This window comes from Serratia sp. CY43202, assembly GCF_052168755.1.
In the GTDB taxonomy this organism is placed as follows: Bacteria; Pseudomonadota; Gammaproteobacteria; order Enterobacterales; family Enterobacteriaceae; genus Serratia; species Serratia bockelmannii.
In genome coordinates this window covers 1-458102 of the sequence record NZ_JBJNMB010000003.1, presented here as the reverse complement: position 1 = coordinate 458102, position 458102 = coordinate 1, and the positions used below count along the sequence as shown (strand labels likewise).

Genomic DNA, 458102 nt, shown 5'->3' with positions numbered 1-458102 from the left:
CATCATAGCCGGACAGCGGCAGCATCGAGATGAAGTTCAGCTCGTTGTCGTGCTGAGCGATGTACTGCAGCGCCTGCATCATAGTCGCCGGCGCCAGCAGGTTGTGGCGCGACAGGCCGGAACCGTCGGCGATAATGGTATTGCCCAGATCGATGCCGGCCTTCTGGCGCAGCACCTGCCGCACGGCATCGGAGCCCGCTCGCCAGGTGCCCGGTACGCCGAAGCGCTCGTGGCCGATGGTGCGGAAGACGGTATCGGCGATCATGTTGTCCGATTTCTTCAGCATGATCTTCAACAGATCGTGCAGCGGCGCCGACTGAGTTTGCGCGATTACCGTGCCGGTGATGCCGGGACGCGTCTGGCGTTTCAAGTGCCCGTCGATCTGGATACCGGCCTGGGTCAGTTCGTCTTTCAGGATTGCGCCCGCATAGCTGGCGCCGTCCTGGATGGCGAAGGCCAGCGGCAGCGGTTCGCTGCGTTGCGTCAGGCAGCCGGTCAGGGTAAAGCGGTTCAGTTCGCCCGGCACCACGTCCAGCTCGCAGTACTGCGCGTCTGCTGAGCCGCGCGCCAGGGTGCGCACCTGGCTAAACATATTGACTGGATAATAGGAGGCGACGCGGATAAACGCCATGTCGCCCGGATTCGGCGCGCTGTACAGCGAGACCGAGAAACAGTTGCGATCGACGATGGCGGCGGCCGGCGGCGCGCTGAAGCACTGCGTCAGATCGTTCCACGGCCAGCCGGGCGCCTTGTCATGGCTGGCGAAGACCGAGGTATCGACCAGCACGTCGCCGCTGATTTGGCGCACGCCCTGTTTCTTCAGGACGGCCACCATATTGCGCAGGCTCTGGCGCTTGAAGGTCGGATCGCCGCTGAAGCGGGCGATCAGGTTGCCGCGCAGCACGCCATCGCGGATATCGCCCTGGCTTTCCAGCGTGGTGGTGAAACGGTAATCGGGCCCGAGTTGCAGCAAGGCCGCCAGCGCGGTCAGCACTTTTTGGGTACTGGCCGGCAGCGCCATCTGCTGAGAGTGATAATCGATCGTCGGCGCGCCGGCACCGATTTTCTGAACGACCAGGGCAAGGTTGGCCCCATCAGGCAGATATTGTGTGTACTCTTCAACCGGGGCCGCATTCGCATTCAGAACAAATGCGCAAGCCAATGCACTGACAATTCGTGAAAAACGCATAATCTCGGGATAACAGCTGGATAACGTGCCGTCATACTACGGTGCAATCAGGGAAAAAGTAAACGATGACCCTCAAGGAACTCTAGGCTAAAATGCGTATCAAAATGCAAAACCAATCTTGGCTTGGGCCTCGTTCCGAGTCAGGTTTCTTTTGTTTGTCGCCTGGAGGCGGGTGGCGGTATGCCAACCGTGTTTTCATACGAATACGTCAGGATGACGGTTATTTGAACAGGAAAGATTTAGAGGTATTTATACGATGAACCAAATTCCGATGACCTTGTTTGGCGCTGAAAAACTGCGCGAAGAGCTCGAATATCTGAAAAGCGTGCGCCGCCCGAAAATCATTGCGGATATCGCTGACGCCCGTGAGCACGGCGATTTGAAAGAGAATGCCGAGTACCATGCCGCCCGTGAACAGCAGGGTTTCTGCGAAGGCCGCATTCAGGAGATCGAAGCCAAGCTGTCCAATGCTCAGGTGATCGATATCACCAAGATGCCGAACACCGGCCGGGTGATCTTCGGCGCCACCGTATCGGTGATGAATCTGGACAGTGAAGAAGAAGTGACTTACCGCATCGTTGGCGACGATGAGGCCGATTTCAAGAAAAATCTGATTTCGGTAAACTCGCCGATGGCGCGCGGCCTGATCGGCAAAGAGCAAGACGACGTGGTGGTGATCAAAACCCCCGGCGGCGACGTGGAATACGAGATCCTGAAGGTCGAGTATCTCTGATCGAGGCCGTTGGTCATTAATGCGCCAACGTTTTGTAAAGATAGGAAAAAGGCCGCAAGCGGCCTTTTATCTTCGTCAGGCGCATGGCACCTTTTCGTTAACCTGATGGTTATTAACGCGGTAGACTGATCTTGCGCTCTTTCGACGGGCGGTAAAGAATAAGCGTACTGCCGATAACTTGTACATTGCAGGCGCCCGTTTCACGCACGATAGCGTCGGCGATCAGGGTTTTGGTTTCGCGATCTTCAGCGGCGATTTTCACCTTGATCAGCTCATGATGCTCCAGAGCCTGTTCAATTTCAGCCAGCACCCCTTCGGTAAGACCGTTATTGCCCAGCATTACCACCGGTTTTAACGGATGCGCCAGGCCTTTCAGGTGCTGTTTTTGTTTATTATTCAGATTCATTGTCTTTTTTGCTTAAGTTGGGATTGAAAACGGTACATTCTACCGCCATCTCATGTATATCACCAAATCGGTCTTCACCGGTGTGAGTCTACGTGAGCAGCGACCCTGACATAAGACTCTTTTTATGATAGTTGGAAAACGAGATGGCTAATAAAAAGCGTTCGGCTAGCTCCAGTCGCTGGTTACAAGAACACTTTAGCGATAAATATGTGCAGCAGGCGCAGAAAAAGGGACTGCGTTCCCGTGCCTGGTTTAAACTTGATGAAATACAGCAGAGCGACAAACTGTTCAAACCGGGAATGACCGTGGTTGATCTGGGCGCCGCACCGGGCGGCTGGTCGCAGTATGTGGTCACCCAAATCGGCGGTACCGGGCGCATCATCGCCTGTGATATTTTGCCAATGGATCCTATCGTTGGCGTCGATTTCCTTCAGGGCGATTTTCGTGATGAACTGGTGCTGAAGGCGCTGTTGGAACGAGTAGGCGAGAGTAAGGTTCAGGTGGTCATGTCCGATATGGCCCCGAATATGAGTGGCACCCCGGCGGTCGATATTCCAAGGTCGATGTATCTGGTGGAGTTGGCGCTGGATATGTGTCGTGATGTCCTCGCACCAGGCGGAAGTTTCCTGGTGAAGGTGTTCCAGGGAGATGGCTTTGACGAGTACCTACGGGAAATTCGCTCCCTGTTTACGAAGGTTAAGATTCGTAAGCCAGACGCTTCCCGCGCCCGTTCGCGCGAAGTGTACATTGTAGCGACAGGGCGCAAACTGTAGTACCCTAACGCTGTTTGTTAACACAGTTGTAAGATGAGGTTAATCCCTTGAGTGACATGGCGAAAAACCTAATTCTCTGGTTAGTCATCGCGGTAGTGTTGATGTCTGTATTCCAGAGCTTTGGGCCCAGCGAGTCGAATGGCCGTAGGGTGGATTACTCTACCTTCATGTCCGAACTGACCCAGGACCAGGTTCGCGAAGCGCGAATCAACGGACGTGAAATTAACGTTACCAAGAAAGACAGTAACAAATACACGACCTACATCCCTGTCAACGATCCTAAGTTGCTGGATACGTTGTTAACGAAGAATGTGAAAGTTGTCGGCGAGCCGCCTGAAGAGCCGAGCCTGCTGGCTTCTATCTTTATCTCTTGGTTCCCGATGCTGTTGCTGATCGGGGTCTGGATCTTCTTTATGCGGCAAATGCAGGGCGGCGGCGGCAAGGGCGCGATGTCCTTCGGCAAGAGCAAGGCCCGCATGCTGACGGAAGACCAGATCAAGACCACTTTCGCCGATGTTGCCGGTTGTGACGAAGCGAAAGAAGAGGTGAGCGAACTGGTGGAATACCTGCGCGAACCGAGCCGTTTCCAGAAGCTGGGCGGCAAGATCCCGAAAGGCGTGCTGATGGTTGGCCCGCCGGGGACCGGTAAAACGCTGTTGGCGAAAGCGATCGCCGGCGAAGCGAAGGTACCGTTCTTCACCATTTCCGGTTCCGACTTCGTCGAAATGTTCGTCGGCGTGGGTGCATCCCGCGTGCGCGACATGTTCGAACAAGCGAAGAAAGCTGCGCCGTGCATCATCTTCATCGATGAAATCGACGCCGTCGGTCGCCAGCGTGGAGCCGGCCTGGGTGGCGGTCACGATGAGCGTGAGCAGACCCTGAACCAGATGCTGGTTGAGATGGACGGTTTCGAAGGCAACGAGGGCATCATCGTCATCGCGGCGACCAACCGTCCAGACGTGCTTGACCCTGCGCTGCTGCGCCCGGGCCGTTTCGACCGTCAGGTCGTGGTCGGGCTGCCGGATGTGCGTGGCCGTGAGCAGATCCTGAAGGTGCACATGCGCCGCGTGCCGTTGGCTGCCGACATCGACGCCTCCGTCATTGCGCGCGGTACGCCGGGCTTCTCCGGTGCCGACCTGGCCAACCTGGTCAACGAAGCGGCGCTGTTCGCCGCCCGCGGCAACAAGCGCGTGGTGTCGATGGTGGAGTTTGAAAAAGCCAAAGACAAGATCATGATGGGTGCGGAACGTCGCTCCATGGTGATGACCGAAGCGCAGAAAGAGTCGACCGCGTATCACGAAGCGGGCCACGCCATCATTGGCCGCCTGGTTCCTGAACACGATCCGGTACACAAGGTCACCATCATTCCTCGTGGTCGGGCGCTCGGTGTGACCTTCTTCCTGCCGGAAGGGGATGCGATCAGCGCCAGCCGTCAGAAGCTGGAGAGCCAAATCTCCACCCTGTACGGCGGTCGTCTGGCGGAAGAGATCATCTACGGGCCGGAAAAAGTCTCTACCGGTGCGTCGAACGACATTAAAGTGGCGACCTCCATTGCCCGCAACATGGTGACCCAATGGGGCTTCTCCGAGAAGCTGGGGCCGCTGCTGTATGCGGAAGAAGAGGGTGAAGTGTTCCTGGGCCGTTCCGTGGCCAAGGCGAAGCACATGTCGGATGAAACCGCGCGTATCATCGACCAGGAAGTGAAGTCGCTGATCGAACGTAACTACACGCGTGCTCGTTCGCTGTTGATGGAAAATATGGACATCCTGCATTCGATGAAGGATGCGCTGATGAAGTATGAAACTATCGATGCGCCGCAGATCGACGATCTGATGAACCGCAAAGACGTGCGTCCGCCGGCGGGCTGGGACGATGCGAACAAAGGCAACAGCTCCGACAACGGTGGCACTCCGAAAGCCCCGACGCCGGTAGATGAGCCGCGCACCCCAACGCCGGGCAACACCATGTCCGAACAGCTCGACAAGTAACAGCGGCTGTGTAATAACATCAAACCCCGGTACGCCGGGGTTTTTTTTTGCCCGGCGGGCAGTGAACCAGGCAACAGTAAGGTGGACCAACCATGCAGTTAACCGTGCGCGACATGACGCTCAACCTCTCCTATCCGCAGGTGATGGGTATCCTCAATGTGACGCCGGATTCGTTTTCCGACGGCGGCCGTCACAACACCCTGAACCAGGCGCTGCTCCACGCGCATGCGCTGATTTCGGCCGGTGCCACGATGATCGATATCGGCGGCGAATCGACAAGGCCGGGGGCAGCTGAGGTGAGTGAAGAGGAAGAATTGGAACGGGTCGTGCCGGTGGTGGAAGCGCTGGCGCAGCGCTTCGAAGTCTTCATCTCGGTCGATACCTCGAAAGCGGGCGTGATCCGCGAATCGGCGCATGCAGGCGCACATCTGATTAACGACATTCGTTCGCTGCAGGAGCCGGGTGCCCTGGCGGCGGCGGCGGAAAGCGGTCTGCCGGTCTGTCTGATGCATATGCAAGGGCAGCCGCGCACCATGCAGCAGGCGCCGCATTACGATGACCTGATTACCGATGTTCAGGCGTTTTTCGAGCATCATATTCAGCGCTGTAACGAGGCGGGGATAACAAATCAGAAATTGCTGCTCGACCCAGGCTTCGGTTTCGGTAAAAATTTGGCGCACAACTATCAGCTTCTGGCACGGTTGTCGGAGTTTCATCGTTTCGGTTTGCCGCTATTGGTCGGCATGTCGCGTAAATCGATGATTGGGCAACTGCTGAACGTGCCGCCGGATCAACGGGTTATCGGCAGCGTGGCCTGCGCGGTGATCGCGGCGATGCAGGGTGCGCAGATTGTCAGAGTGCATGACGTTAAAGAAACCGTCGAGGCGATGCGTGTCGTCGAGGCAACACTTTCAGCTAAGGGACAGTAGAGACATGAGCGAGCGCAAATATTTTGGCACCGACGGCATCCGTGGCAAGGTCGGGGACAGCCCCATCACGCCGGACTTCGTGCTGAAGCTGGGCTGGGCGGCCGGTAAAGTGCTGGCGCGTCACGGTTCCCGCAAGATCATCATCGGTAAGGATACGCGCATCTCCGGCTATATGCTGGAGTCCGCTCTGGAAGCCGGTCTGGCGGCCGCTGGATTGTCCGCCTCCTTCACCGGGCCGATGCCCACGCCGGCGGTGGCCTACCTGACGCGTACCTTCCGTGCCGAAGCAGGCATTGTCATTTCCGCTTCGCATAACCCGTTCTATGACAACGGTATCAAGTTCTTCTCAATCGACGGCGCCAAACTGCCGGACAACGTCGAAGAGGCAATTGAAGCCGAGATGGAAAAACCGCTGACCTGCGTGGAGTCCGCCGAGCTGGGTAAAGCCAGCCGTATCATCGACGCCGCCGGCCGTTACATCGAATTCTGCAAAGGTACCTTCCCGAGCGAGCTGAGCCTGAAGGGGCTGAAAATCGTGGTCGACTGCGCCAACGGGGCGACTTACCACATTGCGCCGAGCGTGCTGCGCGAACTGGGCGCCACGGTGATCGCCATCGGTGTTGAGCCGGACGGTATGAATATCAACGAAAAATGCGGTGCTACCGACGTGCGTCAGCTGCAGGAGCGCGTGCTGCAGGAAAAAGCGCACGTTGGCCTGGCGTTTGACGGCGACGGCGACCGCGTGATGATGGTGGATCACCTCGGCAACAAGGTGGATGGCGATCAGATCCTGTACATCATCGCCCGCGAAGGCCTGCGTCAGGGGCAGCTGCGCGGCGGCGCGGTCGGTACCCTGATGAGTAATATGGGGCTGGAGCTGGCGCTGAAACAGCTGGGTATTCCGTTCGCTCGCGCCAAAGTGGGCGACCGTTACGTGCTGGAGAAACTGCAGGAACTGGGCTGGCGCATCGGTGCGGAAAACTCCGGCCATGTGATCCTGCTGGACAAAACCACCACCGGCGACGGCATCGTGGCCGGGCTGCAGGTGCTGACTGCCATGGTGCGCAACCACATGAGCCTGCATGACCTGTGCAGCGGCATGAAGCTGCTGCCGCAGATCCTGGTCAACGTCCGCTTCGCCGGCGAGCATAATCCGCTGGAGTCTGAAGCGGTGCGTAAGGTCACCGAGCAGGTGGAAACCGAGTTGGCCGGCCGTGGCCGGGTGCTGCTGCGTAAATCGGGCACCGAGCCGCTGATCCGCGTGATGGTGGAAGGCGAGGACGAGCAGCAGGTGACCGCGCTGGCGCATCGCATCGCCGATGCGGTGAAATCAGCAGGTTAAAACAGACAGTTAGCCATCGGGCTTGGCATCGCTGAGCCCGAATAGATGATTGTTGGCGTTTTTTTCCGCAAACGCGCCGGCGGCAGCAAATTGCCCTTGCGTGGGTTGGCGGCTTTGGTTAGTATTCACACCCGCTTCAGTAGGCAGTTTGTAAAAACGCCTGCTTGATGAGTGTGAAGCATTTGGCATGCGGTGAGGCCGCAAGGATACGGGTACTACTATGTACGAAGCTCTTCTAGTAATTTTCCTGCTGATCTCAATCGGGCTGGTTGCTCTGATTATGCTACAGCAAGGTAAAGGCGCTGATATGGGAGCCTCTTTCGGAGCAGGTGCATCAGGCACATTGTTCGGTTCGAGTGGTTCCGGTAACTTTATGACCCGCATGACTGCTGTGCTGGCGACGCTGTTCTTCGTCATCAGCCTGATTCTGGGCAACCTCAGCAGCAACCAAAGCAAGAAAGGCAGTGAGTGGGAAAACCTGGGTCAGCCAGTGAAAACTGAGCAGACGACCGCGCCGGCAGCACCAGCTAAACCGAGCAGCGACATCCCGCAGTAAGCCGCAAAAAGTTTGTAAACGGTGGTTGTGAACTCGAAGGAACAACGGCCGTTAGCAGTAAGAATCAGTACCGAGGTGGTGGAATTGGTAGACACGCTACCTTGAGGTGGTAGTGCCCTAACGGGCTTGTGGGTTCGAGTCCCATCCTCGGTACCAAATCCCAGAGATAACTTGCAATTTTGCGATTATCGGCGTAGTATTTGCCACGTTTTCGGACGCGGGGTGGAGCAGCCTGGTAGCTCGTCGGGCTCATAACCCGAAGGTCGTCGGTTCAAATCCGGCCCCCGCAACCACTTTCCTTTAAGTGTTTATTTTCAAATACACTTTTCGATTGAAATCCGCTTTTCTCGATCAACATTTGAAAATGACACTTGCTCGAAAGTTGTACCGAGGCCGCCTAGCGGCAAACAGGGTCCAGTTGCATAAAGCCCCGATTTTTCGGGGTTTTTTGTTATTTGGCAACAGAATCACTGGGCTATTTAGCCCTTTTTTTATGTCTTGGGGGTGGGCTTGTCCACATTAGAGCAACAGTTAACAGAGATGCTTTCGGCACCCGTAGAAGCGTTGGGCTTTGAGCTTGTAGGCATCGAATTCATTCGTGCGCGCCAATCGACGCTCCGCATCTATATTGATAGTGATAACGGCATCAATGTTGATGATTGCGCTGATGTCAGCCACCAGGTCAGCGCTGTATTGGACGTCGAAGATCCAATCACGGTCGCTTACAACTTGGAAGTCTCCTCTCCTGGCCTTGATCGCCCGATGTTCACCGCAGAACACTATACGCGTTACCTCGGTGAAGAAGTCAGCCTGGTCCTGCGCATGGCGGTACAGAACCGTCGCAAGTGGCAGGGTATTATCAAGTCTGTCGAAGGCGAGATGATCACGGTTACTGTGGAAGGGAAAGATGAAGTGTTCGCGCTGAGCAACATCCAGAAAGCGAACCTGGTACCCCACTTTTAAAGTTTGGAAGAGGCAACTAGGATGAACAAAGAGATTCTGGCTGTTGTTGAAGCAGTTTCCAATGAAAAATCCCTTCCGCGCGAGAAGATTTTCGAAGCGCTGGAAACTGCATTAGCCACCGCAACCAAGAAAAAATACGAGCAGGAAATCGACGTGCGCGTCAGCATTGACCGTAGAACGGGCGATTTCGACACCTTCCGCCGTTGGGTCGCCGTAGACGAAGTGACTCAGCCGACGCGTGAAATCACACTGGAAGCCGCTCAGTTTGAAGATCCGAGCATCGAGCTCGGCGGCTACGTCGAAGATCAGATCGAATCTGTGACCTTTGACCGTATCACCACCCAAACCGCCAAGCAGGTTATCGTGCAGAAAGTACGTGAAGCCGAGCGGGCGATGGTGGTCGACGCTTTCCGTGAACACGAAGGTGAGATCGTCACCGGCGTGGTGAAGAAAGTGAACCGTGACAGCATCGCGCTGGATCTGGGCAACAACGCCGAAGCGGTCATTGGCCGTGAAGACATGCTGCCGCGCGAAAACTTCCGTCCGGGCGACCGCATTCGCGGCGTATTGTATGCCGTACGTCCCGAAGCTCGCGGCGCGCAGCTGTTCGTCAGCCGTTCCAGCTCGGAAATGCTGAAAGAACTGTTCCGCATCGAAGTGCCGGAAATCGGCGAAGAAGTGATCGAAATTAAAGCGGCAGCCCGCGATCCAGGCTCTCGCGCGAAAATTGCAGTGAAAACCAACGACAAGCGCATCGACCCGGTCGGCGCCTGCGTAGGTATGCGCGGTGCGCGCGTTCAGGCCGTGTCGAGCGAGCTCGGCGGCGAACGCATCGACATCATCCTGTGGGATGATAACCCCGCGCAATTCGTCATCAACGCCATGGCGCCGGCCGACGTCGCGTCGATCGTGGTAGACGAAGATAACTGCACCATGGATATCGCCGTTGAAGCCAGCAACCTGGCACAGGCGATCGGCCGTAACGGCCAAAACGTGCGTTTGGCTTCCCAGCTGCTGAAACAACACCGCGGCGACGATCGTTGGGAACTGAACGTGATGACGGCGGACGACCTGCAGGCCAAGCACCAGGCCGAGGCTCATGCCGCTATTGATACCTTCACCAAGTATCTTGATATCGACGAAGATTTCGCCACCGTACTGGTTGAAGAAGGCTTCTCCACGCTGGAAGAGCTGGCCTACGTGCCGATCAAAGAGCTGTTGGAAATCGACGGTCTGGATGAAGATACGGTTGAAGCATTGCGCGAACGCGCCAAAGCTGCATTGACCACGCTGGCCCTGGCACAAGAAGAAAGCCTGGGCGACAACAAACCGGCCGACGATTTGCTCAACCTGCCGGGTCTTGAGCGCAGCATGGCCTTTAAACTGGCCGCGCGTGGGGTTTGTACGCTGGAAGATCTTGCCGAGCAGGGTGTTGACGATCTGGCTGATATTGAAGGGCTTAGCGATGAGCAAGCCGGTGAGCTGATCATGGCTGCACGCAATATCTGTTGGTTTGGCGACAACGCGTAATAACTGTAGCAGGAAGGAACAGCATGACGACAGATGTAACCGTAAAATCGCTGGCAGCAGAGATTCAGACTCCGGTTGATCGCCTGGTACAGCAGTTTGCTGATGCAGGGATCAACAAGTCCGAGTCGGACTCTGTTACCCAGCAAGAAAAAGAAACATTGCTGGCGCACCTGAACCGTGAACACGGCAGCGCGCCAGGTAAACTCACTTTGCAGCGCAAAACGCGCAGCACCTTGAATATCCCGAGCACCGGCGGTAAAAGTAAATCGGTGCAAATTGAGGTCCGCAAGAAACGCACTTATGTAAATCGCGATACGCAGGAAGCCCAGTTGGCTGAAGCGGCAGAGCAGGCACAGCGTGAAGCGGAAGAGCAGGCACGGCGCGAAGCGGAAGAGCTCGCAAAACGCGAAGCGGAAGCGAAGCGCGCAGCCGAAGAGCAAGCCAAACGTGAGGCCGCGGAGATTGCTAAGCGTAATTCAGCGGAAAAAGAAAAAGTGACCAATCAACATACCGACGAAATGACCAAGCCAGCTCAGGCGGAAAAAGCACGCCGTGAAGCCGAAGCCGCTGAACTGAAACGTAAAGCGGAAGAGGAAGTGCGCCGCAAGGTTGAAGAGGAAGCCAAGCGCGTGGCGGAAGAAGCCCGTCGCATGGCCGAAGAGAACGGCGAGAAGTGGGCCCAGGCCGACGCGGCAAGCGCTGCGGTTGAAAGTGCCGACTATCACGTGACCACCTCTCAGCATGCGCGTGCCGCAGAAGACGAAAACGACGCCAAAGTTGAAGGCGATCGTCGTAGCCGCACCCGCGGCGGCAAAGCGACCAAGCAGAAGAAAGGCAACAAGCTGTCCGAATCCAAAGCGGATCGCGAAGAAGCGCGTGCCGTTACCCGTGGCGGTAAAGGCAAACGCAAGCCTAGCGCTCTGCAGCAGGGCTTCAACAAGCCGGCGCAGGTGGTTAACCGTGACGTGGTGATCGGTGAAACCATCACCGTGGCCGAGCTGGCCAACAAGATGGCGGTAAAAGGTTCTCAGGTCATCAAAGTGATGATGAAGCTGGGCGCTATGGCCACCATCAACCAGGTTATCGACCAGGAAACCGCACAGCTGGTTGCCGAAGAGATGGGCCACAAAGTTATTCTGCGTCGTGAAAACGAGCTGGAAGAAGCGCTGATGAGCGACCGTGATACGGGCGCTGCGGCTGAGCCGCGCGCGCCGGTCGTGACCATCATGGGCCACGTTGACCACGGCAAAACCTCTCTGCTGGACTACATCCGCTCCACCAAAGTGGCGGCGGGCGAAGCCGGCGGCATTACCCAGCACATCGGTGCCTACCACGTAGAAACCGAGAACGGCATGATCACCTTCCTGGATACCCCGGGCCACGCCGCGTTTACCTCGATGCGTGCTCGTGGTGCTCAGGCGACTGACATCGTGGTTCTGGTGGTGGCGGCCGACGACGGCGTGATGCCACAAACCATCGAAGCTATCCAGCACGCGAAAGCGGCGCAGGTGCCATTGGTGGTTGCGGTGAACAAAATCGACAAGCCGGAAGCCGATCCGGACCGCGTTAAGCAGGAACTGTCCCAGTACGGCGTGATGCCGGAAGAGTGGGGCGGCGAAGCGCAGTTCGTCCACGTGTCCGCGAAAGCCGGTACCGGTATCGACGAGCTGCTGCAGGCTATCCTGCTGCAGGCCGAAGTTCTGGAGCTGAAAGCGGTACGCAGCGGCATGGCGAGCGGCGTAGTGATCGAGTCCTTCCTGGATAAAGGCCGTGGCCCGGTTGCCACCGTGCTGGTTCAGGAAGGTACGCTGAACAAGGGCGATATCGTCCTGTGCGGCTTCGAATACGGCCGTGTGCGTGCGATGCGCGACGAGCTGGGCCGTGAAGTGACCTCCGCCGGTCCGTCTATCCCTGTGGAAATCCTGGGTCTGTCCAGCGTGCCTGCAGCGGGTGACGAAGCGACCGTGGTGCGTGACGAGAAGAAAGCGCGTGAAGTGGCGCTGTATCGTCAGGGCAAGTTCCGCGAAGTCAAACTGGCGCGTCAGCAGAAGTCCAAGCTGGAAAACATGTTCGCTAACATGACCGACGGCGAAGTGTCTGAGCTGAACATCGTACTGAAGTCCGATGTGCAGGGTTCTTGCGAAGCGATCAGCGACTCGCTGCTGAAACTCTCTACCGACGAAGTGAAGGTGAAGATTGTCGGCTCCGGCGTAGGTGGGATCACCGAAACCGACGCGACGCTGGCTGCGGCTTCCAACGCCATCATCCTGGGCTTCAACGTGCGTGCCGACGCTTCTGCGCGCCGCGTGATCGAAGCGGAAAGCCTGGATCTGCGTTACTACTCCGTGATCTATAACCTGATCGACGAAGTGAAGCAGGCGATGAGCGGCATGCTGGCGCCGGAATACAAGCAGCAGATCATCGGCCTGGCCGAAGTGCGCGACGTGTTCAAATCGCCTAAGTTCGGCGCTATCGCCGGCTGTATGGTTACCGAAGGGACCATCAAGCGTCACAACCCAATCCGCGTACTGCGCGACAACGTGGTTATCTATGAAGGCGAGCTGGAATCCCTGCGCCGCTTCAAAGATGACGTTAACGAAGTCCGTAACGGCATGGAATGTGGTATCGGCGTTAAGAACTATAACGACGTGCGCGTCGGCGACATGATCGAAGTGTTCGAAATCATTGAGATCCAACGCACCATCGCTTAACGATTGCACATCTGCTTATATCTGTTTACGGGGGGCCTTTGTGCCCCCCGATTTGTCTGGAGAATCCAAAATGGCAAAAGAATTCAGCCGCGGTCAACGCGTGGCGCAAGAGATGCAGAAAGAGATTGCGATCATTCTGCAGCGTGAAGTTAAAGATCCGCGCGTCGGCATGGCGACCGTTTCCGGCGTGGAAGTGTCCCGCGACCTGGCGTATGCCAAGGTTTACGTCACCTTCCTGAACGTATTGACCGAGAACCACGATCCGGATCTGGTCACCAACGGCATCAAAGCGTTGCAGGACGCTTCCGGCTATATCCGTACCCTGCTGGGCAAAGCGATGCGCCTGCGCGTGGTGCCGGAGCTGACATTCGCTTACGACAACTCCCTGGTGGAAGGCATGCGCATGTCCAACCTGGTGACCAACGTGGTGAAGAACGACGCCGAGCGCCGTTCCGCCTCAGGCGATGACAAGGAGGATTAATGAGTCGCCCTCGTCGCCGCGGCCGTGACATCCACGGCGTGCTGTTGCTGGACAAGCCGCAGGGGTTGTCGTCCAACGATGCGCTACAAAAAGTAAAACGTCTGTACAACGCCAACCGAGCGGGCCATACCGGCGCGCTCGATCCGTTGGCGACCGGCATGCTGCCTATTTGCCTGGGCGAAGCGACCAAGTTTTCGCAATACCTGCTCGATTCCGACAAGCGCTATCGGGTGATCGCCAAGCTGGGGCAGCGTACCGATACCTCCGACGCCGACGGCCAGATCGTGCAGGAGCGCCCGGTGAATTTCACCCAGGCGCAGCTCGACGCGGCGCTGGACACCTTCCGCGGCGACATCCAGCAGGTGCCGTCGATGTATTCGGCGTTGAAATACCAGGGCAAGAAACTCTACGAGTATGCGCGCCAGGGGATTGAAGTGCCGCGCGAAGCGCGCAGCATCACGGTGTACGAGCTGCAGTTTATCCGCTGGGAAGGGGATGAGCTGGAGCTGGAGATCCACTGCTCGAAAGGCACCTACATCCGCACCATCACCGACGATCTCGGCGAGCTGCTGGGCTGCGGCGCGCACGTGATCTATCTGCGCCGCCTGCAGGTGGCGACTTATCCGATCGCGCGCATGGTGACGCTGGAACAGCTGAACGCTTTGCTGGCGCAGGCGCAGGAACAAGAAATCGCGCCCGGCGAGCTGCTCGATCCGCTGCTGATGCCGATGGACAGCCCGGTTGAGAACTATCCGGAAGTGAATTTGCTGCCGGTGGTTGCGGGTTACGTCAAGCAGGGGCAACCGGTGCAAGTCGCCGGCGCGCCGGCTTCCGGCCTGGTGCGTATCACCGAGGGTGAAGAGCGAAAATTCATCGGCGTTGGCGACATCGCCGAGGATGGTCGCGTGGCGCCGCGCCGCCTGGTGGTCGAGCATTTCGACTGACGGCGGGGCACTGCGTCGCCTTGCGATCGCACTGCGCTAAGAGTAGAATGGCGCAGCTTATGCATTGGGTTGCTGAATTAGAGATCGGCGCCTGTTTTTATTATCTATAATCTGGAGTATTACAATGTCTCTAAGTGTTGAAGCTAAAGCTCAAATCGTAGCTGATTTCGGTCGTGGTACTAACGACAGCGGTTCTACCGAAGTTCAGGTTGCCCTGCTGACTGCGCAGATCAACCATCTGCAAGGCCACTTCTCCGAGCACAAAAAAGATCACCACAGCCGTCGTGGTCTGCTGCGTATGGTTTCTCAGCGTCGTAAGCTGCTGGACTACCTGAAGCGTAAAGATGTAGCACGTTACACCAGCCTGATCGAGCGTCTGGGTCTGCGTCGCTAATCTAGCAAGTTTCAGTGGAAAGGGGCCTATTTTGGCCCCTTTCTTCTAGGAAGCATAAGCAAATCAGGTTAATGTATTACTGATGTTTCCAAACAGGTTCTTCCGTTACAGAGGTTCGCGCGGCTAATGAGAGGCTTTATCTCCTGCCTGAGATAAGGATTGTCATTAGTCGCGAGGATGTAGTGAGAAGGCAAATCGAGTCACAGGCGTGTCGAGTCGTCAATGCGATTGCGCGCCGCTAATCAAGGATATAATTTTGCTGACACCGATCATTCGCAAATTCCAGTATGGCCAGCATACCGTCACCATCGAAACCGGTATGATGGCTCGTCAGGCCACCGCCGCCGTTATGGTGAGCATGGATGACACCGCCGTATTTGTTACCGTCGTTGGCCAGAAAAAAGCCAAGCCGGGCCAGAGCTTCTTCCCGCTGACCGTTAACTACCAAGAGCGTACTTACGCCGCCGGCCGCATCCCGGGCAGCTTCTTCCGTCGCGAAGGCCGTCCGAGCGAAGGCGAGACCCTGACTTCCCGTCTGATCGACCGTCCGATCCGTCCACTGTTCCCGGACAGCTTCCTGAACGAAGTTCAGGTGATCGCGACCGTGGTTTCCGTTAACCCGCAGGTGAACCCGGACATCGTCGCGATGATCGGCGCCTCTGCCGCCCTGAGCCTGTCCGGTATTCCGTTCAACGGCCCAATCGGCGCAGCGCGCGTAGGTTACATCAACGATCAGTATGTGCTGAACCCGACAACTGACGAGCTGAAAGAAAGCCGTCTGGATCTGGTGGTTGCCGGTACTGCAGGCGCGGTGCTGATGGTTGAATCCGAAGCGGAAGTGCTGAGCGAAGATCAGATGCTGGGCGCCGTGGTGTTCGGCCACGACCAGCAGCAAGTGGTTATCGAAAACATCAACTCCCTGGTTGCCGAAGCCGGCAAGCCGAAGTGGGATTGGCAGGCCCCTGCGGTCAACGAAGCGCTGCACGCGCGCGTGGCTGAACTGGCCGAAGCTCGCCTGGGCGACGCTTACCACATCACCGAAAAACAAGAGCGTTACGCTCAGGTTGACGCGATCAAAGACAGCGTGGTTGAAACCCTGCTGGCGCAGGACGAAACGCTGGACGCCGGCGAAATCCAGGACATCCTGGGCAACGTCGAGAAGAACGTGGTGCGTAGCCGCGTACTGCGTGGCGAGCCGCGTATCGACGGCCGTGAAAAAGACATGATCCGTGGCCTGGACGTGCGCACCGGCGTACTGCCGCGCACCCACGGTTCCGCGCTGTTCACCCGTGGCGAAACTCAGGCGCTGGTTACCGCGACCCTGGGTACCGCGCGCGACGCACAGAACCTGGACGAGCTGATGGGCGAGAAGACCGACAGCTTCCTGTTCCACTACAACTTCCCTCCGTACTCCGTAGGCGAAACCGGCATGGTCGGTTCTCCTAAGCGTCGTGAAATCGGTCACGGTCGCCTGGCGAAACGCGGCGTATTGGCTATGATGCCTAAACCGGAAGATTTCCCGTACACGGTTCGCGTCGTGTCTGAAATCACCGAATCCAACGGTTCTTCTTCCATGGCTTCCGTGTGCGGCGCATCTCTGGCGCTGATGGACGCCGGTGTGCCAATCAAGGCTGCCGTTGCGGGTATCGCGATGGGCCTGGTGAAAGAAGCCGATAACTTTGTGGTTCTGTCCGACATTCTGGGTGACGAAGATCACCTGGGCGACATGGACTTCAAAGTGGCCGGTAGCCGCGACGGTATCACTGCGCTGCAGATGGACATCAAAATCGAAGGCATCACCCGCGAGATCATGCAGGTGGCTCTGAACCAGGCCAAGGGCGCGCGTCTGCACATCCTGGGCGTGATGGAACAGGCTATCAGCTCCCCACGCGGCGATATCTCCGAATTCGCACCGCGTATTCATACTATCCGCATCAACCCGGATAAAATCAAAGACGTGATCGGTAAGGGCGGTTCCGTTATCCGCGCACTGACCGAAGAGACTGGCACTACCATCGAAATTGAAGATGATGGTACAGTTAAAATCGCTGCGACCGACGGTGAGAAGGCGAAATTCGCTATCCGTCGTATCGAAGAGATCACGGCAGAGATCGAAGTGGGCCGTATCTATCAGGGTAAAGTGACCCGTATCGTTGATTTCGGCGCGTTCGTCGCTATCGGCGGTGGTAAAGAAGGTCTGGTACACATTTCTCAGATCGCCGACAAGCGCGTCGAGAAAGTGACCGACTATCTGCAGATGGGTCAGGAAGTGCCGGTTAAGGTGCTGGAAGTTGACCGTCAGGGCCGCGTGCGTCTGAGCATCAAAGAAGCGATGGCGCCGGAAGCGGGTTCACCTGCGCCTGAAGCAGAATAACTGTATAGATAGTTTTACAGCTCCCCACCATGGGGTTGGGAGCTGTTCGTATCGCGCGGGTAGGATGCCCGCGTTTTAGCAAACGGAGGACAGGACGTTCATCCAATGTTTGTCTTCGGGAGTGGGAAATGAAGCCTTTCTTGCGCTGGTGTTACGTTGCGACAGCACTCATGCTGGCAGGATGCAGCAACCATGATTGGCGTAAAGACGAAGTTTTGGCAATCCCGTTGCAGCCAACGTTGCAGCAGGAAGTGATCCTGGCGCGCATGGAACAAATTCTTGCCAGCCGGGCACTGACGGACGACGAACGCGCACAGCTTTTATATGAGCGCGGTGTGCTGTATGATAGCCTCGGGTTACGTGCATTAGCGCGCAATGATTTCTCGCAGGCGCTGGCGATACGTCCCGACATGCCGGAAGTTTTCAACTACCTGGGCATTTACTTAACGCAGGCAGGCAATTTTGATGCTGCCTATGAAGCGTTTGATTCTGTACTAGAGCTTGATCCAACTTACAATTACGCGCGTTTAAACCGGGGCATCGCACTGTATTATGGCGGCCGCTTCCCGTTGGCGCAGGATGATCTGCAGGCGTTTTATCAAGACGACCCAAACGATCCCTTCCGTTCGTTATGGCTGTATCTGGTGGAGCGAGAAATCGATCCCAAGAAGGCCGAGGTAGCGCTTCAGCAGCGCTATGACAAAGCGGACAGAGGGCAATGGGGATGGAATATTGTCGAATTCTACCTGGGCAAGATCAGCGAAAAAACGCTGATGGAACGCCTCAAGGCAGATGCAACGGATAACACTTCGCTCGCTGAGCATCTCAGTGAAACTGACTTCTATTTGGGTAAACACTACCTGAGTCTGGGGGACAAGGACACCGCTTCGGCGCTGTTCAAACTGACGGTGTCTAACAACGTTCACAACTTTGTTGAGCACCGCTATGCATTGTTGGAATTGGCGCTTTTGGGCCAAGAGCAAGACGACCTATCGGAATCGGACCAGCAATAGCTGACGAACACCTATCAGCCTGATGGACATTGGTTTTTAACCAAAGTTATCGCCTTAACGGGCGAGGGCTTTTTTGTTCGTTTTATAATCTAATTTGAGCCGGTTCACACTTTTCAATGAAAATGACTGAAAATTTTCTCGACGAGTTATGTAGACTGGCTGCCATTATTAATGAGGCACGTGTACATGACGACTGAGTTTGAAACCTCTTTTGCTGATCTGGGGCTGTCTGCTCCAATCATTTCCGCCCTGAACGATCTGGGCTATGAAAAACCATCTCCGATCCAGGCTGAGTGTATTCCTCACCTGTTGAACGGCCGCGACGTGCTGGGCATGGCACAGACCGGTAGTGGTAAAACCGCAGCGTTCTCGCTGCCGCTGCTGCACAACCTGCAGGCAGACCTGAAAGCACCTCAGATCCTGGTGCTGGCACCGACCCGCGAACTGGCGGTTCAGGTTGCCGAAGCGATGACCGATTTCTCCAAACACATGAACGGCGTCAACGTGGTAGCCCTGTACGGCGGCCAGCGTTACGACGTACAGCTGCGCGCTCTGCGCCAGGGCCCGCAAATCGTTGTGGGTACCCCAGGTCGTCTGCTGGACCACCTGAAGCGCGGCACCCTGAACCTCTCTAACCTGAGCGGTCTGGTGCTGGATGAAGCCGACGAAATGCTGCGCATGGGCTTTATCGAAGACGTAGAAACCATCATGGCTGAGATCCCGGCAGAACATCAGACCGCGCTGTTCTCCGCCACCATGCCGGAAGCGATCCGTCGCATTACCCGCCGCTTCATGAAAGAGCCGCAGGAAGTGCGCATCCAGTCCAGCGTGACCACCCGTCCGGACATCAGCCAGAGCTACTGGTCGGTCTACGGCATGCGTAAAAACGAAGCGCTGGTGCGTTTCCTGGAAGCCGAAGACTTTGACGCGGCGATCATCTTCGTTCGTACCAAGAACGCGACCCTGGAAGTGGCCGAAGCGCTGGAGCGCAGCGGTTACAGCAGCGCCGCGCTGAACGGCGACATGAACCAGGCGCTGCGTGAGCAGACCCTGGAGCGCCTGAAAGACGGTCGTCTGGATATCCTGATCGCGACCGACGTTGCGGCCCGCGGCCTGGACGTTGAGCGCATCAGCCTGGTTGTCAACTATGACATCCCGATGGACTCCGAGTCTTACGTTCACCGTATCGGCCGTACCGGCCGTGCGGGTCGCGCCGGCCGTGCGCTGCTGTTCGTGGAAAACCGCGAACGCCGCCTGCTGCGCAACATCGAACGCACCATGAAGCTGACCATCCCTGAAGTGGAGCTGCCAAACGCAGAACTGCTGGGCGAGCGTCGTCTGGCCAAGTTCGCTGCGAAAGTTCAGCAGCAGCTGGAAAGCAGCGATCTGGATCTGTACCGCGCACTGCTGACCAAACTGCAGCCGGAAGAAGAGCTGGATATGGAAACCCTGGCCGCAGCGCTGCTGAAAATGGCTCAGGGCGAACGTCCGCTGATCCTGCCGCCGGATCCGGTCTTCAAACCGCGCCAGCGCCGTGAGTTCAACGACCGTGACGATCGCCGCGGTGATCGTGGCGACCGTCGCGATAGCCGTGACGGTGACCGTCCGCGTCGCGAACGTCGTGACGTTGGCGAAATGCAGCTGTACCGCATCGAAGTGGGCCGCGACGATGGCGTAGAAGTCCGTCATATCGTTGGCGCTATCGCTAACGAAGGCGACATCAGCAGCCGTTACATCGGTAACATCAAGCTGTTCGCTTCCCACTCCACCATCGAGCTGCCAAAAGGCATGCCGGGCGAGATCCTGAATCACTTCACTCGCACTCGCATCCTGAACAAGCCGATGAACATGCAGCTGTTGGGCGATGCACAGCCGTTCGAACGTCGCGAGCGTCGTGACGGTGGCAACGGTGGCGAGCGTCGTGGCAACGGTAACGGCCGTCCGTTCAACGGTGAACGTCGCGAAGGCGGCCCACGTCGTTCCTTCGGAGAACGTCGCGAAGGCGGTAACGGCGGCGAGCGTCGTGGCGGTAACTACAACCGTGACGGCAAGCCGGCGCCACGCCGTGATGACAGCGCACCGGCAGCACCACGTCGTCGTTTCGGCGACGCGTAATCGCTGATTCACCGTTCGCGGTGAAGCGCTCTGAAAAACCAGCCTGCGGGCTGGTTTTTTTATGCCTGAAAATTGCCGTCAAACGCCCCTGAATGGCGTATCATTCATAAGGTTTTTTCTTATGGATGATATGCACGGGAGATGCCATGAGTTGGCAGCAGTTCAAATCTCAATACCTGGTGCGCTTTTGGGCGCCGCTGCCGGCGGTGATCGCTGCCGGGATCCTTTCTACCTACTACTTCGGCATGACCGGCACCTTCTGGGCGGTGACCGGGGAATTCACCCGCTGGGGCGGCCATGTGCTGCAGTGGTTCGGCCTGCACCCCGAGCAGTGGGGCTATTTCAAGGTTATCGGCCTGCAGGGCACGCCGCTGGAACGCATCGACGGGCGCATGATCATCGGCATGTTCGCCGGCTGCACCGCCGCCGCGCTGTGGGCCAACAACATCAAGCTGCGCCAGCCGCAGCACCGCATTCGCATCGTACAGGCGCTGCTGGGCGGCATCATCGCCGGTTTCGGCGCGCGCCTGGCGATGGGCTGTAACCTGGCAGCGTTTTTCACCGGCATCCCGCAGTTCTCGCTGCACGCCTGGTTCTTCGCGCTGGCGACCGCCGCCGGCTCCTACTTCGGCGCCAAATTCACGCTGTTGCCGATGTTCCGCATCCCGGTCAAATTGCAAAAGGTGAAGTCCGCCGCGCCGTTGACGCAGAAGCCTGAGCAGGCGCGCCGCCGCTTCCGGCTGGGCATGGCGGTCTTCGGCCTAGCGGTGGCCTGGTCGCTGTGGACGCTGTTCGATGCGCCGAAGCTCGGTATCGCCATGCTGTTCGGTATCGGCTTCGGTTTGCTGATCGAACGCGCGCAGATCTGCTTCACCTCGGCGTTCCGCGATCTGTGGATCACCGGCCGCACTCACATGGCGAAAGCCATCATCATCGGCATGGCGGTGAGCGCCATCGGCATCTTCAGCTACGTGCAGCTCGGCGTGGCGCCGAAGATCATGTGGGCCGGCCCGAATGCGGTGCTGGGCGGCTTGCTGTTCGGCTTCGGCATCGTGCTGGCTGGCGGTTGCGAAACCGGCTGGATGTACCGCGCGGTGGAAGGGCAGGTGCACTACTGGTGGGTGGGGCTGGGCAACATCATCGGCGCTACGCTGCTGGCCTATTACTGGGACGATCTGGCGCCGGCGCTGGCGACCGACTACGACAAGATCAACCTGCTCGACACCTTCGGCCCGATCGGCGGCCTGCTGGTGACTTACCTGCTGCTGGCGCTGGCCTTCGCCGCCATGCTGTGGTGGGAGAAACGCTTTTTCCGCGCCCGGCCTGAGGCGCAGGTGGTGAATTTGAGGAGCATGCCATGAAAGCGACGACGATAGTGCCGGACTACCGGCTGGACATGCTGGGCGAGCCTTGCCCGTACCCGGCGGTGGCGACGCTGGAGGCGATGCCGCAGTTGAAACCGGGGGAGATCCTGGAGGTGATCAGCGATTGCCCGCAGTCGATCAACAACATCCCGCTTGATGCGCGCAACCACGGCTACAAGGTGCTGGATATCCAGCAGGACGGGCCGACCATCCGCTACCTGATCCAGCGTTAACGCCGAGGCGGTGGGGTTCCCCACCGCCTTTTCGCTTTTTATCCCTTCACGATGTCGCCCTTCACGCCGGCAACAATCTCGAACGAACGCAGCCGCGCCTGGTGATCGAAAATCTGGCCGTTGACCATGATCTCGTCGGCATCGGTTTCACGCAGCAGCGTTTGCAGCCCGTGGCGCACCGTTTTTTCATCGCCGACGATCGACATCCGCAGCGCCTGTTCGACGCCGTATTGTTCACCGGCGGTCCACAGCGCGTGGATGTTATCCACTGGCGGCGGCAGCGGACCGGGCGAACCGCGGCGCAGATTGATGAACTGCTGCTGCATCGAGCTGAACAGGAAGCGTGCATCGCTGTCGCTCTCGGCGGCGATCACGTTGACGCACACCATGGCGTGCGGCTGCGCCAGCTGTTTGGACGGTTTGAAGTTCTCGCGGTACAGCTGCAGCGCCTGGAACAGCATATCCGGGGCGAAGTGCGAGGCGAAGGCGAACGGCAGGCCGAGCTGCGCCGCCAGCTGCGCGCTATAGAGGCTGGAACCGAGCAGCCAGAGCGGCACGTGCAGCCCCTGGCCCGGCACCGCCTGCACCGGCTGGCCGGGCTGCGCGTCGCAGAAATAGTTTTGCAGTTCCTGCACGTCGCGCGGGAAGGTATCCACGTCGCCGGACAGGTGGCGGCGCAGCGCCATCATGGTGCGCTGGTCGGTGCCGGGCGCGCGGCCCAACCCCAGGTCGATGCGCCCCGGGTAGAGCGACTCCAGCGTGCCGAACTGCTCGGCGATCACCAGCGGCGCATGGTTCGGCAGCATCACGCCGCCGGAGCCGAGGCGAATGCTCTGGGTGCCGGCGGCCAGATAGCCCAGCAGCACCGAGGTGGCGGCGCTGCCGATGCCGGTCATGTTGTGGTGCTCGGCCAGCCAGTAGCGCTGGTAGCCCCAGCGTTCGGCGTGCTGCGCTAAGTCCAGCGAACAGTGGAAAGCGTCGCGCGCTTTGGCCCCTTGCGGGATTGGCGATAAATCCAGTACCGACAGCGGTACCGCAGTGTGTTCAGTCATGACATCGTCCATCAGAGAGTGGATCGCTTAAAGGGCGATTGCAGGAGTCTGCATACCAAAAAGCCGAAAAAAGATGCTTTTTAGTGTTAAAAGCATAATCCAATTTATAGTTATAAAAGAGGAGATATGTGCTTGTGATATCCTCATGAGAGCAATGGTGTTTTTTGGAGCAATTTGAGACATGGAAATGATGATCCCCGCCCGCCGCTTACCGTTCCGGGAGCTGACATAATGAAAAAAAAGACGCTGTTTACCCTGTTGCTGATGTTGGCGGCGATCGCATTGGCGATCCTGTTCCGCGCGCACAATCAGGATCTGTTGCTGCAGGGTGAAGTGGATGCCCCCGAAGTGATCGTCGCATCCAAGGCGAAAGGCCGGGTCGTTGAACGCCTGATCGAACGCGGCGACGACGTGAAAAGCGGCCAACTGATCATTCAACTCGATAGCCCCGAACTGATGGCGCAGCTGCGTTCCGCGCAGGCGACGCGCGACGAGGCCAAGGCGCAGCTCGAGCTGTCGCTGCACGGCACCCGTGAAGAGAGCATCCGCAACCTGCGCGCCAACCTGGCGCAGGCCGAGGCGCAGTACCGCAATGCGCAAAACGACTACAACCGCAACCTGAGCGTGGCCGGCAAGGGCTATATCTCGAAGTCCGAGCTGGACGCTTCGCGCCGGTCGCGCGACACCGCCTTCCAACAGGTGCAGGCCGCCAAGGCCAATCTGGATGAAGGCATCAACGGCGACCGCGTCGAGCAGCGGCAGCAATATGCGGCGGCGCTGCGGGCGGCGGAAGAGAACCTGCTGCAGATCCAGGCGCAGAGCGACGATCTGCAGGTGAAAGCGCCGGTGGACGGCGAAGTGGGGCCGATCCCGGCCGAAGTGGGCGAATTGCTGAACGCCGGCAGCCCGCTGGTGACGTTGATCCGGGTGCCGGACGCCTACTTCGTGTTTAACCTGCGTGAAGACATCCTGGCCCACGTGCGCAAAGGCGACAAGGTCACGCTGCGGGTGCCGGCGCTGAAGGACAAAATGATCGACACCGAGGTGCGCTACATCGCGCCGCTGGGGGATTACGCCACCAAACGCGCCACCCGCGCCACCGGCGACTTCGACCTGAAAACCTTCGAAGTGCGCCTGTATCCGTCACAGCCGGTGGACGGCCTGCGTCCGGGGATGAGCACCTTATGGCAATGGAAAGAGTAAGGGCCGGCTGGCGCTGCTTCAGTCACGCGTTCGACAAAGAGTGTCGCGTCGCCTTTCGCAGCCCGGTGGTGCACTGGCTGAGCTGGATCTTTCCGCTGATCCTGTTTGCGCTGATCAGCAGCAACTTCTCCGAAGGCACGCTGCTCGATCTGCCGGTCTCGGTGGTGGACAGCGATCACAGCCCGCTGTCCAAATCGCTGACGCGGCGGCTGGACGCCGGCTCGCACGCCCACGTCGAGGCATATGGCGGCGGGCTGCCGGAGTCGCTGAGCCGCCTGCGCAGCGCGCAGGATTACGCGTTGCTGTATATCCCGCCGGACTTTGAGGCCAACGCGCTGTCGGGCAAACAGCCTAGCGTAGTGATGTACTACAATGCGTTGTTCTACGGTGCCGGGCTGTACTCCACCCAGGACTTTGGCGGCCTGATGAACGAAATCAACGCCAGCACCCGCAGCATCATCGCCACCGAGATGGGCAAGACGCTGCCGCCGTTGGCGGACGTGACGCTCTCCTACGGCAGCCTGTTCAACGCCAGCGGCAGCTATATCTATTACCAGCAGTTCGCCGCCACCATCCACCTGCTGCAGCTGTTCGCGGTGACCTGCATGATCTACGTGCTGGCGCGCAGCAAGTCGCTGCTGCAGGCCAAGCCGTTCAGCCTGGCGCTGCTCGGCAAGCTGGCACCGTACACGCTGTGTTTCACCACCCTGCTGATGGTGGAGATCGCGGCGCTGGTGGGTATCTTTGACGCCCGCGTCAGCGGCAATCCGCTGTTTATGCTGATGATCGGCCTGTTCTACGTGATGGCGGCGCAGAGCATCGGCCTGCTGCTGTACACCTTTACCGGCAGCACCATCACCGCCTACAGCCTGATTGGTATTTTGGTCAGTATCGCGATGACCTTCTCCGGCATGGCGGTGCCTGAGCTGTCGATGCCGCTGCCGGCGCGCATCATTTCCAACATCGAACCGCTGACCCACGCGCTGTACGCGATGTTCGACGTGTTCCTGCGGCAGGTGCACGCCAGCGCCATCTTCAGCGTGTGCGCGCTGCTGGCGGTCTATCCGCTGGTGGCCGCGCTGCTGGTGCGCAATCGCCTGCCGGCGCGGCTGGCAAAAGAGGGGAACGCCGGATGAAGCTCTATTGGCAAACCTTCGTTAAGGTGTTGCTCGGCATGCTGGAGCGGCCGGTGTGGCTGATGCTGATCCTGTCGCTGTGCATCATGAGCCTGGTGTACGCCAACCGCACGGTGTGGGATCTGCCGGTGGGGGTGGTCGATCAGGACCACAGCACCGCCAGCCGCCAGCTGATCCGCCAACTGGACGCCACCTCCAAGATAGCGATTGAAACCTACGACAGCCTGGAACAGGCACAGCGCGATCTCAGCTGGCGCAAGCTGTTTGCGGTGATCATCATGCCGGTGGATCTGGAGAAGAAGATCCTCAGCGGGCAGAACATCGTGGTGCCGGTGTACGGCGACGCCACCAACCGTCTGGCCAACGGCCAGATCCAACAGGACGTGGTGGCGGCCTATCAGCAGCTGCTGACGGAGTACAACAACGGGCTGCTGCTGCGCAGCGGTTTCAGCGAACGGCAGGCGCAGATACTGCTGACGCCGATACTGGGGCAAACGCTGGACGTGTTTAACCCCGGCATCAGCTTCGCGGCGATCATCTTCCCCGGCCTGTTGGTGATGCTGTTGCAGCACTCGCTGCTGATCGCCTGTATCCGCGTCAATATCGCCATGAAGAGCATGCCCGGCGGCAAAGCGCCGCTGGCGGCGCACCTCGGCGGGCTGACGGCGCTGCTGCCGATCTGGCTGTTCCTGTCGATCGTGCTGTTCGTGCTGTGGCCGTGGGTCTTGGGCTATCGGCAGACGGCGAACATCGCCGAACTGCTGCTGCTGACCTTCCCGTTCCTGCTGGCGGTATTGGGGCTGGGCAAGCTGGTGACCGAGTGCCTGCGCAGCGTCGAGATGATCTACCTGACGCTGGCGTTCATCACGACGCCGGTCTTCTACCTGTCCGGCACTATCTGGCCGCTGCAGTCGATGCCGGCCTGGGTGCGCGCCATCTCGTACAGCATTCCCTCCACCTGGGGCACCAAGGCGATCGCCGGCGTCAACCAGATGGGGCTGTCGCTGAATGAAGTGTGGGGCGACGTGATGATGATGCTGGTGCTCGGCGTGGTCTACACCCTGCTGGGCTTCGGCGTGGCCTTCTTGCGCAACAGCGTGGCGCTGCGTGGGATGTTCAGGAAGCGGCGGGCGAGTTGATTGAAAACTCCCCTCGGTGAGGAGGGGAGCGAGGATCACCCCACCAACTCCAACCCCGCCACGCGGCGCCAGTAGCCGTTGCAGTCGGCGTGGTCGGTCAAGGCCAGCGGCTGCTCGCCGCGCTCGTTGGCGCGGAAGGCATCGATCTGTGCCAGCGTCTCGGCGCCCTGCGGCGACAGTCGCACGATGTCCACCAGCCCCTGCATGCTTGGCAGCTCGTTGCCGAGGTTGTAGCAGTAACCGCTCATGGTCTGGATGCCGTTGAGTACGAACACCTGCTGCTGTTCCTGGGAGCGCATCATGCGGCCCTGCGGATACTTGATGCAGCAGGTTTCGCACTCGTCCTTGCCGCGGTTTTCCGAGCGGGCGGTGAAGCAGCGCGCCGAATAGGCCAGCGGCAGATGGCCGTAGCTCAGCACTTCCACCTCGAAGTCGTGGCGGAAGCCCAGCTCGTCGCACTGCGTCAGCAGATTGGCCAGCCAATCGCGTGACAGCTCGACCGGCATGCACCAGCGCATCATGCCCTGGCGGCGCAGCAGGCGCAGAGTATAGGCGTTGTAGCAGTTCAGCGCATGGCCGGCCACGAACGGCAAGCCGCGCTCCGCCGCCATGTTCACTGCGCCCAGATCGTTGGCTTCAAACAGGAACTCGCCGTTCTCCACATAGCGTTTCAGCTCATTCAGTTCGGACGGCGCCTGCAGCAGCGCCAGCGTGGAGATCACCACCTGCTTGCCGCTGCGGGCGATGTCGCGCGCCAGCGCCAGCCAATCGCCGACCTTCATCTCGCGCCGCTTGGTGCAGACGCTCTCGCCGAGATAAATGATGTCGGCGTTACTCTCCGCCGCCTGCTGATAGAACGCCGCGATGTCGTTTTTCGGCCAGTAGTAGAGTACCGGCCCCAGTGCGTATTTCATGTTTCCTCCGGCTACTGCCATTTGCGGTGATAGGCGCCCAGCGTGGTCTGGGTGCCCTCGGACATCGCGCCCAGCGTCTCCATCCAGGCGGCGTCGGCGCGGTAGGCGGCCGGATCGGCCTGGCAACGGTCGATCGCCTGGCGCCAGACGCGTGCCACCTGGCTGACGTAAGCCGGGCTGCGCTGGCGGCCTTCGATCTTCACCGAGGCAATGTTGGCGGCCAGCAGCTCCGGCAGCAGCTCCAACGTATTGAGGCTGGTGGGCTCTTCCAGCGCGTGGTAGCGCACGTCGTCCACCAGATAGCGGCCCTTGCACAGCGTCGGGTAACCGGCGTTTTCATGGTCCTGGTAGCGGTCGATCAGCACGTCGTTCAGGCGCGACTCCATGCCCTGTGCGGTTTGCTGCCAGCGCACGAAACGCGCCGGCGAACAGGCGCCGACGGTGTTCGGCGACTCGCCGGTCAGGTAGGAGGAGAGGTAGCAGCGCCCTTCGGCCATGATGCACAGGCTGCCGAAGGCGAACACTTCCAGCGGCACCGGGCTGGTGCGCGCCAGCTGTTTCACCTGGTGCATCGACAGCACCCGCGGCAGCACCACCCGGCCGACCTCGAAGTTGCGTTGGTAGAAACGGATCGCCTCCTCATTGGTGGCGGAAGCCTGCACCGAAACGTGGCGTTCCAGCTGCGGGTAGCGCTGGGCGGCGTATTCCAGCATCGCCAGATCCGCCAGAATCAACGCGTCGGCGCCCAGTTGGGCGGCCATATCCACCGCGCGCTGCCAGCGGGCGTAGCCGTCGGGATGGGCGAAGGTGTTGATGGCGATATGCAGTTTGCGGCCGTGGCGATGCACGTAATCGACCGCTTCCTGCAGCTTTTTCTCGGTGAAGTTAAGGCCGGCGAAGTGGCGCGCGTTGGTATCGTCTTTCAGACCGATGTAAACGGCATCGGCGCCGTTATCCACCGCGGCCTTCAGGGCCGGCAGGTTGCCGGCGGGACAAAGCAGCTCCATAGATTTATCCTGGCTTAGCCGTGCGCCCGGCCGGGCGCACGCTGTCTTTAAAGGTTGCCGGCGGCGGTGTTCCGCCGGCAAATGCGAATCGGGGAGGTCATTTTAGGCAATGGGGCACACACAGGTTTTGATTTGAGGCAGCTTATGGCGTATTGATAAACATGGCGGTGAAATGCACTATTTGTTGATATAGACCGCTGAAGCCGCGCGTCAGTGTGGCAAAATAGCGGTAGTCCGTATTAAAAGGAGTGGATGACCGTGTTGGAACAACTACGAGCACGCCTTGTGCGCCAGGGGCCGTCGCTGCTGCGCATCCCGTTGAAATTCACGCCGTTCGCTCTGCAGCGCCAGCTGCTGCAACAGGTGCTGAGCTGGCAATTCCGCCAGGCGTTGGCGGATGGGGATCTGGAGTTTCTCGAATCGCGTTGGTTGAAGATCGAAGTTCGCGATCTGGCGCTACAATGGTTTATGACGGTAGAAAACGACAAACTGGTGGTCAGCCAGCACGCCGAAGCGGACGTCAGCTTCAGCGGCGACGCCAACGATCTGATCCTGATCGCGGCGCGCAAGCAAGATCCGGATACGCTGTTCTTTCAGCGTCGGCTGCAGATTGAAGGGGATACCGAATTGGGCCTGTATGTGAAAAATTTGATGGACGCCATCGAGCTGGAAAGCATGCCTGCGCCGCTGCGCATGGGGCTGTTGCAGTTGGCTGATTTTGTCGAAGCAGGGTTGCAGGAGGGCACGGCGTCGGCTTCCCGTGTGGCGGTATCATGCTGATCCGCGTAGAGATCCCGGTAGACGCGGCGGGCATCGATGCCTTGCTGCGCCGCGCCTTTGGCCGCGACGACGAAGCCGATCTGGTGCAGCAGCTGCGCGAAGACGGCCTGCTGACGCTGGGCGTGGTCGCCACTGACGACGAAGGCGGGGTAGTGGGTTACGCCGCGTTCAGCCCGGTGGACGTGGCCGGCGAAGACCGCCAATGGGTGGCGCTGGCGCCGCTGGCGGTAGACGAAAGCCTGCGCCGCCAGGGGCTGGCTGAAAAGCTGGTGTACGAAGGCTTGGATTCGCTGAACGAATTCAGCTACGCCGCGGTGGTGGTGCTGGGCGATCCGGCCTACTACGGCCGCTTCGGCTTTAAACCGGCCGCCGCCTATGGCCTGCACTGCCGCTGGCCGGACACGGAAAGCGCGTTTCAGGTGTATCCGCTGGCGGAAGATGCCCTGAATGGCGTCAGCGGCGAAGTGGCTTTTTCTGCGCCGTTTAATCGCTTTTAACGATCGGCAATAGATACTCCAACGACAGCGGCGGGTGATTCACCAGCCGCTCTTTTTGTATTTTGCTCAGCTGTTTGACGCGGTATTCCAGCTTCAGCGCCGTTGAGCGATCCCCCACCTGGCAGTGAAACGCCAGCGTCAATTCCCCTTTGCCGCGCAGCGCCTTGGCGCCTTTGCCGGCCTGATGCTGCGCCAGGCGGCGCGCCACGTCGGTGGTGATGCCGGTATACAGCATGCCACTCGGTAAACGCAGCATATAGAGGTGCCAGAGAGTGGGGGAAGTGTCGGTCATCGTACGCCGTTTCGGTGGCCAGGGTCGGCGTATGATGGCATGTTCGCCATCACAATCCCATCCCCGGCCGCCGGTGCCTTACCGCTTTACCCCTTTTTTCCCGCCAGCTCGAAGCGCGGCGAGACGATGCCGTACAGCGTCCAGCCGAGGAAGGTGGCGATGGCGCCCCACATCATCGCTTCCTCACCGGAGCTGTAGAGCGCATAGAAGCTGTACAGCGCGCCGATACCTGCGATGATATTGGCGATACGCGCCTTGTTGTCCGGCACCTTCGCCACTTTCTGAATAATGACCAGCGCCGCCATCGACAGGATGTAAGGGATGATGTTGGTCACCACCGCCAGGTTCACCAGCACGTTGAACTGCTTGTTCAGCGATGGGCTGATGGTCATCAGCGACAAACCGCTCTGAATGACGACGATGGTCAGCATGCCTTTAACCGGCGCGTCGGCTTTGCTCAGCTTGGAGAAGATTTTCGGAAAGAAGCCGCTGTCGGCGGAGGATTTGAACACCTGAGCGATGGTGAACTGCCAGCCGAGCAGCGAGCCGACGCAGGACATCACCATCAACGCCATGATGATCTTGCCGACCGTTGGGTTGAACATGTGGGAGAACGCCAGCCCGAACGGGGCGGTGGAGTTGGCCAGATCCATGTTCGGCACGATGCCGGCGATCACGTTGGTCGAAATGATATAGATCACCGCCGCGCTGAGGGTGCCGCCCAGTACGGCGATCGGCACGTTGCGCTCCGGATTTTCCACCACGTCGGTGTTGGCGCAGGCGGATTCCAGCCCCAGAAACGCCCACAGGGTCATCGAGATGGAGGCGCCGATGGCTTCGAAGGTCGGCACCTGATGCGGGTTCCAGGCGGCGACGTAGGCGCTGCCGCTGAACCAGTACCAGCCGATGACCGAGATGCCCACCACCGGAATGATCACGCCCCAGACGGTGATGCCGCTGATTTTACCGGTGATGCGCGCACCGCCGAAGTTGGCGACGGTCGCAAGCCACAGCACGCCGATGGTGGCGATACAGATCCCGAGCGGGCTGAGCGTAGCGCCAAACAGCTCGGTGCCGTAGCCGACGGCGGAAATGGCGATGGCGATGTTGGCGATTAGCAGCGAAACGCCGTAGGTGTAGTTCGCCATAAAGTTGCCTGATTTGCCGAAGGCGTATTCGGCGTAGCCGCCCATGCCGCCGGATTTACGGCTGAACATGCCGCATTTGGCGAACGCGTAGGCCAGTGCCATCGAGCCGACGGCGGTCACCAGCCAGGAAACGATCGAAATCGTGCCCACTTCGGCCAGCTTGGTCGGCAGCATAATTATGCCGGAACCCATCATATTCACGGCGGTCAGGATCGTTAATTGCACGACCCCCATTTTATTATTGGACTTACTCATGATCATTTTCTCTTTTAGGATGCGATCCGGGCGGCGGGAATTATCGCCGCCCCGTAAGGTGATTAATTTTTCATGACGTAGCCGTAAGCACGGTTCCAGCCGTCCTCATCCTGTTGGATATAAACGCCCTGCAATTCCGGCGCGAACCCCGGCAATAAATTGATGCCTTCTTCCAGTGCCAGGAAATAACGCTGCGCGGCGCCGCCCCAAATTTCACCGGGCACGACGCACAGCACGCCTGGTGGGTAAGGCAGGGCGCCTTCGGCGGCGATGCGGCCCTCGGCCTTGGCCAGCGACACCAATTCCACATTGCCGCGCACGAACTCGGTATTGGCATCCTGCGGATTCATTACCACGCGCGGGAAATAACTTTTGCGGAACATCTCTTTTTGCAGTTCTTTAACGTCATAGCTGACGTAAAGATCGTGCATTTCCTGGCACAGCTGGCGGATGGTGTAGTTTTTGTAGCGCTGCTGGTGGTTTTTATAGACCGCAGGCAGCACCTCGCTGAGCAGGGAGTTTTGCTCGATGTGCTTCTCGAAGCGGGCGATCAGGGCCACCAGGTGCTGCATCTTGGCGATGTCTTCCGCCGGCGTCAGCAGGAACAGGATCGAGTTGAGATCGCATTTTTCCGGCACGATGCCGTTTTCGCGCAGGTAGTTGGCCAGAATGGTCGCCGGGATGCCGAACTCGCTGTAGCTGCCGGTGGCGGTATCGATACCCGGCGTGGTGAGCAGCAGCTTGCACGGATCGACGAAGTACTGCGACTCGGCATAGCCCTCAAAGGCGTGCCACTTCTCGCCGGGCACGAAGTTGAAGAAGCGCAGATCGTTGGCCATCGCCGCGGTGTCATAGGCCTGCCACGGCTTGCCGTCGATCTGATCCGGCACGAACGGTTTGATCATCGTGCAGGTGTCCAGCAGCATTTTGCGCGCTTCGATGCCCACGCGCACACATTCTTGCCACAGGCGCTGGCCGCTCTTGCCCTCGTGCATCTTGGCGTTGACGTCCAGCGCGGCGAACAGCGGATAGAACGGGCTGGTGGAGGCGTGCAGCATAAAGGCGTTGTTGAAGCGCTTGTGGTTGCAGTAGCGGCTCTGCCCCTTGATATGCTTGTCTTTTTTGTGGATCTGCGAGGTTTGCGAGAAGCCGGCCTGCTGTTTGTGCACCGACTGGGTGACGATGATGCCGGGATCGTTCTCGTTCAGCTCCAGCAGCAGCGGCGAGCAGTCTTTCATCATCGGAATGAACTGCTCATAGCCCACCCAGGCGGAGTCGAACAGGATGTAGTCGCACAGGTGGCCAATCTTGTCGACCACCTGGCGGGCGTTGTAGATGGTGCCGTCGTAGGTGCCGAGCTGGATGATCGCCAGGCGGAACGGGCGGGCTTCGTTGGCGCGTTCCGGCGCCACTTCGCGGATCTGTTGGCGCAGGTAGCGTTCGTCGAAGCAGTGCGCGTCGATGCCGCCGATAAAGCCGAACGGGTTGCGGGCAGTTTCCAGATACACCGGCGTGGCGCCGGCCTGGATCAACGCGCCGTGGTGGTTGGATTTATGGTTGTTGCGGTCAAACAGCACCAGATCGCCGCGCGTCAGCAGGGCGTTGGTCGCCACCTTGTTCGAGGCCGAGGTGCCGTTGAGCACGAAGTAGGTCTTGTCGGCGTTGAATACCTTGGCGGCGTGCTGCTGCGCGGCGCAAGGCGCGCCTTCGTGGATCAACAGATCGCCCAGTTTGACGTCGGCGTTGCACATGTCGGAGCGGAAAAGCGTTTCGCCGTAGAAGTCGAAGAACTGGCGGCCCGCCGGGTGTTTGCGGAAGAACTCGCCGCCCTGGTGGCCGGGGCAGGCGAAGGTGGCGTTGCCCATTTCCACATACTGCGTCAGCGTGTTGAAGAACGGCGGCAGCAGTTCGCTCTCATATTTGGCGGCGGCGGCCTCCAGCTGTTTGCCGTAGAACTGGGTATTCTTGCCGCACAGTTCAAACACACCGTGCAGCGCCGGCAAGACGGCGTTATCCAGCTCTTCTTCGCAGCAGACGGCGACGAACAGCGGAATGTTCAGGCCGTGTTCTTCGATGCGCGCCACCATGCCTTGCGTGACGTCTTCTACCGATAGCACGATGGCGGCGACGTCATTGAAATCGCTGTGGTGCACATCGACGATGTCGCGTTCGGTTTCAAAGCAGCCGAGGGTTTGGGTGTTGGCGGCAATTTTTAATTTTTTCATTTTTCTCATTCTTCAGGCAAAGGCATTCCGCCGGCAAATAATTCCATTTGCCGTTAACGCCTTCACGAAAATAAAGGTGTGCGAGAACCCAGTGATGCCGAAAGGCATTAACTGTGTTCGCTGTTTTATTTAGCTTGGATGCGCTTGGCCGAAATTAAAAATGAATTGCGTGTCCTTCCCGGTTAGCGAGAAAGAGATATTATCACCGGCGTGCGGAGAATAAATAAAACGCAATGACACTCTTATCAACGGCGTAAGAGCGAGGGGGAGGGTTATCTGTAGTTGAAGAATGCGAAACTAAAGCAGCTGCGATGAGCCATCATCATAATATGGGTTGTGCGCCTGATGTGCGCCATTTTTCGGTTATTGTTTTCCATTTTCTAATCCACCTTGCTGAGTGAAAAGATGGCGCTATTTTAACGCAAGGTGGGCTAAAAATCGTGATTAAAGTCACATAAATGCCGGTGTTTATAAATAACTATTCACCTGTTATGCAATGAATTGCATAAGTATCATCCGGGTCCAGAGGTTGGCATGTAAATGAATTGCTAATGCTCGCGGCCCTTAAGCGCTTAATTTCAATGGCGCTCGGAAAGGAATAAAAAAAAGCGGTCAAATAACCGGCTACATGACGATCAAATAAATCCGCCTTGTGTTTTTTATGTTATCAATCTGCTTTATGCAAAAATAAATAAAAATTCATTATTGTTGTGTTTATATTCATGTGTGATTTTTGATGATTATCGTTATTTGTGACTCGCCTCAACAACGCAGGGTAAGATGAAGTGAGTGAACCGGGAGGCGAGTAACCTTGAATACCTCAGAACAACGGCAACAGATTGCGGATTTCATCGGCAAGCAACATGTCTTAACGCTGTGCGCCGGCGACGGCCTCGACATGTGGTGCGCCAACTGTTTTTACGTGTTCGACGCCGCGACGATGGCGCTGTGGCTGATGACCGAACCGCACACCCGCCACGGCGGGCTGATGCTGAACAACGGCCGGGTGGTCGGCACCATCGCGCCGAAACCGAAAAGCATCGCGCTGATCCGCGGCGTGCAATACCGCGCCGAGGCGGTGCTGCTGAGCGGTGAAGAAGCCGAGGCGGCGCGCGCGCGTTACCGCAAGCGCTTCCCGATCGCCAGGGCGATGAAGGCCTCGGTATGGCGGCTGGATCTGCACGAGGTGAAGATGACCGACAACACCCTCGGCTTCGGCAAGAAGCTGCACTGGGCGCGGTCTATACTTTAAGTCGACGTATTGATTACAACGGGAGATTGCATGGCGCGAGCACTGTTAGTCGGCGCAACCGGGCTGGTGGGGCGCGAGTTGCTGCAGCTGTTGCAAAGCGATCCGCAGATAACGGCCATCGTGGCGCCGACGCGCACGCCGCTGCCGCCGCACGGCAAGCTGACCAACCCGGTCGGCGATGCGCTGTTCGAGCTGCTGAGTAGCCTGCAGCAGCCGGTCGATCTGGTGTTCTGCTGCCTGGGCACCACCCGCCAGGCGGCGGGCAGCGCCGATGCCTTCCGCTACGTCGATTACCAACTGGTGGTGGAGAGCGCGCTGACCGGCCGCCGGTTGGGGGCACAGCACTGTCTGGTGGTGAGTGCGTTGGGCGCCAACGCGGATTCCACCTTCCTGTATAACCGCACCAAAGGCGAAATGGAGCAAGCGCTGCGCGAACAGCGCTGGCCGCGCCTGACGCTGGTGCGGCCTTCCATGCTGGTAGGGGAGCGCCCTGCGCCGCGCCTGATGGAGCGCCTCACGCTGCCGCTGTTCAGGCTGTTGCCCGGCAAATGGCGCGCCGTCTCCGCCAAAGACGTGGCGCAGACGCTGCTGCAGCAGGCGTTCACGCCGGGCGAAGGGGTCAGGGTGCTGGAGTCGGATCGGCTGCACTGCTACCGAGGCTCACGCTGAGGTGATCGAACGCCAGCTCCAGCCCGGCGGGCAGTTCATTGTCCAGCAGCCACCGATCGAGATGATGGCTGATGTGCGTCAGCAGCGTGCGTTTGGGCTGCAGCAACCGCTGCGTCTCCTGCGCGCGGGTCAGGTCATTGTGGTTACGCGGCGCCTGCGGCTGAGGCGGCAGGCTGCAATCGAGCACCAGCAGATCCAGCGCCACGTTCTGCAAATAGTCGGCGGTGGCCGGCGGCAGGCCGACGGTGTCGGTCAGGTAGGCCAGCGCAGCGCCCGCCGCCTGGATCAGATAGCCGTGGGTCAGTTTGGAGTGTTGCAGCGGCAGCGGGGTGATGCGCATGCCGCCCAGCTCGACGGTGGCGAAGGGGGCCAACGGCGGCTGAAATGCCAGAATACCGGGGTGTTTGAACAGGTCGTCGCAGCCCTGTTCATCCGGCGGGCCATACACCGGAATGGAATTTCCGCACCCCCAACGCAAAGGAAATAACCCCTGAACGTGATCCATGTGGTAATGTGTCAGTAAAAAACGTTGAATTTGCCCCGCCGAAAATCGCCGCTCCAAAGCCGGCAATCCCGCATCCAATAAGGTCGTTTCCCCCTGATAGTTGAGCATGGCGCTGCACGCTCGCCGCCGAAATGCCGGCTCGCGCCGCGCCCGTTGGCAGCTCAGGCAGTCGCAGCCGAACACCGGCACCTGCTGCGCGCCGCCGGTGCCGAGAAAGGTCAGTTGCATCGCTCCCCTCCGTTAAAGGTACTTCTGCGCAAAGCGGTGGATGTCGCGAAAATCCGCCAGCCGCGCCTGCAGCGTAGCGTGATCCCAGTGCCACCACTGGCTGCGTTCGATACGCTCGATCAGCGCATCGTCGAAGCGCATGCCGATCTTTTTGGCCGCCACGCCGGCGACGATGCTGTAAGGTTCCACGTCCTTGGTGACCACCGCCGCGCTGCCGATCACTGCGCCGTTGCCGACGCTGACGCCCGGCATCAGAATGGCGTTATGGCCGATCCACACGTCGTGGCCGACGGTGACGTGGTGCTCGCGCCGCCAGTCGAAGAACGCCGCGTCGTCTTCCCCCAGCCCGTATTCGGAAGCGCGATAGGTGAAGTGGTGCTGCGCAATGCGCTGGTAGGTCGGGTGGTTGCCGGGATTGATGCGCGCATAGGAGGCGATGGAGACGAACTTGCCGATAGTGGCGTAAAAGATCTGGTTGTGCCCGGCGGTGTAGGAGTAATCCCCCATCTCCACCTCTTCCAGGATCGCATCGTCGGCCAGGTGCACATACTGGCCGAGCCGGGTGCGGTTAAGGGTCACGTTGTCGCCGATTTTCGGCTGGGCAAAGTCGTTCATGGCGTCGCATCCTGAGCTTGTCGGGTAGGGGTGGGCAGCAGCGCCAGCAGCGCCGCCAGGGTGTCGTCGAGTGGGCCGTCGTTGTGCAGCACCCGGCAGCCGGCGGGCAGACTCTGCTGATATTCCGCCGCCCGCGCCAGCCGCTGCTCGATCTGTTCGGCGCTTTCTCGCCCCCGATCCTGCAGGCGCCGGCGCAGGATCGCGGCGTTGACCTGCAGGCACACCGGCAGCAGCTGCGCACCGTAGCGCTGCTGCGCCTGCGGCAGGTGGGCGCGCGAACCGTTGACCGCCACGTCGATCCCCTGCAGCAACCAAAGATCCACTTCGATCCCGAACGCGTAGCGCTGCTGGTGGGCCTGCCAGTCGAGCGCGAACAGCCCCTTGGCGCGGCGGCGCAGAAATTCGGGTTCGCTCAGCGCGATGTGATTCTCGCAGCCGGCGTCCGCCGGCCGGGTGATGTAACGGTGCGCCACCAGCGGCGCGTGGTCGGCGTCGGCCCGCAGCGCGGCCAGCAGGCTGTCCTTGCCTGCGCCGGAAGGCCCCATCAGATAGATGAGCCGCGCCATCAGAACACCTGCCTGCCCTGGCGCCACACGTTCTGCACATAAACGTGCTCGCCGTGCGGCCGCGCCAGCACCAGATCCGCCCGCAGCCCTTCGGCGAGGGAGCCGCGATCCTGCAGATCCAGCGCCCGCGCCGGGTTGCGGGTGATCATGCGCACCGCCTGGGGCAGATCGTAGGCGTTGCGTTCGTCCGCCGCGAGGCGAAACGCCGCATCCAGCAGGCTGGCCGGGTAATAATCGGAAGAGAGAATGTCCAACACCCCCAGCGCCGCCAGGTGGTGCGCCGCCACGTTGCCGGAGTGGGAACCGCCGCGCACGATGTTCGGCGCGCCCATCAGCACCTGCAGGCCCTGCTGGTGCGAGGCGCGGGCGGCCGCCTCGGTGGTGGGGAACTCGGCGATCGCGCTGCCCAGCGCGCAGGATTCGGCCACGTGCGCGGCGGTGGCGTCGTCATGGCTGGCCAGCGAGATGCGGCGCGCGCGACAGTGGGCGGCGATCGCCTCGCGGTTCGGCGCGGCCCAGCGGGCGGACAGGGCGACCTGCTGCTCCTCGTACTCGCTCATCTGCTGGTCGTTGAGGTGGTATTTGCCCTGATAATATTCGCGGTACTTTTCGCGCGAGGCGAACTGGCGCTGGCCCGGCGAATGGTCCATCAGCGACACCAGCGACACGCCTGGCTTGTCCATCAGCTGTTCGAACAGCGGCAGCGTGCTCTCGTGCGGCAGCTCGCAGCGCAGGTGCAGCCGGTGCTCGGCGCGGTTCACCCCGGCGCGCTGGCTGTGGATCACCGCGTCGATCATCTTCTGCAGGTTTTCCAGCCGGTGGCCGCCGTCACGCACGTCGCCGATCGCCACCGCGTCCAGCACCGTGGTGATGCCGTTGGCCACCATCAGCGCATCGTGGCTGCTCATCGCCGAATGGGCTGGCCAGTCGACGTTCGGGCGTGGTGTGAAGAACTTGTCCAGGTTGTCGGTATGCAGCTCGATCAGCCCCGGCAGCAGCCAGCCGCCGTCGCCGTCCAGCGCCTGCGGCAGCCGGCTCGGGCCGTCGGCGAAGCTGCGGATCACGCCGTCCTGCATCTCCAGCGAGCCTTGCACCACCTGGTCATCCAGCACCAGCTTAACGTTATTGACGATCATCAGAGGGCCTCCAGCGCCTGCGGCGCCTGCATGTCATAAAGCCGGTCGGCGACCTGTTGGCGAACGCCTTCATCGTGGAAAATGCCGACGATCGCCGCGCCGCGCGCCTTGGCGCGTTCGATAAGCTGCACCACCGCCGCGCTGTTGCGGCTGTCGAGCGAGGCGGTCGGTTCGTCCAGCAACAGAATGGGGTAATCGACGATAAAGCCGCGCGCGATGTTCACCCGCTGCTGCTCGCCGCCGGAGAAGGTGGACGGCGCCAGCGGCCACAGGCGCTGCGGCACGTTGAGCGTTGCGAGCAGCGCTTCGGCGCGGTCGCGGCACTCGGCGCGCTCGACGCCCTGTTCCAGCAGCGGCTGCATCACCACCTCCAGCGCGCTGATGCGTGGGATCACCCGCAGGAACTGGCTGACCCAGCCCAGCGTATGGCGGCGCACCGCCAGAATCTGGCGCGCATCGGCGCTGACCATGTCCAGCCAGTCGCCCTGGTGGTGGATCCAGATATGGCCACTGTCCGGCAGGTAGTTGGCGTACAGCGAGCGCAGCAGGGTGGATTTGCCGCTGCCGGAGTGGCCGTGCAGCACCACGCATTCGCCGCCGTGGACCGTCAGGTTGGCGTCGTGCAGCACCGGCAGGCGGGTGCCGTACTGCTGGTGCAGCACAAAGGTTTTACTGAGATGTTCAACTCGGATTTGCATAGTCATCTGTTATCGCCTTGGGTTACGACAGCACCGAAGAAACCAGCAGCTGGGTGTAAGGATGGTGCGGATCGTCGAGCACCCGATCGGTCAGGCCGCTCTCCACCACTTCGCCCTGTTTCATCACCAGCAGACGGTGGGCCAGCAGCCGCGCCACGCCGAGATCGTGGGTGACGATCACCGCCGCCAGCTGCATCTCCACCACCAGATTGCGCAGCAGATCGAGCAGGCGCGCCTGCACCGACACGTCCAGCCCGCCGGTCGGCTCATCCATAAACACCAGCTTGGGGTGGGTGACCAGATTGCGGGCGATCTGCAGCCGCTGCTGCATGCCGCCGGAGAAGGTGGTCGGCAGATCGTCGAGGCGCGACAGCGGGATTTCGACGTCTTCCAGCCACTGGCCGGCCTGGCGGCGAATGTCGCCATAGTGGCGCTGGCCGATGGCCATCAGCCGCTCGCCGATGTTGCCGCCGGCGGAGACCTGCGGCCGCAGCCCGTCGAGCGGGTGCTGGTGCACCACGCCCCAGTCGGTGCGCAGCAGGCGGCGGCGATCGCTCTCCGCCATGGCGTACAGATCGTGTTGCTGGCCCGCCTGTGGGCGGTAAAGGATCTGCCCGTGCTGCGGCGCCAGCCGCGCCGAGATCGACTTCAGCAGCGTGGTTTTGCCGGAGCCGGATTCGCCGACGATGCCCAGCACTTCACCGGGGTAGATGTCGAACGACACGTCGCTGAAGCCCTTACCGGGGGCGTACAGGTGGGTGAGCCGGTTCACCGACAGCAGCGGGGTGGTGCTCAAAGGGGTGGAAGTCATCAGTGCTGCGCCTCTTGCGAAGATTGCGCCAGCTGCTGCCGGCAGTAGTCGGTGTCCGAACAGACGAACATGCGGTTGCCTTGATCGTCGAGCACCACCTCGTCCAGGTAGCTGTGGCGCGAACCGCACAGCGCGCAGGGTTCGTCCCACTGCTGCACGCTGAACGGATGGTCGTCGAAGTCCAGGCTCTCCACCTTGGTGAACGGCGGCAGGGCGTAGATGCGTTTCTCGCGCCCGGCGCCGAACAGCTGCAGCGCCGGCATCATGTGCATTTTCGGGTTGTCGAATTTCGGGATCGGCGACGGATCCATCACGTAGCGATCGTTGACCTTCACCGGATAGGCGTAGGTGGTGGCGATATGGTCGTAGCGCGCGATGTCTTCATACAGCTTCACCTGCATCACGCCATACTCCTCCAGCGCGTGCATCTTGCGGGTCTCGGTTTCGCGCGGTTCGATAAAGCGCAGCGGCTCCGGGATCGGCACCTGATAGATCAGGATCTGGTCTTCGCGCAGCGCGGTTTCCGGAATGCGGTGACGGGTTTGGATCAGCGTGGCCTCCGGCGTGCGTTCGGTGGTTTCCACCCCGGCGACGCGCTGGAAGAAGCGGCGGATCGACACCGCGTTGGTGGTGTCGTCGGCGCCCTGGTCGATCACCTTCAGCACGTCGGCGCGGCCGATAACGCTGGCGGTGAGCTGGATGCCGCCGGTGCCCCAGCCGTAGGGCATCGGCATCTCGCGGCCGCCGAACGGCACCTGATAGCCGGGGATCGCCACCGCTTTGAGGATGGCGCGGCGGATCATGCGCTTGGTCTGCTCGTCCAGATAACCGAGGTTATAGCCGGTCAATACTTCACTCATCGCGGGCCTCCTGACGCTCGCTGTATTCCTGTCGCAGCCGCTTGAGCAGTTCCAGTTCGGCCTGGAAGTCGACGTAGTGCGGCAGCTTGAGATGGGAGACGAAGCCGGCGGCCTCGACGTTGTCGGCGTGGGCCAGCACGAACTCTTCGTCCTGCGCCGGGCCGGCGACGCCTTCGCCGTAGTCGGGGCTTTGCAATGCGCGATCCACCAACGCCATTGCCATCGCCTTGCGTTCGGCGCGGCCGAACACCAGCCCGTAGCCGCGGGTGAAGTGCGGCGGATGGTCCTTGGGATCGACGAAGCCGTTGACCATTTCGCACTCGGTCAGCAGGATTTCGCCGATATCGATGGCGAAACCGAGCTCTTCAGGCACGATCTCCACCGAAACGTGGCCGCTGCGGATCTCGCCGGCGAACGGGTGGTTGCGGCCGTAGCCGCGCTGGGTGGCGTAGCCGAGCGCCAGCAGAAAACCTTCGTCGCCGCGCACCAGCTGCTGCAGGCGCGCCGAGCGCGAGCAGGGGTAAACCGGCGGGTTGCGGGTGATGTCGTCCGGCGCGCTGCCGTCGTCTTGTTCCTCCCGCGCCAGCTGCTGGCGACACAATAGATCGAACACGTGGCTGCAGTTGTCCGGCAGCGGTTCGTCGGCCTGCGGCGCGCGCGGCGCCTCGCCTTCCGCCAGCAGCGCGAAGTCCAGCAGCCGGTGGGTGTAGTCGTAGGTCGGCCCCAGCACCTGCCCGCCGGGCAAGTCCTTGTAAACCGCCGAGATGCGCCGCTCCAGCCGCATGTTTTCGCTGGCCAGCGGCTCGCTGACCGCCAGGCGCGGCAGGGTGGTGCGGTAGGCGCGCAGCAGGAAGATCGCCTCCACCAGATCGCCGCTGGCCTGTTTGATGGCCAGCGCCGCCAGCTCGCGATCGTAGATGCCGCCTTCGGTCATCACCCGATCCACCGCCAGCCCCAGCTGCTGTTCGATTTGTTCCGCGCCGAGCGCCGGCAGCGCGTCGTCGCCGCGCCGCAGCTGTTCCTGCAGCTGATGGGCGGCCTCAATGGCTTTTTCGCCCCCTTTTACTGCTACGTACATCAGCACACCTCCACGCGGGTGGTCCGCGGGATCGCCAGCAGGCGATCGCCGCAGGTCAGCAAAATATCCAGCCCCAGCGGGAAGCGCTGCGGACGGTTGACCAGGTAATCGAGCAGCGCCGGCGGCAGGCGCGGCGCAATCAGGCGATGATTCTCGATGCCGGGGCCGGTCAGGCGCAGCGCGGCGCCGTTCTCCAGCTCAGCAAGCTGCACCACCACCGTGGCGCCGGATTCCGGCGAGATTTCCGTGCCGTGCGGCAACGCCTGCAGATCGGCGGCCTGCAGCTGCTCATCGAACAGGGCAAAACAGACCTCCTGCGCCGCGGTGGCCAGCGGCGCGCCGCTGTGAAAACGAATGTTGGTTAGCACTCGCTCACTTTTAAGCGCAGCGCACAGCTGCAGCGGCGTTTCCTGATCGGCCAGCGTCAGCAGCGCGGCGGTGCTGGCGGCGTTCAGCGGCGCCCAGGCCGGGCCGGCCGGCAGCGTCACCCGGTGGCCCGGTTCGCTCAAGGCTTTAAGAATCAAACGAAAAGCGTGCTGCGATTGGTCTATCGGTTGTTCAAAACCGGTCAATAAACTCATGGCTTAATCCCCTCGCACCAGCGTAAAGAAGTCCACCCGGCTGGCGGCGATCGCCCGGGCGCGCAGCTGGCGCTGTTCGTGCTGCAGCGCGGCCAGCGGCGCGATCAGCTGTTGTTGCAGGCGTTCGCCGTGCTCCGGCTGTTGCAGCAGCGCATCGGCCAGCGCGCACAGCTCGGCGTGCGCCTTGTCGCGCCCGGCGATATAGCTGTAGCCGTAGCCGCCGTTGTCCAGCTGCACCACCGCGCGGGTGACCGTCATGTCCCCCAACACGAAGCGGCGGCCGGTGGCGCCCATGCGCCCCTGCAGCTGGGCCAGGCCGATCTCCGGCGCGCGGATGCTGCGGTAACCCGGGCTGAGGTTCAGCGCCTGCCAGTGGCTGCGCAGCTGCTCGGGCCGGCTGTGCGCCAGCACCGACATCCAGCGTTGTCTCGACTCTAAGGCTTGCATTCAGTGCTCCATCGTCAGTTCAATCATGTCGGCGCGGGCCAGGCTGACGGAGTATTCCGCCACGTCTTCGCCGCCGCTGCGGACGTTAAGGGTGCGCACGCACAGCAGCGGCGCGTGGGTGGCGATCTCCAGCAGCCGGCTCTCTTTGGCCTGCGCGCGGCGCGCGCTGATGCGCGTCTGGCGGCGGGTCAGCGGCTGCTGCAGGTGCTGTTCGATAAACTGGTGCAGCGAACCGCTGTGGAACTGCTGCAGCGCCGGCCACCAGTCCAGATCGGGCAGATAGTGGTCGATCACGCTCATCGGCACGCCGTTGACCCGGCGCAGGGTGCGCAGGTGGATCACCATTTCGCCTTCTTCACGCGAGAGTGCGCTGGCGACATGCCCATTGCACGGGCGCAAGACAGCGAGTAAGCGCTCACTGGTGGGATGGCTGCCCTGCTCGAACAGATTCTGGCTGAAGCGGGTATTGGCGTGCAGCGGGTAGTCGTAAGGCCGCATCAGCACCAGAATGCCGACGCCGTGGCGGCGCTGCAGCCAGCCGCGCTCCACCAGCTGATCCACCGCGCGGCGCAGGGTGTGGCGATTGACCTGATAACGCTCGGCCAGCTGCTGTTCCGAAGGCAGGTAGTCGCCGCAGCGGTATTGCGTGCGCAGCTCCTGTTCCAGCTGTGCGGCGATCTGCTGATAGCGCGTGGGGTAAGTGGTCGGATGTCTAGATAACTCCATCATAATAAAAACCTCGTCATACCGATGGCTGTGCGATGAAGGCGGAAGCGGTGCGTTTCATCGTGCGTCTACCCTGTGGTTTTCAAGTTGGCATCATGGTGCCGGGCGCAGATGACAATCGCGTTACGCGTCGGTGGCGAACAGATGAACTATTTAGGACAGCCCGGGCGTGCACGGGCGGCGACGGCGCGCTATGCTGGCGCCTCTGTTGACTGACTCTGGCCGCGACCATGCCGCAACCTCTGAACGCCCCTGAATCCGCCCCACGCGCCTGGCCGCTGTGGAAACCGATCCTGTTTCTGCTGGTGGTGGCCGTTGGCCTCTACTACGTCAAATGGCAGCCTTACTACGGCAAGGCGTTCGTGGCGGCGGACAGCCACTCGATCGGCAAATCGATCCTGGCCGACGGCGCCGCGAGCCCCTGGCTGGCAGCCTGGCAGTATGCGCTGGTCTACTTCACCGCGGTATGGAAGGCGGCGCTGCTCGGGGTGCTGTTAGGTTCGCTGGTGCAGGTGCTGATCCCGCGCGACTGGCTGGCGCGCACGCTTGGCCACCGGCGTTTTTCCGGCACCGTGCTGGGGGCGCTGATCGCGCTGCCGGGCATGATGTGTACCTGCTGCGCCGCGCCGGTTGCCGCCGGCATGCGCCGCCAGTCGGTATCCAGCGGCGCCGCGCTGGCCTTTTGGCTCGCCAACCCGGTATTGAACCCGGCGACGCTGGTGTTCATGGGGTTTGTGCTCGGTTGGCCGTTCGCCGCCATCCGTCTGGTGGCGGGCGTGGTGATGGTGCTGGGCATCGCCTGGCTGGTGCAGCGCGTGACCGCCAACGATCCGCAGCCCGCCGCGCCGCAGCCTTTGGTGCTGACGGCGCAGAGCGAGGAACGGCCGTTCCTTGCTCGCTGGGGCAAAGCGCTGTGGGCGCTGTTTTGGTCGACCATCCCGATCTACGTGCTGGCGGTGCTGGCGCTGGGCGCGGCGCGGGTCTGGCTGTTCCCGCACGCCGACGGCGCCGTCGACAATAGCCTGCTGTGGATCATCGGCCTGGCGATCGTCGGCTGCCTGTTTGTTATCCCCACCGCGGCGGAAATCCCGATCGTACAGACCATGATGCTGGCGGGCATGGGCGCAGGCCCGGCGCTGGCGCTGCTGATGACCCTGCCGGCGGTCAGCCTGCCTTCGCTGTTGATGCTCAACAAGGCCTTCTCCGCCCGGGCGCTGTGCCTGACGGCGGCGCTGGTGGCGCTGTGCGGCGCACTGACCGGCGTGGCAGGGATGGGGTTGGTGTAACGGATTCGTGGCTTGACGCTATCTCAATGGAGGAGATGGAAATGGAACAGCGGAATAAACCTGAAATGGACGTAGAGGCGATGCTGCTGGAGCAAGTGCTGCGTGAAAGAGTAGATACCGCCTTTGAACGCTTAAGAAATGGCACCGCGGTTTATATAAGCCATTCGGAGGTAGAAAAACGAATGGCTTTATTTAAAGCGAAAATTCGGGGGCGTTATCGGCTAGGGTGTTGAGGGGGATTAGCTCAGGGGCTGGTGGTTACTGCGTGTAGCTCCTGACAGTCGGTTTTGAGCTAGAAGCGGAAGTTCGCAATTTTTATCATCGGAACGTTGTTCAGAACAAACATCGCGATGTGTGAATCAACTGGAAGCAGGTCAGGTCAAATTATGTGAATCTCGTAGCGTAACATGAGCGCAGTAAAGGTATACTAATCAGAGATCCAATCGTTGTGAAGATGAAGGTGAATACGGCATGGCCCCAACGATCCTTTTATTCCTGAAAATGAATGCAGTTTTGATATGAGGGGAGAATATTGAAAGTCACAAACGTAGAAATCAACAACATCGGCGGAATAAAGAACCTAAAAATATCTTTTTCCGGAGCAATGAATATAATTTGCGGACCTAACGGGATAGGTAAATCGACTATACTTGATGCAATTGCATTTATGTTCACCAGACATGGATCTAATATCAAAAAAAACGTTATGAGTGAGAAAGCTGGTAGTGTAAAGATTGCTATATCTTTTGACGGCTCAGTTATCGATTTCGTTTCAAACGTGGAGCCCACTGCCCCAAGTGCACAACCAAATTATCACAGTCCAATACCTGATATTCGCTATCTTATTCGCTTCGATACCGAAAGGAATCTCCCCTACACCAGACTTTCCAATATTGGTGAAGATCCAGAAAGAGATGAAAATAACATTTCTTATCAGAACAGTAAAGGTGTTTTATTTAACGATTTAAAAGGGTGGCTTGGTAAGCGTTATCTACTGGAAGATTCACAAAAAGGAATATTCACAGAAAACTCAAAAAGAAACCTATCGCTGGCACTTTCATGCATTTATAAACTAAATCAGGATTATAGTTTCAGCCGTATTGATGGTCGTAATTTCGATATTTTTGTGAATACTCCTAATGGAGAAATATGGTACGAATATCTTTCATCTGGCTTCAAATCCTGCATGGCAATCATCATTGGAATTATCAAAGAGATTGAGCTTCGCTTTATTAACGAAGATATTTATGCAGCAGATTTCGATGGCGTTATTATCATTGATGAGATTGAGATGCATCTCCATCCTGATTGGCAAGCACGCATCACTGAAGTGATGACGGCAATGTTCCCTCAAACGCAGTTTATTGTTACTACCCACAGCCCACACGTAGTACAGAATGGTAAGCCCGAGCAGATAATTGCATTGGAACAGGCAGAAAATGGTGAGACCAAGGTACGCAGTCATACGGGGCGGGAGAATGGCTATACGGGCTGGACTATCGATGAAGTGCTGCGCGATGTGATGGGGATGGAAAGTACATTGAGTAAAGAGCTTGAGCATAAGCTCCAAGAATTTTATCGTTACATCGATGCGGAGGATCATGAAAATGCACGCGTCTCTTATAAGTATCTGGACACTATCCTGCATCCGAAGAACGTGCTGCGAAAATCTTTAAGCATGAGTATCGATATGTTAGAGGACAGCGGGGCAGATTCATGATTAAGATCGAACGTAATTTTACGCCTGTTTTTTTTCACCCCACTCGCGTTGCTAAACTAACCCAACTTTATAAATCCAATAACACTCATGTGTGGCAGAATCAGGATGTCAAAGACGCATGCCTTACGTTAGGAAGTAATAAGTGTGCCTATTGCGAAGTAATTCTTAACCAGAAAAGCACATATTTAGAAATAGACCATTTCAAGCATAAAGATGATTATCCAGATGATGTCATAGAGTGGAATAATCTCTTACCTGCTTGCCGACACTGCAACGGTACAAAAAGTAATCATGATGTCGTTGCCGAACCTATTATTAATCCTGCCGTCGATAATCCAGCTGATTACGTTTATTTAAAAGCTTATAGATTGAAGGGAAGAAATACGCTGGGCGTTATGACAGTAGATGTTCTTAATTTAAACGACAGTGAACATTACGTTACGGAACGCTGTAAAGTCGGAACACTTATTGAAGAAAGTATTGAAGCTGCAGAGGAGAAATTAAAGAACTATCTGGATTCTCCAATTCCTGCAAGGAAAAGAGAATTGAATAAAATTGTTAGGGCCATTTTGAATCAGTGTCAGAAAAGCGCACTTTTTTCTGCAGTTTCGTCAGCAACACTTCATGATAGTGAAGAGTATGCGACGATCCGATCGACTATGGAATCTCTAGATATCTGGTCGGAACAATTTGAGGAATTACATCAGAATTCTTTGGCGATCAGACTTCCCACTTCAAAGTAAAAACAGATTGTTTCTCCCGTTAGAGCCTTATTTCTCCAACTAGGCTCTAACAGGTCTAACCTGCTCTTTCGCGATATTGAATACTATCGTCCGAACTTCCGCTTCTGGCACAAAGCCGCCTGTCAGATCAGGTTTTGTTCTGTGCAGCAGCCGTATCTGGTTGTACTTGAGCCAACACATCTTGCGATGAGCACTATCAGCTCAACGCAACCTATGCACCACCTGGTTGCTGCTGCCGCGCCAGATCAGCGCCGGGTCTTTCAAATCTTGCACGAACTTGCCGTCGATCAGCACGTTGATCCTGTCCACCACCTGCATTTGCTGCGCGTCCAGCTCCGCCAGCCGGTAGCCGGTCCACAGCCAGATATCCTTGCCGGGGCACTCGGCGCGCACCCGTTTCACCAGCGTTAAGATGCTCGGCACGTTGGCCGGGTGCAGCGGATCGCCACCGGAGAGCGACAGCCCTTGGCGCGGCACGCGCGTATCGTTCAGATCGGCGATGATGCGGTCTTCCAGCGCCTGGGTAAACGGCTGGCCGGAGTTGAGCCGCCAGGTGCTTTTGTTGTAGCAGCCGGGGCACTGGTGCACGCAGCCGGCGACAAACAGCGTGCAGCGGGTGCCGGGGCCGTTGACGACGTCGATCGGGTAATACTGGTGATAATTCATGTGAGGCCTGCCCATCAGGCTATTTTACTGGCCATTTTGCCTCCGGCAGTGCTCCCAATCCTTACGTACTGCGTGTACGCTGCGGTTGGTGCGCGCTGCCCGAAGGCAAACTGGCTGCGACAATCACGCCTGATGAACAGGCTTCTGCCTAGGTTGCACGGCGTTTCTCAGCCGAGCTGCCCGTTGCCGAGGTGTTTCACCCGGCGTTTCACCTCTTCCTGCTTGCCGGCGTTGAACGGCCGGGCATCGGGGCTGCCGAGGTAGCCGCACACCCGGCGGGTGACCGAGACTTTGGCCGAGTCGTGGTTGCCGCATTTCGGGCAGGTGAAGCCTTTGCTGGTGCAGGAGAATTCACCGGTGAAGCCGCATTCGTAGCACTCGTCGATCGGCGTGTTGGTGCCGTAGTAAGGCACCCGGCTGTAGCTGTAGTCCCACACGTCTTCCAGCGCCTTCAGGTTGTGCTGCAGGTTCGGGTACTCGCCGTAGCAGATGAAGCCGCCGCTGGCCAACGGCGGGTAGGGCGCTTCGAAGTCCAGCTTGTCGTACGGATTGACCTTCTTCTCCACGTCGAGGTGGAAGCTGTTGGTGTAATAGCCCTTGTCGGTGACGCCCGGCACCACGCCGAAATCGGCGGTGTCCAGCCGGCAGAAGCGATCGCACAGGTTTTCGCTCGGCGTGCTGTAGAGGCTGAAGCCGTAGCCGGTCTCGTCCTTCCAGGCGTCGACGGCGGCGCGCAGCCGCGCGACGATCGCCACCGCTTTGGCGCGCAGCGCCTCGTCGTCATACACGTGGTTTTCGCCGCCGAACAGCGCGTTGATGGTTTCGTGCAGGCCGATATAACCCAGCGAGATTGAGGCGCGGCCGTTCTTGAAGATGTCGGCGATGTTATCGTCGGCCTTGAGCCGCACGCCGCAGGCGCCTTCCATGTACAAGATTGGCGCCACCCGCGCCTTGATGCCTTCCAGCCGGGCGATGCGCGTCATCAGGGCCTTTTTCGCCAGCTGCAGGCGCTGATCCAACAGCGCCCAGAAGCGCGACTCATCGCCCATCGCCTCCAGCGCGATGCGCGGCAGGTTGAGGCTGATGACGCCAATGTTGTTGCGGCCGTCGTGCACCAGTTCGCCGTCCTGCTCGTAGGTGCCGAGGAAGCTGCGGCAGCCCATCGGCGTTTTGAACGAGCCGGTCACCTTCACCACCTGATCGTAGTTGAGGATATCCGGGTACATGCGCTTGCTGGCGCACTCCAGCGCCAGCTGTTTGATGTCGTAGTTCGGATCGCCGTACTGGTGGTTGAGGCCGTCGCGGATGGCGAACACCAGTTTGGGGAACACGGCGGTCTTGCGGTTTTTGCCCAGCCCGGCGATGCGGTTTTTCAGGATCGAGCGCTGGATCAGGCGCGATTCCCAGCTGGTGCCGAGGCCGAAGCCGAAGGTGACGAACGGCGTCTGGCCGTTGGCGGTGTGCAGGGTGTTGACCTCATACTCCAGCGACTGGAAGGCGTCGTAACACTCTTTCTCGGTGCGCGCCATGGCATAGCCTTTGGCATCCGGGATCTGCCACTCTTCCGCCACCTGCAGGTGTTTGCGGAAGCTCTCGTCGACGAACGGTGCCAGGATTTCATCGATGCGGTTGATGGTGGTGCCGCCATAGATATGGCTGGCGACCTGGGCGATGATCTGCGCGGTCACGGCGGTGGCGGTGGAGATTGACTTCGGCGGCTCAATCTCGGCGTTGCCCATCTTGAAGCCGTTGGTCAGCATGCCTTTCAGATCGATCAGCATGCAGTTGAACATCGGGAAGAACGGCGAGTAATCGAGATCGTGGTAGTGAATTTCGCCGCGTTCATGGGCCAGCACCACGTCGCGCGGCAGGATGTGCTGCTTGGCGTAGTGTTTGGCGACGATGCCCGCCAGCAGGTCGCGCTGGGTGGGGATCACCTTGCTGTCCTTGTTGGCGTTTTCGTTCAGCAGCGCGCGGTTGCTCTGCTCGACCAGGCCGCGAATTTCCTGGTTCAGGCGGCCGCGCAGCTCGCGCGCCACGTCGCGATCGTGGCGGTATTCGATATAGGCGCGCGCCAGCTGTTTGTACTCGCCGGCCATCAGCTGGTTTTCCACCGCCTGCTGGATCTCGTGGATATCGACGCGCGGCTGCTGCTCCATGCGCTGAGCGACCACGCGGGCGACGGTGGCGCAGTAGTCGGCGTCGACCACGCCCACCGCCAGCGCGGCGCGCTCGATGGCCTGCGCGATGCGCGCTTCGTCAAAAGGTACCTGGCAACCGTCCCGCTTAATCACTACTGGTTTCACGTTGTACTCCTTGTTCCCCGAGGGAGCGTTCATACCCGCCTGGCGTGGCGAGCAACCGTCAAATTTCGCTTATCCACAGGGCAAAGCCGCAGCGCGTAAGGGCTGTGGCGACGTGTGGATGATTTTGTGGATAACTACTATATATAGGTGTTCACAATTCTTAATGCACTATATATAGATATTGACGAGATTCTTTTGATGTAGAACAAGGAAAACGGAAGAGCGTGCGCAAGCTGAACAGTCGTCAATCGCTCACTGGCCGATCGCGAAAATGTTCCAGCAGAAAGTCGACCCAGACGCGCACCCGCGGCGGCAGATCCGCCGAGGCGTAATAGAGCCACAGCTGCACCGGGCGCGGCCAGCACTCCGCCAGCACCGGCCGCAGCGTGCCCTGCTCAAAGTGCTTTTCGAGGTACCAGCGCGCCAGGTTGACGATGCCCAGCCCGGCCAGCGCCGCATCCAGCAACATTTCCGGGCGGCTCACCACCAATCGGCCGCTCAGATCCAGCGCCAGCGTTTCGCCCTGATGGCGCAGCTGCCATTTGACGTGGCGGCCGTTGCTGGGGTTGCGGTGCAGCAGGCAGTCGTGCCGCAGCAGGTCGTGCGGCGTTTGCGGTTCACCGCGCCGCGCCAGATAGTCCGGCGACGCCGCCAGCACCATGTGCATCGGGTAGAGCGGGCGCGCCACCAGCCGGCTGTCGGGATCGACCCGGCTGCCGATGCCGACATCGAAGCCTTCGCCCACCAGATTCACCACCCGGGCGTCCAGCGACAGATCGAGATCGATCTGCGGGTAGCGCGCCAGAAATTGCGGGATCAACGGCATCAGCATCTGGCGGCCGAAGCCGGGGATCATCGTGACGCGCACCACCCCGGCCGGCGCCTGCCGCTCGCCGCCGGCGCTTTCCAGCGTCGCCGCCAACGCCTGCCACAGCGGCGCCACCTGCGCCAGCAGCGCTTTGCCTTCGTCGGTCAGCAGCACGTTGTGGGTGTTGCGCTGAAACAGCCGCAGCGCCAGCTTCTCTTCCAGCGCGCGGATATTTTTGCTGACCGCCGCCGGCGTGACGCCCAGCTGGCGGGCGGCGGCGGAGAAATTTTGCGCCTGCGCGGCGGCGAGGAAGGCCGGCAGCAGGCGGTGCACGTCAAAGGGCAGCGACATAGTGGTTGATACTTTCGGTTGAAATTGAAGTGACCTTGAACAGCCTACACCCGAAGCGGCAGAAATGGAAAAATGCCTCATCTTCTTTACGTTCAAGGAATCCTTTATGTCACGCATTTTAGTGTTAACCGCCCACCGCACCCCCGACGAGTCGCGCATCAACCAGGCGCTGATCGAGGCCGTGTGCCCGCTGCCTAACGTGACCGTGCACGAGCTGATCCGCGCTTACCCGGATTACCGCATCGACGTGGCGCGCGAACAGGAGCTGCTGGAAAGCCATGATGCGGTGGTGATGATGTTCCCGTTTTTCTGGTACAGCTCGCCGGCGATCCTGCGCGAATGGCAGGACGCGGTATTAACTTATGGTTTCGCCTACGGCAGCGAGGGCACCAAACTGCACGGCAAGCCGCTGCAATTGGTGGTGAGCACCGGCGGCAACGCGCAGGCCTACACGCCGGCAGGCTACAACCGCTATCCGGTGCAGGATCTGCTGCTGCCGTTCCACGCCATGGCCAACCTGACCGGCATGGATTATCTGCCGCCGCATCTGGTGCAGGGCGTGTTCGACATGAGCGACGAACGCCTGGCGCAAGAGGCCGCCGGCGTGGTGGCGCTGCTGGGGAAATGGTAGGGCGCAGCGCTCGCCGCGCCCTGCGGGGTTAGTCTTCGAGTAGCCACCACACCGCTTCGAACGGCCGCAGCGTCAGCGCCTGCGGCTGATCCGCCGAGTCGCTGTAGTTGCTCATCAGCGGGCGCCACTGCGCGGAGGCTTCCACGCCCTCCGCCGCCCAGGCCAGCGGTTCGCGGCTCAGGTTGGCCGCGACCAGCAGGCGCTGGCCGTTCCAGCTGCGCTGATAGCACCACAGCGCCGGGTGTTCCGGCGCCAGATCCTGATAGTCGCCGTGGGTCAGCAGCGGGTACTGCTTGCGCAGGGTGATCAGCTGGCGATAGGCGTAAAACACCGAGTCGAGGTCGGCCAGCGCCGTGTCGGCGTTGATCTGCGGGTAGTTCTCGGCGCAGCCGATCCACGGCGTGCCGGTGGTGAAACCGGCGTGCGGCGCGGCGCTCCACTGCATCGGGGTGCGGCCGTTGTCGCGCGATTTGTCGGCCAGGATCGCCAGCAGCTCGGCGTCGCTGCGGCCCTGGGCGCGCAGTTCGGCGTACATGTTCAGGCTTTCCACGTCGCGATACTGCTCGATGGCGCGGAAGCCGGGGTTGGTCATGCCGAGTTCTTCGCCCTGATAGATATAAGGCGTGCCCTGCATGCCGTGCAGCACCATCGCCAGCATTTTGGCGGCCGGCACCCGCAGTGCGCCTTCATCGCCGAAGCGCGACACGATGCGCGGCTGATCGTGGTTGCACCAGAACAGCGCGTTCCAGGCGCGGTTATGCATCCCTTGCTGCCAGTGGCGGAAGATCTGCTTCAGTTCCACGTAATCCGGCGCCGCCCGCGTCCATTTTTCACCGCCGGCGTAGTCCACCTTCAGGTGGTGGAAGTTGAAGGTCATCGACAGCTCTTCGCCGCTCTGCGCCGCGTACTGCTGGCAATGCTCAAGCGTGGTGGAAGACATCTCGCCCACCGTCATCAGGCCGCGCGGCTGAAACACCTCGCGGCTCATCTCCTGCAGGAACTCGTGGATGCGCGGGCCGTCGGTGTAGAAGCGGCGGCCGTCGCCCAGGCTGTCGGACGGGAAATCCTGCTGTTTGGACACCAGATTGATCACGTCGAGGCGCAGGCCGTCGACGCCTTTATCCGCCCAGAACTGACACACTTTCTTCAGCTCTTCGCGCACCGGCGGGTGTTCCCAGTTGAGATCCGCCTGCTCGGCGGCGAACAGGTGCAGGTAGTACTGGCCGCTGTCGGCGTGCCACTGCCAGGCGTTACCGCCGAACTTGGAGCGCCAGTTGTTCGGCGGCGTATCGCCTTCGCCGTCGCGCCAGACGTAGAACTGACGATACGGGCTGTGGCGATCCTGCGCGGCCTTGAACCACGGGTGCTCGGTCGAGGTGTGGTTGAACACCATATCCATCACGATGCGGATGCCGCGCCGGTGGGCGGCGGCGACCAGCTGCTCGAAGTCCGCCATGCTGCCGTAAGCCGGATCGATGGCGCAGTAGTCCGCTACGTCATAGCCGTTGTCCACCTGCGGCGATACGTAGACCGGCGTCAGCCAGATGGCGTCGACGCCCAGCTCCTGCAGATAGTCCAGCCGCCGCGTCACGCCGGCCAAATCGCCGTAGCCGTTGCCGGTGCTGTCCTGAAAACTCTTCGGATAAATTTGGTAGATGACGCCGTTCTGCCACCAGGGGGTTGGGTTGCTCATAGTTCAATACCTTTGAATCGTGACAACGGGCCTGTACCCTTCATCTTTCAAACCGCAGCGTTGTTGGCTGCTGGCGCTGCACCCCAGTCACTTACTTGAGTAAGCTCCTGGGGATTTGCACCCTTGCCGCCTAGCTGCAGCTCGAAAGCTATAGGGTATTTCCAGCCCCTACATTCATGTTGCGTATTTTGCGTCAATTAAACCGGCAGCTCGCCGCGGGCGGCCTTGCGTTTGTAGACCATGATGGTCAGCACCAGCGGGATGACGATCGCCACCAGAATCGCCAGCGAGTAAATCAGCCAGAACTGCGGCTTGATAGACAGAATGCCCGGCAGGCCGCCGACGCCGATGCCGTTGGCCATCACGCCGTCCAGCCCGCAGATAAGGCCGGCGATCGCGGAGCCGATCATCGCGCACAGCATTGGGAAGCGGTATTTGAGGTTGATGCCGTACATTGCCGGTTCGGTCACGCCGAGATAGGCGGAGATCGCCGCCGGCACCGAGATTTCACGCTCGTTGGCCTTGCGGCTGATGATGATGATGCCGAGCACCGCCGAGGCCTGCGCGATGTTGGACAGCGCAATCAGCGGCCACACCGGGGTGCCGCCCATGCTCTGGATCATCTGCATGTCGATGGCCAGCGTGGTCTGGTGCACGCCGGTGATCACCAGCGGCGCATACAGGAAGCCGAACAGCGCGGCGCCCACCGGCGCGAAGCTGCCGGTCATCACCGCTTTCACCGCCCAGGCAACGCCGTCGCCGATCATGCGGCCGAACGGCCCGATCAGCGCGTGCGCCAGGAACACCGCCAGCAGCAGCGAAACCACCGGCACCACCACCAGATAGAGATAGTCGGGGACGATCTTTTTCAGCCGGGTTTCGATCCAGCCCAGCGCCATGCCCGCCAGGATCGACGGGATCACCTGCGCCTGATAGCCCACTTTCTGGATCACGAACCAGCCGAAGTTCCACACTTCCGGCGTTTGCTGGCCGAGCAGGTAGGAGTTCATCAGCTGCGGCGACACTAGGGTGACGCCCAGCACGATGCCGAGCACCGGCGTGCCGCCCATCTTTTTCACCGTCGACCAGCAGATAGCCACCGGCAGGAACATGAAGATCGCTTCACCGAGCAGCCACAGGAAGTCGTAAACGGTTTTCCACGCCGGGTGCATCTGCGCCAGCGTTTGGCCGTCGGACATCGGGATGTCGCCGATCACGTTGCGGAAGCCGAGGATCAGACCGCCGCTGATCAGCGCCGGCAGCAGTGGGAAGAAGATCTCGGCGAAGTGGGAGATGGTGCGCTCAGTCCAGGTCATGTTCTGGCGCGCGGCCACCTTGGCCTGCTCCTTGTCGGCCTCGTTGACGCCGGTGCTGGCGATCAGCGCCTGATAGTAGTCGCCGACGTCGGTACCGATCACCACCTGGAACTGCCCGGCGTTGGTGAAGCAACCCTTGACCATCGGCAGCGCTTCGATCTCTTTCGGTTTCGCCTTGTTGGGATCGTTGAGGACGAAACGCAGCCGGGTAATGCAATGGCTGACGGTGGCGATGTTCTCGCGGCCGCCGACCAAAACAATCAGGCGATCAATATCCTGCTGTTTTACTTTGCTCATTATGGGATACCTGCAGAGGTGTTGACTGAGTAATGATCAAAGCTTAGCCACTCGGCTTTTTGAATGAAATGGGAACGTTCCCGGATTGGGGCGAGGATCACAAAATGACAAAAAATGGTCAACTTCTCATCAGGTCGTCAGGAAAGTTTGCTGGGCACCACCAGGCGGCGGATCCCCTGCTCGCCGCTGAGCTGCGCCAGCAACTGCTGCGCCGCCAGCAGGCCGGCGCTGCCGTAGCCGAACTCCACCGACAGGGTGTCGGGGAACAGGAAGCTGAGCAGCGGGGTGTTGCCGATGGCGCATACCTGGATGGCGCGCGTCGGCTGTTGTTGCAGGTATTTGATTGCCCCCAGGGCGATGCTGTCGGAGGCGCAAATCAGCGCGCTGGTGTGCGCGTCAATCACTTCGGCGGCGTGCTGGAAACCGCTCTGGTAACTCAGCTCGCCCAGCGTGGCGCGCGGCGTGAGCGTGAGGCGTTCACAGGCGTCGAGATAGGCCTGATAGCGGCGCTGGCCGGTGGTGGCGTCGCTGAGCTGCACCCCCAGATAGCCGATATGCCGATGCCCTTGCTGATACAGGCGATCCATCAGCAGGTTCACCGCGCCGGCGTCGTCGTAGCAGACGGACGAGAAGCCGTCGTATTCGCGCACCATCACCACCATTTTTTCCTGCCACGGCTTGAGCATCGCCGCGGTCAGGCCGGTGAAGCCAAACAGGATCACGCCGTCGACGTTGCGCTGATGCAGTACGTGCAGATGCTCCTGCACCAGGCGGGTTTCGAACTGGCTCTCCATCACGATCGGATCGAAGCCCTGCTGGTACAGCAACGGCAGCATGGTGCGCACCGCCTGGTTTTCCGACGGCGAATCGAGACGGGAAACGATAATGCCCACCACTTTGTCGCTCTGGCCGCGCATGGCGCGTGCCGACTTGGAGGGGGTAAACCCTTGCTGACGGATCACCGCTTCCACCCGTTCACGGGTTTGCGGGCTCACGCTGCCTTCATTGTTCAACACGCGTGAGACGGTGGATTTACCTACGCCGCTCAGGCGTGCGATGTCCTTGATGGTCAGCCGGTTTTGCATGGTTTACTTTTCGTTGAAGTGGACAGGCGTAACATAACGGCCTGTAAAACAATGCCCGTCAGCATAGCTCATTTTCCGACGCGGATCTTGATGCAAAACGGGATTGTGACATTGCGATGAACGGCCGCTCCTGCCGCTCTGTTTTTCCCTTTACCGGAGGTTATTCCCCATATGGACCCCGACCCGACTGCTTTAGACACTCACTCGGTTCTCCGGTAAAACCTCTCCGCCTGGCGCTGCTGTTTTACCGGTGAAGTACATCACGGTAACCGGTAGCGCGCGCTTTGTCGTTCGCTCCTGCTGCTGAAAAAAAGAATAAGGATCTGCGTTGGCAGAGGCTTTTTGGCGCACCCGCCATCCGCCCGGCCGATGACGATCCCCGTTTACCCGCTGCCGTGAGGCACCGGGCGACGAGGTGCGAACCATGAAACTGAAAAAACTCCCCCGTCAGCTGCTGGGCCTGTTCGCCCGCGGCCTCCCACGCCGTTTGGTGCGCCGCGACAGCCTGCTGGACAGCGTCGGCGGCGCTGCGCGCGACATGCCGGCCGGCCTGGCGCAGCAGCGGCTGGCATGCGCCGCCGCAGAAACGATGCAGCTGTTTGAGCGTTTCCACAGCCACCCGGAAGGCATTACCGCCCATGAGGCGGAGCAGGTGCGCCAGCGCTGCGGCGAGAACGTCATCGACGATCAGCAGAAAGAGGCCTGGTGGCAACACCTCTGGCACTGCTACCGCAACCCGTTCAACCTGCTGCTGACCGCGCTCGGCATGATTTCTTACGCCACCGAGGATCTCACCGGCGCCTTGGTGATCGCGCTGATGGTGCTGATCTCCACGCTGCTGAACTTCATCCAGGAGGCGCGATCCAACCGGGCGGCCGACGCGCTGAAGGCCATGGTGAGCAACACCGCCACGGTGATCCGCAGCGATGCGCTCACCGGCAGGAGCGAGCACGTGGAGCTGCCGATCGCGCAGCTGGTGCCGGGCGACATCATCAAGCTGGCGGCCGGCGACATGATCCCGGCGGATCTGCGCGTGCTGTCGGCCAAGGATCTGTTCATCAGCCAGGCGGCGCTGACCGGTGAATCGCTGCCGGTGGAAAAATCCGCGGCGCCGCAGGCGTTGGCGGCCGATCCGCTCGACTGCCAGAACCTGTGCTTCATGGGCACCAACGTGGTCAGCGGCACCGCGCTGGCGATGGTGATTGGCACCGGCGGCGGCACCTATTTCGGCCAGTTGGCGCAGCGCGTCACCAGCCAGGATGAGCAGCCGAACGCCTTCCAGAGCGGCATCAGCAAGGTCAGCTGGTTGCTGATCCGATTTATGCTGGTGATGACGCCGATCGTGCTGCTGATCAACGGCTACACCAAGGGCGACTGGTGGGAGGCGGCGCTGTTCGCGCTGTCGGTGGCGGTCGGGCTGACGCCGGAGATGCTGCCGATGATCGTCACCTCGACGCTGGCCAAAGGGGCGATGAAGCTGTCGCGTCAGAAGGTGATCGTCAAACGTCTGGACGCCATCCAGAACTTCGGCGCGATGGACATTCTGTGCACCGACAAGACCGGCACCCTGACTCAGGACAAGATCGTGCTGGAGCGCCATACCGACGTGTTCGGCGCCAGCAGCGAGCGGGTGCTGCGCTACGCCTGGTTGAACAGCTTCTACCAGACCGGGCTGAAAAACCTGCTCGACGTGGCGGTGTTGAGCTGCGCGGAGCAAAATCAGCAGCCGCAGGCGCTGCAAAACTACCGCAAGGTGGATGAGATCCCGTTCGATTTCGTGCGCCGCCGCATGTCGGTGGTGGTGGCCAAAGACAACGAGTATCACGAGCTGGTGTGCAAGGGCGCGCTGGAAGAGATGCTGGCGATTTGCAGCCACGTGCGCCACGAAGACGAGGTGATCCCGCTCAGCGAGGCGTTGCTGGCGCGCATTCGCCGCATCACCGACGATCTCAACCAGCAGGGGCTGCGGGTGGTGGCGGTGGCCAACAAGATCCTGCCGGCGCAAACCCATGAATACGGCGTGGCGGACGAGTCGGATCTGATCCTCGAAGGCTACGTCGCTTTCCTCGATCCGCCGAAGGAAAGCACCGCACCGGCGCTGGCGGCGCTGAAACAGAACGGCGTCACGGTGAAGATCCTCACCGGCGACAACGAGCTGGTGGCGGCCAAAGTGTGCCGTGACGTCGGGCTGGAGGCCGATCATCTGCTGCGCGGCAGCGAGATCGAGCAGATGGACGACGAGCAGCTGGCACAGGTGGCGGCGCGCACCACGGTGTTCGCCAAGCTGACGCCGCTGCACAAGGAGCGCATCGTCAAACTGCTGCGCCGTCAGGGGCACGTGGTGGGCTTTATGGGCGACGGCATCAACGATGCACCGGCGCTGCGCGCGGCCGACATCGGCATCTCCGTCGATTCGGCGGTGGATATCGCCAAGGAAGCGGCGGACATCATCCTGCTGGAAAAAAGCCTGATGGTGCTGGAGCAGGGGGTGATCGAAGGGCGCCGCACCTTCGCCAACATGCTGAAATACATCAAGATGACCGCCAGCTCCAACTTCGGCAACGTGTTCAGCGTGCTGATCGCCAGCGCCTTCCTGCCGTTCCTGCCGATGTTGCCGCTGCACCTGTTGATTCAGAACCTGATGTACGACATCTCGCAGATCGCCATCCCGTTCGATAACGTCGACGACGATCAGATCACCCAGCCACAGCGCTGGAACTCCGCCGATTTGGGGCGGTTTATGGTGTTCTTTGGGCCGATCAGTTCGATCTTCGACGTGCTGACCTTCAGCCTGATGTGGTGGGTGTTCAAGGCCAATACGCCGGAAATGCAGACGCTGTTCCAGTCCGGCTGGTTCGTGGAAGGGCTGCTGTCGCAAACGCTGATCGTGCACATGATCCGCACGCGCAAAATTCCGTTTATCCAGAGCCGCCCGTCCTGGCCGCTGTGCATCATGACGCTGGCGGTGATCGCCACCGGCATCGGCCTGGTGTTCTCGCCGCTGGCCGGCTTCCTGCAGCTGCAGGCGCTGCCGCTCGGTTACTTCCCGTGGCTAGTGCTGATCCTCGCCGGTTACATGGTGCTGACCCAGTGCGTGAAAGGCTGGTTCGTGCGCCGCTACGGCTGGCAATAACCCGCTCGCCCCCTCCGGCCGGGAGGGGGCAACTGTGATCCCGTCCGCTTTTTCACCGCAACGGTTGGACATCTGTTCTGTGCTGAGTCTTTATCTACAGCGTTGGCTGTTTTTATTGATTTTTTTCCTCTGAGGAATTTCCGATGCACAGACCTTTCCGTTATACGCTACTGGCTTCATCGTTATGGTTTTCTTGCGGCGCGTTGGCGCAGCCGTCGGGTGATTTGCCGCTGATGCCCTGGCCGCAGCAGGTGGAAGTGACGCAACCGGCGGGCAAGCTGGTGCTGGATCGCCGCTTGTCTCTGACGCTGCAGGGCGATGATTTGGGCGACGCGCTGCCGCGCTGGCGCCAGCGCATCGAGTTGCAGACCGGCTGGACGCTGGCGCTGAGGGAAGAAGCAAACGGCGCGGCGATCAAGGTGGTGATCAAGGACCGGGTGGCGGCGCAGCCGCTGCCGGGCAGCGATGAGAGCTACCGGCTGGCGGTCACGCCGCAGGGCGCCACGCTGACCGCCAACACTCGCTTTGGCGCGCTGCGCGGCATGGAGACCCTGCTGCAGCTGCTGCAGACCGACGGGCAAAACACCTTCCTGCCGCTGGTGGATATTCGCGATGTGCCGCGCTTCCCGTGGCGCGGCGTTTTGTTGGATTCGGCGCGCCATTTCCTGCCGCTGCCGGACATTTTGCGCCAGCTCGACGGCATGGCGGCGGCCAAGCTCAACGTATTCCACTGGCACCTGACCGACGATCAGGGCTGGCGCTTCGCCTCCGAGCATTACCCCAAATTGCAGCAGCAGGCCAGCGACGGCCTGTTTTACACCCGTGAGCAAATGCGGCAGGTGGTGGCTTACGCCACGGCGCGCGGCATTCGCGTGGTGCCGGAGATCGACATGCCGGGGCACGCCTCCAGCATCGCGGTGGCCTATCCCGATCTGATGAGTGCGCCGGGGCCGTATCGCATGGAGCGCGAGTGGGGCGTGCATAAGCCGACGCTCGATCCAACCCGCGACGAGGTGTATCAGTTTGTCGATGCGATCGTCGGCGAGCTGGCGGCGATCTTCCCCGATCCTTATCTGCACATCGGCGGCGACGAAGTGGACGCCAGCCAGTGGCGGGCATCGCCGTCGATTCAGGCGTTTATGCAGCAGAACGGGCTGGCGGATACCCATGCGCTGCAGGCCTACTTCAACCAGAAGCTGGAAAAGATCCTCGAGAAGCATCAGCGGCAGATGGTCGGTTGGGACGAGATCTACCATCCGTCGCTGCCGCGCTCGATCGTCATTCAATCCTGGCAGGGGCAAGACTCGCTGGGCGCCAGCGCGCAGGATGGCTATCAGGGCATTCTCTCCACCGGTTTCTATCTCGATCAGCCGCAAAGCACCGCCTATCACTACCGCAATGAAATTCTGCCGCAGCCGCTGGGGGTCGAGACGGCGGTGCAGCCCGGCGAGCAGGCGCAAAGCTGGCGTTTCAGCATGCCGCGCCTGAAGGGAAGCGCGGTGGAAGGCAGCTTCACGCTGATCGAGGGCAAGCAGGGCTGGCGCGGCTTTATCGATTTCAACGGCAAGTCACGCCGCGCGGTGCACGACATCGTCTGGCGCACGCCGCAGCAGGTGACGTTCCGCGTCGATACCTGGATGGGCGACACACGGCCGGTGTTTACGCTGCAACAGGACAAGCTCAGCGGCTATACGCTGGTCGGCAACGTGCGTTACCCCACCAGCGGCGACAAGCTGGCGGCGGCGCCGGCGGGCAAGATGCCGGTGGTGCCGGACGAGAAGGGGCAGGCCAACATTCTCGGCGGCGAAGCGGCGCTGTGGGCGGAAAACGTGCGCGCGCCGCTGCTCGATCTCAAGCTGTGGCCGCGTGCCTTCGCGGTGGCGGAGCGGCTGTGGTCGGCGCAGGACGTTACCGACGAAAGCAACATGTACCGGCGGCTGGCGGCGATCGACGCCTGGTCGGTGGTGTCGGTCGGCCTGCAGCAGCATGCGGAAACGGCGCGCGAATTCACCCGGCTGAGCAACAGCGTGCAGATCGCGCCGCTACAGATCCTGGCCGAGGCGGTGGAACCGGCGCAGTATTACACCCGCCAGCACCTGAAGTTCCAGGCCGGCAACTATCACCAGTTCGAACCGCTGAACCGCTTTGCCGATGCGCTGCCGCCGGAGAGCGGCGCGGTGCGTGACATGCATGCCCAGGTTGCGGCTTTGCTGAAGGATAAGCGCGATAAGGCGGCGGCGCAGGCGCTGCGCGAACGGCTGCAGCGCTGGCAGGCGAACGGCGCGGCGCTGCAAACGGCGATCGCGGGCAACCGCACGCTGCGGGAGCTGGCGCCGGTGGCGCAGGACGTCGATGCCCTGGCCGTATTGGGGTTAACGCTGCTGGATCGCCATCAGCAGGACAAACCGCTGAGCCGGGCCGAGGCCGAACAAGCGCAGCGCCGGCTGGATGCGGCGGCGCAGACGCGCGACGAAGTGGTGATTGCCGCGGTGTACCCGCTGGAGGCGCTGCTGCGGGGGATGCAAATGGCGCCGTAAGGAGAGGTGGCGAAGAAACTGCGGGGCGTATTCCATATCTCGACATTGCGATGTGGTTGAAAGAGCAGAAACGACGGGCTGGTTGTAAAATCCAGCCCGATTTGTTCATTCAATACGGTTTACGCATTCAAGGGATTGATAATGCCGCATGTTTTTAATGTCCGATTGATTGGAGAAGGCGCACTGGCTGCAGCCAATGACCTCTTTGCTGAGGCCGGGTATGGCGTCCGGGTGCAAATGATGAATGCTGAAGATTTTGAGTGGTGCGTTGCGTTGGCTCGCCAACAACCCGAAGAGCGCCGTATTCCCTGGGCGTTGAATGGCGCCGCGTTGGGCGATCCTGACGGCTTTATGTTTAGCTTTAAGATACAGGGCATCGATGACCGGCCGGCAGGCGCCTGTCTCTGCCGGTTTTGTCCGGCTGCAGGCGAGCAGCTGGCGATGTTAAATATTGAGATGCTGCAGAATTTTCGTATTAGAGACTCGAGCCTTGATGGAAATACGCTACGTTTTGCGCTCTATGTCGCCGTGCTCTTTATGGTGGATACGGCATGCGCAGGTTTGCGCTTAATATCGCCGATTAATACGGAGTTGGCTGATTATTATATAAATCATCATCATTTTGTCGACCTCACCGGGGGGCTCAAACAGATACTTTATCGAGACGCTGAGGCGCTTTTCCTGTGGTTCCAGGAAGGTTTTTCGCCGCCGGCCTCATAATTGAAGGTGGGTGAAATTTGCGCAATAATGGCGAAATGCCGGTAGGGTCACAGGAGGTTCGCATGGTGATAAAGTCAACAAAACGTCAGGTAACACAACCTGCCTCTTATGAGCTGAAGGTGTATAAATTCGGCATGGAAGGTGTAGATGCAGTGAACACCTATACATCTGAACAGATTGACCGCATAACGCCTCGCGGTAAACCGATTACGGCTTCGCGAGAAGAGGTTATCGCCGTTTTAAAACAGTCGGTTAAACAGGTTAACGCTTTATCCTCTCCGGCTGCTGAAACTCTGGGCTGTGTCCGTCGGCGCCCAGCATTCAAGTAATGTAAAAACGGCCAGTCTGCACTGGCCGTGATTCGCGTGAGCGTCGATTAACGACGCACGGCGATGGCTTCGATTTCGATCTTCACGTCTTTCGGCAGACGCGCCACTTCTACGCAAGAACGGGCCGGGAACGGCGCGCTGTGCTCGGTGAAGAAGGCTTCGTACGCGGCGTTGACGGTGGCGAAGTCGTTCAGGTCTTTCACGAATACGGTGGTTTTCACGATGTCGGCAACGATCAGGCCGGCGGCTTCGACGATCGCTTTAACGTTTTCCAGCGACTGGCGCGCCTGAGCGGCGACGTCGTCGGCGACGGCGCCGGTTTTCGGATCGACCGGGATCTGGCCGGAAGTGATGATCATGCTGCCCAGATCAACGCCCTGCACGTAAGGACCAATGGCTGCCGGGGCGAGTTCAGTGCTGATATTACGTGACATGTTTTCTCCTGATAGACCCGTTGTCTTTCACGCCGCCGCGCGGTCGGCCGCAGCTTGAAATTCGGTGGGTAGCAACGTGGGTAGAGTTATTTTCAGGCATCCATTATAGGGAGTGGCACGCAGATTAACAGCGCCGCTCCCGCTAAAGGGGCAGAATTCAGTCGGCCTGCAGCACCACCTGATGCTCGAACTCTTTTTCGCAGTAGCGGCACTTCAGGTGCACTTCGCCGTCGCGCGGCTTCACGCTGAAGCTCGACGCCACCGGCTCGCTGCGGCTGATGCAGTTGCTGTTCGGGCAGGTCAGCACGCCGTCGATGTGGTCCGGCAGGCTGAGGGTCAGTTTGCGCACCACTTCATAGTTATCGATGCGGTTTACCGTGGCCTTCGGCGCGTACATCGCCAGCTGGTTGGCCTGCTGCTCGGTCAGGAAGGTGTTCTCGATCTTGATCAGATCCTTGCGGCCCAGCTCGTTGGAGGGCAGGTTCAGGCCGATGGTGATGCGCTGGTCGGTGGCGGTCAGCTTGAACAGCGTCAGCAGTTTGAAACCGATCTGCGCCGGAATGTGGTCGATCACCGTGCCGCATTTGATCGCTTCGACCTGCAGTTTGTTGTCGTGAGTCATGGCGGTTCCCCCTTAAAGAGCCAAATCTGCGTTGAGCACCAGCGCCAGCAGCGCCTGACGGGCGAAGATGCCGTTGCCCGCCTGCTGGAAGTAGTAAGCGTGCGGCGTTTTATCCACGTCGGTGGCGATCTCGTCGATGCGCGGCAGCGGGTGCAGCACCTTAAGGTTGGTGCGCGCGCCGGTCAGATCCGCGGCGCGCAGCACGAACTGCGCCTTCACGTTGGCGTACTCGGAAGGATCGAGGCGCTCTTTCTGCACCCGGGTCATGTAGAGAATATCCAGCTCCGGCACCACTTCTTCAATGCTGCTGTGCAGGCTGTACTCGATGCCTTTCTCTTCCAGCATTTTCAGGATGTAGGCCGGCATCGCCAGCGCGTCCGGGGCAATGAAGTAGAAGCGGTTGCCTTCGAATTTGGCCAGCGCCTGGGTGAGCGAGTGCACGGTGCGGCCGTATTTCAGGTCGCCGACCATGGCGATGCTGAGGTTGCTCAGGCGCCCCTGGGTTTCCTGGATGGTGAACAGATCCAGCAGGGTCTGGGTCGGGTGCTGGTTGGCGCCGTCGCCGGCGTTGAGCACCGGCACGTTACCGGAGAATTCCGAGGCCATGCGCGCTGCGCCTTCCTGCGGATGGCGCATCACGATAGCGTCCACATAGGTGCTGATCACCGAGATGGTGTCGGCCAGGGTTTCGCCTTTTTTGCCGAGCGAGGTGTTGCTGCCGTCGGCGAAACCGACCACCGAGGCGCCGAGGCGGTGCATCGAGGTTTCGAACGACAGGCGGGTACGGGTCGAGGCTTCAAAGAAGCAGCTGGCGATCACCTTGTGTTTCAACAGTTCCGGCTGCGGGTTGGCTTTCAGACCGGCGGCGGTGCGCAGCACCAGCTCCAGATCCTCGCGGCTGAGATCGTTAATAGAGATGATGTGTTTGTGATACAGCGGGTTGGCCATTTTTCACTCCTCCTCGACGCGTGCCCGTGGCGCGGGACTTTTTAAGGCAAAAAAAAGCCCCTCAATGAGGGGCTTGAAACGATCGGTTTAGCAACAGGAGAAACAACGGCAGCTGGCCGCCGATAGGCAGTCGGTTTTGTCGATTGCGGCTAACAAAACAAACGTCGTTTTTCATGCTTTCTCCTGGCAAATTGTGGCGCATTATACTCGCGCTTTTCGCCACTGCAAGCGTTAAAACGCCGTTTTTTGCCGCCCCGCAATCGATTGGCCGGCGATGGCCGCCCGCCGGCTATTTGCTGACGCGATCGTAGTAGACCATGTCGGCGTTCAGCCCCTGTTGGTAGCCTTTGACGTTGTCGCGCAGCACCACTTCGGTTTTGGCCTGATCGATAAATACGTACGGCGAACTGCGCTGCAGCTCCTGTTGCATGGCGGTGTACAGCGCGCGGCGCTTGGCCGGATCGGCTTCGGCCAACGCCGCCAGCGTCTGCTTATTCAACTGCGGGATCTGCCAGCCGTTCAGCCCGGCCACCGTGCTGCTTTTGCCGTCGTTGTAGGCGAAGGCGCTGGCGTTGGAGTGGGCGTCGAAATAATCCGGGATCCACAGGCGGATCGCCGCCTGATGCTGCCTGGCGCGCACGCGCGAGTAAACCTGGCTACCCGCGGCCGGCAGCAGCTCGACCTTCACACCGGCGGCGGCGAAGCTGCCCTGCAGCGCCTGCGCGATGGTGATGAACGGCGGTTTGTTCTCTACGTCCAGCGTAAAGGCGGCGTGGGTGATGCCCGCCTTGGCCAGGATCGCTTTCGCCTTGGCCGGATCGTAGCTGAATGGGTTGGTCTCCAGCGCGCCCGGCAGCCCGACCGGCAGGAAGCTCTGGTGCACGAAGTATTGGCCCTTCAGCAGATCCTGGGTGATACCCTGATAATCCACCAGATAGCGCGCCGCTTCCCAGAAGGCCGGGTTGTTCAGCAGCGGATTGGCGCCGTTGCCGGTGTTGAACACCAGGTAGTTTTGTTCGGCGGACGGGATCTCCAGCACCTTGACGCCCGGCTGATTCTTCAACGTGTCGGTCTGATCGGCGCCCAGTTCGCGGGCGATATCGGCGTCGCCCTGCTGGATCAGCAGGCGGCGGGTGGCCGGATCCGGCACGTTTTTAATGATGATGTTTTTCAGCTGCGGCTTGTCGCCCGGCGAGGTGGGGTTGGCGTCCAGCACGATCGCCTGATGCGGCTGATAGACGCGCATCTTGAACGGGCCGCTGCCGGCGGAGTGCATTTTCAGCCAGGCGTTGCCGAAGTCGCCGTCTTTGACGTTGGCCAGCGCCGCCTTGCTGTCGACGATCGAGGCGATCGGCGTCGAGAGGATATTCAGCGCCACCGCCGGGCTGACGTCCGCCGTCCAGCGCAGCTGCACGGTATGGTCGTCGATCTTCTTCAGCTGCGCGTCGATGTTGTCCGGCTGCCAGCCGAGCACGTTGAGGATGAACGCCGGCGACTTGTTCATTTTCACCGCGCGGCTGTAAGAGAAGATCACGTCGTCAGCGGTCAGCGGATTGCCGGAGGCAAACGCCGCCTGCGGCCGCAGTTTCACCGTCAGCGTTTTAGCCGCCGCATCGCCCTGCCAGCTTTCCGCCAGCACCGGCGCCACCTTGGCTGGATCGTCGCGATCCGCTTGCACCAGACGCTGATACAGGCTGGGCACCGTCTGGATGCTGGAGAGTTCGTTGGCTTCCGCCGGATCGAGGCTGACGATGTCATCCAGCGATTGCACCACCACCAGCGTATTCGGCGGCGTGGCGGCTAACGCGGCGGTGGGCAGGGCGGCGAGCAGGAACAACGGCAAGAGTTTGGCTTTCATCGGTGTGTATCCCCTGAAGGCGCCGCAAGGCGGCGCTGAGAACGGTTTGTTATCGTTGGTTTTTACGGCGCGGGCGCCGTCGGCCTGTCACGGTAGAACCTTTGCCGGCGGCGGGCAAAGGTTAATCCGCTATTTGATATTCCAGGAATATATTAGCCGCCCTGGCCGGGGGTGCCAGGGCGGAGGGGGAACAATCAGAGGGTTTCGCTCAGCGTGGCGACCAGCACCGCCTTGATGGTGTGCAGCCGATTTTCCGCCTGATCGAACACCACGCTGTGCGCCGATTCGAACACCTCGTCGGTCACTTCCATGCCGCCGTGCAGATCGTACTGCTGCGCCATCTGCTTGCCGAGCGTGGTTTGGTCGTCGTGGAAAGCCGGCAGGCAGTGCAGGAACTTCACGTTCGGGTTGCCGGTCAGCTTCAGCATCGCCATGTTGACCTGATACGGCCGCAGCAGCGCGATACGCTCTTGCCAGGTTTCTTTCGGTTCGCCCATCGACACCCAGACGTCAGTGTAGAGGAAGTCGGCGTCTTGCACCCCTTCGGCGATGTCTTCGGTCAGGGTGAGTTTCGCGCCGGTTTGCTGCGCCAGCGCCTGGCATTCGGCCACCAGCTCCGGCTGCGGCCAGCAGGCCTTCGGCGCCACCAGCCGCAGATCCATGCCCGCCAGCGCGGCGGCTTCCAGCAGCGTGTTGCCCATGTTGTTGCGCGCGTCGCCGACGTACGCCAGCTTCACCTCGCTCAGCGCCTTGCCCGGCAGGTGTTCCTGCACGGTGAGCAGATCCGCCAGCAGCTGAGTGGGGTGGAACTCGTCGGTCAGGCCGTTCCACACCGGCACGCCGGCGTGTTCCGCCAGGGTTTCCACCAGCGCCTGGCCGTAGCCGCGGTATTGAATACCGTCGTACAGGCGGCCCAGCACCCGGGCGGTGTCTTTCATCGACTCTTTATGGCCGATCTGGCTGCCGCTTGGGCCGAGATAGGTCACCTGCGCGCCCTGATCGAATGCGGCAACTTCGAAAGAGCATCGCGTACGGGTCGAGTCTTTTTCGAAGATGAGCGCAATGTTTTTGCCCTGCAGCCGGCGCAATTCCTGCCCCTGCTTCTTGGCCTGCTTCAGATCGGCCGAAAGCCGCAGCAGCGCCTGCAGCTCGGCGGGGGTGAAATCCATTAACCTCAGAAAGTGACGTTGATAGAACGCATTGCCGGTGCTCATAGTCCGATTCCCTGATTGTGTAATTGAATTAAAATTCACTTTATATGTATGAATATTCAATTTCAACCCCAGCGAGGAAATCTTTCACGTTTATCGTGGAAGCAATGTCGGCGGTGTGTGAAAATAGAAGGAATGAAGGCCATTTGACTTGAGGATATAGGCATGGCAAACCGCGAATTGCTGGAAGAACAACGTGAAGAGACCCGCCTGATCATCGAAGAACTGCTGGAAGACGGCAGCGATCCGGACGCGCTCTACACCATCGAGCACCATCTGTCCGCCGAGAAATTTGAGGTTCTGGAGCAGGCCGCCGTTGAAGCCTTCAAGCTGGGCTACGAAGTGACCGACGCCGAAGAGCTGGAAGTGGAAGACGGTTCGATGGTGATGTGCTGCGACGTGATCAGCGAAGTCGGCCTGAACGCCGAGCTGATCGACGCCCAGGTCGAGCAGTTGGTGGCGCTGGCGGAACGCTGCGGCGTCAACTACGACGGCTGGGGCACCTACTTCGAAGATCCGAACGGTGAAGACGGTGAGGATGACGAAGACGGCGACTACATCGACGAAGACGACGACGGCAAACGCCACTAATTCCTTTCCGATTAATGCCTGTGGGCCGGCCTCTCGCCGGCCCCTGATAAACGCCATGACATACCAATCCCTGTTAGCCCCGATTTTAAGCTTCCTGCACTGTGAAACTCCCGACGCCTGGATCGACGCCGCGCGCCGTCCGGAAAACCTGCAGTTGTTGCTGACCGACCACCTGGTGTGCGAGCTGAAAGCCGCACAGACCGGCATGTGGCTGATCCGCCGCTATGTGGCGGACAAAGAGAGCGGCGACGCGCTGTTGGCGCTGCTGCGGCCCTACGAGGCGTTTCTGCACGAAGCGCAGGGCGCGCCCGACACGCTATTCCGCCAGGGCCAGTTCACCCGCAAGATCCTACCGAAAAACGGCTCGGCCTACGGCCAGGATCTGGCGGATCGCATGGTGCTGTTGATCAAGGAAGAGTTGCACCACTTCTCACAGGTGCTGGAGATCATGCAGGTACGCGGGATCCCATATCGTAAGATCACCGCCAGCCGCTACGCCAAGGGGATGATCCGCGAGATCCGCACTCACGATCCGGCGACGCTGATCGACAAACTGATCTGTGGCGCCTACATCGAAGCGCGATCCTGCGAACGCTTCGCCAAACTGGCGCCACACCTGGATGACGAGCTGAACCGCTTTTACGTCTCGCTGCTGCGATCCGAAGCGCGCCACTATCAGGACTACCTGACGCTGGCCGAGCAGATCGCCGGCGGCGACATCAGCGAACGGGTGGCGCATTTCGGCCGCCTCGAAGCTGAGCTGATCCTGTCGCCGGACAGCGAGCTGCGCTTCCACAGCGGCGTGCCCGCCGCCGCATGACGTTGAGGGGCGCCCCTACTGCGGCGCGCCCAGCAACAGATCCACCGCCTTTTCCGCCAGCATGATGGTCGGCGCATTGGTGTTGCCGCTGGTGAGCTGCGGCATCACCGAGCAGTCGATCACCCGCAGCTGTTCAAAACCGTGCACCCTCAGCTGTGGATCGGTCACTGCGTCCTGCGGCGACGGCCCCATGCGGCAGCTGCCCACCGGGTGATACACCGTCTTGCAGAAGTTGCGCACGAACTCTTCCAGCTGCGCCTCGTCGCGTGTCCACTCCGGCTGCGGCATCAGCAGATCTTTGATCAGAGGCTTCAGCGCCGCGGTTTGCAGGAAGCCCAGGCCGAACTTCACCGCGCGCACGCTGCCGGCCAGATCGTCCGGGTGGCCGAGGTAGTTGGCGTGCAGCTTGACCGGATCGCGCGGGTTGCTGCTGCGTAGCAGCACTTCGCCGCGCGCCTTGGGCTGCAGGTAACCGACCTTGAGCGTGAAGCCGTGAATGTTCGGCAGCGGCTCGCCGGGCACGTCGTCCCAGCTGTCCAGCAGCGGCAGGAAGTGGATCTGCACGTCCGGCCGGCCGTCGCCCTGGCTGTCGGTGAAGGCGGCGCCTTCCAGCACGTTGGACGAGAGCACCCCGCTGCGAAACGCCAGCCACTGCGCGCCGTGGCTCAGCGCCTGCAGGCCGCGATCGGCGCCGAACAGGCTGATCGGCTCGCGGGTGCTGACGTTGATCGACATGTGCAGATGGTCGTGGAAGTTTTTGCCCACCGGCAGATCCGCCCGCACCTCGATGCCCAACTGCTGCAGATGGTCGCGCGGGCCGATGCCGGACAGCATCAGCAGCTTCGGCGAACCGACCGCGCCAGCGCTGACGATCACCTCTTTGGTGGCGCGCGCGGTGACTTCGGCGCCGCCGTTCTGGCTGTAGACCACGCCGGTGGCGACGTTGCCCTCGAAGGTCAGCCGGTGCGCCAGGGCGTTCAGTTTCACCACCAGCCGCCGTTCGTCGCGCACCGTCTTCAGGTAGGTGCGGGCGGTGCTGGCGCGTTCGCCGTTGTGAGTGGTGGTTTGGTAGAAACCGACGCCGTGTTGGCTGTCGCCGTTGAAGTCGTTGCGATAGGGCAGGTTCAGCTCCTGGCCGGCGCGGATAAACGCCATGCTGAGCGGGTGGCGGTAGCGGTTTTCGCTGACCGGCAGCAGCCCGTCGGCGCCGTGGTAGTCGTCGGACAGGCTTTCGTTGGCCTCGGCGCGTTTAAAGTAGGGCAGCACCTCCCGGTAGCTCCAGCCGGTGCAGCCGTAGCGTTCGGCCCAGTCGTCGTAGTCCTGCGGCTGGCCGCGCAGGTAGATCATGCCGTTGACCGAGCTGCTGCCGCCCAGCACCTTGCCCTGCGCGATTTGCATACGGCGGTTATTGGCGTGCGGTTCCGGTTCCGTCTCGTAGGGCCAGCTTTTTTTGGCGATGATCTTAGCCACCCCGGCCGGCATCTTGATGAACAGGTTATTGTCGTCGCCGCCGGCTTCCAGCAGTAGCACCCGCGCCTGGGTGCGGCGGATCAGCTGCGCCGCCAGCACGCAGCCGGCGGATCCGGCGCCGACGATGATGTAATCAAAGGTATTTTCCGACATGACAGCTCTCCGTGCGCGATTGGGATACTGGCAGAGTAACGCGGGGGGAAAAACGGTCAATTTACGATCGTTAATTTATTAACGAACTTCACATTAAATTTACATCGTGGTTTTTAAAGTCAGTTTATCTGCTTGAAAAACGGCGTTATAGCGAGTTTTACTGATTGATTGCGATATTAATAAAAAAGGCGCAGCAAGCTGCGCCCTGATGAAGAGGCGGGGGGCGATTACAGCGTTTTCAGCATGGTGACTTCGCAATCGACGTGGCCGGTGGCGCCCATCGCGTGATCGATGTGTTCGAAGCCCAGGTGTTCGTACAGCGCAACGGCCTGCGTCAGGCTGGCGGTGGTCTCGAGGTAACAACAGCGGAAGCCGTGCTGGCGGGCGAAATCCAGCGCCTGCAGCGCCAGGCGTTTCGCCAATCCCTTGCCGCGCAACACCGGCAGGAAATACATTTTCTGCAATTCGCAAATATCGTCTGCGCCACCCTGCAGCGGCGCGATGCCGCCGCCGCCGGCGACCTGGCCGTCCACCTCGATCACCCAGTAAGCGCTGCGCGGCAGGCTGTAGAGCTGATACAGGGCATCCAGGTTGGGATCGGAGACGGTATAGCCTTTATCCGCCGTCAGGCCGTGCTCGGCGGAGACTTCGCGAATGACGTGAGCAATGGCGGGATTGTCTTCCGCCGTGATGGGGCGCACCAGCAGGCGCGCCGGGGTTGCTGTTGTCATGTTTACACTCGCCATTGAAAGAGACCACGTTCGTTTTTCATTTTTATCGCAGCGCGAAACGCGCCGGGGTTATTTCCCGGCGGCGTCCTTGCGGCAGTAATATCTTGTAATAACATCTAACCCGGCCCGGATGCAACGGCGATAAAAAAACAGCGGGGAAGACCCCGCTGTTTTTCAGGCGTTGGCGTGAGCCGGTGGATTACAGCGCGGCGATGGTCGCCTGCTGTTCCTGCAGCTTCACTTTGCCTTCTTTGCAGGCCGCCAGACGATCGCGCTCTTTGGCAACTACCGCTTCCGGCGCGCGCGCCACGAAGCCTTCGTTCGCCAGCTTGCCTTCGATCGAAGCGATTTCCGCATCCAGCTTGCCCATCTCTTTCGCCAGACGCGCGATCTCGGCGTCCTTGTCGATGAAACCGGCCATCGGGATCAGCAGCTCGGCGCCGTCCACCAGTTTGGTGACGGAGACCGGGCCTTTCTCACCGGCCGGCAGCAGCGCGATGGATTCCAGGCGCGCCAGACGGGCGATAAAGCTCTGGTTCTCCTGCACGCGGCGCTGGGCGTCGGCGCTGCAGTTGCGCAGCAGCACGTCGAGCGCTTTGCTTGGCGCGATGTTCATCTCGGCGCGGATGTTGCGCACGGCGATGATGGTTTGCTTGATCCACTCCAGATCGTTCAGCGCCTGCTCGTCTTCCAGCGCGGCGTCGTAGGCCGGGAACGGCTGCAGCATGATGGTGTCTGCGGTCGTGCCGGTCAGCGGCTTCACGCGCTGCCAGATGGTTTCGGTGATGAACGGAATGATCGGGTGCGCCAGGCGCAGCAGCGCTTCCAGCACGGTGATCAGCGTGTGGCGGGTGCCGCGCTGTTCCGCTTCGCTGCCGTTGCTCACCACCGGCTTGGTCAGCTCCAGATACCAGTCGCAGAACTGGTTCCAGGTGAATTCGTATAGGATGTTGGCCGCCAGATCGAAGCGGTAGGTGTCCAGCGCTTCGCGGTAGGCTTTCACCGTGCGGTTGAATTCGGCCAGGATCCAGCGATCCGCCAGCGACAGCACTTTCTCGCCGCCGTTGAAGCCGCAGTCGTGCGCTTCGGTGTTCATCAGCACGAAGCGGCTGGCGTTCCACAGCTTGTTACAGAAGTTGCGGTAGCCTTCCAGGCGCTTCATGTCCCAGTTGATGTCGCGGCCGGTCGAAGCCAGCGCCGCCAGGGTGAAGCGCAGGGCGTCGGTGCCGTGCGGCTCGATGCCGTTCGGGAACTGCTTCTCGGTGCGCTTGCGGATCTTCTCCGCCAGCTGCGGCTGCATCATGTTGCCGGTGCGTTTTTCCAGCAGATCTTCCAGCGAGATGCCGTCGACCATGTCCAGCGGATCGATCACGTTGCCTTTCGACTTGGACATCTTCTGGCCTTCGTCATCGCGGATAAGGCCGGTCATGTAGACGGTCTTGAACGGCACCTGCGGCTTGCCGTTTTCATCCTTGATGAAGTGCATGGTCAGCATGATCATGCGCGCGATCCAGAAGAAGATGATGTCGAAGCCGCTGACCATCACGCTGGTCGGGTGGAAGGTTTTCAGCGCCTCGGTCTGCTCCGGCCAGCCCAGGGTGGAGAAGGTCCACAGGCCGGACGAGAACCAGGTGTCCAGCACGTCTTCGTCCTGGGTCAGCACCACGTCGGCGCCCAGGTTGTTCTCGCTGCGCACTTCTTCTTCGCTGCGGCCCACGTAGACTTTGCCGTTCACGTCATACCAGGCCGGGATGCGGTGGCCCCACCACAGCTGGCGCGAGATGCACCAGTCCTGAATGTCGCGCATCCAGCTGAAGTACATGTTTTCGTACTGCTTCGGCACGAACTGGATGTCGCCCTGTTCGACCGCTTCCACCGCCACTTTGGCCAGCGGCGCGGTGCGCACGTACCATTGGTCGGTCAGCATCGGCTCGATCACCACGCCGCCGCGGTCGCCGTAAGGCACCGTCAGGTCGTGCGGTTTGATCTCGTCCAGCAGGCCCAACTGATCGAAGGCGGCGACCACCGCTTTACGCGCCGCGAAGCGTTCCAGGCCGCGGAACTCGGCCGGGATCTCGTTGCAGTAGTCGGTGCAGACTTCGCCCAGGGTGTTGAACACTTCCGCTTCCTGACGGATGTCGCCGTCGAAGGTCAGAATGTTGATCATCGGCAGGCCGTGGCGTTTGCCGACTTCGTAGTCGTTGAAATCGTGCGCCGGGGTGATCTTCACGCAGCCGGTGCCTTTTTCCATATCGGCGTGTTCGTCGCCGACGATGCGGATGCGGCGGCCGACCAGCGGCAGAATGATCTCTTTGCCGATCAGATCTTTATAGCGCGGATCTTCCGGGTTGACGGCCACGCCGGTATCGCCCAGCACGGTTTCCGGACGGGTGGTGGCGACCACCAGATAGTCTTTGCCCTCGGCGGTTTTCGCGCCGTCGGCCAGCGGGTAGCGCAGGTGCCACATGGAACCTTTGGACTCGCGGTTTTCCACTTCCAGATCGGAGATGGCGGTACGCAGCTTCGGATCCCAGTTCACCAGGCGCTTGCCGCGGTAGATCAGGTCTTCTTTGTGCAGACGGACAAACACTTCGCGCACCGCGTTCGACAGGCCTTCGTCCATGGTGAAGCGCTCGCGCTCCCAGTCCACGGAGTTGCCCAGACGGCGCATCTGGCGGGTGATGGTGCCGCCGGATTCCGCCTTCCACTGCCAGATTTTGTCGATGAACGCGTCACGGCCGTAGTCGTGGCGGGTTTTGCCTTCTTCCGCGGCGATCTTGCGCTCCACCACCATCTGGGTGGCGATGCCGGCGTGGTCGGTGCCCGCCTGCCACAGGGTGTTTTTACCCTGCATGCGCTGATAGCGAATCATGGTGTCCATGATGGTCTGCTGGAACGCGTGGCCCATGTGCAGGCTGCCGGTGACGTTCGGCGGCGGGATCATGATGCAGAAGCTTTCCTGGCTGGTGTCGCCGTTCGGCTTGAAGTAACCCTGATTCTCCCAGTGATCGTACAGCTTCTGTTCGATCTGTTTTGGGTCGTATGCGGTGTCGAGCTGACTGTTTGTCTTTTCCATTCTTTATCGTATTCAGTGAGTTGGCGGCGTAGCCGTGGTCAAATGGAAGCCGACGCTGCGATAGGCCTTGTAACGGTCGCGCGCCAACTGTTTCAGAGTGTCTTCGTAAGGAACGAAGTCTACCACTTCATGGAAAGCGGTAGCAAAATCGGCAAACTGCGGCAGCAGGGCGATCAGCAGATCGCGCGGGGCATTGCCGCGCTTGCCGGGCCAGCACAGTTCCACCGGCGCGCCGTAGTGCGGCCCTTCGCCGGCCAGGTTGTGCGGCACAAATTCATGCGGCTCGCGCTGCCACAGCGCTTCGTCCAGCCGCTGGGCCTGCTCCTGGCTCTCGCAGGCGATCAGCACCCGTTTGCCGGAACGGAAGCCGCTGGCGGCAACGGCGCAGGCCACGGCCTCATGGGCGCTGAGCGCACCAGACGGTTCCGCGTTGTCGAGCAAATAAAACGTCGCCTGTTTCATTAAGGATCCACCGCTGCCGATAAAAAAATGTAGGGGCACAGCATGCTGTGCCCCTTGGGATTATACCTGAATTACCGCTCAGATTTAATCGTCGCCGTTCAGGCCTGCACGGTTCAATAGGAACTGCGACAGCAGCGCCACCGGGCGGCCGGTCGCGCCCTTGGCTTTACCGGAGCGCCAGGCGGTGCCGGCGATATCCAGGTGTGCCCAGGTGTACTTGCGGGTGAAGCGCGACAGGAAGCAGGCGGCGGTGATGGCGCCACCAGGGCGGCCACCGATGTTCGCCATGTCGGCGAAGTTGGAGTCCAACTGCTCGTAGTACTCGTCGGCCATCGGCAGGCGCCAGGCGCGGTCGCCGGCCTGCTCGGAAGCGCCCAGCAGCTCGTGCGCCAGCGGGTTGTGGTTCGACATCAGGCCGGTGATGTGGTGGCCCAAGGCGATCACGCAGGCGCCGGTCAGGGTGGCGATGTCGATCACCAGCTCCGGTTCGAAGCGCTCGACGTAGGTCAGGGTGTCGCACAGCACCAGGCGGCCTTCGGCGTCGGTGTTGAGCACCTCGACGGTCTGGCCGGACATGGTGGTCAGCACGTCGCCCGGACGATACGCCCGGCCGCCCGGCATGTTTTCACAGCCGGCCAGCACGCCGATCACGTTCAGCGGCAGGTTCAGCTCCGCCACCACGCGCATCACGCCGTACACGGTCGCCGCGCCGCACATGTCGTATTTCATCTCGTCCATGCCGTCGGCCGGTTTGATCGAGATGCCGCCGGAGTCGAAGGTCAGCCCTTTGCCTACCAGCACGATCGGCTTAGCGTCCGGATTTGGGTTGCCCTTATATTCCATCACCGACATCAATGATTCGTTCTGCGAACCGGCGCCGACCGCCAGATAGGCGTTCATGCCCAGCTCTTTCATCTGCTGTTCGCCGATGACGCGGGTGGTGATATTGGTGCTGAAGGCGTCCGCCAACTGACGGGCCTGCGAGGCCAGGTAGCCGGCGTTACAGATGTTCGGCGGCATGTTGCCGAGATCTTTGGCCGCCTTGATGCCGGAAGCCACCGCCAGGCCGTGCTGGATAGCGCGCTCGCCGCTGGTGAGCTCACGGCGGGTCGGCACGTTGAACACCATTTTGCGCAGCGGACGACGCGGCTCCACCTTGTTGCTTTTCAGCTGATCGAAGGTGTAGAGCGTCTCTTTGGCGGTTTCCACCGCCTGACGCACTTTCCAGTAGGTGTTGCGGCCTTTCACGTGCAGTTCGGTCAGGAAGCAGACCGCTTCCATCGAGCCGGTGTCGTTGAGGGTATTGATGGTTTTCTGGATCACCTGCTTGTATTGGCGCTCATCGAGCTCGCGCTCTTTGCCGCAGCCGATCAGCAGGATGCGCTCGGAGAGAATGTTGGGCACATGGTGCAGTAGCAGCGTCTGCCCGACCTTGCCTTCCAGTTCGCCACGGCGCAGCAATGCGCTGATATAACCATCACTGATTTTGTCGAGTTGTTCTGCGATAGGGGACAGGCGGCGCGGTTCGAAAACGCCGACTACAATACAGGCACTGCGCTGTTTTTCCGGGCTACCGCTTTTTACACTGAACTCCATGCACTCTCCTGAATCTTAAAGACAAAGGCGGACGCTACGGCTAGAATAACCGACTCCGTAACGATCTCCTGCCATTTGAGTTAACGGATTATGTTAACCTGAACGGCATAAATTGCTCTGTTTTGGCGACTATAAGCAAGTTCCTATAGGACACCCAAACGGCTTGATGTTGTAATACTATTTTAGCTGTGAAGGTTGCCATATGATGAGAATAAATGGCGGATTAACGATGAAATTATCGATTTTCCTGCAAAAAGACAAGTTTTCACAGGCGTAATAAGCGTGATCATCATAAGATATCTGGTACGGGAAACGCTCAAGAGCCAAATCGCCATCCTGTTCATCCTGCTTCTGATCTTCTTTTGTCAGAATTTGGTCAGGGTGTTGGGCGACGCGGTGGACGGCAATATCCCGACAAACTTAGTACTCTCTCTGCTCGCTCTGGGCGTGCCGAAAATGGCGCAGCTCATCCTGCCTTTGAGCCTGTTTCTCGGCTTGCTGATGACGCTTGGGCGGTTGTATACCGAGAGCGAAATCACCGTCATGCATGCCTGCGGGCTGGGCAAACGTACCCTGATTATCGCTGCCATGATCCTGGCGCTGCTCACCTCTGCGATCGCGGCGGTGAACGTGTTTTGGGCCGGCCCCTGGGCCTCGCGCTATCAGGACGTGGTGGTGAACGAAGCCAAGGCCAACCCGAGCATCGCCGGGCTGGCGGAAGGGCAGTTCAAACCCTCGCAGGACGGCAACGCAGTGCTGTTTATCGGCAACGTGAAGGGCAGCACCTTCAACGACGTGTTCCTGGCGCAGCTGCGACCAAACGGCAACCAACGCCCTTCGGTGGTGGTGGCCGAGCACGGCAACATCGTGCAGCAGAAAGACGGCTCGCAGGTGGTGACGCTCGACAAGGGTACCCGCTTTGAAGGCACCGCGCTGCTGCGCGACTTCCGCATTACCGACTTCACCGATTACAAGGCGGTGATTGGCCACCGCACCGTGGCGGCGGATAACACCGAATCCGAACAGATGTCGATGCAGACGCTGTGGGAGTCCGACGATCCGGACGCGCGCGCCGAGCTGCACTGGCGCCTGACGCTGGTGGTCTCGGTGGCGCTGATGGCGCTGCTGGTGGTGCCGCTCAGCGTGGTGAACCCGCGCCAGGGCCGCGTGCTGAGCATGCTACCGGCCATCCTGCTGTATCTGATCTTCTTCCTGCTGCAGACCTCGCTGCGCTCCAACGCCGGCAAGGGCAAGCTGGATCCGATGCTGTGGCTGTGGCTGGTTAACGGCGTTTACTTCGCGATCGCGCTGGCGCTGAACCTGTGGGATACCGTGCCGATGCGTAAGCTGCGCGCACGCCTGAGAGGAGCGGCCTGATGTTTGGCGTATTAGACCGGTATATCGGTAAAACGATTTTCAACACCATCATCATGACGCTGTTCATGCTGGTGTCGCTGTCCGGCATCATCAAGTTCGTCGATCAGCTGCGCAAGGTCGGCCAGGGCGAGTACACCGCGCTGAGCGCCGGCATGTACACCCTGCTGAGCGTGCCGAAAGACATCGAGATCTTCTTCCCGATGGCGGCGCTGCTTGGCGCGCTGCTCGGCCTGGGCCAACTGGCGACGCGCAGCGAACTGGTGGTGATGCAGGCTTCCGGCTTTACCCGCCTGCAGATCGCCGGCTCGGTGATGAAAACCGCCATTCCGCTGGTGCTGCTGACCATGGCGATCGGCGAGTGGGTAGCGCCGCAGGGCGAGCAGATGGCGCGCAACTACCGCGCCCAGCAGATGTACGGCGGCTCGCTGCTCTCCACCAAGAGCGGGCTGTGGGCGAAGGACGGCAATGACTTCATCTACATCGAGCGCGTCTCCGGCGATAAAGAACTCTCCGGTGTGAACATCTACCACTTCAACGATCAGCGTCGCCTGGAAACGGTGCGCTATGCCGCTACCGCCAGCTTCGAGAACGGCCTGTGGCAGCTTTCGCAGGTGGACACCTCGGATCTGACCAACCCGAAACAGGTGACCGGCACCCAGACGCTGACCGGCGAATGGAAAACTAACCTAACCCCGGACAAGCTGGGCGTGGTGGCGCTGGATCCGGATTCGCTCTCCATCAGCGGGCTGCACAACTACGTGAAGTACCTGAAGCAGAGCGGCCAGGAATCCAACCGTTACCAGCTCAACATGTGGAGCAAAATCTTCTCGCCGCTGTCGGTGGCGGTGATGATGCTGATGGCGCTGTCGTTCATCTTCGGCCCGCTGCGCAGCGTGCCGATGGGTATCCGCGTGGTGACCGGCATCAGCTTCGGCTTCCTGTTCTACGTGCTGGATCAGATCTTCGGCCCGCTGAGCATGGTATACAGCATGCCGCCGGTGCTGGGCGCGCTGCTGCCGAGCATGCTGTTCCTGCTGATCAGCGTGTATATGCTGCTCAAACGCAAGTAGCGGGGCGATCGGTAGTGAAGAAAGGCGTGGCCGTGGGGCCGCGCCTTTTTTGTTGGGAGGATTAGCTAACGCTCAGCAGCGCGATGCCGGCATCCTGATAGGCCTGCGCGTCTTCCGGCAGGCGATCCAGCACCAGGGTATCGATCTGTGCAGGGGAGGCGAACTGCGCCAGCGAGGTGTTGCTCAGCTTGGAGTGATCGCACACTACGATCACTTGATTGGCATGCTCCACCATCGCGCGCTTGGTTTCGGCCAGCATGATGTCGGCCACACAGGCGCCCTGTTTCAGCGACAATGCGTTGGCGCCCATAAACGCCTTGTCGATGTTCAGCGTATCCAGCAGCGAACGGCCGTTGATGGCGACCGCGCAGTGATAACCCTTTTTGACGATGCCGCCCAGCAGGATGATCTGGATCGATTCGACGTCTTCCAGACTCTTGGCGATCATGAAATCGTTGGTGACCACGGTCAGGTTGCGGCGCTGGCGCAGATGGCGGGCGATCTGCAGGGTGGTGGTGCCAGTATCCAATACGATGATGTCGCCGTCTTCCACCAGGCCGGCGGCCAATTGACCGATTTGCTCCTTGGCGCTGAGGTTCACCTCTTCACGCTGATCGGAGCCGACCTCGAAGCTGGCACGGGTGCGCAGAATGGCGCCGCCGTGGGTGCGTGTCAGCATACCGGCGTCTTCAAGAATGCGCAGATCGGTGCGGATGGTGGCGCCGGAGACGTTAAAGCGCGAGCTCATTTCCCCCACGGAGAGCTTGCGCTTCTCCTTGAGAATGGCGAGGAGTTTTTCCTGGCGCTCTTCTGCGAACATGCTCACTCATTCACTCCTGACAGGCACAATGGACGTGCGGCTAATATACCCCGCGTATCGGCGGCAGGCAAAGCGCTTGCCGGCTGCCGCTGGCAATATTCCACCGGGCATTATCCGTGCGAGATGTGAAGGTTACGGCGCGTCGATCCTTTTTGGTATAGTCTACCCAGCAGCGTATTGGGTAGCGGGGCAGGCAGTTAATGGAATATGAAGAGAATATCAGTCACATTATCAGCAAGCATCTGGAAGCGGCATTAGGCGATTTCGGCGAGCTTATCTGGGCCTACGTGGTGTTATCCAAGAAAGATATGTCATGTATCTTTGGCGTCACCAATTATCCCGGTGAATGGGTAAAGCAATATAAAGAGCAAGGGCTACAATATACCGATCCGGTAGTCATTACGGCGCTCAATCGCCTGACGCCTTTTGCCTGGGATGAAAATCTGATGGCCGGTGCCGGCTTCCGCTTTTCTGAGTTGTTCGAGCAAGCACGCGAATTCGGCGTAGCCGACGGCTATACCTTCGTGTTGCATGATTTTAATAATAATCTGGTGACCCTTTCCTTTACCCTCGCTGCCGAGCGCAAGGCGGAAACCATGCAGATGCTGAATCAGCATAAAGGCGATATTTCGTTGCTGCTGGCATCGACCCATGAGATGTATTTGACGCTGACTTCACTGTCCGAAAAAAACACCGCGCGCCAGGAAAAAAACGCCCGTTTTACCGAGAGAGAAAACGAGATCCTCTATTGGGCCAGCGTAGGGAAAACCTACCAGGAAATGGGTATGATCCTAGGGATCAAAACCTGCACCATCAAGTTTCATATGGGGAACATTGTCAAAAAGCTGGGGGTGGCGAATGCCCGGCATGCTATCCGTTTAGGGATGGAACTTCAGCTGATTAAACCGGTGGGGTGATTAGAATGCAGGTTCGTCGCTCAACGGCCAGGCGTTTAGCATGTGCTCGTCTTGCGTATTCAACTTTTTGAATATTTTGTTTTTTAATGCCTCCTGGCTCTGACGATCAACGTGGCCCAACAGCAAATGAACGGGCTCGTTCTTTTCCGATATGCCTGTCTTCAGCAGCGTGACGTTCCAGCCGGAGCTTTTGATGATATGCAACATCGGATGGCTGGAGACGGCCAGTATGCCGTCATAGCCGTGTTGCCGCGCATAGTTGATCAGCGACAAGAACAGCGCCAGAGTCACAGGGAACCGGCGACCCAGCAGTGACTGGGTTCTTTCTTTATCAACGAAAAAGCGTGTGGATTCGATGAAATTCCCTTCTGGAATGACGATGTCATGAAAGAAAGAGGAAAATGCGCTGTTGAGCATATTCTTGTGTTTCATATCAATCATCCTGGTACCACAAACTATCATGTTGTCCTTTACGCCAAATATATAGTTTGTCTTATCATTATCAAACTCATCCAGCTCCTTGCCGTCTGAACAGTTCACGGCCCATTGCAGCCTGTCTTTAAAGACATTTTTCCTTAAAACATAAAGATCTGCTGATTTTTCGGTGCTCATTGATGCGTAGTTGGTGCTGTAAATATTAAACATAATGTTACCTTTGAATAAATTAAGAGAAATAACTTTATCCAGTAACATCAGCGAAGTTTCACTACGAGCATGCCGGTGCGTGAGAATGATAAGGCTTTTTAAGCGATCGGCGCTAACCTTATTATGCCGTGCCGCGAGGCAGTTTCAGGGCAATGGCACAGCTAACACAGCAGGCCGGCGAAATTGAACGGCCTGGCCGATTAAAGACAGGAGAGGATTCCAGAATTGCTATCATGGGCTGCCCGGCCTTGTCTGCCATGGCGAAATATTAACTGGTGATTTTATAATGAATGGTGTCTTAATTATTTTAATAGTGAATTGGTGATATTTTCCTACTGAAGATTTGCCTATAAGGCATGACTTCGTCGTCCCGCAGAGGAATAAGCGTGAAAATGGCGGCCAGTGTGATTTTTACAGTATGTCCTCGGACCTGTACTCCTGCGTGACCAAGTCCGCTCTTAAAAAATATCTGATAGAGATCACATTATTGTAATGACAGGAACGGTGCTATTTCGTGATGGTTCTGCGGGTATGTTGGGCTGCTGGGTGAAATGAGCAATGTGTGGTGGTCTTGATAGAACGCCGTGGCGGCTGAGATACAGAGCGAAAAATAGTGCTAGCACCCGATTTCCGCTATGTGAAATAATAACCCAACTGAACTGATGAAGGTCTAGTGGGGTACTATACTTTAGTCTAACTAGCTTCTAACTCCTTAAGGCGATACACTTTTCTAGTCAATTTTTGATGAAAAAAACATAAAAAAAACCTGACCTCGTAGGGTCAGGCTGCCAAGATCGGCCAACACCAGGGAAAATTTTCTTACACCATCTTAAAGCTATCAACTCAGCAGAGGCAAGTGTTCTCTGCTGGTTTTTAGCTTTGGGTTGCTGTTTTGTTACGTATGCACGCTATTTTCTGTTGGTTCTAGATAAAATCCCATATCAAGAAATAACATCTCTCCCCTGACAACCCTGTTCCCATTGACTTATTCCAGTTATGACTGCCGTAGATGAAAAAATAGTGTTGTCGAAATGTTGTGCAAACATATTTTTTATTGGCTGAATTATTGTGATGCAATTATTTTCAGCATTGTTATCCCGGTTCGGGATTATTTGGCATCGTTTACATAGATCGGGGGAGTAACAAGCATAACCCGACAAGCGGCGAGCCAAGGTTATAAAGACGCGTGAGCTGACAAAAAAGCGAATGAGGCCTGATGGCTTATAACAGCCATCGGGCCTTGTGCTATGTGGGAAGAAACATTACAACGGTTGGCTGAACTCCACCCGCTCACCGTCCGGCCCGGCGATCATCAGATAGCGCACGCCGTTGGCGCCGCTGGGCTGCAGCGTCGGCCCTTCAATCACCGGATAGCCCAGATCCGCCAGCCAGCGTTGCGTGGCCGCCAGATCGGTGACCCGCAAAGCGATGTGGTCGATACCATAGGTGCTGGCGGGGCGAGTCAGCCCTTCGGCGGGTAGCTGGTATAACTCCAGCGTTAACTCACCCAACTGCAAAAACTGTACGGCGACGGGGCCGCTGAGCGCCAGCGTTTGCCGGGGTTCGAAACCGAGTGAACGATAGAAGCCGGCGGCTCGTTCGATATCGGCGCAGCGCAAACCGACGTGCATCAGCCCGTTAATTCGGTGTGCCATATCAAATCCCCTTGCGCGCGCAGTAGAAGCCATAGAAGGCGACGTAGGCGAAGCAGACCAGCGGCACCGCGAAGGCGATCTGCATATCGCCGCCGTTGAGATCGGAGATGATGCCCATGATTAACGGCACCACCGCACCGCCGATGATCGACATCACTACGATCGAACCGGCCACCTGAGTTTCTTCGCCCAGCCCTTTGATCGTCAGGCCAAAGTTGGTTGGCCAGCACAGCGCCATGCAAAAGTTGACGCCCATGATCGCCACCACCGCCAGCAGGCTTTGGATGTTGACGGCCAGCAGCAACAGCAGCACGCATACCGAACAAAACACGCCGAGCAGCCGCGCCGGGCTGAACTTTTTCATCAGCGCGGTGGTGACCACCTTGCCGGCCGAGTAACAGACCAGCGTGGCCAGCAGCCAGTAGGTGGCTGAATGCTCGGTTGCCCCCTGTTCAATCATCTGCACAAAACGAATGGTGAAACTCCACAGCCCTACCTGCGCGCCGACATACAGGAACTGCGACAGCACTCCTAACCGGAAGCGCGGCAGCGCCAGCAGGATCTTCAGCGATTGCATCAGCGGCTTGCCCGCTCCCTGGTGCGAGCGCTGGGTTTTGCAGGCGGGGAATTTCACCGCCACGAAGATCAGCGCCAGCACGATCAGCACGCTGCCGATGATCAGATAAGGTGTGACCACCTGCGACACCATCTGGGTGCGTGCCGCTTCGGCCGCCGCCGGTGGCATCTGCAGCAGCTCGGCGTGGCTGGGATCGTTTTTGCCGAACACCAGCTGCTGGCCGATCAATACGCCAAAAATGATCCCCAGCGAGTTGAAGATCTGCGAAAAGTTGATGCGCTGGGTGGAGGTTTCCAGCGGCCCCAGCAGGCTGGAGTAGGTATTGGCGGAGGTTTCCAGGAACGACAGCCCGGTGGCGATCACCCCCAGGCAGGCCAGGAAAGCGCCGTAGGTCATGATCTGCGCTGCAGGGATAAACAGGAAGCAGCCGAGCGCGTACAGGCACAGGCCGATCACGATCGCCACCTTGTACGAGTAGCGTTTGATTACCGCTGCGGCGGGCAGCGCCATCACGAAGTAGCCGAGGAAGAAGATCGACTGCACCAGTGCGGTTTGGGTATCCGACAGATCGAAGCCTTTTTTGAACTGGGCGATCAGAATATCGTTCAGGTTGCCGGCCATGCCCCACAGGGCGAACAGGCAGCAGACCAGCATCAGCTGCAGCCAGGGCGTGGCGGGCAGATAGGCGCTGCGGTCGATGCTTTCGGCCGCGGCGTGTTGCGCCACGTCGCCCTTATTAATCAGAGAGTCGCTCATTACGGTGTTCCTTCATCCGGAGAAAAAGAGAACGAGCTAATAACGTCAAGCTGCTCGTAGAGGGGCTGCGCCTGGCGGTAGAGCTGTTCGAACAGCTCGAAGCAGCGCAGGTAGTGCTCGTGCTGGCGTGGATCGGGAGTAAATTCGCGCTCGATGCTGACAGTGCGGCTCACCCCTTGGGCGAAACTGCTGAATAACCCGACGCCGACCCCGGCGACGATCGCGCAGCCGGTGGTGCCGTTCTCCTGATTGCGCGTCTGCAGCAGCGGCAGGTTATAGACCGAGGCTTTGATCTGCAGCCACAGCGGGCTGCGCGCGCCGCCGCCGGAGGCGATCATTGCCTCCGGCTCCTGTGCGTGGCGCCTGAGCTGCTGCAGATTACGCAGGGAGGCCAGCGCTACGCCTTCCAGCACCGCGCGGTAGAGATGCGGCTGCCCATGCTTGCGCTGCAGGCCGAAGAACTGCGCGCGCGAGTTGGTGTGTTCCGCCAGCCGCTCGCCGGTTAGGTAGGGCAGGAACAGCAGCCCCTCGGCACCCGGCGGCACCTCGGCCGCCATATCGAGCATCTGCTGGTGGCTGAGTTGGCCGGCGCTTAGCGCCGAACGCGCCCAGCGCATGGCGTCGCCACCAGCATCGAGCAGGGTAAAGCCGCCCCAGGCCGAGTTGGCCAGGTGCAGGTTGTTGACGCTGGCAGAGAGCAGCGGGTGTTCCGAGACCACGGTGAGCAGCGTGGAGGTGCCGGTGCTGTCGGAGGCGATGCCAGCCTGATAGACGCCGGAACCGAGCAGGGTAGCGGCCATATCCGCCGTGCCCGCTACTACCGGCACGCCCGGCGGCAGACCGGTAACGCTTGCCGCTGCGGGCGTAATGTGGCCAATCACCTCGCTGGAGAGGTGGATGGCGGGCAGCTGATCGGCGCGCAGCCCGAACTGCCGTAGCGCCTCTGGCGACCACTGCAGCGTGGCGCTGTCCATCAGGTAATAGCAGGAGGCTTCACTGTAGTCGGTGGCGCGTACGCCGCAGAGCCGGAAATTGACGTAATCCTTAGGCATCAACACCGTGGCGATGCGCTCCCACTGCGATGGGTGATGCTCACGCAGCCAGGCCAGCTTGAACGCCGGCCAGGCGGCGGTGGGGGGATTGTTCAACAGTTCGAGCCAGGGCTGCGGCGGCTGTTGGTGGCTAAAGCGCGCCACCTGCGGCTGCGCGCGTTTGTCGTTCCACAGCATGGCGCGATCGACGACCAGCTCGCCGTCGGCATCGAGCAAGACCGTGCCGTGCATCTGCCCGCAGGCGCCGACGGCGGCGATACGCGGCCAGTATTCGGCGTAGCGCGCGTACAGCTCCTGCGTACACTGGCAGACACTCTGCCACCACAGTGAAGGCGGTTGTTCCGACCAACCGGCCTGCTGCGTGATCTGTTCGTACTCACGCTGGGCGAAGCCAAGGATTTCCCCGGTGTTGGTGACCAGCCCGGCGCGGGTGCTGCCGGTGCCGATATCAAGGGTAAGAAGTAAATCTTTCATTGTTATCACTCCCGTGGCGGATGGTGCGGGCCACCCGCAGAAGCGTGCGCTGGGATCGCGCAAGATTAGTTATCGTTCAGCTCTGGGAACAGGCCTGGCTCCTGTTCGAGCTGCTCCAGCACGCGCTGGGTGGCCGCCGCGCTCATGCCAAAGCGGCGTACGCCCAGCCGATACAACGCGCGCACCGTGTCCAAATCGCGAATGCCGCCGGCCCCTTTGATCTGGATGCGGCCACGCAACTGATCGGCGATGATCGCCACTTTCTCTACCGTGGCGCCGGTCGGTGCCCAGCCGGTGGAGGTTTTCACCCAGACCATGCCGACTTCGACGGCGATATCGCACACCCGACGGATCTGCTGCTCGTTCAGATAGTGCGTCTCCAGAATGACTTTGGCTGGCACCGGTGCGGCGGCCTCGACTATTCGGCGCAGATCTTCACGCACGTAGCCGTAATCCCCCGACAGCACCTTACCGATGTTCACCACCATATCGACCTCGCGCGCGCCCTCGGCGATCAGCTGGCGCACCTCCTGCACCTTGAGATCGGTGGTCTGCCCACCGCCGGGAAAGCCGACCGGCCCGCCAATCATCACGTCCGCCTGGCCGTGCTCCGGCAGCAGGGTACTGAGGAAACGCGTCCAGCACGGCAGCACGTGCACCGAGATGATGCGATAGCGGCTGGCCAGCGCGGCGCAGTGGCGCACGTCTTCCTCGGTATTGGTGGCCTGCACCGCGCTCAGATCGATCAACCTGGCCATGCGTCTGGTTGTTTCATTCATTGCGTTTATCCTTCTTTTATTTTCATTTGATTTTATTTATTCACCTTATTCTCTTTCATATGGCTTTAAAATCAGCATTTGGTGAAATTGTGATCGGATCTGCGGTTTTGTGGTGAGGGGCGTGAAAGTGCGGGAGGAAGATGCGGTAAACGCCGCAATAAGAGGGTAAATGGGGATTGTGACGCTTTTTTCGACATTTAACTCATTGAATGCCTGATAACTCTTGCGCACCGATCGCGGGAAGGTATAATGCACCCGTTTTCCGCATACTACTTCAGTGCCGAAGTGGCGAAATCGGTAGACGCAGTTGATTCAAAATCAACCGTAGAGATACGTGCCGGTTCGAGTCCGGCCTTCGGCACCATTAAGTACCGCGTGAACAAGAAGCCACCGAAAGGTGGTTTTTTTGTGCCTGGAATCTGCCTACCGCAATTACCTACCCACTTTACACTGTATTGACGTATTTCCATTTCAGTAAAAACCGGATCTTCCTGATGTTTTACTAATATCTATCTATTTGATATTAATAATTAAAATTTCGTTTTGTTGGGATCTATTGGATCAAGGCGTTCCCGAATAGAGGAAGGGATCACGCGGGCGTTAACGCGACCTGCACTGATGGGTATCAGAGAAGATTGTTAATGCCCCGGAGTAAATTTTGCCAGAGGCTATTGAACGTCACCACTCCGTTTCGCAGCTAGCTTACTCTTCAGATTAACAGCTTATAAGCTGTATTGATAATAAAACACCCTATGAGCTGTATTTTGCATTTACAGCCTGTAAGGTGTAACGTGGGTAAAACAGCCTATAATCTGTACACAGCGATAAGCCAGCGAGCCGCTATCTATGAATACCGTCTATCCGTTAAAAACACTGAGCCAGTTACGCCCCTTGCTGGTGGGGTTTCGTAAAGCAAAAGGTCTGACGCAAAAAGACGTCTCGGAGAGGCTGGGCGTCACCCAACAGACCTATGCGCGCCTGGAGTCAAACCCTGCATCAGCCAGTCTGGAGCGACTTTTTAGAGTGTTCAATGTGCTGGGGATTGAAATGGTGTTTTCCTCAGAGCTTGCCTCCCCGGGATGTGAAACGGAAGAAACCTCTACAACTCATATAGACTCGCCTGCAAGACGGGAACAGTGGTGACGAGATGCGTCGTTCGCAACAACGGTTAGCTATCTGGATGAACGGTATTCCGGTGGGATATTGGGAAAAGCGTAGAGGTGAAGATCGGCTGGAGTATCTGCCTGAGTGGATTGCAGATAGTCAGGGGAGGCCTTTGTCGCTTTCTTTGCCTTTCACGCCGGGGAATCAGCCTTATCGCGGTAGCGTGGTGCGCGATTATTTCGATAACCTGCTGCCAGATAGCGAGGGGATCCGCCGACGTTTGGCTATGCGCTATCATGCCGAAAGTCTGGACCCTTTCGACTTATTGGCCGAACTGGGCCGCGACTGTGTTGGTGCCATACAGCTTCTCGATATCGGTGAGCAACCTACGGATATATTTTCCATCAGGCAACGCCCGCTGGCAGAGGCGCAAATCGCCGAAATGCTCCGCAATACTACCACGACGTTACCGGGGCGACAGGGGCAGGATGACGATCTGCGGCTATCCATCGCCGGCGCCCAGGAAAAAACGGCGCTGCTGTGGCATGACAACCAGTGGTGTTTACCTGAGGGAAATACGCCGACCACGCATATTTTCAAATTAGCGCTAGGCCTGGTCGGAAACATGCGGGCCGATATGAGCACGTCCATCGAGAATGAATGGCTCTGCTCCCTGATTGTTGAACACTATGGTGTGCCAGTAGCAAGTACCCATATTGCGCAGTTTGAAGATCAAAAGGCACTGATCGTTGAGCGTTTTGACAGAAAACTATCAAGCGACAAACGGTGGTGGATCCGCCTGCCGCAAGAGGATATGTGCCAGGCTCTGGGCGTTTCGCCGCTGAGGAAGTATCAATCAGATGGTGGCCCCGGCATTACCGATATTATGGAAATTCTGAGTCGCTCGGAACAGGCTGAAACAGATCGCAGGCGCTTCTTTAAAGCGCAGATTATTTTTTGGCTGCTGGCTGCGACAGATGGCCACGCAAAGAATTTCAGTATTGCGCATTTACCGCAAAATCGTTACCACCTGACGCCACTGTACGATGTGCTATCGGCCTGGCCGCTGATTGGCCCGGGCAATAACCAGATAGCCTGGCAGAAGTGCAAACTGGCGATGGCCGTTCGCGGGAGCAGTAACCATTACCTGCTTAACCAGATCCGACGCCGCCACTGGATAAAACACGGTGAAATAACCGGGTTAGGCCAACAGGAAGTTGAATCCATTATTGAAGAGCTGCTGGCAGCAACTCCGGGAGTGATTGAACGTGTCATTGGACTGCTACCTGATTCGTTCCCAGCTGAATTAGCGGCATGCATTTTTGATGGTATCAGGCAGCAGTGCGCGCGGTTGGCAGGGCGATAGTGATATAGTGCTCGGTGCGGGCAGGGCCATGCAGAGCATGTTACTGAAGCTGATCTGTTAGTTTCTGATTATTGTGGGAAGCATCAATAATGTGCCTGGCTTTCGGTTAAAGTATTTCCTGGGGAAAGATTTTGATTGTTATTCCGTAACTCATCACCCTAAAGCCGAGCACCTTTGGCTAATGTTCGGCTTTAGGTTAACTTACAGGTTTACTTTAAATTAAATGTGAATTTTTATATTCATTAATAAAATCAATGTCATGTAATTCTACACTGGTTTCCCTGCGTATGGCTAACCGCTGCCACTCTTCCCTTTCGCAATGGCGTCGATAGCCATGAGAGAGCCAATTCCAACTGCCCAGAATCACTCGTTCACCGTCGATGATAATCAGTTTCTCGTGTGTCCCTTCCGGTAGACGAATGACGTTATCGTGGCCTAACAATTCGCAATACTGTGCGACTAACGCCGGTTCGCTATCCTCATTCTGGTAGTTCTGTCGGTAGTAGCCGTAGTAAACTTTCACATTAACGCCGCGGCGCTGAGCTTCAGCCAATAGTTTTAGCTGCGGTGGTTGGCCAAATCCGCCTTTTTCCCCATAGCGAATCCACGGTGAAATCACGATTAACTCTTTTTCGCACATGGCAGCTTGGGCGGTAAAGGCCGCTATGTGCTCGCAATCGTGATAATAGGCTAAGCGATGCGGACTATTTTGCAAGGTATCGAACTGCGGGTGCTGTGAGCCGAATTCCAGTAAGAAATCTTCCGCTGCCGCATTGGCCAGTGTTTTTAAATAGCCCCCGGCTCTGACCAATCGCTGATAATTGCCAACGATAATGAATTGTTGTTTTGCACGTGAGACCGCTACGTTCAACATATTTGGCGCTTTATTCTGGAAAATTTCACCATCGCGGGCGTGATAAATTACCGGACTATAAATGATTACTTCAAAACCTACCCCCTGAAATTGATGCACGGTGCCGATTCGGGGGGAGGTATAGTGATCCAGTCTTTTCCCAATTCTATGTATTAACATCATTTTCTGATTGGAGTACGGGGTAACGATACCGATATCTTGTGTCAGGTCATAGCCGGCGTCTTCCAGTTTATCGAGCAACTGTTCGATGGCATCGACTTCATCCATGTTGGTATTGACCGCACTGCCTTTTTGCCCTTCGACGCTATAGAACATCAAATGATGCTCGCCCATTTCTTTAAAGGCCCCGCTAATGCGAGTTTTGGCTGGTGCCGTTTCAATACTGATGCCGCGATAACCTGCTAACTTACAGAACAGATTGGCGATCGGCGTTTGGCAGCGGCGATGTTCATCCAGGACAATGCCGTTGCCAATATCGCTGACTTGTCCCGATTGCGTGCCGGCCGCACGGTGATAAGCGGTGACTGTCATTGGTGAGACCCGTTCGAAAAGTGTGTTGTCCTGAGCGAAATATTTCTCACGTATCTGGTTTTGCCCTGCTTCAGATAAATTGCGTATCGGCTCGATCTGCAGTGGGTCACCGACCACCATAGCACGCTCACAGCGGCTTAACAGGGGAACTAATGATTCTGCGGACATCATCCCTGCCTCATCGCAAAGCGCTAAATGCCATGGCTTATGGCCGTTAAGATCGTTAAGCCATTGATAGCCTGCGGCCTTGCGTGCGGAAACCAATGTGGTAGCCATTACCGGGTAAACGAGCGACAACAATCGGTAGAACTGGTCGAAGCGATCTTTCCACCAAAAAAATTTTGGGGCCTTGCCATTGCCAAGCAAGCTTCGCCAATGGCTTAACACGTCTTCCAGCTCATTTTTCCGCTTTAACTGCTCTTGCCAGAGATAGCCAATGGAGGCGGCGAACATACTACGATGGGTTTTGATAAAGCGCTGACGAAGGATGTCGCACCACGAGCCTTCCGGAAAATGCGTTTGCAGTGCATTGGCCTTTTGCCGGGCGGTTTCAAGCTGTATCTGGAGATCGATGACCGCCTGTACGTCTTCCCTCAATGCATCCAGCGCAGCGCTGTGCTGTGGGTCCGTAGCAGGTTCTTGCAGAGTATTTAAATGGGCACATAATTCTGCGTTGTTTTCCAGCGAGTTTGTCGCCGTAACCAGTTGCGCAAGAACGGTATGGGGCTGGTCCGCCAATTTAAAATAGTGGAATTCTTCCGGATAAAAGCTTTCCAGTTTTTGACGGATTGCCGTCTGGCGTGCAGAGAAAAACCGGGCGAACAGGGCGGCGAGGCCCGTTTGAGGATAACTGCTGTAGCCCTGTTCCAGCGGCGAACGCAGTGGGCTTGTTTGCATCCACTGAACTATTTCATTCCAGCTATGGGGCAATGGCCACGTCGCTTCTAACGCTTTCGCGTGTTTTTCGGCATCGATGCGTTTGGTATATTCGCGAGCAATGCTTTCCTGATGAGCTTCAACCTGAACCAGCAGTTCCGTTAAATACTGGGGGCCTGATGCTGTGGAACTCAATCCATGCTCGTTAGCCACAGTAGAGAGCTGTTGCAGGCGTTGCTCGAAATAGGCCCGGAACGCCGTCAGATCGGGAAACGAGAGCAAGGCCTGTTTGGCTTGCTCGACGCTATCGTGATATTGGGTAAAACAGTGGAGGATTTCCGCCTGACCTGTTTTCAACACGTTGGCATGGGCCGTTTGCAGTTGTTCTTCATACACTTCGCTTTGCCATGAATGCAGTAAGGCGTCCAATCGCAGTAATTCTTTATTGATTTGCTCTTTAGAACCAGCCTGGAACCACAACCAATTCAGATCCTGCGTAAGCGGGTCTTGGCGTAAGTCGTCGATGATATTTTCAACCGCTTTAATGGCCGTTGACGTGACCAGCATACCCAGATTGACATCATCATCGTTTATCAACCGAAGCGCTCTTTCGACAATCTTTTGCGCAATCAGCGATTTAAATAATGTCGTTTTACCCGTGCCGGGGGCGCCTTGCACGGCAACCAGAAGCTCATCCTGATTAATGGCCTGGATAGCCTGCATTTGCCCATGGCCCAACGGCCAGGTCTCTTCAAAGAGGCCGCAGGTCGCGACATCCCGATAATGAACAGGATGTTGTTCGTCATGGCTGTAGGTCAAATACCGTTCCAGCGGCGGATAGTCATACTTGTTATCGCTGTCGCACAGCGCTTCGTAGTCTTTGCCGTCACTTTTCGTTTGTCCATCGTCGTTGTGAAGCGGGGCGATGAGCAGATTGAAGCCGGATTCCGGAACGGCATAATGGTGGTTGGAAAGTTTACTTTTCAACCACTCTTCCAGCGTGCTGAAGGCTGAAAAGAAGCTCTCGAACTTGGTGCTGGTCAGGGCGCCGACCAGGCTCATCATGTGCCGGTTTTCACCCAGCTCGGCAATGTCGGTGTTCAAAATTTCCCGGAAAGCGTAAGGCATGGCTTGAACACGCAAACCGTCCTTTACCGGGAGCAGGATTTTATCGGTAGTTTCATCACGAAAAAGCGACTCGGGGAGTTGGGCCATAAACAGCGGCAAAAAGCGAGCGTGTTTTTGATTTCTTGTCTTTTCTTTAATGCGCAGGATGGGGAACATAATTTGCAAAGGTTCAATATGCTCTATATTCCCTTTCCCATCTTTCTTGACGAAGCGCTTGCGCAGGTAGGCAAGGGTTGCCGGTGGCAGGGTGATAAAAACGCCGCGCTCATTCTCATCGCAATCTTGCGCAGACAGCATTAACTGTTGTGACTCGTGCAGTTCACTAGCTGATATTTTGCTTTTTTCGACACCGTTTAGCTTTATATACTCTTGCCATGCTTCCAGAACGATTCGTGAATCTTTACTTATCATTGTGAGCGTTCCTTGCACAAAAACTTCCTTTTTAGTCCCTGCGCGTCATCATATCAATAAAAATATTTTATATAATACGTGCTGTATTGAGGCTTGTGAAGTTTGGGTTTTTAGTATTTTGCCTAGCTAGGCATTGTTTGGGGTGGCGTTCGGCGTCAGTAGAGTCAGACACTTTTCCTGTTTGATCGACTGCACAGGAGGGCTACTACGTTGTTACGAGCGTGGGGTCAGTCCAGCTAGTTCAGGAAACTGACCAAAACCAAAGGGGCTTTCCCAAATGAAAACAGTTTGTTGAAGCTGCTTTATCTGTGACTGATGAACGCACAGGAGAAATGGACAATGCCCATCCAGGACTGGAATTTGACATTGTCGCAGTTAGCCATTTATTTTGAGGGGCGAATGAGTAATGTGATGACGCTGTAGAATTTTTAACGTAACACAGAATTCTGAACGCTCTCGAATTTTTCGCTGCCACCCCTGAACAGGCAGTGACGAACTTCAGATTAATTCGATAAGATGCGAGTATCCCAATTTTAAATTACCCTACACACGGAGTATGTGATGGTTCAGGATTCGTCGGCATTGGCCCCTTTCTTTTGTTCTCATATCGCAAAAAACAATCAATACAACCCAAACTGGGGCAAGCACTATCGCCAACTTGTAGAACAGATCCAAGCTGAAAAGCCCAACTTCTCTGCTGAGACGATTCGGCAGATTTGGTACGAACGTAGTAATGGCATTTCCAGCCTCAGGCAGGGTGGTATGTCCCAGTTAGAATTCGAAATGGCGCAAAAACAGCTGCTCGCTCTCACCCGTCAGATGGCAGAGGAGTGTACGCAGGAGAACTATGACCGGGTGATTAATCGCCTTGTTAAACTTAAAACAGACGGGATATTAAACAAAGTGTATTGGGCACTTTGCCATCGCGCTTTTGCTGCGCTCTACCCGTCGAAAATTACCAACGTCGTGAATGTCAGCAACTTTTTCAGCAGTTACAACTATTGCAATAACCATTTTCAACTAGGCCTTTCTGAGGCTCAGGAGTGGTTCGCTCGCAACCTTGATCTCAAGAAAGCGTTGCACCGAGCATTGGGCGATGATGTCGATCCTATCGAACTGAATATGTCGCTCTGGCATCTCTACACGCAGGTGATACAGAAGAAGAATGATATTGCGTTAATCGGTAGTGAGACTGCCTTGCCGGAGGACGAGCAAGACGAGGAGCTTACCACCCCGCAACTGCCAAAAAATACTATCCTCTATGGACCTCCAGGTACCGGTAAAACTTACCGTACCATCGAGCTAGCCGTACGCGCCTGCGAACCAGCAGCCTACTCGCTGCAGGAAGGCAAAGAGGAGAACGAAAAACGCCGTGAGCTGAAAAAGATTTATGACCGCCTGATTGCTGAAAAGCGGGTGCGCTTTATCACCTTCCATCAGAGTTTTGGCTATGAAGAGTTTATCGAAGGGCTAAGAGCAGAGACCACCGATGATGGTAATGTACGCTACGAAATCAAAGCGGGCATTTTTAAGCAAATTTGTGAAGATGCTGCTTTTGGTCACGCCGGTGTTCAGCAGAAGCTTGACGAGGCGCTTGCCCGCCTACAAGAACGTTTATCTGAAAGTGGAAGCATTACCCTTGAAACGCTGCAGGGCAAAGCCTTCCAACTGGCTTACAAGAGCCAGACCACCTTTGGTATCTTCCCGTCGCAATCAAAAAAAGAGGATTTAGGGCAGGGCTACAATGCTTACTTCAAGAATATCAGTCTGGTTTACCAAAACCCTCAGGCAAAGGTACACAATCCTTCATATGTACGTAGTATCCTTAATTACCTCATTAAACAGGAAGGTTTGCCTTCCAACCCACAGGAATCTGTATCTGAAAAACGGCAAAACTACGTTCTGATTATTGATGAGATTAACCGTGGCAACATCTCCAAAATCTTCGGCGAACTGATCACCCTGATAGAAACCTCTAAACGTGCCGGGGAACCGGAGGCGCTTAGCGTGATGCTGCCTTACTCTTCCAGCTCGTTCAGCGTACCGAATAATCTCTATTTAATCGGCACCATGAACACTGCTGACCGCTCGCTCACCGCACTGGATACCGCCCTGCGTCGCCGATTCGAGTTTGAAGCGATGCTGCCGGATATCACGGTTCTGAAAGAAACTGTTGTCAAAGGTATTGATCTGCCACGTTTACTGCAGACCTTGAATGACCGCATTGAGGTGCTGTACGACAGAGAACATACACTTGGCCATGCCTTTTTCATCCCAGTAGTTCAGGTAAAAGAGGACGAAGACCTGGCATTTGAAAGGCTCAAGCGGATCATGCGAAACAAGGTGCTGCCTCTGTTGGAGGAGTACTTCTACAACGACTGGCAAAAAATTCGTATGGTGTTGGGCGACAATCAGAAAAGCGGAAACCCGCAGCTACAGTTCGTGTGCGAGGTGAAAGACCAGAAACAGTTTGCCGATCTTTTTGGCAATAACGGAACTGAAGATCTGCATGATATAGGTGCCAGTTTCCATCTGGCCCCTGAGGACGACAAGGTTTGGGATAATCCGCTCGCCTGGCAACAAATTTATGCGCCACATAAAGGTAACCCGGTGAGTGGGGAATGAAGTCACGTAAGGACTTTACCGTCTTCGAATATGGGCACCTGATTAGCGACAAAGACAGTGGCCGCATAAATAATGCGGTTTCTCTGCCTCTGCAGCTGTTTGAGTGGCTTGAGCAACGTTGCCTGAAAGATGACGCGGATAACACTCACCGTCTGCTCACCCTTGGAAGTCGGGGGGGCGTAAAAACGCTGCAGGTAAAAAACTATGCTGGTGTTATCTCTCTTCCGGGTAATGCGTTTATTGAAGTGTTGCCAAAAACGGGGCGGCGTGATGATAACATTGATATCGCACGTCAGCAGCTTTTGATGATGCTACGCACGCTAAAATCATTTCGCCATATAGCCACTTCAGCATCCAGAGTCCGAACCTCAAAGATGCCGCTGATGGATGTGTTTATTCAGCAGTTTGTCGATAGCGTACAGCAGATTGTGCGCCAGGGTCTAAAGCGTGACTATTTACACCAGCAGGACAATCTGCCCTGGATGAAAGGGAAGTTACGGGTCTCCGCTCAATTAAGCAAAAACTGTGTGCGTCGGGATCGCTTTCAGGTGGAGTTTGACGATTACAGCGCCGAACGTCTGGAAAACCGGATACTGAAAACTGCCATCGATAAAATCCGCCGTCAGATCAGTAACCCGCAGCTACTACTACAAGTTAACTCTTTGCAGGTGCACTTTGAGGATATTGCGCCTGTTGGTGATGCCCGCATCGCCTTCGACCAGGTACATCTCGACCGACATATGCGTCACTATGAACTTGCCTTAGCCTGGGCGCGGCTGATTTTGATGGGGCAGTCGCCTCACTGCATGCAGGGCGACGCCAACGCCATTTCACTGCTCTTTCCAATGGAAGCTGTATTTGAGTCTTTTGTGACTGCGTGGATGCGTCATCGTTATGACGATAACTGGCACGTGGAGGCACAGGTGGATTCACACACCTTGGTTCGTCTCAACGGCAACGGATTATTTAAGCTTAGACCTGATATCCATCTACGGCCTCGTGGGGAGAATTGGGAGCAGACGATGATTTGTGATGTTAAATGGAAAATGGTGGATAGCGGAAAGGCGACGCTCGAACAGTCGCAGGCTGACCTCTACCAGATGCTGGCTTACGGTGTGAACTATCAGGAGGGAATAGGAGATATGCTGCTGATTTATCCTTCGCATGAGGGTTTTAGTCAGCCATTACCTCATCCATATGAATTCAACCATCAAAAGGATAACCCGCTGCGTTTATGGGTTGTGCCATTTTTCATTGGCGAAAGTTTGCAAAGTTCTGGTCTGCGTTTCCCTGATGGGAAAACATTGATTTAAAAGTGTTATTCTCTTACATACGGTTAGGTATATTGGTGCTGTACTAGTATGATATCTTACCCGCCTGTGGCGTCTATTTTTTGTACGGATTTTAACTTGTGGGTACAAGTGCGGGTATAATTATACGCGACTATTTATAAACAATAATTATATCAGTATGTTGTCTGTTATATGCGAGTCCGGCCTTCGCACCATTAAGTACCGCGCGAACAAGAAGCCACCGAAAGGTGGTTTTTTGTGTCTGGAATCTGCCTGCTGTAACTGCCTGCCTATTTTCACTCTGTATTGACGTATTTCCCATTTCAGTAAAAACCGGATCTTCCTGATGCTTTCCTAAGGCCTATCTGATTGACCTTAAAGGCTAAAATGGTTTTTCATTGAACCCTTTCAGATCAAGGAGTTCCCGGATGGAGCCACAACAGGAAGGGATCACGCGGGCGTTAACGCCGGGCGAAGTCAATCTGGCACGCTCGGTGTTTGGCAGCACCATTTTCTATCAGAGCGTGTTGGTTCACTGCGACAGCTACCTGCCGTTTGGGCTGCAGAATCAGTACACGGCGATGAGCCCGAATGGGGAGCTTTACTTTCGTAGGTCACTCTATGAAAGAGATTATGCGAGCCAGGATCCTGAAGCTCAGCATCTTTTCATTCATGAGATGGCACACGTTTGGCAGCACCAGAAGGGCATGTGGGTACGCACCCGTGGGCTTCTCAGTTGGGCAGTGAGCTATCAATATCGGCTTGATCAACCTTTGCTGCGCTACTACAGCATGGAACAGCAGGCATCGATAATTGCGGACTATTTCATTCTCAAGAGATATGGGGCGAATACCTTCTTCCGCTTGCCAAACAGGAAACTCATCGGGATAGTGGACAGAAGGACATTGTCACAATTTCACCCCATAATCAGAAGCGCAGGGCTGCCATTATGAGAAAATATTTATTCCTTCTTCTTCCTCTTTTTATCTCAGGTTGCCCAACCGGTGACAGGTTTAATCTCTATCAAGTACAAAGTAAGATCGTAGATGGTAAAGTCTGCGTCTTTTTTAATGAGAACGATATCGTAAAAAACGAATCTATACTGAATATTGCCATCTGGAAACAAGGAGGCGATGACTACGTATATGAAAAATCATATGCTTACAGCCCGATAACGTTGGAAGCCAAAAAGTGTGTACCAGGTATCGGTGAGTTTAATTTTATCGCCGGTGAAGGATACACAGTGTTGGTAAGAACACCGCTGAATTCATATCGAACCAGTTTTGTTGTGATGAAGAAAGGTAAAAGTATTATGTTGAAGCCCGATTAGATTGCAATGAGATGTTTTAACTAAATATTATCATGAGAGTAATTTATTAATTCTATAGAAATTACAATCTGTAATGGGAAGCATAGGGCTGCCACTATGAAAAAACTCCTCTTACTATTTATTCCTCTTTTTATCTCTGGTTACTCGATGTATGATAGGTCTATCCTCTATTAAGCGAAAGTAATGCTTCAGAAGACAAAATAGGTTTTTTAATGAAAAATAACCCTCCTATATCCATGTAAGTGACATAGGAGAATTATTTTCTATGCGTTTAATCTATATGAAATCGGCCTCTTTCAACTCCAACTTCACCATCAGCTTCTTGTTCACCTCTTTCCCATCCACTCCGCTATGAATCCGCCGATGGCAAGTTGGGCAAATGGCGCCCACCCACTGCGGGTGATCGGGGCCTTCGTCGGCTAGGCGCTTAGTGTGATGGGGTTCGAGGTAGGGGGCACCATTTCTTTTCTTGAACGGCGCAGGTTGGTCGCAGGCTTCGCAGATGCCGTTGGCGCGCTTCAGCACGTATTTTTTCACGTCTTCGCTGCGTTTGAACCAGGATTTTTTGCTGTCGCTCTGTTGGCGCTGGCCTGATTGCTTTGAGGATTGCAGTGCCTTCTTGCGCAACTGTTCGAGCGTCTCTGTCTGCGTATCGGCTTCATCGGTTTCTGTTTCTTCTTCAATCGCGTGCAGTGGCGAGACTTTGAAAAGATTAAAGGTGATGCCTTGCCGCATGTTATTTTCTAAGTCTAAGCACTGAATGTGATCCCAAGAATCGCACTCAAACATGCCAAGATAGCGAACGCCTTTTTCTTTTTTGTTGTCTTCGAACAGGAAGATGTCTTTGCCATCTTTTTTATGGTCGCGGATGGATTTATTTCCCCGAATAAATTCCATAGGGCCTTTTTGACCTTCCCCCGTATAAGAAAAGCTGCCTTCGGTTGTCCATCCATCTTTATAGCCGTAGGTTTCACCGCTTTCTCCGGTGAAGATAAAGATCACCGGGAATTCCCGCGGGGTCCATATGCCGCCTTGCAGCTGCCCGCCGTAAAGCTCGATCAGCGCTTTGCGTGTGTATAGTTTGCCTTCGGTTAAATAGTCAAAAGGATGCGGCGTTTCGACGATCTCAAAGCCGAGGTCTTTGAGAAATTGGATGGCTTTTTCCGTGCCGCTATCGGCATTGATTCCTTTAAACGGATAGCCATGCTGCTCACGGTATGCTCTAGCGGCAATGCCTCGGATATCGTACTTCTCGCCATTATAATGAAGGAGGTATTTTTTAAATCGTTTTATTTCATGTTGTTTTAAGAACGCATCTCGGCCAAGTTTTTTATATTCTTCGATCGCTTTTAAAACGGATTCTTTTGAAGATAACGCCTCTATGGCAGTTGCCAAAACCACATCCTCACATTGCCGAGTTGGTTCTGAGCAATGTGCTTGCTGACGAGAGCAGTATGCATCAATACCCAGCAGTTAACTCATCGATTTACCGAATGCGTTAACTATGCCAGGTAGGGGAGGAAATGCCTACCTTGATGAATGCTTTTGTTGTGATATGTCAGTCAGATCTATTGGAAATCCTGAATGGGAAGGGCGACAAGTGCAGGCATCGCCCTGATTGTCGCTTACGTTAGCTGCAGGCTTCCATCTCCCGCAACGCCCGCCCATAAAGGTTACACAACGCAGGAACCAGATGCGCTGTAGCATTGAGATAGCGATTCATCTGCTCCCAGCCTTCGGTATCCAACTGTGGGTGCTTTTGCAGCAAGTGACCAAACAGCATCAGGCCGTGGCACAGCCCTTCCGCTTGCTCGGCAGAGAGTGCGGCCAGGTCTAAAAGTTCTGAAGGGTTAAAAGCGCTGAGATCGAGGTGGTTAAACAGTTGGCGGTAGAGGATAAGGGTGCTTTCAACGGATTCTGTAGTGGGAACCTTTGTCATGGGGGCATCTCCGTATGTCATTGATTAATGACTATCACCAGAGACGCTAAACTCGGGTGGTAGCCCAGACGGGGTTAGCGTCACCGGGACATACGAACCGGCGCTTCTTGCGAAGCCCCCGCCTGAGCCACCATTATTTGGAGTGAACTAAAGCTGCTGCATTATTACATAATACAGCGGTAATATGTCAGATTCGGAACGCTAACTCCGGCTGCGGATTTTGCCGCAGCAGAAAAACTATAACGTTATCAGTAAAAGGAAAAAATAAGCCGTATGGAATTACAGGCTGTTTACTCATGAGGTTGGAATGCAGATCGCAGTTATTAAATTTTAATTCAGGCTAATCAGTTAGGATAATTCATTTGCTAAATGAATTATTGAATCTGTGAATTTTGTTGTCACGAAATACGTTGAGATGAATGAATGTAAAAAGAATGGTTGAATATTTATCCTACGTGCCTTGAGTGCTATTATTAACCTCTTTGTTAATGCTCGCGGCAGTGAGTTTTTTAAAATAATGACAGGGATGCACTACGATGGAAAAGAAAGAGGGGGCTTTAAGGCTATTAACCTCCGGGGAGATCGGCCTTGCGAAGTCGGTATTTGGTGGTTCAATTATTTATGGGAAAGTCTGGGTTCATCACGATAGCTATTTCCCCTTTGGCTTACAAAATCGAAACACTGCGATGTCACCCAATGGTGAGCTGTATTTTAGAGACTGGTACGTGCCCGATTTCTCAAAGGAAGGGTAGTCATAAACATCTTTTCATCCATGAAATGGTTCATGTTTGGCAATACCAGCGTGGTATGTGGGTTAAGACCCGAGGCCTCTACAGTTGGTTGGCAAATTACAGTTATGAACTGGATGGCTCCAAACTCCTAAAGAACTACGCTATGGAGCAACAGGCTCAGATCGTTGCTGATTATCATTTGTTGACCTCTTCAGGTTATGCTGTTTGGAGAAACCGCTTCGGCAAGGAAGTGACTTACAACGGTAATGACTATGCCGATGTGAGAAAAGTAAAAGAAAAATATGAGAAAGTGTTAGTCGGTTTTCCTTACAAGTAAGAGGATTGGTTATGAAGGCGAGACTGTTCTGTGCCGTTGTTGGCGTGTCCTTGCTAAGCGCCTGTGTAGGCGATCGTCTCGATCAGCGCTATGCGCCGGATATCCCTATCGCCGCCCATGTTAAAGAGAATGGAGACATCTGTATCTATCCTTCACCAAAGGAAAACGAAAGGCAAGATACGCTCTATCTCACGGGTGATGCTGATGAGAAATTGATTGAGGTGGGGAATCAAGATCTTAAAAAGGGCATTTGCGTTACGCAGAACGATTACCCATTTCAGGAAAATCATACCTATAGCATGAGGCTAAATTTTGTGCCGATTGAGAAGCGCAGAAACCTGCAGGATGTTTCCGGCAGGGCCTTTATTGCTCACTTCAAAGTGACAAAGCTCAATGGTGTTTACGAAATTGAAAATATCACACAGGGCAGCAGATAACGTAGGGACAAAATGAAACGGATTTTCCCCCTCGCATTCCCTTTCCTGCTCGCCGGCTGTCCGTCGATAGGCGATCGCATCCCCGTAGACTATCCCGCCACCGCCAACCTGCGTGAGGGCAAAGTATGCATCAACGTTCAACCGCAGGGAGACGAAAAGCTCGTGGGTATCTCGATTTATCGATTGGATGAGGCGCAGAGTCGTACATTCAAATTTTTCGATCCGCTGAGGGATGTCGCCCCCAATCAGTGCGTCCCTGATGAGGGCTACGTATTTACGCCGGGGCAGCAATACCATTTCTCCGCGAAACTGGTCTCCCTCAAGAAACAGAAGGCGGATGAGTTTCCCTCAGCGCGTGAATTCGTCGCTGAATTCGTTGTGCAGCAGGAAGGCAATCAACTTAGGTTGGAAGCCCTCCGCCCCCCACGCTAACCCCACCGCCCAAACCTACCCCAAATCCCCCCCGTTGCTGGCGATCACTTTCTTATACCACCAGAACGATTTTTTGCGAGTGCGGGCGAGGGTGCCGTTGCCCTGGTCGTCGCGGTCGACGTAGACAAAGCCGTAGCGCTTGCTCATTTCGCCAGTCGAGGCGGCCACCAGGTCGATGCAGCCCCAGGTGGTGTAACCCAGCACCGACACGCCGTCGGCGATGGCGTTGGCCATGGCGCGGATGTGTTCGCGTAGGTAGCTGATGCGGTAGTCGTCCTCAATCTCGCCTGCTGCATTGAACTCGTCGTGTGCGCCCAGGCCGTTTTCCACCAGGAACAGCGGCTTTTGGTAGCGGTCGTACATCATGTTCATGGTGATGCGCAGCCCCAGCGGATCGATGCCCCAGCCCCAGTCGCTGCGCGGCAGGTGCGGGTTCGCCAGCGATTTCACCACGTTGGCGGCGCTGCTGTTGTTGTCGTTCATGTCGGCGGAGGCGCAGCGCGAGGCGTAGTAGCTGAAGGAGACGAAGTCGACAGTGTGCTTCAGAATGTCGGCGTCTTTCGGTTCCATGACGATGCTCACGCCTTTCTCGCGGAAGACGCGGGCAGCGTAGGAGGGATAAGCGCCGCGCGCCTGCACGTCGATAAAGAACAGGTTCTCGCGGTCTTTCTCCAGCGCGGCCCACACGTCTTCCGGCTTGCTGGACCACGGGTAGAAGTTGCCGCCGGCCAGCATGCAGCCCACCTGGTTGGTGGGGTTCACTTCGTGGGCGATGCGCGTCGCCAGCGCGCTAGCCACCAGTTCGTGGTGCGCGGCCTGGTATTTCACCTGTTCGGGGTTCTCGTCCGCTTCAAACACCAGCCCCGCGCCGGAGAACGGGCTGTGCAGCAGGATGTTGATCTCGTTGAAGGTCAGCCAGTATTTCACCAGCCCGTCGAAGGCTTCGAAGCAGGTGCGGGCGTAGCGGGTGAAAAATTCCACCATCTTGCGGCTGCGCCAGGAGCCGTATTCGGTCACCAGGTGCATCGGCACGTCGAAATGGCACAGGGTCACCAGCGGCTCGATGCCGTATTGGCGGCACTCTTCGAACAGGCTGCGGTAGAAGGCGATGCCCTCGGGGTTGGGCGTCAGCTCGTCGCCGTTGGGGTAAATCCGACTCCAGGCGATGGAGGTGCGGAACACGGTAAAGCCCATCTCCGCCATCAGCGCGATGTCGTCGCGGTAGCGGTGGTAGAAATCGATGGCGTCGTGGCTGGGGTAAAACTCGTCGTCGCGCAGGCTAAAGCGCTTCTCCAGCCCGAGTTTGACCGCCATGCGGTTGGCGCCGTGCGGGATCATATCGACGGTGGTCAGCCCTTTGCCGCCCTCGCGATAGCCGCCTTCCGCCTGGTTGGCGGCCAGTGCGCCGCCCCATAAAAATCCGTTAGGGAATGTTGAGTCAGACATGCAATCCTCAATACCCGTCATACTTGAAGCTGCATCCGTGTTGGCTGCGTTCACTCACCCGAATCACTTACTTGTGTAAGCTCATCGGGATTCGCTCTCTTGCCGCCTTGATGCCGCTCCAACTATTTAGGGTATAAATATACGTTAATGCGTTGCGCTGGCGGCGTTCGCCGCCGGTGCGGTTTGGCCGGGCGCGGCGGCGTTTTCCGGCAGATCCTCGAAGCCCAGCATCAGCGTGAGCGCGAACGACAGCACCACCGAGAGCGCCATCACCGCCACCACCCACACGATGCTCATCGGGTTGGCCGGATCGAAGAACTGCACGCTGGTGAACAGCCCGGGCGAGGCCATCGAATGGCTGGCCAACCCGCCGATGCCGGCGACCGCGCCGCAGATGAAGCCGCTGATCAGGCTGGCGATCAGCGGCCGCTTCAGGCGCACCGCCACGCCGTACAGCGCCGGTTCGGAAATCCCCGCCACGATGGCGGAGGCCGCGGCGGCCAGCGCGGTCTGGCGCAGCTCGCGGTTCTTGGTTTTCAGCGCCACCGCCAGCGAAGCGCCGCCCAGCGACAGGTTGGCGCCGATCTCTGAAGGCATCACCATGCCTTCTTTGCCGGTCTCGGCGATGGTCTGGATGATGGTTGGGGTAAACACCCGGTGCATGCCCGTGATCACCAGCAGCGGCCAAATCGCCCCCATGATGGCCACGGAGAGCCAGCCCAGGTAGCCGTGCACGGTGTAGACCAGCGCAGAGATGCCGCTGCCGATCCAGATGCCGAGCGGGCCGATAAGCAGAATGGCGATCGGCGCGGCGATCAGTACGATCAGCATCGGCTTGAGGAAGTTCTTGGTCACCGCCGGGGTGATGCGATCCACCCCGCGTTCGATGTGCGACAGGATCCAGGTCATCACCAGCGCCGGGATCACCGTGTAGGTGTATTTCACCGCCGTCACCGGGATGAAGGCGAATTCCACCGCCTGGCCCTGCGCCGCCTTGGCCATCAGATCGATAAAGTTGGGATGCACCAGCACCCCGGCGATGGCGATCGCCAATGACATGTTGGTTTTGAACTTCAGCGCCGCCGAGGCGGCGACCATCACCGGCAGGAAGAAGAACGCGCCGTCGCCGATCACATTGAGGATGACGAGGGTTGAGGAGCCTTTCTCGAATACGCCGGCCATATCCAGGATCATCGCCAGCAGCTTCACCATCGAGCCGCCGATGATGGCGGGGATCAGGGGCGACATGGTGCCCACCAGCGCGTCGAGAATGCCGGCGCCGATGCCTTTCAGGGTGAGCTTGCGCTTCACCGGGGCGGCGGGAGCCGCCGCGCCCGGCATGCCGAGCGCCAGCACCGCCTGATAGGCCTTGGCCACCTCGTTGCCGATGATCACCTGGCACTGCTCCCCGCTGTGCACCACGCCCAGCACGCCGTCGATGGCCTTCAGCGCCGGCGTGTCGATCCGCGCTTTGTCTTTCACCACGAATCTCAGGCGGGTCATGCAGTGGGTCACGGCCTCGATATTGCCCGTGCCGCCCAGGGCGGCCACGATGGCGTGCGAGATCTCTGCGTAGTTCTTCGGCATGGCGTGTCGTCTCTCAGATAGCAATTCGGATAGCCCAAAGGCGAATATTTACTGCCTGGGCGATCCGTCGTTCCATCCGTATGAAACGCCCATAAGAAACCGGTTTCACAAAATCATGTATTGGTGTTTTGTTCTTGGCAAGAACTATGATTTTTGGCGTTTCGTTTTCGTGATCTGGATCGTCAGAGGTAAGCGCATACCGATGTGCAGGGGCGTGAAAACGTTCCAAACGCCGGGCGTCTTGGGTAGACTGCGCTGAACCCATGGATTTTGGCGGCGCACAGATGGCAACGATACTCGAGGTGGCGAAAAAGGCCGGCGTTTCAAAGGCGACGGTGTCGCGCGTTTTGTCCGGCAGCGGCTATGTCAGCGAGGAGAAACGCGCGTTGGTGGATAAAGCCATCGCGGAAACCGGCTATCGGCCCAACCTGCTGGCGCGCAGCCTGGCGACCAACACCACCCAAACCCTCGGTCTGGTGGTCACCAACACTCTCTACAGCGGCAACTATTTCAGCGAACTGATGGCGCAGTCGGCGCGCATCATGGAGGCGAACGGCCGCCAACTGATCCTGGCGGACGGCAAGCACACCGCCGAAGAGGAGCGGGCCGCCATTCAGTTTTTGCTGGATCTGCGCTGCGACGGGGTGATTATCTATCCGCGTTTTCTGTCGATCGCGGAAATGGACGAGATCGTCTCCCAACACCGCCAGCCGATTCTGGTGATCAACCGGCGGCTGCGGCTGAACGACAGCTACTGCATCTTCAGCGATCAGCACGCCGCCGGCGCGGCGGCGGTGGCGCACCTGATCGCGCGCGGCCATCGCGACATCGCTTTTATCACCGGCTCGCTCGATTCCCCCACCGGGCTGGAGCGGCTTTCCGGCTACAAGTCCGCGCTGGCGCAGCAGGGCATTGCGGTTAACGAGGCGTTGATCGTCGAAGGAAAATGGCACGCGCAAAGCGGCGTGGCGGCGGTCGATGCGCTGCTGGCCGGCGGGCAGCCGTTCAGCGCCATCGTCGCCGGCAACGACGAGATGGCCATCGGCGCGATGAAGCGGCTGGCGGAGCGCGGCGTGGCGGTGCCGGAGGCGGTATCGGTCATCGGCTTTGACGACATCCCGCTGGCGCCCTATACCGTGCCATCGCTGTCGAGCATGAAGATGCCGGTCACCGAGATGATCCAGGAGACCATCAACCGCCTGCTGTCGATGCTGGACGGCGGCGAGCTGAGCAAGCGCCCCAGTTTCCCGGCCAGCCTGATCGAGCGCGAGTCGGTGGCGGCGGGGCCGTATTGGGTTGGTAACTGATCTGCCGATTTTTCATCCATCGCCTCAATAGACAAACCCGTCGGCCGGCCTTATATTGCTAATGAGAATCACTATCAAAAACCTCGCCGACGGTCGGCGTCATCACTCACAGGCAGGGCGAACATGTCTACGTCCCCTCAACGGTTACTGCAGGAATATCATCAGCAAGCGCAGGACTATGCGCTGTCGGACATGCTGCGCGCGCGGCGCGGCGTGTTGACCGCCGACGTCGATATCGAGCTGGATGAACCCCACCGCGCGGGCCTGAAGATCGTGGTGATCCGCCGCGGGCGTCTGCGCTGTGAAAGCGGAGCGGGGCCGCAGGTGGAGCTGAACGGCCCTTCGCTGTTGCTGGCCGCCGGGCGGGACGACTTCGTGTTGAACAACCTGTTCCAGGCCGGCGAACCGCTCGATTACACCCTGATGCAGTTCTCCGCCGCCTGGCTGGAACAGAACGATGTCCGCCTGCCGCCCGGCCTCGATGGGCGGCGGCATGCGCAGTTGGTGCCGCTGGCGGCGCCGGCAGCGCTGATTGGCCAGGCCCGGCAGCTGTTCGCCTGCCCGTTGCACGAGTCTCAGCGCGGGCTGTGGTTCAGCGCCAAGGCCAACGAACTGGCGGCGCATTGCCTGCATCAATGCTGGAACCGCAGCGCCGCCGCGCCGTCTGTTGGCGTGCGCCTGGCTGCGCGGGACGTGGCGCGCCTGCAGCTGGCGCGTGAAATCCTGTTGGCGGAGATGGAGCAGCCGCCGAGCCTGGATCGACTGGCGCAACGCGCCGGGTTGAATACCCGCAAACTCACGCAAGGGTTCCGCCAGCTGTTTGGCGCCAGCGTGTTCGGCCTGCTGCAGGAGCACCGGCTGCAAACCGCCTGGCGCTTGCTGAGCGAGCAGGATCTGCACGTTTCCACCGTCGCCTGGCAGGTGGGTTATACGCCGGCGCACTTCTCCGTCGCTTTCCGCAAGCGTTTTGGCGTCATGCCCTGCGACGTCAAAAAGCGTTAGCCACGCAATCGAAAGAAAAAGTCCCGCCGACGAAAGCCTTTGCGGATGAAGGCGCCCGCCGCTTGTGGCTACAGTAGGCGCCTTTGCCGTGGAGGATCTCATGCTGAGTGACCTGCGGGCGCTGACGCGTCCTTTCCGCATCATGTTGTATTCCGCGCTGGCGCTGCAGGCGCTGGCCGGCGTCAGCTCGCTGTTTCCCTGGCTGGCGATCGCCCGGCTGGTGGACGCCTCACCGGCGGCCTATCCCTTTTGGCTCGGCGTCGCCGCCGGTGGCCTGGCGCTGTGGCTGTTCGCCCAAACGCTGGCGCTGCATCTGACTCATCTGCTTGACGCGCGTTTGTGCCACCGGCTGCGCAGCCAATTGGCCGCCAAGCTGGCACGCCTGCCGCTGAACTGGTTTGTGCGACAGGGCGAGAGCGGCGCCGCCCGGGCGCTGTCGCAGGACATTCAGGCGCTGCATCAGCTGGTGGCCCATGCGCCGTCGGAACTGGTGCAGCTGGCCGTCGTGCCCGGCTGCGCGCTGGCGCTGCTGGCGGCGGTGCAGTGGCCGCTGCTGCTGTTCGCGCTGATACCTTTGCTGGCGGCCGCGCTGCTGTTTCGCGTCATCCGTTCGCCGCGCCTGCGGCCGGCGTTTGAACAACGCGATCGGGCGTTTCGGCAGTTGAACGACGATTATCGGCAGCTGGCGGCGCATCCGCTGTTGGCGCGCCAGTTTCCCGGTGCGGGCATCGAAGCGCGCGCCCGGCAGAGCCTGCGGGACTTTCTCGCCGCCTTTCACCGCTGGCTGCGGCGTATCGGCGCGCTCGGCGCCGTGACCCAATTGCTGCTCAGCGCCGCGCTGTCGGCCGGCTGGCTGTTGCTCGGCGCCCGCTGGCTGGCGCCCGATCTCACGCTGGCGGAGCTGGCGCTGTTCGTGTTGCTGTTGCGCAGCGTGTCGCAACCGGTGATGGCGATGGGGCACGGCGGCGATGCATTGCGCGCGGCGACGCTGGCCGCCGGCCGCATTCGGGCGCTGCTGGCGCATCCTGAAATACGCTGGGGAGAGCGCTCGGCGATCGCTTCGGCGCCGCAGGGGGCGGCGCTGCGGCTGAGAGATCTCGGTTGCCGACAGGACGAACGCTGGTTGTTGCAGGGCGTCAATCTGGCCGTCGAACCGGGGGAATGGCTGGCGATTGTCGGGGCGTCGGGCAGCGGTAAAAGCACGTTGCTGCGGTTGATCGCTCGTTATAGCGAGCCGGATAGCGGAACGGTATCGCTCAACGGCGTGCCCGCCGACGCGTTTTCGGCGCAGGCATTCAATCAGATGGTGGCCGTGGTGCCGCAGGAGCATGCGCCGCCGGCGATGTCGCTGCGCGACAACCTGACGTTGTTCGCCGCCGGGGCGGAGGCGGCGCAGCTGCGGCGCGTGCTGGCCGCGCTGGGGCTGGCAGAGCGTTTGCAGGAGCGGTTGGATGAGGCGCCGTCGCTTTCCGGCGGGGAGGCGCAGTGTCTCGCCATTGCCCGGGCGTTGCTGGCGCGGCGGCCGCTGCTGTTGGCCGACGAACCGACTTCGGCGCTGGATCGGCAGAGTCGCGAACGCATCCTGACGGCGCTGGCGCAGCTGCCCGCCACTCGGCTGGTAGCAACGCACGACGCGGAACTGTGCCGCCGCGCCGATCGGGTGGCGGTGCTGGCAGAGGGGCGGTTGCTGGCGGTCGGCACGCCCGCCGCGCTGGCGCAACATCCGGCGCTGCTGGCGGCGTTGGCCGAACGCCGGGAGGTGGACGATGAAGCGTGAGCTGGCGCAGGCGCTAGCCCCGTCGCTGCTGTTGATGGCGCTGGCCGCCGCGCTGGAGGGCGCCTGCGCCTTGCTGCTGGCGGCGGCGGTGGCGAGCTGGCGGCAAAATCCCGGACATTGGTTAGAGTTGCTGGCGCTGGCCACGCCCCTCGCGCTGGCGGTGCAGTATGCGGCGGCCACCCGCGGTTTCTTCGCCGGCGGCGCGGTGATGAACGCGTTGCTGCGAGCGCTGTTCCGCCGTCTGCCGCGCGCGCTGTCGCCGCAGGAGCAGACGCCGGGCCTGTTAACCGGGGCGATCGGCCAGGCGATGTCGGCGCCGGCGCACCTGCTGGCGCCGCTGGTTGGCGCGATCGTCACGCCGTTGACACTGGTCGCCGGGCTGGCCTGGCAGAGCCTGGGAATGGCGCTGGCGTTGCTGGCGGCCGGCGTGCTGCTGGCGCTGGTGTTGCGCGGTTCGGCGGTCCGGCTGCACCGGCGAGAGCGGGAGCTGGGGGAGGCCAACCAGAATATCGAAGGGGCGCTGATGCAGTTTGCCCGTCATCAGGCACTGCTGCGCTTCGGCTACGGGCAGGCCGCCGCCGCCGAAGCGCTGACGCAGCGGTTGGATAGCCATCATCGAGCGCATGCCGCGCTGCTGCGCCAAAGCCTGCCGTATCATCTGCTGTTCAGCGCCGGGCTGCAGTTGACGCTGTTGGCGGCATTGTGGTTCGGCGCCCATGAGGTGTTGGCGCAGCGCCTGAACGCCGCCCAATGGCTGGCGCTGATGATTGTTCTGGCCCGCTCGTTGGAGCCGCTGCTTCAGCTTTCTCACCTCGATCAGGCGCTGCGTCAGTTGAAGAACGGCTGGGGCCAACTGCGCCAGACGCTGGCGGCGCCCGCGCTGCCGTTGCCGGAGCGGGACGGCCCGGCGCCGCAGGACGACGGCATCGCGCTTGAGGCGCTGAGCCTGGCGGCGGCGCACGGCGGTTGGCGGTTGCGGGAGATAGGCGGAGCTTGTGCCGCCGGAGAGATGTTGGCGATCGTCGGCCCTTCGGGCGCCGGCAAAAGCAGCCTGCTGAGCCTGATGGCGCGCACGCAGGATCCGACGGCGGGGCGGGTGTTCTACGGCGGCCGTGACGTGCGCGCGCTGTCGGCGCGGCAATTGGCGAGCGGGCGCGGCGTGATGTGGCAAGACAATCGCCTGCTGCGCGGCAGCGTGCGCTGGAATCTGACCCAGGGGCGAACGGATATCGGCGATGAGCGTCTGCTGGCGCTGTTGGCGGCGCTGGATCTGCCGCCCGACGTGCTGGAAGAAGAGGTCGGCAGCGACGGCGATCGTTTCTCCGGCGGGCAGAAGCAGCGGCTGTGCCTGGCGCGCACGCTGCTGCAGGGGGCTCCCCGGCTGCTGTTGGATGAACCGGGCGCCAGTCTGGATCGGCGCAACGCCGAGCGCGTGGCGGCCCTGCTGGCCGGCTGGCCCGGCACGCGGGTTGTCGTCACCCACGATCCCGCGTTGGCCTGTCGGGCGGATCGGGTATGGGTGCTGGAAGGCGGGCGGCTGACGGCGGCGGGCAGCCCGGATGCGCTGCGCGAGGCGGGGGGGTGGTTCGCCCGTTTCTGCCAGGCGAAAATGACCGGCGATCGATAGAGAAACTCCGGCAATCGAAAAAGTCGCGGCGGCCGTTTTGTTAGATTGATAACGATTATCATTTAACAATAACAACCAGGGAAAAACATGCGACTCATTCATCTCTCACCAGTGGCGGCCGCGACGCGCCGCGGCGCGTTGCTGTGCGCGCTGTGCGGCACCGGGGCGCTGGCGCAGGATGCGCCGGCCAAAACGGACGTAAAAGAAGATACCCTCACCGTGACCGCCGGCGCGGCGGCGCGGGATGACTATGTGGCTCCCGGCGTCACCACGCTGGGGAAAATCCCGCTGAAACCGCGTGAAGTGGCCCAGTCGGTCAGCGTGATCGATCGCCAGCAGATGGACCAACAGAACCTCACTTCGCTGGACGCGGTGATGACGCGCGCCACCGGCGTCACCAGCGCCCCCTTCGTGTTGCTGACCACCGCGTGGTATGCGCGCGGCTTCAAGATCGATTCGTTCGAACTGGATGGCGTGCCGACGCTGCTGGGCAATACCGCCAGCTCGCCGCAGGACATGGCGGTGTACGAGCGGGTGGAGATCCTGCGCGGCTCCAACGGCCTGCTGCACGGGCTCGGCAACCCGGCGGCCACGGTCAACATGGTGCGCAAGCACGGGCTGGCGCAAAACCGCGCGCAGTTTACCGCCAGCGCCGGCAGCTGGAACCAGTATCGCGGCGAAGCGGACGTGGGCGGCCCGCTGAACGCCTCGGGCAGCGTACGCGGCCGGGCGGTGATGGCATGGGAAGACCGCGATTATTTCTATCGCGTCTCGGATCAGAAAACCCGTTTGCTGTACGCCACCGTCGATGCCGATCTGACGCCGGACACGTTGCTGCGCGTCGGCGCGCAGTACCAGACCATCGATTCCGTCACCAACATGGCCGGGGTGCCGATGGGGAAAGACGGCAGCGATCTGCACCTGCCGCGCAGCACCTATCTGGACGTGGACTGGGATCGCTTCAAATGGGACACCACGCGGCTGTTCGCCGCCGTGGAGCAGCGGCTGAACGACGCCTGGCAGCTCAAGCTGAGCAGCGATTATCTGTATGCCAAGTCGCGGCTGCTGTATGCCGGCGCCTGGGGCAACGTCGATCCGGCCACCGGCGACGGCGCGGCGCTGATGGGGGGCGCCTATCGTTTCCGCAACCGGCAGCTGGGGCTGGATGCCAGCCTGAGCGGCAAGATCGACGCCTGGGGACGACAGCACGAGCTGATCGTCGGCGCCAGCTACACTCATGCCGAAGAGGAGCAGTTCACCGCGCAGTTAGATCCGGCGTTTCAGGTGCCGGTTAACGTCTATCGCTGGGATCCGCACGGCGTGCCGAAGCCGGCGATCGGCGCCTACGGTTCGTCGGGATCGACCAAAACCATTCAGCGCGGGGTGTACGGCATGGGCCGCATCAAACTGGCGGAACCGCTGACGCTGGTGGCCGGCGCGCGTGAGAGCTGGTGGCAGCTGCGTTCACCCAGCGACAGCCTGGAGGAGAACGCGCGCCTGACGCCCTACGGCGGCCTGATCTGGGACTTCGCCGAAGACTGGTCGTGGTATGCCAGCTACGCCACGGTGTTCCAGCCGCAGACCGGCAAAACCTGGAGCGGGCAGATGCTGAAGCCGGTTGAAGGCCGCACGCTGGAAAGCGGGGTGAAGGCGTCGCTGATGCACGGCGCGCTCAACCTCTCGGCGGCGGCGTTCCGCATCGATCTGGAGAACAATCCGCAGGTGGACCCCGAACATCCGGGCGGCGGTTTCGATACCTGGTACATCAGCGGCGGCAAGGCGCGCAGCGAAGGCTTCGAACTGGAAGGGCGCGGCTATCTCACGCCCTGGTGGGACGTCACGCTCGGCTACACCTATACCGACACGCGCTACACCCGCGACGTCAGCAACCAGGGGCGCGCCTACAACAGCCTGACGCCGCGCCATATGCTGCGGCTGTGGAGCGATTACGATCTGCCGTGGGATCAGCGCAAGTGGAGCATCGGCGGCGGCATCCAGGCGCAGAGCGGGTTCAGCAGCGCCAACGGCGCGACGACGCTGCGTCAGGGCGGCTATGCGCTGGTCAACGCCCGGCTGGGGTATCGCATCGACGAGACCTGGTCGGCGGCGCTCAACGTCAACAACCTGTTCGATCGCCGTTACTACGCCGGGCTGTTCTCGCCGCAGTGGAACAACCGTTACGGTGAACCGCGCAACCTGATGTTCACCGTCAAGGCCGAGTTCTGATGAGCCCGCGCGTATGGGCGGCGTGCCTCGGCAGCGCCATGGGGGGCGTTACCCTGGCGCTGCTGTTGGCGCGCGGCTACCCCTCGGCCGACCCGCTCGATCGGCTTTACGGCGCGCTGTTTCTGGCGCTGTTCGGCGGCATCGCGTTGCTGACGTATAGCCTGCTGGCGCCGGACTGGCGTCGCACGCTGCTGCGCGCCTGGCTGTGGTGGCCGCTGCCGCTGGCGTTGCTGGAGGCGTGGCGATGAACGCCGTCGCGCGACGGGCGTTGGCGGCGCTGCATCGGGGCTGCGGCGCGCTGTTCGGCTGCGCGCTGTTCGTGATCCTGTTCACCGGCTGCTGGAGCCTGGCCGGCGACAGCTTCACGCTGTGGTGGAACGGCGTGACGATGAGCGGCGAGCAACGGCCGTTGGCGCAGCTGCTGGACGACGCGAAAGCCTACGGTGAAGACGGCGCGGCGCCTTACGTCATACTGCCGAGCGCGCGTTATCCGGTGATTCGCTTTTGCCGCGCTCCGGACGACTGCGCCCTTGCGCTGAGCGCCGTCAGCGGGCGGCCGATCAGCCTGACGGCGCCGACCACGCTGTTGGTGACGCTGCACAAGAACCTGTTTCTCGGCTTTCCCGGTCGGGTGTTTCTCAGCCTGTTCGGCATTGCGTTCACTGTGTTGCTGATCAGCGGGATTGCGCTGCATGGCCGACGGCTGCGCCAGCTGTTGCAGCTGCGGCGGCGTCAGGGGCTGCGGGTGCTGCTGTTCGATCTGCACAATCTGTTGGGGCTTTGGTGCTATCCGTGGCTGGTGATGTTCGCTTTGACCGGCGCGCTGTCCGGCCTCGGCGCGCTCGGTACGGTGCTGCTGGCCGACCGCGTCAGCCCCGGTGCGCCACAGCGGGTGATGGCGCAGCTGATGGGCGGCGCGCAGCCCGCGCCGCCGATGCCTGACGCCGGGCGTACTCCCGCGCAGACGCTGGCGGCGCTGCGGCGCCAGGCGCCGGAATTTACGCCGCAAACCCTGCAGCGCGCGCCGGATGGCGCACTGCTGGCGGTGGGCGGCGTCACCCGCGGCATTCCCAGCAGCGCGCTGTTCGAGCAATTTCGTTTCGGCAGCGGCGAGCAGCCGGCGCTGATGCGGCGCAGCGCCGCTCGTCAGGGGCCATGGACGCGCGCGTTCATCGCCGTTCAGCCGCTGCACTATGGCCAATACGCCTGGTTGCCGCGGGCGGCGGCGGCGGTGAGCGCATTGCATTTTCTGGCCGGGTTCGGCGCGGCGACGCTGGCGCTGAGCGGGCTGGGATTGTGGTGCCTGCGGCAGCCGCAGCGCCGTGCCGCGCGCTTTATCACCGGCGTCTGCTGCGGTCTGACGGTGGCGGGAAGTTTGCTGTTGGCCGCCCGGCCGCTGGCGGCGTTCCCTGCCGCCTGGCTGTTTTGGGGAATGTGGGGCGCGGTGGCGCTGTCGGCGTGGCGGGTTTGGCCGGGGTGGCTCTTGTTCGGCAGCGGAATGGTCGGTGGCACGGCGCTGCTGGCGGCGGCGCTCGGCCATATGCTCAGCGCCGGCCCCGGCCTGTACTGGCTGGACAGCGCTTTATTGTTGGTCAGCGCGGCCCTGTTCGCCGCCGGCGCCTTGTTATGGCAATCGCGCGGCGCCTGGCCGCGCCAATCGGAGTAAAATATGCGACAACTATTGCAACATCGGCATCTGGTGCTGACCCTGGGGCTGCTCTATTTCAGCCAGGGCATCCCGATCGGCATCGCCATGGATGCGTTGCCGACCCTGCTGCGCCATGACGGCGCCAGCCTGCAGGCGCTGGCGTTTTTGCCGCTGGTGGGGCTGCCCTGGGTGGTGAAGTTTCTTTGGGCGCCGCTGGTGGACAATCACTGGTCGCCGCGCTTCGGACGCCGCCGCAGTTGGATTATTCCGCTGCAGTGCGTAGTGATGCTGTGCCTGATCCTGCTCAGCGCGGTCGGCATTTCCGCAGCGGCGGCCGGGCTGTGCGTCGCGCTGCTGGTCGTCGCGTCGCTGGCCAGCGCTACGCAGGATATCGCCACCGACGGCATGGCGGCGGAACACGTCAGCGGTGAGTTGCTGTCGCGCGTCAATGCCATTCAAATCGCCGGGGTGATGAGCGGCTTCTTCGTCGGCGGGGCGGGCATGATGATGCTGAGCGCCAGAGTCGGCGTGCAGGGTGCGCTGCTGGCGATGGCGATCTTCCCTGCCGCCAGCCTGCTGGCGATTGGCCGCTTCCGACAACACGCCGATCTGCCGCCCGAACGTGCCGATTCGCGTCCGGCCAGCCTGCTGCGCACGCTGCGCCGTCGCGGTGCAGCGCGGTTGCTGACGCTCACGCTGCTGTCGGCGGTGACCGCGGTATCCGGCTTCGGGTTGGCCAAGCTGTTTTTAACCGATCACGGTTGGACGCCGGCGCAGATCGGCCAGATAGGCATGGCCGGCGGCATGGTGACGCTGGTGCTCGGGTGCGGCGGCGGCGCCTGGCTGGTGAGCCGGCTCGGGGTGTGGAAGGCGTTCGCGGTTGGCCTGGGTTGCGCGCTGGGTGCCGCGTTATGCTGGCTGGCGATGGCCAACTGGGGCCTGCACCCCGGCGGCGTGATCGCCGCGGTGATGGGAGGCGCGTTGGCTTCCGGCGTGACCTCGGTCGCTATCATGACTGCCGGCATGCAGTTCGCCGCGCAGGGCGATCAGGCGGGCACCGACATGACCATGGTGCAAAGCTCGCGCGATATCGGGGAAATGGTCAGCAATATGCTGATGGTGGGGATGACCGCCAGCTTGGGCTACCGTTTTTCCTTCGCGTTGGCTGCCGCGCTGGCTGTATTGCTGTTGGGGATCTCTATGTATAATTATCGACGCCATGCGGCGATGAACTGACTTAATGCATTGCAGATGTTAAAAATTAATATGACTTGCTTGTGTTAAATTTCATCAATTAACACGCGCCACGTAATCCCTCTTGGTTCGGGGGCTACGTCGGGGTCACAAATTTTTCCGGAATTGATCGCCTTACCTGTCCCAGATAAGCACAGCCTAGTTGCCGAAGTGCGGATCGGTGTGATGATGAGTGAATCGATCTGCCGAACCCATTGGACGCTCAATCGTCGCGCCGCCTATAGTGGCAGTGCCCCGAATACATGCAGCAACACCAGGGCATCCTATAGGCTGTTGAACGGCCAATATCATAACGACAAGCTCCCCAAACCGGCTCAGGCCGGTTTTTTTGTACCTGCGGTTCAGGCTGTTCACCCTGTAGGTGAACAGGGGGTGTACACCGAGAAGGTAGCTATACATCAATCAATTCATTGAAATAAAAGGATAAATTTAAATGGTGTATAGGGTGAACAGTTTTTCTATAAATCTTTTTTTTGTGGCTGTGAGTCCAAGAAATAAAAGCTGCGATCAGAAAATAGCGACAGTAAATTATGCGTAACAATAATTTTTGGTTTGGGTTCGTGACACGGAACCTAACCGAGCTCTTTGTATGGTTGAATTTTATGCTGTTGTCAGAGCAATAGTATAATCTTCCAGCGTTTCACGAAATTTATACTGGGGGCACAAAAGGGGGCATAATCTTGATTTGTTTTTAATAATATTATATTTTTCAGTAACTTGATTGGTGATTTGAGTCCGGCCTTCGCACCATTAAGTACCGCGCGAACAAGAAGCCACCGAAAGGTGGTTTTTTTGTGCCTGGAATTTGGTTGCGAACAGTCCCCTGCCTTTGTTCCTTGCTAACTCATAAGTAGAGTTATGTGTTTTGGGGTCATTCATATATCGCGATACGCCTTGGCTCAGTGCCATTGAGACTGATTTGACCGAGATTTGCTGATGCGACTGGCATGATTGCTGCCCAGTGAGAGGGCTCATAATCGATCTGATGAAATAGCTTATCTAGCGCATCAGTTGGCAAATTCGTGTAGAGATGCATCATTCATGTGATATTGATATTCATTCTCAATAAAGTGTATCAGTGATATGATAAGCACTTCCAAAATAAAGCCAGGGATGCTTTGATTAAATGTCTATTAAACCTCTATTTTTTATGTCCTTTCTTGCTTTGTCAGCCTGCAGTACGAATAAAGTCGTGGATACTTTTTCGGGAACACCGGGTACAGCAGGAATGGCATATTGTGTACGAGACTTGTGGGAGAATGATGCCATTGCCAATAATTATCCCAGCGGTCCAATCCGTATACTAGAAAATCGTAGTGGCACTGGCAGTTACTATGTTTTTGATGAGAAAGGGGAGGAGATGGTACAGGCCAAAGGTACGATTGGCTTGTGGTTTGGAGACAAGCCAGAAAAAATTGAAGTTAATTTCGTTATTCCCCAGGATAAGTCGATGACCGTTAGGGCAACACGCAGGCTAGAACTGAGCAAACAGTGTGCGGTTATCCCAACCAAGGTGCGAGAGGACAAATACTTACCGTCGGTGATTTGCACAGATAAGACCGCTTGCAACTTCAGGCGCGATATTTAAAAACACGCTGAATGTGTGATTACGTCAGTGAAGATGAGGGCGGTAGCTCATCATCTGGCAGCGTTAGTACAGTGCGAACAAGAAGCCACCGGTAGGTGGTTTTTTGTGTTAGGGATTTGCCCTGTATGGCTCATTTCAATTATCAGCCACGGGGTGATGCGCTTTTCACTTTAGTAAAAACCAGATCGTCCTGATGCTTTCATAACGCATATATAATTGACATTAAATGAAAAAATTGCATTTCATTGAACTCTTTCAGAACAAGGAGTTCCAGGATGGAGCCACAACAGAAAGAGATCACGCGGGCGTTAACGCCGGGCGAAGTCAACCTGGCGCGTTCAGCGTTTGGTAACACTATTTTCTATCTGAGCGTGGTGGTGCTACCTGTTTTTGGGCTGCAGAATCAGTACACGGCGATGAGCTCGCACGGGGAGTTGGGCCGTATATAAAAAATTATGCGAGCTAGGATCCTGAAGTGCAGCATCTTTTTATTCATGAGGGAAGTGCCAGTAAGAGAGCTTACGCTTTCTTGTTTTATTTTTTCTTTCCCCATGGAAGGTAATATAAATAGGTTAAATCGTCTAATTTGAAATTGATATAATCACCAACATTGCTTTTAACGGGCGGTAACTCGCTAAAAATAAATAAATATAGAGGTCTTGGTGGCGTGGCCATCGCAAGCTCATCCAGCTTCTCTCGTGAGGTTCTACGGTATTCGGAGCTATCAACAAGGCGAGAAGGGATAAAAAATGTTGGTTTATATTTTATCATTCCTGCTTTCATCTCATTATCGAAACGGACCAAGTAGTAGTCATCTTTACGGTTAATCCACGCTTTACCATAGTAAATTCGTGGCTCATCGATATATGTGCTTAAGTCTTTCCTGTCATTAATACTGATGAAGAAATCCCTTAAGTGGAGCTTACCTTCAGCTGTATTTAGGAAGAAATTCTCTTTTGCAATAAACGAATTAACCAAACCAGAAAGTCGTTTTCTGGAGTGACGACGTTGGTTATTCTCTTCTTGCTCCTCACCCGCTATTTTTCGTTGACGCTTTGTTATGTCTTCTTCATCCCCTGAAGAGGGAATATCACGAATAAAACGCATATTTAGTGGAGACAAGTCAATGTCAACAATATCATCTCGTATAAAAGGAAGGGCTTCAGGGTCTTCTCTGACTGATTTTACTCGTCGTAGGTCTTCGTCCGTTTCGGCTTCAAGTTGGCAACCAGGGCTATGCTCGGAAACAAACTTAAAATAAGGATCGCGTTTGCGCAGTCGTTTTGGTCTGTCCAGGTTGGCACATGTGACTTGAGCTAAGCAATTTTTTTCAGGGCATTTAAATAGATGCTTTGATGCTACGATCTTTTCAGCGAATAATTTGTCAGCCTCTTCTGCTGTAATATCTTTTCCTAATTCAATGCTATAAGCCCGTTCGATTCTCATGCATTATCCTAATTTGAAGGTTGATTATACTTTGTTCTCTCTTCGCATCGCATGCTTGTAGATGTTTATCACTGTATAAACATGATTCGTCTTGATTTAGTTTCACAAAGTTGCAATTTTATGTCTCTACAAAGGTATTCCAAAATCCAGTCGATAAAGGTAAAGTGAGATTTCTTTGTTGAAGTTATATAACACATTGTTTTTTCTAACCTGAATGTTGTGAATAGAACCAGTATATTAGATGTTGAAAGATATTCCGATACTGGTTAGTTGAACATGTCGCATTTCGGAGCATATATGGCTATGGTTGGGCTAACTTGGGATCAGACTCTACGTTTTCGCTTGCTTGAGATCGTGTTGCAATGGGAGGGGCGGTTGACGACTAACCACCTTTGTACTGCTTTTAATATAGGCCGCCAACAGGCATCACGAGATATCAATTGGTATATAAATAATTATGCGCTGAACGGCGTAGAGTATGATTCTAAGCTAAAGGGATTCAGGCCGACCGCGCAATTTGTACCAAAGTTCAGTGAAGGGAAAGTTGATGAATACCTGATGCTGCTGCATCAGGAAAAACAGCAGACGAATGAATGCTTTGATAAGGGAGCTACTCTGCCATTAATGGATCTTCGATATGGTCATATCGAAATCTTGAGCGTCCCAACTCGTCATGTTAACCCAATAATGGTACGCGGATTGGTGCAGGCAGCGCGTTATCAATTGAGAGTGGATGTTGATTATGTTTCCCTCAACTCTGGGGAGCAAAGTGGCCGCAACATTGTTCCGCACACATTGGTTTATGATGGGATTCGTTGGCATGTTCGAGCTTATTGTGAGAAAAAAGGGAATTATTTGGACTTCGTCATGAGCCGTTTTCGCGGTATTCCTGAGTTGCTTGATGCCTCGGACAGAGGGCGGGATAAAGATAGTGAATGGAACACTTTTGTGACAGCCATTGTCGTACCGAATCCAGAGCTGAATGCTGCTCAACGCGCGATTATTGCCAGTGATTATGCGATGAGAGATGGGCATTTGTTGATTACTCAGCGGATGCCTTTGCTTCATTATGCTTTGGAGCGTTTGCAGGTAAATTTCACCGGGGAACATAGGGAAAATCCGTTGTTACATCCGTTGGTACTAAAAAATCGCCATGATTTGGTCTTGCAGGGGTGCTATTTCAAACTTACTGGCAGAGATTTTTCCATGGAGGAATAGATTTCCTTTAAGACCCAATGCGGTTGATATTTTGAATACCCTCAGAGTTTTTGCTGAATAATCAACCGCATTGTAACTGCCTATTACTATTTCACGGCTAATAATGTTGGTTGTTATCTTTATCGGTTTCTCTAATATTTAATCTGAAAAATATTTCATCTCTTAAAATATTTAATAAATCAATGGATTTGGATATATTCACATGGTTTACTTTTTATGTGGATATCCGTATGCCGTTTACCGTAATCGCAGAAATGGATGAGTCAAAGTGGGATGATAAGCCCGGTGAGGAGTATCACTTCCCTAAGCGTTACACCGCTATGCTTACTCCTGGTACTCGAGTGGTTTACTACAAAGGTAAGTTGAGAGATAAGCTCTACCGAGATGAACGAATGACGGATGAACCGCATTACTTTGCGGTAGCTACTATTGCCTATGTTTATTCCGATCCAAATGCGCAGAATGGGGAATTATACGCGATAGTCGAGGATTTTCAGCCTTTCACTAAACCGCTGTTGGCAAAGACCGCCACAGGTTATTTCGAGGTGATCCCGGCAAGTCGCCAATCGAACTATTGGCGTGATGGCGTGCGGCCAATCACTAAGGACATTTATCAGGCAATTGTGACACAGGCGGTACTTGGCCCGGTGATTGAGTCTGTGATTGAAGAAGAGGATTACAACCAAAGTCTAGAATCTGCGGACACTCCTCAAGAAGGGGCAAAGATTGGTTATTTCACCACCAAATATGAGCGTAATCCCAAGTTAAGACGTGCAGCCCTGAAGTTACACGGTTCAACTTGCTGTGCTTGTGGTTTCAACTTTGAGGCCTTTTACGGGGACTATGCTGAAGGGTTTATCCATATCCACCACGTGGTGCCGGTCTCGGAATTTGGCGGAAAGAAAACAGTAGATCCTCAAACCGATCTGGTGCCCGTTTGCGCTAACTGCCATAGCATCATTCATCGTAAAAAAGATAAAACGCTTTCTATTGATGAGCTTAGAGAAATGATTGAGCGGCAGAAAGTATAGCGCTAATCTTTCAGTTCAAAAAAGAAGACGGTAGTTATGCAGTCTTCTTCACTGCAAGAAATACCCTATTTGCGTGAGTTATATGATGAGGTTTTACTTGGAAATTGAACCAGCCATTCTTAAATAGCGCCTTCTCGACCATCTCAGACACTACAACGCTTGAACACACCTCCTCGATAAAGCAAAAATCCCCAGCGCGCTGCCCAATGCCAGGGCGCTGGCGGCTGCCGTGGATAGCACGAACTCGCGCGTGTAGGGCAGCAGCAGGCCAACCGCAGAGAGGCTGCCCAACAGCAGGCTAAAGAACAGCGCTTTTTTACGATAGGGCGCCTTTAGGTTGAGATAGGCGGCGACGGCGCAGACGATAAGGGGGCCACCGACGACGACCAACAGCGGCAGAATGATGAGCGCCCCGGCGAGGAGATTGGACAGCCCAACGTCCTCTACGCCGGCGTAAGAGACAATAAGAAACATGATGCCGATGGCTAACACCGTGCTCAGTTTGATGACGATATAGGCGCTCGCGCACAGGTTAAGCGCCTTTAATCCTACTATCATCACGTTGTTTGCCATCGTTCATCCTTGAGTTTGCTGGATATGGGCCGTGTTGGCCTGGGGAATGGTTTATCTTACCCCAACCCCCCAATCCTTCCCCGAATCTCCTCCTCCGGCAGGTCCACGCCGATAAACACCAGCGTACTCTTGCGCTCTTCCTCAGGCAGCCATTCCCGATCCCAGTCGGCGTTGTACAGCCGCTGCACGCCCTGGAACAGCAGGCGGCGCGGCTCGCCTTCGATAGACAAAATGCCTTTGTAACGCAGCAGGTTGTCGGCGTATTCCAGCAGCAGGCCTTCCATCACGTCGGAGATTTGCATCAGCGGCAGCGGGCGCTCCAGCGTCACTACGATCGAGCGGATGTCGCTCTGCGGCTGCGGGATGCGGCGGAACAGCGGGGCGGGCGGTGTCAGGTTGAGTTTGTCGTTCAGCGTGAAGCCTTCGATGTCGAACAGCACGCTCAGATCGATGTCGCCGTGCGTCACCTTGTACACCGGCGCGCGGGCGTTCATCCGCTGCAGCCGCTGGATCAGCGCCTCGCAGTCCGGCGCCACGTCGGTTTTGGTCAGCAGGAGGCGGTCGGCGTAGCCCACCTGCGCCTGGGCGATGCTGAACTGGCTCAGCTGTTGGTCGGCGTGCGCCGCGTCCACCAGGGTGATGATGCCGTCCAGCAGGAAGCGCTCGCACAGGATCTCGTGCGAGAAAAAGGTCTGGGTAATCGGGCCGGGATCGGCCATGCCGGTGCATTCGATGATCAGCCGATCGAACGCCAGCTGGCCGCTGTCGACGCCGTCCAGCAGATCCAGCAGCGCGTCCGCCAGTTCGTTGGACTTGCTGCAGCAGATGCAACCGTTGCTCAGGGTGGTGATGCGGCTGGCGCGATCGCCGATCAGCGCGTCGTCGATCGGCACTTCGCCGAACTCGTTTTCGATGACCGCGATTTTATAGCCGTGTTCGGCGTTCAGGATGTGACGCAGCAGGGTGGTTTTGCCGGCGCCCAAAAAGCCGGTCAGGATGGTGACTGCAATGGGTTTCATACGGGTCCTTGTGACTGCGGGTTAACAGCAGCGCATGCCGCCTTTGCCGTCGCCGCCGTAGCGCGCTTGCTGGCGCTCGCGGAAAAATTCTTTATAGGTCATCACCGGCTTGTCCGGGTGGTTGTCTTTCATGTGCTGGACGTAGGTATCGTAGTCAGGCACGCCCACCAACATGCGTGCCGCCTGCCCGAGATACTTCCCCGCCTGGCCGAGATTTCCGAACATAAGCCTTCTCCAACTCTACCCTGCATCACTACAGCGTTTGCTTTAGCCTGATATTAGGGGAAGCCGGGGGATGGGGTTCCCGCAGGGATGCCCCACCTCCGGGTCACCCCGGGTATCTCGATTGCATCGCGCCGCACGCCTGGCATCTTGCGATGCACAGGCCGTGCGGCTTTGGGTACTACTTAACGTTATTATGCAGGGTATCCGTTAAATCACATCAATGCTGGGTCGAAACTTTGACCTCCCCCTCAGTTACGCCGTCGGCGGGCGCGGCCTGCGGCACCGGCACGTAAGGCGTTTCCTGATCGGTGCGTTTCGGGTTCTTGTGCGCCGCCATCGCGGTTTTCACCCCGTAGAAGATGATGCTGTACACCACCAGCAGGAACAGAATGCTCAGCCCGGCGTTGGTGTAGTTGTTTATCACGATGTGGTTCATGTTGGCGATCTGCTGGGCGCTCAGCTCGGCGCCGCCCTCGGCTATTTTGCGTTTGTACTCGCCGGCCAGGAAGAAGAAGCCTTCCAACTGCGGGTTGTCGCTGAACAGCTTCAGCCCCAGCGCGTAGGTGGTGCAGATCAGCAGCCACACCGCCGGCAGCACGGTCACCCAGATGTATTGGGTGCGCTTCATCTTAATCAGCACCACGGTGCCCAGCACCAGTGCCACGGCGGCCAGCATCTGGTTGGAGATGCCGAACAGCGGCCACAGGCTCTTCACGCCGCCGAGCGGATCCACCACGCCCTGATACAGCAGGTAGCCCCACAGCCCGACGCAGCCGGCGGTGCCGACGATGCCGGCCACCAGCGAGTCGGTTTTCTTCAGGAACGGCACGAAGTTGCCGAGCAGATCCTGCAGCATAAAGCGGCCGGAGCGGGTGCCGGCGTCCAGCGCGGTCAGGATGAACAGCGCCTCGAACAGAATGCCGAAGTGATACCAGAAGCCCATGTTGGCGCCCGGAATGATCTGGTGGAACACGTGGGCGATGCCCACCGCCAGCGTTGGCGCGCCGCCGGCGCGGTTCAGCACCGAAGGTTCGCCGATGTCGGTGGCGGTCTGCAGGATCTGTTCCGGGCTGATGACGAAGCCCCAGGAGCTGACCGCCGCCGCCGCGTGCACGGTCACGTCCTTCAGCGAAGCCATGATCATCGGTGCGTCTTCGGTGCCCAGGCGGTGCAGATCCGGCATGGTGATGCCCAGCGCCGCCGGCGGGGTATTCATGGCGAAGTACAGGCCCGGCTCGATGATGGAAGCCGCCACCAGCGCCATGATGGCGACGAAGGATTCCATCAGCATCGCGCCGTAGCCGATAAAGCGCGCGTCGGTCTCATTGGCCAGCAGTTTCGGCGTGGTGCCGGAGGCGATCAGCGCGTGGAAGCCGGAGACCGCGCCGCAGGCGATGGTGATGAACAAGAACGGGAACAGCGTGCCTTTCCACACCGGGCCGGTGCCGTCGACGAACTGGGTCACCGCCGGCATTTTCAGCTCAGGGTTGAGGATCACGATGCCGATCGCCAGCCCGACGATCACGCCGATTTTCAGGAAGGTGGCCAGGTAGTCGCGTGGCGCCAGGATCAGCCACACCGGCAGCAGAGCGGAGACGAACGCGTAGCCGATCAGCGTGAAGGTGATGGTGGTGTCTTTAAAGGTCAACGCCGGGCCCCAGTACGGGTCGTGCGCCACCACGCCGCCAAACCAGATGGCGGCCACCAGCAGCACGATGCCGATGATTGACACTTCACCCACGCGGCCGGGGCGCAGGTAGCGCATGTAGATGCCCATAAACAGCGCGATCGGCACGGTGGAGCAGACGGTGAACACGCCCCACGGGCTTTCCGCCAGCGCTTTCACCACGATCAGCGCCAGCACCGCCAGGATGATGATCATGATCAGGAAGCAGCCGAACAGCGCGATGGTGCCCGGTATCGGCCCCATCTCTTTTTTGATGATCTCACCGAGCGAGGCACCGTTGCGGCGCGAGGAGATGAACAGCACCATAAAGTCCTGCACCGCCCCCGCCAGCACCACGCCGCCCAGCAGCCACAGCGTGCCGGGCAGGTAGCCGACCTGCGCGGCCAGCACCGGCCCCACCAGCGGCCCGGCGCCGGCGATGGCGGCGAAGTGGTGGCCGAACAGCACGTTCTTGTTGGTCGGCACATAGTTCAGGCCGTCGTTGTTGACCACCGCCGGGGTGGCGCGGCCGGCGTCCAGCTTCATCACCTTAGTGGCGATGTACAGGCTGTAGTAGCGGTAGGCCACCAGATACACCGCCACCGAAGCGACGACGATCCACAGCGCGCTGATGTGTTCGCCGCGGCGCAGCGCCACCACGCCGAGGCAGGCTGCGCCGAGTATCCCCAGCAGCATCCACGGAATGTGCTTTAAAATCCCCTCTCGTTTCATGAGGTATCCTTAATTCCAGTCTGCAAAATATGAATGAACTCATCCGCTTGTAAGAGATGTCAGAGTGGCGCGGTGAGCCGTAGCGTCTTTCCCGAGGTAAGGCGGGTTTAGGAACAGCTCATCATCGCCGGGGGTAAGGGGGGAAGACAGGCGTATTTCGGTCAGCGGTCAGATCCGCCGGGTGAACGGTTGGATTGGCGGGGTAAGCGGTTTGTTGCATAACCAACAGCCGCCCGTCAGCCGCTGTTGCCAATGCAGCACCCGCCCGAACTCGCTGGCTTTAAACGCCCGGTTTTTCAGCCAGATGCCTTAATGCGGCGGTTGGCACACATCCTGCTATCGGTTTTATAACCAAAACAATGTTTTCAATATTTGTAAGTCAATAATGGTTATATGCGCGCCGCATAACGGCGCCGACGGTCAGAGGGAGAGAAGCATGTCAGCAGCAAACCACTCGCAGCAGCCGATTCAGTTCGCCTACTGGGTGCCGAACGTTTCCGGCGGCCTGGTGATCAGCAATATCCCGCAGCGCACCGGTTGGGACATCGGTTATAACCGCAAGCTGGCGCAGATCGCCGAGCGCGCCGGTTTCGACTACGCGCTTACCCAGATCCGCTTCACCGCCGGTTACGGCGCGGAAAACCAGCACGAATCGGTGTCGTTCTCACAGGCCCTGTTGGACGCTACCGAGAAACTGAAAGTGATCGCCGCGCTGCTGCCGGGGCCGTGGAACCCCACGCTGGCGGCCAAACAGATCGCCACCATCAGCCATCTTTCCAACGCGCGCATTGCGGTGAACATTGTCAGCGGCTGGTTCCGCGGCGAGTTCAAGGCCATCGGCGAGCCGTGGCTGGATCATGAGGAGCGCTACCTGCGTTCGGAAGAGTTTATCCGCTGCCTGCGCGGCATCTGGACTGAGCCCAGCTTCACCTTCGCCGGCGATTTCTACCGTTTCCGCGACTACTCGCTGAAGCCGAAGCCGCTGGCGCCGTTGCCGGAAATTTTCCAGGGCGGCAGCTCACGCGCGGCGCGCGACATGGCGGCGCGGGTCTCGGACTGGTATTTCACCAATGGCAACAGCGTGGAGGGCATTCGCCGGCAGGTGGAGGACATCCAGAGCAAGGCGCAGGCCAATCACCATCGGGTGAAGGTGGGGGTGAACGGTTTCGTCATCGCCCGCGAGAGCGAACAGGCGGCGCAGGCGGTGCTGCAGGAGATCATCGATCACGCCAACCCGGAGGCGGTGCAGGGCTTCGGGCACGAGGTGAAAAACGCCGGGGCGGCCTCGCCCGAGGGCGAGGGCAACTGGGCCAAGTCCACCTTCGAAGATTTGGTGCAGTATAACGACGGGTTTAAAACCAACCTGATCGGCACGCCGCAGCAGATCGCCGAGCGCATCATCGCGTTGAAAGACGCCGGGGTGGATCTGCTGTTGCTGGCATTTCTGCACTTCCAGGAAGAGGTGGAGTACTTCGGACGCGAAGTGATCCCGCTGGTGCGCGAACTGGAGCGCCAGCGGGCAGCGGCCTGAGCGTTCAACCCGTTTGCAGAGTTTGCAGCAGGTGGATAAAGGCGGCGCTGAGCGGCGGCGTGGCCGGCTCATGGCGGGTAAAGACGTAAAAGCGCGCGCTGATGTCGATCTCGTGCGTCGGGATTTTCTGCAGGTGCAGCTGCGGGGCGTAGTGCGCGACCACCCGATCGCTCAGCAGCGCGATATAGCCCTGCTGCCTGACCAGGCACCAGGTCGCCAGAAAGGAGTCGGTCTCGACGATCTGGCCGTGCGGCGTGTAGCGCTCGGCGATCTCGCGGATGGCGGAGTGCCCCACCGAGCAGGAGCGCGGCACCACCCATTTGGCTTCGGCCGGCGGCTGCCCGGCGCCGGTCAGGTCGCCTCCTTGATAGAGCGAGAAGCGCTCGCTCTTCAGCGCCTGCATGGCCAGATCGGCGCCGCCCGCCGCGCCGTTCAGGCTGCTGACCGCCAAATCCAGCTCACAGTTTCTCAGCCGGGCGAGCAGGCCTTCCGGGCCGTCTTCCACCACCGTCACCCGGGTATGCGGGTAGCGGCGGTTGAAGCCTTCGAGCACCTGGGGCAGGTAGCACAGCAGCGGATCGACGCTCATCCCCACCCGCAGGCGCTTCTCGCCGCCGGCGCTCATGCCGCGCAGCTCGTCAAACGCGCTGAGCAACTGATTGGTGGCGGCGTCTATCCGCCGGTAAAACAGCTCGCCGACCGCCGTCAGGCGCACGCCGCGGTTGCTGCGCTCCAGCAGCCGCGCGCCGATGGACATTTCCAGCTCTTTGAGCACCCGGCTTAGCGTCGGTTGCGAGACGGCCAGTTTTTTCGCGGCATCGTGCAAACTTCCGCAGTGAACGATGTCTTTGAACATCGTCAGATGAGCCAGTTTTGGCATGGTTTTCATGGTGGATCTCCCTGGAAGTGAACGGCATTAGCCGGAGCCGGCGATGCGGCTGTAATAGGCCTGTTTCATCATGCTGTCGTTCAGCAGTTTATTGATGGTCTGGTCGAGCACCGGCGTGGTGACGGAGGCCGGCATCAGCGTGGCGGTGATCTCCACGTCGTCGTCGCCAAAGGGTTCGATATCCAGATGTGAGATAAAGCAGTTTTCTCCTTGCAGCACCTGTTTGAATTTGGCCAGCGCTTCACGCTGTTCATGCTCGAAGGCAATGACGCAAATCTGGTAGGTGGATTCGCCGTTAACGTCATTGAAGGGCTGTTTGTTGACCATATTGACCAGCGGGCGCAGCAGGGTGTTGGCGGCGAGCACGAACAGCGTGGCGGCTAGCGCATCGCCGTACAGGCCGCAGCCGGCGCAGGCGCCGACCGCCGCGGAGCCCCAGAGCGTGGCGGCGGTGTTCAGGCCGCGGATGTTCATCCCTTCTTTCATGATGGCCCCGGCGCCGAGAAAGCCGACGCCGGAGACCACGTAGGAGATGACGCGCACCGCGCCGCCGCTGCCGTCGATGGTCATGGCCAGGTGGACGAAGATCGCCGCGCTGGTGGCCACCAGCGTATTGGTGCGCAGCCCGGCGGTGCGCTGGCGGAATTGTCTTTCGTAGCCGATGGCGGCGCCCAGGACGGACGCGGTCAGCAGCGTCAGCAGTGTATGAATGAAATGCATGATAATAACTCGATGTATTATCCGCTTATCATGAGCCACCCGTGGTGGGGTGACTCTTGATAAACAGGTAGTTAAGTTGGCGGGATCCGTCCCGCCAGGCCAGGGCGGCGCTCAGTGCGCGGCGGCGATCTGCCGGCTGAGCGTCTCGCTGATTTTGTCCGTCAGCGGCTGCATCCCCTCGCGGGTGCGCGTCTCGCGGCGCTGCGCGATGTGATAGCAGCCGTCGAGGGTGCCGGCGCCCAGCAGGAGGACGCGATCAGACATCATCACCGCTTCCTCTACGCTGTGGGTCACCAGCACGATGGAGCGGGTTTTGATCTGGCGCGAGCTCCAGATGCGCAGCAGATCGCTGCGCAGGTGTTCGCCGGTATAGACGTCCAGCGCGGAAAACGGCTCATCCAGCAACAGCAGCATCGGTTCTACCGCCAGCGCGCGCGCAAAGCCGACCCGCTGGCGCATGCCGCCGGAAAGCTCGCGCGGGTAGGCGTCGCGGTAGGGCGTGAGCCCGACCAGATCGAGCATTTTCAGCGTCTGGGCTTCAACCACCTGCGGCGGCAGATCCTGCGCCTGCAGCCCAAAGGCGATATTTTGGTAGACGTTCAGCCACGGGAAAATGGCGAAGGTCTGGAACACCATATTGATCTGCGGATTCGGCCCCGAAACTTTTTTATCCCCCAGCATCACGGTGCCCAGATCCGGCGCGATCAGGCCGGAAAGCATGCGCAGCAGGGTGGATTTACCCGAGCCGGACTGCCCCAAAATGCTGACGACCTCGTTGTCGTAAAGGCGCAAATTGATTTCATTCAGCACCAGACGTTTTTCTTTACCGGTAGGCTGAACGCTTTTGCTGACGTTATTGACCGTCAGCAGCGTGGTTTTTTTTACCATCATGATCCGTCTCCACCCAATTTAAAATATGAGCATGGAAAAAAGGGCCGATATTTATCGCCGGGCAGGCGTGAAATAAATGCGGGTGCAAATAAGCCTGACCGTTATCGGACTGTTAATACGCTTATGCTGGAGGGGGTAGCCCATCGGGCGTGCCGGTGCGGCGTGCGCGCAGGCCAGAGGCTGAAGGGTAAAGCGAAGGGATGCTGTAACTGACTCATATCCTGACACTTTCAGGATGCAATGGGATGACTATTGCTCCTGTGACCTCAGCGATTCCAACAATAAAATAAACAACCAACTGTCGCCGTCCATATCATTCTCCCGTTATTTTTCGTGTGGCCATAATACGCGTGCCATAGCCTATTGTTCAATGTGGTTGCACCGAATTATGGCGGCAAAATGTAATTTAATATGAATGCGGGAAAGATTTTCTTTATTCATTAAACGGGGCGTAAACAGAAAGCGCGATAATGAATATAGGCGTCATTTTATGGAAATATAAACCTGAATTAAACGAGAGAATAAGGGGCGGGCGGAAAGTCACAGAATAAACCGGCCGGAGAGCGCCCTCCGGCCGGGATGAGGATCAGAACTGATACATGATGCCGGTTTCGACGATGTCGTCGGCGCCGGCACCGACGGCGTTCTGCCGTTGCAGCAGGTTGAGTTTGTACTCCACGTAGGTCGACATGTTGGCGTTGAAGCTGTAATTCAGCGCCAGATCCAGGTATTTGACCAGATCGGCGTCGCCAATGCCGGGCAGGTTGCGGCCGCGCGTTTGCAGGTAGGCCAGCGAGGGCGTGACGCCGGAATCGAAGTGATACTGCGCGACCGCCTCGACGGCGTCTGCGCGAGGGGCGAAGCCGGCGTAGCGATCGCCGTCGACGTAGGTCATGTTTTCGGTGCGCGCGTAGCTTGCCGCCAGGTAGAGGTTGTCCTGGTCGTATTTCAGCCCCAGCGTCCAGGCCCGGGCGCGATCGCCGTCAGCCAGGCCGAAGCGCTGTTGTGCCAGCGTGCGCGCAGAGTTGGCGTAGGCGCCGCCCACGTTGAGCCCCACGCCGGTGTCGTAGGTGGTGGAAAAGGCGTAGCCATCGCCGTTTTGCGTCTGAATATCCTTCGCCCGCAGAGCGTCGTCCCCCCGATTCTTCCCCTGATATTGCAGGCCGAGATCCAGGCCGTCGACCAGGCCGCCCAGGCTGCGGTTGTGGTAGGTCAGCAGGCCGTTGGCGCGGCCGGTCATAAAGTTGTCGGCCGCTTCGTAGCTGTCGTTGCCGAATTCAGGCAGCACGTCCGTCCAGCCGGCCACGTCATACAGCAGGCCGTAGTTGCGGCCGTAGTCCAGGCTGCCCCAGCGGCCGAACGTCAGCCCGGCGAAGCCCAGCCGGGTATAGCTGTCGCCCGGCCCGGCGCTTTCCGCCTGATCGAGCCCCGCCTGATATTCCCATTGACCATACCCTGTCAGCCCGTCGGCGATCTGCGTCTCGCCTTTGAAACCGAAACGGGTGTAGGAGCGATCGCCGTTATTGTCGGCATCGCTGCTGAAGTAATGCACCCCGTTCAGTTGGCCGTACAGATCCAGTTTATTGCCGTCTTTGTTGACGATTTCTGCCCCGGCGGCGGCCGCCGGCATCAGGATGACCAGCGCCATCAGTAAGCTTTTATGTTTCATTTCAGTTCCCCAAGTGGATGAAAATAGGGCCGTTAACCGACCGATTGCGCTTGCGCGATTTTTTTGTACAGGCAGCTGCGGATCCGATCGGTGAGGTGCCGCAGGCTGTCCCGGTTGCGCGCCGCGCGGGGAATATTGATGCTGAATTCGTCATCGATCCGTTTGCTGGTCGCGTCCAGGATCAGCACCCGATCGGACATCAGCACCGCCTCTTCGACGTCGTGCGTCACCATCACCATGGCGCGCGTGCGCAGCCGGTTGTCTCCCCACAGCGCCAGCAGATCGCTGCGCAGTTTTTGCGCGGTAAAGATATCGAGGGCGGAGAAGGGCTCGTCCAGCAGCAAGACATCGGGCTCTACCGCCAACGCCCGGGCGAAGCCCACGCGCTGGCGCATGCCGCCCGAGAGCTCGCGCGGCCAGGCGTGCTCATAGCCGGTCAGGCCCACCAGGCGCAGCAGCGCCCCCAGCCGCTCGGCGATCGTCTGCGGCGGCAGCCGTTGCGCCAGCAGCCCGAAGGCGATGTTGTCGTACACCGTCAGCCAGGGGTAGAGCGCGTAGGATTGAAACACCATGCCGGCGTTCGCGCTCGGGCCATTGATCGGTTTGCCCGCCAGGGTGAGCGTGCCGCTGTCCGGCGGGATCAGCCCGGCCAGCATGCGCAGCAGCGTGGACTTACCCGAACCGGATTGCCCCAGAATGGTGACGAACTCACCGGCGTGTACGGTCAGCGATACGTCGCGCAGCACGGGTTTGGGGCGTTTATTTTCGCCGATAAACGTCTTGTTCAGCCGGCGGGCGCTGATAATTACCTCTTGAGTCAGCATGTTGTTCCCCCTTGATCAGTCATATTTGAATTTGGTTTCCGCGATGCGATACAGCGGTTGCCAGACGAAGATGATGCACAGCGCCACCAGCGCACACATGGCGGCGCAGCCCAGCGCTGACTCCGGGTTCTTGCCGGCGTCGGTGACGACGGAAATGAACGCGCCCAGCCCGGTGGCGCTGAGGGTGGTGCTGCCCCACTGGATCACTTCGGCGGCGATGGCGCTGTTCCAGGCGCCGCCGGCGGCGGAGATGATGCCCGTCACGATGTAGGGGAAAATTGCCGGCAGCATGTAGTAGCGCCACCAGCTCAAACGGCGCAGGCCGAAGGTTTCGCTGACCTCGGTGATCTGCGTTGGAATGGCGGAAACGCCGGCGATCACGTTGAACAATACGTACCACTGGGTGCCCAGCATGATCATCGGAATGGCCCACCAGCCGAGATCCTGATGATAAATGGCGATAAAGGCGGCGATCAGCGGGTAGAAAATGTTGGGCGGAATGGCCGCCAGGATCTGGATGATCGGCTGGAAGATCTTCACCAGCCGTGGATTCAGGCCGATCCACACCCCCAGCGGCGTGAAGATCGCCACGCTGAGCAGCATGGCCGCAGCCACGCGCGCGGTGGTAAGCAGCATCCACTCCGGCAGCATGGCGAAGTACTGTTTGGGGAAGTATTCCCACAGCCGGTAACCGAACCAGACGCAGGCCAGCACCACGCCGAGATACCACAGGCTGCGCCACAGCCAGTTCCCCTTGGCGGCGAGCCTGAACAGGCGGTGCAGGCCGAGGGCGTACCACAGCCGCGGCAGCTTGAACAGCCACAGGTCAGCCAGCGCGCGCAGCGTGCGGCCGAGCGCCGCGCCGACGTGCGAGAAGGCCAGGCTGTTGTAAAACCACGGATTGCCGAGCGGGCGATTGGCGGTGACGTCTTCGTATTTGAAGCGGGCGGTGTAACGCACCAGCGGGCGGAAAACCAGCTGATCGAGCAGCACGATGTTGGCGGCCAGCGCGACGATCGCATACAGGATCGCCGGCACGTTCTGCTGCGCCAGCGCTTCGGCGATATAGGAGCCGACGCCGGGCAGTTCGACCGAGCGATCGCCGACCGGAATGGCTTCGGAGGCCACCAGGGCGAACCAGGCGGCGGATTGCGACACCATGGCGTTCCACAGCAGGCCCGGCACCGAATAGATGAATTCCAGCCGCCAGAAGCGTTGTCACGGGTTGTAATTGAAGCTGCGGGCGGCTTCATCCAGCTCCTTGGGCACGATGCGCAGCGTCTGATACAGCGTCAGCATCATGTTCCAGGCCTGGCCGGTAAACACCGCGAAGATGGCGGTGCACTCCAGCCCCATCACGCTGTGCGGGTAGAGGTTGAGAAAGTACACGGTCGTGAAGGTCAGGAACCCCACCAGCGGCACCGACTCCATAAAGTTGACGAAGGGCAGGATCACCCGGCGCAGCGGCGCATAGCGCGCGGCCAGCACGGCGAACACCACAGAAAACAGCAGCGACCAGGCCATGCCGAGGAGAAAACGCATGCTGGTTCTGAGCGAATAATAAAGCAGGTTCCAGGCATCGAGACTAATGGCAGAGACGTTTTGTTCATTGAAGTCGCCGTGCATGTCGCCCCACGCGCGAATAAAAAAGGCAATGAAGAAAACGCCGATGGCGATAACGATAAAGTCATTTAAATAAGACTTTCTGAAAATAGATGTACCCCGGTTATTTTGCATAACGCAATACCTTATTTTTCCCATAAGAAATCCGTCGCCGCTCGGGTAATAGGCCCGGCGACACCAGATAAATACCGCTGTAGCGGTTGAGACAGACGTTGTTTTCGCAGCGGGGCGATGGGCGGGCAGGCAGAGCGGGAAAGGCCGTCAGAAGGAGAGCGGTTGCCGCATTCCGTATCTTTCAGAATGCAACGTGGATGGCATTACTGAAAGGTGCCCAATAGCATTAGCATAAAACTAAAACTTTCATCGCCCATAGGGCCCTCCTCGGTTTAAATATGGCCCGGAGAGGGTAATGTGTTTTGCTAATAAAAAGCAATTGGCGGCGTAGGGTTTTTACGGTTGATATGTAACAGGATGAATATTCATTTTTTAATCGCTATATTCAGAAAATAAAATAACCTATTTTGATGGCGGTAAATACGGTGAAAATAAATCACGGCGAAATAAAACGGCGCGCCCGAAGGGGGCGCACCGCCGTAAATCAATAAACCTGCCTGCCGTTGATGCCGGCGGGGAAAATGCCGGTGGCGAACAGATGCCCGTTGGCCTGGATCTGATCGTCGGGCAGCATCTCCAGCGGGAATTCGCCCGCCAGGCAGCTGAGAAAGGCGTTGCGATCGTCGGTGGTGGTAAAACCGATCAAATCGTAGAACAGCAGCGACGCGATCAGCTGGCGATGTTCCGGGATGCGCCGCAGCAGCGCCGCCGACGGAAACGGCAGGTGGAAGAAGAACGCGCAGGCGTTCAGCAGCCCCTGTTCCTTCAGCGCCTGCGCGCAGGGCAGCAGCTGGTAGTCGTCGATGCAGACGATGTCGCCCGGGCACAGGTGTTCGCAGGCGATATCGGCGAAACGGTGATTCAGCTGCCGGTAGGCGCGGTAGTTTTCCGGCGTGAAGTGCGCCTTCTCCGGCTGGTTGTGGAACACCGGCCACAGGCCGTCGTGGTAGTAGCCCTGATAGTGGCGGAGGAACTCTTCGATCGACAGCGGGAAGGTCACCTGATCGTAACCGGCACGTTGGCGGCAACTGATCGGGCGCTGCGCGAAATTCTGCACGTCGCCGTTCCAGCCGAGCCACAGCCCCGGTTCGGCGTCGGCCGCCAGCGTCTGGCCGGCGCAGGCTAGATCCTTGCCGTCGCACTGCTTGTTGGAAATCAGCACCAAACGAGACATGAGGGTCTCCTTATCAGTGAAGGGCACGCAGGGCGTGCGCCGAACCATCGGCGCGCCAGGGCGCTTGCAGAGCGGGCAGCGTGACGCGCAGGCCGCGCAAAGCCGGGTGCGCCAGGCAGCAGCGCGTCAGCCAGCTTCCCAGCCCGACGCCGCGGTACTCGGCGCTGACGAACAGTTCGCTCACCGAGGCGAAGGTGGCGTAGTCGGTCACCATGCGGGCGAAACCGAGCAGGTGGCGCTTGCGGTATAGCCCGAAGCACAGGCCGTGGTGTACCAGGCGCTCCGCCGCCGCCCGATCCTGCAGGCTGAGGAAACGCTGGATCGCGTCGATATCCAACAACTGCCGATCGGTGCTGATATGAAAAACGCCTTTGCGCCAGCAGAGCAGCGGCTGCACGGACGCCCGTTGCGGTTGCATGTTCATGATTATCCTTAGGTTAACGAATCGGAGGTCGGTTACAGCATCCAGCCGAGTTCGGCGGCGGTGACCTGTTCCTCGAAGCGGCGCAGCTCGGCGCTTTTGCAGGTGTGCCACAGGGTACAGAACGCCGGGCCGAGCAGCTCACGCAGCGGATCGCTGTGGCGGAACAGCGCCAGCGCCTCCTGCTGGCCGAGCGGCAAGGGCGCGGCGTTATCGCTCTCGCAGCCGTTGGCGGCGGGCGGCAGCGGCAGCGGGTGTTCCAGCCCGTGCAACAGGCCGCCGAGCATCACCGCCAGCGCCAGATAAGGGTTGGCGTCGGCGCCGGCCAGGCGGTATTCGATACGCTGGTTGGCGCTGTCGGCGCAGGGCAGGCGCAGCGCCACCGTGCGGTTGTTGTGGCCCCAGGAGGCGCGCAGCGGCACGTGCATGCCGGGGCGGAAGCGGCGAAACGCGTTGATGTTGGGCGCCAGGATCGCCATCGATGCCGGCATCAGCGCCAGCATGCCCGCCATCGCCTGCTGCATGTTATCGCTCAGTTCGCCCGGCGCGCCGGTCAGCAGGTTCTCGCCGTGCTCGTCCTGCAAGCTGATATGGAAATGCAGCCCGCTGCCGGCGGCATGGGCGCAGGGCTTGGCCATAAAGCAGGCGTGCTGGTGATGCTGCTCGGCAATCTGCCGCGTCAGGCGTTTCAGCGCCATGATCTGGTCGCAGGCTTCCAGCACGCGCCGGCTGTGATGCAGATTCAGCTCGTATTGGCCGGAGGCGGCTTCGGCCACCACGCCGGTCAACGGCAGGCTCTGCAGCCGCGCGTGCCGTTCGATGTCGCTCAGCAGTGCATGGTGGCGCTCGGGCGCATCCACCGCGAAGCTCTGCGTTGGGCAGGTTTCCGCCTCGGCGGGATGCTGCGGATCCTGCAGGTAGAACTCCAGTTCGGCCGCCACCACCGGGAAGCAGTTGCGCTCGTGCAGGCGCTTCAGCACCCGTTGCAGCACCACGCGCGGCTCCAGCTCGCAGGCGCCGCCGTCGGCGTTTTGCATCGTCAGCAGCAGCTGGGCGTGGCGTTCGGGATCGCGCGCGCAGGGGCGCAGCGTGCCGGGCACCGGCAGGCACAGCCGATCCGGCTCGCCCGCCCGTTGCCCCAGCCCGCTTTCTTCAATCACCCGGCCGTGCAGATCCAGGGCGTAGATCGACAGCGGGAAGTAGCAGCCTTTTTCCAGCCCAAAGGCTTCGGCGATCGGCAGGCGCTTGCCGCGCAGCTGGCCGTTCAGATCGTGCAGATAAATATCCAACTGTTCGGTATCCGGATAGCGCTGCAGGTAGTGTTCCAGCTCTTTGCGGAAGGTGCGCGTCGGCGATGCGGGCAGCTCCGCCAGCAGAGGATTGAAGCCGATGATATTAGCATGCATGGCGCGCTCCAGAACGAAGACCGGTCACGGCCAGAGGCAGGGATAAACGCATGAGACAACTCTCTTGTGAGGCCATAGCGGCGATGTGAAAAGGGTATCTGCGGCGGCAAAAACTGTCTGTAAAAACGCCGTAACGTTAACGGGGCGCGGAATAAAAATGCCGTAAAGAGCGCGGCGGGTTGGCCGGGTCGGTACGGTCTATACTGGCGAGATGGGCCGTAGAAGGAGAGGTAACGATGAAGAGAATAGGGCTGCTTATCGCCGCGCTGGCCGCGTTCCACGCCACCGCGTCTTCCCCACAGGCGTGGGCCGAGAGCGAACGGGCGATGCGCGCCGCCTGCCTGAAAGCCAGCGGGCTAAAAAACGCCAGGGTGGAAGGGGAGATTATTCACTACGGCGATGACGTCGGCTATTCGGCGCTGTTTATCGGTGGGCGCTACCCGCAGCCGTTTATGAAAAACCAGCCGGGCAGGGAGCTGTGCTTATATCAGCGCGCCACGCAGAAGGCGGCGGTGCAGGCGGTGGAGGGGAGCAACGCGTCTGCTCAACCTTGATGTTTGATGAGATAAATAAAAATATAACCCACGGTGATAATAATGGCCTCTATGAGCAAGAGTATAAAATCCATCGCTAGCCACTTTTGTAGCTCAGGAGATGCGGTTTTTTGCACGAAATCGTAGGTTTTCGCATCGAGCCAAACCTGATCCCTAATTTTGATTTTTTTCCTCTTCAGGATCCAAAGAAGCCACTGTGCCTTCAATGAGGTACCTAGCATACCGAGGCCGTCGGCAAAGGCGACGTAGGGCGGAATAAAATGTCCGCTGCCGGCGTAACGCTGATAGAACGCGTCAAACTCTTTTTTATGGCGCCGGTAGCCAATGAACTGAATGAAGGCGCTTAAAACCAGCAGCGTTAATCATAATATGACAAGGGTTTTCATTGAGTAGCCTGAATCACGATATTCTCGCTATCATCATAAAGATCAATGCCATGATGAAGAGCTCGCCTTCCAGCGCCAAAAGCGTGCCGTTGTTTTTCATCCAGGTCTGCAAGCGTTCAGATGATGAAAGACGAACAAATTCATAGGTCTTGGCGGGAAGATATTGGTTTTTCTTCACCTTGATTTTCTTGCCGCAAAGGATCCATCTGAACCATTGGACTTTGATGGAAGTACCTAAAGAGCCAAGGCCATCGGCAATTGCGACGTGAGCAGGGACAAAGTGGCCCTGTTGGGTATAGCGTTGATAAAAACATCAAACTCGCGTTTATAGCGACGAGAGTAAATATATTGAGCAAGCCAACAAACTAAGAGCAGCACGGCTGCAATAAGTGATGCTGTTTTCATAAGCCCCCGGCTAAGGTTCAAGGGGCGTTATGCCTTGCTTAAAAAAGCAAAGATACACATCAACGCCAAACACCCCATTTTCAGCACGCTTAAGATGAAGTCTTTTCGGAGCCAGTTTTTGAGGCGTTGAGATGTGTTTTCATTCACGAATTCGTAGGTTTTTGGGCTCAGAAAAGCGTTTTTCCCTATCTTTATTTTTCTGCCATTCAATATCCAACGGAACCATTGCGCTTTGATAGATACACCGAGCAAACCAAGGTTATCCGCGAAGATGACGAATGGAGGCAAGGGATGGGCGCTTTGCACATAACGTTGATAGAATTCAGAAAATTCGTCTTTATAGCGCCGATAGTAAAGGTATTGCACCAGGGCGCTAATCAATGTCAGAGTGAAGAACAGGACGATAGCGATTTTCATTATTCACCAAAAATGAAACCAGTAATGCTGTCGGCGGCTGCACCGCCACCCCAACTGCCAGCTGCGCCACCCAGAGCAGCGCCTGCTATACCACAAGCTAAAATACCGGTACCAAACGTGGAGGCGCCTAAGACGATACTACAAGCCGTCATTGCTAACATCGCACCGCCTTCACCCCCCCAAATCCCCGCCGCAGTACTTGCCGCAAAATGACTGTATCCCTTCACCGCGATCTTGGCGCACTCCTGTTCGCGACCGGTGGTGCAGGCGTTGTAGACGTCGTTGGTGGTATTCAGCCCACTCAATCCGATGCCGATCCAGCCGCCGGCTTTCATAAACTTGGCCGCCCGGCTGGCGCTGTCGACGTAGTTCGAATAACCCTTGATGGCGCCGACGCCGGCGGTGCTCCATTCATGCACCAGCGATTTACTGGAGAGCCCTAGCGCGTGTTTGATTTGCGCATACTCTTTCATATTGAGTTGAGCACGAGTAAGGCGATTCAGTAACGGTTTTAATGTACCGAACAGCCGCGCTCGTTCCACCTGAAACTGGGTGCCAATCAACGCGCCACTCGTGCGGAACTGATTTTGGTAGGTTTTTTCAATCTCGACCAGGATATTTTTGATCTGGCTGAAGTAGCGTTCTCCGGCATCCGAAGCCAGCCCGACGACCGTTTCCCCATAGCTGGTGAAGGCGGCGATAGCGGCGTAATTGCGGTGCAAGAAGGTGGAGAAATCGCTGTCACCGGCTTTCACCGCTTTGCTGGTGCGGCTCTTGGCCTGCATCAGGGCGGCGATCTGCGTAGATTGGTTATGATTGCGCGGATCGGCGACGATCAGCATTTGCCCCGGTTGAACCAGCGGCGTATCGGCATTGAGCTGCATAAAAAAGCGTGCCGCTTCGGATGGCTTGCCACCGAACAGATAGTTGGCGTGGAAGGCGAGCGGGCCGGTTTGTTGGGCGATGCAATAGCCCGGTGCGATGCTGCTGGATTTCTGTTCCATGTCGAAAAGCCTCCTTATTTTTAGGAAACTTAACATTTTCTACAGGGTGGTAACAGGTTCTGGCTCACGCTCTCGATCGGAGAATCATCTGAAAATGCTGGTGCCGCCTTACCCGCCACTCCCCGCCATTTCCCGTTCGATCACCGTCGCCAGCGCCTGCGCAGCGGAAGAGAGTTGGTGCTGTGCCAGGCGGATCAGGCCCACGCGCCGTTCGATGATCGGGCCGATCAGCGGCACGCAGACCGCCCCCAGCTCATCCATCTGTCGCTCGCACAGCGCAGGCACCGCGCTGGCGCCGAGGCCGTTGGCCACCATGCGCCCGACCGTCACCAACTGGTGGCTCTCAAACGCCACCTCCAGCGTTCGACCGCTGCGGGCCAGCTCCTGCTCCAGCAGCAGCCGCACCGCCGATGGCCGCTGCAGGGTGATGAAATCCAGCGTCAGCAGCTCCTTCCAGCTCACCTGCGCCTTGTGCGCCAGCGCCGAATCCTTCGGCACCACCGCCAGAAAGCGATCGCGGCACAGCGGGGTAAAGTGCAGGGTGTCGCTCGGCTCCGGCTCGAAGGCGATGCCCATCTCTACCCGCCCTTCGCGGATCATTTCAAACACCTGCTCGTTGATGACGTCATGCACCGCCACGTTGATGCCGGCATAGCGATCGCGAAACGCCTTAAGGATCGGCGGCAGCGGGTTGCCGGCGAACGACGGCATGGCGGCGATCGCCACCTTGCCCATCTGCAGGGTGAAGCGCTGACGCATCGCCTCTTCCGCGTTGTCCCAATCCGCCAGCAGCTGGCGCGCCATCGGGAAGAAGGTTTCCCCCTCCGGCGTCAGCGTCACCCGGCGGGTGGTGCGCAGCAGCAGCGGCCCGCCCAGCGCGTCTTCCAGCCCACGGATCGCCAGGCTGAGCGCCGGCTGAGAAATATTCAGCCGCTCGCTGGCCTGGGCGAAATTCAGAGTGTGAGCTACCGCTAAAAACGCACGTAACTGTTTGATGCTCATTTTCATTTTGGTTGGCGTTAACTCTTTGTTAATTGTCGGTTAACGAGTGATTAATAAAAATTCTAAATGAATGCGGCATAAAAACAAAATTAACAAATCATTTTTGTGACCTGAAGATGCCCTCACGTAAGCCAGGGCATTTCGCCCTGCGCCGCAACATGCAGGGGCAACGATATGGCAGGGCTCGACAAACGCGTCGGCAGCTACCAGGAAGCGCTGGCAGGCCTGACGGACAACATGACGGTGCTGGCGGGCGGCTTTGGCCTGTGCGGCATCCCGGAGAATCTGATCGAAGAGATCCGCCGGCGCGGCGTGCGCGGGTTGACGGTGGTTTCCAACAACTGCGGCGTCGACGGGTTCGGCCTCGGGCGGCTGCTGGAAACCCATCAGATCCGCAAGGTGGTGGGATCTTACGTCGGTGAAAACGCGCTGTTCGAGCAGCAGGCGCTCAGCGGCGAGCTGGAGGTGGATCTCACGCCGCAGGGCACGCTGGCGGAGAAGATCCGCGCCGGCGGCGCCGGTATCCCGGCGTTCTTCACCGCCACCGGTTACGGCACGCCGATCGCCGAAGGCAAAGAGGTACGCGAGTTCAACGGCCGCCCCTACATCATGGAAACCGCTATCACCGGCGATTTCGCCATCGTGAAAGGCTGGAAGGCCGATCACTTCGGCAACGTCATCTACCGCCACACCGCGCAGAACTTCAATCCGCTGATGGCGACCGCCGGGCGCATCACGGTGGTGGAAGTGGAAGAGATCGTGGCGCCGGGCGAGCTGGATCCGGCGGCGATCCACACCCCCGGCATCTATGTCGATCGGTTGATCCAGGGCACCTTCGAGAAGCGTATCGAACAACGCACCCTGCGGGCATAAGGAGAATTCGCATGCTTACCCGTGAACAAATGGCGCAGCGCGTGGCGCAAGAGCTGAGGGACGGTTACTACGTCAACCTGGGCATCGGCATTCCGACGCTGGTGGCCAACTACGTGCCGGCGGGCATGGACGTGATGCTGCAGTCGGAAAACGGCCTGCTGGGGATGGGCGAGTTCCCGACCGAGCAGCAGCTGGACGCCGACATGATCAACGCCGGCAAGCAGACGGTCACCGCGCGCCTCGGCGCGTCGATCTTCGATTCGGCGCAGTCGTTCGCCATGATCCGCGGCGGCCACGTCGATCTGACCGTGCTGGGGGCGTTTGAAGTGGACGTCGAGGGCAACATCGCCTCGTGGATGATCCCCGGCAAGATGGTCAAGGGCATGGGCGGCGCGATGGATCTGGTGGCGGGGGCGGAGAACATCATCGTGGTGATGACCCACGCCTCGAAGGGCGGCGAGTCCAAGCTGCTGCCGCGCTGCACGCTGCCGCTGACCGGGGCCAACTGCATCCGCAAAGTATTGACCGATCTGGCCTATCTGGAAATAGAAGACGGCGCCTTCGTGCTGCGCGAACGCGCGCCCGGCGTCAGCGTGGCGGAGATTGTCGCCAAAACCGCCGGCCGGCTGATCGTGCCGGAGCAAGTGCCGGAAATGCGTTTCTGAAACGGGAGGTGAATGTGCAACAACGTGAAGTGGTGATCGTGGCGGCGACGCGCACGCCGGTCGGCAGTTTTCACGGCGCGCTGGCGCCGCTGACGGCGGTGGAACTGGGCACGGCGGCGGTGCAGGGGCTGCTGGCGCAAAGCGGCGTGGCGCCGCAGCAGATCGATGAAGTGATCCTCGGCCAGGTGCTGACCGCTGGCTGCGGGCAGAATCCGGCGCGCCAGACCGCGCTGAACGCCGGACTGCCGTTTACGACGCCGGCGCTGACCATCAACAAAGTGTGCGGCTCCGGTTTGAAGGCGGTGCATCTGGCGGTGCAGGCGATCCGCAGCGGTGACGCCGATGCGGTGATCGCCGGCGGCCAGGAGAGCATGAGCCGGTCGCCTTACCTGATGACTGGCGCGCGCGCCGGCCTGCGCCTCGGTCACGCGCAGATGATGGACAGCGTGATCCACGATGGCCTGTGGGACGCGTTCAACGACTACCACATGGGCATCACCGCCGAGAACCTGGCGGAGAAATACGCCATCAGCAGAGAAGAACAAGACAGGTTCGCGCTGCGCTCGCAGCAGAAGGCGCAGGCGGCGCAGCAGGCCGGGCGTTTCGCGCAGGAGATCACGCCGGTGACGGTGCCGCAGCCGAAGGGCGAAGCGCTGCGGGTAGAGCGCGACGAACAGCCGCGCGACACCAGCCTGGAGGCGCTGGCGCGGCTGCGCCCGGCGTTTCGCAAAGAGGGCACGGTGACCGCCGGCAACGCCTCGTCGCTCAACGACGGCGCCGCCGTGGTGCTGCTGATGAGCGCGGAAAAAGCCGCAGCGCTGCGTTTGCCGGTGCTGGCGCGCATCGCCGGTTACGCCTCGTCGGGCGTCGATCCGGCGATCATGGGCATCGGCCCGGCGCCGGCCGCACGCCGCTGCCTGGAGAAAGCCGGCTGGCGGCTGGAGGACGTCGATCTGATCGAAGCCAACGAAGCCTTCGCCGCGCAGGCGCTGGCGGTGGGCAAAGAACTGGGCTGGGAGGCAGAGCGGGTCAACGTCAATGGTGGGGCGATCGCGCTGGGGCATCCGATCGGCGCGTCCGGCTGCCGCATTTTGGTGTCGCTGCTGTACGAAATGCAGCGCCGCGAGGTGAACAAGGGGCTGGCGATGCTGTGCATCGGCGGCGGGCAGGGCGTGGCGCTGGCGGTAGAGCGCCCGTAAACAACCGAGGAGGGCACCATGCAGTCATCTGACTATGCGGTACTGGGCGCCGGGCTGATGGGGGTGGGTATCGCCACCCACTTTATCCGCCACGGCCATGAGGTGCTGCTGTATGACCCGGATCCGCAGCGCCTGGCGGAAGCGCCGGCGGTAGCGAGCGGCATTCTGGCCGAGCTGAGCGACGTCGGGCAGTTTGATCGCGGTGAGCGCGACGCGGCGCTGGCGCGCCTGCGCGTGACCGGCGATCTGAATGACGTGGCGCGCGTCCGGCTGCTTATCGAGGCGATCCCGGAACGGCTCGAGCTGAAGCACGCGCTGTATGAGCAGTTGGAAGGGCTGATCGCCGACGACGCGGTGATTGCCAGCAACACCAGCGGCCTGCCGCCGGACGAGTTGGCGGCGCGCATGACCCATCCGCAGCGCCTGCTGATCGCCCACTTCTGGCACCCGCCGCACCTGATCCCGCTGGTGGAGATCGTGCCCGGCCGCGCCACCGATCCGCGCCATCTGGCGGCGGTGCAGGCGCTGCTCGGCGGGATGGCGCTGGAGGCGGTGCTGCTGGAGCGCGCCGCGCCGGGGTTTGTCGGCAACCGGCTGCAGTTTGCGGTGCTGCGCGAGGCGCTGCACATCGTCCACAGCGGCATCGCCAGCGCCGAGGTGGTGGATCAGGTGATGCGCGCCTCGCTGGGGCGGCGCTACGCCATGGTCGGCCCGCTGGAGGCCGCCGACATGACCGGGTTGGCGACGGTGGCGGACATCGCTCGCCACCTGTTCCCGGAACTGGCGACCGGCGACGAGATGATGGCGCTGGTGGAACAGCGGCTGCAGCGCGGCGATACCGGTCAGCGCAGCGGCCGGGGATTTTATCTTTGGGATGAAGCCCGCAGGGAACGCATTCAACGGCGACGGGCGCATCAGCTGCGCTTTGCGCTGAAACCGTAATTTCGCACTCCGTACCTGACAATAACAACGATAGCGAGGTGTCCGATGAGCGTTTTGATTGCCCTGGCAGCACTGGGATTACTGATGCTGGCCGCCTATCGCGGCTACAGCGTGATTTTGTTCGCCCCGATCGCCGCGCTGGGCGCGGTGCTGTTGACCGATCCCGGCGCGGTGGCGCCGACCTTCACCGGGCTGTTTATGGAGAAGATGGTCGGCTTCGTGAAGCTCTACTTCCCGGTGTTCCTGCTGGGGGCGGTGTTCGGCAAGCTGATCGAGCTGTCCGGCTTCTCCCGTTCGATCGTCGCGGCGGCGATCCGCATTCTCGGCCGGCGTCACGCCATTCCGGTGATCGTGCTGGTGTGCGCGCTGCTGACCTACGGCGGGGTTTCGCTGTTCGTGGTGGCGTTCGCGGTCTATCCGTTCGCCGCCGAGCTGTTCCGCCAGAGTGGTATCCCCAAGCGGCTGATCCCGGCCACCGTAGCGCTCGGCGCCTTCTCCTTCACCATGGACGCCTTGCCCGGCACGCCGCAGATCCAAAACATCATCCCGACCAGTTTCTTCGGCACCAATGCCTGGGCCGCGCCCTGGCTGGGGTTGATCGGCTCGCTGTTCATCATCGCGGTCGGTCTGCTGTATCTTGAACGCCAGCGGCGCAAGGCGCAGCTGAAGGGAGAAGGGTACGGCACCGATCTGCTGAACGAGCCGGAAACCCCGGACGACATCAACCTGCCGAATCCGCTGATCGCCATCCTGCCGTTGATTTTGGTCGGGGTATTCAACCTTGGCTTCACCCATTGGATCCCGCAGTGGTACGGCGCCAGCCACGAGCTGACGCTGCCGGGGCTGGCCAAGCCGATCACCACCGACGTGGCGAAGATCACCGCCATCTGGGCGGTGGAAGCGGCGCTGGTGTCGGGTATTCTGCTGGTGGTGGTGTTCGGCTTTCGCAATATTCGCGGCCGGCTGGCGGAAGGCAGCAAGACGGCGGTAGGCGGCGCGATCCTGGCGGCGATGAACACCGCCTCCGAATACGGCTTCGGCGCGGTGATCGCCGCGCTGCCGGGCTTTTTGGTGCTGTCGCAGGCGCTGTCGGCGATCCCCAACCCGCTGCTGAACGAAGCGATCAGCGTCACCCTGCTGGCCGGCATCACCGGTTCGGCCTCCGGCGGCATGAGCATCGCGCTGGCGGCGATGGCCGATAACTTCGTGGCCGCCGCCCATGCGGCACACATTCCGCTGGAGGTGCTGCACCGGGTGGCCTCGATGGCCAGCGGCGGCATGGACACCTTGCCGCACAACGGCGCGGTGATCACCCTGCTGGCGATCACCGGCCTTAGCCACCGGCAGGCCTATGGCGGCATCTTCGCCATCACCCTGATCAAGAGCGCCGCGGTGCTGTTCGTGATCGGCGTGTTCTACCTGACCGGCATTGTTTAAAGGAGCGATACCATGAGTGTACAAGGCAAAACCGCGCTGGTGACCGGCTCGACCAGCGGCATCGGCCTCGGGATAGCATCCGTGTTGGCCGCCGCCGGCGCACGCGTGATCCTCAACGGCTTCGGTGACGTGGAGCAGGCGCAAGCGCAGGTCGCGCAGCTGGGCGCCGTGCCGGGATATCACGGCGCCGATCTCGGCGATGCGGGCCAGATAGCGGACATGATGCACTATGCCGAACGCGAGTTCGGCGGCGTGGACATTCTGGTGAACAACGCCGGCATTCAGCACGTGGCGCCGTTGGATCAGTTCCCGGTGGAGAAATGGAACGCCATCCTCGCCATCAACCTGTCGGCGGTGTTCCACACCTGCCGATTGGCGCTGCCGGGGATGCGCGAGCGCAACTGGGGGCGCATCATCAACGTGGCGTCGGTGCACGGGCTGGTGGCGTCGAAAGACAAGTCGGCCTATGTGGCGGCCAAGCACGGCGTGGTGGGGCTGACCAAGACGCTGGCGCTGGAGACCGCGCGCACGCCCGTCACCTGCAACGCCATCTGCCCCGGCTGGGTGCTGACGCCGCTGGTGCAGCAGCAGATCGACAAACGCATTGCCGCCGGGGCCGATCCGCAGCAGGCGCGCGATGAGCTGTTGGCGGAGAAGCAGCCTTCGCAAGCGTTCGTCACGCCTGAGCAGCTCGGCGAGCTGGCGCTGTTCCTGTGCAGTGATGCGGCGGCGCAGGTGCGCGGCGCCGCCTGGAACATGGACGGCGGCTGGCTGGCGCAGTAGTGAATTCTCTCTCCCGGAGCGCGCAACGCGCTCCGTCGTTATTTCCCGCCTTTAGTTAATTCCCCTGCGTGACGGTTTACCTGCGGCAATAATATTTATTTGTTATTTGCTATCTTTATTCCCGGATAATCACGCCGGGTTATTTTGGATAAAAGATGCGGATTGGTTTATTTCGTGCTGCGGTTATTACATTGTTTTTCTTCGCGTTACAGATGAACACGTTTATGCTGAAAATAAAACCAACCTGGAATAATGGCAGATTATGACGTGAATTTTTATATCTTGCGTGCGCTGTTTACATCGGGTAATTATTTCCGCGTGGCTTAAGACCACCGTGTTTATAACAATAATTTTTTCGGGCAGGGGTAATAATGAGAAAAAATACAACGCCAATATTCATTGGCGGCGTCTTGCTGTCGGCGTTATCCGCCGGCGCACAGGCCGAGATCACCATTCTGGATAAAAACCCGCAGAGTAATGTGTTGCTGGCGCCGCTCAGTTTAAAGGTGGGCGGCAGCATTCGCCCCGAGTGGATCTTCAATAACGGCCCGGAGCCGGGCTATGACAAAAACGGCCACGACGGCGGCACGCGTTTTCGCTTCAGCGGCGACTATGCGCTGACGCAGGACACCTCGATCATCGGCTATTACGAGTGGGGCGTGGATCTTGCGCACGCGCTCAGCTGGGACGGGCACTATAACGAAGACGGCAAGCGCGACTATCAGCGCCAGCTGTACGCCGGTTTCAAGGACGATCGTTACGGTACCCTGACCTACGGCCATCAATACGGCATCTATTATTCGGTGGTCGGCATCAAAAGCGACGTCTGGGATAACGATGGCCATGCGGGCGGCACCGGTATCGGTATTTCCGGCGACTACGACGGCGGCAATAAACCGAAAAACAGCATCAAGTACACCAATGATTTCGGGCCGGTGACGCTGTATGCCAACTATTTATTGCCGGAAGACGATCTGCACACTGCGGATAACCTGATTTACCGCCGCAAGGGCGGAGGTGGGTTGGGCTTCGATTACAAGGTGACGAAAGACTTCACCTTCAGCGCGGCCTACAGTTATACCGACGCGAAGATCAAAGACAATCTGTACAGCGAAAAGGATTATCACCAGCAGCTGTCCGGCACCGCGTTGACCTGGCAGCCAAACAACTGGTATATCGTCGGCACCGCCAGCTATTACAAAGATTATGTGCCGAGCACCCGCCAGCGCACGCTGTCGCACTTCTTCGCCGGTGACGGCTACGGGCTGGAAGGCTTTGTCGGTTACACCTTCAATATCGACAAGCCGTTCCTCAAATCCGTCCAGCCTTACGTGGCGGCGGACTCGCTGCGGCTGAAGGGGGACGAGGCGTATCACGCCAACCACGTCTATCTCGGCGCGGGCACCACCATCGGTTACGGCCTGTCGGTGTATGTGGAGCGCACGCTGGCCAACAGCAGCGACAACGAGCCGGATTCCACCTGGATTACGGTGTTCTACGACTTCTGATTTTCACCTGCTCCAAGCCGGCGCCTGCGCCGGCTTTTTCACATGCTGATCGCCCCGCCCAGGGTCTCTCCAGAGGCGTTGCGCTCCGCCAGGTAGCGCGCCGGCGGTTTGCCTACCGCCTTTCTGAACATGGTGACGAAGCCGCTGGCGCTCTCGTAGCCCAGATCCAGCGCCACCGTCTGTACGCTCTCGCCCTGCGTCAGGCGCTGCAGCGCCAGCATCACGTGCAGCTGGCGCCGCCAGTGGCCGAAGCTCATGCCCATCTGCTGTTGCAAGGTGCGGCTGAGGGAGCGCTCGCTCATGCCGATGCGCTGTGCCCACTGCCCGAGGGTGGATTTGTCCGCCGGGCTGCTCAGCATGCCCTCGGTCAACTGCCGGATGCGCGCGTCGTCGGACACCGGCAGGTGCAGATTCTCGATCGGCGCGGCCGCCAGCTGATCCAGCAGTACCGCCGTCAGACGCCCTTCGGCGCCCTGTTCGTCGTAGAGCGGTTCGAAGGTGCTGGCCTGCAGCAGCAGCTCGCGCAGCAGCGGCGAGACCGACAGCGTGCAGCAGTTTTGCGGCAGATCGGCGGCGGCATGTTGATCGACGAACAGGCAGTAGGCCTCGGTGGAGCCGGCGCCCTGGGCGTTGTGCAACACGTTGCCCGGCATCCACAGCGCACACTGCGGCGGCACTAGCCACAGCCCGTTTTCCACTTCGCAGCGGATCATGCCGCGTACCGTGTAGATCAGCTGCGCCTTCTGGTGGCGGTGCGGCTCGACTTCCCAATCCTGCTCAAGGGTCGAACCTTGCAGGGCAAACAGCGGGCGCGGCACCTGATCGATATCCAGACAGTGGCGGGGAATTTGTACTTTCATGAGAATAATTCTCAATTTGGCGGAATTGAAAAGTATTATGTCCTGATTGCGCAATGTGGTCTAGCGCCGGTGCCGATAAAGTAAGCGCCAGTCCTAAAACCCTTTCGCGAGGAAACTGATTATGTCATTGGATACCACTGATTTTCCGCTGGTGTGGATGCGCCGAAACGGGCGCGATACCCAGGCCGAGCTGGCTGAATTCAGCGCGCTGTTGGCGCGCGCCGAACCCTTTGTCTTGATGACCGACCGCAGCGTCGGCGATGAAGGTGAAGAGCACGATCGCGATGCCCGCACCCTGGTGGCGCTGTGGAAACGCGATAACCGCGAGGCGCTGAAGCTGTGGGTGAAAGGCATGATCATGCTGGAGCCTGACGACGCCAAACGCGCGGCGGCGGAAGAATTCGCCGAATACGGCGCCAAGTTCTGGGGCTATCCGGTGCTGGTGGCCACCGATGAGGCCGCAGGCCGGGTATTGGCGCAGACGTTATTGCTAAAATAAGGGGAATACCATGCACCAGCAACAGGTGATTGAACAGCTGCTGGCCTGGATCGAGCAGAGCCTGGATCAGCCGCTGACGCTGGACGACATTGCCGCCAAGTCCGGCTACTCCAAATGGCATTTGCAGCGGATGTTCAAGCAGCATACCGGCCATATTCTCGGCACTTACGCGCGCCGCAGAAGGCTGACCGCCGCCGCGCGCGAACTGCGCCTGACCGGTACCAGCGTGGCCTGCATCGCCGATACTTACCAGTTCGATTCACAGCAAACCTTCACCCGTTGCTTTCGCAAGCAGTTCGGTCTGCCGCCGGCCAGCTATCGCCGCAGCCAAGATTGGTCGAGCTATGGCCTGCAGCCGCCGCTGCGGCTGACCGAAGCGCCGTTGCCGCAGGCCGATATCGTGACGCTGCCCGCCATGCAGCTGGTGGGCAACACCCAGCGCCGCAGCTTCACGCTGGGGCAGCTGGCGGACTCCAAGTGCGAGCTGCGCCGCCATGCCTGGCGGCAGCTGCTGCAACCGCAGGCGCTGCCGGAGGTGGTGTACGGCCTCACCAGCCTGGAAGTCGACAGGCAACGCCGGGGCTGCCCGCGTATGGCGTATACCGCCGCTTTGCCGGACGAAGGGGCGATGGGGGAGCGGGTGACTATCGAACAGGGAGAGTATGCCCGTTTCACCTATCAGGGGCAGGCGGAAGGGTTACAAAACTTTATTGTCCGATTGTATGACACTGCCATGCCGCAGATGAACGCCATCCGCCGGCCGGGGCAGGATATCGAGCGTTTCTACCCGGCGCAGGAGGGCTGTTGCCCGCTCGGCGGCGCGGCGATCCGCTGTGAATATCTGATCCCCATTCGGCGGGTGGAAGCGTTGGCCGCCGCCAGTTAGGCGGCGGTTCTCGCAAAAAATCGCCTTCGTGGCGCGTCAGGTTACAAAAAATTGCGATATTACATCGGTAATGGTTCACACTTTGATTGATGTGCACATATAATGCGCATCCGGTCAAACCCCCCTGGCTTTTCAGGCCGCAGCGCCGTTGGCTGTCGGCTGAAATTCAACGGGGTAAAGTGGCCGTAGAAACCGATATCCCTAATCGCCAGTGGCCTTGACCAACACGAAGATGAAAATGAGCATTCGCGCGTTATTAACCCTGTTTACGGCACTGGTTGCTTTCAGCCAGGCTGCCTTCGCCGTCGTTTACCCGTTGCCGCCAAAAGACAGCCGTTTGGTGGGCGAGAATATCCAAATCACCGTACCGGAAGACAGCAAGCTGCCGCTGGAGAGCTTTGCCGCCCAGTATCAGATGGGGCTGAGCAACATGCTGGAGGCCAACCCGGGCGTGGATCCGTTCCTGCCGAAGGCCGGCAGCACCCTGACCATCCCGCAGCAGCTGATCCTGCCGGACGCGCCGCGTGAAGGCATCATCATCAACAGCGCCGAAATGCGTCTGTACTACTACCCGAAAGGTTCCAACACCGTGGTGGTGCTGCCGATCGGCATCGGCCAGCTGGGTAAAGACACCCCGCTGAACTGGACCACCACCGTGCAGCGCAAGAAAGACGGCCCAACCTGGACGCCGACCGCCAAAATGCGCGCCGAATACGCGGCTGACGGCGAAATCCTGCCTGCGGTGTTCCCGGCCGGCCCGGACAACCCGATGGGGCTGTATGCGCTGTATGTTGGCCGCCTGTATGCCATCCACGGCACCAACGCCAACTTCGGCATCGGCCTGCGCGTGAGCCACGGCTGCGTGCGTCTGCGCGCCGACGACATCAAGTACCTGTTCGAAAACGTGCCGGTAGGCACCCGCGTGCAGTTCATCAACGAACCGATGAAAGCCACCGTCGAACCGGACGGCTCGCGCTATGTGGAAGTGCACAACCCGCTGTCGGCCAACGAAGAGCAGCTGCAATCCAAGGATCCGGTGCCGCTGACCATTTCCGCACCGGTCGGCAAAGTGCTGATGGACGCCGGTGTTAACCAGAGTGAAGTGGACGCGGCGATCAAAGCCCGTTCCGGTATGCCGGTGAAAGTGAACTGATTGCCTTCCGGCCTCAGTGACAAATGCCAAGAAGACGCCTGCGGGCGTCTTTTTTTATGCAGTTTTGATAGGGACTCAATTGAGCGTAGGCGCAGTTTGTAGAACGCTCTACGCTTGCTCTAAACGCCATCATGGAACTTCATGGCTATATAATAGATGAAGTAGGCCAGAACAAACCCAATGCAAGAAAAAATCGCATAAACAATATGATATGAAGAGTCGGAGAGCAGCGTGAAATAGGCGATGCATAGCAAGGTCATGGTGATGACGGCATAGCTAATCCCTATGATGACTCTTGATATGAGCACTGAAAAAACCTTCATTTCGACACCTTTTCAAAAAATAGCTCGGTAATGCGGTCAAACTCGCCTCTGTTTTTTCGCCAAATCTCTATCGCTTGTTCAAATGGCTTTGTTTTGGGTTCTACCAGAAAATATAAGAGATCCAAATTTCCCGCACGCCTTAAGTTATCGTAAATTTCAGGGTTTCGCTGTCGTAACTGGCGTGAGGTATGGATTGCTCTTGAGTTCATAGCTCCGAGGGTCAGCAGTGACGTTAGGGCATAACCTGTTGCGAGGCGAATAACCACCCGTTCGGAAAGCACCGCCCCTAAGTTAACCATCAGAACCTGATTGCTCACAAACCTACCTGCAATTTTCCCGGATCCTTTTTCAACCCATCTTTTGACTTTATCTACATCGACTTTTTTCAGATATTCGTCAACGACAAGTTTAACGATTTTGGTCAGTGAGTGTTGGTTAGCAAGTCCAGCTTTAATGAGGCGAAGCATTCTTTCTGTGTCATATCGATTTATAGAGCGGTTATCTGTATTGATAAAATCATATGCCAGGTATCCTATATCGACGGGAAAGGAGATAGCCCCTTCGATAAAACCGCCAAAGCAATTACTTTTTGAATTTACAGCGTTCGCCATCTCTTGGGCGATTTCCTTCGCACCTTTTGCCATGACTCAATTCCCTTTTGCTTATCGTCCGGTGACAGTCTACTCAACAGAACTGCCTTTCTCTATACGGAAACTACTTATTCGATTTGCTGAATTGTATCGTAATCGTAGGGGGCGTTGGATTGCAGCCCCAGGAGATCAAAGCGTTGCGCGAGCAGCTATGTTTAAGCCAACCGGTTTTTGCCCGTTATCTGAATACCAGGGTGTCGACCATACAGAAATGGGAGACGGGGGTGAAGCGGCCGGGCGGCGTGTCGCTTAAGCTGCTTTCGATCGTACGCAAGCACGGGCTTGAGGTCTTGTTGTAGTGACCGTTTGGGCTGTCACTATTCTCACATTATCCTCTCTGGCCTTGGCTCTCTGAAATGCCCGCATTGCAATTATTCCAATAAAAACTATCGCTAATTAATAAGTTATATCTTCTCCCTTATCGCCTGCCATTGAAAAAATTCTCGCAAAAAAACCACGCTGTGAAAATAAGATCACACAAGCGTAACAAAAGGTAAACATACCCCTCCTATATTGGCTGCTTCGCTTTTGGGAGGGAGTGTCATGCGTAACTGGAACGAACCGAAAAAGAACAAAGCGCACATCGAACTGATCCCGATGATCGACGTGATGATGTTTTTATTGGTGTTTTTCGTCTTGATTAGCCTGAACGTCATTCCGGCGCTCGGGCTGAAAACGCAGCTGCCGTCCGCCGGCAGTGCGCAGCAGCTGAAACCGCAGAAGAAAGCGATTATCACGCTGGGGGCCGACGAACAGCTGCAGCTGGATGGCCAGCCGATCGCGCTCGGCGCGTTGGTCACTACGCTCAAGCAACAGCAGCAGGCCAACCAGACCACCACCATCATCGTCAACAGCGACAAGGGCGTGGCGGTCGAGCGGCTGGTGGCGGTCATGGACAACCTGCGCCAGGGCGGTTTCTTCTCCGTCTCCATCGCGACACGGAAGCTGTGACATGTATCTGATCTATCGCTCACGTCATCTTTTCAGCTGGCTGCCGGCGCTGATTGTCGCCGGTTGCCTGCTGTTCGCCAGCCAGCAGGCGGCGCTGAAGATCCAGCCGCGCTACGACGAAACTGCCATCGAACTGGCGCTGGTGGAACCTGAACCGGCGCCTGAACCTCAACCGGAAACGCCGCCGGAACCTCAGCCCGAACCGCCGCCGCCCGAGCCGGAGCCGATCCCCGAACCGGTGGTGCCGGCGCCGGAACCGATCGTGGAAGCCAAGCCGGTGCCGAAACCGCAGCCGAAGCCGAAGCCCAAGCCGGTAAAAGAGAAAGCCAAACCGGTAGAGAAACCTAAACCGACGCCGGCGCCCGCCGCGCCGCGCGCGCTGGTCAGCAAACCGGCGGCGCAGCCCGCACCGGCCGCCCCCGCGGCGCCGAAGGTGAACGCGCAGGCGATTGAAAACGGCTATCTGCTGGCCTTGCGCCGCGAGCTGGAACAGCGCAAGCGCTACCCGAGCGGGCGCCAGGCCTCGCTCGAGCGCCCGCAGGGCAACGTCGAAGTGTGGCTGGAGGTCGATCGCAGCGGGCGGGTGCTCTCTTCCGGCATCGCCAACAAAGCCGCCAGCATGCTGCTGAACCGCGCGGCGATGAGCAGCTTGCAAAGCATCAGTTCAGTAAAGCCGTTCCCGAGCGAGGCATTCGCCGGGCAAACAACCAAAAGATTTACCGCGACGTTCAATTATCAGGCGCCTTAGCGCAAGGGTTAATCGTTTGATTTTTATGGGATGCACACAATGAAATCGTTTAATCGTTCTGGGATCTATCTGGCGGTGATGTCGGCGATGCTGCCGGGCGCCGCGCTGGCGGCCGACGCCACCGATGTCGGCACCATCAGCGTCAAGGGGCAGTCGCTCGGCGGCGGCATGATGGTGCAGGATGACAGCGCCAAGGCGCGTTCCACCGTCACCAAAGAGGCGATGGACAAAATGCCGTCGGCGGCCAATGCCATTGATAAGCTGAAATACACGCCGGGCCTGAACGTCAACAGCAACGACGCCAGCGGCCTGAGCGGCGTGGACTACACCATGCGCGGCATGAACTCGGATCAGATCGGCCTGTCGATGGACGGTATTCCGATCAACGACTCCGGCAACTACGCGGTATACCCGAACCTGCTCGGCGATGCGGAAAACCTGGAGGAGGTGTTCGTCACCCAAGGGTCTTCCGAAGCGGACGGCCCGCACATCGGCTCCAGCGGCGGCAACATCGGCCTGGTGACGCGCCGCCCGGCGAAAGACTTCGGCGGTTTCGTCAAGCAAACGCTGGGCAGCAACAGCCTGAGCAAAACCTTTGCCCGCCTGGAGACCGGCGAGTACAACGGCTTCAGCAACTGGCTCTCCTATTCGCACACCGAAGCGAAGAAGTGGCGCGGCGAGGGGCGACTGTATTCCGACAAGTTCGAGATGAACTCGCTGTACGAAGACGGCAACGGCAACAGCAGCAACCTGGTGATGAAGTACAACCGCCAGAACAACACCAACTACAACACTCTGAGCAAGGCGCAGTTCCAAAACGACGGCCGTGACACCGACTACGTCACCACACCGGAGTACAACAGCAAAGGGCAGTTGAACAAGTACTACAAGATTGAACGCAACCCGTTCGAAACCTTCACGCTGTCGTTCACCCAGAAGCTGCAGCTGCGCGATAACCTGTCGCTGACTCTGCAACCGTATTACTACTGGGGCAACGGCGGCAGCTTCAACGGCCAGACGGCCTCGGTGCTGTCCAGCACGTCGGACAAGGCCGGGCAGTATGACCTCAGCAACCTGCAGTCCAACACCTATTACCGCCCGTCGTGGACCCAAACCTGGCGGCCGGGCATCACCACCAAGCTGAAGTGGGACATCAACGATCAGCACAGCCTGGACATCGGTTACTGGTACGAGCGCGCGCGCCAGCTGCAGACCCAACCGTTCATCAGCATCAAAGATGATGGCAATCCGGCGCAAATCTCGGGCAAACCGGGCGGATCCGATCAGGTGAAGGACGCCAACGGCAATACGGTGCAGGGGCGCAACCAGTACACCATCACCCCGGCGCAGAAGGTGTGGCTGCAGGACACCTGGTTCGCCACGCCGGACTGGACCTTCGTCGGCGGCCTGGCCTATCAGTACGTGGAGCGCAAAGGGGACAACCGCGGCAGCCTGTACAACGTGCCGGAGAAGCGCAAAGCCACCTATCATGAATTCCTGCCGAACTTCAGCGCCAGCTATAAGGTGAACCAGGAAAACCAGGTGTTCTACAACCTGACGCGCAACATGCGCACGCCGCCAAACTACGTGCTGTACAACGTCGGCGACTCGCTCAGCACCAAGCCGGAACTCAGCTGGAACCACGAACTGGGCTGGCGTTTCCAGCAAGAGGACATGCTGCTGAGCGCCACGTTGTTCTACATGCGCTACAGCGATCGCCAGATCTCCACCACCAACTCGGCCGGCGATTACGAGATGATGAACATCGGCAATGTGGAGAACAAAGGGCTGGAGCTGGAGTGGAGCGGCCAACTGCCGCATAACTTCAACTACTACACCTCATATACCTATACCCAATCGAAGCAGAAGAGCGACATCGTCAGCAACGGCGGGCAGCCGCTGCCGACCTCCGGCAAAGAGGTGCCGAACGTGCCGAAAAACCTGCTGAACATGACGTTGGGTTATGACGACGGGCTGTATTACGGCAGCGTCAGCGGCAAGTACGTCAGTGCGTTCTACGGCGATCTGACCAACGACGAGAAGATCGGCGGCCGCACGGTGTTCGATCTGGCGGCGGGGGTGCATCTGCCCGTGGACAAGAAAATCGTCAAAAGCGCCGCGCTGCGCTTTGGCATCAGCAACCTGTTTGACAAGGAATACCTGACCTCGGTGCGCACCACCACCTTCAACGCGGCGCCGTACGGCGGCGTGAAGGCCAGCACGCCGTATTACAACGTCGGCGAAGAACGCACCTTCAGCGTCTCGCTGGAAGCCACCTTTTAACTGAATACCCCGCCGCCTGCCCGGCGGCGGGGAAGAGGAGCCCTGTATGGACGCCAATCTGTTGCACGACATTATTTTCTACGTGATGTACGCCGCGCTGGCGATCGCGCTGGTGATCATCATCGAACGCACGCTGTACTTCGCCTATACCCAACGCCAGGCGCGCCGGCTGGAGCAGGCGCTGACGCCGGACGTGCGCCGCGCCGCCGATCTGCCGGACGAGCTGACCCAGCGTAACAGCCTGCCGATGGCGGTGATCGCGCCGGTATTGGCGCAGAAGCACCGCGCCGGCGACCGCGAGGCGATCGGCGATCTGATCGACGCCCAGTACCTGCTGAGCAAGCCGCCGATGGCGCGCGGCCTGTGGCTGCTGGAAACCGTGGTCACCGCTGCGCCGCTGCTGGGGTTGCTCGGCACGGTGATGGGGATCATCGAAACCTTCAAGGCGCTGGCCGCCTCGGGGGTGTCCGAGCCGAGCCTGGTGTCGGCCGGGATGGGCACCGCGCTGTACGCCACTGGCCTCGGCATCGCCATCGCGCTGCTGTGCCTGGTGGCCAACAACTTCCTGCAGAGCCGCATGGAGCGCATCAACGAGCTGCTGAAGGTGCTGCTGATCCGCGCCGGTCAGCCGACCAGCCGCCCGGAGAACGGCAGCGGCGAACAATGGGTTGACAGCGGAGCGCCGCGCTATGCCTAATGGCCATCCAGTACGGCGGCCGCTCGGCCGCCTTTATGCGGCATTGTGGAGCGGTTGTTTGTTGATGTTGAGCCAGAGCGCTGCGGCGCGTTTTGCGATTCCCGGCTATGAGCTGGTGTACACCGCGCCGGTGGAAACCGCGCTGCAGGCCGACGACCTGCGCAACACCGCCGAGGTGTGGCGCGAGATGTTCGACGCGGCGAAAACCCGCATCGACCTGGGGCAGTTTTACGTGGCGAATCAGGACGGTTCGCTGCTGGACGGTGTGCTGCAGCACCTGAAGGCGGCCGGTGAGCGCGGGGTGAAAATCCGCTTTTTGGTGGAAGAGAAGGGCATTCGCATTTCTACCGCCGAAACGCTGGAACAGCTGAAGGCGATCCCCAATCTGGAGCTGCGCATCATTCCTTACCAGAAGCTGAGCGGCGGCATTCTGCACGCCAAATATCTGCTGGTGGACGGCGAACAGGCGTTCGTCGGCAGCCAGAATTTCGACTGGCGCGCGCTGGAGCACATTCACGAAACCGGGCTGCGCATCAGCGACGCCAAGGTGGTGGGGCAGATCCAGGCGATCTTCGAACAGGACTGGCAGGCGCAGGCGCTGTTGTCGCAGGCTAAGCCGGTGCCGGCGTTGCCCGATTCGCCGCCGACGGCGCAGCCGCAGGGCAACTATCTGGTGGCCAGCCCGCGCGCCTACAACCCGGCAGGGGTGATTGACTCGCAGGCCGAGCTGCCGCGCTTGCTGGCCGGCGCCAAACGGCGGGTGCGGGTGCAGGTGATGGACTACGCGCCGTTGTCGTTTGGCCCGGAGCGCAGCCGCCCCTTCTACGCGGTGATCGACAACGCGCTGCGCGGTGCGGCGGCGCGCGGCGTGCAGATCGAGCTGATGGTGGCCAACTGGAACACCAAAAAGCCGGATATCGCCTGGCTGAAGAGCCTGGCGCTGGTGCCGAACGTGCAGATAAAAGTGGTGACCATTCCGCCGGCCAGCAGCGGTTTCATTCCGTTTGCCCGCGTGATCCACAGCAAGCTGATGACCATCGACGATGAGATTGCTTGGGTGGGTACCAGCAACTGGACCGGCGGCTATCTGGACAACTCACGCAATCTGGAGCTGGTGATGCACAGCGCGGCGATGAGCGGGCGGTTGGACCAGCTGTACCAACAGCTGTGGAACAGCGTCTACGCCGAACCGCTGCGGCTGGATTACGACTACCCGACGCCCAAGCCGGGCGGCGAATCCTGATAAGCAGGGCGCGGTTAATCCCCGCGCCCTGTGTTTTTTTACCGCCGCCAGCCGGCCTGCTCCAGCGCCGTCACCAGCTGCTCGGCGCCCAATCCTTCCGCCCGGTGGCCGTTGCCGCTGACGGTATTGGCCGCCAGCAGCGCATTGACGATCGCTTCTTCCACCGCTTCCGCCGCCGCGGCGAACAGCGCCGAAATGTAGTCGTTGTTCACCATGCGCAGCGGCGTGGTGAAGGCGCCTTTATTGGCGTAGTCGGCGGGCGGCAGGCCGTCGTTGCCGGTGGCGAAGGCGATGAAAATGTCGCCGCTCGAATCCTCGGTGCCGCCGCCGGTGCGGGCGATGCCGATGCTGGCGCGCTGCGCCAGCCGCGTACACTGGTGCGGCAGCAGCGGCGCGTCGGTCGCCAGCGCCACCACGATGGAGCCCATGCCGGGATGCGGCAACTGCGGCGTGAACGGCGAGGGGAGATGCCCCAGATGCCGGCCCACCGGGTAACCGCCGACCAGCAACGACTCGCGCTTGCCGTGGTTGGCCTGCACGATGGCGCCCACCGTCCAGCCGCCCTGATCGGCGGGCAAGCGGCGCGACGCGGTGCCGCTGCCGCCTTTGAACTCATGGCAGATCATGCCGCTGCCGCCGCCGACCGCGCCTTCCTGCGGCAAGCCGCCTTGAGCCGCCTGCTGTGCCTGGCGCACGTGCTCAGCCTTGACGTGAAAGCCGTTGATGTCGTTGAGCAGGCCGTCGAAGGTTTCCATCACCACCGGCATATTCCAGTACACCGCATTGTCGCTCGCGGGCAGCGCTTCACGCTCCAGCGCGATCAGTGCATCGCGCACCACGCCCACGCTGTGGGTGTTGGTGAAGGCGATCGGGCTGGTCAGCAGGCCCGCTTCGCGTACCCATTCCAGGCCGGTGGCGTCGCCGTTGCCGTTCAGCACGTGCACGCCGGCAAAGCAGGGGGCGTGGCGGGCGGAGCCGGGGCGCGGTTCGATCACCGTCACGCCGGTGCGCACGCTGCGCCCGTCCGCTAAATCGGCATGAATGCTGGCATGGCCGACGCGCACGCCGGGCACGTCGGTGATGGCGTTCAGCGGGCCGGGCGTGCCCTGTCCGATGATGATGCCCAGATCCTGAGCGCGCTGCGTCATGGTTATTCTCCTTCTATTGAGGGGGCGGCCAAGGGCGCCGTCTGGCGGCCGCGCAGATGGTTTAGCGCCAGCCCGAAGCCGATGATGCCGGCAATGATAATAAAGTCTTTCAGGCTGCTGGCGATCAAAATCGTCCACAGCACGTACAGGCAGCACAGCAGTGCCACCACCACCGGCAACGGCCACAGCGGCATCAGGTACGGATGGTGGAAGTGGCGGCGACGGCGACTGATCAGCGCCGCCACCGCCATGATGATGTACACCAGCAGCAGCAGGATCACGGTGAACGAGGTCAGCGATTCGAGATCGGAGCAAAACGCCAGCAGCGCCGAGGGCACGCCGAACAGCAGGGTGGCGATCCAGGGGGTGCCGAAGCGCGGGTGGATGATTTTCAGCGCCCGGTTGAACGCCGGCAGCCAGAAGCCATCACGTCCGCTGGCGAACATCATGCGGCTGAACTGCGCCACGATGGCGATAATGGCGTTGAACACCGACAGATAGATTGCGCCACTCACCACCCGCGCCAGCGTCGGGCCGCCGAGCTGGGTGACCACGTAGCCGACCGGATCGGCCTGTTTGGCCATCTCCGCCAGCGACGGCGAGCCGATCAGCAGGGCGGTGAACGGCACCAGTTCCACCAGCACCACGATGACCAGCGTCAGCATGATCGCGACCGCCATCGGTTTGCCCTGCTCGCGCATATCTTCCGCCATGTACACCGCCGCGCCGTAGCCGTTGTAGGAGAACAGCGCGACCCCGACCATGGCGACGATCAGCGGCAGCGAAACCGGCGCCAGGCTGCCCTGCGCGTCCAGCATCACCGGCGCGGTGAGGATCTCCGCGCTTTGATGCGGATGGCTGAAGCCGAGCCAGGCGATCAGCGCCAGCACCGCCACTTCCACCACCAGAAAGGCGCCGGTCAGCAGGGCGTTGGCCTTGATGTTGAAAATGGCGCAGGCGCCGCCGATCAGCACGGTGATCATGCCGGCGGTGGAGGCGTCGAATGAGGTGCCCAGCGCGGTATTCAGGTAAGGCACCGCGCCGGTGGCCAGTACCGCCGGCACGAACAGCGCGGCGCTGAGAATAAACAGATAGGTCTGCAACCCGCACAGGGTGCCGAACAGGCGTTTGATGATGCTGTATTCGCCGCCGGCGCTGGGGTGCGCGGCGCCGAGCTCGGCATAGCACAGCGCGATGGTGGCGGCGACGCAGGCGGCGATCAGAAACGACAGAAAGGCGCCGCTGCCGGCGTTGGCGATCGCCAGCGGCGCGATAACGAAGATCGAACTGGCCGGCGTCACGCCGGACGCGGTGATCATCACCACGTCGAGGACGCTGAGATTGCCTTTGAAGGTGTGTTCAGGGGCGGACTCTTTCATGGGATAACGACTCCATTAACGTGTGAGTGAGTTATTGTTTTGCTGCACAGGCTGTACGCAGGAATCAAATGGAGCGCGCGAAATGCCGGGGAGCGTTGCTCCCCGGAAGTTTATTGTTCTTATGTGTTACCCCTGCCCCGACGGGAAGCTGAAGCTGGCGCGGCGGGCATCGCCGGAGGCCGGCCAGCGCTGGGTCACGGTCTTGCGTTTGGTGTAGAACCTGACGGCGTCCGGGCCGTAGGCGTGCAGATCGCCAAACAGCGAGCGCTTCCAGCCGCCGAACGAGTGGTAGGCCACCGGCACCGGCAGCGCCACGTTGATCCCCACCATGCCGACCTGAATGCGGCTGGAAAAGTAGCGCGCCGCTTCGCCGTCGCGGGTGAACAGGCAGGTGCCGTTGCCGTATTCGTGTGCGTCGATCATGGCCATCGCCTCCGGCAGCGATGCCGCGCGCACCACGCCGAGCACCGGGCCGAAGATCTCTTCCTGATAGATGCGCATGCCGGGCGTCACGCGATCGAACAGCGTCGGGCCGAGGAAATACCCCTGGCTGGGGCGGCCGTCGGCGCCGATCACGCTCAGTTCGCGGCCGTCCACCAGCAGCTCGGCGCCTTCGGCCACGCCCTGATCGATATAGCCTTTTACCTTCTGATAATGCTGTTGGGTCACCAGCGGCCCCATGTCGTTGCGGTTGTCGCTGCCGGGGCCGACGCGCATGGCGGCCATCTGTTGCCGCAGCCCGGCGATCAGCGCGTCGGCGGTGCCGTCGCCCACCGCCACCACCAGCGGGATGGCCATGCAGCGCTGGCCGCAGGAGCCGAAGGCGGCACCCATCAGCGCGCCGACCGCGCCGGAGATGTCGGCGTCCGGCAGCACCACCGCGTGGTTCTTGGCGCCGCCCAGCGCCTGCACCCGTTTGTTCTGGCCGCAGCCGGTGTGATAGATGTGCTCCGCCACCGGCGTCGAACCGACGAAGCTTATCGCTTTGACGCGCCCGTCATGCAGCAGCGTCTCCACCGCTTCGCGGTCGCCGTTGACCACGTTGAGCACCCCCGGTGGCAGCCCGGCCTCCGCCGCCAGCCGCGCGATATACAGCGCGGCGGAAGGCACGCGCTCGGAAGGCTTCAGCACGAAGGTGTTGCCGCAGGCGACCGCCATTGGCCACATCCACAGCGGCACCATCGCCGGGAAGTTGAACGGGGTGATGCCCGCCACCACCCCCAGCGGCTGAAACTCGCTCCAGCTGTCGATGCCCGGGCCTGCCTCTTTGCTGTGTTCACCCTTCAGCAGTTCCGGCACATAGCTGGCGTATTCGATATTCTCAATGCCGCGCTGCAGTTCGCCCAGGGCGTCGCTGAGCACCTTGCCGTGCTCGGCGGTGATTAACTGGCAGATGGCGTCGGCGTGTTGCTCCAGCAGATCCTTGAGCTTCATCATGATGCGCGCGCGCTTCAGCGGAGGGGTATCGCGCCAGGCGGGATAAGCCTGTTCGGCGGCGGCGATGGCGCGCTCCACCGTGGCGCGGTCGGCCAACTGCACCTCCTGCGCCGATTGGCCGGTGGCCGGGTCGTAAACCGGCTGGCTGCGTTCGCCGCCGGCGGCGGGCTCGCCGTTGATCCAATGGGTGATGGTCATGGTTCTCTCCTTATTCGGTGGCGTTGAGGGCGTCGCCCACGGCGTTGATCAGCGCATCGATCTGCGCTTCGCTGCTGATGAACGGCGGTGCCAACTGCAGGGTGTCGCCGCCGTAGCGCACGTAAAATCCGCTTTCCCAGCAGCGCATCGCCGCCTCGAAGGGGCGCCGCGCCGGCTCGCCGGGCCGCGCCGCCAGCGTGATGCCGGCCGCCAGGCCGATATTGCGAATGTCGGCGACGTGTTTGGCTCCTTGCAGGCTGTGCACCGCGCGCTCGAAGTAGGGCGCCAGCGCCTGTACGCGCTCCACCATCTGTTCGCGCTGCAGGATGTCCAGCGTCGCCAGCGCGACCGCGCAGCTGACCGGGTGGGCGGAGTAGGTGTAGCCGTGCGGGAATTCGAGCTGGTAGTCCGGCTCGCCGCCGTTCATGAAGGTGTGGTAGATCTCCGGCCGCACCACCACCGCGCCCATCGGCTGCGCGCCGTTGGTCACCTGTTTGGCGATGTTCATGATGTCCGGCGTGACGCCGAACGCCTCGGCGCCGGTCATCGCGCCGCAGCGGCCGAAGGCGGTGATCACTTCGTCGAAGATCAGCAGGATGTCATGCTGGGTACAGATTTCGCGCAGGCGCTGCAGGTAGCCGACCGGCGGCACGATCACCCCGGCGGAGCCGGAGAAGGGTTCGACGATCACCGCGGCGATCGTTGAGGCGTCGCGCAGCGCGATGATGCGGCTGAGCTCTTCCGCCAGCTCCGCCCCCTGTTGCGGCATGCCGCGCGAAAAGGCGTTGCCGGCCAGCAGGGTGTGCGGCAGGTGGTCCGCCTCGGCGCCGGCGCCGAACGTCTTGCGGTTGCCGGCGATGCCGCCGACCGAGATACCGCCGAAGTTAACGCCGTGATAGCCCTTTTCCCGGCCGATAAAGCAGGTTTTGCCTGCCTGGCCTTTGGCGCGCCAGTAAGCGCGCGCCATTTTCAGCGAGGTGTCCGCCGCTTCCGATCCTGAGCCGGTGAAGAACACGTAATCCAGCCCCGCCGGCGTCAGTGCCTTGATCTTGTTGGCCAGTTCGAACGACAGCGGGTGGCCGAACTGAAACGCCGGCGAGTAATCCAGCGTCGCCAGCTGGCGCTGGGCGGCGTCGGTGATTTCCTGCCGGCCGTGCCCCAATCCGCAACACCATAATCCGGACAGGCCGTCGAAAATCTTTCTGCCGTCATGGCTGGTGTAATACGCCCCCGCGGCTTGAGTAATGATGCGCGGCTGCGCTTTAAAATTACGGTTACCGGTAAAAGGCATCCAATGGGCCTCTAACCCTTCGGCATCGAGACTATTTAGCGGGTGATTTTCAGCGGCCATGTTTTCCTCCGGGCAGGAAAATAAGTGCGATTAATTAAATAAAATGAGTTGTTAACGAATTGTTGTGCGAAATTGACTATGTACCGCTTGTTCTCTACTGTGAATAATCATATGTCGAAACTTACTTAAGGTTTTATGCAAGTAAAAAAGCGCGCGCTGTTAGGGCAATTGTCGGATATGGATCTGCGTTTGCTGCGGGTATTCAAGGCCGTGGTCGACTGCGGCGGCATGAGCGCCGCCGAACTGGAGCTGAATATCAGCCTGTCGACCATCAGCAAGCACATCAAGGATCTGGAGCAGCGGCTGGGCCTGACGCTGTGCCAGCGCGGGCGCGAGGGTTTTGCGGTTACCGACGAGGGGCTGTTGATCTACCAGGAAACGGTCAACCTGCTGGCGGCCACCGAGGCGTTCCGGCGCGGGGTGGACGAGGTGCATCAGCGCATGGGCGGGCAGCTGCACGTGGCGATATTCGACCATACGGTCAGCAATCCGCAGGCGCAGATCGGCCGGGCCATCGCGTTATTCAGCGAGCGTGCGCCGGAGGTTTCTTTGCAAATGTACGTGGAGCCGATTAATACCATTGAACGCGGCGTCATTGACGGGCAATTTCAGGTTGGCGTTATTCCCATGCACCGCAGCGCGGAAAGTTTATCTTATCATTCGTTATTCAGTGAGAGGATGTTCTTATATTGCGGCGCGCAGCATGAATTATTTTCCGGCCCCCATGAAACATTAAATTGGGATCTGCTGCACAATTATGCCTTCGCCGGATTAGGCTATCATTCGCCGAATATGGAACTGAGCCTGCAGCAACATTTGCATCGCAAGGCGACGGGGTTTGCGCAGGAGTCGATCGCCACGCTAATCCTGTCCGGCAAATACGTCGGCTTTTTGCCTGATCACTACGCGGCGTTTTTCGTGGCGCAGAATATGATGCGGGCGATTAAACCGGCGCTGTTCCGCTATCACTGCGAATACTCCAGCGTGCTGCGCCGCTCGCCGGTGCCGCAGCGGGTGGTGAAGCTGTTCCATGAGTGCCTGCTGGCGGCCCACGGAACAGCGTGACGCTTACTGCTCTTTCTTCTTGCCGAAGATCCTGATCAGCGCGCCGACCAGGATGCCGACCGCGATGCCGGCGAAGATCCAGCCGATGATGCCCATTTTCTTAACCCCTGCTAGTGCGTTGATCTGATTATATAATCATTCGACGCGAAACGCCTCTTCGATCATCCGTTGCCGCTGCGCCGGCGCATAGTCGATCCAGGAATTCTTGCTGTTGGATTTCTCCAGCGCCACAGCCAATTCCTGGCCGGAAATCGGCAAATCGTCCTGCCAGAACGGCGCAATGGCGTGGCGGGTGATGAAATCGGTCAGGTAGCTCTCCGGGCTGCCCTGCCAGTGCGGGTACAGGCGCGCGGCCAGCTCGGCCATCAGCGCGCGTTGCTGCGGCTGTTCGCTTGTTTCCAGCAGGGCGAGGAACGGCAGCAGCAGGCGGCCACAGACTTGGCCGTGGTGGTAATCGCGCAGCGCGCCGATCTCGCCGGCGATGCCGTGAATGACCCCCAGCCCGGCGGCGCTCAGCGTCAGCCCGCCGAGGTAGGAAGCCTGCATGATCGCCTCGCGCGCCGCATCGCTGCGGTTGAGCGCCGGCCAGGCGGCGAGGAAGTGGCGTATGCCGTTCAGCGACATGTCGCGCGTCATGGCGCCGGCGGTTTTCGACAGATAGGCCTCGAACAGGTGGGTGAAGGCGTCGATAGCGCAGTAGGCCAACACTTTGTCCGGCGCGCCCGCCAGCAGCTGCGGATCGAGAATGGCGGTGTGCGGCACGAAGTTATTGTGGCGCAGCGAGGCCTTCACTTTGCTGACCTGGGTGTCGGTGATCACCGCGTTCTGCGTCACCTCGCTGCCGGTGCCGGCGGTGGTAGGAATGGCGATCAGCGGCAGGGTGGCGCCGCTGATTTTGCTGTCGCCGACTTTTTCCATATAGCGCAGCGTCGGCAGCGGATGCTCCACCAGCGCGGAGAACGCCTTGGCGGCGTCCAGGACGCTGCCGCCGCCGATGGCCACCACGCGCCGCGCCTGGCCGCGCCAGCGCGCCACCCAGGCGTCTATTTCCTGCGGCGACGCCTCGTGGCTGACGATCTCAGTGCCGATAAGCAGCGGCGTCAGCGATTCGCGCAGGCCGGCGTACACCGGGCCGTTGAGAAAAGATCGGCAGCTGAACAGCAGCGTCGGCTGCGGATCGGCAAGCAGCAGCGGCGGCAGTTGCTGGATGCTGCCGTGGCCGAACCAGGTCTGGCGGTTGGCGATGATGTGGCTGACGGACATGAGGTCTCCTTGACGACGTTGCAGAGCGCGATGCCACAGCATAAGTCAGCGGGCGCGGAGCGGCCACCGCTTTCCCCGCCGCGGCAACCTGTGAGTTGTTTAACATGTAAACGATCGCGCTCTTGCATTTCGGCGCTGCGGATGCTTTTTTTAACAGTACCGGCCTTCATGCGGCCAACACCATCCGAAATCGGTAGATTGTTAATGTATTAATAATGGCGAGGCGGGTATGGAAATTCAGGTTGAACGCTTGTCTGCGGTGATCGATGCGGTGGCCAGCCCACGCTTTTATCCCAGCCTGTTGAGCTGGCTGGAAGGGTTTTTCGCCTTCGACAACGCCATCGTCTATGCCTTCGAACGCGGCCGGCCGCCGCGCTGCCTGATTAAAACCGAGCGGGAAAACAGCGATGCGGTCAACCAGATCTACCAACAGGGCGCCTACCTGCAGGATCCGTTTTACCGCGCGCTGAGCGACGGCGGCGAAGGCGAGGTGCTCACGCTGCGCCAGCTGGCGCCCTGCGGGTTTTATCACAGCGATTATTACCGTAATTTTTATCGCAAGACCGGCTGGCACGACGAGGCCGGCGTGCTGCTGCAGCTGACGCCGGAGCGCGGGCTGGGGGTGTTCTTCGGCTCGGCGCGCCGCACGGTGACGGTACGCTATCCGCAGCGGGCGGATCTGCGCAGTGCGCTGACGCTGGTGAAAAGCGTGGCGCGGCTGCACGGTGAGGTGGTGGCGGCGCCGGCCGAGGCCGCGACGGTGAACAACGACGGCGGACAGGCGCGTTATCTGCTGACGCCGCGCGAGCGCGAGATCGTCGATCTGATCCTCGCCGGCTGCGGTTCGCAGCAGATTGCCGACCGGCTGTTCATCAGCCTCGGCACGGTAAAAAATCACCGCAAGAACATCTACGGCAAGCTGAACATCGGCTCGCAGGCCGAGTTGTTTAGCCTGCTGCTGACCGCCCCGCAGCGGCGCAGCGCGTGAATGTTAATTTTTTGTAGCAAATGTCCCTAAGGGGACATAGCGAACGATCCTACGGCTCCCGATAATCCGATGTCATGGCATAGGCAATCGGGAGTGCGGCAGTGAACAACGAAATCGAGTCCTTAACCTACTACGCGGCGACCAAAAAATACGATCTGCGCTTCCCGACGCTGGAAGAGGATCTGGACGTTGACGTGGTGATCATCGGCGGCGGCTTCTCCGGCATCAACACCGCGCTGGAGCTGGCGGAGAAGGGCATCACCAACATTGCCATTCTCGAAGGCCGCTATCTGGGTTACGGCGGCACCGGGCGCAACGGCGGCCAGGTGATGGCCGGTATCGGCCACGATCTGGAGAAGATCAAGCGCCACGTTGGCCCGGCCGGGCTGGAAACCATCTTCAAAATCAGCAACCTCGGCGCCGGCATTATCCGCGAGCGCATCAAGAAATATGACATCGACGCCGACTTCTGCTTCGGCTACGGCTATCTCGGCAGCAACGCGCGCCAGGAGAAGACCCTGCGCGGCTGGCTGAAGGAGTTCAAGGCGGTAGCGCCGCAGGAGGAGATTGAGCTCTACACCGGGGCGGAGGTGAAGCAGGTGGTGGGCTCAGACGCCTACACCTGCGCGCTGAAGCACATGGGCGGCGGCCACGTACATTCGCTCAACCTGCTGCTGGGCGAGGCCAAGGCGCTGAGCGGCTACGGGGTGAAAATCTTTGAGAACAGCAGCGTGCTCAACGTGGAGTATGGCTCGCGCATTACGGTGCGCACCGCCATGGGCTCTGTGCGCGCCAACAAGATGCTGTGGGCCTGCAACGGCTTTCTCAACGGCATGGAGCCGCAGATCTACCGCAAGACCATCAATACCTACGCCTTCCAGCTGGCCACCGAGCCGCTGTCTGACGATCTGATCCGTCAGATCAGCCCGATCCGCGGCGCCTACAGCGACATCCGCCCGGTGATCGATTATTACCGGGTGACCAACGAGAACCGGCTGCTGTTCGGCAGCGCCACCCGCCTGATCGAATATTTCCCATCGGATCTCAAGGCCTGGAACCGCAACCTGATGCTGAAGGTGTTCCCGTACCTGAAAGACGTGAAGATCGATCTGGCCTGGGGCGGCCCGCTGTGCTGTAGCGCCAACCTGTTCCCGCAGATCGGCACGCTGCCGGATCGCGACAACGTGTTTTACGTGCAGGGCTACTCCGGCTTCGGCGTGACGCCGAGCCACATCGTGTGCAAGGTGCTGGCGGAGGGCATGAGCGAAGGATCCGATCGGTACGATCTGATGAGCTCGATCCCGCACGTCAACATCTTCGGCAAGGACAAGCTGCGGCGGGTGATGACCACCGCCGGTAAGGTTTGGCACCAGACATCCGGCTACTGGAAAGGCCGCCGTTAACCCTCAGAGGAGAATCTCATGAAACCGTTATTGCTTAAACAACCGCTGCCAGAACTGCTGGAGATCGGCAGCGTCAGCAACCTGGGCGCCACGGTGATCGCCGGCACGCCAAACGTCGGCGTGGCCAGCATCTTCGGCGAACCGACCGACAACCTGAACTGCGGCGTGTTCAGCTGCACCCGCGGCAGCTTCGTGATGGAGTATCCGTTCGCCGAGCACGCTACGGTGTGGGAAGGCAGCGCGACCCTGACCAACGAACGCACCGGCGAATCGGTGCAGTATCAGGCCGGCGATTCCTGGTTCGTCGAGAAAGGCACCCCGGTGCGCTGGGACATCACCTCGGATCGCTTCGTCAAACACTACCTCGCCATCGTCGAAGGCTGACGCCGTCATGCCCCCCTCAGCAGGCTGAATGCCGAGGGGGAGCGCCTTAGCCTAACGCCCGCGTAATAAAATCAGTCACCCGCTTGAGGATCTGATCCTTATTGGTTTCGTTAAAGCTCTCGTGCCGCCCGCCCGCATTGATCATCCGTTCGAAATCGTCGCCGCGCAGACGATCGAGCGCGGTTTGCGTTTCGCTCATCAGCACCAGCCGATCGTCGTCGCCATGGATCCACAGCGTGGGCAGCGCGCCGAAGCCCGGCCCGGCGTTGATGGCGGCGAGGATCCGCTGCATGGCGCGCAGGGTGGGACGCTTGAACGGCCCGTGCCACACCAGCGGATCTTCCTGATACGCCGCGCCAACCGCCGGATCGCGCGCCAGGGTCGCGGTATCCAGCGGCGCGTCGGGGATCGTCGGCAGTTCAGCCAGATCGGAAATCGCCGTTCTGTCGCCGAGCAGCGGGCCGGACAGCACCAGCGCGCGTACCTCCTCGCCATGGCGCTGCACGTAGCGGGTGGCGATCATGCCGCCCATCGAGTGGCCGATCACCACCAGCGGCAAGGTGGGGTATTGCTGCCGGAAATGGCTGACCACGCGCTGCACGTCGTCGACCACGGCGTCATAATCTTCGATCAGCACGCGCTCGCCCTGCGACAGGCCGTGGCCGAGATGGTCGGGGCCGAACACCCGCGCGCCCTGCGCCTGCAGCGTGCGCGCCACGTATTGATAGCGGCCGAGGTGCTCGCCGTAGCCGTGCACCAGCAGCGCCAGATAGCGCGGCTTGTCGTTTCCCCAGTCGTGCACGGCGATGTCGCCGTGACGGCCTTTGATAAAGCTGACGGTTTGTTCGGACATGTTATTGTTCTCATGGTGGTAGGGTTGCCTTTCAGCGTAGCGGCTGGCGGCGAGGTTGTCAGGGGCGCCGGATGCGGCGCCCGCAGAGAGGACATTACAGACCGAACTGGCGCGCCAGTTCGTCGAGCGCTTCGCGCTGGAAGCGATTGAAGGCGTCGCGCGGCTGCTGTTGCTGGATGAACGCCAACAGCGGATCCTGCACTTCAGTGCGCACGCCGCTCAGCTGCTCCATCACCGCCAGCCCGCAGAACGGCACGTAGGACTCGGCGTAGCCGCCTTCATGCACCATCACCAGCTTGCCGCCGCACAGCCGGTCGGCGGCGTCCTGCACCAGCGCGGTCATGGCGCGGAAGCTGTCGCTGTGCAGCTGCATGCGCGCCAGCGGATCGAGCGCGTTGGCGTCGTAGCCGCAGGCGATGATGATCAGCTCCGGCTCGAATTTTTCCAGCGCCGGGATGATGATGCGCCGCATAGCGTGCAGGTAGCCGTCGTCGCCGGCGCCGGCCAGCATCGGCACGTTAACGTTGCAGCCCGCCCCGTCGCCTTCGCCGCGATCCCGTTCGCCGGAATAGCCCGCCGGGAAGCAGCCGTCCTGATGCAGCGACAGCGTCAGCACGTCGCCGCGCTGCCAATAGATGTGCTGGGTGCCGTTACCGTGGTGCACGTCCCAGTCGAGCACCGCCACCTTGCCGAGGCCATGGCGGGCCTTGGCGCGCTCGATGGCGATGGGAATATTGGCCAGGAAGCAGAAGCCCATCGATTGATCCGGCAGGCAGTGGTGGCCCGGCGGGCGCGACAGCGCATAGGCGTTATCCAGCTCGCCCTGCAGCACCGCCTCCACCGCCGTGCAGGCCAGCCCGGCGGAGAGCTTGGCGATTTCATAGCTGCCCGGCCCCAGCGGCGCTTCCTCTCCCAGCAGGCCGCCGCCGCTGTCGCTCACCTGTTTGAAACGCTGCAGGTAGTGGGCGGGGTGAATGCGCAGCAGGTCTTCTTCCGTCGCCGGTTCGGCGCTCAGCAGGGTGAGCTGGCGCGACAGGCCGGATACGTCCATCAGGTTCTTCATGCGCCGTTTGGTTTCCGGCGACTCGGCGTGGCCGGCGCCCGAGGGCGGTTGCACCCAGCCGCCGACCGGCAGGGTAGTGGCGTGCAGGCCGGTGCTGTGCCAGAAACAGCGTTCATCAAACAAGAAACCGGTTGTTCTTTTCACCTTTCTCCTCCTGTTATACGGCGCGGTGCGCGCGGTGAAGCCAGCGAAATCAACAGCAGCGACAGCAGCGCGCAGCCCAGCGCGCCGAACAGCAAAGCGTTGAAACCGCCGAAAGATTCGATCAGAGAGCCGGCCAGCGTGGGGCCGATGGCCATACCGCCGCCGATCACCAGGTTGATGCCGTTCATCAGCTTGCCGTCGTTATCCAGCCCGGCGACCCGCGCCAGAATGAACGGCAGCACGAAGGTCCAGGTGAACTTGAACAGCAGGGCCGCCAGGGCGAAGCGCAGCAGCAGGGGCTGGCCCGTCAGCAGCGCCACGCTGGCCAGCAGCAGGGCGTACCCCAGCATGATTAGGCGTCCGCCGCCGAAGCGCGCGCCGATCAGCGCTGCGGCCCCCGCGCCGACGATGCCGAGCAAGGTGGCGACGGCCAGCACCTGGCCGCTGTGGGCCGGCGACAGCCCGGCGCCGGCGGCGATGCCGCCGATAAAGGTCCAGACCGCGCTCAGGCTGATGTAAAAGGTCAGCACCGCCAGCACGGCGCACAGCTTGCGCGCCAGCGAGGCGGCGGGGCCGCTGCGGGCGGCGCGGGCGGCGGTGAAACCGTTGGGGAATGCCGGGATGAGCGGCAGGCAGCACAGCATGATGGCGGCCAAAATCAGGTAGACCGCCATCAGGCCGAAGTGCGCGAACAGCGGCGGCAGCACCAGCAGCCCGACCGCGCCCAGCACCAGTTGGCCGAGCACCCAGAAGGCATAGACGCGGCTGGGATTGGCGGTGCCGGCGGCGCAGGTGATGCACAGGATCATCAGGGTGCCGCCCGCCAGCGAGGCGATAAAGCGCAGCGGCAGCAGCAGGGTAAAGTCCTGCACCAGCGCCGAAGCCAGGTTGCCGACGATAAACACCAGCGCCGACAGCGTAGCGACCCGTCGCCAGTTGATGCGCCCGATCCACCACCACGCCGGCAGCGTGGCCAGGCTCATGGCGCCGAGTTCGGTGGAGAACAGGTGGCCGATCTGCGCCGGGCCGAGCTGCCATTGTGCGGCGAGCTGGGCGGCCACGGCGGGGGCGGTCATCAGAATGCCCGGCGCGATGGCGGCGAAGACGATAATGGCGGTCAGCAGCCGCGGCGGGCAGGGGAGCGCCGCGCCGACGGCGGGCGCGGAAACCGAATCACTGGACATAAACCTTTTCCCCAAGCGTTGAGTGACGATGAAATATCCCGCCCGGCCCGATTGCGGGCAGGGGGAGGCCGCGCCATAAATGGCAAATACGTTTTGGCGTTATTTTCCGGCCGTCGGCAGCGGCGGCCGTTATCGGGCGTTAACCGTGGGCGAGAAAGCCGCCGGCGACCAGTTCGGTGCGGTTCACCACGTCGGTTTTGGCGAAAATATTGCGCATATGGGTTTTCACCGTGGACAGCGAAATGCCCAGCTTCAGGGCGATGCGCTTATTGCTGGCGCCTTCGCGCACCATGTTGACGATCTCTTGCTCTTTGGCGGTCAGCAGCTGCGCCTCGCCGTCGGGCAACAGATCGCGCGTCGCCAGCTCGATCAGCGGCAGCACCGCGCGCAGGCGGCCGCGCTCCACTTCGGTAAACGGCGTATCGCGGATCAGCGATACCCCGGCGACGATGCGCTTGCGCTGGCGGATGAAGATCTCCGTCATGTCGCGCATGTCGTTCGGCAGCATAAAGTCGTGGTAATAGCGGCGGTTGCCGGCGATCGCCGCCGGGCTCATGCCGACCATGGTGATGTCCTGGCGATGGAAATTGGCCGGCTGCAGCGGATCTATCTGCTGGAAGTGGTTCAGATACTGCTGATGCGTTTTATCGGGCATGCCGTGCAGGATGTAGTGATCCGGCCGCAGGTCGCGATCGACCAGATAAAACACCCCGGCGGACACCGGGATCAGGTGCGTGATGGTCGCCAAACAACTGTTGATAAAGGCATCGGATGCGGTGCTGTGCATGATTCGTGTTCCTCCCTTTATCATTCAATCTGGAGAAGGTTGGCGGTCAATATATGAACGATACAAGCATAGTTGTAGCAATTTGGCAACACAATAAAAACATATTAACAACGTGAGGCCGATTGCAATAAAACACATAAATAACAAGATGACACTGCGTTAATCAGGGCTTTTCAGTTCGGATTTATCGCGATTTTCATTAATAGGTTAATGAAATAATTCACCGCTTTTCCCGCTGAATTTACAGCGCTTTTCAATGTTTGCCCAGGTGAAGCCCTCGCCGCCCTGCGCGTGCTACAACCGGCACGACTGGAGCCGTTCCTCGTTCTTAAGAACGATAGCCAGGCTTTTCTGCCGCTTCCTACACTGCGAATTGAAGATAGCGCCAGGCGGCGCCAAACGTATAAGACGAAAAAATGATGACCTTTCTCGGGCTGAGGCGTCGGGTTGTTCAGTCCGCATGACCATACGGGGAACGAACGATGCAGAAAAAAACGTTGGCGGTGGCGTTGAGTGGCGCCTTATCGGGCCTGGCGCAGGGGGCGGATGCCGATCGCCCCAATGTGCTGATCATTCTGGTGGACGACATGGGCTACTCCGACATCAGCCCGTTCGGCGGCGAGATACCGACGCCCAACCTGCAGGCGCTGGCCGAACGGGGCGTGCGCATGAGCCAGTACTACACTTCGCCGATGTCGGCGCCGGCGCGGTCGATGCTGATGACCGGCAACACCAATCAGCAGGCCGGCATGGGCGGCATGTGGTGGTATGAGAGCACCGCCGCGCAGCCGGGCTATGAAATGCGGCTGACCGACCGCGTGACCACATTGCCGGAGCGTTTTCGCGATGCAGGTTACGCCACCATGATGGCGGGCAAATGGCACCTGGGCTATGTCGACGGCGCCAAACCGACCGATCGCGGCTTCGAGCGCGCCTTCGCCTTTATGGGGGGCGGCACCAGCCATTTCGACGATGCGAAACCGCTGGGCACCGTGGAGGCGTTCCATACCTTCTACACCCTGAACGGCAAACGCGTGTCGTTGCCCAAAGATTTCTATTCCAGCAAGGCCTATGCCGATCAGCTGGAACAGTGGATCCGCGATACGCCGCAGAGCAAACCCGTCTTCGCCTATCTGGCGTTTACCGCGCCGCACGATCCGCTGCAGGCGCCGGATGACTGGATCGCCAAATTCGACGGCAAATACGACGCCGGTTACCAGCAGGCCTATCAGCGGCGCATTCAGCGCCTGAAGGCGCTGGGGTTGATTTCCGATCGCACGCCGATGCCGACGCTGGCGCTGGATAAGGCCTGGAACACGCTGACGCCCGAGCAGCAAAAATATGAAGCCAAGACCATGCAGGTGTACGCGGCGATGATCGCTTATATGGACGATCAGATCGGCGCGGTGCTGAACACCCTGAAGCAGACCGGCCGTGACCAAAATACGGTGATCGTGTTCGCCACCGACAACGGCGCCAACCCCGCCAGCGGCTTCTACTACGGCTCGAAGCCGGAGTATTGGCGGCAGTTCGACAACAGCTACGCCAACCTCGGCCGCAAGGGATCGTTCATTTCCTACGGGCCGCACTGGGCCAACGTCAGCAACGCGCCGTACGCCAACTACCACAAAACCACCAGCGCGCAGGGCGGCATCAATACCGATTTCATCATCTCCGCGCCGCGGCTGAAGGGGCGCGGCGGCATCGACCGCACGCCGATGGCGGTGTATGACATCGCGCCGACGCTGTATGACTATGCCGGCATCGACGCCAACAAACCGCTGAAGGCCAAACCGACGCTGCCGATGGTCGGCGTCAGCTTCAAGCGCTATTTCAGCGGCGAGGCCGACGGCGTGCCGCGCGCGACCTACGGCGTGGAGCTGCATAACCAGGCCGCCTATGTGGATGGCGTCTGGAAGCTGCGGCGGTTGGTGAAGGCCGGGCCGACGGCGCAGATGGCGCCGTGGGGGCTGTTCAACCTGCATGACGATCCGCTGGAAACGCGCGATCTGGCCGCCGCCAACCCGGATCGAGTCAAACGGCTGAGCGAGGCGTATCGTCGCTTTGCGCAGCAGGGCATGGTCATTGAAGCCAAAGGCGCAGCGATCGACTACCTCGGCGTTGACGCCAGCACCGGTGACTACATCGGCCTGGATCCGCTGACCCACAAACCGTTGCCGCAGGCGGCGCCATGAACCTGGCCCAGCTGCGCGCGCAGCAGATCCCGGTAGAGAGCGAACCGCGCGCGGCGGCGCCTTTTCATTTGCTGGTGAAGCCGATCGGCGCCGGCTGCAACCTGGGTTGCCGCTACTGCTACTACCCGCAGCGCCAGCAGGAGCGGACGCGCAAGATGGACGACGACCTGCTGGCGGAATTTATCCGCGGCTACATCGCCGCCCAGCCGCGTTACAGCCGCGAGATCAACTTCGTCTGGCAGGGCGGTGAACCGCTGCTGGCGGGGATCGGTTTTTACAAGCGGGCGCTGGCGTTGCAACGCCGCTACGCGCCGCCGGGCGTGCGGATCAGCAACAGCCTGCAGACCAACGGTACCCTGCTGAACGACGCCTGGTGCCGGCTGTTCCGGCAGCATCACTTTATCCTCGGCGTCAGCCTGGACGGCGACCGCGAGGTACAGGACGCCCACCGGCCGGACAAGCGCGGCGGCGCCAGCTATGACGCCGCGCTGCGCGGCATTGCGTTGTTGCAGCGCCATCAGATCGACTTCAACCTGCTGATGGTGGTGCACGACGGCGTCGCGGATCGCGCCGAGGCGATCTACGATCATGCGGTGGCGATCGGGGCGCGTTATCTGCAGTTTCAGCCGCTGATGCTGGAAGGGGATGCGCCCACCGCCGGTTACGGACTGAGCGCCGCCAACTGGGGGCGCTTTATGCTGGCGGTATATCGCCGCTGGCGCAGCCGCGGGCACGTTGGCCAGGTCTTCGTGATGAACATCGAACAGGTCTACGCGCAGTATTTCACCCACGTCAGCCCCAGCTGCGTGCACGCCGAACGCTGCGGCGGCAATCTGGTGATGGAGCCGGACGGGCGGCTTTACGCCTGCGATCATCTGATCAATGCGCAGCATCTGCTCGGCCATGCCGATCGCCACACGCCGCTCGCCACCCTGGCGGCAAGGGCGGCGGAGATGCCGTTCGGTAAAAACAAGAGCCTGCGCCGCGAGTGCCAACGCTGTAGCGTGAAAAGCGTCTGCCAGGGCGGCTGCCCGGCGCATGTGGGCGAAGATCGCTACAACCGGCTGTGCGCCGGCTATTACGCCTTCTTTTCCGCGCTGCTGGCGCCGCTGCGCACCTACCCGCGCAGCCCGCAGGGGGCGATGCAATGGCGCGCCGCCGTGAGCGCCACCGCAGGTTGAAACCGTCTCGTCCTTAAGGACGATAGTCAGCATTTTCCTTTCCTCTCTATAGTGAGATTACCGCCGCTGGCGGTGAAAAACCTGCAAGCACCTGCATGCATCAGGCCAAAACTATAAGAGGAAATAACCATGAACCTGTCGTCGCGGTTGCACGCCCACCTGGCTCGAGGCAAGGTCGGCTTTCCCACCACCCTGGCCAGTTCGGTCGGGGTGATCATGGCCAGCCCGGTGATCCTGACGGTCACCAGCGGCTTCGGCATCGGCGGCGACACCTTCGCGCTGGCGATGCTGATCGCCTTCATCATGATGCAGGCGCAGCTCACCACCTTCTCCGAAGCGGCGTCGCTGCTGCCGACCTCCGGTTCGGTTTACGACTATATCTCCTGCGGCATGGGGCGCTTTTTCGCCATCACCGGCGCGCTGTCGGCCTACCTGATCGTGCACATCTTCGCCGGCACCGCCGAGACCATTCTCTCCGGCATCATGGCGCTGGTGAACTTCGAGCACCTCAACACCCTGATGGAAAGCCACAATGCCTCCTGGATGGTCGGCGTTGGGCTGGTTGTCGTGTTCGGCCTGCTCAACGCGTTTGGCATCGAGGCCTTCGGCAAGGCGGAGATCGTGCTGACCTTCGCCATGTGGAGCACGCTGGTGATTTTCGGCATCGTCGGGCTGCTGTCGCCGCATGCGGTGCCGCTCGAGGGCTGGTTCGGCAGCGCGCTGAGCCTGAACGATCCGTTCGCGGTGTTCAGCCTGATCGGCATGGCGATGTTCATGTTCGTCGGCTGTGAGCTGGTGACACCGATGGCGCCGGAGATCAAACGCTGCGATCGGGTGATCCCGCGCGCGATGGCGCTCGGGCTGTGCGGCGTGGCGGTGTGCATGGCGCTGTATGGCGCGGCGCTCAGCCACCAGGTGGAAAACGTGGTGATCGACGCCGCCAGCGGCACGCGCCTGCTGGAAACGCCGATGGCCATCCCGGCGTTCGCCGGCCAGGTGATGGGCCAGTTCGGCAAATACTGGCTGGGCGTCGGCCTGCTGTTGGCGGGCGCGGCGACCATCAACACGCTGATGGCGGCGGTGCCGCGCATTCTGTACGGCATGGCGCTGGACGGCGCGCTGCCGCGCATGTTCGCTTATCTGCACCCGCGCTTTAAAACGCCGGTGGTCGGCATTTTGGTGGCGGTCCTGATCCCCTGCGTACACGCCTTCGCCATTCAGGGCAACCTCGACAGGATCATTCCGCTGGTGCTGGCGGCGGTGTGCGCCTGGGGCGTGGCCTACCTGCTGGTGACCTGCTCGGTGGTGATCCTGCGCGTGCGCCGCCCCGACCTGCCGCGTGCCTATAAATCGCCGTGGTTCCCGCTGCCGCAAATCGTTTCCAGCGTCGGCATCGTGCTGGCCATCGTCTACATCACGCCGCCGGGGATGAACCCGAGCGATATCTACATTCCCTTCGGCTGGATGATCGGCCTGACCGCCGCCTATGCGCTGTTCTGGACGCTGTGCGTGCAGAAAGTGAACCCGTTCAAGCCGGTGCCGGTCGAGCAGGTGCTGGAGAACGCATTTGCCAAGGGTGAAAACGAGGAGGCGCAGTTTGATCGGCTTACTTCCCTCACTTAATCGCGCCTGGCGGCGCGCGCCGTCGGGCTATCGGCCGGGCGCCGCGCTGGATCGTCTGGCGCGCAATCTGGAACCCTACTCGTGCGAACGCCTGGCGCCGGGCCTGCTGCGGCTGACGCTGCCGCAGGGGCCGCAGATCGAGATCGGCGAACAGGTGCAGGGGCTGTTTATGGCGCATATCGTCAGCCACCGCTTTCGGTTGCAGGGCCCGTGCGCGATGCAGCTTCCGCTGACGCTGGACGTGGTGACCGGCGGCTGGCTGCGGCGGCGCGGGGTGCGTTATCTGCTGCGCCAGCGCCATGCAGCCGCGCAGCGAGTGCTGGAAGGGCTGCAGCGCTACCCGCAGATCGGCGAGACGCTGGCGCAGCTGGATTTTCGCCGCGTGCGGCTGACGGTGAACGACGGGCGCTGGCAGGTGGATATCGAGCATTTTGCCGCGTCGGAGGTGGTCAGCCGTTTGCCGGCCGGCCGCCGCTATCTGCGGCTGGATGCCGAACAGCGGCGGCTGCTGTTGAGCAGCCTGCTGATGATCGGCCAACTGATGGAGAAGCTGAATCATGAATAGAGTGGTTGTGATTACCGGCGGCGGCACCGGCGTCGGCGCCGCCTGCGCCCGTCTACTGGCGGCGCAGGGCGATCGGGTGTTCATCATCGGCCGCCGCCCGGAACCGTTGGCGGCGCTGGCGCAAGAGATCGGCGCGCAGGCTTTGGTGGGCGACGCCGCCAGCGGCGAGAGCTGGAACCACACGCTGCTGCCGGCGATTCTGGGCGACGCCGGGCGCATCGACTGCCTGATCGGCAGCGCCGGCGGCATGGGCTTCAAGCGCATCACCGAGATGACCGACGCGCAGTGGCAAGGGGCGATGGACAGCAACCTCAACAGCGCTTTCGCCAGTGCGCGCGCCTGCCTGCCGGAGCTGATTAAAAGCGGCGGCAACCTGCTGTTCGTGGCCTCGATCGCCTCGCTGGCCGCCGGGCCGGAGGTCTGCGGCTACGTTACCGCCAAACATGCGCTGATCGGGCTGATGCGCTCCATCGCCCGCGACTATGGCCCGCTGGGCGTGCGCGCCAACGCGGTGTGCCCGGGCTGGGTGACCACGCCGATGGCGGACGAAGAGATGCAACTGCTGATGGACGCCCATCAGATTTCGCTGGAGCAGGCCTACCAAATGGTCTGTCGCGACGTACCGCTGCGCCGGCCGGCCAGCGCCGAGGAGATCGCCCGCGTCTGCCGTTTCCTCTGTTCCAGCGAGGCTTCAATCATAACCGGCGCGGCGCTGGTGGCCGACGGCGGCTCCACCATCGTCGATGTGCCGACCCTGGCTTTCACTTCCCTGTAAGGAGCATTTCCATGAGTTCAGAAGCGGTATTCATTCAGGTTGGCGCGCTGGCGGAAGGCTTTGCGCCGCACAGCAATACGCTGGAACGCCAGCACGGCCTGGCGGGCACCACGCTGACGCTGCGCTTTAGCGACGGCGCGACGCAGCGCTGTCGGTTTACCGACGAGCAGACGCTGGAGTGGGGGGAGCGGCGCGGCGTCGCCTATCGCGCTACCAGCATTCGCCCTGGCGTGTTGTTCATCGATTTTCTCGATCCTGCCCGCGCTAACGCCAGCATTACGCTGGTATGCGACCGTAATCAAGGCAACTTCACTGCGGTATACGGCCAACTGCCGGACGAAGCGCAGACGCGGCTCGATGCCTTCAGCCGGGTGGAGCAGGGGCTGCCGCTGACCGCGGTTGAGGCCGAATTCCGCTTCGGCACGCTGGACGACGCCGACGCGGCACCGCCGGGCTTTACCGACGAGCTGATCGGCATGCGCAATATGTACACCTACAGCCCGACCGAGCGGTACGAGCACATCTACCTGAACGACAACTTCTACGCCTGGCAGTGTCTGGACGGGGTGGAGAAAGGGCTGGCGGACGTCGATCGCTGCCACTACGTGAAGGTGGCGGAGCAGCTTTATCTGTTCGTCTGGCGCGAGAAGATCATCCCGACGCTGGGCGTGGTGATGATCGATCTGCAGGGCATGCGCACCGACGGCAAGATCCTCGGCTATCAGGGCAGCGATTTCAGCGCGCTGAGCAACTTTGCGGTCGGCGCCCACGCGCAGGTGCTGAACACCACGCGCCACCCGCGAGGATAGGCCGATGAGCGCAACCTATGCGGCTGATGCCTTCGCGGGGCAGACGGTGCTGGTGACTGGCGGCGCTCAGGGCATTGGGCTGGCGATCGTCAGCGCCTTTGCCCGGCTGGGCGCCGAGGTGACGATCGCGGACGTACAGCTGCCGCAGGCACAGGCGGCGGCGCAAGCACTGCGGGACGAAGGGCTGAGCGTACAGGCGCTGGCCTGCGATCTGGCCGAGCCGGGGCAGATTGCCGAGTTGGTGGCGGCGGTGGGCGAGCGGCACCAACGGCTGGACGTGGTGATCCACAACGCCGCCTATTTTCCGCTGACGCCGTTCGCCGCCATCGACGCGGCCCTGTTGCAACGCACGCTGAGCGTCAATCTGATGGCGCCGTTCTTTCTGGCGCAGGCGGCGCTGCCGTGGATGCGCCGTCGGGGCGGGGGCTGCATTCTGGTGACCTCGTCGGTGACCGGCCCGCGGGTGGCCTACCCGGGGCTGGCGCACTATGCGGCCTCCAAGGCCGGGGTGAACGGATTTATTCGCGCGGCGGCGCTGGAGTTGGCGGCGGAGAACATTCGCGTCAACGGCGTGGAGCCGGGGATGATCCGCACGCCGGCGATGGCCAACCTGGGCGACGCGCAGGTGAATCAGGCGATCGCCGCCTCGGTGCCGCTCGGGCGGCTGGGGGAACCGGCAGACATCGCCGCGGCGATGGTGTTTCTCGCCTCGCCGGCGGCGGCCTACATCACCGGCCAGACGCTGGTGGTGGACGGCGGCGCGCTGTTGCCGGAAACGAATTCTCTGCTTACTTGACGTTGCAGCGTTGTTGGCTGCAACGCCAATTAATTTGAGCATTCCGGTTGGTTAAATCACTGCTTGGCGGGATGCGCGGCGACGTTGGCAGGCAGGCTGTCACCCAGGGTGATCAGCTCGTCCAGCAACGTCATCAGCTGGTCCATTTTCTGCCGCGAGAAAGCGGCTTCAATCTCGGCGTAGCCCTGTTCCACCTGGTGGCGCGCCACTTCATACAGATCCTGGCCCTGCTGGGTCAGCGACACGTACAGCTTGCGCTGATCGTTAACCGGCTTGAGGCGGAAGATCAGCTTATCACGCTCCATGCGCGACAGTATGCCGGTCAGGCTGGGGCGCAGGATGCAGGTTTCCGCCGCCAGTTCGTGGAATTCGATCGAACGGCTGTTGGCCAGCACGCGGATGATGCGCCACTGCTGCTCGGTCAGGTTGTGGCTTTTCAGGATCGGGCGAAAGAACCCCATGGCGGTTTCGCGCGCCTGCAGCAGGGCGATGGTTAACGATTCATGCATAAGTTTGGCCTTAGCTATCAAGGTGTTCGTTGTCACGGCGCTTACCGCAGGGCTGTTACCCCGCCAGGCCCGATTTTGTTAATAACTTAATAGTAGCCAAAGTTACCTGCAGGGATAAAGCAAAAATGCGCGGCGCAGCGAAAAATGGCGATAAAAATGATTAATGCGCTGAATAATCACGCTAATGTTCGTTGTTTGTGAATATTTTGTTATCACGATCACAAATCACTCCAAGCGCGTTGCGTAAAAGCTGCACAGCGTATAAAAGTAATCATTAATATGTTAATGAATGCCGGTTGTCATGTTTTGCCATTGGAGGAGTTCGCATGAAAGGCACCGTATTTTCCGTTGCGCTGAACCACCGCAGCCAACTGGACGCCTGGGATCAGGCGTTTCACCAGCCACCGTATCAAACCCCGCCCAAAACCCCGGTGTGGTTTATCAAACCGCGCAACACCCACCTCGCCAACGGCGGGGCGATCCCGTTTCCGGCCGGTGAAACCGTGCAAAGCGGCGGCACGCTGGCGGTGATCATCGGCGACACCGCGCGCAAGGTGCCGGCGGCGCAGGTGAGCCGTTATCTGGCCGGTTACGCGCTGGCCAACGACGTCAGCCTGCCGGAAAGCAGCTTTTACCGCCCGGCGATCAAGGCCAAATGCCGCGACGGGTTCTGCCCGCTGGGGGAGATCGGCCAGCTGGCGACTGCCGATCGGCTGGAGATCGTCACCGAGATCAACGGCGTAGAGCAGGACCGCTGGTCCACCGCCGATCTGGTGCGCTCGGTGCCGGAGCTGATCGCTGCCATCAGCGACTTCATCACCCTGCAGCCGGGCGATGCGGTGCTGATCGGCACCCCGCACCAGCGGGTGGCGATCAAACCGGGGGATGAGGTGACGGTGCGCGCCGCCGGCCTGCCCACTCTGACCAACCGCGTCACCCAGGCAGGAGCCGCATCATGAAACATGCCCGTATTCGCCATCATGGCCAGGTCTTCAACGTGCAGGTGGATGACCAGCTGCGCGTCACGCTACCGAACGGCGAGGTGCTGCAGGAGCGCGAAGTGGAATGGCTGCCGCCGGCGCAGGGCACGGTGTTCGCCCTGGGGCTGAACTATGCCGACCACGCCAGCGAGCTGGAATTCAAGGCGCCGGAAGAGCCGCTGGTGTTCCTCAAGGCGCCGAACACCCTGACCGGCCACCGTCAGGTGTCGGTACGCCCGGCCGGCGTGGAGTATATGCATTACGAAGCCGAGCTGGTGGCGGTGATTGGCAAGACCGCGCGCAACGTCAGCCGTGAGCACGCCATGGAGTACGTGGCGGGTTACACCTTGTGCAACGACTACGCCATCCGCGATTACCTGGAGAACTACTACCGGCCGAATCTGCGGGTGAAGAGCCGCGATACCCTAACGCCGATCGGGCCGTACATCGTCGATCGCGACGACGTCGCCGATCCGCACCGGCTGGCGCTCAGCACCTATGTCAACGGTGAGCTGCGTCAGCGCGGCAGCACCGCCGACATGATTTTCGACATTCCGTTCCTGATCGCCTACCTGAGCGAATTCATGACGCTGCAGCCGGGCGACATGATCGCCACCGGCACGCCGAAAGGGCTGGCCGACGTGCAGCCGGGCGATGAAGTGGTGGTGGAGATCGAAGGCATCGGCCGTTTGGTTAACCACATTATCAGTGAAAAAGATTACGAGGAGAGCCTGCGATGAAAACCATCAACCACTGGATCAACGGCAAGAACGTCGCCAGCAAAGAGTACTTCACCACCACCAACCCGGCGAACGGCGAGGTGCTGGCGGAGGTGGCTTCCGGCGGTCAGTTGGAGATCGACCAGGCGGTGGCGGCAGCGAAAGAGGCGTTCCCCAAATGGGCCAACACGCCGATGAAAGAGCGCGCACGCCTGATGCGCCGTCTGGGAGAGCTGATTGACCAGAACGTGCCGCAGATCGCCGAACTGGAAACCGCCGACACCGGCCTGCCGATCCACCAGACCAAAAACGTGCTGATCCCGCGCGCCTCGCACAACTTCGAGTTCTTCGCCGAGGTGTGCCAGCAGATGAACGGCAAGACCTACCCGGTGGACGACAAGATGCTCAACTACACGCTGGTGCAGCCGGTGGGTGTGTGTGCGCTGGTGTCGCCGTGGAACGTGCCGTTCATGACCGCCACCTGGAAAACCGCGCCTTGCCTGGCGCTGGGCAACACCGCGGTGCTGAAGATGTCCGAACTGTCGCCGCTGACCGCCGACCGCCTGGGCGAGCTGGCGCTGGAGGCCGGCATCCCGGCCGGGGTGCTGAATGTGGTGCAGGGCTACGGCGCCACTGCCGGCGACGCGCTGGTGCGCCATAAAGACGTGCGCGCGGTTTCCTTCACCGGCGGCACCGCCACCGGCCGCCGCATCATCGAAAGCGCCGGGCTGAAGAAATTCTCCATGGAGCTGGGCGGCAAGTCGCCGGTGCTGATCTTTGAAGACGCCGACATCGAGCGGGCGCTCGACGCCGCGCTGTTCACCATCTTCTCGATCAACGGCGAACGCTGCACCGCCGGTTCGCGCATCTTCATTCAGGAGAGCATCTACCCGGAATTCGTCAAACGCTTCGCCGAGCGCGCCAACCGTCTGCGCGTGGGCGATCCGCAAGATCCCAACACCCAGGTGGGGGCGCTGATCAGCCCGCAGCACTGGGAAAAAGTCTCCGGCTATATCCGCCTCGGGGTGGAGGAAGGGGCAACCCTGCTGGCCGGCGGCCCGGACAAACCGGCCGGTTTGAGCCACGGCAACTTCCTGCGCCCGACGGTGCTGGCGGATGTCGATAACCGGATGCGCGTGGCGCAGGAGGAGATTTTCGGGCCGGTGGCCTGCCTGCTGCCGTTCAAGTCGGAAGAAGACGGCCTGCGCATGGCCAACGACGTGGAGTACGGCCTGGCGTCGTACATCTGGACGCAGGATGTGAGCAAGGTTCTGCGCCTGGCCCGCGGCATCGAAGCCGGCATGGTTTTCGTCAACACCCAAAACGTACGCGATCTGCGCCAACCGTTCGGCGGCGTGAAAGCCTCCGGCACCGGCCGCGAAGGCGGCGAATACAGCTTCGAAGTGTTCGCCGAAATGAAGAACGTGTGCATTTCCATGGGCGACCACCCGATCCCGAAATGGGGCGTTTGAGCCTCAGGCCACAATAATAACGAAAGAGATGAGAACAATGACGACAAAACTTACCACTGATGCTGTCCCTGCTCCCGACGTCGTGCGCTGTGCCTACATGGAAATTCAGGTCACGAACCTTAAAGCCGCACGCGAATTTTACGTCGATATCCTCGGCCTGGTCGTGACCGCCGAAGAGGATAAAACCCTCTACCTGCGTTCGATGGAGGAGTTTATTCATCATAACCTGGTGCTGCGCGAAGGCCCGGTCGCCGCCGTGGCGGCGTTTGCTTTCCGCGTGCGCACGCCGGAAGACGTCGATCGCGCCGAAGCGTATTTCAAGGCGCTTGGCTGCCGTACCGAGCGTCGGGTGAACGGGTTCGCCAAAGGCATCGGCGATGCGGTGCGGGTAGAGGATCCGCTCGGTTTTCCGTATGAGTTTTTCTACGACGTGCAGCACGTCGAGCGTCTGGCCTGGCGCTACGATCTGTATACGCCGGGCGCGCTGGTGCGCCTCGACCACTTTAACCAAATCACCCCTGACGTGCCGCGCGCCGTGGAATACATCCAGGGGCTGGGCTTCCGCGTGACGGAAGACATCCGCGATGAAGACGGCGTGGTTTACGCCGCCTGGATGCGCCGCAAGGCGACGGTGCACGATACCGCGATGACCGGCGGCGCCGGGCCGCGCATGCACCACATCGCCTTCGCCACCCATGAAAAGCACAACATTTTGGCCATCTGCGACAAGCTCGGCGCGCTGCGCAAATCCGATTTGATCGAACGCGGCCCTGGTCGCCACGGCGTCTCCAACGCGTTCTATCTCTACCTGCGCGATCCCGATGGCCACCGGGTGGAAATCTACACGCAGGATTACTACACCGGCGATCCGGACAACCCGACCGTGACCTGGGACGTACATGACAACCAGCGCCGCGACTGGTGGGGCAATCCGGTGGTGCCGAGCTGGTACACCGAAGGATCGCTGGTGCTGGATCTCGATGGGCAGCCGCAGCCGGTCATCGAGCGCAGTGCGCCCAGCGAAATGGCCGTCACCATCGGCGCAGACGGTTTTTCCTATACCCGCGAGGGCGATACGGAAAAAGGTTTCAAACTTGGCAATACGCTGTAAATGCCGCTGCGCGGGCCGCGCCCGCGCCTATGCGCCGTCTGGAGAACGTTATGCCCCATTTTTACGCTGAATGTACCGACAACATCCGCCGCGAGGCGGATTTGCCCACCCTGTTCGCCAAGGTCAACGAGGCGCTGGCGGCGACCGGCATCTTTCCGCTGGCCGGCGTGCGCAGCCGCGCCATCTGGCTCGACACCTGGCAGATGGCCGACGGCAAGCAGGATTACGCCTTCGTGCACATGACGCTGAAGATCGGCCACGGCCGCAGTCTGGAAAGCCGGCAGCAGGTGGGCGAGATGCTGTTTGCGCTGATCAAGGAACACTTTGCCGCGCTGATGGCGCAGCGTTACCTGGCGCTCTCTTTCACCATGGAAGAGCTGGATCCGGTGCTGAATTACAAACAGAACAATGTCCACGCGCTGTTCAACAAGGCGTGAATAAGGGGTCGTACATGCTGGATAAAGAGCAGATTAACCGCGCCGTGCAGCGCCTGCATCAGGCGGAAAAGAGTCGTGAGCAGATCCGCGCGCTGTCGCTCGATCATCCCGAGATCACCATTGAAGACGCCTACGCCATTCAGCGGCAGTGGGTGGAGCTGAAGATCGCCGAGGGGCGCACGCTCAAAGGCCACAAGATCGGCCTGACCTCGCGCGCCATGCAGGTGAGCTCGCAGATCACCGAGCCGGACTATGGCGCGCTGCTGGACGACATGTTCTTCAACGACGGCAGCGACATTCCGATCGATCGCTTTATCGTGCCGCGGGTGGAGGTGGAGCTGGCTTTCGTGTTGGCCAAGCCGCTGCGCGGGCCGAACTGCACGCTGTTCGACGTCTACAACGCCACCGACTACGTCATTCCGGCGCTGGAGATCATCGATGCGCGCAGCCACAACGTCGATCCCGAGACGCAGCGGCCGCGCAAGGTGTTCGACACCATTTCCGACAACGCCGCCAATGCCGGGGTGGTGATGGGCGGGCGGCCGATCAAACCGGATGCGCTGGATCTGCGCTGGATCTCTGCGCTGCTGTACCGCAACGGCGTGATTGAAGAGTCCGGCGTAGCGGCCGCGGTGCTCAACCACCCGGCCAACGGCGTGGCCTGGCTGGCCAACAAGCTGGCGCCGTATGAGGTGGAGCTGGAAGCGGGACAGGTGATCCTCGGCGGCTCCTTCACCCGGCCGGTGCCGGCGCGGCGCGGTGATACCTTCCACGTCGACTACGGCCCGATGGGCTGCATCAGCTGCCGCTTCGTCTAATAAGCAGGTCCGGCGAACCGGGCCGCAATAACCGGGCGGGGGCCACGCGCCGCGCCCGCTTGTCAGGGAGAATGCGATGTTAACCAACCACTTCAAGCGTGCGCTGCAGGAAAAACGCCCGCAGATCGGGCTGTGGCTCGGGCTGTGCAGCAGCTACAGCGCCGAGCTGCTGGCCGGCGCCGGTTTCGACTGGCTGCTGATCGACGGCGAACATGCGCCCAACAACGTGCAAACGGTGCTGGGGCAGCTGCAGGCGGTCGCGCCTTACCCGAGCCAGCCGGTGGTTCGCCCGCCGTGGAACGACGCGGTGATCATCAAGCAACTGCTGGACGTCGGCGCGCAAACCTTATTGATCCCGATGATTCAGAATGCCGAACAGGCGCGCGACGCGGTGCGCGCCACGCGCTATCCGCCGCACGGCGTGCGCGGCGTCGGCAGCGCCCTGGCGCGTGCCTCGCGCTGGAATCGGGTGCCCGATTACCTGCAGCAGGCCGATGAGCAGATGTGCGTGCTGGTGCAGATTGAAACCCGCGAAGCGGTGAAAAACCTCGACGCCATTTTGCAGGTGGAAGGGGTGGACGGCGTGTTTATCGGCCCGGCGGATCTCAGCGCCGACATGGGCTTTGCCGGTAATCCGCAGCACCCGGAGGTGCAGCGCACCATCGACGACGCCATCGCGCGTATCCGCGCCGCCGGCAAGGCGCCGGGCATTTTGATGGCCAACAAGGTACTGGCGCAGCGCTATCTGGAGGCCGGCGCGCTGTTCGTTGCGGTGGGGGTGGATACCACCCTGCTGGCGCGGGCGGCGGAAGCCCTGGCGGACGAGTTCAAACAGGGCGGGGCGCAAGCGCCTTCATCGGGAGTCTACTGAACCATGAACCACGTCGATTCGCTGCCGCCGGCCAACCCGGCGCAGCAACATAAAGCGTTAACCGCCGCCGAGCAATCGGTGATTAAAAAGTTGTTTCGGCGCCTGATCATTTTCCTGTTCGTGTTGTTTGTTTTCTCTTTCCTCGATCGTATCAACATCGGCTTCGCCGGGCTGACGATGGGCAAAGATCTCGGCCTCAGCTCGACCATGTTCGGGCTGGCGGCGACGTTGTTCTATGTCACCTACGTGATCTTTGGCATACCGAGCAACATGATGCTGAGCCGGGTCGGTGCGCGGCGCTGGATCGCCACCATCATGGTGCTGTGGGGCATTGCCTCCACCTGCACCATGTTCGCTACCGGGCCGACCAGTCTGTACGTGCTGCGCATGATTGTCGGCATCACCGAGGCCGGCTTCCTGCCGGGCATTCTGGTGTACCTCACCTACTGGTTCCCGGCGTTTTACCGCGCCCGCGCCAACGCGCTGTTCATGATTGCCATGCCGGTGACCATGGCGATCGGCTCGCTGGTCTCCGGCTATATCCTGGCGCTGGACGGGGTGATGAACCTGAAGGGTTGGCAGTGGCTGTTCCTGCTGGAAGGCATTCCGTCGGTGCTGCTGGGCGTGGTGGTGTGGTTCTATCTCGACGACACGCCGGCCAAGGCCAAGTGGCTGACCGACGAGGAAAAAACCAGCCTGCAGGCGATGATGGAGGCCGACAAGCTGCAGCTGGTGCAGCCCAACGGGCCGAGCAGCCACCGCGCGCTGCAGCAGCGCAGCCTGTGGCGTGAGATCTGCACGCCGATTGTGCTGATGTACACGCTGGCCTATTTCTGCCTGACCAACACCCTGAGCGCGATCAACATCTGGACGCCGCAAATCCTGCAGAGCTTCAACCAGGGCAGCAGCAACGTGACGATCGGCATTCTGGCGGCGATCCCGCAGATCTGCACCATCGCCGGCATGGTGTGGTGGAGCAAACGATCCGACAGGCTGCAGGAGCGCAAGCATCACACCGCGCTGCCGTACCTGTTCGCCGCCGCCGGCTGGCTATTGGCGTCCGCCACCGATCACAGCCTGATTCAGCTGCTCGGGATCGTGATGGCGTCGGTCGGCTCCTTTACCGCCATGGCGATCTTCTGGACCACGCCGGATCAGTCGATCAGCCTGGAAGCGCGGGCGGTGGGGATCGCGGTGATCAACGCCACCGGCAACATCGGATCGGCGCTCAGCCCGCTGCTGATCGGCTGGTTCAAGGACATGACCGGCAGCTTCAACTCCGGGCTGTATTTCGTTTCGGCGCTGTTGATCGTCGGCGCCGTGCTGGTGTGGCGCATTCCGATGAAGGATTCGCGCCCGAGAGCGACGCCTTGATGCGCAAGTGGGCATGATTGCAGGAGGTCATGAGGTGCGGAAAAGTACCGGCTTTATCGCCAACATCGATATTTGCAAAGAGTATGACGCGCGCTACGCCGCCGACGAGGTGCACTACGAAACCTTCGCCGGGCTGGCGGCATTCTTCGGCCGCGACATGCAGGTGCACTGGCACGACTGCTTCTTCCAGGTGCATTTCCTGGAGACCGGCAAGATAGAGCTGCAGCTCGACGATCAGCACTATTCGGTGCAGGCGCCGCTGTTCATCCTCACGCCGCCGTCGGTGCCGCATGCGTTCTTCACCGAACCGGACAGCGACGGCCACGTGCTGACGGTGCGCCAGGAGCTGATTTGGCCGCTGCTGGAGCGCCTGTATCCCGGCAGCAATCTGGCGCTGGACATGCCGGGCATCTGCCTGTCGCTGGCCGATGCGCCGCAGGAGCTGACGGCGCTCAGCCACTATTGGGCGCTGATCCGCCGAGAGTTCGCGCAGAATCTGGCTGGGCGCGAACAGACGCTGGCGCTGTTGGCGCAGGCGGTGTTCACGCTGCTGCTGCGCAACACCGCGCTGGAAGACAGCGCCAACAGCGGCGTGCGCGGCGAACTGCAGCTGTTTCAGCGGTTCAACAAGATGGTGGACGAGCGTTTTCGCGAGCATCTGCCGGTGCCGGAGTATGCGCAGGCGTTGGGGGTGACTGAATCGCGGCTCAACGACCTGTGTCGGCGCTTCGCCAACCGGCCGCCCAAACGGCTGATCTTCGATCGGCTGCTGCGCGAGGCCAAGCGCATGCTGCTGTTCAGCGCCTGTACGGTGCATGAAACCGCCTACAGCCTCGGCTTCAAGGATCCGGCCTATTTCGCCCGTTTTTTCAATCGGCTGGAAGGCTGTTCCCCCTCGACCTACCGCGCGGCGCAACACGCCCTTTCGTAACCGCGATCACAGTTTGCCGCGAAAGCGGCAAACTGACCTGAAAAGTACCGGCGATTGCCGCAAAAGTCTCTTCTCGAAACCGGCTTTGGCAGCTTCAATTAAGCAACCAAAAGAAAACATTATTTTAACAAATGGCCGACTCCACGGCCTGAAAAATGCCGATGACGAGGAAGACCCGATGAAACCAGAAGACTTTCGTGCCGACAGCAAACGCCCGTTCACCGGCGCCGAATACCTGAAAAGTTTGCAGGATAGCCGCGAAATCTACATTTACGGCGAACGCGTAAAAGACGTCACCACCCACCCGGCGTTCCGCAACGCGGCGGCGTCGGTCGGCCAGCTGTACGACGCGCTGCACGATCCGGCCAGCCAGGATCGCCTGTGCTGGAATACCGACACCGGCAACGGCGGCTATACCCACAAGTTCTTCCGCTACGCCCGCAGCCCGGAAGAGATGCGCCAGCAGCGTGACGCCATCGCCGACTGGTCACGCCAAAGCTACGGCTGGATGGGGCGCACGCCGGATTATAAGGCGGCCTTCGGCTGCGCGCTGGGCGCTTATCCGGAGTTCTACGGCCAGTTCGCCGATAACGCGCGCCACTGGTACAAACGCATTCAGGAAACCGGGCTCTATTTCAACCACGCCATCGTCAACCCGCCGATCGATCGTCATAAGCCGGTCAATGAGGTGAAGGACGTCTACATTCAGGTGGAGAAAGAAACTGACGCCGGCATCGTGGTCAGCGGCGCCAAAGTGGTGGCTACCAACTCGGCGTTGACCCACTACAACTTCATCGGCTTCGGTTCGGCGCAGGTGATGGGCGATAACCCGGACTTCGCGCTGATGTTCGTGGCGCCGATGGACGCCGAAGGAGTGAAGCTGATTTCGCGCGCCTCCTACGAGCTGGTGGCCGGCGCCACCGGATCGCCGTTTGACTATCCGCTCACCAGCCGCTTCGACGAGAACGACGCGATCCTGATCATGGATCATGTGCTGATCCCGTGGGAAAACGTGCTGATCTACCGCGATTTCGACCGCTGCCGCCGCTGGAGCACCCAGGGCGGTTTCGCCCGGCTGTTCCCGCTGCAGGCCTGCGTGCGCCTGGCGGTGAAGATGGATTTCATCACCGCGCTGTTGCAAAAGAGCCTCTCGTGCACCGGCGTGCTGGAGTTCCGCGGCGTGCAGGCCGATCTGGGCGAAGTGGTGGCCTGGCGCAACCTGTTCTGGTCGCTGAGCGACGCGATGTGCGCCGAAGCCACGCAATGGGAAAACGGCGCCTACCTGCCGGATTCCGCCGCGCTGCAAACCTACCGCGTGATGGCGCCGATGGCCTACACCAAGGTGAAACACATCATCGAAAAGAACGTCACCAGCGGCCTGATCTACCTGCCGTCCAGCGTGCGCGACATGAACAACCCGGAGATCGACAAGTACCTGGCGCGCTACGTGCGCGGATCGGACGGCATGGATCACGTCGAGCGCATCAAGATCCTCAAGCTGATGTGGGACGCGATCGGCAGTGAGTTCGGCGGGCGCCACGAGCTGTATGAGATCAACTACGCCGGCAGCCAGGATGAGATCCGCCTGCAATGCCTGCGCCATGCGCAGGGATCCGGCAACATGGATCGCATGATGCAGATGGTCGACAAGTGCCTGGCCGATTACGATCAGCACGGTTGGAAGGTGCCGCACCTGCGGAACAATGACGATATTAATCAGTTGGATAATCTGCTGAAGTAATTCAGGAGGAGGTTGTATGTCTCAGGAAAATGAACAGCGCCTGCGCTTTCGCGACGCCATGGCCAGCCTGTCGGCGGCGGTGAATATCGTCACCACCGACGGCCCGGCGGGGCGCTGCGGCATCACCGCCACGGCGGTGTGCTCGGTAACCGATACGCCGCCGACGCTGCTGGTGTGCATCAACCGCAACAGCGCGATGAACCCGGTGTTTCAGGAAAACCGCAGGCTGTGCGTCAACGTGCTCAACCACGAGCAGGAGCTGATGGCGCGCCACTTCGCCGGCATGACCGGCGTCAGCATGGAAGATCGTTTCCGGCTGGAAGAGTGGCAGCTCGGCGCACTGGGGCAGCCGGTGCTGCGCAATACCCTGGCCAGCCTGGAAGGGGAAATCGAGCAGATCCAGAGCATCGGTACCCACCAGATGTACCTGGTGCAGATCAAGCAGATCGCGTTGAGCGAAGCCGGCAACGGCCTGATCTACTTCAAGCGCAACTTCCATCCGGTGATCCATCAGATGGCGGTGCTGGCCTGAGACGTGGGGGCGCAGCCAGCTGCGCCCCGCATATCAACTCTTGTTGGCCGCCAGATCGCTCACCAGGCGGTTGACCGGATCGCTCATGTTGGTGAACTTGCTCAGCTCCGAGCGGGTCACCACCACGAACACCCCGACATTTTTCGCCGGGATCATCGCCATGTAGGTGATGAACCCGCCGCCGCCGCCGGTCTTCTGAATGATGCCCGGCAGCCCGTCCTTCGGCGCCATATACACCCAGCCCAATCCCAATGCATCCGCTTGCCCCGGCACGTCCATGCCCTTTAGCGACACCAGATCGTGGCGCTGGAAGTACATGGTTTGTTCGCTGGCGGCGGTGGCTTTGCGCGGGCCGCTGGCGCTGGAGGAGAGGAACTGCTGCATCCAACGCTGCATGTCGCGCGGGGTGGAGTAGACGCCGCCGCTGCCGGCCGCGGCGGTGGTGTCGCGGCAAGCGCTCGGGCCGGCCGCCGCCACCATCAGGCGCGAACACTGTTCAGGGCTCGGCGTCAGCGTGGTATCCACCATGCCGAGCGGCGCGGTGATTTTCTCTTTCAGCAGCGCGTTGTAAGGCTTGCCCGCGGCGCGCGACAGCGCGTCGGCCAGCAGATCGTACGCCAGGTTGGAATACGCGGCGTGCACGCCCGGCGGCGTCGTGATGTTGGCATGCGCCAGCCACTGCCAGCGCTGGGCCTTGGTCGGCCAGGTGAACACCGGCGTTTTCGGCGGCTTCTTGCCCGGCTGCTCGCGCGGCAGCGCGCTGGTGTGAGTGGCCAGGTTCAATAAGGTGATCGGCTGGCCGGCGTTGTAAGCCGGCACATAGGCGCCTTTGGGGGCGTACTTGCGCAGCGGATCGGTCAGTTTGACCTGGCCTGCCGCCGCCATTTTTACCATCACTTCACTGGTCATCAGCTTGGTGATCGACGCGATGCGGATCAGCGAATCCGGGCGCGGGCGCAGGTTGTTGCCGGGCTTGGTGTCGCCGAAGCTGCGGTTAACCACCTGATTGCCGTCGATCACCACCAGCGCCATGCCGGTGGCGCCGCTGTTGTAGAAAATATGTTCGGCATACTGGTCGACGATTTGCGAAGCCAGCTGCGGGGGCGCGGCCTGCACGGCCAGCGGCGCGGCGCACAGGCCCAGCGCCAGCAATAAAGCGGAGACAGAGTTCTTCAACGGTCGTTATCCATTTAACAATGCAGCGGGGAAAGGGCTTATTCGTCGCCCAGTGTAATGCCCCCAGGCCCCGGCTGCATGTAGAAAAAAGAGCGGTGGCGATAAAATTTTTTCACCGCCGGCGGCCTACTGCGCGCGGGCGAAAATGGCGATCACTTCGTCCAGGTGCGCCTTCATCGCCTTGCGGGCGCCGCGCACGTCGCGCGCTTCGATCGCCGCCAGGATCGCCCGGTGTTCCAGCTCGGAGCGGTGCGGCATGTCGTCCGGCGTATAGTGGCGCTGCAGCACGCGGAACATGCTGCCGTAACGGTGGCCGAGCAGGTGGCCGATGATGAACGCATAGGCCGGGTTGCCGCTGGCCTGGGCGATGCGGATGTGGAACAGCCGATCGCCGGGGTGGGTGGCGGAACCGGCGCGGTTATCGCGGCAGTTCTGTTCATAGGCGGCGCGGATACCCGCCAGCTCTTCGTCGGTGGCGTGGCGCGCGGCCAGCGCGGCGGTCTCCGGTTCGATCAGCAGGCGGGTTTGCAGCAGAGAAAACGGCGGCAACTCGGCGTTGAAATCCAGCTCGATGTTCAGCTCGTCGTCGATCTCCGCCCACTGGTTGCGGCCGGCCTGGGCCATCACCGGCTCCTGCGACGGCGCCAGCGGCGTTGGCGAGCGCACGATCACCCCGTTGCCGACCTTGACGTCTACCAGGCCGATCACTTCCAGCGCGATCAGCGCCTCGCGCACCGACGCGCGGCTGACCTGCAATTGCTGGGCGAGATCGCGCTCCGAGGGCAGACGGCTGCCCGGCGGAAATTCGTTATTTTCGATAAGACGTTTGAGTTGGTCAGCTATCTGTCTGTAAATTCTTGGGTTTTCCAGTCGGGTAATCGGCATTTTTGACCTTTGACGATTCGGCGTTCAGTGATTTGGCGCACAATTATGCGATAAGGCGCTTGAGTAATCGTTATTCAAGTGTAAAAAAATGGTTAATTGAAATGCGGTTTCAAGGCTGTTTTTATTAACTTCTTCCCCCAACGATAACGCGTAAAGCGTCTTTTGTCATGTTAGAGGCCTGACCTTTAACCGCCTTTAGTGGCCTGACCATTAGACCTTTAGGCCGAGGAGTCAAGATGGATTTAACCGGGAAACGCGTACTGATCACCGCCGCCGGGCAAGGGATCGGATTCACCACCGCCAGGCTGTTCGCCGCCGCCGGCGCTGAAGTGATCGCCAGCGACATCAACCTCGAGCGCCTGCAGGGCTCCGCCGGGATCCGCGCGCTGACGCTGAACGTCACCGATCCGGCCGCCATCGCGGCGGCGGCGGAAGCGATCGGCCCGATCGACGTGCTGTTCAACTGCGCTGGCGTGGTGCACAGCGGATCGATCCTCGACTGCAGCGAAGATCAGTGGGCGTTCGCGCTCGATCTCAACGTCACCGCGATGTTCCGCATGATCCGCGCCTTCCTGCCGGGCATGTTGGCGCGCGGCAAAGGCTCGATCATCAACATGTCTTCGGTGGCCTCGAGCGTGAAAGGGGTGCCGAACCGCTTCGCCTACAGCGCCAGCAAGGCGGCGGTGATCGGCCTAACGCGCTCGGTGGCGGCGGATTACGTCACCCAGGGCATCCGCTGCAACGCCATTTGCCCCGGCACGGTGGAATCGCCGTCGCTGCGCCAGCGCATCGCCGAGCAGGCGCGCGAACAGGGGCGCAGCGAGCAAGAGGTGTATCAGGCGTTCGTCGCCCGTCAGCCGATCGGGCGCATCGGCACCACCGAGGAAATCGCCCAATTGGCGCTGTATCTGGCCTCCGACGCCAGCTCGTACACCACCGGCACGGTGCAGATCATCGACGGTGGCTGGAGCAACTGAGCCGCCATTTTTGAGAGAGGAACGCATGAAACTTTTACGTTATGGGGAACCCGGGCAAGAGCGCCCCGGCATGTTGGATGAGCAGGGCCGCCTGCGCGATCTGTCGCAGCATATCGCCGACGTGGGCGGCGCCGCGTTATCGCCGGCGTCGCTCGCCAAACTGCGCGCGCTGGACAGCGCCGCATTGCCGCTGGTCGAGGGGCAGCCGCGTCTCGGCGCCTGCGTCGGCGGCATCGGCAAGTTCATCTGCATCGGCCTGAATTACGCCGATCACGCGGCGGAGACCGGTGCGGCCATTCCTGAGGAACCGGTGGTGTTCAACAAATGGACCAGCGCGGTGGTCGGCCCCTACGACCGGGTGGAGATCCCGCGCGGCTCGCAGAAAACCGACTGGGAAGTGGAGCTGGGCGTGGTGATCGGCCTGGGCGGGCGCTACATCAGCGAAGCGGACGCGATGCGCCACGTCGCCGGTTATTGCGTGATCAACGACGTCTCAGAACGCGAGTATCAAATTGAGCGCGGCGGCACCTGGGACAAGGGCAAAGGCTGCGACACCTTTGGGCCGATCGGCCCCTGGCTGGTGACCGCCGACGAAATCGCCGATCCGCACAGCCTGAACCTGTGGCTGGAGGTGGACGGCAAGCGTTATCAGGACGGCAACACCAGCACCATGATCTTCCGCATTCCACAGATCGTCAGCTACCTCAGCCGCTTTATGAGCCTGCAGCCGGGCGACGTGATCTCCACCGGCACGCCGCCGGGCGTCGGCATGGGGCAGAAACCGCAGCCCATCTACCTGCGGGCGGGCCAGACGATGCGTCTGGGCATTGAAGGGCTGGGCGAACAGCGCCAGCAAACCGTACAGGCTTAACCGGGAGCGCCGCCATGACCACCATTACCGCACTGCGGGTTGAAGACATTCGTTTCCCCACGTCGCTGGGGCTGGACGGATCCGACGCCATGAATCCGGATCCCGACTATTCCGCCGCCTACGTGATCCTGGAGACCGATCGCGCGGATCTCAGCGGCCACGGACTGACGTTCACCATCGGCCGCGGCAACGAGATCTGCTGCGCGGCGATCCGCGCGCTGGAGCATCAGATCGTCGGTGAGCGGCTGGAGACGATCGCCGCCGATATGGGCGCCTTCTGGCGGCGCTTCACCAGCGACAGCCAGCTGCGCTGGATCGGGCCGGACAAAGGTGCCATTCACCTGGCGACCGGCGCGGTGGTCAACGCGGTGTGGGATCTGTGGGCCAAATCGGTCGGCAAACCGGTGTGGCGGCTGGTGGCAGAGATGACGCCGGAGGAGCTGGTACGCTGCATCGACTTCCGTTACATCACCGACTGCATCACGCCGCAGGAAGCGCTGGCGCTGCTGAAACAGCGGGCCGAGGGCAAAGAACGGCGCCTGGAGCGGCTGCTGCAGGAGGGGTATCCCTGTTACACCACCTCCGCCGGCTGGCTGGGCTACCCGGACGACAAGCTGCGCCGCCTGTGCCAGGAAGCGGTCGACGCCGGTTTCTCCTACCTGAAGCTGAAGGTCGGGCGCGATCTGGAAGACGACATCCGCCGGGTGCGCATCGCCCGCGAGGTGATCGGCCCAGATCGCCGGCTGATGATCGACGCCAACCAGGTGTGGGAAGTGGACGAAGCCATTCCGTGGGTGAAGCATCTGGCGTTCGCCAAACCCTGGTTTATCGAAGAGCCGACCAGCCCGGACGACGTGGAAGGGCATCGCCGCATCCGCGAAGGGGTGGCGCCGGTCAAGGTGGCCACCGGTGAGATGTGTCAGAACCGCATCATGTTCAAGCAGTTCATCATGCGCGGCGCGGTAGACGTGGTGCAGATCGACGCCTGCCGTCTCGGCGGCGTCAACGAAGTGCTGGCGGTGATGCTGATGGCGGCCAAATACCAGCTGCCGGTCTGCCCGCACGCTGGCGGCGTCGGACTGTGCGAGTACGTGCAGCACCTGTCGATGATCGACTACCTGTGCATCGCCGGCACCCACGAAGGCCGGGTGATCGAGTACGTCGATCATTTGCATGAACACTTTGTCGATCCCTGCGTGATCAACGGCGCGGCCTACATGCCGCCGAGCCGTCCCGGCTATTCGATCGAGATGCATCCGTCGTCGATCGAGCAGTATCGGTTCCGCGGGTGAGGCGGGAGGATCGCATGCCGCGCATCGACGCGCATCAGCACTACTGGCGCTATCACCCACGGCACTACCCGTGGATCGACGAGCGGATGCGCGTGCTGCGGCAGGATTTCGATCCGCCCCGGCTGCGGCCGCTGTTGCAGGAACACGGTTTCGACGGCGCGCTGGCGGTGCAGGCGCGCCCCAGCGAGGACGAGACGCTGGCCCTGCTGGCGCTGGCTGAACAGAGCGAGGGCGTATGCGGCGTGGTGGGCTGGCTGGATATCGCCGCGCCGCAGCTGGCGCAGCGCCTGGAGGCCTTGCGGCCTTACAGCGCGCTGCGCGGGGTGCGCCATCAGGTGCAGGACGAAGCGGATCCGGCGGCCTGGCTGGCGCGGCCGGAGGTGGAACGCGGCATGCAAACGCTGCAGCGCGCCGGGTATGTGTACGAGATCCTGGTGACGCACCGGCATCTGGCGGCAGCGGCGGCGTTCGCCGCCCGCCATGACGAACACTGGCTGGTGCTGGATCACCTCGGCAAGCCGGACATCGCGCGCGGCGCGCGGCACTGGGCGCAGCAAATCCGGCCGCTGGCGGCGCTGCCGCACGTGGCCTGCAAGCTGTCGGGGCTGATCACCGAGGCGCCGGGCGGCCGGTGGCGGGCGGAAGAACTGCTGCCGTTCTTCGACGCCGCGCTGGAGGCGTTCGGCCCGCAGCGGCTGATGTTCGGCTCCGACTGGCCGGTGTGCCTGCTGGCCGGCGACTACCGCCAGGTGGTGCAACTGTGCGAACGGGCGCTGTCGACGCTGGGGGCCGCCGAGCAGGCGGCGATTTGGGGCGGCACCGCCTGGCGAATTTACGGTTTAACGGAGTCTGGTTATGGATCTGTATCTGCAAGATAAGGTGGTGCTGGTCACCGGCGGCGGTGCCGGCATCGGCGCGGCGATTGCTCATGTGCTGGCCGAGGAGGGGGCGATCCCGGTGCTGGTCACCAACGCCGCGCCGGAGGCGGCGCTGCTGGCCGATTTGCAGCGGCTGCAGCCGCGCACCGAGGTGATCCTCACCGAATTGTGCGACGAGGCGGCCTGCCGCCGGGCGGTCAGCCAGACGCTGGCGACCTTCGGCCGCATCGACGGACTGGTGAACAACGCCGGGGTCAATGACGGCGTCGGGCTGGAGGCGGGGCGTGAAGCGTTCGTCGGCTCGCTGGAGAAGAACTTGGTGCACTACTACCTGATGGCGCACCTGTGCCAGGCGGCGCTGCAGGAGAGCCGGGGCGCCATCGTCAACATCGCCTCCAAGACCGCGCTCAGCGGGCAGGGGGGCACCAGCGGCTACACCGCCGCCAAGGGCGCGGTGCTGGCGCTGACGCGCGAATGGGCAGTGTCGCTGCGCCATGACGGGGTGCGGGTGAACGCGGTGGTGCCGGCGGAGGTGATCACCCCGCAGTACCAGCGCTGGCTCAACACCTTCGCCGAGCCGCAGCGGCAGATGGAGAAAATCACCGCGCGCATTCCGCTCGGGCAGCGCATGACCACGCCGCAGGAGATCGCCGATACCGTGGCGTTTCTGCTGTCGTCGCGGTCATCGCATACCACCGGGCAGTGGCTATCGGTGGACGGCGGCTACCTGCATCTCGATCGGGCGCTGACGTGAGCGGCGCGGCGGCAGGGCGGCGCCGTTTCTGCCAGGCGCTCGATCTGATTGACTCACCGGCGCTGATTGCGGAGTACCAGCAGCATCATCAGCGCATCTGGCCGGGCATCGCCGCGCATTTGCGCGAGCACGGCATTCTGGACATGGAGATTTACCGGTTGGGCACCCGGCTGTTCATGATCGTGGAGGTCAGCGCCGATTTTGACGCCGCGCGTTTTGACGCCGCCAGCCTGAACAACCCCGAAGTACAGCGATGGGAAGCGCTGATGTGGCACTACCAGGCCGCCACCCCCTGGACGCCGCAGGGCGAAAAATGGGTGGAAATGGCGCGGATTTTCTCTCTGCAACAGCAATAACGCCAACATCATCATCGCCAGACGATACGAGGGTATCACCATGCTTGCTGAAAAAAGTGCGGCCTCCGCGCAGCCGGGCGTCCCCGTGACCGCCAATCTGCGCTGGGCCTTTATCCTGGTCACCAGCCTGTTCTTCATGTGGGGGCTGTCCTATGGCCTGCTGGACGTATTAAACAAACATTTTCAGGAGACGTTGCACGTCACCAAGGCGCAGTCGGGGCTGCTGCAGGCGGCCTATTTCGGCGCCTATTTCCTGGTGGCGCTGCCCGCCGGGTACTTTATGGATCGCAAGGGCTATAAGGCAGGCATTCTGGTCGGGCTGTGCCTGTACGCGCTGGGGGCGCTGTTGTTCGTGCCGGCGGCGTCGGCCAACAGCTTCGGCGTATTCCTGTTCGCGCTGTTCGTCATCGCCAGCGGCCTGGGCTGCCTGGAAACGGCGGCCAACCCGTACGCCACGGTGCTGGGCGATGCGCAGGGCGCCGAACGGCGGCTGAATATGGCCCAGTCGTTCAACGGCCTCGGGCAGTTTATCGGCCCGCTGATCGGCGGCACGCTGTTCTTCTCCGCCAGCCAGTCCGCCGGCGGCGGCGATCAGAGCGCGGTGAAGATGACCTATGTGGCGATCGCCGCGCTGGTGCTGCTGATCGCGCTGTTGTTCAGCCGCACACGGCTGCCGGCGATCCGCGAAGAGGAAAAACCGGTGCACGGCGTGATAGCGCAAGGATTGTGGCAGCATCCGCATTTCGTCGGCGGGGTTATCACACAGTTCTTCTACGTGGCGGCGCAGGTGGGCGTCGGGGCGTTCTTCATCAACTACGCCACCGAGCACTGGCGCGAGGTGTCTAACCAGAGCGCCTCTTACCTGCTGTCGATCGCCATGATCTGCTTTATGGTCGGACGCTTCTTCAGCACCTGGCTGATGGGGCGAGTCAAACCGGCGACGCTGCTGGCGGCCTATGCGCTGATCAACATCGCGCTGTGCGGCGTGGTGATGCTGAGCGTCGACGGCGTGTCGGTGGTGGCGCTGATCGCGGTGTTCTTCTTTATGTCGATCATGTTCCCGACCATTTTCGCCCTGGGGGTGAAAAATTTGGGTAAACACACCAAGCGCGCCAGCTCCTTTATGATCATGGCGATCGTCGGCGGCGCCATCATGCCGTACTTTATGGGGGCGCTGGCCGACCGTTACAGCACTGCTCTCTCTTATCTGCTGCCGCTGCTGTGCTTCGCGGTGGTGCTGGTTTACGGCCTGCGGCAGCGCCGCGCCTGATTCAACCCGGCGGCGAATCGGCCTTCGCCGCCGTTGCCAGCGCCTGCGGGCGGGTTCGTATCAGGATCGCCAACGCCAGCAGCAGCACCATGCCGGACAGCACGCCGTTTATCGTCAGGCCTCCGGTGTCCACCACCAGCCCACCCGCCAGCGAACCGCAGGAAATCGCCAGATTAAACAGCGCGATATACAGAGAAGAGGCGACCTCGACCGCATCGGGGGCCGCCTTGAGCATCCATGCCATCAGCGAAACGGAAACGCCGCCGTAGGCGATGCCCCACAGCAGGAGGAAGGCACTGCCGCTCAGCGGCGCGTGGCCCAGCAGCGGCAGCAGCAGGACGGCGAGCGCCAGCCCGAGGGCGATCAGCGCCAGGGTGCGGCGCAGCCGTTTGGCGGCGGCCTGGCCGGCGATGAAATTCCCGGCGATACCGGCGACGCCGTAGGCGAACAGCAGCGGCCCCACCCAGCGGCCCTCGATGCCGGCGACCGTCTGCAACAGCGGGCGAACAAAGGTGTAAGCCATAAAGTGGCCGGCGACCAGCAGAAACGTCAGCAGCAGCCCGGTCAACAGTCGGCGATTCGCGCGCTGCGCGGTGAACGACCGCCAGCTTATCGCCTGCGTGACCGGCAGCGGCGGCAGCACGCACACCAGCAACAGCAGTGCCAGCGCCGCCAGGACGGCGACCGCCAGAAACGCCATGCGCCAACCCAGCGCTTCGCCGAGGAACACCCCGAGCGGCACGCCGAACACCGAGGCCGCCGCTACGCCACCGAAGATGACGGACAGCGCCAATCCGACGGAGGCCGGCGGCACCAGGCGTTCCGCCAACCCGCCGGCGATGGCCCAGATACCGCCGATGCAAAAACCCAGCAGGATGCGCGCGGCGAACAGCAGGGCCAGGGAGGTGGCAGCGGCGGCCAGCAGGTTGGCGGCGATCAGCAGCAGCAGAAAGCCCACCAACAGGCTGCGGCGATCCGTACGCCGGGCGCCCAGCACCACCAGCGGGGCGAACAGCGCGGCGAACAGGGCCGGCAGGGAAATCAGCAATCCGGCGCGGCCGATCGTCGCGTTCAGGGTGCTGACGATCGGGGTCAGCAGGCCGACGGGCAGCATTTCTGCGGTGACGACGGTAAAGGTGGACAGGCCGACCGCGAAGGTCGCCAGCCAGGGTTTTGCGCCGCCGTCGGCGTGTAAGGCATTCATAAGGATCCTCCCAACAGATGAAGAGCCTCAGTGTATCCGCGCCAAAATGGCTGATAAACTGGCCTGATTGCGCAACATTGGGGACAAATCGTGGCTAATTTACCGTCTATGCCGTTGGATAACCTGACAGACCTGCTGGTGTTCATCCGCGTCGCCGACGCTTGCAGCTTCACGCTGGCGGCCGAGAGGCTGGGCATCTCCCGATCGGCGGCGGGCAAATGCGTGAACCGATTGGAGGAGCGATTGGCGACCCGGCTGCTGCAGCGCACCACGCGCAGCGTCAGCCTGACCGAAGACGGCGCGGTGTTTTACGAGTATGCGCAGCGCATCCTGTCGCAGGCCGAAGAGGCGGAAACGGCGCTCAATACGCGGCGGCAAACCCCGCGCGGGCGGCTGCGGTTGGATCTGCCGGTCTCGCTGGGGCGGTTGCATATCCTGCCGATTTTACGGGAGTTTTTGGCACAGTGGCCGGAGGTGGACGCCGACGTCAGCTTCTCCGATGAGTACAGCGATCTGGTGCGCGACGGCATCGACGTAGCTATCCGGGTCGGCGGCAGCGACGACAGCCGGCTGGTGCGGCGAGTGCTCGCGCCGCATCGCCTAATCACCTGCGCGGCGCCGGACTATCTGGCGCGGCACGGTACGCCTGCAAAACCGGAGGCGTTGGGCGATCACGAGACGCTGGTTTTCAGCCATCAGGGGCTGCCGGCGCCCTGGCGCTATTTGGTCAACGGCCAACTGCACGAACAGCCGGTGCGCGGCCGGATGCGTTTCAACAACGTCGAGGCTTTGCGGGATGCGGCCGTCGCCGGGGCCGGCCTGTGCCAAGTGGGGGCGTTTCTGGTCGGCGAGCAGATTGCGGCCGGCACGCTGGTGCCGGTGCTGGAGCGCTATTGTCGCCCGGGGCCGCCGATCTGCGCCGTCTATCCCAGCCGGCGCCATCTCTCCCCCAAGGTGAAACTGTTTCTGACGGCGATCGAACGGCGCTGGCAGGGCAAGGCGATTTGGGAAACCGCTTAGCGCGGGCGATTCACGCCGCTTTCAAGGCCAGCGTTCGCTGCATTAAGCGGTAGCCGCCGGCCGCCACCAGCAGTACGACCAGGCCGGCCGTGAGCGTGACGCCAAAGCCGGCCGTTATCCCCGCAGCGTCGATCGCCAGGCCTGCCAGGGCTGCGCCGAACGCTACGCCTATCCCCAGGCCGGTGACCATCCAGGTCAATCCTTCCGTCAGCCGGGAGGGCGGCACGATGTTTTCAACCAGCCCCATGGCAACGATCATGGTCGGCGCAAAAAACAATCCGGCGACAAACATCGCCGCCGCCAGCGTTAAGACATTGTGCACCCACAGCAGCGGCAAGGTGGTGAAAGCGGTGGCGAACGCCGCGTATAAGAACAGACGAGGCAAGGGGACGGGGATCTTCATTGCGCCGAAAATCAGCCCGGCCAGGCAGGAGCCGAACGCGTAAACCGACAGTACGATGCTGGCGGCGGCCGGCTGCCCTTGCTGCTCGGCGAAGGCCACGCTGATGACGTCCACGGTGCCGACGATGGTGCCGAGGGCGATCAGCGCCAGCACCAGGATCTGCATCGACGGCATGGTCAGGATGGCGCGCTGCCGCTGGTTATTGTGGGCGTAAACCGGGGGCTGGGTGCTTTTTTGCGCGGCGAATGCCGCAACGCCCGCCACCAGAAGCAGCGCGGCCACCAGAGGGCCGGCCTCTGGGAAGAGTGAAACGCTAAGCCCCACGGCGATCGGTGGGCCGACGATAAAGGCCACCTCGTCCAATACGGACTCGAATGAAAATGCCGTGTGCAGCTGTGGCGTGCCGCGATAAATTTCGCTCCAGCGGGCCCTGACCATCGCGGAGATGCTGGGCATGCCGCCCGCGAGCGCGGCGAAGACAAACAGAGTCCAGTCCGGTGCCCGATAGTGGGTGCAGAACAACAGCAGCAGCAGGGCGATCGCGCTGATCCCGGTGGCATACGGCAACACGCGGCTTTGGCCGTGACGATCCGCCGCGCGCGCGATTTGCGGCGCAAGCAGCGCCATGGAAAAGGCGAACGTCGCTGCCACCGCGCCCGCCAACCAATAGGACCCGCGTACCTGCGAGAGCATGGTGATGATGCCGATACCGGTCATCGAGACCGGCAGGCGCGCGATTAGCCCGGCAGAGGAAAACGCCTTGCTGCCCGGGGCGTTGAACAGTTTGAAATAAGGATTTGCCATGGAAAGGGCTCCGGGATGTTGGCGGCTCGGTATTCGCTCAATGTCCATCATTGACATACGCCACGTATGTTACGTTAATTGACATACATGGCGTATGTCAATTATAACGTCATCAATAATGAGGCGGAGTGGACCCATGGCACGTAAAGCGCGCACCGAAATGATTGAAGAAACCCGACAAAAGCTGGTGGCGGCGGCCCGCCGGCAGTTTGGCAGCGTGGGGTATGCCGAGACGGTGATGGATGATCTCACCGCCCAGGCCGGCCTGACGCGCGGCGCGCTCTATCACCATTTTGGCGATAAAAAGGGGCTGTTCCTGGCGGTGGTGCAGGCGATAGACGCGGAGATGGATGCGCATCTGGCTGACATAACCGCGAGTACTGCGGATGACTGGGAGGCGTTTGCGGCGCGTTGCCGCGGTTATCTGATCATGATGACGGAGCCGCAAGCGCAACGCATTCTGTTGCGTGATTCACCTTCGGTGCTGGGAGCTGAATATCTGCGGGCCAGCAAGCTGGCGTGCATCAGCTGGATGACGGGCGCATTGCAGGCCTTGATGGCGCAGCGGCGCATCGCCGTCGCCGAGCCGGAATCGCTGGCGCATTTAATCAACGGCGGACTGATGGATGCCGCGCTGTGGGTCGCCCATCATCCGGAAAAAGACGTGGGGCTGGAACAAGCCTTGGTCAGTTTGAACCTGTTGCTGAACGGGCTGCGTTCCACCGCCGTATAGCCGTATAAGTGTTGATGTCAGCCGCCGCGCCGTTACGGCGGCGGCTTAAGGGTGAACGGCGGCGGGCTCGACGTTTTGCGCCAGCTGAATATTGTTGCGGCCGCTGTGCTTCGCCAGATAGAGCGCGGCGTCGGCTGCGCCTATCGCCGATTCGATGTCCAGTTTTTCCAGCGCGGAGATGCCGGCGCTGAGCGTCAGCGTGCCGCTGTGCTGCGGACTGGCGCCGTGCGGGATGTTCAGCTCCGCCACCCGCTGGCGCACCCGTTCGGCCAGTTGCGCCGCGTAGCCTTCGTGCACGTTGGTCAGCAGCACCAAAAACTCTTCCCCGCCGTAACGCACCACGATGTCGCGCGAACGCACCGCATCGCGAATGGCGACCGCTACCTGCACCAGCGCCCGGTCGCCCATGGCGTGGCCGTAGCTGTCGTTGTAGACCTTGAAGTGGTCGATATCCAGCAGCAGCACATAGTGGCGGCCGGTTTGCGGTTCGAGCAGCATAGTGATCTTATTTTCCAGCCCGCGGCGGTTATAAAGGCCGGTCAGGGGATCGAGCATGCTCAAATTATTGAATTTGTCCCGCTCGTTATACAGGTTGGCCACCAGCGCGTGGGTAAAGATTTCACTGCGTTTCAACATCAGGTGATGAATGGAGAAAGCGATAATAGGCAATAGCGTGGTGAATAATATCCGCAGGGTATTATGCATGCCGTCTAAAGCCAGGATCACCATTGCGGAAGGCACGGCGTGTAAACAAAAGGCGGTAAAGTTATCCGTCAGAGAAATAGCGCTGATAAAAAAGATGCTGAACAAACTAATTAATAAAAAATCTTGGTTATTCGGCAAGCAATATTGACTTTTAACGTAAATATGTGCGGCCCACAGCAGGCCAAGCACGCTGGAAAACAGGTTGAGTTTGCACAAGTATTTCCGCGGCGTTTGCAGGGAAAATAGCGCCGCCGCCAGACAAAATAGCGGTATACATAATAAAGGTAGGGTAAATGCGGGCGTATCCCTAAAAGGGAACAATAACGTAAATACGGAAGAGGCGGCATTCATCACCAGAAAAAGAAATAATGCCAGGCGCTGCTTGCTGTTCAGTAATTCCTGATAAGAACGGGCGTTCATACGGAGGTCACTCTTTGCAAAGTCGTTCTGTCGAATAATTAAGGTTGAGAAGCATTCCTTTGGCGCGAATATCCACTTGAATTGCATGGTTGAGGATTGTGATTATTATCATGCAAACAGGAATAGGAATTTTCTTATGTCAAATTATCATTTTTTCATGCTGGTGTCATCTGGGTTTGGTCACCGCAGTGAAAATGATGCGGCGGCCAAAAAAGTGTTATATGATATTGGTTATCATTATCACTTAAAGGGGGTTGTCATGCTTACTGCCATGATTGCCGCGTGTGGACTGTGGGGCGTCAGCTGGTGCCTCGGCGATCGCTTGGCCAGCGCCTGGGGCGTTTTGCTGCCGTGCGCGCTGATGCCGCTGTTGGCCTTGATCAACCTGGATATGCTGCAGTTACGCACCCTGATTGTGATAGCGATGTTGGCCACGCTGGTGATGCTGTTCAACAGCCGGCTGCGCCACTATCTGCTGCTGCCTTCCTGCATGGCGCTGGCGGGCGGCCTGGCGGCAATCAGCCTCAACTTCAGCTTCACGTAAACGCCGGAAACGGCAAAACCACGCTTAGGCGTGTTGTTCATCAATGCGTTGGGATTTTTTCGAGGACACTACCGGAGAGATCATCAATTGGTGCGAAGAGAGGGACTTGAACCCTCACGTCCGTAAGGACACTAACACCTGAAGCTAGCGCGTCTACCAATTCCGCCACCTTCGCACAGTCGATGTTGTTGCTTTGATTTATATTACGTCGCCAGCTTGGTGCGAAGAGAGGGACTTGAACCCTCACGTCCGTAAGAACACTAACACCTGAAGCTAGCGCGTCTACCAATTCCGCCACCTTCGCATCGATGCTGAGTGCAATATAAATCATGTGGTTATTTGGTGCGAAGAGAGGGACTTGAACCCTCACGTCCGTAAGGACACTAACACCTGAAGCTAGCGCGTCTACCAATTCCGCCACCTTCGCGTACCAGAAACATTACCGGAGTAACGTTACCACGGAGGCGAATTCTAGAGATTTTGGCGGGCACGTCAACAGTTATTTCCCCGCTTTGCGGGCGTTTGCTGGAAAAACAGCCATATCGCCGCTTTTCTGCTGGTCAAACAGCCAAATCAGCCAATCAATCAACACCCTGACCCGTGGCGCCAGGAAACGGCCGGGCGGATACATGATGTAAATCGGCATCGGCGGGGGCGGCGTGTCCGCCAACACTTCCACCAGTTCGCCCCGTTCCAGCCAAGGGGCAAGCGAATAGCGCGCCGCCTGAATCAATCCCATGCCAGCCCGCGCGCCGGCGATGTAGGCGTCGGCGCCGCTGACGCTCAGCCGGGCGGGGAGTTCGCGCCGTTCCACCTTGCCGCCGCGGCAGAATTCCAGCGGATAATCGCGGTTGCTGGCCAGGGAGAAATACCCCACCGCGCGATGCGGCTGCAGGCTATCGATGTCGAGCGGCGTGCCGCAGGCCTGCAGGTAAGCGGGGGAAGCGCAGGTGACCTGCGGCAACTGGGCGATGCGCCGCGCCACCAGGCTGTCGTCTTCGGTTTCCCAGGCGCGCAGCACGCAGTCAACGCCTTCTCGCAACAGATCGACGTGGGTGTCGTTGGCGCCCAGCGCCAGGGTGATGTCGGGGTAACGCCGGTAAAAGTCGCCCAACGCCGGAATGACGATCTGGCGCGCCAGCGAATGGGGCATGTCGATGCGCACCTTGCCGGACGGTTGCAGCTTATGGTGGCTGAACAGCGTGTCCGCCTCCTCCAGCGCCCCCAGCAGCTGCACGCAGCGTTGATAGTAGAGGCTGCCTTCGCTGGTCACCTGCACCTGGCGGGTGGTGCGGATCAGCAGGCGCACGCCAAGCCGCTGCTCCAGCCGTTTTAACGCGTTGCTGACCGTGGCGCGCGGCAGCTGCAGGCGTTCGGCCGCCCGACTGAAGCTGCCCAGTTCGACGATGCGGGTAAAAATGCGCATGGCTTGAACCTGATCCATGTCCACTCCGGATTGTTGGTGATTTTTGAACAGTGATGTGCAATCTGCATTATTTATCTTTGTAGCGTAAACAACCAGACTTTGCTGCGTTATCCATTCACCGCATGAGGGCAGCACAATGCAACAACGTAAACTGGGTTCCCACGGTCCCGTCGTCTCCGCCCTGGGGCTGGGATGCATGGGCATGAGCGACTTCTACTCCACCGGCGCCGATCGGCAGGAAGCCATCGCCACGCTGCACCGGGCGCTGGAGCTGGGCGTCACGCTGCTCGACACCGCCGACATGTATGGCCCGCACACCAACGAAGCGCTGGTGGGGGAAGCGATCAAAGGCAAACGGCAACAGGTGTTCCTGGCCACCAAGTTCGGCATCCTGCGCGATCCGGCGGATCCTTCGGCGCGCGGCGTCAGCAGCCGCCCCGAGTATATCCGGCGCTCCGTCGAGGGCAGCCTGCGGCGCTTGGGCGTGGAGGAGATCGATCTTTATTATCAGCACCGGGTCGATCCGCAGGTGCCGATCGAAGACGTCGTCGGCACGATGGCGGATCTGATCCGCGAAGGCAAGATCCGCCATATCGGCCTGAGTGAGGCGTCGGTGGCCACGCTGGAGCGGGCGCACAAGGTACATCCGATCACGGCGCTGCAGACCGAGTATTCACTGTGGACGCGCGACGCCGAGCAGGGCGTGCTGGCGGCCTGTGAGCGCCTGGGCATCGGCTTTGTGCCTTACAGCCCGTTAGGGCGCGGTTTCCTCACCGGCGCTATCCGGCGGCCGGAGGATCTGGCCGAGGACGATTTCCGCCGAGGCAACCCGCGTTTCCAGGGGGAAAACTTCGCCCGCAACCTGGCGCTGGTGGAGAAGGTGGGCGAGCTGGCGGCGCAGAAGGGCGTCAAACCTTCGCAGCTGGCGCTGGCCTGGGTGTTGGCGCAGGGCGAGCACATCGTGCCGATCCCCGGCACCAAACGCCGTCGCTACCTGGAAGAGAACGTCGCGGCGGCGGAGATAACGCTGAGCGCGGCTGAGCTGGCGGCGATCGACGCGGTGTTCCCACTGAGTGCGGCGGCCGGCGAACGCTACGGCGCCGAGTCGATGACCTATATCAACGGCTAAAAAAAAAGCGCGGCCTCAGGCCGCGCTCTGTCGTTTTCCGCCAACGGCGAATTATTTCCTCTTCGGCGCGCGCGGCGGGCGGCCGACGGTGGCCTGATACACCTTGAAGCGGCCGTTCTGCGCCAGCACTTCGTGGCTGCCGAAGGTGGCGTCCAGAATGTCCGGGTACGGCAGGAAGGCGTTGGCGACGATGCGCAGCCGGCCGCCGATCGGCAGGTGCTTCACCGCGCCGCGGATCAGGGTCTCGGCGGCGGTCAGGCTGGTCTGCAGCCCGTCGTGGAACGGCGGGTTGGAGATGATCATGTCGAAACGGCCGGTGATGTCGGAGTAAACGTTGCTGACGATCACTTCGCCTTCGATGCCGTTGGCGGCCAGCGTCGCGCGGCTGGACTCCACCGCGGCGGCGTTGACGTCGCTGAGGGTCAGTTTCACCTTCGGCGACAGCTTGGCCATCACCGAGGCCATCACGCCGGCGCCGCAGCCGATGTCCAGCACCTTGCCTTTCATGTGTTTTTCCAGCGTCGACAGCAGCAGTGAGCTGCCGACGTCCAGGCCGTCGCGGCTGAACACGCCCGGCAGCGTTTTCACTTCCAGATCGTGCAGCTGATAGCTGTCCCACCAGTCGTTCAGGTCGAATTCGGTCTGCGCGTCCAGGCGGCCGTGATACAGGCCACAGCGGCGCGCGCTGTCGATTTTCACCAGCGCAACGTGGCCTTCCAGCGTTGGCTCGGCGCTGCGCACGCCGCTGCGGTTTTCACCGACCACGAACACGTCCACGCCTACCGGCAATAGCGCCAGGATGTTGCACAGCTGGAATTGCGCTTCCTGCTTGCTCTTCGGCCAGTAGTAAACCAGCGTGTCGCAGTCGGCGACGAAAGCGGGATCGACGGTCAAACCGAACTGCACGTTATCGCCCATCGTCCGGTTCAGTAACTGCCAGTGATGGTAATGCTGAGTGTGGACGCGCACGTCCGCGGCCTCGAATTGGGCCGGCAGGCTGTCCTGCAGGTCGCCGGCAAACAGCACGCGGCGTTCGATAAATTCATCACTGTGGCGCAGCATGACTTCACTGGCGGGGGTTAATGCAGACATCAGATATTGGCTCCTGGAAATGAGACCGGGGATTATAGAGCTTTGTGGCGATATGTTCGACGGGTTTGTTGGCGCGGGCTGCGCGGGTTTGTTAGCATAGCGCGGCGCATGGCAGGCATGGCGCACCACAACGGGTAGGAATCGGCATGGCATCAAAACGCGACTGGCTGTTACAACAACTGGGTATTACGCAGTGGACATTGCGCCGCCCGAGCGTGTTGCAGGGCGAAGTGGCGGTCAGTCTGCCGCCCGAGGCGCGCCTGCTGGTGGTGGCGCAGACGCTGCCCGCACCCGACGATCCGCTGTTTTGCGACGTGCTGCGCAGCCTGGGGCTGACGCCGGCGCAAACTTACAGCCTGACACCGGAACAGGCGGCGATGCTGTCTGAAGAGACCGCATGCAACAGTTGGCGGCTGGGCGTGGCGGAACCGCTTGCGGTCGCCGGCGCGCAGCTACACAGCCCGGCGCTGGCCGAGCTTTCCCAAGACGCGGGGGCCAAACGCGCCCTCTGGCAGCAGATTTGTCATCATGAACACGATTTCTACCCTGACGGCGGCCGATCTGGCCACGGCCTTCACCATTGAGCAAGCCAGCCACGCTTTTCCCTGGACGGAAACCACCTTCGCCAGCAATCAGGGCGATCGCTACCTTAACCTGAAGCTGAGCGCCGACGGGGCGATGGCGGGGTTCGCCATCACGCAGATCGTGCTGGACGAAGCCACGCTGTTCAACATCGCCATCCATCCGCAGTACCAGCGCCGGGGCTTTGGCCGCCTGCTGCTCAACGCGGTGATCGAACAGCTGGAGAGCCGCGGCGTGGTTACGCTGTGGCTGGAGGTGCGTGCTTCCAACCAGGCGGCGATCGCGCTGTATGAAGATCTCGGTTTCAACGAGGTCACCGTGCGCCGCAATTATTACCCGAGCGCCCACGGCCGCGAAGACGCGATCGTGATGGCGCTGCCGCTGGGGTAATCTAAAACATCCTGTTTATTGTTTGCATTCCCTTTTACAACTAAAAAGTTGTTTCTTCATTAATTTACATCAAAAAAGTTGTTTTTCACTGTCTCGACAACTAGTTTGTTGTTTATTGCTGGTGAGACAATCAATGCGTTGTTTGGAGGCGCGGATGAGAAAACTATCCGAAATATCAGCGTTGCTGAAAGAAAAACGCAGTGAGTTGGGTTGGAGTCAAAAAGACTTTTTAATGAAGATTGGCATGACCCAACAGCAATATCAGCGTATTGAAGCGGGGAGCGATATGCGGGTAAGCACGTTGCTACGAATATTGGCGGCGATGAATTTGGAATATGTCATCGTGCCAAAAAAGTCTGCCCGTGATGTGGAGTGCCTGCTGCAACAGGAAGTGAGTAGCGCACCGGAAGTCGGTAAGCCGCAGGATTTTGAAAAAAAACTGAAAGATCTCGAGGACTAGCTGATGAAAGGGCTGCGACAGGTTGAATCGGTACAGGCATTAGCCTTGATATTGCATGGCGTGCGTGTTGGCGTGCTGGCGCATTACAGCGGCGGCAGAAACATCCTGACGTTTGATCCACACTACCTCGCTTTGCCGGAGCGTGTTCGTCCTTTGTTTACGCTCAGGCAGAAGGCGCACGCGGGGTATCTTGAGCAAGTTTTACAGTCATCGCAGCGTCTGCCGCCCGTTTTATCCAACTTGTTACCCGAAGGCGCACTGCGCGCTTGGGTGGCACAGTCGTTGAAAGCCCATGTGAATGAGGAGTTTCCTTTAATTGCCTGGGCCGGTGGAAACTTGCCGGGAGCGCTTGAAGCACGGCCGTTGGCTGCCAGTGACATACCCGCCTGGGCGTTAAGGTCGCGCGGCGAGTTGGAAGCCGTGCAAATTGATGTTGGGATGGAGGCGCAAAAGTTTTCTCTGGCAGGGGTACAAATGAAATTTTCCTCTGTGCGCAAAGAGGGCCGCTTCAACATTTCTTCTCAGGTGGGCGCTGATAGCTGGATCATTAAAACGCCTTCAACGGTTCATCGTCATCTCCCTGAAAATGAATATACGGCAATGCGTTTGGCGCAAGCCATCGGCGTGGATATTCCTGATATTGAGCTGGTTGAACTGACACGACTTGAACACTTGCCTGATATTCGCTTGGCGGATGAACCCTATGCTTATGCCACCCGTCGTTTTGACCGCAGCGAAAGCGGGCGAGTGCATGCAGAAGATTTTGCCCAGATATTCGAGATTTACGCGCACGATAAATACCGCGGCAAAAATTACGATCAAATAGCGGCTTATCTCTATGAGTATGGCAGTGAATCTTTAGCGGATGTGCAGCAAATGGCGCGCCGTCTGTTGGCGAATATTTTGCTCGCCAATGGCGATGCGCACGTAAAAAATTGGTCCATGTTCTATCCAAACCAGACTGATATTCGGCTTTCTCCCGCTTATGACATCGTCACTACGTTGGCTTATATTCCTGGTGAGTCTGAGGCTGCGCTCAATATGGCGAAGGAAAAGCGCTGGGATAGGATCTCAATGCAAACCTTCGAACGCTGGGCTGAGCGGGTCGATATGCCCTGGTCTGCGATACGGGTGCACCTGGTGGATGCCATCGACAAGGCGCGAAATTTGTGGCCGGCCTTATTGGAAGAGCTGCCGATGGCGGACGATCACAAATCGGTATTGCGCCGGCATTGGGCCGCTTTGTCTCCCGATTTCCGCCTGCGTTAGCGGGAAATCGGATCCATTGATTGTCACCGGTTGGCAAATCGGCGAAAATGCCCGGCTGTTATCTTTTATTCACCGCTTTGCCCGGCGCCGCGATCGGCGCGTTCTGATGATGTCGCAGGGCGGACTAACCGTAGAACCTGAAAACCATGTCTCCTAGTGAATTTGCCCGCGAAGTCTCCAAAAGAAGAACTTTCGCCATCATCTCGCACCCCGATGCCGGTAAAACCACCATTACCGAAAAAGTGCTGCTGTTCGGACAGGCGATCCAGACCGCCGGTACGGTAAAAGGCCGCGGCTCCAGCCAGCACGCCAAATCCGACTGGATGGAAATGGAAAAGCAGCGTGGGATCTCGATCACCACCTCGGTGATGCAGTTCCCGTATCGCGACAGCCTGGTCAACCTGCTGGATACCCCGGGGCACGAAGACTTCTCCGAAGATACGTATCGCACCCTGACCGCCGTCGACTGCTGTCTGATGGTGATCGACGCCGCCAAGGGCGTTGAGGATCGTACCCGCAAGCTGATGGAAGTCACCCGTCTGCGCGACACGCCGATCCTGACCTTCATGAACAAGCTGGACCGCGACATCCGCGATCCGATGGAAGTGATGGACGAAGTCGAGCGCGAACTGAAAATCGCCTGTTCGCCTATCACCTGGCCGATCGGCTGCGGCAAGCTGTTCAAAGGCGTTTACCACCTGTACAAGGATGAAACCTACCTGTACCAGACCGGTAAAGGCCACACCATTCAGGAAGTGCGCATCGTCAAAGGCCTGAACAACCCGGAACTGGATATCGCCGTGGGCGAAGATCTGGCGGCGCAGCTGCGCGATGAGTTGGAACTGGTGCAGGGCGCTTCCCACGAGTTCGATCAGGAGGCCTTCCTGAGCGGCGAGCTGACGCCGGTGTTCTTCGGTACCGCACTCGGCAACTTCGGCGTGGATCACATGCTGGACGGCCTGGTGGCCTGGGCGCCGGCGCCGATGCCGCGTAAAACCGACACCCGTGAAGTAACGGCGGCGGAAGAGAAATTCACCGGTTTCGTGTTCAAGATCCAGGCCAACATGGATCCGAAGCACCGCGACCGCGTGGCCTTTATGCGCGTGGTGTCCGGCCGTTACGAGAAAGGCATGAAGCTGCGCCAGGTGCGCACCGGCAAAGACGTGGTGATCTCCGACGCGCTGACCTTTATGGCCGGTGACCGTTCGCACGTGGAAGAAGCCTACCCGGGCGACATCATCGGTCTGCACAACCACGGTACCATTCAGATCGGCGATACCTTCACCCAGGGCGAAGACATGAAGTTCACCGGCATCCCGAACTTCGCGCCGGAACTGTTCCGCCGCATTCGCCTGCGCGATCCGCTGAAGCAGAAACAGCTGTTGAAGGGGTTGGTGCAGCTGTCCGAAGAGGGCGCGGTGCAGGTGTTCCGCCCGATCGCCAACAACGATCTGATCGTCGGTGCGGTCGGCGTGCTGCAGTTCGACGTGGTCGTGGCGCGTTTGAAGAGCGAGTACAACGTGGAAGCGCTGTATGAGTCGGTCAACGTGTCGACGGCACGCTGGGTCGAGTGCGACGACGTGAAGAAGTTCGAAGAGTTCAAGCGCAAGAACGAGATCAACCTGGCGCTGGACGGTGGGGACAACCTGTCCTACATCGCGCCGACCATGGTGAACCTCAACCTGACGCAGGAACGCTATCCTGACGTGACCTTCCGCAAAACCCGCGAACACTGATAACTCTGCAGGGCGCCCGGTGCGCCCTGCCAGCTCCCCGTATTCTCACTTCGCTAATTAATAAAACTTCCTCATATTTTATCCTGCGAATCGACATCGCCAAGGCGAGACGCGATTGGCCTGCGTTTTCCGCCGCATGGTCTATCTTTAACGAGATGTCCGCACATTGCTTGAGAGTAAATCACTGCAATACGCTGATTGTTTGGTGAGTTATTCTGATGTGTTGCCGATAGGAGACAGTCTGTTTCCTTAAATATCAATGAGATGACTATTTTACCGTTTCGTGTCACTTAGTCTGTCGTCAATAGGCGACAGTTTTTTGATTAAAAATCCGACTCAACGCTTCTTTTGCTTGATTTTAAAGGTGTTTATTGAGTTGGCACGGCTGTTGCAATATTCCTATCGTGAACGCTTAATCGTATAGCGATGATGAAGTATTTACCGAGAGGCCGCGTGAAGGTGGCTGAAGGGTTCCGGCACTCTGGCGCTGCGGGCCCCCAACAAAAGGAAGAGATCGATGAAAAAGACCAAATTTGCACACTCGCTGATGGCTGTTGTTTTGGGTTCTGCTTTGGTGAGCGGCACTGCGCTAGCCGAAGACAGTCTGCTCAACAAGGCGTCTAACGCCGCGGACAGTGCCGGTGCCAAAATCGATAGCTCCATGAAAAAAGTTGACGGTTACATGGATGACAGCGCGATAACGGCTAAAGTTAAAAGTGCGTTGGTGGACGATAAGACCATCAAAAGCACTGACATTTCGGTGAAAACCGAAAAAGGCACCGTGATCCTGAGCGGGTTTGTCGGCAGCCAGGCGCAGGCGGAGCATGCAGTTGCGGTTGCCGGCAAGGTGGAAGGCGTCAAAACCGTTAGCGACAAGCTGCACGTGAAAGATGAAGCCAATCAATCGATCAAATCGTATGCCGGCGACACCGCCACCACCAGTGAGCTGAAAGCCAAGCTGCTGGCCGATGACATCGTGCCGTCGCGCAATGTGAAAGTGGAAACCACCGATGGCGTGGTGCAGCTTTCCGGTGAAGTGAAAACGCAGGCGCAGTCTGAGCGTGCCGAAAGCATCGCCAAGGCTATCGATGGCGTGAAAAGCGTGAAAAACGACCTGGTGGTTAAGCAGTAATCCCGCCAGGCGCCCGTAACAAGTAACAACAAGCCGCATCTGTCGGGCCGTCAAGGCGGCCCGACGTGTACCACCAAAAAAAGAAACTGATTTGCCGTCGATGTCCCGTTGTCGGGGCGGTAGACGGCAGCGAATTTTTTCACAATGGTAAGGAGAAGCTTATGTTTCGTTGGGGCATTATCTTTTTAGTTATCGCGCTTATCGCTGCGGCACTGGGGTTCGGTTCGCTGGCGGGCACCGCCGCCTGGGCGGCTAAAATCGTGTTCGTCGTCGGCATCATCCTGTTCCTGGTCAGCCTGTTCACCGGCCGCCGGCGCCCTTAGCCGGCCGGCATTTTCCCGTAAACTGTAACAAAGCTTAACTCCTTTTCTCACGTCGGGGAGGGCCGGACATGAACAGCGACATCATCGTCGGGCGCTGGAAACAGCTGAAAGGCCAGGTATGGCAGGCGTGGGCCGAATGGTCCGGCAGCGATTGCGCCTGGCTGGCCGGCAGCAACGATTTCCTCGCCGGCGTACTGCAAGAGGATTACGGAAGAGAGCGAGACGCGGTATCCTCGGAGAAAACGTCTCACTGAGGATGCCAAGTTGGGATACAGAATACCCATCACGCTCGGCAATATAGAACCGCTGGCGTCTAAACCCTTTCGGCCAGGCAAAATGGCGCTGGTCTGCGAAGGCGGCGGCCAGCGCGGCATTTTCACCGCCGGCGTGCTGGACGAGTTTCAGCGCGCGGGCTTTAACCCTTTCGATCTGTTGATCGGCACATCGGCCGGCGCTCAGAATCTGTCTGCCTATATCTGCGGGCAGATGGGCTACGCGCGCCGGGTGATCACCCGTTACACCACTTCGGCACAGTTCTTCAATCCGCTGCGCTTCGTGCGCGGCGGGCATCTGATCGATCTCGATTGGCTGGTTGATACGGCGGCGGCGCAGATGCCGCTGGCGATGGACGTGGCGGAACAGCATTTTACCGACGGGCGCGAATTCTTACTGTGCGCCTGCCGCAGCGACGATTTCGAGCCGACCTATCTGCCTGCGCAGCGCGAACGCTGGCTGCCGGCCATCAAGGCATCCAGCGCCATTCCCGGCTTCTATCGCCAGGGAGTGGAGCTGGACGGCGTCAGCTATCAGGACGGCGGCATCAGTGATGCGATCCCGGTGGAAGAGGCCTATCGCCGCGGCGCTGACACTATCGTGGTGATCCGCACCGTGCCTTCGCAGATGTACTACACCCCGCAGTGGATGAAGCGCATGGAGCATTGGCTGAGCGACAGCAGCCTGCAGCAGATGGTGCGCATCCTGCAGCATCACGAGCAAAGCTATCACCGCATCCAGCGCTTTATCGAAAAGCCGCCGGGCAAGCTGCGCATCTTCGAGATCTTCCCGCCGAAGCCGCTGGCCAGCAATGCGCTGGGCAGCCGATTGGGAGCGCTCAATCAGGATTATCACCTGGGGCGCCGCTGTGGCCGCTACTTTCTGGCCACCGTCGGCCAGTGGATGGCACAGCCGGAGCCCGACGGCATCAAGGTGCGAAAAGCGTTGTCGCGCCGCCTGATCCAGCCGGAGAACGTCAGAATGCCTTCGCCGATCGTGACCGACATCGCCATGCCCACCGAGCGGGCGGCGCAGCCGGAGGCGGCAGTAGCGGCACCGAAAATCATCCTGCCGGGCGATCTGCCGCCGGGTGAAGGGGGGGCGCTGTGAGTTACGCCTTTACCGATACCCACTGCCATTTCGATTTCCCGCCCTTTACCGGGCATGAAGTCGAGAGCCTGGCGCGGGCGGCAAGCGCCGGCGTGCAGCGCATCATCGTCCCGACGGTCACTGCCGATCGCTTCGCGCGGGTGTTGCGGCTGGCGCAGGAGCATGCGCCGCTGTTCGCCGCGCTGGGTCTGCACCCGCTATATATCGCGCAGCATCATGAGCCGCAGCTGGAACAGCTGGCGATGCTGTTGGCCGAACGGCCGCACAAGCTGGTGGCGGTGGGGGAGATCGGGCTCGATCTGTATATGGACAACCCACAGTTCGAGCGGCAGCAAAGCCTGCTGCTGGCCCAGTTGAAGCTGGCGAAACAGTATGACCTGCCGGTGATCCTGCATTCGCGCCGCACCCACGATCAGTTGGCCGCCGCGCTGCGGCGCATGCAGCTGCCGCGTCGCGGTGTGGTGCACGGCTTTGCTGGTAGCCTGTCGCAGGCGCAGGCGTTTATTCGCCTCGGCTATTACATCGGCGTGGGCGGCACCATCACCTATGAGCGGGCGCAGAAAACGCGCGCCGTGATGGCGCAGCTGCCGCTAGAGGCGCTGCTGCTGGAGACCGATGCGCCGGACATGCCGCTGGCCGGCTATCAGGGGCAACCGAATCGCCCCGAACGCGCCGCCGAGGTGTTTCAGACGCTGTGTGAACTGCGGCCGGAGTCGGCCGACGAGATCGCCGCCCACCTGCAACGCAATACCCAAACGCTGTTCGCCATGCCAAATTGAAGTCAACATAACGTGACTTGTATCACGTTATAAGATTTTCATTTGCGTCTCGTTGTATACATTTGTGACATAAATCGGTGCGAGGGTGACCTCGCTCAGTATAATCCCCCCGAAACTCTCCAATAGCAGACCTCTCTTCATGAGCAGGGATGTATTTTATTTTTTGCAACAGGGAAACTTTGCATGCAACTCATCATGAGTCTGGTTGGCATGGCGGTGCTGATCGCCATTGCGGTGCTGCTCTCCAGCAACCGCCGGGCCATCAAATTGCGCACCGTCGTGTGGGCGTTCATCATTCAGATCGGCATCGGCGCGCTGGTGCTCTACGTGCCGCTGGGCCGCAGCATCCTCGGCAGTATGTCTAACGGCGTGGCAAACGTTATCGCCTACGGCAATCAGGGCATTTCGTTCATCTTCGGCGGGCTGGTGTCCGACAAGATGTTCGAAGTGTTCGGCGGCGGCGGCTTCGTGTTCGCGCTGCGCGTTCTACCGGTGATCGTGTTCTTCTCCTCGCTGATTGCGGTGCTGTACTACCTCGGCATCATGCAGTTGGTGATCCGTGTGCTGGGCGGCGGCCTGCACAAGCTGCTGGGCACCTCGCGCACCGAATCGCTGTCGGCGACCGCCAACATTTTCGTCGGCCAGACCGAAGCGCCGCTGGTGGTGCGCCCGTATATCGCCACCATGAGCCAGTCAGAACTGTTCGCCGTGATGTGCGGCGGCCTGGCCTCGGTAGCCGGTTCGGTGTTGGCGGGGTACGCGCAGATGGGCGTACCGTTGGAATACCTGATCGCCGCGTCCTTCATGGCCGCGCCGGGCGGGCTGCTGTTCGCCAAGCTGATGGTGCCGGAAACCGAGCAGACCCACGATAAAGACGATGCGATGAAGCTGATCGCCGAAGAAGAGCGTCCGGCCAACGTGATCGACGCGGCGGCTTCCGGCGCGGCCTCCGGCATGCAGCTGGCGCTGAACGTCGGTGCGATGCTGCTGGCGTTTATCGCGCTGATCGCCTTGCTCAACGGCATTCTCGGCGGCATCGGCGGCTGGTTCGATTACCCGCAGCTGTCGCTCGAACTGATCCTCGGTTGGGTGTTCTCACCGATCGCCTTCCTGATCGGCGTGCCGTGGAGTGAAGCGATGACCGCCGGCTCGTTTATCGGCCAGAAGATCATCGTCAACGAGTTTGTCGCCTACATGAACTTCGGCGCCTATCTGCGCCCGGACGATGTGGTGGCGGCAGAAGGCCTGCAGGTGCTGTCAACGCACACCAAGGCGATCATCTCCTTTGCGCTGTGCGGTTTCGCCAACCTCTCCTCGGTGGCGATCCTGCTGGGCGGTTTGGGCAGCATGGCGCCCAACCGTCGCCATGACATCGCGCGCTTCGGTCTGAAAGCCGTGGCGGCGGGCACGCTGTCCAACCTGATGAGCGCCACCATCGCCGGTTTCTTCCTGGCGCTGTAAGCCTTCACGGAGCCCGCGACGGCGCGACCGATCGCGGGACTCCGCCTATACTCTAAGCAACGTGGGTGTTTGTCGCCCCCGCGATCTTCAGCCGCTTCTTTAGCGAATTTGTGAACGATATCGCGTTATTTTGTGATGTTCTTCACATATAATTCCGGTCTGTTACAGTGCTATTTCATATAGTGTGACGATGAACGCGAATCGCCCCCGGCATTCGTGTTCAAATAGCTATTACTGGCCGGCCGCAAGGCGGGTGGCCATGTGCGGTGAGAAGGATCTCAGTTGCCGCCGCGGGAACGCTGTTCCCCTGCGCTATCTTCATGGAACCAAGTCCGCTCGCCAACACCCAGGTACTCAGTTGGAGAGTTTTATGACCGAATTAACCGCAGCAGCGCAACGTGCGCTGAACTTGATGGATTTAACCACGCTGAACGATGATGACACCGACGAGAAAGTGATCGCCCTCTGTCGTCAGGCCAACAGCCCGGCCGGCCACACGGCGGCCATCTGCATCTACCCGCGTTTTATCCCGGTGGCGCGTAAGGCGCTGCGCGAGCAAGGCACGCCGGACATCCGTATCGCCACCGTGACCAACTTCCCGCATGGCAACGACGATATCGACATCGCGCTGGCGGAAACCCGCGCGGCCATCGCCTATGGCGCGGATGAAGTGGACGTGGTGTTCCCTTACCGCGCGCTGATCGCCGGCAACGAACAGGTCGGCTTCGAGCTGGTGAAACAGTGCAAGCAGGCATGCCAGGCGGCCAACGTGCTGCTGAAAGTGATCGTCGAAACCGGTGAGCTGAAGCAGGCCGATCTGATCCGCAAAGCGTCCGAGATCGCCATCAAGGCCGGGGCGGACTTTATCAAGACCTCCACCGGCAAGGTGCCGGTCAACGCCACCCTGGAGAGCGCCGAGCTGATGATGTCGGTGATCCGAGATATGGGCGTGGCGAAGACCGTGGGCTTCAAGCCGGCCGGCGGCGTGCGCACCGCGGAAGACGCGCTGCATTATCTGCAACTTGCCGATCGTATTCTGGGCGAGGGGTGGGCCGACGCGCGGCATTTCCGCTTTGGCGCTTCCAGCCTGCTGGCCAGCTTGCTGACCGCGCTGGGCCACCAGACCCAGACCACCGGCGGCGGTTACTGATCGATTTCGTTGGCGGGCGCCTGGCGCGCCCGTCTGCACCGACTCTCGGCGACACAGGGGGATGCCTTGTTCCTGGCTCAAGAAATTATTCGTAAGAAACGCGACGGCCAGCCGTTAAGCGAAGCGGAAATCCGCTTCTTCATCAACGGCATTCGCGACAACGTGGTGTCGGAAGGGCAGATCGCCGCGCTGGCGATGACCATTTATTTCCATGACATGAGCATGCCGGAGCGCGTGGCGCTCACCATGGCGATGCGCGATTCCGGCACCGTGCTGGACTGGAAGAGCCTGGCGCTGAACGGCCCTATCGTCGACAAGCATTCGACCGGCGGCGTGGGCGACGTGACCTCGCTGATGCTCGGCCCGATGGTGGCGGCCTGCGGCGGCTATGTGCCGATGATCTCCGGCCGCGGCCTGGGGCATACCGGCGGCACGCTGGACAAGCTGGAAGCCATTCCGGGCTTCAATATTTTCCCGGACGATAACGCCTTCCGCAAAATTATTCAGGACGTCGGCGTGGCGATCATCGGCCAGACCAGCTCGCTGGCGCCGGCGGACAAACGTTTCTACGCCACCCGCGATATCACCGCCACCGTGGATTCGATCCCGCTGATCACCGCCTCCATTCTGGCCAAGAAGCTGGCGGAAGGGCTGGATGCGCTGGTGATGGACGTGAAGGTGGGCTCGGGCGCCTTTATGCCGACCTATGCCCTGTCGCAAGATTTGGCGCAGGCGATCGTCGGCGTGGCCAACGGCGCGGGCTGCAAGACCACCGCGCTGCTGACCGACATGAATCAGGTGCTGGCTTCCAGCGCCGGTAACGCGGTGGAAGTGCGCGAAGCGGTGCGCTTCCTGACCGGCGAATACCGCAACCCGCGCCTGCTGGAAGTGACGCTGGCGCTGTGCGTGGAGATGCTGCTGTCCGGCGGCCTGGCGCAAGACGAGGCCGATGCGCGCGCCAAACTGCAGGCGGTGCTGGACAACGGCAAAGCGGCTGAGGTGTTTGGCCGCATGGTGGCGGCGCAGCAAGGGCCGATAGACTTCGTCGAACGTTATGATAGCTATCTGCCGGCGGCAACGCTGAGCAAGCCGGTGTATGCTGAAAAGCCGGGCATCATCAGCGCCATGGATACCCGTGCGCTGGGTATGGCGGTGGTGTCGCTGGGCGGCGGCCGTCGCCGGGCAAGCGACGCCATCGACTACAGCGTTGGCCTGACCGAGGTGGCGCGCCTGGGCGATAAGGTGGATACCCAGCAACCGCTGGCGATGATCCACGCCAACGATGAAGAGAGCTGGCAGCTGGCGGCCGATGCGGTGCGCAGCGCAATGACGTTGAGCGACAAGGCGCCGGAAGCGACGCCGGTGGTGTATAAGCGCATCACGGAATAACCCAAGAATCAGGAACGACCGCGGCTTTTTCGCGGCCGTCCAAAGCGTGAGAACACGCAGGAGAGCACAGATGAAACGTACATTTATTATGGTATTGGACTCCTTCGGTATCGGTGCCAGCGAAGACGCCGAACGTTTTGGCGATCGGGGTTCTGACACCCTGGGCCATATTGCCGAAGTTTGCGCGCGTGGTGAGGCCAACGTGGGCCGCCAGGGCCCTCTGACGCTGCCTAACCTGAGCCGTCTGGGCCTTGGCAAAGCGGCGGAAGAGTCCACCGGCAACTTCCCGCAGGGGCTGGATCGCAACGCCGATATCATCGGTGCTTACGCTTACGCCAGCGAACTCTCTTCCGGTAAAGACACGCCGTCGGGCCACTGGGAAATCGCCGGCGTGCCGGTGCTGTTCGACTGGGGTTACTTCAAGGACGAGCACAACAGCTTCCCGCAGGCGCTGCTGGACAAACTGGTCGAACGCGCCAAGCTGCCGGGCTACCTGGGCAACTGCCACTCATCCGGCACCGTGATCCTCGATCAGCTGGGCGAAGAGCACATGAAAACCGGCAAGCCGATTTTCTACACCTCCGCTGACTCGGTGTTCCAGATCGCCTGCCATGAAGAAACCTTCGGCCTGGATCGTCTGTATGAGCTGTGCGAAATTGCGCGTGAAGAGCTGACCGAAGGCGGTTACAACATCGGTCGCGTGATCGCGCGTCCGTTCGTCGGCGATAAGCCGGGCCACTTCCAGCGCACCGGCAACCGTCACGATCTGGCGGTAGAGCCGCCGGCGCCGACCGTGCTGAAAAAGCTGGTGGACGAGAAGGGCGGCGAAGTGGTGTCGATCGGTAAAATCGCCGACATCTACGCCAACGTTGGCATCACCAAGAAGGTGAAGGCGACCGGCATCGATGCGCTGTTTGACGCGACCCTGATTGAAATGGAAAAGGCCGGCGATAACACCATTGTGTTCACCAACTTCGTGGACTTCGACTCCTCTTACGGCCACCGCCGCGACGTGGCGGGCTACGCCGCCGCGCTGGAGCTGTTCGACCGCCGCCTGCCGGAGCTGCTGAAGCTGGTGAAAGACGAAGACATCATCATCTTCACCGCCGACCACGGCTGCGACCCAACCTGGCCGGGCACCGACCACACCCGCGAGCACATCCCGGTGCTGGTTTACGGCCCGAAAGTGAAACCGGGCTCGCTGGGCCACCGCGAGACCTTCGCCGACATCGGCCAGACCGTCGCCAATTACTTTGGCCTGTCGCCGATGGATTACGGTAAGACCCTGTTCTAAGCTCTGTCTTTCAAGCCGTAGCGTTGTTAGCTTCACGCGTGAACCCCAGTCGCTTACTCAAGTAAGCGACTGGGGATTCACCCGCTAGCTGCCTGGCTGCAACTCGACATTCAAGGCTTAGATGTTTGACGTTTTTATTAAATAAGATTTCTAAAGGAAGAAAATTATGGCTACGCCGCACATTAATGCTGAGATGGGTGATTTCGCTGACGTAGTACTGATGCCGGGCGACCCGCTGCGCGCAAAATACATCGCCGAAACCTTCCTGGAAGGCGCGGTGGAAGTGAACAACGTGCGCGGCATGTTGGGCTTCACCGGCACCTACAAAGGCCGCCGCATCTCCGTAATGGGCCACGGTATGGGCATCCCGTCCTGCTCCATCTATGCGCGCGAGCTGATTGCCGAATTCGGCGTGAAGAAGATCATTCGCGTCGGTTCCTGCGGCGCGGTGCGTGACGATATCAAACTGCGCGACGTGGTGATCGGCATGGGCGCGTGCACCGACTCCAAGGTGAACCGTCTGCGCTTCAAGGACAACGACTACGCGGCGATCGCCGACTTCGACATGGTGCGCAACGCGGTCGACGCGGCGGCGGCGCAGGGCATCCCGGCGCGCGTGGGCAACATCTTCTCCGCCGACCTGTTCTACACCCCGGATCCGGACATGTTCCAGGTGATGAAGAAGTACGGCATCCTGGGCGTGGAAATGGAAGCGGCCGGCATCTACGGCGTGGCGGCGGAGCTGTACGAAGAGTTCGGCTGCAAGGCGCTGACCATCTGCACCGTGTCCGACCACATCCTGCGTCACGAAGCGACCACGGCGGCGGAACGCCAGACCACCTTTAACGAAATGATCGTTATCGCGCTGGAATCCGTGCTGCTGGGCGACAAAGCGTAATACCCCGGCGGGCGTCATCATGGCGCCCGCCCGTCAATCTATTCATTCCGCTTGGCCAGTTTTGGCTAACGCTTTACCTTTCTGCCGTTTAACGCTATTACTTCCTCTATCAATCTATTCGCCAATCTATTCATCTGATGATCACCGTTGAACAAGTTTTGCGCCATGGGCCGGCTACGGCTCGTCAACTGACAGAAGCGTTAGGCATCAGCCAGCCGACGCTATCGCGCCGTATCCGCGAACTGGCGGGCGCGGTATTGATCCTTGGTAAAGGTAAGGCGACGCGCTATGTATTGCGGCGCGGGATCGGCGGTGAGAGGCAGTTTCCGATGTATCGGGTTGATGAACGGGGTAAGGCGCACCTGTTTGCCACGCTTTGCCCGCTGTATCCTGCCGATAACTGTGCGGTGTGCGATGAGCGCAGCGGAGAGTGGCAGCTCTATGATGGTATGCCATGGTATTTGAACGACCTGCGGCCGATTGGCTTTCTCGGGCGAGCCTGGGGAAAAGCAGCGGCGCGCGAGTTGAATTTGCCGGAGGATGTGCGGCGATGGGATGAAGGCCAACGCTTGTTGGCGCTCTGCCGTTATGGCGAAGACATGACCGGCGATCTGCTGCCTGGTGCCGATAGCTATCAGCGCTGGTTAATGCGGGATACTGCCCTCGCCATCACGGTGGAAGATAAAGCCGAGCGTTACGCCGCATTGTCTGTCCAGGCGCTGGCCGGGGAACTGGTGGGCTCTTCCGCCGGTGGCGAGCAGCCCAAATTTGCCGCCTATGCTGAGCTGGCGTCTGGGCGCCGCGCGCATGTTTTGGTGAAGTTCAGCCTGGCGCCGACGCATGTCATTGCACAGCGCTGGAGCGATTTGCTGATCGCCGAGTCGCTGGCGTTGCAGACGGTCGCCGCTGCGGGATTGCCTGCCGCATCGGCGCAAATCCTGTTCGGTGCCGACCGGCAATGCTTTTTAGAGATTGAGCGCTTTGATCGCATCGCTGAAGAAGGGCGGGTAGCGATGGTGTCGCTGGAGGCGTTGGATGCCGAGTTCAGCGGCAGCGGCCATGCCAACTGGGTCGTGGCCGCCGAGAGGCTATTACAGCAAGGGGTGATCAATCACTCTGCCTACCAACGGATTGCCCTGTATTGGGCCTTTGGCCGGTTGATCGCCAATAGCGATATGCACCAAGGCAACCTGTCGTTCTTGCGGATAACCCAGCGGCCGGTCATGTTGGCGCCTTTGTATGATATGTTGCCGATGGCTTTTGCCCCGGCAAGCAGCGGTAATCTGCGCCACGACGCGGTGGAGATCCGTTTGAGCAACGAGGTGAGCGGCGCCGTCTGGCGGCAAGCGGAGCGATTGGCTCTCGAGTTCTGGCGGCAAACGGCGCAACATGACGACATCAGCGAGGCGTTCCGGGCGATTGCCGAGCAAATGTTGGTGCAACTGCAGAAGCTGCACGAGCGCATTCAGCGCCTGGCCTGAGTTACTCCTTCTTCGGCGCTTCCTGTTTTTTCTCCGGCGCATCCTCTTCGTCATCTTCCACCGTATTGCCTTCTGCCAACGGCGTGTTGGCGGTCAACAGGTACGGCGACTGCTGCCAGCGGCTGCGGCGGTGTTGCAGCAGGGTGCGCGCCAGAATGATGCCGATCGCCAGCGCCAGCAGGATCATCAGGCGCAGCAGGTTGGTGGTGTTGTCCACCTGCTTGGATTCGGTTGCCAGCACGTGGGTGTCGAGGGTGATGCGGATAAAGCCGATCGGGCCGTCTTTGCCCTGAATGGATTCGACCAACTGGTGGTTGAAATAGCTGCCGGCGCGCTTGCCGTCGAGCGACAGGCGATCGCGTATACTTATCTGTTCCCCGGCGTGGGAGACCAGCGTGCCATCCTGCTGATACACGCTGACGTCGAGAATGCGGCTGTGATCGGTGAGCTGCTTGAGGATGGCGTCGATGCGCGGGGTGTTGCCGTCGTCGTCCAGCAGCGGCGCCAGGCTGTAGGCGACCTGTTTGGTCAGCGTCTGCGCCAGCTCTTCAACCTGCTCGGATCGCGCCATTTGGTGACTCAGGCTAAAATAAGAGGCGCCCTGCATCAGCAGCACCAGCAAAGCCAGGCAAATCAGGATAATAGCGGTGCGGTGCAGGCGAAATTTCAGTTTAGCGCGAGCCATGCAGGTTCCTTGGGCATCGGGGACACTTTATGTTGCCAGAACCGCTGGCGATAGGATAGCTTGATGCGTCGTTTTATCATGCAGCGTTTTTGTCCATTCAGGAGTCAATGATGTCAAACAGTCTGACCTATTGCGATCTTCCGGCGGAGATCTCTCAATGGCCGGGTCTTCCCCTTTCGCTCAGCGGCGACGAAGTGATGCCGCTGGACTACCGGGCGGGTAATACCGGGTGGCTGTTATATGGCAGAAAGCTGGACAAGGCGCGCATTACCCAATTCCAACGCAAGCTGGGCGCGGCGATGGTGATCGTCACCGCCTGGGGCGTGGACGATTATCAGGTGGTGCGGCTGGCGGGAACCTTGACGCCGCGCGCCAAGCTGCTGGCGGCGGAGAGCGGGCTGGATGTGGCGCCGCTCGGCAAAATCCCGCACCTGCGCACGCCGGGGCTGCTGGTGATGGATATGGATTCGACGGCGATCGAGATCGAGTGCATCGATGAGATCGCCAAGCTGGCGGGCGTCGGCGAGCAGGTGGCGGAAGTCACCGAACGCGCGATGCGCGGCGAACTGGACTTTACCGCCAGCCTGCGCCAGCGCGTCGGCACGCTGAAAGGGGCTGACGCCAATATCCTCAAGCAGGTGCGCGACGAACTGCCGTTGATGCCGGGGCTGACCAGCCTGGTGGGCAAGCTGCAGGCGATGGGCTGGCATGTGGCGATCGCCTCCGGCGGTTTCACCTACTACGCCGAATACCTGCGCAACCGGCTGCGGCTGGTGGCGGCGGCGGCCAACGAGCTGGAGATCCGCGACGGCAAGCTGACCGGCGAAGTGCTGGGGCCGGTGGTGGACGCACAGTTCAAAGCCGATACGCTGCTGCGGCTGGCGGAGAAGCTGGAGATCCCGCTGGCGCAAACCGTGGCCATCGGCGACGGCGCCAATGATTTGAAAATGATGCAGGCGGCGGGGTTGGGCATCGCCTACCACGCCAAGCCGAAAGTGTATGAAAAAGCGCAGGTGGCGATCCGGCATGCGGATCTGATGGGCGTGCTGTGTATTCTCACCGGCAGCCTGAAACACGAAGTGCGATAACGAAAGATTGAGGTAAGACGTGGCAAAAGCGGCAAAACGGGCATTTGTGTGCAATGAGTGCGGGGCGGACTATCCGCGTTGGCAGGGGCAGTGCAGCGCCTGTCATGCCTGGAACACCATCACGGAAGTGCGTTTGGCCGCGTCGCCGGCCGCGGCGCGCAACGATCGCCTCAGCGGCTATGCCGGCGACGCCGGCGTCAGCAAAGTACAGAAGCTGTCGGAAATCAGCCTTGAGGCGCTGCCGCGCTTTACCACCGGCTTTCTCGAGTTCGACCGCGTGTTGGGCGGTGGCGTGGTGCCCGGCAGCGCCATTCTGATCGGCGGCAACCCCGGCGCCGGCAAGAGCACCCTGTTGCTGCAGGTGCTGTGCAAACTGTCTGAACAGATGAAAACCCTGTACGTCACCGGCGAGGAGTCGCTGCAGCAGGTGGCGATGCGCGCTCACCGTTTGGGGCTGCCGACCGGCGGCCTGAACATGCTGTCGGAAACCAGCATCGAGCAGATCTGCCTGATCGCCGAGCAGGAGCAGCCGAAGCTGATGGTGATCGACTCGATTCAGGTGATGCACATGGCGGACATTCAGTCTTCGCCGGGCAGCGTGGCGCAGGTGCGGGAAACCGCCGCCTACCTTACGCGCTTCGCCAAGACGCGCGGCGTGGCGATCGTCATGGTCGGCCACGTTACCAAAGACGGCTCGCTGGCCGGGCCAAAAGTGCTGGAACACTGCATTGACTGTTCGGTGCTGTTGGACGGTGACGCCGATTCCCGCTTCCGTACCCTGCGCAGCCACAAGAACCGCTTCGGCGCGGTCAACGAGCTGGGCGTGTTTGCCATGACCGAACAGGGGCTGCGCGAAGTCAGCAACCCTTCGGCAATCTTCCTTAGCCGCGGTGATGAAGTCACTTCCGGCAGCTCGGTGATGGTGGTGTGGGAAGGTACCCGGCCGCTGCTGGTGGAGATCCAGGCGCTGGTGGATCACTCGATGATGTCCAACCCGCGCCGCGTGGCGGTGGGCCTGGAGCAGAATCGGTTGGCAATCCTGCTGGCGGTGCTGCACCGGCATGGCGGGCTGCAGATGTCGGATCAGGACGTGTTCGTCAACGTGGTCGGCGGGGTAAAGGTCAGCGAGACCAGCGCCGATCTGGCGCTGCTGATGTCGCTGGTCTCGAGCCTGCGCGATCGCCCGCTGCCGAACGATCTGGTGGTGTTCGGCGAAGTGGGGTTGGCGGGGGAGATTCGCCCGGTGCCGAGCGGCCAGGAGCGCATCTCCGAAGCGGCCAAGCACGGCTTCAAGCGCGCCATCGTGCCGCACGGCAATATGCCGAAGAAGCCGCCGGCCAACATGCAGGTGTTCGGGGTCAAGAAGCTGGCGGACGCGCTGGACGTGCTGGAAGAGTTTTATTAATGTCGCCGACGGCGAGAAAGATATGCTATTTTGTTTAGCATACTAAACGGAGGTGGCCATGCCGCAATTTGATTATCTGAAGACGTCCATCAAGCAAAAGGGCTGTACTTTGCAGCAGGTGGCGGATGCCAGCGGCATGACAAAAGGCTATCTCAGCCAGCTGTTGAACGACAAGATCAAAAGCCCGAGCGCGCAAAAGCTCGAGGCGCTGCACCGTTTTCTCGGGCTGGAGTTCCCGCGTAAAGAGGTTAAAGTCGGCGTGGTGTTTGGTAAATTTTACCCGCTGCACACCGGCCACATCTACCTGATCCAGCGCGCCTGCAGCCAGGTGGACGAGCTGCACGTTATCTTGTGCCATGACGAGCCGCGCGATCGCGAGCTGTTCGAGAACAGTTCGATGTCGCAACAGCCGACGGTCAGCGATCGCCTGCGCTGGCTGCTGCAGACCTTCAAGTACCAGAAAAACATCCATATCCACTCGTTCGACGAGCAGGGCATCGAGCCCTATCCGCACGGCTGGAACGTGTGGAGCGATGGCATGAAGGCCTTTATGGAGCAGAAGGGCATCGTGCCGAGCTTCATCTATTCCAGCGAAGCGCAGGACGCGCCGCGCTATCGCGAGCATCTGGGCATCGAAACCATTTTGGTCGACCCCGAGCGTTCGTTCATGAACATCAGCGGCAATCAGATCCGTCAGGATCCGTTCCGTTATTGGGACTACATCCCGACCGAGGTGAAGCCGTTCTTCGTGCGTACTGTGGCGATCCTCGGCGGTGAGTCGAGCGGCAAGTCGACGCTGGTCAACAAGCTGGCCAACATCTTCAACACCACCAGCGCCTGGGAATATGGCCGCGATTACGTGTTCTCGCACCTGGGCGGCGATGAGATGGCGCTGCAGTATTCCGATTACGACAAAATTGCCCTCGGGCAGGCGCAATACGTGGATTTCGCGGTCAAGTACGCCAACAAGGTGGCGTTTATCGATACCGATTTCGTGACTACGCAGGCGTTTTGCAAAAAGTACGAAGGGCGTGAACACCCCTTCGTGCAGGCGCTGATCGACGAATACCGTTTCGATCTGGTGATCCTGCTGGAAAACAACACGCCGTGGGTGGCGGACGGCCTGCGCAGCCTCGGCAGCAGCGCCGATCGCCTGGCGTTCCAGCGCCTGCTGGAGGAGATGCTGCGCGCCAACAACATCGAGTACGTGCACGTTGAATCCAGCGATTACGAAGAGCGTTTCCTGCGCTGCGTCGAGCTGGTGCAACAGCTGCTGGCGGCGGATGCCGGCAGGTTGAGCGCGCCCGCCCATCGCCACGCCGCAGGCTGAGGGAAATTAGCGTAATGTGCGATCGCGGCGGCAGAAACGGCCGCCCTGGCGCACATTTAACGGCTTGTTTAAACATGGTTCATTCGAGAGCGACTACGTTAAGGTTTTCTTTACAATAACGCTCAGAAGAAGACATGTCTTATCGCTTACTCGCTCTCTGGTTGGTCTGCTATGCCGCAGCCTGGACGCTGCTGACTGTTCATCTCGATCCTACCCTGCCTTACGACGCCGTCGAGGCGCTCAACTGGGGCCTCAACGGCGAATGGGGCTCACCGAAAAATCCGTGGCTGGTCGGTGCGGCGATGCATCCGGCGATCTGGCTCTCGTGGCTGCCGCTGAACGTTTACTGGTATGGCGGGCACTTCATCGCCATCGCCATCGGCATGTTGGGCGTCTGGCTGTTGGCGCGGCGCCTGAGCGGCAGCACCTCGCTGGCCTGGATGGCGCTGCTGACGCTCAACCTGTCCGGCATCATCAATTTCGACATTATTCCCTACAACGACAACTACCTGTTGGTGATGCTGTGGCCGTGGATGGCGCTGTTCTTCCACATGGCTATCTCGCGTTCGGCCAACTGGTGGCCGGCCTTCGCGTTGGTGGCCGGTCTGGCGATGATGGCGAAATACTCGACCTTCGCCTTCGTCTATTTCGTGGCGCTGTCGACGCTGTTCGTGCCGCAGGTTCGGCGCTGCTATCGGCAGCCGCAGTTCTATCTGGCGGTAGCGATCTGGCTGGCGCTGGTGCTGCCGAACGTGTTCTGGCTGTGGAATCACGACTTTGCCGCCTTCAAATGGGTGGATTCGCAGATCAAGATGCAGCTCAACCTCGACATGCTGCAGTCGCTGCTGCTGGTGTTCTATCCGTCGCTGGTGTTGTGGGCGATCCTGCGGCGCAGCGGGGCGGTGCTGGCCTGGCCATCGGCCTTGCCGATGCGGGTGCTGCTGTGGATCTATCTGTTGCCGCTTGGCATTATCACTTTCTGGTTCTCCTTCAACGTCGGCGGCCGGTTGACCGAATGGCTGCAGCCGTTCTTCATGCTGGCGCCCGCGCTGCTGGTTGGCTGCGTGCGTCAGCCGCCGGTGCGTTCACTGCGCGCGGCGACCCTCGGGCTGATGTGCGCAGCGCTGGCGGTCTATCTGGGGTATGCCGCGGTGATGCTGGGCAACGTGCGCAACGCCGGCCAGAAGATGGTGGGTATCAAGGCGTTCAGCGCAGGGGTGGAGCGGCTGTGGCAGGAGCGGTATGGCGTCGACCTACGCTACGTCGGCGGCGAATACCTGTCGCAGTGGATGACGGTGTACGCCGATTCACGGCCGCAGACCATTACGCGCTGGTCCAATCATACGCGGCCGAATATCTACAACGTCAACATCAGCTATCCGCAGATTGCCCAGCACGGCGTCGCCCTGTTTGGGCGGTTGGGTGAAGACTGCGCGCACAGCGACTTCGGCGGTGAGTTGGCCCACTGGCCGAAGATGCGCCTCGATTGGCAGCAGACGCTGACCTTCCGCGCCGATCCGCATTCCGACGAGCAGACGCTGTGCGTCGGCTTCGTTCGTCCGCAGTAACGGCGGCGCAGGGCGCCGCCGCGATTCAGGCTTAGTAAGCGATAACCAGCTTGCCTTGCATATGGCCGCCGAGCAGCTGTCGATGCGCGGCGGTCAGCGTGTCTACCGACAGCCCGTACAGGGTTTCGCTCAGTGTGGTGCTCAGCTTGCCCTCGTCCAGCAACTGCGCCATCTGCTGCAGGATCTTGCCCTGTTGCGCGATGTCCGAGGTGGTGAACATGCTGCGGGTGAACATGAATTCCCAGTGCAGCGCGGCGCTTTTCAGCTTCAGCGCGTTTTGATCCAACGGCTGCGCGTTCTCGACGATGGTGCAGATATGGCCCAGCGGCGCGACCAGCTCGGCCATCGCCGGCCAGTGGCCGTCGGTATCGTTCAGGCATAGGATGTAATCCACCTGCTCGATGCCGTGCTGCGCCAGGTTGCCTTTCAGATCGCGGTAGTCCACCACCAGGTCGGCGCCGCGTTCACGGCACCAGGCGGCGGATTCCGGCCTTGAGGCGGTGGCGATCACTTTCACCTTGCTGCGCAATGCGGCCAGCGGAATGGCCAGCGAGCCGACCCCGCCGGCGCCGCCGATGATCAGCAGCGTCTTGTGCTCAGGCGCATCCTGAATGTTCAGGTGTTCGAACAGCGCCTCCCAGGCGGTGAGGGCGGTGAGCGGCAGGGCGGCGGACTCGGCCCAGTTCAGGCTGCGCGGTTTGTGCGCGGCGATGCGTGAGTCGATCAGCTGATGGCTGCTGTTGCTGCCCGGACGGGTGATGTCGCCGGCGTACCACACCTCATCGCCGGGCTTGAAGCCGCTGACGCCGCTGCCCACGCTCACCACGATGCCGCTGGCGTCCCAGCCGAGGACGCGCGGCTGCTGCAGGCCGCTTTTCTGCAGACCGGCGTGCACTTTGGTGTCCACCGGATTGACCGACGCCGCTTTCACTTCCACCAGCAGATCGTACTGGCCGGGAACCGGCATCTCCGGTGAGATTTCGATGAAACCGGCGGGGTTCTGCGGGTCTACGGCAATGGCTTTTATCGACATGATTGTACTCCTTTCAAATGATGCTCCCAGTGTAGACCCGCGGCAGTAGGGTGATAAGATGGACAATATCTAACTGAGTGTTCGTTTAAGGTGAACAATGGAATTCAAACAGCTGCAGGACATGGCGCTGTTCGCGCTGGTGGCGGAGTGCGGCAGCTTCACCGCCGCCGCGCAGCGCGTCGGGCTGCCGAAGTCCAGCGTCAGCCAGCGCATCAGCCAGCTTGAACAGACGCTGGGGCTGCGCTTGCTCAATCGCACTACGCGCCAGCTGAACCTGACCTTCGCCGGTGAGCGTTATCTGGAGCATTGTCAGGCGATGATGTCCGCCGCCGAACGCGCCGATCTGGCGCTGCAGCGGCTGCGCGATAACCCGAGCGGCCGCCTGCGCATCTCGACGCCTGCCGGGCTAGGGGCAACCCTGGTGGCGCGGCTGGCGGCGGATTTTCAGCGCCAGTACCCGGACGTTTCGCTGGAGGTGTCGGTGTCCGACGCCATGGTGGATCTGGTGCAGGAAGGTTACGACGCCGCACTGCGTACCGGCAAGCCGCAGGATTCTTCACTGATCGGCCGCCGCCTCGGGTACGCGCCGCGCTATCTGTTGGCTGCGCCGTCCTATCTGGCGCAGCATCCGCCGATCGAACACCCGCAGCAACTGCAGCAGCATCGTTGCATCGCCCATCGGGCTTGGACGGCCTGGAACCTGCGCTGCGGCGACGATTATTACCGCTGGCAGCTGCCGCTGGCGCACACCACCGACAACCTGCTGTATGCACGCGAATGTGCCATTGCCGGTGCCGGCATCACGCTGCTGCCGGCGTTTCTCAGCCGCGAGGTGGTGGCGCAGAAGCTGTTGGTGGAGGTGTTGCCGGCGTGGCGTGCGGAAGGGAACGAGCTGTATCTGGTCTACCCGAGCCGCAAGCTGAATTCCCCGGCGCTGGCCTGTTTCATCGATGTGGTGCTGCAGCATCCGGCGTTCGACGACTACGCGCGCGAGCTGGCGCGGGAATGATGGCCGGGGCGCGCAGAGCCTTCTCTTCAGACGGAGGGCCGCGCCACCTGAACGATGCGCTTCCCTCTATTTTTGCCCGCCAGCAGGCCGACCAGCGCAGCGGGCAGCAGTTCGAAACCGGTGATCAGGTCTTCGATGACCGCAAGTTTTCCTTCAGCGATCCAGACCGTGAGCGCCGCCAGCGCCTGTTCTTGGCGGTGAAGGAAATCGGCCAACAGGAACCCACGCATCGTCAAGCTGTTGACGATCAACACACCGGGGATCCCGGCAGGTGCTGCCGGCGGAGAGGCCGTATCGTACTGCGATACCGCGCCGCAGCAAACGATGCGCCCCTGTTTTGCCATGTGCTGCAGACTGGTCGCCAAAATATTGCCGCCGACGTTGTCGAACAGCACATCGATGCCGTTGGGGCACGAGCGGCGCAGGGCGTCATGCAGATTTTCCGCTTTATAATCTATCGCCGCGTCGAACCCCAGCCTGTCCGTCAGCAGAGCCGTTTTGGCGCCGCCGCCGGCAATGCCCACCGTGCGGCAGCCGTGAAGCCGGGCGATTTGTCCGGCGAACATGCCTACCGCCCCCGCGGCGGCGGATACGACGACGGTTTCACCGGCCTTGGGGCGTCCGCATTCCAGCAGGCCGAAGTAAGCGGTGAGTCCAGGCACGCCGTAAACGCTGAGCAAGTGCGTATGCGGAACGATATCCGACTGCTTGAGCGCGCCTGCCGCCGGTACGACTGCGAAGGTTTGCCAGCCGGTTTCTGCCAGCACTAAATCTCCGGCGGCCAGCAGGGGAGAGCGCGACTCGACGACTTCGGCCAGCACGGTCGCAGCCATGACGTCTCCCGCCTGCAGTCCGGAACGATAGGTGACGCCCTGCATCCAGGCTCGGCTGGCCGCATCCAGAGGCACGTAAAGCGTGCGCAACAAAACCTCTTCAGGGCCGGGGATCGGCATGGGGGCCTCCCGAGTCTGAAAACAATCGACGGTCAGTTTTCCTTGCGGGAGTTTGACGAGGATGATTTGGCGATTCTGCATCGGTGGGCTCCTGATTAAATCTTGCCGAAGGCATCGACGCCGGTGAGTTGCGCCGAGAGTTTCCACAGGCGTTGGGCCTGTTCAGGATCGACGGCGTAGCTTTTTACGCCGCTGAAGGAAAAGCCGGTGTCATCGTTGCGCCGGGCGACATCGCAATCTTCGCAATACAGTCCGCCAAGGCCATTGAGTTGGGGCGATGTCGCCGCCCAGACCTGGGTTGCCGCTCCTTGTTGCGGGGTCTTCAGCATTTCCGGGTGGGCGGGTTTGCCGTTGGCGTCGATCCAGTCCAATGCGAGCATCTCTTCCTGCGAGAGATAGCGCTGTAGCGGCGTTGGGATCATGCCGGGATGCAGCGAGAAGGCGCGCACGCCGGCGTTTTTCCCCAGCTTGTCAAGCTGGAGGGCGAAGAGCGCGTTAGCGGTTTTCGATTGGCCATAGGCCAGCCACTTGTCATAGCCGCTGTGAAACTGAACGTCATTCCAGCGTATGGCGCTGGCATGGTGACCGGAAGAGGAGATGACGACAACGCGGGCGCCGCCCGCCAATGCCGGCCAGAGGTGGCTCACCAGTGCGTAATGCCCCAGGTGGTTGATCGCGAATTGTGCCTCCCAGCCTGGGCCGATACGGGTTTCAGGACAGGCCATAATGCCGGCACCGCAGATCAACATATCGAGGTGGACGCCGGTCGCCAGAAGTTGTTGCGTGAACTTTCTGATGTTGCTCAGGTCGGCCAAATCAAGCTCATAAATGTCGATGTTGCTGATACCGGCGATGGCCAGACGGGTACGGGCGATGACGGGATTGCGGGCGGCGACGATCACCTGTGCTCCCGCTTGCGTCAATGCGCGAGTCGTTTCCAATCCCAGGCCGGAATGACCGCCGGTTATCAGCGCCGTCATGCCGGCCAGTTGCCGATCTTTGAGCACGTCGGCGGCGGTGGTGGTGGCGTTAAAGCTGGTGTTGAGGGGCATTTGTCGGTTCATTGGGCGTTCCTCGCTGCGGTTGGCTGTGACACTGGGAGTGTAAGTCGGCTCTATCAGCGGCTGAATGCAACAAAAACCTAATTTCTGTCGCCATCGTCCTAAGGCCTTTGGCTGGAGCATCGCACGGGCTATGCTCTTGAAAGGGCCTTGGGGGGAGAGGGTATGGATCCTTTATCGGAAGTGCTGGCGCCACTGAACAGCCAGAATGCGTTTTTCGGCGGCCTGAAGGCCGGCGGCGACTGGGCCGTTCATTTTCCCGCTCCGCAAGGCGGGAAGTTCAACGCGGTGGTGCGCGGCGGCTGTTGGCTGGCGGCGGAAGGGCAGGCCGAGCCGCTGTGGCTGGCGGCCGGCGACTGTTTATTGCTGACTCGCAGCCTGCCGCTGACCGTTGGCAGCGACTTGTCACTGCCGGCGCTCGACGCCGACGTGCTCTATCTGCAGGCGAAAAACGGCATGGCGAGCTGCGGCGAGGGGGAAACGTGCCTGTTTATCGGTGGCCGCTTTAGCTTCGGCCAGGAAGTGGAACGGCTGTTTGGCAGCCTGCCCGCGCTGATGGTGATCCGCGGAGGCACGGAAGAGGCTGCCGTGCTGCAATGGGCGTTGCAACGGCTGGCGGATGAGCTGGTTAGGCCTTCGCCGGGCAGTACGTTGATGACGCATCATCTGGGGCAAATCATGTTGACCCAGGCACTGCGGATTTACCTGATGGGGGAGGAGAGTGCGGCGTCGGGTTGGCTGCCCGCCTTGTTCGATCCGCGCATCGGCGCCGCGATGCTGGCGGTGCACGCCGATCCCGCCCGGCGCTGGACGGTGGCGGCGTTGGCCGACGCGGCGAGCGTTTCCCGTTCGACGTTGGCGCTGCGCTTCAAGCAGAAGGCCGGCATGGCACCGCTTGAATACGTGTCGCGCTGGCGCATGTTGCTGGCGGCGCGGGCTTTGCGTACCGGCAGCGAACCGGTGTCCGTCATCGCGCAGCGTTTGGGATACGACTCAGACAGCGCGTTCAGCCACGCCTTTAAGCGCATGATGGCATGCTCGCCGCGCGACTATCGGCGGGCGCGGGCATAAAAAAAGGCACCGCATGCGGCGCCTTTCGTATTACTTGGCGATCTTCTTGTACTTGATGCGGTGCGGCTCGAGCGCGTCGGCGCCCAGCGTACGCTTCTTGTACTCTTCGTACTCGGTGAAGTTGCCTTCGAAGAATTCCACCTTGCCCTCGTCCTGGTAGTCCAGGATGTGGGTGGCGATACGGTCGAGGAACCAACGGTCGTGCGAGATCACCATGGCGCAGCCAGGGAATTCCAGCAGGGCGTTTTCCAGTGCGCGCAAGGTTTCGATATCCAGGTCGTTGGTCGGTTCATCGAGCAGCAGCACGTTGCCGCCAACCTGCAGCAGCTTGGCCAGGTGCAGACGGCCACGCTCACCGCCGGACAGCTCGCCCACGCGTTTGCCCTGATCGACGCCCTTGAAGTTGAAGCGGCCGACATAGGCACGGCTCGGCATCTCGGTGTTGCCGATGCGCATGATGTCCTGCCCGCCGGAGACTTCTTCCCACACGGTTTTCGAACCGTCCATGCTGTCGCGGAACTGATCGACGGACGCCAGCTTGACGGTATCGCCCAACACGATGCTGCCGGAATCAGGCTGCTCCTGACCGGACATCATGCGGAACAGCGTGGATTTACCCGCGCCGTTCGGGCCGATGATGCCGACGATTGCCCCTTTCGGCACCGAGAACGACAGGTCATCGATCAGCAGGCGGTCGCCGTAGGACTTGCGCAGGTTGCTGACTTCGACCACTTTATCGCCCAGGCGTGCGCCAGGTGGGATGAACAGTTCGTTGGTTTCGTTACGTTTCTGGTATTCGGTGTTGTTCAGCTCTTCGAAGCGGGCCAAACGGGCCTTGCCTTTGGACTGACGGCCTTTGGCACCCTGACGCACCCACTCCAGCTCTTTCTCGATCGACTTGCGACGAGCGGCTTCGGCGGACGCTTCCTGCGCCAGACGCGCGTCTTTCTGCTCCAGCCAGGACGAGTAGTTGCCTTCCCACGGAATGCCTTCGCCGCGGTCGAGTTCGAGGATCCAGCCGGCCACGTTATCCAGGAAGTAACGGTCGTGGGTGATCGCCACCACGGTGCCTTCGAAGTCGTGCAGGAAGCGTTCCAGCCAGGCCACGGACTCGGCGTCCAGGTGGTTGGTCGGTTCGTCCAGCAGCAGCATGTCCGGTTTTTCCAGCAGCAGGCGGCACAGCGCGACGCGGCGGCGTTCACCCCCGGACAGGTGGGCGATTTTGGCGTCCCAGTCCGGCAGGCGCAGCGCATCGGCGGCGCGTTCCAGTTGAGCGTTGAGGTTGTGACCGTCGTGCGCCTGAATGATCTCTTCCAGGCGGCCCTGTTCGGCGGCCAGCTTGTCGAAGTCTGCGCCTTCTTCCGCGTATAGTGCGTACACTTCGTCCAGGCGTTTCAGCGCGCCGACCACTTCCGCCAGCGCTTCTTCCACCGATTCACGCACGGTGTGTTCGAGGTTAAGCTGCGGCTCCTGCGGCAGATAACCGATCTTGATGCCCGGCTGCGGGCGCGCTTCCCCTTCGATATCGGTATCGATGCCGGCCATGATGCGCAGCAGGGTGGACTTACCGGCGCCGTTCAGGCCCAGTACGCCGATTTTTGCCCCAGGGAAGAAGCTCAGGGAGATGTTTTTCAAAATATGACGCTTCGGCGGTACTACCTTGCCGACGCGGTGCATGGTATAGACGTATTGAGCCACGTTGCTCTAAGCCTCTCTATATCAGTATTTATAGGATGTCTGGCGGCATGAGTGTAGCCCGTTTCGATCTCGGATCCCAGACATCGCTCAGCGATCGCTAAGTATAACCGTTTATGCGCCGATAAAGGCGCATATTGGCGGCTTATGGCGTGACGACGATCGCGACGCGGCGGTTTTCCGCGCGGCCGCTGGAGGTGCGGTTATCGGCAACGGGGTCGCGTTTGCCCATGCCGCGAGTTTCGATATTGGCGCGCGGAATGCCGACGCTGGCCAGCAGATCGGCCACCGCATCGGCGCGGCGCAGGGAGAGCTGGTCGTTGTAGCTGTCTTCACCGTAGTTGTCGGTATGGCCGTCCAGGCGGAACTTGGTGATGCCGACGCTCAGCAGCGCACGGCCCATCTTCTGCACCGTCTCGGTGCTTTCCGGGTTCAGCTTGCCGATATTGTTGCCGAACAGCACTTTATCCGACAGGCCGAACTCCCAGCCGTTATCGGTCAGTTTGAAGCCCTGCGATTGCAGCAGCGCAACCTGCTCGGGCGTCAGGCCCTGCGGTTTGCTCTGGCAGCCGGCGAGCGCCAGCAGGGCGACGAACACCATCGTCAGCAGTGAAAAACGACCTTTAAACAGTTGCTGTATCATAGTCAAAATCCCTAGTTCAAGTGTTATAGCCGGGGCTCTTATTTATGTATAGCCAGCCGCCAGCCTCCGTTATAACGATGCTTTGCCTGATACATCGCATCGTCAGCTTCGTGCAAAAGACCCTGAGGCGTTGACGCGTGATCAGGGTACAGCGCAATACCGATACTCAGAGAGGTAATGACCGTCTCGTCGTTCGGCAAAATGACCGGTTGCGTCATGCAGTCGATGATGTTGTCAGCGATCTGCAAGACATCTTCCGTGCCGTGTACCGGCGCCAGCAGCACGGCGAATTCATCCCCTCCCAGGCGTGCGACCAGATCGGTTTCGCGCAGCTGCGCGCGAATGCGCCCGGCAATGGTGGTCAGCACCGCATCGCCTGCGGCGTGGCCGTAACTGTCGTTCACCTCCTTGAAACGATCGCCGTCGATAAACAGCACCGCCAATTTCGCCGGCGATTCGATATCGCCCAGCGCCCGGCTCAGTCGCCCTTCGAAGAAGGCGCGGTTCGGCAAACCGGTCAGGCTGTCGTGCGTTGCCCGGTGCGCCAGCGAGTCGTTCTCCTGCTTCAGATGGGCCTGCCAGGCCTCCAGCTCGTCGAGCAAGCCGTTGAAATCGTTGCTGAGCTCATGCAACTCGGCGATAGGCGCCGACGGCACCCGCAGGCCGAAGGTGCGATCGCGGCGCACCGCATGCGCCACATTGGCGATGTCGTCCAGCGAACTGACGATGCCGACCAGCATACGGCGCGACAACACCAGGGCGCACAGGGTGCTGAGCACCAGGCAGGCGATCATACCGACCATGCCGCGCAACAGGAAACGCAGCAGGCTGCCGCCGTTACCGCTCAGCCAGACCTGACCGACCTGCTTGCCCTCGTGGGTGATAGGCAGAATGACCGGCTCGGGCAGCGCCCAGTGCGCGACGATCTGCTCAAGGCCATGCAGCGGCCCATCGGTGGGATGGCGCCAGTTGGCTAGCATCTTGCCGTTGTTGTCGAGGATCCGCACGTCCGATACCTCTTCGTTGGAGGCGATCAGCATCAGCGCCTCGCGCGCGGCAGTGCGATCTTCAAACACTACGGCGGCTTCGACGGTATAGCTGATGGAGCGCGCGATCAGGTGCAGGTTGTGATTGGCATAGGCGCGCAGCGCAAACAGCGCCACCAGCGTCAAAAAGATGCCGGCGGTGCCGACGGCGATCAGCGCCAGCCCAAGATGCACCCGCTGCAGCACTCGGCCCAGCGTCGGGCGCGCATTGCCGGAGCGGTTTCTACGCAACAGCCTCATAGCGGCGGCGCCTGTTTGCGTGCCAGCTGCAGCACGTTGGGGTGAACGCGCACGCCGCTGCGCGCCAGAGCGTCCAGGTTGACCTTGAAACTGGCCTGGTCCCCATCGATCTGCAGGCAAAAAGCGCTGCCGGCGGAGCATTCGCTATCGTTTTCGCTGATGCTGAGAATGGAGTTGCCGGAAATGCGCTGCATGAAATTTTGTCTCTGCGCGGCGGTGATGTTCCCTAAGTAGATGACATCGCAGCCGGTACTCAGCGTTGGGCTGTCGAACGGCACGCGCTCGGCTTTAATCGGGCGCGGCGCGCTCAGCAGGATCGGATCGAACAGCCCTTCGGCATACTGGGTGGGCGCGGTCACGCACAAGCGGATCGGATTGGGTTCACGCGACCAGCGGGCGTAGCTGATGATGCCTACCACCACGGTCGTCACGGCGTGCGTGCGCTTTTGATAGGGATCATCGGCGGCGTGCGCAGGCCCGGACAACGTCAGCAGCGCTAACAAAACGATCAGCAGCAGGCGACCGATATTCAGGCGTGCGCCAAGGAAGCCCGGCTCGGGGCTTTTTGCGCAACGCATTGCTATCGCGGTCTTATTCGCCATCTTCACCCGCCATTCCGGCCTGATCCACCGCCCGCAGGCCGTGGCCTGACAAGGAAAAATCCGGCCCGCTTGAAGGGACTATCGTTTTGCTGAAAGCTGTCAGTCGCACTGCCTAATGAACACTATCTAACCCATAATTGGCGCGGATTGTATTATAAGATGTCTTCGTTGGGCGCTTTATGTGCTGTTTTCTCGGAATTATCCTACTTATTTTTGATAGTATAAAAATGCCTACCCGGGTTTGCCACCGCTTTTCTGCAAAGTTGGCGCGTTTGGCCAGCTGTCAGGCGATTTGCGCAACGGCGGGCTCATATCTCAAATGAAATAATGTGATAGCTAATAATTAAAAAGAATTTTACTTCTTTCATAAACACCGGGCCGGTTAATAAAAATCCGGTGACTGGAAATATCCCGGCGACCTGATTTGTCAGTCAAAGTAAACGTTTTTTACCTGGCTCCCGTCATGGCGATACACTTCTTCTTCTACAGTATTGAATGGATAAGCGATTGCGCTGTCTATGGTAGATATCTGCGTCCGGGCCGTGCGCCCGGCTTTATTTTGTCCCGCGGCGCCGTGCGCGGCGGTCACCGGGGGGGCTGGGCGGCTCCCTCGGTACAACCAGTGAGGAAAGAGCGAGGATGGTCAAGGTGGACAAGCGACGGCTGTTGGCAATGGGGCTGTGCCTGACGGCGTTTTCAGGCGCGGCGCTGGCGGATTCTCTGGATGCGCAACGTCAGCGCTACCAGCAGATCAAACAGGCGTGGGACGGCAATCAGATGGACGTGGTGGCGCAGCTGATGCCGACGCTGCGTGATTATCCGCTTTATCCTTACCTGGAATACCGCGAGCTGACACAGGATCTTAGCCAGGCGGGGTTCTCCGAGGTGAACGACTTTATCAAGCGCAACCCGACGCTGCCGCCGGCGAAATCGCTGGCGCCGCGCTTCGTCAATGAGTTGGCGCGTCGCGAGGACTGGCGCACCCTGTTGGCCTTCAGCCCGCAGCCGCCCAAACCGGTGGCGGCGCGCTGCAACTATTACTATGCCAAGTGGGCCACCGGCGATCAGCAGGCGGCCTGGAGCGGCGCTGACGAGCTGTGGCTGAACGGCAAAACGCTGCCGGGTGCCTGCGATCGGCTGTTCAGCGTCTGGCGCGGCGCAGGCAAGCAGAGGCCGCTGGATATTCTGGCGCGCATGAAGCTGGCGCTGAAAGAGGGCAACAGCCCGTTGGTCAGCAACCTTTACAGTCAGCTGCCGGCCGACTACCAGACCATGGGCAACGCACTGGTGCGTTTGCAAAACGATCCGACCACCGTGGAAGCCTTCGCCCGCAGCGTGGGGCCGACCGACTTTACCCGCGCCGCCACCGGCATCGCCTTTGAACGCCTGGCGCGGCAGGATGTGGAAAACGCGCGGGCGATGATCCCGACGCTCGCGCGGCTGCAGAAAATGAGCGACGACGAGCGGCTGGGGCTGGAAGAGTCGGTGGCCTGGCGCCTGATGGGCAGCGACGCTACCTATGAACAGGCGCAGTGGCGCGATCAGGTGATTCTGCGCAGCCGTTCGCCTTCGCTGCTGGAGCGCCGGGTGCGCATGGCGCTGGGTAACGGCGATCGGCAGGGCGTCGCGACCTGGCTGGCCCGTCTGCCGGAAGCGTCGCGCAACAAGGATGAGTGGCGCTACTGGCGCGCCAGTCAGCTGATGGACGAAGGCAAACGCGCCGAAGGCGAGGAGATGTTGCGCAACCTGATGACCGAACGCGGTTTCTATCCGATGGTGGCGGCGCAGAAGCTGAACGCCACTTATCCGGTGATGGTGGCGGTGGCGGCCAAGCCGCGCACGTCGCTGGTCGACGGGCCGGAGGTCGCCCGGGTACGCGAGCTGATGTACTGGAATATGGACAACCTGGCCCGCAGCGAATGGGGCTCCTACGTCGCCAGCCGCAGCCGGCCGGAACAAGAGGCACTGGCGCGCTACGCCTTTGAGCAAAAATGGGCCGATCTGAGCGTGCAGGCGACCATCGTCGGCAAGCTGTGGGATCATCTGGAGGAACGGTTCCCGGTCGCTTGGCCACAGGAGTTCCGCCGCGCCACCGATGACAAGGGGATCACCAGCAGCTATGCGATGGCGATCGCGCGCCAGGAGAGCGCCTGGAATCCGAAGGCGCAGTCGCCGGTCGGTGCCGCCGGCCTGATGCAGGTGATGCCGCGCACCGCGCAGCATACGGTGCAGATGTTCAATATTCCCGGCTATGTCGGCCCGAGCCAACTGTTCGATCCGCAGACCAATATCACCATCGGCACCAGCTATCTGGAGTCGGTCTATCAGCAGTTCGGCCGCAACCGCATTCTGTCGAGCGCCGCCTATAATGCCGGCCCGTCGCGGGTGAATACCTGGCTGGGCAACAGCGCGGGGCGGATCGATCCGGTGGCGTTCATCGAAAGCATTCCGTTCTCTGAAACCCGCGGCTACGTCAAGAACGTGCTGGCTTATGATGCGTTTTACCGTTATCTGACGCACCGGCCGGCCAAGGTGCTGACCGACGCCGAGTGGCAGAGACGTTATTGATTTTGACGGCCCTATGGTATGCTGCTGTACTAGTTAAATAGTATGGTGGCTGCCATGACGCAATTATCGTTAAACGACCCCGCTCTTTCAGAACAAGGCAATGAGGATTGGCTGCGCTTCGTCGCGCTGCTGCAGAATTCGTTTGCGCAAGAACTTCATCAACCGCTGTTGCAGCTGATGTTGACGCCGGACGAGCGCACTGCGCTGGGCACCCGGGTGCGGATCATTCAGGAATTGATGCGCGGCGAGATGAGCCAGCGCGAGCTGAAAAATGAACTGGGCGCGGGGATCGCCACCATCACCCGCGGTTCTAACAGCCTGAAAGCGGCTTCACCCGCGCTGAAACAGTGGCTTGAGCAGCAGTTGCTGCACGACGCGCCCTAGCAGACTCAGCGTTATTGCTGATAGATGGCGTTGTGGAACGGCACCAGCGCCAGCAGCAGCGCCTGGTGGTAAACGCTGGTGCGGCTCAGCCGGCCGTCAGTGAAGACGCCGATGGCGCCGCCCTGACGTTTCACCTCGGCGTTGCCGGTGATCGCCGCCATTTCGCTGCCCAATTCGCGACCGGCGCGAATACCTTGTAAGATGACTTCCGGCAGCATCAGGCTCGCCGAGCGGGATTCGCCACGGATGTGCGGGTTCTCGATGGTCATCCAGGCGAAGGTCATATTCTCTTCAATCCCGGCTTCCACGCCGACCCAAAAATCGGCCTCGGGCCTGACCTGGCGCGCTTCCATCACGCGTTGACGCGAACCGGTGCGGGTTTCGTGGTTGCCTATCGGCTGCAGCGAGACGCCGCTGGCGACGTCAACGGATTCAATGCGGTATTGGCTCGCGCCAAAGACGTCATCGAAGGCGAGTTGAATAGCCTTGATCTTTGCCGGGTTGGTAGTTGCAGCGACAACATGGTACATAACGGGTTTGATATCCTTCTGGCCGATACGCCGGGCAGCGGCAAAAGCGCCGCCGGGCCGGGGATAAACGCAAATTTCACGCAGTATAACGGAAAACAAAAATGTTACAGGTATACCTCGTTCGCCATGGCGAAACGGAATGGAACGCGGCTCGCCGCATCCAGGGTCAGTCCGACAGCCCGTTAACCGCCATGGGTGAACACCAGGCCCGTCTGGTCGCCAGGCGGGTCAGCAAAGAAGGCATTACGCACATCATTACCAGCGATCTGGGGCGCACGCGCCGCACCGCGCAAATCATCGCCGAAGCCTGTGGCTGCGAAGTGATTGGCGATCCGCGTTTGCGTGAGCTGCACATGGGGGTTCTGGAAGAACGCCTGATCGACAGTTTGACGCCGCAGGAAGAGCAGTGGCGCAAACAGATGGTCGATGGTACTCCTGACGGCCGTATCCCTCAAGGCGAATCCATGGAGGAGCTGGGCGAGCGCATGCGCGCCGCGCTGGAGAGCTGCCTGATGCTGCCTGAAGGCAGTAAACCGCTGCTCGTCAGCCATGGCATCGCGTTGGGGTGTTTGATCAGTACGGTGCTTGGGCTACCGGCCTATGCGGAACGCCGCCTGCGCTTGCGCAACTGCTCATTGTCGCGCGTCGATCACCAGCAGAGCCCGTGGCTGGCTTCCGGCTGGATCGTGGAAACGGCGGGCGATGTCACGCACCTGGACATGCCCGCGTTGGACGAACTGCAGCGTTAACGCCGAATCGGGATCAGGTAATCGCACTTGATCTCGATAGGCGCCTGATGCGGACGGCGCTCGCCTTTCGGGTAGAAACGCTCGATGTCGTGCCCTTTGCGGCGCGTCAGCTGGAGCGCCGGCAGGCAGGTGCCATACACCGTCAGGATGAAGTCTTGCAGCCCCTCGGTGGGCCCTTCGTAGCTGAACATCGCAAATTCGCCGCCCGGCAACACCAGTGGCTGGCCTTCCTGTACCTTGTCAGGCACCTGATCCGGCTCCAGCGCCGTGGTATACAGCACTTCCTGTTCGTCGTCCTTCTCCTGGCTTGGGCGCGAGTGGTGCAGCCCGTACAGCACCGGCGGCAGGGTTTCGACGTCACCGAGGAACTGACGCCAGAACTGCGAGCGCAGTTCAGTGCGCACGGTGGTGATCTGTTCCAGCGTACAGGAGTAGCTTTGGGTCAGGCCGACCAGGTGTTTGTCTGGCAGCGAGACGAATTCCGGCTGCGGCAGAGTGAAGGCCCCCAGACGGATCGGCGGACAGATGCCGAACGCATTCCAGTCCTCGGCGCGGCGGTACAGCGCCGGCGTTTGCGCAAACTGTTTTTTGAAGGCGCGGGTGAAGGTCTGCTGCGAGTCGAAACGATATTGCAGGGCGATATCCAAAATCGGCCGGCTGGTCAGACGCAGCGCGACGGCGGCTTTGGACAGTCTCCTTGCCCGGATGTAAGCACCGATGGCATTACCGGTAATATCTTTGAACATCCGTTGCAGATGCCATTTGGAGTAGCCGGCCTTGGCCGCCACGTTATCCAGCGACAAGGGTTGGTCCAAATGGCTTTCCAGCCAGCTAAGCAGATCACGAATGATACCGGCTTGATCCATAGATCTTCCTCGTAAAGCTTGGGGGTAGGAACCCGAACTGTTGATTCGTCACGCTGGTGCTGCGCTATCAGACCGATCCATGAGCCATTATGCGTTGCACTCTTTGCCTCTGCTGCGCATGCCGCGCCAGAGTTGGATTGGGGTACACCGTAGTGGGCGCAAAGAAATAACGACGCCGCATCATAGCAACTTTTTTACTCCGCGACTCTCAAAGATTTTTGTCACGCTCTGTGCTAAAACGGACGGTGCGGACCCGTATAAAACCGATTCCGTGAGCTTAGACATAAATAATGGCGATCGCCGAACCTATTTTTGCGGCAAGGTTATATCGGAGTTAAGTAAATGAAAAAAAACTGGATATTTTTATTCGGTTTGGTTTGCGCAACCGTGGGAAGCGCACAGGCGGAGCAAGTGGGTTCCGTTGATACGGTGTTTAAATTGTTGGGGCCGGACCACAAAATCGTGGTCGAAGCGTTCGACGATCCGGATGTTAAAAATGTAACTTGTTATATCAGCCGCGCCAAAACCGGCGGCATCAAAGGCGGCCTGGGGCTGGCGGAAGACACCGCCGACGCGGCCATTTCCTGCCAGCAGGTCGGGCCTATAGAGCTGAGCGACAAGATCAAAAACGGCAAGGCGGAAGGCGATGTGGTGTTCCAGAAACGCACTTCGCTGGTGTTCAAGAAGCTGCAGGTGGTGCGCTTCTACGACGCCAAGCGCAATTCACTGATCTACCTGAGCTATTCCGACAAGGTGATCGATGGCTCGCCGAAAAATGCGCTGAGCGCGGTGCCGATCATGCCGTGGGCTGAGACGAAATAAAAAAACGGGGTTCAGCATGCTGAACCCCGTTTTCATGACGGCAGGCGGGAGTTACTCTTCCAGCTCGCCGCAGAAGCGGTAGCCTTCGCCGTGAATGGTGGCGATGATTTCCGGCGTGTCCGGCGTCGATTCGAAGTGCTTGCGAATGCGACGGATGGTGACGTCCACGGTGCGGTCATGTGGCTTCAGTTCGCGACCGGTCATCTTCTTCAGCAGTTCGCCACGGGATTGGATCTTGCCCGGGTTTTCGCAGAAGTGCAGCATGGCGCGGAATTCACTGCGCGGCAGTTTGTACTGTTCGCCGGCCGGGCTGATCAGCGAGCGGCTGTTGATGTCCAGTTCCCACCCGTTGAACTTGTAGCTCTCGACCAGGCGGCGCTCTTCGCCCAGGCTGCCCAGATTCATGGTGCGCGACAGCAGGTTACGTGCGCGGATAGTCAGCTCACGCGGGTTGAACGGCTTGGTGATGTAATCGTCGGCGCCGATTTCCAGGCCGAGGATCTTATCCACTTCGTTATCGCGGCCGGTCAGGAACATCAAGGCGACGCTGGCCTGTTCACGCAGTTCGCGCGCCAACAGCAGGCCGTTTTTGCCTGGCAGGTTGATGTCCATGATGACCAGATTGATATCATTTTCAGACAGGATATTGTGCATCTCTGCACCATCATTGGCTTCATGAACAATGTAGCCTTCCGCCTCGAAAATGCTCTTCAGGGTGTTACGAGTGACTAACTCGTCTTCGACAATCAGAATGTGCGGGGTCTGCATATTTGCTACCTAAAATTGCCAACAAAATAGAAAATAGGAAGTACAGAAGTCTCTGTTTTCTTAGAGGAGGGCAGAGATAGCGCCACGTTCCCTCTCAGCAAATGACTAAAGTACGTAAACTCGTTCTTGATGCACTTTCCATCTCATGTCAACAAGATCGCTAGCCTGGTGGGGATGCTGTTCCCTACAACCCCTGGGGTGCCAAATCGGCGCATATCCTAACCCCATTAACAGCAATATAACAGCGCGTGCCGAATTCATCACCCAACAAAACTACGCTTTGTTGACATATATCAAATTCAATTGTAGCACGTTAACAGATTTGTGAAAAACACTTACAGAAATGCCAGTTTAAGTCACAGAACCTCAAATTCTGTGAACGATTCAGCATTATCGGGCCCGATAGGATACAATTATTCGCTTATTGATCATCGTCTTGTTTTAACTCATTGATAAATAAATACAGTAAAACATAAGCATGAATAATGACTATTACGGCGGATTTATTAGCTCAACGAGCCGTTTAATCTTGTTTGTTGCTATTAACGCGTTTATTGTTACGCAATTGTAAATATAAGCGGGCGCTGCGATACCGTCAAAAGCGCTGGCCCGCCTTCGGTGGAAGAGTGATGCAGCTTCATATTGTTTTAGTGGCTCCGGCGCGGCCGGAAAACGTCGGCGCTGCGGCGCGCGCGATGAAAACCATGGGCTTCGCTTCGTTGCGCATCGTCGACAGCGAGGCGCACCTGCAGCCGGCTGCACGCTGGGTGGCACACGGGGCCGGCGAGATCCTCGACGGCGTGCAAACGTTCGCCACGTTGGAACAGGCGCTGGCGGATGTAGACTTCACGGTCGCCACCACCGCCCGCAGCCGCGCGCGTTTTCACTACTACTGCACGCCGCCTGAGCTGCTGGAACAGCTGAGTGAGCGTAAGCAGTGGGTCGGCCAGGCCGCGCTGGTGTTCGGCCGCGAAGATTCCGGCCTGACCAACGAAGAGCTGGCGCTGGCGGATTTGCTGACCGGCGTGCCGATGCAGGCGGACTACCCGTCGCTTAACCTGGGCCAGGCGGTGATGGTGTACTGCTACCAGTTGGCGAGCCTGATGGGCGTCAGCACGCCGCAGGAAAAGGTGGCGTCGGAAGGGCAACTCAAAGCGCTGCGCCACCGCGCCGATGCCTTGTTGAACGCTTTGGATGTCGGCGATGACCAAAAATTGCGCGATTGGCTGCATCAGCGCCTCGGGGCGTTGCAACAGCGAGACACGGCGATGTTGCATACGCTGCTGCACGACATCGAAAAAAAACTCGCCAAGTGATAGCGGCTCCATCAGACGGTTACCCAGCGTGATCCACTAGTAAATCGGCTTTAAGTTGTTTTTTTGTTCTGTCGTTTTGCTTTTCACCTCCGATATCGCGCAATGTCGCCGCTGAACGGAAAATAAGCAAAAAAAAGAAATAGTTTGACTTGGGATAGCGATTGCTTTAACCAATAGAGGGGACAGAGTATTTCATGAGACAGACAGACAACATGCGCAACATCAGCCTGAAAACCACAATTATTACCACCACCGATACCACAGGTAACGGGGCGGGCTGACGCGCACAGGAAACACAGAAAAAAGCCCGCACCTAATCAGTGCGGGCTTTTTTTTCGGCTTAAATTCGGAGAGATGACACATGCGAGTGCTGAAATTTGGCGGAACCTCGGTAGCGAATGCGGAACGTTTTCTGCGCGTCGCCGACATCATGGAGAGTAACGCGCGTCAGGGACAGGTAGCCACGGTCTTGTCCGCCCCCGCAAAGATCACCAACCATCTGGTGGCGATGATCGACAAGACGGTGGCGGGTCAGGACATTCTGCCGAATATCAGCGACGCCGAGCGGATCTTTGCCGATCTGCTGAGCGGCCTGGCGCAGGCGCTGCCGGGCTTTGAATACGATCGCCTGAAAGGCGTGGTCGATCAGGAGTTCGCGCAACTCAAGCAGGTGCTGCACGGCGTCTCGCTGTTGGGGCAGTGCCCGGACAGCGTGAACGCGGCGATCATCTGCCGCGGCGAAAAACTCTCCATCGCCATCATGGAAGGGGTGTTCCGCGCCAAGGGCTATCCGGTCACGGTGATCAACCCGGTGGAGAAGCTGCTGGCGCAGGGCCACTACCTGGAGTCTACCGTGGACATCGCCGAGTCCACGCTGCGCATCGCCGCAGCGGCGATCCCGGCCGACCACATCGTGCTGATGGCCGGTTTCACCGCCGGTAACGACAAGGGCGAGCTGGTGGTGTTGGGCCGCAACGGCTCCGACTATTCCGCCGCGGTGCTGGCCGCCTGCCTGCGCGCCGACTGTTGCGAAATCTGGACCGACGTCGACGGCGTGTATACCTGCGATCCGCGCACCGTACCGGACGCCAGGCTGCTGAAATCGATGTCGTACCAGGAGGCGATGGAGCTCTCCTACTTCGGCGCCAAAGTGCTGCATCCTCGCACCATCACGCCGATTGCCCAGTTCCAAATCCCTTGCCTGATTAAAAACACCTCTAACCCGCAAGCCCCCGGCACGCTGATCGGTAAAGACAGCACCGATGACGCGATGCCGGTCAAAGGCATCACCAACCTGAACAACATGGCGATGATCAACGTCTCCGGCCCGGGCATGAAAGGCATGGTCGGCATGGCCGCACGGGTGTTCGCCGTGATGTCGCGCGCCGGCATTTCGGTGGTGCTGATCACCCAATCCTCTTCCGAATACAGCATCAGCTTCTGCGTGCCGCAGGGTGAACTGCAGCGCGCCCGCCGGGCGCTGGAAGAGGAGTTCTATCTGGAGTTGAAAGACGGCGTGCTGGATCCGCTGGACGTCATGGAACGCCTGGCGATCATCTCGGTGGTCGGTGACGGCATGCGCACCCTGCGTGGCATCTCCGCGCGCTTCTTCTCCGCGCTGGCGCGCGCCAACATCAATATCGTCGCTATCGCCCAGGGCTCTTCCGAGCGTTCAATTTCGGTGGTGGTCAGCAATGATTCCGCCACCACCGGCGTGCGCGTCAGCCACCAGATGCTGTTCAACACCGATCAGGTGATCGAAGTGTTCGTCATCGGCGTCGGCGGCGTCGGCGGGGCGCTGATCGAGCAAGTCTACCGCCAGCAGCCGTGGCTGAAGCAAAAACATATCGACCTGCGGGTGTGCGGCATCGCCAACTCGCGCGTGATGCTGACCAACGTGCACGGCATCGCGCTGGACAGCTGGCGCGACGAGCTGGCCGGCGCGCAGGAGCCGTTCAATCTCGGCCGCCTGATCCGGCTGGTGAAGGAGTATCATCTGCTGAACCCGGTGATCGTCGACTGTACCTCCAGCCAGGCGGTGGCCGATCAATACGTGGACTTCCTGGCGGACGGTTTCCACGTGGTGACGCCGAACAAAAAGGCCAACACCTCGTCGATGAACTATTATCAGCAACTGCGCGCGGCCGCTGCCGGTTCGCACCGCAAGTTCCTCTATGACACCAACGTCGGCGCCGGTCTGCCGGTGATTGAGAACCTGCAAAACCTGCTGAACGCCGGCGATGAGCTGGTGCGCTTCTCCGGCATTCTGTCCGGGTCGCTGTCCTTTATCTTCGGCAAGCTGGACGAAGGGATGTCGCTGTCGGCCGCGACCTTGCAGGCCAGGGCCAACGGCTACACCGAACCGGATCCGCGCGACGACCTGTCCGGTATGGACGTGGCGCGCAAGCTGCTGATCCTGGCGCGCGAGGCCGGTTACAAACTGGAACTGAGCGATATCGAGGTTGAGGCGGTGCTGCCGCCGTCCTTCGACGCGTCGGGCGATGTGGATCAGTTCCTGGCGCGGCTGCCGGAGCTGGATAAAGAATTCGTGCGCAACGTGGCCAACGCCGCCGAGCAAGGCAAGGTGCTGCGCTATGTCGGCCTGATCGACGAAGGGCGCTGCAAGGTGCGCATTGAGGCGGTGGACGGCAACGATCCGTTGTATAAAGTGAAGAATGGCGAGAACGCGCTGGCCTTCTACAGCCGCTACTATCAGCCGTTGCCGCTGGTGCTGCGCGGCTACGGCGCCGGTAACGATGTGACCGCAGCGGGCGTATTCGCCGATCTGCTGCGCACACTGTCATGGAAGTTGGGAGTTTAATATGGTTAAGGTGTATGCACCGGCCTCGATCGGCAACGTCAGCGTCGGTTTCGACGTGCTGGGCGCGGCGGTTTCGCCGATCGACGGCACGCTGCTGGGCGACTGCGTCAGCGTCGAAGCCGCCGAGACGTTCAGTTTGCAGAATGCCGGGCGCTTCGTCAGCAAGCTGCCGGCCGAGCCGAAAGAGAACATCGTTTATCAATGCTGGGAGCGCTTCTGCCAGGAGATCGGCCGCGAAGTGCCGGTGGCGATGCGGTTGGAAAAGAACATGCCGATCGGATCGGGGCTGGGTTCCAGCGCCTGTTCGGTGGTCGCCGGGCTGATGGCGATGAACGAATTCTGCGATCGTCCGTTGGATAAGACGACGCTGCTCGGCCTGATGGGCGAGCTGGAAGGGCGCATTTCCGGCAGCGTGCATTACGACAACGTGGCGCCTTGCTATCTGGGCGGCCTGCAGCTGATGCTGGAAGAAGAAGGCATTATCAGCCAGGAGGTGCCGTGCTTTGACGATTGGCTGTGGGTTATGGCCTATCCGGGCATCAAAGTGTCCACCGCCGAAGCGCGCGCCATTTTACCCGCGCAATACCGTCGTCAGGATTGCATCAGCCACGGCCGCTACCTGGCCGGCTTTATTCACGCCTGCCATACCCGGCAGCCGCAGCTGGCCGCCAAATTGATGCAGGACGTGATCGCTGAACCGTACCGCACCCGGCTGTTGCCGGGCTTTGCCGAAGCGCGCAAGGCGGCGCAGGACATCGGCGCGCTGGCCTGCGGCATCTCCGGCTCCGGCCCGACGCTGTTCGCCGTCTGCAACGACGGCGCTACCGCGCAGCGCATGGCCGCCTGGCTGCAACAACACTATCTGCAAAACGACGAAGGTTTTGTTCATATTTGCCGTCTGGATACCGCAGGCGCTCGACTACTGGGATAACGCATGAAACTGTACAACCTTAAGGATCACAACGAGCAGGTCAGCTTCGCGCAGGCGATCAAACAAGGTCTGGGCAAGCAGCAGGGGCTGTTCTTCCCGCTGGAGCTGCCGGCGTTCGAACTGACCGAGATTGACCAGCTGCTGGAGCAGGATTTTGTCACCCGCAGCAGCCGCATTCTGTCGGCCTTTATCGGCGAAGAGGTGCCGGAAGCGGCGCTGAAGAAACGCGTACAGGCCGCCTTTGAGTTCCCGGCGCCGGTGGCGAAAGTGACGGAAGACGTCTCCTGCCTGGAGCTGTTCCACGGCCCGACGCTGGCGTTCAAAGACTTTGGCGGCCGCTTTATGGCGCAGATGCTGGCGGAAGTGGCCGGCGATCAGCCGGTGACCATTTTGACCGCCACCTCCGGCGACACCGGCGCCGCCGTGGCACACGCCTTCTACGGCCTGAAAAACGTCCGGGTGGTGATCCTCTATCCGCAGGGCAAAATCAGCCCGCTGCAGGAAAAGCTGTTCTGCACCCTGGGCGGCAACATTCATACCGTGGCGATCGACGGCGACTTCGACGCCTGTCAGGCGCTGGTGAAGCAGGCGTTCGACGATCAGGAGTTGAAAGATGCGCTGCACCTGAACTCGGCCAACTCGATCAACATCAGCCGCTTGCTGGCGCAGATCTGTTACTACTTCGAAGCGGTGGCGCAGCTGCCGCAGGAAGCGCGCAATCAGCTGGTCATTTCGGTGCCGAGCGGCAACTTCGGCGATCTGACCGCCGGGCTGCTGGCCAAGTCGCTGGGTCTGCCGGTGAAGCGCTTCATCGCCGCCACCAACGCCAACGACACCGTGCCGCGCTTCCTGACCAGCGGCCAGTGGCAGCCGCACGCCACGGTCGCGACGCTGTCCAACGCCATGGACGTCAGCCAGCCAAACAACTGGCCGCGCGTGGAAGAGCTGTTCCGTCGTAAGGTCTGGCAGCTGAAAGAGCTGGGTCACGCGGCGGTCAGCGATGAGACCACCAGGGAAACGATGCGTGAACTGGCCGAGCTGGGCTATATCTCAGAACCGCACGCGGCCATTGCCTATCGCGCGCTGCGCGATCAGCTGCAGGACGGAGAGTTTGGCCTGTTCCTCGGTACCGCGCATCCGGCCAAGTTTAAAGAGAGCGTAGAAGCGATCCTCGGCCAGGAACTGCCGTTGCCGAAAGCGCTGGCGCTGCGGGCCGATCTGCCGCTGCTGTCGCACACGCTCCCGGCCGGCTTCGGCGAGCTGCGCAAGTTCCTGATGGGACTGCCGGCCTGAAGTTCAGCAGGCTAGAATGCGAAAAGCCGTCTTGCGACGGCTTTTTTTATGCCTGCTCCGGGCGTTTGAACACCAGTTCATTACCCTGCGAGGCGGCTTCGTCGAAGGCGTAGCCTTCCAGGTTGAAGTCCACCAGCTGTTCGCTGCGCGTCAGGCGATTTTTGATGATAAAGCGGCTCATCAACCCGCGCGCTTTCTTGGCGTAGAAGCTGATGACCTTGTACTTGCCGTTCTTCTCGTCGAGGAACACCGGTTTGATCAGCGCGCCGTGCAGTTTGGCCGGCTTCACCGCCTTGAAATACTCGTCGGACGCCAGATTGACCACCACGTCGTCGCCCTGCTGCTCCAGCGCTTCGTTGAGCTTCTGGGTGATTTTATCGCCCCAGAAGCTGTACAGGTCTTTGCCTTTCGGGTTTTCCAGCTTGATGCCCATCTCCAGCCGGTACGGCATCATCAGATCGAGCGGGCGCAGCACGCCATACAGGCCGGACAGCATGCGCAGATGCTGCTGGGCGAAGTCGAAATCGGCTTCGTTGAAATCCTGCGCCTGCAGGCCGGTGTAAACGTCTCCCTTGAACGCCAGCAGCGCCTGACGGGCATTGTCCGGGGTAAATTTCGGCTGCCACTCGCTAAAGCGCGCGGCGTTCAGCCCGGCCAGCTTGTCGCTGATGCTCATCAGGCTGGCGATTTGCGCCGGCGTCAGCTCGCGGCAAATGTTGATCAGCTGTTTCGACTTGTCCAGCAGTTCGGGCTGCGTGAAGCGTTCTGTCGCCAGCGGGCTTTCGTAATCGAGAGTTTTTGCAGGGGAAATAATAACGAGCATGGCCAGATCCTGTTTATCCAAGTGCGGATACTGTAGCAAAAAGCGCGGGAAAAAGGGGCAATCGGTCCAATAGGCCGGGGCGCGTATCGCAGGCGCCCCGGAAAACTCAGCGCGGCGGCTTTTGGTCGTCCCACACGCCCGGCTCCAGCTGCGACTTCAGATCCGGATAACGGGTGGCGTCGAAGGTTGGCAGCTTGCCCAGGCGGCGTTGGCGATGGTAGTCGTCGGCCAGTTTCAGCGCCACCCGCGACAGCAGCAGGATCGCCGTCAGGTTGGTGATCGCCATCAGGGCCATGGAGGTATCTGCCATTTTCCACACCAGCGGCAGCTCCGCCAGCGCGCCGAACATCACCATGCCCAGCGCCACGCAGCGGAAAATCAGCAGGCCGCCCGGGTGGTTGTGCTCGAGGAACACCAGGTTGCTCTCGGCATAGGCATAGTTGGCGATGATCGAGGTGAAGGCGAAGAAGAAGATGGCGATGGCGACGAACGGTGCCCCCCAACTGCCGACGGCGGTTGACAGCGCGCGCTGGGTCAGATCGATGCCGCTGATGCTGTCGGTCGGCTGATCGAGTATGCCGGAAGAGAGGATGATCGCCGCGGTGGCGCTGCAGATGACGATGGTATCGATAAACACCCCGAGCATTTGCACATAGCCTTGCGAAGCCGGATGCGGCGGATAAGGCGAGGCGGACGCCGCCGCGTTGGGCGCCGAGCCCATGCCGGCTTCGTTGGAGAACAGGCCACGCTGCACGCCCTGAGTCATCGCCTGGGAAATACCGTAACCGACGGCGCCGGCCGCGGCTTCCTGCAGGCCGAAGGCGCTTTTGAAGATCAGCGCCAGGATCGCCGGCATGTGTTCGATGTTATGGCCAATCACCCAGAGAGCCAACAGCAGGTAGGCGCCAGCCATCAGCGGCACCACCAGTTCGGCCACTTTGGCGATGGAACGGATGCCGCCGAAGATCACCACGCCGCTCAGCAACACCAGGCCGATGCCGACGTGCAGCGGCTGCAAATGGAAGGCGACGGCGGAGGCCTGGGCGATGGAGTTGGCCTGTACGGCGTTGAACACCAGACCGAACGCGATGATCAGGAAGATGGAGAACAGCACGCCCATCCAGCGCATGCCGAGACCTTTTTCCATGTAATAGGCCGGGCCACCGCGGTAGTTGCCGTTATCGTCTTTGGTTTTGTAGAGCTGAGCCAGCGAGCTTTCCACAAAGGAGGTGGCCATGCCGATAAACGCCACCACCCACATCCAGAAGATGGCGCCGGGGCCGCCGGCGGTCAGGGCAATGGCGACGCCGGTCAGGTTACCGGTGCCGACGCGCGCCGCCAGCGTGGTACAGAGCGCCTGAAAAGAGGAGATGCCGGCGCTGTCGCTTTTATTGCTGTTTTTCAACACCGAGAACATGTGGCTGAAGTGGCGAAGCTGGATAAAGCGGGTACGCAACGTGAAGTAGATGCCGGTGCCGAGCAACAGATAAATCAGCACTGACCCCCACAAAATGTTGTTTATAAAATTCATCAGGTCCGTCAAGGGATCCCTCCTCTTATCGAAATGTCATGCGCACCTGGCAGCATCCACCGCAGGTGAAAAACATTGGCCTATTTTTTACAAGAGCTTAGCTGGAATCGGTCCGGCGTCAGTCGATTAAGATTTTTCGCAGATTAGCGGACGAATTGCATCAATTTTTTCGAATTTAACATAATTTATTCGGGCGATAGCACGTTATTGCCTTTCCATCCGCTCGGTTATGGCGAAAGATATCGGCGTAAACGGTTGCTCGCCCAAGGATAAAACAGATGCTTGCGCGCCGCGGTTTTCCAGCCTTGCGCCGGGCTTGGCGCATGTTATTATCAGGGCAGGGCATGGTTGAACAATGCCAAAAGTTCATGCACAAACGATGAGATAATGCCAACATGACCGACAAATTAACTTCCCTGCGCCAGCTGACTACAGTGGTTGCAGATACGGGTGATATCGCGGCAATGAAGCTGTATCAACCGCAGGACGCCACAACCAACCCTTCGCTGATCCTCAATGCAGCCCAAATTCCTGAATACCGCAAACTGATTGACGAAGCCATCGCCTGGGCGCGCGGCCAGAGCAGCGATCGCGAGCAGCAGATCGCCGACGCCGCCGACAAGCTGGCAGTCAACATCGGTCTGGAGATCCTCAAACTGGTTCCGGGCCGCATCTCCACCGAGGTTGACGCGCGTCTGTCTTACGACACCGTTGCCAGCGTGGCCAAGGCCAAGCGCCTGATCAAGCTGTACAACGAAGCCGGCATCAGCAACGATCGCATTCTGATCAAACTGGCCTCGACCTGGCAGGGCATCCGCGCGGCGGAGCAGCTGGAGAAAGAAGGCATCAACTGTAACCTGACTCTGCTGTTCTCCTTCGCTCAGGCTCGCGCCTGTGCCGAAGCCGGCGTTTACCTGATCTCGCCGTTCGTTGGCCGTATCCTCGACTGGTACAAAGCCAACGGCGACAAGAAAGAGTTCGCCCCGCACGAAGATCCGGGCGTGATCTCCGTGACCGAAATTTACCAGTACTACAAACAGCACGGTTACAACACCGTGGTGATGGGCGCCAGCTTCCGTAACGTCGGCGAAATCATCGAACTGGCCGGCTGCGACCGCCTGACCATCGCGCCTGCGCTGCTGAAAGAGCTGGCGGAGAGCGAAGGCGCGCTGGAGCGCAAACTGTCTTACACCGGTGAAGTGAAGGCGCGTCCTGCCGCACTGACCGAACCTGAGTTCTACTGGCAGCACAACCAGGATCCGATGGCGGTTGAGAAACTGACCGACGGCATCCGCAAGTTCGCCGTAGACCAGGGTAAACTGGAAAAAATGATCGCCGACCTGCTGTAATTCCTGCAGATCGCGCAGTAAAAAGGTGGCTCAGGCCACCTTTTTTTATGCCCGACGCTCCCGCCGGCGGGGGAAGCCCTTATACTCTCGGCAATGACAACAGAACGGGAGACGAACCCGTTCGGACCCCATCAGGCTGTAGAGGTTACGCATGGATATTTTACGTATTGGTTTGGTTTCCGTTTCTGACCGCGCTTCCGGCGGCGTTTACCAGGATAAAGGCATTCCGGCGCTGGAGGAGTGGCTGGCCGGCGCGCTGGCGACGCCGTTCAAGCTGGAAACCCGGCTGATCCCCGATGAGCAGACGCAAATTGAACAAACGCTGTGTGAGCTGGTGGACGAAATGGGCTGCCATCTGGTGCTGACCACCGGCGGCACCGGGCCGGCGCGTCGCGACGTCACCCCCGACGCCACGCTGGCGATCGCCGATCGCGTGATGCCCGGCTTCGGCGAGCAAATGCGTCAGATCAGCCTACACTATGTGCCAACGGCAATTCTTTCTCGCCAGGTGGGAGCGATCCGCAAGCAGGCGCTGATCATCAACTTGCCCGGCCAACCGAAGTCGATCAAAGAAACGCTGGAAGGGGTAAAGGATGAGCAGGGCAATGCGGTGGTGCACGGCATCTTCGCCAGCGTGCCTTATTGCATTCAACTGCTCGACGGGCCTTACGTCGAAACGCACGCCGCGGTGGTAGCAGCATTTCGGCCAAAGAGCGCGCGTCGCGAGATAAACCTCTAAATTTCAGCGTTCTGCGAGATCGGCTTCAGCCCGCCTGGTGTGAAAATAATTTGCCGTTATAGTAAGGATTCTTTTACAGAAAGCCTGCGGCTTTTATTTTTACAGCCTTTACCGACGGTGCCCTATGCCTCACGACAATAATCGCCGGCTGAACCGGCAAGACTACAAAACGCTGACGTTGGCCGCGTTGGGCGGCGCGCTGGAGTTTTACGACTTCATCATCTTCGTGTTCTTCGCCGCCGTGGTCGGCGATCTGTTCTTCCCGGCGGACATGCCGGAGTGGCTGCGGCTGGTGCAAACCTTCGGCATCTTCGCCGCCGGCTATCTTGCCCGCCCGCTGGGCGGCATCGTGATGGCGCACTTCGGCGATCTGGTCGGCCGCAAAAAGATGTTTACCCTGAGCATTCTGCTGATGGCGTTGCCGACGCTGGCGATGGGTCTGCTGCCGACCTACGCCAGCATCGGCATCGCCGCGCCGCTGCTGCTGCTGTTGATGCGCGTGCTGCAAGGCGCGGCGATCGGCGGTGAGGTGCCGGGCGCCTGGGTCTTCGTCGCCGAACACGTGCCGCGCCGGCGCATCGGCTTCGCCTGCGGCACGCTGACCGCCGGGTTGACGGTAGGCATCTTGCTGGGTTCGGTGGTGGCGACGGTGATCAATACCACGCTTAGCCCGCAGAGCATCGCCGGCGGCGGCTGGCGTATTCCTTTCCTGTTGGGTGGCATGTTCGGCTTGGTGGCGATGTACCTGCGCCGCTGGCTGCAGGAAACGCCAATCTTTATCGAGATGCAGGCGCGTAAAGCGCTGGCCGAAGAGCTGCCGCTGAAATCGGTGGTGCTCAATCACAAACGGGAAGTGGTGGTGTCGATGCTGCTGACCTGGCTGCTCTCTGCGGGTATCGTGGTGGTGATCCTGATGACCCCAACCTATCTGCAAAAACAGTTCGCCATTGCGCCGGCTTTGACGCTGCAGGCCAACAGTATCGCCACCATCATGCTGATCGCCGGCTGCATTGTCGCCGGTTTGTCGGCCGATCGCTTCGGCGCCAGCAAAACGCTGGTGGTCGGCAGTGTGCTGCTGGCCGGCTGCAGCTGGCTGTTCTATCAAACGGTGGGCGTGCGCCCGGAAATGTTGTTCGCCTGCTATGCGCTGGTGGGCTTCAGCGTAGGCGTGGTGGGGGCCGTGCCGTATGTGATGGTGCGGGCCTTCCCGGCGGAAGTGCGGTTTACCGGCATCTCGTTCTCATATAACGTCTCGTACGCTATTTTTGGCGGTTTAACCCCTATTTTTGTGACGCTGATCATGAAATTGACCCCGTTAGCGCCCGCTTACTATGTGCTGGCGCTGTCGCTCATCGGGCTGCTGCTCGGCGTCTACCTGCATCGCGACCTGAACAGCGAAGCCGGCGAGCGGCGAGCCGGTTCCTACAGCTAAAAAAAAGCCCTGCACTGCAGGGCTTTTTCGTCAGGGAAGGGCGATTACGCCGTGACCGGCGAGGCCGCGACGCGGGCCGGAGCCGGCTCGCCAATTGGCAGCACGGTGCGGCCGTATTGCTCGTTGAGCACTTCGGCCATCGCCAGGTAAATGGCGCTGGCACCGCAGATGATACCCTCATAACCGGCGAAGGTCAGCAGTGCGTGGTTGCCGGTGATGTTGCCGACGGCCAGCAAGGCGAACAGCAGCGTGAGGCTGGCGAACACGAACTGCAGCACGCGGTTGGCGCCCAGGGTGCCGAAGAACATGAACAGGGTGAAGACGCCCCACAGCGCCAGGTAGATGCCCAGCACGTGCGCCTCGGTGGCTTCAGCCAGGCCCAGACGCGGCAGCAGCAGCAGGCCGACCAGGCTCAGCCAGAAGCTGCCGTAGGCGGTGAACGCCGTCATGCCGAAGGTGTTGCCCTTCTTGTACTCCAGCAGACCGGCCAAGATCTGGGCCAGGCCACCGAAGAAAATCCCCATGCTGATGATGGCGGAGTTCAGTGGGAAAAAGCCCGCGTTGTGCAGGTTCAGCAAGACGGTGGTCATCCCGAAGCCCATCAGGCCGAGAGGGCCGGGATTCGCCAACTTGTTGGTGTGCATAAGTCCTCTGCGATAACAGAAAATTAACGGAAACAGCGAAGTAAAATCATAAATGGTCTGAATGGCCAAAAAATCGAAGTTTTCCACCAGAGCGCGCGCATCATAATGATCCCCGCAGCCGGAAACAATGATCTGAATGACGATAAAAAAAGAAATTTTTTTCGCCTTGCCCCTTGATGCCGGACGGGATGGCCCCATCTTATTTGCAACCGCAGCTGCTAACCGCGGGTCGCACTGAGATATCGGGCAGTTGAAAAGCAAAAAATCGCCCGCATATAGGTTAGCAACCTGACTGATTATGAATTTTTTAGTGGAGACGTTTAGATGGGCAAAATTATTGGTATCGACCTGGGTACTACCAACTCTTGCGTAGCAATTATGGATGGTGCCAAGGCACGCGTGCTGGAAAACGCCGAGGGCGACCGCACCACTCCTTCTATTATCGCATATACCCAGGACGGTGAAACTCTGGTTGGCCAGCCGGCTAAGCGTCAGGCAGTGACCAACCCTGAAAACACCCTGTTCGCCATCAAGCGCCTGATCGGTCGCCGCTTCCAGGATGAAGAAGCGCAGCGCGACAAAGCGATCATGCCGTACAAAATCGTCGAAGCCGACAACGGCGACGCCTGGCTGGAAGTGAAAGGCCAGAAAATGGCTCCGCCGCAGATCTCTGCGGAAGTGCTGAAAAAAATGAAGAAAACGGCGGAAGATTACCTGGGCGAACCGGTAACTGAAGCGGTTATCACCGTACCGGCTTACTTCAACGACGCCCAGCGTCAGGCGACCAAAGACGCCGGCCGCATCGCGGGTCTGGAAGTCAAACGCATCATCAACGAACCGACCGCTGCGGCCCTGGCCTACGGCCTGGACAAAGAAGTCGGCAACCGCACCATCGCGGTTTATGACCTGGGCGGCGGTACTTTCGATATCTCTATCATCGAAATCGACGACGTTGACGGCGAAAAAACCTTTGAAGTGCTGGCGACCAACGGTGACACCCACCTGGGTGGCGAAGACTTCGACAGCCGTCTGATCAACTACCTGGTGGAAGAGTTCAAGAAAGATCAGGGTATCGATCTGCGCAACGATCCGCTGGCGATGCAGCGCCTGAAAGAAGCCGCTGAGAAAGCGAAGATTGAACTGTCTTCCGCTCAGCAGACCGACGTTAACCTGCCGTACATCACTGCAGACGCGACCGGTCCAAAACACATGAACATCAAAGTGACTCGCGCCAAACTCGAGTCTCTGGTTGAAGATCTGGTTGCGCGTTCTATCGAACCGCTGAAAGTGGCGCTGAAAGACGCAGGCCTGTCGGTTTCCGACATCCAGGACGTGATCCTGGTGGGCGGCCAGACCCGTATGCCAATGGTGCAGAAGAAAGTCGCAGACTTCTTCGGCAAAGAACCGCGTAAAGACGTGAACCCGGACGAAGCGGTTGCCGTAGGCGCTGCGGTACAGGGCGGCGTGTTGGCCGGTGATGTGAAGGACGTTCTGCTGCTGGACGTGACCCCGCTGTCACTGGGTATCGAAACCATGGGCAGCGTGATGACGCCGCTGATCACCAAAAACACCACGATCCCGACCAAGCACAGCCAGGTGTTCTCTACTGCGGAAGACAACCAGTCTGCAGTAACCATCCACGTGCTGCAGGGTGAGCGTAAGCGCGCCAGCGATAACAAATCTCTGGGCCAGTTCAACCTGGACGGCATCCAGGCGGCACCGCGCGGCATGGCGCAGATCGAAGTGACCTTCGATATCGATGCTGACGGCATCCTGCACGTGTCTGCCAAAGACAAGAACACCGGTCGTGAGCAGAAGATCACCATCAAGGCATCTTCTGGCCTGAACGAAGACGAAATCCAGAAAATGGTGCGCGATGCCGAGCTGAACGCTGAAGCTGACCGCAAGTTCGAAGAGCTGGTACAGACGCGTAACCAGGCGGATCACCTGATCCACGGTACTCGCAAGCAGCTGGAAGAAGCGGGTGACAAACTGCCGGCGGAAGATAAAACGGCGATCGAAGCGGCGCTGAAAGATCTGGAAGCAGCGGTGAAAGGCGAAGATAAAGCCGAGATCGAAGCGAAGACTCAGGCGCTGGTGCAGGTTTCCGGCAAGCTGCTGGAAATGGCTCAGGCGCAGCAGGCTCAGCAGGGTGCTGACGCCGGCGCGGACAACGCGGCGCAGAAAGACGACGACGTGGTTGACGCTGAGTTCGAAGAAGTTAAAGACAAAAAATAATCGCCCTTAAGCGGGCACGGGGCGGCCGAGATGCCGCTACCGGAAACCAGCACGGGCGTCGAGGCAACTCTGCGCCCGTGCACGCATGTTAAGGGTAAGCGAAAGAATGGCGAAGAAAGACTATTACGAGATTCTCGGCGTCAGCAAGACGGCGGATGAACGTGAGATCAAAAAGGCGTATAAACGCCTGGCGATGAAATACCATCCTGACCGTAACCAGGAACAAGACGCCGAAACCAAGTTTAAAGAAGTTAAAGAAGCTTACGAAGTCCTGACCGACGACCAGAAACGCGCGGCCTACGACCAGTATGGCCACGCGGCCTTTGAACAGGGCGGCATGGGCGGCGGCGGCTTTGGCGGCGGTGCCGACTTCAGCGATATCTTTGGCGACGTGTTTGGCGATATCTTCGGCGGAGGCCGCCGTCAGCGCGCCAGCCGCGGTTCCGATCTGCGCTATAACATGGAGCTGACCCTCGAGGAAGCGGTACGTGGCGTCACCAAAGAGATCCGCATCCCGACGCTGGAAGAGTGCGACGTCTGCCACGGCAGCGGCGCCAAGCCGGGCAGTTCACCGGTCACCTGCCCAACCTGTCACGGTCAAGGCCAGGTGCAAATGCGTCAGGGCTTCTTCACCGTGCAGCAGGCGTGTCCACACTGCCATGGCCGCGGCCAGATCATCAAAGATCCGTGCAACAAGTGCCACGGCCACGGCCGGGTTGAGAAATCCAAAACGCTGTCGGTGAAAATTCCGGCCGGCGTCGATACTGGCGACCGCATCCGCCTGGCGGGTGAAGGCGAAGCCGGCGAGCACGGCGCACCGGCGGGCGATCTGTACGTTCAGGTGCAGGTGAAGGCGCACCCGATCTTCGAGCGTGAAGGCAACAACCTGTACTGTGAAGTGCCGATCAACTTCGCCATGGCGGCGCTGGGCGGCGAGATTGAAGTGCCGACGCTGGACGGCCGGGTGAAACTGAAGGTGCCTTCGGAGACCCAAACCGGCAAGCTGTTCCGCATGCGCGGCAAGGGCGTGAAATCGGTGCGTGGCGGCAGCCAGGGCGACCTGCTGTGTCGCGTAGTGGTGGAAACCCCGGTCAATCTGAACGACAAGCAGAAGCAGCTGCTGCGTGAGCTGGAAGAGAGCCTGGGCGGCCCATCCGGCGACAAGAACAGCCCGCGCTCGAAGAGCTTCTTCGACGGGGTGAAAAAGTTCTTTGACGACCTGACTCGCTAACCTGCTGTTTCTGCTGGTTTATATTAGAACCCCGGGCGTCTGTCCCGGGGTTTTTATTTGCATGTCGCACCCCTAATCCCCTATAAATAATGTGACTTATTCGTGCTTTTGATCGGTTTTTTCGAGTTATTTAGCATTTATAAACTTATTTTTTCGAACTAAAACGCCCTCTATACTCACTTCATGACTGTGGTTCGCAGGGCGCTACGTCCTGCACAGATTTGGAGAGACGTACTGTGACCAACATCATTCGTCAATTTTTACGTCAGGAAGCCGCGGGCGGCATCATTCTGATCGCGGCGGCGATCGTCGCCCTGATCATGGCCAACAGCCCGGCGCAGGGGATCTATCAGGCATTCCTTAACCTGCCAGTGATGGTGAAAATTGCTTCGCTGGAGATCGCCAAGCCGCTGCTGCTGTGGATCAACGACGGCCTGATGGCCATCTTCTTCCTGGTGGTGGGGCTCGAGGTCAAGCGCGAGCTGATGCAAGGCTCGCTGTCCGGGCGTGACAAGGCGGTGTTTCCGGCGATCGCCGCACTGGGCGGCATGCTGGCGCCGGCGCTGATTTACCTGTTATTCAACGGCGCGGATGAAGTCACTCGCCAGGGGTGGGCAATCCCGGCGGCGACCGATATCGCCTTCGCGCTGGGCGTGATGGCGCTGCTGGGCAACCGCGTGCCGACCAGCCTGAAAGTATTCCTGTTGGCGTTGGCGATCATCGATGACCTGGGCGTGATTATCGTCATCGCGCTGTTCTACACCCACGAAGTGTCGATGGTGGCGCTGGGCGTGGCAGCGGCGGCGACGGTGCTGCTGGCGGTGATGAACTGGCGTGGCGTGGGAAAAACCTCGCTGTATATGATGGTTGGCCTGGTGTTGTGGGTGGCGATCCTCAAGTCCGGGGTGCACGCGACGTTGGCCGGGGTGATCGTCGGCTTTATGATCCCGCTGAACGTCAAGAAGGGGCCATCGCCATCGGAAACGCTGGAGCATGAGCTGCACCCGTGGGTCGCGTTTATGATCCTGCCGCTGTTCGCTTTCGCTAACGCCGGGGTCTCTTTGCAGGGCGTATCGCTGGAAGGATTGACGTCGCTGCTGCCGGTCGGGATTGCGGCTGGCTTGTTTATCGGTAAGCCGCTGGGGATTTTCCTCTTCAGCCTGCTGGCGGTAAAAATGGGCATCGCCCGTTTGCCTGAAGGCATCGGCTTCAAACAGGTATTTGCCGTTTCGGTGCTTTGCGGTATTGGTTTCACCATGTCGATTTTTATCGCCTCGCTGGCGTTCGGCGAGGCGGATATGGCGCTCAGCACCTATTCCCGTCTGGGGATCCTGTTGGGCTCGACGGCTGCGGCGGTGGTAGGGTATGGATTGCTGCGTCTGGCGTTGCCGCGCGTACGTTAATCCTGAATGTGCCCGGTAAGGGCACATAATAAAATGGCTGGTCGGAGCTGTACGGTATAAAATATGTGCAGCTTCGGCCGTTCTTCGTTGGGACTAATGGGGCTATACGTTGTCTGAAGCAGGGAAAGGAAGTTTGTCGCTCGTCACGGCACACCGTTTGCCGCTGCGAAACGTTGTTAAGGAGAGCCGCTCGTGAGGATGTCGCATATCAACTTTAATCACCTTTACTATTTCTGGCAGGTCTGCAAGGCCGGTTCCGTGGTCGGCGCCGCTGAAGCGTTGTTTCTGACGCCGCAGACCATCACCGGCCAGATCAAGGCGCTGGAAGAGCGGTTGGACGGCAAGCTGTTCAAACGCCAGGGGCGCGGGTTGGTGCCTTCGGAGCTGGGGCAGTTGGTGTTCCGCTATGCTGACAAGATGTTTATGCTCAGCCAGGAAATGCTGGATATCGTCAACTATCGCAAAGAGTCGAATCTGCTGTTCGACGTCGGCGTGGCGGACGCGCTGTCGAAGCGCCTGGTCAGCCAGGTGTTGGAAACGGCGGTGGTGGTGGACAACGAACAGATCCACCTGCGTTGTTTTGAATCGACGCACGAGATGCTGCTGGAGCAGCTCAGCCAGCACAAGCTGGATATGATCCTGTCGGATTGCCCGGTGGACTCCAGCCAGCAGGAAGGGCTGTTCTCGCTGAAGCTGGGCGAGTGCGGCATCAGCTTCTTCTGTCGCCAGCCGGCGCCGGAGTTGCCGTTCCCGGCCTGCCTGGAGCAGCGCAAGTTGCTGATCCCCGGCCGCCGTTCGATGCTGGGGCGCAAACTGCTCAACTGGTTCAATACGCAGGGCATCCAGGTGGAGATTCTGGGCGAGTTCGACGATGCGGCGCTGATGAAGGCTTTCGGCATGTACCACAACGCGATCTTCGTGGCGCCGACGCTGTATGCGCAGGATACCTACAACGATGATAACGTGGTGGAGATTGGACGTATAGACAGCGTGCAGGAGGAGTATTACATCATCTTCGCCGAGCGCATGATCCAGCATCCGGCGGTGCAGCGCGTCTGCAACAAAGACTTCTCGGCGCTGTTTTCCTGCTAGCGGTTCACTGAACGCAGGGCGTAAAAAAACCGGCCTGAGCCGGTTTTTTTATCAAGCAGATAACGAAATGCTTACTGCATTGCGTTGATGCGTGCAGTCAGGTTTGACTTATGACGCGCTGCTTTGTTTTTGTGGATCAGGCCTTTAGCTGCCTGACGGTCCACCAGTGGCTGCATTACCAGGAATGCATTTTGTGCTGCTTCTTTGTCGCCAGCTGCGATAGCTGCGTCTACCTTCTTGATGAAGGTACGCACCATTGAGCGACGGCTTGCGTTATGCTTGCGGCGTTTCTCAGACTGTACGGCGCGTTTCTTAGCTGATTTGATATTAGCCAAGGTCCAACTCCCAAATATATTCTATTGAGGACAATTCAAAGGCCGAGGAATATGCCCTTTTAGCCTTCGTTTGTCAATGGATTTGTGCAAATAAGCGCCGTTTGTACAGGCGGCACTCGCTACGTTGTGATGGCGCAGGATTTTACCAGCTTCGCTCTTGGGAATACAGTGTTTCGCGAGAAAATTCGCCAATGATTTGCCGCGGCGGGCGCAAGCCGTTGGCCGCGGTCGAGAATCGGCCCGGCGGCGCGGGATAAACTGCGGTGAAGCCGTTTCACGCGCAGATTATCTCCGGTATGGTATGTCTATTACATAAAGGCACCAATCGCGGGTTAACCTTACCGGCTGTACAAGGTATAATCCGCCGATTTCCACTGTTTTGAGCCAGCTATGGAGCTAATTCGCGGCATTCACAATATCCGGGCGCGCCACCATGGTTGCGTGCTCACCATCGGCAACTTTGACGGCGTACACCGCGGTCATCAGGCGCTGCTGGAGCAGTTGAAGCAACAAGGGCAACGCCTCGGGCTGCCGGTGATGGTCATGATCTTTGAGCCGCAGCCGCTGGAGATGTTCGCCGCAGACAAGGCGCCGGCCCGTTTGACGCGCCTGCGCGACAAGGCCAACTACCTGGCGCAGGCGGGCGTTGATTACCTGCTGTGCGTCAAGTTCGATCCGCGTTTTGCCGCCAACACCGCGCAGGCGTTCGTCGCCGAGCTGCTGGTGGAAAAACTGGGCGTCAAATTCCTGATGGTGGGGGATGATTTTCGCTTTGGCGCCGGGCGTCAGGGCGATTTTCCGCTATTGCAGCAGGCCGGAAAAGAGTACGGATTCGACGTGGTCAGTACCCCGACCTTCCGCGAAGGCGAGCGGCGCATCAGCAGCACCGCGATCCGCACCGCGCTGAGCGAGGACGATCTGCCGCTGGCAGAGACCCTGCTGGGCCACCCGTACAGCATCTCCGGGCGCGTGGTGCACGGCGATGAGCTGGGCCGCACCATCGGCTTCCCGACCGCCAACCTGCCGCTCAAGCGCCTGGTGGCGCCGGTGAAAGGGGTGTATGCGGTGGAGGTGTACGGCCTGGGGCCGCAGCCGCTGCCGGGCGTGGCCAACATCGGCACGCGTCCGACCGTCGCCGGCGTGCGCCAGCAGCTGGAAGTGCATCTGCTGGATGTCACAATGGATCTTTACGGGCGCCATATTGAGGTGGTGCTCCGCGCAAAATTGCGCAATGAACAACGGTTTGCTTCGCTCGATGCCCTGAAGCAGCAAATCGCCAATGATGTGGTGACGGCCCGGAAGTTCTTCGGGCTACAGACACCGGTTTAATCTCTATAGCCGAAAACGGAACCGAGAATCTAATGAGTGACTACAAGAATACCCTGAACTTGCCGGAAACAGGGTTCCCGATGCGCGGCGATCTTGCCAAGCGCGAACCTGGCATGCTGCAACGTTGGTATGAACAGGATCTGTACGGGATTATTCGTACTGCCAAAAAGGGCAAAAAAACCTTCATTTTGCATGACGGCCCTCCGTATGCGAACGGCAGCATTCACATTGGTCACTCGGTTAACAAGATTCTCAAAGACATTATCATCAAGTCGAAAGGGATGGCCGGCTTCGACTCGCCTTATGTGCCGGGTTGGGATTGCCACGGCCTGCCTATCGAACTGAAGGTTGAGCAGCTGTACGGCAAACCGGGCGAGAAGCTGACGGCGGCCGAGTTCCGCCAGAAGTGCCGCGAATACGCGGCCGAGCAGGTTGAAGGTCAGAAGAAGGACTTCATCCGCCTGGGCGTGCTGGGCGACTGGGATCGTCCCTACCTGACCATGGATTTCAAAACCGAAGCCAACATTATCCGCGCGCTGGGCAAGATCATCAGCAACGGCCACCTGCTGAAAGGCGCTAAGCCGGTTCACTGGTGCACCGACTGCGGCTCATCGCTGGCGGAAGCGGAAGTGGAGTACTACGACAAGACTTCGCCGTCGATCGACGTGACCTTCCATGCGGCCGACGCGGCTGCCGTGGCGGCCAAGTTTGGCGTGAGCCACTTCAACGGTGCCATCTCGCTGGTTATCTGGACCACCACCCCGTGGACCCTGCCAGCCAACCGCGCGATCTCGCTGCATCCGGACTTCACCTATCAACTGGTGCAGGTTGACGGCCAGTGCCTGATCCTGGCGGCCGAACTGGTGGAAAGCGTGATGAAACGCGCCGGCATCACCGAGTGGACGGTGCTGGGCAGCTGCAAAGGCGCCGATCTGGAGCTGCTGCGCTTCAAACACCCGTTCATGGACTTCGACGTGCCGGCGATCCTCGGCGAGCACGTGACGCTGGACGCCGGTACCGGTGCGGTGCACACCGCGCCAGGCCACGGCCCGGACGACTTCGTGATCGGCCAGAAATACGGCCTGGAAGTGGCCAACCCGGTAGGGCCGAACGGCTGCTACCTGACCGGCACCTACCCGCTACTGGACGGCAAGTTTGTTTTCAAGGCTAACGATCTGATCGTCGATCTGCTGCGTGACAAAGGCGCGCTGCTGCACGTCGAGAAGTTCTTGCACAGCTACCCGTGCTGCTGGCGCCACAAGACGCCGATCATCTTCCGCGCCACGCCGCAATGGTTCATCAGCATGGATCAGAAAGGCCTGCGTCAGCAGTCGCTGGAAGAGATTAAGGGCGTGCAGTGGATCCCGGATTGGGGCCAGGCGCGCATCGAAATGATGGTCGCCAACCGCCCGGACTGGTGCATCTCGCGTCAGCGCACCTGGGGCGTGCCGATGTCGCTGTTCGTGCACAAAGAAACCGAGCAGCTGCACCCGCGCACCGTTGAGCTGATGGAAGAAGTGGCCAAGCGCGTCGAGCAAGACGGCATTCAGGCCTGGTGGGATCTGGACGCGGCCGACATCCTCGGCGCGGAAGCCGCCGACTACGTGAAAGTGCCGGACACGCTGGACGTGTGGTTCGATTCCGGTTCCACCCACGCTTCGGTGGTCGACGTGCGCCCTGAGTTCCAGGGCCACAGCGCCGACATGTATCTGGAAGGCTCCGACCAACACCGCGGCTGGTTCATGTCCTCGCTGATGATCTCCACCGCGATGAAGGGCAAGGCGCCTTATAAAGAAGTGCTGACCCACGGCTTCACCGTCGACGGCCAGGGCCGCAAGATGTCCAAGTCGATCGGCAACACCGTCAGCCCGCAGGACGTGATGAACAAGCTCGGCGGCGACATTCTGCGTCTGTGGGTGGCGTCGACCGATTACACCGGCGAGATCGCGGTATCCGACGAGATCCTCAAGCGTTCCGCCGACTCTTACCGCCGCATCCGCAACACCGCGCGCTTCCTGCTGGCCAACCTGAACGGGTTCGAGCCGAGCACCGACTGCGTGGCGCCTGAAGACATGGTGGTGCTGGATCGCTGGGCGGTCGGCCGCGCGCTGGCGGCGCAGCAGGATATCGAGCAGGCTTATGCCAACTACGATTTCCACGAAGTGGTGCAGCGCCTGATGCAGTTCTGTTCGGTCGAGATGGGCTCCTTCTACCTGGATATCATCAAGGATCGTCAGTACACCGCCAAGAGCGACAGCGTCGCCCGCCGCAGCTGCCAGACCGCGCTGTATCACATCGTGGAAGCGCTGGTGCGCTGGATGGCGCCGATCATGTCGTTCACCGCAGACGAGATCTGGGGCTTCATGCCGGGCAAACGCGCGCAGTACGTGTTCACCGAAGAGTGGTACGACGGCCTGTTCGGGCTGGCGGAAGGCGAGCCGATGAACGACGCTTTCTGGGCTGAGCTGCTGAAAGTGCGCGGCGAAGTGAACAAGGTGCTGGAGCAGGCGCGTGCCGACAAACGCCTCGGCGGTTCGCTGGAAGCGGCGGTGACGCTGTATGCCGACAGCGAGCTAGCGGCTCGCCTGAACAGCCTGCAGGATGAGCTGCGCTTCGTGCTGCTGACCTCTGCGGCAAGCGTTGCGCCATTGGCGGATGCGCCGGCCGACGCGCAGGCCTCCGAGCTGTTGAAAGGGCTGAAGATCGCCTTCAGCACGGCGCCAGGTGAGAAGTGCCCGCGCTGCTGGCATTACACCACCGATATCGGTCTGGTGGCGGAGCACGCAGACATCTGCGGCCGCTGTGTGAGCAACGTCGCCGGTGACGGCGAGAAGCGTAACTTTGCCTGAGAACTCGCGCCTGATGAGTAAACCAATTTGTTCGACCGGCCTGCGTTGGCTGTGGGTTGTAGTGGCGGTGCTGGCGCTGGATTTCGGCAGCAAGCAGTGGATCCTCGCTAACTTTACGCTGGGCCAGTCCCAGCCGTTGATCCCGTCGTTCAACCTGTTTTACGCGCGCAACTACGGCGCTGCGTTCAGCTTCCTGGCCGATCACGGCGGTTGGCAGCGCTGGTTCTTCGCCGGCATCGCCATCGCCATCGTCGCGGTGCTGCTGGTGATGATGTACCGCAGCGCGGCGCAGCAGAAGCTGAACAACATCGCCTACGCCTTCATCATCGGTGGGGCGTTGGGCAACCTGTTCGATCGCCTGTGGCACGGTTTTGTGGTCGATTTCATCGACTTCTACGTCGGTGACTGGCACTACCCGACCTTCAATCTGGCGGACAGCTTTATCTGCGTGGGTGCGGCGATGATCGTGCTGGAAGGTTTCCTGTCGCCGGCGAACAAAGGCGCAAAGAGTAAAGGTGAGTAACATGACGGCTCAGATTATCAGTGACAGCGCGGTGCTGGTTCACTTTACGCTGAAACTGGAAGACGGTTCGACCGCCGAATCTACCCGCAGCAGCGGCAAACCGGCGCTGTTCCGTCTGGGTGACGGCAGCCTGTCGGCGCCGCTGGAAGCGCAACTGCTCGGCCTGCGAGCGGGCGACAAGTGTGCCTTTACCCTGCAGCCGGAAGCGGCGTTCGGCGCGGAGAACCCGGATCTGGTCCAGTTCTTCTCGCGCCGCGACTTCGCGGAAACCGGCGTGCCGGACGTGGGCACCATCATGCTGTTTACCGCCATCGACGGCAGCGAAATGCCGGGCGTGGTGCGCGCGGTGGCGGAGGATTCAATCACCGTCGATTTCAACCATCCGCTGGCGGGCCATCCGGTGACCTTCGATATCGAAGTGCTGGAGATCGATCCGCAGCAGGAGGAGACGCATGCAAATATTGCTGGCTAACCCGCGCGGCTTCTGCGCCGGGGTTGATCGTGCGATCAGCATCGTGGAACGTGCGCTGGAGCTGTATGGCGCGCCGATCTACGTACGGCATGAAGTGGTGCACAACCGCTACGTGGTTGACAGCCTGCGTGAGCGGGGCGCCGTGTTTATCGAAGAGATCGCCGAAGTGCCGGACGGTTCTATCCTGATCTTCTCGGCGCACGGCGTGTCTCAGGCGGTACGCGCCGAAGCCAAGGCGCGCGATCTGACCATGTTGTTCGACGCCACTTGCCCATTGGTGACCAAGGTGCATATGGAAGTGGCGCGCGCCAGCCGCCGCGGCACCGAAGCGATTCTGATTGGCCATGCCGGTCATCCGGAGGTGGAAGGCACCATGGGCCAGTACAGCAACCCGAAGGGCGGCATGTACCTGGTCGAATCGCCGGAAGACGTGTGGAAGCTGCAGGTGAAAGACGAAAGCAATCTGTGCTTCATGACGCAGACCACGCTGTCGGTTGATGATACCTCGGACGTGATTGACGCGCTGCGTCAGCGCTTCCCGAGCATTATCGGTCCGCGTAAGGATGACATTTGCTACGCCACCACCAACCGTCAGGAAGCGGTGCGTAACCTGGCAGGCGATGCGGATGTGGTGCTGGTGGTGGGGTCAAAGAACTCTTCCAACTCTAACCGTCTGGCTGAACTGGCGCAGCGCGTGGGCAAACCGGCTTATCTGATCGATTCGGCGGCGGATATTCAGGAGAGCTGGCTGAGCGAAGCGCGCAATATCGGCGTTACCGCCGGCGCCTCGGCACCGGACGTGCTGGTGCAGGAGGTGATTTCTCGCCTGAAAGCGCTGGGCGGCCTGGACGTGCATGAAATCAGCGGGCGTGAAGAGAACATCGTGTTTGAAGTGCCTAAAGAGCTGCGGGTGGACGTTCGTCAGATTGACTGACATGCGCCGGCGGATGACAGCGGGGAGCTTAGGCTTCCCGTTTTTTTTGGAATCGTGCCGCGTTAAAAATAACATGCCATGCATATTCAAATTTTCTGCTAACTAAAGTCAAATTTATTCTGAGTATTTGAAATAACGGCGGTGTATTTAATTATAAAGGCTGGCGAAAAGTCATTAATCAGAATATCATTAGGCTGCAATCTAAATGAGGCCCGGTGTTGGCAAAGTGATTACAATAATTACAATAATGGATGTTGCAGATGTTTCTTATTTTATTCCTGTCGAATATGTTCTACGGCCGTTAATCCCTTCTCCTGCAAATAGAGTTTCATATGTTCCAGCAACCGTCTGACTTTTAATGGCTGGATCTCCCTGCGCGGCATAATGGCATAGCAATTAATTTCCGGTAACCGCCAATCGGGCAATATTTCAATCAGCTCACCGCTGCGCAATTCACGTTCAACGTTGGCGAAGAAATTGCGAATGATCCCCTTGCCGGTCAGCGCCAACTCCTTCATCGCCATACCGCTGTTGGTGAACAAACGCCCCGTCATACGCATGCGGTGTTCGCCGCCGTCGCGATGGATAAGACGGACAAACTGCGGGTTGCCGAGCGGTGTAAAGGTGACCCAGTGGTGATGGCTCAGCGCCTGCGGTGAATCCGGCACGCCGTGGTGTGCCAGGTAGGCCGGTGAGGCGCATAACACTTCACGGCAGCGCGCCAGCCGCGTGGAAACGTAGCTGGAGTCGGCCAGCACGCCGCCACGTATCGCCAGATCGATGCGTTGCGTGATGAGGTCTATCTTCTCATCGTGGATTTCCAGTCGCAGCGTAAGCTGCGGGTGTTCATCGAGGAAGCTTTGCAGCGCCGGCACCAGATAGTGGGTGGCGAATTCAGTGGAGGTGGCGACACGCAGTTCGCCGACCAGCTCGCCGCGCAGCGCGGCGATCCGTTGTTGGCCACGTTCGGCTGCGTGGATCATCAGCAGGCAATCTTCATAAAAACACAATCCTGCTTCGGTCAGACTCAATGAACGCGTCGATCGCAACAGTAATTGAATGCCCAGATGTTCCTCCAGCTGGCGAATATGTTGGCTGACGGCGGAGGTCGTCATGCCCAATTCTTTTGCCGCCATGCTGAATGCGCCGCAATCGACCACTTTTGAGAAAATGGCCATGCGTTTTAAAATATTGCTCATAGTTTGTTAAGCACAACTTAACCAAGATTGTGAATTATACGGGCTAATAATATAGCACCATCTCTTCTATATTGCCTGAAGCATATAAACGCCGGGCTGATTATTATTTTGCAGAGATTTTTTCTCTTTTTGATAAATCTTATTGCGCTTATCAATAATACACCCGCGCCACATCGCAACAGGAGCTCATTGTGGACAGCGCTCAGAAAGAAGAAATATCGTTAAAGATCCTACGTGAATTATTGCAATACCGCCGCCGTTTCCCCGGCGACGACACCTCGATCGCCGAAGAAGAACGGCGGGTCACTCAGGTGCAATTGCCGCGCATTCGGGCATTCATCGAAAACGAGCAACGTATCGAATTCGTGCTACCGGCCTTCCCGACCAAGTCGCCCAACACCAACAAGGTGATCGGTGCGGTGCCGGACATGGCGGAGCGGCTGTCGCTGATCTTCCTCAACTCGCTGTGCCAGCGCATTCAGCTCTATTACCCGCCGGGGGCGCATATCGTTATCTGCTCCGACGGTCACGTGTTCGGCGATCTGATCCGCGTCAGCGACGACGCGATCAACCACTATCAGCGCGAGATTGAAAGCCTGCTGCATGAAGTGGGCGCGACATACCTGAGCGTGTTCAACCTCGGCGATGTCAAAGGCCTGGCGGAGCATACCGATGATTATGATCTGCTGCGCCGATTGTTGGTGGAGGGCTATGCCGAATCGGAAGAGGCGATCAAACAGCAACTGATGCAGGACGAACAGGGCCTCTTGCTGTACCGCGCCATCACGCGCTTCCTGTATGAAGACAGCCAACTGCCGGGCTACAGCGGTTCCAACGCCGCGCTGCAGAAAGACGCCAAACAGCGCGCTTGCGGCGTGATCCAGCGCAGCTGGGCCTGGGGCAATCTGCTGGCGCAGCACTTCCCGGCGGCGATCCGTCTGTCGATTCACCCGCAGCCGGTCGACAGTCTGAAAATGGGTATCCACATGATGCCGACCAAAGACGACTGGCTGACGCCGTGGCACGGCGTGGCAGCCAACGTGAACGGCCAGTTCGTGCTGATGAAACGTAAAGACGCGCAGAGCCTGGACGGCGAGCTGGTAGAGATCCGCGGCACGCCGAGCCATTACCTGATCGAACAACCGCAGATGGCCTGAGGCCGCTGCATGCTTTTGCGCCCGAAATCCTGACGGGCGCGTTTTTGACGGCACGTTGCCGTGTGAGCAGCACATTCGATGCAAGGAGAATACTGATGAACAACCAACCGCTTAATTGCCATATCCAACCGAATACCCCGTTCGGCGCGATCCTGACGCCGCAGCATCCGGGGCAAAAGATCGGCGAGCTACCGGTGGCGGCGCTGCGAGCGCTGGCGCAGGAGCACCACTTGCTGGTGCTGCGCGGATTCGACTCCGGTTTCAGCGATGGGGAGGTTCTGACGCGCTACGCCGAGCAGTGGGGCGAGATCATGATGTGGCCGTTCGGCGCGGTGCTGGACGTGAAGGAACATCCTGACGCCAAGGATCATATTTTCGACAGCAGCTACGTCCCGCTGCATTGGGATGGCATGTATAAGCCGACCATCCCCGAGTTCCAGCTGTTCCACTGCGTGGCGGCGCCGTCGCAGGACGAAGGCGGGTGCACTACCTTCGTCGATACCACGCGGTTGCTGGCCAATGCGGACGAAACGTTGCTGGATCAGTGGCTGTCGGTGTCGATCACCTACCGCATCAAGCAGGTGGTGCATTACGGCGGAGAAGTCTGTTCGCCGTTGGTGGTGCAGCACCCGAACGGCAGGGGCTTGATCATGCGCTACAATGAACCGCCGACGGAGGGGAAAAAATTCCTCAACCAGCATGCGCTGGAATATCACGGCGTGCCGGAACAACAGCAGGAACAGTTCCATCACACTCTGCAGCAGCACCTGTACGATCCGCGTCACTATTATGCCCATCAGTGGCAACAGGGCGACGTGGTGGTGGCGGACAATTTCTCGCTGCTGCACGGCCGTGAGGGCTTTACCGCCCGTTCCGCGCGTCATTTGCAGCGCGTGCATATTCAGAGCAACCCGGTGTGCGCCAATCTGGCGCTGAAGCCGGCCAACGCAGAAGCGTAAAGGAGCATTATGGCAAGGATACTGATGGCGGCGGTCGCCACTCCGGGGCACGTCTACCCGATGTTGGCCATCGCTCGCCACCTGGTTGCCCAAGGGCATCAGGTGCGGGTGATGACCGGCGCGCTGTTCCGCGAACGCGCCGAAGCGGCTGGGGCGAGCTTCGTGCCGTTCGACGCGCAGGTGGATTTCGACTATCGCCACCTGGAGGAGCATTTCCCCGAGCGCGCCGCGCTGCCGCCGGGCAATGCGCAGATGGCGCTGGCGCTGAAAGATTTCTTCGCCGCGCCGATCCCACTGTTGGATCGTCAGCTGCGTGCGGCCATCGCCGCCGAAAAGACCGATCTGCTGATGGTGGAGAACTGCTTCTACGGCGTGCTGCCGCTGCTGCAGTCCGCCGAACGGCCGCCGGTCTTCGGGATCGGCGTCACGCCGCTGTCGTATTCTTCGCGCGACGCCATTTTCTATGGCCCGCGCATCCCGCCGGCGCTGCTGCCGCGGGCGCTGACCCGCGAGCAATTGGTGGATGAAGCGACGCGGGTGTTGCTTGATGAGGTGCAGCAAAGCTTTGATGCCGCGCTGGTGCAAGCGGGCGGGCGGCCGCTGAATCGCCCGTTTACCGATGCGCTGATCGGCGGCTGCGAGCGTTTCCTGCAGTTGGCCACCACGGCGCTGGAATATGAGCGCGACGACCTGCCGAGCGGTGTGCGCTTCGTCGGGCCGCTGCGCAGCGGTGGTCAACCGGCCGCGGAAGAGGCGCTGTGGGAGGAGGACGATCGTCGGCCGCTGGTGATCGTGTCTCAGGGCACGCTGGCCAATGTCGATCTGCATCAGCTGATCGTGCCGACGCTGCAGGCGCTGGCGCATCTGCCGGTGCGGGTGTTGGCCACCACCGGCGGGCGAGCGACCGAAGGGCTGATGGACGCGTTGCCGGACAACGCCCGAGTGCGGGCGTTCATCTCCTTCGAACACTGGTTACCGCAGGCGGCGCTGCTGATCACCAACGGCGGTTACGGCTCGATCAACTATGCGCTGGACAGCGGCGTGCCGCTGATTGTCGCCGGCACCGGCGAGGACAAGCTGGAGGCTGCCGCGCGCGTGGTGGCCGCCGGCTGCGGCATCAGTCTGCACACCAGCACGCCGAGCGCAGAACAGATCCTGGCGGCGGCGTCGCGTATTCTGCAGCAGCCGATCTATCGGCAACGCGCAGCGCTGGTGCGTGAGGACTATGCCCGCCACGATGCGCTCACGGCGATCGCCAACGAAGTGGCCGCCATTACCGCCTGACCTCGCAGTGTTCCTTTCCCCAGGCGCCGTTTTCGGCGCCTTTTTTCTGCATTTTCTTGCCATGGAAACTGCATGATTATGTACAATCGTCGCAGGCCGCCAAATCGGTTGAATGTTAATCTCACGACAGCGCCGCTGATGAAAGCGGGGGAATATCATAATTTTCTAATTATGAAATGAATCCTCTGGCGACGCTGAAGTGGGACGGTTACCCTGAATCGATAGCCTAATGGGATAGGCGTCAAAACAAGAAGAGAGCAAGCATGAGTGATTCACAAATCCGCATTGCGATTGCGGGCGCCGGCGGCCGGATGGGCCGTCAGTTGATCCAGGCGGTGCAGCAGGCGGAAGGCGTGGTGTTGGGAGCGGCGCTGTCGCGCCCGGGTTCAAGCCTGATCGGCGTCGACGCCGGCGAGCTGGCGGGCATCGGCGCGCTGGGCGTCAAGGTGAGCGACAGTCTGGATAACGTGGCGAACGAGTTCGACATTCTGATCGACTTCACCCGCCCTGAAAGCACCCTGGGCTACCTGGAATTTTGCATGGCGCACCATAAGGCGATGGTGATTGGTACCACCGGCTTTGATGACGCCGGCAAGCAGGCGATCCGCGATGCGGCGCAGCATATCGGCATCGTGTTCGCCGCCAACTTCAGCGTCGGCGTCAACCTGGTGCTGAAACTGCTTGAGAAGGCCGCGCAGGTGATGGGCGACTATACCGATATCGAAATCGTTGAGGCGCACCATCGCCACAAAGTGGATGCGCCGTCGGGCACGGCGTTGGCCATGGGCGAAGCGATCGCCGGCGCGCTGGGGCGCGACCTGAAAAGCTGCGCGGTCTATGCGCGCGAAGGCCATACCGGCGAACGCGATCCGAAAAGCATCGGCTTTGCCACCATTCGCGCCGGCGATATCGTCGGCGAGCACACCGCGATGTTCGCCGACATCGGTGAACGGGTGGAAATTACCCATAAGGCCTCCAGCCGGATGACTTTTGCCAGCGGCGCGGTGCGTGCGGCTGCCTGGTTGCATAACCGGGATAAAGGTCTGTTTGATATGCGTGATGTGCTGAATCTGGACCAATTATAATTAATTTGCATACCATCGTGATGTGGTTGTATTGATCATAATGCTATGATAATCGGACAATAATTTTATTGTCCTTTTTTTTAGCATGAAAAAAGAAGCGTTGGTGTGTTTTTATTTCATTGATTGTTATTTATTGATGTTTACCTTGCTAATCATCCCGTTTTTATCCACCAGATCTTATTTCAGCGTCTTTTGGAGCCCATTCTGGCACCATTTTTCGTCATTCAGCCTCGCAACCGTTTTCCAGCCCCGGTTTTCTGTGTTTTTATCGCCGCTCAAGCCGCATGAGCGGTGAGAACTGCAAAAATAAAACAAAAAACGGCAGTTTGGGTAGACAAGCCTGGCACTCATCATTAAAATGCGCCCAATTTGCCAAAAATTGGCCTCGCGGACGGTTTTTGCATTGATTTAGATCGCGATATCTGAATTAATATGCAAATATTGTGATTGATTATTCCTCGGAGGATGTTTTGATAAAGTCAGCGCTATTGGTTCTGGAAGACGGAACCCAATTCCACGGTCGGGCCATCGGGGCAGAGGGAACGGCAGTGGGGGAAGTGGTCTTCAATACGTCGATGACCGGTTATCAAGAAATCCTCACTGATCCTTCCTATTCCCGCCAGATCGTTACTCTTACTTATCCTCATATCGGCAATGTCGGCACCAACGCTTCCGACGAAGAATCCTCCGCAGTACACGCCCAAGGCCTCGTCATTCGTGACCTCCCGCTGATCGCCAGCAACTACCGCAACGAAGAAAGCCTGTCCGACTACCTCAAGCGTCACAACATCGTGGCAATCGCCGATATCGATACCCGTAAATTAACCCGCCTGCTGCGCGAGAAGGGCGCCCAGAACGGCTGCATCATCGCCGCCGACTCGCCGGACGCCGCGCTGGCCCTGGCCAAGGCGCAAGGTTTCCCGGGGTTGAAAGGCATGGATCTGGCGAAAGAGGTCACCACCCAAGAAGCCTACAGCTGGCAGCAAGGCAGCTGGACGCTTGAAGGCGACCTGCCTGAAGCCAAAACCGCCGCGGAACTGCCGTTCCACGTGGTGGCTTACGACTACGGCGCCAAGCGCAACATCCTGCGCATGCTGGTGGATCGCGGCTGCCGCCTGACCGTGGTGCCGGCGCAGACCCCGGCCGACGAGGTGCTGAAAATGAATCCGGACGGCATCTTCCTGTCCAACGGTCCGGGCGACCCGGAGCCATGCGACTACGCCATCGCCGCCATCAAACAGTTCCTGGAAACCGACATTCCGGTGTTCGGCATCTGCCTGGGCCACCAGCTGCTGGCGCTGGCCAGCGGGGCGAAAACCATGAAGATGAAGCTCGGCCACCACGGCGGCAACCACCCGGTGAAGGATCTGGACAACAACACCGTGATGATCACCGCGCAGAACCACGGCTTCGCCGTCGATGAAAACAACCTGCCGGCGAACCTGCGCGTCACGCACAAATCGCTGTTCGACCATACGGTGCAGGGCATTCACCGCACCGACAAAGCGGCGTTCAGCTTCCAGGGTCACCCGGAAGCCAGCCCAGGCCCGCACGATGCCGCGCCGCTGTTCGATCACTTCATCGAACTGATTGAGACTTACCGTTCTAACGCCAAATAATCAGGAGCAGTAAAAAATGCCAAAACGTACAGACATAAAAAGCATCCTGATCCTCGGCGCTGGCCCGATCGTTATAGGCCAGGCGTGTGAGTTCGACTACTCGGGTGCCCAGGCGTGTAAAGCGCTGCGCGAAGAGGGTTACCGCGTCATTCTGGTTAACTCCAACCCGGCGACCATCATGACCGACCCGGAAATGGCCGATGCGACCTATATCGAGCCGATCCACTGGGAAGTGGTGCGCAAGATCATCGAAAAAGAGCGCCCGGATGCGGTGCTGCCGACCATGGGCGGCCAGACGGCGCTGAACTGCGCGCTGGAGCTGGAGCGTCAGGGTGTGCTGGCCGAGTTCGGCGTTACCATGATCGGCGCGACGGCCGATGCGATCGACAAGGCCGAAGACCGTCGCCGTTTCGACGTGGCGATGAAGAAAATCGGTCTGGACACCGCGCGTTCCGGCATTGCGCACACCATGGAAGAAGCGCTGGCGGTAGCCGCTGACGTCGGCTTCCCGTGCATCATCCGCCCTTCCTTTACCATGGGCGGCACCGGCGGCGGCATCGCCTACAACCGTGAAGAGTTCGAAGAGATCTGCGAACGCGGTCTGGACCTGTCGCCGACCAACGAGCTGCTGATCGATGAATCGTTGATCGGTTGGAAAGAGTACGAGATGGAGGTGGTGCGTGATAAGAACGACAACTGCATCATCGTCTGCTCCATCGAAAACTTCGACGCGATGGGCATCCACACCGGCGACTCGATCACCGTCGCACCGGCCCAGACCTTGACCGACAAGGAATACCAAATCATGCGCAACGCTTCGATGGCGGTGCTGCGTGAGATTGGCGTCGAAACCGGCGGCTCCAACGTGCAGTTCTCGGTCAACCCGAAAACCGGCCGCCTGATCGTTATCGAAATGAACCCGCGCGTGTCGCGCTCTTCGGCGCTGGCGTCGAAAGCCACCGGCTTCCCTATCGCCAAGATCGCCGCCAAGCTGGCGGTGGGCTACACCCTCGATGAGCTGATGAACGACATCACCGGCGGCCGCACCCCGGCATCGTTCGAACCGTCCATCGACTACGTCGTGACCAAGATCCCGCGCTTCAACTTCGAGAAGTTCGCCGGCGCCAACGATCGCCTGACCACCCAGATGAAGTCGGTCGGCGAAGTGATGGCCATCGGCCGCACCCAGCAGGAGTCGCTGCAAAAAGCGCTGCGCGGCCTGGAAGTGGGCGCTACCGGCTTCGACCCGAAAGTAAGCCTGGACGATCCGGAAGCGCTGACCAAGATCCGCCGCGAGCTGAAAGACGCCGGCTCTGACCGCATCTGGTACATCGCCGACGCCTTCCGCGCCGGTCTGTCGGTTGACGGCGTCTTCAACCTGACCAACGTCGACCGCTGGTTCCTGGTGCAGATTGAAGAGCTGGTGCGCCTGGAAGAGCAGGTGGCCGACGCGGGCATCAACGGCCTGAACAAAGCGTTCCTGCGTACCCTGAAGCGCAAGGGCTTCGCCGATGCGCGTCTGGCCAAGCTGGCCGGCGTCGCCGAGAGCGAAATTCGCAAGCTGCGCCACAGCCACGGCCTGCATCCGGTGTACAAGCGCGTGGATACCTGCGCGGCGGAATTCGCCACCGACACCGCCTACATGTACTCCACCTATGAAGAAGAGTGCGAGTCCAACCCGACCAACGACCGGCCGAAAGTGATGGTGCTGGGCGGCGGGCCGAACCGTATCGGCCAGGGCATCGAGTTCGACTACTGCTGCGTGCACGCCTCGCTGGCGCTGCGCGAAGACGGCTACGAGACCATCATGGTCAACTGTAACCCGGAAACCGTCTCCACCGACTACGACACCTCCGACCGCCTGTACTTCGAGCCGGTGACCCTGGAAGACGTGCTGGAAATCGTGCGCATCGAGAAGCCGAAGGGCGTGATCGTGCAGTACGGCGGCCAGACCCCGCTGAAGCTGGCGCGCGAGCTGGAAGCTGCGGGCGTGCCGATCATCGGCACCAGCCCGGACGCCATCGACCGCGCCGAAGACCGCGAGCGCTTCCAGCAGGCGGTCAACCGTCTGGGCCTGAAGCAGCCGGCCAACGCCACCGTCACCGCCATCGAGCAGGCGGTGGAGAAGGCGGCGGGCATCGGCTATCCGCTGGTGGTGCGCCCTTCCTACGTGCTGGGCGGCCGGGCGATGGAAATCGTCTATGACGAAACCGACCTGCGCCGCTACTTCCAGACCGCGGTCAGCGTGTCCAACGATGCGCCGGTGCTGCTGGACCGCTTCCTGGACGACGCGGTGGAAGTGGACGTCGACGCCATCTGCGACGGCGAGCGCGTGCTGATTGGCGGCATCATGGAGCACATCGAGCAGGCGGGCGTGCACTCCGGTGACTCCGCGTGTTCGCTGCCGGCGTACACCCTGAGCCAGGAAATTCAGGACGTAATGCGTCGTCAGGTGGAAAAGCTGGCGTTCGAGCTGCAGGTACGCGGCCTGATGAACGTGCAGTTCGCGGTGAAAGACAACGAAGTCTACCTGATTGAAGTGAACCCGCGCGCCGCGCGTACCGTGCCGTTCGTGTCCAAAGCGACCGGCGTGCCGCTGGCCAAAGTGGCCGCGCGCGTGATGGCGGGCAAAACGCTGGTTGAGCAGGGCGTGACCGAAGAAATTATCCCGCCGTACTACTCGGTGAAAGAAGTGGTGCTGCCGTTCAACAAATTCCCGGGCGTCGACCCGATTCTGGGGCCGGAAATGCGCTCTACCGGGGAAGTGATGGGCGTGGGCCGCACCTTCGCGGAAGCCTTCTCCAAAGCGATGCTGGGCAGTAACTCGGGCATGAAAAAGCAGGGCCGCGCGCTGCTGTCGGTGCGTGAAGGCGACAAGGCTCGCGTGGTCGATTTGGCCGCCAGCCTGCTGAAGCAGGGCTTCGAGCTGGACGCCACTCACGGCACCGCGGTGGTGCTGGGCGAAGCGGGCATCAACCCGCGCCTGGTCAACAAGGTGCACGAAGGGCGTCCGCACATTCAGGACCGTATCAAGAACGGCGAGTACACCTACATTGTCAACACCACGGCCGGCCGTCAGGCGATTGAAGACTCCAAGCTGATTCGCCGCAGCGCCCTGCAGTACAAGGTGCACTACGACACCACGCTGAACGGCGGCTTTGCCACCGCGATGGCGCTGAAAGCGGATCCGACCGAGCAGGTCACGTCGGTGCAGGAAATGCACGCGCGCATCGGCAAATAACCGCGCGATAACGCTACGCCAGGGGCGCTGCAGATGCAGCGCCCTTTTTTATTCAGCGAATTTGTCGGCTGGCGTTAAAAATTTCCGCTATCAATCAGTGGGCAAACTGTCACCCTGTGTGATTGGTATATGCTTGGTGTATTGGCAAGGAACGAAGGAACGACGATAACAATGATTCTGATAATTTATGCTCACCCGTATCCCCGGCATTCGCATGCCAACCAGCGCCTGCTGCAGGCGGTGAGGGATCTCCCCGAGGTAGAGGTGCGCTCGCTGTATGAGCTGTACCCCGATTTCAATATCGACATCAACGCCGAGCAGCGGGCGCTGGAGCGCGCCGACCTGGTGGTGCTGCAGCATCCGATGCAGTGGTACAGCTTCCCGCCGCTGTTGAAGCTGTGGATCGACAAAGTGCTGGAGCACGGCTGGGCCTACGGCCACGACGGCAACGCGCTGGTGGGGAAAGACTGCCTGTGGGCGGTGACCAGCGGCGGCGACGAGCACCACTTCGAGTTGGGCGACTTTCCCAACTTCGCCGCGCTGGCGCAGCCGCTGCAGGCCACGGCGATTTACTGCGGCATGAACTGGCAGCCTTTTTTCGCTCTGCATAACACCTTTACCTGCAACGAACCGGCGCTGCTCGCCGCCGGCGAAGCCTACCGGCAGCGGTTGGTTGACTACCTGATGGAACATGCCGAAGCGGAAACACGGGAGGCCAGCCATGGATAACCACCACATGATGATCGAGGGGCTGATCTACCTCGGCTCCGCCGCGCTGTTTGTGCCGATCGCGGTGCGACTGGGGCTGGGCTCGGTGCTCGGCTACCTGATTGCCGGCTGCATCATTGGCCCCTGGGGGCTGAAACTGGTGTCGGACGCCGAGTCGATCCTGACCTTCGCCGAGATCGGCGTGGTGCTGATGCTGTTTATCATCGGCCTGGAGCTGGATCCCAAGCGGCTGTGGACGCTGCGCGCCTCGGTGTTCGGCGGCGGCAGCATTCAGATGGTGGGCTGCGGCCTGGCACTGAGCGCCTTCTGTTACTTCCTGGGCCTCAACTGGAAGGTGGCGCTGTTGATTGGCCTGACGCTGGCGCTCTCATCCACCGCCATCGCCATGCAGGCGATGAGCGAACGCAACCTGACGCCGTCGCCGATCGGCCGCAGCGCATTTGCGGTGCTGCTGTTCCAGGATATCGCGGCGATCCCGCTGGTGGCGATGATCCCGCTGCTGGCTAGCAGCGGCGCCACCACCACGCTGGGCGCTTTCGTGCTGTCGGCGGCCAAGGTGGTGGGCGCGTTGACGATAGTGATACTGCTCGGCCGCTACGTCACCCGCCCGCTGCTGCACTTCGTCGCTCGTTCGGGCATGCGCGAGGTGTTCAGCGCCGTGGCGCTGTTCCTGGTGTTCGGTTTCGGCATCCTGCTGGAGATGGCCGGGCTGTCGATGGCGATGGGGGCATTCCTCGCCGGGGTGCTGTTGGCGAGCTCGGAATACCGCCACGCGCTGGAGAGCGATATTCAGCCGTTCAAGGGGCTGCTGCTGGGGCTGTTCTTTATCGGCGTCGGCATGTCGATCGACTTCGGCACGCTGTTCCATCACCCGCTGCTGATCGCCTCGCTGCTGCTGGGCTTTATGCTGATCAAGGCGGCGCTGCTGTGGCTGATTGGGCCGCTGCTCGGCGTGCCGAAGCGCCAGCGCGGCCTGTTCGCCATTCTGCTGGGGCAGGGCAGTGAATTCGCCTTCGTGATCTTCAGCGCCGCGCAGCTGGCCGGCGTCCTGCCGGTCGAATGGGCCAAGTCGCTGACGCTGGCGGTGGCGCTGTCGATGGCGGCCACGCCGCTGCTGCTGGTGATCGCCGCGCAGCTGGAGAAAAATGCGCCGAAAGAGGAGCGCCCGGCTGACGTTATCGACGACGAGAATGCCAGCGTGATCATCGCCGGCTTCGGCCGTTTCGGTCAGATCGCCGGCCGTTTGCTGTTGGCCAACGGCGTACACACCGTGGTACTGGATCACGATCCGGACCATATCGAGACGCTGCGCAAATTCGACACCAAGGTGTTCTACGGCGACGCCACGCGCGCCGATTTGCTGGAGGCCGCCGGCGCCGCCCACGCCAAGGTGCTGATCAACGCCATCGACGACGTGGAAGACAGCCTGGCGTTAACCGAGCTGGCCAGGCAGCACTTCCCGCATCTGAAGGTGGTGGCGCGAGCGCGCGACGTCGATCACTGGTATCAGCTGCGGCAGCTGGGGGTGGAAAAACCGGAGCGCGAAACCTTTGAAAGCTCACTGCGCATCGGCCGTGAAACGCTTGAGCTGCTGGGGCTGGACGCCTATGAGGCGCGCGAGAAGGCGGATACGTTCCGCCGCTATAACCTGAAGATGCTGGAAGACACGCTGGAGAATTATCAGGACACCGAGTTCCGCATCGCCAGCCTGCAGCGGGCCAAGGAGATGCTCAGCGCGGCCATCGAGCAGGATCAGAATCGGCTGGCGCGGGTGCAGCAGACCGGCTGGCGCGGCAGTATCGACGGCAAGGCGCCGGAGGATGAAGTGGTGGAAGCTAAAGGATAAGAGTAGGGGCGCCAGATCGGCGCCCCTTTTTTTGCTTAGCTCAGTGCGACCTTGATGCCCAAGGCGATCAGCATACCGCCCAGCAGCTTGTCGACGATCTTCTGGGTCTTTTCCAACCCGCGGCGCACCGGCCCGCTCTGGATCAGGAACACCAGCAGCGGCCACCAGATGACCGACAGGCCGAGAATAATCCCCGCGTACCACAGCTTGTCGCCCAGGCCGGAATCGATCTGCAGCACCTGGGTGAATACCGCCAGGAAGAACAGGGTGGCTTTCGGGTTCAGCAGGTTGCACAGGTAGCCTTGCGCAAAGGCGCTCTTCAGGCTGACCTGCTGCTGCGGCAGATTGCTGACGTTCATCTTACCGCCGCCGCGCGACAGCAGCGCCTGGATGCCGATCCACACCAGATACACCGCCCCGGCGTATTTCAGCAGGTTGAACAACCACGGCGTGGTGGTGATCACCACCGCCAGCCCGGCGACGCAGTAGGACATGTGGGTAGCGACGCCGCAGATCACGCCAAAGGCGGTCATCATGGCGGCCAGCCGCGGATAGCGGGCGGCGTTTTTGATCACCAGGAAAAAATCCGGGCCGGGGGAGAGCATGCCGAGGGCGGCAATGCCGGCGACGAACAGCGAAGTTTCAAGCATGGGAGCGTCTCGCGCAAAAGACAGAGTTCTGCCGATAATAACGCCGCTTCCTCTGATGCGCATCAACCCAATGAGGTATTGTTAGGCTCTATGATAATTATTCATCTACCGCCAGCGACGGAGCCCTATGCAGCAGACTAACGCCACAGACATGCCGGAACCGCACCGGCAACAGCGTGAAATAACCCGCCTGTGCATTCAATGCGCGCTGCTGCTGTTGCAGCACGGCGCTGAGAGCACGGTGGTGGAACAGCTGTCGACCCGCCTGGGGCTGGCGCTGGGGATGGACAGCGTGGAAAGCTCGATCTCCGCCAATGCGGTGGTGTTGACCACCCTCAGCCACGGCGCCTGTCTGACCACCACCCGCAAGAACGTCGATCGCGGCATCAATATGCAGGTGGTGACTGAAGTGCAGCATATCGTGATCCTCGCCGAGCACCACCTGGCGGATGCGCACGACGTGGCGCGCCGTTTTGACAGGATCCGGCCGTTGCGCTACCCGCGCTGGCTGGTGGTGCTGATGGTGGGGTTGTCCTGTGGGTGCTTCAGCATGCTTAACGGTGGTGGCGCTGACGCCTTCCTGGTGACCTTTATCGCCAGCGGCACGGCGATGCTGGTGCGCCAAATTCTCACCGCCCGCCATATGAATCCGCTGATCAATTTTTGCCTGACGGCGTTTGTCGCGACGTCGATCTCCGGGCTGCTGCTGCGCCTGCCGGCGTTTAAGGACACCTCGAGCGTGGCGATGGCCGCCAGCGTGCTGTTGCTGGTGCCGGGCTTCCCGCTGATCAACGCGGTGGCCGATATGTTCAAGGGGCACGTCAATACCGGGCTGGCGCGCTGGGCGATGGCCAGCCTGCTGACGCTGGCGACCTGCATCGGGGTGGTGATGGCGATGTCGCTGTGGGATCTGCGGGGATGGTCATGAGTCTGCTGTGGGCCTTGTTGCAGGAGATGTTGTTGGCGGCGGTGCCGGCGCTGGGCTTCGCCATGGTGTTCAACGTGCCGCTGCGCGCGCTGCGTTATTGCGCGTTGCTTGGGGCCATCGGGCGCGGTTCGCGCATGCTGATGATGCACGGCGGCATGAACATCGAGTGGGCCTCGCTGCTGGCGGCGATCCTGATCGGTATCATCGGTATCTACTGGTCGCGCTGGCTGCTGGCGCACCCGAAGGTGTTCACCGTGGCGGCGGTGATCCCGATGTTCCCCGGCATTTCCGCCTATACCGCGATGATAACTGTGGTAGAGATCTCACATTTGGGCTACAGCGAAGCCTTGATGGAGACCATGATCACCAACTTCCTCAAGGCCAGTTTCATCGTCGGTGCGTTGTCGATCGGCCTGTCGCTGCCGGGTCTGTGGCTGTACCGCAAACGCCCCGGCGTGTGAAATTTCCCGGCGGGAGATCGTTGGTTATTAGATATGCTGATAAGAGCTATCTTATATATTCATCTTGCTTGATTAGCCTATCGACGGCACTCAGGCCTTTACGTATAGTGTCACCAATTTTGCTGCCTACACAGGGTTAAACAATGATTATCAGCCTGATCGCTGCCTTGGCGGCGGATCGCGTTATTGGCATGGAAAACGCCATGCCGTGGCACCTGCCGGCGGACCTTGCGTGGTTTAAACGCAACACGTTGAATAAGCCGGTTATTATGGGCCGCAAGACCTTCGAGTCCATCGGCCGCCCGCTGCCGGGCCGCCACAATATCGTTTTGAGCAGCCGTCCGGGCAGCGAAGCCGGGGTGACCTGGGTGACCTCGATGGATGAAGCGCTGGCCGCCGCCGGCGACGTGGAAGAAGTGATGGTGATCGGCGGTGGGCGTATCTATACCCAGCTGCTGCCGCGCGCCGATCGCCTGTACCTGACGCACATCGACGCCGAGGTCGGCGGCGATACCCACTTCCCGGATTACGAGCCGGACGAGTGGGAAACCACGTTCAGCGAGTTCCACGACGCCGACGATCTGAACTCGCACAGCTACTGCTTCGAGATCCTGCAGCGCCGTTGATTTCAGCGCGTTAGCCAACTCTCCCCGGGGGCGCAAGCAATTGCGCCCCCGGCCTTTTTGCGCCCGTCGTCCGTAACCTTTCCGTCACATTACCTGATTAGTATGAAGCCCAACTCCGAGCGCCCCGGCAACTCTGGTGAATCTTGACCGCGGCGCCATAACTAAAAAGGTAACCACGCTATGACCAAGCAAATTGAGCAATTAGACGCCGACCGCCTGATCGATCCCACTCGCCGCAAACTGCTGCTCGGCAGCGCCGGCGCCGTCGGCCTGGCCGGCTTTCTCGGCGGCGGCATCTGGTCGGTCTCCGCCGAGGCGTTGGCCGAGGATCTGCCGCCGAACAAACTGCTGGGCTTTCAGGGCATCGCCGCCTCTACCGCCGACGAGGTGACCATCGCACCGGGCTACCGTGCGGAGGTGCTGATCTCCTGGGGGGAGCCGCTGGTGGATGGCGCACCGGCTTTCGAGCCGCAGGGCAACAACAGCGCCGCCGATCAGGAAAAACAGTTCGGCGACAATAACGACGGCATGAGTTTCTTCCCGATCGACGATCGCCACGGCGTGATGGCCATCAATAACGAATACGTCAACGAGCAATACCTGTTCGCCCACGGCGGCACCAAGGCCACCAGCCTGGAAGAGGTGCGTAAATCCCAGGCGGCGCACGGTGTTTCCATCGTGGCGGTAAAGCGCGTCGGCGACGGCCAGCGTTGGGAAGTGGAGCGCCCGTCGCGCTATAACCGCCGCATCACCGCCAACACCGACATGCAGTTCAGCGGCCCGGCCGCCGGGCATCCGCTGCTGCAGACCGCCGCCGATCCGAGCGGACGCAAGGTGCTGGGCACCTTCGGCAACTGCGCCAACGGCAAGACGCCGTGGGGCACTTACCTGACCTGCGAAGAAAACTTCGATACCTACTTCGGCACCCGTCAGGCCGATTACCCAACCACGCCGGAACAGAAGCGCTATACGCTGAAGGTCAGCGAGCCGGAGCGTAACTGGCCGGACTATGACGAGCGCTTCGACGTGGCGAAGAACCCCAACGAATTCAACCGCCACGGCTGGATCGTGGAGATCGATCCGCTGAATCCGACTTCGACGCCCATCAAGCACACCGCGCTGGGCCGCTTCAAGCATGAAAATGCGGCGGTGACCGTGGCCAAAGATGGCCGCCTGGTGGTGTACATGGGGGACGACGAGCGCGGCGAACATATCTATAAGTACGTTTCCAAAGGCGTGGTCGACGCCGCCAATCCGGCCAACAATCGCACGCTGCTGGATGAGGGAACGCTGTACGTGGCGCAGTTCGACGGTGACGACGCCGGCACGCCGCTGAAGGGCAAAGGGCGCTGGATTGCGCTCGAGTTCGGCAAGAATGGCCTGACGCCGGAGAACGGCTTCCGCGATGAGGCCGAAGTGCTGATCTTCGCCCGTAAGGCGGCACAGCAGGTCGGCGCCACCAAGATGGATCGCCCGGAGTGGATCGCGGTGAACCCGCATGACGGCCGCGCTTATTGCACGCTGACCAACAACAGTAAGCGCGGTGAGGAAGGGATGCCGCTGAACGCCGCCAACCCGCGGCCGAACAATATCTATGGCCAGATCATTCGCTGGGACGAAGGCGGTGACGCCACCGCCGGCACCTTTGCCTGGGACATGTATGCGCTGTGTGGCAACCCGATTGCCCACCCGGAAGGCGTCAACCGCGGCACGCCGAACATCACGGCGGACAACACGTTCAACAGCCCGGACGGGCTGGGCTTCGATCGCGCCGGCCGCCTGTGGATCCTCACCGACGGCAAGTACAGCAACAAGGGGGATTACGTCGGGCAGGGCAACAACCAGATGCTGGTGGGCGATCCGGTCAGCGGCGAAATTCGCCGTTTCATGGTGGGGCCGAAGTCCTGCGAACTGACCGGCATCACCTTCACTCCGGACTACAAGACGATGTTCGTCAACGTGCAGCATCCGGGAGAAGAGGGCGATTCGCACTTCCCGAACAACAGCCCGCGCCCGCGTTCATCGGTATTGATGATCACGCGTGAAGATGGCGGGGTGATTGGGGCGTAAGCGGTAAAGAGAAACAAGGCGGCCTGGAGCCGCCTTTATGTTTTCAGGACGCGGCCAGTCTGCCGGCGTGGTCAGGCGCTTCGCCACGGTTGGCGGGCTGTGTGAAGTAACGGCGGTCTTCCCAGCGCAGCATCGTCAGATCGCCGCCCCAGCAGCAGCCGGTGTCCAGCCCGATCACGCCTTCCGGCGTGCCCTTGCCTTCCAGCGAGGCCCAGTGACCGAAGACGATGGTGTATTCCGGATCCACCAGGCGCGGCAGCTCGAACCACGGCTTCAGCGGCGCCGGCGCGGTGCCCGGCGCATCTTTGCAGATCATGTCGAGCTGGCCGTTGGGGAAGCAGTAGCGCATGCGTGTGAACGCATTGGTGCTGAAACGCAGGCGCGCCAGGCCGCTCAGTTCCGGCGCCCAGTTGTTCGGCATGTCGCCGTACATGGCGTCGAGAAACAGCGGGTAGCTGTCGCTGCTCAATACCGCTTCCACTTCGCGCGCGCACATTTTCGCGGTGTCGATATCCCACTGTGGGGTGATGCCGGCGTGCGCCATCACCAGCTTTTGCTCATCGTCCACCTGCAGCACCGGTTGGCGGCGCAGCCAGTTGATCAGCTCGTCGGCGTCCGGCGCTTCCAGCAGCGGGGTGATGCGATCCTTGGGTTTGTTGCGGCTGATGCCGGCGTAGACCGCCAGCAGGTGCAGATCGTGGTTGCCCAGCACCATGCGCACCGCCGGGCCGAGCGAGCGCACGAAGCGCAGCACGTCCAGCGAGGCGGGGCCGCGCGCCACCAGATCGCCGGTCAGCCACAGCCGATCGCGCTCGGGATCGAAAGCAGCCTGAGCCAGCAGCGACTTCAGTTCATCGTAACAGCCGTGAACGTCGCCGATAAGGTATGTCGACATAATTAATGGATCAGCGTTGGAATGGCTAAGCGAAACACGGGAATAGCGGTGCGGAACGGTTGACCCTGATGGTCCACCATTTCGTAATGGCCTTCCATGGTGCCCAGCGGCGTTTCCAGAATCGCGCCGCTGGTATACTGAAACTCTCCGCCGGGCGGAATGACAGGCTGTTCGCCGATCACGCCTTCGCCCTGAACTTCGGTTTGGCGGCCGTTGCTGTTGGTGATCAGCCAGTAACGGCCCAGCAGTTGCACGTCGGTCCGCCCCAGATTGCGGATAGTGATGGTATAGGCGAAGACGTAACGCTCTTCTTCAGGGATCGACTGTGATTCCACATAGATGCTCTGAACCTGAATACACACGCGGGGCGAATCAATCATGACAACAACTCCTTATTGCTGCGGCGTCGGATTGGCTGACAGCCAGTTCGCCAGCTTGCAGTACTGCGCCACAGAAATATTTTCTGCTCTGAGCGAAGGATCGACGCCCAGCTCCGTCAGCTGCTCCGGCGTGAACAGGTCGCCCAGGCTATTGCGGATGGTTTTCCGCCGCTGGTTGAACGCCTGCGTGGTGATGCGGCTCAGCATGCGCACGTCGCCCACCGGGTTCGGCAGCACGCTGTGCGGCACCAGGCGCACCACGGCGGAATCGACCTTCGGCGGCGGCGCGAACGCGGTCGGCGGCACTTCCAGCACCGGAATGACGTTGCAGTAGTACTGCGCCATCACGGTCAAACGCCCGTAGGCCTTGCTGTTCGGGCCGGCCACCAGACGGTTGACCACCTCTTTTTGCAACATAAAGTGCATGTCGCGGATTGCCTGAGTATAGCTGAAAAGGTGGAACATCAGCGGCGTCGAAATATTGTACGGCAGGTTACCAAATACGCGCAGCGGTTGGCCAGCTTCCTCGGCCAGTTCGGCGAAATTCACCGTCATGGCGTCCTGCTGGTGGATGGTCAGCTTGTCTTTCAGCCGCGGGTGGTTCTCCAGCCGGGTGGCCAGATCGCGGTCCAGTTCGATCACCGTCATGCGGTCCATGCGCGCGCCGACCGGCTCGGTCAAGGCGCCGAGGCCGGGGCCGATCTCGACCACCGCTTCGCCCGGCTGCGGGTGAATGGCGGAGACAATGCTATCGATGACAAACTGATCGGTTAAAAAGTTTTGTCCAAAGCGTTTGCGGGCAAAGTGCCCTTGGTGGACTCTGTTATTCATTACAATTAATTATCATTTTAATGGCGAGATTCAGGGCCGTTTGGAAACTGCCGACATCGGCGGTGCCGGTGCCGGCCAGTTCCAGAGCGGTACCGTGGTCGACCGAGGTGCGTATGAAAGGCAAACCGAGGGTGATATTCACCGCGCGGCCGAACCCTTGGTATTTTAGCACCGGCAGCCCCTGATCGTGATACATCGCCAGCACCGCATCGGCATCTTGCAGATATTTGGGCTGGAACAGGGTGTCCGCCGGCAGCGGGCCGACAAGATGGATGCCGTCAGCGCGCAGCGCGTCGAGCGCCGGGATGATGGTGTCTATCTCTTCGCGCCCCATATGGCCGCCTTCCCCGGCGTGGGGATTCAGACCGCAAACGTAAATGTGCGGCTGGGCGATGCCAAATTTGGTTTTCAGATCGTGGTCGAGGATGCGGATGACTTCGAACAGGCTCTGCTGCGTGATGGCGCCCGGCACCGCCAGCAGCGGCAGGTGGGTGGTCGCCAGCGCCACGCGCAGCTCTTCGGTCGCGAGCATCATCACCACGCGATCGCAGCGGCTGCGATCGGCAAAGAATTCGGTATGGCCGATAAACGGCACGCCGGCGTCGTTGATCACGCCCTTGTTCACCGGGCCGGTGATCAGCGCCGCGAACTCGCCGTTCAGGCAGCCGTCGCAGGCGCGCGCCAGGGTTTCCACCACGTAGGCGCTGTTGCCGACGTTCAACTCACCGGCGGTAACCGGGTGAGCGAGCGGGACCGGTAGCACGGTCAGCGTGCCGGCGCGTTGCGCTTCGGCCGGTTGCTGCGGCTGGTAGTCGCGCAGCGTCAGCGGCAGGCCCATACGCTTGGCGCGTTCAAGCAGCAGGGCCGGATCGGCGCACACCACCAGCTCAACAGGCCAATCCTGTTGCGCCAGCGCTGCCACCAAATCCGGCCCAACCCCGGCAGGTTCGCCGGGGGTAATGACGACGCGTTTATTGCTGTGCATCGCTGCCATCGAGGATCTTCACGTAAGCCTGGGCGCGCTGTTCCTGCATCCAGGTCTGCGCTTCTTCGGCGAACTTACGGTTGAACAGCATACGGTAAGCGCGATCTTTCTGCGCAGCGTCGGTCTTATCCACCTGGCGGGTATCCAGCAACTGGATCAGGTGCCAACCGAAGGAGGAGTGGACCGGCGCGCTGATTTCACCCTTGCTCAGCTTCAGCAACGCATCGCGGAAGGCCGGATCGTAGATGTCCGGGGAAGCCCAGCCCAGATCGCCGCCCTGCATCGCAGAACCCGGATCTTGCGACAGCTGTTTGGCTTCGTCGGCAAACTTGGCGCGGCCGCTCTTGATCGCTTCCGCCACGGATTGCAGTTTGGCGCGAGCCTGGTCGTCGGTCAGCACCACTGAAGGTTTCAGCAGGATGTGACGGGCGTGCACTTCGGTGACCGACACCGACTGGCTGGCGCCGCGAATGTCGTTCACTTTCAGGATGTGGAAGCCGACGCCGGAACGGATTGGGCCGACGACGTCGCCTTTCTTGGCGCTCACCAGACGTTCCGCGAACAGGGTCGGGATTTCTTGCAGTTTGCCCCAGCCCATGTTGCCACCTTTCAGCGCCTGAGAGTCGGCGGAGTAGGTGATCGCCAGCTTGCCGAAGTCGGCGCCGCTGTTGATCTCACCCACCAGACGTTTGGCCAGCTCTTCGGCTTTGTCGACCTGCTGCTGCGACGGGTTTTCCGGCAGCGGGATCAGGATGTGGCTGATGTTCATTTCGGTGTCGCTGCCGTTCTGTGCGCCCACCTGTTTGGCCAGTGCGTCCACTTCCTGTGGCAGGATGGTGACGCGGCGGCGCACTTCGTTGTTACGCACTTCGGAGATCAGCATCTCTTTGCGGATCTGCGCGCGGTAGGTGTTGTAGTTCAACCCTTCGTACGACAGGCGGCTGCGCAGCTGATCGACGCTCATCTTGTTTTGCGCGGCGATGTTGGCGATCGCTTTGTCCAGATCGGCATCGGACACGGTGATGCCCATTTTCTTGGCCATCTGCAGCTGGATGTTATCCATGATCAGGCGTTCGATGATCTGATGGCGCAGCGTCTTGTCGTCCGGCAGCTGTTGGCCGGCCTGCTGGGCGTTGAGCTTGACTGACTGCAACAGACCGTTGACGTCGCTTTCGAGTACCACGCCGTTATCCACGACGGCGGCGACTTTATCCACTTCTTGGGGTGCTGCGAACGCGGCATTGGCGCAAACCACCAATCCGAGAATAAGCGTTCTCCAGTTCTTCATACATTTCCCATTATGTAATCCGCAAATGCGGGTGAAAGTTCTCGTTTTCAAAGTGTTGCAAAGCGTCAGAATGCGCGCTGATACGGCAGAATGCCGGAGCGCAGCATTTCTGCGGAGCCGAGACTATGATCGCTGCTCAGGCCGCGCAGTTCGACGTTGAACGAAACTCTGTTGTCGTAAACGCTGGTATTGTTGCTGTTGTTCCAGTCGGTGATCTTGCGCTCATAGCCCAGCGTCACCGCCCAGCAGCAGGTGTTGTACTTCAGCCCCACCAACTGATCGGCGGATTGTTTGGCGCGGGTGTCGTAGTAGTACGCCCCGACCACCGCCCAACGATCGGCGATCGGCCAACTGCCGGTGATGCCCACCTGCGAGATGCCGTCCTGGAAGGCCGGAACCGTTTTGGTGTTCAACGCCGTCTGGATATATTCCGGCGTGGCGTAACGGTAGTTCAACTGCACCACGCGCTCGGCGTCCTGGCGGTATTCCACCACGCCGTTGCCCAGCGAGACGCTGTTCAGGCGGGTGTCGTACTGCAGGCCGCCGCGCAGGCCCCAACGATCGTCGATTTTCCAATAGGTATCGCCGGCCCAGGCTACGCTGCCGGTATCGTCGTTGTTGTCGTAACCGGTCATCTGGTCACCGGTACGCGAACGGCTGAAGTAGTAGATTTGACCCACGGAAGCGTTAAAACGTTCAACCAGGGCGTCATCATAAATGCGGGTGGTCAAACCGGTAGAGACGCGGTTCTGCGAAGCGATGCGATCCAAGCCGCTGTAGGTGCGATCGCGGAACAGGCCGGAGTAGTCGGTCTGCAGCAGCGTGGTGTCGTAGGTGTAGATGTTGCTCTGGTCGCGGTACGGCACATACAGGTACTGCACGCGCGGCTCCAGCGTCTGGGTAGCGCCCTCGGCCCAGATCATCGGCCTCTCGAACACCAGCTTGCCGTCGACTTTGAACTGCGGCAGTACGCGGTTGACCGAATCATCGAGCTCCGGCGCGGCAGCGTTTTTGCGGCTCTGGTAGTTGGCAGCGAAACCGTCAGGAATATCCTGCTGGTAGTGGGTCGCCATCACCTTGGCTTCGGTGTTCAGGCTGGCCCAGCCGTTGGTGAGCGGCAGACTCAGCGTCGGCTCCATATGCAGACGGGTGGCGTCAGGGCTATATGGGTTGACGCTGGTGAACTTGGCCGCCTGGCCGTAAATATGGAAGTCGAACGGGCCGATGTCGTTCTTGTAGTAGTTCAGGTCCAGCTGCGGCTGAACTTTATACGAGTCCGACTGTGAACGATCGGTGTCGTCGTAGATCTGGAACTGCTTGGAGCTCAGCGTGGCGTTCCAGTTTTCGTTGGCGTAGCCGAGGCTGAATTTCTGCGTGGCGTAGCCGTCGGTGGTGGAACCGTATTTGGAGTCCAGATCGGTGAAGTATTTGGAATCGCTGACCTTGGTGTAGTCGACGTTGAAGCGCCATACCTGATCCATGACGCCGTTATGGTTCCAGTAGAACAGCCAGCGTTTGTTGTCGTCATGATCTTTGCCGTATTCCTTGTCGTCCGGCAGCCAGTCGAACTCCATCAGGCCGAGGCCCGGCTGCACCAGATAACGGAACTCGGTCTGCCACTGCAGGCCGCGCTTGGACATATAGTGCGGCGTGATGGTGGCGTCGTAGTTCGGCGCGATGTTCCAATAGTACGGCAACATGAACTCGAAGCCATTGTTGCTGCCGTACTTGGCGTTCGGGATCAGGAAGCCGGAACGGCGCTTGTCGCCGACCGGCAATTGCAGGTACGGGCTGTAGAACACCGGCACGCCGCCGATGCGGAAGCGGGCGTTCCAGATTTCCGCCACCTGCTCTTCGCGATCGTGGATCACTTCGGAACCGACCACGCTCCAGCTGTCGTCGCCCGGCAGGCAGGAGGTAAAGGTGCCGTTTTCCAGGATGGTGTAACGGTTGGCGCCGCGCATTTTCATCTTGTCGGCGTCGCCGCGACCCTGACGGCCTACCATCTGGTAGTCGCCTTCATAGACGTCGGTATCTTTGGTATTCAGGTTCGACCAGGCCTTCGGGCCTTTCAGTTTGATCTGATTGTCGCTGTAGTGCACGTCGCCGGTAGCGGTGACGGTGCGCACCGGATCCGTCTGGCCGGGGTTTTCCGTCTGGTTCAGCTCAACTTCTTTGGCGGTCAGGGTGCTGTTACCCTGCTCGATATGCACGTTGCCGCTGAACAGGGCGCTTTTCGGGTAGTCGGCGCGCGAGTCATCGGCATTGATGGTCACCGGCTGGCTGTTCGGATCGCCGCTGACCAAAGGCTTGTCGTAAACGGGAACGCCAAGCATGCATTGCTCGGCCAGATCAGCCAGCGCATGCTGACTGTAGAGTGCCGTCCAAATCATCGTGGCCAGCAGTGTTGGGAAACTTTTTTTCATACGCGGTTTTGGTGTTCCGTCATCAGAGGCGTCGTGTCCGGCAAACGGTCAGAGACTATATTACTCATCTGCGTTGCGCTAGTGCTAAATCCAGCCGTTTACTTGCGTCGTCGTTAGGCGCAAAGATAAATGACAGGTATGATAATCCAAATTCTAGGAAAAATCGCCTGCGCCCTTTCCTGAAACGGAGGAGAGCGGGCGGCTTTCGGCATGATAATTGAGGAGTATATGCAGTATTGGGGAAAACTGCTCGGCGTCATCGTCGCCATCTGGTCTGGCGCGGGATTCTGGGGTGTAGTTCTGGGGCTGATTATCGGTCATATGATCGATACGGCGCGCAGCAACAAGCGCAGTCGGGGCTTTTTCACCGACCAGCAAACGCGGCAAACGCTGTTTTTCCGCACCACTTTTCAGGTGATGGGCCACCTGACCAAATCCAAAGGACGCGTCACCGAGGCGGATATTCAGATCGCCAGCCTGTTTATGGATCGCCTTCAGCTGCACGGCGAAGCGCGCACCGCGGCGCAGCAGGCGTTCCGCGAGGGCAAACAGAGCCAGTTCCCGCTGCGTGAGACGCTGCAGCAGTTCCGCAGTATCTGTTTCGGCCGCTTCGATCTGATTCGGATGTTTCTGGAAATTCAGATTCAGGCGGCGTTCGCCGACGGCTCGCTGCACCCGAACGAACGTCAGGTGCTGTATGTCATCGCCGAAGAGCTGGGCATTTCGCGCGCGCAGTTCGATCAGTTCCTCAGCATGATGGAGGGCGGGCGTCAGTTCGGCGGCGGTCAGCAGGGCGGGTATTCGCAGGGCGGCTATCAGCAGGCTCAGCGCGGCCCGACGCTCGACGATGCGTGCAAGGTGCTTGGCGTGCGCAGCAGCGACGATGCCGCCACCATCAAACGCGCCTACCGCAAGCTGATGAGCGAACACCATCCGGATAAGCTGGTGGCGAAAGGCTTGCCGCCGGAGATGATGGAAATGGCCAAGCAGAAAGCGCAGGAGATCCAGGCGGCGTACGACCTGATCAAACGCGAGAAAGGTTTTAAATAAGCGATGAAAGCGGGCCCGGCATGCCGGGCCCGTTTAACATGGGGTTCAGAAATCCGGCTCGGCGCGAAAGTGCATCGGCGTCTGGAAGGCGGGGTGGGTGATGCGCAACTCCTGCGCGTGCAGCTGCAGCCGCGGCGCCATCGCTTTGGCTTCCGGCGGGGCATAGAAACCGTCGCCGAGGATCGGGTGTCCCAGCGCCAGCATGTGCACCCGCAGTTGGTGCGAGCGGCCGGTGATCGGCGTCAGCTTCACGCGGGTGCTGCCGTCGGCGTCGCGCGACAGCACCCGATATTCCGTCTGCGCCGCTTTGCCGGTATCAAAACACACTTTTTGCAGCGGCCGGTTCGGCCAGTCGCAGATCAGCGGCAAATCCACTAACCCTTCATCATGCGCCATATGTCCCCAAACGCGGGCGATATAGGATTTCTTCGGTTCGCGTTCGCGAAATTGACGCTTTAGCTCACGCTCGGCGGCCTTGTTGAGCGCCACCACGATCACCCCGCTCGTGGCCATATCCAGCCGGTGCACCGATTCGGCGGCCGGATGATCGGCCTGAATGCGGGTCATCAGGCTGTCTTTGTTTTCCGGGGCGCGGCCGGGTACCGACAGCAAGCCGCTGGGCTTGTTGACCACCATGATGTGTTCATCCTGATACAGGATGTGCAGCGGGTCCTGCGGGGGATTGTAGGGTTCCATCTTGGCTCCGCGAAAAGGGCCGAACGGGGAGACGGTGGCCTCCCCGCATCGCGCCGGTTATTGGTGGGTGACCACCACCAGTCGAATGGCGTCGAGACGCCAGCCGGCTTCATTGAGGTTGGCCAGCACCTGACGGCGGTTGAACTCCAGCGTCTCGACTTCGTCGTCGCGGATGTTCGGGTTGACCGCCTTCAGCGCTTCCAGACGCGCCAGCTCTGCGCTCAGCTTGTCGTCCGCCTCTTGCTTCGCCTGTTCGATAAGCTGGCGTGCCTGCGCTTCCACCAGGCTTTCCGCCTGCTGCAGCATGGCGTGCACGTCTTGTTGCACGGCATTGACCAGCTTGCTGGAGGTGTGGCGGTTGACCGCGTTCAACTGACGGTTGAAGCTTTCGAACTCGACCTGCGCCGCCAGGTTGGTGCCCTTGCGATCCATCAGCATGCGGATCGGCGTCGGTGGCAGGAAGCGGGTCAGCTGCAGGTGTTTCGGCGCCTGGGCCTCCACCACATAGACCAGTTCAACCAGCAGGGTGCCAACCGGCAGCGCTTTGTTTTTCAACAGGGACACCGCGCAGCTGCCGGTATCGCCGGACAGGATCAGATCCAGGCCATTGCGGATGATCGGGTGCTCCCAGCTGACGAACTGCGCGTCTTCGCGCGACAGCGCCTGATCGCGGTCGAAGGTCACGGTGCAGCCGTCCTGCGGCAGGCCCGGGAAGTCCGGCACCAGCATATGGTCGGACGGCGTCAGCACGATCAGGCTGTCGCTGCGGTCTTCCTGATTGATGCCGACAATGTCGAACAGGTTGAGCGCGAAGCCTACCAGGTTGACGTCGTTATCCTGCTCGGCGATGGCGGCGGCCAGCGCCTGGGCCTTGTCGCCGCCGTTGGAGTGCATCTCCAGCAGCCGGTCGCGGCCCTGTTCCAGCTGCGCTTTCAACTGATCGTGCTGCTGGCGGCAGGCGTGGATGAATTCGTCGAAGCCTTCCTGCTCGGTCGGCGCGGCCAGATAGCCGATCAACTGCTCGTAGCAGCTGTCGTAGATGGTGCGGCCGGTCGGGCAGGTGTGTTCGAAGGCGTCCAGCCCCTCGTGGAACCAACGGCCCAGCACCGCCTGCGCGGTGTGCTCCAGGTAAGGCACCATGATCTGGATATCGTGCATTTGGCCGATACGGTCCAGACGGCCGATACGCTGTTCCAGCAGATCCGGGTTGAACGGCAGATCGAACATCACCAGCTGGCTGGCGAACTGGAAGTTGCGGCCTTCGGAGCCGATCTCGGAACACAGCAGCACCTGCGCGCCCTCCTCTTCGGAGGCGAAGTAGGCGGCGGCGCGGTCGCGCTCGATGATCGACAGCCCTTCGTGGAACACCGCGGCGCGGATCGCTTCACGCTCGCGCAGCACCTGCTCCAGCTGCAGCGCGGTGTCGGCTTTGGCGCAGATCACCAGCACTTTTTCGTTACGGTTGGCCAGCAGGTAGTCCAGCAACCACTCGACGCGCGGGTCGAAGTTCCACCAGGTGGCGTTTTCGCCTTCGAATTCCTGGTAGATCTGCTCCGGGTACAGCATGTCGCGCGCGCGCGCTTCGACGGACTTCTTGGCACCCATGATGCCGGAGACTTTGATCGCGGTCTGATACTGGGTCGGTAATGGCAGCTTGATCTGGTGCAGGTTGCGGTGCGGGAAGCCCTTCACGCCGTTACGGGTGTTGCGGAACAGCACGCGGCTGGTGCCGTGGCGATCCATCAGCATGGAAACCAGCTCCTGGCGCGCCTGCTCGGCGTTGTCGCCTTCGCTGTTGGCCGCTTTGAGCAGCGGTTCGATGTCCTGCTCGTCGATCAGCTCGCCCAGCAGGTTCAGCTTGTCGTCGGCCAGGCGTTCACCGCTCAGCAGCAGGGTGACGGCGTCGGCCACCGGACGGTATTTCTGCTGTTCGGCGACGAACTCGCCGTAGTCGTGGAAACGGTTCGGATCGAGCAGGCGCAGGCGCGCAAAGTGGCTCTGTTGGCCCAGCTGCTCCGGGGTGGCGGTCAGCAGCAGCACGCCGGGGATATGCTCGGCCAGCTGTTCGATCACCTGATATTCGCGGCTCGGCGCTTCTTCACTCCAGGCCAGGTGGTGCGCTTCATCGACCACCAACAGATCCCACTGGGCGTCCGCCAGCTCTTCCAGGCGCTGCTTGTTGCGGCGCACGAAGTCCAGCGAGCAGATCACCAGCTGTTCGGTCTCGAACGGGTTGCTGCTGTCGAGCTTGGCTTCGGCGTAGCGGCTGTCGTCGAACAGCGAGAAGTAGAGGTTGAAGCGGCGCATCATCTCCACCAGCCACTGGTGCTGCAGCGTTTCCGGCACCACGATCAGCACGCGTTCGGCGCGGCCCGCCAGCAGTTGCTGGTGGATGATCATGCCGGCTTCGATGGTTTTGCCGAGGCCGACTTCGTCCGCCAGCAGAACGCGCGGCGCATGGCGCTGGCCGACTTCATGAGCGATGTGCAGCTGGTGCGGGATCAGGCTGGCGCGCATGCCGCGCAGGCCGGCGAACGGCAGCCGATACTGCTCGCTCTGGTATTTGCGCGCGCGGAAACGCAGCGCGAAACGGTCCATGCGGTCGATCTGGCCGGCGAACAGACGATCCTGCGGTTTGCTGAAGGTCAGCTTGCTGTCCAGCAGCACTTCGCGCATCGCCACGCCGCCTTCCTGGGTGTCCTGGCGGGTGCCGATATAGGTCAACAGACCGTTTTCCTCTTTCACCTCTTCCACCTGCAGCTGCCATCCCTCGTGGCTGCTGACGGTATCGCCCGGGTTGAACATCACGCGGGTGATCGGCGAATCATTTCTGGCATAGAGGCGGTTTTCACCGGTGGCGGGGAAAAGCAGGGTAACCATGCGCGCGTCCAGCGCCACGACGGTGCCCAGTCCTAATTCGCTTTCCGTATCGCTGATCCAGCGTTGACCAAGAGTAAAAGGCATATATTGTCGGCTCGATTCTTTGTAAGTAAGTCTTGTTACCGGGCGGGAAGGGCCGCGGCACCTGTACTGAACATCGGTTAATCCCGGTTTGTTTTAAATTTGACGGGCAATAGCCGTTCACGCCATGCAGACGTCGCGAGACGGCAGGGCTAAGCGTGGTTCAGTTTTGGGAAGGGCGCTATGGTAATGGAAGGCGGCGCGTTCGTCACCTGCAAAACCGGATGATTTTTCTTAACCTGGCGCAATCTCAAAACAGCCCCATCTGCCCGGTGACCAGCGTAGTGAAATCGTCGTGCAAGAAAGGGAGTATAGCGTCTGCCACCGGTTGCAGCTGGCGTTCGAGGTAATGCTGATAGTCGATGGGCGAATGGCGGGTTTCCAGCGGTTCCGGCCCGGCGACGGTCATCACGTAGCTGATCCAGCCGCCGTTCTGATACTGCAGCGGCCGCCCCTGGCTGCGGTTGTAGTCGTCGGCGATGCGTGCGGCGCGGGCGTGCGGCGGCACGTTGCGCTGATAGTCGTCGAGCTTCCTGCGCAGCCGTTTGCGGTACACCAATTGATCGTCGAAGTCGCCGTTCAGGGTTTTGCCGACGTAGTCGCGCACGTAGTCCTGGTAGGGTTGCCGTTTGAAGATGCGCTGATAGAGCTGCTGCTGGAACTCCTGCGCCAGCGGCGTCCAGTCGGTGCGCACCGTTTCCAGGCCTTTGTACACCATTTCTTCCTGGCCGTCGGCGCGCGCGATCAGGCCGGCGTAGCGTTTCTTGCTGCCCTGCTCGGCGCCGCGAATGGTCGGCATCAGGAAGCGGGAATAGTGGGTTTCGAACTCCAGCTCCAGCGCGTTCTCCAGCCCGAACTGCTGCTGCAGATGCTGTTGCCACCAGGCGTTGACCCGTTGCACCAGCGCCCGGCCGATCTGCGCGGCCTGCTGCTCGTCATGCGGCTGTTTCAGCCAGACGAAGGTGGAGTCGGTGTCGCCGTAAATCACCTGATAGCCTTCGGCTTCGATCAGCTCACGGGTTTGGCGCATGATCTCGTGGCCGCGCAGGGTGATCGACGACGCCAGCCGCGGATCGAAGAAGCGGCAGCCGCTCGATCCCAGCACGCCGTACAGCGCGTTCATGATGATCTTCAACGCCTGCGACAGGGGCTTGTTGTGTTGGCGCTTGGCGGCCTCGCGCCCCTGCCAGATCTGCTCGACGATCGCCGGCAGGCAGTGTTTGCTGCGCGAGAAGCGGGCGTTGCGAAAGCCGGGCACCGAGTCGGCGTCGCTGGGGTGGCGCATGCCTTCCACCAATCCTACCGGATCGATCAGGAAGGTGCGGATGATCGACGGGTACAGGCTTTTATAGTCCAGTACCAGCACCGAATCGTACAGGCCGGGCTGGGAGTCCATCACAAAGCCGCCGGGGCTGTGCTCCTCCGGCTGTTCGCCGAGGTTGGGGGCAACAAAGCCCAGGCGATGCATGCGCGGCATATAGAGGTGGCTGAAGGCCGCCACCGATCCGCCGCTGCGATCGGCCGCCAACCCGGTGACGGTGGCGCGCTCCAGCAGGAAGTTGAGCAGATCGGCCTTGGCGAAGATGCGCGTCACCAGCTCGCAGTCCTTCAGGTTGTAACGGGCCAGCGCCGGCTTGTCTTCGGCGAAGCGTCGGTCGATCTCCGCCATGCGCTGATAAGGGTTGTCGATAGCCTTGCCTTCGCCCAGCAGTTCCTGCGAAACGTATTCCAGGCTGAAGGAGGGAAAATTCCAGGTGGCGGATTTCAGCGCCTCGATGCCGTCGATGATCAGGCGGCCGGCGGCGGCGGCGAAAAAGTGATTCTGCTTGAAGCCATGCTCGCGCCACTCCAGCAGGTTGCCGCCGCGCCCCAGCCGCAGCGGGATTTGGTAGCGTTCGGCGTGCTTTTGCAGCACCCGCAGATCGAACTGTACCAGGTTCCAGCCGATGATGGCGTCGGGATCGTGACGCTCCAGCCACGCGTTCAGCCGTTCCAGCAACTGAGGACGGCTGGCGCAGTATTCCAGATCGAAATCCAGGGGCTCATCGCCGCCGTTGGCCGGCCCCAGCATGTAGACCTGCCGCTGGCCACAGCCTTCCAGCGCGATGGAGTAAAGCTCGCCGTGGGCGGTAGTTTCGATATCCAGCGACACCAGCCTGAGCGCCGGGCGGTAGTCCGGCGCCGGCTTCATCTGGCCGCTGAGCAACGGTCCATCGCCGTTGCCCTGGCCGTTGAACCACACCGGCGCGGTAATGAAGCGTTCCATCAGGTAGCGCTCGGGCGGGCGAATGTCGGCTTCATAGACCGCAACGCCGCCTTCCCGCAGCAGCTTTTCCAGCTTGATGAGCTGACGGTGCTGGCGGCAGTACAGCCCCAGCATCGGGCGGTGATGAAAATCCGTCAGCGCCAGCGGTTTCAGTTCCACCTGCCGCTCTTCACGCAGCAGCAGTTCCGCGCGCTGCCTTTGTTCGGCGGGGATAAACGCCACCGAGGTCTGCGGCGGCAAGCGCAGTTGGCGCGGGCCTGCGTCGGTCGCCAGCCAAAATTCGACCTCGGTGCCGGCGGGCGTGTCGCGCCAGTGGCGAGTGAGCAGGAACCCCTGTTGCAGTGCTGTCATAACCCCTTCGTTTTCCACCGGGCGGCGTGCGCGACGTTCAGCGTGATGTCGGTTTTGGCGCTAATATAGATATATTATAGTATGGGTTTTTATACAGTGATTGTCCATCGCCGCGCGCGTTGCCAAATACGCATACAATTCATCGATTGACTCGCCAGCGGCGGCGCTGGAAAATCCTCGGCCCCGTTTGGCCCGAATAATCCGCAGAGGTGTAATGGAAGCCTATTTACAAGATTTGATCACCCAGTCACTGGCTTTCACCCTGATGGTCGTTCTGCTGGTCGCTTTTTTCGAGTCGCTAGCGCTGGTGGGGCTGCTGCTGCCCGGCACGGTGATGATGGCCAGCATCGGCGCGCTGATCGGCAGCGGCAAGGTGGATTTTTACTACGCCTGGGCGGCGGGCATCATCGGCTGCCTGCTCGGCGACTGGATCTCCTATTTCGTCGGCCGCGCTTTTAAGGGGCCCTTGCACCGCTGGTCGTTCCTGAAAAAGAACAAAGCATTGCTCGACAAAACCGAACATGCCTTGCACCAGCACAGCATGGCGACCATTCTGATCGGCCGCTTCGTTGGCCCGACGCGCCCGCTGGTGCCGATGGTGGCCGGCATGCTCGATTTGCCGCCGTACAAGTTCGCGTTGCCGAACATCATTGGTTGCCTGACCTGGCCGCCGGTCTATTTCTTCCCCGGCATCCTGGCGGGCGTGGCGATCGACATTCCCGCCGGCGCCAACAGCGCGATGTTCAAGTGGTTGCTGCTCGCTGCGGCGCTTACCCTCTGGCTGGCGGTGTGGCTGAGCTGGCGCTGGTGGCGTGAGGGCAAGCGCAACGCCGATCGGCTGAGCCGTTGGCTGACGCCGCTGCGGCTGCGCGTGGTGTGCGGATTGAGTTGGCTGGCGGCGTTGGCGGTCGGCTATCTGCTGAGCCAACAGCCGCTGATGCCGGTGTACCGGCACCTGCTGTGGAAAGTGCTGGCCGGGCAATGATTGCGGGGGCGTAAGCCCCCTTCGTATCACTGGAAGAAGGCTTCCAGCTGTTCAAATACCCGCACGTCTTCGCTGTGGCGCTTCACCTGCAGCACGTCTTCCAGCTTTTCTACCTGGCTTATCATTTGCTCCAGCCGCTGATCGTCGGCGACCAATAGCCAAATGCGGCTCTGCTGGCCGTCCTTCAGCGGCAGACACAGAATGCCTTCGACGTTGAACGCGCGGCGGGCGAACAACCCACAAACGTGCGACATGACGCCGGGATGGTTGCGCACGGCCAGCTCCAGGATCACCTGGGGTTTATCTTGTGGTTGCAGCATGGCTTATTCTCCAATCATGTCGATGTTGGCGGCGCCCGGCGGCACCATCGGGAATACTTTTTCGTTGATATCGATCAGCGCGTGGATCAGGCAAGGGCCTGGGCGCTGGATCGCCTCGGCCAGCGCCGCCTGCGGATCTTCCGCAGCATTCAGATCGCAGGTATCCAGCCCGAATCCGGCGGCGATTTTCAGAAAGTCGGTACGCTTCGGATAGGCGGCGGCGAAGATGCGCTGTTGGTAGAACAGGGTTTGCTGCTGGTGCACCAGCCCCAATGCCTGGTTGTTCATCAAAATGATTTTCACGTCCAGATCGTGCTCGACCGCGGTGGCCATTTCCTGAATGTTCATCATCAGGCTGCCGTCGCCGGAGAAGCACAGTACTTTGCGCTCGGGCTTTGCCAACGCCGCGCCGATCGCCGCCGGCAGACCGAAGCCCATGGTGCCCAGGCCGCCCGACGTCAGCCACTGGCGCGGCCGGCTCAGCGGATAGGCCTGCGCAACCCACATCTGATGCTGGCCCACGTCGGTGGTGATAATGGCGCTGTCGTCCACGCAGCGCGCGGCGGCCAGCACCAGGCCGTAATGGCTCAGCGGATCGTCGGCGTTCGGCATGTTGAACGGGAATTCGCGTTTCAGGTCGTTGACGGTGTTCAGCCATGCGCTGCGTGGCTGCGTGTCGATCTGCGGCAGCAACTGTTCCAGCACCTGGCCGACGTCGGCATGGATTGCCACGTTGGCCTGTTTGACCTTGCCCAGCTCGGCGCGGTCGATATCCACGTGAATGATGGCGGCGTTAGGGCAGAACTGCTCGGTTTTGCCGATTGCCCGATCGTCGAAGCGTGCGCCCAGCACGATCAGCAGATCGGCCTCCTGCAGAATGAAGTTGGTGCTGCGCGCCGCGTGCATGCCCAGCATGCCCAGCGACAGCGGGTGTTCCACCGGCATCGCGCCCAGCGCCATCAGCGTCATGGTGGTAGGCAGACCGGCGCGCTCGGCCAGTTCCACCGCCTGGCGGTGAGCGTCGGCGCAGATGATGCCGCCGCCCAGGTAGAGGATCGGGCGTTTCGCCTGGTTGATCATCGTGGCGGCCTGAGAAACCAGCGCCGGATCGAAGCTCGGAGCGGCGTCCGGCACGGCGATCGGCGGCAGTTCTTCCAGGGTAATGGTGGCGGTTTGCACGTCTTTCGGCACATCGATCCAGACCGGGCCGGGGCGGCCGGACTCGGCGATGCGGAACGCGTCGCCAATCACCTGCGGCAGCTCGCGGATATCGCGTACCAGATGGTTGTGCTTGGTGATCGGAATGGAAATGCCGTAGGTATCCACTTCCTGGAAGGCGTCAGTGCCGATCATCGAGGAGGGCACCTGACCGGTGATGCACACCAGCGGAATGGAGTCGAGCTTGGCGTCGGCGATAGCGGTGACCAGGTTGGTGGCGCCCGGCCCGCTGGAGGCGATGCACACCGCCGCCTTGCCGTTGGCGCGCGCCATGCCTTGCGCCATAAAGCCCGCGCCCTGTTCGTGGCGCGCCAGCACGTGGTGAATGCGGGTGCTTTGGCTCAGCGCGTCATACAGCGGCAGCGCCGCACCGCCGGGGATGCCGGCGACGGTGGTGATGCCCTGACGTTCCAGCAAATGAACGATCAATTGTGCGCCGGTGAAGCGGGTACTCGATTGAGGCGTGCCCGAAGTTGCCATGTTCCTGTCCTTTCTCAAGGCCGGTGAGCTTTGCTGGGCAGGGTGCTAAAACAAGAAACCCCGCCCGGTTTGCGCCGGCGGGGTTTGGGAATCGATGCGTTGATTCGGACCCTACGGCGCATTGCCGACGACCACCACCACACGCACGACGACCACCGCGGCTGGTAGCGCGGTAACTAGTAGGGTCGAAGTCAGCGAGGATGCGATCACAGGGAACCTTATCATCAGTAAAAAAAGTCAGGTTTTTATAAAAACACAGGCGCAAAATTCGCACAACAGGTTTATTGGCGCAGCATAAAAAACGCGCGTCAGATCACGCTTTACCCGAAATGCCCAGCACGCGCGCTTCCGGTGCGCTGCCGTCCAGCAGGGCCTGCGTCGGGCCGTCGTAGTAGATGCGGCCGTCGACCACCAGCAGCGTGCGCGGTGCGATGCGTGCGGCGTCGTCGAGATTGTGCGACACCATCAGCAGCGTCAGATTACGCTGTTCGCACACCGTCTGCAGCAGCTGCAACATCTCGTTGCGCAGCGCCGGATCGAGCGCCGAGAAGGGCTCGTCGAGCAGCAGGATCGGCCGTTGGCGAATCAAACAGCGCGCCAGCGCGGCGCGCTGACGCTGGCCGCCGGAAAGCTGCGACGGCAGGCGCTCCAGGTGCTCCTCCAGGCCGACCTGACGGGCGATATGCGCCCGCTGTTGGCGCTGTTGTTCAGTCAGGCGTAGGCCGGGATCCAATCCCAGCCCGATGTTCTGCGCCACCGTCAGGTGCGCGAACAGGTTGTTCTCCTGAAACAGCATCGACACCGGCCGTTTGGCCGGCGGCGTGGCGGTATGATCTTCGCCGTTCAGCAGCAGCCGGCCGCTGGCCGCCGGCAGAAAACCGGCGATCAGGCTCAGCAGGGTGCTTTTACCGGCGCCGCTGGGGCCGAGCACCGCGACGCGCTCGCCCGGCTGGATGCGCAGATCAAAGCGCATCGGCAGGTGTTCATACAGGTAGGTCAGTTTTTCAAGCGTCAGCATGGCGCCCCGGTAAGCGTTCGATCAGGGTAAACAGCAGGAAGCACAGCAGCAGCAGCAGCAGCGCGGTCACCGCCCCGTCGTTGCTGCGGTAGGCGCCAATCTGCTGATACAGGTAAAAAGGCAGGGTACGGAAATGCTCATTGCCAAACAAGGCGACCACGCCGAAATCGCCGATCGACAGCACGCAGGCGAAGGCCAGCGCCTGCGCCAGCGGGCGGCGCAGGGCGCGTAGTTCGATCAGCCGCAGCCGCTGCCAGCCGCGGATATCCAGCGACAGGCACAGCGGGTTGTAACGTTCGGCGAGGTCGCGCATCGGGTTCTCCAACACCTTCAGCGCATAGGGCACCGCCATCAGCGCATTGGTGAGGATCACCAGCGCATAGGGCGACTGCGGCAGCCCGATCGTATCGCTCAGCAGCAGGAAGAAGCCAGTGGCCAGCACGATGCCCGGCATCGCCAGGATCACCATGCCGCTCAGCTCCAGCGCCTGGCCGCCGCGCAGTTGCTGTCGCAGCTTCAGCTCGCGGCTGCTCCACAGCAGCATCATCGTGAGCGCCACGCACAATAGCCCGGCGCCGAGGGCGATGCGCAGCGACGTGAACAGCGCCTGCCACAGCACCGGCTGGCGCAGCACGCTGACGACGGCCTGATTGGCGCCGTCGGCAATCACCGCCAGCAGGGGCGGCAGCAGCAGCAGCAGCGCGGCGGCGATCAGCAGAAAATCGCTGATGCGCCGCCACCGGCTGTCTTCCGGGTTGCGCCAGCGCTGGGCGTGGGTATGGCCCACCGGCAGCACCTGGCTCAGGCGCTGGCTGATCAACACCAGCCCCAGACAACAGCTTAACTGGATCAGCGCCAGCATAGCGGCGCGGCCCAGATCGTAGTCGTAACTCAGCGCCTGGTAGATCGCCAGTTCGATGGTGGTGGCCTGCGGTCCGCCGCCCAGCGACAGCACGGTGGCGAAGCTGGCGAAACACAGCATGAAGATCAACGCGCCGCTCGGCAGGATCTGGCGGCGCAGCGCCGGCCATTCGACGAAGCGAAACTGCTGCCAGCCGCTCATACCCAGTTGGGCGGCCAGTTGGCGCTGCTCCACCGGAATGTTCTCCAGCGCCTGCAGCAACAGGCGGGCGGCCAGTGGCAGGTTAAAGAACAGGTGCGCCAGCAGAATGCCCTGCAGCCCGTAGGGCGAGAAGCCATATTCGACGCCCAGCCAGCCGCACAGCGTCGCCAGCCAGCCCTGGCGCCCATAGACGCTGAGCAGGCCGAACACCGCCACCAGCACCGGCAGTACCAGCGTCATGGCGCACAGCCGCAGCAACAGCTGCCGGCCGGGGAAACGGCGGCGATAGAGCGCGCGCGCCAGCAGAACGGCGGGCAGCACCGAAATCAGCGCTGACAGCAGCGCCTGCCAGAAGGTGAAGCGCACCACGTGCCACAGGTAGCTGTCCTGCCACAGGCCGCGCCAGTCGCTGTCCGGCGCATGGCGCCACAGCGAGCCCATCGCCAGTGCTGCGACCAGCAGGATCACGCCGGCGGCCAGCAGCCCCGGCCAGAGCCAGCGGGGGATCAGCGGCTGACGGCGGTTTGCCATGCCCGGATCCAGCCGCCGCGTTGTGTGGCCACCTCTTCGGCGCTGTATTGCAGCGCGGTATGCGGCACGTTCATCTGCTCAAAACCGACGGGCAGCGGGGTGTTGATCACCGGGTACATCCAGTTGCCGGTCGGGATGGTGTTCTGGAATGCCGGCGTCACCATGAACCGCATGAAACGCTCGGCCAGCCCAGGCTGTTTGGCGGCTTTCAGCTTGCCGGCCACTTCCACCTGCAGGTAGTGGCCTTCGCTGAACGTGGCGGCGGCGTAAAGGTCTTTTTTCTCTTCGATCAGGTGGTAGGCGGGAGAGGTGGTGTAGCTGAGCACCAGATCGCCTTCGCCTTTCAGGAACAGGCCGTAGGCCTCGCTCCAACCTTTGGTGACGGTGACGGTCTTCTTCGCCAATTGCTGCCAGGCGGCCGGCGCCTTGTCGCCATACACTTTTTGCATCCACAGCAGCAGGCCGAGGCCCGGCGTGCTGGTGCGCGGATCTTCGTAAATCACCTTCCAGTCGCGATCGCTGCTGATCAGCTCCTGCAGGCTCTTCGGTGGATTCTTCAGTTTTTCTTTGTTGTAGACGAAGGCGAAGTACCCGTAGTCGTAAGGCACGAAGGTCGTATCCTGCCAGCCGCCCGGCACCGTCAGTTTGGCGGTGTCGACGCCGCTCGGCGCGAACAGGCCGGTTTGCTGCGCCGCCTGCAACAGGTTGTTGTCCAGCCCCAGCACCACGTCGGCGGCGCTGTTCTTGCCTTCCATGCGCAGGCGGTTGAGCAGTGAGACGCCGTCTTCCAGCGCCACGAACTTCAGCTCACAGTCGCACTCGGCTTCGAAGGCTTTTTTTACCGCCGGGCCAGGGCCCCAGTCGGCGGCAAAGGAATCGTAGGTGTAAACCGTCAGCGTCGGCTTGGCGAACACCGGCGCGGCGCATAGCAGCAATAAGCAGGGCAGATATTTTTTGACCACGTTGCACTCCTGAAAAATAAGGGGGCAAGGGTATCTGAGGGGGCGAGGCGGCGTCGCCGGTTCGCTGGGCTCAAATCCCTCCGCCGGTATTGACCGGATCAGGTTCGACGGGTGTGCTCTCAGCGGAAAATCGGGCTTATGCACACGGCCCGACTCACCGCACCCCGTTGAGACGGCGCTATTGTAAAGATTAACCGACCCGGGCGAAAGGCGCTTATGCCTCCGGCGGGGCAAACCAGGCTGACTTGAAGTCGAACCAGCCGAGGGTGTTCATTCGCACGCCGCGCATGCTGCGCTGGCCGTGCAGCTGCAGCCAGTGGTGGAACAGCGGATGTAGCTGGTGGTTGCTGACTAGCCGCTGGCAAAACTCCGCCAGCGGCAAGCGGTTGGCGCGCCATAACTCCGCGTCCTGCGCCAGATCCTCGTTCATGCAGTGCTGCATCAGCGGCAGTTCGTACAGCGTGGCGAACAGCGAAAACTCCAGCGGCAGATAGAAGTTGGCGCTGCCGAGCCACAGATCGCTGCGCGCGTCGCCCTGGTGCCAGGTGGCGTAATCCACGCTTTGTACGATCAGGCGGATGCCGTGCTGCGCCAGCAGCGGTTCGATCGCCTGGCGAATGGCGTGAAACTCCGAATGCTCATTGAAGTGGGTCATCGTCAGTTCAGTCAGCCCCGCCGGTTTGGGTTGCTGCGCCAGCGTGCGGTTGTGGTGCCAGCGCGGCAGCAGGCCGTATGCCGGCGACCAATAGCGCTGGTAGAGCGGCCCGGCGTGGCTCAGCAATGAAATGGGGTTGATCAATTCGCACAGCCAGCTGCGAATGGCGGGGTCGGCGGCCAGCGGGGAACGCTGATCGAACAGCAAGAAATAACAGCCCTCTTCCAGTCGGCTTTCCAGTTCGTTTTTGCCGGTTTCATCGCCCTGCAGCTGCACGCCGGAGTGCACCAGCTCTTCGGAGAACTCCGGCAGCACCCAGATGTTCACCTCGTCGATCAGCGCCCGGTAGCCGAAATAGTCGTCGAAGGCGTGGATCTTCATCTGGCTGGGAAGATTGCGCACCACGCGGTAGGGGCCGGTGCCGACCGGATGGCGGGCGAAGTCCGGCAGTTCGCGCCATTCGCGCGGCAGGATCATGGCCTGCACGCTGCCCAGCAGCCAGGGTAGCCAGTGGTCGGGGCTGCGCAGATGCACGTCGATAACGAACGGCGTCGGCGAGGTGACGCTTTCGATATGTGAGAACAGCGGTTGCGAGGTGAGACGCGAGAGGGAAGTGATGACGTCTGCCATCTCCAGCTCGCGGCCGTGATGAAAATGGATCGCCGGGCGCAGGTAAAACCGCCAGTGCAAGGGCGTCAACGCCTGCCAATGGTGGGACAGATCGGACTCCAGTTCCCCGTTTTCCTCATTTATGCGCGTCAGGCCGTTGAAGATCTGGCGCGCCAAATGGGTTTCCGAACGCCGCAGCGCCGAGCCGGGCAGCAGGTTGTACAACTGCCGGTAGTAGAGCACCCGCAGGATGTGTTTACCCTGGCGGAAGCTGCGCCCCAGCTGCGACAGCAGCATTTGGCGCACCACGTTTTTGTCGCCCACCAGCTGCACCAACTGATCGATGCGATCCTGTTCCAACAGCTCCTCGGCCCGCTGTTGCTGCAGCGCTAGGCCGGTGTAGTGGAAGGTTAACCGTGAACGCTTGCCGCGCCCCGACTCCGCCTGCCAGGTGAGCCAGCCTTCCCGCTGCATGGCGCTCAGCAGGGAGCGCACGTGGCGCCGCGAGCAGCTGAGCACCTCCGCCAGATCCTGCAGGGTGGTGTCGGTGGTTTCACCGTGGCAGCGCTGCCACAGGCGGATGAACTGTTGCTGCAATCTGGACGTGGACATAAAAGAGGAACGCTCCTGCCTCAACTCGTCAATTTTTCTTTCCCTATATTACGCCGATAATTTTCATCAATGAAAGGGGAGGGCGTAATCATGAAAGCTTTCTTATCCAAACAGTTCTATCAGCGCTATTTCAGCGCGGTGCGCCGTCAACGCGCCGACTGGCTGAGCGTGGTGCCCGAACAGGCGCGGCTGGCGATGCTGGCACACCTGACGCAATGGGACATCAAAGAGATGACCGATAAGCAATATCGCGAGCACCTGTAGGGGCTGCGGCAACAAGTTTCTGAGTAATGGTGCTGTTTCACCAGCCAGTGGGGCAACCCACTGGTTTTTTTATGCATGGACATGGCGATGCGCTTGCATTTTTCTTGCCGTGGCCTAAGGTTCTTTCTTCTGCTTTGAGGTCAGGGAAGACGATATGCAACGCCTGAGCCGGTTGTCACTGCGCATTAACCCCATCTTTGCCGCATTCCTACTGATCGCTTTTCTCTCCGGCATCGCCGGCGCATTGCTGACGCCGACGCTCAGCCTGTTTCTGACCACCGAAGTTAAGGTGCGGCCGCTGTGGGTCGGGCTGTTTTACACCGCCAACGCGGTGGCCGGCATCGTCGTCAGCTTCCTGCTGGCCAAACGTTCCGACACCCGCGGCGATCGCCGCAGGCTGATCCTGCTGTGCTGCCTGATGGCGGTCGGTAACTGCCTGTTGTTCGCCTTTAACCGCGACTACCTGACGCTGATCACCGCCGGGGTGCTGATGTCCGCCGTTGCCAACACCGCCATGCCGCAGATCTTCGCGCTGGCGCGGGAATATGCCGATAGCGAGGCGCGTGAAGTGGTGATGTTCAGCTCGGTGATGCGCGCCCAGCTTTCGCTGGCGTGGGTGATCGGCCCGCCGCTGTCGTTTGCGTTGGCGCTGAACTACGGATTCACCGTGATGTTCCTGATCGCCGCCGCCACCTTCACGGTTTGCGTGCTGCTGGTGGGGTTTATGCTGCCTTCGGTGCCGCGCGCGGCGGAAAATGAGGGGCTGCAGGGTGGGGTGTCTGCGCCGATCGCGCCCGCCAGTGCCTGGCGCAATCGCGACGTACGGCTGCTGTTCATCGCCTCAATGCTGATGTGGACCTGCAACACCTTGTATATCATCGATATGCCGCTGTATATCACCGCCGATCTCGGCCTGCCGGAAGGATTGGCCGGGGTGTTGATGGGCACCGCCGCCGGGCTGGAGATCCCGGCGATGCTGCTGGCCGGTTACTACGTCAAACGTTTCGGCAAGCGCAACATGATGCTGCTGGCGGTGGTGGCAGGCGTGCTGTTTTACCTCGGGCTGACGGTACTGGAGAGCAAGCCGGCCCTGATCGCGCTGCAGCTGCTCAACGCGGTGTTTATCGGTATCGTCGCCGGTATCGGCATGCTCTATTTTCAGGATTTGATGCCGGGCCGACCGGGCGCCGCCACCACGCTGTTCACCAACAGTATCTCGACCGGGGTGATCCTGGCCGGGGTGCTGCAGGGCGCACTGGTGGAGAACCTCGGTCATGGCTCAGTGTATTGGATGGCGGCGCTGTTGGCGCTGGCGGCGCTCGGGATGAGCGCCAAAGTGCGTGAAGTGTGAGGTTAAACGACGGCATTCTTGATGCAAGTCATTGAGAAGGCTGAAGCGGACGCCCAAGCTGGAGGCATATGGAGCGCGATCGTTGCGCCCACGCCCGTCTCGCTATTGAGATGCCGCCTTGTTGTTTAGAACAGTGGGAACGTTATGGATAAACTCACACCGCTCAAACCGCTTCCTTCCTTGTGCGCCCTGGCCGCCACGCTGATTATCTGGTTCCTCATTCCCGTACCGGAGGGCGTTGCGCCCAACGCCTGGCAGCTGCTGGCGCTGTTTATCGGCACCATCATCGCCATTATCGGCAAAGCGATGCCGATTGGCGCGGTCTCAGTGATCGCCATCGCCCTGGTGGCGGTGACCGGCGTCACCAATCCCGGCAAGCCGGGCGCCGCGCTGGACGATGCACTCAGCGGTTTTTCCAACCAACTGATCTGGCTGATCGGCTTTTCGATCATGATCTCCCTCAGCCTGAACAAAACCGGGCTGGGCGCGCGCATCGGCTACTATTTTATTTCGCTGTTCGGCAAAAAAACGCTGGGCATCGCCTATGCGCTGACGCTGGCGGAAACCACGCTGGCGCCGGTGACGCCGAGCAACACCGCGCGCGGCGGCGGCATCATTCACCCGATCATGAAATCGATCGCCGACAGTTTCGGCTCCAAACCGGAGCTCAATACCTCCGGCAAGATCGGCCGCTACCTGTCGCTGGTGAACTACAACATCAACCCGGTCACCTCGGCGATGTTTATCACCGCCACTGCGCCTAACCCGTTGATCGTCAGCCTGATCGCCAAAGGCACCCATGGCAGCTTCGAGCTGTCCTGGTCGATGTGGGCGATTGCCGCCCTGGTACCTGGGCTGTGTTCGCTGCTCGTGATGCCGCTGGTCATCTACCTGCTGTATCCGCCGGAGGTGAAAAGCACCCCGGACGCGCCGCGCTTCGCGCGCGAAAAACTGCAGGCGTTGGGGCCGGTGACGCTGCCGGAAAAAATTACCCTCGGGGTGTTCGCGCTGTTGCTGATACTGTGGGCCGGCATTCCGGCGATGATCTTCGGCCCGGCGCTGGCGGTCAATCCCACCACCGCGGCGCTGATCGGCTTGGCGGTGCTGCTGGCCACCGGCGTGCTGAGCTGGGAGGATGTGCTGAAGCATAAAGGGGCCTGGGACACCGTGGTGTGGTTCTCGGCGCTGGTGATGATGGCCAGTTTCCTCGGCAAGCTGGGGCTGATCGGCTGGCTGTCGCAGACCGTGGGCAACGGCATTGACCATATGGGTATGAGCTGGGTGGGCGGTACGATCTTGCTGACTCTCATCTACTTGTATTCGCACTATTTCTTCGCCAGCACCACCGCGCACGTGACGGCGATGTTCGCCGCTTTCTTCGCCGCCGGCATCGCGCTTGGCGCGCCACCGGCGCTGCTGGGCCTGATCCTGGCGTTTTCTTCTTCGCTGATGATGTCGCTGACGCATTACGGCACCGGCACCGCGCCGATCATCTTTGGCTCCGGCTATGTGACGCTGGGAGAATGGTGGAAAGCGGGATGGGTGATGAGTGTGGTTAACCTGCTGATCTGGATGCTGATCGGCGGGGCGTGGTGGAAGCTGCTGGGCTACTGGTGAGGAAAAAATTCACCCGCCGGGCGGCGGGTGAAGGGGATTAATTCAGAAACGCCGGCTGCTGCGCTTCGTAGCGGGAGATGTCCGCTTCGTGCTGCAGCGTCAGGCCGATGCTGTCCAGCCCGTTGATCATGCAGTGGCGGCGGAAGCTGTCGATTTCGAACGGATAGCTTTTGCCGCCGGCGTTGACCGTCTGGTTCTCCAGATCCACCACGAACTCCGTCCCTTCGTTGGCGCCGACCAGTTTGAACAGCTCATCCACCTGCTGCTCGCTCAGCGTTACCGGCAACAGCTGGTTGTTAAATGAGTTGCCGTAGAAGATATCGGCGAAGCTCGGCGCGATCACCACTTTGAACCCGTAGTCGGTCAGCGCCCAAGGGGCGTGTTCGCGCGAGGAGCCGCAGCCGAAGTTCTCCCGCGCCAACAGGATGCTGGCGCCTTTATAGCGTGGCTTGTTCAGCACGAACGCCGGGTTCGGTTGCTGGCCGGCATCGTCGAGGAAGCGCCAGTCGTTGAACAGATGCTGGCCGAAACCAGTGCGGGTGACCTTCTGTAAGAACTGCTTGGGAATAATGGCGTCGGTGTCGACGTTGGCCGCATCCAAAGGCACCACTAAGCCGGTATGTTGAGTAAATTTAGCCACGTTAGCCCCTTAGTGAATATCACGGATGTCGGCGAAGTGACCGGCGACGGCGGCCGCGGCGGCCATCGCCGGGCTGACCAGGTGGGTGCGCCCACCGCGGCCCTGACGCCCTTCGAAATTACGGTTGCTGGTGGATGCGCAGCGCTCGCCCGGATTCAGACGGTCGTTGTTCATCGCCAGACACATTGAGCAACCCGGCAAACGCCATTCGAAACCGGCTTCGATAAAGATTTTGTCCAACCCTTCGGCTTCCGCCTGGGCCTTCACCGGGCCGGATCCCGGCACCACGATGGCCTGCACGCCGCTGGCGACCTTGCGCCCTTTGGCGATCGCCGCTGCCGCGCGCAGATCTTCGATGCGGGAGTTGGTGCAGGAGCCGATGAACACTTTGTCGATCGGCACGTCGGTCAATTTGATGCCCGGCTTCAAATCCATGTAGGCCAGCGCTTTCTCGGCGGAGGCGCGCTCGACCGGATCGTTGAACGATTCCGGCGCCGGGATCGCCTGATTGACGGCGATCACCTGGCCGGGGTTGGTGCCCCAGGTGACCTGCGGTGCGATCTCTTCGGCGCGCAGCGTCACCACGGTATCGAACTGGGCGTCGGCGTCGGACTTCAACGTGCGCCAGTAAGCGACCGCCTGCTCCCAGTTTTCGCCGGTTGGCGCGAACTGGCGCCCCTTCAGGTAGGCGAAGGTGGTGTCATCCGGCGCGACCAGCCCGGCTTTGGCGCCCATTTCGATCGCCATGTTGCACAGGGTCATGCGGCCTTCCATGCTCAACGCTTCGATCGCTTTGCCGCAGAACTCCACCACGTGGCCGGTGCCGCCGGCGCTGCCGGTTTTGCCGATCACCGCCAGCACGATGTCTTTGGCGGTGATGCCCTCGGCGGCGTCGCCGGTGACTTCAATCTTCATGGTTTTGGCCCGGCCCTGCTTCAGAGTCTGGGTCGCCAGCACGTGTTCCACTTCGGAGGTGCCGATGCCGAACGCCAGCGAGCCGAAAGCGCCGTGGGTGGCGGTGTGCGAGTCGCCACAGACGATGGTCATGCCCGGCAGCGTCATGCCTTGCTCAGGCCCGATCACGTGCACGATGCCCTGGAAGGGGTGATTCAGGTCATACAACGAAACGCCGAATTCCGCGCAGTTCTTGATCAACTCCTGCATCTGGATACGTGCCATCTCGCCGCTGGCGTTGATGTCTTTGGTCTGGGTCGACACGTTGTGATCCATGGTGGCGAAGGTTTTGCCGGGCTGGCGTACCTTGCGGCCCATGGCGCGCAGGCCGTCGAACGCCTGCGGCGAGGTGACTTCGTGCACCAGGTGACGGTCGATATACAGCAACGGCGTTTCGTTCGGCGCTTCGTATACCACGTGGGCGTCGTACAGCTTCTGATATAAGGTCTTGGCCATGTTATGCCCCCTGAGCTACAAAGCGAGCGATGATGTCGCCCATTTCATCGGTGCTGACGGCTTTGCCGTCACCGGCCAGATCGGCGGTGCGGTAGCCCTGTTCCAACGCCTGGTTGATGGCGCGCTCCACGGCGTCGGCCGCTTCATCGGCGCCCAGGCTGTAACGCAGCAGCAGGGTGGCGGACAGGATCTGCGCAATTGGGTTGGCGATGCCTTTGCCTGCAATATCCGGCGCGGAACCGCCCGCCGGCTCATACAGGCCGAAGCCTTGCTCGTTCAGGCTGGCGGATGGCAACATGCCCATCGAGCCGGTGATCATCGCGCATTCGTCGGACAGGATGTCGCCGAACAGGTTGGAGCACAGCAGCACGTCGAATTGGGACGGATCCTTGATCAGCTGCATGGTGGCGTTGTCGATATACATGTGCGACAGCGACACGTCCGGGTAATCCTTGGCAACCTGATTGACCACTTCACGCCACAGGATGGAGCTTTGCAGTACGTTGGCCTTGTCGATCGACGTCACCTTGTGGCGGCGCTTGCGGGCGGATTCGAAGGCGATGCGTGCGATGCGTTCAATCTCGAAACGGTGATACACCTCGGTATCGAAAGCGCGCTCCTGCATGCCCTGGCCTTCGCGGCCCTTCGGTTGGCCGAAGTAAATGCCACCGGTCAGTTCGCGCACGCACAGAATGTCGAAGCCGCGGGCGGCGATGTCGGCGCGCAGCGGGCAGAATGCCTCCAGCCCTTGATACAGGCGGGCCGGGCGCAGGTTGCTGAACAGTTTGAAGTGCTTGCGCAGCGGCAACAGCGCGCCGCGTTCCGGCTGCTCGGCCGGCGGCAGGTGTTCCCATTTCGGGCCGCCCACCGAGCCGAACAGGATGGCGTCGGCCTGCTCGCAGCCGGCGACGGTCGCCGCCGGCAACGGGCTGCCGTGGCGATCGATGGCGATGCCGCCGACGTCGTACTCGGCGGTGGTGATGCGAATATCAAAGCGTTGACGCACCGCGTCCAATACTTTGCGCGCCTGAGCCATTACTTCCGGGCCGATGCCGTCTCCGGGCAAGACGGCAATGTGATAAGTCTTCGTCATGTTCACACCGTTTCCTGATTATTTTGATGTTTGTTTTGCTGCAGGCGCTGCTTTTCTTTTTCTACCTGCTGTGAGCGCCAAATATTGTTCAACACGTGCACCATTGCCTTGGCAGAGGATTCGACGATGTCGGTCGCCAGGCCTACGCCGTGGAAGCGGCGGCCGTTGTAAGAGACGACGATATCCACCTGGCCCAGCGCGTCGCGGCCATGGCCCTTGGCGGTCAACTGGTACTTCACCAGCTCGATCGGGTAATCGGTGATGCGATTGATCGCCTGATAGACCGCATCGACCGGGCCGTTGCCGGTGGCGGCTTCGGCTTTCTCTTCGCCGCCGCAGATCAGTTTCACCGAGGCGGTGGCCATGATGCTGCTGCCGGACTGCACGCTGAAGTAGCCCAGGCTGAAGTGCTCCGGCTCTTCCTGCTGTTTATTGATGAAGGCCAACGCCTCCAGGTCATAGTCGAACACCTGGCCTTTTTTGTCGGCCAGCTTCAGGAAGGCGGCATACAGGGTATCCAGGTTGTAGTCCTGCTCCTGGTAGCCCATCTCTTCCATGCGGTGTTTCACCGCCGCGCGGCCGGAGCGGGAGGTCAGGTTCAACTGCACGTCCTTCAGGCCGATCGACTGCGGGGTCATGATTTCGTAGTTTTCGCGGTTCTTCAGCACGCCGTCCTGGTGAATGCCGGAGGAGTGGGCGAAGGCGTTGGAGCCGACGATCGCCTTGTTGGCCGGAATCGGCATGTTGCACAGCTGACTGACGATCTGGCTGGTGCGGAAGATTTCCTGATGATTGATGTTGGTGTGCACGTTCATGATGTCCTGGCGCACTTTAATCGCCATGATCACCTCTTCCAGTGAACAGTTGCCGGCGCGCTCACCGATGCCGTTCAGGGTGCCTTCCACCTGACGGGCGCCGGCCTGGACCGCGGCAATGGAGTTGCCGACCGCCATGCCCAAATCGTCGTGGCAGTGTACGGAAATGATGGCTTTGTCGATGTTCGGCACGCGGTCATACAAGGTGGTGATGATGCCGCCGAACTGGTTCGGCGTGGTGTAGCCGACGGTGTCCGGAATATTGATGGTGGTGGCGCCGGCGTTGATGGCGGCTTCGACCACGCGGCACAGATTGTCGATCGGCGTGCGGCCGGCGTCTTCACAGGAGAACTCTACGTCGTCGGTGTAGTTGCGGGCGCGTTTGACCGAGCGCACCGCCATCTCCAACACTTCGTCGAACGAGCGCTTCAGCTTCGATTCGATATGCAGGGTGGAGGTGGCCAGGAACACGTGGATGCGGAACGCTTCAGCGACGCGCAGCGCTTCGGCGGCCACGTCGATGTCTTTGTCCACGCAGCGGGCCAGGCCGCAGACGCGACTGTTCTTGATCTGGCGCGCGATGGTTTGCACCGATTCGAAGTCGCCCGGCGAAGAGACCGGGAAGCCGACTTCCATCACGTCAACGCCCATTCTTTCCAGCGCCAGCGCAATCTGAATCTTCTCTTTTACGCTCAGGCTGGCCTGCAATGCCTGTTCGCCGTCACGCAGCGTGGTATCGAAAATAATGACTTGTTGGCTCATCGGTGCATTCCTTATCGTGTTGATTTCACGCTAAGCGGGCAAAAAAAAACCCGCGCAGTAGCGCGGGTTTCTTATGGGTGATCGGCTGAGTCAGCTCCGAACTTCATCCACAGGCATACCGCGCAAACAAGATGCGTTGAGTAGTAGGCCTAGTAGACGGTGGGTACGGATCATAAGGGTTCAGCTTCTCTTAAATTGGGTGTCTGCCTAATTTGATACGTGATTGGCCTGGCGATGTCAACACCTGATTGAATGCGGGGACAATGCACCGGCTAAGTGGCCAAACAGAGGAACATTCGGTAAAAATGCGGTGCTCTAGAGAAAAAGTGGGGCGCAGTTTGCGTGTTGCTTAGCATAAACGAATCGAATAGAGACTGCGCTAATTGCTTCTGGATTTTGTTGGGTTAAGATTTGTGATGAAAATTAAGAGAGATTAATCACGGGAGGCAACAAAATAACATTTTTAATTCAAATGATTGAAATTGGATTCATATGATTAATTGATTGTTTTAGTCATAATATAACAAAATAATGCGATTTTACACAAAGTGAGCGGTGTTTTTAGATGGTTTGATTGCTTATGATGTGTTTTTATAGTTTGTCTCATACAGTGCGGTTACGTTGTTTAATTGTATTAATCATTGTTAATACCTAATTGTTGGTACCACCCAGGTAGCATTCTTCCTGCTGACGGGATAAGTGACTGACATGCATTCCATATACGACTTATATCGTGTCGATAACACGAGGTTTTTTATCGGCTCATGACGGTAATAGCAGGATTTGTCGTGCAAAGATAAGACAATGCGGCGTTTCATTGTTTTTCGAGCATAAGGATTAGATTATCTACACAGGATTTAGTGGAGTGAAATATGGCTGAATATGATTCAGAAATCGCCATGGTCAAAGAGCCGGCGGACATCCATTTGCGCAGCGTCGATCTTAATTTGCTGACGGTGTTTGACGCCGTGATGCAAATGCAAAATATTACGCGAGCCGCTAATTTGTTGGGGATGTCGCAGCCGGCGGTGAGTAACGCGGTGGCGCGCCTGAAGGTGATGTTCAACGATGAACTGTTTGTGCGCTGCGGGCGCGGGATTCAGCCCACTATGCGCGCCAGGCAGCTGTTCGGGCCGGTGCGGCAAGCGCTGCAGCTGGTGCAAAATGAGTTGCCGGGATCTGAGTTTGAGCCGCTGACCAGCACGCGAGCGTTCTCCTTGTCGCTGTGCAGCCCGCTCGATTTACGTCTGGGCGCTGGAATAATCAATCACGTCAAACAGATCGCGCCGCAGCTTAACCTGCAAATAAAGTCATACATTAACAATAATATCGAACATCAATTGCGTTATCAGGACGTCGAGTTTGTCATCGGCTACAGCCGTTTCGAGTCGGCGGAGTTTCGCAGCCTGGCAATGTTCGACGACGAATTAGTGCTGGCGGTCGCGCAGGCGCACCCGCGAATAGGGGAGGAGGTGACGCCGGAGAAAATGTTGGCCGAACAGCACGCGGCAGTTTCTCTGGAAAGTTTTGGTTCTTTCAGTAAACCTTTTTATTTAGAGGAACCGATGCTGCGCACCGTGACACAACAGTGCACGGATCTCTACAGCGTGTTGAATATGGTGTCGCAAACGGACATGGTGGCGATTGCGCCCGCCTGGCTGGTGCGGCAACAGACGGAAGCGTTGAAAATAAAGTCGGTTCCTTTATGTGGCAACGATAATAAAGCCACTTGCTATCTCTCCTGGCATGAATCCTCCGAGCGGGATAAAGGCCACCAGTGGATGAAATCCGTTCTGATTGAGGCCGGTAACCCAAAGTAACGCGATAAAAAATGGGGTCATACAAAAATAATATTCAACTGAGCGTTTTTTTCTCATGATAAAAGCTAAGAACTATCTGGGTTTTTATTAAGATGTTTCTTGGTTTTACGGCGATAAAATAACTTATTTTCAGGGTGGGTTGGTTCGTTTACCAAAAATAATTAATATAAATTAATATTCTGATTTTTACTTTTCGGCTGGTATTTTAAACTAATTCGATGCGGCGGCCCGGATGGGCCGCGTTTTATTGCCGCCACCCAACCTTTTCTTTCCCGTTCTGGCCAACCCATGAAAGCGCGAAAGCCGGCCTGAGTTTTGGCTCACACTTCTACGCTGAAATCACTTTTCCCTCTGCCTGAGAGTAGGTAGACTGCGCGGAAAAAAGTAAACACGTGTAAGCTGAGATGAGGGCCGCAAGGCGTCGTTCAGGCTTAACTGTATGATTCATTTCAGGCTTAGAGCACTATGATCACTAATCTGCTGCAATACCATTTGATCCATCGTATACAGCATCAAATCACCCATCGAGCCGATCGCACAGCTTTTCGCCAATGGTCGCCAAACGGCGAGTTTCAATTGACCTGGGGAGAGGCCGCCACTCGTATTGATCGCATTGCCGCCGGGCTGCTGGGGCTTGGCGTCGACGTGCAAGAACGCATCGGTATTTTCGCCAATAACACGATGGCCTGGGCGTTGGCCGATCTCGCTATCCTGCATCTGCGCGGTGTCAGCGTACCGCTGTATTCCACCAATACGCCGGCACAGGCGGCGTTCGTCACCAACGACGCCGACATCCGTATACTATTCGTTGGCGAGCAGGCGCAGCTTGACGCCGCCATCGCGCTGCGCGGCGTTTGCCCACAGCTGCGCCATATTATCGTGTTTGACGAGGATGCCGATCTGCGCGGCTGCGAGATCGCACAGCATCTGAGCGCCTTCGAGCGTGCTGCCGATCCGGCGGCTTTTATCGTTCAACGTCGGCAGCGCATTGAAGAGTGCGACCTTCAGGATCTCTTCACCCTGATCTATACCTCGGGCACCACCGGTGAGCCTAAGGGGGTGATGCTGGACTACTGCAATCTGGCGGCGCAGCTCTACCTGCATGATGAAAGGCTGACGGTCGGCGAAGAAGATGTGTCGCTCAGCTTCCTGCCGCTGTCGCACGTGTTCGAACGTGCCTGGAGCTTCTTTGTGATGCATTCCGGCGCGCAGAACGTCTTCCTGCCGAGCACCGACTGGGTGCGGGAAGCGATGGGGCAGGTCCGCCCGACGCTGATGTGCGCGGTACCGCGTTTCTACGAGAAGATTTTCAGCGCGGTGCATGAAAAAGTGGCGCGCGCCCCTTGGCTGCGCCGCGCGCTGTTCCACTGGGCGATCGTCTGCGGGGAGCGCAAGTTCCTTCAAGAGCGGGCCGGCAAACCGTTGGGCAAACTGTTCGAACTCTCTCATCGCTGGGCCGACAAGCTGGTATTGAGCAAGTTGCGCGGTATCCTCGGCGGCCGGGTGCGCTTTCTGCCGGCGGCGGGTGCCAAGCTGGATGACAATGTGATCCTGTTCTTCCAGGCGATGGGCGTCAACATCAAGTACGGCTACGGCATGACCGAAACCTGTGCGACCGTCTCCTGTTGGGAAGAGGGGCATTTCCGTTTCGGCTCCATCGGCAAACCGCTGCCGGAGGTCGAGGTGCGCATCGGTGAAGAAAATGAAATCCAGGTGCGAGGGCCGATCGTGATGCGCGGCTATTTCAACAAGCCATTGGAAACCGCCGCGACCTTTACCGCAGACGGCTGGCTGAAAACCGGCGATGCCGGGGCGATCGATGAAGAGGGCAATCTGTTCATCACCGAGCGCCTGAAGGATTTGATGAAAACCTCCGGCGGCAAATACATCGCGCCGCAGATGCTGGAAGGTACGCTGGCGCAGGACCGTTTTATCGAACAGGTGGCGATCATCGCCGATGCGCGCAAGTTCGTTTCCGCGCTGATCGTGCCGTGCTTTGAGTCGCTGGAAGAGTACGCGAAGTCAGTCAACCTGAAGTACCAAGATCGTCTGGAACTGCTGCGCAACGGTGAAATTCTCGAGATGTTCGAAAAGCGTCTGCGCGAGATGCAAAAGGAGCTGGCGCGCTTCGAACAGGTGAAGAAGTTCACTCTGCTGCCGGCGGCCTTTTCCATGGAGCTGGGAGAGCTGACGCCAACGCTGAAGCTGCGCCGCAAAGTGATCCTGCAGCGCTATCAGCGTGAAATCGACTCAATGTACCAGGAACAGGCTTGACGCCGCCGCCGGATCGCGCGTCCGGCGAAAAAAACGGCATATACCTCGCCTGATTTAGTTCTGTAATTTTCCCTCTGTTCGAAACAATGCCTAGCCTGACGCCTCTGGGGCTAGCGCATTGTTTTTATAAAGCCGCGATCTCCAGCCGCTTGGCAATAACCCCTCCGCTGTTAAGCCATTTTGCCGTTTGCCTGCCCCATCTTCTGACGTTATGTTAATTCGATAGCGACAACCCATAAAAATTTAGGGGCATTGCCCCGCAGCAGGCGCTACGTTCCGGCGCCAGAGAAGAATAAGCAAGCCTGGAGGCAAACCCATGGAGATGTTGTCAGGAGCCGAGATGGTCGTCCGATCGTTGATCGATCAGGGCGTTAAGCATGTATTCGGCTATCCCGGCGGGGCGGTGCTCGATATCTACGACGCCCTGCATACGGTCGGAGGGATCGATCATATTCTGGTGCGCCACGAGCAAGGTGCGGTGCACATGGCCGACGGTTACGCGCGCGCCACCGGTGAAGTGGGCGTGGTGTTGGTGACCTCAGGCCCCGGCGCCACCAACGCCATTACCGGTATCGCTACCGCTTATATGGACTCGATCCCGATGGTGGTGCTGTCGGGGCAGGTGCCCAGCTCGCTGATCGGCTACGACGCCTTCCAGGAGTGCGATATGGTGGGGATTTCGCGCCCGGTGGTGAAGCACAGCTTCCTGGTAAAACGCACCGAAGACATCCCGGCGGTGTTGAAGAAGGCGTTCTACCTGGCTTCCAGCGGCCGCCCCGGCCCGGTAGTGATCGATCTGCCGAAAGACATTGTCGGCCCGGCGGTGCGGATGCCTTATGCCTACCCGCAGGACGTGAGCATGCGTTCTTATAACCCGACGGTGCAGGGCCACCGCGGGCAGATCAAACGCGCGTTACAAACCATTCTGGCGGCCAAAAAGCCGGTGATGTACGTCGGCGGCGGCGCGATCAATGCCGGTTGTGAAGCTGAATTACTGTCGTTGGCGGAGCAGCTGAACCTGCCGGTAACCAGCAGCCTGATGGGATTGGGCGCTTTCCCCGGCACCCATCGTCAGAGCGTCGGTATGCTCGGCATGCACGGAACCTATGAAGCCAACAAAACCATGCACCATGCCGACGTGATCTTCGCCGTAGGCGTGCGCTTCGACGATCGCACCACCAACAATCTGGCTAAATACTGCCCGGACGCCACCGTGCTGCACATTGATATCGATCCGACTTCGATCTCCAAAACGGTGGACGCCGATATTCCGATCGTCGGTGATGCCAAGCAGGTGTTGGTTCAAATGCTGGAGTTGCTGGCGCAGGATGAGAAAGCGCAGGATCACGATGCGCTGCGCGACTGGTGGCAGTCTATCGAGCAGTGGCGTGCCCGCGACTGCCTGGGTTACGACAAGCACAGCGGCACCATCAAGCCGCAGGCGGTGATCGAAACCCTGCACCGCCTGACCAAAGGCGACGCCTACGTCACCTCGGACGTGGGCCAGCACCAGATGTTCGCCGCGCTCTATTATCCGTTCGACAAACCGCGCCGCTGGATCAACTCCGGCGGCCTCGGCACCATGGGCTTCGGCCTGCCGGCGGCATTGGGCGTCAAGCTGGCGCTGCCGGAAGAAACCGTGGTGTGCGTGACCGGCGACGGCAGCATTCAGATGAATATTCAGGAGCTGTCCACTGCGCTGCAATATAACCTGCCGGTGGTGGTGGTGAACCTCAATAACCGTTATCTGGGCATGGTGAAGCAGTGGCAGGACATGATTTATTCCGGCCGCCATTCGCAGTCTTACATGGATTCGCTGCCGGACTTCGTCAAGCTGGCCGAGGCTTACGGCCATGTCGGCATCGCCATCCGCACGCCGGATGAGCTGGAAAGCAAGCTGGCGCAGGCGCTGGCGGAAAAAGAGCGGCTGGTGTTCGTCGACGTGACCGTCGACGAAACCGAACATGTTTACCCGATGCAGATCCGCGGCGGAAGCATGGACGAAATGTGGCTTAGCAAAACGGAGAGGACCTGATCATGCGCCGTATTTTATCTGTCTTGCTGGAAAACGAATCCGGCGCCTTGTCGCGCGTGGTCGGGCTGTTCTCCCAGCGCGGTTATAACATTGAAAGCCTGACGGTGGCGCCGACCGACGATCCGACGCTGTCGCGCATGACTATCCAGACCGTCGGCGACGAGAAAGTGCTGGAGCAGATTGAGAAACAGCTGCACAAGCTGGTGGACGTGCTGCGCGTCAGCGAGCTGGTGCAAGGCGCTCACGTCGAGCGCGAGATCATGCTGGTGAAGCTGCAGGCCAGCGGTTATGGCCGTGAAGAGGTGAAACGCTGCGCCGACATTTTCCGCGGCCAGATCGTCGATGTGACGGCGACGCTGTACACGGTACAGCTGGCCGGCACCAGCGACAAGCTCGACGCCTTCCTGAGCGCGGTGCGTGAAGTGGCGGAGATTGTGGAAGTGGCGCGTTCCGGCGTGGTCGGCGTGTCGCGCGGCGACAAAATCATGCGCTGAGCGCGGTTTAGTGGCGAATAATCGGGGCGCGGCATGGCTGCGCCCTTTGTTTTTCGGCATTTTTTTGCCCGATTGCTGGCACCTTTCGGCAAAAGCGGTTGCTAGGTAGTGTTTTCTGCTGTTAGATCGCAGAGGCTGGATTGAATAACCGCACGGGATGTCATGGTTAATCCGAGCACAGCCTTCACTTCTATTTTCAGCGTCATTAAGGGGTTAATGTGAAACTGGATGAAATCGCGCGTCTCGCGGGCGTTTCGCGCACGACGGCCAGTTATGTCATCAACGGCAAGGCGAAGCAGTATCGTGTCAGCGATAAAACCGTCGAGAAAGTGATGGCCGTGGTCAGGGAGCATAACTACCACCCGAATGCCGTCGCGGCAGGGCTGCGCGCTGGGCGCACCCGTTCTATCGGTCTGGTGATCCCGGATCTGGAAAATACCAGCTATACCCGTATCGCCAACTACCTGGAGCGTCAGGCGCGCCAGCGTGGTTATCAATTGCTGATCGCCTGCTCCGAAGATCAGCCGGACAACGAAATGCGCTGTATCGAGCACTTGCTGCAGCGTCAGGTGGACGCCATCATCGTTTCCACCGCCTTGCCGCCGGAGCACCCCTTCTATCAACGCTGGGCCAACGATCCGCTGCCGATCATCGCACTGGACCGCGCGTTGGATCGCGAGCATTTCATCAGCGTCGTCGGGGCCGACGAGGAAGATGCCTTTGCGCTGGCGCAGGAGCTGCGCACCTTCCCGGCGGAGTCGGTACTGTACCTGGGCGCCTTGCCGGAGCTTTCGGTCAGCTTCCTGCGTGAGCAGGGCTTCCGTCAGGCCTGGCAAGAGGATCCTCGCCATGTCGATTATCTGTACGCCAACAGCTATGAGCGTGAGGCCGCCGGCGCGCTGTTTGCCGAATGGCTGAAAACGCACCCGATGCCGCAGGCGCTGTTCACCACGTCGTTCTCTTTATTGCAGGGCGTGATGGACGTGACGCTGAAGCAACGCGGCCGTTTGCCGACCGATCTGGCGATTGCCACCTTCGGCGACCATGAGCTGTTGGATTTTCTGGAGTGCCCGGTGCTCGCGGTAGCGCAGCGCCATCGCGACGTGGCCGAACGCGTACTGGAGCTGGTGTTGGCCAGCCTGGACGAACCGCGTAAACCCAAACCGGGACTGACGCGGATCCGCCGTAATCTGTTCCGCCGCGGTAGCCTGAGCCGCAAATAGGCCGCTCTACAGGAGCCCGCGTTGTCGGGCTCCTGGTTTAGACGTAACCCGCGACCCGAAACAGCCGTCGGCAATATTCCAGGAAATAGCCATACACTACGCCCATCGCCATGGAGACCAGCGCATTGCTGGTCACCGCCGCCAGCATTTGTTGGCCGTCGGCGCCCACGCTCCACAGAATGGCGGCATAAACCGGCGACTGGAAACTGACGTAAGCCAGCAGATCGGCGAGGTTGCGCAGTAGGAATTGGCCGCGTGGGCAGCGGCGTGCCGTGCGGATAAACAGATCGCGATAGCGGCCGTAAGGCCAGGCGATCAGGATGTTGACCGGGATCGACAGCAGGCGCGAAGAGAGGGATTGCTGGAAGCTCATGCCGGAGATCAACACTTCTATCGCCATGCCGGCGATAAAGCAGTACACCACCAGTGCGAACGTATCGGCAGCGGCGCTACGCCAGTGAGGGGCGGGCGAAAGCATGCACTCTCTCCTTTTTGGTTAATCTTCTGTTAAATTATTTATTCGTAGTTGTTAGTTCTGGTTTTTTGCGATTTATATAGTGTACTAATCTGTATTGTGTTTTTTAACTGGATTTAAATTTTTATTTTTAACATTTGTTCGGTTTTTGTCCCGCAGAACAGGGGCACAGGATGGGACAGGGAGATTAAAATCGGTGAATTTAAATAAATTCATTAAAAACATGCAGTTGCGATTTTTGGTGTTTGAAGAGGTTTTTTTCCGGCAAAAATTGTGGAAATAAAGGTGTAAGAAAATGAAACCATAATTGTAAACAGGTATTTTGGGAATAATCTTACCAAATTGATTTAAATCGAAATTACTTCTGCTCGTAATATCCGAGCCATTTATTTTTATCGTGCTCTCATCATGGCGGGACAAATTGAAGTAAAATAGCGCGCAGTTTCACGGTGAATAACGATTGAGCGTTATTAACTCAAGGGGTTATGGCCTTATTCTTCGGTCGATTCGCCAGGCGCCGAGCCTTGGCGGGCGCGGGGCGGCAGCGGTTACAGCCCTGAGATTGCCGAGCTGAAAAATGAGACATGGCTTGCAGAAGGAAGTAATGAGTTAATTAATCGCCAGTTCGTCAGGTTTTTAATCAGATTCTTTCCGCTTAGAAAATTCTCTCCGTTTATCATGGTGTTAATTTTTAATCGTCGAATAATCAGAGTTTCTTTCGCGAGTCAGCTCCCAAAATGACCAGAGAAATATTGCCAAAGCGCTGGCGCTCTGGCTTGACAAGGTTTTCATACCCTCCGTAAACTCCATTGTGTGGGAATTTGTGGGGTAAAGTGGTGAAAACGGTCACTAAGGGGTAGCTCAGGAATGTTCCGTGGAGCGACGATGGTCAACCTCGACAGCAAAGGGCGGCTCGCCGTACCTACCCGATATCGGGAATTGCTCAACGAGGAATCGCAAGGCCAAATGGTCTGTACCATTGACCTCCATCAGCCCTGCCTGCTGCTTTATCCTTTGCCCGAATGGGAAATTATTGAACAAAAATTATCACGTCTGTCGAGCATGAATCCCGCCGAGCGCCGCGTTCAGCGCCTGCTGTTGGGGCATGCCAGTGAGTGTCAGATGGATAGTGCCGGTCGTTTGCTGCTTGCCAATACGCTGCGGCAACACGCCGGGCTCACAAAAGAAGTGATGCTGGTCGGTCAGTTCAACAAGTTTGAACTGTGGGATGAACAGACCTGGTATCAACAAGTCAAGGATGATATTGACGCTGAACAGTCGACTCAGGAACCGTTGTCTGAGCGGCTACAGGACTTGTCGCTATAAGCATGTTGGAAAACTATAAACACACCACCGTCCTGCTGGACGAAGCCGTCAACGGCCTCAACATCCGCAGCAACGGCATATATATCGACGGTACTTTTGGTCGCGGTGGCCATTCTCGTCTGATTCTGTCCCAGCTGGGGCCGGAAGGGCGCTTGCTGGCAATTGACCGTGACCCTCAGGCGATTGCAGCCGCCAAATCTATTGAAGATCCTCGTTTTACCATCGTACACGGCCCATTTTCCGAGTTGTCGCACTATGTGCGGGAGCGCGAACTGGTCGGCAAGATCGACGGCGTTCTGCTCGATCTGGGCGTTTCCTCGCCGCAGCTTGACGACGCAGAGCGCGGGTTCTCCTTCATGCGCGACGGTCCGCTGGACATGCGCATGGATCCGTCCACCGGCCTGTCCGCCGCGGATTGGCTGATGAAGGCCGAGGCGGACGATATCGCCTGGGTGCTGAAAACCTTTGGCGAAGAGCGTTTCGCCAAGCGCATCGCACGCGCCATCGTCGAAAGAAACCGCGTGGAGCCGATGACGCGCACCAAAGAGTTGGCGGATCTGATTGCCGATGCCAGCCCGTTCCGTGAAAAGCACAAGCATCCGGCGACGCGCAGCTTCCAGGCGATCCGCATCTATATCAACAGCGAGCTGGAAGAGATCGAGCGTGCGCTCGACGGCGCGCTGGAAGTGCTGGCCCCACAGGGCCGTTTGTCGATCATAAGTTTCCACTCGCTGGAAGACCGCATCGTCAAACGCTTTATGCGTCACCACAGCCGCGGCGCTCAGGTGCCGGCGGGCATTCCGTTGACCGAAGAGCAACTGCGCAGCATGGGCGGACGAACGCTGAAAGCGCTGGGCAAAATGATGCCGTCGGAAGCGGAAGTGGCGGACAACCCGCGTGCGCGCAGCTCGGTGCTGCGTATTGCTGAGAGGATGCCCGCGTGATCGGCAACGAACGTCACGGTCTGGTTGGGGTCATTGGCGGCGATCTGCTGCGCAACGCCAAGATCCCCCTGATTTTACTGATTGCGTCACTGGTCTCCGCGATTTTCGTGGTGACTACCGCGCACCGCACCCGCCTGCTGACCGCCGAGCGCGAACAGCTGGTTCTGGAGCGCGATGCGCTGGACATCGAGTGGCGCAACCTGATTTTAGAAGAGAACGCCCTCGGCGATCACAGCCGGGTTGAACGTATCGCGACAGAAAAACTGCAGATGCAACACGTTGATCCATCGCAGGAAAATATCATCGTTAAACAATGAATGGTTTAACCGGAATAATGACACGGAGTAGAAAGGAAACGCATGAAAGCAGCGCGCCCCGGTAAGTTGAGACGCCAGGAAGATCAGGCCAGCTTTGTCAGCTGGCGTTTTGCGTTGCTGTGCGGCTGCATTTTGCTGGCGATGGTTGGCCTGATGTTGCGCGTCGCGTACCTGCAGGTCATCAACCCCGATCGTCTGGTGAAAGAAGGTGACATGCGTTCGCTGCGCGTGCAGGAAGTGCCGACCGCGCGCGGCATGATCAGCGATCGCGCCGGCCGTCCGTTGGCGGTCAGCGTGCCGGTGAATGCGGTGTGGGCCGATCCGAAAGAGCTGAACGAGCGCGGCGGCATCACGCTGGACAGCCGCTGGAAAGCGCTTTCCGATGCGCTGAACATCCCGCTGGACCAACTCTCCAACCGCATCAACGCCAACCCGAAAGGGCGCTTCGTTTATCTGGCGCGCCAGGTTAACCCGGCGATCGGCGACTACATCCACAAACTCAAGCTGCCGGGGATCTATCTGCGGCAGGAGTCGCGCCGTTACTACCCGGCTGGGCAGGTGACGTCGCACATCATTGGCGTGACCAACATCGACGGGCAAGGCATCGAAGGCGTCGAGAAGAGCTTCGACCGCTGGCTGACCGGGCAACCGGGCGAAAGAACGGTGCGTAAGGACCGCTTCGGCCGGGTGATCGAAGATATCTCCTCCGTCGACAGCCAGGCGGCGCATAACCTGGTGTTGAGCGTCGATGAGCGCCTGCAGGCGCTGGTGTATCGCGAGCTGAACAACGCGGTGGCGTTCAACAAGGCCGAGTCAGGCACCGCGGTGCTGATCGACGTGAACACCGGCGAAGTGCTGGCGATGGCCAACAGCCCGTCTTACAACCCGAACAATATGGCCGGTACGCCGAAAGAAACCATGCGTAACCGTGCTATCACCGATATTTTTGAACCCGGTTCAACCGTGAAGCCGATGGTGGTGATGACCGCGCTGCAAAACGGCGTGGTGAGAGAAAACAGCGTGCTGAACACCATCCCGTACCGCATTCAGGGCCACGAGATCAAAGACGTGGCGCGGTACTCGGAGCTGTCATTGACCGGGATCTTGCAGAAGTCGAGTAACGTCGGTGTTTCAAAGCTGGCGTTAGCGATGCCGTCCTCAGCGTTAGTAGATACTTACTCTCGTTTTGGGCTGGGAAAAGCGACCAATTTGGGGCTGGTCGGAGAAAGCAGTGGCATATACCCAAAAAAACAACGGTGGTCTGACATAGAGAGGGCCACCTTCTCTTTCGGCTACGGGCTGATGGTAACTCCGTTACAGTTGGCGCGAGTCTATGCAACGATCGGCAGCCTGGGCGTGTATCGCCCATTGTCGATCACCAAGGTTGACCCTCCGGTCGCCGGCGAACGCGTTTTCCCTGAACCTCTGGTGCGCACCGTGGTGCACATGATGGAAAGCGTGGCCTTGCCGGGTGGCGGCGGCGTGAAAGCCGCCATCAAGGGGTACCGTATCGCCATCAAAACCGGTACCGCGAAAAAAGTGGGCCCGGACGGCAAATACGTCAACCGATATATCGCTTATACCGCCGGCGTCGCGCCGGCAAGTAACCCCCGTTTTGCCCTGGTGGTCGTCATCAACGACCCACAGGGTGGGAAATACTATGGTGGCGCAATCTCCGCGCCGGTGTTCGGCGCCATCATGGGCGGCGTATTACGCACCATGAACGTCGAGCCTGACGCGTTGCCTACCGGTGACAAAAGCGAATTAGTGATTAACAAGAAAGAGGGTTCAGGTGGCAGATCGTAATTTGCGCGACTTACTCGCCCCGTGGGTGCCGACGGCACCCGGGCGCGCGCTGCGGGAAATGACATTAGACAGCCGTGTGGCGGCTGCCGGGGATCTGTTTATCGCCGTGGTCGGCCATCAAACGGATGGACGCCGCTATATTCCGCAGGCCATTGCGCAGGGCGTCGCCGCCGTGATCGCCGAAGCTGACGGTCAGGCCGAAGACGGCGCCATCGTTGAGATGCACGGCGTGCCGGTGATCTACCTGAGCCAACTGAACCAGCGCCTTTCCGCGCTGGCCGGGCGTTTTTACCACCAGCCGGGCGAGCGTCTGCGCCTGGTCGGCGTGACCGGCACCAACGGCAAAACCACCACTACGCAGCTGTTGGCGCAGTGGAGCCAACTGCTGGGCGAAACCAGCGCGGTGATGGGCACCGTCGGCAACGGCCTGCTGGGCCAGGTGTGTCCGACCGAGAATACCACCGGTTCTGCGGTGGATGTTCAACACGTATTAAACGAGTTGGCGGAACAGGGCGCGACCTTCGCCGCCATGGAAGTTTCTTCCCACGGTCTGGTGCAACACCGGGTGGCGGCGCTGCCGTTCGCCGCGGCGGTCTTTACCAACCTGAGCCGCGATCACCTGGATTACCACGGTGACATGGCCAATTACGAGGCGGCCAAATGGTCGCTGTTCGCCGCCCACAGCGTGGGGCAGGCGATCATCAACGCCGACGATGAAGTCGGTCAGCGCTGGCTCGGCAAGCTGCCGGATGCGGTAGCGGTGACGATGCAGGGCAACCTGCAGCCGGGCGGCCACGGCCGCTGGCTGAAAACCACGGCGGTCGATTATCACGACAACGGCGCCACCGTTCGTTTCAGCTCCAGCTGGGGCGACGGCGAGATCGAAAGCCGCCTGATGGGCGCTTTCAACGTCAGCAACCTGCTGTTGGCCTTGGCCACGCTGCTGTCGCTGGGCTACCCGCTGGAGGCGCTGGTGGAAACCGGCAGCCGCCTGCAGCCGGTCTGCGGCCGCATGGAAGTGTTTAACGCGCCGGGCAAACCGACGGTGGTGGTGGATTACGCCCACACGCCGGATGCGCTGGAGAAAGCGCTGGAAGCCGCGCGCCTGCACTGCCAGGGGCAGCTGTGGTGCGTCTTCGGCTGCGGCGGCGATCGCGACAAGGGCAAGCGTCCGCTGATGGGCGGTATTGCCGAGCAGTTCGCCGATCGCGTGGTGATCACCGATGACAACCCGCGTACCGAAGAGCCGCGCGCAATTATCAACGACATCCTGACCGGATTGCTGGACGCCGGGCAGGCGCTGGTGATCCACGGCCGCGCCGAAGCGGTAACCAGCGCCATCATGCAAGCGCAGGCGCAGGATGTGGTGTTGGTGGCGGGCAAGGGCCATGAAGATTATCAGCTGGTGGGCAACCGCCGCCTGGATTACTCCGACCGCACGACGGTCGCCCGACTGCTGGGGGTGCTGGCATGATCCCTGTCTCTCTTCAGACACTGGCTGAGGTATTGAGCGCTGAACCGATCGGCGCCGATTGCCAAATTGTCGAGGTGACGACAGACACCCGCAAGGTGACCGCCGGTTGCCTGTTTGTGGCGCTGAAAGGTGAGCGTTTCGACGCTCACGACTTCGCGGCGGATGCCGTAGCCGCAGGCGCCGGGGCGTTGCTGGTCAGTAAGCGCTTATTGGTGGACGCGCCGCAGCTGGTGGTGAAAGACACCCGTCTGGCGCTGGGGCAGCTTGGCGCCTGGGTGCGTCAGCAGGTGCCGGCGCGCGTGGTGGCGCTGACCGGCTCCTCGGGCAAGACATCGGTGAAAGAAATGACCGCCGCCATTCTGCGTGAATGCGGCGAAGTGCTGTATACCGCCGGTAACTTCAATAACGACATCGGCGTGCCGCTGACGCTGTTGCGTCTGGAGCCGCAGCATGATTTTGCCGTGATAGAGCTGGGCGCTAACCACATTGGCGAAATCGCTTACACCACCGCATTGACGCGTCCGCAGACCGCTTTGGTGAATAACCTGGCGGCGGCGCACCTGGAAGGCTTCGGCTCGCTGGCCGGCGTCGCTCAGGCGAAAGGTGAAATCTTTACCGGCCTGCCGGCCGACGGCGTGGCGATCATCAACGCCGATAACAACGATTGGCCGCACTGGCAGAGCATGCTGGTCGGCAAAACCGTCTGGCGCTTCTCGCCGCAGGCCGCCGAAGGTGTGGACTTCTTCGCGGACAACGTGCGGGTGAATGGCGCAGGTACGCAGTTCACGCTGCACAGCCCGTTCGGCACCGCCGAGATCGCACTGCCGCTGCCGGGGCGCCACAACGTGGCCAACGCGCTGGCGGCCACGGCGCTGGCGATGTCGGTGGGCGCGACGCTCGAAGCGGTGCGTCAGGGGTTGAAACAATTGCAGGCGGTGCCGGGGCGCTTGTTCCCGGTGGCGCTGGCCGAAGGCAAGCTGCTGCTGGACGACAGCTATAACGCCAACGTCGGGTCGATGACCGCGGCGGCGCAGGTGCTGGCGGAAATGCCGGGCTACCGCGTGATGGTGGTCGGCGATATGGCCGAGCTGGGCGCAGAAGCGGAAGAGTGCCACCGTCAGGTGGGTGAAGCCGCCCGCCTGGCCGGGGTCGATAAAGTGATCAGCGTCGGCGGGTTGAGCCGCGTGCTGAGCGAAGCGTCCGGCAACGGCGAACATTATCAGGACAAGACAGCAGTGATCGCGCGCGTGGCGGAATTACTGTCGGAACATGCGGTCATCACCGTGTTAATCAAAGGTTCACGTAGTGCCGCAATGGAGCAGGTAGTACGCGCGTTACAGGAGAAAGCACCATGTTAGTTTGGCTGGCCGAACATTTGGTCAAGTATTACTCAGGCTTCAACGTCTTTTCTTATCTGACGTTCCGAGCCATTGTCAGCCTGCTGACCGCGCTGTTCCTGTCGCTGTGGATGGGCCCGCGGGTGATCAAGCGTCTGCAAGAAATGTCCTTCGGTCAGGTGGTGCGCAACGACGGCCCCGAGTCGCACTTCAGCAAGCGCGGCACGCCGACCATGGGCGGCATCATGATCCTGACCTCCATCACCATTTCGGTGCTGATGTGGGCCTACCCGTCCAACCCGTATGTCTGGTGCGTGCTGTTTGTGCTGGTGGGTTACGGCATCGTCGGCTTCGTCGACGACTACCGCAAGGTGGTGCGTAAGGACACCAAAGGGCTGATCGCCCGCTGGAAGTATTTCTGGCAATCGGTGATTGCGCTGATTGTCGCATTCGCCATGTACGCCGTAGGAAAAGACACGCCAGCCACCGAGCTGGTTGTGCCGTTCTTTAAGGACGTGATGCCGCAGCTGGGCCTGCTGTACATCCTGCTGGCCTATTTCGTCATCGTCGGCACCAGCAACGCGGTCAACCTGACCGACGGCCTGGACGGCCTGGCGATCATGCCGACGGTATTCGTGGCGGCCGGCTTCGCGCTGGTGGCCTGGGCGACCGGTAATATGAACTTCGCCAACTACCTGCACATTCCGTATCTGCGTCATGCCGGTGAGTTGGTGATCGTGTGTACCGCCATCGTCGGTGCCGGCCTCGGGTTCCTGTGGTTCAACACCTACCCGGCTCAGGTGTTTATGGGCGACGTCGGTTCGCTGGCGCTAGGCGGCGCGCTGGGCACCATTGCGGTGCTGCTGCGCCAGGAGTTCTTGCTGGTGATCATGGGCGGCGTGTTCGTGGTAGAGACGCTGTCGGTGATCCTGCAGGTGGGGTCGTTCAAGCTGCGCGGACAACGCATTTTCCGCATGGCGCCGATTCACCACCACTATGAATTGAAAGGCTGGCCGGAACCGCGCGTGATCGTGCGCTTCTGGATCATTTCGCTGATGCTGGTGCTGATTGGCCTGGCAACGCTGAAGGTGCGTTAATCATGGCAGACTATCAGGGTAGAAAAGTCGTCATCATCGGGTTGGGCCTCACCGGCCTGTCCTGTGTCGATTTCTTCATGGCGCGCGGCGTGACGCCGCGCGTGATGGATACCCGTATCGCGCCGCCAGGGTTGGACAAACTGCCTGAAAGCGTGGAGCGCCATCTGGGCGATCTGAATCAAGACTGGCTGCTGGCGGCGGATCTGATCGTCGCCAGCCCGGGCGTCGCGCTGGCGACCCCGGCATTGAGCGCCGCGGCTGACGCCGGCGTCGAAATCGTCGGCGACGTCGAACTGTTCTGCCGCGAGGCGCAGGCGCCGATCGTGGCGATTACCGGCTCCAACGGCAAGAGCACCGTCACCACCCTGGTGGGTGAGATGGCGAAAGCCGCCGGTTGGGCGGTGGGCGTGGGCGGCAATATCGGCCTGCCGGCGCTGAGCCTGTTGCGTCAGGAATGTCAGCTTTACGTGCTGGAGCTGTCCAGCTTCCAGCTGGAAACGACGTATAGCCTGCGGGCGGCGGCGGCGACCATCCTGAACGTGACCGAAGATCATATGGATCGCTATCCGTTCGGTCTGCAGCAGTATCGCGGTGCCAAGCTGCGCGTGTATGAAAACGCCGCGGTGTGCGTGGTGAACGCGGACGACGCGCTGACCATGCCGGTGCGCGGCGCCGACGAACGCTGTGTCAGCTTCGGCGCGGACGTAGGCGACTATCACTTGAACCGCCAGCAGGGGGAAACCTGGCTGCGGGTGCGCGGTGAGAAGGTGCTGAATACGCGCGAAATGAAGCTGACCGGCCGCCACAATTACACCAACGCCCTGGCGGCGCTGGCGTTGGCGGATGCGGTCAATATCCCGCGTGCGTCCAGCCTGAAGGCGCTGACCACCTTCACCGGCCTGGCACACCGCTTCCAGCTGGCCTGGGAGCACAACGGCGTGCGTTGGATCAACGATTCCAAAGCCACCAACGTCGGCAGCACCGAAGCGGCGCTGAACGGCCTGCAGGTGGACGGCACGCTGCATCTGCTGCTGGGCGGCGACGGCAAGTCCGCCGATTTCTCGCCGCTGGCGCGCTATCTGCAGGGCGACAACGTGCGTCTGTATTGTTTTGGCCGTGACGGCGCTCAGCTGGCACAGCTGCGGCCGGAAGTGGCGACGTTGACCGAGACCATGGAGCAGGCGATGCGCACCATCGCCGGCCGCGTAATGCCCGGCGATATGGTGCTGTTGTCGCCGGCCTGCGCCAGCCTCGATCAGTTCCGTAATTTTGAAGTGCGCGGCGATGAGTTCGCCCGCCTGGCGCAGGAGCTTGGCGGATGAAACTACGCTTGCCGAACTTCGGGCTGACAGAACGGCTGAAAGACTGGGTGACCGGCGCGCGCGACAACGACGCGGTCAACATGGTGCTGTACGATCGCACCCTGCTGTGGTTGACCTTCGGCTTGGCGATCATCGGCTTCGTGATGGTGACCTCGGCCTCGATGCCGATCGGCCAACGCCTGGCGGACGATCCGTTCCTGTTCGCCAAACGTGACGCGCTGTACCTCGGCCTGGCGTTCGGCCTGTCGCTGGTGACGCTGCGCATCCCGATGGAAATTTGGCAGCGCTACAGCAACGTGATGCTGCTGATGTCGATCGTGATGCTGCTGATCGTCCTGGTGGTGGGGAGCTCGGTAAACGGGGCCTCGCGTTGGATCGCACTCGGCCCGTTGCGTATTCAGCCCGCGGAGCTGTCCAAGCTGTCGCTGTTCTGCTACCTGGCGAGCTATCTGGTGCGCAAGGTGGAAGAGGTGCGCAGCAACTTCTGGGGCTTCTGCAAGCCGATGGGCGTGATGGTGGTGCTGGCGGTGCTGCTGCTGGCGCAGCCGGACCTCGGTACCGTGGTGGTGCTGTTCATCACCACGCTAGCAATGCTGTTCCTGGCCGGTGCGAAAATGTGGCAGTTCCTGGCGATCATCGGCTCCGGCGTGTTCGCCGTGGTGCTGCTGATCATCGCGGAACCGTACCGTATGCGCCGCGTGACGTCGTTCTGGAACCCGTGGGCCGACCCGTTCGGCAGCGGCTACCAGCTGACCCAGTCGCTGATGGCGTTCGGCCGCGGCGAGTTCTGGGGGCAGGGGCTCGGCAACTCGGTGCAGAAACTGGAGTATTTGCCAGAGGCACACACCGACTTCATCTTCTCCATTTTGGGGGAAGAACTGGGCTATATCGGTGTGGTTTTAGCCCTGTTAATGGTATTCTTCGTCGCTTTTCGCGCGATGTCCATCGGGCGCCGCGCGCTGGAGATCGACCAACGCTTCTCCGGCTTCCTGGCCTGCGCGATCGGCGTGTGGTTCAGCTTCCAGGCGCTGGTTAACGTCGGCGCCGCCGCGGGCATGCTGCCGACCAAAGGTCTGACGCTGCCGCTGATCAGTTACGGCGGTTCGAGCTTGCTGATTATGTCGACGGCGATCGTGCTGTTGCTGCGAATTGATTATGAAACGCGCCTGACCAAGGCTCAGGCGTTTGTGAAGAGGTAAGGGATGAGCGGGAAACCTAAGCGTTTAATGGTGATGGCAGGCGGTACCGGCGGGCACGTGTTCCCGGGGCTGGCGGTCGCGCATCATCTGATGGCGCAGGGCTGGCAGGTGCGCTGGCTCGGAACCGCAGACCGAATGGAAGCCGATCTGGTGCCGAAGCACGGGATCGAGATCGATTTTATCCGCATCTCCGGCCTGCGCGGCAAGGGCCTGAAGGCTCAATTGACCGCACCGCTGCGGATCTGGCAGGCGGTGCGTCAGGCAAAAGCCATTATGCGCAGCTATCAGCCGGATGTGGTGCTGGGAATGGGCGGTTACGTCTCCGGTCCCGGCGGCCTGGCAGCCTGGCAGTGCGGCATCCCGGTGGTGCTGCACGAGCAGAACGGCATCGCCGGTTTGACCAACCGCTGGCTGGCGCGCATCGCCGCCAAAGTGATGCAGGCCTTCCCCGGCGCGTTCCCGAACGCCGAGGTGGTGGGCAACCCGGTGCGTACCGACGTGTTGGCGCTGCCACTGCCGGCAGAGCGGTTGCAAGGGCGCGAAGGCCCGATCCGCGTGCTGGTGATTGGCGGAAGTCAGGGCGCCCGCGTGCTGAATCAGACAGTTCCTGAAGTCGCGGCGCGTTTGGGCGATAGAATTACGCTCTGGCATCAGGTTGGCAAGGGCGCGCTGGAAACGGTGCTGCGCGACTACGAAAGGGTAGGGCAGACGCAGCACAAAGTGACCGAGTTCATCGACGACATGGCCGCCGCCTATGCCTGGGCCGACGTGGTGGTCTGCCGCTCCGGCGCGTTGACCGTCAGTGAAATCGCGGCGGCAGGGCTGCCGGCGATCTTCGTGCCGTTTATGCACAAGGATCGTCAGCAGTACTGGAACGCGCGTCCGCTGGAAGAAGCCGGCGCGGCGAAGATTATCGAACAGCCGCAGTTTAACGCCGATGTGGTGGCCGAACTGCTGGCGAGTTGGGATCGCAAGACGCTGCTGGCCATGGCCGAGAAAGCGCGTGCGGTCGCCATTCCGGATGCCACCGAGCGCGTGGCGGCGGAGCTGGTGCGGCTCGCCAAGTAACGAGTGCAGGGGTTCGGTGCGCCGAACCTGAATAAAAGCAATGTGATGTAGGGCCGGGGTACCGGATCCGGATTAGAGAGAGTGATGAATACACAACAACTGGCGAAACTACGTACTATCGTGCCCGAGATGCGTCGCGTCCGGCACATTCACTTTGTCGGCATCGGTGGTGCCGGCATGGGTGGTATCGCCGAAGTGTTGGCAAACGAAGGGTATCAGATCAGCGGCTCCGACCTGGCGCCGAATCCGGTCACCCAACAGTTAAGCGCGCTCGGGGCGACGATTTATTTCAATCACCGTCCGGAAAACGTGCTGGATGCGAGCGTGGTGGTGGTGTCTACCGCCATCTCCGCCGACAACCCGGAGATCGTCGCCGCTCGTGAAGCGCGCATCCCGGTGATCCGCCGCGCTGAAATGCTGGCGGAGCTGATGCGTTTTCGCCACGGTATCGCTATCGCCGGCACGCACGGCAAAACCACCACCACGGCGATGGTCTCGAGCATTTACGCCGAAGCCCGCCTGGACCCGACCTTCGTCAATGGCGGGCTGGTGAAGGCGGCGGGGACCCACGCACGACTGGGGTCCAGCCGTTATCTGATCGCGGAAGCGGATGAGAGCGATGCGTCGTTCCTGCATCTGCAGCCGATGGTGGCCGTGGTCACCAACATCGAAGCCGACCACATGGACACCTACCAGGGCGACTTCGAGAACCTGAAGCAGACGTTTATCAATTTCTTGCACAACCTGCCGTTCTACGGCCGCGCGGTAATGTGCATCGACGATCCGGTGGTGCGTGAGCTGCTGCCGCGCGTGGGTCGCCACATCACCACCTACGGCTTCAGTGAAGATGCCGACGTGCGCATCGAAGACTACCGGCAGATTGGGCCGCAGGGGCACTTTACCCTGAGCCGTCAGGACAAACCGTTGCTGACGGTGACGCTGAACGCGCCGGGCCGCCACAATGCGTTGAACGCAGCGGCGGCGGTGGCGGTAGCGACCGAAGAAGGCATCGACGACGAAGATATCCTGCGCGCGCTGGCGGGCTTCCAGGGCACTGGGCGCCGCTTCGATTTCCTCGGCGAGTTTCCGCTGGAGCCGGTCAACGGCAAAGCGGGCAGCGCGATGCTGGTGGACGATTATGGCCACCATCCGACCGAAGTGGACGCCACGCTGAAAGCGGCGCGCGCCGGCTGGCCGGACAAGCGTCTGGTGATGATCTTCCAGCCGCACCGCTACACGCGTACTCGCGATCTGTACGACGATTTCGCCAACGTGCTGTCGCAGGTGGATGTGCTGCTGATGCTTGACGTGTACGCCGCCGGTGAAGCGCCGATCCCGGGCGCGGACAGCCGCTCGCTGTGCCGCACCATCCGCAGCCGCGGCAAGCTGGATCCGATCCTGGTTTCCGATGCCGATACCGTGCCGGAAACGCTGGCGCAGCTGCTGCAGGATGAAGACTTGGTGCTGGTGCAAGGCGCCGGCAACGTGGGCAAAATCGCCCGTAAACTGGCCGAGCTGAAGCTGCAGCCGCCGAAGAAAGAGGAGGAGCACCATGGCTGATAAAGTTGCAGTTCTGCTGGGCGGCACCTCCGCTGAACGTGACGTTTCTCTGCAGTCCGGCGCCGCGGTGCTGGCCGGGTTGCGCGAAGCCGGCATCGATGCGCACGGCGTCGATACCCGCGATTTCCCGGTGACCCAGCTGAAAGATCAAGGGTTCACCAAAGTGTTTATCGCGCTGCACGGCCGCGGCGGCGAGGACGGCACCCTGCAGGGGCTGCTGGAGTTCCTCGAGCTGCCTTATACCGGCAGCGGCGTGATGGCCTCGGCGCTGACCATGGACAAATGGCGCACCAAGATGGTGTGGCAGTCGATGGGCTTGCCGGTGGCGCCTTACGTGGCGCTGAATCGCCAGCTGTATCTCGGCGCCGAAAAAGCGGCGCTGCTGGCGCGCGTGGCGGATCTCGGCCTGCCGCTGATCGTCAAGCCGAGCCGTGAAGGCTCCAGCGTCGGCATGAGCAAGGTCACCGAAAGCGCTGCGTTGGAAGCCGCGCTGGAAGAAGCCTTCCGCCATGACGACGATGTGCTGGTGGAGAAGTGGCTGAGCGGCCCGGAATACACGGTGGCAATGCTGGGCGACCAGGTGCTGCCGTCTATCCGTATCCAGCCGGCCGGCGTGTTTTACGACTACCAGGCCAAGTACATTTCGGACGATACGCAGTACTTCTGCCCGAGCGGTTTGAGCGCCGAGCAGGAAGCCGAGATGGCGGCATTGGCGCTGCGCGCCTACCGCGGTCTGGACTGCAGCGGCTGGGGCCGCGTCGACGTGATGCAAGACAGCGATGGCAGCTTCTATCTGCTTGAGGTGAACACCTCTCCGGGCATGACCAGTCATAGCCTGGTGCCGATGGCGGCGCGCCAGTTTGGATTAAGCTTCTCGCAGCTAGTGGCGAGAATTTTGGAGTTGGCCGACTGATATGTCGCAAGCTGCCCTAAATGCGCGCGATCGCGAGGTGGATAACGGCCCGCGCCGCAGCAATGGAACCCAGTTGGCGGGAATGATTTTCCTGCTGATGGTGTTGGGAACGGTCGTGTGGAGCGGTTGGGCGGTGCTTGGCTGGATGAAAGACGCCAGTCGCCTGCCGCTCTCAAGGCTGGTGGTGACCGGCGAACGCCACTACACCACCAACGATGATATTCGTCAGGCGATCCTGGCGCTGGGCGCCCCCGGCACCTTTATGACGCAGGATGTGGACGTCATCCAGCAGCAGATCGAACGTCTGCCGTGGATCAAGCAGGCCAGCGTGCGCAAACAATGGCCGGATGAGCTGAAGATCCATCTGGTGGAGTACGTCCCGGTGGCGCGCTGGAACGATTTGCACATGGTGGACGCCGAGGGCAAAGCGTTCAGCGTGCCGGCGGAGCGGGCGGGCAAGCAGAAGTTGCCGCTGCTCTACGGGCCGGAAGGAAGCGAGCAGGATGTGCTGGAGGGCTATCGGGCGATGAGCGCCACGTTGGCGGCCAGCAAATATACGCTGAAAATGGCGGCGATGACCGCGCGCCATTCCTGGCAGCTGGCGCTGGACAACGATGTCCGGCTTGAGCTGGGGCGCGATGACCGCAATGGGCGTTTGCAGCGGTTTATCGAGCTTTACCCGGTATTGCAGCAGCAGGGCCAGGCGGAGAGCAAGCGTGTCAGCTATGTCGATCTGCGCTACGAGTCCGGCGCTTCGGTAGGGTGGGCTCCGGTGTTGGTCGATCCGCAGGCGCTTGGCGGTCAGCAAAACAGTAATCAGCAACAGAATCAGGCACAGGCAAAACAACAATGATCAAGTCGACGGACAGAAAACTGGTAGTTGGACTGGAGATCGGTACTGCAAAAGTCTCCGCGTTGGTAGGGGAAGTTCTGCCCGATGGCATGGTCAACATTATCGGGGTGGGCAGCTGCCCGTCTCGCGGCATGGATAAGGGTGGCGTAAACGACCTGGAGTCGGTGGTGAAGTGCGTACAACGCGCCATCGATCAGGCCGAGCTGATGGCGGACTGCCAGATCTCGTCGGTGTATCTGGCGCTGTCGGGCAAGCACATCAGCTGCCAGAACGAAATCGGCATGGTGCCGATCTCGGAAGAGGAAGTGACGCAGGACGACGTGGAGAACGTGGTGCACACCGCCAAATCGGTGCGCGTGCGCGACGAACACCGCATTCTGCACGTGATTCCTCAGGAATACGCCATCGATTATCAGGAAGGCATCAAAAACCCGGTTGGGCTGTCCGGCGTGCGCATGCAGGCCAAGGTGCATCTGATTACCTGCCATAACGATATGGCGAAGAACATCGTCAAGGCCGTGGAACGTTGCGGCTTGAAAGTTGACCAACTTATTTTCGCCGGTCTGGCCGCGAGCTACGCGGTGCTGACCGAAGATGAACGCGAACTCGGCGTTTGCGTGGTGGATATCGGCGGCGGCACCATGGATATGGCGGTGTACACCGGCGGTGCGCTGCGCCACACCAAAGTGATCCCTTACGCCGGGAACGTGGTCACCAGCGATATCGCTTACGCCTTCGGCACGCCGCCGACCGACGCGGAAGCGATTAAAGTTCGACACGGTTGTGCGCTTGGGTCGATTGTTAGCAAGGATGAGAATGTAGAGGTGCCTAGCGTCGGGGGACGTCCTCCGCGCAGTCTGCAAAGACAGACGCTGGCTGAAGTCATTGAGCCACGCTACACCGAACTGTTGAATCTGGTTAACGATGAAATTTTGCAATTGCAGGAGCAACTGCGTCAGCAAGGGGTGAAGCATCATCTGGCGGCAGGTATCGTGCTGACCGGTGGCGCCGCCCAGATTGATGGCCTGGCAGCCTGTGCGCAACGGGTGTTCCACACCCAGGTACGCATCGGCCAACCCTTGAACATCACGGGTCTGACGGATTATGCGCAGGAGCCTTACTACTCGACGGCGGTAGGTCTGCTGCACTATGGAAAAGAGTCTCACCTGAGCGGTGAGACAGAAGTAGAAAAACGCGCCTCGGTGGGCAATTGGTTTAAACGCATCAATAGCTGGCTGAGAAAAGAGTTTTAATGTTTCAACAAAGAGATCATGCTGAGTAATCTTTTTATGATCTCGCAGCGACAGGCACAAAACGGAGAGAAACTATGTTTGAACCAATGGAACTAACCAATGACGCGGTGATTAAAGTCATCGGCGTCGGCGGCGGCGGTGGCAACGCCGTTGAACACATGGTGCGCGAGCGCATCGAAGGTGTTGAATTCTTCGCTGTGAACACGGACGCCCAGGCGCTCCGCAAAACGGCGGTTGGCCAAACCATCCAGATTGGTAGCGGTATTACCAAAGGTCTGGGTGCGGGCGCGAACCCTGAAGTGGGTCGCAATTCAGCGGAAGAAGACCGCGAAGCCCTGCGCGCAGCGCTGGACGGCGCAGACATGGTCTTCATCGCAGCCGGCATGGGCGGCGGTACCGGTACCGGTGCAGCGCCAGTGGTGGCTGAAGTGGCTAAAGATTTGGGTATTCTGACCGTGGCCGTGGTGACCAAGCCTTTCAACTTCGAAGGCAAGAAGCGCATGGCATTCGCGGAGCAGGGTATCGCTGAGCTGTCCAAACACGTGGACTCGCTGATCACTATCCCGAACGACAAGCTGTTGAAAGTTCTGGGTCGCGGCATTTCCCTGCTGGACGCGTTCGGCGCGGCCAACGACGTGCTGAAAGGCGCGGTGCAGGGTATCGCCGAGCTGATCACCCGTCCGGGCCTGATGAACGTCGACTTCGCCGACGTGCGCACCGTGATGTCCGAAATGGGCTACGCGATGATGGGTTCCGGCGTGGCTTGCGGTGAAGACCGCGCCGAAGAAGCGGCCGAAATGGCGATCTCCAGCCCACTGCTGGAAGACATCGACCTGTCCGGCGCGCGCGGCGTGTTGGTCAACATTACCGCTGGCTTCGACCTGCGTCTGGATGAGTTCGAAACCGTGGGTAACACCATCCGCGCGTTCGCTTCCGACAACGCTACCGTGGTTATCGGTACCTCGCTGGATCCAGAAATGAACGACGAACTGCGCGTAACCGTGGTTGCAACCGGTATCGGTATGGACAAGCGTCCTGAAATCACCCTGGTGACCAATAAGCAGGCCAGCCAGCCGGTGATGGATCACCGTTATCAGCAGCACGGCATGTCGCCTCTGCCGCAGGAAGTGAAACCTGCCGCGAAGGTGGTCAACGACCAAGCTGCGCAGCCGAATAAAGAGCCCGACTATCTTGATATTCCAGCCTTCCTGCGTAAGCAGGCAGACTAAGAATATCCTGAGAATTTGGAATCTCCGCTCTTTGTGCTAAACTGTCCCGCCAGCCATGCTGTATGCTTGGCTGGTAGGATGGATAACATTGCGAGATAAAACGATGATCAAACAAAGGACATTAAAACGTATTGTTCAGGCGACTGGCGTCGGTTTGCATACCGGCAAGAAAGTCACGCTGACAATGCGCCCAGCGCCGGCTAATACCGGGGTCATCTATCGTCGCACTGACTTGAATCCACCGGTTGATTTTCCGGCTGATGCAAAATCCGTGCGTGATACCATGCTCTGTACTTGCCTGGTGAATGAGCATGACGTGCGTATTTCGACCGTTGAGCACCTCAACGCCGCGCTGGCTGGGCTGGGCATCGACAACATCGTCATTGAAGTCGACGCCGCTGAAATCCCAATCATGGACGGCAGCGCCAGTCCGTTCGTGTTCTTGCTGCTGGATGCCGGCATCGAAGAACTGAACTCGGCGAAGAAATTCCTGCGTCTGAAAGAGACTGTGCGTGTTGAAGATGGCGATAAATGGGCCGAGCTGTCCCCGCATAACGGGTTCCGCTTGGACTTCACCATCGATTTCAACCACCCGGCTATCGACGCCAGCTCTCAGCGCTATCGCCTTGATTTCTCGGCTGAGTCGTTCGTGCGTCAAATCAGCCGCGCGCGCACCTTCGGGTTTATGCGTGACATCGAATACCTGCAGTCCCGTGGCCTGGCCTTGGGCGGCAGTTTCGATTGCGCCATCGTGGTAGACGACTACCGCGTGCTGAACGAAGACGGTCTGCGTTTCGAAGACGAATTCGTACGTCACAAAATGCTGGACGCCATCGGCGACCTGTTCATGTGCGGCCACAACATCATTGGCGCGTTCACCGCGTTCAAGTCTGGCCACGCGCTGAACAACAAACTGCTGCAGGCCGTGCTGGCCAAGCAGGAAGCGTGGGAATACGTGACCTTCCAGGACGAAGCCGAAATGCCATTGGCATTCAAGGCACCGTCTACCGTATTGGCGTAAGGTCTGAATTCCTCGCCTGCGAATAACGGCAGGCGCATCCCCTGAGAGCCTGAGCATTCAGGCTCGCGATGGTGTGATGCCGGCTGTCGGGTGTTTTGCAGTTCGTGTCGCTGATTACTTATCACGACTGGTTGTGTTGGTACCCTCTCCGGCCAATGCAGCCAGCCGTTCCAAAATCTTGCGCAGTTTCTCCGGGCTACGGCTTGCTAATCCTCTCAGTTCCTCCGCACTTTCCAGACTCAAATGCCGCATTGGCACGGGTTTTTCAGGCGCTTTTTCGGCGTTTTGCACCTGGTTGCTGCCTTTCGCCATCAAGGCCGGATTAATCCTGATGTCGATCGACGACAATGATGGTAGAATTTGCGCTCGTAGTGCAGACAGCAAAGCGGGTTGTTCGTAGCGCAAGCGCATCATCCAACTGGCATTTGCCGTTTCGAGCACTAAAATACCCTGTCGGAAATTCGCGACGCGGCACCAGGGATGCAGGGGAGCGGGCAACAGGCCCTTCACTGCACGGTTAAGCTTGAGCAGCGCCACCGCGCGTTGCTGGACGTTTTGCAGCGTCCCTTTGCTGCCGGCAGACGCGTCGTCGAACAGGACATCTAATAATTGTGGACGGCTATCGCGCATAATGGGCTCCGGCGGATTATAAACTCGTGATCGGTATTCTAAATCGTTGGCGACAATTTGGCAGACGTTATTTCTGGCCCCATCTCCTGTTAGGGATGGTCGCGGCCACGCTTGGCGCACCTTCCAATTTGTCCGGCGCCCCCGATCAGGCCGCACTGCCGAGCACATCGTCCAGCCTTAACCGGCAAAATTCGGCCAACGGCACCTTCAACAGCCTGGCCCTGCTGCAGGACGCACATCGCCGTCCTACCTTCAGCGTAGATTATTGGCAGCAACATGCGCTGCGCACCGTCATTCGTCACCTCTCTTTCGCGCTGGCGCCGCAGGCGGTTTATGCGCGGGTGCAGGAGAGCGAAGCCGAAGCGGAACCCCCTTTGCAAGTGGCGCAACTGGCGCTGCTTTCTACTCTCAACGCGCTGCTGACGCACGAGCCGAAGCCGCCGACCATCATTCGTCACACCCACCTTGAGGTGTTGCCAACGCTGGCACGGCATCAGACCGGCCTGTGGGTGGCGCAGGTGCAAGGCATTCGTGCCGGGCCCGCCGCACTCGTCTGACTTCGCCCTTCGGGCACAAAAACCATAAATAATAGCAAGTTGACTGCCGTGCTCGGCCGTCATGACAGAGATATCAAACATCATGTTAGTGAAATTATTAACCAAAGTTTTTGGCAGCCGTAACGATCGTACCCTGCGCCGCATGCGCAAAGTGGTTGAGCAGATCAACCGCATGGAACCGGACATGGAAAAACTGTCCGATGACGAGCTGAAAGCGAAAACCAACGAGTTCCGCGCGCGCCTGGAGAAAGGCGAGTCGTTGGACAGCCTGATCCCGGAAGCCTTCGCCGTGGTGCGTGAGGCGAGCAAGCGCGTGTTCGGCATGCGTCACTTCGACGTGCAGCTGCTGGGCGGCATGGTGCTGAACGATCGCTGCATCGCCGAGATGCGCACCGGTGAAGGTAAAACCCTGACCGCGACGCTGCCGGCTTATCTGAACGCCCTGAGCGGCCGCGGCGTGCACGTCGTGACCGTCAACGACTATCTGGCGCAGCGTGACGCCGAAAACAACCGTCCGTTGTTCGAGTTCCTCGGCCTGAGCATCGGTATCAACCTGCCGGGCATGCCGGCGCCGGCCAAGCGTGAAGCTTACGCCGCCGACATCACCTACGGCACCAACAACGAATACGGCTTCGACTACCTGCGCGACAACATGGCGTTCAGCCCAGAAGAGCGCGTGCAGCGTAAATTGCACTATGCGTTGGTGGATGAGGTGGACTCCATCCTGATCGATGAAGCGCGTACGCCGCTGATCATCTCCGGCCCGGCAGAAGACAGCTCCGAGATGTACATCAAGGTTAACAAGCTGATCCCTAAACTGATCCGCCAGGAAAAAGAAGACTCCGACACCTTCAAGGGTGAAGGGCACTTCTCGGTGGATGAGAAGGCGCGTCAGGTTCACCTGACCGAACGCGGCCTGATCCTGATCGAAGAGATGCTGGTAGAAGCCGGCATCATGGATGAAGGCGAATCGCTGTACTCGCCGACCAACATCATGCTGATGCACCACGTTACCGCCGCGCTGCGCGCCCACGTGCTGTTTACCCGCGACGTGGACTACATCGTGAAAGACGGCGAAGTGATCATCGTCGATGAGCACACCGGCCGTACCATGCAGGGCCGCCGCTGGTCCGACGGTTTGCACCAGGCGGTGGAAGCCAAAGAAGGCGTGGAGATCCAGAACGAGAACCAGACGCTGGCTTCGATTACCTTCCAGAACTACTTCCGTCTGTACGAGAAGCTGGCCGGGATGACCGGTACCGCCGATACCGAAGCCTTCGAATTCAGCTCGATCTACAAGCTGGACACCATCGTGGTGCCAACCAACCGTCCGATGATCCGTAAGGATATGCCGGATCTGGTGTACATGACCGAGAAAGAGAAGATCGGTGCCATCATCGAAGACATCCGCGAGCGTACCGCCAAAGGCCAGCCGGTGCTGGTGGGTACCATCTCAATCGAGAAATCCGAAGTGGTTTCCCATGAGCTGACCAAAGCGGGTATCGAGCACAAGGTGCTGAACGCCAAATTCCACGCCATGGAGGCGGACATCGTTGCCCAGGCGGGTCAGAGCGGTGCGGTGACCATCGCCACCAACATGGCGGGCCGTGGTACCGATATCGTGCTGGGCGGCAGCTGGCAGGCCGAAGTGGCGCTGCTGGAAGAACCGACCGAAGAGCAAATTGAAGCCATCAAAGCCGCCTGGAAAGTGCGCCACGATGCGGTGCTGGCTGCGGGCGGCCTGCATATCATCGGCACCGAGCGCCATGAATCGCGCCGTATCGATAACCAGCTGCGCGGCCGTTCCGGTCGTCAGGGCGACGCCGGTTCATCCCGCTTCTACCTGTCGATGGAAGATGCCCTGATGCGTATCTTCGCCTCGGATCGCGTGTCTGGCATGATGCGTAAACTGGGTATGAAAGAAGGCGAGGCGATTGAGCACCCGTGGGTGACCAAGGCGATTGCCAACGCTCAGCGCAAGGTGGAGAGCCGTAACTTCGATATCCGTAAGCAACTGCTGGAATACGACGATGTCGCCAACGATCAGCGCCGCGCTATCTACAGCCAGCGTAACGAATTGCTGGACGTGTCCGACGTGAGCGAAACCATCGCCAGCATCCGCGAGGACGTGTTCAAGAGCACCATCGACAACTACATCACGCCGCAGTCGCTGGAAGAAGAGTGGGACATTCAGGGGCTGGAAGAGCGCCTGAAGAACGACTTCGATCTGGAGATGCCGATTGCCCAGTGGCTGGACAAAGAGCCGGAGCTGCACGAAGAGACGCTGCGCGAACGCATTCTGGAGAACGCCAAAGAGCAGTACCTGCGTAAGGAAGACGTGGTCGGCAGCGAAATGATGCGCAACTTCGAGAAGGGCGTGATGCTGCAGACGCTGGATTCCCTGTGGAAAGAGCACCTGGCGGCGATGGACTACCTGCGTCAGGGCATCCACCTGCGCGGCTATGCGCAGAAGGATCCGAAGCAGGAGTACAAGCGCGAATCCTTCAACATGTTCGCCACCATGCTGGAATCGCTGAAATATGAAGTGATCAGCGTGCTGAGCAAGGTACAGGTGCGGATGCCGGAAGAGGTGGAAGCGCTGGAACAGCAGCGTCGTGAAGAGGCTGAGCGCCTGGCGCAGCAGCAACAGCTGAGCCACCACGACGAGAACGCGCTGGTGACCGAAGATCCGAACGCGCCGGCCACCGCCGAGCGCAAAGTGGGCCGCAACGATCCTTGCCCATGCGGTTCCGGCAAGAAATACAAGCAGTGCCACGGCCGCCTGCAGTAATGCCGGCTGCGGTTAACCGATAACACCCAGGGGTTCAGCTTGCTGAGCCCCTGTTTTTTGGCACCCATCAGGAGGGTGAGATGAAACATCTGAATATCGCCGTGGGCATCATCCGCAATGCTCAACGGGAGATCTTTATTACCCGCCGCGCCGCTGACACGCACATGGCCGGATTTTGGGAGTTTCCCGGCGGCAAGATCGAACCGGGTGAGACGCCGGAACAGGCCCTGAGCCGCGAGTTGCACGAAGAGACCGGTATCGAAGCCGAGCGGGCCGAACTGTTGGAGGTGGTGGAACATCGTTTCAGCGATCGCATCGTGACACTGAATTTTTATCTGGTGGAGCGTTGGGCGGGCGAGCCGTTTGGCCGTGAGGGGCAGCCGATGCGCTGGGTAAAACAGGCCGATCTGCGTGAAGACGAGTTCCCGGAAGCCAACGTCGGCATTATTCAACTGCTGGTAGCGCAGGCGAACGCCGCGCAATAACAAGATTGGCCTGGCGCCCGCCAGGCCTTCAACCGGCGATTAGCGGTCGTCGAGTTCACTCCAGTCTTCGCTTTCCGACAGATCGCTGTTGCTCGGAATGCGCTTCTCTTCATCGGCCCATTCGCCAAGGTCAATCAACTGGCAGCGTTTGCTGCAAAACGGCCGGAACGGGCTGACTTCACCCCAAACCACGCCGGTGCCACAGGTTGGGCATTTTACTACGGTCGTCATAACGGTTCCTTACGCCTTCTGTCAGTGCTGAGAAGGCTTGCTTTCATGAGTTCAACAACAGGCCAGTTCGAACGTCAGGCGTTCAGGCACCACGCCATTTTCACTGTCCAGCGGCAGGAAACGAATGGCATAACGCGTCTTGTGGCCGGAAATCTGCGGATAAAGCTGCGGCGCCAGATGGAGGCGCAGGCGCAGGAGATCCGCCCCTTCGGCGTTGTCCTGGAAAAAGCCGTTCAGGCTGATTTGATTGCGGAATGGCCCGGATTGGCGGATCAGATCCAACACCATGATCAGCGCCTGGTTCAGCGGATCCAGCGACTGTAGCCAGGCGGCGACGTCGGCATCGCGATCCTGCTGCGGCGCGTGCATCCACATGTGCAGGGTTGGCAGATCGAAGCTGCAGCAGCCGCCGGGAATGTTCAGCCGCTGACGGACCAGACCGATCAGCCGGTCTTCACGCAGCGCCTGGCCGAGGCGCGGCGCCGCCATCAGCGCCGATGAGCGCGACTTCAATTGGCCGCGCAGCTGATCGATCAGCGCCATATCCACGCCCGGCACATCGGCCCAGGCCAACAGTTTCTGCTGCTGGCGCTCCAGCTCTTTGAGCAGTTCGGTGCGCACTTCGCCGCGCTCCAGCACGTCCAGCAGGTCGGAGACGGTGCGAAAGAAGGTGAGGGCGATGGCGGTTTCACTCAGGGCGCGTTGGCCGTGCAGCTGTTGCAGCAGGAATTCGATGCGCAGCCAGGTGCGCATTTTTTCGTTCAGCGGATGTTCAAAGAGAACGGTTGGGGAAACATCACTCATGCAGTTTAATCCTGTTGGGGCGCTGTTGCCGCCAGTTCAAGGTAGCGACGATGCAGTGCGGCGACCTGTGGCTCTATCCCCTGAGCGGCGCCGCTGTTGTCAATAATGTCATCCGCCACGGCGAGGCGCTGCTGGCGCGTGGCCTGGGCGGCGAGAATGCTCTGCGCTTGCTCGCGGCTGATGCCGTCGCGCGCGATGGTGCGAGCCAACTGGGTTTCGGTGTCGACGTCGATCACCAGCACCCGATCGGCGCGATCCTGCAGGCCGTTTTCCACCAGCAGCGGCACCACCCACAGCGCGTACGGGCTGGCCGCCTGCGCCAGTTGGCGTTGGGTCTCGCGGTGTATCAGCGGATGCAGCAGTTGGTTCAGCCAGGTTTTATCATCGGGGTGGCTGAAGATTCGCTGACGCAGAGCAGCGCGGTTGAGCGCGCCGTCCGGCAGCAACATTTCATTACCAAATCGCTCGGCGATCGCGGCCAGAGCAGGGGTGCCCGGCTCAACGACCTGACGGGCGATCACGTCGGCATCGACAATGGCTGCGCCGTGGCGCGCAAAGGCGTTCGCAACGGTCGTTTTGCCGCTGCCTATGCCCCCGGTCAACGCAACAATGTAGGCCATGGTGTTAGGTGCATCCGATGTTCATAAAAAAATAATAGACGAATCATAAAGCGATCGCGCAGAAGTGCAAGTCGGCAGGCGGCGCTTGCGCCTCGGCCCCGTTTGGACGGCGAGAAAAAGCGCAGCGGCACGGCAGAAATGAGCGGGCAATCACACTGCGATTATGCAGGTAAATTTGTCGGATTGTAGCGTAAATAAAGGCGAATTCGCAGTCTTGTTCGGCGATTATTAGCGCGTATTATAACGTCACTGGAACTGGCATTAATCTCGCCGCCGTCTTTTTGCGCCACTGGAAAGCCGTCGGGCAGAGGTTCGAACATCCTCCTTGCGATCCGTCGCCATTAACCAGGAAATCATAAGTCATGCGTATTGAAGAAGATTTGAAGTTGGGCTTTAAAGACGTGTTGATCCGCCCTAAGCGCTCCACGCTGAAAAGCCGTTCCGAGGTTGAACTGGAACGTCAGTTTACCTTCAAGCATTCAGGTTGCAGCTGGTCCGGCGTGCCGATTATCGCCGCCAACATGGACACAGTGGGTACCTTCCGCATGGCCGAGGCCCTGGCTTCTTTCGACGTTCTCACCGCCGTACACAAACATTACAGCGTCGAGCAATGGGCTGATTTCGTGCAGCGCATGCCGGAATCGGTGCTGCGCCACGTGATGGTGTCCACCGGCACTTCCGAAGCCGACTTCACCAAAATGCAGCAGATCCTGGCCCTGTCTCCGGCGCTGAAATTCATCTGTATCGACGTGGCCAACGGCTACTCTGAACACTTCGTCGCCTTCCTGCAGAAAGCGCGCGAAGCCTGCCCGAATCACGTGATCTGCGCCGGCAACGTAGTGACCGGCGAGATGGTGGAAGAGTTGATCCTCTCCGGCGCCGACATCGTTAAAGTCGGCATTGGCCCGGGGTCGGTATGCACCACCCGCGTGAAAACCGGCGTGGGCTATCCGCAGCTGTCGGCGGTAATCGAATGCGCCGATGCGGCCCACGGGCTGGGCGGCCAAATCGTCAGCGACGGCGGCTGCTCGGTGCCGGGCGATGTCGCCAAAGCCTTCGGCGGCGGCGCGGACTTCGTGATGCTGGGCGGCATGCTGGCCGGCCACGACGAGTGCGAAGGCACCGTGGTGGAAGAGAAAGGCGAGAAGTTCATGCTGTTCTACGGCATGAGCTCCGAGTCAGCGATGAAGCGCCATGTCGGCGGCGTAGCGGAGTATCGCGCGGCCGAAGGGAAAACCGTCAAGCTGCCGCTGAGGGGCGAGGTGGAGTTTACCGTGCGCGATATCCTCGGTGGTCTGCGTTCCGCCTGCACCTACGTCGGCGCCGAGCGTTTGAAAGAGCTGACCAAGCGCACCACCTTTATCCGCGTGGCAGAGCAGGAAAACCGCGTCTTCGGCAGCAAATAAGCCGCACCTTGCATTCGGGCGCAGCACACCGCGGCGCCCGCTATCCTCTTCCCCTTATCCCAACACGCTGCCCAGTTGAAAGATAGGCAGGTACATGGCGATCACCAAAGCGCCGACAATCCCGCCCACCACCAGCATCAGCAGCGGCTCCAGCGTTTGCGCCAGCGTATCGGCCAGCTCGTGCGTCTGCCGTTCATACCACTGTGCCAATTTATCCAGCAAGGCGTCCAGCGAACCGGACTCTTCGCCCACCCGCACCAACTGCCGGCACAGCGGCGGAAACAGCGGTTGCAGGCCCATGGCTTGATGAAAGGCTTCGCCTTCGGCGATCTGCCGTCGCACCTGCTCCAGCGCCTGTCGGTACAGCAGATGGTCAGCCGCCAGCGCCGCCGCGCTCAAGCCTTCCACCAGCGTCAGCCCGGCGCGTTGGGTCATGGTCAGGATGCGAAATGTTTGGCTCAGCGCGCCGCCGCTCACCAGCCGGGCGATCAGCGGCAGGCGAAGCAAGAGTGCCTGTTCACGTCTGCGCCACGGCGGGCGCGGATGCAGCCAGCGGCAGTAGCCGAACAGCGATGCGCCGAGCAGCAGCGCCAAATAGGGGCCAACGGCGATCAGCAGCGCGGACAACTTCAATAGCCCTTGGGTAAACCAGGGCAGTGGCGCATCGAACGATTGATAAACCTTGGCGAATTCTGGCAGCACCATCACCAGCATCAGCACGCTGACCAGCAGCGCCACCGCACAGATGAAGAGGGGATACCGCAGCGCCTTGGTCACCTTGCGGCGCAGCAGCAGCTGGGCTTCTTGCTGTTGTGCCAGCTGCAGGCAGCAGCGATCGAGGTTACCGGTCAGTTCGCCGATGGCGATCAGCTGGCGGTAGATCAGGGGAAAAATCCCCGGTTGTTCGGCGAGGGTTTCGGAAAGCGGTTGCCCTTCGCGCACCTGGTCGGCCAGCTGGCGCAGCAGGCAGCGCCAGGCTGCCGAAGGATGCTCTGCTGCCAGCAACTGCAGCGCATCGACCAGCGGCAACCCCGCCTGCAGCAGAGTGGCGAGCTGGCGGGTGAAGTGGATTAAGGGTTCTCCACGCCATTGGCCGGGCGTAACGCGTTTGCCGTGCCCGATTCGGCACGGTTGCATGCCTTGCTCAATCAGTAATCGGCTCACCTGCCGTTTTTCTTCGCTCATCAGTTCGCCGCGGCGTAAGGCGCCCTGAGCGTCGAAAGCCTGCCACAGAAACAGGCGGCGTGCTTTCATGACGTGGTTGCGCCGAGCTGGACGACGTCGATCACGCGATACAGTTCTTCCAGCGAGGTCGTGCCTTCGGCGGCCAGAGTCAGCCCGGCCTGCAGCAGCGAAAGCTGCCCCTGCTCACGGGCGATATTCGCCAGCAGGCTAGGAGCAGCGTTCGCCAGCAGCGCCGCCTGTATTTCCGGCGTAATGGCCAACAGCTCATACACGCCGATGCGCCCATAGTAACCGCCGAAGCAGTGCTCGCAGCCGTCGGCGCGCCAGGCGGTCAGCGGTTCTGGCCAGATCGCGGTGGGAAAATGCGTCGGCTGGCTTTGCGGGTAGCGGCAGTGGCGACACAGCCTGCGCACCAACCGCTGCGCGACGATCAGCTTCAGGCAGCCGGCGAGCAGGTAACCGGGGATCCCCATGTGCATCAGCCGCGTCAGGGTTTCGCCAGTGGAGTTGGTATGCAGCGTTGACAGCACCAGGTGGCCAGTTTGCGCGGCCTTGACCGCGATCTCGGCGGTTTCCGCATCGCGGATCTCGCCGATCATGATGACGTCCGGATCCTGACGCAGCAGGGCGCGCAGCACCCGGGCGAAGCTCAGCTCGGTTTTGGCGTTGATCTGGGTCTGATTAATGCCGAACAGCGGGATCTCGACCGGATCCTCGACGCTGCATAGGTTGCTTTGCGCATCGTTCAACTGGCGCAGACCGCTGTACAGCGTCACCGTCTTGCCGCTGCCGGTCGGGCCGGTCACCAGGATTAACCCTTGCGGGCAGGCCAGCGCCGTCGAGTAGCGCGCCAGATCCGCCCGGCTCATGCCCAACTGATCCAGCGGCAGCTCCTGCTGCTCACCCTGCTGGACGCGCAGCACCACCTTTTCGCCGTGCAGCGTCGGCAGGGTGGCGATACGCATGGCATAGCGCGCGCTGTCCAGCGTCAGGCTGAGCTGCCCGTCCTGAGGCTGACGGCGCTCGGCGATATCCAACTGGCCGAGGATCTTCAGCCGGGCGATGAGGCGCGCGGTCAGCTGCGGCGGCGGTGAGGCGAGGGTTTGCAGCACGCCGTCGATGCGCAGACGAATGCGAAAATGCTGCCGAAAGGGCTCGAAGTGGATGTCCGAGGCGCGGCGCTGAATGGCCAGGCGCAGCGTCTGGTTGATGAACTGTACCACCGGCGCATCGCCGTCGTCGGGGTAGGCGATATCGGTTGTGTCCTCTTCGGCTGCCAGCGGTGCCGAGAGCGGCTCGTGGTGCTGATTCAGCGCCAGCTCCAACCTGGCCGCCGGCCATTGTTCCAGATGGATGCGTTTGCCGGTGGCGAAACGCAGCGCCACCAGCAGCCCCTGCGGCGCTTCTTCGCTGAGCGCGACCGTCAGGGTGGTCGGGTCTTCGCTCAGCGCCAGCGCCTGATAGCGCCGACACAGGGTGTGAACCTCTTCGCTGATTTGCGCGTTCATCGCTGCTACTCCGCTGCGTCGTCGAAGCGGAAGACTTCCCGGCACACCTCAACCAGCGTCGCGTTTTCGCTGCTGCACAGCCGGGTCCAGTGGGTCAGCCCATCGGCGTTCGATTTGGGGGTTAACGCCACCGCCAGCCCCTGCAGCGTTTGGGCGCCGGTCAGCGTGATGACGCCTTTAACGACTTTCACCTCGCTGACGTAACGCGACGCGCCGCCGGTGGGAATGCCTTTGCTGCCAGCGTCACAGCCGGCGGGCGCGCCTTCATCCAGCACGCACAGTTCGACCGCCAGTTTATACGGCGCCATGGTTTGCAGCATGTCGGTCATCGCCGCTTTCTGGATGTAGCGCTGGTAGGCAGGAATGCCGATGGCGCTGAGGATGGCGATGATGGCGATCACCACCATCAGTTCGATCAGGCTAAAGCCGCGTTGCGTTTCCATGCGTTGTTTCCTCCATAAGGGTGTGGAAAACAACGGTAGCGGTTTGCGCGGGGGAACGGCGAGCGGGTTTTACGCGTTTCTCGGCGTGCTTCCATCAGTAATGATGCCGTTTGCAGCGGAGGGAAAAACGGTGCGAGGGGCTTCGCAAATCTGCGGTAACGCCCCCGGCGGCGGCCGGGGGCGAGGGGATCATTTGAAGCGCATCGACAGATCGAGCGCGGTCACATGTTTGGTCAGCGCGCCGACCGAAATGTAATCCACGCCGGTCTCGGCGAAGGTGCGCAGCGTCTCGCTGGTGACGTTGCCGGATACCTCCAACTGGGCGCGGCCCTGGGTTTGGGCGACCGCCTGACGCATCATCTCGACGCTGAAGTTGTCCAGCATGATGATGTCGGCGCCGGCGTCCAGCGCCTGCTGCAGTTCATCAAGCGATTCGACTTCCACTTCCACCGGCACGTCGGCGTGCAGCCAGAAGGCTTTTTCCACTGCGTTTTTGATCGAGCCGGAGGCGATGATGTGGTTTTCCTTGATCAGGAAGGCATCGGACAGCCCCAGCCGGTGGTTGCTGCCGCCCCCGCACAGTACGGCATATTTCAACGCGGTGCGCAGGCCGGGCAAGGTCTTGCGGGTATCGAGCAGGCGAGTCTGGGTGCCTTCCAGCAGAGCCACATAGCGGCTGACCTCGGTCGCCACGCCGGAGAGCATCTGCACGAAGTTCAGCGCGGTGCGCTCGCCGGTCAACAGCACCCGCGCAGGGCCGCGCAGCCGGCAAAGCGGTTGGTTCGGTATCAGACGGTCGCCGTCTGCCACCAGCCACTCCACCTGCACCTGGTTGCCCAACTGAATAAAGACTTCGTTCAGCCAGCGGCGGCCACAGAACACGCCGGCTTCGCGGGTAATGACGGTGGCTTCGGCCTGCTTGTCCGCCGGTAACAATTGCGCGGTAATATCGCGCCCGGCGTCAACTTCACCTCCCAGGTCTTCGCGCAGCGCCTGGGCGACGGAATAGGGAATATCACTTTCAATACGTTCAAGAAGCTCGGTACGGCGACGGTCGGCACTGTAGCGGCGTGTCGGCATGGAAAACTCCGAAATGGACGGTTAGATCGTAGGGGAACATGCTACTCTGTTGCAGGAATAAGTACCACCGCAGAGAGGTGTCTGATGCAGTTGGAAAATGGCTGGATTGTCGGGGTGACGCGAGTGGTTTCGCCGCACTGCGATCGTCGCCCGGATGACGAGCCGCCCTCGCTGCTGGTCATCCATAACATCAGCCTGCCGCCCGGCGAATTCGGTGGCCCCTATATCGACCAGCTGTTCACCGGCACGCTCGATCCCGCGCAGCACCCTTATTTCGCCGAGATCCATCAGCTGCGAGTGTCTGCGCACTGCCTGATCCGCCGCGATGGGGAGATCGTGCAGTATGTGCCCTTCGACCAGCGCGCGTGGCACGCGGGCGTTTCTCTGTATCAGGGGCGCGAACGGTGCAACGATTTCTCCATCGGCATCGAGCTGGAAGGCACCGACCAGTTAGCCTACACCGAGGCGCAATATCGCACGCTGCAGGCGGTCACCGCGCTGCTGGCCGAACATTATCCGCCGTTGGCGGCGCATATCGCCGGGCATTGCGATATCGCCCCCGGCCGCAAAACCGATCCCGGGCCGGCGTTCGATTGGGATCGCTATCTGGCATCTCTGGAACAACGCGGCGCGCCTGCCGACGCTATGCTTGAGACAAGAAAAAGGGAGAGGAATCGCTAATGACGCTGTTTACGCTGTTGCTGGTTTTGGCCTGGGAGCGCCTGTTCAAGCTGGGGGAACACTGGCAGCTGGATCATCGCCTCGAAGTGGTATTTCAGCGGCTGCATCGGGTTTCGCTGGCGCAGACGCTGGCGATGACCGCCGCCTGGATGGTTGTCGTCTGGGGCGTTCTGTGGTTGTCGCACGGGTTATTCTTTGGCGTGGTGACGCTGCTGCTGTGGATCGTCATCGATCTGCTGTGCGTCGGCGCCGGCATCAAGCGCAAACACTACCGCGCCTACCTGAAAGCGGCGCGGCAGGGGGATACCCATGCCAGCGATCAGATGGCGGAAGAGCTGGCGTTGATCCACGGTTTGCCGGTGGACTGCAGTGAAGAGCTGCGTCTGCGCGAGCTGCAAAACGCGCTGCTGTGGATCAACTTCCGCTATTACCTGGCGCCGCTGTTCTGGTTCGTGGTCTTTGGGCCGTACGGGCCGATCGCGCTGGCGGGATATGCCTTCCTGCGCGCCTATCAAACCTGGCTGGCGCGCCACAATACGCCGCTGGAGCGTTCGCAGTCGGGCATCGATCACCTGCTGAACTGGCTGGACTGGATCCCGGTGCGTTTGGCCGGGGTGGCCTATGCGCTATTTGGCCACGGCGAGCGGGCGCTGCCGGCCTGGTTCGCCTCGCTGGGGGATCGGCATTCGTCGTCGTATCAGGTGTTGACGCGGCTGGCGCAGTTCTCGCTGGCGCGCGATCCGCATATGGATCCGGTGCAAACGCCGCGCGCGGCGGTGACGCTGGCGCGCAAGGTGACGATGATCATCGTGGTGGTGGTGGCGCTGTTGACCATTTACGGCACGCTGCTGTAAACCGCAGCGAAAAACAAAACGGGCGCCGAGGCGCCCATTTTTTTGGCCATCCGGCCGGGATTACAGCTTGGCGAAGCAGCGACGCGCGGCGTCGATGGTGCGCTGGATGTCTTCCTTGCTGTGCGCCACGGACATGAAGCCCGCTTCGAAGGCGGACGGTGCCAGATACACCCCTTCTTCCAACATCAGGTGGAAGAAGCGCTTGAAGCGTTCCACGTCGCACTGCATCACGTCCTGGTAGCAGGTGACCGCCGGCGCGTCGGTGAAGAACAGGCCGAACATGCCGCCGACGTTGTTGACCACCAACGGGATATTCTCTTCCTGCGCCGCATGCAGCAGGCCTGCGGCCAGCATCTCGGTCAGTTCGGTCAGCGTCTGGTGCACGCCAACCTGCGACACTTCGGTCAGGCAAGCGTAGCCCGCCGCCATGGCGATCGGGTTGCCGGACAGGGTGCCCGCCTGGTAGACCGGACCGGTCGGCGCCAGCGCCTCCATCACATCGCGACGGCCGCCGAAGGCGCCCACCGGCATACCCCCGCCGATGATTTTGCCGAGGCAGGTCAGATCCGGCTCAACGCCGTAATAGGACTGCGCGCCGGCCAGAGCCACGCGGAAGCCGGTCATCACTTCGTCGATGATCAAGAGCGCGCCGTACTTGTCGCACAGGGCGCGCAGGCCCGGCAGGAATTCCGGCAGCGGCGGCACGCAGTTCATGTTGCCGGCGACCGGCTCGACGATGATACAGGCGATCTCTGACGGGTACTGTTCGAAGGCGGCGCGCACCGAATCCAGATCGTTATAGGTGCAGGTCAGAGTGTGTTTGGCGAAGTCGGCCGGCACGCCCGGTGAGTTCGGCTGGCCGAGGGTCAGCGCGCCGGAGCCGGCTTTCACCAGCAGGCAGTCGGCGTGGCCGTGGTAGCAGCCTTCGAACTTGATGATTTTATCGCGGTTGGTGTAGCCGCGCGCCAGGCGGATGGCGCTCATGGTGGCTTCGGTGCCCGAGTTCACCATGCGCACCATATCCATCGTCGGCACCAGCTCGGTGACCAGCTGCGCCATTTTGACTTCCATCTCGGTCGGCGCGCCGAAGCTCAGGCCGCGCTGCGCCGCTTCGATCACCGCGTCGCGGATCGCCGGGTGGTTATGCCCCAGCACCATCGGCCCCCAGGAACCGACATAGTCGATATAGGCCTTGCCGTCGGCATCGAACAGGTAAGCCCCGTCTGCGCGCTCGATAAACAGCGGCACACCGCCTACGCCGGTGAATGCACGCACCGGAGAGTTTACCCCGCCGGGGATCAACTGTTGCGCCTGGGCGTACAGACTTTCGGACTTGCTGTGTAGGCTCATAAATCGGCTCCTGGATTCTCTTTTGAATGATTTGACCGCGCTATTCTAGAGGAGAGCGCCGCGTTATGAAACGATCACAGTCAGATACCATTAACGGCAGCGCCCGCCGCCGGGTTGGGGTAGAATTATCGCCCTGCCTATTTGTATTACAAATTACCTGACGAATTATTCGCGATGACAGAATCATACTCACAGCCCGTCGGGACGTTGAGCCCGCGCCTTAGCCGCAGCGATGCGGTGCGCCAGTTTATCCGCCGCGATAAAACGCCGGTGGCGATCTTGTTGATGGCCGCGCTGGTGGGGACGCTGGCTGGTTTGCTTGGCGTGGCCTTCGATAAAGCGGTGGAGTGGGTGCAGCAGCAGCGGCTGGCTTCGCTGGCGCAGGTCGCCGACTCCTGGATCCTGGTGTGGCCGCTGGCGTTTATCCTGTCCGCCGCGCTGGCGGCGCTGGGCTATTACCTGGTGCGGCGCTTTGCGCCTGAGGCGGGCGGCTCGGGCATTCCGGAGATCGAAGGCGCGCTGGAGGAGCTGCGGCCGGTGCGCTGGTGGCGCGTGATACCGGTGAAATTCATCGGCGGCATGGGCACGCTGGGGGCGGGTATGGTGCTGGGGCGCGAAGGGCCCACGGTGCAAATGGGCGGCAACGTCGGGCGCATGGTATTGGACGTGCTGCGCATTCGCGGCGCCGAGGCGCGTCATTCGCTGCTGGCGACCGGGGCCGCCGCCGGGCTGTCCGCCGCGTTCAACGCGCCGCTGGCCGGCATTCTGTTTATCATCGAAGAGATGCGGCCGCAGTTTCGCTACAACCTGATCTCGATTAAAGCGGTGTTTATCGGCGTTATCATGTCGAGCGTGGTGTACCAGCTGTTTAACGGCCAGGGCTCGGTGATCGCGGTCGACAAACTTTCTTCGGCGCCCATCAACACCCTGTGGCTCTATCTGGTGCTGGGGGCGATATTCGGCGCGGTGGGCGTGGGGTTCAACGCGCTGATCTTCCGCACCCAAGACATGTTCGCGCGCCTGCACGGCGGCAGAATGCGCAATATCTTGTTGATGGGTGGGTTGCTCGGCGGCGTGTGTGGCATTCTGGGGTTGATTCAGCCAGAGGCGGCGGGCGGCGGCTTTGGGCTGATCCCGATCGCCGCGGCGGGCAATTACAGCGTCGGCATGTTGATGTTTATCTTCATTACCCGCATCTTCACCACGCTGCTGTGCTTCGGTTCCGGCGCGCCGGGTGGCATCTTTGCGCCGATGCTGGCGCTGGGCACGCTGTTCGGCACCGCCTTCGGGCTGGCGGGGGCGCATCTGTTCCCGCAATACGGCATCGAAGCGGGCACCTTCGCCATCGCCGGTATGGGGGCGCTGTTCGCCGCCACGGTGCGGGCCCCGTTGACCGGTATCGTGCTGGTGCTGGAAATGACCGACAACTACCAGCTGATTTTACCGATGATCATCACCTGCCTCGGCGCCACGGTAGTGGCGCAGCTGCTCGGCGGCAAGCCGCTGTATTCATCGATCTTGGCTCGCACCCTGCAAAGGCAGGAGGCGCAGCTGGCACGGGAAGCGGCGGAGAAAACAGGTAAAGAAAATACAACAAATGCGGTGAATACTTGAACGCAACACTCAGGTATCGGATAATCGTTAATATTAATCAGGCAGCCATAGTCGCGATCTGATGCTGAACAATGTTGGGAGTAAAGAGTATGAGTGATCAAACGGCACTGCCCCTGCAATTTACCGAGGCAGCAGCAAACAAGGTTAAGTTCCTGATTGCTGACGAAGAAAACCCGAACCTGAAGTTGCGGGTTTACATTACCGGCGGCGGCTGCAGCGGATTCCAGTACGGCTTCACTTTTGACGACAAGGTCAACGATGGCGACATGACCATCGAGAAGCAGGGCGTGGCGCTGGTGGTCGATCCGATGAGCCTGCAGTATCTGGTCGGCGGTTCGGTGGACTACACCGAAGGGCTGGAAGGGTCGCGCTTCGTGGTGACCAACCCGAATGCCAAAACCACCTGCGGTTGCGGTTCGTCGTTTAGCATCTGAGTTTGCCTGTCAGAACATCAACCCGCTCGCCTTAGGCCGGCGGGTTTTTTTTATACCTACCATTACCATTCCACGAGGATCACTTCCGCACCGTTCTGCTGCGTCGGTGGGTTGCGGATGATCTTCGGCTGCGCCGTCGCGTGGCTGCATTCGGCCTGGGGGACGACGGCTTCGAGGCGCACGGCGCATTGTGGTTCAATGGTCAGGGTAACGCCGATCTGGCCGCTGACGGCATCGGCATACGCGGCGCCACTCAGCAGGGCGCCACAGCAGGCAAGCAGAATTTTTTTCATCATTGCGGGAATAGTCATCCGTAAGCCATCTTGTGATGACTTATCGGCAAAAAGTTAAAAAGTCTTAACAGCGCGGGGAAGGGATTAACCTGCGGATAACAGAATTTTACATCGTCACTACGCTATTTTTTGGACGAAAATAATACCACTGGACCCGTTTTTAGTCTAATAAATCACCCGGTGCGGCGTTGCCACGCGTCGCCCCGCAGGGCGACGGCTCAGCGTTCGAGAATAAAGGCGGGCAGTTTGAGGTGCCAGCGGATGGCCGCCAGCCGAATGGCCAGCGTGATGATCATGCCCAGCATCATGGCCTGTTGCAGCGGCATGTGGAAGGTGTAAAACGCCGTGGCGTGCGCGATGCCGCCGATGATGCAGGCGGTGGCGTAAATTTCGGTGCGTAGGATCATCGGGATCTCGCGTGCCAGCACGTCGCGGATAATGCCGCCGCCGACGCCGGTGATCACCCCCATGCAAATTGCCACCAGCGGGCCGGTGCCGGCCGCGAAGGCTTTGTTGACGCCGATGCCGACGAACACCGCCAGCCCGACGGCGTCCAGCACCGGCAGCACCCACTTCGGCAGACGGCGCGGCTGGCGCACCAGCAGCAGCGTCAATATGCAGGTGATCATCGCCACCACCAGATCGGTGGGATCCTTGACCCAGAATACCGGACCGTTGGCCAGTGCCATATCGCGGATGGTGCCGCCGCCGACCGCGGTAACCACGCCCAATACCAGCACGCCGAACGGATCCATGCGCAGCTTGCCGGCCAGCAATACACCGGAGACGGCGAACACCGCGGTGCCGAGAATATCCAGCCAGAACACCAGCATCAGCGGATCTCCGCCAGCTGGCGGCACAGCTGCTGCGCCGCCAACAGGATGCGCGGCCCGCCGCGGTTGAACCAGTCTTCGTTCAGCGCGATCACCGGCACCTGCAGCTGCGGGGCCCAGAAGGCTTTCACATTGGCGGCTTCTTTCGCGCCCCCGGTGATGACGATGGCCTGCGGCTGGCGCGCCAACACCTGCTCGCGGCTGATCTGCGGCCAAGGGGTGCGGCTGTCGGCGAAGACGTTCTGCCCGCCGCACAGCGCCAGCACCTGGCTCTGTAATGTGGCGCCGGCGCTGGTGAACAGCGGCTGGGTGCCGAACTGCAGCAACACGCGCCGTGGCGAGTTAGCGGCGTATTGTTGTTTGAGAGCGGCGAACTGGCGGCGAAGGCCTTCCGCCGCCTGATGCGCCTGCTCCGGGTGCGGGCTGTATTGCGCCAGCTTGTCCAGCAAACCGGCGATCCCTTCGAGGGTATCGGCGTCCGCATAGAAAATCGGGATGCCGAACGCGGCGAGCTGATCCAGCACGCGCTGCGGATTGCCGCCGCGCCAGGCGAGGATCAGATCCGGCTTGAGCGCCAGCACCCGCTCCAGGTTGATGCCCTGCCAGGAGGCCACCTGCTCCAGCTTGGCGGCCTGCGGCGGATAATCGGAATAGGCGCTCGCCGCCACCAGCACATCGCCCATGCCGGCGGCATAGGCGAGTTCGGTGGCGTTGGGCGCCAGGCTGATCACCCGCTGGGCGGCGCCGACCGGCAGGGCCAGCCAGAGCGCCAACAGACAGAGCATCGAGGTGAAGCGCAGCCTCACATCAACCGCGCTTGGCCAGGGTTTGCAGCATGGCATTGACCATCAGCGTAGACTGCTTGGCCGCTACCACCAGGAACTCGTCAAAGCTCATGTGCGACTCGCTGTCGGCGACGTCGGAAATGGCGCGCACCACCACGAACGGCGTGCCGAACAGATGGCAGACGTGGGCGATCGCCGCGGCTTCCATTTCCACGGCGGCGACGCGCGGGAAAGTGGCGCGGATGCGCGCCAGCGGCTCGGCGCCGTTGATGAAGGCGTCACCGCTGCAGATCAGGCCGCGCACCGCGTGCAGATCCAGCTGTTTGATGCAGCTTTCCGCCAGCGCGATCAGCGCGTCGTCGGCGACGAACGCCGCCGGGCAGCCGGCCATCTGGCCCGGCTCGTAGCCGAAGGCGGTGACGTCGGCGTCGTGGTAGCGCACTTCTTCCGACACCACGATATCGCCCACGCGCAGGGTGCTGGCCAGGCCGCCGGCGGAACCGGTGTTGATCACCAGATCCGGGCTGCAGTGTTCCAGTAGCAGGGTGGTGCCCATGGCCGCAGAGACTTTGCCGATGCCGGATTTCAGCAAGGCCACGTCAACGCCGCCGATCTGGCCGGTGTAGATTTCGCAGCCCGCGCGCTGGATGGTTTGACGGTTTTCGATTTGATCGCGCAGCAGGGTGACTTCCTGCTCCATTGCGCCGATGATGCCTACTTTCATAAATAACACTCGCTGATTGGCCGTGAGAATTGCGGCATAGTCTATCATGGCTGTGTATCAGAGATAATGCGTTGCATCCGCTGCCGGGAATTGTTATCACGGGGGCAGGGCGCAACGGCGGAGAAACAGATGTCCGGGATCGACTTCAAGCAAAAAATCAGCTTCCAACGGCCTTTCAGCAAACCGATCGAGGCCGAGGAAGAGTACGACATCGTGCGGCAGTTCGAGAGCGATCGCGGGCGCATCGTCAACTCGGCCGCCATTCGCCGTCTGCAGCAAAAAACCCAGGTGTTTCCGCTGGAACGCAACGCGGCGGTGCGCAGCCGCCTGACGCACTCGATGGAGGTGCAGCAGGTTGGGCGCCACATCGCCAAAGAGATCCTCAATCGCTTCAAACAGGCGGGGAGAATTGATGAGCTCGGCTTGACCCGGCTGCTCGATCCGTTTGAAAGCATCGTGGAAATGGCCTGCCTGATGCACGACATCGGTAATCCGCCGTTCGGACACTTCGGCGAGTCGGCGATCAACGACTGGTTCGCCCAGCGGCTCGATCCCGCCAGCTGCGGCAGCGAGCCGGGCAGCCACGATCGCTGCCAGGTGGCGACGCTGCGCCTGCATGAAGGGGAGGGCGATCTGAACCGGCTGCGCAGCCGGATCCGTCAGGATCTCAGCCACTTCGAGGGCAACGCCCAGGCGATCCGTATGGTGTACAGCCTGCTCAAGCTCAACCTGACCTACGCGCAGGTCGGCTGCATTTTGAAATACACCCGCCCGGCCTACTGGGCGAGCGACATCCCTGCCAGCCACAGTTACCTGATGAAAAAGCCCGGCTACTATCTGGCGGAAGAGGCCTTCGTCGATCGGTTGCGGCGCGAGCTGCACATGGGCGAGTTCGATCGTTTCCCGCTGACCTATATTATGGAGGCCGCCGACGATATCTCGTACTGTGTGGCCGATCTGGAAGACGCGGTGGAGAAGAGCATTTTCACCGTCGAGCAGCTGTATCAGCACCTGATTCAGGAGTGGGGCGAGGTGGTGCCGGGCGATCTGTTCGACAAGACCGTCGCCAGCGCGTTTCGCAAGATCGATCGCGGCGGCGCGCGGCGCAGCGCGGAAGATCAGTTCTTCATGTATCTGCGGGTGTTTACCGTGGCGCGGCTGGTGCCGCATGCGGCGCAGCGCTTTATCGACAATCTGGACGCGGTCTATCAGGGCAGTTTCAATCAGGCGCTGCTGGAGGATTCCAGCCCGGCCTATCGGCTACTGAAGATATTTAAAAATGTGGCGTTCAAGCACGTGTTCAACCACCCTGAGGTCGAGCAGCTCGAGCTGCAAGGCTATCGGGTGATCAGCGGCCTGCTGGACATTTACAGCCCGCTGTTGGCGATGTCGCTGGCGGACTTCAGCCAGCTGGTGCGCGAGGACAGCCATCGCGCTTATCCGATTGAAACACGCCTGTTCCACAAGCTGTCCACCAAGCATCGGCTAGCGTATGCGGAGGCGGTAGAAGGGCTGCAGCATTTATCGCCGGAGCAGCAAGGCATTCGGGAATATTATTTCCGCGCGCGTTTATTGCAGGACTATATCAGCGGAATGACCGACCTGTACGCCTATGATGAATATCGTCGATTGATGGCGGCGGAATAATTGAGCTGAAGAATAATTGCCAGCAATTCCAACCGGTTGGCTGTCTCGAGTTTTGTAAAGACGGACAATATTTGTTTACTATTGCCAATCATCTGTGCCGGAACTTCGGGCTATTAATTAACTCTGAATAAGCACGCAAGACGGCCATTCTTTTTGAACGACTTTATAAGAGACACACAGATGAAAAAAACCGCATTAGTTCTGAGCGCACTGGCATTCAGTATCGGTATGGCGATGGGCCCGGCGACGGCCAGCGCCGCTGAAACCGCCTCTTCCAGCACCCAACAGCTGCCGAGCCTGGCACCGATGCTGGAGAAGGTGATGCCTTCCGTCGTGAGCATTAACGTTGAGGGCAGCACCACGGTCAATACGCCGCGCATGCCGCAGCAGTTCCAACAGTTCTTCGGTGAGGATTCGCCGTTCTGCCAGGACGGTTCGCCGTTCCAGGGCTCGCCGATGTGTCAGGGCGGTGAACAGCCAGGGCCGGATGGCCAGCCGCAGGGCACGCAGCAGAAATTCCAGGCGCTGGGCGCCGGGGTGGTCATCGATGCCACCAAGGGCTATGTGGTGACCAATAACCACGTGGTGGACAACGCCAACAAGATCCAGGTGCAGCTGAGCGACGGACGCCGCTTCGACGCCAAAGTGATCGGCAAGGATCCGCGTTCCGATATCGCGTTGATCCAGCTGAAAGACTTCAAGAACCTGACGGCGATCAAGATGGCGGACTCCGATCAGCTGCGCGTCGGCGATTACACCGTGGCGATCGGCAACCCGTACGGGTTGGGTGAAACCGCCACCTCGGGCATCGTGTCCGCCCTGGGGCGCAGCGGCCTGAACATCGAAAACTACGAAAACTTTATCCAGACCGATGCGGCGATCAACCGCGGTAACTCCGGCGGCGCGCTGGTTAACCTGAACGGCGAGCTGATCGGCATCAACACCGCGATCCTGGCGCCGGACGGCGGCAATATCGGTATCGGCTTCGCTATTCCGAGCAACATGGTGAAAAACCTGACGGCGCAAATGGTCGAGTATGGCCAGGTGAAACGCGGCGAACTGGGCATCATGGGCACCGAGCTGAACTCTGAGCTGGCCAAGGCGATGAAGGTCGATGCGCAGCGCGGGGCCTTCGTCAGCCAGGTAATGCCGAAATCTTCCGCCGCGAAGGCGGGCATCAAGGCCGGCGACGTGATCGTCACCATGAACGGCAAGGCCATCTCCAGCTTCGCCTCGTTCCGGGCGGAGATCGGCACGCTGCCGGTCGGCAGCAAGATGTCGCTGGGCATTATTCGCGACGGCAAGCCGATAACGATTGACGTCACGCTGGAGCAAAGCGCGCAGACCCAGGTGGCCTCGGGCAATATCTACACCGGCATTGAAGGCGCCGAGCTGAGCAATACCCAGGTCGGCAACGTGAAAGGCGTCAAGGTCGACAGCGTGAAAGCCGGCAGCGCCGCCGCGCGCATCGGCCTGAAAAAGGGCGACGTGATCCTGGGCGTGAACCAACAGCCGATCCAGAACCTGGGCGAGCTGCGTAAAATCCTCGACAGCAAACCGTCGGTGCTGGCGTTGAATATTCAGCGTGGCGATAGCCAACTGTACCTGCTGGCGCAGTGATAAACGTCAGGCGCTAAAAGCAACAAAGGCACGCTACGGCGTGCCTTTTTGCATTATGGCCTGAGGATTCAGGCCGGTTGCGCCAGATGCGCGCGCGCCGCGTGGATCACCAGTTCAATCTCATCCAACAGCTCCAGCCACTCCGGCTCCAGTTCGTCGTTGGTGATGCCCTGGCGCAGCTGCCGCTCGAGGTAGAAACACAGCTGCTTGAGGCGCGGCACGCCGCTGTAGCTGCAGCTGCCGTGCAGCTTATGGACCAGGTCGAGGATCTCGTCGTCGTGTTGCCCCTCGAGCAGCGCCTGCACCCGTTCGCGCACCTGCGGCAGGAAATCGAGCAGCATTTGCAGCAGATCGCGCGCCAGATCCGGTTTATTGGCCGCCTGGCGCAGCGCCAGCGGCCAGTCGAGCGACAGCGGGGCATCGTCGGCGACGGCGCTTTCCACGTCGCCGCTGTGGTAGCGCGACAGCACGCGGGTCAGCATTTTCTCGTCGATCGGCTTGGCCAGGTAGTCGTCCATCCCGGCCTGCAGCAGATGCTCGCGTTCGCCGCTGGCGGCATGGGCAGTGACGGCGACGATCGGCGTAGAGTTGTGGTGCGGCAGTTGGCGGATCAGTTCGCTGGCGTGAATGCCGTCCATCTTCGGCATTTGAATGTCCATCAGGATCAGATCCAGCACGTTGTTGCGCGCCAGCGCCAGCGCTTCCTCACCGCTCTCGCACAGAAGCGTTTTTTCCACCTGTTCGCCCAGCAGCGTGCCGATCAGCTTCAGGTTGGCCGGGTTGTCGTCCACCGCCATCACCGTCAGCGGCAGACGTTTACGCTCAGGTGGGGCGGCGAGCCGATCGGGCGTCTCCATTCTCAGCAGCGGGAACAGACGCGTGCTGGTGATAGGCTTGATCAGGCAGCCAAGCGCACCTTGTTGCTTGAGCAGTTCGGCGTCGATCTGCGCCTGGCACGGCAGCGCCAGAATCACCCGATCGGCCAGCTTCAGCGAGGCCAACAATTTGTCCTGATGCTGCGCCATGTTGTCGCGGAACGGGATCGGCACGCCGGCCAGCAGGAAATCGTAATGGCCTGACGGCAGCTGGCCCAGCGTCGGCGAGTGGGTGATCACCAGCTGCGTGACGCTGAGCATGTTGAGCGTCGCCTGTGCCGCCGTCGGGTTGGACTCGATATAGGCCAGCGTTTTGCCGTTCAGATCCGGCAGGCTCGGCGCCAGCGACAGCATGCCCTCGTTCAGATCCAGCGTGATGTGGAACCAGAAGGTCGAGCCGCGATTCAGCTGGCTGTGGAAGCAGATGTCGCCGCCCATCTCCTTCACCAGCTTTTGCGTGATCACCAACCCTAGCCCGGTGCCGCCGTGGCGGCGGGAGATGCTGGCGTCTGCCTGACGGAATGCCTGGAACAGCTGCGACTGCTGGCGTTCGGAGATGCCGATGCCGGTGTCGTGGATCTGCACTTCCACTTCCACCCGGCGATCCAGCTGTTTGCGCAGCTCGACGCGGATATCGATATTGCCAGTTTCGGTGAACTTGATGGCGTTCCCCAGCAAGTTGGTGATGATTTGCTGCAGGCGCAGCGAGTCGCCGATCACCTGCTCCGGCACGTCGTTGTGCACATCCAGCGTCAGCTCCAGCCCTTTGTCGTGGGCGCTGGGGGCCAGCAGCACCACCACTTCGTCCAGCGTTTCGCGCAGGGCGAACGGAATATGCTCCAGCACCAGCTTGCCGGCCTCCAGCTTGGAGAAGTCCAGCACATCGTTGATGATGGTCAGCAGGTTGTTGGCCGAGCGTTCGATGGTCTGCAAATAATCGGTTTGGGTTGCGCTCAGATCGGTTTTCAGCATCTGGCGGGTAAAACCGATCACGCCGTTGAGCGGGGTACGCAGCTCGTGCGACATGTTGGCCAGGAATTCGGACTTGATGCGCGCTGCCTCCTGCGCGCGTTTTTTCGCCAAATCCAGCTCGACGTTCTGGATCTCCATTTGCTCCAGCGTTTCACGCAGGTCGGAGGTGGCCTGATCGATGTTCTGCTGCATCTCTTCGTGATAGGCGGTAAGCGACATCGCCATCGAGTTGATGCCGTTCTTCAGCATGTGCAGCTCGCCGAGCATGTAGCCCTCCACGCGGCTGTCGAGCTGGCCGCGGCGGATGCGGTCGACGGTGTTCACCATGTTGCGGATCGGGCCGGTCACGTCGCGCATCAGCCGGTAAGCAAACAGGATGGCGATACACATGCACAGCAACAGCAGCAGGGTGGAGACGAACACCTCTTTATACTGCTGCAACCGCACCGACTGCAGATCCAGCTCGATCGCCACATAGCCCAGGTTGTTGTCGGGGTGGCTGCCGCCGTCAGCGGTTTCATCCGGATATTGGTTTTCCGACAGGATCGGCGTGCGGAGGATCAGCGAATCGCCGCGTCGGGTGAGCATCAGCTCGGTGGGCAACGGCACGCCTTTCGGCAGCTGCAGCTGAGCGAAGTTGTGATGATAATTGGAGGTGACGAACAAATTGTTCTGCGCATCGAACACGGTGATCGAACGCACGATGTCCGAATGGCGGCGGTGCAACAGGCTGACCAACTGCCTGACCGATTCGCGGCTGCGGAACGTCATGCCGTACTCGCTGGCCACCGCCAGCGGCTCGATGATGCTGGCGCCGGCGTCGACCAATTGCTCCTGCAGCTCGTTATAGCGGTGCACCACGAAGAAGGTGCTGAGCAGCAAACCAATCAGCAAGGTCGGGGCCAGAATCAGGATCATCATGCGCGCACGCAGGCTGTATTTGGTCATGGGATTCCAATGTGGGAGAATTGACAGCTGACACTAGCTTAATGAACCAGCACACAATCGACAAATATGGCGCAATTCTACTCTCCCAAACGCCGCGTGACGACCCGGCAGAGCTCACAAATCTTCACCGTGACGGTGAGCGATCTCGATCCTTTCGGCCAGGGCGTGGCGCGCCACGACGGCAAAGCGGTGTTCGTGCCGGGCGTATTGCCGGGCGAGCAGGCGGAAATCCAGCTGACCGAAGACAAGCGCCAGTTCGCCAAAGGCAAGCTCAAGCGCCTGCTGAGCCGCAGCCCGCAGCGGGTGGCACCGCGCTGTCCGCATTTCGGCGTGTGCGGCGGCTGCCAGCAGCAGCATGCGGATGAGGCACTGCAGCAGCAGAGCAAGGCGGCGGCGCTGGTGCGCATGATCGCCCGCGAAACCGGGGTGACCCCGCAGCAGGAACCGGTGATCGCCGGCCCGGAATACGGTTATCGCCGCCGCGCCCGCCTGAGCCTGGCGTGGCAGCCGAAGTTGCAGCGCCTGATGATGGGGTTTCGACAGGCGGCCTCCAGCGAGCTGGTAGCGGTGGAGCACTGCCCGGTGCTGCGCCCGGAGCTGGAACAGCTGCTGGCGCCGGTGCGCGCCTGCCTGAGCGGGCTGCAGGCGGTGCGGCGGCTGGGGCATGTGGAGCTGGTGCTGGCGGATAACGGCCCGCTGCTGGTGCTGCGCCATCTCGATGCCCTGAAAGAGGCGGATCGCCAGGCGCTGTTGGCGTTTGGCGAGCGGGAAAACGTCGCTGTTTATCTGGCGCCGGACAGCGACCGCGTGGAAAAACTGTGCGGTGAAACGCCGTATTATCAGGTTGACGGGCTACGCTTAGACTTCAGTCCGCGCGACTTTATTCAGGTCAATGACGCCGTAAACCAACAAATGGTGGCGCAGGCCCTTGAATGGCTCGACATTCAACCCAATGATCGGGTGCTGGACCTGTTCTGCGGCATGGGGAATTTCACCCTGCCGCTGGCGCGCCGCGCCGCTGCGGTGGTGGGCATCGAAGGTGTTGCCACGCTGGTAGCGAATGGGCAATATAATGCACATAAGAATAAGCTGAATAATGCGTCGTTCTTCCATGAGAATCTGGAGGACGACGTTGAGCGGCAACCTTGGGCAGCACAAGGGTTTGATAAGGTGATGCTGGATCCCGCCCGCGCCGGTGCGGCCGGGGTGATGTCACACATTGTAAAACTGGCGCCGGCGCGGGTGGTGTATGTTTCCTGTAACCCCACCACGCTGGCTCGCGACAGCAAAGTGCTGTTGAACGCCGGTTATCGTCTTGCGCGCGTGCGGATGTTGGATATGTTTCCGCACACGGGGCATCTTGAATCAATGGCGCTGTTTATCAACGAGCGCGCGCCAGAGGTCGCTGCAAAGTAGGGAGAAGTTATGGTTGCGGTAAGAAGTGCACATCTGAATACGGCGGGTGAGTTCGCTCTCGATGAGTGGATCGCCGGCTTGGGGCTACCCAACCCGCAGTCATGTGAGCGATTGGCCGCAACCTGGCGTTATTGTGAGCAGCAGACCCAAAACCATCCCGACGCCTCGCTGCTGCTGTGGCGCGGCCTGGAGATGGTGGAAATCCTCTCGACGCTGAGCATGGACAACGACAGTATGCGCGCCGCGCTGCTGTTCCCGCTGGTGGACGCCGGCATCGTGCAGGAAGAGACCCTGACCGAAGCGTTCGGCAATGGCATCGTCGCGCTGGTGCACGGCGTGCGCGACATGGACGCCATTCGTCAACTGAAAGCCACCCAAAACGACTCGATGGCCTCCGAACAGGTCGACAACGTGCGCCGCATGCTGTTGGCGATGGTGGAGGATTTCCGCTGCGTGGTCATCAAGCTGGCGGAACGTATCGCCCACCTGCGCGAGGTGAAAGACGCGCCGGAAGACGAACGCGTGCTGGCGGCGAAAGAGTGTTCCAACATCTACGCCCCGTTGGCTAACCGGCTCGGCATCGGCCAACTGAAGTGGGAGCTGGAAGATTTCTGCTTCCGCTACCTGCACCCGGAAGAATACAAGCGCATCGCCAAGCTGTTGCATGAGCGCCGCATCGATCGCGAACAGTTCATCGACGACTTCGTCGCCGGGCTGCGCGCCGAGATGGCCAAAGAAGGCATTCGGGTGGAGATTTACGGCCGGCCGAAACACATCTACAGCATCTGGCGCAAGATGCAGAAAAAGCACCTGGCGTTTGACGAACTGTTCGACGTGCGCGCGGTGCGCATCGTGGCGGAGCGTCTACAGGATTGCTACGCGGCGTTGGGCATCGTGCATACCCACTTCCGCCACCTGCCGGACGAGTTCGACGACTACGTCGCCAACCCGAAACCCAACGGCTACCAGTCGATCCACACCGTGGTGCTGGGGCCGCGCGGCAAAACCGTCGAGATTCAGATCCGCACCCGGCAAATGCATGAAGACGCCGAGCTGGGCGTGGCCGCACACTGGAAGTACAAAGAGGGCGCGGGCGTGACCGTGCGCTCCGGCTACGAAGAGCGCATCGCCTGGCTGCGTAAGCTCATCGCCTGGCAGGAAGAGATGGCGGACTCCGGCGAAATGCTCGACGAAGTGCGCAGCCAGGTGTTCGACGATCGGGTCTATGTCTTTACCCCGAAAGGCGACGTGGTGGATCTGCCGGCCGGCTCCACGCCGCTCGATTTCGCTTACCACATTCACAGCGACGTCGGTCACCGCTGCATCGGCGCCAAGATCGGCGGCCGCATCGTGCCGTTTACCTATCAGCTGAAGATGGGCGATCAGATTGAGATCATCACCCAGAAACAGCCAAACCCGAGCCGCGACTGGCTGAACCCGAACCTGGGCTACGTGACCACCAGCCGCGGGCGCTCGAAGATCCACAACTGGTTCCGCAAGCAGGATCGCGACAAGAACATTCTCGCCGGCCGCCAGATGCTGGACAACGAACTGGAGCATCTCGGCATCAGCCTGAAAGAGGCTGAGAAGCTGTTGATCCCGCGCTACAACATGAACTCGCTGGACGAGGTGTTGGCGGCGATCGGCGGCGGGGACATTCGCCTGAACCAGATGGTGAATTACCTGCAGGGCAAGTTCAACAAGCCGAGCGCCGAAGAGCAGGATCGCGAGGCGCTGCGCCAGCTGGTGCAGCAGAAAGCGCCGCCGCCGACCCGCAACAAGGATAACGGCCGCGTGGTGGTGGAGGGCGTGGGCAACCTGATGCACCACATCGCCCGCTGCTGCCAGCCGATCCCGGGCGACGACATCGTCGGTTTTATTACCCAGGGGCGCGGTATTTCGATCCACCGTGCGGACTGCGATCAGCTGGTCGATCTGCAATCGCATGCGCCGGAGCGCATCGTCGATGCGGTGTGGGGCGAAAGCTACTCCAGCGGTTATTCGCTGGTGGTGCGCGTGATGGCCAACGATCGCAGCGGGCTGCTGCGCGATATCACCACCATTCTGGCCAACGAAAAGGTCAACGTGCTGGGCGTCGCCAGCCGCAGCGATACCAAGAAGCAGTTGGCCACTATCGACATGGATATCGAAATCTACAACCAGCAGGTGTTGAGCCGGGTGCTGGCGAAGCTGAACCAACTGCCGGACGTGATAGACGCCAAGCGTTTGCACGGCAACTAAGCCCATATCGCCTTTCGGGCCGTATCGATAGCGGATGCGGCCCGAAATCCATGAATTCTGCGGGCGCTCCCCTGCGCCCCCATTCTTTCTCAGAGATTTTTTATGACCCAATCCACTCCGCTGCAGCGTCTGCTGAACATCATGAAAACGCTGCGCGACCCGCAGCTCGGCTGCTCGTGGGACCGCAAGCAAACCTTCGCCACCATTGCGCCTTATACGTTGGAAGAGACCTACGAAGTGCTGGACGCCATCGAACGGCAGGACTACGCCGATCTGCGCGACGAACTGGGCGACTTGCTGTTCCAGGTGGTGTTCTACGCCCAGATGGGGCAGGAACAGGGGCTGTTCGATTTTGATGAGGTGTGCACCGCCATCAGCGACAAGCTGGAGCGCCGTCATCCGCACATCTTCGGCGACGCCAAGGGCGGAGACAGCGAAGCCGTGGCGGCGCGCTGGGAGCAGCTCAAGGCCGGCGAGCGCGCCGAAAAAGCGCTGCACTCGGTGCTGGACGACATTCCGCAGGCGTTGCCGGCGTTGATGAAGGCGCAAAAGATCCAAAAACGCTGCGCCTCGGTCGGCTTCGACTGGAACACGCTGGGCCCGGTGCTGGACAAAGTGTATGAAGAGATCGACGAAGTGATGCACGAAGCCCGCCAGGCGGTGGTTGATGAGCGCAAGCTGGAAGAGGAGATCGGCGATCTGCTGTTCGCCACCGTGAACCTGTCGCGCCATTTGGGCCACAAGGCCGAGAACGCGCTGCAGGCGGCGAACCGCAAGTTCGAACGCCGCTTCCGGGAGGTGGAGGCGATCGTCCAGCAACGCGGGCTGCGGCTTGAAGACGCCACGCTGGAGCAGATGGAAGACGCCTGGCAGCAGGTGAAGCGCAAGGAAAGTTGAATCGCTGCAACGACAATGTTGATCGCAAACAAGGTTCACTCAGGCTGAAACGGTTAAGCTTACGGTCAGGTCACAGGCGCAGGGCTGCCGTCGGCAGCAAAAGGCCAACAAACTGAAATCTAAGGCGTTTTATCGCTCGATAGGGGCGGTAAAAAGAAATTTTCTCCGCTAACTCTTTGTATTTCCTAGAGGGTTTAGGCGGCGCCGGCGGAGTAAACCCTGATGAACACGGGAGGGCGGCCGAGATGATGGACAGCAAAACGATCGTTTGTAGGTCAGGAGAGGTTCGGGTATACTACTTTCCCGTCCTGGTTCTTCCATCGTCTTTAAACCTAAACTCTCAGGTTCAGCATGACAACTAATTATATTTTTGTGACCGGCGGGGTCGTATCCTCTCTGGGTAAAGGCATTGCCGCAGCCTCTCTGGCGGCTATTCTTGAAGCCCGTGGCCTCAACGTTACCATCATGAAACTGGACCCGTACATCAACGTGGATCCGGGCACCATGAGCCCGATTCAGCATGGGGAAGTTTTCGTCACCGAAGACGGCGCAGAAACCGATCTGGATTTGGGTCACTACGAGCGCTTCATCCGCACCAAAATGTCGCGTCGCAACAACTTCACCACCGGCCGCATCTACTCCGACGTGCTGCGTAAAGAACGCCGCGGCGACTATCTGGGTGCGACCGTGCAGGTCATTCCGCACATCACCAACGCGATCAAAGAGCGCATCATCGAAGGTGGCGAAGGCCACGATGTGGTGCTGGTGGAAATCGGCGGCACCGTCGGCGATATCGAATCGCTGCCGTTCCTCGAAGCCATCCGTCAGATGGCGGTGGAAGTGGGCCGCGAGCACACTCTGTACATGCACCTGACGCTGGTGCCGTACATGGCGGCGGCCGGCGAAGTGAAAACCAAGCCGACCCAGCATTCCGTAAAAGAGCTGCTTTCCATCGGTATTCAGCCTGATGTGCTGATTTGCCGTTCCGATCGCGCGGTTCCTGCTAACGAACGCGCTAAAATCGCGCTTTTCTGCAACGTGCCGGAAAAAGCGGTTATCTCTCTGAAAGACGTTGATTCTATTTATAAAATCCCAGGCCTATTGAAATCTCAGGGGCTGGACGATTATATTTGTAAACGATTCAGCTTGAACGCACCGGAAGCCAACCTGGCCGAATGGGAACAGGTGATCTACGAAGAAGCCAATCCGGGCGGCGAAGTGACCATCGGAATGGTCGGCAAATACGTTGAGCTGCCGGATGCCTACAAGTCGGTGATCGAAGCGCTGAAACACGGCGGGCTGAAAAACCGTCTGACCGTGAACATCAAGCTGATCGACTCGCAGGACGTAGAAACCCGCGGCGTGGAAGTGCTGAAAGGGCTGGATGCGATCCTGATCCCGGGCGGCTTCGGCTACCGCGGCGTGGAAGGCAAAGTGATGACCGCACGCTATGCGCGCGAGAACAACATTCCTTACCTGGGCATTTGCCTGGGCATGCAGGTGGCGTTGATGGAGTTCGCTCGCAACGTGGCCGGCATGGAAAACGCCAACTCCACCGAGTTTATGCCAGACTGTAAGTACCCGGTGGTGGCGTTGATCACCGAATGGCGCGACGAAGACGGCAACGTCGAAGTGCGCAGCGAAGAAAGCGATTTGGGCGGCACGATGCGCGTAGGTGGCCAACAGTGCAACCTGAGCGACAACAGCCTGGTGCGTCAGCTGTACGGCGAACCGACCATTGTCGAGCGTCATCGTCACCGTTACGAAGTTAACAACATGCTGTTGAAGCAGATCGAAGCCGCAGGGCTGCGTGTCGCCGGCCGTTCCGCCGACAACAAGCTGGTCGAGATCATTGAACTGCCGAATCACCCGTGGTTTGTAGCCTGTCAGTTCCACCCGGAATTTACGTCTACGCCGCGTGATGGGCATCCGCTGTTCGCTGGCTTCGTGAAAGCCGCAGGCGAGCATCAGAAGCGCCAGGTGAAATAAAATATTTGGTGGGCGGCGCGCGGTGAGAACCGCGCGCTGTTTGTCTGGAGTTTTAGTTTAACTTGTACTGAGGAAAACCTAATGTCCAAAATCGTTAAAGTCATCGGTCGTGAAATCATCGACTCCCGCGGTAACCCGACTGTTGAAGCCGAAGTTCATCTGGAAGGCGGTTTCGTCGGCTTGGCTGCTGCGCCGTCAGGTGCTTCTACCGGTTCCCGCGAAGCGCTGGAACTGCGTGACGGTGACAAGTCTCGTTTCCTGGGTAAAGGCGTACTGAAAGCCGTTGCTGCAGTAAACGGTCCGATTGCTCAGGCAGTACTGGGTAAAGATGCCAAAGACCAGGCGAACATCGACAAGATCATGATCGATCTGGACGGCACCGAAAACAAATCCAACTTCGGCGCCAACGCCATTCTGGCGGTTTCCCTGGCAGCAGCGAAAGCGGCCGCAGCCTCTAAAGGCATGCCGCTGTATGAGCACATCGCTGAACTGAACGGCACCCCAGGCAAATTCTCCATGCCACTGCCGATGATGAACATCATCAACGGCGGCGAGCACGCTGACAACAACGTCGACATTCAGGAATTCATGATTCAGCCGGTTGGCGCGAAGACCCTGAAAGAAGCGGTGCGCATCGGTTCTGAAGTGTTCCACCACCTGGCGAAAGTTCTGAAAGCCAAAGGCATGAACACCGCCGTGGGCGACGAAGGCGGCTACGCGCCAAACCTGGGTTCCAACGCCGAAGCGCTGGCCGTTATCGCTGAAGCGGTAAAAGCGGCGGGCTACGAGCTGGGCAAAGACGTTACTCTGGCGATGGACTGCGCGGCTTCCGAATTCTACAAAGACGGTAAATACGTGCTGGCCGGCGAAGGCAATAAAGCCTTCACTTCCGAAGAGTTCACTCACTTCCTGGAAGAGCTGACCAAACAGTACCCAATCGTGTCTATCGAAGACGGCTTGGATGAATCTGACTGGGCGGGCTTCGCTTACCAGACCAAAGTGCTGGGCGACAAAATTCAGCTGGTGGGCGACGACCTGTTCGTGACCAACACCAAGATCCTGAAAGAAGGCATCGAGAAAGGCATCGCTAACTCCATCCTGATTAAATTCAACCAGATCGGTTCTCTGACCGAAACGCTGGCTGCAATCAAGATGGCGAAAGACGCCGGCTACACCGCGGTGATCTCTCACCGTTCCGGTGAAACCGAAGACGCGACCATCGCCGATCTGGCGGTAGGGACTGCGGCTGGCCAGATCAAAACCGGCTCCATGAGCCGTTCTGACCGCGTTGCTAAATACAACCAACTGATCCGTATCGAAGAAGCGCTGGGTGACCGTGCGCCATTCAACGGCCTGAAAGAAGTTAAAGGCCAGTAAGTTCGACCGATTCGGTTGTTAAATAAAAACCCGCTGCGGCGGGTTTTTTTGTGGCTATAACCGATATATTAACCAGTAGTTATTTATTAAAAACGGTAGTTTTTAACGGGGTAAATTTATTCCGATATCTCTCTTTCCCGTTTTTATATTCCCATTTTATTTGCTTTATAACTATTCGTTACTAGACTGCCAATAAGGCAGTTTATTTCTCGCCGTTCTGCCGTAGAACTTCATCATCACCATACCTTAATACTGCCGGCTTGCTGGCCGGTTGAGCGGGGGCTTGATGCGACAGCGAATCATCATTATCGGCGGTGGAACAGGCGGCACCATCCTGGCCAATTTATTGGCCGCAAAATTACACCAAGAGATTATTAATAATAAAGTCGAGTTATTAATGATATCGGATTCGCCGCTGCATTATTACAAGCCGGCGTTTATGTATGTGGCGTTCAATGCTTTTTTCAAGCAAGAGCTCACGCGTTCACAGCGGAGTTTATTGCGGCCTGAAATACAGTTTATTGTTGATAAAGCGCAATCTTTCGATTTAAAACAGCGAAGTATAGCTACGCAAAGCGGTAAAATTTATTCCTATGACTTTCTGGTCTTTGCTACCGGCTGTGTCCCTTGGCCAGAACGCATCGAAGGATTGGCGCAGGCGGGCGATCATTTTTATCAGTATCAGGCCGCCAGGCGGCTGGCGCATAAGCTGGCGACGATCGAAAAAGGCCGAATTTTCATCACCGTGTCCTTCCCCGAAACGCCCAACGTGCCCCATCAGTGCGGCATTGCGCCGATCGAAACCACCTTGATGCTGGACGACTACCTGCGGCGGCGCGGCGTGCGCAAGGCGGTAGAGATTGTGTACACCTACCCGACCATTTCCCAACTGCTGCGCAACTGCCTGTTTTTGCAGCGGCCGACCGGCGAAGCGCTGCCCGCCATTTTTGCCGCGCGCGACATTCGCCACCAGCGAGGGTTTACCCTCAGCCGGGTAGACGCCCAGCGTAACATCGCCTATTCCGCCGAAGGGGAAGAACAGCCGTTCGACATTCTGATGGCAACGCCGCCGATTCGCGCAGTCGAGGCGGTGCGCAATACCGGGTTGAGCGAGAGTCAAAACGGCGAAGGCTGGCTGCCAACCGATCATCAAACGCTGCAGGTCTACGGTCTGCAGGGCGTATATGTGATCGGCGATACCGTGGATTTGCCGGTCAGCAAGGCCGGCGGCTCTTGCCATAATCAGGCGCCGGTCATTGCCGACAACATCGTGGCGGAAATGCGGCTGGGCCAGCCCGTGAGCCATTACGATGGCAAGGTGCAGGCGGTCGCGCAAATGGGGCTGAATGCCGGCATGCCGCTGGTCTACGACTACCGGCATGACGTACTGCCGACGCCCGCCACCAAGGTAGGCGGCATGCTGCGTAATGGGTTTAACCGTGGCCTTTACTGGGCCACGGTAAGGGGGCTGATATGACGGAAAGCACGGTGCATGCGGCGGACCTGCAATCATTGGCGGCGTTGCTCGAGAAATTGCAGCCGCTGCTGGCGGGCGGGCGGTTGGATAACGTGGTCGATCTGTTGTCGCTGTTGTCGGACGTGGTGGATATCGCCGACAACGCGCTGGTGGAGAAACTGGCCGGCGTGTTTGAAGGGCTGGTTACGGTCGGTTGGGAGGGGGGGACTGCGTTGCAGATGGCGCACAGCGAGCTGCAATTGAATCCTCCGCCGGCCAGTTTTCGCGCGCTGTACGCCTTGCTGAAGCAGCCGGATACCCTGCTGGGGTTGACGCTGCTGCTGCGTACTTTACAAATCATCGGCCAGCGCACGCGAGACAGCGCATTGCCGCCGGCCCTTTCGGATGAATCAACGAATTAAGCTTCACCCACTCAGGTAAGGAGTTGTGTTATGTCCGCTACAGCAGTTGGCCACGACTTTGCCACCCGGGCTATTCATTACGGCTACGATCCGAAGCGGTATCAGGGGGCACTGTCTCCGCCGGTGTTTATGAGCTCTACGTTTGCTTTTCCCACCGCGGAATACGGCGGTGCCTGCTTTGCCGGCACCGAGCCGGGGTACTTTTATTCGCGCATCGCCAATCCGACGTTAACCCTGCTCGAGCAACGCATCGCCAACCTGGAGGAGGGGGAGGCGGCGGTGGCGTTCGCTTCCGGTATGGGGGCGATCACCGCGTGTTGCTGGACGCTGCTCAGACCGGGCGATGAGCTGATTGTCGATGAAACCGTCTATGGCTGTACCTTCAGCTACTTTCATCATGGCTTGGCACGCTTCGGCGTCAAGATAACCCACGTTGACCTGACCCGGCCGGAGCGGCTAGCGTCGGCCATGGGTCCGCATACCCGACTGGTGTATTGCGAAACCCCGGCCAATCCCAATATGCGCTTGGTCGATATCGCCGCCGTAGCGGAGATCGCCCATCGGCATCAGGCGCTGCTGCTGGTGGACAATACCTACTGCACGCCCTATCTACAGCGGCCCTTGGCGTTAGGTGCCGATATCGTGGTGCACTCGGCGACCAAGTACCTCGGCGGGCACGGCGATCTCTTGGCCGGGATAGCGGTGACGCGTCAGGCGTTGGCCGAGGCGATCCGTCTGGAGGGGTTAAAGGACATGAACGGGGCGGTACTGTCGGCGCAGGATGCCGCGCTGGTGCTGCGTGGGATGAAAACCTTGCCGCTGCGCATGGAACGTCATTGCGATAACGCGCAGCGCCTGGCAGAAATGTTGGCGGAGCATCCGGCGGTCGAGCGGGTGTATTACCCCGGCCTGGCGAACTTCCCGCAGCATGCGTTGGCGCAGCGGCAAATGGCGCGCCCCGGCGGCATGCTGGCGTTTGAACTGCGGGGCGGCATGCGTGCAGGCATTCGCTTCCTCAATGCGCTGCAGCTCATTTTGCGCGCGGTCAGCCTGGGCGATTGCGAAAGCCTGGCGCAACACCCGGCCAGCATGACGCACTCGGCCTACACGCCGGAAGAGCGGAAACGGCACCACATCAGCGAGGGGCTGGTGCGGCTGTCCGCCGGGCTGGAGGCGTTTGACGATCTGCAGGCCGATATCCTGCAGGCGCTGGCGCAAGCGCAATAAAAAAACCCGCCGCAGCGGGTTTTATCAACAGCGGGCGTTACATCTGTTGCGTCGCCGCGGTCACCGGCGAGCCGCCGCCTTTTTTGCGCACCCACAGCCAGTAAGCCACGGTGAGTAAAGCGATCCACACCAGCCCGACGTACAGCGCGATGCGGCTCTCTTCGAAGTAGCCGAGCAGGCCGATGACGAACGCCATAAAGGCGGTCGCCAATGCCGGCGCCACCGGCCACCACGGCACCGGGAAGCTCAACTGACGAGTTTCTTCCGGCGACAGCGTGCGGCGCATGACGATCTGCGACAGCAGGATCATCAGCCACACCCAGACGGTGGCGAAGGTGGCGATCGAGGCGATGATCATGAAGACCTTCTCCGGGATCAGGTAGTTGAGCACCACCGCCAGCAGCAGGGCGACTGACATCACCAGCACCGTCATCCACGGCACGCCGCTGGCGGTCAGTTTGGTGAAGCTGCGCGGCGCCTGGCCGTCCTGCGCCATGCCGTACATCATGCGGCCGGCGCCGAAGATGTCGCTGTTGATGGCCGAAATGGCCGCGGTGATCACCACCACGTTCAGCACGTTGGCGGCGGAACTGATGCCAAGGTTGCTGAAAATCTCGACGAACGGGCTGCCGTTCTGGCCGATACTGTTCCACGGATAGATCGCCATCAGCACCGTCAGCGTCAGCACGTAAAACAGCAGGATGCGCACCGGTACGGCGTTGATCGCCTTCGGCAGCACTTTGGCGGGGTCTTTCGCCTCGCTGGCGGTAATGCCGATGATCTCGATGCCGCCGAAGGCGAACATCACCACTGCCAATGACGCGACCACACCGCCGAAGCCGTTAGGCATAAAGCCGCCGTGTTGCCACAGGTTGCTGATACCGGTGGCGTGCTGGGTTTGCCCGAAACCGAACAGCATCACCGCCGCACCGCCGACGATCATCGCCACGATGGCGGCGACTTTGACCAGCGACAGCCAGAACTCCAGCTCGCCGAATACCTTGACGCTGCACAGGTTGAGCGCGCCGATAAACAGGATGATGCTGAGCACCCAAACCCACTGAGCGACGTCCGGGAACCACAGCCCCATATAGATGCCGAAGGCGGTGACGTCCGCCAGGGCGACGATCACCATTTCGAAGGTGTAGGTCCAACCGGTGAGGAACCCGGCCAGCGGGCCGAGATAGTGGCTGGCGTAGTGGCCGAACGAGCCGGAAACCGGCTGGTGCACCGCCATTTCACCCAGCGCGCGCATCACCATGAACACCGCCGCGCCGCCCACCAGGTAGGCCAGCAGCACGGCCGGGCCGGCCAGCTGGATGGCGCCGGCGGAGCCGTAGAACAGGCCGGTGCCGATCGCCGAGCCGAGGGCCATGAAACGGATATGCCGCGCGTTTAGTCCGCGTCTGAGTTGTGTCGTTTCGTTACGCATGTTGCTTCCCGTTAAGTGTTTGCCGAACAGGCACGCGCTGCCCGCGCCGGGTGGAACGCACCCGGCGGGGCAGAACAAACTGCGTGATTCAGTGTGTGATGATTATGCCTGGCTAGGCAGCAGCGCCGCAGGCAGCAGCGATGTCAGGTGACCGGCCGCCAAAAGTTGGCTGGCGGCTTCAATGTCGGGGGCGAAGAAACGATCCTTGTCGTAGAAACTGACATGCTCGCGCAGCAGACGGCGCGCCTGCTCCAGACCTTCCGAGGTCTTCAGGCCGTTGCGGAAATCCAGGCCTTGGCAGGCGGCCAGCCATTCGACCGCCAGAATGCCGCGCACGTTATCCGCCATGCTCCACAGGCGGCGACCGGCGGCCGGCGCCATGGAGACGTGGTCTTCCTGGTTGGCGGAGGTCGGGATGCTGTCGACGCTCGACGGATGCGCCAGCGCTTTGTTTTCGCTGGCCAGCGCCGCGGCGGTGACCTGGGCGATCATGAAGCCGGAGTTCACGCCGCCGTTTTCCACCAGGAACGGCGGCAGTTGCGACATGTGTTTGTCCATCATCAGCGAGATGCGGCGTTCGGACAGCGAACCGATTTCGGCAAACGCCAGCGCCAGGTTATCGGCGGCCATCGCTACCGGTTCGGCGTGGAAGTTGCCGCCGGACAGCACGTCGCCCTGTTCGGCGAACACCAGCGGGTTATCGGAGACGGCGTTGGCTTCGATTTCCAGCACCTCGGCGGCCTGGCGGATCTGCGTCAGGCAGGCGCCCATCACCTGTGGCTGGCAGCGCAGGGAGTAAGGATCCTGCACTTTTTCACAGTTGCGGTGCGAGTCGGAGACTTCGCTGCGCGCGCCGAGCAGGTGGCGATAGGCGAGGGCGGCGTCGATCTGGCCGCGCTGGCCGCGCACCTCGTGGATACGCGCATCGAACGGGCTGCGAGAGCCCAGCGCCGCTTCCACCGTCAGGCTGCCCGCCACGGTCGCAGCGGCGAACAGATCTTCGGCATCGAACAGGCCGCGCAGCGCGAAGGCGGCGGAGACCTGGGTGCCGTTCAGCAGCGCCAGACCCTCTTTCGCCGCCAGCGTCAGCGGTTTCAGGCCGGCTTTGGCCAGCGCTTCGGTCGCCGGCAGCCATTGGCCCTGATGGCGCGCCTGGCCTTCGCCCAGCAGCACCAGGCTCATGTGCGCCAGCGGCGCCAGGTCGCCGGAGGCGCCGACTGAGCCTTTCAGCGGAATATGCGGATAAACTTCGGCGTTGACCAGCGCGATCAGCGCCTGAATGACTTCCAGACGAATGCCGGAGAAGCCGCGCGACAGGCTGTTGATCTTCAGCACCATGATCAGGCGCACCAGGTTGTCGTCGGTCGGCTCGCCCACGCCGGCGGCGTGTGACAGCACGATCGAACGCTGCAGGTTTTCCAAATCGTCGCGGGCGATGCGGGTCGAAGCCAGTAGGCCAAACCCGGTGTTGATGCCGTAAGTGGTGCGGTTTTCTTCAACGATGCGTTCCACGCAGGCCACGCTCTGTTGGATAGGGCCGTAGGCGTTGTCGTCCAGCGTCAGCGTCACCGGATGTTGATACACGTCGCGTAGCTGGGCCAGCGTCAGTTTGCCCGGGCGAATAGTCAGCGCTTTCATGCTTTTTCTCCTTGGGTCGCGGCAACCATCGGCAGGTTCAGGCCTTGCTCGCGGGCGCAGTCGATAGCGATATCGTAACCGGCGTCGGCGTGACGCATGACCCCGGTAGCCGGGTCATTGTGCAAGACGCGGGCGATGCGCTCGGCGGCCTCGTCGGTGCCGTCGCAGACGATCACCATGCCGGAGTGTTGGGAGAAGCCCATGCCGACGCCGCCGCCGTGGTGCAGGGAAACCCAGGTGGCGCCGCTGGCGGTGTTCAGCAGGGCGTTCAGCAGCGGCCAGTCGGAAACCGCATCGGAACCGTCTTTCATCGCTTCGGTTTCACGGTTCGGGCTGGAAACGGAGCCGGAATCCAGGTGGTCGCGGCCGATGACGATCGGGGCGGACAGTTCGCCGCGGCGTACCATCTCGTTGAACGCCAGGCCCAGCTTGGCGCGCTGGCCGAGGCCAACCCAGCAGATGCGCGCCGGCAGGCCCTGGAAGCTGATGCGCTCGCGCGCCATGTCCAGCCAGCGGTGCAGGTGTTCGTCATCCGGGATCAGCTCTTTCACCATGGCGTCGGTTTTGTAGATGTCCTGCGGATCGCCGGACAGCGCCGCCCAGCGGAACGGCCCGATACCGCGGCAGAACAGCGGACGGATGTAGGCCGGCACGAAGCCCGGGAAGTCGAAGGCGTTGTCGACGCCGGTTTCTTTCGCCATCTGGCGAATGTTGTTGCCGTAGTCGAAGGTTGGCACGCCCATCTGCTGGAACGCCAGCATGGCTTTGACGTGATCGGCCATCGACTGCTTGGCGGCGGCGACCACTTTGGCCGGCTCGGTTTGCGCGCGCTGGCGATACTCTTCCCAGCTCCAGCCCTTCGGCAGGTAGCCGTTCAGCGGATCGTGGGCGCTGGTCTGGTCGGTGACCATGTCCGGGCGCACGCCGCGGCGCACCAGCTCAGGCAGGATTTCCGCCGCGTTGCCGCACAGAGCGATGGAGATGGCTTTGCCTTCTGAGGTGTATTTCTTGATGCGGGCCAGCGCGTCGTCCAGATCTTTGGCCTGCTCATCGACGTAGCGGGTTTTCAGACGGAAATCGATGCGGCTCTGCTGACATTCGATGTTCAGCGAGCAGGCGCCCGCCAGCGTCGCGGCCAGCGGCTGTGCGCCGCCCATGCCGCCCAGGCCGGCGGTCAGCACCCAGCGGCCCTGCAGGCTGCCGTCGTAATGCTGGCGGCCCGCTTCGACGAAGGTTTCATAGGTGCCCTGAACGATGCCCTGGCTGCCGATGTAGATCCAGCTGCCGGCGGTCATCTGGCCGTACATGGCCAGGCCTTTGGCGTCCAGTTCGTTGAAGTGTTCCCAGGTGGCCCAGTGCGGCACCAGGTTGGAGTTGGCGATCAGCACGCGTGGCGCGTTGCTGTGGGTTTTGAAGACGCCGACCGGTTTGCCGGACTGCACCAGCAGGGTTTCGTCTTCTTCCAGCGTTTTCAGGGTTTCGACGATCTTGTCGTAGCAATCCCAGTCGCGCGCGGCGCGGCCGATGCCGCCGTACACCACCAGCTCGTGTGGGTTCTCCGCAACTTCAGGATCGAGGTTGTTCATCAGCATGCGTAACGGCGCTTCGGTCAGCCAGCTTTTTGCGTTTAATTGTGTGCCGCGTGGCGCGCGTACATCGACATTGCGAACTTTGTTATTTGTAGTCACAGCAGTTTCCTCAAACAGTATCGGTGCAGATTTCATGCCGCGGTGGGGATGAGTACCACGGCATAACAATGCGTAGGGCTTATTAACATATACTTGTATGTACAAGCATATGCAACACTGACCAGTTGCCGATGAAAAATGGCATAAGAAAAAGTTATTTTCTTTTTATATCAGCTTGATAAGCGTTTTTTTTATCACCGGAATCATGTGCGATAGGCCGGAGAAAAGTGAGCTGTTCGGCAAAAATGAATTAAAATTGACTCATTTTTGGGCGGCTAGTCACAATATTTTTACAGACTGATTACAGTTGGCGGCGGAGGATAAACAAGCCCTATCACCGCAAGAACAAAGCCCGCCGTGGGCGGGCTTGCAGGGGTCAGGCGGCCGGTTGCAGCATCGGCTTGCGGCTCATCTTGCACACCGTGGCGATGGCGGCGATCAGCGCCGGTACGCACAGGAACATCAGGATGCTCTGCACTTCCCACTGCATCGCCAGCAGTTGGGCGCCCATCATGGTGCCGGCGACGCCGCCGAAGCGGCCGATGCCCTGCATCCAGGCGATGCCGGTGGCGCGGCTGTGGGTCGGGTAGAAGGTCGCCGCCAGCGTTTGCAGCCCGGACTGCGCGCCGTTCATGGTGACGCCCATCAGGAAGATGAAGGCGCCCAGCAGCACGATCTGTTTATCTTCGGTGGCCATCGCCACGATCAGCAGGGCGGTGACGACAAAGCCGCTCGAGACCACTTTATGCGCATTCCAGCGATCCATCAGCCAGCCGGCCACCAGGATGCCCAGCGTGCCGCCGAAGGTGAACAGCGAGGTGAGCATCGCCGATTGTTCCAACTGGTAACCCAATCCCTGCATCAGGATCGGCATCCAGCTCAGCAACACGTAGTAGATCACCAACCCCATAAAGTAGGTCAGCCACAGCATCAGCGTGCCGAGCAGATAGGGGCGGCTGAACAGCAGGCCGACGCTGGTTTTGGTCTGCGCCAGCTTCTCTTCGTACAGGTAAAAACGCGTCACGCCGTCGAGGCTCCGGTTGACGAAACGCTGCGCGATGCGTTTGATCTTCGCCGCATCCTGGCCGCGGTTAACCATATATTTAACCGACTCTGGCAGCAGCAGGATCAGCAGAACCGTCAATACCAGCGGCGCGATGGCGCCGAGCAGCAGCACACTGTGCCAGCCGTAGCTCGGGATCAGCCACGATGAAATGGCGCCGCCGCCGGCTGCGCCCAGCGGAAAGCCGCAGTACATGGTGTTGATCGCCAGCGAACGGCAGCGCTGCGGCGCGTATTCGGAGATCAAGGTAATGGCGTTGGGCATCGCCGCCCCCAGCCCGAGGCCGGTGAGGAAGCGCCACAGCGTCAGGCTGTTGAGCGAACCGGCGTAGGCGGTGGCCAAACTCGACAGGCCGAAGAACAGGCAGGAAAACACCAGCACGCGCTTGCGGCCGATGCGGTCGGAGATCGGCCCGGCGATCAGCGCGCCGAGCGACAGCCCCAGCAGCGCGGCGCTCAGCACCGGCCCCAGATCCTGTTTGACGATGCCCCAGTCTTTGGCGACCGAGGGGGCGATATAGCCCATGGCGGCGGTATCGAAACCGTCGATGGCGAGGATCAGGAATCCGAGAATGATCAGGGTCCAGTGAAACAGCGAAAACTTGCTGTCGTCGATGGCCTGTTGAATGTTTAACTCGCTGGTGGAATGAGTCATGGCACCCTCTAAACGCAGATGTAGTCGTGATGGAACGTGGCCGAAACTGGCGCTCGGCTTGTGTTTGCTTGTATATACATCTGCGCGTCAGCGCTTTATGTCAAATATAATTATCTTATTTGTTAACTGCGTGTTGTTTTCTGTGGAGCAGGTTGCACCGCCGATGAAAGGCCAAAGACCGGTTAACAAATTAAATGAACGCCATTGGCGGTGAGATATGCTGATGGCGGCGCGGAGGATAAAATTTAATACAATTTTGGCCGTTTGGTCGCCGGGCCGGAATCTGCGATAATCGCTTTTTACTTTTCCAGATTGAGAAACCGATGCAGTACCCGATCAACGAGATGTTCCAAACCTTGCAGGGCGAAGGCTTTTTCACCGGCGTGCCGGCCATTTTCATCCGCCTGCAGGGCTGCCCGGTAGGGTGCAGTTGGTGCGATACCAAACATACCTGGGAAAAGGAAGCCCATCGGGAAGTCGACCTGCAACGGATCCTGGTCAAAACAGAAGAGAGCGACGCCTGGGGCAATGCCAGCGCCGAGCAGCTGTTGGCGGTGATGCGCCAACAAGGCTACACCGCGCGTCATGTGGTGATCACCGGCGGCGAACCCTGCATTTACGATCTGGCGCCGCTGACCGAGCTGTTCGAACAGCACGGCTACCGTTGCCAGATTGAGACCAGCGGCACCCACGAAATTCGCTGCTCCGCCAACACCTGGGTGACGGTTTCGCCCAAGGTGAATATGCGCGGCGGCATGAAGGTGCTGGATCAGGCGCTGCGGCGCGCTGACGAGGTGAAGCATCCGGTGGCGCGCGAGCGCGACATCGAGGCGCTGGATGCGCTGCTGGCGACGTTGCAGGATGACAAGGCGCGGATTATCGCGCTGCAACCGATCAGCCAGAAAGAAGAGGCGACCCGCCTGTGCATCGAAACCTGCATTGCGCGCAATTGGCGGCTGTCGATGCAGACCCACAAATATCTGAATATCGCCTGAGTTTTTTATTGGCCGCAGGCCTTCGAACGGGACGGGAGTTACGGTGAAAATTGTATCGCGTGCATTCGAGGCGGTGACGGAAGCGGAATTGCGGTCGATTCGCTCGCTGTTGTCCGACGCTTTCCCCGAGATAACCGACGGATTTTATCGGCGGCAGGTGCCGGTTTGCCTGGTGACCGCCGCGGAAGGCGAGGCGATCGTCGGCCAATTGGCGGTGCATAAGCGGCCGGTGTTGATTGACGGTGAGACCGAGGTGATCGGCATCATCGGGCTGGTGGCCGTGGCACAAACGCATCGGCGCCGCGGCGTGGCCGCAAACATGCTGGTGAAGGCGCATGACTATTTGCGCAGTAAAGGGATCGCGTATTCCATACTGTTTGCGGTAAGCGAAAAGTACTATACCGGCGCCGGCTATCGGGCGATGGAAAACGAGACGGCGTTCATTGAGGATGGCGAGAGCAAAACGTTTGTCTATCGCGGGGGAATGGTGCTGAGCCTGTCGGAAAGGCCCTGGGTGGCGCGGCGCCTGGATCTGCAAGGCGAGGTAGTGTGAGGGTATCTGCACATACCCTCACGGCATCAACCTTTATATACGCATCCCGCCGTACAGGTCTCTTTCACCATCACCGCAGTCAGTTCCGGTAACTGAGGCTTGAGCTGCTGCCAAATCCAGGCGGCGAGCACTTCGCTGGTGGGATTTTCCAATCCTGGAATATCGTTCAGATAATGGTGATCCAGCCGCTCCCAGATCGGGGAAAACACAGCCTTGAGCTCGGCGAAATCCATCACCCAACCGGTGTGGGGATCCACGTCACCGGTCACTTCCAGACGCACCATAAACGAATGCCCATGCAGACGGCCGCATTTGTGGCCCTCCGGTACATGCGGCAAACGGTGTGCGGCTTCAAACTGAAAATCTTTAAACAGCGTGGTTGCCATTATTACGGCCTCATTGACTCAAAAACCGCCGCATAGTACCGGAAAGCGCGCCTGCTTGCCATTTATACCGTTATGGTCTACCGCCACGGCAAACGCACCCGGTTAACACTTTTTTTGTTTGGTGTCTGCGGCACCTATCGGCTGGGGTTATGAGCCGAAATGTTGAACGGTGAAAAAATGATGAAAAAAAGTGCTTTATTTTCATCTGGATAAAAAACTTTGTTTAACGGTTTAAGCGTTATCCCTTACCAGAAAAACAGCTTAGTCATTTTGGTTATGATTTATTGCTATCCCTTATTTAATCGTTGCTATTCTGCTCGGTAACCTTACAAACTCTCCTGATCTTTTCCGCACACCCGACGCAGCGAAGAGACAGCGACTGGCACTGGCGCGCGCCTGGCAGGAAAGGCGCTAAGTATAGGAAATAAGTACAGCAATGACGACTCAGGCTCCTCCAACATCTTTGCTCCCGCTGACGCCCGAACAGCTGGCGCGCTTACAGGCGACGATCGGCGACTATTCGCCGACGCAGCTGGCGTGGCTGTCCGGTTATTTTTGGGGCATGGTCAATCAACAGCCCGGAGCCGTGGCCATTGCGCCTGCCGCCCCTGCGGCTGCGGCCGCCATCACCATCATTTCCGCTTCGCAGACCGGCAATGCGCGCCGCCTGGCGGAGCAGTTGCGCGACGATCTGTTGGCCGCCAATCTGAGCGCCACGTTGGTCAGCGCCGGCGACTACAAGTTCAAACAGATAGCGCAAGAGCGCCTGTTGGTGATCGTCGCCTCCACGCAAGGGGAAGGCGAACCGGCGGAAGAAGCGGTGGCGCTGCATAAATTCCTGTTCTCGAAGAAGGCGCCGAAGCTCAATGACACCGCGTTTGCGGTGTTCGGGCTGGGCGACACCTCTTATGAGAATTTCTGTCAGTCTGGTAAAGATTTCGACGGCAAGCTGGCCGAGTTGGGTGCCGAGCGCCTGGTGGAGCGCGTGGATGCCGACGTGGAGTACCAGGAGCTGGCCGCCGCCTGGCGCAAACAGGTGGTATCGGTGCTGAAGGCCCGTGCGCCAGCGGAAAGCGCTGCGCCGGGCGTGTTGGCCAGCGGCGCGGTTGACCTGATCGACAGCAGCCCGTACAGCAAGGAACAACCGCTCACCGCCCAACTGGCGGTTAAGCAGAAAATTACCGGCCGCGCGTCGGATAAAGACGTGCGCCATATCGAGATCGATCTGGGCGACTCCGGCCTGCGCTATCAGCCGGGCGATGCGCTCGGCGTATGGTTCGACAACGATCCGGCGCTGGTGGACGAACTGGTGCAGCTGTTGTGGCTGAAAGGCGACGAGCCGGTCGAGGTGGAAGGGCAGACCCTGCCGCTGGCGCAGGCGCTGCGCAGCCATTTTGAGCTGACGCAGAACACCACGCCGATCGTCGATAAATACGCCGCGCTGTCGCGCGACGAAACGCTGATCGGCCTGTTGGCGGATAAGGCTGCGCTGCAGCAGTACGCGCACAATACGCCGATCGTCGATATGGTGCGGCAGGCGCCGGCGGATCTGAGCGCCGAACAGCTGGTTGGCCTGCTGCGCCCGTTGACGCCGCGCCTGTATTCCATCGCCTCTTCGCAGGCGGAGAACGAAAGCGAAGTGCACATCACCGTGGGCGTGGTGCGTTACGACATCGACGGGCGCGCCCGCAGCGGCGGCGCCTCCGGCTTCCTGGCGGATCGCCTGGAGGAGGACGGCGACGTGCGGGTGTTTATCGAACACAACGACAACTTCCGCCTGCCGGCCAATCCGGAAGCGCCGGTGATCATGATCGGCCCGGGCACCGGCATCGCGCCGTTCCGTGCCTTTATGCAGCAGCGCGACGCCGACGGCGCCGGCGGCAAGAACTGGCTGTTCTTCGGCAACCCGCACTTTACCGAAGATTTCCTGTACCAGGTCGAATGGCAGCGCTACGTGAAAGACGGCCTGCTGACCCGCATCGATCTGGCCTGGTCCCGTGACCAGCAACATAAAATATACGTACAAGACAAACTGCGCGAACAGGGCGCAGAAGTGTGGCGCTGGATTCAGGAAGGCGCGCACATTTACGTCTGCGGCGATGCCAATCGCATGGCGAAAGACGTGGAAAACACATTACTGGAACTGGTGGCCGAGCACGGTGGCATGGATACCGAGCAGGCGGATGAATTTTTAAGTGAGCTGCGCCTTGAGCGCCGTTATCAGCGAGATGTTTACTGATGAGTGATAAACACCCCGGGCCTTTGGTAGTCGAAGGCAAACTGGCCGATGCGGAGCGCATGAAGAAGGAAAGCAACTTCCTGCGTGGCACCATCGCCGAAGATTTGAACGACGGCCTGACCGGCGGCTTCAACGGCGACAACTTCCTGCTGATCCGTTTTCACGGCATGTACCAGCAGGATGACCGTGACATTCGTGCCGAACGCGCCGAGCAGAAGCTGGAGCCGCGCCACGCCATGATGCTGCGCTGCCGCCTGCCGGGCGGCGTCATCAGCCCACAGCAGTGGCTGGGCATCGACAAGTTCGCGCAGGAGAGCACGCTGTACGGCAGCATTCGCATCACCAACCGCCAGACGTTCCAGTTTCACGGCATCCTGAAAGGCAATGTCAAACCGGTGCACCAGCTGCTAAACCGCCTGGGGCTGGACGCGCTGGCGACCGCCAACGACGTGAACCGCAACGTGCTGTGCACCTCCAACCCGGTGGAGTCCGAGCTGCATCAGGAAGCCTACGAGTGGGCGAAGAAGATCTCCGAACACCTGCTGCCGCGCACCCGCGCCTACGCCGAGGTGTGGCTGGATCAGGAAAAGGTGGCCACCACCGACGAAGAACCGATTCTGGGGCCGACCTACCTGCCGCGCAAATTTAAAACCACGGTGGTGATCCCGCCACAGAACGACGTCGATCTGCACGCCAACGACATGAACTTTGTGGCGATCGCCGAAAACGGCAAGCTGGTAGGCTTCAACCTGCTGGTGGGCGGCGGGCTGTCCATCGAACACGGCAACAAGAAAACCTACGCGCGCCAGGCCAGCGAGTTCGGCTACATTCCGCTCGAACATACGCTGGCGGTAGCGGAAGCGGTGGTGACCACGCAGCGCGACTGGGGCAACCGCACCGATCGCAAGAACGCCAAGACCAAATACACGCTGGAGCGCGTCGGGGTAGATGTTTTCCGCGCCGAAGTGGAAAAGCGCGCCGGCATTACCTTCGCGCCGATCCGGCCGTATGAATTCACCGGCCGCGGCGATCGCATCGGTTGGGTGAAGGGCATCGACGATCAATGGCACCTGACGCTGTTTATCGAGAACGGCCGCCTGCTGGACTATCCGGGGCGCCCGCTGAAGACCGGCATGGCGGAGATCGCCAAGATCCATAAAGGTGACTTCCGTCTGACGGCGAACCAAAACGTGATCATCGCCGGCGTGCCGGAAAGCGAGAAGGCGAAGATCGAAGCCCTAGCGCGCGATCATGGCCTGATCGACGACGAGATCAGCGAGCAACGCAAGAATTCGATGGCCTGCGTGTCGTTCCCGACCTGTCCGCTGGCGATGGCGGAGGCCGAGCGCTTCCTGCCGCAGTTCGTCACCAAGGTGGAGGGGATCATGCATCGGCACGGGGTGGGCGACGAGCATATCGTACTGCGCATTACCGGCTGCCCGAACGGCTGCGGCCGCGCGCTGCTGGCGGAGCTGGGGCTGGTGGGCAAGGCGGTCGGCCGTTATAACCTGCATTTGGGCGGCAACCGCGAAGGCACGCGCATTCCGCGCATGTACCGCGAAAACATCAACGAAGACGAGATCCTGAGCGAGATCGACCTGTTGGTGGGGCGCTGGGCGGAGGAGCGCAACGGCGGCGAAGGCTTCGGCGACTTCACCGTGCGTGCGGGCATCGTCAAACCGGTGCTGGATCCGGCGCGAGATTTCTGGGAGTGAGGCCGGGCGGCCTCTGGGCAGAGGGGCCGCGCAGGTAATTTCAAGCATCAGGAGAGACAACATGGCTGAATTCGATCTGGCGGCGCTGAACGCGTTGCCCAAATCTGGGCAGGCGCTGGCATTGGCGGTAGTCAACGGCCAACTGGAGACCCTCAGCGCCGAACAGCGCGTTGCATGGGCGCTGGAGCATCTGCCCGGCGAGTTCGTACTCTCGTCCAGTTTCGGCATTCAGGCGGCGGTATGTCTGCACCTGGTGACGCGCATCCGGCCGGATATCCCGGTGATCCTGACCGACACCGGTTACCTGTTCCCGGAAACCTATCGCTTTATCGATCAACTGACCGACCAGCTGAAGCTGAATCTGCAGGTGTTCCGCGCCGAACAGTCTCCCGCCTGGCAAGAGGCGCGCTATGGCAAGCTGTGGGAACAGGGCGTGGAAGGGATTGAAAAGTACAACCAGATCAACAAGGTTGAGCCGATGAACCGCGCGCTGGAGACGCTGGGGGCGCAGAGCTGGTTCGCCGGTCTGCGGCGCGAGCAGTCCGGTAGCCGCGCCAATCTGCCGGTGCTGGCGGTGCAGCGTGGGGTGTTCAAGATCCTGCCGATCATCGACTGGGACAACCGCAAGATTTACCAGTATCTGACCGAACACGGGCTGAGTTATCACCCGCTGTGGGAACAGGGCTACCTGTCGGTAGGCGATACCCACACCACCCAGAAATGGGAGCCGGGCATGAGTGAGGAAGAGACGCGTTTCTTCGGCCTGAAGCGCGAGTGCGGTCTGCACGAAGGCTAAAAGAGGCGAATCACCCGACAGGGCTCAGCAATGCTGGGCCCTGTTTTTTTGTAGGCTACTTTTTCTTTTGTGCTTTCGGCGGGTGCGCCTGCGCCAACTCTTTGATCAGCGGCAGCAGGATCTGCACGCTGTCGCGGCTGCGTTTGTCGATCCGCCCCGGCAGATAGCGATCCAGATACTGCAGGTTGTCGTATTGCGGGCGGTGCCAGGTGATGCCCTGCGGGAAGTGCGGGCTGACGGCGCGCTGCTGATAGCCGTCCTTCTCCCCCAACGACCAGTTGGTGGCCTCTACCGACAATACCGGGATGCCTGCGGCATCGAACACCTCTTGATCGGAGCAGCAGCCGGTGCCCTGCGGATGCTGTGCGCTGCCTGGATTGGTGGCGGCGGCGATGCCGTAGCGATGGGCGATATCCAGCGCGCGATCGCGGGAGCGCTTCGCCATCTGCGGCGGCGTGTTGCGCCCGGCGTTGAAGTACAGCCGATCGCCAGTGATCAGGCTGTCGAGATTGATCACCAGCACGGTGTTGCTTTTCTCTTCCGCACTCATTCGCTGCAGGTAGTTCTGCGCCCCCAGCGAACCGAGCTCTTCGGCGCTGGTGGCGACGAAGCGCAGGCCGTAGGCGGTGGGGATGTTCTTCAGGCGTTCCGCCAGTTCCAGCATTACGCCGATGCCGGAGGCGTTGTCGTCGACGCCCTGCAGCGTCAAGCCACCGAGGTTGTTATCCAGATCCTCGTCGCTCTGCGGCGTATAGGTGTCGAAGTGGGCGACGACCACGATTTGTTTCGGGCTGTCGCCGTTGCGGGCGGCGATCACCGAGCTGGCGGTGACGTTGTTCCAGTTCTTCTTGCCATCTTTGCTGGTGTAGAGATAGCGCGTATTGACGCTGCGAATATCGCTTTGGTAACCCATCTTGCTGAATTGCTGCTTCAGGTAGTCGGCGGTGAGCAATTCGGCCGGGCTGCCCGCCATGCGGCCGGGGAAGTAAGTGGCGATGTGGCGGGTCTGTTCGGCGGCGAAACGGCCCATTGGCGCGTCTTTTACGGGCTGTGCGGCACACACGCTGAAGACGCCGCCGAGTGCGAGGGCCAGCAGGCTGGTCTTCAGGTAAAAACGGGAAAACATACCGAAAAATCCTTCTTTGCTATCGGCGCTGCCGATCATTTTTCTTCGGCACCCAGTATGAGACGCCGGGCGGCATTACACAATTTCCCTGTCTCTTAATTTTCGCGCCAACGCGCAAACTGCTGTCGTGAGTATCACCGTTTGCCTTCGGCGTTGCGGCCTATATTCCATAAAGGAACTAATCATTCCTTTTCGTCATTTCAGAGGCTAAATCTCAGCCCGTATAGTCACACTATCTTTCTGTTATATGAAAAGGCTGTTGTGGACTATCTACCAATATTCGCCGACCTGAAACAACGTCCGGTACTGGTCGTTGGCGGTGGTGACGTGGCGGCGCGCAAAGTCGATCTGCTTCAGCGCGCCGGGGCTGAAATACGGATAGTTGCGCAGTCGCTCTCACCGGAACTGGAACAACAACGTCAGCAAGGTCAGGTGCTCTGGCTGGGGAAAAGCTTTGATCCGCAGCAGCTGGACGACGTGTTTCTGGCGATCGCCGCCACGGACGACAATGCGCTGAACGCCGCGGTGTTCGCCGAGGCGGATAAGCGCCGGGTGCTGGCCAACGTGGTGGACGATCAGCCGCGTTGTTCGTTCATCTTCCCGTCGATCATCGATCGCTCGCCGCTGGTGGTGGCCGTATCGTCCAGCGGCCAGGCGCCGGTGCTGGCGCGGTTGCTGCGCGAAAAGCTGGAGGCGTTGCTACCCGCCAGTTTGGGGCAGATGGCGCAGGTGGCGGGCCGCTGGCGCGGCCAGGTCAAACAGCGGCTGGCCTCGATTGGCGAGCGTCGCCGTTTCTGGGAGAAAACCTTTGGCGGTCGTTTCGCCACGCTGGTGGCCAACGGCCAGACGGCGCAGGCGGAACGGCAGCTGGAGCAGGATTTGCACCGCTTCGCCGCAGGCGATGAAGGCGCGCAGGGCGAGATCGCTCTGGTGGGCGCCGGGCCGGGCGACGTGGGGCTGTTGACCCTGCGTGGGCTGCAGGTGATGCAGCAGGCGGACGTGGTGCTGTATGACCATCTGGTCAGCGGCGAAATCCTCGATCTGGTGCGCCGTGACGCCGAACGCATCTGCGTGGGCAAGCGCGCCGGCGCGCACTCGGTGATCCAGGAGGAGACCAATCGGCTGCTGGTGGAACTGGCGCAGCAGGGCAAACGCGTGGTGCGCCTCAAGGGTGGCGATCCGTTCATCTTTGGCCGCGGCGGCGAAGAGCTGCAGGTGGCCGCCGCCGCCGGCATTCCTTTCCAGGTGGTGCCGGGCGTCACGGCCGCCGCGGGGGCGACCGCCTACGCCGGCATTCCGCTGACGCACCGCGACCACGCGCAGAGCGTGACCTTTATCACCGGCCACTGCCGCCCCGACGGCGATGGCCTGGACTGGGCCGATCTGGCTCGGGCGCGGCAGACGTTGGCTATCTACATGGGCACGATGAAAGCGGCGGACATTAGCCAGCGGCTGATCGCCCACGGTCGCGCTGCCGCGACGCCGGTGGCGGTGATCAGCCGCGGCACGCGCGCCGATCAGCAGGTGCAGATCGGCACGCTGGAACAACTGGAACACCTGGCCCAACAGGCGGCGCTGCCGGCGCTGTTGGTGATCGGCGAAGTGGTGGAACTGCACCATCAAATCGCCTGGTTCGGGCATCAATCGCAGACGGAAGGGGCAGCGCGCCCGGCCGTCGTGAATTTGGCATAGGCAAGGCTTTTAAGGACCTGTTATGGACGAAAAACGACTCACTCATTTGCGGCAATTGGAGGCGGAGAGTATCCATATCATCCGTGAAGTCGCCGCTGAATTCGCCAACCCGGTGATGCTGTATTCCATCGGCAAAGACTCTTCCGTGATGCTGCATCTGGCGCGCAAGGCGTTCTTCCCCGGCACGCTGCCGTTCCCGCTGCTGCACGTCGATACCGGCTGGAAATTCCGCGAAATGTACGAATTCCGCGATCGCACCGCGAAGGAGTACGGCTTCGAGCTGCTGGTGCATAAAAACCCGGAAGGGGTGGCGATGGGCATTAACCCGTTCGTGCACGGCAGCGCCAAGCATACCGACATCATGAAGACCGAGGGCCTGAAGCAGGCGCTGAACAAGTACGGTTTCGACGCCGCCTTCGGCGGTGCGCGGCGCGACGAGGAGAAATCGCGCGCCAAAGAGCGCATCTATTCGTTCCGCGATCGCTTCCACCGCTGGGATCCGAAAAACCAGCGGCCGGAGCTGTGGCACAACTACAACGGCCAGATCAACAAAGGGGAGAGCATCCGCGTCTTCCCGCTGTCGAACTGGACCGAGCTGGATATCTGGCAGTACATCTTCCTGGAAAAGATCGACATCGTGCCGCTGTACCTGGCGAAACCACGCCCGGTGGTGGAGCGCGACGGCATGCTGATGATGGTGGACGACGATCGCATCGATCTGCAGCCGGGCGAAGTGATCAGCCAGCGCATGGTGCGTTTCCGCACCCTGGGGTGCTGGCCGCTGACCGGCGCGGTGGACTCGCAGGCGCAAACCCTGCCGGAGATCATCGAAGAAATGCTGGTCTCCACCACCAGTGAACGCCAGGGGCGGATGATCGATCGCGATCAGTCCGGCTCGATGGAGCTGAAAAAGCGTCAAGGGTATTTCTAAGGAGCCGCCGGATGAACAACGCAATTGCACAACAAATCGCTGACCAGGGCGGCGTCGAGTCCTATCTGCACGCGCAGCAGCACAAGAGCCTGCTGCGCTTTCTGACCTGCGGCAGCGTCGACGACGGCAAAAGCACCCTGATCGGCCGCCTGCTGCACGATACCCGCCAGATCTACGAGGATCAGCTGTCGACGCTGCACAGCGACAGCAAACGCATCGGCACCCAGGGCGAGAAGCTCGATCTGGCGCTGCTGGTGGACGGCCTGCAGGCCGAGCGCGAACAAGGCATCACCATCGACGTGGCCTATCGCTACTTCTCGACCGAAAAACGCAAGTTTATCATCGCCGATACCCCGGGGCATGAGCAGTACACCCGCAACATGGCCACCGGTGCCTCTACCTGCGATCTAGCGATCCTGCTGATCGACGCTCGCAAAGGGGTGCTGGATCAGACTCGCCGCCACAGCTTTATCGCGACCCTGCTGGGCATTCGCCATCTGGTGGTCGCGGTGAACAAGATGGATCTGGTGGACTATCAGGAAACGGTGTTCGAGCAGTTCAAACAGGATTACCTGACCTTCGCCCAGCAGCTGCCAGGCGACCTGGACATCAAATTCGTGCCGCTGTCGGCGCTGGACGGCGACAACGTGGCGAGCGAAAGCGCCCATATGCCGTGGTACAGCGGCCCGACGCTGCTGGAAGTGCTGGAGAGCGTTGATGTGATCAGCGAGCGAGAAAACCAGCCGCTGCGCTTCCCGGTGCAGTACGTCAACCGCCCGAACCTCGATTTTCGCGGCTATGCCGGCACGCTGTCTGCCGGCGTGGTGCGGGTGGGGCAACGGGTCAAAGTGCTGCCTTCCGGTGTGGAGTCCAACGTGGCGCGCATCGTGACCTTCGACGGCGATCTGCAAGAAGCGGTGCCGGGCGAGGCGATTACGCTGGTGCTGAAGGATGAAGTGGACATTAGCCGGGGCGATCTGCTGGTCGACGCCGGCGAAAGTCTGCAGGCGGCGCAGAGCGCGCTGGTGGACGTAGTATGGATGGCCGAGCAGCCGTTGGTGCCGGGCCAGAGCTACGACATCAAGATCGCCGGTAAAAAGACCCGCGCACGCGTGGAGAGCATCCGTCATCAGGTGGAGATCAATACGCTGGCGCAGCATCCGGCCGACACGTTGCCGCTCAACGGCATCGGATTGGTGGAACTGACCTTCGACGAGCCGCTGATGCTGGACAGCTATCAGAGCAATCACGACACCGGCGGGCTGATCTTTATCGATCGCATGAGCAACGTCACGGTTGGCGCCGGTCTGGTGCGTGAAACGCTGCAGGCCGCATCGGCGGCGCGCGGCGAATTCAGCGCCTTCGAGCTGGAGCTGAATGCGCTGGTGCGCAAGCACTTCCCGCACTGGGGCGCGCGCGATCTGCTCGGTGGCCGATAAGGTGGCCGTTGAACTGAGGGCGACCGGGCCGGACGACGAGAACGTGGTTTGGCATCCGCACGCGGTGACGCGCGCGGATCGCGAAGCGCGCAACGGCCATCGCGGCGCGGTGCTGTGGTTTACCGGGCTGTCCGGCTCGGGCAAATCCACCGTCGCCGGCGCGCTGGAGCAGGCGCTGCATGGGCTCGGCGTCAGCACCTACCTGCTGGACGGCGATAACGTGCGCCATGGCCTGTGCCGCGATCTCGGCTTCTCCGACGAGGATCGGCGCGAGAACATTCGCCGGGTGGGGGAAGTGGCCAAGCTGATGGTGGACGCTGGGCTGGTGGTGCTGACCGCGTTCATTTCGCCGCACCGCGCCGAACGGCAGATGGTGCGCGAGATGCTCGGTGACGATCGCTTTATCGAGGTGTTTGTCGATACGCCGTTGGCGATCTGCGAGGCGCGCGATCCGAAGGGATTGTATAAGAAAGCGCGCGCCGGCGAGCTGCGCAATTTCACCGGTATCGACGCGGTTTACGAGGCGCCGCAGCAGCCGGAAATCCACCTTGATGGCCAACAATTGGTAACAAATTTGATTGCGCAATTGTTAGACGTGTTGCGTGGTCAGGCTATTATCAAACCCTGAATTCAAAAAAAGCGTGTGGCGTTTTTCGCCATGCGCTTTTTACTCTAAGCCGCCGCAGAGCGAGCCGAATAACCAGGGATCACTATGCAAAATGTCACGCCTATCTTGATCGACGCCAAGCAATCAAAACAGGAGAGAGAGGAGCCTTCTTATTCTTTCCTGGGCGGCGTCAGCGGCTTTGTTTTCTACTGGCTGGCGTTCGCGTTGCCGTTTCTGGTTTACGGTTCCAACACGCTGTTTTTCCTGCTTTATACTTGGCCATTCTTCCTGGCGCTGATGCCGCTGTCGGTGTTGATCGGCATCACCCTCAGCATGCTGCTGCGCGGTCGTCTGATCTTGACGCTGCTGTTGACCGGCACCATTGTGCTGTGCCTGTTTTGGCTGGTGTTCAGCTTCCTGACCGGGTGGTGAGGGAGCGGGCGCCGATGCCGGCGCCCGAAGGATTGCAAAGCGGTGCCGAAGGTTACAAAACTTTGCTTAGAAATGCCTGAGTGCGCGGATTAGTCGGATGGCTGAAGATCTGCTGCGGTGCGCCTTCCTCCTGAATGATCCCCTGATCGATAAACAGCACCCGGTCGGCCACCTCGCGGGCAAAGCCCATCTCATGCGTTACCACCACCATGGTCATGCCCTCGTGGGCCAGCGATTTCATCACTGCCAATACTTCGCCCACCAGCTCCGGATCGAGCGCGGAGGTCGGTTCGTCGAACAGCATGATCTTCGGCTCCATCGCCAGCGCGCGGGCGATCGCCACCCGCTGCTGCTGGCCGCCGGACAGGCTGTTGGGGTAGGCGTCAATCTTGTCGAGCAGGCCGACCTTGCGCAGCAGCTGTTCAGCTTGCGTAATGGCTTCGGCGCGAGGCAGTTTCTTCACGCTTACCGGTGCCATGATGATGTTTTCCAACACCGTCATGTGCGGGAACAGGTTGAAGCGCTGAAATACCATGCCCACGCTTTCACGCATTTTGTTCAGGTCGGTTTTCTGATCGTGGACGGCGAAGCCATTCACCTCGATCTCGCCGCCGGAGAGCGTTTCCAGCGCGTTGATGCAGCGCAGGAAGGTGCTCTTCCCTGAGCCGGAAGGGCCGATGACGCACACCACTTCATTGGCGGCGATCTGACAGGAAATGCCGCGCAGCACGTGGCTCTCGCCGAACTGTTTTTGCAGGTTATGTACGCGAATCACTTTTACCGAACCTCTTTTCCATGTGTTGCACCAGCAGCGAGAGCAGGAAGGTGATGACCCAATAGACCAGCGAAATGGTCAGATAGGGCTCCCAGTAAGTGGCGTAGGCGCCGGAGACGGTACGGGCGGCATAGGCCAGATCCGCCAGGCCGATGGCGGAGGCCAGCGACGAATCCTTGACGATCGCGATGGCGTTGTTGCCCAGCGGCGGCAGCATGCGGCGGAAGGCCTGCGGCAAGATAACCTGTCGCATGGTCTTGCCGTAGCTCATGCCCAGCGAACGCGAAGCCTCCATCTGGCCGCGATCGATCGATTGGATCCCGGCGCGGAAGATCTCCGACACATAGGCGCCGGCGTTGAGCGTGATCGCCACCACGCAGGAAAGAAAGGCACCGTAGTCGGCGCGCAGAGCACGGGCGAAATCGACGCTCATCAGGCCGCTGGTGACCAACAGGCCGTCGCGCGGATTGATGAACAGTGGCACCAATGCAAAGTGCACCACCATGATCTGCACGAACAGCGGCGTGCCGCGAAAGGCGCTGATGTAGATGCGTACCGGCCACTGAACGCCGTAATGCAGGATGGGTTTCCAGATGCCGTGCGGCGCCTGCGCCAAGCGGCCCAGCCCGAGGATCAAGCCCCAGGTGGTGCCCAGCAGCACGCAGATAATGGTGCATTTGATGGTCATCCAGGCGCCTTCCATAAACAGCGGCGCGTATTCCTGGATGATCTCCCAGCGGAAGTTCAAGGGGTATTCCTTCTTGGTAGGCTGAAACGGTGGCGCGCCGACGCCCATGCGGGCGCCGGCGGCAGGGCATTATTCCGCCGGCAGCGTCGGTACGTTGCTGTCGAACCAGGTTTGGTAGATCTTGGCGTAGGTGCCGTCGGCGACGATTTTCTTCAGGCCGGCGTTGATTTTGTTGCGTAGCTCATCGTTGCCTTTGGCGACGGCGATGCCGAAATACTGGCGCTCAAACTTGGCGTCGGGCACCAATTTGAAGGCTTTCTCAGGGTGGGTTTTGATATAGAACTTGGCCACGCCGACGTCGCCGACCGCCGCGCCGATGCCGTCTTCATACAGCTCTTGCAGCATCAGCGGGGTATTGTCGAAGCGCTTGATAGCGGTGCTGTTTTTACCCAGCACGTCGGACACCACGATGTCGCCGGTGCTGGAGTTCACCACGCCGACCTTCAGTGCCTTGAGCGCGGCGATGGAGTCCACCGTCGAGTCTTGCGGCACCACGATAGCCTGCTCGGCCGGGAAGTAAGGCGCTGAGAAATCAACCATTTGCTTGCGCTTGTCGGTGATGGTGATGCCGGAAATGATGATGTCGCGATCGCCGGAATTCAACGTGGCGAAGATCCCCTCCCACGGCGTATTGATCAGTTTGATTTGGAAGCCTTCGGCCTTGGCCACCGCTTTGATGATGTCGATGTCGAAACCTTCCAGCTGCTTTTGGCTGTTTTCAAACTCGAACGGCCGATAGGTGCCGCCGGAGCCGACGACGTAGGTCGTTTCAGCCGCTAACGCGGCGGTGGAGAAGGTGGCGGCTAGGCAGGCGCCGATCAGAACTAAACGTTTTAACATCGCGATCCCCGATAATGAATGGTTATATATTGGAATTACTTATGCACTATGAGTGCATAAAAATAAGCTCCAATGAATGAAAGTGCAACCACTGCATGATAATTATTCTTTCTATGGTGTTAAATATTCACTTTTGACGTTGCTTTGGCGTAAGAAATGGGTCAGCAAGCGGCGATGCAGTGGTTCTTGCTGCATAATGGGGAAAGGGCAGTGCGTGTCTCATCGGAAAATGCGCCGCGCGTGCCGGGCAAAAGGGGCTTTTTTTGCCGCTTTCACCACGGAATTAGGCGATAAACTCGGGAACCCTTCATCCGTATTCTGAATTTGGCGCTGAAATGCCGCTCTCAGTGTGGAGTCCAACGAGAAGTTGTGGGATGATTGGTCGGTTTTTCAGGGGGCGGAGATGGGAAAACTTACGCTGCTATTGCTGGCATTGCTCGGTTGGTTACAGTATTCACTGTGGCTGGGCAAAAATGGTATTCACGATTACGTGCGAGTCAATGAAGATGTTGCGGTCCAACAGGGCAGTAACGCCAAGTTGAAAGCGCGTAACGATCAGCTGTTTGCCGAAATTGATGATTTGAACGGCGGTCAGGAAGCGATCGAAGAGCGAGCGCGTAATGAGCTGGGCATGATCAAGCCCGGTGAGACTTTCTATCGTCTGGTTCCTGACCAATCCAGACGCAACGCGGCGTCTTCCTCGCAAAATAACGCACAAAAATAACGCATGAATCACTCCGCAGGCACCTTTCCCTCGGTGATTGCCGTCCTGCCCGCTGCCGGTATCGGCAGCCGCATGCAGGCGGAATGCCCGAAGCAATATTTAACCATCGGCCGGCACAGCATCGTCGAACACGCTATCCATGCCCTGTTGCGCCACCCGCGCATTGAACGGGTGATCGTGGCGATTAGCCCGGAAGATCGCCAGTTCGAACGGCTGCCCATCGCCCAGGATCCGCGGGTGACCGTCACTCAGGGCGGCAAACAGCGCGCTGATTCGGTGATGGCCGGGCTGAAGCTCGCGGCCGATGCGGACTGGGTGCTGGTGCATGACGCTGCGCGCCCCTGCCTGCACGCCGACGATCTCGAGCGCCTGCTGGCGATCACCGCACACAGCAAGGTCGGCGGCATTCTTGCCGCGCCGGTGCGTGACACCATGAAACGCGCCGAACCTGGCCGCGACACCATCGCCCACACCGTCGAACGGCAGGATCTGTGGCATGCGCTGACGCCGCAGCTGTTTCCGCTGCCGCTGCTCAAGCAGTGCCTGCAGCGCGCGCTGGATGAAGGCGCTAACGTCACCGACGAAGCCTCGGCGCTGGAGCATTGCGGTTATCATCCGCAGCTGATCGCCGGCCGGGCGGACAACATTAAAGTAACGCGGCCGGAGGATTTGGCGCTGGCGGCGTTCTATTTGACTCAGTTAGACAATTAAGGAGCGCACCATGCGTATCGGTCACGGTTTTGACGTACATAAATTCGGCGGCGAAGGCCCGTTGGTGATCGGTGGCGTTCGCATCCCTTACGACAAAGGTTTGCTGGCCCATTCCGACGGCGACGTTGCGCTGCACGCCGCGACCGACGCCTTGCTGGGCGCTGCGGCGCTGGGTGATATCGGCAAGCTGTTTCCCGATACCGATCCGGCTTTCAAGGGCGCGGACAGCCGCGAGCTGCTGCGCGAAGCCTGGAAACGTATCCGCGCCAAAGGATACCGCCTCGGTAACCTCGATATCACGATTATCGCTCAGGCGCCGAAAATGGCGCCGCACATCCCGCAGATGCGCGTCTTCCTGGCGGAAGATCTGCAGTGCCATATGGATGACGTCAACGTGAAGGCCACGACCACCGAGCAGCTCGGCTTCACCGGGCGCGGCGAGGGCATCGCGTGCGAAGCGGTCGCCTTGCTGGTTAAGGAATAACCGCATGGATATGGCGAATCTGACCTGGCTGCATGGCCGGCCGCAGAGCACCGGGGTGTTGAAAGCCAATCCGGAAGATTTCGTGGTGGTGGAAGACCTGGGCTTTGCGCCGGACGGCGAAGGCGAGCACGTGCTGGTGAACATCCGTAAAAACGGCTGCAATACCCAGTTCGTGGCCGACTATCTGGCGCGCTTCGCCGGTATTCACGCCCGTTCCGTCAGCTATGCCGGCTTGAAGGATCGCCACGCGGTGACCGAACAGTGGTTCTGCCTGCATATGCCGGGCAAGGACACGCCGGATTTCTCACAGTTTGCGCTGGAAGGCTGCGAGGTGCTCTCGTTCGCCCGCCACCTGCGCAAAATGCGCATCGGCAACCTGAAGGGCAACCACTTTACGCTGGTGCTGCGCCACATTTCCGATCGTCAGGACGTGGAAAACCGTCTGCAGGCTATCGCCGCGCAGGGCGTGCCAAACTATTTCGGCAGCCAGCGCTTCGGCCGCGGCGGCAACAATCTGGTGATGGCGCGTCGCTGGGCACACGACGAAATCCGCGTCAAAGAGCGCAGCAAACGCAGCTTCTACCTTTCCGCCAGCCGCAGCGCGCTGTTCAATCTGATAGTCGGCCGGCGCCTGACCGACGGCCTGCAGCGCACCGTGCTGGAGGGGGACGCCCTGCAGTTGAGCGGCCGCGGCAGCTGGTTCGTCGCCAAGGCCGATGAGCTGGAGACGTTGCAGCAACGGCTGGATGCCGGCGAGTTGGTTGTCACCGCGGCGTTGCCGGGCGACGGTGAGCCAGGCACCGCCGGCAAAGCCTTGGCTTTTGAACAACAATGCTTGGCGGAACAACCGGAATTGCTTACGCTTTTAAAGCGCGAGCGTGTCGACCCCGCTCGTCGGGCCCTGCTGTTGCAGCCGCAAAATTTGCAGTGGAACTGGTGGGATGACGTTACCGTGGAACTGCGCTTCTGGCTGCCAGCAGGCAGCTTCGCCACCAGCGTAGTTCGCGAAATCATGCAGCAGGATAACAGTGATGCGGATATTGCTGAGTAACGATGACGGCGTCAGCGCCCCGGGTATTCAGGTGCTGGCGGCGGCGCTGCGGGAGTTCGCCGAGGTGCAGGTCGTGGCGCCGGATCGTAACCGCAGCGGTTCTTCCAACGCCCTGACGCTGGAGTCGCCGCTGCGCACGCAGACGCTGGCCAACGGCGATATCGCGGTGCTGCAGGGGACGCCGACCGACTGCGTTTATCTTGGCGTCAACGCATTGATGCGCCCGGCGCCGGATATCGTCGTCTCCGGCATTAACGCCGGACCGAATTTAGGCGATGACGTCATCTATTCCGGCACCGTCGCGGCGGCGATGGAGGGCCGGCACCTGGGGCTGCCCGCGCTGGCGGTGTCTCTGAACGGTCACCAACACTACGCAACCGCAGCGGCCATTACCTGCCGCATCCTGCGTGCGCTGCAGCGTGAACCGTTACGCACCGGAAAAATCCTGAATATCAATGTGCCGGATTTGCCACTGGCGGAGGTCAAAGGCCTGCGCGTCACTCGCTGTGGTAGCCGCCATCCTGCCGATAAGGTCTTCTGCCAGCAGGATCCGCGTGGACAAAATCTCTACTGGATCGGGCCGCCTGGTGATAAATTTGATGTCGGGCCGGATACCGACTTTGCGGCGGTGGAACAAGGCTATGTGGCGATCACGCCGCTACAGGTGGATTTGACCGCCTACGCGGCGCAGGAAGTCGTGACAACATGGTTAACCAAGGCAGAGGTTAGCGGGGAATGGTGAACAAGCGTATGCAAACATTGCTGACGCAGCTGCGTCAGCAAGGGATCCGGGACGAAAAGCTGCTGAGAGCGATCGAGGCGGTGCCGCGCGAGCGTTTTGTCGACGAAGCGCTGGATCACAAAGCCTACGAAAACACTGCATTACCGATCGGCTCTGGCCAGACCATTTCTCAGCCTTATATGGTGGCGCGGATGACCGAGCTGCTGAATCTGAAGCCCACCTCAAGAGTGCTGGAGATCGGCACCGGTTCCGGTTATCAAACCGCCATCCTGGCGCATCTGGTGCAACACGTTTGTTCTGTCGAGCGCATCAAGGGGCTGCAGTGGCAGGCCAAGCGCCGCCTGAAGCAGCTCGATCTTCATAATGTTTCCACTCGCCACGGCGACGGCTGGCAGGGCTGGGCGTCGCGCGGCCCATTCGATGCGATCATCGTCACTGCCGCGCCGCCGGAGATCCCGCAGGCGCTGGTGGAGCAGCTGGACGACGGCGGCATTTTGGTGTTGCCGGTGGGCGAGCAGGCCCAAACCCTCAAACGCATTCAGCGTCATGGCAACGATTTCGTGGTCGATGCGGTAGAAGCGGTGCGCTTTGTGCCGCTGGTGAAAGGCGAATTGGCCTAGCGATTGTCTGATTTTTCGACCGTCTGCAAAATCTGTTGCACTTTCATCACGTGCGGATAAGGTTTTCTCGTTCCAATCAGGCTAATTTTCACTAGAATTGGCCTTTCTACGTAGTTGTCTTATGGTGCGGCGACGCCAATGTGGTTAGCATTGGCGCGCGTTTTGATGCTCCGGCGGGAGATGACCTGGCGTTCAGGGATCGGCCGGCGGCGCCTTTACATCGCAGAAACTGGGAAGTGGCAAAAGCTCGGCTACGATGTAAAGGGTATTTTGGATATATCACTGATATTGCTGTCATGGGGGAAGCATGAGCACGGGAAGCCCAATGATTACGTTACGCCGGGTAGCGGTGTGTACGATGGTAAGTTTGTGGTTGGCGGGTTGTACGAATACGGCCTCGACGTCGGCCCCTATCAGCAGTGTGGGCGGCGGCGCCGTTCCATCCGGCAATAATAATGGCGGAGTGCAGCAGGCCAGCCCAGAGGGCCGCATTGTCTATAATCGTAGTTATAACGCCATCCCAAAAGGGAGCTACAGCGGCGGTGAAACTTATACGGTCAAGCGCGGCGACACGCTGTTTTACATCGCCTGGATCACCGGCAATGATTTCCGCGACCTGGCGCAGCGCAACAATATTCCCGAGCCATACAGCCTGAATGTTGGTCAAACCATTCAGCTTGGTAATGGTTCTGCCAACGGCGGCGGCGGCATGTTGGCGACGACAGACGCGACCAAAGGCGGCGTTCCGAAGCCACCTTCCAGCGCCCAGATCCAGACGGCAACGGTTGATTCTCAATCAACTAACGCGTATTCTGAAAACTCGGGTAAACAGAATGTAGGTAAGATGTTACCTGCAGCAGGTGCCGCAGCGGTTGGGACCGCGACTGCGCCTGTTACCGCGCCGGAAGCCGCTCCACCCGTGAGCAGCACCGTCAGCAACAGCGCTCCGGTCAGTACCTGGAGATGGCCGACTGACGGTAAGGTTATTGATAACTTTTCCTCATCAGAAGGTGGGAATAAAGGTGTCGATATCGCCGGTTCTCGTGGGCAGCCTATCTTCGCTACCGCCGATGGTCGCGTAGTGTATGCAGGCAACGCTTTACGGGGTTACGGTAATCTAATCATCATCAAACATAATGATGATTACCTGAGCGCCTACGCTCATAACGACACAATGCTGGTCCGGGAACAACAAGAAGTGAAGGCGGGTCAAAAAATAGCCACCATGGGTAGCACCGGTACCAGTTCAGTACGTTTGCATTTTGAAATTCGTTACAAGGGGAAATCCGTAAACCCGCTGCGTTATCTTCCGCAGCGATAGATTGGGCAGAATACGCTGAGATTCTGCTCGCGGTATCACGGGTAGGAGCAGCATATGAGCCAAAATACGCTGAAAGTTAACGAGTTACATGATGATGCGGATTTCGACGAGAATGGAGCTGAGGCCGAGTCGTTTGATGAAAAAGCGCTGGTAGAAGAAGAGACCAGCGAGAACGATTTAGCGGAAGAAGAGCTGTTGTCTCAAGGCGTTACGCAACGCGTATTGGATGCGACGCAGCTCTATCTGGGTGAGATCGGTTATTCACCTCTGCTGACCGCAGAGGAAGAAGTCTATTTTGCGCGGCGTGCTCTGCGCGGTGACGTGCCGTCCCGCCGTCGCATGATTGAAAGCAACCTGCGGCTGGTGGTGAAAATCGCCCGTCGCTACAGCAACCGCGGTCTGGCGCTGCTGGATCTGATCGAAGAAGGTAACCTCGGTTTGATTCGCGCAGTGGAAAAATTCGACCCGGAGCGCGGTTTCCGCTTCTCCACTTATGCAACCTGGTGGATCCGTCAGACGATTGAACGGGCGATCATGAACCAAACCCGTACTATTCGTTTGCCTATCCATATCGTCAAAGAACTGAATGTCTATCTGCGCACCGCGCGTGAGCTTTCCCATAAACTGGATCATGAACCGAGCGCTGAAGAGATTGCCGAGCAACTCGACAAGCCGGTGGATGACGTCAGCCGCATGCTGCGCCTGAATGAGCGCATCACCTCGGTGGATACGCCGCTGGGCGGGGATTCGGAGAAAGCGCTGCTGGACATTCTGGCCGACGAGAAGGACAACGGGCCTGAAGACACCACGCAAGACGATGATATGAAACAAAGCATCGTCAAATGGTTGTTCGAACTGAACGCCAAACAGCGTGAAGTGTTGGCGCGTCGTTTCGGCCTGCTGGGCTATGAAGCGGCGACGCTGGAAGACGTAGGCCGGGAGATTGGCCTGACGCGCGAGCGCGTCCGTCAGATTCAGGTTGAAGGTCTGCGCCGTCTGCGTGAGATTCTGCAGATGCAGGGCCTGAGCATTGAGGCGCTGTTCCGCGAATAACGCCGGTTGTTGAACCGCATCAAATAAAAACGGTGAGCATTATGCTCACCGTTTTTTTATGCCTGCGTCTGGCGCCTGATTACACCATATTTTTCAGCCGGTAGATCCATTCCAGCGCCTGGCGCGGCGACAGGGAATCCGGATCCAGCGCTTCCAGGGCTTCAACCGCCGGCGAGGCCTCTTCCTGCAGCAGCGTCATCTGGGTGGCATCGACGCTGCCCGAAGCGGTGTGGCTGGAGATAGACTCCAGCTCGCGCAGCTTCTGGCGGGCGCGCTTGATGACGTCGCGCGGCACGCCAGCAAGCGCGGCGACCGCCAGGCCATAGCTTTTGCTGGCAGCCCCGTCCTGTACGCTGTGCATAAAAGCGATGGTGTCGCCATGTTCGAGCGCGTCCAGATGCACGTTGACCACGCCCTCCATTTTCTCCGGTAGGGTCGTCAGTTCGAAGTAGTGGGTGGCGAACAGTGTCATCGCCTTGATGCGGTTAGCCAGGTTCTCGGCGCAGGCCCAGGCCAGCGACAGGCCGTCGTAGGTGGAGGTACCGCGGCCGATTTCATCCATCAACACCAGGCTGCGCTCGGTGGCGTTGTGCAGGATGTTGGCGGTTTCGGTCATCTCCACCATGAAGGTGGAGCGGCCGGAAGCCAGATCGTCCGCCGCGCCGACGCGGGTGAAGATGCGATCCACCGGGCCGATGGTGGCCTTGGTGGCCGGCACGTAACTGCCGATGTGCGCCATCAGCACGATCAGCGCCGTTTGTCGCATATAGGTGCTTTTACCGCCCATGTTTGGGCCGGTAATGATCAGCATGCGGCGCTGCGGCGACAGGGTGAGCGGGTTGGAGATAAACGGTTCGCTCAGCACCTGCTCCACCACCGGGTGGCGGCCTTCGGTAATGCGGATCCCCGGCTGCTCACTCATGGTCGGGCAAGCGTAGTTCAGGGTATCGGCGCGCTCGGCCAGGTTGGCCAGCACGTCCAGCTCGGCCAGTGCGGTGGCGCTCTGCTGCAGCTCCGCCAGGTGCGGCAGCAGCAGATCGAACAGTTCGTCGTACAGGCTTTTCTCGATCGCCAACGCCTTGCCCTTGGAGGTGAGCACTTTGTCTTCGTACTCTTTCAATTCCGGGATGATGTAGCGCTCGGCGTTTTTCAACGTCTGGCGGCGCACATAGTGGATCGGCACCAGATGGCTTTGGCCGCGGCTCACCTGAATGTAGTAGCCATGTACGCCGTTAAAACCGACCTTGAGCGTATCCAGCCCCAGCTTTTCACGCTCGCGGATCTCCAGCCGGTCGAGGTAGTCGCTGGCGCCATCGGCCAGCGCGCGCCACTCGTCCAGCTCGCTGTTGTAACCGGGGGCGATCACGCCGCCGTCGCGCACCAATACCGGCGGCGATTCAATCACCGCGCGCTCCAGCAGCTCGCGCAGCTCGTCAAACTGGCCCACCTGCGCCAGCAACTGCTGCACGTGCGGGGTGTCCACGTCTTGCAGCAGCGCGCGGATGTCCGGCAATTGCTGGAAAGCATGACGCATGCGCGCCAGATCGCGCGGACGCGCGGTACGCAGCGCCAGGCGCGCCAAAATTCGCTCCTGATCGCCCACCTGACGCAGCGAAGGCTGCAGATCGGCGAACAGTTCCTGCAATGCGCCGATCGCCTGCTGGCGGGCGGTCAGCACCTTGATGTCTCGGGTCGGCATGTGCAGCCAGCGTTTCAGCATGCGGCTGCCCATCGGCGTGACTGTGCGATCGAGGATCGCCGCCAGCGTGTTGTCGCTGCCGCCGGACAGGCTCTGCGTCAGCTCCAGGTTGCGGCGGGTCGCGGCGTCCATGATGATGCCGTCCTGCTGGCGCTCCATAGTGATGCCGCGAATGTGCGGCAGCGAAGTACGCTGGGTATCTTTGACGTATTGCAGCAGGCAGCCGGCGGCGCGCAGCGCCTGATGCGCCTGCTCGACGCCGAAACCGGTCAAGTCGCGGGTGCCGAACTGCAGGTTGAGCTGCTGGCGTGCGGTCTCCAGTTCGAATTCCCACAGCGGGCGGCGGCGCAGGCCGTGGCGCTGTTCGATCAGCGCCATTTGTTCGAAGGTTTCCGGGTAGAGCAGCTCGGCTGGATTGGTGCGCTGCAGCTCGGCAGCCATGGTTTCCAAATCCTGCGGCTCGGCGACGCGGAAGCGGCCGGAGCTGACGTCCAGCGTGGCATAACCGAAGCCGCGCGCATCCTGCCAGATCGCCGCCAGCAGGTTGTCCTGGCGTTCTTGCAGCAGCGCTTCGTCGGTGATGGTGCCGGGGGTGACGATACGCACCACTTTGCGCTCGACCGGCCCTTTGCTGGTGGCCGGATCGCCGATCTGCTCACAGATGGCGACGGACTCGCCAAGCTGCACCAGCTTGGCCAGGTAGTTCTCCACCGCGTGGTGCGGCACGCCGGCCATCGGGATCGGTTCACCCGCCGAGGCGCCGCGTTTGGTCAGCGAGATATCCAGCAGTTGGGAAGCGCGCTTGGCGTCATCGTAAAACAGCTCGTAGAAGTCGCCCATGCGGTAGAACAGCAGGATTTCAGGATGCTGGGCCTTGAGGCGCAGGTACTGCTGCATCATTGGTGTGTGCGAATCGAGTTTATCGGTGCTATTCATGCGATTATTTTTCCAATCCATTGAATGTAAAGGGAACTGTGATTTTCATTGTCGTCATTCGCTATCACATTGTTTCAGCAGGCGCCGCCCCCCTTTAGCGCTTGGCGAGCGGCGCAAATCAAATCATCAAAACGCCAAACGGCGCGCTCAAACCCGAGGTTTGCACAGACGCTTATACTAGCCTAGCGGGCAATCGGCTGTCACAGGTAAAAATGGGAAGCGCTGCGCAAGGCCGGTTTGTAACGCAGCGAGATTGTCGTTCGCCTGCGGGCAACAACGCAAGTGTCGCCGCACGGAGTGGTGGTGAGGCTATGGCTCGGGAGTGAGAGGCAAGGGAATGAAGTCCTTTACATTCCTTGATATAATGTCTTCAACAAATTTGCGAACAGAGGTTGTCATGAGTAACAGCAAAAAAGTGCAGGTGGGTTATGCCAAGCCGTCCCGTACGGACATTGCGCGTTCCGTGGCGACATCAACGGCGGTTGAAACAGGTCAACCCTCAGCCAGAGTTGAAGCTTCTTTAGAAGAAGCGCGTAAAAAATTTGCTCATTTGCGCCTTGCCTAATATCTTCTTAGTGCTTGACTGACCCAGTGTTTCATTGGTTCGTAGTTCATGTTCATACCTGAGTGAATCGCTGAGATATACTGGGCTCTGTTTTGCTCCCAGCTTTGATAATCCAACGGTTTATGCCCGCCCTGAACCGCCATCACATCGGCCAACAGCCGTGACAAACGGCCATTCCCTTCTCTGAAAGGGTGTATGAGTATCAGTTCAACATGGATTATCGCAATCGCTTCTATCAGCTGTTCTTCGCTCATGGCTGAGCAAGGTGTGTAACGGGCCAGGTATTCCACCTCGAAATCGTCCAGTAGTTTGGGCAATCGCGTCGAAGGGGCAAACATAAAGCCCCCTTTGCTGATATTGACAGTTCTTGCTTGACCAGCCCATGCATAGATATTGCCTAACCAGCGGCGATGCCAGCCCTTGATCATCTCGACGGTGATTTTCCCTAATGGAAAATGCTGTTCGAAAATGGAATGGTAGAGCTGTTCCAGCAATACCAATTCGGCATCGTCGAGTTCATTGCTATCGGCAATACCCAGCTTGTTGGCTAGAACTTGCTCGCCGGATTCTTTCTCATATTGGCCTTCGCTGCTGGAAACATGGTATCGGCTCATGCTTACGCTCGATAAATGAGGCGGGAGATAAGGCAAGTATAATCAGCGATACGCGGCGGAACAATTTAATTAAAATCAGGTTATTAAGTTAGGATTAATCATAAGTCTGATTAATGGCATCGAAGTAAATAGTTTCAATTTATTGGATGTTAACGATACAACGCAAGTCGCCGCCCGCAGTGGGGGGGCGACTTTATTGCGCGGCGGTGAGAGGCAGGGGCAGTTGATAGAGGCGGAAACTGTCGGGCACTTCGGTTTCATGGCCGGGCAGCAGACGGTGGCGGATGCGCGACTCGCTGACGAAGGCGCAGCCTTGTGGGGTGATAGTCAGGTTAACCGGCGACTCCATGCCTTCGCGCAAGACCTCAAGTTGGTGCATCCCTGCCGCCTTGGGTGACGGGATCCGCAGGATCCGCCCTTGGCCGCTCTGGATCCCGTTTTCCAGCACGATCAGCGCGCCGTCCGGCGCCAATCCCATTCCGTCCGGGTTTTCAATCAGGCGCGGCAGCTGCATTTCCGTCAGCTGCGGCTGCGGATCGTTATAGCTGAGGGTATAAAGCTTACCGGTGCCGAAATTGGCGACAGCCATCAGCCGATCGTCGAGCAGCACGATCCCGGCGGCGCCCAGCCCGCTGGGGGCCGCCAATCGCGCATCCTGAAACAGCGTACTGAATGCCGCTTCGCCCGGCCGCAGGCGCAGGATGCCGCCGCCGCGGGTTTCCGTTACGTACACCGTGCCGTCTGCGCCGAGCACGATATCGTTGCCCATTTCCCCCGTCGGCAGTGCCAGGCTGCGGTTGAGGGTGCCATCCGCGACGTTCAGCGCATAGATGCGGTTGGCCCGCGTTTTGCCGCCGGAAAGGAAGTCCGGCGAATTGCCCCACAGCAACCCGCGCCGTTCGTCCAGCCGCAGCGCGTTTGAGGCGAACACCGTGTCAGCGCCAGGGAAAAAGGTTTCCCACGCTTTACCCGGCCGCTTGCGCAGCACGTTGCTGCTGGTGATCAGGCCGACATACAACGTGCCGTCCGTCGCGCGGGCGATGCCGTTGGGATAAAGCGCGCCGGGCGGCAGCGTCATGCTGCTTTCGGCGCAGTGGGTATTGGCGGCGGCCTGCGCCGGAGTGGTCAGGGGGAGTGCGGCGGCGAGGGTGAACAACGCTGCTCGCGCGGTAAGCGCATATGACATGTCTTCTCTCCTGGAATGACGGAAAAGGGGCTACCAGCGCTCGGGGCGGGCAGCCTGTGCCATTGGCGCCTCCAGCGCGGCGAGGTCTTCCGGCGATAGCCTGAGGGTGAGCGCTGCCAGCGCATCCTGCAGATGGTGCGGCTTGGACATGCCCACCAGCGGCGACGCCACGCCGGGTTTGGTCAGCAGCCAGGCCAGCGCGATCTGCGCCGGTGGAACGCCGCGCGTGGCCGCCACCTCCGCGACCGCCGCGACGGTGCGTTCCACTTCGTTTCTGCCGCCGTACCAACGGGGCGCCTGTTCGTCGGTGGCGGCGCGCAGCGTGCCGGCGTTACCGGAACCGGCCAGCACGCCGCGGGCCAGTGGCGACCAGGGCGTCAGGCTGAGCCCCTCCTCCAGACACAGCGGGATCAGCTCCTCTTCGTCTTCACGCGTCACCAGGTTGTATTGGCTCTGCAGCGAAATAAACGGCGCCAGGCGGTGCTGACGTTGAAAGGCCAGCATTTTCATCAGGCGCCAGGCGTGCAGCGAGGAGGCGCCGAGATAGCGGATCTTGCCCGCCCGCACCAGGCCATCGAGGGTGTCGGCGGTTTCTTCGATCGGCGTTTCGGTGTCGAAGCGGTGCAGTACAAACAGATCGAGGTAATCCGTCCCCAACCGCTGCAAAGAGGCGTCGACGCTGTGCAGCAGGTGCTTGCGCGACAGCCCTCGGCTGTTCGGCTGCGCGTCCATCGGAAAGTAGGCCTTGGTGGCGATCACCACGTCTTCGCGGCGGGCGAACGCCTTCAGGGCGCGGCCGAGAATGCGCTCGCTTTCTCCGCCGGAGTAAATGTTGGCGGTATCGAAAAAATTGATGCCCGCTTCCAGCGCTTCGCGGATAAAGGGGCGCGCTTCATCTTCCTTCAGCACCCAGGGGCGCCAGGCCGACTCGCCATAGGTCATGCAGCCCAGGCAGAGACGAGACACTTTCAGGCCGCTGTCGCCAAGCCGAACGTAGTTCATGGCGTCGTCTCCTCAGCGCATGCCGGCGATGGTGTAACCGCCGTCCACCAGCAGGCTTTGGCCGGTGATGAAGCGGGCCTCGTCCGTCGCCAACCACAGCGCCACATCGCCGATGTCTTCCGATTCGCCCAAGCGGCCGGCGGGCGTATGGGCGATAAAGGGCGCGAACGCCGCGCTGTCGGCCACGCTGCCGCGCGCCATCGGCGTGTCGATGATGCCGGGGTTGATGTTGTTGACGCGGATGCCCTGGCCGCTGTATTCGAGCGCCACCGCGCGGATCATCGCATCGAGCGCGCCTTTGCTGGCGGAGTAGCTGGATGAGCCGGCCAGCGCGCCGTGGGTCAGCCAGGAGGAGGTGTTGATGATCACGCCGCCTGAATGCTGTGCCAGGAAGGTTTCAATCTCGTATTTCATCGCCAGCCAGACGCCTCTGAGGTTAATGGCGATCACGCGGTCAAAATCCTCGCTGCTCTGTTCGGTGATGGGGGCGAAGTTGCCGATGATGCCGGCGTTGTTGAAAGCGACGTCGAGCCGGCCGTAGTGGGCGGTCACTGCGGCGAGCAGCCTACGGATATCGTCTTCCAGGGAGACGTCGGCCACGATGGGCAGGGCGTCACCGCCGGCTAGCGCGATATCGCGCGCCGTGGCTTCGATCTCCGCCGCGCGCCGGCCGACCAGTGCGACTTTGGCGCCCTCGCGGGCATAGGCCAGCGCCGCAGCGCGGCCGATACCGGTACCGCCGCCGCTCACCAGTACGACTTTGTCTGCCAGACGGCGCGGCGTTTCATGGGTTGGAGCTGTAGCATTAATCATCGCATCGATACCTGGTAATGGGTTCGATCGCAATGCTATGTTGTTAGATGACGGATAACTATCCGCTAAAAATTCATCTCACTATTAGATAATTTATATCAATAGCATGAAGAAACCCGAACTGTCCGGCCTGGCGGCCTTCGTGGCTATCGCCAGTGAACGCAGCTTCCGCCGCGCCGCCGCCCGATTGGGCGTGACGCCGCCGACGCTGACCCACACCCTGCGCGAACTGGAGGCGCAGGTGGGCATTCGCCTGCTGAACCGCACCACCCGCAACGTCTCGCCGACGGAGGCCGGAGAGCATCTGCTGGCGCAGCTGGTGCCGGCTTTTACCGACATCGACGCCGCGCTCGAGAGCCTGAATGCGTTTCGCGAAGGGCCGCGCGGCCTGGTGCGCATCAACGCGCCGCGTTCTGCGATCGATCTCGCCATCGTGCCGCATCTGGGGCGGTTGGCCAGCGAATACCCCGGCATTACGCTGGAAGTGGTGGCGGACGAGGGGTTCGCCAATATCGTCGAGCAAGGTTTTGACGCCGGCATCCGGCTCGGTGAGGACCTGCATAACGATATGCGCGCGGTGCGCCTGACACCGGATCTGCGTTTCGCCATCGTCGCCACGCCGGACTATTTTCAGCGGCACGGCGAGCCGACGCATCCGCGGGATTTACTGCAGCACCGTTGCATCGGTTGGCGCAAAGCCTCTTCAGGCGAGCGCTACAAATGGGCTTTTCAGCAGGGGGAGCAGCGATTTTCTGTGGCGGTTAACAGCCCGTTGATACTCGATGACGGCAGGATGATGGTGCAGGCGGCGCTGGCGAACGTCGGCATCGCTTTTGCCATCGAGCAGGAGGTGGAAGAATACCTGGCGAGCGGGCGGCTGCGGCGGGTGCTGGCCGACTGGTGCACGCCGTTTCCCGGTTTTTACCTCTATTACCCCAACCGCAGGAACCATTCCGTGGCGCTGGCCACGGTGATCGAGTTGCTGCGTCTGCCCATGTAATCCTCTTCGCCTGCTGCCGTCGCGTTCGGATGGCAGCAGCCGAATCAAGCTTGAACTATTTTTATTCCCTCGCCGTTTGTTCAGGCGCAAATAACCTCTTAAATTCTCAGCGAGTTCATAACTTGCTGTTTATAATTGTTATTTGATTATTTATTAAGAATATTCTGAGTTTTTGGCGGTTATTTGAGAGCCCGGTCACACTATTTTTTTGTGCAAAATGTGAAGAGGGTCAATCCATCAGGTCAATGAGAGACGGTTCTGTCTCCTCTTGGCTTACCGATCCGTTTTTCATGCTCCGTATACTGTCTGTAACCAGGGCAACGTGACGGAAATTTTCATAAGGAATGTGCGTGAAGCAATCGTGATTGCATCTGGCATACAAATAACACCGGGTTTTTTTGATTATCTGAGGTGCTTGGTATGGAAAAGAAAAAAATCTATCTGTTTTGTTCTGCCGGTATGTCCACTTCCCTGTTGGTATCAAAAATGAAGGCGCAGGCCGAAAAATATGAAGTGCCGGTGATCATCGCCGCCTATCCGGAAGCGCTGGCCGCGGAGAAAGGCGTTGAAGCGGATCTGATCCTGCTGGGGCCGCAGATCGCCTACACCCTGCCGGAAGTGCAGAAACAGCTGCCCAATAAACCTGTTGAAGTCATCGATCCGCTGTTGTACGGCAAGGTCGATGGGCTGGGCGTACTGAAGGCCGCGGTGGCCGCCATCAAGAAAGCCAATCAATAACAGGAGGCCGCCGTGAATACCCTCATTGCCTCGCTCGAGAAGGTTATCCTGCCTTTCGCCGTAAAAATCGGTAAGCAGCCCCATGTCAACGCCATCAAGAACGGCTTTATCCGCCTGATGCCGCTGACCTTGACCGGGGCGATGTTCGTGTTGATCAACAACGTGTTCCTGAGCTTCGGCGAGGGATCGTTTTTCTATTCGTTGGGTGTAAGGGTGGACGCCTCCACCATCGAGACGCTGAATAGCCTGAAGAGTATTGGCGGCAGCGTTTACAACGGTACGTTGGGGATCATGTCCCTGATGACGCCGTTCTTTATCAGCATGGCGTTGGCCGAAGAGCGCAAGGTCGATCCACTGGCCTCGGCGCTGCTGGCGGTGGCGGCCTTCATGACCGTCACGCCGTTCAACGTCGGCGAGGCCTATGCGGTGGGCGCCAATTGGCTGGGCGGCGCCAACATCATTTCCGGTATGGTGATCGGGCTGGCGGTGGCTGAGATGTTTGCTTTCATCGTACGGCGCAACTGGGTGATCAGCTTGCCGGACAGCGTGCCGGCTTCGGTGTCGCGCTCTTTCTCGGCGCTGATCCCCGGTTTCATCATCCTCTCCATCATGGGGCTGGTGGCGTTCGCGCTGGCGCACTGGGGCACCAACTTCCACCAGATCATCATGGACGGCATTTCGGCGCCGCTGGCCAAGATGGGCAGCGTGGTGGGCTGGGTGTACGTGCTGTTCTCCTCGCTGCTGTGGTTCTTCGGGGTGCACGGCTCCATGGCGCTGGCGGCGCTGGACAGCGGCATCATGACGCCGTTCGCGCTGGAAAACGTGGAGCTGTACAACAAATACGGTTCGGTCGAAGCGGCGGTGGCCGCCGGCAAAGAGTTCCATATGTGGGCGAAACCGTTCGTCGACTCCTACATCTACCTTGGCGGCACCGGCTCGACGCTGGGTCTGATTATCGCCATCTTCATCGCCTCGCGCCGCGAAGATTACCGCCAGGTCGCCAAGCTGGCGACGCCGTCCGGCATCTTCCAGATCAACGAACCGATTCTGTTCGGCCTGCCGGTGATCATGAACCCGGTGATGTTCATTCCGTTCATCCTGGTGCAGCCGGTACTGACCATTATCACCTCGCTGGCTTATTACTCCGGGCTGATCCCGCCGATCACCAACATTGCGCCCTGGACCATGCCGGTCGGCCTGGGGGCGTTCTTCAACACCAACGGCAGCATCATGGCCATGTTGCTGAGCCTGTTCAACCTGGCGGTCGCCACCGTGATTTATCTGCCGTTCGTGGCGATCTCCAACAAGGCGCAGAGCCAGATCGACGCGGCGACGGAAAGCGAAGAAGACATCGCCAAGGCGCTGAAATTCTAACTGTGGAACGGGGCGGCGCGGCCGCCCCGCGAGGGACACGAGTATGGAATATCAATTTGCCGACGGGTTCTGGTGGGGCAGCGCCACCTCCGCGCCGCAGTCTGAAGGTGCGGCAGCGCGGGACGGCAAGAGCCGCAATATCTTCGATTATTGGTACGAGATCGCGCCCGAGCGCTTTCACGATCGGGTGGGGCCGGCCGAGGCCTCGACCTTTTACGACCATTTCCGTACCGATATCGGGCTGCTCAAAACGCTGGGCCACAATACCTTCAGAACCTCGATTTCGTGGTCGCGGCTGATCCCGGACGGCGACGGCGAGGTGAACCCGCAGGCGGTGGCCTTCTATAACGCGATGATCGACGAGCTGCTGGCGCAGGGCATCACCCCGTTTATCAATCTCTATCACTTCGATATGCCGCTGTGCATGCAGCAGCGCGGCGGCTGGGAAAATCGGGCGGTGGTCGAAGCCTATGCGCGTTATGCCGACATCTGCTTCGGTCTGTTTGGCGATCGGGTTACCCACTGGTTCACCTTCAACGAGCCGATCGTGCCGGTGGAGGCCGGTTACCTGAATGACCTGCATTACCCTTGCGTGGTGGATTTCAAACGGGCGATCACCGTGGCGTATCACAGCGTACTGGCGCACGCCATGGCGGTGCAGCGTTTCAGAGCGCGCGGGCTGCCGGGGAGCATCGGCATTATTCTGAATCTGAGCCCGACCTATCCGCGCTCCGACGCGCCGGAGGATCGGCAGGCCGCACACGACGCCGATCTGCTGCTCAACCGCAGTTTCCTCGATCCGGTCGCCAAAGGGCGTTATCCGGCGGCGTTGCTGCACTTGCTGGAGCGCCATGGGCTGATGCCCTACTGCGAGCCGCAGGATGCGCCGCTGATCGAAGGCGGCGTAGTGGATATCCTCGGCGTCAATTACTACCAGCCGCGCAGGGTACAGGCGAAAGCGGGGCGTCGTGCCGAGGGGCCGATCGCATCGCCGGAGGATTTGTTCAGTTACTATGCAATGCCGGGCCGCAAAATCAATCCGCACCGCGGCTGGGAGATCTACGAGAAGGGGCTGTACGACATCCTGATGGATCTGAAAGAGAACTACGGCAATCTGCCTTGTTATATTTCCGAAAACGGCATGGGCGTCGAGGGCGAAGAGGCGTTTATCGGCGCCGATGGGCGGGTGGAGGACGATTACCGCATCGACTTTATTCGCGAGCATCTGAAGTGGCTGCACCGCGCGCTGGCGGAAGGCTCGCAGTGCAAGGGCTATCATCTGTGGACCTTTATCGACTGCTGGTCCTGGCTGAATGCCTACAAGAATCGTTATGGGCTGGTGCGCTTGGATCGGGCGGATCAGCGCCGCACCATCAAGAAAAGCGGCTACTGGTTTGCCGAGGCGGCCAGACGCAACGGGTTTGACTAACGGGAGGCCGGTGCCGTGTCCGATAACCGAATTTCGCTGAGTGCCAACGACGTGAAGCTGATTCGCGAGCAGGATTTCTTTAACTGCAAAGATTTTCACCTGTTTATCTACAACAAGGTGGAAAGCGCCACCGGGCTGCATCAGCACGATTATTACGAGTTCACCATCGTGCTGAGCGGCAAATGTTATCAGGAGATCAACGGCAAGCGGGTGCTGCTGGAACGCGGGGATTTCGTCTTTATCCCTATCGGCTCCTACCACCAGAGCTTTTACGAGTTCGGCGCGACGAAAATCTTCAACGTGGCGGTCAGCAAAGCGTTCTTTGAAGAGCACTATTTGCAGCAGCTGCCGCGTTGCTTTGTCGCCTCGCAAGCCTACAGCCTGAGAAGCGAGTTCTTGGCCTACATCGAGTCGGTGGTGAGTTCGCCACAGTTTCGCGAGGATGACTTCGCCGAATTTCTCGAAACGCTGACTTTCTATGTGATCAGCCGTATTCGTCACTATAAAGAAGACAATGACGGCGGCGATGATATCCCGCAGTGGCTGAAGAACACCCTCGCCGGCATGCATGACAAGGCGATGTTCGGCGAAAGGGCGTTGGCGAACATGGTGGCGCTGTCGGGGAAAACCCAGGAATATCTGACCCGGGCGATGCGGCGCTACTACCAGAAGACGCCGATGCAGGTGATCAACGAGATCCGCATCAACTTCGCCAAGACGCAGCTGGAGGTCACCAACTATTCGGTTTCCGATATCGCCTTTGATTCCGGCTATGGCGACGTCAGTCTGTTCATTAAAAACTTCAAGCGGCTCACCGACGTGACCCCAGGCAACTACCGAAAAAAGTGTTACGGCCCTCTTTAGGGCCGCTCCCGATCAGTATTAACGCCGATATGCCGATGAGCTTTAGGCCGCCGGCCGGTTAGTCATTCGATTTTTACCTTCGAGAAGGGGAATGCCGCGCCGGTCGGTCGGCCTTTCCTTGCCGAAAATTCATCCTGCGGGAGCCATTATGGAAAAACTACTGATCGTGAATGCCGACGACTTCGGCCTGAGCAAAGGACAGAACTACGGCGTCGTCGAGGCGTATCAGCATGGCGTCGTTTCCTCCACCACGGCGATGGTGAACGGCGGCGGCGTGCAGCACGCGGCGGTGCTCAGCCGGCAATATCCGGGGTTGCCGATCGGACTGCATTTCGTTTTGACCCATGGCAGGCCGCTGGGCGCTATGCCTTCGCTGGTCAATGAGCATGGCGAGCTGGGCAAATGGCTGTGGCACCGCGCCGAGGCCGGCGAGCTGCAGCTGGACGAGATTCAGGAGGAGCTGCAGCGCCAGTTCACGCGGTTTATGACGCTGTTCGGCAGGGCGCCAACGCACATCGACAGCCACCACCATGTGCATATGCAGCCGCAGATTTACCCGCTGGTGGAGGCGTTTGCGCAGGCACAGGGTCTGCCGCTGCGCCTCGATCGCGAAGAGGCGAAACGGCGCGGTATTGCGTTGCAGACGCCCTACAGCACCGACGCGTTTGACGCGGGGTTCTACGGTGAAATGATTTCCGAAGCCTTGTTCCTGCAGAGGTTGGCGCGCGCCGACGCGCAGGGCGCCGAGTCATTGGAAATGATGTGCCACCCGGCGTTCCTCGATGCGACGATCCTGCAGAGCAAATACTGCCACCCGCGCCTCGTCGAGCTGGATGTGTTGACCGCGCCGACGCTGAAAGCGGCGATCGCCGAACGCGGTTTTATGCTGGGCTCCTTCCAGGATCTGTAGCCCCGCCGTTTACAGCATGGCGTGCGCCTTTTTCAGGCCGGTGTCCTCTTCCGGATCGGCTCCCTGAGGCAAGGGTTCCGCCTCCTGTTCTTCGGGCTGTTGCTCCTCGACATCGGGCGCCGCTTCCGGCGGCGGCATGGTGTCGTGAATGATCTGCTCATCGAAGGTTGGATTGAGCGCCGGCGACAGCGGTGAACTGGCGAGGCTGTCCGGCAGCGCAATGTGCGGCACCGGCGCGTCCTGTGCCAGCTGCGGTTCCTCCGCTTTCGCCGTACGGCCGAGGGCCGCCAGCAGTACGCCGCACAAAGCGAAGAAGGCGTACAGGATATTGCCGCCAAGCGGCTCGATCAGTGCGCCGACCGCCAACGGCCCGATGCTGGCGCCGACGCCGAACGCCATCAGCAGACAGGCGGCCAGCGAGACGCGGCGCTCCGGCTCGATCAGATCGTTGGCCAATGCCACCACCAGCGGATAGAGCGTAAACTGCAGCATGCTGACGACGAACCCCACAGCCAGCAGCAGCGGGAAATCGATGTGCGGCAGCAGCGCCAGCGGCAGCGCCGCCACGATCAGCAAAATGGCGTTGAAGCGCATCAGCAACGGGCGGTTATAGCGATCCGACAGCCAACTGAGCGGGAACTGCGCCACCAACCCGGCGAAGATGGCCAGCGCCATGAACAGGCCGGTTTGCTGAGTGGTTAAGGATTGCAGGCTGGCGTAGACCGGCGCCAGGCCGTAAAACGAGCCCACCACCATGCCGATCACCAACGTGGTGGCCAGCACCTTGGGAATGGCGCCGACAAAGTAACGCAGCTCCATCGGGGCCGGCGACATGTGGCGCGCATTGGTGCGGGTGGTGAGAGCGATCGGCACCAGACAGAGCGCGAAACACAGTGCGATCACCAGCAGCGTGGTGATGCCCAGATTGCTTTGCAGCATCAGCACGATCTGGCCCAGCGACATGCCGAGATAGGTCGCCGCCATATAGAAGCCGAACACCATGCCGCGCTGGTTGGATTCCGCCTGGTCGTTCAGCCAGCTTTCCAGCACCATATACTGGCACATCATGCACAGCCCGATCACCAGACGCAGCGCGACCCAGGCGGGAATGAACTCCGTCAGGCCGTGCCCCAGCACCGCGGCGGTGATGATGCCGGCGCAGGCCACGTAGGCGCGGATATGCCCGACGCGGGCGATGAGAAAGTGGCCGACCTTGCCGCCGATCACCAACCCGATGTAGTTGGCGGCGATGATAGCGCCGATCAACGCGCTGCTGACGTGGATGGAGGTCAGCCGCAGCGAGACGTAGGTGGTGAGCAGGCCCGAGCCCAACAGCAGCAGCAGGGTGGTGGTGTACAACGGCAAAAATACGCCCAACGTTTTTTTCACGCTATCATCCTAATCTCTTCTGGTGCGCCCTGAGGCCGCCGCCGCAGCGTGCCGCCTCCGTGATGTTCCTTGTGCTGGTGCGCCGCCGCTCGATGGGGCGCTTCTTTTGATACTAGCAGCTTGGCTGGGCGCTTAAAACCGCACCTCCTGCGAGGCGCTGCGCATTTCTGCGCGCCAGCCGCTGCAGCGCCTTGATAAATGCTACTATCGGGCGCATATACCTGAATTCGCGAGGGAGGGATTATGAGTGAAAACCAACTGCGTCAGCTCAGCGTGCTGGCAGGGGAGAAACTGAAGGCTCAGGGCCGCTGGATCACCTGTGCGGAATCCTGCACCGGGGGGGGGATCGCCAAGGCCATTACCGATATCGCCGGCAGCTCCGCCTATTTCGATCGCGGTTTCGTCACCTACAGCAATGCGGCAAAGCATGACCTGCTGGGGGTGAGCGAAGCGACGTTGGCGGCGCACGGCGCGGTCAGCGAAGAGGTGGTGCGCGAGATGGCGATAGGGGCGCTGCGGGCGGCGCAGGCCGATCTGGCGCTGTCGGTGAGCGGCATCGCCGGCCCGGACGGCGGCAGCGCGGAAAAGCCGTCCGGCACCGTGTGGTTCGGTTTCGCCGGCAGCGATGGCCGGGGGCTGTCGCGCAAGATGCAATTCGAGGGCGACCGCGATGCGGTGCGGCTGCAGGCGACGATTTTCGCGCTGCAAACCGCCATCGACGAATTTTTGTAAATTAGGCTTGATACTGTATGACTATACAGTATAATTAGTGACATTTCCTGCACAACATACATTCAGTGGCAGTGTGGGGTAACACCGGCATTGCGAAACGAAGGAGCAAAAATGGCTATTGATGAGAACAAGCAAAAGGCGTTAGCTGCGGCACTGGGCCAGATTGAGAAACAGTTCGGCAAAGGCTCCATCATGCGCCTGGGTGAAGACCGCTCCATGGACGTGGAAACGATCTCCACCGGCTCACTGTCACTCGATATCGCTCTGGGCGCTGGCGGCCTGCCGATGGGCCGCATCGTCGAAATCTACGGCCCGGAATCGTCCGGTAAAACTACCCTGACGCTGCAGGTGATCGCCGCTGCGCAGCGCGAAGGAAAAACCTGTGCGTTCATTGATGCTGAGCATGCGCTGGATCCTATCTATGCGAAAAAGCTGGGCGTTGATATCGACAACCTGCTGTGCTCCCAGCCGGACACCGGCGAGCAGGCGCTGGAAATCTGTGATGCGCTGACCCGCTCCGGCGCGGTTGACGTCATCATCGTCGACTCCGTGGCGGCGCTGACGCCGAAGGCGGAAATCGAGGGTGAAATCGGCGATTCGCACATGGGTCTGGCGGCGCGCATGATGAGCCAGGCGATGCGTAAGCTGGCCGGCAACCTGAAAAACGCCAATACCCTGCTGATCTTCATCAACCAGATCCGTATGAAGATCGGTGTGATGTTCGGCAACCCGGAAACCACCACCGGTGGTAACGCCCTGAAGTTCTACGCTTCGGTACGCCTGGATATCCGTCGTATCGGCGCCATCAAAGAGGGCGACGAAGTGGTGGGCAGCGAAACCCGCGTGAAAGTGGTGAAGAACAAAATCGCTGCGCCGTTCAAACAGGCTGAATTCCAAATCATGTACGGCGAAGGCATCAACAGCCGTGGTGAGCTGGTCGATCTGGGCGTGAAGCACAAGATGATCGAAAAAGCCGGCGCCTGGTACAGCTATAACGGCGAGAAGATCGGTCAGGGCAAGGCGAACGCCTGTAACTTCCTGAAAGAAAACCCGGCTATCGCCGCCGAGCTGGATAAGAAACTGCGCGACCTGCTGCTGCACAGCGGCGGTGAGCTGGTGGCTGCCTCCGGTGACGACTTCGAAGATGACGAAGCGGAAACCAGCGAGCAGTTTTAATCGCTGAAGATGTGCGCCGCCGTTTATGTGGCGCACATCCCCTGAATTCAGGCTCAAATGATGAATGACTTGCTAAGCCGCGCCATGCGCCTGCTGTCGCAACGCGATCATAGTGAAGCTGAACTGCGCCGCAAACTTGCGGCGCAGCCGTTTGTGGCGAAAGCCCGTTTTGGCGGCAAGGGGCCACATGCGTCGACATCACCGCCGGTGGCTGAAGAGCCGGTAGATCCTGCGCTGATCGAGCAGGTTATCGCCTACTGTTATCAGCACAACTGGCTGGACGATAAGCGTTTCGCCCACAGCTACATTGGCAGCCGCAGCCGCAAAGGTTACGGCGCGCAGCGCATCCGCAGCGAACTGATGCAAAAGGGCGTCGACAAAGCGCTGGTACAGGACGCGCTGGCGGAATGCGACATCGACTGGTGTGAACAGGCGAAACAGGTGGCGCAGCGAAAATTTGGCGATGCGTTGCCAACTGACTGGAAAGAGAAAGCCAAAGTGCAGCGTTATCTGCTCTATCGCGGCTTTTTCCAGGAAGAAATTCAGTCAATTTACCGTGATTTTGCGCAATGAGCGCACACGGGGTTTTACTTCCCTCTGAAGAAAATTTATCTTATCCCCACTTTTTGTTCGTGAGCTGGTTGTCATCGTCGGGATGACGCGCCACCGGCTCACGTGTCGTTATTCTAGCCTTTCCAGGAAAATTATGAGCAAGAGCACCGCTGAGATCCGTCAAGCGTTTCTCGATTTCTTTCATAGTAAGGGTCATCAGGTTGTAGCAAGCAGCTCCCTGGTGCCTAACAATGATCCGACATTGCTGTTTACCAATGCCGGCATGAACCAATTTAAGGATGTTTTCCTGGGGCTCGACAAACGCGCCTATTCCCGCGCCACTACCTCGCAGCGCTGCGTGCGCGCAGGCGGCAAGCATAACGACCTGGAAAACGTCGGGTATACCGCTCGTCACCACACCTTCTTTGAAATGCTGGGCAACTTCAGCTTCGGCGATTACTTCAAGCACGATGCGATCAGCTACGCGTGGGAACTGCTGACCGGTGAAAACTGGTTCAACCTGCCGAAAGAGCGACTGTGGGTCACCGTGTATGAAACCGATGACGAAGCATTCGACATCTGGCAGAAGCAAATCGGCGTACCGGCCGAGCGCATTATCCGCATCGGCGACAACAAGGGCGCGCCTTTCGCTTCCGATAACTTCTGGCAGATGGGCGATACCGGCCCATGCGGCCCGTGCACCGAGATTTTCTACGATCACGGCGATCACATTTGGGGTGGTCCTCCGGGCAGCCCGGAAGAAGACGGCGATCGCTACATCGAGATCTGGAACATCGTTTTCATGCAGTTCAACCGTCAGTCCGACGGCACCATGTTGCCGCTGCCGAAACCTTCGGTGGATACCGGTATGGGCCTGGAACGCATCGCGGCGGTGTTGCAGCATGTGAACTCCAACTATGAGATCGACCTGTTCCGCACCCTGATTGCCGCCGTGGCGAAAGTGACCGGTGCGACCGATCTGGACAATAAATCTCTGCGCGTTATCGCCGACCACATCCGTTCCTGCGCCTTCCTGGTGTCTGACGGCGTGATCCCGTCTAACGAAAACCGCGGCTACGTGCTGCGTCGCATCATTCGTCGTGCGATCCGCCATGGCAACATGCTGGGCGCGAAAGACACCTTCTTCTACAAGCTGGTGGCGCCGCTGATCGAAGTGATGGGCCCGGCGGCCGATGAACTGAAACGCCAGCAGTCGCTGGTGGAGCAGGTGCTGAAAACCGAAGAAGAGCAGTTTGCCCGTACGCTGGAGCGTGGTCTGGCGCTGCTGGATGAAGAGCTGGCCAAGCTGCAGGGCGATACCCTGGACGGCGAAACCGCTTTCCGTCTGTACGATACCTACGGCTTCCCGGTGGACCTGACCGCTGACGTCTGCCGCGAGCGCGGTCTGAAAGTCGACGAAGCGGGCTTTGAAGAGGCGATGGAAGCACAGCGCCGCCGCGCGCGCGAATCCAGCGGCTTCGGCGCCGACTACAACAGCCTGATCCGTGTGGACGGCAGCAGCCAGTTCAGCGGCTACGATCACGACGAGCAGCAGGCGATGGTCATTGCGCTGTTCCGCGACGGCCAGCCGGTCGATCAGATCAACGCTGGCGAAGAGGCGGTGGTGGTGCTGGACGAGACGCCGTTCTACGGTGAATCCGGCGGCCAGGTCGGCGATAAAGGCGTGCTGAAAGCCGCAGGCGCCGAGTTTGTGGTCAACGACACCCAGAAATACGGTCAGGCTATCGGCCATCAAGGCAAGCTGGCGCAAGGTTCGCTGAAGCTGAACGATCGCGTAGACGCGCAGATCGACACTGAACGCCGCAACAGCATCCGCCTGAACCACTCCGCGACCCACCTGCTGCACGCTGCGCTGCGCCAAACGTTGGGCGAGCACGTTGCGCAGAAAGGCTCTCTGGTTAACGACAAATACCTGCGCTTCGACTTCTCGCATTTCGAAGCGATGAAGCCGGAACAAATTCGCGCGGTGGAAGATCTGGTTAACCAGCAGGTGCGTCGTAACCTGCCGGTGCAGACCGAGCTGATGGCGTTGGAAGATGCCAAAGAGAAGGGTGCGATGGCGCTGTTCGGTGAGAAGTACGACGACAACGTTCGCGTGCTGACCATGGGCGACTTCTCCACCGAGCTGTGCGGCGGCACCCACGCCAGCCGCACCGGCGATATCGGCCTGTTCCGCATTCTGAGCGAGTCTGGCACCGCGGCGGGCATCCGCCGTATTGAAGCGGTAACCGGCGCTGGCGCTATCGCTACGCTGCATCAGCAAAGCGATTTGTTGCAAGACGTTGCGCAGTTGGTGAAGGGCGATAGCAACAACCTGACCGATAAAGTGCGCTCGGTGCTCGATCGCACCCGCGTGCTGGAAAAAGAACTGCAGCAACTGAAAGATCAGCAGGCGGCGCAGGAAAGCGCGTCGCTGTCCAGTCAGGCGAAAGTGGTTAACGGCGTGAAGCTGTTGGTCAGCCAGTTGGACAATGTCGAAGCCAAAATGCTGCGCACTATGGTGGATGACCTGAAAAATCAATTGGGTTCGGCCATTATCGTGTTGGCGACGACGGCTGATGACAAAGTCAGCCTGGTCGCGGGCGTGACCAAGGATCTGACTGACCGCGTGAAAGCCGGCGAGTTGATCGGCAACGTGGCGCAGCAGGTCGGCGGCAAGGGCGGTGGTCGCCCTGATATGGCGATGGCGGGGGGGACGGATATCAACGCCCTGCCAGCGGCGTTAAACAGCGTAGAAGCCTGGGTGGCCTCGAAGCTGTGAACATAAATAAATAGCACGCACAAACGCCATAATACTTTGTTGATTATGGCGTTTTCATACTGTGCTAACACAATTTAGTTACAATTGCGGGAACAAAGTTTTTCAGGTCGGCTAAACTTACCATTATCTGAGGTGGGACCAAGTCTGCTTACACTTATTGTGGATTGCGCGGCTTACGTTTTCACCACATATGATGGATAATGACGGGGAAACTGAGAGACCCGACTCTTTTAATCTTTCAAGGAGCAAAGAATGTTAATTCTGACTCGTCGAGTTGGTGAAACCCTCATGATTGGCGATGAGGTTACGGTCACTGTGCTAGGGGTAAAAGGCAACCAGGTGCGTATTGGTGTGAATGCCCCCAAAGAGGTTTCGGTTCACCGTGAAGAAATCTATCAGCGCATTCAGGCAGAGAAGTCTCAGCAGACGACTTACTGATTCCGAAGCAGCGTCTCGTTGCCAGACGAGACGCTACTGCATCGTTTTACCCACTTCTTTCGTTCTCCCCTCTCTTTTTCGTGATTATTTTCCCGGTGAGTTTCCTGCTTTGTTGCCACAGACGCTGCGGTTGCCTGTTGATAAAACGCCCTTTTTGCCGTGAAATCGCCCATGTTGGGTGTGAATTGTGCAAACGCGCATGAGTTGGGAAAAATTGTTTGACTTAAAAGTCGGAGAAAGTAATATGTGCGCCACGCAGTGCCGATGAGCTTCTCCAAAGCAAGTTAGGCACAATTCGAAAGAAGCGTATGGTGAGGTGGCCGAGAGGCTGAAGGCGCTCCCCTGCTAAGGGAGTATGCGGTCAAAAGCTGCATCCGGGGTTCGAATCCCCGCCTCACCGCCATTTGCATCCATAGCTCAGCTGGATAGAGTACTCGGCTACGAACCGAGCGGTCGGAGGTTCGAATCCTCCTGGATGCACCATATTTTCCTCATGTGTCGCGAAGCGAGAGTTTCAGACAGGTGACGAGCAAGAAAGTGCTCGAAGGAGGATAACATTGCTTAAGCAATGGCCCGTAGGGCGAGGCGCTAGCGCCGAGTAATCCTCCTGGATGCACCATATTTTGCAGTATGGTGGGGTAGTAACAACGTACCATACGGTATCAAAAAAGAATTCCTGTGCATCCATAGCTCAGCTGGATAGAGTACTCGGCTACGAACCGAGCGGTCGGAGGTTCGAATCCTCCTGGATGCACCATTCTTTCTGTCGTGTTTCGTTAGCGAAGCAGGCAAGCAGTAAAAAAATAGACATGCATCCATAGCTCAGCTGGATAGAGTACTCGGCTACGAACCGAGCGGTCGGAGGTTCGAATCCTCCTGGATGCACCATCTAAGAGAAACCCGCCTCGGCGGGTTTTTCGCTTTTCAGCCTTTATCTATCTCCCCCTCTTTCCCCTTTGTGTACGATTAGGCACAGCACATTCCGCTATGACGCAGTCAGCGACAACCCATCGGCTTTACGCTAAAGTAGTTTTCTTTCCTCAACGATCATGGAGTAACGATGTACGACCGCTATCAGGGTCTTATTTTCGACATGGACGGCACGATTCTGGACACCGAGCCAACGCACCGTAAAGCGTGGCATGAAGTGTTGTCCCGTTATGGCATGACGTTTGATGAAACGGCCATGGTGGCGCTGAGCGGTTCGCCGACCTGGCGCATCGCTCAGGCGATTATCGCCAGCCATCAGGCCGACCTCGATCCCCATCACCTGGCGGCGGAGAAAACCCGCGCGGTGGAAGCGATGCTGCTGGATAGCGTGCGTCCCTTGCCGCTGATCGAGGTGGTGAAGTCCTATCACGGTCGCCGTCCGATGGCGGTCGGTACCGGCAGCGAGCACCGCATGGCGGAAATGCTGCTGCGTCATCTCGGCCTGTTCGACTGCTTCGACGCGATCGTCGGCGCGGACGACGTACAGCGCCATAAACCGGAGCCGGATACCTTCTTACGCTGTGCTGAACTGATCGGCGTGCCGCCGGAAAAATGCGTGGTGTTTGAAGATGCCGAATTTGGCATTCAGGCGGCGAAAAGTGCCGGTATGGCTGTGGTAGACGTCCGCACGCTGTGAGTAGTACGCTAGCCGTAATATCGTTATTTGGCAGTAGCTTCCTCAGTGCGACGCTGCTGCCGGGAAATTCAGAAATCGTTCTGGTCGCCTTGCTGACCCAGAGTCGCGTCTCGCCGGAATTGCTGGTACTGGCCGCGACCCTGGGCAACACGCTGGGCGGCTTGACCAATGTCATTATCGGGCGCCTGTTACCGGCGTTGAAATCACAGCGGGGGCTGGCAACGGCGCTCGGGTGGCTGCAACGCTTCGGCCCGGCTGCGCTGCTGCTCAGTTGGGTGCCGGTGGTGGGCGATTTGTTGTGCGTGTTGGCAGGTTGGCTGCGCATGCCCTGGGGCTCTGTCGCGCTGTTTCTGTGTATCGGAAAGGCGCTGCGTTACATCGTTTTGACTATGATAACGGTACAGGGCATCGCCTGGTGGCAGTAACCAAGTGAATATAACTCAATATTCTCTCGGGTGCGGATTCAGTATGCTTACGAGTTATTGTTTTTAGAAGCGGGAGGTCAATTTGATCCCGGACGTATCACAGGCGCTTTCTTGGTTGGAAGCCCATCCTCAGGCATTAAAAGGCATTCGTCGCGGCATCGAGCGTGAAACGCTGCGAGTCACGCCGAACGGCACCTTGGCGACTACCGGGCATCCGGAAAAGCTGGGGGCGGCATTGACGCACCACTGGATCACCACGGATTTCGCCGAGGCGCTGTTAGAGTTCATTACGCCGGTTGATGACAATATCGATCACCTGCTGACGTTCCTGCGCGATATTCATCGCTACGTGGCGCGCAATATTGGCGATGAGCGCATGTGGCCGCTCAGCATGCCGTGCTTTATCGAAGCCGAGCAGGATATTGAGCTGGCGCAGTTCGGTTCGTCGAACATCGGCCGCATGAAGACGCTGTACCGCGAAGGGTTGAAGAATCGCTATGGCGCGTTGATGCAGACCATTTCCGGCGTGCACTACAACTTCTCGCTGCCGCTGGAGTTTTGGCAGGCCTGGGCTGGCGTGCAGGACGCAGAAAGCGGTAAAGAGCAGATCTCGGCGGGGTATTTCCGCCTGATCCGCAACTATTACCGTTTCGGTTGGGTGATCCCGTATCTGTTCGGCGCATCGCCGGCCATTTGTTCTTCGTTCCTCAAAGGTCGCGAGACCACTCTGCCGTTCGAACGCACCGAGCAGGGGATGTGCTATCTGCCGTACGCCACCTCGCTGCGTCTGAGCGACCTGGGCTACACCAATAAGTCGCAGAGCAATTTGGGCATCACCTTCAACGATCTGCACAGCTATGTGGCCGGTCTGAAGCGGGCGATCGTTACGCCTTCCGAAGAGTTCGCCAAGCTGGGCGTGAAAGAGGGTGACCGCTACCTGCAGTTGAACAGTAACGTGCTGCAAATCGAAAACGAGCTGTATGCGCCGATCCGGCCGAAGCGCGTGACCAAAAGCGGCGAGACGCCGTCAGACGCGCTGCTGCGCGGCGGTATCGAATATATCGAAGTGCGTTCGCTGGATATCAACCCGTTCTCGCCGATCGGCGTGGATGCGGTGCAGGCGCGTTTCCTGGATCTGTTCCTGGTGTGGTGCGCGCTGGCCGATGCGCCGGAGATGAGCAGCGATGAACTGCTGTGCACGCGCAAGAACTGGAACCGGGTGATTCTGGAAGGGCGCAAGCCGGGCCAGACCATCGGCATCGGCTGTGGCGCCAGCCATGAACCGCTGGAAAACGTGGGCAAGGCGCTGTTCGCCGATCTGCGTCGGGTCGCGGAAGTGTTGGACGGCGAAGCCGGCAACCGTCAATACCAGCAGGTGTGCGATGAGCTGGTCGCCGCATTTGACGATCCTGAGCTGACCTTCTCCGCGCGCATTCTGAAGGCGATGAAGGCGGAAGGCACTGGGCGCGTCGGTCTGCAGCTGGCGGAGCAGTATCGCCAGACGTTGCTGGAAGAACCGTTGGAAATCCTGAATGAGGCCGAGCTGGATAAAGAGCGGGAAGCCTCGTGGCAGCGCCAACGCGACATAGAAGCCAATGATACGCTAAGCTTTGAAGCGTTCCTGAAGCAAAACGGCGGAAGCTGAAAAAGAAAAAGGCCACATCAATGTGGCCAAATATGCATCTCTGATGACAGGGATGATGATAACAAATGCGCGTCTTTCACATACTCAGACTCGCAGGGTTGGAAAAGGTTTCCCGGTTAGGAAAAAAAGTTTCGAAATAAATGCTCTTTTACGAGGAGGTAGCGAAATGCCATTGCTGGATAGCTTTACCGTCGATCATACCCGTATGGCAGCTCCGGCTGTCCGCGTTGCAAAAACCATGAAAACGCCTCATGGCGATACCATCACGGTGTTTGATCTGCGCTTTTGCCGCCCGAACCTGGAAGTGATGCCCGAACGCGGCATTCACACGCTGGAACACCTGTTCGCCGGCTTTATGCGCGACCACCTGAACGGCCAGGGCGTGGAGATTATCGACATCTCCCCAATGGGCTGCCGCACCGGTTTCTACATGAGCCTGATCGGCGTGCCGGAAGAGCAGCGCGTTGCCGATGCCTGGAAAGCGGCGATGGCCGACGTGCTGAAAGTGACCGACCAGCGCAAGATCCCTGAGCTGAACGAGTACCAGTGTGGTACCTACCACATGCACTCGCTGGAAGAAGCGCAGGAAATCGCCAAGCACATTCTGGATAACGGCGTGGTGGTGAACCACAACGACGAGCTGGCGCTGCCGAAAGAGAAGCTGCAGGAGCTGCATATCTGACCGTACGTTTCCCGCAGAAACAAAAAAGACGCGATTTCGCGTCTTTTTTACGTTCTGGCCGGCGGTCAGTGATGGCCGACGCTGGACTGCAGCGAGGTGATCGGCGTGACTCGCACCTGTTTGATCATGTTGCCCTGTACGTCGAGAATGTCGATATCGTAATGGCCGATACGCACCCGGGTGCCGATTTCGGGGATCTCTTCCAGTTCTTCCAGCAGCATACCGTTGACGGTACGGGCTTCATTGGCCGGCAAGGTCCAGTTGAAGGCTTTGTTCAGCTCCCGTACGTTGGCGGTGCCGTCGATCAAGACCGAACCGTCGCTCTGCGGCGTGACTTCTTCCGCCAGCGTCGGTGACATCGAGGTGGTGAAGTCGCCGACGATCTCCTCGAGGATGTCTTCCACCGTAACCAGGCCCTGAATGTCGCCGTACTCGTCGACCACGATGCCGACCTTCTCTTTGTTGCGCTGGAACTTCACCAGCTGCACGTTGAGCGGCGTGCCTTCCGGCACGAAGTAGATCTCATCGGCGGCGCGCAGCAGGTTCTCTTTGTTGAACTCTTTTTTCTCGGTCATCAGACGATAGGCTTCGCGCACGCGCAGCATGCCGATCGCGTCGTCCAGCGAGCTGCGATACAGCACGATGCGGCCGTGCGGCGAGTGGGTCAGCTGGCGCATGATCGACTTCCAGTCGTCGTTGACGTCGATGCCGACGATCTCGGTGCGCGGCACCATGATGTCGTTAACCGTCACCTTTTCCAGATCCAGCACCGAGATCAGCATGTCCTGATTGCGGCGGGAGATTTGCGACTGGGATTCGCGCACGATAGTGCGCAGCTCATCCTTGCTGACAGCGTCGCTGATGCGCACGTTGGTGCGGATGCCGAACAGGCGCAAGGTCAGGCTGGTGATGCCGTTGAGCAGCCAGACCAGCGGGAACATCACCTTTTGCAATGGCGCCAGCAGGACGCTGCTGGGGAAGGCAATACGTTCCGGATAGAGGGCGGCGAAGGTCTTTGGCAGCACTTCGGCGAACAGCAGCACGGCGAAGGTCAGTATGCCGGTCGCGATCGCCACGCCGAGATCGCCATACAGCCGCATGCCGACGATGGTCGCCAGCGCCGAGGCGAGGATGTTGACCAGGTTGTTGCCGATCAACACCAGGCCGATCAGCCGATCCGGTTTTTGCAGCAGCTTCTCCACCCGACGCGCCGAGCGGTTGCCCTGTTTGGACAGGTGACGCAGGCGATAACGGTTGAGCGTCATCATGCCGGTTTCGGAAGCGGAGAAGTAAGCGGAGACCACGATCATGATCACCAGGATAATGATGAGGGTCCCCGTCGACACATGCTCCAATGCAGTATTCCTTATAGAGAGGGAGAATTGAGCCGGGCTGGCTTAGCGCACCATCACCTGCTGAATCAGACGACTGCCGAAGTAGGCGAGCGTCAGCAGGAAAGCGCCGGCGAAGCTGAACCAGACGACGCGGCGGCCGCGCCAGCCTTCATGGTAATGGCCCCACAACAGCACGATATACACGAACCAGGCCATGATCGACAGCACGGCTTTATGCACGTTCTCTTTGCTGAACAGATTATCCATGTACAGCAGGCCGGTGCACAGGGTGAGCGTCAGCAGCACCACGCCGATCTGGGTGATATGGAACATCTTGCGCTCGATGCTCATCAGCGGCGGCATGTCGGCGCTAAAGGTCAACTTCTTGTTTTTCAGAAGGTAGTCGAGCCAGGCGAGCTGCAAGGCGTAGAGCGCGGCGATGATCAGGGTAGCGTAAGAGAACAGCGCCAGGCCGATATGCACCATCAGTTCCGGGCTGGCTTCCAGGTGAGTGATGAACTCGCCGGGCATGAAGCTGGCGAAGGCCAGGTTGATCATCGCGAAGCTGTAGACGATCGGCAGCAGGAACCAGCCGCGGTCGCGCGAGGCGACGAAGGTCATCACCGAGCAGATGATCAGGCTGACGATGGAGCCAATGTTCAGCAGGCTGAGATTCTGCCCGGCGCTGACGTCAAAGATGCGCTGCTGCAGCGCGATGGCATGGCAAATCAGCGCCACCACCGCCGAGACGAGGGCAAGCCGACGGTATGCGCTGTTCTTCCGCAACAAGCTGGGAATGATCAGTCCAAGGCTGAGCAGGTAGGCCATCAAAGCCACAATGGAGAAAACTGGCATAGCGTTTAATTTTGCTTCGGCGTGGTTAATTGGAGTGTCAGTATAACGTTGCGCGCGTTTCACTCCAACCTATCTCCAACGCTGAGGCAGAGATCCGCCGCGCTTCGTGTTATCATCGGCGCAATTGTGTCGCCGGAGCGGCCTGTCATTACACGTTGAGCATGAGACGATGTTTGAAAATTTAACCGATCGATTGTCGCGCACGTTGCGCAATATCAGCGGCCGCGGGCGGCTGACCGAAGAGAATATCAAGGAAACCCTGCGTGAAGTGCGTATGGCATTGCTGGAAGCGGACGTTGCGCTGCCGGTGGTGCGCGACTTCATCAACCGCGTCAAAGAGAGCGCGGTCGGCCATGAAGTCAACAAGAGCCTGACGCCGGGGCAGGAGTTCGTCAAGATCGTCAAGGGCGAGCTGATCGCCGCGATGGGCGAAGTCAACACCGAGCTGAATCTGGCGGCCCAGCCGCCAGCGGTGGTGCTGATGGCGGGCTTGCAGGGTGCTGGTAAAACCACCAGCGTCGGTAAACTCGGCAAATTCCTGAAAGAAAAACAGAAAAAGAAAGTGTTGGTGGTTTCCGCGGACGTTTATCGCCCGGCGGCGATCAAACAGCTGGAAACGCTGGCGGAAGGCGTCGGCATCGATTTCTTCCCGTCTGACGTCAAAGAAAAACCGATCGACATCGTCAATCGCGCGCTGCAACAGGCCAAGCTGAAATTCTACGACGTACTGATCGTCGATACCGCCGGCCGTTTGCACGTTGACGAAGCGATGATGGACGAGATCAAACAGGTGCACGCGGCGATCAAGCCGGTGGAAACCCTGTTCGTGGTCGACGCCATGACCGGCCAGGACGCCGCCAATACCGCCAAGGCGTTTAACGAAGCGCTGCCGCTGACCGGCGTGGTGCTGACCAAGGTCGACGGCGACGCGCGCGGCGGTGCCGCGCTGTCCATCCGTCATATCACCGGCAAGCCGATCAAATTCCTCGGCGTGGGCGAGAAGACCGAAGCGCTGGAGCCGTTCTACCCGGATCGCGTGGCATCGCGCATCCTGGGCATGGGCGACGTGCTGTCGCTTATCGAAGATATCGAAAGCAAGGTCGACCGCGAGCAGGCGGAGAAGTTGGCCAACAAGCTGAAGAAGGGCGACGGTTTCGATCTGACCGACTTCCTGGAGCAGCTCAAGCAGATGCGCAACATGGGCGGCATGGCCAACATGCTGAGCAAGCTGCCGGGCGCCGGCCAACTGCCGGACAACGTCAAGTCGCAGATGGACGATAAAGTGCTGGTGCGCATGGAGGCGATCATCAACTCGATGACGCTGAAAGAGCGCGCCAAACCGGAAATCATCAAGGGCTCGCGCAAGCGCCGCATCGCGATGGGGGCCGGCATGCAGGTGCAGGACGTCAACCGCTTGCTGAAGCAGTTCGACGAAATGCAGCGTATGATGAAGAAGATGAAGAAAGGCGGTATGGCGAAGATGATGCGCGGCATGAAAGGTATGATGCCGCCGGGCTTCCCTGGCCGCTGACGGGCTCCCGCACGCCGAGTGCGGGCGCTTTCAGCATTCGCCGTTCGCGGTGAAAACCGCCCGAAATTTGACAGGCTGCAAAAGTTGTCCCCTGCGATCGACGCTTTAGATTGCTTTTTGCGCCAAAATGAGTAAAATTTTCGGGCTTTTTATATTGCAACCGGGCCCCGTCCCTCAATGGGGCCCGGCTGTTTTATTAACTAAAGAGGATGTTATGGTAACAATTCGTTTGGCACGTGGCGGCGCTAAAAAGCGTCCGTTCTATCAAGTAGTAGTGACCGACAGCCGCAACGCTCGTGATGGTCGTTTCATCGAGCGCGTAGGCTTCTTCAACCCGATCGCTTCCGGTCAGGCTGAAGCACTGCGTCTGGACCTGGACCGCATCGAGCACTGGGTTGGTCTGGGTGCAACCGTTTCTGATCGCGTTCACGCGCTGATCAAAGACGCTAAGAAAGCAGCTTAATCTGTCGCGGTGGTGGCAATGAGCAAGCAACTCAAACCGGTAGCGCCGATCGCGCCGATTGTACTCGGTAAAATGGGGTCCGCTTACGGCATTCGTGGTTGGCTCAGAGTGTTTTCATCCACCGAGAACGCCGAAAGCATTTTTGACTATCAGCCGTGGTTTATCCAGCAGGCGGGTCAGTGGCAGCATATCGAGTTGGAAGACTGGAAGCGCCACAGTCAGGATCTGATCATCAAGGTCAAAGGCATTGACGATCGGGACGCGGCGAATCTGCTGACTAATCGCGAGATTATGGTGGATTCTGAGCAACTTCCTCCGCTGGAGGGTGACGATTACTACTGGAAAGACCTGATGGGCTGCCAGGTAGTCACCACCGCTGGCTACGAGCTGGGTAAAGTCATCGATATGATGGAAACCGGCTCGAACGATGTGATGGTTGTGAAAGCGAACCTGAAAGATGCGTTCGGCATGAAGGAGCGGTTGATTCCGTTTCTTCATGGGCAGGTTATCAAGAAAGTCGATCTCACTGCCCGCGTGATTGAGGCAGATTGGGATCCTGGTTTTTGACCCCCGGATCAAACGGTCGAAGCAAGTGGAATAACGGTAAGGGGATTGGCTTGTGTTCATCGGTATTGTAAGCCTGTTTCCTGAGATGTTCCGCGCTATCACCGATTACGGGGTGACTGGCCGGGCAGTAAAAAATGGCCTGCTGAGCGTGCAGTGTTGGAGTCCTCGCGACTTCACCTACGACCGGCATCGCACCGTGGACGATCGCCCTTATGGCGGCGGCCCGGGAATGCTGATGATGGTGCAACCTTTACGGGAAGCCATTCATGCGGCGAAAGCAGCGGCAGGCGAGGGAGCAAAGGTGATTTATCTGTCACCTCAGGGGCGCAAGCTGGATCAAACCGGCGTGTGCGAACTGGCGGCCAATCAGAAGATGATTCTGGTGTGCGGCCGTTACGAAGGGATAGATGAGCGCGTAATCCAAACCGAAATTGACGAAGAATGGTCAATCGGCGATTACGTTCTCAGCGGCGGGGAACTGCCGGCGATGACCCTGATTGATTCAGTCGCCCGTTTCATACCGGGTGTGCTGGGCCATCAGGCCTCAGCGGAGGAAGACTCCTTCGCCGACGGATTGCTGGACTGCCCGCACTATACCCGCCCAGAGGTGTTGGAAGGGATGGAGGTACCGCCAGTTCTGCTGTCGGGTAACCATGCCGAGATACGTCGCTGGCGCTTAAAGCAGTCGCTGGGCCGAACCTGGCTTAGAAGACCTGAACTTCTAGAAAGCCTAGCTCTGACTGACGAGCAAGCGGTGTTGCTGGCTGAGTTCCAACGGGAACATCAGGCCAGGCAACAGGACTATGAAGGAAACGTCTGACAACAGACGGGACCGATATATCAGTTTACCTAGGGTAAGAGACATATTATGAGCAACATTATTAAGCAACTTGAACAAGAGCAGATGAAACAAGACGTACCTGCATTCCGTCCGGGTGATTCCGTGGAAGTGAAGGTATGGGTCGTTGAAGGTAGCAAAAAACGTCTGCAGGCATTCGAGGGCGTGGTTATCGCTATCCGTAACCGCGGTCTGCACTCTGCATTCACTGTTCGTAAGATTTCCAACGGCGAAGGTGTTGAGCGCGTATTCCAGACTCACTCCCCAGTAATCGACAGCATTGCTGTGAAACGTCGTGGTGCCGTTCGTAAAGCTAAACTGTACTACCTGCGTGAGCGTACTGGTAAGGCTGCTCGTATCAAAGAGCGTCTGAACCGCGTTGGCTAACGCTGCATCCAAAAGTTAATAGTTATCAGGGGTTGGTATTATGCCAACCCCTTTTTTTATCTTAAATCTCGACTGGTTACATTTGCGAGATTTCGTCTGCGCGCCGCCAATATAATAAAGCCTGCATAAGCAGGCTTTTTGCATTATAGCGCCGCGGCGCTTTGTTTATGCTGACTCTCCGGCGGGTGAGGCTGCGCCGGGATAATGTCATCGCCAGGTTTGACGATCACCCGCGCGACGGACTCGTGCGTGGCGAACGTGCAGCTGCAATTGATGTTGCGGCATTGATGGTAACGCTCTTTGGTCGACTCGCTCAGATAGCGGCTGGAGCGAGTGTGGGCCACGTGACCGCATAGTGGACAGTGCATCATAAGAACCCCCTTGAACAAATTAAGTGAAATTGTTGTGGCATCACCCTTTGGCGAGCGAACTCGTCATGATGAGGCAATCCCCTGCAAGCACAGTGCGCGTTCCATGGCGCGTCGCTGTTCCAGCCCCTTATTTTTCTTTCCGTTTACGTAAATCCAGCGTGGTAACTGATCGCAGGCCTGCCGCCACTGGCGCTGTTGCAGCAGCGCGACCAGCGTAGAGTGGCAGGCTGCGCCGACGCCCACATTGAAGGCGAAGGCGATCACTGCGTCATAGGTTTGTTGCGAGAGCGTATGCGGCAGGCAAGCGGCCATGCCGCGTTCGGTGCGGCGAACATCGTCTACCAAATCCACCGCGGCTTTGCGTTCATCTATCATCTTGTCTGGGATGACGCCGGCAGTGTGTCCAATGCCCTGTGTCCACACCCCGGCGCTACACTGGTAAGGCGACAGGCGGCAGCCTTCGAGATCGGCGATCAGCCTGAGGCCGGCTTCTGAGGTTTGCAGCTCGCCAAATGACGGCAATAGCACGGCGATGGCCAAAACGGTGGCGACGCTGCAGCGCTTAACGATTGCATTCATCGTAAATTTTCCTCCGTGATGCCGCATTGCGTTCAATAGCCTTCAAGATCTGCAGGCTTTTACGTCGGTAGTACCAGTTCACCAGAAACGTGCCGATGCCTACCGCCGCACCGACTAGAAAGGCAATGTCCTGCGGTGACAGCTTGCCGAGCCAGGCGAGAAACAACGCCATGGCGTAGGTGATGAATGAGGTGATTTTCTCCATAGCTTATGCTCGCTTTGTTTACAGTCTCTCGGGAGCTGTGGCGGCTATCGATGCGTTTCTGGCCACTCTCTATCGAAATCCATCATGCCCCGAGGCTGTATAATAATTACTGTATATGCATACAGTATTAAGCTATTTGCTAAAGTCGTCAATGGGTGGGGTGAATATTTTTAGCAGATTGTGCAAAAGAGGGCGGCAGGCATAAAAAAAGCCCATCAATGATGGGCTTTGAGAAATATTGGGGGGAAATTACAGGCCGTAGACCAGCGTGACTGAGGTCGTCGTGTCGGTGTTCTTCGGCGCCGAGGCCGGCGGTTTGCTGTTGTAGGTCACGGTGTAAGCCACGCGCAGCGAGAAGCGATCGTTGATCGCCACGTTCAACGCGCTTTCCGAGTTCAGCGTGGTTTCTTCGTTCGCCAGTGCGGAAACGCCCTGAATGAACTTGGTGTTGTCGGTCAGCTGATAGGAATAGTTGGCCGCGCCATAGGCCAACCCTTTGGTCGAGCGGCCGCCGCCATGGTATTCGTCATGGCGCACGCCGGGACCGAATTCCACCCGCAGATCGCTAAGCGGCCCGTTGAGGAGTTGACGGCCGTAGCCGCCGGTCAGCGTGGAGCGTGAGTCGTAACCGTTGAAACGGTCGCTCAGCCAGCTGGCCTGGCCGAACAGGTAGTTGCGATCGGTCAGGTTATAGCGCGTACGGCCACCGGCCTGGTATTTTTCGGACGAGCGCACGTTGGAGGAGGTGGTGTTGTTAGCCGCCCCCCACAGGCTGTACGCCGCATCGCTGTTGAACCAGGTCATGTTGGTGTTGGCAAGCAGGGTGGAGCTCTGCGAGTTGCCTGACTGGGCGTTGTAGCCCGCCTGCACGTTGCCTTCGAATGGTTTCTTGGCGGTGGCCGGATCGTCCATCGCGGTGAAAAGCGTATTGTCGGCAAAGGCTGAAACACTGGTGAAAGTCGTTAAGCAGCAAATATACAGCGGAAAAGCGCGACGAGCGCGAGAAGAGAGCATCTTGGATCCAGTTGTTAAGGGTGGTTATTGTTGATGACGGTCACATTATATCGGTTCATTTCAGCGACAAAAATAGCCGCTATTAGCTTAAGTTTTTAATTTTTATTCCTCATTTATTCACTTTTCTTCTACTGAAATTCATCGCTTTCGGCGGCATTTCGTGCTGAGTCTGACGGTATCCGCGCCTGCCCGTTCGTTGGCGCCGAGACGGGCGGCGTATCTTGCCTGTAAAACAAGTTGTACACATATGTTTACGATATGGGGCTTTCGCCGGGAAGGCGAATAGGTGCGTTTTGAGGCGCTTGTGAATTTATTATTTAATTGAATTTGTTTGTTTTTATTGTATTTTCTTGATGTGTTTATGCATGTTATCTCATAAGAGAAATTATGGTAATTTTTTATTTACGGAAATTGGATTGAAAACTTTACATATCGTGATAGGGTAGAGCCCTGAAACGCTCAATGTTCCATTTCAACGCATAACGCCAAACGACAGGAATAGCATCATGCAAAAAGACGCGCTCAATAACGTACACATCAGTGCAGAACAGGTTCTCATCACGCCGGAGGAGCTGAAGAACCAGTTCCCGCTCAGCGCCGACGACGAAAATGAAATCGCCACCGCGCGTAACACCATCGCCAACATTTTGCAGGGGCGCGATCATCGCCTGTTGGTCGTGTGTGGGCCTTGTTCGATCCACGATCCGGATGCGGCACTGGACTACGCCCGTCGTTTGAAAACCCTGGCGGCTGACTTGAGCGATCAGCTGTATATCGTTATGCGCGTTTATTTTGAAAAACCCAGAACCACTGTCGGCTGGAAAGGTTTGATCAACGATCCGTACATGGACGGTTCGTTTGACGTTGAAGCAGGCTTGCATATCGCGCGTCGCCTGTTGCTGGATCTGGTGGGCATGGGCTTGCCGTTGGCTACCGAAGCGTTGGATCCGAACAGCCCGCAGTACCTGGGGGACTTGTTCAGCTGGTCGGCGATCGGTGCGCGTACCACCGAATCGCAGACCCACCGTGAAATGGCTTCTGGCCTGTCGATGCCGGTCGGGTTCAAAAACGGCACCGACGGCAGCCTGGGTACCGCCATCAATGCCATGCGCGCCGCCGCTATGCCGCACCGCTTCGTCGGCATCAACCAGGCGGGCCAGGTTTGCTTGCTGCAGACTCAGGGCAATCCGGACGGGCACGTGATCCTGCGCGGCGGTAAAACCCCGAACTACAGCGCCGAGCACGTTGCGGCCTGTGAAAAACAGATGCTCGAGGCGGGACTCCATCCGTCCTTGATGGTAGATTGCAGCCATGGCAACTCGAATAAAGACTATCGCCGTCAGCCGGCGGTGGCCGAGTCCGTGGTGGAGCAGATTAAAGCGGGTAACCGCTCGATTACCGGCATTATGCTGGAGAGCCATCTGCATGAGGGCAATCAGTCTTCCGAACAGCCGCGTGCTGACATGCGTTACGGCGTATCCGTCACCGACGCCTGCATCGACTGGGAGAGCACGGAAACGCTGCTGCGCCACATGCATCAGGAACTCGGCGCTGCGCTGAAGGCACGCACGGGAGAAAAGTAAGTTATGGTGGCAGAACTGACCGCGCTGCGCGATCAAATCGACGAGGTGGACAAAGCGTTGCTGGATCTGCTGGCGAAACGCCTGCATCTGGTAGCGGAAGTGGGGGAGGTGAAAAGCCGCCACGGTTTACCGGTTTATGTGCCGGAGCGCGAGGCGGCGATGCTGGCCTCGCGCCGCCAGGAGGCGGAAAACCTCGGCGTGCCGCCGGATTTGATCGAGGACGTCTTGCGCCGTGTGATGCGCGAATCGTACGTCAGCGAGAACGATAAAGGTTTTAAAACTCTGTGCCCGCAGCTGCGGCCGATCGTCATCATCGGCGGCAACGGCCAGATGGGCCGGCTGTTCAACCGTCTGCTGACGCTGTCGGGTTATCAGGTCAGGGTATTGGATCAGGAAGATTGGCCGCAGGCGGAACAGCTGTTGGCGGATGCCGGCATGGTGATTGTCAGCGTACCGATCCACGTGACCGAGCAGGTGATAAGCCGCCTGCCGCCGTTGCCTGACGACTGTATTCTGGTGGATTTGGCGTCGGTGAAGAATCGTCCGCTGCATGCGATGTTGGCGGCGCACAGCGGCCCGGTGGTGGGGTTGCATCCGATGTTTGGTCCGGACGTGGGCAGCGTGGCGAAGCAGGTGGTGGTTTACTGCGATGGCCGCCAACCGGAGGCTTACCAATGGCTGCTTGAACAGCTGCAGGTGTGGGGGGCGCGGCTGCATCGTATCAGCGCGGTCGAACACGATCAGAATATGGCGTTTATTCAGGCGCTGCGGCACTTCGCCACCTTCGCCTACGGGCTGCACCTGGCGGAAGAGAACGTGCAACTGGAGCAGCTGCTGGCGCTCTCCTCGCCGATCTACCGGCTGGAGCTGGCGATGGTTGGCCGCCTGTTCGCGCAGGATCCGCAGCTGTACGCTGACATCATCATGTCGTCGGAAGAAAACGTGGCGCTGATTAAGCGTTACTACCAGCGCTTCGGCGAGGCGATCAAGCTGTTGGAGCATGGCGACAAACAGGCGTTTATCGATAGCTTCCGCAAGGTAGAGCATTGGTTCGGCGATTACGCCCAGCGCTTTCTGGTGGAGAGCCGCACGCTGTTGCGGCAGGCTAACGACAGCCGGCAGTGAAACGCGGGCAGTAAACGTAAAGGGTTCGGCCAAGCCGAACCCTTTTTTATGGTTTCAGGATGGGTTGACCGGCACCACGGTGTCGCTCGGGTAACAGCCCAGCACCTTCAGCGAGCGGGTGATTGGCGTCAGATCGCGCAGCGCTTTTTGCATCGCCTCGGCGCGTAGGTTGGCCTGCACATCGATATAAAACATCTCTTCCCACGGATTGCCGTTGATCGGGCGTGACTCCAGCTTGGTCATGATGATGCCGTTGTCGCGCAGTACCAGCAGCGCTTCGACCAGTGCGCCGGATTGTTGGCCGGTCGCCATGATCAGCGTGGTTTTGGCCGGCACCTGTTCGGAGACGTCGATCGCTTTGCGCGCCAGGACGATAAAACGGGTGATGTTCTGCTGCTGGTTGGCGAGGTTGTGTTCCAGCACCTGCAGCCCATACAGTGCGCCGCCGGCTTCGCTGCCCAGAGCAGCCACCTTCGGCGAATTCAGCTTGGCGACTTTCTCCATCGCGGCCGCTGTGCTTTCAGTGTATTCGATTTTCCAGTGTGGGAAGCGGTTCAGGAACTGACTGCACTGCTGGAACGGTTGCGGGTGGCTGTAGACGGTTTCAATCTGGCTCAGATCGCTGTCGCCGGCAATCAGAACGCAGTGGTTGATCGGGTTGGTCAGTTCGCCGACGATCGACAGGCTGGTGTGCTGCAGCAGATCGTACACCTCGTTAATCGACCCGGAGCTGGTGTTCTCGATAGGCAGAATTGCATAGTCCGCCTGGCCGGTTTCCACCTGGGTGAAGATATCCTGAAACTTCTGGCAGCCGCATTCGATCAGCTGATCGAAGTGGCGGGCAGCGTATTGGCGTGCTGCCAGATGTGAGTAAGAGCCTTTTGGGCCGAGGAAGGCGATGCGGGCGGAATGTTGGCTGACGGGGTTGAGCTGGTGCTGTAGCAACGCCTGCTGGGTCAGGACGGAATCTTCGATGATCAGTTGAAACAGGCGGGTGACGTAAAAGCCGTCCAGGTCGTAAGGCTTGGCGGCGGCGATCAGCGCATCCAGCAGATCGCGCTCGCGCTCTTTATCGCGGATCGGGCGATGAGAGTGCAGCTTGGTCTTGCCGACTTCGATCGCCAGCTCACGGCGTTCCGCCAGCAGGGCCAACAGTTTCAAGTCCAGTGCGCTGATGCGCTCGCGCAGCAGCAATAACGGGTTGTCAGTCATAATCAGCTTCCGCCTTCAGTTCTTATTCGTTGTAAAACAGCCATAAAAAAAGCCTCCTGTTTCCAGGAGGCTTTGTTGTTCGTCTTCGCATTCTTTCTTACACGACGAAACGCCTCCCAGTCAGGGGAAGGTAAAAAAGAATGCGAAGAAAAACGGTGTGCGTGGCATGGTCTACCTAAGGTTAATGCGAACAGGTTTTAAAGTAACCGCTGGCTTTTACCCCGTCAACAAAAATACCCGACAAAAAACGCGCCCTCGGGCGCGTTTGATGCGGCAATCGCTGTCGGACGGTTATTCCTGCTCTTGCGTGACTTCCGGCACGATGTCTTTCACGCTGGCATTGCAGCGGCGCGCTTCGCCTTTATGCTGCACCTTGTTCAACTGGCGTTCCAGCTTGGCGATCAGCTCATTAACGGCGGTGTACATGTCATCATGTTTGGCGCTGGCGACCAGCGGGCCGTTAGGCGTGGTAATGGTAGCGTCGGCGACAAACCCCTGCGGTTCTTTAGATAAGACGATATGTGGGTTTATCAGCTGGGTCTGCCATTTTTCCAGTTTGGTGAGACGGTCTTCGACGTGATTGCGGATTGCGGGAGTGATATCCATTTGTTTGCTGGTAATGTTCAATGTCATATAACTTACCTCTCTGTCTTTCCGTCTTGGTGAACCCAGCATACCCCGCTTTTTGTTTAAATGCGTGATGTAAATCACGATTTTTTGTCACTTTTTGCAAAGTTAGTTCAATCTGTGATTCAGCATTTGAATTGGCTATCTAATGCTTGAGAGTTGCCGCCTGATGGCGCATTATCGATGAGTTGACCGGTGAGGAGCGCTAGCTAACACCGTGTTTTTACTTGTGTATTTTTCCAGTAAAAACCCGGTCGACGCCAATGAAAACGGCAGCCGAGGCTGCCGTTTTGTTTTTCTGCCGTTACCGACGCGCGCTTATTGCGGGTTGGCGGCGATCACTTTGGCCACTTTGTCAGCCTGGCCGTTCAGCTGCAGCTGCTTGTAGGCATTTTCCATCAGCGGCAACACGTCGTGCGTCGCTTTGGTATCCGGGAATTCACGCAACATCTGTTCGGCGCGATTAACGACCGCGACGTAAGCACCGCGTTTAGTGTAGTATTCCGCCACCGAAAGCTCATACTTGGCCAAGCGGTCTTTCAAATACACCAAACGCTTGTTGGCGTCGGTCGCGTATTGGCTGTTCGGGTATTGCTGAATCAACTGGCTGAAGTCGCGGAACGCAGCGCGAGCGTGCTGAGGATCGCGGTCAGAACGGTCAACCCCGAAGAAGCCCTGCAGCGCGCTGTCATCGAGCGCCATGTCGGTCAGGCCGCGCATGTACATCACGTAATCGATGTTCGGGTGCGTCGGGTTCAGACGCATGAAGCGATCGATGGATGCCTGAGCCATCGGCAAGTCGGCGGCCTTATAGTAGGCGTAAATCAAATCCAGCTGGACCTGCTGGGAATACGGCCCGAAAGGATAGCGGTTATCTAACGCTTCGAGTTGCGTAATCGCGCCCTTGAAGTTACCGTCCTGCAGTTTTTGCTGCGCGGTAGCATAGATTTCCGAAGGTGGGTTGTCGGGAACCGCATCCTTGGATGTGGAGCAACCTGCCAGCGCCAGGCTCAACGTGGCTGCCGCCACCAGATATTTCATACGCGTCATGACGTTTTGATTATCCTCAGGGTGTTATTCCGGGAGACTGTCCGTTAAGCTCCCGACAAAGACCAGGTACAATAGCACATTATATTAAACGGCATCGCCGTGAAAACCCAACGTTAACGAAGAAGCTGCATATGGCACAACAAGTACAACTCACCGCAACGGTGGCCGAATCTCAACTCGGACAACGTTTAGATCAGGCTTTGGCCGAATTGTTCCCTGATTATTCACGATCTCGCATAAAAGAGTGGATCCTGGGCGATCGGGTGAAGGTCAATGGCAAAACGTCAAACAAACCGAAAGAGAAGGTGCTGGGCGGAGAGACAGTCGCCATCGATGCACAGATTGAAGAAGAGGCGCGTTGGGAGCCACAGGATATCGCGCTGGATATCGTCTATGAAGACAGCGACATCCTGGTGATCAACAAACCGCGCGATTTGGTGGTGCATCCCGGCGCCGGTAACCCGGATGGCACGGTGCTCAATGCGCTGTTGTATCACTACCCGGAAATTGCCGACGTGCCGCGTGCCGGCATCGTGCACCGTCTGGATAAAGACACCACCGGCCTGATGGTGGTGGCGAAAACCGTGCCGGCGCAAACCCGGCTGGTGGAGGCGCTGCAGGCGCGTGAAATCACCCGTGAATACGAAGCGGTGGCGATCGGTACCATGACCGCCGGCGGTACGGTAGAAGAGCCTATCGCGCGCCATTCCACCAAGCGTACCCACATGGCGGTGCACCCGATGGGTAAGCCGGCGGTAACGCACTATCGCATCATGGAGCATTTCCGTGCGCATACTCGCCTGCGCCTGCGCCTGGAAACCGGCCGTACTCACCAGATCCGCGTGCACATGGCCTATATCAGCCATCCGCTGGTGGGCGATCCGCTGTACGGCGGCCGTCCACGTCCGCCGAAAGGTGCTTCGGAAGCCTTCATCAGCACGCTGCGCGGCTTTGACCGTCAGGCGCTGCATGCCACCATGCTGCGTTTGTACCACCCGATCAGCGGCATCCAGATGGAGTGGCATGCGCCGCTGCCGCAGGACATGGTTGATCTGATCAACGCGCTGAAGGCGGACACCGAAGAATTCAAAGATCAGATGGACTGGTAATGAGCTCGCTCATTCTGCCTGACTGGCCGTTGCCTCCCGGCGTTAAAGCTTGCAGTACCACGCGCGGCGGCGGCGTCAGCCTGCCGCCTTATGACTCGCTGAACCTCGGCACCCACGTCGGTGACGAGGAGCAAGCGGTGACACGCAATCGGGAACGATTGGTTATTGCCGCCGGTTTGCCGCAGATGCCGGTGTGGCTCGAGCAGGTGCACGGCACTCGTGTGGTGACGTTGACGGGGAAAGCACCTGCCGATTTGCGGGCGGATGCGGTGTACAGCAACGTGCCGGGGCAGGTGTGTGCCGTGATGACGGCGGATTGTCTGCCGGTGTTGTTCTGCTCGCAGCACGGTGACGAAGTGGCCGCCGCCCACGCCGGCTGGCGCGGATTGTGCCACGGCGTGCTGGAGCAAACCGTGGCGGCGTTCAGCGCCGCACCGAGCCAGATTAGCGCCTGGCTGGGGCCGGCGATCGGTCCGCAGCAGTTTGAGGTCGGGCCAGAGGTGCGGGCCGCTTTCATGGCGGAAGATGCTGAAGCTGCAGCGGCATTTACCCCGCACGGCGATAAGTTTTTGGCTAATATCTACCTGCTGGCTCGCCAACGCTTGTTGCGTGCAGGCGTTCAGGCCATCTATGGTGGCGATCGCTGCACGGTTAACGAAACGAGCCATTTTTTCTCCTATCGACGCGACGGAATAACCGGACGTCTGGCAAGTTTAATCTGGCTGATATAACCTATTGAATTAGGACGATCCAACGACGCATGGCGTTGTACCGAAAATTTAGCGTCGAGATAACCTTGAAAATTTGAGGGATGACCTCATTTAATCTCCAGTAGCAATTTCGACCCATCTTGGAGGTGTTATGCGTCTGGATCGTCTTACCAACAAATTCCAGCTTGCCCTCGCCGATGCCCAGTCACTAGCCCTTGGGCACGACAACCAGTTTATTGAACCGCTACATCTGATGAGCGCCCTGCTCAATCAGGAAGGGGGCACGGTTCGTCCACTATTAACTTCCGCAGGTATCGATGCCGGGCGCGTGCGCACCGAGATCGAACAGGCGCTGTCCCGTTTACCGCAGGTAGAAGGCACCGGTGGCGACGTTCAACCGTCCCATGAGCTGGTGCGCGTCCTGAACCTGTGCGACAAGCTGGCGCAGAAGCGCGCGGACAAATTCATTTCTTCCGAGCTGTTTGTGCTTGCGGTGCTGGAAGACCGCGGCTCGTTGACCGACTTGTTGAAAGCGGCCGGCGCGACGGCCGACAAAATCAGCAAAGCCATTGAACAAATGAGAGGCGGTGACAGCGTGGAAGATCAAGGCGCCGAAGACCAACGGCAAGCATTGAAGAAATACACGATCGATCTGACCGAGCGCGCCGAGCAGGGCAAGCTTGATCCGGTGATCGGCCGTGACGAAGAGATCCGCCGCACCATCCAGGTGCTGCAACGTCGTACCAAAAACAACCCGGTGCTGATCGGCGAGCCTGGCGTGGGTAAAACCGCCATCGTCGAAGGCCTGGCGCAGCGCATCATTAACGGCGAAGTGCCGGAAGGGCTGAAGCACAAGCGCGTATTGTCCCTCGATATGGGCGCCTTGATCGCCGGGGCCAAATATCGCGGCGAGTTTGAAGAGCGTCTGAAAGGCGTGCTCAACGATCTGGCCAAGCAGGAAGGCAGCGTTATCCTGTTTATCGACGAACTGCACACCATGGTCGGCGCCGGTAAGGCGGATGGCGCGATGGATGCAGGCAACATGCTCAAACCGGCGCTGGCGCGCGGCGAGCTGCACTGCGTCGGCGCGACTACGCTCGACGAGTATCGTCAATATATAGAGAAGGATGCGGCGCTCGAACGTCGTTTCCAGAAAGTGTATGTGGCGGAGCCGAGCGTGGAAGACACCATCGCTATCCTGCGCGGCCTGAAAGAGCGTTATGAACTGCACCACCACGTGCAAATCACCGACCCGGCCATCGTGGCGGCGGCAACGCTTTCGCACCGCTATATCGCCGATCGTCAATTGCCGGACAAGGCTATTGACCTTATCGACGAAGCGGCGTCCAGCATTCGCATGCAGATGGACTCCAAGCCGGAGTCGCTCGACAGGCTTGAGCGCCGCATCATCCAATTGAAGCTGGAACAGCAGGCGCTGAATAAAGAGTCTGACGACGCCAGCAAGAAACGCCTGGACATGCTCAGCGATGAGCTGGGGCAGAAAGAGCGCGAATATTCTGAGCTGGAAGAAGAGTGGAAAGCGGAAAAAGCGTCGCTCTCCGGCACCCAGAATATCAAGGCTGAACTCGAGCAGGCCAAAATCACCCTGGAGCAGGCGCGTCGCGTCGGCGATCTGGGGCGGATGTCGGAACTGCAGTACGGCAAAATCCCTGAGCTGGAGAAACAGCTCGCCGCCGCTACGCAGGCCGAAGGCAAGAGCATGAAGCTGTTGCGTAACCGGGTGACCGATGCGGAGATTGCTGAAGTGCTGGCGCGTGCCACCGGGATCCCGGTGGCCAGAATGCTGGAAGGTGAGCGCGACAAGCTGCTGCGCCTGGAGCAAGAACTGCATTCGCGAGTGATTGGCCAAGACGAAGCGGTCAGCGCGGTCTCCAATGCGATCCGCCGCAGCCGTGCGGGGCTGTCCGATCCTAATCGGCCGATCGGTTCGTTCCTGTTCCTCGGCCCGACCGGGGTGGGGAAAACCGAGCTCTGCAAGGCGCTGGCTTCGTTCCTGTTCGACAGCGACGACGCTATGGTGCGTATCGATATGTCCGAGTTTATGGAGAAACACTCCGTGTCGCGTCTGGTCGGTGCGCCTCCAGGTTATGTCGGTTATGAAGAGGGCGGCTACCTGACGGAAGCCGTACGTCGCCGGCCTTATTCGGTGATTCTGCTGGATGAAGTCGAGAAAGCGCATCCGGACGTGTTCAATATTCTGTTGCAGGTGTTGGATGACGGCCGTCTGACCGATGGTCAAGGCCGTACCGTCGATTTCCGCAATACTGTGGTGATCATGACGTCCAACCTGGGGTCCGATCTGATCCAGGAGCATTTCGGTCAGATGAACTACGCGCAGATGAAAGAGTCGGTGATGGAGATGGTGAGTCACCACTTCCGTCCGGAGTTCATCAACCGTATCGACGAAGTGGTGGTGTTCCACCCGCTGGGCGAGAAACACATTGCCGCGATCGCCAAGATTCAGCTGTCGCGTCTGTACAAGCGTTTGGAAGAGCGCGGTTACGAAGTGACCATGACCGAACCGGCCCTGGCTCTGTTGAGCAAAACCGGTTACGACCCTGTGTATGGTGCGCGTCCGTTGAAGCGTGCTATTCAGCAGGAGATCGAGAACCCGCTGGCGCAGCAAATCCTGTCTGGCAAGCTGATCCCCGGCAAGCTGGTCACGTTGGATGTGGAAAACGACCATATCGTTGCACGCCAATAACGACAATTAAGCGTAATAAAGATGAAAGGGAGCGGGTGACCGCTCCCTTTTCTTTACCTTCGTTTGTCCCTGTTTACAGGGTTTGCCGCTATTACTGTGCTAAAACCGGTATTTTCTGACTAATAAACATCCTAAAAAGGCGTTTTTGGTGATTATTTGAACGCTTGGAAAGTTTTTTGCATTTAGGGGTTGCGGCCCGCCGAGAACTCCCTATAATGCGCCTCCACTGACCGGGAACAACGACTGACAAGCCGCCGGGTCAGCGAGAAGAAAGCGAAATAAACGCTTGACTCTCCGGGCGAAAAGCGTAATATACGCAGCCCGCGCCGATGAGTTTCTCGGCACTGCTCTTTAACAATTTATCAGACAATCTGTGTGGGCACTCCACAAGACGATATCCAGCATCTTCGGATGCAAAAAAATATCAAGTCTTGAAGAGTGACTAACTGAAGTAAAATTCATGCAGTAAATCTTTGAGCATCGCTTCTCGAGTGGAAGCAAATCAAGCTTTTAATTGAAGAGTTTGATCATGGCTCAGATTGAACGCTGGCGGCAGGCTTAACACATGCAAGTCGAGCGGTAGCACAAGGGAGCTTGCTCCCTGGGTGACGAGCGGCGGACGGGTGAGTAATGTCTGGGAAACTGCCTGATGGAGGGGGATAACTACTGGAAACGGTAGCTAATACCGCATAACGTCGCAAGACCAAAGAGGGGGACCTT

General features: G+C 59.9%; 417 protein-coding genes, 10 tRNA genes, 1 rRNA gene, 2 pseudogenes, 1 riboswitch and 2 other annotated features (1 of these 433 running past the window's edge). Of the genes and pseudogenes, 264 read left to right on the top strand and 166 right to left on the bottom strand.

The window, feature by feature from the left end; genetic code table 11:
- On the bottom strand, positions 1–1189 hold the 5' portion of the coding sequence (gene dacB, locus ACJ8J5_RS08620) for a serine-type D-Ala-D-Ala carboxypeptidase (RefSeq protein ID WP_025305050.1). The gene continues 245 nt to the left of window position 1, outside the view; 1189 of the gene's 1434 nt are visible here — the first part of the coding sequence; the start codon lies at positions 1187–1189; its stop codon lies off the left edge, out of view.
- A 256-nt stretch (positions 1190–1445) separates the two neighbouring features.
- Between dacB and greA the strand changes: the two genes are divergently transcribed.
- Positions 1446–1922 carry a transcription elongation factor GreA gene (gene greA / locus ACJ8J5_RS08615; protein ID WP_025305051.1) on the top strand — a complete coding sequence of 159 codons (477 nt, stop codon included), beginning with the start codon at positions 1446–1448 and terminating at the stop codon, positions 1920–1922.
- 112 nt (positions 1923–2034) lie between these two features.
- Here greA and yhbY read toward each other — a convergent pair whose 3' ends face one another.
- On the bottom strand, positions 2035–2328 hold the full coding sequence (yhbY, locus tag ACJ8J5_RS08610) for a ribosome assembly RNA-binding protein YhbY (RefSeq protein WP_004933536.1): 294 nt from the start codon (positions 2326–2328) through the stop codon (positions 2035–2037).
- A gap of 143 nt (positions 2329–2471) precedes the next feature.
- Here yhbY and rlmE point away from each other — a divergent pair, with 143 nt between their 5' ends.
- From rlmE to yedF, 19 genes are all read left to right on the top strand, one after another.
- The gene (gene rlmE, locus ACJ8J5_RS08605; protein WP_004933533.1) at positions 2472–3101 is read left to right on the top strand and encodes a 23S rRNA (uridine(2552)-2'-O)-methyltransferase RlmE; all 630 of its coding nucleotides are present in this window, start codon (positions 2472–2474) and stop codon (positions 3099–3101) included.
- Positions 3102–3157: 56 nt separating this feature from the next.
- Positions 3158–5089 (top strand): ATP-dependent zinc metalloprotease FtsH, encoded by a 1932-nt coding sequence (gene ftsH, locus ACJ8J5_RS08600; RefSeq protein ID WP_004933529.1) that lies wholly within the window; start codon positions 3158–3160, stop codon positions 5087–5089.
- Between the two features lie 92 nt (positions 5090–5181).
- Positions 5182–6018: a dihydropteroate synthase gene (gene folP, locus ACJ8J5_RS08595; RefSeq protein ID WP_025305052.1), complete on the top strand. Its 837-nt coding sequence runs from the start codon at positions 5182–5184 to the stop codon at positions 6016–6018.
- A gap of 4 nt (positions 6019–6022) precedes the next feature.
- The gene (gene glmM / locus ACJ8J5_RS08590; protein ID WP_025305053.1) at positions 6023–7360 is read left to right on the top strand and encodes a phosphoglucosamine mutase; all 1338 of its coding nucleotides are present in this window, start codon (positions 6023–6025) and stop codon (positions 7358–7360) included.
- A gap of 220 nt (positions 7361–7580) precedes the next feature.
- Complete coding sequence (gene secG / locus ACJ8J5_RS08585) at positions 7581–7916, top strand: preprotein translocase subunit SecG (protein WP_004933519.1); 336 nt, start codon at positions 7581–7583, stop codon at positions 7914–7916.
- Positions 7917–7985: 69 nt separating this feature from the next.
- Positions 7986–8072 (top strand) — tRNA-Leu (locus ACJ8J5_RS08580).
- Between the two features lie 60 nt (positions 8073–8132).
- Positions 8133–8209 (top strand) — tRNA-Met (locus tag ACJ8J5_RS08575).
- Positions 8210–8426: 217 nt separating this feature from the next.
- Positions 8427–8879, top strand: a complete 453-nt coding sequence (gene rimP, locus ACJ8J5_RS08570) for a ribosome maturation factor RimP (protein WP_004933515.1) — start codon at positions 8427–8429, stop codon at positions 8877–8879.
- Between the two features lie 21 nt (positions 8880–8900).
- Positions 8901–10409 (top strand): transcription termination factor NusA, encoded by a 1509-nt coding sequence (gene nusA, locus ACJ8J5_RS08565; RefSeq protein WP_019453340.1) that lies wholly within the window; start codon positions 8901–8903, stop codon positions 10407–10409.
- 23 nt (positions 10410–10432) lie between these two features.
- Positions 10433–13120, top strand: a complete 2688-nt coding sequence (infB, locus tag ACJ8J5_RS08560; RefSeq protein ID WP_004933511.1) for a translation initiation factor IF-2 — start codon at positions 10433–10435, stop codon at positions 13118–13120.
- 70 nt (positions 13121–13190) lie between these two features.
- On the top strand, positions 13191–13601 hold the full coding sequence (gene rbfA, locus ACJ8J5_RS08555) for a 30S ribosome-binding factor RbfA (RefSeq protein ID WP_004933508.1): 411 nt from the start codon (positions 13191–13193) through the stop codon (positions 13599–13601).
- Entirely contained in the window at positions 13601–14545 is a 945-nt protein-coding gene (truB, locus tag ACJ8J5_RS08550) for a tRNA pseudouridine(55) synthase TruB (RefSeq protein WP_025305054.1), read from the top strand. The genes rbfA and truB overlap by 1 nt, the downstream gene beginning before the upstream one ends.
- A gap of 124 nt (positions 14546–14669) precedes the next feature.
- Entirely contained in the window at positions 14670–14939 is a 270-nt protein-coding gene (rpsO, locus tag ACJ8J5_RS08545; protein WP_004933502.1) for a 30S ribosomal protein S15, read from the top strand.
- Between the two features lie 256 nt (positions 14940–15195).
- Positions 15196–17313: a polyribonucleotide nucleotidyltransferase gene (pnp, locus tag ACJ8J5_RS08540; protein ID WP_025305055.1), complete on the top strand. Its 2118-nt coding sequence runs from the start codon at positions 15196–15198 to the stop codon at positions 17311–17313.
- A 128-nt stretch (positions 17314–17441) separates the two neighbouring features.
- A complete protein-coding gene (gene nlpI, locus ACJ8J5_RS08535; protein WP_004933495.1) occupies positions 17442–18326 on the top strand; it encodes a lipoprotein NlpI in 885 nt (294 codons plus the stop codon).
- Between the two features lie 116 nt (positions 18327–18442).
- Positions 18443–18523: a protein YrbN gene (gene yrbN, locus ACJ8J5_RS08530; RefSeq protein ID WP_099032700.1), complete on the top strand. Its 81-nt coding sequence runs from the start codon at positions 18443–18445 to the stop codon at positions 18521–18523.
- A complete protein-coding gene (locus ACJ8J5_RS08525) occupies positions 18513–20441 on the top strand; it encodes a DEAD/DEAH family ATP-dependent RNA helicase (RefSeq protein ID WP_049208592.1) in 1929 nt (642 codons plus the stop codon). The genes yrbN and ACJ8J5_RS08525 overlap by 11 nt, the downstream gene beginning before the upstream one ends.
- A gap of 146 nt (positions 20442–20587) precedes the next feature.
- The gene (gene yedE / locus ACJ8J5_RS08520) at positions 20588–21802 is read left to right on the top strand and encodes a selenium metabolism membrane protein YedE/FdhT (RefSeq protein ID WP_265536384.1); all 1215 of its coding nucleotides are present in this window, start codon (positions 20588–20590) and stop codon (positions 21800–21802) included.
- Positions 21799–22038 (top strand): sulfurtransferase-like selenium metabolism protein YedF, encoded by a 240-nt coding sequence (yedF, locus tag ACJ8J5_RS08515; protein WP_033641662.1) that lies wholly within the window; start codon positions 21799–21801, stop codon positions 22036–22038. Before yedE ends, yedF begins: the two co-directional genes overlap by 4 nt.
- Before the next feature lie 38 nt (positions 22039–22076).
- On the opposite strand, the gene ACJ8J5_RS08510 is transcribed toward yedF, so the two are convergent.
- Positions 22077–23090: a luciferase-like monooxygenase gene (locus tag ACJ8J5_RS08510; RefSeq protein ID WP_025305059.1), complete on the bottom strand. Its 1014-nt coding sequence runs from the start codon at positions 23088–23090 to the stop codon at positions 22077–22079.
- A gap of 231 nt (positions 23091–23321) precedes the next feature.
- On the opposite strand from ACJ8J5_RS08510, the gene ACJ8J5_RS08505 reads away from it, so the two are divergent.
- The 3 genes from ACJ8J5_RS08505 to ACJ8J5_RS08495 are packed head-to-tail and all read left to right on the top strand — an operon-like array spanning position 23322 to position 26568.
- Positions 23322–24293, top strand: a complete 972-nt coding sequence (locus tag ACJ8J5_RS08505; RefSeq protein WP_025305060.1) for an HlyD family secretion protein — start codon at positions 23322–23324, stop codon at positions 24291–24293.
- Positions 24275–25429, top strand: a complete 1155-nt coding sequence (locus ACJ8J5_RS08500; RefSeq protein WP_044029869.1) for an ABC transporter permease — start codon at positions 24275–24277, stop codon at positions 25427–25429. The genes ACJ8J5_RS08505 and ACJ8J5_RS08500 overlap by 19 nt, the downstream gene beginning before the upstream one ends.
- Positions 25426–26568, top strand: coding sequence for an ABC transporter permease (locus tag ACJ8J5_RS08495; RefSeq protein ID WP_173888085.1), 1143 nt, complete (start codon positions 25426–25428; stop codon positions 26566–26568). The genes ACJ8J5_RS08500 and ACJ8J5_RS08495 overlap by 4 nt, the downstream gene beginning before the upstream one ends.
- Before the next feature lie 35 nt (positions 26569–26603).
- On the opposite strand, the gene ACJ8J5_RS08490 is transcribed toward ACJ8J5_RS08495, so the two are convergent.
- Both ACJ8J5_RS08490 and ubiU read right to left on the bottom strand, forming a co-directional pair.
- Positions 26604–27482 carry a U32 family peptidase gene (locus ACJ8J5_RS08490; RefSeq protein WP_043139250.1) on the bottom strand — a complete coding sequence of 293 codons (879 nt, stop codon included), beginning with the start codon at positions 27480–27482 and terminating at the stop codon, positions 26604–26606.
- A gap of 11 nt (positions 27483–27493) precedes the next feature.
- Entirely contained in the window at positions 27494–28489 is a 996-nt protein-coding gene (ubiU, locus tag ACJ8J5_RS08485) for a ubiquinone anaerobic biosynthesis protein UbiU (protein ID WP_033641666.1), read from the bottom strand.
- Between the two features lie 258 nt (positions 28490–28747).
- Here ubiU and ubiT point away from each other — a divergent pair, with 258 nt between their 5' ends.
- Both ubiT and ACJ8J5_RS08475 read left to right on the top strand, forming a co-directional pair.
- Positions 28748–29269 carry a ubiquinone anaerobic biosynthesis accessory factor UbiT gene (gene ubiT / locus ACJ8J5_RS08480; protein ID WP_039567957.1) on the top strand — a complete coding sequence of 174 codons (522 nt, stop codon included), beginning with the start codon at positions 28748–28750 and terminating at the stop codon, positions 29267–29269.
- Entirely contained in the window at positions 29263–29766 is a 504-nt protein-coding gene (locus ACJ8J5_RS08475) for a GNAT family N-acetyltransferase (RefSeq protein ID WP_048321240.1), read from the top strand. Before ubiT ends, ACJ8J5_RS08475 begins: the two co-directional genes overlap by 7 nt.
- Here the strand turns inward: ACJ8J5_RS08475 and ACJ8J5_RS08470 are convergent.
- From ACJ8J5_RS08470 to speFL, 4 genes are all read right to left on the bottom strand, one after another.
- On the bottom strand, positions 29753–30058 hold the full coding sequence (locus ACJ8J5_RS08470; protein ID WP_180548047.1) for a GIY-YIG nuclease family protein: 306 nt from the start codon (positions 30056–30058) through the stop codon (positions 29753–29755). The two genes, ACJ8J5_RS08475 and ACJ8J5_RS08470, sit on opposite strands and share 14 nt — an antisense overlap.
- Before the next feature lie 86 nt (positions 30059–30144).
- On the bottom strand, positions 30145–31461 hold the full coding sequence (gene potE / locus ACJ8J5_RS08465) for a putrescine-ornithine antiporter (RefSeq protein WP_047571695.1): 1317 nt from the start codon (positions 31459–31461) through the stop codon (positions 30145–30147).
- A 62-nt stretch (positions 31462–31523) separates the two neighbouring features.
- Positions 31524–33686 (bottom strand): ornithine decarboxylase SpeF, encoded by a 2163-nt coding sequence (speF, locus tag ACJ8J5_RS08460; protein ID WP_049294733.1) that lies wholly within the window; start codon positions 33684–33686, stop codon positions 31524–31526.
- Positions 33687–33958: 272 nt separating this feature from the next.
- Complete coding sequence (speFL, locus tag ACJ8J5_RS08455) at positions 33959–34063, bottom strand: leader peptide SpeFL (RefSeq protein WP_004933443.1); 105 nt, start codon at positions 34061–34063, stop codon at positions 33959–33961.
- Positions 34064–34497: 434 nt separating this feature from the next.
- Here speFL and ACJ8J5_RS08450 point away from each other — a divergent pair, with 434 nt between their 5' ends.
- The gene (locus tag ACJ8J5_RS08450) at positions 34498–34938 is read left to right on the top strand and encodes a YhbP family protein (RefSeq protein WP_049294734.1); all 441 of its coding nucleotides are present in this window, start codon (positions 34498–34500) and stop codon (positions 34936–34938) included.
- A 30-nt stretch (positions 34939–34968) separates the two neighbouring features.
- Positions 34969–35607, top strand: coding sequence for an NAD(P)H-binding protein (locus ACJ8J5_RS08445; RefSeq protein WP_414104953.1), 639 nt, complete (start codon positions 34969–34971; stop codon positions 35605–35607).
- Here ACJ8J5_RS08445 and phnP read toward each other — a convergent pair.
- From phnP to phnF, 11 genes are read right to left on the bottom strand one after another with little or no spacing between them, the layout of a single operon-like run.
- On the bottom strand, positions 35558–36340 hold the full coding sequence (gene phnP / locus ACJ8J5_RS08440; RefSeq protein WP_049204450.1) for a phosphonate metabolism protein PhnP: 783 nt from the start codon (positions 36338–36340) through the stop codon (positions 35558–35560). The two genes, ACJ8J5_RS08445 and phnP, sit on opposite strands and share 50 nt — an antisense overlap.
- Before the next feature lie 12 nt (positions 36341–36352).
- Positions 36353–36955 (bottom strand): DapH/DapD/GlmU-related protein, encoded by a 603-nt coding sequence (locus ACJ8J5_RS08435; protein ID WP_049294737.1) that lies wholly within the window; start codon positions 36953–36955, stop codon positions 36353–36355.
- Positions 36952–37521, bottom strand: a complete 570-nt coding sequence (phnN, locus tag ACJ8J5_RS08430) for a ribose 1,5-bisphosphokinase (RefSeq protein ID WP_049204452.1) — start codon at positions 37519–37521, stop codon at positions 36952–36954. The genes ACJ8J5_RS08435 and phnN overlap by 4 nt, the downstream gene beginning before the upstream one ends.
- On the bottom strand, positions 37521–38657 hold the full coding sequence (gene phnM, locus ACJ8J5_RS08425; protein WP_025305091.1) for an alpha-D-ribose 1-methylphosphonate 5-triphosphate diphosphatase: 1137 nt from the start codon (positions 38655–38657) through the stop codon (positions 37521–37523). The genes phnN and phnM overlap by 1 nt, the downstream gene beginning before the upstream one ends.
- Complete coding sequence (phnL, locus tag ACJ8J5_RS08420) at positions 38657–39361, bottom strand: phosphonate C-P lyase system protein PhnL (RefSeq protein WP_142590982.1); 705 nt, start codon at positions 39359–39361, stop codon at positions 38657–38659. The genes phnM and phnL overlap by 1 nt, the downstream gene beginning before the upstream one ends.
- 16 nt (positions 39362–39377) lie before the next feature.
- Positions 39378–40166, bottom strand: a complete 789-nt coding sequence (phnK, locus tag ACJ8J5_RS08415; RefSeq protein ID WP_313258749.1) for a phosphonate C-P lyase system protein PhnK — start codon at positions 40164–40166, stop codon at positions 39378–39380.
- The gene (locus tag ACJ8J5_RS08410; RefSeq protein WP_414104954.1) at positions 40166–41026 is read right to left on the bottom strand and encodes an alpha-D-ribose 1-methylphosphonate 5-phosphate C-P-lyase PhnJ; all 861 of its coding nucleotides are present in this window, start codon (positions 41024–41026) and stop codon (positions 40166–40168) included. The genes phnK and ACJ8J5_RS08410 overlap by 1 nt, the downstream gene beginning before the upstream one ends.
- A complete protein-coding gene (locus tag ACJ8J5_RS08405) occupies positions 41019–42104 on the bottom strand; it encodes a carbon-phosphorus lyase complex subunit PhnI (protein WP_342122676.1) in 1086 nt (361 codons plus the stop codon). The genes ACJ8J5_RS08410 and ACJ8J5_RS08405 overlap by 8 nt, the downstream gene beginning before the upstream one ends.
- Positions 42104–42685, bottom strand: coding sequence for a phosphonate C-P lyase system protein PhnH (gene phnH / locus ACJ8J5_RS08400; RefSeq protein ID WP_060434017.1), 582 nt, complete (start codon positions 42683–42685; stop codon positions 42104–42106). Before phnH ends, ACJ8J5_RS08405 begins: the two co-directional genes overlap by 1 nt.
- A 3-nt stretch (positions 42686–42688) precedes the next feature.
- Positions 42689–43132 carry a phosphonate C-P lyase system protein PhnG gene (gene phnG, locus ACJ8J5_RS08395; RefSeq protein WP_019453314.1) on the bottom strand — a complete coding sequence of 148 codons (444 nt, stop codon included), beginning with the start codon at positions 43130–43132 and terminating at the stop codon, positions 42689–42691.
- Positions 43133–43861, bottom strand: coding sequence for a phosphonate metabolism transcriptional regulator PhnF (gene phnF, locus ACJ8J5_RS08390; protein ID WP_015376439.1), 729 nt, complete (start codon positions 43859–43861; stop codon positions 43133–43135).
- Positions 43862–44088: 227 nt separating this feature from the next.
- Here phnF and ACJ8J5_RS08385 point away from each other — a divergent pair, with 227 nt between their 5' ends.
- From ACJ8J5_RS08385 to ACJ8J5_RS08370, 4 genes are all read left to right on the top strand, one after another.
- Entirely contained in the window at positions 44089–45144 is a 1056-nt protein-coding gene (locus tag ACJ8J5_RS08385; RefSeq protein WP_414104955.1) for a permease, read from the top strand.
- Between the two features lie 41 nt (positions 45145–45185).
- On the top strand, positions 45186–45377 hold the full coding sequence (locus tag ACJ8J5_RS08380; RefSeq protein ID WP_414104956.1) for a hypothetical protein: 192 nt from the start codon (positions 45186–45188) through the stop codon (positions 45375–45377).
- A gap of 299 nt (positions 45378–45676) precedes the next feature.
- A complete protein-coding gene (locus tag ACJ8J5_RS08375) occupies positions 45677–46864 on the top strand; it encodes an AAA family ATPase (RefSeq protein ID WP_404758512.1) in 1188 nt (395 codons plus the stop codon).
- Complete coding sequence (locus ACJ8J5_RS08370; protein WP_404758513.1) at positions 46861–47607, top strand: HNH endonuclease; 747 nt, start codon at positions 46861–46863, stop codon at positions 47605–47607. Before ACJ8J5_RS08375 ends, ACJ8J5_RS08370 begins: the two co-directional genes overlap by 4 nt.
- Before the next feature lie 201 nt (positions 47608–47808).
- Here the strand turns inward: ACJ8J5_RS08370 and nrdG are convergent, their stop codons facing one another.
- From nrdG to ACJ8J5_RS08355, 3 genes are all read right to left on the bottom strand, one after another.
- On the bottom strand, positions 47809–48273 hold the full coding sequence (gene nrdG, locus ACJ8J5_RS08365) for an anaerobic ribonucleoside-triphosphate reductase-activating protein (protein WP_414104957.1): 465 nt from the start codon (positions 48271–48273) through the stop codon (positions 47809–47811).
- 167 nt (positions 48274–48440) lie between these two features.
- On the bottom strand, positions 48441–50579 hold the full coding sequence (gene nrdD / locus ACJ8J5_RS08360) for an anaerobic ribonucleoside-triphosphate reductase (protein WP_004933403.1): 2139 nt from the start codon (positions 50577–50579) through the stop codon (positions 48441–48443).
- A gap of 244 nt (positions 50580–50823) precedes the next feature.
- Positions 50824–51738, bottom strand: a complete 915-nt coding sequence (locus tag ACJ8J5_RS08355; protein ID WP_309149869.1) for a LysR family transcriptional regulator — start codon at positions 51736–51738, stop codon at positions 50824–50826.
- A 106-nt stretch (positions 51739–51844) separates the two neighbouring features.
- On the opposite strand from ACJ8J5_RS08355, the gene ACJ8J5_RS08350 reads away from it, so the two are divergent.
- A complete protein-coding gene (locus tag ACJ8J5_RS08350; protein ID WP_414104958.1) occupies positions 51845–52369 on the top strand; it encodes an NAD(P)H-dependent oxidoreductase in 525 nt (174 codons plus the stop codon).
- 28 nt (positions 52370–52397) lie between these two features.
- Here ACJ8J5_RS08350 and treC read toward each other — a convergent pair whose 3' ends face one another.
- From treC to treR, 3 genes are all read right to left on the bottom strand, one after another.
- Positions 52398–54062, bottom strand: a complete 1665-nt coding sequence (treC, locus tag ACJ8J5_RS08345; RefSeq protein ID WP_342122614.1) for an alpha,alpha-phosphotrehalase — start codon at positions 54060–54062, stop codon at positions 52398–52400.
- Positions 54063–54259: 197 nt separating this feature from the next.
- Positions 54260–55675 carry a PTS trehalose transporter subunit IIBC gene (gene treB / locus ACJ8J5_RS08340; protein WP_025305107.1) on the bottom strand — a complete coding sequence of 472 codons (1416 nt, stop codon included), beginning with the start codon at positions 55673–55675 and terminating at the stop codon, positions 54260–54262.
- A gap of 137 nt (positions 55676–55812) precedes the next feature.
- Positions 55813–56760, bottom strand: a complete 948-nt coding sequence (treR, locus tag ACJ8J5_RS08335; protein ID WP_042783558.1) for a trehalose operon repressor TreR — start codon at positions 56758–56760, stop codon at positions 55813–55815.
- A gap of 424 nt (positions 56761–57184) precedes the next feature.
- Between treR and mgtA the strand changes: the two genes are divergently transcribed.
- The 4 genes from mgtA to ACJ8J5_RS08315 all read left to right on the top strand — a co-directional run bounded on the left by mgtA (position 57185) and on the right by ACJ8J5_RS08315 (position 63479).
- Positions 57185–59893: a magnesium-translocating P-type ATPase gene (gene mgtA, locus ACJ8J5_RS08330; RefSeq protein ID WP_414104960.1), complete on the top strand. Its 2709-nt coding sequence runs from the start codon at positions 57185–57187 to the stop codon at positions 59891–59893.
- Positions 59894–60036: 143 nt separating this feature from the next.
- Positions 60037–62430, top strand: a complete 2394-nt coding sequence (locus tag ACJ8J5_RS08325; protein WP_414104961.1) for a beta-N-acetylhexosaminidase — start codon at positions 60037–60039, stop codon at positions 62428–62430.
- Positions 62431–62571: 141 nt separating this feature from the next.
- Positions 62572–63150, top strand: coding sequence for a hypothetical protein (locus tag ACJ8J5_RS08320; protein WP_230491076.1), 579 nt, complete (start codon positions 62572–62574; stop codon positions 63148–63150).
- A 62-nt stretch (positions 63151–63212) separates the two neighbouring features.
- The gene (locus tag ACJ8J5_RS08315) at positions 63213–63479 is read left to right on the top strand and encodes a hypothetical protein (protein ID WP_197780727.1); all 267 of its coding nucleotides are present in this window, start codon (positions 63213–63215) and stop codon (positions 63477–63479) included.
- Between the two features lie 47 nt (positions 63480–63526).
- Here the strand turns inward: ACJ8J5_RS08315 and ridA are convergent, their stop codons facing one another.
- The 5 genes from ridA to argF form a co-directional block, all read right to left on the bottom strand.
- Complete coding sequence (gene ridA, locus ACJ8J5_RS08310; protein ID WP_004933379.1) at positions 63527–63913, bottom strand: 2-iminobutanoate/2-iminopropanoate deaminase; 387 nt, start codon at positions 63911–63913, stop codon at positions 63527–63529.
- A 157-nt stretch (positions 63914–64070) separates the two neighbouring features.
- Entirely contained in the window at positions 64071–64535 is a 465-nt protein-coding gene (pyrI, locus tag ACJ8J5_RS08305) for an aspartate carbamoyltransferase regulatory subunit (RefSeq protein ID WP_038879023.1), read from the bottom strand.
- A gap of 12 nt (positions 64536–64547) precedes the next feature.
- Positions 64548–65483, bottom strand: a complete 936-nt coding sequence (pyrB, locus tag ACJ8J5_RS08300; protein WP_025305112.1) for an aspartate carbamoyltransferase — start codon at positions 65481–65483, stop codon at positions 64548–64550.
- A gap of 289 nt (positions 65484–65772) precedes the next feature.
- The gene (locus tag ACJ8J5_RS08295) at positions 65773–67341 is read right to left on the bottom strand and encodes an ABC transporter substrate-binding protein (protein ID WP_049294755.1); all 1569 of its coding nucleotides are present in this window, start codon (positions 67339–67341) and stop codon (positions 65773–65775) included.
- A 194-nt stretch (positions 67342–67535) separates the two neighbouring features.
- A complete protein-coding gene (gene argF / locus ACJ8J5_RS08290; protein ID WP_025305114.1) occupies positions 67536–68555 on the bottom strand; it encodes an ornithine carbamoyltransferase in 1020 nt (339 codons plus the stop codon).
- A gap of 162 nt (positions 68556–68717) precedes the next feature.
- Here argF and rraB point away from each other — a divergent pair, with 162 nt between their 5' ends.
- A complete protein-coding gene (gene rraB, locus ACJ8J5_RS08285) occupies positions 68718–69143 on the top strand; it encodes a ribonuclease E inhibitor RraB (protein WP_025305115.1) in 426 nt (141 codons plus the stop codon).
- A 55-nt stretch (positions 69144–69198) separates the two neighbouring features.
- Positions 69199–69963, top strand: a complete 765-nt coding sequence (gene miaE, locus ACJ8J5_RS08280) for a tRNA isopentenyl-2-thiomethyl-A-37 hydroxylase MiaE (RefSeq protein ID WP_414104962.1) — start codon at positions 69199–69201, stop codon at positions 69961–69963.
- Between the two features lie 15 nt (positions 69964–69978).
- On the opposite strand, the gene ACJ8J5_RS08275 is transcribed toward miaE, so the two are convergent.
- The 5 genes from ACJ8J5_RS08275 to pepA all read right to left on the bottom strand — a co-directional run bounded on the left by ACJ8J5_RS08275 (position 69979) and on the right by pepA (position 77451).
- On the bottom strand, positions 69979–71586 hold the full coding sequence (locus ACJ8J5_RS08275; RefSeq protein WP_060434041.1) for a GMC family oxidoreductase: 1608 nt from the start codon (positions 71584–71586) through the stop codon (positions 69979–69981).
- Positions 71587–71813: 227 nt separating this feature from the next.
- Positions 71814–72317, bottom strand: coding sequence for a GNAT family N-acetyltransferase (locus tag ACJ8J5_RS08270; protein WP_004933360.1), 504 nt, complete (start codon positions 72315–72317; stop codon positions 71814–71816).
- A gap of 199 nt (positions 72318–72516) precedes the next feature.
- The gene (locus ACJ8J5_RS08265; protein WP_060434043.1) at positions 72517–75393 is read right to left on the bottom strand and encodes a valine--tRNA ligase; all 2877 of its coding nucleotides are present in this window, start codon (positions 75391–75393) and stop codon (positions 72517–72519) included.
- Between the two features lie 12 nt (positions 75394–75405).
- Positions 75406–75855 (bottom strand): DNA polymerase III subunit chi, encoded by a 450-nt coding sequence (locus ACJ8J5_RS08260; protein WP_025305119.1) that lies wholly within the window; start codon positions 75853–75855, stop codon positions 75406–75408.
- A gap of 84 nt (positions 75856–75939) precedes the next feature.
- A complete protein-coding gene (gene pepA, locus ACJ8J5_RS08255) occupies positions 75940–77451 on the bottom strand; it encodes a leucyl aminopeptidase (protein ID WP_004933352.1) in 1512 nt (503 codons plus the stop codon).
- Positions 77452–77733: 282 nt separating this feature from the next.
- On the opposite strand from pepA, the gene lptF reads away from it, so the two are divergent.
- Positions 77734–78828, top strand: coding sequence for an LPS export ABC transporter permease LptF (gene lptF / locus ACJ8J5_RS08250; RefSeq protein WP_043139168.1), 1095 nt, complete (start codon positions 77734–77736; stop codon positions 78826–78828).
- A complete protein-coding gene (gene lptG / locus ACJ8J5_RS08245) occupies positions 78828–79898 on the top strand; it encodes an LPS export ABC transporter permease LptG (protein ID WP_019453290.1) in 1071 nt (356 codons plus the stop codon). The genes lptF and lptG overlap by 1 nt, the downstream gene beginning before the upstream one ends.
- A 61-nt stretch (positions 79899–79959) precedes the next feature.
- Here the strand turns inward: lptG and ACJ8J5_RS08240 are convergent, their stop codons facing one another.
- Complete coding sequence (locus ACJ8J5_RS08240) at positions 79960–80718, bottom strand: DeoR/GlpR family DNA-binding transcription regulator (RefSeq protein WP_033636877.1); 759 nt, start codon at positions 80716–80718, stop codon at positions 79960–79962.
- A gap of 200 nt (positions 80719–80918) precedes the next feature.
- Between ACJ8J5_RS08240 and ACJ8J5_RS08235 the strand changes: the two genes are divergently transcribed.
- Positions 80919–81635, top strand: a complete 717-nt coding sequence (locus ACJ8J5_RS08235; protein ID WP_033636878.1) for a helix-turn-helix transcriptional regulator — start codon at positions 80919–80921, stop codon at positions 81633–81635.
- Here the strand turns inward: ACJ8J5_RS08235 and ACJ8J5_RS08230 are convergent, their stop codons facing one another.
- From ACJ8J5_RS08230 to deoC (ACJ8J5_RS08210), 5 genes are all read right to left on the bottom strand, one after another.
- A complete protein-coding gene (locus ACJ8J5_RS08230) occupies positions 81636–82328 on the bottom strand; it encodes an acyl-homoserine-lactone synthase (protein WP_080287126.1) in 693 nt (230 codons plus the stop codon).
- 1214 nt (positions 82329–83542) lie between these two features.
- A complete protein-coding gene (locus ACJ8J5_RS08225; protein ID WP_281041718.1) occupies positions 83543–83935 on the bottom strand; it encodes a VOC family protein in 393 nt (130 codons plus the stop codon).
- 1 nt (position 83936) lies between these two features.
- On the bottom strand, positions 83937–85268 hold the full coding sequence (gene fucP, locus ACJ8J5_RS08220) for an L-fucose:H+ symporter permease (RefSeq protein WP_043136287.1): 1332 nt from the start codon (positions 85266–85268) through the stop codon (positions 83937–83939).
- Positions 85268–86794 carry a xylulokinase gene (locus ACJ8J5_RS08215; protein WP_043136284.1) on the bottom strand — a complete coding sequence of 509 codons (1527 nt, stop codon included), beginning with the start codon at positions 86792–86794 and terminating at the stop codon, positions 85268–85270. Before ACJ8J5_RS08215 ends, fucP (ACJ8J5_RS08220) begins: the two co-directional genes overlap by 1 nt.
- A 65-nt stretch (positions 86795–86859) precedes the next feature.
- Positions 86860–87573 carry a deoxyribose-phosphate aldolase gene (deoC, locus tag ACJ8J5_RS08210; protein ID WP_414104965.1) on the bottom strand — a complete coding sequence of 238 codons (714 nt, stop codon included), beginning with the start codon at positions 87571–87573 and terminating at the stop codon, positions 86860–86862.
- Between the two features lie 279 nt (positions 87574–87852).
- On the opposite strand from deoC (ACJ8J5_RS08210), the gene ACJ8J5_RS08205 reads away from it, so the two are divergent.
- The 3 genes from ACJ8J5_RS08205 to ACJ8J5_RS08195 all read left to right on the top strand — a co-directional run bounded on the left by ACJ8J5_RS08205 (position 87853) and on the right by ACJ8J5_RS08195 (position 90043).
- A tRNA-Leu gene (locus ACJ8J5_RS08205) sits at positions 87853–87937 on the top strand.
- A gap of 482 nt (positions 87938–88419) precedes the next feature.
- A complete protein-coding gene (locus ACJ8J5_RS08200) occupies positions 88420–88716 on the top strand; it encodes a helix-turn-helix transcriptional regulator (RefSeq protein ID WP_071883864.1) in 297 nt (98 codons plus the stop codon).
- Positions 88717–88720: 4 nt separating this feature from the next.
- Positions 88721–90043 carry a type II toxin-antitoxin system HipA family toxin gene (locus tag ACJ8J5_RS08195; protein WP_414104966.1) on the top strand — a complete coding sequence of 441 codons (1323 nt, stop codon included), beginning with the start codon at positions 88721–88723 and terminating at the stop codon, positions 90041–90043.
- A 214-nt stretch (positions 90044–90257) separates the two neighbouring features.
- Here ACJ8J5_RS08195 and ACJ8J5_RS08190 read toward each other — a convergent pair whose 3' ends face one another.
- Positions 90258–93863, bottom strand: coding sequence for an AAA domain-containing protein (locus ACJ8J5_RS08190; protein ID WP_217429012.1), 3606 nt, complete (start codon positions 93861–93863; stop codon positions 90258–90260).
- Between the two features lie 240 nt (positions 93864–94103).
- On the opposite strand from ACJ8J5_RS08190, the pseudogene ACJ8J5_RS08185 reads away from it, so the two are divergent.
- The 5 genes and pseudogenes from ACJ8J5_RS08185 to ACJ8J5_RS08165 form a co-directional block, all read left to right on the top strand.
- A pseudogene (locus ACJ8J5_RS08185) lies at positions 94104–94286 on the top strand (IS256 family transposase); the annotation flags it as partial.
- 138 nt (positions 94287–94424) lie between these two features.
- Positions 94425–96488: an McrB family protein gene (locus ACJ8J5_RS08180; RefSeq protein ID WP_414104967.1), complete on the top strand. Its 2064-nt coding sequence runs from the start codon at positions 94425–94427 to the stop codon at positions 96486–96488.
- Positions 96485–97801, top strand: coding sequence for an McrC family protein (locus ACJ8J5_RS08175; RefSeq protein ID WP_089181611.1), 1317 nt, complete (start codon positions 96485–96487; stop codon positions 97799–97801). The genes ACJ8J5_RS08180 and ACJ8J5_RS08175 overlap by 4 nt, the downstream gene beginning before the upstream one ends.
- A 407-nt stretch (positions 97802–98208) precedes the next feature.
- Positions 98209–98733, top strand: coding sequence for a type IV secretion protein Rhs (locus ACJ8J5_RS08170; protein ID WP_089181612.1), 525 nt, complete (start codon positions 98209–98211; stop codon positions 98731–98733).
- Complete coding sequence (locus ACJ8J5_RS08165; RefSeq protein ID WP_089181613.1) at positions 98730–99110, top strand: putative T6SS immunity periplasmic lipoprotein; 381 nt, start codon at positions 98730–98732, stop codon at positions 99108–99110. The genes ACJ8J5_RS08170 and ACJ8J5_RS08165 overlap by 4 nt, the downstream gene beginning before the upstream one ends.
- A 276-nt stretch (positions 99111–99386) precedes the next feature.
- On the opposite strand, the gene ACJ8J5_RS08160 is transcribed toward ACJ8J5_RS08165, so the two are convergent.
- Entirely contained in the window at positions 99387–100511 is a 1125-nt protein-coding gene (locus ACJ8J5_RS08160; RefSeq protein WP_414126553.1) for an HNH endonuclease, read from the bottom strand.
- Between the two features lie 229 nt (positions 100512–100740).
- A complete protein-coding gene (locus tag ACJ8J5_RS08155; protein ID WP_164099981.1) occupies positions 100741–101049 on the bottom strand; it encodes a hypothetical protein in 309 nt (102 codons plus the stop codon).
- A 536-nt stretch (positions 101050–101585) separates the two neighbouring features.
- On the opposite strand from ACJ8J5_RS08155, the gene ACJ8J5_RS08150 reads away from it, so the two are divergent.
- The 4 genes from ACJ8J5_RS08150 (at position 101586) to ACJ8J5_RS08135 (ending at position 102986) form a co-directional block, all read left to right on the top strand.
- Complete coding sequence (locus ACJ8J5_RS08150; protein ID WP_342116796.1) at positions 101586–101801, top strand: hypothetical protein; 216 nt, start codon at positions 101586–101588, stop codon at positions 101799–101801.
- 142 nt (positions 101802–101943) lie between these two features.
- Positions 101944–102117, top strand: a complete 174-nt coding sequence (locus tag ACJ8J5_RS08145) for a hypothetical protein (protein ID WP_414104969.1) — start codon at positions 101944–101946, stop codon at positions 102115–102117.
- A gap of 11 nt (positions 102118–102128) precedes the next feature.
- Positions 102129–102554: a putative T6SS immunity periplasmic lipoprotein gene (locus tag ACJ8J5_RS08140; RefSeq protein ID WP_342116798.1), complete on the top strand. Its 426-nt coding sequence runs from the start codon at positions 102129–102131 to the stop codon at positions 102552–102554.
- 12 nt (positions 102555–102566) lie between these two features.
- Positions 102567–102986, top strand: a complete 420-nt coding sequence (locus ACJ8J5_RS08135; protein ID WP_414104970.1) for a putative T6SS immunity periplasmic lipoprotein — start codon at positions 102567–102569, stop codon at positions 102984–102986.
- A gap of 15 nt (positions 102987–103001) precedes the next feature.
- On the opposite strand, the gene ACJ8J5_RS08130 is transcribed toward ACJ8J5_RS08135, so the two are convergent.
- On the bottom strand, positions 103002–104432 hold the full coding sequence (locus ACJ8J5_RS08130) for a 6-phospho-beta-glucosidase (RefSeq protein WP_414104701.1): 1431 nt from the start codon (positions 104430–104432) through the stop codon (positions 103002–103004).
- Between the two features lie 144 nt (positions 104433–104576).
- Positions 104577–106019, bottom strand: a complete 1443-nt coding sequence (gene ascF / locus ACJ8J5_RS08125; RefSeq protein ID WP_197818431.1) for a PTS cellobiose/arbutin/salicin transporter subunit IIBC — start codon at positions 106017–106019, stop codon at positions 104577–104579.
- Positions 106020–106303: 284 nt separating this feature from the next.
- Here ascF and ACJ8J5_RS08120 point away from each other — a divergent pair, with 284 nt between their 5' ends.
- From ACJ8J5_RS08120 to ACJ8J5_RS08075, 10 genes are all read left to right on the top strand, one after another.
- Positions 106304–107326, top strand: a complete 1023-nt coding sequence (locus ACJ8J5_RS08120; RefSeq protein ID WP_145956992.1) for a LacI family DNA-binding transcriptional regulator — start codon at positions 106304–106306, stop codon at positions 107324–107326.
- 123 nt (positions 107327–107449) lie between these two features.
- On the top strand, positions 107450–108328 hold the full coding sequence (locus tag ACJ8J5_RS08115) for a helix-turn-helix transcriptional regulator (RefSeq protein ID WP_414104702.1): 879 nt from the start codon (positions 107450–107452) through the stop codon (positions 108326–108328).
- Between the two features lie 100 nt (positions 108329–108428).
- Positions 108429–110105 (top strand): ATP-binding cassette domain-containing protein, encoded by a 1677-nt coding sequence (locus tag ACJ8J5_RS08110; RefSeq protein ID WP_414104703.1) that lies wholly within the window; start codon positions 108429–108431, stop codon positions 110103–110105.
- Positions 110095–111732 (top strand): ATP-binding cassette domain-containing protein, encoded by a 1638-nt coding sequence (locus ACJ8J5_RS08105; protein ID WP_414104704.1) that lies wholly within the window; start codon positions 110095–110097, stop codon positions 111730–111732. The genes ACJ8J5_RS08110 and ACJ8J5_RS08105 overlap by 11 nt, the downstream gene beginning before the upstream one ends.
- An 87-nt stretch (positions 111733–111819) precedes the next feature.
- Entirely contained in the window at positions 111820–113958 is a 2139-nt protein-coding gene (locus ACJ8J5_RS08100; RefSeq protein WP_414104705.1) for a TonB-dependent siderophore receptor, read from the top strand.
- The gene (locus tag ACJ8J5_RS08095) at positions 113958–114206 is read left to right on the top strand and encodes a hypothetical protein (protein WP_049279053.1); all 249 of its coding nucleotides are present in this window, start codon (positions 113958–113960) and stop codon (positions 114204–114206) included. The genes ACJ8J5_RS08100 and ACJ8J5_RS08095 overlap by 1 nt, the downstream gene beginning before the upstream one ends.
- Positions 114203–115624: a PepSY-associated TM helix domain-containing protein gene (locus ACJ8J5_RS08090; protein ID WP_060434072.1), complete on the top strand. Its 1422-nt coding sequence runs from the start codon at positions 114203–114205 to the stop codon at positions 115622–115624. The genes ACJ8J5_RS08095 and ACJ8J5_RS08090 overlap by 4 nt, the downstream gene beginning before the upstream one ends.
- A 3-nt stretch (positions 115625–115627) precedes the next feature.
- On the top strand, positions 115628–116842 hold the full coding sequence (locus ACJ8J5_RS08085; RefSeq protein ID WP_414104706.1) for a RhtX/FptX family siderophore transporter: 1215 nt from the start codon (positions 115628–115630) through the stop codon (positions 116840–116842).
- Positions 116843–117986: 1144 nt separating this feature from the next.
- Positions 117987–118448 carry a hypothetical protein gene (locus ACJ8J5_RS08080; protein WP_142590963.1) on the top strand — a complete coding sequence of 154 codons (462 nt, stop codon included), beginning with the start codon at positions 117987–117989 and terminating at the stop codon, positions 118446–118448.
- Positions 118449–118723: 275 nt separating this feature from the next.
- A complete protein-coding gene (locus tag ACJ8J5_RS08075; RefSeq protein WP_154618042.1) occupies positions 118724–118897 on the top strand; it encodes a hypothetical protein in 174 nt (57 codons plus the stop codon).
- Between the two features lie 85 nt (positions 118898–118982).
- Here the strand turns inward: ACJ8J5_RS08075 and ACJ8J5_RS08070 are convergent, their stop codons facing one another.
- Positions 118983–119894 (bottom strand): hypothetical protein, encoded by a 912-nt coding sequence (locus tag ACJ8J5_RS08070; RefSeq protein ID WP_072269859.1) that lies wholly within the window; start codon positions 119892–119894, stop codon positions 118983–118985.
- Between the two features lie 297 nt (positions 119895–120191).
- Between ACJ8J5_RS08070 and ACJ8J5_RS08065 the strand changes: the two genes are divergently transcribed.
- Together ACJ8J5_RS08065 and ACJ8J5_RS08060 are read left to right on the top strand one after the other, a co-directional pair.
- A complete protein-coding gene (locus ACJ8J5_RS08065) occupies positions 120192–121112 on the top strand; it encodes a WYL domain-containing protein (protein WP_043136272.1) in 921 nt (306 codons plus the stop codon).
- Positions 121113–121342: 230 nt separating this feature from the next.
- Positions 121343–122143 (top strand): HNH endonuclease, encoded by an 801-nt coding sequence (locus ACJ8J5_RS08060; RefSeq protein WP_414104707.1) that lies wholly within the window; start codon positions 121343–121345, stop codon positions 122141–122143.
- Positions 122144–122293: 150 nt separating this feature from the next.
- Here ACJ8J5_RS08060 and ACJ8J5_RS08055 read toward each other — a convergent pair whose 3' ends face one another.
- The 4 genes from ACJ8J5_RS08055 to ACJ8J5_RS08040 all read right to left on the bottom strand — a co-directional run bounded on the left by ACJ8J5_RS08055 (position 122294) and on the right by ACJ8J5_RS08040 (position 126358).
- Complete coding sequence (locus tag ACJ8J5_RS08055; RefSeq protein ID WP_414104708.1) at positions 122294–122716, bottom strand: hypothetical protein; 423 nt, start codon at positions 122714–122716, stop codon at positions 122294–122296.
- Positions 122717–122772: 56 nt separating this feature from the next.
- Positions 122773–123735 (bottom strand): GTPase, encoded by a 963-nt coding sequence (gene yjiA, locus ACJ8J5_RS08050; RefSeq protein ID WP_414104709.1) that lies wholly within the window; start codon positions 123733–123735, stop codon positions 122773–122775.
- Between the two features lie 21 nt (positions 123736–123756).
- A complete protein-coding gene (locus ACJ8J5_RS08045) occupies positions 123757–123960 on the bottom strand; it encodes a YbdD/YjiX family protein (RefSeq protein ID WP_004953088.1) in 204 nt (67 codons plus the stop codon).
- A 217-nt stretch (positions 123961–124177) separates the two neighbouring features.
- Positions 124178–126358, bottom strand: coding sequence for a carbon starvation CstA family protein (locus tag ACJ8J5_RS08040; RefSeq protein ID WP_043136262.1), 2181 nt, complete (start codon positions 126356–126358; stop codon positions 124178–124180).
- Positions 126359–126794: 436 nt separating this feature from the next.
- On the opposite strand from ACJ8J5_RS08040, the gene sfnG reads away from it, so the two are divergent.
- Positions 126795–127889, top strand: a complete 1095-nt coding sequence (gene sfnG, locus ACJ8J5_RS08035; protein ID WP_025305137.1) for a dimethylsulfone monooxygenase SfnG — start codon at positions 126795–126797, stop codon at positions 127887–127889.
- 4 nt (positions 127890–127893) lie between these two features.
- On the opposite strand, the gene ACJ8J5_RS08030 is transcribed toward sfnG, so the two are convergent.
- The 10 genes from ACJ8J5_RS08030 to ACJ8J5_RS07985 form a co-directional block, all read right to left on the bottom strand.
- On the bottom strand, positions 127894–128778 hold the full coding sequence (locus ACJ8J5_RS08030; RefSeq protein ID WP_197781083.1) for a LysR family transcriptional regulator: 885 nt from the start codon (positions 128776–128778) through the stop codon (positions 127894–127896).
- 27 nt (positions 128779–128805) lie between these two features.
- Positions 128806–129498 (bottom strand): MgtC/SapB family protein, encoded by a 693-nt coding sequence (locus ACJ8J5_RS08025; protein WP_019453282.1) that lies wholly within the window; start codon positions 129496–129498, stop codon positions 128806–128808.
- A gap of 111 nt (positions 129499–129609) precedes the next feature.
- Positions 129610–130389 carry an ABC transporter ATP-binding protein gene (locus ACJ8J5_RS08020; protein ID WP_414104710.1) on the bottom strand — a complete coding sequence of 260 codons (780 nt, stop codon included), beginning with the start codon at positions 130387–130389 and terminating at the stop codon, positions 129610–129612.
- A gap of 586 nt (positions 130390–130975) precedes the next feature.
- Positions 130976–132058 (bottom strand): porin, encoded by a 1083-nt coding sequence (locus tag ACJ8J5_RS08015; protein ID WP_414104711.1) that lies wholly within the window; start codon positions 132056–132058, stop codon positions 130976–130978.
- 32 nt (positions 132059–132090) lie between these two features.
- On the bottom strand, positions 132091–132882 hold the full coding sequence (locus ACJ8J5_RS08010) for an ABC transporter ATP-binding protein (RefSeq protein ID WP_414104712.1): 792 nt from the start codon (positions 132880–132882) through the stop codon (positions 132091–132093).
- Between the two features lie 15 nt (positions 132883–132897).
- Positions 132898–134067, bottom strand: coding sequence for an ABC transporter permease subunit (locus ACJ8J5_RS08005; protein ID WP_442520476.1), 1170 nt, complete (start codon positions 134065–134067; stop codon positions 132898–132900).
- Positions 134068–134100: 33 nt separating this feature from the next.
- A complete protein-coding gene (locus tag ACJ8J5_RS08000) occupies positions 134101–134619 on the bottom strand; it encodes an ABC transporter permease subunit (RefSeq protein WP_442520475.1) in 519 nt (172 codons plus the stop codon).
- A gap of 484 nt (positions 134620–135103) precedes the next feature.
- Positions 135104–135793 carry a trehalose-6-phosphate synthase gene (locus ACJ8J5_RS07995; protein ID WP_414104714.1) on the bottom strand — a complete coding sequence of 230 codons (690 nt, stop codon included), beginning with the start codon at positions 135791–135793 and terminating at the stop codon, positions 135104–135106.
- Positions 135794–135806: 13 nt separating this feature from the next.
- Positions 135807–136217 carry a GNAT family N-acetyltransferase gene (locus tag ACJ8J5_RS07990; protein WP_043136244.1) on the bottom strand — a complete coding sequence of 137 codons (411 nt, stop codon included), beginning with the start codon at positions 136215–136217 and terminating at the stop codon, positions 135807–135809.
- Between the two features lie 32 nt (positions 136218–136249).
- Positions 136250–137620 (bottom strand): glutamine synthetase family protein, encoded by a 1371-nt coding sequence (locus tag ACJ8J5_RS07985; RefSeq protein WP_334274024.1) that lies wholly within the window; start codon positions 137618–137620, stop codon positions 136250–136252.
- Positions 137621–137856: 236 nt separating this feature from the next.
- Here ACJ8J5_RS07985 and ACJ8J5_RS07980 point away from each other — a divergent pair, with 236 nt between their 5' ends.
- Positions 137857–138174, top strand: coding sequence for a hypothetical protein (locus tag ACJ8J5_RS07980; RefSeq protein WP_033638833.1), 318 nt, complete (start codon positions 137857–137859; stop codon positions 138172–138174).
- A 399-nt stretch (positions 138175–138573) separates the two neighbouring features.
- Here ACJ8J5_RS07980 and ACJ8J5_RS07975 read toward each other — a convergent pair whose 3' ends face one another.
- The 4 genes from ACJ8J5_RS07975 to ACJ8J5_RS07960 form a co-directional block, all read right to left on the bottom strand.
- On the bottom strand, positions 138574–138738 hold the full coding sequence (locus ACJ8J5_RS07975) for a hypothetical protein (protein WP_414104715.1): 165 nt from the start codon (positions 138736–138738) through the stop codon (positions 138574–138576).
- A gap of 254 nt (positions 138739–138992) precedes the next feature.
- Positions 138993–139382, bottom strand: coding sequence for a hypothetical protein (locus tag ACJ8J5_RS07970; RefSeq protein WP_414104716.1), 390 nt, complete (start codon positions 139380–139382; stop codon positions 138993–138995).
- A complete protein-coding gene (locus ACJ8J5_RS07965) occupies positions 139382–140386 on the bottom strand; it encodes a hypothetical protein (protein ID WP_072626665.1) in 1005 nt (334 codons plus the stop codon). The genes ACJ8J5_RS07970 and ACJ8J5_RS07965 overlap by 1 nt, the downstream gene beginning before the upstream one ends.
- Positions 140387–140494: 108 nt before the next feature.
- The gene (locus ACJ8J5_RS07960; RefSeq protein WP_265536297.1) at positions 140495–141394 is read right to left on the bottom strand and encodes a LysR family transcriptional regulator; all 900 of its coding nucleotides are present in this window, start codon (positions 141392–141394) and stop codon (positions 140495–140497) included.
- A gap of 168 nt (positions 141395–141562) precedes the next feature.
- Between ACJ8J5_RS07960 and ACJ8J5_RS07955 the strand changes: the two genes are divergently transcribed.
- From ACJ8J5_RS07955 to ACJ8J5_RS07925, 7 genes are all read left to right on the top strand, one after another.
- Positions 141563–142261, top strand: coding sequence for a CoA transferase subunit A (locus ACJ8J5_RS07955; RefSeq protein WP_004933280.1), 699 nt, complete (start codon positions 141563–141565; stop codon positions 142259–142261).
- Between the two features lie 11 nt (positions 142262–142272).
- Positions 142273–142926 carry a CoA transferase subunit B gene (locus ACJ8J5_RS07950; protein WP_019453268.1) on the top strand — a complete coding sequence of 218 codons (654 nt, stop codon included), beginning with the start codon at positions 142273–142275 and terminating at the stop codon, positions 142924–142926.
- 14 nt (positions 142927–142940) lie between these two features.
- Positions 142941–144125, top strand: a complete 1185-nt coding sequence (locus ACJ8J5_RS07945) for an acetyl-CoA C-acetyltransferase (protein WP_197781091.1) — start codon at positions 142941–142943, stop codon at positions 144123–144125.
- Between the two features lie 18 nt (positions 144126–144143).
- Positions 144144–145067 carry a 3-hydroxyacyl-CoA dehydrogenase family protein gene (locus tag ACJ8J5_RS07940; protein WP_414104717.1) on the top strand — a complete coding sequence of 308 codons (924 nt, stop codon included), beginning with the start codon at positions 144144–144146 and terminating at the stop codon, positions 145065–145067.
- A gap of 45 nt (positions 145068–145112) precedes the next feature.
- Complete coding sequence (locus ACJ8J5_RS07935; RefSeq protein WP_033652826.1) at positions 145113–146504, top strand: GntP family permease; 1392 nt, start codon at positions 145113–145115, stop codon at positions 146502–146504.
- A 12-nt stretch (positions 146505–146516) separates the two neighbouring features.
- Complete coding sequence (locus ACJ8J5_RS07930) at positions 146517–147287, top strand: 3-hydroxybutyrate dehydrogenase (RefSeq protein ID WP_173888193.1); 771 nt, start codon at positions 146517–146519, stop codon at positions 147285–147287.
- Between the two features lie 371 nt (positions 147288–147658).
- Positions 147659–148795 carry a porin gene (locus ACJ8J5_RS07925; protein WP_049186600.1) on the top strand — a complete coding sequence of 379 codons (1137 nt, stop codon included), beginning with the start codon at positions 147659–147661 and terminating at the stop codon, positions 148793–148795.
- Between the two features lie 38 nt (positions 148796–148833).
- On the opposite strand, the gene ACJ8J5_RS07920 is transcribed toward ACJ8J5_RS07925, so the two are convergent.
- Complete coding sequence (locus ACJ8J5_RS07920) at positions 148834–149655, bottom strand: AraC family transcriptional regulator (protein WP_147823096.1); 822 nt, start codon at positions 149653–149655, stop codon at positions 148834–148836.
- A 121-nt stretch (positions 149656–149776) separates the two neighbouring features.
- Here ACJ8J5_RS07920 and ACJ8J5_RS07915 point away from each other — a divergent pair, with 121 nt between their 5' ends.
- The 3 genes from ACJ8J5_RS07915 to ACJ8J5_RS07905 all read left to right on the top strand — a co-directional run bounded on the left by ACJ8J5_RS07915 (position 149777) and on the right by ACJ8J5_RS07905 (position 152193).
- Positions 149777–150154 (top strand): hypothetical protein, encoded by a 378-nt coding sequence (locus tag ACJ8J5_RS07915; RefSeq protein ID WP_414104718.1) that lies wholly within the window; start codon positions 149777–149779, stop codon positions 150152–150154.
- A 10-nt stretch (positions 150155–150164) separates the two neighbouring features.
- On the top strand, positions 150165–151040 hold the full coding sequence (locus tag ACJ8J5_RS07910; RefSeq protein WP_414104719.1) for a helix-turn-helix domain-containing protein: 876 nt from the start codon (positions 150165–150167) through the stop codon (positions 151038–151040).
- Positions 151041–151272: 232 nt separating this feature from the next.
- Complete coding sequence (locus ACJ8J5_RS07905; protein ID WP_025305160.1) at positions 151273–152193, top strand: L,D-transpeptidase family protein; 921 nt, start codon at positions 151273–151275, stop codon at positions 152191–152193.
- A gap of 319 nt (positions 152194–152512) precedes the next feature.
- Here ACJ8J5_RS07905 and ACJ8J5_RS07900 read toward each other — a convergent pair whose 3' ends face one another.
- The gene (locus ACJ8J5_RS07900) at positions 152513–153160 is read right to left on the bottom strand and encodes a hypothetical protein (RefSeq protein ID WP_414104720.1); all 648 of its coding nucleotides are present in this window, start codon (positions 153158–153160) and stop codon (positions 152513–152515) included.
- Between the two features lie 119 nt (positions 153161–153279).
- Between ACJ8J5_RS07900 and ACJ8J5_RS07895 the strand changes: the two are divergent.
- The 6 genes and pseudogenes from ACJ8J5_RS07895 to ACJ8J5_RS07870 all read left to right on the top strand — a co-directional run.
- A pseudogene (locus ACJ8J5_RS07895) lies at positions 153280–153465 on the top strand (helix-turn-helix domain-containing protein); the annotation flags it as partial.
- A 244-nt stretch (positions 153466–153709) separates the two neighbouring features.
- Positions 153710–154117 carry an ExbD/TolR family protein gene (locus ACJ8J5_RS07890; RefSeq protein WP_049207797.1) on the top strand — a complete coding sequence of 136 codons (408 nt, stop codon included), beginning with the start codon at positions 153710–153712 and terminating at the stop codon, positions 154115–154117.
- Position 154118: 1 nt separating this feature from the next.
- On the top strand, positions 154119–154865 hold the full coding sequence (locus ACJ8J5_RS07885; RefSeq protein WP_414104721.1) for an energy transducer TonB family protein: 747 nt from the start codon (positions 154119–154121) through the stop codon (positions 154863–154865).
- Positions 154866–154904: 39 nt separating this feature from the next.
- Positions 154905–157148: a TonB-dependent receptor family protein gene (locus tag ACJ8J5_RS07880; protein ID WP_049204587.1), complete on the top strand. Its 2244-nt coding sequence runs from the start codon at positions 154905–154907 to the stop codon at positions 157146–157148.
- Positions 157149–157194: 46 nt separating this feature from the next.
- Positions 157195–157845, top strand: coding sequence for a MotA/TolQ/ExbB proton channel family protein (locus tag ACJ8J5_RS07875; RefSeq protein ID WP_089196478.1), 651 nt, complete (start codon positions 157195–157197; stop codon positions 157843–157845).
- The gene (locus ACJ8J5_RS07870) at positions 157838–159088 is read left to right on the top strand and encodes a phospholipase D-like domain-containing protein (protein ID WP_414104722.1); all 1251 of its coding nucleotides are present in this window, start codon (positions 157838–157840) and stop codon (positions 159086–159088) included. Before ACJ8J5_RS07875 ends, ACJ8J5_RS07870 begins: the two co-directional genes overlap by 8 nt.
- A gap of 38 nt (positions 159089–159126) precedes the next feature.
- On the opposite strand, the gene ACJ8J5_RS07865 is transcribed toward ACJ8J5_RS07870, so the two are convergent.
- From ACJ8J5_RS07865 to ACJ8J5_RS07850, 4 genes are all read right to left on the bottom strand, one after another.
- Positions 159127–160236, bottom strand: coding sequence for a DmpA family aminopeptidase (locus ACJ8J5_RS07865; RefSeq protein WP_414104723.1), 1110 nt, complete (start codon positions 160234–160236; stop codon positions 159127–159129).
- Positions 160237–160238: 2 nt separating this feature from the next.
- Positions 160239–161615 carry an APC family permease gene (locus ACJ8J5_RS07860; RefSeq protein WP_060434122.1) on the bottom strand — a complete coding sequence of 459 codons (1377 nt, stop codon included), beginning with the start codon at positions 161613–161615 and terminating at the stop codon, positions 160239–160241.
- A gap of 126 nt (positions 161616–161741) precedes the next feature.
- Complete coding sequence (locus tag ACJ8J5_RS07855) at positions 161742–163250, bottom strand: CoA-acylating methylmalonate-semialdehyde dehydrogenase (RefSeq protein ID WP_368908912.1); 1509 nt, start codon at positions 163248–163250, stop codon at positions 161742–161744.
- A gap of 10 nt (positions 163251–163260) precedes the next feature.
- On the bottom strand, positions 163261–164601 hold the full coding sequence (locus ACJ8J5_RS07850; RefSeq protein ID WP_060422578.1) for an aspartate aminotransferase family protein: 1341 nt from the start codon (positions 164599–164601) through the stop codon (positions 163261–163263).
- A gap of 135 nt (positions 164602–164736) precedes the next feature.
- Here ACJ8J5_RS07850 and ACJ8J5_RS07845 point away from each other — a divergent pair, with 135 nt between their 5' ends.
- Positions 164737–165666 (top strand): LysR family transcriptional regulator, encoded by a 930-nt coding sequence (locus ACJ8J5_RS07845; RefSeq protein WP_025305173.1) that lies wholly within the window; start codon positions 164737–164739, stop codon positions 165664–165666.
- A gap of 135 nt (positions 165667–165801) precedes the next feature.
- On the opposite strand, the gene ACJ8J5_RS07840 is transcribed toward ACJ8J5_RS07845, so the two are convergent.
- Complete coding sequence (locus ACJ8J5_RS07840; RefSeq protein ID WP_043136185.1) at positions 165802–166929, bottom strand: iron-containing alcohol dehydrogenase; 1128 nt, start codon at positions 166927–166929, stop codon at positions 165802–165804.
- A gap of 229 nt (positions 166930–167158) precedes the next feature.
- Here ACJ8J5_RS07840 and ACJ8J5_RS07835 point away from each other — a divergent pair, with 229 nt between their 5' ends.
- The 3 genes from ACJ8J5_RS07835 to ACJ8J5_RS07825 all read left to right on the top strand — a co-directional run bounded on the left by ACJ8J5_RS07835 (position 167159) and on the right by ACJ8J5_RS07825 (position 169704).
- Complete coding sequence (locus ACJ8J5_RS07835; RefSeq protein ID WP_147823084.1) at positions 167159–167917, top strand: helix-turn-helix transcriptional regulator; 759 nt, start codon at positions 167159–167161, stop codon at positions 167915–167917.
- Between the two features lie 101 nt (positions 167918–168018).
- The gene (locus ACJ8J5_RS07830; protein ID WP_151428307.1) at positions 168019–169320 is read left to right on the top strand and encodes an NAD(P)/FAD-dependent oxidoreductase; all 1302 of its coding nucleotides are present in this window, start codon (positions 168019–168021) and stop codon (positions 169318–169320) included.
- Between the two features lie 18 nt (positions 169321–169338).
- On the top strand, positions 169339–169704 hold the full coding sequence (locus tag ACJ8J5_RS07825; protein WP_015376517.1) for a cupin domain-containing protein: 366 nt from the start codon (positions 169339–169341) through the stop codon (positions 169702–169704).
- A 46-nt stretch (positions 169705–169750) separates the two neighbouring features.
- Here the strand turns inward: ACJ8J5_RS07825 and ACJ8J5_RS07820 are convergent, their stop codons facing one another.
- The 4 genes from ACJ8J5_RS07820 to ACJ8J5_RS07805 all read right to left on the bottom strand — a co-directional run bounded on the left by ACJ8J5_RS07820 (position 169751) and on the right by ACJ8J5_RS07805 (position 173735).
- Positions 169751–170557, bottom strand: a complete 807-nt coding sequence (locus ACJ8J5_RS07820) for an alpha/beta hydrolase (protein WP_127146472.1) — start codon at positions 170555–170557, stop codon at positions 169751–169753.
- Between the two features lie 94 nt (positions 170558–170651).
- A complete protein-coding gene (locus tag ACJ8J5_RS07815; RefSeq protein ID WP_414104724.1) occupies positions 170652–171764 on the bottom strand; it encodes a class II histone deacetylase in 1113 nt (370 codons plus the stop codon).
- The gene (locus ACJ8J5_RS07810) at positions 171761–172948 is read right to left on the bottom strand and encodes an MFS transporter (RefSeq protein ID WP_414104725.1); all 1188 of its coding nucleotides are present in this window, start codon (positions 172946–172948) and stop codon (positions 171761–171763) included. Before ACJ8J5_RS07810 ends, ACJ8J5_RS07815 begins: the two co-directional genes overlap by 4 nt.
- Before the next feature lie 139 nt (positions 172949–173087).
- The gene (locus ACJ8J5_RS07805; protein WP_038878402.1) at positions 173088–173735 is read right to left on the bottom strand and encodes a helix-turn-helix transcriptional regulator; all 648 of its coding nucleotides are present in this window, start codon (positions 173733–173735) and stop codon (positions 173088–173090) included.
- Between the two features lie 482 nt (positions 173736–174217).
- Here ACJ8J5_RS07805 and ACJ8J5_RS07800 point away from each other — a divergent pair, with 482 nt between their 5' ends.
- The 7 genes from ACJ8J5_RS07800 (at position 174218) to ACJ8J5_RS07770 (ending at position 181679) form a co-directional block, all read left to right on the top strand.
- The gene (locus ACJ8J5_RS07800; RefSeq protein ID WP_149542347.1) at positions 174218–175930 is read left to right on the top strand and encodes an arylsulfatase; all 1713 of its coding nucleotides are present in this window, start codon (positions 174218–174220) and stop codon (positions 175928–175930) included.
- Positions 175927–177111 (top strand): anaerobic sulfatase maturase, encoded by a 1185-nt coding sequence (locus tag ACJ8J5_RS07795; RefSeq protein ID WP_414104727.1) that lies wholly within the window; start codon positions 175927–175929, stop codon positions 177109–177111. Before ACJ8J5_RS07800 ends, ACJ8J5_RS07795 begins: the two co-directional genes overlap by 4 nt.
- Positions 177112–177240: 129 nt before the next feature.
- Positions 177241–178734 carry an APC family permease gene (locus tag ACJ8J5_RS07790; RefSeq protein WP_261425211.1) on the top strand — a complete coding sequence of 498 codons (1494 nt, stop codon included), beginning with the start codon at positions 177241–177243 and terminating at the stop codon, positions 178732–178734.
- Complete coding sequence (locus tag ACJ8J5_RS07785) at positions 178709–179299, top strand: DUF3156 family protein (protein WP_414104728.1); 591 nt, start codon at positions 178709–178711, stop codon at positions 179297–179299. Before ACJ8J5_RS07790 ends, ACJ8J5_RS07785 begins: the two co-directional genes overlap by 26 nt.
- Positions 179292–180074 carry an SDR family NAD(P)-dependent oxidoreductase gene (locus ACJ8J5_RS07780; RefSeq protein WP_089196489.1) on the top strand — a complete coding sequence of 261 codons (783 nt, stop codon included), beginning with the start codon at positions 179292–179294 and terminating at the stop codon, positions 180072–180074. Before ACJ8J5_RS07785 ends, ACJ8J5_RS07780 begins: the two co-directional genes overlap by 8 nt.
- An 11-nt stretch (positions 180075–180085) precedes the next feature.
- Positions 180086–180883 carry a molybdenum cofactor biosynthesis F family protein gene (locus ACJ8J5_RS07775; protein WP_414104729.1) on the top strand — a complete coding sequence of 266 codons (798 nt, stop codon included), beginning with the start codon at positions 180086–180088 and terminating at the stop codon, positions 180881–180883.
- Positions 180884–180887: 4 nt separating this feature from the next.
- Complete coding sequence (locus ACJ8J5_RS07770; protein ID WP_414104730.1) at positions 180888–181679, top strand: SDR family oxidoreductase; 792 nt, start codon at positions 180888–180890, stop codon at positions 181677–181679.
- 56 nt (positions 181680–181735) lie between these two features.
- On the opposite strand, the gene hpaR is transcribed toward ACJ8J5_RS07770, so the two are convergent.
- Complete coding sequence (gene hpaR / locus ACJ8J5_RS07765) at positions 181736–182188, bottom strand: homoprotocatechuate degradation operon regulator HpaR (RefSeq protein WP_049204618.1); 453 nt, start codon at positions 182186–182188, stop codon at positions 181736–181738.
- 326 nt (positions 182189–182514) lie between these two features.
- Here hpaR and ACJ8J5_RS07760 point away from each other — a divergent pair, with 326 nt between their 5' ends.
- From ACJ8J5_RS07760 to hpaC, 11 genes are all read left to right on the top strand, one after another.
- Positions 182515–183147: a fumarylacetoacetate hydrolase family protein gene (locus ACJ8J5_RS07760; RefSeq protein WP_122004222.1), complete on the top strand. Its 633-nt coding sequence runs from the start codon at positions 182515–182517 to the stop codon at positions 183145–183147.
- A complete protein-coding gene (locus ACJ8J5_RS07755) occupies positions 183144–183908 on the top strand; it encodes a fumarylacetoacetate hydrolase family protein (protein ID WP_049204621.1) in 765 nt (254 codons plus the stop codon). Before ACJ8J5_RS07760 ends, ACJ8J5_RS07755 begins: the two co-directional genes overlap by 4 nt.
- On the top strand, positions 183905–185359 hold the full coding sequence (gene hpaE, locus ACJ8J5_RS07750; RefSeq protein ID WP_033636981.1) for a 5-carboxymethyl-2-hydroxymuconate semialdehyde dehydrogenase: 1455 nt from the start codon (positions 183905–183907) through the stop codon (positions 185357–185359). The genes ACJ8J5_RS07755 and hpaE overlap by 4 nt, the downstream gene beginning before the upstream one ends.
- Positions 185360–185396: 37 nt before the next feature.
- Positions 185397–186470, top strand: coding sequence for a 3,4-dihydroxyphenylacetate 2,3-dioxygenase (gene hpaD / locus ACJ8J5_RS07745; protein ID WP_089180517.1), 1074 nt, complete (start codon positions 185397–185399; stop codon positions 186468–186470).
- A gap of 50 nt (positions 186471–186520) precedes the next feature.
- Complete coding sequence (locus ACJ8J5_RS07740) at positions 186521–186907, top strand: 5-carboxymethyl-2-hydroxymuconate Delta-isomerase (protein ID WP_004933172.1); 387 nt, start codon at positions 186521–186523, stop codon at positions 186905–186907.
- Between the two features lie 14 nt (positions 186908–186921).
- Positions 186922–187725 (top strand): 2-oxo-hept-4-ene-1,7-dioate hydratase, encoded by an 804-nt coding sequence (gene hpaH, locus ACJ8J5_RS07735; RefSeq protein WP_043136119.1) that lies wholly within the window; start codon positions 186922–186924, stop codon positions 187723–187725.
- Between the two features lie 76 nt (positions 187726–187801).
- Positions 187802–188596, top strand: a complete 795-nt coding sequence (gene hpaI, locus ACJ8J5_RS07730) for a 4-hydroxy-2-oxoheptanedioate aldolase (protein ID WP_099816600.1) — start codon at positions 187802–187804, stop codon at positions 188594–188596.
- Positions 188597–188599: 3 nt separating this feature from the next.
- Positions 188600–189970: a 4-hydroxyphenylacetate permease gene (hpaX, locus tag ACJ8J5_RS07725; RefSeq protein ID WP_127146476.1), complete on the top strand. Its 1371-nt coding sequence runs from the start codon at positions 188600–188602 to the stop codon at positions 189968–189970.
- Between the two features lie 34 nt (positions 189971–190004).
- Positions 190005–190901 carry a 4-hydroxyphenylacetate catabolism regulatory protein HpaA gene (hpaA, locus tag ACJ8J5_RS07720; protein ID WP_004933161.1) on the top strand — a complete coding sequence of 299 codons (897 nt, stop codon included), beginning with the start codon at positions 190005–190007 and terminating at the stop codon, positions 190899–190901.
- Between the two features lie 178 nt (positions 190902–191079).
- Positions 191080–192642 (top strand): 4-hydroxyphenylacetate 3-monooxygenase, oxygenase component, encoded by a 1563-nt coding sequence (gene hpaB, locus ACJ8J5_RS07715; RefSeq protein WP_043136111.1) that lies wholly within the window; start codon positions 191080–191082, stop codon positions 192640–192642.
- Positions 192643–192658: 16 nt separating this feature from the next.
- Positions 192659–193174: a 4-hydroxyphenylacetate 3-monooxygenase, reductase component gene (gene hpaC / locus ACJ8J5_RS07710; protein ID WP_025305188.1), complete on the top strand. Its 516-nt coding sequence runs from the start codon at positions 192659–192661 to the stop codon at positions 193172–193174.
- A gap of 33 nt (positions 193175–193207) precedes the next feature.
- Here the strand turns inward: hpaC and ampH are convergent, their stop codons facing one another.
- Both ampH and ACJ8J5_RS07700 read right to left on the bottom strand, forming a co-directional pair.
- On the bottom strand, positions 193208–194350 hold the full coding sequence (ampH, locus tag ACJ8J5_RS07705; protein ID WP_025305189.1) for a D-alanyl-D-alanine-carboxypeptidase/endopeptidase AmpH: 1143 nt from the start codon (positions 194348–194350) through the stop codon (positions 193208–193210).
- A 126-nt stretch (positions 194351–194476) separates the two neighbouring features.
- A complete protein-coding gene (locus ACJ8J5_RS07700) occupies positions 194477–195235 on the bottom strand; it encodes a FadR/GntR family transcriptional regulator (RefSeq protein ID WP_025305190.1) in 759 nt (252 codons plus the stop codon).
- A gap of 236 nt (positions 195236–195471) precedes the next feature.
- On the opposite strand from ACJ8J5_RS07700, the gene ACJ8J5_RS07695 reads away from it, so the two are divergent.
- The 7 genes from ACJ8J5_RS07695 to fucP (ACJ8J5_RS07665) are packed head-to-tail and all read left to right on the top strand — an operon-like array spanning position 195472 to position 201633.
- Positions 195472–196212 (top strand): SDR family oxidoreductase, encoded by a 741-nt coding sequence (locus ACJ8J5_RS07695; RefSeq protein ID WP_043136107.1) that lies wholly within the window; start codon positions 195472–195474, stop codon positions 196210–196212.
- Positions 196213–196237: 25 nt separating this feature from the next.
- On the top strand, positions 196238–197083 hold the full coding sequence (locus tag ACJ8J5_RS07690) for a fumarylacetoacetate hydrolase family protein (RefSeq protein WP_025305192.1): 846 nt from the start codon (positions 196238–196240) through the stop codon (positions 197081–197083).
- A 14-nt stretch (positions 197084–197097) separates the two neighbouring features.
- Positions 197098–198375, top strand: a complete 1278-nt coding sequence (locus ACJ8J5_RS07685; RefSeq protein WP_025305193.1) for an L-fuconate dehydratase — start codon at positions 197098–197100, stop codon at positions 198373–198375.
- A gap of 14 nt (positions 198376–198389) precedes the next feature.
- A complete protein-coding gene (locus ACJ8J5_RS07680) occupies positions 198390–199253 on the top strand; it encodes an amidohydrolase family protein (RefSeq protein ID WP_060434159.1) in 864 nt (287 codons plus the stop codon).
- Positions 199231–200007, top strand: a complete 777-nt coding sequence (locus tag ACJ8J5_RS07675; RefSeq protein ID WP_043136096.1) for an SDR family oxidoreductase — start codon at positions 199231–199233, stop codon at positions 200005–200007. Before ACJ8J5_RS07680 ends, ACJ8J5_RS07675 begins: the two co-directional genes overlap by 23 nt.
- On the top strand, positions 200004–200363 hold the full coding sequence (locus ACJ8J5_RS07670) for an L-rhamnose mutarotase (RefSeq protein ID WP_015376547.1): 360 nt from the start codon (positions 200004–200006) through the stop codon (positions 200361–200363). Before ACJ8J5_RS07675 ends, ACJ8J5_RS07670 begins: the two co-directional genes overlap by 4 nt.
- 40 nt (positions 200364–200403) lie before the next feature.
- A complete protein-coding gene (fucP, locus tag ACJ8J5_RS07665; protein WP_060434161.1) occupies positions 200404–201633 on the top strand; it encodes an L-fucose:H+ symporter permease in 1230 nt (409 codons plus the stop codon).
- A 1-nt stretch (position 201634) separates the two neighbouring features.
- Here the strand turns inward: fucP (ACJ8J5_RS07665) and ACJ8J5_RS07660 are convergent, their stop codons facing one another.
- Positions 201635–202837 carry an MFS transporter gene (locus tag ACJ8J5_RS07660; RefSeq protein WP_414104731.1) on the bottom strand — a complete coding sequence of 401 codons (1203 nt, stop codon included), beginning with the start codon at positions 202835–202837 and terminating at the stop codon, positions 201635–201637.
- Positions 202838–202945: 108 nt separating this feature from the next.
- On the opposite strand from ACJ8J5_RS07660, the gene ACJ8J5_RS07655 reads away from it, so the two are divergent.
- Entirely contained in the window at positions 202946–203857 is a 912-nt protein-coding gene (locus ACJ8J5_RS07655) for a LysR family transcriptional regulator (RefSeq protein ID WP_025305199.1), read from the top strand.
- A gap of 10 nt (positions 203858–203867) precedes the next feature.
- Here the strand turns inward: ACJ8J5_RS07655 and ACJ8J5_RS07650 are convergent, their stop codons facing one another.
- Complete coding sequence (locus tag ACJ8J5_RS07650) at positions 203868–205064, bottom strand: MFS transporter (RefSeq protein WP_099816598.1); 1197 nt, start codon at positions 205062–205064, stop codon at positions 203868–203870.
- Positions 205065–205200: 136 nt separating this feature from the next.
- Here ACJ8J5_RS07650 and ACJ8J5_RS07645 point away from each other — a divergent pair, with 136 nt between their 5' ends.
- Entirely contained in the window at positions 205201–205797 is a 597-nt protein-coding gene (locus tag ACJ8J5_RS07645) for a TetR/AcrR family transcriptional regulator (RefSeq protein WP_016929176.1), read from the top strand.
- A 45-nt stretch (positions 205798–205842) separates the two neighbouring features.
- Here ACJ8J5_RS07645 and ACJ8J5_RS07640 read toward each other — a convergent pair whose 3' ends face one another.
- Positions 205843–206922, bottom strand: coding sequence for a GGDEF domain-containing protein (locus ACJ8J5_RS07640; RefSeq protein ID WP_173888225.1), 1080 nt, complete (start codon positions 206920–206922; stop codon positions 205843–205845).
- Between the two features lie 259 nt (positions 206923–207181).
- On the opposite strand from ACJ8J5_RS07640, the gene ACJ8J5_RS07635 reads away from it, so the two are divergent.
- Positions 207182–207466: a DUF1435 domain-containing protein gene (locus tag ACJ8J5_RS07635; RefSeq protein ID WP_173888227.1), complete on the top strand. Its 285-nt coding sequence runs from the start codon at positions 207182–207184 to the stop codon at positions 207464–207466.
- An 88-nt stretch (positions 207467–207554) separates the two neighbouring features.
- Here ACJ8J5_RS07635 and ACJ8J5_RS07630 read toward each other — a convergent pair.
- The 4 genes from ACJ8J5_RS07630 to ACJ8J5_RS07615 all read right to left on the bottom strand — a co-directional run bounded on the left by ACJ8J5_RS07630 (position 207555) and on the right by ACJ8J5_RS07615 (position 208910).
- Positions 207555–207641, bottom strand: a tRNA-Leu gene (locus ACJ8J5_RS07630).
- Between the two features lie 42 nt (positions 207642–207683).
- Positions 207684–207770: transfer RNA gene (locus ACJ8J5_RS07625), tRNA-Leu, on the bottom strand.
- 36 nt (positions 207771–207806) lie between these two features.
- Positions 207807–207893, bottom strand: a tRNA-Leu gene (locus tag ACJ8J5_RS07620).
- Positions 207894–207965: 72 nt separating this feature from the next.
- Positions 207966–208910 (bottom strand): LysR family transcriptional regulator, encoded by a 945-nt coding sequence (locus ACJ8J5_RS07615; protein ID WP_173888229.1) that lies wholly within the window; start codon positions 208908–208910, stop codon positions 207966–207968.
- 118 nt (positions 208911–209028) lie between these two features.
- Here ACJ8J5_RS07615 and ACJ8J5_RS07610 point away from each other — a divergent pair, with 118 nt between their 5' ends.
- A complete protein-coding gene (locus tag ACJ8J5_RS07610; RefSeq protein ID WP_025305204.1) occupies positions 209029–210021 on the top strand; it encodes an aldo/keto reductase in 993 nt (330 codons plus the stop codon).
- A 51-nt stretch (positions 210022–210072) separates the two neighbouring features.
- Here the strand turns inward: ACJ8J5_RS07610 and rsmC are convergent, their stop codons facing one another.
- Positions 210073–211113, bottom strand: a complete 1041-nt coding sequence (gene rsmC / locus ACJ8J5_RS07605) for a 16S rRNA (guanine(1207)-N(2))-methyltransferase RsmC (protein WP_342095830.1) — start codon at positions 211111–211113, stop codon at positions 210073–210075.
- Between the two features lie 146 nt (positions 211114–211259).
- Here rsmC and ACJ8J5_RS07600 point away from each other — a divergent pair, with 146 nt between their 5' ends.
- The 16 genes from ACJ8J5_RS07600 to yjjJ all read left to right on the top strand — a co-directional run bounded on the left by ACJ8J5_RS07600 (position 211260) and on the right by yjjJ (position 226840).
- Entirely contained in the window at positions 211260–211697 is a 438-nt protein-coding gene (locus ACJ8J5_RS07600; protein WP_141971082.1) for a DNA polymerase III subunit psi, read from the top strand.
- Entirely contained in the window at positions 211642–212085 is a 444-nt protein-coding gene (rimI, locus tag ACJ8J5_RS07595; RefSeq protein WP_049294806.1) for a ribosomal protein S18-alanine N-acetyltransferase, read from the top strand. Before ACJ8J5_RS07600 ends, rimI begins: the two co-directional genes overlap by 56 nt.
- Before the next feature lie 154 nt (positions 212086–212239).
- Positions 212240–212545 (top strand): helix-turn-helix domain-containing protein, encoded by a 306-nt coding sequence (locus ACJ8J5_RS07590; RefSeq protein ID WP_043136062.1) that lies wholly within the window; start codon positions 212240–212242, stop codon positions 212543–212545.
- Between the two features lie 3 nt (positions 212546–212548).
- Positions 212549–213814, top strand: a complete 1266-nt coding sequence (locus ACJ8J5_RS07585; RefSeq protein WP_406902813.1) for a type II toxin-antitoxin system HipA family toxin — start codon at positions 212549–212551, stop codon at positions 213812–213814.
- A 146-nt stretch (positions 213815–213960) separates the two neighbouring features.
- Complete coding sequence (gene prfC, locus ACJ8J5_RS07580) at positions 213961–215550, top strand: peptide chain release factor 3 (protein WP_025305208.1); 1590 nt, start codon at positions 213961–213963, stop codon at positions 215548–215550.
- A 517-nt stretch (positions 215551–216067) separates the two neighbouring features.
- Positions 216068–216682 carry a molecular chaperone OsmY gene (gene osmY / locus ACJ8J5_RS07575; RefSeq protein WP_025305209.1) on the top strand — a complete coding sequence of 205 codons (615 nt, stop codon included), beginning with the start codon at positions 216068–216070 and terminating at the stop codon, positions 216680–216682.
- A 161-nt stretch (positions 216683–216843) separates the two neighbouring features.
- Positions 216844–217005 (top strand): DUF1328 domain-containing protein, encoded by a 162-nt coding sequence (locus ACJ8J5_RS07570; protein WP_004857650.1) that lies wholly within the window; start codon positions 216844–216846, stop codon positions 217003–217005.
- A 68-nt stretch (positions 217006–217073) separates the two neighbouring features.
- Positions 217074–217259 (top strand): CsbD family protein, encoded by a 186-nt coding sequence (locus tag ACJ8J5_RS07565; RefSeq protein ID WP_025305210.1) that lies wholly within the window; start codon positions 217074–217076, stop codon positions 217257–217259.
- A gap of 10 nt (positions 217260–217269) precedes the next feature.
- Positions 217270–218388, top strand: coding sequence for a patatin-like phospholipase family protein (locus ACJ8J5_RS07560; RefSeq protein WP_025305211.1), 1119 nt, complete (start codon positions 217270–217272; stop codon positions 218386–218388).
- Positions 218385–219167, top strand: a complete 783-nt coding sequence (locus tag ACJ8J5_RS07555) for a TatD family hydrolase (RefSeq protein ID WP_147823071.1) — start codon at positions 218385–218387, stop codon at positions 219165–219167. The genes ACJ8J5_RS07560 and ACJ8J5_RS07555 overlap by 4 nt, the downstream gene beginning before the upstream one ends.
- A 183-nt stretch (positions 219168–219350) precedes the next feature.
- Positions 219351–220628: a NupC/NupG family nucleoside CNT transporter gene (locus ACJ8J5_RS07550; protein ID WP_038630188.1), complete on the top strand. Its 1278-nt coding sequence runs from the start codon at positions 219351–219353 to the stop codon at positions 220626–220628.
- A gap of 370 nt (positions 220629–220998) precedes the next feature.
- Positions 220999–221778, top strand: coding sequence for a deoxyribose-phosphate aldolase (gene deoC / locus ACJ8J5_RS07545; RefSeq protein WP_414104732.1), 780 nt, complete (start codon positions 220999–221001; stop codon positions 221776–221778).
- Between the two features lie 66 nt (positions 221779–221844).
- Positions 221845–223167 (top strand): thymidine phosphorylase, encoded by a 1323-nt coding sequence (gene deoA, locus ACJ8J5_RS07540; RefSeq protein WP_043136047.1) that lies wholly within the window; start codon positions 221845–221847, stop codon positions 223165–223167.
- A gap of 70 nt (positions 223168–223237) precedes the next feature.
- On the top strand, positions 223238–224461 hold the full coding sequence (deoB, locus tag ACJ8J5_RS07535) for a phosphopentomutase (RefSeq protein ID WP_043136044.1): 1224 nt from the start codon (positions 223238–223240) through the stop codon (positions 224459–224461).
- A 166-nt stretch (positions 224462–224627) separates the two neighbouring features.
- Positions 224628–225359 (top strand): purine-nucleoside phosphorylase, encoded by a 732-nt coding sequence (gene deoD, locus ACJ8J5_RS07530; RefSeq protein ID WP_004933059.1) that lies wholly within the window; start codon positions 224628–224630, stop codon positions 225357–225359.
- A 137-nt stretch (positions 225360–225496) separates the two neighbouring features.
- Positions 225497–226840, top strand: coding sequence for a type II toxin-antitoxin system HipA family toxin YjjJ (yjjJ, locus tag ACJ8J5_RS07525; RefSeq protein ID WP_230507070.1), 1344 nt, complete (start codon positions 225497–225499; stop codon positions 226838–226840).
- A 1-nt stretch (position 226841) separates the two neighbouring features.
- On the opposite strand, the gene ACJ8J5_RS07520 is transcribed toward yjjJ, so the two are convergent.
- Positions 226842–227525 carry a YtjB family periplasmic protein gene (locus ACJ8J5_RS07520; RefSeq protein ID WP_197833287.1) on the bottom strand — a complete coding sequence of 228 codons (684 nt, stop codon included), beginning with the start codon at positions 227523–227525 and terminating at the stop codon, positions 226842–226844.
- A 110-nt stretch (positions 227526–227635) separates the two neighbouring features.
- Here ACJ8J5_RS07520 and serB point away from each other — a divergent pair, with 110 nt between their 5' ends.
- The 4 genes from serB to ACJ8J5_RS07500 all read left to right on the top strand — a co-directional run bounded on the left by serB (position 227636) and on the right by ACJ8J5_RS07500 (position 232916).
- The gene (serB, locus tag ACJ8J5_RS07515; RefSeq protein WP_016929162.1) at positions 227636–228613 is read left to right on the top strand and encodes a phosphoserine phosphatase; all 978 of its coding nucleotides are present in this window, start codon (positions 227636–227638) and stop codon (positions 228611–228613) included.
- A 19-nt stretch (positions 228614–228632) separates the two neighbouring features.
- Positions 228633–230018, top strand: coding sequence for a DNA repair protein RadA (gene radA / locus ACJ8J5_RS07510; protein WP_025159617.1), 1386 nt, complete (start codon positions 228633–228635; stop codon positions 230016–230018).
- A gap of 58 nt (positions 230019–230076) precedes the next feature.
- Positions 230077–231348, top strand: a complete 1272-nt coding sequence (gene nadR, locus ACJ8J5_RS07505) for a multifunctional transcriptional regulator/nicotinamide-nucleotide adenylyltransferase/ribosylnicotinamide kinase NadR (RefSeq protein ID WP_141971058.1) — start codon at positions 230077–230079, stop codon at positions 231346–231348.
- Between the two features lie 134 nt (positions 231349–231482).
- Positions 231483–232916 (top strand): glycosyltransferase family 39 protein, encoded by a 1434-nt coding sequence (locus ACJ8J5_RS07500; protein WP_308380906.1) that lies wholly within the window; start codon positions 231483–231485, stop codon positions 232914–232916.
- A 31-nt stretch (positions 232917–232947) separates the two neighbouring features.
- Here ACJ8J5_RS07500 and ACJ8J5_RS07495 read toward each other — a convergent pair whose 3' ends face one another.
- Positions 232948–233949, bottom strand: a complete 1002-nt coding sequence (locus tag ACJ8J5_RS07495) for a zinc-binding alcohol dehydrogenase family protein (RefSeq protein WP_414104733.1) — start codon at positions 233947–233949, stop codon at positions 232948–232950.
- Between the two features lie 97 nt (positions 233950–234046).
- On the opposite strand from ACJ8J5_RS07495, the gene ACJ8J5_RS07490 reads away from it, so the two are divergent.
- Positions 234047–234958, top strand: a complete 912-nt coding sequence (locus ACJ8J5_RS07490) for a LysR family transcriptional regulator (RefSeq protein WP_025305222.1) — start codon at positions 234047–234049, stop codon at positions 234956–234958.
- Positions 234959–234984: 26 nt separating this feature from the next.
- Here the strand turns inward: ACJ8J5_RS07490 and ACJ8J5_RS07485 are convergent, their stop codons facing one another.
- Both ACJ8J5_RS07485 and ACJ8J5_RS07480 read right to left on the bottom strand, forming a co-directional pair.
- Entirely contained in the window at positions 234985–235992 is a 1008-nt protein-coding gene (locus ACJ8J5_RS07485) for an NADP-dependent oxidoreductase (protein WP_060434188.1), read from the bottom strand.
- 14 nt (positions 235993–236006) lie between these two features.
- A complete protein-coding gene (locus tag ACJ8J5_RS07480; protein WP_089181657.1) occupies positions 236007–236975 on the bottom strand; it encodes an SDR family NAD(P)-dependent oxidoreductase in 969 nt (322 codons plus the stop codon).
- 162 nt (positions 236976–237137) lie between these two features.
- Between ACJ8J5_RS07480 and ACJ8J5_RS07475 the strand changes: the two genes are divergently transcribed.
- Complete coding sequence (locus tag ACJ8J5_RS07475; protein ID WP_414104734.1) at positions 237138–238043, top strand: AraC family transcriptional regulator; 906 nt, start codon at positions 237138–237140, stop codon at positions 238041–238043.
- A 30-nt stretch (positions 238044–238073) separates the two neighbouring features.
- Here ACJ8J5_RS07475 and ettA read toward each other — a convergent pair whose 3' ends face one another.
- From ettA to ACJ8J5_RS07455, 4 genes are all read right to left on the bottom strand, one after another.
- A complete protein-coding gene (gene ettA, locus ACJ8J5_RS07470) occupies positions 238074–239741 on the bottom strand; it encodes an energy-dependent translational throttle protein EttA (RefSeq protein ID WP_025159620.1) in 1668 nt (555 codons plus the stop codon).
- Positions 239742–239883: 142 nt separating this feature from the next.
- Positions 239884–240381: an OmpA family protein gene (locus ACJ8J5_RS07465; protein WP_019455003.1), complete on the bottom strand. Its 498-nt coding sequence runs from the start codon at positions 240379–240381 to the stop codon at positions 239884–239886.
- Between the two features lie 38 nt (positions 240382–240419).
- Positions 240420–241667 (bottom strand): diguanylate cyclase domain-containing protein, encoded by a 1248-nt coding sequence (locus ACJ8J5_RS07460; protein WP_025305223.1) that lies wholly within the window; start codon positions 241665–241667, stop codon positions 240420–240422.
- The gene (locus ACJ8J5_RS07455; protein ID WP_025305224.1) at positions 241664–242275 is read right to left on the bottom strand and encodes a YfiR family protein; all 612 of its coding nucleotides are present in this window, start codon (positions 242273–242275) and stop codon (positions 241664–241666) included. The genes ACJ8J5_RS07460 and ACJ8J5_RS07455 overlap by 4 nt, the downstream gene beginning before the upstream one ends.
- A 633-nt stretch (positions 242276–242908) precedes the next feature.
- Here ACJ8J5_RS07455 and sltY point away from each other — a divergent pair.
- Together sltY and trpR are read left to right on the top strand one after the other, a co-directional pair.
- The gene (gene sltY / locus ACJ8J5_RS07450; RefSeq protein ID WP_414104735.1) at positions 242909–244837 is read left to right on the top strand and encodes a murein transglycosylase; all 1929 of its coding nucleotides are present in this window, start codon (positions 242909–242911) and stop codon (positions 244835–244837) included.
- A 54-nt stretch (positions 244838–244891) separates the two neighbouring features.
- A complete protein-coding gene (gene trpR / locus ACJ8J5_RS07445; RefSeq protein ID WP_016929152.1) occupies positions 244892–245221 on the top strand; it encodes a trp operon repressor in 330 nt (109 codons plus the stop codon).
- 11 nt (positions 245222–245232) lie between these two features.
- Here trpR and yjjX read toward each other — a convergent pair whose 3' ends face one another.
- Positions 245233–245751, bottom strand: coding sequence for an inosine/xanthosine triphosphatase (gene yjjX / locus ACJ8J5_RS07440; RefSeq protein ID WP_060434194.1), 519 nt, complete (start codon positions 245749–245751; stop codon positions 245233–245235).
- A 101-nt stretch (positions 245752–245852) separates the two neighbouring features.
- Between yjjX and gpmB the strand changes: the two genes are divergently transcribed.
- Positions 245853–246500, top strand: a complete 648-nt coding sequence (gene gpmB / locus ACJ8J5_RS07435) for a 2,3-diphosphoglycerate-dependent phosphoglycerate mutase GpmB (protein ID WP_025305227.1) — start codon at positions 245853–245855, stop codon at positions 246498–246500.
- On the opposite strand, the gene robA is transcribed toward gpmB, so the two are convergent.
- Positions 246497–247366, bottom strand: coding sequence for an MDR efflux pump AcrAB transcriptional activator RobA (robA, locus tag ACJ8J5_RS07430; protein WP_033641224.1), 870 nt, complete (start codon positions 247364–247366; stop codon positions 246497–246499). The genes gpmB and robA overlap by 4 nt on opposite strands.
- A gap of 342 nt (positions 247367–247708) precedes the next feature.
- Here robA and creA point away from each other — a divergent pair, with 342 nt between their 5' ends.
- Complete coding sequence (gene creA, locus ACJ8J5_RS07425; protein WP_164068039.1) at positions 247709–248188, top strand: protein CreA; 480 nt, start codon at positions 247709–247711, stop codon at positions 248186–248188.
- 51 nt (positions 248189–248239) lie between these two features.
- On the opposite strand, the gene arcA is transcribed toward creA, so the two are convergent.
- Complete coding sequence (gene arcA / locus ACJ8J5_RS07420) at positions 248240–248956, bottom strand: two-component system response regulator ArcA (RefSeq protein ID WP_025305229.1); 717 nt, start codon at positions 248954–248956, stop codon at positions 248240–248242.
- Between the two features lie 629 nt (positions 248957–249585).
- Between arcA and ACJ8J5_RS07415 the strand changes: the two genes are divergently transcribed.
- The 5 genes from ACJ8J5_RS07415 to thrC all read left to right on the top strand — a co-directional run bounded on the left by ACJ8J5_RS07415 (position 249586) and on the right by thrC (position 255317).
- The gene (locus ACJ8J5_RS07415) at positions 249586–250272 is read left to right on the top strand and encodes a tRNA/rRNA methyltransferase (RefSeq protein WP_025305230.1); all 687 of its coding nucleotides are present in this window, start codon (positions 249586–249588) and stop codon (positions 250270–250272) included.
- Positions 250273–250466: 194 nt separating this feature from the next.
- A complete protein-coding gene (gene thrL, locus ACJ8J5_RS07410) occupies positions 250467–250553 on the top strand; it encodes a thr operon leader peptide (protein ID WP_071525951.1) in 87 nt (28 codons plus the stop codon).
- Positions 250492–250609, top strand: a sequence feature (Thr leader region). (Overlaps the previous gene by 62 nt.)
- Positions 250610–250633: 24 nt before the next feature.
- Complete coding sequence (thrA, locus tag ACJ8J5_RS07405; RefSeq protein ID WP_173888241.1) at positions 250634–253093, top strand: bifunctional aspartate kinase/homoserine dehydrogenase I; 2460 nt, start codon at positions 250634–250636, stop codon at positions 253091–253093.
- A 1-nt stretch (position 253094) separates the two neighbouring features.
- The gene (gene thrB / locus ACJ8J5_RS07400; RefSeq protein WP_016929148.1) at positions 253095–254024 is read left to right on the top strand and encodes a homoserine kinase; all 930 of its coding nucleotides are present in this window, start codon (positions 253095–253097) and stop codon (positions 254022–254024) included.
- A 3-nt stretch (positions 254025–254027) separates the two neighbouring features.
- Positions 254028–255317, top strand: a complete 1290-nt coding sequence (thrC, locus tag ACJ8J5_RS07395) for a threonine synthase (RefSeq protein WP_197769296.1) — start codon at positions 254028–254030, stop codon at positions 255315–255317.
- A gap of 46 nt (positions 255318–255363) precedes the next feature.
- Here the strand turns inward: thrC and yaaA are convergent, their stop codons facing one another.
- Both yaaA and ACJ8J5_RS07385 read right to left on the bottom strand, forming a co-directional pair.
- Positions 255364–256140, bottom strand: a complete 777-nt coding sequence (yaaA, locus tag ACJ8J5_RS07390; RefSeq protein ID WP_197769297.1) for a peroxide stress protein YaaA — start codon at positions 256138–256140, stop codon at positions 255364–255366.
- A gap of 106 nt (positions 256141–256246) precedes the next feature.
- Positions 256247–257683 (bottom strand): alanine/glycine:cation symporter family protein, encoded by a 1437-nt coding sequence (locus ACJ8J5_RS07385; protein WP_414104736.1) that lies wholly within the window; start codon positions 257681–257683, stop codon positions 256247–256249.
- A gap of 383 nt (positions 257684–258066) precedes the next feature.
- On the opposite strand from ACJ8J5_RS07385, the gene tal reads away from it, so the two are divergent.
- The 3 genes from tal (at position 258067) to ACJ8J5_RS07370 (ending at position 261191) form a co-directional block, all read left to right on the top strand.
- Positions 258067–259020, top strand: a complete 954-nt coding sequence (gene tal, locus ACJ8J5_RS07380) for a transaldolase (protein ID WP_004932982.1) — start codon at positions 258067–258069, stop codon at positions 259018–259020.
- A 151-nt stretch (positions 259021–259171) separates the two neighbouring features.
- The gene (gene mog, locus ACJ8J5_RS07375) at positions 259172–259759 is read left to right on the top strand and encodes a molybdopterin adenylyltransferase (RefSeq protein ID WP_015376607.1); all 588 of its coding nucleotides are present in this window, start codon (positions 259172–259174) and stop codon (positions 259757–259759) included.
- Between the two features lie 124 nt (positions 259760–259883).
- Positions 259884–261191, top strand: coding sequence for an MFS transporter (locus ACJ8J5_RS07370; RefSeq protein WP_127146488.1), 1308 nt, complete (start codon positions 259884–259886; stop codon positions 261189–261191).
- Between the two features lie 44 nt (positions 261192–261235).
- Here ACJ8J5_RS07370 and satP read toward each other — a convergent pair whose 3' ends face one another.
- Positions 261236–261835 carry an acetate uptake transporter gene (satP, locus tag ACJ8J5_RS07365; RefSeq protein WP_033652984.1) on the bottom strand — a complete coding sequence of 200 codons (600 nt, stop codon included), beginning with the start codon at positions 261833–261835 and terminating at the stop codon, positions 261236–261238.
- Between the two features lie 324 nt (positions 261836–262159).
- Between satP and dnaK the strand changes: the two genes are divergently transcribed.
- The 4 genes from dnaK to nhaR all read left to right on the top strand — a co-directional run bounded on the left by dnaK (position 262160) and on the right by nhaR (position 267799).
- Positions 262160–264073 carry a molecular chaperone DnaK gene (gene dnaK, locus ACJ8J5_RS07360; protein WP_004932972.1) on the top strand — a complete coding sequence of 638 codons (1914 nt, stop codon included), beginning with the start codon at positions 262160–262162 and terminating at the stop codon, positions 264071–264073.
- Between the two features lie 106 nt (positions 264074–264179).
- Complete coding sequence (gene dnaJ / locus ACJ8J5_RS07355) at positions 264180–265304, top strand: molecular chaperone DnaJ (protein WP_004932969.1); 1125 nt, start codon at positions 264180–264182, stop codon at positions 265302–265304.
- A gap of 236 nt (positions 265305–265540) precedes the next feature.
- A complete protein-coding gene (gene nhaA / locus ACJ8J5_RS07350; protein WP_414104737.1) occupies positions 265541–266707 on the top strand; it encodes a Na+/H+ antiporter NhaA in 1167 nt (388 codons plus the stop codon).
- 192 nt (positions 266708–266899) lie between these two features.
- On the top strand, positions 266900–267799 hold the full coding sequence (gene nhaR, locus ACJ8J5_RS07345; RefSeq protein WP_004932962.1) for a transcriptional activator NhaR: 900 nt from the start codon (positions 266900–266902) through the stop codon (positions 267797–267799).
- Positions 267800–267870: 71 nt separating this feature from the next.
- On the opposite strand, the gene rpsT is transcribed toward nhaR, so the two are convergent.
- On the bottom strand, positions 267871–268134 hold the full coding sequence (rpsT, locus tag ACJ8J5_RS07340; protein ID WP_004932960.1) for a 30S ribosomal protein S20: 264 nt from the start codon (positions 268132–268134) through the stop codon (positions 267871–267873).
- A 390-nt stretch (positions 268135–268524) separates the two neighbouring features.
- Between rpsT and ribF the strand changes: the two genes are divergently transcribed.
- Genes ribF through ispH form a run of 5 tightly spaced genes read left to right on the top strand, consistent with a single transcriptional unit; the run spans position 268525 to position 274241 of the window.
- Entirely contained in the window at positions 268525–269463 is a 939-nt protein-coding gene (ribF, locus tag ACJ8J5_RS07335; protein WP_025301522.1) for a bifunctional riboflavin kinase/FAD synthetase, read from the top strand.
- A 32-nt stretch (positions 269464–269495) separates the two neighbouring features.
- Positions 269496–272312, top strand: coding sequence for an isoleucine--tRNA ligase (ileS, locus tag ACJ8J5_RS07330; protein ID WP_167324831.1), 2817 nt, complete (start codon positions 269496–269498; stop codon positions 272310–272312).
- A gap of 13 nt (positions 272313–272325) precedes the next feature.
- Positions 272326–272835: a signal peptidase II gene (lspA, locus tag ACJ8J5_RS07325; protein WP_025301524.1), complete on the top strand. Its 510-nt coding sequence runs from the start codon at positions 272326–272328 to the stop codon at positions 272833–272835.
- 1 nt (position 272836) lies between these two features.
- Positions 272837–273307, top strand: a complete 471-nt coding sequence (gene fkpB / locus ACJ8J5_RS07320) for an FKBP-type peptidyl-prolyl cis-trans isomerase (RefSeq protein WP_038628869.1) — start codon at positions 272837–272839, stop codon at positions 273305–273307.
- On the top strand, positions 273288–274241 hold the full coding sequence (gene ispH, locus ACJ8J5_RS07315) for a 4-hydroxy-3-methylbut-2-enyl diphosphate reductase (protein WP_025301526.1): 954 nt from the start codon (positions 273288–273290) through the stop codon (positions 274239–274241). The genes fkpB and ispH overlap by 20 nt, the downstream gene beginning before the upstream one ends.
- Positions 274242–274513: 272 nt before the next feature.
- Here the strand turns inward: ispH and ACJ8J5_RS07310 are convergent, their stop codons facing one another.
- Positions 274514–275419 carry a LysR family transcriptional regulator gene (locus ACJ8J5_RS07310; RefSeq protein WP_225735560.1) on the bottom strand — a complete coding sequence of 302 codons (906 nt, stop codon included), beginning with the start codon at positions 275417–275419 and terminating at the stop codon, positions 274514–274516.
- Between the two features lie 212 nt (positions 275420–275631).
- On the opposite strand from ACJ8J5_RS07310, the gene pvcA reads away from it, so the two are divergent.
- From pvcA to kefC, 8 genes are all read left to right on the top strand, one after another.
- Positions 275632–276597, top strand: a complete 966-nt coding sequence (pvcA, locus tag ACJ8J5_RS07305) for an L-tyrosine isonitrile synthase (RefSeq protein WP_025301528.1) — start codon at positions 275632–275634, stop codon at positions 276595–276597.
- Between the two features lie 95 nt (positions 276598–276692).
- Positions 276693–277556, top strand: coding sequence for a TauD/TfdA dioxygenase family protein (locus tag ACJ8J5_RS07300; protein WP_025301529.1), 864 nt, complete (start codon positions 276693–276695; stop codon positions 277554–277556).
- A gap of 24 nt (positions 277557–277580) precedes the next feature.
- A complete protein-coding gene (locus ACJ8J5_RS07295) occupies positions 277581–278840 on the top strand; it encodes a glycosyltransferase (RefSeq protein WP_025301530.1) in 1260 nt (419 codons plus the stop codon).
- Positions 278841–279103: 263 nt separating this feature from the next.
- Positions 279104–279925, top strand: coding sequence for a 4-hydroxy-tetrahydrodipicolinate reductase (gene dapB / locus ACJ8J5_RS07290; RefSeq protein ID WP_197835631.1), 822 nt, complete (start codon positions 279104–279106; stop codon positions 279923–279925).
- Positions 279926–280395: 470 nt separating this feature from the next.
- Positions 280396–281544 carry a glutamine-hydrolyzing carbamoyl-phosphate synthase small subunit gene (gene carA, locus ACJ8J5_RS07285; RefSeq protein WP_048232622.1) on the top strand — a complete coding sequence of 383 codons (1149 nt, stop codon included), beginning with the start codon at positions 280396–280398 and terminating at the stop codon, positions 281542–281544.
- Positions 281545–281560: 16 nt separating this feature from the next.
- A complete protein-coding gene (gene carB / locus ACJ8J5_RS07280) occupies positions 281561–284785 on the top strand; it encodes a carbamoyl-phosphate synthase large subunit (RefSeq protein ID WP_033649161.1) in 3225 nt (1074 codons plus the stop codon).
- A gap of 171 nt (positions 284786–284956) precedes the next feature.
- Positions 284957–285514 carry a glutathione-regulated potassium-efflux system oxidoreductase KefF gene (gene kefF / locus ACJ8J5_RS07275; protein ID WP_060422413.1) on the top strand — a complete coding sequence of 186 codons (558 nt, stop codon included), beginning with the start codon at positions 284957–284959 and terminating at the stop codon, positions 285512–285514.
- The gene (gene kefC, locus ACJ8J5_RS07270) at positions 285507–287360 is read left to right on the top strand and encodes a glutathione-regulated potassium-efflux system protein KefC (protein ID WP_102985464.1); all 1854 of its coding nucleotides are present in this window, start codon (positions 285507–285509) and stop codon (positions 287358–287360) included. The genes kefF and kefC overlap by 8 nt, the downstream gene beginning before the upstream one ends.
- A 35-nt stretch (positions 287361–287395) precedes the next feature.
- Here kefC and ACJ8J5_RS07265 read toward each other — a convergent pair whose 3' ends face one another.
- Positions 287396–288010 (bottom strand): LysE family translocator, encoded by a 615-nt coding sequence (locus tag ACJ8J5_RS07265; RefSeq protein ID WP_015376619.1) that lies wholly within the window; start codon positions 288008–288010, stop codon positions 287396–287398.
- A 127-nt stretch (positions 288011–288137) separates the two neighbouring features.
- Between ACJ8J5_RS07265 and ACJ8J5_RS07260 the strand changes: the two genes are divergently transcribed.
- The 4 genes from ACJ8J5_RS07260 to ACJ8J5_RS07245 all read left to right on the top strand — a co-directional run bounded on the left by ACJ8J5_RS07260 (position 288138) and on the right by ACJ8J5_RS07245 (position 292095).
- Positions 288138–288938 carry a threonine/serine ThrE exporter family protein gene (locus ACJ8J5_RS07260; protein WP_060426347.1) on the top strand — a complete coding sequence of 267 codons (801 nt, stop codon included), beginning with the start codon at positions 288138–288140 and terminating at the stop codon, positions 288936–288938.
- A complete protein-coding gene (locus tag ACJ8J5_RS07255; RefSeq protein WP_033637072.1) occupies positions 288935–289399 on the top strand; it encodes a threonine/serine exporter in 465 nt (154 codons plus the stop codon). Before ACJ8J5_RS07260 ends, ACJ8J5_RS07255 begins: the two co-directional genes overlap by 4 nt.
- A 143-nt stretch (positions 289400–289542) precedes the next feature.
- A complete protein-coding gene (gene folA, locus ACJ8J5_RS07250) occupies positions 289543–290025 on the top strand; it encodes a type 3 dihydrofolate reductase (RefSeq protein ID WP_038873402.1) in 483 nt (160 codons plus the stop codon).
- A 180-nt stretch (positions 290026–290205) separates the two neighbouring features.
- Complete coding sequence (locus ACJ8J5_RS07245) at positions 290206–292095, top strand: PhoX family protein (RefSeq protein WP_197836154.1); 1890 nt, start codon at positions 290206–290208, stop codon at positions 292093–292095.
- A gap of 43 nt (positions 292096–292138) precedes the next feature.
- Here the strand turns inward: ACJ8J5_RS07245 and apaH are convergent, their stop codons facing one another.
- The 6 genes from apaH to lptD all read right to left on the bottom strand — a co-directional run bounded on the left by apaH (position 292139) and on the right by lptD (position 298900).
- Positions 292139–292990, bottom strand: coding sequence for a bis(5'-nucleosyl)-tetraphosphatase (symmetrical) ApaH (apaH, locus tag ACJ8J5_RS07240; protein WP_063991429.1), 852 nt, complete (start codon positions 292988–292990; stop codon positions 292139–292141).
- Between the two features lie 2 nt (positions 292991–292992).
- Positions 292993–293370 (bottom strand): Co2+/Mg2+ efflux protein ApaG, encoded by a 378-nt coding sequence (apaG, locus tag ACJ8J5_RS07235; protein ID WP_016929119.1) that lies wholly within the window; start codon positions 293368–293370, stop codon positions 292993–292995.
- A gap of 12 nt (positions 293371–293382) precedes the next feature.
- A complete protein-coding gene (rsmA, locus tag ACJ8J5_RS07230) occupies positions 293383–294201 on the bottom strand; it encodes a 16S rRNA (adenine(1518)-N(6)/adenine(1519)-N(6))-dimethyltransferase RsmA (protein WP_060422426.1) in 819 nt (272 codons plus the stop codon).
- Positions 294194–295186, bottom strand: coding sequence for a 4-hydroxythreonine-4-phosphate dehydrogenase PdxA (gene pdxA / locus ACJ8J5_RS07225; RefSeq protein ID WP_049205446.1), 993 nt, complete (start codon positions 295184–295186; stop codon positions 294194–294196). Before pdxA ends, rsmA begins: the two co-directional genes overlap by 8 nt.
- On the bottom strand, positions 295173–296474 hold the full coding sequence (surA, locus tag ACJ8J5_RS07220) for a peptidylprolyl isomerase SurA (protein ID WP_025301544.1): 1302 nt from the start codon (positions 296472–296474) through the stop codon (positions 295173–295175). The genes pdxA and surA overlap by 14 nt, the downstream gene beginning before the upstream one ends.
- A gap of 65 nt (positions 296475–296539) precedes the next feature.
- Entirely contained in the window at positions 296540–298900 is a 2361-nt protein-coding gene (lptD, locus tag ACJ8J5_RS07215) for an LPS assembly protein LptD (protein WP_025301545.1), read from the bottom strand.
- Between the two features lie 228 nt (positions 298901–299128).
- On the opposite strand from lptD, the gene djlA reads away from it, so the two are divergent.
- A complete protein-coding gene (djlA, locus tag ACJ8J5_RS07210) occupies positions 299129–299950 on the top strand; it encodes a co-chaperone DjlA (protein WP_025301546.1) in 822 nt (273 codons plus the stop codon).
- A gap of 45 nt (positions 299951–299995) precedes the next feature.
- Here djlA and rluA read toward each other — a convergent pair whose 3' ends face one another.
- The 3 genes from rluA to ACJ8J5_RS07195 all read right to left on the bottom strand — a co-directional run bounded on the left by rluA (position 299996) and on the right by ACJ8J5_RS07195 (position 306224).
- The gene (gene rluA / locus ACJ8J5_RS07205) at positions 299996–300646 is read right to left on the bottom strand and encodes a bifunctional tRNA pseudouridine(32) synthase/23S rRNA pseudouridine(746) synthase RluA (RefSeq protein WP_043135978.1); all 651 of its coding nucleotides are present in this window, start codon (positions 300644–300646) and stop codon (positions 299996–299998) included.
- Between the two features lie 57 nt (positions 300647–300703).
- Positions 300704–303610, bottom strand: a complete 2907-nt coding sequence (gene rapA / locus ACJ8J5_RS07200; protein ID WP_197781128.1) for an RNA polymerase-associated protein RapA — start codon at positions 303608–303610, stop codon at positions 300704–300706.
- Positions 303611–303857: 247 nt separating this feature from the next.
- Positions 303858–306224 (bottom strand): DNA polymerase II, encoded by a 2367-nt coding sequence (locus tag ACJ8J5_RS07195; RefSeq protein ID WP_197781130.1) that lies wholly within the window; start codon positions 306222–306224, stop codon positions 303858–303860.
- A 214-nt stretch (positions 306225–306438) separates the two neighbouring features.
- On the opposite strand from ACJ8J5_RS07195, the gene ACJ8J5_RS07190 reads away from it, so the two are divergent.
- Positions 306439–307209, top strand: a complete 771-nt coding sequence (locus tag ACJ8J5_RS07190) for a DedA family protein (protein WP_089195532.1) — start codon at positions 306439–306441, stop codon at positions 307207–307209.
- A gap of 26 nt (positions 307210–307235) precedes the next feature.
- On the opposite strand, the gene ilvN (ACJ8J5_RS07185) is transcribed toward ACJ8J5_RS07190, so the two are convergent.
- From ilvN (ACJ8J5_RS07185) to sgrR, 7 genes are all read right to left on the bottom strand, one after another.
- Positions 307236–307529, bottom strand: a complete 294-nt coding sequence (gene ilvN / locus ACJ8J5_RS07185; RefSeq protein ID WP_016929110.1) for an acetolactate synthase small subunit — start codon at positions 307527–307529, stop codon at positions 307236–307238.
- A 3-nt stretch (positions 307530–307532) separates the two neighbouring features.
- The gene (ilvB, locus tag ACJ8J5_RS07180; RefSeq protein WP_414104738.1) at positions 307533–309227 is read right to left on the bottom strand and encodes an acetolactate synthase large subunit; all 1695 of its coding nucleotides are present in this window, start codon (positions 309225–309227) and stop codon (positions 307533–307535) included.
- Positions 309228–309338: 111 nt separating this feature from the next.
- Positions 309339–309452: an ilvB operon leader peptide IvbL gene (gene ivbL / locus ACJ8J5_RS07175; protein ID WP_154747116.1), complete on the bottom strand. Its 114-nt coding sequence runs from the start codon at positions 309450–309452 to the stop codon at positions 309339–309341.
- Between the two features lie 88 nt (positions 309453–309540).
- Positions 309541–310245, bottom strand: coding sequence for a thiamine ABC transporter ATP-binding protein ThiQ (thiQ, locus tag ACJ8J5_RS07170; RefSeq protein WP_025301552.1), 705 nt, complete (start codon positions 310243–310245; stop codon positions 309541–309543).
- Positions 310232–311839: a thiamine/thiamine pyrophosphate ABC transporter permease ThiP gene (gene thiP / locus ACJ8J5_RS07165; RefSeq protein ID WP_089180558.1), complete on the bottom strand. Its 1608-nt coding sequence runs from the start codon at positions 311837–311839 to the stop codon at positions 310232–310234. The genes thiQ and thiP overlap by 14 nt, the downstream gene beginning before the upstream one ends.
- A complete protein-coding gene (gene thiB / locus ACJ8J5_RS07160; RefSeq protein ID WP_311271576.1) occupies positions 311815–312801 on the bottom strand; it encodes a thiamine ABC transporter substrate binding subunit in 987 nt (328 codons plus the stop codon). Before thiB ends, thiP begins: the two co-directional genes overlap by 25 nt.
- Before the next feature lie 57 nt (positions 312802–312858).
- A riboswitch (TPP riboswitch) is annotated at positions 312859–312978 on the bottom strand.
- A gap of 37 nt (positions 312979–313015) precedes the next feature.
- The gene (gene sgrR, locus ACJ8J5_RS07155) at positions 313016–314677 is read right to left on the bottom strand and encodes an HTH-type transcriptional regulator SgrR (protein WP_043135953.1); all 1662 of its coding nucleotides are present in this window, start codon (positions 314675–314677) and stop codon (positions 313016–313018) included.
- 90 nt (positions 314678–314767) lie between these two features.
- On the opposite strand from sgrR, the gene sgrT reads away from it, so the two are divergent.
- From sgrT to ACJ8J5_RS07140, 3 genes are all read left to right on the top strand, one after another.
- Positions 314768–314941 (top strand): glucose uptake inhibitor SgrT, encoded by a 174-nt coding sequence (sgrT, locus tag ACJ8J5_RS07150; protein ID WP_071826098.1) that lies wholly within the window; start codon positions 314768–314770, stop codon positions 314939–314941.
- A 154-nt stretch (positions 314942–315095) separates the two neighbouring features.
- Positions 315096–316292: a sugar efflux transporter gene (locus ACJ8J5_RS07145; protein ID WP_197781132.1), complete on the top strand. Its 1197-nt coding sequence runs from the start codon at positions 315096–315098 to the stop codon at positions 316290–316292.
- Positions 316293–316436: 144 nt separating this feature from the next.
- Entirely contained in the window at positions 316437–317909 is a 1473-nt protein-coding gene (locus tag ACJ8J5_RS07140) for a DASS family sodium-coupled anion symporter (RefSeq protein WP_025301557.1), read from the top strand.
- 37 nt (positions 317910–317946) lie between these two features.
- Here ACJ8J5_RS07140 and leuD read toward each other — a convergent pair whose 3' ends face one another.
- Genes leuD through leuA form a run of 4 tightly spaced genes read right to left on the bottom strand, consistent with a single transcriptional unit; the run spans position 317947 to position 322629 of the window.
- On the bottom strand, positions 317947–318549 hold the full coding sequence (leuD, locus tag ACJ8J5_RS07135; RefSeq protein ID WP_346421785.1) for a 3-isopropylmalate dehydratase small subunit: 603 nt from the start codon (positions 318547–318549) through the stop codon (positions 317947–317949).
- 9 nt (positions 318550–318558) lie between these two features.
- On the bottom strand, positions 318559–319959 hold the full coding sequence (gene leuC, locus ACJ8J5_RS07130; protein WP_025301558.1) for a 3-isopropylmalate dehydratase large subunit: 1401 nt from the start codon (positions 319957–319959) through the stop codon (positions 318559–318561).
- A 1-nt stretch (position 319960) separates the two neighbouring features.
- Positions 319961–321052, bottom strand: a complete 1092-nt coding sequence (gene leuB / locus ACJ8J5_RS07125) for a 3-isopropylmalate dehydrogenase (protein WP_025159635.1) — start codon at positions 321050–321052, stop codon at positions 319961–319963.
- A 2-nt stretch (positions 321053–321054) separates the two neighbouring features.
- Complete coding sequence (gene leuA / locus ACJ8J5_RS07120; RefSeq protein WP_004932820.1) at positions 321055–322629, bottom strand: 2-isopropylmalate synthase; 1575 nt, start codon at positions 322627–322629, stop codon at positions 321055–321057.
- An 872-nt stretch (positions 322630–323501) separates the two neighbouring features.
- Here leuA and leuO point away from each other — a divergent pair.
- From leuO to cra, 5 genes are all read left to right on the top strand, one after another.
- Entirely contained in the window at positions 323502–324449 is a 948-nt protein-coding gene (gene leuO, locus ACJ8J5_RS07115) for a transcriptional regulator LeuO (RefSeq protein WP_197836142.1), read from the top strand.
- A 465-nt stretch (positions 324450–324914) separates the two neighbouring features.
- Positions 324915–326723 carry an AMP-dependent synthetase/ligase gene (locus tag ACJ8J5_RS07110; protein ID WP_404758862.1) on the top strand — a complete coding sequence of 603 codons (1809 nt, stop codon included), beginning with the start codon at positions 324915–324917 and terminating at the stop codon, positions 326721–326723.
- A gap of 316 nt (positions 326724–327039) precedes the next feature.
- Positions 327040–328758, top strand: a complete 1719-nt coding sequence (gene ilvI, locus ACJ8J5_RS07105; protein WP_043135936.1) for an acetolactate synthase 3 large subunit — start codon at positions 327040–327042, stop codon at positions 328756–328758.
- Positions 328759–328760: 2 nt separating this feature from the next.
- A complete protein-coding gene (gene ilvN / locus ACJ8J5_RS07100; protein WP_004932806.1) occupies positions 328761–329252 on the top strand; it encodes an acetolactate synthase small subunit in 492 nt (163 codons plus the stop codon).
- Between the two features lie 218 nt (positions 329253–329470).
- Entirely contained in the window at positions 329471–330475 is a 1005-nt protein-coding gene (gene cra / locus ACJ8J5_RS07095; RefSeq protein ID WP_025301563.1) for a catabolite repressor/activator, read from the top strand.
- A gap of 37 nt (positions 330476–330512) precedes the next feature.
- On the opposite strand, the gene ACJ8J5_RS07090 is transcribed toward cra, so the two are convergent.
- A complete protein-coding gene (locus tag ACJ8J5_RS07090; protein WP_025301564.1) occupies positions 330513–330953 on the bottom strand; it encodes an L-alanine exporter AlaE in 441 nt (146 codons plus the stop codon).
- Between the two features lie 864 nt (positions 330954–331817).
- Here ACJ8J5_RS07090 and mraZ point away from each other — a divergent pair.
- The 16 genes from mraZ (at position 331818) to lpxC (ending at position 349669) form a co-directional block, all read left to right on the top strand.
- Positions 331818–332276 (top strand): division/cell wall cluster transcriptional repressor MraZ, encoded by a 459-nt coding sequence (gene mraZ, locus ACJ8J5_RS07085; RefSeq protein WP_025159638.1) that lies wholly within the window; start codon positions 331818–331820, stop codon positions 332274–332276.
- A gap of 2 nt (positions 332277–332278) precedes the next feature.
- A complete protein-coding gene (gene rsmH, locus ACJ8J5_RS07080; protein ID WP_025301565.1) occupies positions 332279–333220 on the top strand; it encodes a 16S rRNA (cytosine(1402)-N(4))-methyltransferase RsmH in 942 nt (313 codons plus the stop codon).
- Positions 333217–333537, top strand: coding sequence for a cell division protein FtsL (gene ftsL / locus ACJ8J5_RS07075; protein ID WP_015376645.1), 321 nt, complete (start codon positions 333217–333219; stop codon positions 333535–333537). Before rsmH ends, ftsL begins: the two co-directional genes overlap by 4 nt.
- A 42-nt stretch (positions 333538–333579) precedes the next feature.
- Entirely contained in the window at positions 333580–335343 is a 1764-nt protein-coding gene (locus ACJ8J5_RS07070; RefSeq protein ID WP_004932790.1) for a peptidoglycan glycosyltransferase FtsI, read from the top strand.
- On the top strand, positions 335330–336817 hold the full coding sequence (gene murE, locus ACJ8J5_RS07065; RefSeq protein ID WP_414104739.1) for a UDP-N-acetylmuramoyl-L-alanyl-D-glutamate--2,6-diaminopimelate ligase: 1488 nt from the start codon (positions 335330–335332) through the stop codon (positions 336815–336817). The genes ACJ8J5_RS07070 and murE overlap by 14 nt, the downstream gene beginning before the upstream one ends.
- Entirely contained in the window at positions 336814–338175 is a 1362-nt protein-coding gene (murF, locus tag ACJ8J5_RS07060; protein ID WP_342116887.1) for a UDP-N-acetylmuramoyl-tripeptide--D-alanyl-D-alanine ligase, read from the top strand. Before murE ends, murF begins: the two co-directional genes overlap by 4 nt.
- Positions 338169–339251, top strand: a complete 1083-nt coding sequence (mraY, locus tag ACJ8J5_RS07055) for a phospho-N-acetylmuramoyl-pentapeptide-transferase (RefSeq protein WP_004932782.1) — start codon at positions 338169–338171, stop codon at positions 339249–339251. Before murF ends, mraY begins: the two co-directional genes overlap by 7 nt.
- Positions 339252–339253: 2 nt before the next feature.
- Entirely contained in the window at positions 339254–340573 is a 1320-nt protein-coding gene (gene murD, locus ACJ8J5_RS07050) for a UDP-N-acetylmuramoyl-L-alanine--D-glutamate ligase (RefSeq protein WP_049204793.1), read from the top strand.
- Positions 340570–341772: a cell division protein FtsW gene (gene ftsW / locus ACJ8J5_RS07045; RefSeq protein ID WP_025301570.1), complete on the top strand. Its 1203-nt coding sequence runs from the start codon at positions 340570–340572 to the stop codon at positions 341770–341772. Before murD ends, ftsW begins: the two co-directional genes overlap by 4 nt.
- 3 nt (positions 341773–341775) lie before the next feature.
- Complete coding sequence (murG, locus tag ACJ8J5_RS07040) at positions 341776–342840, top strand: undecaprenyldiphospho-muramoylpentapeptide beta-N-acetylglucosaminyltransferase (protein WP_004932773.1); 1065 nt, start codon at positions 341776–341778, stop codon at positions 342838–342840.
- An 84-nt stretch (positions 342841–342924) separates the two neighbouring features.
- Complete coding sequence (gene murC / locus ACJ8J5_RS07035; protein WP_025301571.1) at positions 342925–344400, top strand: UDP-N-acetylmuramate--L-alanine ligase; 1476 nt, start codon at positions 342925–342927, stop codon at positions 344398–344400.
- Complete coding sequence (locus tag ACJ8J5_RS07030; RefSeq protein ID WP_127146503.1) at positions 344393–345313, top strand: D-alanine--D-alanine ligase; 921 nt, start codon at positions 344393–344395, stop codon at positions 345311–345313. The genes murC and ACJ8J5_RS07030 overlap by 8 nt, the downstream gene beginning before the upstream one ends.
- 1 nt (position 345314) lies before the next feature.
- Positions 345315–346166 (top strand): cell division protein FtsQ, encoded by an 852-nt coding sequence (ftsQ, locus tag ACJ8J5_RS07025; protein WP_004932761.1) that lies wholly within the window; start codon positions 345315–345317, stop codon positions 346164–346166.
- Positions 346163–347419 carry a cell division protein FtsA gene (gene ftsA, locus ACJ8J5_RS07020; protein WP_004932758.1) on the top strand — a complete coding sequence of 419 codons (1257 nt, stop codon included), beginning with the start codon at positions 346163–346165 and terminating at the stop codon, positions 347417–347419. Before ftsQ ends, ftsA begins: the two co-directional genes overlap by 4 nt.
- A gap of 74 nt (positions 347420–347493) precedes the next feature.
- Positions 347494–348648, top strand: coding sequence for a cell division protein FtsZ (gene ftsZ, locus ACJ8J5_RS07015; RefSeq protein WP_004932757.1), 1155 nt, complete (start codon positions 347494–347496; stop codon positions 348646–348648).
- 103 nt (positions 348649–348751) lie between these two features.
- A complete protein-coding gene (lpxC, locus tag ACJ8J5_RS07010) occupies positions 348752–349669 on the top strand; it encodes a UDP-3-O-acyl-N-acetylglucosamine deacetylase (RefSeq protein WP_004932754.1) in 918 nt (305 codons plus the stop codon).
- Positions 349670–349783: 114 nt separating this feature from the next.
- Here lpxC and ACJ8J5_RS07005 read toward each other — a convergent pair whose 3' ends face one another.
- Complete coding sequence (locus ACJ8J5_RS07005; protein ID WP_025301574.1) at positions 349784–350299, bottom strand: DUF721 domain-containing protein; 516 nt, start codon at positions 350297–350299, stop codon at positions 349784–349786.
- Between the two features lie 26 nt (positions 350300–350325).
- Between ACJ8J5_RS07005 and secM the strand changes: the two genes are divergently transcribed.
- The 3 genes from secM (at position 350326) to mutT (ending at position 354132) form a co-directional block, all read left to right on the top strand.
- Positions 350326–350856: a secA translation cis-regulator SecM gene (gene secM / locus ACJ8J5_RS07000; protein WP_049204789.1), complete on the top strand. Its 531-nt coding sequence runs from the start codon at positions 350326–350328 to the stop codon at positions 350854–350856.
- An 82-nt stretch (positions 350857–350938) separates the two neighbouring features.
- A complete protein-coding gene (gene secA, locus ACJ8J5_RS06995) occupies positions 350939–353647 on the top strand; it encodes a preprotein translocase subunit SecA (RefSeq protein ID WP_025301576.1) in 2709 nt (902 codons plus the stop codon).
- 80 nt (positions 353648–353727) lie between these two features.
- Positions 353728–354132: an 8-oxo-dGTP diphosphatase MutT gene (gene mutT / locus ACJ8J5_RS06990; RefSeq protein ID WP_049204788.1), complete on the top strand. Its 405-nt coding sequence runs from the start codon at positions 353728–353730 to the stop codon at positions 354130–354132.
- 39 nt (positions 354133–354171) lie between these two features.
- Here the strand turns inward: mutT and yacG are convergent, their stop codons facing one another.
- The 3 genes from yacG to coaE are packed head-to-tail and all read right to left on the bottom strand — an operon-like array spanning position 354172 to position 355787.
- On the bottom strand, positions 354172–354363 hold the full coding sequence (gene yacG, locus ACJ8J5_RS06985; protein WP_025301578.1) for a DNA gyrase inhibitor YacG: 192 nt from the start codon (positions 354361–354363) through the stop codon (positions 354172–354174).
- Between the two features lie 51 nt (positions 354364–354414).
- A complete protein-coding gene (zapD, locus tag ACJ8J5_RS06980) occupies positions 354415–355167 on the bottom strand; it encodes a cell division protein ZapD (RefSeq protein ID WP_025301579.1) in 753 nt (250 codons plus the stop codon).
- 5 nt (positions 355168–355172) lie between these two features.
- The gene (gene coaE, locus ACJ8J5_RS06975; protein ID WP_060434237.1) at positions 355173–355787 is read right to left on the bottom strand and encodes a dephospho-CoA kinase; all 615 of its coding nucleotides are present in this window, start codon (positions 355785–355787) and stop codon (positions 355173–355175) included.
- Between the two features lie 362 nt (positions 355788–356149).
- Between coaE and ACJ8J5_RS06970 the strand changes: the two genes are divergently transcribed.
- A complete protein-coding gene (locus ACJ8J5_RS06970) occupies positions 356150–357193 on the top strand; it encodes a GMP reductase (protein WP_043135912.1) in 1044 nt (347 codons plus the stop codon).
- A gap of 54 nt (positions 357194–357247) precedes the next feature.
- Here ACJ8J5_RS06970 and hofC read toward each other — a convergent pair whose 3' ends face one another.
- From hofC to nadC, 4 genes are all read right to left on the bottom strand, one after another.
- Positions 357248–358447 (bottom strand): protein transport protein HofC, encoded by a 1200-nt coding sequence (hofC, locus tag ACJ8J5_RS06965; RefSeq protein ID WP_025301581.1) that lies wholly within the window; start codon positions 358445–358447, stop codon positions 357248–357250.
- Positions 358444–359886, bottom strand: coding sequence for a type II secretion system protein GspE (gspE, locus tag ACJ8J5_RS06960; protein ID WP_197836130.1), 1443 nt, complete (start codon positions 359884–359886; stop codon positions 358444–358446). Before gspE ends, hofC begins: the two co-directional genes overlap by 4 nt.
- Before the next feature lie 5 nt (positions 359887–359891).
- Entirely contained in the window at positions 359892–360329 is a 438-nt protein-coding gene (gene ppdD, locus ACJ8J5_RS06955) for a prepilin peptidase-dependent pilin (protein ID WP_099816579.1), read from the bottom strand.
- A 189-nt stretch (positions 360330–360518) separates the two neighbouring features.
- Positions 360519–361409, bottom strand: coding sequence for a carboxylating nicotinate-nucleotide diphosphorylase (gene nadC, locus ACJ8J5_RS06950; protein WP_025301584.1), 891 nt, complete (start codon positions 361407–361409; stop codon positions 360519–360521).
- An 84-nt stretch (positions 361410–361493) separates the two neighbouring features.
- Between nadC and ampD the strand changes: the two genes are divergently transcribed.
- Complete coding sequence (gene ampD, locus ACJ8J5_RS06945; RefSeq protein ID WP_025301585.1) at positions 361494–362090, top strand: 1,6-anhydro-N-acetylmuramyl-L-alanine amidase AmpD; 597 nt, start codon at positions 361494–361496, stop codon at positions 362088–362090.
- Positions 362090–362944 carry a beta-lactamase regulator AmpE gene (ampE, locus tag ACJ8J5_RS06940; RefSeq protein WP_025301586.1) on the top strand — a complete coding sequence of 285 codons (855 nt, stop codon included), beginning with the start codon at positions 362090–362092 and terminating at the stop codon, positions 362942–362944. The genes ampD and ampE overlap by 1 nt, the downstream gene beginning before the upstream one ends.
- 60 nt (positions 362945–363004) lie before the next feature.
- Here the strand turns inward: ampE and hemL are convergent, their stop codons facing one another.
- Positions 363005–364294: a glutamate-1-semialdehyde 2,1-aminomutase gene (hemL, locus tag ACJ8J5_RS06935; RefSeq protein WP_025301587.1), complete on the bottom strand. Its 1290-nt coding sequence runs from the start codon at positions 364292–364294 to the stop codon at positions 363005–363007.
- Positions 364295–364468: 174 nt separating this feature from the next.
- Between hemL and clcA the strand changes: the two genes are divergently transcribed.
- Both clcA and erpA read left to right on the top strand, forming a co-directional pair.
- The gene (gene clcA / locus ACJ8J5_RS06930) at positions 364469–365908 is read left to right on the top strand and encodes a H(+)/Cl(-) exchange transporter ClcA (RefSeq protein ID WP_060448159.1); all 1440 of its coding nucleotides are present in this window, start codon (positions 364469–364471) and stop codon (positions 365906–365908) included.
- 89 nt (positions 365909–365997) lie between these two features.
- Positions 365998–366342, top strand: a complete 345-nt coding sequence (erpA, locus tag ACJ8J5_RS06925) for an iron-sulfur cluster insertion protein ErpA (RefSeq protein ID WP_004932708.1) — start codon at positions 365998–366000, stop codon at positions 366340–366342.
- 62 nt (positions 366343–366404) lie between these two features.
- On the opposite strand, the gene ACJ8J5_RS06920 is transcribed toward erpA, so the two are convergent.
- The 4 genes from ACJ8J5_RS06920 to mtnN form a co-directional block, all read right to left on the bottom strand.
- Positions 366405–366653: a hypothetical protein gene (locus ACJ8J5_RS06920; RefSeq protein ID WP_404758854.1), complete on the bottom strand. Its 249-nt coding sequence runs from the start codon at positions 366651–366653 to the stop codon at positions 366405–366407.
- A gap of 200 nt (positions 366654–366853) precedes the next feature.
- Positions 366854–367468 carry a TRIC cation channel family protein gene (locus ACJ8J5_RS06915; RefSeq protein ID WP_103101736.1) on the bottom strand — a complete coding sequence of 205 codons (615 nt, stop codon included), beginning with the start codon at positions 367466–367468 and terminating at the stop codon, positions 366854–366856.
- A complete protein-coding gene (btuF, locus tag ACJ8J5_RS06910; protein ID WP_141973024.1) occupies positions 367468–368253 on the bottom strand; it encodes a vitamin B12 ABC transporter substrate-binding protein BtuF in 786 nt (261 codons plus the stop codon). The genes ACJ8J5_RS06915 and btuF overlap by 1 nt, the downstream gene beginning before the upstream one ends.
- A gap of 22 nt (positions 368254–368275) precedes the next feature.
- On the bottom strand, positions 368276–368977 hold the full coding sequence (gene mtnN / locus ACJ8J5_RS06905) for a 5'-methylthioadenosine/S-adenosylhomocysteine nucleosidase (RefSeq protein ID WP_049200308.1): 702 nt from the start codon (positions 368975–368977) through the stop codon (positions 368276–368278).
- Positions 368978–369106: 129 nt separating this feature from the next.
- Here mtnN and dgt point away from each other — a divergent pair, with 129 nt between their 5' ends.
- Together dgt and degP are read left to right on the top strand one after the other, a co-directional pair.
- Positions 369107–370624: a dGTPase gene (dgt, locus tag ACJ8J5_RS06900; protein ID WP_049207270.1), complete on the top strand. Its 1518-nt coding sequence runs from the start codon at positions 369107–369109 to the stop codon at positions 370622–370624.
- Between the two features lie 180 nt (positions 370625–370804).
- On the top strand, positions 370805–372244 hold the full coding sequence (gene degP / locus ACJ8J5_RS06895) for a serine endoprotease DegP (RefSeq protein WP_147823051.1): 1440 nt from the start codon (positions 370805–370807) through the stop codon (positions 372242–372244).
- Positions 372245–372312: 68 nt separating this feature from the next.
- Here the strand turns inward: degP and barA are convergent, their stop codons facing one another.
- Entirely contained in the window at positions 372313–375039 is a 2727-nt protein-coding gene (barA, locus tag ACJ8J5_RS06890) for a two-component sensor histidine kinase BarA (RefSeq protein ID WP_049204768.1), read from the bottom strand.
- Between the two features lie 66 nt (positions 375040–375105).
- Here barA and rlmD point away from each other — a divergent pair, with 66 nt between their 5' ends.
- From rlmD to ACJ8J5_RS06850, 8 genes are all read left to right on the top strand, one after another.
- Positions 375106–376455, top strand: a complete 1350-nt coding sequence (gene rlmD, locus ACJ8J5_RS06885) for a 23S rRNA (uracil(1939)-C(5))-methyltransferase RlmD (RefSeq protein WP_025301596.1) — start codon at positions 375106–375108, stop codon at positions 376453–376455.
- 9 nt (positions 376456–376464) lie between these two features.
- A complete protein-coding gene (relA, locus tag ACJ8J5_RS06880) occupies positions 376465–378696 on the top strand; it encodes a GTP diphosphokinase (RefSeq protein WP_025301597.1) in 2232 nt (743 codons plus the stop codon).
- Between the two features lie 102 nt (positions 378697–378798).
- Positions 378799–379593 carry a nucleoside triphosphate pyrophosphohydrolase gene (gene mazG, locus ACJ8J5_RS06875; protein WP_197836119.1) on the top strand — a complete coding sequence of 265 codons (795 nt, stop codon included), beginning with the start codon at positions 378799–378801 and terminating at the stop codon, positions 379591–379593.
- A gap of 351 nt (positions 379594–379944) precedes the next feature.
- Positions 379945–381582, top strand: a complete 1638-nt coding sequence (pyrG, locus tag ACJ8J5_RS06870; RefSeq protein ID WP_004932674.1) for a glutamine hydrolyzing CTP synthase — start codon at positions 379945–379947, stop codon at positions 381580–381582.
- An 81-nt stretch (positions 381583–381663) separates the two neighbouring features.
- A complete protein-coding gene (gene eno, locus ACJ8J5_RS06865; protein WP_025301599.1) occupies positions 381664–382959 on the top strand; it encodes a phosphopyruvate hydratase in 1296 nt (431 codons plus the stop codon).
- Between the two features lie 286 nt (positions 382960–383245).
- The gene (locus ACJ8J5_RS06860) at positions 383246–384436 is read left to right on the top strand and encodes an FAD-dependent oxidoreductase (protein ID WP_197812907.1); all 1191 of its coding nucleotides are present in this window, start codon (positions 383246–383248) and stop codon (positions 384434–384436) included.
- Positions 384433–384837, top strand: coding sequence for a hypothetical protein (locus tag ACJ8J5_RS06855; RefSeq protein WP_080271238.1), 405 nt, complete (start codon positions 384433–384435; stop codon positions 384835–384837). Before ACJ8J5_RS06860 ends, ACJ8J5_RS06855 begins: the two co-directional genes overlap by 4 nt.
- Before the next feature lie 30 nt (positions 384838–384867).
- Positions 384868–386064, top strand: a complete 1197-nt coding sequence (locus tag ACJ8J5_RS06850) for a methionine gamma-lyase (RefSeq protein WP_308369803.1) — start codon at positions 384868–384870, stop codon at positions 386062–386064.
- A gap of 37 nt (positions 386065–386101) precedes the next feature.
- On the opposite strand, the gene ACJ8J5_RS06845 is transcribed toward ACJ8J5_RS06850, so the two are convergent.
- From ACJ8J5_RS06845 to ACJ8J5_RS06830, 4 genes are all read right to left on the bottom strand, one after another.
- On the bottom strand, positions 386102–387496 hold the full coding sequence (locus ACJ8J5_RS06845) for an amino acid permease (protein WP_025301603.1): 1395 nt from the start codon (positions 387494–387496) through the stop codon (positions 386102–386104).
- 102 nt (positions 387497–387598) lie between these two features.
- Positions 387599–389134 carry a histidine ammonia-lyase gene (hutH, locus tag ACJ8J5_RS06840; RefSeq protein ID WP_025301604.1) on the bottom strand — a complete coding sequence of 512 codons (1536 nt, stop codon included), beginning with the start codon at positions 389132–389134 and terminating at the stop codon, positions 387599–387601.
- Positions 389131–390822 carry a urocanate hydratase gene (hutU, locus tag ACJ8J5_RS06835; RefSeq protein ID WP_025159649.1) on the bottom strand — a complete coding sequence of 564 codons (1692 nt, stop codon included), beginning with the start codon at positions 390820–390822 and terminating at the stop codon, positions 389131–389133. The genes hutH and hutU overlap by 4 nt, the downstream gene beginning before the upstream one ends.
- A 376-nt stretch (positions 390823–391198) precedes the next feature.
- Positions 391199–392539, bottom strand: coding sequence for an MFS transporter (locus ACJ8J5_RS06830; protein WP_414104740.1), 1341 nt, complete (start codon positions 392537–392539; stop codon positions 391199–391201).
- Between the two features lie 323 nt (positions 392540–392862).
- Here ACJ8J5_RS06830 and queE point away from each other — a divergent pair, with 323 nt between their 5' ends.
- Together queE and ACJ8J5_RS06820 are read left to right on the top strand one after the other, a co-directional pair.
- A complete protein-coding gene (gene queE / locus ACJ8J5_RS06825) occupies positions 392863–393534 on the top strand; it encodes a 7-carboxy-7-deazaguanine synthase QueE (RefSeq protein ID WP_004932641.1) in 672 nt (223 codons plus the stop codon).
- A 43-nt stretch (positions 393535–393577) separates the two neighbouring features.
- Positions 393578–394087 (top strand): GNAT family N-acetyltransferase, encoded by a 510-nt coding sequence (locus tag ACJ8J5_RS06820; protein WP_053085969.1) that lies wholly within the window; start codon positions 393578–393580, stop codon positions 394085–394087.
- Between the two features lie 26 nt (positions 394088–394113).
- Here ACJ8J5_RS06820 and queD read toward each other — a convergent pair whose 3' ends face one another.
- A complete protein-coding gene (gene queD, locus ACJ8J5_RS06815) occupies positions 394114–394473 on the bottom strand; it encodes a 6-carboxytetrahydropterin synthase QueD (protein ID WP_025301608.1) in 360 nt (119 codons plus the stop codon).
- Between the two features lie 436 nt (positions 394474–394909).
- Here queD and cysJ point away from each other — a divergent pair, with 436 nt between their 5' ends.
- The 3 genes from cysJ (at position 394910) to ACJ8J5_RS06800 (ending at position 399223) form a co-directional block, all read left to right on the top strand.
- Complete coding sequence (cysJ, locus tag ACJ8J5_RS06810; protein ID WP_049294836.1) at positions 394910–396712, top strand: NADPH-dependent assimilatory sulfite reductase flavoprotein subunit; 1803 nt, start codon at positions 394910–394912, stop codon at positions 396710–396712.
- The gene (gene cysI / locus ACJ8J5_RS06805) at positions 396712–398427 is read left to right on the top strand and encodes an assimilatory sulfite reductase (NADPH) hemoprotein subunit (RefSeq protein WP_089195544.1); all 1716 of its coding nucleotides are present in this window, start codon (positions 396712–396714) and stop codon (positions 398425–398427) included. Before cysJ ends, cysI begins: the two co-directional genes overlap by 1 nt.
- 61 nt (positions 398428–398488) lie before the next feature.
- Positions 398489–399223 (top strand): phosphoadenylyl-sulfate reductase, encoded by a 735-nt coding sequence (locus ACJ8J5_RS06800; protein WP_016929052.1) that lies wholly within the window; start codon positions 398489–398491, stop codon positions 399221–399223.
- A 55-nt stretch (positions 399224–399278) separates the two neighbouring features.
- On the opposite strand, the gene ACJ8J5_RS06795 is transcribed toward ACJ8J5_RS06800, so the two are convergent.
- On the bottom strand, positions 399279–400349 hold the full coding sequence (locus ACJ8J5_RS06795; protein WP_025301612.1) for an aminopeptidase: 1071 nt from the start codon (positions 400347–400349) through the stop codon (positions 399279–399281).
- A gap of 261 nt (positions 400350–400610) precedes the next feature.
- On the opposite strand from ACJ8J5_RS06795, the gene cysG reads away from it, so the two are divergent.
- The 5 genes from cysG to ACJ8J5_RS06770 all read left to right on the top strand — a co-directional run bounded on the left by cysG (position 400611) and on the right by ACJ8J5_RS06770 (position 405450).
- Complete coding sequence (cysG, locus tag ACJ8J5_RS06790) at positions 400611–402041, top strand: siroheme synthase CysG (RefSeq protein ID WP_164063992.1); 1431 nt, start codon at positions 400611–400613, stop codon at positions 402039–402041.
- A gap of 22 nt (positions 402042–402063) precedes the next feature.
- Positions 402064–402972, top strand: a complete 909-nt coding sequence (cysD, locus tag ACJ8J5_RS06785; protein WP_004932620.1) for a sulfate adenylyltransferase subunit CysD — start codon at positions 402064–402066, stop codon at positions 402970–402972.
- Positions 402973–402983: 11 nt separating this feature from the next.
- Entirely contained in the window at positions 402984–404411 is a 1428-nt protein-coding gene (gene cysN, locus ACJ8J5_RS06780; RefSeq protein ID WP_147823047.1) for a sulfate adenylyltransferase subunit CysN, read from the top strand.
- Positions 404350–405039: an adenylyl-sulfate kinase gene (gene cysC / locus ACJ8J5_RS06775; protein ID WP_080271240.1), complete on the top strand. Its 690-nt coding sequence runs from the start codon at positions 404350–404352 to the stop codon at positions 405037–405039. Before cysN ends, cysC begins: the two co-directional genes overlap by 62 nt.
- Positions 405040–405123: 84 nt before the next feature.
- Positions 405124–405450, top strand: coding sequence for a DUF3561 family protein (locus tag ACJ8J5_RS06770; RefSeq protein ID WP_025301616.1), 327 nt, complete (start codon positions 405124–405126; stop codon positions 405448–405450).
- Between the two features lie 52 nt (positions 405451–405502).
- Here ACJ8J5_RS06770 and ACJ8J5_RS06765 read toward each other — a convergent pair whose 3' ends face one another.
- The 3 genes from ACJ8J5_RS06765 to ACJ8J5_RS06755 are packed head-to-tail and all read right to left on the bottom strand — an operon-like array spanning position 405503 to position 407813.
- Entirely contained in the window at positions 405503–406225 is a 723-nt protein-coding gene (locus ACJ8J5_RS06765; RefSeq protein WP_043135839.1) for an amino acid ABC transporter ATP-binding protein, read from the bottom strand.
- A complete protein-coding gene (locus ACJ8J5_RS06760) occupies positions 406209–407021 on the bottom strand; it encodes an amino acid ABC transporter permease (RefSeq protein WP_060434258.1) in 813 nt (270 codons plus the stop codon). Before ACJ8J5_RS06760 ends, ACJ8J5_RS06765 begins: the two co-directional genes overlap by 17 nt.
- Positions 407022–407042: 21 nt before the next feature.
- On the bottom strand, positions 407043–407813 hold the full coding sequence (locus ACJ8J5_RS06755) for a basic amino acid ABC transporter substrate-binding protein (RefSeq protein WP_025301618.1): 771 nt from the start codon (positions 407811–407813) through the stop codon (positions 407043–407045).
- A 403-nt stretch (positions 407814–408216) separates the two neighbouring features.
- Between ACJ8J5_RS06755 and ftsB the strand changes: the two genes are divergently transcribed.
- The 8 genes from ftsB (at position 408217) to rpoS (ending at position 414519) form a co-directional block, all read left to right on the top strand.
- A complete protein-coding gene (gene ftsB, locus ACJ8J5_RS06750; protein ID WP_021505314.1) occupies positions 408217–408537 on the top strand; it encodes a cell division protein FtsB in 321 nt (106 codons plus the stop codon).
- A 3-nt stretch (positions 408538–408540) separates the two neighbouring features.
- Entirely contained in the window at positions 408541–409248 is a 708-nt protein-coding gene (ispD, locus tag ACJ8J5_RS06745; RefSeq protein WP_414104741.1) for a 2-C-methyl-D-erythritol 4-phosphate cytidylyltransferase, read from the top strand.
- Between the two features lie 10 nt (positions 409249–409258).
- Positions 409259–409732, top strand: a complete 474-nt coding sequence (ispF, locus tag ACJ8J5_RS06740; protein WP_151428285.1) for a 2-C-methyl-D-erythritol 2,4-cyclodiphosphate synthase — start codon at positions 409259–409261, stop codon at positions 409730–409732.
- Positions 409733–409736: 4 nt separating this feature from the next.
- Entirely contained in the window at positions 409737–410783 is a 1047-nt protein-coding gene (gene truD, locus ACJ8J5_RS06735; RefSeq protein WP_414104742.1) for a tRNA pseudouridine(13) synthase TruD, read from the top strand.
- Positions 410764–411525: a 5'/3'-nucleotidase SurE gene (gene surE / locus ACJ8J5_RS06730; protein ID WP_060434262.1), complete on the top strand. Its 762-nt coding sequence runs from the start codon at positions 410764–410766 to the stop codon at positions 411523–411525. Before truD ends, surE begins: the two co-directional genes overlap by 20 nt.
- Entirely contained in the window at positions 411519–412145 is a 627-nt protein-coding gene (locus tag ACJ8J5_RS06725) for a protein-L-isoaspartate(D-aspartate) O-methyltransferase (RefSeq protein ID WP_004932585.1), read from the top strand. The genes surE and ACJ8J5_RS06725 overlap by 7 nt, the downstream gene beginning before the upstream one ends.
- 325 nt (positions 412146–412470) lie before the next feature.
- Positions 412471–413466 (top strand): murein hydrolase activator NlpD, encoded by a 996-nt coding sequence (gene nlpD / locus ACJ8J5_RS06720; protein ID WP_025301622.1) that lies wholly within the window; start codon positions 412471–412473, stop codon positions 413464–413466.
- A gap of 54 nt (positions 413467–413520) precedes the next feature.
- A complete protein-coding gene (rpoS, locus tag ACJ8J5_RS06715; RefSeq protein ID WP_004932578.1) occupies positions 413521–414519 on the top strand; it encodes an RNA polymerase sigma factor RpoS in 999 nt (332 codons plus the stop codon).
- 79 nt (positions 414520–414598) lie between these two features.
- On the opposite strand, the gene mutS is transcribed toward rpoS, so the two are convergent.
- A complete protein-coding gene (mutS, locus tag ACJ8J5_RS06710) occupies positions 414599–417154 on the bottom strand; it encodes a DNA mismatch repair protein MutS (protein ID WP_414104743.1) in 2556 nt (851 codons plus the stop codon).
- A 397-nt stretch (positions 417155–417551) separates the two neighbouring features.
- Between mutS and ACJ8J5_RS06705 the strand changes: the two genes are divergently transcribed.
- Positions 417552–417719: a hypothetical protein gene (locus tag ACJ8J5_RS06705; RefSeq protein WP_162882342.1), complete on the top strand. Its 168-nt coding sequence runs from the start codon at positions 417552–417554 to the stop codon at positions 417717–417719.
- On the opposite strand, the gene ACJ8J5_RS06700 is transcribed toward ACJ8J5_RS06705, so the two are convergent.
- The 4 genes from ACJ8J5_RS06700 to ACJ8J5_RS06685 all read right to left on the bottom strand — a co-directional run bounded on the left by ACJ8J5_RS06700 (position 417716) and on the right by ACJ8J5_RS06685 (position 421334).
- A complete protein-coding gene (locus ACJ8J5_RS06700) occupies positions 417716–418333 on the bottom strand; it encodes a Fic/DOC family protein (RefSeq protein ID WP_025301624.1) in 618 nt (205 codons plus the stop codon). The two genes, ACJ8J5_RS06705 and ACJ8J5_RS06700, sit on opposite strands and share 4 nt — an antisense overlap.
- Before the next feature lie 193 nt (positions 418334–418526).
- On the bottom strand, positions 418527–419519 hold the full coding sequence (locus ACJ8J5_RS06695) for a Vgb family protein (RefSeq protein WP_414104744.1): 993 nt from the start codon (positions 419517–419519) through the stop codon (positions 418527–418529).
- A gap of 30 nt (positions 419520–419549) precedes the next feature.
- Positions 419550–420521: an aldo/keto reductase gene (locus tag ACJ8J5_RS06690; RefSeq protein WP_173889509.1), complete on the bottom strand. Its 972-nt coding sequence runs from the start codon at positions 420519–420521 to the stop codon at positions 419550–419552.
- A 12-nt stretch (positions 420522–420533) separates the two neighbouring features.
- The gene (locus tag ACJ8J5_RS06685; protein ID WP_049294839.1) at positions 420534–421334 is read right to left on the bottom strand and encodes an SDR family NAD(P)-dependent oxidoreductase; all 801 of its coding nucleotides are present in this window, start codon (positions 421332–421334) and stop codon (positions 420534–420536) included.
- Positions 421335–421440: 106 nt separating this feature from the next.
- On the opposite strand from ACJ8J5_RS06685, the gene ACJ8J5_RS06680 reads away from it, so the two are divergent.
- The 6 genes from ACJ8J5_RS06680 to chbG all read left to right on the top strand — a co-directional run bounded on the left by ACJ8J5_RS06680 (position 421441) and on the right by chbG (position 427649).
- Positions 421441–422334 carry a LysR family transcriptional regulator gene (locus tag ACJ8J5_RS06680; protein WP_025301628.1) on the top strand — a complete coding sequence of 298 codons (894 nt, stop codon included), beginning with the start codon at positions 421441–421443 and terminating at the stop codon, positions 422332–422334.
- Between the two features lie 420 nt (positions 422335–422754).
- Complete coding sequence (locus ACJ8J5_RS06675) at positions 422755–423072, top strand: PTS sugar transporter subunit IIB (RefSeq protein WP_004932561.1); 318 nt, start codon at positions 422755–422757, stop codon at positions 423070–423072.
- Between the two features lie 12 nt (positions 423073–423084).
- Positions 423085–424446 carry a PTS N,N'-diacetylchitobiose transporter subunit IIC gene (gene chbC, locus ACJ8J5_RS06670; protein ID WP_173889507.1) on the top strand — a complete coding sequence of 454 codons (1362 nt, stop codon included), beginning with the start codon at positions 423085–423087 and terminating at the stop codon, positions 424444–424446.
- Positions 424447–424489: 43 nt separating this feature from the next.
- Entirely contained in the window at positions 424490–425875 is a 1386-nt protein-coding gene (locus tag ACJ8J5_RS06665; RefSeq protein ID WP_049294840.1) for a glycoside hydrolase family 1 protein, read from the top strand.
- 15 nt (positions 425876–425890) lie between these two features.
- The gene (chbR, locus tag ACJ8J5_RS06660) at positions 425891–426739 is read left to right on the top strand and encodes a transcriptional regulator ChbR (RefSeq protein WP_043135810.1); all 849 of its coding nucleotides are present in this window, start codon (positions 425891–425893) and stop codon (positions 426737–426739) included.
- 148 nt (positions 426740–426887) lie between these two features.
- Positions 426888–427649 (top strand): chitin disaccharide deacetylase, encoded by a 762-nt coding sequence (gene chbG / locus ACJ8J5_RS06655; RefSeq protein WP_197836109.1) that lies wholly within the window; start codon positions 426888–426890, stop codon positions 427647–427649.
- A 9-nt stretch (positions 427650–427658) separates the two neighbouring features.
- Here chbG and ACJ8J5_RS06650 read toward each other — a convergent pair whose 3' ends face one another.
- A complete protein-coding gene (locus ACJ8J5_RS06650; RefSeq protein WP_197836107.1) occupies positions 427659–429038 on the bottom strand; it encodes an MFS transporter in 1380 nt (459 codons plus the stop codon).
- A gap of 243 nt (positions 429039–429281) precedes the next feature.
- Here ACJ8J5_RS06650 and pncC point away from each other — a divergent pair, with 243 nt between their 5' ends.
- From pncC to recX, 3 genes are all read left to right on the top strand, one after another.
- Positions 429282–429770 (top strand): nicotinamide-nucleotide amidase, encoded by a 489-nt coding sequence (pncC, locus tag ACJ8J5_RS06645; RefSeq protein WP_414104745.1) that lies wholly within the window; start codon positions 429282–429284, stop codon positions 429768–429770.
- 111 nt (positions 429771–429881) lie between these two features.
- The gene (recA, locus tag ACJ8J5_RS06640) at positions 429882–430946 is read left to right on the top strand and encodes a recombinase RecA (RefSeq protein ID WP_004932541.1); all 1065 of its coding nucleotides are present in this window, start codon (positions 429882–429884) and stop codon (positions 430944–430946) included.
- Between the two features lie 60 nt (positions 430947–431006).
- Positions 431007–431519 (top strand): recombination regulator RecX, encoded by a 513-nt coding sequence (recX, locus tag ACJ8J5_RS06635; RefSeq protein WP_025301634.1) that lies wholly within the window; start codon positions 431007–431009, stop codon positions 431517–431519.
- Between the two features lie 40 nt (positions 431520–431559).
- Here the strand turns inward: recX and ACJ8J5_RS06630 are convergent, their stop codons facing one another.
- Positions 431560–431703, bottom strand: a complete 144-nt coding sequence (locus ACJ8J5_RS06630; RefSeq protein ID WP_162180460.1) for a hypothetical protein — start codon at positions 431701–431703, stop codon at positions 431560–431562.
- Between ACJ8J5_RS06630 and alaS the strand changes: the two genes are divergently transcribed.
- From alaS to luxS, 10 genes are all read left to right on the top strand, one after another.
- Positions 431653–434280, top strand: coding sequence for an alanine--tRNA ligase (alaS, locus tag ACJ8J5_RS06625; protein ID WP_049207215.1), 2628 nt, complete (start codon positions 431653–431655; stop codon positions 434278–434280). The genes ACJ8J5_RS06630 and alaS overlap by 51 nt on opposite strands.
- Positions 434281–434532: 252 nt before the next feature.
- The gene (gene csrA, locus ACJ8J5_RS06620; protein ID WP_004091602.1) at positions 434533–434718 is read left to right on the top strand and encodes a carbon storage regulator CsrA; all 186 of its coding nucleotides are present in this window, start codon (positions 434533–434535) and stop codon (positions 434716–434718) included.
- A 310-nt stretch (positions 434719–435028) separates the two neighbouring features.
- Positions 435029–435121 (top strand) — tRNA-Ser (locus tag ACJ8J5_RS06615).
- Between the two features lie 3 nt (positions 435122–435124).
- A tRNA-Arg gene (locus ACJ8J5_RS06610) sits at positions 435125–435201 on the top strand.
- Positions 435202–435398: 197 nt separating this feature from the next.
- Positions 435399–435475 (top strand) — tRNA-Arg (locus ACJ8J5_RS06605).
- 54 nt (positions 435476–435529) lie between these two features.
- Positions 435530–435606: transfer RNA gene (locus ACJ8J5_RS06600), tRNA-Arg, on the top strand.
- A gap of 172 nt (positions 435607–435778) precedes the next feature.
- A complete protein-coding gene (gene yqaB / locus ACJ8J5_RS06595; protein ID WP_025301636.1) occupies positions 435779–436345 on the top strand; it encodes a fructose-1-phosphate/6-phosphogluconate phosphatase in 567 nt (188 codons plus the stop codon).
- Entirely contained in the window at positions 436342–436770 is a 429-nt protein-coding gene (locus ACJ8J5_RS06590) for a YqaA family protein (RefSeq protein ID WP_173889499.1), read from the top strand. The genes yqaB and ACJ8J5_RS06590 overlap by 4 nt, the downstream gene beginning before the upstream one ends.
- Before the next feature lie 82 nt (positions 436771–436852).
- Complete coding sequence (gene gshA, locus ACJ8J5_RS06585) at positions 436853–438415, top strand: glutamate--cysteine ligase (protein WP_025301637.1); 1563 nt, start codon at positions 436853–436855, stop codon at positions 438413–438415.
- 166 nt (positions 438416–438581) lie between these two features.
- Entirely contained in the window at positions 438582–439097 is a 516-nt protein-coding gene (luxS, locus tag ACJ8J5_RS06580) for an S-ribosylhomocysteine lyase (RefSeq protein ID WP_004932513.1), read from the top strand.
- A gap of 65 nt (positions 439098–439162) precedes the next feature.
- On the opposite strand, the gene ACJ8J5_RS06575 is transcribed toward luxS, so the two are convergent.
- Together ACJ8J5_RS06575 and ACJ8J5_RS06570 are read right to left on the bottom strand one after the other, a co-directional pair.
- Positions 439163–440452, bottom strand: coding sequence for an HlyC/CorC family transporter (locus ACJ8J5_RS06575; RefSeq protein ID WP_016929024.1), 1290 nt, complete (start codon positions 440450–440452; stop codon positions 439163–439165).
- Positions 440453–440494: 42 nt separating this feature from the next.
- Complete coding sequence (locus ACJ8J5_RS06570; RefSeq protein WP_004932506.1) at positions 440495–441286, bottom strand: cytochrome C assembly family protein; 792 nt, start codon at positions 441284–441286, stop codon at positions 440495–440497.
- A gap of 169 nt (positions 441287–441455) precedes the next feature.
- On the opposite strand from ACJ8J5_RS06570, the gene ffh reads away from it, so the two are divergent.
- The 5 genes from ffh to rplS all read left to right on the top strand — a co-directional run bounded on the left by ffh (position 441456) and on the right by rplS (position 445072).
- Positions 441456–442817, top strand: coding sequence for a signal recognition particle protein (gene ffh, locus ACJ8J5_RS06565; protein WP_004932504.1), 1362 nt, complete (start codon positions 441456–441458; stop codon positions 442815–442817).
- 214 nt (positions 442818–443031) lie between these two features.
- Complete coding sequence (gene rpsP / locus ACJ8J5_RS06560; RefSeq protein WP_004932501.1) at positions 443032–443280, top strand: 30S ribosomal protein S16; 249 nt, start codon at positions 443032–443034, stop codon at positions 443278–443280.
- Between the two features lie 18 nt (positions 443281–443298).
- Entirely contained in the window at positions 443299–443847 is a 549-nt protein-coding gene (rimM, locus tag ACJ8J5_RS06555) for a ribosome maturation factor RimM (RefSeq protein ID WP_089195553.1), read from the top strand.
- 52 nt (positions 443848–443899) lie between these two features.
- Entirely contained in the window at positions 443900–444667 is a 768-nt protein-coding gene (gene trmD, locus ACJ8J5_RS06550) for a tRNA (guanosine(37)-N1)-methyltransferase TrmD (RefSeq protein WP_004932485.1), read from the top strand.
- A 48-nt stretch (positions 444668–444715) separates the two neighbouring features.
- Positions 444716–445072, top strand: coding sequence for a 50S ribosomal protein L19 (gene rplS, locus ACJ8J5_RS06545; RefSeq protein WP_025301638.1), 357 nt, complete (start codon positions 444716–444718; stop codon positions 445070–445072).
- Positions 445073–445215: 143 nt separating this feature from the next.
- Here rplS and ACJ8J5_RS06540 read toward each other — a convergent pair whose 3' ends face one another.
- From ACJ8J5_RS06540 to ACJ8J5_RS06525, 4 genes are all read right to left on the bottom strand, one after another.
- Positions 445216–445443, bottom strand: a complete 228-nt coding sequence (locus ACJ8J5_RS06540) for an ogr/Delta-like zinc finger family protein (protein WP_025301639.1) — start codon at positions 445441–445443, stop codon at positions 445216–445218.
- A gap of 63 nt (positions 445444–445506) precedes the next feature.
- The gene (locus tag ACJ8J5_RS06535) at positions 445507–446022 is read right to left on the bottom strand and encodes a lysozyme (RefSeq protein ID WP_049208782.1); all 516 of its coding nucleotides are present in this window, start codon (positions 446020–446022) and stop codon (positions 445507–445509) included.
- Entirely contained in the window at positions 446006–446227 is a 222-nt protein-coding gene (locus ACJ8J5_RS06530; protein WP_025301641.1) for an HP1 family phage holin, read from the bottom strand. Before ACJ8J5_RS06530 ends, ACJ8J5_RS06535 begins: the two co-directional genes overlap by 17 nt.
- Before the next feature lie 249 nt (positions 446228–446476).
- Complete coding sequence (locus ACJ8J5_RS06525; protein WP_025301642.1) at positions 446477–447241, bottom strand: DUF481 domain-containing protein; 765 nt, start codon at positions 447239–447241, stop codon at positions 446477–446479.
- 506 nt (positions 447242–447747) lie between these two features.
- Here ACJ8J5_RS06525 and ACJ8J5_RS06520 point away from each other — a divergent pair.
- Entirely contained in the window at positions 447748–448824 is a 1077-nt protein-coding gene (locus ACJ8J5_RS06520; protein ID WP_060434277.1) for a 3-deoxy-7-phosphoheptulonate synthase, read from the top strand.
- A gap of 3 nt (positions 448825–448827) precedes the next feature.
- Positions 448828–449949 carry a bifunctional chorismate mutase/prephenate dehydrogenase gene (gene tyrA / locus ACJ8J5_RS06515; protein ID WP_016929015.1) on the top strand — a complete coding sequence of 374 codons (1122 nt, stop codon included), beginning with the start codon at positions 448828–448830 and terminating at the stop codon, positions 449947–449949.
- 54 nt (positions 449950–450003) lie between these two features.
- Here tyrA and pheA read toward each other — a convergent pair whose 3' ends face one another.
- The 4 genes from pheA to bamD form a co-directional block, all read right to left on the bottom strand.
- On the bottom strand, positions 450004–451161 hold the full coding sequence (gene pheA, locus ACJ8J5_RS06510; protein WP_173889493.1) for a bifunctional chorismate mutase/prephenate dehydratase: 1158 nt from the start codon (positions 451159–451161) through the stop codon (positions 450004–450006).
- A gap of 42 nt (positions 451162–451203) precedes the next feature.
- Positions 451204–451330: a sequence feature (Phe leader region), on the bottom strand.
- On the bottom strand, positions 451282–451329 hold the full coding sequence (locus tag ACJ8J5_RS06505) for a hypothetical protein (protein ID WP_101428074.1): 48 nt from the start codon (positions 451327–451329) through the stop codon (positions 451282–451284). Its footprint overlaps the feature before it by 48 nt.
- 122 nt (positions 451331–451452) lie before the next feature.
- Positions 451453–451794, bottom strand: coding sequence for a ribosome-associated translation inhibitor RaiA (gene raiA / locus ACJ8J5_RS06500; protein ID WP_004932457.1), 342 nt, complete (start codon positions 451792–451794; stop codon positions 451453–451455).
- A gap of 312 nt (positions 451795–452106) precedes the next feature.
- The gene (bamD, locus tag ACJ8J5_RS06495) at positions 452107–452838 is read right to left on the bottom strand and encodes an outer membrane protein assembly factor BamD (protein ID WP_004932456.1); all 732 of its coding nucleotides are present in this window, start codon (positions 452836–452838) and stop codon (positions 452107–452109) included.
- 131 nt (positions 452839–452969) lie between these two features.
- Here bamD and rluD point away from each other — a divergent pair, with 131 nt between their 5' ends.
- The 4 genes from rluD to ACJ8J5_RS06475 all read left to right on the top strand — a co-directional run.
- Entirely contained in the window at positions 452970–453947 is a 978-nt protein-coding gene (gene rluD / locus ACJ8J5_RS06490) for a 23S rRNA pseudouridine(1911/1915/1917) synthase RluD (RefSeq protein ID WP_025301645.1), read from the top strand.
- Entirely contained in the window at positions 453947–454678 is a 732-nt protein-coding gene (gene yfiH, locus ACJ8J5_RS06485) for a purine nucleoside phosphorylase YfiH (protein WP_025301646.1), read from the top strand. Before rluD ends, yfiH begins: the two co-directional genes overlap by 1 nt.
- Positions 454679–454808: 130 nt before the next feature.
- A complete protein-coding gene (gene clpB / locus ACJ8J5_RS06480) occupies positions 454809–457382 on the top strand; it encodes an ATP-dependent chaperone ClpB (RefSeq protein WP_025301647.1) in 2574 nt (857 codons plus the stop codon).
- Between the two features lie 511 nt (positions 457383–457893).
- Positions 457894–458102: ribosomal RNA gene (locus tag ACJ8J5_RS06475) — 16S ribosomal RNA — on the top strand; the annotation flags it as partial.

Coding starts and splice junctions, on each gene's coding strand:
- ridA (WP_004933379.1), bottom strand. CDS start 63,913: ATGTCACGTAATATCAGCACTGAACTCGCCCCGGCAGCCATTGGTCCT.
- hofC (WP_025301581.1), bottom strand. CDS start 358,447: ATGAAAGCACGCCGCCTGTTTCTGTGGCAGGCTTTCGACGCTCAGGGC.
- ACJ8J5_RS08090 (WP_060434072.1), top strand. CDS start 114,203: ATGAACGCCGTCGCGCGACGGGCGTTGGCGGCGCTGCATCGGGGCTGC.
- ACJ8J5_RS07590 (WP_043136062.1), top strand. CDS start 212,240: ATGAGAAAACTATCCGAAATATCAGCGTTGCTGAAAGAAAAACGCAGT.
- satP (WP_033652984.1), bottom strand. CDS start 261,835: ATGCACACCAACAAGTTGGCGAATCCCGGCCCTCTCGGCCTGATGGGC.
- ACJ8J5_RS07950 (WP_019453268.1), top strand. CDS start 142,273: ATGCTTACCCGTGAACAAATGGCGCAGCGCGTGGCGCAAGAGCTGAGG.
- ACJ8J5_RS07910 (WP_414104719.1), top strand. CDS start 150,165: ATGCACCAGCAACAGGTGATTGAACAGCTGCTGGCCTGGATCGAGCAG.
- dgt (WP_049207270.1), top strand. CDS start 369,107: ATGTCCGGGATCGACTTCAAGCAAAAAATCAGCTTCCAACGGCCTTTC.
- ACJ8J5_RS07775 (WP_414104729.1), top strand. CDS start 180,086: ATGAGTTCAGAAGCGGTATTCATTCAGGTTGGCGCGCTGGCGGAAGGC.
- prfC (WP_025305208.1), top strand. CDS start 213,961: ATGTCTCCTAGTGAATTTGCCCGCGAAGTCTCCAAAAGAAGAACTTTC.
- ACJ8J5_RS08355 (WP_309149869.1), bottom strand. CDS start 51,738: ATGTCGCTGCCCTTTGACGTGCACCGCCTGCTGCCGGCCTTCCTCGCC.
- mazG (WP_197836119.1), top strand. CDS start 378,799: ATGACCCAATCCACTCCGCTGCAGCGTCTGCTGAACATCATGAAAACG.
- rsmC (WP_342095830.1), bottom strand. CDS start 211,113: ATGTCTGCATTAACCCCCGCCAGTGAAGTCATGCTGCGCCACAGTGAT.
- ACJ8J5_RS08380 (WP_414104956.1), top strand. CDS start 45,186: ATGGAACAGCGGAATAAACCTGAAATGGACGTAGAGGCGATGCTGCTG.
- ACJ8J5_RS07140 (WP_025301557.1), top strand. CDS start 316,437: ATGGATAAACTCACACCGCTCAAACCGCTTCCTTCCTTGTGCGCCCTG.
- nadR (WP_141971058.1), top strand. CDS start 230,077: ATGCCGCAATTTGATTATCTGAAGACGTCCATCAAGCAAAAGGGCTGT.
- ACJ8J5_RS07985 (WP_334274024.1), bottom strand. CDS start 137,620: ATGCATGCTAATATCATCGGCTTCAATCCTCTGCTGGCGGAGCTGCCC.
- ACJ8J5_RS06700 (WP_025301624.1), bottom strand. CDS start 418,333: ATGAGCCGATACCATGTTTCCAGCAGCGAAGGCCAATATGAGAAAGAA.
- pyrG (WP_004932674.1), top strand. CDS start 379,945: ATGACAACTAATTATATTTTTGTGACCGGCGGGGTCGTATCCTCTCTG.
- rimI (WP_049294806.1), top strand. CDS start 211,642: ATGAACACGATTTCTACCCTGACGGCGGCCGATCTGGCCACGGCCTTC.
- dapB (WP_197835631.1), top strand. CDS start 279,104: ATGAGTGATTCACAAATCCGCATTGCGATTGCGGGCGCCGGCGGCCGG.
- mtnN (WP_049200308.1), bottom strand. CDS start 368,977: ATGAAAGTAGGCATCATCGGCGCAATGGAGCAGGAAGTCACCCTGCTG.
- ACJ8J5_RS08070 (WP_072269859.1), bottom strand. CDS start 119,894: ATGAGAATCGAACGGGCTTATAGCATTGAATTAGGAAAAGATATTACA.
- ACJ8J5_RS08155 (WP_164099981.1), bottom strand. CDS start 101,049: ATGACAAAGGTTCCCACTACAGAATCCGTTGAAAGCACCCTTATCCTC.
- ACJ8J5_RS07485 (WP_060434188.1), bottom strand. CDS start 235,992: ATGCAGAATCGCCAAATCATCCTCGTCAAACTCCCGCAAGGAAAACTG.
- ACJ8J5_RS07030 (WP_127146503.1), top strand. CDS start 344,393: ATGGCTGATAAAGTTGCAGTTCTGCTGGGCGGCACCTCCGCTGAACGT.
- ACJ8J5_RS07990 (WP_043136244.1), bottom strand. CDS start 136,217: ATGAACATGCAACCGCAACGGGCGTCCGTGCAGCCGCTGCTCTGCTGG.
- ACJ8J5_RS06770 (WP_025301616.1), top strand. CDS start 405,124: ATGCAAAATGTCACGCCTATCTTGATCGACGCCAAGCAATCAAAACAG.
- ftsQ (WP_004932761.1), top strand. CDS start 345,315: ATGTCGCAAGCTGCCCTAAATGCGCGCGATCGCGAGGTGGATAACGGC.
- ACJ8J5_RS08100 (WP_414104705.1), top strand. CDS start 111,820: ATGCGACTCATTCATCTCTCACCAGTGGCGGCCGCGACGCGCCGCGGC.
- mutT (WP_049204788.1), top strand. CDS start 353,728: ATGAAACATCTGAATATCGCCGTGGGCATCATCCGCAATGCTCAACGG.
- degP (WP_147823051.1), top strand. CDS start 370,805: ATGAAAAAAACCGCATTAGTTCTGAGCGCACTGGCATTCAGTATCGGT.
- thrC (WP_197769296.1), top strand. CDS start 254,028: ATGAAACTGTACAACCTTAAGGATCACAACGAGCAGGTCAGCTTCGCG.
- yjiA (WP_414104709.1), bottom strand. CDS start 123,735: ATGAAACCCATTGCAGTCACCATCCTGACCGGCTTTTTGGGCGCCGGC.
- hpaD (WP_089180517.1), top strand. CDS start 185,397: ATGACGACAAAACTTACCACTGATGCTGTCCCTGCTCCCGACGTCGTG.
- surE (WP_060434262.1), top strand. CDS start 410,764: ATGCGGATATTGCTGAGTAACGATGACGGCGTCAGCGCCCCGGGTATT.
- ACJ8J5_RS06630 (WP_162180460.1), bottom strand. CDS start 431,703: ATGAAAGAAATCGAGAAACGCTTGACGGATCTCAGCGGTGCTCTTGCT.
- ACJ8J5_RS06970 (WP_043135912.1), top strand. CDS start 356,150: ATGCGTATTGAAGAAGATTTGAAGTTGGGCTTTAAAGACGTGTTGATC.
- rbfA (WP_004933508.1), top strand. CDS start 13,191: ATGGCAAAAGAATTCAGCCGCGGTCAACGCGTGGCGCAAGAGATGCAG.
- ACJ8J5_RS07880 (WP_049204587.1), top strand. CDS start 154,905: ATGAAATCGTTTAATCGTTCTGGGATCTATCTGGCGGTGATGTCGGCG.
- relA (WP_025301597.1), top strand. CDS start 376,465: ATGGTTGCGGTAAGAAGTGCACATCTGAATACGGCGGGTGAGTTCGCT.
- pheA (WP_173889493.1), bottom strand. CDS start 451,161: ATGACTGACAACCCGTTATTGCTGCTGCGCGAGCGCATCAGCGCACTG.
- ACJ8J5_RS07680 (WP_060434159.1), top strand. CDS start 198,390: ATGCCGCGCATCGACGCGCATCAGCACTACTGGCGCTATCACCCACGG.
- pyrI (WP_038879023.1), bottom strand. CDS start 64,535: ATGACTCACGACAACAAACTGCAGGTCGAAGCGATCAAATGCGGCACG.
- ilvB (WP_414104738.1), bottom strand. CDS start 309,227: ATGGCAACTTCGGGCACGCCTCAATCGAGTACCCGCTTCACCGGCGCA.
- hpaB (WP_043136111.1), top strand. CDS start 191,080: ATGAAACCAGAAGACTTTCGTGCCGACAGCAAACGCCCGTTCACCGGC.
- ACJ8J5_RS07415 (WP_025305230.1), top strand. CDS start 249,586: ATGCAGCTTCATATTGTTTTAGTGGCTCCGGCGCGGCCGGAAAACGTC.
- ACJ8J5_RS07520 (WP_197833287.1), bottom strand. CDS start 227,525: ATGGCTCGCGCTAAACTGAAATTTCGCCTGCACCGCACCGCTATTATC.
- ACJ8J5_RS08030 (WP_197781083.1), bottom strand. CDS start 128,778: ATGAAAACCATGCCAAAACTGGCTCATCTGACGATGTTCAAAGACATC.
- ACJ8J5_RS08470 (WP_180548047.1), bottom strand. CDS start 30,058: ATGACCGACACTTCCCCCACTCTCTGGCACCTCTATATGCTGCGTTTA.
- ACJ8J5_RS08000 (WP_442520475.1), bottom strand. CDS start 134,619: ATGCAAAATAACCGGGGTACATCTATTTTCAGAAAGTCTTATTTAAAT.
- thrL (WP_071525951.1), top strand. CDS start 250,467: ATGAGACAGACAGACAACATGCGCAACATCAGCCTGAAAACCACAATT.
- apaH (WP_063991429.1), bottom strand. CDS start 292,990: ATGTCGACATACCTTATCGGCGACGTTCACGGCTGTTACGATGAACTG.
- yrbN (WP_099032700.1), top strand. CDS start 18,443: ATGAAAATGACTGAAAATTTTCTCGACGAGTTATGTAGACTGGCTGCC.
- ACJ8J5_RS07490 (WP_025305222.1), top strand. CDS start 234,047: ATGGAATTCAAACAGCTGCAGGACATGGCGCTGTTCGCGCTGGTGGCG.
- ACJ8J5_RS08170 (WP_089181612.1), top strand. CDS start 98,209: ATGGAGCCACAACAGGAAGGGATCACGCGGGCGTTAACGCCGGGCGAA.
- hutH (WP_025301604.1), bottom strand. CDS start 389,134: ATGAAAGCGCTGACTATTCGCCCGGGCAAACTGACGCTGGCCCAGCTA.
- gspE (WP_197836130.1), bottom strand. CDS start 359,886: ATGAACGCGCAAATCAGCGAAGAGGTTCACACCCTGTGTCGGCGCTAT.
- mutS (WP_414104743.1), bottom strand. CDS start 417,154: ATGAATAGCACCGATAAACTCGATTCGCACACACCAATGATGCAGCAG.
- rlmE (WP_004933533.1), top strand. CDS start 2,472: ATGGCTAATAAAAAGCGTTCGGCTAGCTCCAGTCGCTGGTTACAAGAA.
- ACJ8J5_RS08525 (WP_049208592.1), top strand. CDS start 18,513: ATGACGACTGAGTTTGAAACCTCTTTTGCTGATCTGGGGCTGTCTGCT.
- ACJ8J5_RS07850 (WP_060422578.1), bottom strand. CDS start 164,601: ATGGCCGCTGAAAATCACCCGCTAAATAGTCTCGATGCCGAAGGGTTA.
- sltY (WP_414104735.1), top strand. CDS start 242,909: ATGGTCAAGGTGGACAAGCGACGGCTGTTGGCAATGGGGCTGTGCCTG.
- ACJ8J5_RS07660 (WP_414104731.1), bottom strand. CDS start 202,837: ATGAATGCCTTACACGCCGACGGCGGCGCAAAACCCTGGCTGGCGACC.
- ACJ8J5_RS08045 (WP_004953088.1), bottom strand. CDS start 123,960: ATGTTCGGAAATCTCGGCCAGGCGGGGAAGTATCTCGGGCAGGCGGCA.
- phnK (WP_313258749.1), bottom strand. CDS start 40,166: ATGACTTCCACCCCTTTGAGCACCACCCCGCTGCTGTCGGTGAACCGG.
- hpaX (WP_127146476.1), top strand. CDS start 188,600: ATGAACCACGTCGATTCGCTGCCGCCGGCCAACCCGGCGCAGCAACAT.
- ACJ8J5_RS07690 (WP_025305192.1), top strand. CDS start 196,238: ATGAAACTTTTACGTTATGGGGAACCCGGGCAAGAGCGCCCCGGCATG.
- ascF (WP_197818431.1), bottom strand. CDS start 106,019: ATGCCGAAGAACTACGCAGAGATCTCGCACGCCATCGTGGCCGCCCTG.
- djlA (WP_025301546.1), top strand. CDS start 299,129: ATGCAGTATTGGGGAAAACTGCTCGGCGTCATCGTCGCCATCTGGTCT.
- ACJ8J5_RS07970 (WP_414104716.1), bottom strand. CDS start 139,382: ATGAAAATCGCTATCGTCCTGTTCTTCACTCTGACATTGATTAGCGCC.
- ACJ8J5_RS07570 (WP_004857650.1), top strand. CDS start 216,844: ATGTTTCGTTGGGGCATTATCTTTTTAGTTATCGCGCTTATCGCTGCG.
- deoD (WP_004933059.1), top strand. CDS start 224,628: ATGGCTACGCCGCACATTAATGCTGAGATGGGTGATTTCGCTGACGTA.
- ACJ8J5_RS06685 (WP_049294839.1), bottom strand. CDS start 421,334: ATGATTAATGCTACAGCTCCAACCCATGAAACGCCGCGCCGTCTGGCA.
- ftsA (WP_004932758.1), top strand. CDS start 346,163: ATGATCAAGTCGACGGACAGAAAACTGGTAGTTGGACTGGAGATCGGT.
- ACJ8J5_RS08025 (WP_019453282.1), bottom strand. CDS start 129,498: ATGCATTTCATTCATACACTGCTGACGCTGCTGACCGCGTCCGTCCTG.
- recA (WP_004932541.1), top strand. CDS start 429,882: ATGGCTATTGATGAGAACAAGCAAAAGGCGTTAGCTGCGGCACTGGGC.
- ACJ8J5_RS07760 (WP_122004222.1), top strand. CDS start 182,515: ATGAAAGGCACCGTATTTTCCGTTGCGCTGAACCACCGCAGCCAACTG.
- lptG (WP_019453290.1), top strand. CDS start 78,828: ATGTTTGGCGTATTAGACCGGTATATCGGTAAAACGATTTTCAACACC.
- ACJ8J5_RS07805 (WP_038878402.1), bottom strand. CDS start 173,735: ATGCACAGCACCGCATCCGATGCCTTTATCAACAGTTGTTTGGCGACC.
- ACJ8J5_RS08370 (WP_404758513.1), top strand. CDS start 46,861: ATGATTAAGATCGAACGTAATTTTACGCCTGTTTTTTTTCACCCCACT.
- rlmD (WP_025301596.1), top strand. CDS start 375,106: ATGGCGCAATTCTACTCTCCCAAACGCCGCGTGACGACCCGGCAGAGC.
- lspA (WP_025301524.1), top strand. CDS start 272,326: ATGAGTAAACCAATTTGTTCGACCGGCCTGCGTTGGCTGTGGGTTGTA.
- ACJ8J5_RS08135 (WP_414104970.1), top strand. CDS start 102,567: ATGAAACGGATTTTCCCCCTCGCATTCCCTTTCCTGCTCGCCGGCTGT.
- ACJ8J5_RS08095 (WP_049279053.1), top strand. CDS start 113,958: ATGAGCCCGCGCGTATGGGCGGCGTGCCTCGGCAGCGCCATGGGGGGC.
- ACJ8J5_RS06760 (WP_060434258.1), bottom strand. CDS start 407,021: ATGGGCGTCGGCGCGCCACCGTTTCAGCCTACCAAGAAGGAATACCCC.
- ACJ8J5_RS07245 (WP_197836154.1), top strand. CDS start 290,206: ATGACCAAGCAAATTGAGCAATTAGACGCCGACCGCCTGATCGATCCC.
- truD (WP_414104742.1), top strand. CDS start 409,737: ATGGATATGGCGAATCTGACCTGGCTGCATGGCCGGCCGCAGAGCACC.
- hpaH (WP_043136119.1), top strand. CDS start 186,922: ATGCTGGATAAAGAGCAGATTAACCGCGCCGTGCAGCGCCTGCATCAG.
- yjjJ (WP_230507070.1), top strand. CDS start 225,497: ATGATCACCGTTGAACAAGTTTTGCGCCATGGGCCGGCTACGGCTCGT.
- ACJ8J5_RS07835 (WP_147823084.1), top strand. CDS start 167,159: ATGGAAATTCAGGTTGAACGCTTGTCTGCGGTGATCGATGCGGTGGCC.
- cysN (WP_147823047.1), top strand. CDS start 402,984: ATGAACAACGCAATTGCACAACAAATCGCTGACCAGGGCGGCGTCGAG.
- ACJ8J5_RS06570 (WP_004932506.1), bottom strand. CDS start 441,286: ATGCCAGTTTTCTCCATTGTGGCTTTGATGGCCTACCTGCTCAGCCTT.
- ACJ8J5_RS08405 (WP_342122676.1), bottom strand. CDS start 42,104: ATGTACGTAGCAGTAAAAGGGGGCGAAAAAGCCATTGAGGCCGCCCAT.
- creA (WP_164068039.1), top strand. CDS start 247,709: ATGAAAAAAAACTGGATATTTTTATTCGGTTTGGTTTGCGCAACCGTG.
- thrA (WP_173888241.1), top strand. CDS start 250,634: ATGCGAGTGCTGAAATTTGGCGGAACCTCGGTAGCGAATGCGGAACGT.
- ACJ8J5_RS07780 (WP_089196489.1), top strand. CDS start 179,292: ATGAATAGAGTGGTTGTGATTACCGGCGGCGGCACCGGCGTCGGCGCC.
- ivbL (WP_154747116.1), bottom strand. CDS start 309,452: ATGATAAGGTTCCCTGTGATCGCATCCTCGCTGACTTCGACCCTACTA.
- ACJ8J5_RS07960 (WP_265536297.1), bottom strand. CDS start 141,394: ATGAAAATGAGCATCAAACAGTTACGTGCGTTTTTAGCGGTAGCTCAC.
- ACJ8J5_RS07890 (WP_049207797.1), top strand. CDS start 153,710: ATGCGTAACTGGAACGAACCGAAAAAGAACAAAGCGCACATCGAACTG.
- ACJ8J5_RS07855 (WP_368908912.1), bottom strand. CDS start 163,250: ATGACCATCACCCATTGGATCAACGGCGAGCCCGCCGCCGGCGGCGAA.
- ACJ8J5_RS07610 (WP_025305204.1), top strand. CDS start 209,029: ATGCAACAACGTAAACTGGGTTCCCACGGTCCCGTCGTCTCCGCCCTG.
- phnF (WP_015376439.1), bottom strand. CDS start 43,861: ATGATGGAGTTATCTAGACATCCGACCACTTACCCCACGCGCTATCAG.
- ACJ8J5_RS06845 (WP_025301603.1), bottom strand. CDS start 387,496: ATGCGTAACGAAACGACACAACTCAGACGCGGACTAAACGCGCGGCAT.
- dnaK (WP_004932972.1), top strand. CDS start 262,160: ATGGGCAAAATTATTGGTATCGACCTGGGTACTACCAACTCTTGCGTA.
- rpsO (WP_004933502.1), top strand. CDS start 14,670: ATGTCTCTAAGTGTTGAAGCTAAAGCTCAAATCGTAGCTGATTTCGGT.
- arcA (WP_025305229.1), bottom strand. CDS start 248,956: ATGCAGACCCCGCACATTCTGATTGTCGAAGACGAGTTAGTCACTCGT.
- ACJ8J5_RS08410 (WP_414104954.1), bottom strand. CDS start 41,026: ATGAGTGAAGTATTGACCGGCTATAACCTCGGTTATCTGGACGAGCAG.
- ACJ8J5_RS08200 (WP_071883864.1), top strand. CDS start 88,420: ATGAATACCGTCTATCCGTTAAAAACACTGAGCCAGTTACGCCCCTTG.
- cysJ (WP_049294836.1), top strand. CDS start 394,910: ATGACGACTCAGGCTCCTCCAACATCTTTGCTCCCGCTGACGCCCGAA.
- ACJ8J5_RS07790 (WP_261425211.1), top strand. CDS start 177,241: ATGAACCTGTCGTCGCGGTTGCACGCCCACCTGGCTCGAGGCAAGGTC.
- nusA (WP_019453340.1), top strand. CDS start 8,901: ATGAACAAAGAGATTCTGGCTGTTGTTGAAGCAGTTTCCAATGAAAAA.
- hpaC (WP_025305188.1), top strand. CDS start 192,659: ATGTCTCAGGAAAATGAACAGCGCCTGCGCTTTCGCGACGCCATGGCC.
- ACJ8J5_RS07925 (WP_049186600.1), top strand. CDS start 147,659: ATGAGAAAAAATACAACGCCAATATTCATTGGCGGCGTCTTGCTGTCG.
- pncC (WP_414104745.1), top strand. CDS start 429,282: ATGAGTGAAAACCAACTGCGTCAGCTCAGCGTGCTGGCAGGGGAGAAA.
- ACJ8J5_RS07840 (WP_043136185.1), bottom strand. CDS start 166,929: ATGTCCGTCAGCCACATCATCGCCAACCGCCAGACCTGGTTCGGCCAC.
- rsmH (WP_025301565.1), top strand. CDS start 332,279: ATGTTGGAAAACTATAAACACACCACCGTCCTGCTGGACGAAGCCGTC.
- ACJ8J5_RS07600 (WP_141971082.1), top strand. CDS start 211,260: ATGGCATCAAAACGCGACTGGCTGTTACAACAACTGGGTATTACGCAG.
- hpaI (WP_099816600.1), top strand. CDS start 187,802: ATGTTAACCAACCACTTCAAGCGTGCGCTGCAGGAAAAACGCCCGCAG.
- kefC (WP_102985464.1), top strand. CDS start 285,507: ATGGATAACCACCACATGATGATCGAGGGGCTGATCTACCTCGGCTCC.
- thrB (WP_016929148.1), top strand. CDS start 253,095: ATGGTTAAGGTGTATGCACCGGCCTCGATCGGCAACGTCAGCGTCGGT.
- rsmA (WP_060422426.1), bottom strand. CDS start 294,201: ATGAATAACAGAGTCCACCAAGGGCACTTTGCCCGCAAACGCTTTGGA.
- tal (WP_004932982.1), top strand. CDS start 258,067: ATGACCGACAAATTAACTTCCCTGCGCCAGCTGACTACAGTGGTTGCA.
- ACJ8J5_RS07675 (WP_043136096.1), top strand. CDS start 199,231: ATGGATCTGTATCTGCAAGATAAGGTGGTGCTGGTCACCGGCGGCGGT.
- folP (WP_025305052.1), top strand. CDS start 5,182: ATGCAGTTAACCGTGCGCGACATGACGCTCAACCTCTCCTATCCGCAG.
- ACJ8J5_RS08260 (WP_025305119.1), bottom strand. CDS start 75,855: ATGAAACAGGCGACGTTTTATTTGCTCGACAACGCGGAACCGTCTGGT.
- rapA (WP_197781128.1), bottom strand. CDS start 303,610: ATGCCTTTTACTCTTGGTCAACGCTGGATCAGCGATACGGAAAGCGAA.
- deoC (WP_414104732.1), top strand. CDS start 220,999: ATGACCGAATTAACCGCAGCAGCGCAACGTGCGCTGAACTTGATGGAT.
- csrA (WP_004091602.1), top strand. CDS start 434,533: ATGTTAATTCTGACTCGTCGAGTTGGTGAAACCCTCATGATTGGCGAT.
- ACJ8J5_RS07190 (WP_089195532.1), top strand. CDS start 306,439: ATGGAAGCCTATTTACAAGATTTGATCACCCAGTCACTGGCTTTCACC.
- ACJ8J5_RS08215 (WP_043136284.1), bottom strand. CDS start 86,794: ATGAAAGATTTACTTCTTACCCTTGATATCGGCACCGGCAGCACCCGC.
- ACJ8J5_RS08165 (WP_089181613.1), top strand. CDS start 98,730: ATGAGAAAATATTTATTCCTTCTTCTTCCTCTTTTTATCTCAGGTTGC.
- phnL (WP_142590982.1), bottom strand. CDS start 39,361: ATGACTATGCAAATCCGAGTTGAACATCTCAGTAAAACCTTTGTGCTG.
- ACJ8J5_RS08295 (WP_049294755.1), bottom strand. CDS start 67,341: ATGAAAGCCAAACTCTTGCCGTTGTTCCTGCTCGCCGCCCTGCCCACC.
- ACJ8J5_RS08325 (WP_414104961.1), top strand. CDS start 60,037: ATGCACAGACCTTTCCGTTATACGCTACTGGCTTCATCGTTATGGTTT.
- ACJ8J5_RS07565 (WP_025305210.1), top strand. CDS start 217,074: ATGAACAGCGACATCATCGTCGGGCGCTGGAAACAGCTGAAAGGCCAG.
- ACJ8J5_RS07645 (WP_016929176.1), top strand. CDS start 205,201: ATGGCACGTAAAGCGCGCACCGAAATGATTGAAGAAACCCGACAAAAG.
- ACJ8J5_RS08175 (WP_089181611.1), top strand. CDS start 96,485: ATGAAGTCACGTAAGGACTTTACCGTCTTCGAATATGGGCACCTGATT.
- ACJ8J5_RS06535 (WP_049208782.1), bottom strand. CDS start 446,022: ATGAATGCAATCGTTAAGCGCTGCAGCGTCGCCACCGTTTTGGCCATC.
- robA (WP_033641224.1), bottom strand. CDS start 247,366: ATGGATCAAGCCGGTATCATTCGTGATCTGCTTAGCTGGCTGGAAAGC.
- ACJ8J5_RS07935 (WP_033652826.1), top strand. CDS start 145,113: ATGAGCGTTTTGATTGCCCTGGCAGCACTGGGATTACTGATGCTGGCC.
- osmY (WP_025305209.1), top strand. CDS start 216,068: ATGAAAAAGACCAAATTTGCACACTCGCTGATGGCTGTTGTTTTGGGT.
- ACJ8J5_RS07920 (WP_147823096.1), bottom strand. CDS start 149,655: ATGAAAGTACAAATTCCCCGCCACTGTCTGGATATCGATCAGGTGCCG.
- surA (WP_025301544.1), bottom strand. CDS start 296,474: ATGAAGAACTGGAGAACGCTTATTCTCGGATTGGTGGTTTGCGCCAAT.
- ftsZ (WP_004932757.1), top strand. CDS start 347,494: ATGTTTGAACCAATGGAACTAACCAATGACGCGGTGATTAAAGTCATC.
- ACJ8J5_RS08315 (WP_197780727.1), top strand. CDS start 63,213: ATGGTGATAAAGTCAACAAAACGTCAGGTAACACAACCTGCCTCTTAT.
- murG (WP_004932773.1), top strand. CDS start 341,776: ATGAGCGGGAAACCTAAGCGTTTAATGGTGATGGCAGGCGGTACCGGC.
- ACJ8J5_RS06520 (WP_060434277.1), top strand. CDS start 447,748: ATGCAAAAAGACGCGCTCAATAACGTACACATCAGTGCAGAACAGGTT.
- erpA (WP_004932708.1), top strand. CDS start 365,998: ATGAGTGATCAAACGGCACTGCCCCTGCAATTTACCGAGGCAGCAGCA.
- ACJ8J5_RS08230 (WP_080287126.1), bottom strand. CDS start 82,328: ATGTTACTGGATAAAGTTATTTCTCTTAATTTATTCAAAGGTAACATT.
- ACJ8J5_RS07865 (WP_414104723.1), bottom strand. CDS start 160,236: ATGACGCAGCGCGCTCAGGATCTGGGCATCATCATCGGACAGGGCACG.
- sgrR (WP_043135953.1), bottom strand. CDS start 314,677: ATGTCCACGTCCAGATTGCAGCAACAGTTCATCCGCCTGTGGCAGCGC.
- clpB (WP_025301647.1), top strand. CDS start 454,809: ATGCGTCTGGATCGTCTTACCAACAAATTCCAGCTTGCCCTCGCCGAT.
- yedE (WP_265536384.1), top strand. CDS start 20,588: ATGAGTTGGCAGCAGTTCAAATCTCAATACCTGGTGCGCTTTTGGGCG.
- ACJ8J5_RS08350 (WP_414104958.1), top strand. CDS start 51,845: ATGTCACGCATTTTAGTGTTAACCGCCCACCGCACCCCCGACGAGTCG.
- ACJ8J5_RS07265 (WP_015376619.1), bottom strand. CDS start 288,010: ATGCTTGAAACTTCGCTGTTCGTCGCCGGCATTGCCGCCCTCGGCATG.
- ACJ8J5_RS07640 (WP_173888225.1), bottom strand. CDS start 206,922: ATGAACGCCCGTTCTTATCAGGAATTACTGAACAGCAAGCAGCGCCTG.
- ACJ8J5_RS08225 (WP_281041718.1), bottom strand. CDS start 83,935: ATGGCACACCGAATTAACGGGCTGATGCACGTCGGTTTGCGCTGCGCC.
- ACJ8J5_RS07370 (WP_127146488.1), top strand. CDS start 259,884: ATGCCTCACGACAATAATCGCCGGCTGAACCGGCAAGACTACAAAACG.
- ACJ8J5_RS08275 (WP_060434041.1), bottom strand. CDS start 71,586: ATGTCGGAAAATACCTTTGATTACATCATCGTCGGCGCCGGATCCGCC.
- ftsH (WP_004933529.1), top strand. CDS start 3,158: ATGGCGAAAAACCTAATTCTCTGGTTAGTCATCGCGGTAGTGTTGATG.
- ppdD (WP_099816579.1), bottom strand. CDS start 360,329: ATGGAAACGCAACGCGGCTTTAGCCTGATCGAACTGATGGTGGTGATC.
- nlpI (WP_004933495.1), top strand. CDS start 17,442: ATGAAGCCTTTCTTGCGCTGGTGTTACGTTGCGACAGCACTCATGCTG.
- potE (WP_047571695.1), bottom strand. CDS start 31,461: ATGAGTAAGTCCAATAATAAAATGGGGGTCGTGCAATTAACGATCCTG.
- ispF (WP_151428285.1), top strand. CDS start 409,259: ATGCGTATCGGTCACGGTTTTGACGTACATAAATTCGGCGGCGAAGGC.
- ACJ8J5_RS06695 (WP_414104744.1), bottom strand. CDS start 419,519: ATGTCATATGCGCTTACCGCGCGAGCAGCGTTGTTCACCCTCGCCGCC.
- ACJ8J5_RS07635 (WP_173888227.1), top strand. CDS start 207,182: ATGCTTACTGCCATGATTGCCGCGTGTGGACTGTGGGGCGTCAGCTGG.
- leuO (WP_197836142.1), top strand. CDS start 323,502: ATGGCTGAATATGATTCAGAAATCGCCATGGTCAAAGAGCCGGCGGAC.
- ACJ8J5_RS08060 (WP_414104707.1), top strand. CDS start 121,343: ATGCCGTTTACCGTAATCGCAGAAATGGATGAGTCAAAGTGGGATGAT.
- ACJ8J5_RS07930 (WP_173888193.1), top strand. CDS start 146,517: ATGAGTGTACAAGGCAAAACCGCGCTGGTGACCGGCTCGACCAGCGGC.
- mraY (WP_004932782.1), top strand. CDS start 338,169: ATGTTAGTTTGGCTGGCCGAACATTTGGTCAAGTATTACTCAGGCTTC.
- ACJ8J5_RS06665 (WP_049294840.1), top strand. CDS start 424,490: ATGGAATATCAATTTGCCGACGGGTTCTGGTGGGGCAGCGCCACCTCC.
- ACJ8J5_RS06920 (WP_404758854.1), bottom strand. CDS start 366,653: ATGACTATTCCCGCAATGATGAAAAAAATTCTGCTTGCCTGCTGTGGC.
- tyrA (WP_016929015.1), top strand. CDS start 448,828: ATGGTGGCAGAACTGACCGCGCTGCGCGATCAAATCGACGAGGTGGAC.
- sgrT (WP_071826098.1), top strand. CDS start 314,768: ATGAAAGCTTTCTTATCCAAACAGTTCTATCAGCGCTATTTCAGCGCG.
- ACJ8J5_RS07820 (WP_127146472.1), bottom strand. CDS start 170,557: ATGTCCGAACAAACCGTCAGCTTTATCAAAGGCCGTCACGGCGACATC.
- thiQ (WP_025301552.1), bottom strand. CDS start 310,245: ATGCTGACGCTTGAAAAACTGACCTACCTGTATGAACACCTGCCGATG.
- kefF (WP_060422413.1), top strand. CDS start 284,957: ATGATTCTGATAATTTATGCTCACCCGTATCCCCGGCATTCGCATGCC.
- ftsW (WP_025301570.1), top strand. CDS start 340,570: ATGAAACTACGCTTGCCGAACTTCGGGCTGACAGAACGGCTGAAAGAC.
- ACJ8J5_RS07980 (WP_033638833.1), top strand. CDS start 137,857: ATGAAGAGAATAGGGCTGCTTATCGCCGCGCTGGCCGCGTTCCACGCC.
- nadC (WP_025301584.1), bottom strand. CDS start 361,409: ATGCCGACACGCCGCTACAGTGCCGACCGTCGCCGTACCGAGCTTCTT.
- phnH (WP_060434017.1), bottom strand. CDS start 42,685: ATGAGTTTATTGACCGGTTTTGAACAACCGATAGACCAATCGCAGCAC.
- ACJ8J5_RS08010 (WP_414104712.1), bottom strand. CDS start 132,882: ATGCTGACTCAAGAGGTAATTATCAGCGCCCGCCGGCTGAACAAGACG.
- ACJ8J5_RS07465 (WP_019455003.1), bottom strand. CDS start 240,381: ATGATACAGCAACTGTTTAAAGGTCGTTTTTCACTGCTGACGATGGTG.
- yqaB (WP_025301636.1), top strand. CDS start 435,779: ATGTACGACCGCTATCAGGGTCTTATTTTCGACATGGACGGCACGATT.
- bamD (WP_004932456.1), bottom strand. CDS start 452,838: ATGACGCGTATGAAATATCTGGTGGCGGCAGCCACGTTGAGCCTGGCG.
- ACJ8J5_RS08235 (WP_033636878.1), top strand. CDS start 80,919: ATGGAATATGAAGAGAATATCAGTCACATTATCAGCAAGCATCTGGAA.
- ACJ8J5_RS06530 (WP_025301641.1), bottom strand. CDS start 446,227: ATGGAGAAAATCACCTCATTCATCACCTACGCCATGGCGTTGTTTCTC.
- ACJ8J5_RS07145 (WP_197781132.1), top strand. CDS start 315,096: ATGCAACGCCTGAGCCGGTTGTCACTGCGCATTAACCCCATCTTTGCC.
- ACJ8J5_RS07195 (WP_197781130.1), bottom strand. CDS start 306,224: ATGACAGCACTGCAACAGGGGTTCCTGCTCACTCGCCACTGGCGCGAC.
- ACJ8J5_RS07885 (WP_414104721.1), top strand. CDS start 154,119: ATGTATCTGATCTATCGCTCACGTCATCTTTTCAGCTGGCTGCCGGCG.
- ACJ8J5_RS07915 (WP_414104718.1), top strand. CDS start 149,777: ATGTCATTGGATACCACTGATTTTCCGCTGGTGTGGATGCGCCGAAAC.
- thiP (WP_089180558.1), bottom strand. CDS start 311,839: ATGGCAAACCGCCGTCAGCCGCTGATCCCCCGCTGGCTCTGGCCGGGG.
- ACJ8J5_RS06690 (WP_173889509.1), bottom strand. CDS start 420,521: ATGAACTACGTTCGGCTTGGCGACAGCGGCCTGAAAGTGTCTCGTCTC.
- ACJ8J5_RS08075 (WP_154618042.1), top strand. CDS start 118,724: ATGGAGCCACAACAGAAAGAGATCACGCGGGCGTTAACGCCGGGCGAA.
- ACJ8J5_RS08020 (WP_414104710.1), bottom strand. CDS start 130,389: ATGATGGTAAAAAAAACCACGCTGCTGACGGTCAATAACGTCAGCAAA.
- leuC (WP_025301558.1), bottom strand. CDS start 319,959: ATGGCCAAGACCTTATATCAGAAGCTGTACGACGCCCACGTGGTATAC.
- ACJ8J5_RS07770 (WP_414104730.1), top strand. CDS start 180,888: ATGAGCGCAACCTATGCGGCTGATGCCTTCGCGGGGCAGACGGTGCTG.
- ACJ8J5_RS08495 (WP_173888085.1), top strand. CDS start 25,426: ATGAAGCTCTATTGGCAAACCTTCGTTAAGGTGTTGCTCGGCATGCTG.
- trpR (WP_016929152.1), top strand. CDS start 244,892: ATGACGCAATTATCGTTAAACGACCCCGCTCTTTCAGAACAAGGCAAT.
- ilvN (WP_004932806.1), top strand. CDS start 328,761: ATGCGCCGTATTTTATCTGTCTTGCTGGAAAACGAATCCGGCGCCTTG.
- rluD (WP_025301645.1), top strand. CDS start 452,970: ATGGCACAACAAGTACAACTCACCGCAACGGTGGCCGAATCTCAACTC.
- mraZ (WP_025159638.1), top strand. CDS start 331,818: ATGTTCCGTGGAGCGACGATGGTCAACCTCGACAGCAAAGGGCGGCTC.
- phnM (WP_025305091.1), bottom strand. CDS start 38,657: ATGATCGTCAATAACGTTAAGCTGGTGCTGGATGACCAGGTGGTGCAA.
- deoC (WP_414104965.1), bottom strand. CDS start 87,573: ATGAATGAAACAACCAGACGCATGGCCAGGTTGATCGATCTGAGCGCG.
- cysC (WP_080271240.1), top strand. CDS start 404,350: ATGCGCTGGTGCGCAAGCACTTCCCGCACTGGGGCGCGCGCGATCTGC.
- yhbY (WP_004933536.1), bottom strand. CDS start 2,328: ATGAATCTGAATAATAAACAAAAACAGCACCTGAAAGGCCTGGCGCAT.
- ACJ8J5_RS08510 (WP_025305059.1), bottom strand. CDS start 23,090: ATGACTGAACACACTGCGGTACCGCTGTCGGTACTGGATTTATCGCCA.
- phnG (WP_019453314.1), bottom strand. CDS start 43,132: ATGCAAGCCTTAGAGTCGAGACAACGCTGGATGTCGGTGCTGGCGCAC.
- infB (WP_004933511.1), top strand. CDS start 10,433: ATGACGACAGATGTAACCGTAAAATCGCTGGCAGCAGAGATTCAGACT.
- alaS (WP_049207215.1), top strand. CDS start 431,653: ATGAGCAAGAGCACCGCTGAGATCCGTCAAGCGTTTCTCGATTTCTTT.
- luxS (WP_004932513.1), top strand. CDS start 438,582: ATGCCATTGCTGGATAGCTTTACCGTCGATCATACCCGTATGGCAGCT.
- mog (WP_015376607.1), top strand. CDS start 259,172: ATGGATATTTTACGTATTGGTTTGGTTTCCGTTTCTGACCGCGCTTCC.
- greA (WP_025305051.1), top strand. CDS start 1,446: ATGAACCAAATTCCGATGACCTTGTTTGGCGCTGAAAAACTGCGCGAA.
- pyrB (WP_025305112.1), bottom strand. CDS start 65,483: ATGGCCAACCCGCTGTATCACAAACACATCATCTCTATTAACGATCTC.
- ACJ8J5_RS07965 (WP_072626665.1), bottom strand. CDS start 140,386: ATGGAACAGAAATCCAGCAGCATCGCACCGGGCTATTGCATCGCCCAA.
- ispH (WP_025301526.1), top strand. CDS start 273,288: ATGCAAATATTGCTGGCTAACCCGCGCGGCTTCTGCGCCGGGGTTGAT.
- ilvN (WP_016929110.1), bottom strand. CDS start 307,529: ATGCTGCAACCACAAGATAAACCCCAGGTGATCCTGGAGCTGGCCGTG.
- ACJ8J5_RS07755 (WP_049204621.1), top strand. CDS start 183,144: ATGAAACATGCCCGTATTCGCCATCATGGCCAGGTCTTCAACGTGCAG.
- treR (WP_042783558.1), bottom strand. CDS start 56,760: ATGCAAAACCGGCTGACCATCAAGGACATCGCACGCCTGAGCGGCGTA.
- yaaA (WP_197769297.1), bottom strand. CDS start 256,140: ATGCTCGTTATTATTTCCCCTGCAAAAACTCTCGATTACGAAAGCCCG.
- ACJ8J5_RS08475 (WP_048321240.1), top strand. CDS start 29,263: ATGCTGATCCGCGTAGAGATCCCGGTAGACGCGGCGGGCATCGATGCC.
- ACJ8J5_RS08110 (WP_414104703.1), top strand. CDS start 108,429: ATGCTGAGTGACCTGCGGGCGCTGACGCGTCCTTTCCGCATCATGTTG.
- ACJ8J5_RS08490 (WP_043139250.1), bottom strand. CDS start 27,482: ATGAAATACGCACTGGGGCCGGTACTCTACTACTGGCCGAAAAACGAC.
- rluA (WP_043135978.1), bottom strand. CDS start 300,646: ATGGAACCCTACAATCCCCCGCAGGACCCGCTGCACATCCTGTATCAG.
- ACJ8J5_RS07615 (WP_173888229.1), bottom strand. CDS start 208,910: ATGGATCAGGTTCAAGCCATGCGCATTTTTACCCGCATCGTCGAACTG.
- fucP (WP_060434161.1), top strand. CDS start 200,404: ATGCTTGCTGAAAAAAGTGCGGCCTCCGCGCAGCCGGGCGTCCCCGTG.
- ACJ8J5_RS08195 (WP_414104966.1), top strand. CDS start 88,721: ATGCGTCGTTCGCAACAACGGTTAGCTATCTGGATGAACGGTATTCCG.
- leuB (WP_025159635.1), bottom strand. CDS start 321,052: ATGACGAAGACTTATCACATTGCCGTCTTGCCCGGAGACGGCATCGGC.
- ileS (WP_167324831.1), top strand. CDS start 269,496: ATGAGTGACTACAAGAATACCCTGAACTTGCCGGAAACAGGGTTCCCG.
- raiA (WP_004932457.1), bottom strand. CDS start 451,794: ATGACATTGAACATTACCAGCAAACAAATGGATATCACTCCCGCAATC.
- queE (WP_004932641.1), top strand. CDS start 392,863: ATGCAGTACCCGATCAACGAGATGTTCCAAACCTTGCAGGGCGAAGGC.
- ACJ8J5_RS08140 (WP_342116798.1), top strand. CDS start 102,129: ATGAAGGCGAGACTGTTCTGTGCCGTTGTTGGCGTGTCCTTGCTAAGC.
- rpoS (WP_004932578.1), top strand. CDS start 413,521: ATGAGCCAAAATACGCTGAAAGTTAACGAGTTACATGATGATGCGGAT.
- ACJ8J5_RS08190 (WP_217429012.1), bottom strand. CDS start 93,863: ATGATAAGTAAAGATTCACGAATCGTTCTGGAAGCATGGCAAGAGTAT.
- ACJ8J5_RS06830 (WP_414104740.1), bottom strand. CDS start 392,539: ATGACTCATTCCACCAGCGAGTTAAACATTCAACAGGCCATCGACGAC.
- ACJ8J5_RS08505 (WP_025305060.1), top strand. CDS start 23,322: ATGAAAAAAAAGACGCTGTTTACCCTGTTGCTGATGTTGGCGGCGATC.
- ACJ8J5_RS08065 (WP_043136272.1), top strand. CDS start 120,192: ATGGCTATGGTTGGGCTAACTTGGGATCAGACTCTACGTTTTCGCTTG.
- deoB (WP_043136044.1), top strand. CDS start 223,238: ATGAAACGTACATTTATTATGGTATTGGACTCCTTCGGTATCGGTGCC.
- mgtA (WP_414104960.1), top strand. CDS start 57,185: ATGAAACTGAAAAAACTCCCCCGTCAGCTGCTGGGCCTGTTCGCCCGC.
- ribF (WP_025301522.1), top strand. CDS start 268,525: ATGGAGCTAATTCGCGGCATTCACAATATCCGGGCGCGCCACCATGGT.
- ACJ8J5_RS06860 (WP_197812907.1), top strand. CDS start 383,246: ATGCGACAGCGAATCATCATTATCGGCGGTGGAACAGGCGGCACCATC.
- ACJ8J5_RS07740 (WP_004933172.1), top strand. CDS start 186,521: ATGCCCCATTTTTACGCTGAATGTACCGACAACATCCGCCGCGAGGCG.
- yjjX (WP_060434194.1), bottom strand. CDS start 245,751: ATGTACCATGTTGTCGCTGCAACTACCAACCCGGCAAAGATCAAGGCT.
- ACJ8J5_RS08270 (WP_004933360.1), bottom strand. CDS start 72,317: ATGACAACAGCAACCCCGGCGCGCCTGCTGGTGCGCCCCATCACGGCG.
- lpxC (WP_004932754.1), top strand. CDS start 348,752: ATGATCAAACAAAGGACATTAAAACGTATTGTTCAGGCGACTGGCGTC.
- ACJ8J5_RS08445 (WP_414104953.1), top strand. CDS start 34,969: ATGGCGCGAGCACTGTTAGTCGGCGCAACCGGGCTGGTGGGGCGCGAG.
- yacG (WP_025301578.1), bottom strand. CDS start 354,363: ATGACGACCGTAGTAAAATGCCCAACCTGTGGCACCGGCGTGGTTTGG.
- ACJ8J5_RS07090 (WP_025301564.1), bottom strand. CDS start 330,953: ATGCTTTCGCCCGCCCCTCACTGGCGTAGCGCCGCTGCCGATACGTTC.
- ACJ8J5_RS07685 (WP_025305193.1), top strand. CDS start 197,098: ATGACCACCATTACCGCACTGCGGGTTGAAGACATTCGTTTCCCCACG.
- ACJ8J5_RS07310 (WP_225735560.1), bottom strand. CDS start 275,419: ATGGCCATTTTCTCAAAAGTGGTCGATTGCGGCGCATTCAGCATGGCG.
- ACJ8J5_RS07995 (WP_414104714.1), bottom strand. CDS start 135,793: ATGTCTCGTTTGGTGCTGATTTCCAACAAGCAGTGCGACGGCAAGGAT.
- queD (WP_025301608.1), bottom strand. CDS start 394,473: ATGGCAACCACGCTGTTTAAAGATTTTCAGTTTGAAGCCGCACACCGT.
- ACJ8J5_RS07955 (WP_004933280.1), top strand. CDS start 141,563: ATGGCAGGGCTCGACAAACGCGTCGGCAGCTACCAGGAAGCGCTGGCA.
- ACJ8J5_RS07795 (WP_414104727.1), top strand. CDS start 175,927: ATGAACCTGGCCCAGCTGCGCGCGCAGCAGATCCCGGTAGAGAGCGAA.
- ACJ8J5_RS08080 (WP_142590963.1), top strand. CDS start 117,987: ATGTCTATTAAACCTCTATTTTTTATGTCCTTTCTTGCTTTGTCAGCC.
- ACJ8J5_RS07500 (WP_308380906.1), top strand. CDS start 231,483: ATGTCTTATCGCTTACTCGCTCTCTGGTTGGTCTGCTATGCCGCAGCC.
- barA (WP_049204768.1), bottom strand. CDS start 375,039: ATGACCAAATACAGCCTGCGTGCGCGCATGATGATCCTGATTCTGGCC.
- ACJ8J5_RS07905 (WP_025305160.1), top strand. CDS start 151,273: ATGAAAATGAGCATTCGCGCGTTATTAACCCTGTTTACGGCACTGGTT.
- ACJ8J5_RS07070 (WP_004932790.1), top strand. CDS start 333,580: ATGAAAGCAGCGCGCCCCGGTAAGTTGAGACGCCAGGAAGATCAGGCC.
- ACJ8J5_RS06725 (WP_004932585.1), top strand. CDS start 411,519: ATGGTGAACAAGCGTATGCAAACATTGCTGACGCAGCTGCGTCAGCAA.
- ampD (WP_025301585.1), top strand. CDS start 361,494: ATGCAGTTGGAAAATGGCTGGATTGTCGGGGTGACGCGAGTGGTTTCG.
- ACJ8J5_RS07860 (WP_060434122.1), bottom strand. CDS start 161,615: ATGAAAGAGTCCGCCCCTGAACACACCTTCAAAGGCAATCTCAGCGTC.
- cysI (WP_089195544.1), top strand. CDS start 396,712: ATGAGTGATAAACACCCCGGGCCTTTGGTAGTCGAAGGCAAACTGGCC.
- rpsP (WP_004932501.1), top strand. CDS start 443,032: ATGGTAACAATTCGTTTGGCACGTGGCGGCGCTAAAAAGCGTCCGTTC.
- cysD (WP_004932620.1), top strand. CDS start 402,064: ATGGACGAAAAACGACTCACTCATTTGCGGCAATTGGAGGCGGAGAGT.
- rplS (WP_025301638.1), top strand. CDS start 444,716: ATGAGCAACATTATTAAGCAACTTGAACAAGAGCAGATGAAACAAGAC.
- ubiU (WP_033641666.1), bottom strand. CDS start 28,489: ATGGAGCTGCTTTGTCCCGCCGGCAACCTGCCGGCCCTGAAGGCCGCG.
- ACJ8J5_RS07800 (WP_149542347.1), top strand. CDS start 174,218: ATGCAGAAAAAAACGTTGGCGGTGGCGTTGAGTGGCGCCTTATCGGGC.
- btuF (WP_141973024.1), bottom strand. CDS start 368,253: ATGCTCTGTCTGTTGGCGCTCTGGCTGGCCCTGCCGGTCGGCGCCGCC.
- ACJ8J5_RS08015 (WP_414104711.1), bottom strand. CDS start 132,058: ATGAAACATAAAAGCTTACTGATGGCGCTGGTCATCCTGATGCCGGCG.
- ACJ8J5_RS08240 (WP_033636877.1), bottom strand. CDS start 80,718: ATGTTCGCAGAAGAGCGCCAGGAAAAACTCCTCGCCATTCTCAAGGAG.
- ACJ8J5_RS07700 (WP_025305190.1), bottom strand. CDS start 195,235: ATGCCGATTACCCGACTGGAAAACCCAAGAATTTACAGACAGATAGCT.
- ACJ8J5_RS07870 (WP_414104722.1), top strand. CDS start 157,838: ATGCCTAATGGCCATCCAGTACGGCGGCCGCTCGGCCGCCTTTATGCG.
- ACJ8J5_RS06680 (WP_025301628.1), top strand. CDS start 421,441: ATGAAGAAACCCGAACTGTCCGGCCTGGCGGCCTTCGTGGCTATCGCC.
- ACJ8J5_RS07655 (WP_025305199.1), top strand. CDS start 202,946: ATGCCGTTGGATAACCTGACAGACCTGCTGGTGTTCATCCGCGTCGCC.
- ACJ8J5_RS07300 (WP_025301529.1), top strand. CDS start 276,693: ATGAACAACCAACCGCTTAATTGCCATATCCAACCGAATACCCCGTTC.
- carB (WP_033649161.1), top strand. CDS start 281,561: ATGCCAAAACGTACAGACATAAAAAGCATCCTGATCCTCGGCGCTGGC.
- ACJ8J5_RS07900 (WP_414104720.1), bottom strand. CDS start 153,160: ATGGCAAAAGGTGCGAAGGAAATCGCCCAAGAGATGGCGAACGCTGTA.
- ACJ8J5_RS07460 (WP_025305223.1), bottom strand. CDS start 241,667: ATGAGGCTGTTGCGTAGAAACCGCTCCGGCAATGCGCGCCCGACGCTG.
- ACJ8J5_RS08115 (WP_414104702.1), top strand. CDS start 107,450: ATGTCTACGTCCCCTCAACGGTTACTGCAGGAATATCATCAGCAAGCG.
- pdxA (WP_049205446.1), bottom strand. CDS start 295,186: ATGCACAGCAATAAACGCGTCGTCATTACCCCCGGCGAACCTGCCGGG.
- ACJ8J5_RS08435 (WP_049294737.1), bottom strand. CDS start 36,955: ATGAACGACTTTGCCCAGCCGAAAATCGGCGACAACGTGACCCTTAAC.
- ACJ8J5_RS07295 (WP_025301530.1), top strand. CDS start 277,581: ATGGCGGCGGTCGCCACTCCGGGGCACGTCTACCCGATGTTGGCCATC.
- murD (WP_049204793.1), top strand. CDS start 339,254: ATGGCAGACTATCAGGGTAGAAAAGTCGTCATCATCGGGTTGGGCCTC.
- ACJ8J5_RS06855 (WP_080271238.1), top strand. CDS start 384,433: ATGACGGAAAGCACGGTGCATGCGGCGGACCTGCAATCATTGGCGGCG.
- hemL (WP_025301587.1), bottom strand. CDS start 364,294: ATGAGCCTACACAGCAAGTCCGAAAGTCTGTACGCCCAGGCGCAACAG.
- ACJ8J5_RS07825 (WP_015376517.1), top strand. CDS start 169,339: ATGAAACCGTTATTGCTTAAACAACCGCTGCCAGAACTGCTGGAGATC.
- ACJ8J5_RS07480 (WP_089181657.1), bottom strand. CDS start 236,975: ATGAACCGACAAATGCCCCTCAACACCAGCTTTAACGCCACCACCACC.
- ffh (WP_004932504.1), top strand. CDS start 441,456: ATGTTTGAAAATTTAACCGATCGATTGTCGCGCACGTTGCGCAATATC.
- zapD (WP_025301579.1), bottom strand. CDS start 355,167: ATGAGTGATGTTTCCCCAACCGTTCTCTTTGAACATCCGCTGAACGAA.
- phnN (WP_049204452.1), bottom strand. CDS start 37,521: ATGGCGCGGCTCATCTATCTGATGGGGCCTTCCGGCGCAGGCAAGGAC.
- recX (WP_025301634.1), top strand. CDS start 431,007: ATGAATGACTTGCTAAGCCGCGCCATGCGCCTGCTGTCGCAACGCGAT.
- nlpD (WP_025301622.1), top strand. CDS start 412,471: ATGATTACGTTACGCCGGGTAGCGGTGTGTACGATGGTAAGTTTGTGG.
- treB (WP_025305107.1), bottom strand. CDS start 55,675: ATGAGCAAAGTAAAACAGCAGGATATTGATCGCCTGATTGTTTTGGTC.
- ACJ8J5_RS08150 (WP_342116796.1), top strand. CDS start 101,586: ATGGAAAAGAAAGAGGGGGCTTTAAGGCTATTAACCTCCGGGGAGATC.
- ACJ8J5_RS07585 (WP_406902813.1), top strand. CDS start 212,549: ATGAAAGGGCTGCGACAGGTTGAATCGGTACAGGCATTAGCCTTGATA.
- nrdG (WP_414104957.1), bottom strand. CDS start 48,273: ATGAATTATCACCAGTATTACCCGATCGACGTCGTCAACGGCCCCGGC.
- ACJ8J5_RS07845 (WP_025305173.1), top strand. CDS start 164,737: ATGCAAGTAAAAAAGCGCGCGCTGTTAGGGCAATTGTCGGATATGGAT.
- speF (WP_049294733.1), bottom strand. CDS start 33,686: ATGAAAAAATTAAAAATTGCCGCCAACACCCAAACCCTCGGCTGCTTT.
- ACJ8J5_RS06850 (WP_308369803.1), top strand. CDS start 384,868: ATGTCCGCTACAGCAGTTGGCCACGACTTTGCCACCCGGGCTATTCAT.
- glmM (WP_025305053.1), top strand. CDS start 6,023: ATGAGCGAGCGCAAATATTTTGGCACCGACGGCATCCGTGGCAAGGTC.
- hpaE (WP_033636981.1), top strand. CDS start 183,905: ATGAAAACCATCAACCACTGGATCAACGGCAAGAACGTCGCCAGCAAA.
- ACJ8J5_RS07005 (WP_025301574.1), bottom strand. CDS start 350,299: ATGCGCGATAGCCGTCCACAATTATTAGATGTCCTGTTCGACGACGCG.
- ACJ8J5_RS06705 (WP_162882342.1), top strand. CDS start 417,552: ATGAGTAACAGCAAAAAAGTGCAGGTGGGTTATGCCAAGCCGTCCCGT.
- ACJ8J5_RS06795 (WP_025301612.1), bottom strand. CDS start 400,349: ATGTTTTCCCGTTTTTACCTGAAGACCAGCCTGCTGGCCCTCGCACTC.
- ACJ8J5_RS07940 (WP_414104717.1), top strand. CDS start 144,144: ATGCAGTCATCTGACTATGCGGTACTGGGCGCCGGGCTGATGGGGGTG.
- coaE (WP_060434237.1), bottom strand. CDS start 355,787: ATGGCCTACATTGTTGCGTTGACCGGGGGCATAGGCAGCGGCAAAACG.
- ACJ8J5_RS07255 (WP_033637072.1), top strand. CDS start 288,935: ATGAGTCTGCTGTGGGCCTTGTTGCAGGAGATGTTGTTGGCGGCGGTG.
- phnP (WP_049204450.1), bottom strand. CDS start 36,340: ATGCAACTGACCTTTCTCGGCACCGGCGGCGCGCAGCAGGTGCCGGTG.
- ACJ8J5_RS07260 (WP_060426347.1), top strand. CDS start 288,138: ATGCAGCAGACTAACGCCACAGACATGCCGGAACCGCACCGGCAACAG.
- ACJ8J5_RS08265 (WP_060434043.1), bottom strand. CDS start 75,393: ATGGAAAAGACAAACAGTCAGCTCGACACCGCATACGACCCAAAACAG.
- folA (WP_038873402.1), top strand. CDS start 289,543: ATGATTATCAGCCTGATCGCTGCCTTGGCGGCGGATCGCGTTATTGGC.
- ACJ8J5_RS08145 (WP_414104969.1), top strand. CDS start 101,944: ATGGAGCAACAGGCTCAGATCGTTGCTGATTATCATTTGTTGACCTCT.
- treC (WP_342122614.1), bottom strand. CDS start 54,062: ATGAGCAACCCAACCCCCTGGTGGCAGAACGGCGTCATCTACCAAATT.
- hpaR (WP_049204618.1), bottom strand. CDS start 182,188: ATGCATGAATCGTTAACCATCGCCCTGCTGCAGGCGCGCGAAACCGCC.
- ACJ8J5_RS07550 (WP_038630188.1), top strand. CDS start 219,351: ATGCAACTCATCATGAGTCTGGTTGGCATGGCGGTGCTGATCGCCATT.
- murC (WP_025301571.1), top strand. CDS start 342,925: ATGAATACACAACAACTGGCGAAACTACGTACTATCGTGCCCGAGATG.
- ACJ8J5_RS07110 (WP_404758862.1), top strand. CDS start 324,915: ATGATCACTAATCTGCTGCAATACCATTTGATCCATCGTATACAGCAT.
- ACJ8J5_RS08055 (WP_414104708.1), bottom strand. CDS start 122,716: ATGGCAAACAACGTGATGATAGTAGGATTAAAGGCGCTTAACCTGTGC.
- pepA (WP_004933352.1), bottom strand. CDS start 77,451: ATGGAGTTCAGTGTAAAAAGCGGTAGCCCGGAAAAACAGCGCAGTGCC.
- speFL (WP_004933443.1), bottom strand. CDS start 34,063: ATGGAAAACAATAACCGAAAAATGGCGCACATCAGGCGCACAACCCAT.
- leuA (WP_004932820.1), bottom strand. CDS start 322,629: ATGAGCCAACAAGTCATTATTTTCGATACCACGCTGCGTGACGGCGAA.
- ACJ8J5_RS08105 (WP_414104704.1), top strand. CDS start 110,095: ATGAAGCGTGAGCTGGCGCAGGCGCTAGCCCCGTCGCTGCTGTTGATG.
- ACJ8J5_RS06915 (WP_103101736.1), bottom strand. CDS start 367,468: ATGCTGGTGTTCTGGCTGGATATTCTCGGCACCGCGGTGTTCGCCGTC.
- ACJ8J5_RS06800 (WP_016929052.1), top strand. CDS start 398,489: ATGGCTGAATTCGATCTGGCGGCGCTGAACGCGTTGCCCAAATCTGGG.
- ACJ8J5_RS06755 (WP_025301618.1), bottom strand. CDS start 407,813: ATGTTAAAACGTTTAGTTCTGATCGGCGCCTGCCTAGCCGCCACCTTC.
- fucP (WP_043136287.1), bottom strand. CDS start 85,268: ATGAGCGACTCTCTGATTAATAAGGGCGACGTGGCGCAACACGCCGCG.
- murF (WP_342116887.1), top strand. CDS start 336,814: ATGATCCCTGTCTCTCTTCAGACACTGGCTGAGGTATTGAGCGCTGAA.
- ACJ8J5_RS08040 (WP_043136262.1), bottom strand. CDS start 126,358: ATGAAACGAGAGGGGATTTTAAAGCACATTCCGTGGATGCTGCTGGGG.
- yedF (WP_033641662.1), top strand. CDS start 21,799: ATGAAAGCGACGACGATAGTGCCGGACTACCGGCTGGACATGCTGGGC.
- ACJ8J5_RS07475 (WP_414104734.1), top strand. CDS start 237,138: ATGGATCCTTTATCGGAAGTGCTGGCGCCACTGAACAGCCAGAATGCG.
- ampE (WP_025301586.1), top strand. CDS start 362,090: ATGACGCTGTTTACGCTGTTGCTGGTTTTGGCCTGGGAGCGCCTGTTC.
- argF (WP_025305114.1), bottom strand. CDS start 68,555: ATGAGCACCGGCAATGCGTTCTATCAACGTCACTTTCTGAGGTTAATG.
- clcA (WP_060448159.1), top strand. CDS start 364,469: ATGACAGAATCATACTCACAGCCCGTCGGGACGTTGAGCCCGCGCCTT.
- ilvI (WP_043135936.1), top strand. CDS start 327,040: ATGGAGATGTTGTCAGGAGCCGAGATGGTCGTCCGATCGTTGATCGAT.
- ACJ8J5_RS08500 (WP_044029869.1), top strand. CDS start 24,275: ATGGCAATGGAAAGAGTAAGGGCCGGCTGGCGCTGCTTCAGTCACGCG.
- ispD (WP_414104741.1), top strand. CDS start 408,541: ATGAATCACTCCGCAGGCACCTTTCCCTCGGTGATTGCCGTCCTGCCC.
- fkpB (WP_038628869.1), top strand. CDS start 272,837: ATGACGGCTCAGATTATCAGTGACAGCGCGGTGCTGGTTCACTTTACG.
- secG (WP_004933519.1), top strand. CDS start 7,581: ATGTACGAAGCTCTTCTAGTAATTTTCCTGCTGATCTCAATCGGGCTG.
- ACJ8J5_RS06675 (WP_004932561.1), top strand. CDS start 422,755: ATGGAAAAGAAAAAAATCTATCTGTTTTGTTCTGCCGGTATGTCCACT.
- gpmB (WP_025305227.1), top strand. CDS start 245,853: ATGTTACAGGTATACCTCGTTCGCCATGGCGAAACGGAATGGAACGCG.
- eno (WP_025301599.1), top strand. CDS start 381,664: ATGTCCAAAATCGTTAAAGTCATCGGTCGTGAAATCATCGACTCCCGC.
- apaG (WP_016929119.1), bottom strand. CDS start 293,370: ATGATTGATTCGCCCCGCGTGTGTATTCAGGTTCAGAGCATCTATGTG.
- ACJ8J5_RS08320 (WP_230491076.1), top strand. CDS start 62,572: ATGCCGCATGTTTTTAATGTCCGATTGATTGGAGAAGGCGCACTGGCT.
- secA (WP_025301576.1), top strand. CDS start 350,939: ATGTTAGTGAAATTATTAACCAAAGTTTTTGGCAGCCGTAACGATCGT.
- rimM (WP_089195553.1), top strand. CDS start 443,299: ATGAGCAAGCAACTCAAACCGGTAGCGCCGATCGCGCCGATTGTACTC.
- yfiH (WP_025301646.1), top strand. CDS start 453,947: ATGAGCTCGCTCATTCTGCCTGACTGGCCGTTGCCTCCCGGCGTTAAA.
- ACJ8J5_RS08180 (WP_414104967.1), top strand. CDS start 94,425: ATGGTTCAGGATTCGTCGGCATTGGCCCCTTTCTTTTGTTCTCATATC.
- ACJ8J5_RS07810 (WP_414104725.1), bottom strand. CDS start 172,948: ATGTCCAGTGATTCGGTTTCCGCGCCCGCCGTCGGCGCGGCGCTCCCC.
- ACJ8J5_RS07695 (WP_043136107.1), top strand. CDS start 195,472: ATGGATTTAACCGGGAAACGCGTACTGATCACCGCCGCCGGGCAAGGG.
- miaE (WP_414104962.1), top strand. CDS start 69,199: ATGACATACCAATCCCTGTTAGCCCCGATTTTAAGCTTCCTGCACTGT.
- ACJ8J5_RS07650 (WP_099816598.1), bottom strand. CDS start 205,064: ATGGCAAATCCTTATTTCAAACTGTTCAACGCCCCGGGCAGCAAGGCG.
- ACJ8J5_RS08130 (WP_414104701.1), bottom strand. CDS start 104,432: ATGTCTGACTCAACATTCCCTAACGGATTTTTATGGGGCGGCGCACTG.
- serB (WP_016929162.1), top strand. CDS start 227,636: ATGTCAAACAGTCTGACCTATTGCGATCTTCCGGCGGAGATCTCTCAA.
- ACJ8J5_RS08120 (WP_145956992.1), top strand. CDS start 106,304: ATGGCAACGATACTCGAGGTGGCGAAAAAGGCCGGCGTTTCAAAGGCG.
- ACJ8J5_RS07495 (WP_414104733.1), bottom strand. CDS start 233,949: ATGTCGATAAAAGCCATTGCCGTAGACCCGCAGAACCCCGCCGGTTTC.
- sfnG (WP_025305137.1), top strand. CDS start 126,795: ATGTCAGCAGCAAACCACTCGCAGCAGCCGATTCAGTTCGCCTACTGG.
- ftsB (WP_021505314.1), top strand. CDS start 408,217: ATGGGAAAACTTACGCTGCTATTGCTGGCATTGCTCGGTTGGTTACAG.
- ACJ8J5_RS07875 (WP_089196478.1), top strand. CDS start 157,195: ATGGACGCCAATCTGTTGCACGACATTATTTTCTACGTGATGTACGCC.
- ACJ8J5_RS08085 (WP_414104706.1), top strand. CDS start 115,628: ATGCGACAACTATTGCAACATCGGCATCTGGTGCTGACCCTGGGGCTG.
- dnaJ (WP_004932969.1), top strand. CDS start 264,180: ATGGCGAAGAAAGACTATTACGAGATTCTCGGCGTCAGCAAGACGGCG.
- ACJ8J5_RS08385 (WP_414104955.1), top strand. CDS start 44,089: ATGCCGCAACCTCTGAACGCCCCTGAATCCGCCCCACGCGCCTGGCCG.
- chbG (WP_197836109.1), top strand. CDS start 426,888: ATGGAAAAACTACTGATCGTGAATGCCGACGACTTCGGCCTGAGCAAA.
- rraB (WP_025305115.1), top strand. CDS start 68,718: ATGGCAAACCGCGAATTGCTGGAAGAACAACGTGAAGAGACCCGCCTG.
- lptD (WP_025301545.1), bottom strand. CDS start 298,900: ATGAAAAAAAGTTTCCCAACACTGCTGGCCACGATGATTTGGACGGCA.
- ACJ8J5_RS06540 (WP_025301639.1), bottom strand. CDS start 445,443: ATGATGCACTGTCCACTATGCGGTCACGTGGCCCACACTCGCTCCAGC.
- ACJ8J5_RS06525 (WP_025301642.1), bottom strand. CDS start 447,241: ATGCTCTCTTCTCGCGCTCGTCGCGCTTTTCCGCTGTATATTTGCTGC.
- truB (WP_025305054.1), top strand. CDS start 13,601: ATGAGTCGCCCTCGTCGCCGCGGCCGTGACATCCACGGCGTGCTGTTG.